This is a genomic window from Brevundimonas sp. (assembly GCF_041648055.1).
Taxonomy (GTDB): domain Bacteria; phylum Pseudomonadota; class Alphaproteobacteria; order Caulobacterales; family Caulobacteraceae; genus Brevundimonas.
Map to the genome: position 1 here is coordinate 55,973 of NZ_JBAZPS010000002.1, position 324,358 is coordinate 380,330.

At 65.6% G+C, this 324,358-nt stretch carries 309 protein-coding genes, 4 tRNA genes and 2 pseudogenes (1 of these 315 only partly in view); 163 read left to right on the top strand and 152 right to left on the bottom strand.

Annotated features, from left to right (window positions below; genetic code table 11):
* From WC585_RS06520 to WC585_RS06555, 8 genes are all read left to right on the top strand, one after another.
* Positions 1 to 288 carry the 3' portion of a type II toxin-antitoxin system VapC family toxin gene (locus WC585_RS06520; protein WP_373256864.1) on the top strand. Its footprint begins 126 nt before the window's first position, so the window shows 288 of its 414 coding nt (coding positions 127-414); its start codon lies beyond the left edge, outside the window; its stop codon occupies positions 286 to 288.
* Positions 285 to 923 carry a phosphoribosylanthranilate isomerase gene (locus WC585_RS06525; RefSeq protein ID WP_373256865.1) on the top strand — a complete coding sequence of 213 codons (639 nt, stop codon included), beginning with the start codon at positions 285 to 287 and terminating at the stop codon, positions 921 to 923. The genes WC585_RS06520 and WC585_RS06525 overlap by 4 nt, the downstream gene beginning before the upstream one ends.
* 62 nt (positions 924 to 985) lie before the next feature.
* A complete protein-coding gene (trpB, locus tag WC585_RS06530) occupies positions 986 to 2,170 on the top strand; it encodes a tryptophan synthase subunit beta (RefSeq protein ID WP_373257184.1) in 1,185 nt (394 codons plus the stop codon).
* Positions 2,171 to 2,174: 4 nt separating this feature from the next.
* Complete coding sequence (locus WC585_RS06535) at positions 2,175 to 2,627, top strand: hypothetical protein (protein WP_373256866.1); 453 nt, start codon at positions 2,175 to 2,177, stop codon at positions 2,625 to 2,627.
* Positions 2,624 to 3,046 (top strand): hypothetical protein, encoded by a 423-nt coding sequence (locus WC585_RS06540; protein WP_373256867.1) that lies wholly within the window; start codon positions 2,624 to 2,626, stop codon positions 3,044 to 3,046. Before WC585_RS06535 ends, WC585_RS06540 begins: the two co-directional genes overlap by 4 nt.
* Positions 3,043 to 3,873 carry a tryptophan synthase subunit alpha gene (gene trpA / locus WC585_RS06545; RefSeq protein ID WP_373256868.1) on the top strand — a complete coding sequence of 277 codons (831 nt, stop codon included), beginning with the start codon at positions 3,043 to 3,045 and terminating at the stop codon, positions 3,871 to 3,873. Before WC585_RS06540 ends, trpA begins: the two co-directional genes overlap by 4 nt.
* A gap of 12 nt (positions 3,874 to 3,885) precedes the next feature.
* Complete coding sequence (locus WC585_RS06550) at positions 3,886 to 4,809, top strand: acetyl-CoA carboxylase carboxyltransferase subunit beta (RefSeq protein ID WP_373257185.1); 924 nt, start codon at positions 3,886 to 3,888, stop codon at positions 4,807 to 4,809.
* Positions 4,810 to 4,819: 10 nt separating this feature from the next.
* Positions 4,820 to 6,094: a folylpolyglutamate synthase/dihydrofolate synthase family protein gene (locus WC585_RS06555; RefSeq protein ID WP_373256869.1), complete on the top strand. Its 1,275-nt coding sequence runs from the start codon at positions 4,820 to 4,822 to the stop codon at positions 6,092 to 6,094.
* Between the two features lie 7 nt (positions 6,095 to 6,101).
* On the opposite strand, the gene WC585_RS06560 is transcribed toward WC585_RS06555, so the two are convergent.
* The gene (locus WC585_RS06560) at positions 6,102 to 6,623 is read right to left on the bottom strand and encodes a hypothetical protein (protein WP_373256870.1); all 522 of its coding nucleotides are present in this window, start codon (positions 6,621 to 6,623) and stop codon (positions 6,102 to 6,104) included.
* A 66-nt stretch (positions 6,624 to 6,689) separates the two neighbouring features.
* On the bottom strand, positions 6,690 to 7,793 hold the full coding sequence (gene zapE / locus WC585_RS06565) for a cell division protein ZapE (protein WP_373256871.1): 1,104 nt from the start codon (positions 7,791 to 7,793) through the stop codon (positions 6,690 to 6,692).
* 372 nt (positions 7,794 to 8,165) lie between these two features.
* Here zapE and WC585_RS06570 point away from each other — a divergent pair, with 372 nt between their 5' ends.
* Both WC585_RS06570 and rarD read left to right on the top strand, forming a co-directional pair.
* A complete protein-coding gene (locus WC585_RS06570; protein ID WP_373256872.1) occupies positions 8,166 to 9,212 on the top strand; it encodes an aspartate-semialdehyde dehydrogenase in 1,047 nt (348 codons plus the stop codon).
* A 4-nt stretch (positions 9,213 to 9,216) separates the two neighbouring features.
* Positions 9,217 to 10,179, top strand: coding sequence for an EamA family transporter RarD (rarD, locus tag WC585_RS06575; protein ID WP_373256873.1), 963 nt, complete (start codon positions 9,217 to 9,219; stop codon positions 10,177 to 10,179).
* Here the strand turns inward: rarD and WC585_RS06580 are convergent.
* From WC585_RS06580 to WC585_RS06590, 3 genes are read right to left on the bottom strand one after another with little or no spacing between them, the layout of a single operon-like run.
* Positions 10,164 to 11,297, bottom strand: coding sequence for a serine hydrolase domain-containing protein (locus WC585_RS06580; RefSeq protein WP_373256874.1), 1,134 nt, complete (start codon positions 11,295 to 11,297; stop codon positions 10,164 to 10,166). The genes rarD and WC585_RS06580 overlap by 16 nt on opposite strands.
* A 31-nt stretch (positions 11,298 to 11,328) precedes the next feature.
* The gene (locus WC585_RS06585) at positions 11,329 to 12,015 is read right to left on the bottom strand and encodes a hypothetical protein (protein WP_373256875.1); all 687 of its coding nucleotides are present in this window, start codon (positions 12,013 to 12,015) and stop codon (positions 11,329 to 11,331) included.
* A 10-nt stretch (positions 12,016 to 12,025) separates the two neighbouring features.
* Positions 12,026 to 13,258 carry an NAD(P)/FAD-dependent oxidoreductase gene (locus tag WC585_RS06590; protein ID WP_373256876.1) on the bottom strand — a complete coding sequence of 411 codons (1,233 nt, stop codon included), beginning with the start codon at positions 13,256 to 13,258 and terminating at the stop codon, positions 12,026 to 12,028.
* 46 nt (positions 13,259 to 13,304) lie between these two features.
* On the opposite strand from WC585_RS06590, the gene greA reads away from it, so the two are divergent.
* Both greA and WC585_RS06600 read left to right on the top strand, forming a co-directional pair.
* Positions 13,305 to 13,781, top strand: a complete 477-nt coding sequence (greA, locus tag WC585_RS06595) for a transcription elongation factor GreA (RefSeq protein ID WP_373256877.1) — start codon at positions 13,305 to 13,307, stop codon at positions 13,779 to 13,781.
* A 75-nt stretch (positions 13,782 to 13,856) separates the two neighbouring features.
* Positions 13,857 to 14,009: a hypothetical protein gene (locus WC585_RS06600; protein WP_292170095.1), complete on the top strand. Its 153-nt coding sequence runs from the start codon at positions 13,857 to 13,859 to the stop codon at positions 14,007 to 14,009.
* 3 nt (positions 14,010 to 14,012) lie between these two features.
* On the opposite strand, the gene WC585_RS06605 is transcribed toward WC585_RS06600, so the two are convergent.
* From WC585_RS06605 to WC585_RS06620, 4 genes are all read right to left on the bottom strand, one after another.
* Positions 14,013 to 15,203, bottom strand: a complete 1,191-nt coding sequence (locus WC585_RS06605; protein ID WP_373256878.1) for a DUF1501 domain-containing protein — start codon at positions 15,201 to 15,203, stop codon at positions 14,013 to 14,015.
* Positions 15,200 to 16,774, bottom strand: a complete 1,575-nt coding sequence (locus WC585_RS06610; protein WP_373256879.1) for a DUF1800 family protein — start codon at positions 16,772 to 16,774, stop codon at positions 15,200 to 15,202. Before WC585_RS06610 ends, WC585_RS06605 begins: the two co-directional genes overlap by 4 nt.
* Before the next feature lie 125 nt (positions 16,775 to 16,899).
* On the bottom strand, positions 16,900 to 18,549 hold the full coding sequence (gene groL, locus WC585_RS06615; RefSeq protein ID WP_373256880.1) for a chaperonin GroEL: 1,650 nt from the start codon (positions 18,547 to 18,549) through the stop codon (positions 16,900 to 16,902).
* A gap of 52 nt (positions 18,550 to 18,601) precedes the next feature.
* Entirely contained in the window at positions 18,602 to 18,889 is a 288-nt protein-coding gene (locus WC585_RS06620) for a co-chaperone GroES (RefSeq protein WP_373256881.1), read from the bottom strand.
* Positions 18,890 to 19,183: 294 nt separating this feature from the next.
* Here WC585_RS06620 and WC585_RS06625 point away from each other — a divergent pair, with 294 nt between their 5' ends.
* Positions 19,184 to 19,618, top strand: a complete 435-nt coding sequence (locus tag WC585_RS06625) for a hypothetical protein (RefSeq protein ID WP_373256882.1) — start codon at positions 19,184 to 19,186, stop codon at positions 19,616 to 19,618.
* A gap of 169 nt (positions 19,619 to 19,787) precedes the next feature.
* Here the strand turns inward: WC585_RS06625 and pgi are convergent, their stop codons facing one another.
* Positions 19,788 to 21,413, bottom strand: coding sequence for a glucose-6-phosphate isomerase (gene pgi / locus WC585_RS06630; protein WP_373256883.1), 1,626 nt, complete (start codon positions 21,411 to 21,413; stop codon positions 19,788 to 19,790).
* A 106-nt stretch (positions 21,414 to 21,519) separates the two neighbouring features.
* On the opposite strand from pgi, the gene WC585_RS06635 reads away from it, so the two are divergent.
* Entirely contained in the window at positions 21,520 to 21,996 is a 477-nt protein-coding gene (locus WC585_RS06635; protein ID WP_373256884.1) for a hypothetical protein, read from the top strand.
* Between the two features lie 21 nt (positions 21,997 to 22,017).
* On the opposite strand, the gene WC585_RS06640 is transcribed toward WC585_RS06635, so the two are convergent.
* The 4 genes from WC585_RS06640 to WC585_RS06655 all read right to left on the bottom strand — a co-directional run bounded on the left by WC585_RS06640 (position 22,018) and on the right by WC585_RS06655 (position 25,940).
* A complete protein-coding gene (locus WC585_RS06640) occupies positions 22,018 to 22,707 on the bottom strand; it encodes a thioredoxin family protein (protein ID WP_373256885.1) in 690 nt (229 codons plus the stop codon).
* A gap of 12 nt (positions 22,708 to 22,719) precedes the next feature.
* Positions 22,720 to 24,927: a protein-disulfide reductase DsbD family protein gene (locus WC585_RS06645; RefSeq protein WP_373256886.1), complete on the bottom strand. Its 2,208-nt coding sequence runs from the start codon at positions 24,925 to 24,927 to the stop codon at positions 22,720 to 22,722.
* 85 nt (positions 24,928 to 25,012) lie between these two features.
* Complete coding sequence (locus tag WC585_RS06650; RefSeq protein WP_373256887.1) at positions 25,013 to 25,465, bottom strand: OmpA family protein; 453 nt, start codon at positions 25,463 to 25,465, stop codon at positions 25,013 to 25,015.
* Between the two features lie 127 nt (positions 25,466 to 25,592).
* A complete protein-coding gene (locus tag WC585_RS06655; protein WP_373256888.1) occupies positions 25,593 to 25,940 on the bottom strand; it encodes a YMGG-like glycine zipper-containing protein in 348 nt (115 codons plus the stop codon).
* A gap of 171 nt (positions 25,941 to 26,111) precedes the next feature.
* Between WC585_RS06655 and WC585_RS06660 the strand changes: the two genes are divergently transcribed.
* Both WC585_RS06660 and WC585_RS06665 read left to right on the top strand, forming a co-directional pair.
* Positions 26,112 to 27,068 carry a diacylglycerol kinase family protein gene (locus WC585_RS06660; protein WP_373256889.1) on the top strand — a complete coding sequence of 319 codons (957 nt, stop codon included), beginning with the start codon at positions 26,112 to 26,114 and terminating at the stop codon, positions 27,066 to 27,068.
* The gene (locus tag WC585_RS06665; RefSeq protein ID WP_373256890.1) at positions 27,068 to 27,919 is read left to right on the top strand and encodes a metallophosphoesterase; all 852 of its coding nucleotides are present in this window, start codon (positions 27,068 to 27,070) and stop codon (positions 27,917 to 27,919) included. The genes WC585_RS06660 and WC585_RS06665 overlap by 1 nt, the downstream gene beginning before the upstream one ends.
* Positions 27,920 to 27,993: 74 nt before the next feature.
* On the opposite strand, the gene WC585_RS06670 is transcribed toward WC585_RS06665, so the two are convergent.
* Together WC585_RS06670 and WC585_RS06675 are read right to left on the bottom strand one after the other, a co-directional pair.
* Positions 27,994 to 28,395 (bottom strand): hypothetical protein, encoded by a 402-nt coding sequence (locus WC585_RS06670; protein WP_373256891.1) that lies wholly within the window; start codon positions 28,393 to 28,395, stop codon positions 27,994 to 27,996.
* Positions 28,395 to 28,775: a YqjD family protein gene (locus WC585_RS06675; RefSeq protein ID WP_373256892.1), complete on the bottom strand. Its 381-nt coding sequence runs from the start codon at positions 28,773 to 28,775 to the stop codon at positions 28,395 to 28,397. Before WC585_RS06675 ends, WC585_RS06670 begins: the two co-directional genes overlap by 1 nt.
* A 145-nt stretch (positions 28,776 to 28,920) precedes the next feature.
* Between WC585_RS06675 and WC585_RS06680 the strand changes: the two genes are divergently transcribed.
* The gene (locus WC585_RS06680) at positions 28,921 to 29,574 is read left to right on the top strand and encodes a fumarylacetoacetate hydrolase family protein (RefSeq protein WP_373256893.1); all 654 of its coding nucleotides are present in this window, start codon (positions 28,921 to 28,923) and stop codon (positions 29,572 to 29,574) included.
* Positions 29,571 to 30,203 carry a maleylacetoacetate isomerase gene (gene maiA / locus WC585_RS06685; RefSeq protein WP_373256894.1) on the top strand — a complete coding sequence of 211 codons (633 nt, stop codon included), beginning with the start codon at positions 29,571 to 29,573 and terminating at the stop codon, positions 30,201 to 30,203. Before WC585_RS06680 ends, maiA begins: the two co-directional genes overlap by 4 nt.
* A gap of 21 nt (positions 30,204 to 30,224) precedes the next feature.
* On the opposite strand, the gene WC585_RS06690 is transcribed toward maiA, so the two are convergent.
* Positions 30,225 to 31,115 carry an alpha/beta fold hydrolase gene (locus tag WC585_RS06690; protein WP_373256895.1) on the bottom strand — a complete coding sequence of 297 codons (891 nt, stop codon included), beginning with the start codon at positions 31,113 to 31,115 and terminating at the stop codon, positions 30,225 to 30,227.
* 62 nt (positions 31,116 to 31,177) lie between these two features.
* Here WC585_RS06690 and WC585_RS06695 point away from each other — a divergent pair, with 62 nt between their 5' ends.
* On the top strand, positions 31,178 to 31,813 hold the full coding sequence (locus tag WC585_RS06695; RefSeq protein ID WP_373256896.1) for a glutathione S-transferase family protein: 636 nt from the start codon (positions 31,178 to 31,180) through the stop codon (positions 31,811 to 31,813).
* A 166-nt stretch (positions 31,814 to 31,979) separates the two neighbouring features.
* Here the strand turns inward: WC585_RS06695 and WC585_RS06700 are convergent, their stop codons facing one another.
* Positions 31,980 to 33,332 carry a peptidoglycan DD-metalloendopeptidase family protein gene (locus WC585_RS06700; protein WP_373256897.1) on the bottom strand — a complete coding sequence of 451 codons (1,353 nt, stop codon included), beginning with the start codon at positions 33,330 to 33,332 and terminating at the stop codon, positions 31,980 to 31,982.
* 390 nt (positions 33,333 to 33,722) lie between these two features.
* Between WC585_RS06700 and WC585_RS06705 the strand changes: the two genes are divergently transcribed.
* The 7 genes from WC585_RS06705 (at position 33,723) to WC585_RS06735 (ending at position 39,820) form a co-directional block, all read left to right on the top strand.
* On the top strand, positions 33,723 to 36,956 hold the full coding sequence (locus tag WC585_RS06705) for a YdbH domain-containing protein (RefSeq protein ID WP_373256898.1): 3,234 nt from the start codon (positions 33,723 to 33,725) through the stop codon (positions 36,954 to 36,956).
* Positions 36,957 to 37,039: 83 nt separating this feature from the next.
* Complete coding sequence (locus tag WC585_RS06710; protein WP_373256899.1) at positions 37,040 to 37,225, top strand: YnbE family lipoprotein; 186 nt, start codon at positions 37,040 to 37,042, stop codon at positions 37,223 to 37,225.
* Between the two features lie 17 nt (positions 37,226 to 37,242).
* Positions 37,243 to 37,605 carry a DUF1318 domain-containing protein gene (locus WC585_RS06715; protein ID WP_373256900.1) on the top strand — a complete coding sequence of 121 codons (363 nt, stop codon included), beginning with the start codon at positions 37,243 to 37,245 and terminating at the stop codon, positions 37,603 to 37,605.
* Positions 37,606 to 37,620: 15 nt separating this feature from the next.
* Positions 37,621 to 37,881, top strand: a complete 261-nt coding sequence (locus WC585_RS06720) for a hypothetical protein (protein ID WP_373256901.1) — start codon at positions 37,621 to 37,623, stop codon at positions 37,879 to 37,881.
* A 31-nt stretch (positions 37,882 to 37,912) separates the two neighbouring features.
* Positions 37,913 to 38,725, top strand: a complete 813-nt coding sequence (locus WC585_RS06725) for a tryptophan 2,3-dioxygenase (RefSeq protein ID WP_373256902.1) — start codon at positions 37,913 to 37,915, stop codon at positions 38,723 to 38,725.
* Between the two features lie 88 nt (positions 38,726 to 38,813).
* Positions 38,814 to 39,299, top strand: coding sequence for a PA2169 family four-helix-bundle protein (locus WC585_RS06730; RefSeq protein WP_373256903.1), 486 nt, complete (start codon positions 38,814 to 38,816; stop codon positions 39,297 to 39,299).
* Entirely contained in the window at positions 39,299 to 39,820 is a 522-nt protein-coding gene (locus tag WC585_RS06735; protein ID WP_373256904.1) for a GNAT family acetyltransferase, read from the top strand. The genes WC585_RS06730 and WC585_RS06735 overlap by 1 nt, the downstream gene beginning before the upstream one ends.
* 56 nt (positions 39,821 to 39,876) lie before the next feature.
* On the opposite strand, the gene rplS is transcribed toward WC585_RS06735, so the two are convergent.
* The 3 genes from rplS to WC585_RS06750 form a co-directional block, all read right to left on the bottom strand.
* Positions 39,877 to 40,305: a 50S ribosomal protein L19 gene (rplS, locus tag WC585_RS06740; protein WP_373256905.1), complete on the bottom strand. Its 429-nt coding sequence runs from the start codon at positions 40,303 to 40,305 to the stop codon at positions 39,877 to 39,879.
* Position 40,306: 1 nt separating this feature from the next.
* Positions 40,307 to 41,071 carry a tRNA (guanosine(37)-N1)-methyltransferase TrmD gene (trmD, locus tag WC585_RS06745; protein WP_373256906.1) on the bottom strand — a complete coding sequence of 255 codons (765 nt, stop codon included), beginning with the start codon at positions 41,069 to 41,071 and terminating at the stop codon, positions 40,307 to 40,309.
* A gap of 83 nt (positions 41,072 to 41,154) precedes the next feature.
* A complete protein-coding gene (locus WC585_RS06750) occupies positions 41,155 to 42,396 on the bottom strand; it encodes an NAD(P)/FAD-dependent oxidoreductase (RefSeq protein WP_373256907.1) in 1,242 nt (413 codons plus the stop codon).
* A 121-nt stretch (positions 42,397 to 42,517) separates the two neighbouring features.
* Here WC585_RS06750 and WC585_RS06755 point away from each other — a divergent pair, with 121 nt between their 5' ends.
* Positions 42,518 to 43,411 (top strand): hypothetical protein, encoded by an 894-nt coding sequence (locus WC585_RS06755; protein WP_373256908.1) that lies wholly within the window; start codon positions 42,518 to 42,520, stop codon positions 43,409 to 43,411.
* A 486-nt stretch (positions 43,412 to 43,897) separates the two neighbouring features.
* Entirely contained in the window at positions 43,898 to 44,098 is a 201-nt protein-coding gene (locus WC585_RS06760; RefSeq protein WP_373256909.1) for a hypothetical protein, read from the top strand.
* 81 nt (positions 44,099 to 44,179) lie between these two features.
* On the opposite strand, the gene polA is transcribed toward WC585_RS06760, so the two are convergent.
* Positions 44,180 to 47,095 carry a DNA polymerase I gene (polA, locus tag WC585_RS06765; protein ID WP_373256910.1) on the bottom strand — a complete coding sequence of 972 codons (2,916 nt, stop codon included), beginning with the start codon at positions 47,093 to 47,095 and terminating at the stop codon, positions 44,180 to 44,182.
* Between the two features lie 48 nt (positions 47,096 to 47,143).
* The gene (locus WC585_RS06770; RefSeq protein WP_373256911.1) at positions 47,144 to 48,805 is read right to left on the bottom strand and encodes a thiamine pyrophosphate-binding protein; all 1,662 of its coding nucleotides are present in this window, start codon (positions 48,803 to 48,805) and stop codon (positions 47,144 to 47,146) included.
* A 100-nt stretch (positions 48,806 to 48,905) separates the two neighbouring features.
* Here WC585_RS06770 and WC585_RS06775 point away from each other — a divergent pair, with 100 nt between their 5' ends.
* Both WC585_RS06775 and WC585_RS06780 read left to right on the top strand, forming a co-directional pair.
* Entirely contained in the window at positions 48,906 to 49,043 is a 138-nt protein-coding gene (locus WC585_RS06775) for an entericidin A/B family lipoprotein (protein ID WP_373256912.1), read from the top strand.
* A gap of 126 nt (positions 49,044 to 49,169) precedes the next feature.
* Positions 49,170 to 49,562 carry a YidB family protein gene (locus WC585_RS06780; RefSeq protein ID WP_373256913.1) on the top strand — a complete coding sequence of 131 codons (393 nt, stop codon included), beginning with the start codon at positions 49,170 to 49,172 and terminating at the stop codon, positions 49,560 to 49,562.
* Here WC585_RS06780 and truA read toward each other — a convergent pair.
* The 6 genes from truA to WC585_RS06810 form a co-directional block, all read right to left on the bottom strand.
* Positions 49,559 to 50,308: a tRNA pseudouridine(38-40) synthase TruA gene (truA, locus tag WC585_RS06785; protein WP_373256914.1), complete on the bottom strand. Its 750-nt coding sequence runs from the start codon at positions 50,306 to 50,308 to the stop codon at positions 49,559 to 49,561. The genes WC585_RS06780 and truA overlap by 4 nt on opposite strands.
* Positions 50,309 to 50,320: 12 nt before the next feature.
* Positions 50,321 to 51,259 carry a methionyl-tRNA formyltransferase gene (gene fmt / locus WC585_RS06790; RefSeq protein ID WP_373256915.1) on the bottom strand — a complete coding sequence of 313 codons (939 nt, stop codon included), beginning with the start codon at positions 51,257 to 51,259 and terminating at the stop codon, positions 50,321 to 50,323.
* A gap of 40 nt (positions 51,260 to 51,299) precedes the next feature.
* On the bottom strand, positions 51,300 to 51,527 hold the full coding sequence (locus WC585_RS06795) for a hypothetical protein (protein ID WP_373256916.1): 228 nt from the start codon (positions 51,525 to 51,527) through the stop codon (positions 51,300 to 51,302).
* Positions 51,527 to 52,117 (bottom strand): peptide deformylase, encoded by a 591-nt coding sequence (locus WC585_RS06800; protein ID WP_373257186.1) that lies wholly within the window; start codon positions 52,115 to 52,117, stop codon positions 51,527 to 51,529. The genes WC585_RS06795 and WC585_RS06800 overlap by 1 nt, the downstream gene beginning before the upstream one ends.
* 57 nt (positions 52,118 to 52,174) lie before the next feature.
* A complete protein-coding gene (locus WC585_RS06805) occupies positions 52,175 to 52,522 on the bottom strand; it encodes an acyl-CoA thioesterase (protein WP_373257187.1) in 348 nt (115 codons plus the stop codon).
* A 94-nt stretch (positions 52,523 to 52,616) separates the two neighbouring features.
* Positions 52,617 to 52,693 (bottom strand) — tRNA-Arg (locus WC585_RS06810).
* A 155-nt stretch (positions 52,694 to 52,848) separates the two neighbouring features.
* Between WC585_RS06810 and WC585_RS06815 the strand changes: the two genes are divergently transcribed.
* The 3 genes from WC585_RS06815 to arfB are packed head-to-tail and all read left to right on the top strand — an operon-like array spanning position 52,849 to position 55,054.
* Positions 52,849 to 54,195, top strand: a complete 1,347-nt coding sequence (locus WC585_RS06815) for a hypothetical protein (RefSeq protein WP_373256917.1) — start codon at positions 52,849 to 52,851, stop codon at positions 54,193 to 54,195.
* Complete coding sequence (locus WC585_RS06820; protein ID WP_373256918.1) at positions 54,192 to 54,653, top strand: YaiI/YqxD family protein; 462 nt, start codon at positions 54,192 to 54,194, stop codon at positions 54,651 to 54,653. The genes WC585_RS06815 and WC585_RS06820 overlap by 4 nt, the downstream gene beginning before the upstream one ends.
* Positions 54,650 to 55,054 (top strand): alternative ribosome rescue aminoacyl-tRNA hydrolase ArfB, encoded by a 405-nt coding sequence (gene arfB, locus WC585_RS06825; RefSeq protein ID WP_373256919.1) that lies wholly within the window; start codon positions 54,650 to 54,652, stop codon positions 55,052 to 55,054. Before WC585_RS06820 ends, arfB begins: the two co-directional genes overlap by 4 nt.
* Before the next feature lie 30 nt (positions 55,055 to 55,084).
* On the opposite strand, the gene WC585_RS06830 is transcribed toward arfB, so the two are convergent.
* The 3 genes from WC585_RS06830 to WC585_RS06840 form a co-directional block, all read right to left on the bottom strand.
* On the bottom strand, positions 55,085 to 55,618 hold the full coding sequence (locus WC585_RS06830; protein ID WP_373256920.1) for a hypothetical protein: 534 nt from the start codon (positions 55,616 to 55,618) through the stop codon (positions 55,085 to 55,087).
* Positions 55,619 to 55,700: 82 nt separating this feature from the next.
* Entirely contained in the window at positions 55,701 to 57,302 is a 1,602-nt protein-coding gene (ubiB, locus tag WC585_RS06835; RefSeq protein ID WP_373256921.1) for a 2-polyprenylphenol 6-hydroxylase, read from the bottom strand.
* Positions 57,290 to 58,066: a class I SAM-dependent methyltransferase gene (locus WC585_RS06840; RefSeq protein ID WP_373256922.1), complete on the bottom strand. Its 777-nt coding sequence runs from the start codon at positions 58,064 to 58,066 to the stop codon at positions 57,290 to 57,292. Before WC585_RS06840 ends, ubiB begins: the two co-directional genes overlap by 13 nt.
* Before the next feature lie 113 nt (positions 58,067 to 58,179).
* Here WC585_RS06840 and WC585_RS06845 point away from each other — a divergent pair, with 113 nt between their 5' ends.
* Both WC585_RS06845 and WC585_RS06850 read left to right on the top strand, forming a co-directional pair.
* Positions 58,180 to 58,479 (top strand): 4a-hydroxytetrahydrobiopterin dehydratase, encoded by a 300-nt coding sequence (locus WC585_RS06845; protein WP_373256923.1) that lies wholly within the window; start codon positions 58,180 to 58,182, stop codon positions 58,477 to 58,479.
* Complete coding sequence (locus WC585_RS06850) at positions 58,480 to 59,274, top strand: SDR family oxidoreductase (protein WP_373256924.1); 795 nt, start codon at positions 58,480 to 58,482, stop codon at positions 59,272 to 59,274.
* Between the two features lie 30 nt (positions 59,275 to 59,304).
* Here WC585_RS06850 and WC585_RS06855 read toward each other — a convergent pair whose 3' ends face one another.
* The 4 genes from WC585_RS06855 to WC585_RS06870 all read right to left on the bottom strand — a co-directional run bounded on the left by WC585_RS06855 (position 59,305) and on the right by WC585_RS06870 (position 63,974).
* Positions 59,305 to 60,657, bottom strand: a complete 1,353-nt coding sequence (locus tag WC585_RS06855) for an amidohydrolase family protein (protein ID WP_373256925.1) — start codon at positions 60,655 to 60,657, stop codon at positions 59,305 to 59,307.
* Positions 60,657 to 62,141 (bottom strand): amidohydrolase, encoded by a 1,485-nt coding sequence (locus WC585_RS06860; RefSeq protein WP_373256926.1) that lies wholly within the window; start codon positions 62,139 to 62,141, stop codon positions 60,657 to 60,659. The genes WC585_RS06855 and WC585_RS06860 overlap by 1 nt, the downstream gene beginning before the upstream one ends.
* Before the next feature lie 138 nt (positions 62,142 to 62,279).
* Positions 62,280 to 63,209: an electron transfer flavoprotein subunit alpha/FixB family protein gene (locus WC585_RS06865; RefSeq protein WP_373256927.1), complete on the bottom strand. Its 930-nt coding sequence runs from the start codon at positions 63,207 to 63,209 to the stop codon at positions 62,280 to 62,282.
* Entirely contained in the window at positions 63,210 to 63,974 is a 765-nt protein-coding gene (locus tag WC585_RS06870) for an electron transfer flavoprotein subunit beta/FixA family protein (protein WP_373256928.1), read from the bottom strand.
* A 121-nt stretch (positions 63,975 to 64,095) separates the two neighbouring features.
* On the opposite strand from WC585_RS06870, the gene WC585_RS06875 reads away from it, so the two are divergent.
* Positions 64,096 to 64,425: a hypothetical protein gene (locus WC585_RS06875; RefSeq protein ID WP_373256929.1), complete on the top strand. Its 330-nt coding sequence runs from the start codon at positions 64,096 to 64,098 to the stop codon at positions 64,423 to 64,425.
* A gap of 6 nt (positions 64,426 to 64,431) precedes the next feature.
* Here the strand turns inward: WC585_RS06875 and WC585_RS06880 are convergent, their stop codons facing one another.
* Positions 64,432 to 65,004 (bottom strand): cob(I)yrinic acid a,c-diamide adenosyltransferase, encoded by a 573-nt coding sequence (locus WC585_RS06880; protein ID WP_373256930.1) that lies wholly within the window; start codon positions 65,002 to 65,004, stop codon positions 64,432 to 64,434.
* A gap of 4 nt (positions 65,005 to 65,008) precedes the next feature.
* Positions 65,009 to 65,215 (bottom strand): twin transmembrane helix small protein, encoded by a 207-nt coding sequence (locus WC585_RS06885; RefSeq protein ID WP_373256931.1) that lies wholly within the window; start codon positions 65,213 to 65,215, stop codon positions 65,009 to 65,011.
* 149 nt (positions 65,216 to 65,364) lie between these two features.
* Here WC585_RS06885 and WC585_RS06890 point away from each other — a divergent pair, with 149 nt between their 5' ends.
* On the top strand, positions 65,365 to 67,521 hold the full coding sequence (locus tag WC585_RS06890) for a TonB-dependent receptor domain-containing protein (protein ID WP_373256932.1): 2,157 nt from the start codon (positions 65,365 to 65,367) through the stop codon (positions 67,519 to 67,521).
* 83 nt (positions 67,522 to 67,604) lie between these two features.
* Entirely contained in the window at positions 67,605 to 68,726 is a 1,122-nt protein-coding gene (locus WC585_RS06895; protein WP_373256933.1) for a hypothetical protein, read from the top strand.
* A gap of 91 nt (positions 68,727 to 68,817) precedes the next feature.
* Here WC585_RS06895 and ahcY read toward each other — a convergent pair whose 3' ends face one another.
* Entirely contained in the window at positions 68,818 to 70,209 is a 1,392-nt protein-coding gene (gene ahcY, locus WC585_RS06900) for an adenosylhomocysteinase (RefSeq protein ID WP_373256934.1), read from the bottom strand.
* 174 nt (positions 70,210 to 70,383) lie between these two features.
* Between ahcY and bioB the strand changes: the two genes are divergently transcribed.
* Together bioB and WC585_RS06910 are read left to right on the top strand one after the other, a co-directional pair.
* Positions 70,384 to 71,376 (top strand): biotin synthase BioB, encoded by a 993-nt coding sequence (bioB, locus tag WC585_RS06905; protein WP_373257188.1) that lies wholly within the window; start codon positions 70,384 to 70,386, stop codon positions 71,374 to 71,376.
* 73 nt (positions 71,377 to 71,449) lie between these two features.
* Positions 71,450 to 71,812: a Tat pathway signal protein gene (locus tag WC585_RS06910; RefSeq protein ID WP_373256935.1), complete on the top strand. Its 363-nt coding sequence runs from the start codon at positions 71,450 to 71,452 to the stop codon at positions 71,810 to 71,812.
* Positions 71,813 to 71,893: 81 nt separating this feature from the next.
* Here the strand turns inward: WC585_RS06910 and WC585_RS06915 are convergent, their stop codons facing one another.
* Entirely contained in the window at positions 71,894 to 72,868 is a 975-nt protein-coding gene (locus WC585_RS06915; protein WP_373256936.1) for an ATP-binding cassette domain-containing protein, read from the bottom strand.
* A 180-nt stretch (positions 72,869 to 73,048) separates the two neighbouring features.
* On the opposite strand from WC585_RS06915, the gene WC585_RS06920 reads away from it, so the two are divergent.
* The 4 genes from WC585_RS06920 to WC585_RS06935 all read left to right on the top strand — a co-directional run bounded on the left by WC585_RS06920 (position 73,049) and on the right by WC585_RS06935 (position 74,628).
* On the top strand, positions 73,049 to 73,348 hold the full coding sequence (locus WC585_RS06920) for a hypothetical protein (RefSeq protein WP_373256937.1): 300 nt from the start codon (positions 73,049 to 73,051) through the stop codon (positions 73,346 to 73,348).
* Between the two features lie 70 nt (positions 73,349 to 73,418).
* Positions 73,419 to 73,658 carry a zinc-finger domain-containing protein gene (locus tag WC585_RS06925; protein WP_373256938.1) on the top strand — a complete coding sequence of 80 codons (240 nt, stop codon included), beginning with the start codon at positions 73,419 to 73,421 and terminating at the stop codon, positions 73,656 to 73,658.
* Between the two features lie 53 nt (positions 73,659 to 73,711).
* Positions 73,712 to 74,182, top strand: coding sequence for a PaaI family thioesterase (locus WC585_RS06930; protein ID WP_373256939.1), 471 nt, complete (start codon positions 73,712 to 73,714; stop codon positions 74,180 to 74,182).
* Between the two features lie 56 nt (positions 74,183 to 74,238).
* A complete protein-coding gene (locus WC585_RS06935) occupies positions 74,239 to 74,628 on the top strand; it encodes a hypothetical protein (protein ID WP_373256940.1) in 390 nt (129 codons plus the stop codon).
* A 16-nt stretch (positions 74,629 to 74,644) separates the two neighbouring features.
* Here WC585_RS06935 and WC585_RS06940 read toward each other — a convergent pair whose 3' ends face one another.
* The 3 genes from WC585_RS06940 to WC585_RS06950 form a co-directional block, all read right to left on the bottom strand.
* On the bottom strand, positions 74,645 to 75,703 hold the full coding sequence (locus WC585_RS06940) for a hypothetical protein (RefSeq protein WP_373256941.1): 1,059 nt from the start codon (positions 75,701 to 75,703) through the stop codon (positions 74,645 to 74,647).
* A gap of 140 nt (positions 75,704 to 75,843) precedes the next feature.
* Complete coding sequence (locus WC585_RS06945) at positions 75,844 to 76,611, bottom strand: ABC transporter permease (RefSeq protein WP_373257189.1); 768 nt, start codon at positions 76,609 to 76,611, stop codon at positions 75,844 to 75,846.
* Between the two features lie 5 nt (positions 76,612 to 76,616).
* On the bottom strand, positions 76,617 to 77,561 hold the full coding sequence (locus tag WC585_RS06950) for an ABC transporter ATP-binding protein (RefSeq protein WP_373256942.1): 945 nt from the start codon (positions 77,559 to 77,561) through the stop codon (positions 76,617 to 76,619).
* A gap of 116 nt (positions 77,562 to 77,677) precedes the next feature.
* Between WC585_RS06950 and WC585_RS06955 the strand changes: the two genes are divergently transcribed.
* From WC585_RS06955 to WC585_RS06965, 3 genes are all read left to right on the top strand, one after another.
* Complete coding sequence (locus tag WC585_RS06955; protein ID WP_373256943.1) at positions 77,678 to 78,544, top strand: DUF1206 domain-containing protein; 867 nt, start codon at positions 77,678 to 77,680, stop codon at positions 78,542 to 78,544.
* An 80-nt stretch (positions 78,545 to 78,624) separates the two neighbouring features.
* Positions 78,625 to 79,164 carry a lipocalin family protein gene (locus WC585_RS06960; RefSeq protein ID WP_373256944.1) on the top strand — a complete coding sequence of 180 codons (540 nt, stop codon included), beginning with the start codon at positions 78,625 to 78,627 and terminating at the stop codon, positions 79,162 to 79,164.
* 10 nt (positions 79,165 to 79,174) lie between these two features.
* Positions 79,175 to 80,497: a PQQ-dependent sugar dehydrogenase gene (locus WC585_RS06965; protein WP_373256945.1), complete on the top strand. Its 1,323-nt coding sequence runs from the start codon at positions 79,175 to 79,177 to the stop codon at positions 80,495 to 80,497.
* A 69-nt stretch (positions 80,498 to 80,566) separates the two neighbouring features.
* Here the strand turns inward: WC585_RS06965 and WC585_RS06970 are convergent, their stop codons facing one another.
* On the bottom strand, positions 80,567 to 81,175 hold the full coding sequence (locus tag WC585_RS06970; RefSeq protein WP_373256946.1) for a hypothetical protein: 609 nt from the start codon (positions 81,173 to 81,175) through the stop codon (positions 80,567 to 80,569).
* 406 nt (positions 81,176 to 81,581) lie between these two features.
* On the opposite strand from WC585_RS06970, the gene WC585_RS06975 reads away from it, so the two are divergent.
* From WC585_RS06975 to WC585_RS07000, 6 genes are all read left to right on the top strand, one after another.
* Complete coding sequence (locus tag WC585_RS06975) at positions 81,582 to 83,381, top strand: long-chain-acyl-CoA synthetase (RefSeq protein ID WP_373257190.1); 1,800 nt, start codon at positions 81,582 to 81,584, stop codon at positions 83,379 to 83,381.
* Between the two features lie 77 nt (positions 83,382 to 83,458).
* On the top strand, positions 83,459 to 84,328 hold the full coding sequence (motA, locus tag WC585_RS06980; RefSeq protein ID WP_373256947.1) for a flagellar motor stator protein MotA: 870 nt from the start codon (positions 83,459 to 83,461) through the stop codon (positions 84,326 to 84,328).
* Between the two features lie 110 nt (positions 84,329 to 84,438).
* Positions 84,439 to 84,720: a hypothetical protein gene (locus tag WC585_RS06985; protein ID WP_373256948.1), complete on the top strand. Its 282-nt coding sequence runs from the start codon at positions 84,439 to 84,441 to the stop codon at positions 84,718 to 84,720.
* A gap of 150 nt (positions 84,721 to 84,870) precedes the next feature.
* Positions 84,871 to 85,209, top strand: coding sequence for a hypothetical protein (locus WC585_RS06990; RefSeq protein WP_373256949.1), 339 nt, complete (start codon positions 84,871 to 84,873; stop codon positions 85,207 to 85,209).
* Positions 85,206 to 87,020, top strand: coding sequence for an FAD-dependent 5-carboxymethylaminomethyl-2-thiouridine(34) oxidoreductase MnmC (gene mnmC / locus WC585_RS06995; protein WP_373256950.1), 1,815 nt, complete (start codon positions 85,206 to 85,208; stop codon positions 87,018 to 87,020). The genes WC585_RS06990 and mnmC overlap by 4 nt, the downstream gene beginning before the upstream one ends.
* A 30-nt stretch (positions 87,021 to 87,050) precedes the next feature.
* Positions 87,051 to 87,470: a DUF6491 family protein gene (locus WC585_RS07000; RefSeq protein WP_373256951.1), complete on the top strand. Its 420-nt coding sequence runs from the start codon at positions 87,051 to 87,053 to the stop codon at positions 87,468 to 87,470.
* Here the strand turns inward: WC585_RS07000 and scpA are convergent.
* The 5 genes from scpA to cpdR all read right to left on the bottom strand — a co-directional run bounded on the left by scpA (position 87,467) and on the right by cpdR (position 92,093).
* On the bottom strand, positions 87,467 to 89,611 hold the full coding sequence (gene scpA / locus WC585_RS07005; RefSeq protein ID WP_373256952.1) for a methylmalonyl-CoA mutase: 2,145 nt from the start codon (positions 89,609 to 89,611) through the stop codon (positions 87,467 to 87,469). The two genes, WC585_RS07000 and scpA, sit on opposite strands and share 4 nt — an antisense overlap.
* The gene (locus tag WC585_RS07010; RefSeq protein ID WP_373256953.1) at positions 89,608 to 91,008 is read right to left on the bottom strand and encodes a methylmalonyl-CoA mutase family protein; all 1,401 of its coding nucleotides are present in this window, start codon (positions 91,006 to 91,008) and stop codon (positions 89,608 to 89,610) included. Before WC585_RS07010 ends, scpA begins: the two co-directional genes overlap by 4 nt.
* A 55-nt stretch (positions 91,009 to 91,063) precedes the next feature.
* The gene (locus tag WC585_RS07015; protein WP_373256954.1) at positions 91,064 to 91,492 is read right to left on the bottom strand and encodes a hypothetical protein; all 429 of its coding nucleotides are present in this window, start codon (positions 91,490 to 91,492) and stop codon (positions 91,064 to 91,066) included.
* Positions 91,493 to 91,536: 44 nt separating this feature from the next.
* Positions 91,537 to 91,611: transfer RNA gene (locus WC585_RS07020), tRNA-Val, on the bottom strand.
* 122 nt (positions 91,612 to 91,733) lie between these two features.
* On the bottom strand, positions 91,734 to 92,093 hold the full coding sequence (gene cpdR, locus WC585_RS07025) for a cell cycle two-component system response regulator CpdR (protein WP_296170203.1): 360 nt from the start codon (positions 92,091 to 92,093) through the stop codon (positions 91,734 to 91,736).
* A 59-nt stretch (positions 92,094 to 92,152) separates the two neighbouring features.
* On the opposite strand from cpdR, the gene WC585_RS07030 reads away from it, so the two are divergent.
* Positions 92,153 to 93,094, top strand: coding sequence for an N-formylglutamate amidohydrolase (locus tag WC585_RS07030; RefSeq protein WP_373256955.1), 942 nt, complete (start codon positions 92,153 to 92,155; stop codon positions 93,092 to 93,094).
* A 258-nt stretch (positions 93,095 to 93,352) separates the two neighbouring features.
* On the opposite strand, the gene WC585_RS07035 is transcribed toward WC585_RS07030, so the two are convergent.
* On the bottom strand, positions 93,353 to 94,039 hold the full coding sequence (locus tag WC585_RS07035; RefSeq protein ID WP_373256956.1) for a DUF599 domain-containing protein: 687 nt from the start codon (positions 94,037 to 94,039) through the stop codon (positions 93,353 to 93,355).
* Positions 94,040 to 94,182: 143 nt separating this feature from the next.
* Here WC585_RS07035 and ppa point away from each other — a divergent pair, with 143 nt between their 5' ends.
* The gene (ppa, locus tag WC585_RS07040; RefSeq protein WP_373256957.1) at positions 94,183 to 94,746 is read left to right on the top strand and encodes an inorganic diphosphatase; all 564 of its coding nucleotides are present in this window, start codon (positions 94,183 to 94,185) and stop codon (positions 94,744 to 94,746) included.
* 104 nt (positions 94,747 to 94,850) lie between these two features.
* Here the strand turns inward: ppa and WC585_RS07045 are convergent, their stop codons facing one another.
* The 9 genes from WC585_RS07045 to WC585_RS07085 all read right to left on the bottom strand — a co-directional run bounded on the left by WC585_RS07045 (position 94,851) and on the right by WC585_RS07085 (position 102,484).
* Complete coding sequence (locus WC585_RS07045; RefSeq protein ID WP_292173338.1) at positions 94,851 to 95,471, bottom strand: EipA family protein; 621 nt, start codon at positions 95,469 to 95,471, stop codon at positions 94,851 to 94,853.
* 120 nt (positions 95,472 to 95,591) lie between these two features.
* Positions 95,592 to 98,000, bottom strand: a complete 2,409-nt coding sequence (gene pheT / locus WC585_RS07050; RefSeq protein WP_373256958.1) for a phenylalanine--tRNA ligase subunit beta — start codon at positions 97,998 to 98,000, stop codon at positions 95,592 to 95,594.
* On the bottom strand, positions 97,997 to 98,395 hold the full coding sequence (locus tag WC585_RS07055; RefSeq protein ID WP_373256959.1) for a hypothetical protein: 399 nt from the start codon (positions 98,393 to 98,395) through the stop codon (positions 97,997 to 97,999). Before WC585_RS07055 ends, pheT begins: the two co-directional genes overlap by 4 nt.
* Positions 98,392 to 98,805, bottom strand: a complete 414-nt coding sequence (locus WC585_RS07060; RefSeq protein ID WP_373256960.1) for a hypothetical protein — start codon at positions 98,803 to 98,805, stop codon at positions 98,392 to 98,394. Before WC585_RS07060 ends, WC585_RS07055 begins: the two co-directional genes overlap by 4 nt.
* A gap of 7 nt (positions 98,806 to 98,812) precedes the next feature.
* Positions 98,813 to 99,889: a phenylalanine--tRNA ligase subunit alpha gene (gene pheS / locus WC585_RS07065; RefSeq protein ID WP_373256961.1), complete on the bottom strand. Its 1,077-nt coding sequence runs from the start codon at positions 99,887 to 99,889 to the stop codon at positions 98,813 to 98,815.
* A gap of 86 nt (positions 99,890 to 99,975) precedes the next feature.
* Positions 99,976 to 100,335, bottom strand: a complete 360-nt coding sequence (rplT, locus tag WC585_RS07070; RefSeq protein ID WP_292173351.1) for a 50S ribosomal protein L20 — start codon at positions 100,333 to 100,335, stop codon at positions 99,976 to 99,978.
* 109 nt (positions 100,336 to 100,444) lie between these two features.
* A complete protein-coding gene (gene rpmI / locus WC585_RS07075) occupies positions 100,445 to 100,642 on the bottom strand; it encodes a 50S ribosomal protein L35 (protein ID WP_003166435.1) in 198 nt (65 codons plus the stop codon).
* A gap of 227 nt (positions 100,643 to 100,869) precedes the next feature.
* On the bottom strand, positions 100,870 to 101,391 hold the full coding sequence (infC, locus tag WC585_RS07080; protein WP_373256962.1) for a translation initiation factor IF-3: 522 nt from the start codon (positions 101,389 to 101,391) through the stop codon (positions 100,870 to 100,872).
* A gap of 145 nt (positions 101,392 to 101,536) precedes the next feature.
* Positions 101,537 to 102,484: a glycosyltransferase family 9 protein gene (locus tag WC585_RS07085; protein WP_373256963.1), complete on the bottom strand. Its 948-nt coding sequence runs from the start codon at positions 102,482 to 102,484 to the stop codon at positions 101,537 to 101,539.
* A gap of 90 nt (positions 102,485 to 102,574) precedes the next feature.
* Here WC585_RS07085 and WC585_RS07090 point away from each other — a divergent pair, with 90 nt between their 5' ends.
* On the top strand, positions 102,575 to 103,312 hold the full coding sequence (locus WC585_RS07090; protein WP_373256964.1) for an alpha/beta fold hydrolase: 738 nt from the start codon (positions 102,575 to 102,577) through the stop codon (positions 103,310 to 103,312).
* A gap of 43 nt (positions 103,313 to 103,355) precedes the next feature.
* The gene (locus tag WC585_RS07095) at positions 103,356 to 103,574 is read left to right on the top strand and encodes a hypothetical protein (protein ID WP_373256965.1); all 219 of its coding nucleotides are present in this window, start codon (positions 103,356 to 103,358) and stop codon (positions 103,572 to 103,574) included.
* 6 nt (positions 103,575 to 103,580) lie between these two features.
* Here WC585_RS07095 and WC585_RS07100 read toward each other — a convergent pair whose 3' ends face one another.
* Both WC585_RS07100 and glmS read right to left on the bottom strand, forming a co-directional pair.
* On the bottom strand, positions 103,581 to 104,471 hold the full coding sequence (locus WC585_RS07100; RefSeq protein WP_373256966.1) for a UTP--glucose-1-phosphate uridylyltransferase: 891 nt from the start codon (positions 104,469 to 104,471) through the stop codon (positions 103,581 to 103,583).
* 55 nt (positions 104,472 to 104,526) lie between these two features.
* Positions 104,527 to 106,341, bottom strand: coding sequence for a glutamine--fructose-6-phosphate transaminase (isomerizing) (gene glmS / locus WC585_RS07105; RefSeq protein WP_373256967.1), 1,815 nt, complete (start codon positions 106,339 to 106,341; stop codon positions 104,527 to 104,529).
* Positions 106,342 to 106,507: 166 nt separating this feature from the next.
* Here glmS and glmM point away from each other — a divergent pair, with 166 nt between their 5' ends.
* Positions 106,508 to 107,857: a phosphoglucosamine mutase gene (gene glmM, locus WC585_RS07110; protein ID WP_373256968.1), complete on the top strand. Its 1,350-nt coding sequence runs from the start codon at positions 106,508 to 106,510 to the stop codon at positions 107,855 to 107,857.
* Here the strand turns inward: glmM and WC585_RS07115 are convergent.
* From WC585_RS07115 to WC585_RS07130, 4 genes are read right to left on the bottom strand one after another with little or no spacing between them, the layout of a single operon-like run.
* Positions 107,854 to 108,444, bottom strand: a complete 591-nt coding sequence (locus WC585_RS07115) for a DUF805 domain-containing protein (RefSeq protein ID WP_373256969.1) — start codon at positions 108,442 to 108,444, stop codon at positions 107,854 to 107,856. The two genes, glmM and WC585_RS07115, sit on opposite strands and share 4 nt — an antisense overlap.
* Positions 108,444 to 109,211: a ribonuclease T gene (locus tag WC585_RS07120; RefSeq protein ID WP_373256970.1), complete on the bottom strand. Its 768-nt coding sequence runs from the start codon at positions 109,209 to 109,211 to the stop codon at positions 108,444 to 108,446. The genes WC585_RS07115 and WC585_RS07120 overlap by 1 nt, the downstream gene beginning before the upstream one ends.
* The gene (locus WC585_RS07125; protein WP_373256971.1) at positions 109,211 to 110,533 is read right to left on the bottom strand and encodes an FAD/NAD(P)-binding protein; all 1,323 of its coding nucleotides are present in this window, start codon (positions 110,531 to 110,533) and stop codon (positions 109,211 to 109,213) included. Before WC585_RS07125 ends, WC585_RS07120 begins: the two co-directional genes overlap by 1 nt.
* A gap of 28 nt (positions 110,534 to 110,561) precedes the next feature.
* Positions 110,562 to 112,061: a phosphomannomutase/phosphoglucomutase gene (locus WC585_RS07130; protein WP_373256972.1), complete on the bottom strand. Its 1,500-nt coding sequence runs from the start codon at positions 112,059 to 112,061 to the stop codon at positions 110,562 to 110,564.
* A 138-nt stretch (positions 112,062 to 112,199) separates the two neighbouring features.
* On the opposite strand from WC585_RS07130, the gene gpmA reads away from it, so the two are divergent.
* Genes gpmA through WC585_RS07145 form a run of 3 tightly spaced genes read left to right on the top strand, consistent with a single transcriptional unit; the run spans position 112,200 to position 114,884 of the window.
* Complete coding sequence (gpmA, locus tag WC585_RS07135) at positions 112,200 to 112,925, top strand: 2,3-diphosphoglycerate-dependent phosphoglycerate mutase (protein ID WP_373256973.1); 726 nt, start codon at positions 112,200 to 112,202, stop codon at positions 112,923 to 112,925.
* Positions 112,922 to 113,560, top strand: a complete 639-nt coding sequence (ribD, locus tag WC585_RS07140) for a bifunctional diaminohydroxyphosphoribosylaminopyrimidine deaminase/5-amino-6-(5-phosphoribosylamino)uracil reductase RibD (protein ID WP_373256974.1) — start codon at positions 112,922 to 112,924, stop codon at positions 113,558 to 113,560. The genes gpmA and ribD overlap by 4 nt, the downstream gene beginning before the upstream one ends.
* Positions 113,561 to 113,612: 52 nt before the next feature.
* Entirely contained in the window at positions 113,613 to 114,884 is a 1,272-nt protein-coding gene (locus tag WC585_RS07145; RefSeq protein WP_373256975.1) for a pentapeptide repeat-containing protein, read from the top strand.
* A gap of 83 nt (positions 114,885 to 114,967) precedes the next feature.
* On the opposite strand, the gene WC585_RS07150 is transcribed toward WC585_RS07145, so the two are convergent.
* A complete protein-coding gene (locus WC585_RS07150) occupies positions 114,968 to 115,432 on the bottom strand; it encodes an Hsp20 family protein (protein ID WP_373256976.1) in 465 nt (154 codons plus the stop codon).
* Between the two features lie 278 nt (positions 115,433 to 115,710).
* Here WC585_RS07150 and WC585_RS07155 point away from each other — a divergent pair, with 278 nt between their 5' ends.
* From WC585_RS07155 to WC585_RS07165, 3 genes are all read left to right on the top strand, one after another.
* A complete protein-coding gene (locus WC585_RS07155) occupies positions 115,711 to 116,523 on the top strand; it encodes a class I SAM-dependent methyltransferase (protein ID WP_373256977.1) in 813 nt (270 codons plus the stop codon).
* 68 nt (positions 116,524 to 116,591) lie between these two features.
* The gene (locus tag WC585_RS07160; RefSeq protein ID WP_373256978.1) at positions 116,592 to 117,518 is read left to right on the top strand and encodes a class I SAM-dependent methyltransferase; all 927 of its coding nucleotides are present in this window, start codon (positions 116,592 to 116,594) and stop codon (positions 117,516 to 117,518) included.
* Positions 117,515 to 118,537, top strand: a complete 1,023-nt coding sequence (locus WC585_RS07165) for an alpha/beta fold hydrolase (protein WP_373256979.1) — start codon at positions 117,515 to 117,517, stop codon at positions 118,535 to 118,537. Before WC585_RS07160 ends, WC585_RS07165 begins: the two co-directional genes overlap by 4 nt.
* On the opposite strand, the gene hisN is transcribed toward WC585_RS07165, so the two are convergent.
* Entirely contained in the window at positions 118,534 to 119,319 is a 786-nt protein-coding gene (gene hisN, locus WC585_RS07170; RefSeq protein ID WP_373256980.1) for a histidinol-phosphatase, read from the bottom strand. The genes WC585_RS07165 and hisN overlap by 4 nt on opposite strands.
* Before the next feature lie 48 nt (positions 119,320 to 119,367).
* Positions 119,368 to 119,739 (bottom strand): helix-turn-helix domain-containing protein, encoded by a 372-nt coding sequence (locus tag WC585_RS07175; protein WP_373256981.1) that lies wholly within the window; start codon positions 119,737 to 119,739, stop codon positions 119,368 to 119,370.
* Between the two features lie 194 nt (positions 119,740 to 119,933).
* Between WC585_RS07175 and WC585_RS07180 the strand changes: the two genes are divergently transcribed.
* Positions 119,934 to 120,182, top strand: coding sequence for a GlsB/YeaQ/YmgE family stress response membrane protein (locus WC585_RS07180; protein WP_373257191.1), 249 nt, complete (start codon positions 119,934 to 119,936; stop codon positions 120,180 to 120,182).
* A 338-nt stretch (positions 120,183 to 120,520) separates the two neighbouring features.
* On the opposite strand, the gene WC585_RS07185 is transcribed toward WC585_RS07180, so the two are convergent.
* The 3 genes from WC585_RS07185 to WC585_RS07195 all read right to left on the bottom strand — a co-directional run bounded on the left by WC585_RS07185 (position 120,521) and on the right by WC585_RS07195 (position 125,342).
* Positions 120,521 to 121,072, bottom strand: a complete 552-nt coding sequence (locus WC585_RS07185; RefSeq protein WP_373256982.1) for a superoxide dismutase — start codon at positions 121,070 to 121,072, stop codon at positions 120,521 to 120,523.
* 235 nt (positions 121,073 to 121,307) lie between these two features.
* On the bottom strand, positions 121,308 to 123,140 hold the full coding sequence (typA, locus tag WC585_RS07190; RefSeq protein ID WP_373256983.1) for a translational GTPase TypA: 1,833 nt from the start codon (positions 123,138 to 123,140) through the stop codon (positions 121,308 to 121,310).
* A 144-nt stretch (positions 123,141 to 123,284) separates the two neighbouring features.
* Positions 123,285 to 125,342, bottom strand: a complete 2,058-nt coding sequence (locus tag WC585_RS07195; RefSeq protein WP_373256984.1) for an OPT family oligopeptide transporter — start codon at positions 125,340 to 125,342, stop codon at positions 123,285 to 123,287.
* A gap of 93 nt (positions 125,343 to 125,435) precedes the next feature.
* Between WC585_RS07195 and mutM the strand changes: the two genes are divergently transcribed.
* Together mutM and WC585_RS07205 are read left to right on the top strand one after the other, a co-directional pair.
* Positions 125,436 to 126,299, top strand: coding sequence for a bifunctional DNA-formamidopyrimidine glycosylase/DNA-(apurinic or apyrimidinic site) lyase (gene mutM, locus WC585_RS07200; RefSeq protein ID WP_373256985.1), 864 nt, complete (start codon positions 125,436 to 125,438; stop codon positions 126,297 to 126,299).
* Between the two features lies 1 nt (position 126,300).
* On the top strand, positions 126,301 to 126,750 hold the full coding sequence (locus WC585_RS07205) for a hypothetical protein (RefSeq protein ID WP_373256986.1): 450 nt from the start codon (positions 126,301 to 126,303) through the stop codon (positions 126,748 to 126,750).
* A gap of 4 nt (positions 126,751 to 126,754) precedes the next feature.
* On the opposite strand, the gene WC585_RS07210 is transcribed toward WC585_RS07205, so the two are convergent.
* Positions 126,755 to 127,672 (bottom strand): NAD(P)/FAD-dependent oxidoreductase, encoded by a 918-nt coding sequence (locus WC585_RS07210; protein ID WP_373256987.1) that lies wholly within the window; start codon positions 127,670 to 127,672, stop codon positions 126,755 to 126,757.
* Positions 127,673 to 127,788: 116 nt separating this feature from the next.
* Here WC585_RS07210 and WC585_RS07215 point away from each other — a divergent pair, with 116 nt between their 5' ends.
* The 8 genes from WC585_RS07215 (at position 127,789) to recF (ending at position 137,416) form a co-directional block, all read left to right on the top strand.
* Positions 127,789 to 128,592, top strand: a complete 804-nt coding sequence (locus tag WC585_RS07215; protein ID WP_373256988.1) for an enoyl-CoA hydratase-related protein — start codon at positions 127,789 to 127,791, stop codon at positions 128,590 to 128,592.
* Between the two features lie 102 nt (positions 128,593 to 128,694).
* Entirely contained in the window at positions 128,695 to 129,804 is a 1,110-nt protein-coding gene (locus tag WC585_RS07220) for a type IIL restriction-modification enzyme MmeI (protein WP_373256989.1), read from the top strand.
* Positions 129,804 to 132,089: a class I SAM-dependent DNA methyltransferase gene (locus WC585_RS07225; RefSeq protein WP_373256990.1), complete on the top strand. Its 2,286-nt coding sequence runs from the start codon at positions 129,804 to 129,806 to the stop codon at positions 132,087 to 132,089. The genes WC585_RS07220 and WC585_RS07225 overlap by 1 nt, the downstream gene beginning before the upstream one ends.
* 166 nt (positions 132,090 to 132,255) lie before the next feature.
* Complete coding sequence (gene rpsT / locus WC585_RS07230) at positions 132,256 to 132,525, top strand: 30S ribosomal protein S20 (protein ID WP_373256991.1); 270 nt, start codon at positions 132,256 to 132,258, stop codon at positions 132,523 to 132,525.
* Positions 132,526 to 132,998: 473 nt separating this feature from the next.
* Positions 132,999 to 134,420: a chromosomal replication initiator protein DnaA gene (gene dnaA, locus WC585_RS07235; protein ID WP_373256992.1), complete on the top strand. Its 1,422-nt coding sequence runs from the start codon at positions 132,999 to 133,001 to the stop codon at positions 134,418 to 134,420.
* Between the two features lie 175 nt (positions 134,421 to 134,595).
* Complete coding sequence (gene dnaN, locus WC585_RS07240; protein ID WP_373256993.1) at positions 134,596 to 135,714, top strand: DNA polymerase III subunit beta; 1,119 nt, start codon at positions 134,596 to 134,598, stop codon at positions 135,712 to 135,714.
* Positions 135,711 to 136,226 (top strand): hypothetical protein, encoded by a 516-nt coding sequence (locus WC585_RS07245; RefSeq protein ID WP_373256994.1) that lies wholly within the window; start codon positions 135,711 to 135,713, stop codon positions 136,224 to 136,226. The genes dnaN and WC585_RS07245 overlap by 4 nt, the downstream gene beginning before the upstream one ends.
* A 41-nt stretch (positions 136,227 to 136,267) precedes the next feature.
* Positions 136,268 to 137,416, top strand: coding sequence for a DNA replication/repair protein RecF (recF, locus tag WC585_RS07250; protein ID WP_373256995.1), 1,149 nt, complete (start codon positions 136,268 to 136,270; stop codon positions 137,414 to 137,416).
* Positions 137,417 to 137,452: 36 nt separating this feature from the next.
* Here recF and lpdA read toward each other — a convergent pair whose 3' ends face one another.
* From lpdA to WC585_RS07270, 4 genes are all read right to left on the bottom strand, one after another.
* A complete protein-coding gene (gene lpdA, locus WC585_RS07255; protein ID WP_373256996.1) occupies positions 137,453 to 138,850 on the bottom strand; it encodes a dihydrolipoyl dehydrogenase in 1,398 nt (465 codons plus the stop codon).
* 534 nt (positions 138,851 to 139,384) lie between these two features.
* Complete coding sequence (locus WC585_RS07260) at positions 139,385 to 141,103, bottom strand: 2-oxo acid dehydrogenase subunit E2 (RefSeq protein ID WP_373256997.1); 1,719 nt, start codon at positions 141,101 to 141,103, stop codon at positions 139,385 to 139,387.
* Position 141,104: 1 nt separating this feature from the next.
* Positions 141,105 to 142,175, bottom strand: a complete 1,071-nt coding sequence (locus WC585_RS07265) for an alpha-ketoacid dehydrogenase subunit beta (protein ID WP_373257192.1) — start codon at positions 142,173 to 142,175, stop codon at positions 141,105 to 141,107.
* A 56-nt stretch (positions 142,176 to 142,231) separates the two neighbouring features.
* Complete coding sequence (locus WC585_RS07270) at positions 142,232 to 143,467, bottom strand: 3-methyl-2-oxobutanoate dehydrogenase (2-methylpropanoyl-transferring) subunit alpha (RefSeq protein ID WP_373256998.1); 1,236 nt, start codon at positions 143,465 to 143,467, stop codon at positions 142,232 to 142,234.
* A 148-nt stretch (positions 143,468 to 143,615) separates the two neighbouring features.
* On the opposite strand from WC585_RS07270, the gene WC585_RS07275 reads away from it, so the two are divergent.
* From WC585_RS07275 to WC585_RS07290, 4 genes are all read left to right on the top strand, one after another.
* Positions 143,616 to 144,104 (top strand): Lrp/AsnC family transcriptional regulator, encoded by a 489-nt coding sequence (locus tag WC585_RS07275; RefSeq protein ID WP_373256999.1) that lies wholly within the window; start codon positions 143,616 to 143,618, stop codon positions 144,102 to 144,104.
* A 104-nt stretch (positions 144,105 to 144,208) separates the two neighbouring features.
* Positions 144,209 to 145,564 (top strand): SMP-30/gluconolactonase/LRE family protein, encoded by a 1,356-nt coding sequence (locus WC585_RS07280; protein ID WP_373257000.1) that lies wholly within the window; start codon positions 144,209 to 144,211, stop codon positions 145,562 to 145,564.
* 11 nt (positions 145,565 to 145,575) lie between these two features.
* On the top strand, positions 145,576 to 146,514 hold the full coding sequence (locus tag WC585_RS07285) for a pirin family protein (protein WP_373257001.1): 939 nt from the start codon (positions 145,576 to 145,578) through the stop codon (positions 146,512 to 146,514).
* 46 nt (positions 146,515 to 146,560) lie between these two features.
* Positions 146,561 to 147,181 carry a hypothetical protein gene (locus WC585_RS07290; RefSeq protein ID WP_373257002.1) on the top strand — a complete coding sequence of 207 codons (621 nt, stop codon included), beginning with the start codon at positions 146,561 to 146,563 and terminating at the stop codon, positions 147,179 to 147,181.
* 48 nt (positions 147,182 to 147,229) lie between these two features.
* Here the strand turns inward: WC585_RS07290 and WC585_RS07295 are convergent, their stop codons facing one another.
* A complete protein-coding gene (locus tag WC585_RS07295; RefSeq protein WP_373257003.1) occupies positions 147,230 to 148,669 on the bottom strand; it encodes an alpha/beta hydrolase family protein in 1,440 nt (479 codons plus the stop codon).
* Between the two features lie 24 nt (positions 148,670 to 148,693).
* Between WC585_RS07295 and WC585_RS07300 the strand changes: the two genes are divergently transcribed.
* Positions 148,694 to 149,680 carry an LLM class flavin-dependent oxidoreductase gene (locus WC585_RS07300; RefSeq protein WP_373257004.1) on the top strand — a complete coding sequence of 329 codons (987 nt, stop codon included), beginning with the start codon at positions 148,694 to 148,696 and terminating at the stop codon, positions 149,678 to 149,680.
* On the opposite strand, the gene WC585_RS07305 is transcribed toward WC585_RS07300, so the two are convergent.
* The 5 genes from WC585_RS07305 to rpmH are packed head-to-tail and all read right to left on the bottom strand — an operon-like array spanning position 149,675 to position 153,713.
* Positions 149,675 to 150,634, bottom strand: a complete 960-nt coding sequence (locus WC585_RS07305; RefSeq protein WP_373257005.1) for an alpha/beta fold hydrolase — start codon at positions 150,632 to 150,634, stop codon at positions 149,675 to 149,677. The two genes, WC585_RS07300 and WC585_RS07305, sit on opposite strands and share 6 nt — an antisense overlap.
* A gap of 41 nt (positions 150,635 to 150,675) precedes the next feature.
* Entirely contained in the window at positions 150,676 to 151,317 is a 642-nt protein-coding gene (gene yihA, locus WC585_RS07310; RefSeq protein WP_292170349.1) for a ribosome biogenesis GTP-binding protein YihA/YsxC, read from the bottom strand.
* A 1-nt stretch (position 151,318) separates the two neighbouring features.
* Positions 151,319 to 153,121 (bottom strand): membrane protein insertase YidC, encoded by a 1,803-nt coding sequence (gene yidC, locus WC585_RS07315; protein WP_373257006.1) that lies wholly within the window; start codon positions 153,119 to 153,121, stop codon positions 151,319 to 151,321.
* A gap of 5 nt (positions 153,122 to 153,126) precedes the next feature.
* On the bottom strand, positions 153,127 to 153,552 hold the full coding sequence (gene rnpA / locus WC585_RS07320) for a ribonuclease P protein component (protein WP_373257007.1): 426 nt from the start codon (positions 153,550 to 153,552) through the stop codon (positions 153,127 to 153,129).
* Positions 153,553 to 153,578: 26 nt separating this feature from the next.
* Positions 153,579 to 153,713, bottom strand: a complete 135-nt coding sequence (gene rpmH / locus WC585_RS07325; protein WP_029414875.1) for a 50S ribosomal protein L34 — start codon at positions 153,711 to 153,713, stop codon at positions 153,579 to 153,581.
* Positions 153,714 to 153,832: 119 nt separating this feature from the next.
* Here rpmH and WC585_RS07330 point away from each other — a divergent pair, with 119 nt between their 5' ends.
* From WC585_RS07330 to WC585_RS07350, 5 genes are all read left to right on the top strand, one after another.
* On the top strand, positions 153,833 to 154,555 hold the full coding sequence (locus WC585_RS07330; protein ID WP_373257008.1) for a TVP38/TMEM64 family protein: 723 nt from the start codon (positions 153,833 to 153,835) through the stop codon (positions 154,553 to 154,555).
* The gene (locus WC585_RS07335; protein WP_373257009.1) at positions 154,552 to 156,012 is read left to right on the top strand and encodes a sensor histidine kinase; all 1,461 of its coding nucleotides are present in this window, start codon (positions 154,552 to 154,554) and stop codon (positions 156,010 to 156,012) included. The genes WC585_RS07330 and WC585_RS07335 overlap by 4 nt, the downstream gene beginning before the upstream one ends.
* A 108-nt stretch (positions 156,013 to 156,120) precedes the next feature.
* Complete coding sequence (locus WC585_RS07340; protein ID WP_373257010.1) at positions 156,121 to 156,594, top strand: hypothetical protein; 474 nt, start codon at positions 156,121 to 156,123, stop codon at positions 156,592 to 156,594.
* A 68-nt stretch (positions 156,595 to 156,662) separates the two neighbouring features.
* Positions 156,663 to 157,475: a cytochrome b/b6 domain-containing protein gene (locus WC585_RS07345; protein ID WP_373257011.1), complete on the top strand. Its 813-nt coding sequence runs from the start codon at positions 156,663 to 156,665 to the stop codon at positions 157,473 to 157,475.
* The gene (locus WC585_RS07350; RefSeq protein WP_373257012.1) at positions 157,472 to 158,230 is read left to right on the top strand and encodes a molybdopterin-binding protein; all 759 of its coding nucleotides are present in this window, start codon (positions 157,472 to 157,474) and stop codon (positions 158,228 to 158,230) included. Before WC585_RS07345 ends, WC585_RS07350 begins: the two co-directional genes overlap by 4 nt.
* An 18-nt stretch (positions 158,231 to 158,248) precedes the next feature.
* Here WC585_RS07350 and WC585_RS07355 read toward each other — a convergent pair whose 3' ends face one another.
* The 3 genes from WC585_RS07355 to WC585_RS07365 all read right to left on the bottom strand — a co-directional run bounded on the left by WC585_RS07355 (position 158,249) and on the right by WC585_RS07365 (position 161,673).
* Entirely contained in the window at positions 158,249 to 159,298 is a 1,050-nt protein-coding gene (locus WC585_RS07355) for a ribonucleotide-diphosphate reductase subunit beta (protein WP_373257013.1), read from the bottom strand.
* Between the two features lie 189 nt (positions 159,299 to 159,487).
* Positions 159,488 to 160,816: an acetyl-CoA hydrolase/transferase family protein gene (locus WC585_RS07360; RefSeq protein ID WP_373257014.1), complete on the bottom strand. Its 1,329-nt coding sequence runs from the start codon at positions 160,814 to 160,816 to the stop codon at positions 159,488 to 159,490.
* Positions 160,817 to 160,932: 116 nt separating this feature from the next.
* Positions 160,933 to 161,673, bottom strand: a complete 741-nt coding sequence (locus tag WC585_RS07365) for a phosphatase PAP2 family protein (protein ID WP_373257015.1) — start codon at positions 161,671 to 161,673, stop codon at positions 160,933 to 160,935.
* A 213-nt stretch (positions 161,674 to 161,886) separates the two neighbouring features.
* Here WC585_RS07365 and WC585_RS07370 point away from each other — a divergent pair, with 213 nt between their 5' ends.
* Positions 161,887 to 163,848, top strand: a complete 1,962-nt coding sequence (locus tag WC585_RS07370) for a ribonucleoside-diphosphate reductase subunit alpha (RefSeq protein WP_373257193.1) — start codon at positions 161,887 to 161,889, stop codon at positions 163,846 to 163,848.
* A gap of 157 nt (positions 163,849 to 164,005) precedes the next feature.
* The gene (locus tag WC585_RS07375) at positions 164,006 to 164,890 is read left to right on the top strand and encodes a lipid A-modifier LpxR family protein (protein WP_373257016.1); all 885 of its coding nucleotides are present in this window, start codon (positions 164,006 to 164,008) and stop codon (positions 164,888 to 164,890) included.
* A gap of 87 nt (positions 164,891 to 164,977) precedes the next feature.
* Here WC585_RS07375 and WC585_RS07380 read toward each other — a convergent pair whose 3' ends face one another.
* Entirely contained in the window at positions 164,978 to 166,747 is a 1,770-nt protein-coding gene (locus tag WC585_RS07380) for a gamma-glutamyltransferase family protein (protein ID WP_373257017.1), read from the bottom strand.
* 159 nt (positions 166,748 to 166,906) lie between these two features.
* Between WC585_RS07380 and WC585_RS07385 the strand changes: the two genes are divergently transcribed.
* The 4 genes from WC585_RS07385 (at position 166,907) to WC585_RS07400 (ending at position 172,822) form a co-directional block, all read left to right on the top strand.
* Positions 166,907 to 166,983: transfer RNA gene (locus WC585_RS07385), tRNA-Arg, on the top strand.
* A gap of 211 nt (positions 166,984 to 167,194) precedes the next feature.
* Positions 167,195 to 167,989, top strand: coding sequence for an ImuA family protein (locus tag WC585_RS07390; protein WP_373257018.1), 795 nt, complete (start codon positions 167,195 to 167,197; stop codon positions 167,987 to 167,989).
* On the top strand, positions 167,874 to 169,460 hold the full coding sequence (locus tag WC585_RS07395) for a DNA polymerase Y family protein (protein WP_373257019.1): 1,587 nt from the start codon (positions 167,874 to 167,876) through the stop codon (positions 169,458 to 169,460). Before WC585_RS07390 ends, WC585_RS07395 begins: the two co-directional genes overlap by 116 nt.
* The gene (locus WC585_RS07400; protein WP_373257020.1) at positions 169,457 to 172,822 is read left to right on the top strand and encodes an error-prone DNA polymerase; all 3,366 of its coding nucleotides are present in this window, start codon (positions 169,457 to 169,459) and stop codon (positions 172,820 to 172,822) included. The genes WC585_RS07395 and WC585_RS07400 overlap by 4 nt, the downstream gene beginning before the upstream one ends.
* 237 nt (positions 172,823 to 173,059) lie before the next feature.
* Here WC585_RS07400 and WC585_RS07405 read toward each other — a convergent pair.
* From WC585_RS07405 to WC585_RS07415, 3 genes and pseudogenes are all read right to left on the bottom strand, one after another.
* Positions 173,060 to 175,050: pseudogene (locus WC585_RS07405) on the bottom strand (BCCT family transporter).
* 234 nt (positions 175,051 to 175,284) lie between these two features.
* Positions 175,285 to 177,729 (bottom strand): EAL domain-containing protein, encoded by a 2,445-nt coding sequence (locus WC585_RS07410; protein WP_373257021.1) that lies wholly within the window; start codon positions 177,727 to 177,729, stop codon positions 175,285 to 175,287.
* A gap of 2 nt (positions 177,730 to 177,731) precedes the next feature.
* The gene (locus WC585_RS07415) at positions 177,732 to 179,582 is read right to left on the bottom strand and encodes a FecR domain-containing protein (protein WP_373257022.1); all 1,851 of its coding nucleotides are present in this window, start codon (positions 179,580 to 179,582) and stop codon (positions 177,732 to 177,734) included.
* A 143-nt stretch (positions 179,583 to 179,725) separates the two neighbouring features.
* Here WC585_RS07415 and WC585_RS07420 point away from each other — a divergent pair, with 143 nt between their 5' ends.
* The 3 genes from WC585_RS07420 (at position 179,726) to WC585_RS07430 (ending at position 184,284) form a co-directional block, all read left to right on the top strand.
* Positions 179,726 to 181,309 (top strand): ShlB/FhaC/HecB family hemolysin secretion/activation protein, encoded by a 1,584-nt coding sequence (locus WC585_RS07420; protein ID WP_373257023.1) that lies wholly within the window; start codon positions 179,726 to 179,728, stop codon positions 181,307 to 181,309.
* Between the two features lie 470 nt (positions 181,310 to 181,779).
* Positions 181,780 to 183,765, top strand: coding sequence for a TadG family pilus assembly protein (locus WC585_RS07425; protein ID WP_373257024.1), 1,986 nt, complete (start codon positions 181,780 to 181,782; stop codon positions 183,763 to 183,765).
* Between the two features lie 72 nt (positions 183,766 to 183,837).
* Positions 183,838 to 184,284: a surface-adhesin E family protein gene (locus WC585_RS07430; RefSeq protein ID WP_373257025.1), complete on the top strand. Its 447-nt coding sequence runs from the start codon at positions 183,838 to 183,840 to the stop codon at positions 184,282 to 184,284.
* 9 nt (positions 184,285 to 184,293) lie between these two features.
* Here the strand turns inward: WC585_RS07430 and gyrB are convergent, their stop codons facing one another.
* Positions 184,294 to 186,744, bottom strand: a complete 2,451-nt coding sequence (gene gyrB, locus WC585_RS07435) for a DNA topoisomerase (ATP-hydrolyzing) subunit B (RefSeq protein WP_373257026.1) — start codon at positions 186,742 to 186,744, stop codon at positions 184,294 to 184,296.
* Between the two features lie 635 nt (positions 186,745 to 187,379).
* Between gyrB and WC585_RS07440 the strand changes: the two genes are divergently transcribed.
* Both WC585_RS07440 and WC585_RS07445 read left to right on the top strand, forming a co-directional pair.
* Positions 187,380 to 188,444, top strand: coding sequence for a substrate-binding domain-containing protein (locus WC585_RS07440; RefSeq protein ID WP_373257027.1), 1,065 nt, complete (start codon positions 187,380 to 187,382; stop codon positions 188,442 to 188,444).
* A complete protein-coding gene (locus WC585_RS07445; protein ID WP_373257028.1) occupies positions 188,444 to 188,776 on the top strand; it encodes a hypothetical protein in 333 nt (110 codons plus the stop codon). Before WC585_RS07440 ends, WC585_RS07445 begins: the two co-directional genes overlap by 1 nt.
* A gap of 2 nt (positions 188,777 to 188,778) precedes the next feature.
* On the opposite strand, the gene WC585_RS07450 is transcribed toward WC585_RS07445, so the two are convergent.
* Positions 188,779 to 189,036, bottom strand: coding sequence for an Lrp/AsnC ligand binding domain-containing protein (locus tag WC585_RS07450; protein ID WP_373257029.1), 258 nt, complete (start codon positions 189,034 to 189,036; stop codon positions 188,779 to 188,781).
* A 68-nt stretch (positions 189,037 to 189,104) separates the two neighbouring features.
* On the opposite strand from WC585_RS07450, the gene WC585_RS07455 reads away from it, so the two are divergent.
* Positions 189,105 to 189,908, top strand: coding sequence for an alpha/beta hydrolase (locus WC585_RS07455; protein ID WP_373257030.1), 804 nt, complete (start codon positions 189,105 to 189,107; stop codon positions 189,906 to 189,908).
* A 304-nt stretch (positions 189,909 to 190,212) separates the two neighbouring features.
* Entirely contained in the window at positions 190,213 to 190,887 is a 675-nt protein-coding gene (locus WC585_RS07460) for a bifunctional 4-hydroxy-2-oxoglutarate aldolase/2-dehydro-3-deoxy-phosphogluconate aldolase (RefSeq protein WP_373257031.1), read from the top strand.
* Between the two features lie 42 nt (positions 190,888 to 190,929).
* On the opposite strand, the gene WC585_RS07465 is transcribed toward WC585_RS07460, so the two are convergent.
* The 3 genes from WC585_RS07465 to WC585_RS07475 all read right to left on the bottom strand — a co-directional run bounded on the left by WC585_RS07465 (position 190,930) and on the right by WC585_RS07475 (position 195,612).
* On the bottom strand, positions 190,930 to 193,770 hold the full coding sequence (locus WC585_RS07465; RefSeq protein WP_373257032.1) for a M16 family metallopeptidase: 2,841 nt from the start codon (positions 193,768 to 193,770) through the stop codon (positions 190,930 to 190,932).
* A 67-nt stretch (positions 193,771 to 193,837) separates the two neighbouring features.
* On the bottom strand, positions 193,838 to 194,686 hold the full coding sequence (locus WC585_RS07470) for a ribokinase (protein ID WP_373257033.1): 849 nt from the start codon (positions 194,684 to 194,686) through the stop codon (positions 193,838 to 193,840).
* On the bottom strand, positions 194,683 to 195,612 hold the full coding sequence (locus WC585_RS07475) for a nucleoside hydrolase (RefSeq protein ID WP_373257034.1): 930 nt from the start codon (positions 195,610 to 195,612) through the stop codon (positions 194,683 to 194,685). The genes WC585_RS07470 and WC585_RS07475 overlap by 4 nt, the downstream gene beginning before the upstream one ends.
* A 200-nt stretch (positions 195,613 to 195,812) precedes the next feature.
* Here WC585_RS07475 and metK point away from each other — a divergent pair, with 200 nt between their 5' ends.
* Together metK and trmB are read left to right on the top strand one after the other, a co-directional pair.
* Positions 195,813 to 197,003, top strand: coding sequence for a methionine adenosyltransferase (metK, locus tag WC585_RS07480; protein ID WP_373257035.1), 1,191 nt, complete (start codon positions 195,813 to 195,815; stop codon positions 197,001 to 197,003).
* An 84-nt stretch (positions 197,004 to 197,087) separates the two neighbouring features.
* On the top strand, positions 197,088 to 197,798 hold the full coding sequence (gene trmB, locus WC585_RS07485) for a tRNA (guanosine(46)-N7)-methyltransferase TrmB (RefSeq protein WP_373257036.1): 711 nt from the start codon (positions 197,088 to 197,090) through the stop codon (positions 197,796 to 197,798).
* Here the strand turns inward: trmB and WC585_RS07490 are convergent.
* Positions 197,785 to 198,333, bottom strand: a complete 549-nt coding sequence (locus WC585_RS07490) for a biotin transporter BioY (RefSeq protein ID WP_373257037.1) — start codon at positions 198,331 to 198,333, stop codon at positions 197,785 to 197,787. The two genes, trmB and WC585_RS07490, sit on opposite strands and share 14 nt — an antisense overlap.
* Positions 198,334 to 198,339: 6 nt before the next feature.
* Entirely contained in the window at positions 198,340 to 198,828 is a 489-nt protein-coding gene (locus WC585_RS07495) for a hypothetical protein (protein ID WP_373257038.1), read from the bottom strand.
* A gap of 202 nt (positions 198,829 to 199,030) precedes the next feature.
* Here WC585_RS07495 and rimP point away from each other — a divergent pair, with 202 nt between their 5' ends.
* From rimP to argF, 7 genes are all read left to right on the top strand, one after another.
* A complete protein-coding gene (rimP, locus tag WC585_RS07500; protein ID WP_373257039.1) occupies positions 199,031 to 199,576 on the top strand; it encodes a ribosome maturation factor RimP in 546 nt (181 codons plus the stop codon).
* A 4-nt stretch (positions 199,577 to 199,580) separates the two neighbouring features.
* Positions 199,581 to 201,341: a transcription termination factor NusA gene (gene nusA, locus WC585_RS07505; RefSeq protein WP_373257040.1), complete on the top strand. Its 1,761-nt coding sequence runs from the start codon at positions 199,581 to 199,583 to the stop codon at positions 201,339 to 201,341.
* A gap of 18 nt (positions 201,342 to 201,359) precedes the next feature.
* Positions 201,360 to 202,031 (top strand): RNA-binding protein, encoded by a 672-nt coding sequence (locus WC585_RS07510; RefSeq protein WP_373257041.1) that lies wholly within the window; start codon positions 201,360 to 201,362, stop codon positions 202,029 to 202,031.
* 78 nt (positions 202,032 to 202,109) lie between these two features.
* Entirely contained in the window at positions 202,110 to 205,100 is a 2,991-nt protein-coding gene (gene infB, locus WC585_RS07515; RefSeq protein ID WP_373257042.1) for a translation initiation factor IF-2, read from the top strand.
* A gap of 65 nt (positions 205,101 to 205,165) precedes the next feature.
* Positions 205,166 to 205,678: a hypothetical protein gene (locus tag WC585_RS07520; protein ID WP_373257043.1), complete on the top strand. Its 513-nt coding sequence runs from the start codon at positions 205,166 to 205,168 to the stop codon at positions 205,676 to 205,678.
* A gap of 117 nt (positions 205,679 to 205,795) precedes the next feature.
* Positions 205,796 to 206,992, top strand: coding sequence for an aspartate aminotransferase family protein (locus tag WC585_RS07525; RefSeq protein ID WP_373257044.1), 1,197 nt, complete (start codon positions 205,796 to 205,798; stop codon positions 206,990 to 206,992).
* Positions 206,993 to 207,382: 390 nt separating this feature from the next.
* On the top strand, positions 207,383 to 208,297 hold the full coding sequence (argF, locus tag WC585_RS07530; protein WP_373257045.1) for an ornithine carbamoyltransferase: 915 nt from the start codon (positions 207,383 to 207,385) through the stop codon (positions 208,295 to 208,297).
* 24 nt (positions 208,298 to 208,321) lie between these two features.
* Here the strand turns inward: argF and WC585_RS07535 are convergent, their stop codons facing one another.
* Together WC585_RS07535 and WC585_RS07540 are read right to left on the bottom strand one after the other, a co-directional pair.
* Positions 208,322 to 208,825: a pyridoxamine 5'-phosphate oxidase family protein gene (locus WC585_RS07535; protein WP_373257046.1), complete on the bottom strand. Its 504-nt coding sequence runs from the start codon at positions 208,823 to 208,825 to the stop codon at positions 208,322 to 208,324.
* A 62-nt stretch (positions 208,826 to 208,887) separates the two neighbouring features.
* Entirely contained in the window at positions 208,888 to 209,094 is a 207-nt protein-coding gene (locus WC585_RS07540) for a hypothetical protein (protein ID WP_373257047.1), read from the bottom strand.
* Positions 209,095 to 209,313: 219 nt separating this feature from the next.
* On the opposite strand from WC585_RS07540, the gene WC585_RS07545 reads away from it, so the two are divergent.
* The 3 genes from WC585_RS07545 (at position 209,314) to WC585_RS07555 (ending at position 214,060) form a co-directional block, all read left to right on the top strand.
* Positions 209,314 to 212,199 (top strand): hypothetical protein, encoded by a 2,886-nt coding sequence (locus WC585_RS07545; protein WP_373257048.1) that lies wholly within the window; start codon positions 209,314 to 209,316, stop codon positions 212,197 to 212,199.
* Positions 212,200 to 212,322: 123 nt separating this feature from the next.
* Complete coding sequence (locus tag WC585_RS07550) at positions 212,323 to 213,243, top strand: sulfite exporter TauE/SafE family protein (RefSeq protein ID WP_373257049.1); 921 nt, start codon at positions 212,323 to 212,325, stop codon at positions 213,241 to 213,243.
* A 10-nt stretch (positions 213,244 to 213,253) separates the two neighbouring features.
* Positions 213,254 to 214,060, top strand: a complete 807-nt coding sequence (locus WC585_RS07555) for a TIGR02186 family protein (RefSeq protein ID WP_373257050.1) — start codon at positions 213,254 to 213,256, stop codon at positions 214,058 to 214,060.
* Positions 214,061 to 214,256: 196 nt separating this feature from the next.
* On the opposite strand, the gene hisC is transcribed toward WC585_RS07555, so the two are convergent.
* From hisC to WC585_RS07585, 6 genes are all read right to left on the bottom strand, one after another.
* The gene (hisC, locus tag WC585_RS07560; protein WP_373257051.1) at positions 214,257 to 215,345 is read right to left on the bottom strand and encodes a histidinol-phosphate transaminase; all 1,089 of its coding nucleotides are present in this window, start codon (positions 215,343 to 215,345) and stop codon (positions 214,257 to 214,259) included.
* A 15-nt stretch (positions 215,346 to 215,360) separates the two neighbouring features.
* On the bottom strand, positions 215,361 to 216,044 hold the full coding sequence (locus WC585_RS07565) for a hypothetical protein (protein ID WP_373257052.1): 684 nt from the start codon (positions 216,042 to 216,044) through the stop codon (positions 215,361 to 215,363).
* Positions 216,045 to 216,057: 13 nt separating this feature from the next.
* Positions 216,058 to 217,107, bottom strand: a complete 1,050-nt coding sequence (locus WC585_RS07570; RefSeq protein ID WP_373257053.1) for a DUF2125 domain-containing protein — start codon at positions 217,105 to 217,107, stop codon at positions 216,058 to 216,060.
* 13 nt (positions 217,108 to 217,120) lie between these two features.
* The gene (gene phnE, locus WC585_RS07575) at positions 217,121 to 218,968 is read right to left on the bottom strand and encodes a phosphonate ABC transporter, permease protein PhnE (RefSeq protein WP_373257054.1); all 1,848 of its coding nucleotides are present in this window, start codon (positions 218,966 to 218,968) and stop codon (positions 217,121 to 217,123) included.
* The gene (gene phnC / locus WC585_RS07580; protein ID WP_373257055.1) at positions 218,965 to 219,759 is read right to left on the bottom strand and encodes a phosphonate ABC transporter ATP-binding protein; all 795 of its coding nucleotides are present in this window, start codon (positions 219,757 to 219,759) and stop codon (positions 218,965 to 218,967) included. The genes phnE and phnC overlap by 4 nt, the downstream gene beginning before the upstream one ends.
* 142 nt (positions 219,760 to 219,901) lie before the next feature.
* Positions 219,902 to 221,161 (bottom strand): DUF2254 domain-containing protein, encoded by a 1,260-nt coding sequence (locus tag WC585_RS07585; protein ID WP_373257056.1) that lies wholly within the window; start codon positions 221,159 to 221,161, stop codon positions 219,902 to 219,904.
* Positions 221,162 to 221,410: 249 nt separating this feature from the next.
* Here WC585_RS07585 and WC585_RS07590 point away from each other — a divergent pair, with 249 nt between their 5' ends.
* Entirely contained in the window at positions 221,411 to 222,676 is a 1,266-nt protein-coding gene (locus WC585_RS07590) for a type III PLP-dependent enzyme (RefSeq protein ID WP_373257057.1), read from the top strand.
* 97 nt (positions 222,677 to 222,773) lie between these two features.
* Positions 222,774 to 223,826 (top strand): deoxyhypusine synthase, encoded by a 1,053-nt coding sequence (locus WC585_RS07595; RefSeq protein ID WP_373257058.1) that lies wholly within the window; start codon positions 222,774 to 222,776, stop codon positions 223,824 to 223,826.
* Between the two features lie 81 nt (positions 223,827 to 223,907).
* Here WC585_RS07595 and WC585_RS07600 read toward each other — a convergent pair whose 3' ends face one another.
* Complete coding sequence (locus WC585_RS07600) at positions 223,908 to 225,083, bottom strand: acetyl-CoA C-acetyltransferase (RefSeq protein ID WP_373257059.1); 1,176 nt, start codon at positions 225,081 to 225,083, stop codon at positions 223,908 to 223,910.
* Positions 225,084 to 225,231: 148 nt separating this feature from the next.
* Here WC585_RS07600 and WC585_RS07605 point away from each other — a divergent pair, with 148 nt between their 5' ends.
* The 3 genes from WC585_RS07605 (at position 225,232) to WC585_RS07615 (ending at position 227,006) form a co-directional block, all read left to right on the top strand.
* Positions 225,232 to 225,948, top strand: coding sequence for a hemolysin III family protein (locus tag WC585_RS07605; RefSeq protein ID WP_373257060.1), 717 nt, complete (start codon positions 225,232 to 225,234; stop codon positions 225,946 to 225,948).
* A 94-nt stretch (positions 225,949 to 226,042) separates the two neighbouring features.
* Positions 226,043 to 226,651 carry a polyhydroxyalkanoate synthesis repressor PhaR gene (phaR, locus tag WC585_RS07610; protein WP_373257061.1) on the top strand — a complete coding sequence of 203 codons (609 nt, stop codon included), beginning with the start codon at positions 226,043 to 226,045 and terminating at the stop codon, positions 226,649 to 226,651.
* 1 nt (position 226,652) lies between these two features.
* Positions 226,653 to 227,006, top strand: a complete 354-nt coding sequence (locus tag WC585_RS07615) for a hypothetical protein (RefSeq protein WP_373257062.1) — start codon at positions 226,653 to 226,655, stop codon at positions 227,004 to 227,006.
* Positions 227,007 to 227,177: 171 nt separating this feature from the next.
* On the opposite strand, the gene WC585_RS07620 is transcribed toward WC585_RS07615, so the two are convergent.
* Together WC585_RS07620 and WC585_RS07625 are read right to left on the bottom strand one after the other, a co-directional pair.
* On the bottom strand, positions 227,178 to 227,609 hold the full coding sequence (locus WC585_RS07620; protein ID WP_373257063.1) for a hypothetical protein: 432 nt from the start codon (positions 227,607 to 227,609) through the stop codon (positions 227,178 to 227,180).
* Between the two features lie 80 nt (positions 227,610 to 227,689).
* Positions 227,690 to 228,418: a glycosyltransferase family 2 protein gene (locus WC585_RS07625; protein WP_373257064.1), complete on the bottom strand. Its 729-nt coding sequence runs from the start codon at positions 228,416 to 228,418 to the stop codon at positions 227,690 to 227,692.
* A 91-nt stretch (positions 228,419 to 228,509) separates the two neighbouring features.
* On the opposite strand from WC585_RS07625, the gene WC585_RS07630 reads away from it, so the two are divergent.
* Genes WC585_RS07630 through WC585_RS07640 form a run of 3 tightly spaced genes read left to right on the top strand, consistent with a single transcriptional unit; the run spans position 228,510 to position 232,053 of the window.
* Complete coding sequence (locus WC585_RS07630) at positions 228,510 to 230,408, top strand: ArnT family glycosyltransferase (RefSeq protein WP_373257065.1); 1,899 nt, start codon at positions 228,510 to 228,512, stop codon at positions 230,406 to 230,408.
* Positions 230,405 to 231,328, top strand: coding sequence for a hydroxymethylglutaryl-CoA lyase (locus WC585_RS07635; protein WP_373257066.1), 924 nt, complete (start codon positions 230,405 to 230,407; stop codon positions 231,326 to 231,328). The genes WC585_RS07630 and WC585_RS07635 overlap by 4 nt, the downstream gene beginning before the upstream one ends.
* Positions 231,328 to 232,053, top strand: coding sequence for a sterol desaturase family protein (locus WC585_RS07640; protein WP_373257067.1), 726 nt, complete (start codon positions 231,328 to 231,330; stop codon positions 232,051 to 232,053). Before WC585_RS07635 ends, WC585_RS07640 begins: the two co-directional genes overlap by 1 nt.
* Before the next feature lie 4 nt (positions 232,054 to 232,057).
* Here WC585_RS07640 and putA read toward each other — a convergent pair whose 3' ends face one another.
* Entirely contained in the window at positions 232,058 to 235,201 is a 3,144-nt protein-coding gene (gene putA, locus WC585_RS07645; protein WP_373257068.1) for a bifunctional proline dehydrogenase/L-glutamate gamma-semialdehyde dehydrogenase PutA, read from the bottom strand.
* Positions 235,202 to 235,311: 110 nt separating this feature from the next.
* Here putA and WC585_RS07650 point away from each other — a divergent pair, with 110 nt between their 5' ends.
* The 5 genes from WC585_RS07650 to WC585_RS07670 all read left to right on the top strand — a co-directional run bounded on the left by WC585_RS07650 (position 235,312) and on the right by WC585_RS07670 (position 238,732).
* Positions 235,312 to 235,773 (top strand): Lrp/AsnC ligand binding domain-containing protein, encoded by a 462-nt coding sequence (locus WC585_RS07650; RefSeq protein WP_373257069.1) that lies wholly within the window; start codon positions 235,312 to 235,314, stop codon positions 235,771 to 235,773.
* A 71-nt stretch (positions 235,774 to 235,844) separates the two neighbouring features.
* A complete protein-coding gene (locus WC585_RS07655) occupies positions 235,845 to 236,930 on the top strand; it encodes a glycosyltransferase family 4 protein (protein WP_373257071.1) in 1,086 nt (361 codons plus the stop codon).
* A gap of 53 nt (positions 236,931 to 236,983) precedes the next feature.
* Positions 236,984 to 237,334: a ribonuclease gene (locus WC585_RS07660; protein ID WP_373257073.1), complete on the top strand. Its 351-nt coding sequence runs from the start codon at positions 236,984 to 236,986 to the stop codon at positions 237,332 to 237,334.
* Between the two features lie 115 nt (positions 237,335 to 237,449).
* Entirely contained in the window at positions 237,450 to 237,926 is a 477-nt protein-coding gene (locus WC585_RS07665; RefSeq protein WP_373257074.1) for a hypothetical protein, read from the top strand.
* Complete coding sequence (locus WC585_RS07670; RefSeq protein ID WP_373257076.1) at positions 237,923 to 238,732, top strand: PA-phosphatase; 810 nt, start codon at positions 237,923 to 237,925, stop codon at positions 238,730 to 238,732. The genes WC585_RS07665 and WC585_RS07670 overlap by 4 nt, the downstream gene beginning before the upstream one ends.
* Positions 238,733 to 238,735: 3 nt before the next feature.
* Here WC585_RS07670 and aguB read toward each other — a convergent pair whose 3' ends face one another.
* From aguB to WC585_RS07695, 5 genes are all read right to left on the bottom strand, one after another.
* Positions 238,736 to 239,602 (bottom strand): N-carbamoylputrescine amidase, encoded by an 867-nt coding sequence (gene aguB, locus WC585_RS07675; protein WP_373257077.1) that lies wholly within the window; start codon positions 239,600 to 239,602, stop codon positions 238,736 to 238,738.
* Positions 239,602 to 240,603: an agmatine deiminase family protein gene (locus tag WC585_RS07680; protein WP_373257078.1), complete on the bottom strand. Its 1,002-nt coding sequence runs from the start codon at positions 240,601 to 240,603 to the stop codon at positions 239,602 to 239,604. The genes aguB and WC585_RS07680 overlap by 1 nt, the downstream gene beginning before the upstream one ends.
* Before the next feature lie 184 nt (positions 240,604 to 240,787).
* Positions 240,788 to 243,322 carry a TonB-dependent receptor gene (locus WC585_RS07685; protein WP_373257079.1) on the bottom strand — a complete coding sequence of 845 codons (2,535 nt, stop codon included), beginning with the start codon at positions 243,320 to 243,322 and terminating at the stop codon, positions 240,788 to 240,790.
* Positions 243,323 to 243,488: 166 nt separating this feature from the next.
* Positions 243,489 to 244,004 (bottom strand): peptide-methionine (S)-S-oxide reductase MsrA, encoded by a 516-nt coding sequence (msrA, locus tag WC585_RS07690; RefSeq protein WP_373257080.1) that lies wholly within the window; start codon positions 244,002 to 244,004, stop codon positions 243,489 to 243,491.
* Between the two features lie 323 nt (positions 244,005 to 244,327).
* Entirely contained in the window at positions 244,328 to 245,494 is a 1,167-nt protein-coding gene (locus WC585_RS07695) for an OmpA family protein (RefSeq protein ID WP_373257081.1), read from the bottom strand.
* 324 nt (positions 245,495 to 245,818) lie between these two features.
* On the opposite strand from WC585_RS07695, the gene WC585_RS07700 reads away from it, so the two are divergent.
* Positions 245,819 to 246,718 (top strand): SDR family NAD(P)-dependent oxidoreductase, encoded by a 900-nt coding sequence (locus tag WC585_RS07700; RefSeq protein ID WP_373257194.1) that lies wholly within the window; start codon positions 245,819 to 245,821, stop codon positions 246,716 to 246,718.
* A 136-nt stretch (positions 246,719 to 246,854) separates the two neighbouring features.
* On the top strand, positions 246,855 to 248,057 hold the full coding sequence (locus tag WC585_RS07705) for an acetyl-CoA C-acyltransferase (protein ID WP_373257082.1): 1,203 nt from the start codon (positions 246,855 to 246,857) through the stop codon (positions 248,055 to 248,057).
* A 6-nt stretch (positions 248,058 to 248,063) separates the two neighbouring features.
* On the opposite strand, the gene WC585_RS07710 is transcribed toward WC585_RS07705, so the two are convergent.
* Positions 248,064 to 248,789 carry a helix-turn-helix transcriptional regulator gene (locus WC585_RS07710; protein WP_373257083.1) on the bottom strand — a complete coding sequence of 242 codons (726 nt, stop codon included), beginning with the start codon at positions 248,787 to 248,789 and terminating at the stop codon, positions 248,064 to 248,066.
* Positions 248,790 to 248,959: 170 nt separating this feature from the next.
* Between WC585_RS07710 and WC585_RS07715 the strand changes: the two genes are divergently transcribed.
* Positions 248,960 to 249,589 (top strand): glutathione S-transferase family protein, encoded by a 630-nt coding sequence (locus WC585_RS07715; protein ID WP_373257084.1) that lies wholly within the window; start codon positions 248,960 to 248,962, stop codon positions 249,587 to 249,589.
* Positions 249,590 to 249,643: 54 nt separating this feature from the next.
* Here WC585_RS07715 and WC585_RS07720 read toward each other — a convergent pair whose 3' ends face one another.
* The 3 genes from WC585_RS07720 to otsB are packed head-to-tail and all read right to left on the bottom strand — an operon-like array spanning position 249,644 to position 253,651.
* The gene (locus WC585_RS07720; protein ID WP_373257085.1) at positions 249,644 to 251,071 is read right to left on the bottom strand and encodes a trehalose-6-phosphate synthase; all 1,428 of its coding nucleotides are present in this window, start codon (positions 251,069 to 251,071) and stop codon (positions 249,644 to 249,646) included.
* A 10-nt stretch (positions 251,072 to 251,081) separates the two neighbouring features.
* Positions 251,082 to 252,866: a glycoside hydrolase family 15 protein gene (locus WC585_RS07725; protein WP_373257086.1), complete on the bottom strand. Its 1,785-nt coding sequence runs from the start codon at positions 252,864 to 252,866 to the stop codon at positions 251,082 to 251,084.
* A complete protein-coding gene (gene otsB, locus WC585_RS07730) occupies positions 252,863 to 253,651 on the bottom strand; it encodes a trehalose-phosphatase (protein ID WP_373257087.1) in 789 nt (262 codons plus the stop codon). Before otsB ends, WC585_RS07725 begins: the two co-directional genes overlap by 4 nt.
* Before the next feature lie 124 nt (positions 253,652 to 253,775).
* On the opposite strand from otsB, the gene WC585_RS07735 reads away from it, so the two are divergent.
* From WC585_RS07735 to WC585_RS07750, 4 genes are all read left to right on the top strand, one after another.
* Positions 253,776 to 254,768 (top strand): SIS domain-containing protein, encoded by a 993-nt coding sequence (locus WC585_RS07735; protein ID WP_373257088.1) that lies wholly within the window; start codon positions 253,776 to 253,778, stop codon positions 254,766 to 254,768.
* A gap of 47 nt (positions 254,769 to 254,815) precedes the next feature.
* On the top strand, positions 254,816 to 255,190 hold the full coding sequence (locus WC585_RS07740) for a VOC family protein (protein ID WP_373257090.1): 375 nt from the start codon (positions 254,816 to 254,818) through the stop codon (positions 255,188 to 255,190).
* A gap of 171 nt (positions 255,191 to 255,361) precedes the next feature.
* The gene (locus tag WC585_RS07745) at positions 255,362 to 256,567 is read left to right on the top strand and encodes an acetyl-CoA C-acetyltransferase (protein ID WP_373257091.1); all 1,206 of its coding nucleotides are present in this window, start codon (positions 255,362 to 255,364) and stop codon (positions 256,565 to 256,567) included.
* Positions 256,568 to 256,706: 139 nt separating this feature from the next.
* Complete coding sequence (locus WC585_RS07750; RefSeq protein WP_373257093.1) at positions 256,707 to 258,881, top strand: 3-hydroxyacyl-CoA dehydrogenase NAD-binding domain-containing protein; 2,175 nt, start codon at positions 256,707 to 256,709, stop codon at positions 258,879 to 258,881.
* A gap of 35 nt (positions 258,882 to 258,916) precedes the next feature.
* Here WC585_RS07750 and WC585_RS07755 read toward each other — a convergent pair whose 3' ends face one another.
* The gene (locus WC585_RS07755; RefSeq protein ID WP_373257094.1) at positions 258,917 to 259,348 is read right to left on the bottom strand and encodes a DUF488 family protein; all 432 of its coding nucleotides are present in this window, start codon (positions 259,346 to 259,348) and stop codon (positions 258,917 to 258,919) included.
* A gap of 193 nt (positions 259,349 to 259,541) precedes the next feature.
* On the opposite strand from WC585_RS07755, the gene WC585_RS07760 reads away from it, so the two are divergent.
* Positions 259,542 to 261,197, top strand: a complete 1,656-nt coding sequence (locus WC585_RS07760) for an amidohydrolase (RefSeq protein WP_373257096.1) — start codon at positions 259,542 to 259,544, stop codon at positions 261,195 to 261,197.
* A 77-nt stretch (positions 261,198 to 261,274) separates the two neighbouring features.
* Positions 261,275 to 261,348: transfer RNA gene (locus WC585_RS07765), tRNA-Gly, on the top strand.
* Positions 261,349 to 261,552: 204 nt separating this feature from the next.
* Here the strand turns inward: WC585_RS07765 and WC585_RS07770 are convergent.
* From WC585_RS07770 to WC585_RS07780, 3 genes are read right to left on the bottom strand one after another with little or no spacing between them, the layout of a single operon-like run.
* Entirely contained in the window at positions 261,553 to 262,020 is a 468-nt protein-coding gene (locus tag WC585_RS07770) for a group III truncated hemoglobin (protein WP_373257097.1), read from the bottom strand.
* Positions 262,011 to 262,493 (bottom strand): DUF983 domain-containing protein, encoded by a 483-nt coding sequence (locus tag WC585_RS07775; RefSeq protein ID WP_373257098.1) that lies wholly within the window; start codon positions 262,491 to 262,493, stop codon positions 262,011 to 262,013. Before WC585_RS07775 ends, WC585_RS07770 begins: the two co-directional genes overlap by 10 nt.
* Positions 262,490 to 263,179: an alternative oxidase gene (locus tag WC585_RS07780; protein ID WP_373257100.1), complete on the bottom strand. Its 690-nt coding sequence runs from the start codon at positions 263,177 to 263,179 to the stop codon at positions 262,490 to 262,492. The genes WC585_RS07775 and WC585_RS07780 overlap by 4 nt, the downstream gene beginning before the upstream one ends.
* A gap of 491 nt (positions 263,180 to 263,670) precedes the next feature.
* Here WC585_RS07780 and WC585_RS07785 point away from each other — a divergent pair, with 491 nt between their 5' ends.
* Positions 263,671 to 264,234, top strand: a complete 564-nt coding sequence (locus WC585_RS07785) for a DUF488 family protein (RefSeq protein ID WP_373257102.1) — start codon at positions 263,671 to 263,673, stop codon at positions 264,232 to 264,234.
* Positions 264,235 to 264,321: 87 nt separating this feature from the next.
* On the opposite strand, the gene WC585_RS07790 is transcribed toward WC585_RS07785, so the two are convergent.
* Positions 264,322 to 264,537 carry a hypothetical protein gene (locus WC585_RS07790; protein WP_373257103.1) on the bottom strand — a complete coding sequence of 72 codons (216 nt, stop codon included), beginning with the start codon at positions 264,535 to 264,537 and terminating at the stop codon, positions 264,322 to 264,324.
* Between the two features lie 357 nt (positions 264,538 to 264,894).
* Here WC585_RS07790 and WC585_RS07795 point away from each other — a divergent pair, with 357 nt between their 5' ends.
* Entirely contained in the window at positions 264,895 to 265,305 is a 411-nt protein-coding gene (locus tag WC585_RS07795; protein WP_373257105.1) for a MarR family winged helix-turn-helix transcriptional regulator, read from the top strand.
* 375 nt (positions 265,306 to 265,680) lie between these two features.
* On the opposite strand, the gene fixJ is transcribed toward WC585_RS07795, so the two are convergent.
* The 9 genes from fixJ to WC585_RS07840 all read right to left on the bottom strand — a co-directional run bounded on the left by fixJ (position 265,681) and on the right by WC585_RS07840 (position 276,285).
* A complete protein-coding gene (fixJ, locus tag WC585_RS07800) occupies positions 265,681 to 266,295 on the bottom strand; it encodes a response regulator FixJ (RefSeq protein WP_373257106.1) in 615 nt (204 codons plus the stop codon).
* Entirely contained in the window at positions 266,285 to 267,724 is a 1,440-nt protein-coding gene (locus WC585_RS07805; protein WP_373257107.1) for a sensor histidine kinase, read from the bottom strand. Before WC585_RS07805 ends, fixJ begins: the two co-directional genes overlap by 11 nt.
* 271 nt (positions 267,725 to 267,995) lie before the next feature.
* Positions 267,996 to 268,268, bottom strand: a complete 273-nt coding sequence (locus WC585_RS07810) for a GreA/GreB family elongation factor (RefSeq protein ID WP_373257109.1) — start codon at positions 268,266 to 268,268, stop codon at positions 267,996 to 267,998.
* A gap of 227 nt (positions 268,269 to 268,495) precedes the next feature.
* The gene (locus WC585_RS07815) at positions 268,496 to 270,004 is read right to left on the bottom strand and encodes an FMN-binding glutamate synthase family protein (RefSeq protein WP_373257195.1); all 1,509 of its coding nucleotides are present in this window, start codon (positions 270,002 to 270,004) and stop codon (positions 268,496 to 268,498) included.
* Between the two features lie 425 nt (positions 270,005 to 270,429).
* Positions 270,430 to 271,017, bottom strand: coding sequence for a hypothetical protein (locus WC585_RS07820; protein ID WP_373257110.1), 588 nt, complete (start codon positions 271,015 to 271,017; stop codon positions 270,430 to 270,432).
* Entirely contained in the window at positions 271,001 to 271,423 is a 423-nt protein-coding gene (locus WC585_RS07825) for a GreA/GreB family elongation factor (RefSeq protein ID WP_373257112.1), read from the bottom strand. The genes WC585_RS07820 and WC585_RS07825 overlap by 17 nt, the downstream gene beginning before the upstream one ends.
* Before the next feature lie 1,661 nt (positions 271,424 to 273,084).
* Positions 273,085 to 273,375, bottom strand: coding sequence for a LuxR C-terminal-related transcriptional regulator (locus WC585_RS07830; RefSeq protein WP_373257113.1), 291 nt, complete (start codon positions 273,373 to 273,375; stop codon positions 273,085 to 273,087).
* Between the two features lie 931 nt (positions 273,376 to 274,306).
* The gene (locus tag WC585_RS07835; RefSeq protein ID WP_373257115.1) at positions 274,307 to 274,915 is read right to left on the bottom strand and encodes a response regulator transcription factor; all 609 of its coding nucleotides are present in this window, start codon (positions 274,913 to 274,915) and stop codon (positions 274,307 to 274,309) included.
* The gene (locus tag WC585_RS07840; RefSeq protein WP_373257117.1) at positions 274,912 to 276,285 is read right to left on the bottom strand and encodes a sensor histidine kinase; all 1,374 of its coding nucleotides are present in this window, start codon (positions 276,283 to 276,285) and stop codon (positions 274,912 to 274,914) included. The genes WC585_RS07835 and WC585_RS07840 overlap by 4 nt, the downstream gene beginning before the upstream one ends.
* A gap of 289 nt (positions 276,286 to 276,574) precedes the next feature.
* Here WC585_RS07840 and WC585_RS07845 point away from each other — a divergent pair, with 289 nt between their 5' ends.
* The 16 genes from WC585_RS07845 to WC585_RS07920 all read left to right on the top strand — a co-directional run bounded on the left by WC585_RS07845 (position 276,575) and on the right by WC585_RS07920 (position 289,361).
* On the top strand, positions 276,575 to 276,997 hold the full coding sequence (locus WC585_RS07845) for a PleD family two-component system response regulator (protein WP_373257118.1): 423 nt from the start codon (positions 276,575 to 276,577) through the stop codon (positions 276,995 to 276,997).
* Positions 276,998 to 277,150: 153 nt separating this feature from the next.
* Positions 277,151 to 277,831, top strand: coding sequence for a TorF family putative porin (locus tag WC585_RS07850; protein ID WP_373257119.1), 681 nt, complete (start codon positions 277,151 to 277,153; stop codon positions 277,829 to 277,831).
* Positions 277,832 to 277,875: 44 nt separating this feature from the next.
* Positions 277,876 to 279,789, top strand: coding sequence for a methyl-accepting chemotaxis protein (locus tag WC585_RS07855; protein WP_373257120.1), 1,914 nt, complete (start codon positions 277,876 to 277,878; stop codon positions 279,787 to 279,789).
* A complete protein-coding gene (locus tag WC585_RS07860) occupies positions 279,789 to 280,055 on the top strand; it encodes an STAS domain-containing protein (protein ID WP_373257122.1) in 267 nt (88 codons plus the stop codon). Before WC585_RS07855 ends, WC585_RS07860 begins: the two co-directional genes overlap by 1 nt.
* Entirely contained in the window at positions 280,052 to 280,417 is a 366-nt protein-coding gene (locus tag WC585_RS07865; RefSeq protein WP_373257123.1) for a response regulator, read from the top strand. The genes WC585_RS07860 and WC585_RS07865 overlap by 4 nt, the downstream gene beginning before the upstream one ends.
* Before the next feature lie 2 nt (positions 280,418 to 280,419).
* Positions 280,420 to 282,657, top strand: coding sequence for a chemotaxis protein CheA (locus WC585_RS07870; protein WP_373257125.1), 2,238 nt, complete (start codon positions 280,420 to 280,422; stop codon positions 282,655 to 282,657).
* A gap of 2 nt (positions 282,658 to 282,659) precedes the next feature.
* A complete protein-coding gene (locus WC585_RS07875; RefSeq protein ID WP_373257196.1) occupies positions 282,660 to 283,127 on the top strand; it encodes a chemotaxis protein CheW in 468 nt (155 codons plus the stop codon).
* Positions 283,124 to 283,990 carry a protein-glutamate O-methyltransferase CheR gene (locus WC585_RS07880; RefSeq protein ID WP_373257127.1) on the top strand — a complete coding sequence of 289 codons (867 nt, stop codon included), beginning with the start codon at positions 283,124 to 283,126 and terminating at the stop codon, positions 283,988 to 283,990. Before WC585_RS07875 ends, WC585_RS07880 begins: the two co-directional genes overlap by 4 nt.
* Positions 283,987 to 285,009: a chemotaxis response regulator protein-glutamate methylesterase gene (locus WC585_RS07885; RefSeq protein ID WP_373257128.1), complete on the top strand. Its 1,023-nt coding sequence runs from the start codon at positions 283,987 to 283,989 to the stop codon at positions 285,007 to 285,009. The genes WC585_RS07880 and WC585_RS07885 overlap by 4 nt, the downstream gene beginning before the upstream one ends.
* 12 nt (positions 285,010 to 285,021) lie before the next feature.
* A complete protein-coding gene (locus WC585_RS07890; protein WP_373257129.1) occupies positions 285,022 to 285,411 on the top strand; it encodes a response regulator in 390 nt (129 codons plus the stop codon).
* Positions 285,408 to 285,950, top strand: coding sequence for a chemotaxis protein CheD (locus tag WC585_RS07895; protein WP_373257130.1), 543 nt, complete (start codon positions 285,408 to 285,410; stop codon positions 285,948 to 285,950). Before WC585_RS07890 ends, WC585_RS07895 begins: the two co-directional genes overlap by 4 nt.
* Positions 285,950 to 286,312 carry a hypothetical protein gene (locus tag WC585_RS07900; protein ID WP_373257131.1) on the top strand — a complete coding sequence of 121 codons (363 nt, stop codon included), beginning with the start codon at positions 285,950 to 285,952 and terminating at the stop codon, positions 286,310 to 286,312. Before WC585_RS07895 ends, WC585_RS07900 begins: the two co-directional genes overlap by 1 nt.
* Positions 286,309 to 286,911, top strand: coding sequence for a response regulator (locus WC585_RS07905; protein WP_373257133.1), 603 nt, complete (start codon positions 286,309 to 286,311; stop codon positions 286,909 to 286,911). The genes WC585_RS07900 and WC585_RS07905 overlap by 4 nt, the downstream gene beginning before the upstream one ends.
* Positions 286,908 to 287,396, top strand: a complete 489-nt coding sequence (locus WC585_RS07910; protein ID WP_373257134.1) for a chemotaxis protein CheE — start codon at positions 286,908 to 286,910, stop codon at positions 287,394 to 287,396. The genes WC585_RS07905 and WC585_RS07910 overlap by 4 nt, the downstream gene beginning before the upstream one ends.
* A 219-nt stretch (positions 287,397 to 287,615) precedes the next feature.
* Positions 287,616 to 288,263 carry a hypothetical protein gene (locus WC585_RS07915; protein WP_373257135.1) on the top strand — a complete coding sequence of 216 codons (648 nt, stop codon included), beginning with the start codon at positions 287,616 to 287,618 and terminating at the stop codon, positions 288,261 to 288,263.
* A 12-nt stretch (positions 288,264 to 288,275) separates the two neighbouring features.
* On the top strand, positions 288,276 to 289,361 hold the full coding sequence (locus WC585_RS07920) for a hybrid sensor histidine kinase/response regulator (RefSeq protein WP_373257136.1): 1,086 nt from the start codon (positions 288,276 to 288,278) through the stop codon (positions 289,359 to 289,361).
* Positions 289,362 to 289,658: 297 nt separating this feature from the next.
* On the opposite strand, the gene WC585_RS07925 is transcribed toward WC585_RS07920, so the two are convergent.
* The 5 genes from WC585_RS07925 to WC585_RS07945 all read right to left on the bottom strand — a co-directional run bounded on the left by WC585_RS07925 (position 289,659) and on the right by WC585_RS07945 (position 294,837).
* Complete coding sequence (locus WC585_RS07925) at positions 289,659 to 289,892, bottom strand: hypothetical protein (RefSeq protein ID WP_373257137.1); 234 nt, start codon at positions 289,890 to 289,892, stop codon at positions 289,659 to 289,661.
* Complete coding sequence (locus WC585_RS07930; RefSeq protein ID WP_373257138.1) at positions 289,892 to 291,457, bottom strand: tyrosine-type recombinase/integrase; 1,566 nt, start codon at positions 291,455 to 291,457, stop codon at positions 289,892 to 289,894. The genes WC585_RS07925 and WC585_RS07930 overlap by 1 nt, the downstream gene beginning before the upstream one ends.
* Before the next feature lie 625 nt (positions 291,458 to 292,082).
* Positions 292,083 to 292,454, bottom strand: coding sequence for a hypothetical protein (locus WC585_RS07935; RefSeq protein ID WP_373257139.1), 372 nt, complete (start codon positions 292,452 to 292,454; stop codon positions 292,083 to 292,085).
* 263 nt (positions 292,455 to 292,717) lie between these two features.
* Positions 292,718 to 294,655, bottom strand: coding sequence for a recombinase family protein (locus WC585_RS07940; RefSeq protein ID WP_373257140.1), 1,938 nt, complete (start codon positions 294,653 to 294,655; stop codon positions 292,718 to 292,720).
* Positions 294,655 to 294,837: a hypothetical protein gene (locus WC585_RS07945; protein WP_373257141.1), complete on the bottom strand. Its 183-nt coding sequence runs from the start codon at positions 294,835 to 294,837 to the stop codon at positions 294,655 to 294,657. Before WC585_RS07945 ends, WC585_RS07940 begins: the two co-directional genes overlap by 1 nt.
* A gap of 808 nt (positions 294,838 to 295,645) precedes the next feature.
* Between WC585_RS07945 and WC585_RS07950 the strand changes: the two genes are divergently transcribed.
* Both WC585_RS07950 and WC585_RS07955 read left to right on the top strand, forming a co-directional pair.
* On the top strand, positions 295,646 to 296,461 hold the full coding sequence (locus WC585_RS07950) for an HWE histidine kinase domain-containing protein (RefSeq protein ID WP_373257143.1): 816 nt from the start codon (positions 295,646 to 295,648) through the stop codon (positions 296,459 to 296,461).
* A 752-nt stretch (positions 296,462 to 297,213) separates the two neighbouring features.
* Positions 297,214 to 299,826 (top strand): PAS domain-containing protein, encoded by a 2,613-nt coding sequence (locus WC585_RS07955; RefSeq protein ID WP_373257145.1) that lies wholly within the window; start codon positions 297,214 to 297,216, stop codon positions 299,824 to 299,826.
* Positions 299,827 to 300,413: 587 nt separating this feature from the next.
* Here WC585_RS07955 and WC585_RS07960 read toward each other — a convergent pair.
* Positions 300,414 to 301,481, bottom strand: coding sequence for a transcriptional regulator (locus tag WC585_RS07960; RefSeq protein ID WP_373257146.1), 1,068 nt, complete (start codon positions 301,479 to 301,481; stop codon positions 300,414 to 300,416).
* A gap of 116 nt (positions 301,482 to 301,597) precedes the next feature.
* On the opposite strand from WC585_RS07960, the gene WC585_RS07965 reads away from it, so the two are divergent.
* From WC585_RS07965 to WC585_RS07975, 3 genes are all read left to right on the top strand, one after another.
* Positions 301,598 to 302,158 (top strand): hypothetical protein, encoded by a 561-nt coding sequence (locus WC585_RS07965; RefSeq protein ID WP_373257148.1) that lies wholly within the window; start codon positions 301,598 to 301,600, stop codon positions 302,156 to 302,158.
* Positions 302,159 to 303,342: 1,184 nt separating this feature from the next.
* Positions 303,343 to 303,897 (top strand): exodeoxyribonuclease III, encoded by a 555-nt coding sequence (locus WC585_RS07970; protein ID WP_373257149.1) that lies wholly within the window; start codon positions 303,343 to 303,345, stop codon positions 303,895 to 303,897.
* A gap of 9 nt (positions 303,898 to 303,906) precedes the next feature.
* Positions 303,907 to 304,122, top strand: a complete 216-nt coding sequence (locus tag WC585_RS07975; protein ID WP_373257150.1) for a hypothetical protein — start codon at positions 303,907 to 303,909, stop codon at positions 304,120 to 304,122.
* Between the two features lie 56 nt (positions 304,123 to 304,178).
* Here WC585_RS07975 and WC585_RS07980 read toward each other — a convergent pair whose 3' ends face one another.
* The 9 genes from WC585_RS07980 to WC585_RS08020 form a co-directional block, all read right to left on the bottom strand.
* Positions 304,179 to 304,412, bottom strand: a complete 234-nt coding sequence (locus WC585_RS07980) for a hypothetical protein (RefSeq protein ID WP_373257151.1) — start codon at positions 304,410 to 304,412, stop codon at positions 304,179 to 304,181.
* A 96-nt stretch (positions 304,413 to 304,508) separates the two neighbouring features.
* On the bottom strand, positions 304,509 to 304,808 hold the full coding sequence (locus WC585_RS07985) for a hypothetical protein (protein WP_373257152.1): 300 nt from the start codon (positions 304,806 to 304,808) through the stop codon (positions 304,509 to 304,511).
* A gap of 345 nt (positions 304,809 to 305,153) precedes the next feature.
* Positions 305,154 to 305,840 carry an MgtC/SapB family protein gene (locus tag WC585_RS07990; protein WP_373257153.1) on the bottom strand — a complete coding sequence of 229 codons (687 nt, stop codon included), beginning with the start codon at positions 305,838 to 305,840 and terminating at the stop codon, positions 305,154 to 305,156.
* A gap of 82 nt (positions 305,841 to 305,922) precedes the next feature.
* Positions 305,923 to 306,693 carry a metallophosphoesterase gene (locus WC585_RS07995; protein WP_373257155.1) on the bottom strand — a complete coding sequence of 257 codons (771 nt, stop codon included), beginning with the start codon at positions 306,691 to 306,693 and terminating at the stop codon, positions 305,923 to 305,925.
* A complete protein-coding gene (locus WC585_RS08000; RefSeq protein ID WP_373257156.1) occupies positions 306,677 to 307,459 on the bottom strand; it encodes a hypothetical protein in 783 nt (260 codons plus the stop codon). Before WC585_RS08000 ends, WC585_RS07995 begins: the two co-directional genes overlap by 17 nt.
* Positions 307,460 to 308,047: 588 nt before the next feature.
* Positions 308,048 to 308,728: a TorF family putative porin gene (locus tag WC585_RS08005; protein ID WP_373257158.1), complete on the bottom strand. Its 681-nt coding sequence runs from the start codon at positions 308,726 to 308,728 to the stop codon at positions 308,048 to 308,050.
* A 6-nt stretch (positions 308,729 to 308,734) separates the two neighbouring features.
* Entirely contained in the window at positions 308,735 to 309,127 is a 393-nt protein-coding gene (locus WC585_RS08010; RefSeq protein WP_373257159.1) for a response regulator, read from the bottom strand.
* A gap of 18 nt (positions 309,128 to 309,145) precedes the next feature.
* Entirely contained in the window at positions 309,146 to 310,813 is a 1,668-nt protein-coding gene (locus WC585_RS08015) for an ATP-binding protein (RefSeq protein ID WP_373257160.1), read from the bottom strand.
* 483 nt (positions 310,814 to 311,296) lie between these two features.
* A complete protein-coding gene (locus tag WC585_RS08020; RefSeq protein ID WP_373257198.1) occupies positions 311,297 to 311,713 on the bottom strand; it encodes a response regulator in 417 nt (138 codons plus the stop codon).
* Between WC585_RS08020 and WC585_RS08025 the strand changes: the two genes are divergently transcribed.
* The 8 genes from WC585_RS08025 to WC585_RS08060 all read left to right on the top strand — a co-directional run bounded on the left by WC585_RS08025 (position 311,609) and on the right by WC585_RS08060 (position 319,255).
* Positions 311,609 to 314,191, top strand: coding sequence for a CHASE3 domain-containing protein (locus WC585_RS08025; RefSeq protein ID WP_373257162.1), 2,583 nt, complete (start codon positions 311,609 to 311,611; stop codon positions 314,189 to 314,191). The two genes, WC585_RS08020 and WC585_RS08025, sit on opposite strands and share 105 nt — an antisense overlap.
* Positions 314,188 to 314,565 (top strand): response regulator, encoded by a 378-nt coding sequence (locus tag WC585_RS08030; RefSeq protein ID WP_373257164.1) that lies wholly within the window; start codon positions 314,188 to 314,190, stop codon positions 314,563 to 314,565. The genes WC585_RS08025 and WC585_RS08030 overlap by 4 nt, the downstream gene beginning before the upstream one ends.
* Positions 314,562 to 314,876, top strand: coding sequence for an Hpt domain-containing protein (locus tag WC585_RS08035; RefSeq protein WP_373257165.1), 315 nt, complete (start codon positions 314,562 to 314,564; stop codon positions 314,874 to 314,876). Before WC585_RS08030 ends, WC585_RS08035 begins: the two co-directional genes overlap by 4 nt.
* A gap of 1 nt (position 314,877) precedes the next feature.
* The gene (locus WC585_RS08040; protein WP_373257166.1) at positions 314,878 to 315,252 is read left to right on the top strand and encodes a response regulator transcription factor; all 375 of its coding nucleotides are present in this window, start codon (positions 314,878 to 314,880) and stop codon (positions 315,250 to 315,252) included.
* 153 nt (positions 315,253 to 315,405) lie between these two features.
* Positions 315,406 to 315,834: a PleD family two-component system response regulator gene (locus WC585_RS08045; RefSeq protein ID WP_373257168.1), complete on the top strand. Its 429-nt coding sequence runs from the start codon at positions 315,406 to 315,408 to the stop codon at positions 315,832 to 315,834.
* Positions 315,785 to 316,795, top strand: coding sequence for a YaiO family outer membrane beta-barrel protein (locus WC585_RS08050; protein ID WP_373257170.1), 1,011 nt, complete (start codon positions 315,785 to 315,787; stop codon positions 316,793 to 316,795). Before WC585_RS08045 ends, WC585_RS08050 begins: the two co-directional genes overlap by 50 nt.
* Positions 316,796 to 316,868: 73 nt before the next feature.
* Positions 316,869 to 317,846, top strand: coding sequence for a HEAT repeat domain-containing protein (locus WC585_RS08055; protein ID WP_373257171.1), 978 nt, complete (start codon positions 316,869 to 316,871; stop codon positions 317,844 to 317,846).
* Positions 317,846 to 319,255, top strand: a complete 1,410-nt coding sequence (locus WC585_RS08060) for a glycosyltransferase (protein WP_373257173.1) — start codon at positions 317,846 to 317,848, stop codon at positions 319,253 to 319,255. Before WC585_RS08055 ends, WC585_RS08060 begins: the two co-directional genes overlap by 1 nt.
* Positions 319,256 to 319,511: 256 nt before the next feature.
* Here the strand turns inward: WC585_RS08060 and WC585_RS08065 are convergent, their stop codons facing one another.
* From WC585_RS08065 to WC585_RS08090, 6 genes and pseudogenes are all read right to left on the bottom strand, one after another.
* On the bottom strand, positions 319,512 to 319,706 hold the full coding sequence (locus WC585_RS08065; protein WP_373257174.1) for an integrase: 195 nt from the start codon (positions 319,704 to 319,706) through the stop codon (positions 319,512 to 319,514).
* Positions 319,707 to 319,720: 14 nt separating this feature from the next.
* Complete coding sequence (locus WC585_RS08070; RefSeq protein WP_373257176.1) at positions 319,721 to 320,137, bottom strand: tyrosine-type recombinase/integrase; 417 nt, start codon at positions 320,135 to 320,137, stop codon at positions 319,721 to 319,723.
* Between the two features lie 338 nt (positions 320,138 to 320,475).
* A complete protein-coding gene (locus WC585_RS08075) occupies positions 320,476 to 320,823 on the bottom strand; it encodes a putative quinol monooxygenase (protein ID WP_134581286.1) in 348 nt (115 codons plus the stop codon).
* 99 nt (positions 320,824 to 320,922) lie between these two features.
* Entirely contained in the window at positions 320,923 to 321,444 is a 522-nt protein-coding gene (locus WC585_RS08080) for a TMEM175 family protein (RefSeq protein ID WP_373257177.1), read from the bottom strand.
* Positions 321,445 to 321,484: 40 nt separating this feature from the next.
* Positions 321,485 to 321,607, bottom strand: a pseudogene (locus WC585_RS08085) (TMEM175 family protein); the annotation flags it as partial.
* Positions 321,607 to 324,177, bottom strand: coding sequence for an excinuclease ABC subunit A (locus WC585_RS08090; RefSeq protein WP_373257178.1), 2,571 nt, complete (start codon positions 324,175 to 324,177; stop codon positions 321,607 to 321,609). The pseudogene WC585_RS08085 and the gene WC585_RS08090, both read right to left, overlap by 1 nt.
* Positions 324,178 to 324,358 lie beyond the last annotated feature (181 nt).

Genomic DNA, 324,358 nt, shown 5'->3' on the forward strand with positions numbered 1-324,358 from the left:
TTCACATCGGCCCTTTCACACCTCGTGCGCGCTCGGACACTGAGCGAACGAGAACGCAACATCGCCGAGCTTGCATTCGACCGATGGGCTGCGGGAGGGATCGTCCTTGAGGTTCCGCGCGAGCGATTTCAGGAGGCCCGCACGCTGATGCGGATGCACCAACGTCTTCGTGCACCCGACGCCCTGCATCTGGCCATTGCGCGTCACGCTGGACTGGCGTTGGCGACAGTCGATCGGGACATGAAGGACGCGGCGGTCGCCGAAGGTATGGACGTTGTGGACCTATGACCCACGTCAAGATCTGTGGCCTGACTACACCCGACACCCTGAACGCTGCGCTTGACCATGGCGCAGCCTTCGTCGGAGCCGTCGTCTTCCCGAAAAGTCCCCGCCATATCGACCCCCTGCATGCCGCCACCCTTTTCGAGCGGGCGAGGGGGCGGGTGAAAATCGTGGCGGTGACGGTGGATGCCGACGACGCCCTGCTGACCGAGATCGCCCTGATCCTGAAGCCGGATTTGATCCAGCTGCACGGGTCGGAGACGCCTGAGCGGGCGGTCGAGGCGCGTCGCCTGACCGGGGCGGGGATCATCAAGGCGCTGCCGGTCTCGACCCCAGCTGACCTGCAATCTGCTGACACCTGGGGAGACGTCGCCGATCACCTGATGTTCGATGCCCGGCCGCCCGAGGGGTCCGATCTGCCCGGCGGGGTCGGTGCCCGGTTTGACTGGACGATGATGCAGGGGCGAACCTATCGCCATCCGTGGTTTCTGGCGGGCGGATTGAACCCGCAGAATGCGGCCCAGGCTGCGGCGATCAGCGGCGCACCGATGCTGGACGTGTCCTCTGGCGTCGAAAGCGCGCCGGGTGTTAAGGACAGCGCCCGGATCGCGGCGTTTCTGGACGCCGTGCGCCGGTCGTAATTCCGACGCCCCCTTGCGTGAAAGCTGCGCCCGTGAACGCCATCATCCCCAATGAGTACGCCATGCCCGACGCCGAGGGCCGGTTCGGCCCCTATGGCGGGCGGTTCGTGGCCGAGACCCTGATGCCGCTCGTGCACGAGCTGACGGCGGCCTATGAGGCGGCCAAGGCAGACCCGTCGTTCCAGGCCGAGCTGGACGGCTTCCTGACCGACTATGTCGGCCGGCCCAGCCCGCTGTATCTGGCAGAGCGGCTGACGGAGCACTACGGCGCGGCCAACATCTGGTTCAAGCGCGACGAGCTGAACCACACGGGCGCACACAAGATCAACAACTGCATGGGCCAGATCCTGCTGGCCATGCGGATGGGCAAGACGCGGATCATCGCAGAAACAGGCGCGGGCCAGCATGGTGTAGCGACCGCGACGGTCTGCGCCCGCTTCGGCCTGAAATGCGTGGTCTACATGGGTGCGACCGACGTCGAGCGTCAGATGCCCAACGTCTTCCGCATGAAGCTGCTGGGGGCCGAGGTGGTGCCGGTCACGGTCGGTCGTGCGACCTTGAAGGACGCCATGAACGAGGCGATGCGCGACTGGGTCACCAATGTCGAGGACACCTATTACCTGATCGGCACGGCGGCGGGTCCGCACCCCTATCCGGCCATGGTCCGTGATTTCCAGAGCGTGATCGGCAAGGAAACCCGCGCCGCCATGCTGGCCCGCAAGGGCAAGCTGCCTGACGCCTGCGTCGCGGCCATCGGCGGCGGTTCGAATGCCATCGGCCTGTTTCATCCCTTCATCGACGATGCCGAGGTTCGGTTGATTGGCATCGAGGCGGCCGGGCGCGGTCTCGACGGCCCGGACCATGCGGCGTCGCTGCAGGGCGGTCGCCCCGGTGTGCTGCACGGCAACCGCACATACCTGCTTCAGGATGACGATGGCCAGATTCTGGAAGGGCATTCGATTTCGGCGGGTCTCGACTATCCTGGCATCGGGCCGGAGCACGCCTGGCTGAAAGACATCGGCCGCGCCGAATACCGCGCCACGACGGATGCCGAAGCGCTCGAAGCCTTCCAGCTGTGCGCCCGGCTGGAGGGGATCATCCCTGCTCTGGAGCCCAGCCATGCCCTGGCGCGCATCGGCGAGATCGCCAGCGAAGTTGGCAAGGGCGGCGATGTCGTGCTGAACATGTGCGGGCGTGGCGACAAGGATATCTTTGCCGTCGCGGCCCATCTGGGTGTGGAGATCTGAGTGCATGAGTATTCTGGCAATCGCCGCGGTCACGGCCGCCCTATCGTCACCTGTTCCCTCGCAGGCCGCTCCGGACACTGACAGCGCCACTCGCCCGGCCCTGAACGTGGAGCTTCCCAATGTGGCGGGCACGACCGCCGACCCCACATGCGGTGGATTGGCCGAACTGGCGCGCATCGCCTTCTGTGTCGCCTCGACGCAAGCCGGGATGCAGGCGGTCGCCGACGCCTATACGAGCGATTTCGCACAACAGGGTTGGCTGGTCGGCGCAGGTGATGAGAATCTGATCGTCTATGTGCGTCGTCGCGAAGGCGGCGGATGCGACGCGTTCCAGATGAGGGCTTTTACGGACGAAAGCCGGGTTCCCGCTCCCGGAGCGCCTGCCTATCTGGCCTTCGCCACCATCCCTGGCGACATCTGTTCGACCGCACCTGTTGAAAGCGCGCCACCACAATGAGCTTCATCGTCGCTGCTTTCGCCCTCGCTCTGGCCTCCCAAACGCCGCCCGCGACCAGTCCCTTGCCCTTCGTTCCGGGAACGACGCCCGCCCCCGACTGCGGTGGCATGCGGGATGTCGTGAGCCGGGGAAACGAGGCGATGCAATGCATCACCTTTCCGATCGAACAGGCGGCTGACCAGTTCAATGCCCAACTACAGCAGGTCCGGCTTGCCGGCTGGTCTCCCGCAGGCGGACAGGCCAACATCATACTGTTTCAGAAGCCTGACGCCGCAGGAGGCTGTGAACGCCTGACTGTCGCCGGGTTTTGGGACTTCCGACAGCATCCCCAGCCAGCGGGGGGTATTCCAGCCTACATCGGTTTGATGATCGAGCCCGGCCAAGCCTGCCAGACGCCAAATGGTTCGGCCGCCCAATGACGACTGCCCGTATCGATGCCCGCTTCGCCGCGTTGAAGGCCGAGGGCCGGGCCGGCTTCGTCGCTTATGTCATGGCCGGCGATCCTACGCGCGACCAGGCGCTGGATATCCTGCGTGGCCTGCCTGCCGCCGGGGCCGACATCATCGAGCTGGGCTTTCCGTTCAGCGATCCGATGGCCGAAGGGCCGCCGATCCAGCGCGCGGCCCTGCGTGGATTGAAGGCAGGCCTTACGCTGAAGGGTACGCTTGATCTGGCTGCCGCCTTTCGCCAGGGCGATGCGGACACGCCCGTGATCCTGATGGGTTATCTGAACCCGATAGAATCCTACGGCTATGAGGCGTTCGCAAGCGACGCGGCGTCCAGTGGCGTGGACGGGATCATCGTCGTGGACTGCCCTCCGGAAGAGGCTGCACCGCTCAGCGATGCGCTGGATGCGGCCCATATCTCGCTGATCCGTCTTGCCACGCCGACATCAGACGACGCGCGGCTGAAGATCATCGCCGAGCGGACCTCCGGCTTCGTCTACTATGTCTCGGTCGCAGGTGTGACCGGGGTCAAGGAAGCCCAGGCTCTGTCGGTGGCTCCGGCCGTCGAGCGTGTCCGCAAGGCCTCTGGCCTGCCCGTCGCCGTCGGCTTCGGCGTCAAGACGCCCGAGCGCGCCGCCGAGATCGCCCGCGTCGCCGATGCCGTCGTGGCCGGGTCCGTCCTCGTCGACGAGGTCGCGGCCGCGCTCGAGGCGAACGAACCCGCCGCCCGGCGCGTTCTGGCCAAGGTCCGCCAGCTGGCCGATGCGGTCAGGGGTGCGCGGACGCCGGAAACCGTCTAAAGCCGCGCCATGATCGACAAGACCAAACCCGCTGCCCCCACCGTGAAGCCTGACGCCAAACCCGCCGAGAAGCGCGGCGGCTGGCTGTCGCGGTTTGCCCCAGGCGTGCGCAAGATCGTCAACCGGCGCGACGCGACGCCCGACAATCTGTGGGTCAAGGACCCGGACAGCGGCGAGATGCTGTACCGCCCGGACCTGGAGGCCAGCCTGTGGGTTACGCCGTCCGGCCGTCATATGCGCATCGACGCCCCGACCCGCCTGGCCGCCACCTTTGACGACGGCAAATACGTCTCCATCGACACCCCCGACGTGCCCGAGGACCCGCTGAAGTTCTCGGACGGCAAGCCCTACAAGGATCGTCTGGCGGCCGCGCGCAAGGCGGCGGGCCGCAAGGACACGATGGCTATCGGCTTCGGCACCCTGGACGGCACGCCCGCCGTGGTGATCGTTCAGGACTTCACCTTCATGGGCGGCTCTCTGGGCATGGCCGCAGGCGAGGCCTTCATCGCCGCCGCACGCGAGGCCGTGAAGCGCGGCGTGCCGCTGGTCTGCTACACCGCCGCCGGCGGAGCGCGCATGCAGGAGGGCGCGCTCAGCCTGATGCAGATGGCCCGCACCACCCTGGCCATCCAGGAACTGAAGGCGGTCAAACTGCCCTTCGTCGTCGTGCTGACCGACCCGACCACCGGGGGCGTGACCGCCAGCTATGCCATGCTGGGTGACGTCCATCTGGCCGAGCCGGGTGCCCTGATCGGCTTTGCCGGTCCGCGCGTGATCGAGGCCACCATCCGCGAGAAACTGCCGCCGGGTTTCCAGCGCGCCGAATATCTTCAGGAAAAGGGCATGGTCGACAAGGTCGTGGCCCGCGCCGATCTGCCGGCCACCCTGGGGCGCATCCTGTCGATGCTGATGGACGGCCAGCGCCGCGCGGCCTGATCGCGCGCCGATGGACCCCATCTCCGCACGCCTGCGCGCCCGCCACCCCCAGCGGATCGACCTGTCGCTGGACCGGATGCGTCTTCTCTGCGCGGCGCTGGGTGATCCGCAGGAGCGGTTGCCGCCTGTGATCCATGTGGCCGGGACCAACGGCAAGGGCTCGACCGTCGCCTTCATCCGCGCCATCGCCGAGGCGGCCGGGCTAACGGTCCACACCTATACCTCACCGCATCTGGTGCGGTTCAACGAGCGCATCCGGCTGGCGGGACAGCTGATCGAGGACGCCCCGCTGAACGCTATTCTGGACCGCATCGAGCGGGTGGCAGGCGAAGCCACGGTGTTCGAGAGCACCACCGCCGCCGCCTTCGTCGCCATGAGCGAGACACCTGCAGACCTGGCCATCGTCGAGGTGGGCCTGGGCGGCGTGCTGGACGCGACCAATGTCATCGCGCGCCCGCTTCTGAGCGTCATCACCCCCGTCGATCTGGACCATGCGGAGTTTCTGGGCACTTCCCTGCGCGGCATCGCGGTCGAGAAGGCTGGTATCCTCAAGACTGGCGCGCGCGGTCTGATCGGTCGTCAGTCCGAAGAGGCGATGGACGCCATCGCCGTCGCCGCCGACGCGGTTCACAGCCCCCTGACGGTCATGGGCACGGACTTCGACGCCTTCGCCGAGCGCGGCGGCATGGCGTTTCAGGATCAGGAGCGGTTTCTGGACCTGCCGCTGCCCGCACTCGCCGGCGCGCATCAGATCGACAATGCCGGGCTGGCCGTGGCCGTGGCGCTTGAGCTGGATCTGCCGGAGGCCGCCATCGTCGAAGGCCTGTCATCCGTTCGCTGGCCCGCGCGGATGCAGCGGCTGACGGCTGGCCTCTATGGCGAGATGGCCCGCGCCGCAGAGGCCGAGCTGTGGCTGGACGGCGGGCATAATCCCCACGCCGCCCGCGCCCTGGCCGAGGCCCTGGCCCAGCGCCAGGCCAGGGCACCGCGTCCCCTGGCCCTGATCGTCGGCATGCTGGGCAACAAGGATGCCGGCGGCTTCTTCGAGGCCCTGAAGGACAGCGGTGCCCACGTCTTCACCGTGCCCTTCGACGGCGCGGCAGCAGAGCCGGAGGCGCTGGCAGCGGTCGCGCGCGGTCATGGCCTGGGGGCCACGCCCATGACCTCGGCTCAGGAAGCCCTGTCGCGCGCCCTGGCCCTGGGGGCCGGGCGTGTCGTCATCTGCGGCTCGCTGTATCTCGCAGGCGAGGTCTTGGGGGCCAGCCGCGAGACGTGGCCGGACTGATCGCGGATCAGGGCTGCGTCGGCGCTGCAGCCTGGCCCGTCAGCATCTGGGCAAAGCCGCGCAACTGCTGAAGCCAGATCACGGTCGGCTCCTGAAGCTGGTCAGGGCCGGTCTGGGTCAGCAGGACGTCGTACTGCAGCACGATGCTGGGGTTGCCGCCGGTCGCCGGGGCCGGAGAGAAGGCGGCCTTCAGATAGCGGCTCTGCAGATTCCACTGATTGGCTTGCTCGATGGTCAGGGGACCCGTGAAGACGGCGCTGAACTGCAGGTCGTCGCACAGGGCCGTGCAGGCGTAGAAGGTGAGGTTCCAGGGCAGGGGTTCGTCTGCCACGCGCAGGATCTGGGCCCCGGTCACGGCTTCCGGCTCGCCCACGGATCCGCCCAGGCCCGTCAGCCAGGTTCGGGCATCGGCAACCGTGACGCCGACGGCGGGGGCTGGCGCGGCGGTGGGCGCAGGCGTCTGGGCCAGCGTCACGGTCGGCAAGGCGGCGCTCAGGGCGAGGGCGGCGAACAGGGCGGGCAGGCGCATGAGCAGGTCTCTCTTGAGGGAAGGCGAGGCAGTTGCGCCGCGCGGTCCAGCAGAATTAAGGCCAGCCTAGACCGAACGCTCGCGCGTCATCCAGTCGGCCGCCTGCATTTCGTTCAGACGCGAGGCGGTGCGCTCGAACTCAAAGGCACCGACGCCCTCGGGATAGAGCGCTTCCGGCGCGGCGGCGGCCAAGGTGACCAGTCGCGTCCCCGCTTCGTACAGAGCGTCGATCAGGGTCACGAGACGCCGGGCCTCCTGCTGATTGGCGGGGCTGAGCAGGGGCACATCCTCGAGAAACAGGGTGTGGAAGCGCTCGGCGATGGCCAGATAGTCCTGCGGGCCCAGCGGCTTGCCACACAGCTCGGCGAAGGTGGCGCGGGCCATGCTGCCGGCGGTACGCGTAACGACCACGTCGCGGCCCAAGACGGTCAGGTGCGCGGGCTCCTCCGGCTCGCCGCCGCGCAGGTCGGACCACAGGTCTTCGAACCCCTGTCGCGCCGCCTCGTCCATCGGCGAGAACCAGACCTTGCCGCCTGTCAGCCGGTGCAGGCGCCAGTCGCGCTCGCCAGTCAGCGACACCACCTCGCATCGCGCCTCGATCTGTTCGATGAAGGGCACAAACAGCTGGCGGTTGATGCCGTTCAGATACAGCTGGTCCGGGGCGCGGTTGGAGGTGACGGCCAGCACCACCTTTTTCTCGAACAGAGCCTCGAACAGCCGCCCCAAGATCATGGCGTCCGCGATGTCGGTGACCTGCAGCTCGTCAAAGCACAGCAGCCGGGCCTCCGACGCGATCAGGGCGGCGATCGGCGGGATGGGGTCGTCGCCCTTGTGCGTGCCGAAGACGGCCTTGCGGGTCTTGGCATCCCCCTCGCGCCACTGGCGGACAAGGTCGTGGATACGGGCCATGAAGGCGTGGAAGTGAGCCCGCAGCTTCTTCGGCTCGGGCGTCGAGGTGACGAACAGGTCCATCAGCATGGACTTGCCCCGCCCCGGCGGCCCCCAGATGTAGAGCCCCCGCACCTCGGGCAGTCCGCCGAACAGGCCGCGCCTGGCCAGATCCTCCTCCAGCCGCTCCATCGCCGCGATCAGTGGGGCCTGGGCCGGATCGGGCGCGATGACCCCTTCCTCGATGCGAATGTCATAGGCGGAACGAATGCGGGACGTCATGGCTCCGATTACCGAGGCAACGACATCGAAGGAAGAAAAATACAGTCCACTCAGTCCACTCAGTCCACTTCGTTCGCCGGGTCTGGCCCATCCAACCGACGGGAGGTCCGTCGCGCTACGGACCGTGGGGACATCCTAAGGCAGCCGCACGTCAAAATCGGACGCAAGTGATGAGAGCGGATTGTCCGTAGCAGCAACGCCATAAGGACGATGAATGGCATGGCGTTGCGAACTTGACGGAGTTAAAGCCAAAAACCGTTGCTTCGCGCCTGCGAAGGCCTACATGCAGTGACCTCCTACCACCGCACATTCCGCGCTCAAGCAGCGAGCCACCGCGTGGCGAGCGTTAGCGCGTCCGAAGGACCAACAAAGATGAGCTACAAGGTCGCCATCGTGGGCGCTACCGGCAACGTCGGGCGCGAGATGCTGAACATCCTCGAAGAACTGGAATTTCCGGTCTCCGAAATGCACGCCGTCGCCTCGCGCAAGTCCAAGGGCGTCGAGGTGTCCTGGGGCGACAAGACGATCAAATGCGAAGACATCGACAGCTTCGATTTCTCGCAGGTCGATCTGGTCCTGATGAGCGCCGGCGGCGACGCCTCGCGCGCCTGGTCCGAAAAGATCGGCAAGATGGGCCCCATCGTCATCGACAACTCGTCCGCCTTCCGCATGGACCCGGACGTGCCGCTGATTGTGCCGGAGGTGAACCCGGACGACATCAAGCTGGCGTCCAAGAAGAACATCATCGCCAACCCCAATTGCTCGACGGCCCAGCTGGTCGTGGCGCTCAAGCCCCTGCATGACGCGGCCAGGATCAAGCGCGCGGTGGTCTCGACCTATCAATCGGTGTCGGGCGCGGGCAAGGCCGGCATGGATGAGCTGTGGAACCAGACCAAGGCCATCTACGGTCTGGGCGACGCGCGGCCCAAGCTGTTCCCCAAACAGATCGCCTTCAACGTCATTCCCTTCATCGGCTCCTTTCGCGACGACGGCTTCACCGACGAAGAGGCCAAGATGTGGGACGAGACCCACAAGATGCTGGATCCCGACATCAAGCTGACCGTCACCTGCGTGCGCGTGCCGGTCTTCGTCGGCCACTCCGAGGCGGTGGCGCTGGAGTTCGACAAGCCGATCACCCCGGACGAGGCCCGCGCTATCCTGCGTGACGCGCCCGGCATCCAGGTGGTCGATAAGCAGGAGCACGACGGCTACATCACCCCCGTCGATGCCGCCGGCGAGCACTCGGTCTATGTCAGCCGCATCCGCAAGGACCCCTCGGTGGAGAACGGCCTGATGCTGTGGATCGTGGGCGACAACCTGCGCAAGGGCGCGGCGCTGAATGCCGTCCAGATCGCCCAGCTGCTGGACGAGACCGGCATGATCAAGCCGTCCTCGGGCTATCGCACCATCACGGTCTGAGGCCGTGACCACCGCCCCGGCCGGGGAGGATCGCAAGGCCCTGATCGCGGGCGTCGCCTGCTATGCCATCTGGGGCTTCATCCCCCTGGTGTTCCAGGCGATGGACCGGGCCGGGGCCGATGCCTTCGAGATCATGGCGCACCGCACCGCCTGGGCGGTGCTGTGGGCCGGGGCGCTGGTGCTGGTGGTGCGTCAGGGCGGGCAGGTCATGCAGGCCCTGCGCTCGCCGCGCGTCATGGGCTGGATCGCCCTGTCGACGACGCTGATCGCGGTGAACTGGACCACCTATGTCATCGCCGTGAACAACGGCCGGACGCTGGATGCCAGCCTGGGCTACTACCTCAACCCCTTGCTCAATATGGCGGCGGGGGCCTGGCTGTTCCGCGAGAAGATTTCGCGCACCGGCCTGGTCGCCATCGCCCTGGCCGGGTGCGGGGTGGTGCTTCAGGCCGTGGCCCTGGGGCATCTGCCCTGGGTATCGCTGCTGCTGGCCACGACCTTCTGTGCCTATGGGGTGATCCGCAAGCGGGTGTCCGTCGACGCTCAGAGCGGCCTGTTCCTGGAATGCCTGCTGCTGGCCGGGCCCGGCCTGGCCTGGGTGCTGTGGATCGCCTCCCAGGGTCAGGGCCATTTCGGCCAGTCGACGGCGGCGACCCTGTGGCTGCTGGCCGCCGGGCCGATCACCGTGGTGCCCATGGTGCTGTTCGCCTGGGCCGCGCGGCGCATGCCCCTGTCGACCATGGGCTTCCTGCAGTTCCTGGCCCCGACCATCGTCTTCGTCATCGGGGTCAGCCAGGGTGAGCCCTTCGGCCTGCTGCGGGCCATATCGTTCGGCTTCATCTGGGCCGGGGCGGTTGTCTTCGCCATCGCGGCCGTCCGGTCGCGGCGCAGGTCCGTCGTCGTCGCCCCCGAGCCCGGCCTGCTGGACGACCCCGCCGAGGACCGGAGCCGTCAGCGCGAAGCGTAGAACGCTTCGATCAACCGCGTCGCCCGGGGGTCGCCCAGCAGGTGCGGCGACTGGCGGGTCATGACATAGGCCGCCGAGATCCTCCCGCCCGGATCGGCGAAGGCGCAGCTGCCACCCCAGCCACAGTGTCCCAGGGTTTCGGGATTGGGGCCGAAGATGTTCAGCCGCTCGTTGCGCATGATCCCCGCCGCCCAGCTGACGTCGAAGGGCACGACCCGATCCAGCCCGGCAATCCGCTCGCGGCGCAACTGGTTCAGGGTGTCGGGTGACAGAACCGTCCGCCCGTCCAGCACGCCCGTCGTCAGCACGCTCATGAATCGCGCCAGATCGGCGGCGGTGGCGTGCATATTGGCCGACGGAATCTCCATGGTCCGCCATTCGGTCGAGCCCCGCCCGCCGGGGGCCGAGCCCTTGTCCAGAAAGGCCGCACGTTTGACCGCGTCGATGACACCCAGGTCGGGTGCCGAGGCTGGCTTGCGCATCTGGGCCACCCGCCCGTGCTCGGCCTCGGGCAGGCCGATCCACAGGTCCAGGCCGGAAAAGTCCTGACGCAGGGCCGTGCCCATGGTTCGCCCGTCCACGATGCGGAACAGCTCGCCCGCCAGATAGCCGATGGTGATGGGATGATAGCCGCTGGCCGTGCCCGGCGGCCACATGGGGGCCTGGCCGCAGAGCTGATCCAGCACCGCCTGCCGGTCGAACCAGATGGTCGGATCGACCGTCTCCGAAAAGCCGGGCAGGCCCGACTGATGGCTCATCATCTGGGCGACGGTGATGGCGTCCTTGCCGTTCTGGCCGAAGGCGGGCCAGTAGCGCGAGACCGGCGCGTCATAGTCCAGCAGGCCGCGCTCGACGCAGGTGGCGATCAGGGTCGCCATCACGGCCTTGCCGGTCGAGAAGACGGGCGTCAGCGTCCGCTCGCCGAACGGCACCGTCCGCGCCGCGTCGGCCCAGCCACCCATCAGATCGACGACCATCTCCCCGTCGATGCAGACGCTGAACCGCGCGCCCTGTTCATTCAGCCCCTCGGGCGCATCGGTGAAGTTGGCGGCGAAGGCGTCCTTCACGGCATCGAAACGCGGCGGGCACAGGCCCTGGATTTCAGGCAGGTCGGTCATGGGGGGGTTCTAGCCAAGGCGAGGCGGGCCGTCACCCGGCACTGGCGCGGTCTTCGGTTCCGAGCGTGGCACCGCCGCCCATGCCGCCACCCATTCCTCCGCCCATGCCTCCACCGCCGCCGCCTCCACCGCCCTGACCGCCGCCGCCCTGACCGCCGCCACCTCGGCCACCGCTGGAGCCGGACGGGCGCGAAGGCCCTTGCGCCGGGATCGCCAGTCCAGCGGGAATGGGATCGAGGTCCAGAGCATGGCGGATGAAGTCTCTCAGCGACACGACCAACTCATGCATCTGCGCCGGTCGCCCTTCCACGAGATCGAGCGCCGCCCTCTGGGCCAGTCGCACGTGTTCCTCAGTCCCCAGCAGGATGATGTCGGACAGGGCGGCCTCGACCGCATCGCGGATGCGCCGCGCGCGGTCGGAGCCATTGGCTGAAGCGTCGGCGGCTGCGCCCTCGGTCGTTTCGGCCTGTGCCCGCCTGAGGTCGCGCATGTGGCGCGGGTCCACGGCCAGGTCGCCCGTGAACGATCCGCCCAGCACCTTGTAGGCCGCGATCAGCGTCTTCAGCCGCTCGTTGATCTGGCGGTTCATGCGCTGCTGGCGCTGCTGGAAGGTCATCATCATGACTAACCGGATGCCCACCCCGATCAGGGCGAACAGGGCCAGCCCGACCAGACTGGCCACCACGTTTTCCCACGAACTCAGATCGATGCCGCGCATGCCGTCCTCCTCAATCCGCCTGCGCCCGGTCCAGCCAGGCCAGCACCCCGTCCGCCGCCACGACACCCGAGGCCATCGTCGCCTGCAACAGATAGCCGCCGGTCGGGGCCTCCCAGTCCAGCATTTCTCCGGCCACGAAGACACCGGGCAGGGCCTTCAGCATCAGGCCGTCGTCGATCTGATCCAGACGGACGCCGCCCGCCGACGATATGGCCCGCTCCAGCCCCTGCACCCCGGTCAGGGTCAGGCGCACCGCCTTGATCCGCTTGGCCAGTTTTTCGGTGCCCAGCGGCAGGTCTCCGGGAATCTCGCGCAGCAGGCCGACCGCCACCGGTGAAAGACCCCCCGCCTTCCTCAGCCAGTTGGTCACGCTGTCCTTGCCGCGCGGTTTCGCCAGCCGCTGGGCCAGAGCCTCCTCGCTCAGGTCGGGACGCAGGTCGATCACGACGCTGGCGGTGCCGTCCCGTTCGATGGCGTCGCGCAGGCCTGCCGACAGGGCATAGACCACGCCGCCTTCCAGCCCATAGCGGGTGATCATCGCCTCGCCACGCACCGTCTCGCCATCATGAGTGAGGGCGATGGGCTTCAGCGGCTGGCCCGCGAAACGCTCGGCGAAAATCTCGCTCCAGCCCACATCGAAGCCGACGTTGGAGGGGCGGAACAGCGCGACCTCGACGCCGTCTGCGATCAGTCCCTCGCGCCAGGCTCCGTCAGACCCCAGTCTCGGCCAGCTGGCTCCGCCCAGCGCCAGCACCACCGCATCAGGCCGCTCGATCCGCTCTCCGTCGGGCGTGGCAAAAACGAAGCCACCGCCCCTGCGTCCGACCCAGCGCGAGCGCGTTCGCACCTCGACCCCCAACTCCGCCAGTCGTCCCAGCCAGGCCCTCAGCAGCGGCGAGGCCTTCATCGCGCGCGGAAAGACCCGACCCGACGACCCCGTGAACACCGGCTGGCCCAGCCCCTCGGCCCAGCCAATCAAATGTGTCGGCGAGAACCGCTCCAGCCACGAGGCCGCCGTCGCTGACGCTTCGCGGTACCGCGCCGTAAAGGCCTCGATCCCTTCCGAATGGGTCAGGTTCAGCCCGCCACGTCCGGCCATCAGCAGCTTGCGCCCCACCGACGGCATGGCGTCATGCACCACGACCGACACCCCCGCCCGCGCCAGCCGTTCGGCCGCCATCAATCCGGCGGGTCCGGCCCCGATGACGTGGACGGTGGACTTGGAAGGGGCGGGATCGGTCATGTCGTCTTCCTAGCGGCAACCGCCCGGAACGCCTATCTTCCGTACCATGAGCGTTGCCTTCACCCGCGAGGAGGATCTGGAGGCCACGGCCGCCGATCTTCCCGACCGCCCGATCTCGCCCCATCCGAATCTGGTCACGCCTGCGGGCCTGGCCGCGATCGACGACGCCCTGGCCTCCTCGCGTGCCGCGTATTCTGCGGCCCAGGCGCACGGGGATATCGAGGTCGACCGCACCGCCATGGCCCGCGCCACGCGCGATCTGCGCTACTGGTCCGCCCGCCGCGCCACGGCTCAACTCGTCGAAACCAAGCCGGAGGGCCGCGTGCGTTTCGGGGGCTCGGTCACCATCGAGCGCGAGGATGGCCGTACCCAGACCTGGCACATCGCCGGCGAGGACGAGGCCGACCCGGCCGCCGGCTCCGTCAGCCATGTCTCGCCCCTGTCGGTCGCCCTGATGGGCAAACAGGTCGGCGACGAGGCGGTGATCGCGGGTCAGACGGTCGAGATCGTCGCCGTCGATTGATCTTCCGATCACGGCAGAGGTTGTCCCCGACGCCCGCTTGCTCCACCTTGTCTGAAAATAGAGAGACCAATATCTATGGCCCGTAAGCCCAACTACAGTTTCGAACGTCAGGAACGCGAGCGCGCCGACGCCAAGAAGGCCGCCGAGAAGGCTGCCGCCAAGGCCGAAAAGAAAGCCGCCGCCGCCGCCCGCAAGGAAGCCGGCCTGCCGCCGCTCGAAGAGGACTGAGCCCTAGACCAGCCCTGTAAGGGCCGGAGCCTCAGCCGCACTGTCGGGGAAGACCCGGGCATCCAGTGCGGCCTGGTCCACGCCCAGGTGATCGCGCAGCACGCCTTTGAACACCGATCGTACGTCCAGCGTCGGGGCCAGATCGCGGTCTTCGAACAGACGATTGTCGGCCAGGGTCGGCCAGTCGCCGATGGGCCCGCCTGGCTTCAGCGCCCCGCCGGCCAGCAGCAGAGACGAGGCCGTGCCGTGGTCCGTGCCTTGGGTACCGTTGGTGCGGGCCGTGCGGCCGAACTCGGTGGCGACCACCAGCACGGTCTGGCTCCATTGCGGCCCCAGGCCGGTGCGGATGCCGCCGATCAGGGCGTCCAGTCCGTCCAGCCGGGTCTGCATCTGCGCATTCTGGCGGGCGTGGGTGTCCCAGCCATCGACCGACAGGGCCACGACATCGGCGCCCTGTTCGCCCGTCATCAGACGCGCCACCGCCTGGCCCAGACCGGCCACATCGGCGCGGCGCAGGGGCGTGCCGTCGCTCATGGCCGAGGCCAGCGCCTCGGTCTCCAGCCCGCGCGCCAGGCTCGTGCCCAGCATGGGATCCTCGACGTAGAGGTCCTGAAGCAACGAGGCGATGCGATCCTCGCCCTTGACCTGACCGCCAGGGGCCCAACTGGAGGTCTCGGCCCGGCCGCGCAGGATCAGCGGCGTCTGGGCCCCTATCGACAGGCCCTTCAACGTTCCCTGACCACCTGCAGAGACCAGGGCGCGGTTCAACCAGCCATCGGACTGAGCCCTCAGACCCTCGCCGCCGTTTTCCAGCACATCTTGGGCGTCGAAATGCGAGCGGACCCGCACGGGAATGGCGACGGCGGGGGCGAACCGCATCTGCCCCTCGCCATACATCTGATGCAGGGTCGTCAGGGCCGGGTGCAGGCCGAAGCCCTCTGACAGGGCCATCGCCCCGTTCGCCTCGCCGGGCGCGGCAATGGCCAGTGTCCCGCGCAAGGCGCGATAGTTGGCATCGCCATAGGGGACCGTCACCGACAGCCCGTCCATGGCCCCGCGCGCGATGACGACGACCAGCTTGGGCCGGGTCGAGGCGGATTGCGCCGCCACCCGCCCGGCATAGGCCAGGCCGACACCAGCGGCCCCGAGACCGCCCAGCAGCAGGCGACGATTGAGATGGATCATCTGGGTCATCGACGTTGGAACTCCGGCGACATCAGGAACAGGGTCAGGGCCTCGGGACGGCTTTCGGCGCGGGCGATGGCCAGGCGACTGCGCTCGCCCAGACGCGGCCCTAGCGCGGCGGCGGCCACGGCATCGGCGTCGGTTTCGGCGGCGCGATCGCCCACCGTCTTTGCCCAGTTCAGGCGTTTGACCAGGGCATCGGGTCCCGCCCAGTCCGCCGCCGTATCGGGCCAGCCCTCGGGTGAGGGGGCGGAAAAGGCCGGTTGCCCCATCTGGATCAGGGCCTGCTGCAAGGGCTGCGGGCGCTGCGGCCGGGTGCCGAGCGCCCGGTGGGTGGAGACGATGAACTCATAGGGCGTCTTGATCTTGGTGGCCTGCGGTTCCCACGCGTCCGGAGCCTCGATCAGGGCACGGGCCACCTGGGCCAGGTCGCCGCGCGACGAAGTCCAGGCCGCTTCCAGTTTTTGAACCAGGGCGGGGGACGGCTCGTCCGCCACGAAATGCCGGGCCAGATTGTGGCTCAGACGCCGGCCCGTCTGGGGCGCATTCGCCAGATCGCGCAGGATGGCCCGGCCCTGTTCGGCCCCACCCTCTGCATAGGTCTTGCCGAGCACCGTCCGTGTGCCCGGCTCGTGAATGATGGTGCGGAAGACGAAGCCGTTCTCGCTTGCGGGTTCGGCCAGGGCGGCGCCCCGGCGTCCTCGACGCCTCTGGCCCCGTCCTTGACCGCCAGCGCCCCGATTGGTGGGGATCGACCAGCCGGTGAGGGCCCGCGCCAGTTCCGTCACATCGGCCTGGGTATAGCCGCCGTCGGTGCCGAGGGTATGAAGCTCCAGGATTTCCCGCGCCAGGTTCTCGTTCAGGCCCGCATTGCGCCTCTGGCCCGCGACGCTGTTCGGACCCACCGACTGGGCCTGATCCAGATAGGTCAGCATGGCGGGATGGCTTTCGGTCGCCAGAACCAGATCCTCGAACCGGCCGAACACGTGGGGCCGGATCGCCTCGCGCTCATAGGGGCCGATGAAGATGCCGGACTGGAATTTTATTGCCGAGACCGTGAAGGCATTGGCCCAGAACAGGGCCCAGCGTTCTGCGAACCCGTCGGGCGTCGTCGCCCCCAGATCGGCCCGGGCCACGAACTCCCTCGCCGTCTCCTGCGCCAGATCGCGCCGGCTCTCGCGTCGCGCATCGAAGGCGGCCTGGGCCTCGTCCGACAGGGGTGCCGTCTGCGCCGGGGTCTGCCCCTGCTGCGCCATGCCCGACATCGCCGCGCCCTCGGCCATGGGCTGAGCCCTTGCCGCGGGCGGTAAAGCGTTCTGCGGGCCTGCACCTTCCTGTCGGCGAATCTGCCGCCGTTGCTGACCCGTCTGCTGATAGGCCAGCCAGTCCTGCACCCGCTCGTCAGTGGTCGGCAGGTCGCCCTGAGGCGAGGGTGCCCCATCGGGCCGGATCTGCGCCGCCAGCCAGTCGCGCGCATCGTTACCGACAGCCTCGATCTCGCCGGGGCCCGCACCCAGCCCGAACCGGGTCAGGGCGATGGCCGCATTCAGACTGGCATTCTGGCTAGGACTCTGGCGCATCCACCGTCTCCTTGTCGCCCCGACAGTGACACGGGGCAGGCGCAAGAGTCCGTCGCAGATGCAAAAAGGGCGGGCCCAATTGCTGGACCCGCCCTCCTGTTCGTTCAGCGTGAGCTGGGCGTGGATCAGAAGTCCATGCCGCCCATGCCGCCGCCCATGCCGCCCATGTCGGGGGCACCGCCGCCGGACGCCTTCTTGGGCGCATCGGCGACTGCGGCTTCGGTCGTGATCAGGATGCCGGCCACGGAGGCGGCGTCCTGCAGGGCGGTGCGGACCACCTTGGCGGGGTCGATCACGCCCATGGCGACCAGGTCGCCGTACTCTTCCGTCTGGGCGTTGAAGCCGAAGGTGACGGAGTTGTTTTCCAGCACCTTGCCGACCACGATGGAGCCTTCGACGCCGGCGTTTTCGACGATCTGACGGATCGGGGCCTGGATGGCGCGGCGGATGATGGCGATGCCTGCGGTCTGGTCGGCGTTGTCGCCCGTCAGGCCTTCCAGCGACTTGGTCGCCTTCAGCAGGGCGATACCACCGCCGGGGACGATGCCTTCTTCAACGGCTGCACGCGTGGCGTTCAGCGCGTCGTCGACGCGGTCCTTCTTCTCTTTCACTTCCACTTCGGTAGAGCCGCCGACGCGGATGACGGCAACACCGCCGGCCAGCTTGGCCAGACGTTCCTGCAGCTTTTCCTTGTCGTAGTCCGAGGTGGTGTCCTCGATCTGCTTCTTGATCTGGCCGATGCGGGCTTCGATCTCGGGCTTGCCGCCGACGCCGTCCACGATGGTGGTGTCGTCCTTGGTGATCGTGACCTTCTTGGCCTTGCCCAGCATGTCGAGGGTGACGTTCTCAAGCTTGATGCCCAGGTCTTCGCTGATGACCTGGCCGCCGGTCAGGACGGCGATGTCTTCCAGCATGGCCTTGCGGCGATCGCCAAACCCAGGCGCCTTGACGGCGGCGACGCGCAGTCCGCCACGCAGCTTGTTGACCACCAGGGTGGCCAGGGCCTCACCTTCGATGTCTTCGGCGATGATGACCAGCGGGCGACCCGACTGAACCACGGCTTCCAGGATCGGCAGCATGGCCTGCAGGCTCGACAGCTTCTTCTCGTGCAGCAGGATCATCGGCTCTTCGAGCTCGACCTGCATCTTGTCGGCGTTGGTGATGAAGTAGGGCGACAGGTAGCCGCGGTCGAACTGCATGCCTTCGACGACATCCAGCTCGGTCTCGGCGGTCTTGGCTTCTTCAACCGTGATGACGCCTTCGTTGCCGACCTTTTCCATGGCCTTGGCGATCATCTCGCCGACTTCCTTGTCGCCGTTGGCCGAGATGGTGCCGACTTGGGCGATTTCGGAGTTGTTGGAGACCTTCTTGGCCGAGGCCTTGATGTCGGCCAGGACGGCGGTGACCGCCTTGTCGATGCCGCGCTTCAGGTCCATCGGGTTCATGCCTGCGGCGACGGACTTGAGGCCTTCCTGCACGATCGATTGCGCCAGGACGGTCGCGGTGGTGGTGCCGTCGCCCGCCTTGTCGTTCGTCTTCGAAGCGACTTCGCGGATCATCTGGGCGCCCATGTTCTCGAAGGCGTCTTCCAGCTCGATTTCCTTGGCGACCGAGACGCCGTCCTTGGTCGAGCGCGGGGCGCCGAAGGACTTCTGGATCACGACGTTGCGGCCCTTGGGACCCAGCGTCACCTTGACCGCATTGGCCAGGACGTTGACGCCGCGCAGCATCTTTTCGCGCGCATCGGTGGAGAACATTACTTGTTTGGCGGCCATGAGGCAGCTCCTAGTCTTGAATTGTCAGGGAAAAGGTCGGCGACGCGGGTGCTTAGGACAGCACGCCCAGAACGTCGGATTCCTTCATGATGATCAGGTCTTCGCCTTCCAGCTTGACCTCGGTGCCCGACCACTTGCCGAACAGGATGCGGTCGCCGGCCTTCAGTTCCAGAGCATTGATCACGCCTTTTTCGTCGCGCAGGCCGGGGCCAACCGAGACGACTTCGCCTTCCTGAGGCTTTTCCTTGGCGGTGTCGGGGATGATGATCCCGCCCTTGGTCTTGGATTCTTCTTCCACGCGCTTGACCAGCACGCGATCGCCGAGAGGACGAAACGCCATCTGTGTGTTCTCCGATGAAGTCTTCTAAGGTTTCTTCGCCAGTTCCCTCGGATCGGCCGTTTTGGCAGCCGCCACCCGAGAGTGCTAACGCGTCGGGGACGTAGGAGGGGGTCGCTCTCACGTCAAGCGCCGGCGGACATTCTTGCCTGCATTGGCAGATCAAACCGGCTCCGAGCCGTGACTTTGCGATGAACGCGCAATGAACGACCACCTCGCGGGGCGTTCAGGCTCGACCCTCTAGGGTGATTTCATGTTCGGCATGGTGCCGCACGAAATAGTCCGGAAGGAATGATCATGAACATGTTTTCCAAGATCGCTCTCGCTTCGCCGGCCGTGATCGGTGCGGCGGCAGTCACCCTGATGTCGGCCAGCCCTGCCGATGCCCAGAGCTACCGCGACCGCGACAACAACACGGGCCGCGACGCCGTGGTCGGTGCCGTGGTCGGTGGCCTCGCCGGGGCCCTGATCGGTCAGGGCGACGGGACCTACATCGCCGGGGGTGCCCTGGCCGGTGCTGCCCTGGGTGCCACCGCCTCAAACCGTGGTTCGGGCTGCGAATATTACCGCGGCGGCCGCTGCTACCGGAACCAGGGTCACTGGGAACGCGAGCACGGTATCAACAGCCGCGATCCGCGCTGGGAACAGCGCCGCGACTACCGCGAGCATCGCTACGACCGTCGCGACAATCGCCGTTATAACCGGGACTATCGTTACGATCGTCGCTGGTAACAGCCTCCTGCCGGTCGCGTGAGTAGGACCGGCCGTTGAAGGCGAGGAAGGGGCGGGGATCTTCGGGTCTCCGCCCTTTCTGCGTGGGCAGAGCTAACAGGGAGCGCGGACCTCCAGGTCCGCTCTTGCATCGCCTCTGACAAGATGCGGACCTGGAGGTCCGCGCTCCTCAGACCAGCAACCGCTTCATCAGCTCCGCCGTCGAGGCGTCCAGATCCGGCGAAGGTTCGCCCCTGCGCACGTCTTCAAGCACCGCCCTGGCCAGTTGCTTGCCCAGTTCCACGCCCCACTGGTCAAAGCTGTTGATGTCCCAGATCACGCCCTCGACGAAGGTCTTGTGCTCGTACAGCGCCAGCAGCGCCCCGACCGCCTCGGGTGTCAGCGCGTCCATCACGATCGTCGTGGATGGCCGGTCGCCGGGAAAGGTCTTGTGCGAGGCCAGACGGTCCGCCTCGGCCTCGTCCGCGCCGGCCGCGATCAGTTCGGCCCGCGCCTGGGCTGCCGTCTTGCCGATCATCAGGGCCTGGGCCTGGGCCAGGGCATTGGACCACAGGGGCGCATCGCCCTCTCGATCATCGACGGCGGCCTTGGATGTATGACCGACCACCACGAACTCGGCCGGGACCACCTGTGGTCCCTGATGGATCTGCTGGAAGAAGGCGTGCTGGCCATTGGTCCCCGGTTCGCCGAAGACGATGGGGCCGGTCGCCGTATCGACGGGGGCGCCGTCGCGCTTCACCCGCTTGCCGTTCGACTCCATCTCCAGCTGTTGCAGGAAGGCCGGCAGGCGGCGCAGGCCGTGGGCATAGGGGGCGACGGTGCGGGCGTGTCTCCCGCGACCCTCGACATTGTAGATCTGGGCCATGGCCAGCACGATCGGCGCATTGACCTCGGGCGAGGCCTCCAGGAAATGCTGGTCCATGGCCCGCGCCCCGTCCAGCACGCGCTGGAAGACGTCCCAGCCAAGGGCCACGGCGACCGACAGGGACACCGACGACCAGAGGGAATAGCGCCCGCCGACCCAGTCGCGGAACCCGAATGTGCGCCCGCATCCCCAGGCCTCGGCCTTCTCCGGCGCGGCCGTGACGCCGACCAGATGCTTGACCATGCGGCGCGGCGACAGGCTTTCGGCCAGCCAGGCCTTGGCCAGTTCGGCATTGGCCAGTGTTTCCTGGGTGGTGAAGGTCTTGGACACAACCACGACCAGCGTCGTCTCCGGGTCCAGACCCGACAAGGCCTCGGCCATGTCTCGCGGATCGATATTGGCCACGAACCGCAACTGGATCGTCGGCTCCAGCGGCTTCAGCGCCTCCCATAGCAGACGCGGCCCAAGATCCGATCCGCCGATGCCGATGTGGACGATGGCATTGAACGGCTGGCGCGTGCCCCCGACCTCGGCCCCCGAGCCGATGGCCTGGGCATAGGTGGCGATCTGGTTGCGGGTCTCGGCCACTTCCTGCGAGACCGGCTCGCCCAGGGCATGAAAGTCGGCATCGTCGGCGGCACGAAGTGCGGGGTGCAGCACCGCCCGCCCTTCCGTGACATTGACCGCTTCGCCCGCGAACAGGGCGTCGCGTCGCCCTTCGATGTCGCAGGTCCGCGCCAGGTCCAGTGCCGCCTCGAAGCCCTCCAGGCTCCACGACTGTTTCGACACATCGAGATACAGTCCCGCCGCCTCGATGCCCATGCGCTGCACCCGGCCAGGATCGGTGGCGAACTGGTGCACGATACGGGTGCCCTCGTCCTTGCGAGCGACGGCGCGAAGCATGTCCAGGGCCTGGGTGCGGGGGGTCATCGGCGGCACTCTGAAAAGGGGTCGGGTAAACCCTCGTTTACGGGTGAGGCGTAGAGGGGTTCAACCGCCGAATCGTGAATCGGCCTGAATAGAGATGAGGTTCGCCATGTCCTGTGGTGTCGCCCTGGCCGTTTCCCTCCTGCTCAGCGATCCGAATGTAGCCCTGGCCGCAGCCCAGCCGCCCGCCTTGGCGTCGGCTCCGGTCTCGGTTGCGGGCGAGCCCCTGTTCGTCGACATCGTGACCCGCTCGACCACGCTGAAGACGATGGTCGAGGGCTGGGGCACCTCGGGCCTGATTGATCAGGACGGCTTTCTGAACGGCGCTGCCTTCGCCGATTTCAAGGTCCAGGCCAATGCCCTGGCCGAGATGGACATGCAGGGTCACCTGATCCTGAAAGAGCGCGGCATCGACGGCGACCTGAAATGCATCCTGCGCGGCATCTCCGAGGACATGCCCAAGAAGGTTGCGGCCGTCGAGACCGCCGCCACCTCCGCCGAGCGCCGCGTCGCCCTCGACGAACTGGCCTATCTGCTCAACGACAACGTCGAAGTGATCACCGCCCCGCCTCAGCCGGAGGTTTGATCGGGCCGGGTGCGGAGGGCCTCAGCCCTCCACCGTCTCCGGATATTTGACCGAGCAGCCATAGGGCGTGGCGAACGCCGTCTGCACCGGGCGGCCCGCCTCCATATCGGCCAGGGCGGCGCGGACGTAGTTGTTGGCGCCGTCAAGGTCCTCGACCTTGTTGGTGGGCCGGTCGTCGATCCCGCCGACGAAGCGCACGATGCCGTCGGCATCGATCACCCGCATGTCTGGCGTGGTCTTGGCGTCGAACAGCTTGCCGACCTCTCCGGTCGGATCCAGCAGCAGATGGGTCGAGGCGCCATTGGTGCGCGTCCGCCATTCCCGCGCGGCCTGACCCTCGACGAACCCCTGGGTGCCCGGTGCCGATGAAATGATGGTCAGCCAGATCACGCCGTCGGCCACCGCCTCGCGCTGCAGCGCCTGCATGGCCCCTGAATAGTGTTTGATCACATAGGGACAGCCCTCGTTGGTCCATTCCAGCACGACGGTCTTGCCGCGGAAGTCGGCCAGGGAGCGCGGCGTCCCCTCGGCATCGACCAGGGTGAAGGCCGGCGCGGCCTGACCGGCCGACGGCGGCGTGGTGGCGGTTGTCGCGACGGGCGCGGGCGTTTCCGCATTGTCTGGAGCGGTGGTCGGCGGCTGACAGGCCCTGAGGAAAAAGGCCGCAGCGGCAACGGGTATTGCAATGGAGATAGCGGTAAGATGTTTCATGACGAACTCCTTCTAGGGGCGGACATCGTCCAGGGCGTCGATGACGACCCCCTCGGTTAGAAGTTGGGGCAAGATGCGCGGCTCCGACGAGCCTGGTGAATACAACAGATACAGCGGAACGCCGGAGCGGCCGTGCCGCTGCAATTCTGCGGCGATGACGTCGTCGCGCCGGGTCCAGTCACCGACCAGATAGACGGCATTGGCCTGTTCCATCGCTCCCTGAACCTTGGCGGACGACAGCGAGGTTCGCTCATTGATCTTGCAGGTCACGCACCAGTCGGCGGTGAAGTTGACCAGTACCGGACGGCCCTCGGCCATTGCAGACTGAACCGCCGCTTCGGACCACGCCGCGCTGGCCAGTGTCGTGCCGCTGTCAGTGGCGGATGCCTCGTCGGGCGCGACTGGTGTGCGCGCGGCCAGAAACAATGCCCCGCCCGCCAGCATCAGGCTGACGATACCCGCGGTCAGATGCAGAAGGCCGCGCCGACCTGCGGTTCGTTCCGCCTGCCCCCCCCCGATCAGCCAGACCCCCGCCGCCAGCAGCAAACCCGCCACGAACAACAGGCCCAAGGCGTCGGTGCCTGTCTGTCTTCCGAACACCCAGGCCAGCCAAAGGGCCGTGCCATACATGGGAAAGGCCAGCAGGCCCTTCAGACGCTCCATCCACGGACCGGGGCGCGGCAGGCGGCTCAACAGGCCGGGCGTCACGCTGACGATCACGAAGGGCAGGGCCAGGCCCAGGCCCAGACCCAGGAACACGCCGAGCGCCAGCGGCCATGGCATCACAAGCGCCGCTCCCAGCGCAAAGGCCATGAAGGGGGCGGTGCAAGGCGCGGCCACGATCACGGCCAGCACGCCGGTGAAAAAAGCCCCCACGCCGCCGGGCAAGCGCGAAAGAGGCCCGGACCCCGCGCCCTGCAGGCCTGCGCCGATATGGAAGACCCCGGACAGGTTCAGCGCGACCGCCAGCATCAGCAGGGCCAGAGCCGCCGTGACCGGGGGCGATTGCAGCTGGAAGCCCCAGCCTACCGCCTCACCCGCCGCCCTCAGCGTCAGCAGCAACCCGGCCAGCAGAAGGAAGGTGGTCAGGACGCCGGCCAGAAAGGCCAGGCCGTCGCGGCGCGCATGAGCGGGATGGTGCGCCGCCGACGCCAGGGATGCGGCCTTCATCGCCAGAATGGGGAAGACGCAGGGCATCAGGTTCAGGATCAACCCGCCCAGCACGGCGAACAGCAGGGCTTGGAAGAAGACGGCCAGACCAGTGTCCGGGGGGCTGGTGGCTGCTCTCTCGGAAGCGGCGTCGGGTGCCGCCGTCAGCGATCCCGAACCGGTCGCGCCGGGCAGGGTGCCGCCAGGCTGGGCCGTGATTTCGAATGCGCCTTGGGCGGTGACGAGGATGCCCTGAACGGGTTCGGTGATCCCAGCGGCGCGCGTCGCACCTCCAGGCGTCAGGCGAAGCGTCAGGCCTTGAGGGCCCCAGGCCCCGGTCTGGGGGGCCGGATGACTGATCACCCCGCTGCCGAAGGGAAAGAAGTAGCTGGGCCCGGGGTTCTGGCCGACCAGCGGCCCTCCCGATGCCGTCAGGGTGAGTTGACCGTTTTCAAGGACGATCCGCGCCTCGATTCCGGCCGGGCGTGGCGCATTCTCAAGGACCGTCTGGATGGCCTTGCCGTGTTCCGGATCCAGCGGCGCGGCTCCGTCTCGAATGGGCAGGTCGAGCACCAGGGTTAGCTCGTCCGGCACGCACATCTCTGCGCTGCAAACCAGGAACAGGGCCTGGGTGGTCAAACGCAGGGTCGTGCCTGGGCGCGCACTGGCCGGTATCTCGATCGGCACCGGCAGATAGACCGCGCCGGAATAGCCATAGTTCATCAGCCCCGACAGCCGCTGGCGCTCAGGCACGGGCCAGACGATCTCGCCCGCCGTGACACCTGCAGGCAGGTTCCAGCTCAGGGTTGTCGCCCCGCCGGAATCGCCGGGATTGCGCCAGTAGGTATGCCAGTCCGGCTTGATGGTCTGCTTCACAGCCACCACGGCTGTGGAACCAGGGGTCGCCCAGGCAGACATCGGCACCAGTTCCGCCTCGATCCGGTCGGTTCTCTGGGGGCCCGGCCCGGCGATACGGCTTGCTGTCGCCTGGGGCGCAGTCGCCTGCGCCACAACGGGCAAGGGCGACAGGCACAAGGCCAGCAGGATCAACAGACGGGCAAAAGGTCTCACGCGGCCTCCGGAACGCATCCGGGCGACCTTAGTCGTCCGCGTAGCCTGGCGTCCACCGACCCCGCCGCTTGCGCGGCGTCACGCCTCAGGTTCGTGGTGACGCCTCGACCAGCACCTCGGTGCGACGCCGCATGGGTTCGTTAACGCCTCCGGGCATGGCGGCCCCCTGATCGCCAACGCCATCCACATCGAACACCGGGGCGGGCCAACCCGCCGCTTCGAAGGCTTCGACGACGGCGATGGCACGGCGTTCGGATAGCGTCTGGTTGGCGCTGTGCCCGCCGCTGGCATCCGCCAGGCCGATCACCTGCACCTTGTCGATGCGGCAACCCTGAAGCTGCGTCGCCGTCAGGCCGATGGCCTGGCGCGCCACATCCGTCAGCCTGGCTTCACCCTCGGCAAAATAGACTTCGAACCGCTTCGTCGTGCACGCCGACGGCTCCGCCACGATGTCGCTTCGGCTCATCGTCGGGGCCAGATTGCATCCTGCCGCCGTCAGCCCGACCGCGACCAGTCCGCCCACCAGAAATACTCTCACAAGCCCACCCTCCATACTCACTTCACCACCGTCGCAGCCCGCAGCGAACTGCGCCAGTGCCCAATCGCAAAAAGGGCGGCGCGTCTTTCGACCCGCCGCCCTCTTCAAACCAGTCTACAGGATGGGTCTAGCGGCGACGCTGACCATTTTCCCAGTAGCATTCGTTCTGACGGCCATCGTAGCAGTAGTAGTAGCCGCCGTTGTTGTCGCGGTAACGCTGCTGGTTGGCGCGGTCCTGGCTGGAGCCGCGCACGGCCCCGGCCACACCACCCACGGCACCGCCGATAAGCGCGCCGGTTGCGGCATTGCCGCCACCCACGTTGTTGCCGATGATGGCACCGGCGACAGCGCCGATACCGGCACCGATTGCGCCCTGACGGGTCGCTTCATTGACGCCGCTGCCGCCGTAGCCGTCGCTGGCACAGGCGCTGGCCATCATGCCGGCTGCAGCAATGGCGAGAATTGCCTTTTTCATGGTGAAATCCTTTGTTCCCGGGTTCGCCCCTGTCGTCACAACGCCAAGCTAGCACCCCGGTTCCCCCAATGGTCAAGGTTGTTGTGGCGGTAGCGGTCTGCTCGCCTGGATGACATAGTCAGCGTAAAGCAGGGGCCGGAACATCGGCGAGACGAGGGCGTTCGGGCGGACATGACAGACGTTGAAATCCCCGTCGGCCCTGCCGAAATCCCTGAAGCGCCGCTGCCGGCTCTGACCCCCCATGTCTCGCTCAAGACCGTGATCATGCTGGTCAACTCGCTGTCGGGAAGTGTGAGCAACCAGGCGGCCGAGGAAGCGGGGGCTATATTTTCGGAGTATGACTGCCAGGCAAGCGTGGTGTCTCTGGAGCCCGGGCAGTTCGATGAGCAGATCAGAACCGCCATTGAGGCTTGCCCCGACGCCCTTTTCGTCCTGGCGGGGGACGGCACGGCCGGAACGATCGCGTCTCGTGCGGGCCCTAATGGACCGTTGGTCGCCCCGCTGCCGGGCGGAACCATGAACATGCTCCCCAAGGCCCTGTACGGCACCGCCGACTGGAAGGCCGCCCTCAGACTGGCGCTGGAACAGGGCGAAGCCCAGGACGTAGCGGGCGGCGAGGTTTCGGACGGGGTCGTCACCCAGGCTTTCTATTGCGCGGCCATCCTGGGGGCCCCCGCCCTGTGGGCCCCGGCTCGGGAAGCCATGCGAACCGGTAAGGTCAGCCTGGCCTGGACCCACGCCCGCAAGGCGTTGAAGCGTGCGTTCTCGGGACGCCTTCGCTACTCCCTGGACGGCTCTGCCATGAAGCGGACCGAGGCCCTGGTCTTGATCAGCCCGATGATCTCCAAAGCCATGGACGAGAATACGGGACTGGAGGCAGCGGCCATGAATCCGACCGATGCGGCGCAGGCGTTTCGCTTGGCCGCCCACGCGGTTCTTAATGACTGGCGCAACGATCCTGCCGTGACCACCAAGGCGACCCGCAAGGTGGAGGTCACCGCCCGCTCGCGCATCCCGGCCGTAATCGATGGCGAGCCGATCCTGCTTAAGTCCACGGCCAGGGTGAAGTTTGTCAAGAAAGCCTTCAAGGCCCTGGCTCCCACACTCCCTGTGGAGGATGCCGCCTGATGGGGCGCATCCTCCAGTTTTCGGACATCCATTTCGGGTGCGAACACAAACAGGCCTGTGAAGCTGCCCTGGACTACGCCCACGCCAATCCGTCCGATCTGGTTCTGATCACGGGCGACATTACCCAGCAGGGTTTGCCGGACGAATTCGAGGCTGCGGCCCGCTGGATCGACCGCATGCCGGACCCACGCTTCGTTATCGTCGGCAATCACGACGTGCCGTATTGGGGACTGTTCGCGCGGCTGTTCCATCCCTGGAAGGCCTTTGAAAAGGCGACGGGTCACCCCGCTCATGATCATCAGTTCCTGAGCCCTGGTGTGATGGTGCGCGGCGTCGTGACCGCCAGGGGATGGCAAGCACGCGCCAACTGGTCCAAGGGCGTCATCGATCTGGCGCAGACCCGAAAGGCTGCCGAAGCGTTGCGCCAGGCTCCAGTCGGCGCTCTTCGCGTGCTGGCCTGCCATCATCCCCTGATCGAGATGATCGGCACGCCCATGACAGGCGACGTCAAACGCGGCGATGCGGCGGCGCTGATCTTTGCCGAGGCGGGCGTCGACCTGATCACGACCGGCCATGTCCACGTGCCTTTTGCTCTCCCGATCGCGTTGGGTGATCGCTGCTCCTATGCCGTCGGCTGCGGGACGCTGTCGCATCGCGAGCGGGGCTCTCCGCCCAGCTTCAACCAGATCGAATGGGACGCTCACCACATTACTGTGACCGTCGTGGCCTGGGTGGGTGACCGGTTCGAGCCCAGCGACGTGTGGAAGCTGGCCCGCCGTCAGGACACGCGGAAACTGGCGACAGCACCGAATCCCAATGCTCCTGGCGAGAGGGAAATGGCCGCCACCTAGATCGAGACCCCACGCCAAAGACAAGGGCCGCAGGATTGCTCCTGCGGCCCTCATTCTTCGACACTAGTCAGTGGCTAGTACCGGCGGCGTCCGTGCGACTTTTCGGTGAACGCGGCAGCGACCATCGTGGCCAAAGCCGGGTTCCTGAGGAAGATCCAGCCGCCCGCCAAGGCCGCGACGGCTCCCAGAATCGGGCGCTCGCGGAACAGCGAAAATGCGCGCTGACCCATGCCGACGGGCTCGTCATCCTCTTCATCGCCGCTATCACCCTTCAGGTAGACCAGGGCGACGATCAGAGCGATCAGACCAAATATGGCGAAGGTGATCGCGGCTGCACCCATCGCCGGCACGACCAGGCACAAGGCATAGAAGATCGTCCCGCCCAAGGCGACCAGCGCCACGAAGCCCGCCCCGGCCGCGACTGCGGCAGCGACAGCCTTCTTAACCAGCCCGCGGGCAAGCCCCCCGCCCAACATCAGCGACGACGGCCCGACAGGAGCATGCCCAGAACGACGCCGACGCCGAGCGCGATGGCGGTCGACTGGATGGGACGCTCTTGGACCCGCTCGACGACATAACGCTGGGCCTCGTCGATGCGCTCGGACGCTTCATCGTAATATTCGCGGCCACGCACGCGGGCCGTGTCGTAATAGCCGCGAGCCCGCTTGCGCAGCACTTCGCTCTGTTCCCGCAACTTGGTTTCTGTCTCTGAGGCCTTGGCACGAACCTTGGCTTCGGCGGCGGTCGCCTTCTCGCGCAGTGCGGCCTTTTCTTCGGCTCCCAGAACCTTGAGGTCATCCTTCAGGGTATTGAGGTCGTCTTTGACGGTTGCCCGTGCTGTCTTGTTATTGGCCATGATGCGCGCTCCTGTCGTCAAGCTTGACGGTTAGATAGATAATCTTGCGAGGGAACGCCACTCCACCGTCGCGGTTCCCGCATTGCAGCACGACGCCGCGCCCGGATTGGTGGCGATTCCCGGAATGGCGAGTTAGGAAAACAACATGACACAGTGGTTGTTCCCGCCTGCCCAGACACCCGGCCTGCCGATCGCGGGGCGCACCGAGCGTTTTCCTGTACGCCGCATTCTTTGCGTGGGTCAGAACTATGCCGCCCATGCCCGGGAGATGGGGCATGAGCGCGCCGAGCCCTTCTTCTTCTCCAAACCGGCCGATGCCCTGCTCACCGACGGGGCCCACCCCACCTATCCGACCGCGACAGGCAATCTGCACCACGAGGTCGAACTGGTGTGCGCCATCGGAGAGGACGGCGATATCATCGGCTGGGCGGTGGGTTGCGATCTGACCCGGCGCGATCTTCAGGCGGCAGCCAAGGACAAGGGGCGGCCCTGGGATGCGGCCAAGGGGTTCGACCAGTCGGCGCCCTGCGGGGCCCTGACGCTGGGTGCCCTGCCTGATCCGGCGGCGGCGATCGCCCTGACCGTCAATGGCCAGACGCGCCAGTCCGGGCGGCTGGACGACATGGTCTGGAGCCCGGTCGAGGTGCTGGAGAAGGCGCGGACGCTGTGGGACGTGCAAGCCGGCGACCTGATCTTCACCGGCACGCCGGAGGGCGTCGGCCCGCTGGTGCCCGGCGACCGGGTCGAAGCTATGATCGCGGGCCTGTCACCCCTGTCCTTCACTGTGAGGCCCCGATGATCCTGCATGGCTACTGGCGCTCCGGTGCCGCCTATCGCGTCCGTATCGCCCTGGCGCTGAAGGGCCTCGCCTATGAGACGCAGGGTCGCGACCTGCGTACGGGCGCCCAGAAGGCGGCAGACTTTGTCGCCCTGAACCCCCAGGGGATGGTGCCGGCGCTACAGATCGACGGCGCGGTCCTGACCCAGAGCCCGGCCATTCTGGAGTGGCTGGAGGAGACCCATCCCCAGCCGCCGCTGTTGCCGTCCGAACCGCTAACTCGTGCGCGGGTGCGGGCCATGGCGGCGCTGATCGCCTGCGACATCCATCCGCTGAACAATCTGCGTGTCGGCAAGAGCCTGCGCGAGGATTTCGGGGCCGATCAGGCGGCCGTCGATGCCTGGGCCGCGCGCTGGATCGCGCCGGGCTTCACGGCGCTGGAGGCGCTGGTAGAGCGCGACGGACAGGGCTGGTGCTTTGGCGACACCCCTACACTGGCCGACGCCTGCCTGATCCCGCAAATCTACTCGGCGCACCGGTTCAATGTCCCGCTGGACGCTTATCCCCGGCTGCTGGCGATCGACGCGGCCGCCCAGGCTCATCCCGCCTTCATCGCCGCCCATCCGGACTGCCAACCGGACGCGGACTGACCGCGCTCCAGTCCCGGAACATCAAGCCAGAAAGCGGTTCACGGCAGCCAGGAAACGGTCCGGCTGGTCGATCATCACCATATGCTCGGCCCCCTCGATCCGTTCGAAGGTGGCGGGCGAGCGCAGGCGCGCATAGGCAGACCGGAACAGGCTGTCGGCCCGGCTGCGCGGTGAGGCGTCGTCCGGGCTCCAGCCATAGACCACGGTAACGGGCACGCGAACATCGGCCAGCCGTGGGCGCAGGTCCACGGTCATGACCTCATACAGCGCCTGGGCCAGCACGCGACGGTCGCCGCCCTGCCAGCCTATGGAGCCGAACAGGGCGTCGCTGGCCCCGCCCAGCTCGACACCCATGGCGCGGCTGCGGGCCAGCAGGACGTCGTCGCCGAGGAACTGCAGGGCCTGATAGGCCACTTGGGCCAGAGGCTCGACATCGCGGGTCGTCGCCTGGGGGCTGATCAGGGCCGGGAAGAACGGCGAGGAGTCCACCGTCATGACCCGGTCCACACGATCCCCGGCATCGGCGGCGACACGCAGACCCAGTTGTCCGCCCATGGAGTGGCCGATGATGGCAGGTCGCTCCAGCCGTTGCTCGGCAATATAGCGGCGCACCTCATCGGCAACGGTCGCCAGGATCGGCCCGCTGGCATTGGCCTGGGCCGGCAGGTCGCCGAACCCGCGGATCGAGACCAGATGCAGCCGCCGCTGACCCTCCAGCCGCTGGGCGGTCCCGCGCCAGACCTCGGCCGTCGAGGCCAGTCCGGGGATCAGGATCAGATCGGGGCCCTGCCCGCGCGAGCTGATCGCTATCCGCTGTGAGGCAAAGGCCGACTGGGCCCAGCCCGCAGGGGCGGCCAGGCCCGCCAGGGTCAGGCCGCCGATCGCTCTCAGGATGTCGCGTCTATGTGTCATGTCACCGTCGTGCCAAGGTCGCGTCCAGGATCGCATTCAAGGACAACGCAGGAGAGACCGAAATGAACCCGTCACCACAAGAGATCGTCCTCTACACCAATCCGATGTCGCGCGGCCGCATCGCCCGCTGGATGCTGGAAGAAGTGGGCCAGCCCTATCGCACCGTGGTTCTGGATTACGGCACGACGATGAAGGGCGACGACTATCTGGCCATCAATCCGATGGGCAAGGTGCCGGCGATCACCCATCGCGGGGTGACGGTCACCGAATGCGCCGCCATCTGCGCCTATCTCGCCGACGCCTTTCCGCAGGCGGGCCTGGCCCCGGCCTTCGACGATCCCGGGCGCGGGACCTATCTGCGCTGGATGTTCTTTGCAGCGGGTCCGCTGGAAGCGGCAGTCACGGCCAAGTCGTTGGGCCTGCTGGCCCCGACGGAAAAGTCCGGCATGGTCGGCTACGGCTCGTTCGATCAGGTGGTCGACGCACTGGAGACGGCGGTGACCAAGGGCCCATGGATATTGGGCGACAATTTCTCGGCGGCCGATGTCTATGTCGGCAGCCAGATTGTCTGGGGTCTGCAGTTCAAGACCCTGCCCGAGCGTGATGCGTTCAAGGCCTATGCCGACCGGCTGCAATCGCGTGAGGCGGCGGGACAGGCGCGGGCTCTCGACGACGCGCTGATGGCCCTGGCGAGTTGAACGAACAGAATATTTTCCGCTCATCCCGGCGAAAGCCGGGATCCAGTACTGTCCAGCCTGACACCTGCGTCTCAGGACCACCGCCCATGCTGGATTGTATCGACTGATCATCCAAAGCACTGGGTCCCGGCTTTCGCCGGGATGAGCGGATCAAGGAGGGACGGAATTAACCTTGGGTGGACGCCGGCCGAAGCGCCGCGCTCTGAACCTGCGGACGGCGTTCGCCGCCGGCGGCGCGGATGCGGTCGATGCGGGCCTTTTCGGCGCGGAAGGCGTTCAGATCGGCCCCGGCCAGGACGGTGCCTTCCTCGGTACGGACCCCGGCGGGATTGATCCGCTGGCCACCACGCCAGATTTCATAGTGCAGGTGTGGACCGGTCGAGGCTCCGGTCGAGCCGACATAGGCGACGACCTGACCCTGACGCACGCGCTGACCGGCACGGATACCGGAGGCATAACGTGACAGGTGGCCGTAGCCGCTTTCCAGACCGTTCGAATGGCGGATACGCAGCCAGTTGCCATAGCCGCCCCAGCGACGCGCCTCGACGACCACGCCATCAGCAGGAGCCACCACCGGTGTGCCGGAGCCTGCGGCGAAGTCGATGCCCTGGTGCATCTTGCGATAGCCGGCGATCGGGTGGCGGCGGAAACCAAAGGACGAGGAAACACGAAAGCCTCGCTCCAGCGGCGTGCGCATGAAGGCCGAGCGGGTGTTCTTGCCCGTGGCGTCGAAATACTGCGCTTCCTTCGCGCCCGCAGGCTGGAAGCGATAGAAGGCCACGCCCTTCAGCTCGGCATACAGCAGGCCGTCGGTGCCGATGGTGCGGCCCGCCTCGGTGACGGTGCGGCCAAAGACATAGGTGAACTGGTCGTTGGACTGGATGTCGCGATCCATGTCGAACTTGTGCGAGAACAGGCGACCGGCGACCCTGGTAATATCGGCGGGCACGCCTTCGCGCCGGGCGGTGCGGGACAGCGACCCCTCGACCTTGCCGCTCAGGACAACGGTCTCGTGGGCAACGCGCTCTTCCAGCGCCCGGAGACGCAAAGCGCCGTCAAAGCTGCGAGACACGGTGACCTGGGTCGCCGGCCCGGTGCGCATCGTCAGGCCGATCAGGCGGGCATCGCCCCGGCCACCGCGCGGACGTGAAATGGCGGTTTCGAACTTCTGGCCCGCGCGCATGGCGGTCACATCCACGGCGTTGGACAGGGTGGCGGCGACGGCGGAGGCCTCTTCCGGCGCGATGCCGGTGCGGCGCACGGCCTGCTCGAAGGTTTCGCCGCGGCGGATCTGGACGGGAATGGCCTCGGGCGCGGTAAGACCGTCAGGGGCACTGGCCGTGGCCAGGGCATTGGCCTCCATCGCGGCCATCTGGGATGCGCTGGGGGGCGGAACCACTTCCGCCTGTGCGGGTTGGTACGAACGTCCTGCGAACAGCGCCACCGAGAGCGCGGCCACGGCCGTGAGGGCGTGTGGCGCGATGCGCATCGGTTGGCGACGTGGGTCGAACTGAGCCATCGGTCCCCGAAACATAACGACGCCGGTCGGCGCCAAGCCACTGGTAATCGGTACTGCGCGACGTGACTTTGTCCCGTTGCGAGACGGGGCCTATAACCCGTCCGTCCCATGATGGGAAGACAGCACGTTACAAACTGTTAACCGCCGCGATAACATCGGTGAGTTTCGCCGTTCGCCGGGTGTGGCAGGCGCGCATCTTTCGAGTAATCGCGGGGTTTTCTTCAAGATCAGTGAGTGCCAAAGATTCTCTTGCCTGGACGCGGTGCGCAGTGTTGGAGAGGTGGCTGATCTGACACTCTACTGTGGTTCGTTCGCAACGGGCCTGATGCTGTTTCCGGAGCCGCTCTTGCCCCACGTATGTTCAGAGAATGACTCTCAAGGATGTCGCGTTTGAACACGGACTCCGATAGCCCGACGCCACCCAAGGCCACCGTGCGCAAAAGCGGCTGGCGACGCCTGGGGTTGGCCCTCGGCGTGTTCGTCGCCATCGTCCTGGTCTTGCTGGCGACGCTGTATCTTAATCGCCGGGCGGCGACGCGCGAGGTCCTGATCGGCTGGCTGGAGCGTCAGGGGATCGACGCCGACATGCAGGTCGAGCGGGTGGAACTTGACGGCATCGTCGCCAGCATCCGCATCGGCGATCCGGCAAACCCCGACGTGATCATCGAGCGGGTCGAGGTCGATTACGCCGTTGCCGCCCCCTGGTCACGCACCGGCCTGGGTGTGACGCCCAGCCGCATCCGGCTGATCCGCCCGGTGGTCCGGGCCGGATTTCGTGACGGCAATCTGACCTTTGACTCCCTCGATCCCCTGATCGATCGCTTCACCGGCCAGCCACCCCGCCCCGACAGTCGTAGCCCGCTGGTCATCGTCGAACAGGGGCGTCTGCGGCTGGACACCGACTATGGCCCCGTCACTGTCCTGGCCGATGCGCGGGTGGACAATGGCAAGCTGATGCAGCTGAACGCCCGCCTGCCCGAAACGGCCCTGCGCAGCGGCGATATACAGGCCCAGGGCCTGAAGGCCACTGTTCAATTGACGACGACGGGCGACCGGGTCGATGTGCGGGCCAGCGCCTCGGCGGATGCCGCGACTGTATCGGGCGTGTCGACCGAGGCCGGGTCCCTGAGCTTGACCGGTACTGTGCCCTATCCCGACCTGAAAACGCGCCGTGGTGACGGGGCGGCGGACGTGCAGGCCGTGGTGGCGGCGCGTCGGCTTCGCTCCGGCGTGACGGATGCGCGTGACCTCAGCGCCCGCCTGAGTTTCGACGGCCAGATGCGGGGCTGGATCGAAACCTTCACGATCGAGGGCCAGACCAGGGCCGACATCCGCGCGGCCCGTCTCGACGCCTCTGACGCAAGCGCGACCGGTGCCCGTCTGATGCTGGAGCGCAATCCGGTATCGCTGTCGCGCAATGCCGACGGATTGGCCTGGCGTGTCGATGGCCCGCTGCAGATGACGGCGGCCCGCGCGTCGGGAGCGGGGCTGGACGGCGAGGGGGTGCGGTTGTCCTCGCGCGTTTTCACCCTCGGAGGCCGAGGCGAGGCCGTAGAATTCCAGGCCCCTCTTAGGCTTCAGGCCCGCCGCCTGACATGGGATGAGCTTTCTCTCAGCGGCGTGGATGGGGCGGTCAGCCTCGACGCCGTCGTCGATCAAGGCTTCCGGGTCACGGGCACCGGGCGGCTGCGCAGCGCGGGCGGGGCCTGGCCCCTGTTCGGCCCTCCGGCGTCGGACGACATTGCCGAGCTGGGGGCTATGAAGCGGGCGCTGGGCGACTTCGCGGTCGACATCCCGGCGTTCACGGTCGCCGTGTCTTCCGCCACCACCCGCGTGACGCTGGACCGGCCTGCGACGCTGACACCGCGCAACGGTGGCGTGCTGACGCTCCGCCCCGCTGCCACCCCCATATTCAGCGCCCGCGATGGTCAGGCGGGCGGCGGAGCTTTGTCCCTGACCGCAACGCGCGGTGAGGGCCTGCCGGAGGCCACCTTCGACATTCCGGCCTGGCGACTGACACCCGGTGGCTTTACTGCCACCCTGGACGGTCGCGCGGCGCTCGACTTCGACCTGGCAAGAGGCATTGCGCTGCAGACGCGCGGCGAGCTGGCCTCCTCCAATGGCCGTCTGACCTATGTGGCCGAGAGTTGCATTCCCCTGACGGTCGAGCGGCTGGAACTAGACGAGAGTGACGTCACCACGATCGCCGGTCAGATCTGTCCCGCCGACCGCCCGCTCGTCACTGTGGCCGACGGCGGCTGGCGCGCGGAGGGTCTCATTGCGGGCCTCGACGCTGCGGCCCCTTTCCTTGCGCTGAACTTCACCGACGCCAAGGGCAGCTTCGTGGCGACCGGGGGACCGTTCGGCGTGGGGCTGGAGGCACAGGTCGCCTCGGCTCTTGTTGTCGACGCCACCACCCCCGCCCGGTTCAATCCGGTCACGGCCCAGGGTTCGGCCCGCCTGGCCAACGAAAACTGGACCGGCACCTTCGACCTGGCCCGCAGCGGCACGGCCCTGGGTCGCATGACCCTGGCGCATGACGGGCGGGCAGGGGCGGGTGGTCTGACCATCGATGCGCCGTCCATCGTCTTTGCCGAGCCGGGTCTTCAGCCCGACGACCTCAGCCCCCTGGTCGCCGATTTCATCCAGTCGCCCGCCACCGGCTCGGTCGGCTTTCAGGGCCGGATCGACTGGTCGTCGGACACCGATGGCTCGAGCTCCGGTCGCCTGACCATCCCCGGCCTGGACTTCGTCAGTCCCGGTGGTCCGGTGAAGGGGCTGCGCGGCACGGTCGACTTCACCAGCCTGGCCCCCTTGGTCACCGCGCCGGACCAGCGGCTGACCATCGACACCTTGGAATCGGTCGCGCCGATCACGGACGTCGCCGTCACCTTCGACCTGGCCGCCGACGCCTTCATGATCGACGGCGGAGAGATCAACATCGCGGGCGGCAAGGTGACGGTCGAGCCGTTCGCCGTGCCGCTGGACATCTCCAAGGGCTTCTCCGGCGTGATCACCCTGGACCGGGTGCAGCTGGGCGAGGTGGTGGCCAACTCCGGCTTTGCCGACAAGGTGACGATGGATGCCGTCGTTTCGGGCCGGCTGCCCTATACCTATGATCCGACCAACGGCATCCGCATCCAGTCCGGCACGATGGAGGCGGTCCAGCCGGGTCGCCTGTCCATTTCGCGCGACGCCCTGACCGGCGTCCAGGCCGGCGGTGCAGGCGGCGAGGTGCCACCGAATACCGTTCAGGACCTGGCCTTCCAGGCGATGGAGAACTTGGCCTTCGACGTCCTGACGGCCCAGCTCAACAGCTTGGACGAGGGCCGGATCGGCGTGCTGTTCCACATCCAGGGCCGTCACGAACCGCCGCAATACCAAGACCTGCGCGTCACCATTCCCGACCTGATCAGCCGCGAGTTCCTGAACCGGCCCATTCCCCTGCCGTCGGGCACGGCCATCGACCTGACGCTGGATACGACACTGAACGCCAATGAGCTGGCAGGCGATCTGATGGAGCTGAACCGTTCGCGCAACGGCGAGGTGAGTGCACCCAGAACGGAGCCAGACCCGGAGCCCGAAGCCGCCGCCCCGACTGAGCCCGCAGCCGAAACGCCTTGATGAAGGCACCTTGGCCGTTCAGAACCCATTCACCCTGAAAGGTGTTAGTCAGGGGCGACAGTTTGAGACCGGAGACCACAGCCATGAACCGGACGCGTTTGACCGTCGCCCTTCTGGGCCTCGCCGCCGTGACCACTGCGGCCTGCACGCCGACGATCCGGCTGCAGGTGGACCCTATCCAGATCTATGCGAAACTTGACGCGGACGTGCGCGTCCGCCTCGACAAGGAGCTTCAGGACCTCCTGGTCGAAAACCCCAACCTGTTCTGATGCGAAAGTTGACCGCCATGTCTTTCCGCAAACTCTTCGTCGTGACGGCTGCCGTTGCGGCCATCGGCGTGGCCGCGGGCGCGGCCTTTGCCCAGACCCCCGCCCAGAAGTCCATGATCGACGCCGCCAAGGCGCAAGGCACCGTGGGTGAGCAGGCCGACGGCTATCTCGGTTTCCGCACCCCGTCCTCGGACGGCTCGCTGACCCAGGCCGTCCAGGCGACCAATGAAGCCCGCCGCGCCGCCTATGCCCGCAGCGCCCAGGCCGCCGGCACCGCGCCCGACGTCGCCGCCGCCCGCGCCTTCGAGACCATCGTCTTGCCGCGCATCAGCTCGGGCCAGTGGTACCGCAACGCCTCGGGCCAGTGGGTCCAGCGCTAGGCCGGGTCTGACGCCGTGGGCACCGTTCGTCAGCTCCTGATCGTCCTGGCCGTCGCCGTCGTCTCGACCGTGGCGGTCGGTGCGGCCTGGATGGCCATCGGCGGCGGCACACTGCCGATCCACGGCTGGATCGCGCTCAGCCTCGGCATCGCCGGCACCGTCGCCCTGACCTGGGTGCTGATGCGACTGGCCTTTCGCTCCGACCGCGAGGGATGGGACGCCCGCGCCGATGACACCTCCGACCTGACGCCGGGGCGCAACTCGCCCGAGGCTTGAGCCCATCGCCGCGACGGGCGATAGGTCGCCCATGACCGCACCTGCCGACACGTCCCGCGCCGACATCACCTATGCTGGCTATCTGTCGCTCGACGACCTGCTGGCGGCCCAGCACCCCCTTTCGGACGAGCACGACGAAATGCTGTTCGTCGTCATCCACCAGACCAAGGAACTGTGGCTCAAGCAGATCCTGCATGAGGTCGCCCAGGCGCAAGCCCTGGTCCGCGCCGGCGATCTGGTTCCCGCCTACAAGAGCCTGGCGCGCGTCAGCCGTATCCAGGCCGTCATGACCATGAGCTGGGACATCCTGGCCACCATGACCCCCGCCGACTATCTGCGCTTCCGCGGCGTGCTCGGCTCGTCCTCCGGCTTTCAGAGCGATCAGTTCCGCCGTTTCGAGGCCATGCTGGGCCTGAAGGACGCGCGCTTCCTCAAGTTCCACACCGAACGCCCCGCCGCCCTGGCCGCGCTACAGGCCGCCATTGACGCCCCCAGCCTGTATGACGACGCTTTGGCCCAACTGGCGGCGGCGGGCCTGCCTGTGCCTTCCGAGGTCCTGAACCGCGACGTCAGCCAGCCCTATGAGCCGTCGCAGGGCGTCGAGGATGCGTGGCTGGAGGTCTACCGTGACACCACCCGCTGGTGGCCCCTGTATCAACTGGCGGAAAAGCTGGTCGATCTGGACGACGCCCTGCTGACCTGGCGGCACAAGCATGTGGTGACGGTCGAGCGGATCATCGGCCGCCGTCGCGGGACGGGCGGCACCGAGGGCGTGGCCTATCTGACCGAGACCCTGCAACGCCGCTGCTTCCCCGAGCTGTGGTCTCTGCGCACGAAACTGTAACCGCCATTTGTCGAATTTGGCGTCATGTTGCGCCGCAACCTCCGCCGTTTCGGGCCGTTCTAGGCACCTGACATTGCGGAGACCTCCCATGACCGACGCCAACCGCCACGATATCCAGGTCCTGAACGGCCTGATCCAGTCGATGATCGACAGCGCCGAAAGTTATGGCGAGGCCGCCGCCGAAACCACCAATCCCGAATACGGCGAACTGTACGCCCGGCGCGAGGCCGAGCGCCGCGCCCTGGCCGAGGACCTGTCCCAGCATGTCCGCCTGCTGGGCGGCGAGCCCCAGACCTCCGGCTCCATCATCGCCAAGGCCCAGCGCGCCCTGACCGACGTCAAACACGCCCTGATGCGCAATGAGGCGACCGTGGCGGGCGGCCCCGAACAGGCCGAGGACGCCATCAGCGCCCGGTTCGACAAGGCCGTCGCCGACACCTCCATCTCGGCCACCACCCGCGAAACCATCCGCCGCGTGCACGCTGCCATCCGCTCCGGCCATGCTGAGATGAGCGAGCTGAAACACACCCTCGAGAGCCGCCAGACCGCCGAGAGCGGGCTGTTTCCGAGCTGATGGCTATACGCGGGGGATTTGACTGGATCACGAAAGCGGTCTTCGCCCTGGGCGGCCTTCTGCTCATGGGCATTGCGCTGGGCCTTATGATCTATGCGCCAATCACTTTGGTGCGTGCCTTCACCCAGACCGAGGGCCTGGACGTGGAGCTGTTCCGCTCGATCGGCTATCTGATCGTCGCCATCGCCGTCTTCGACGTCGCCAAATACATCTTTGAGGAAGAGGTGCTCAGCGATGACGAGCGGCGCAATGCCGCCGAGACGCGGCGGTCACTAACCAAATTCGGCTCCACCATTGTGATCGCGGTCCTGCTGGAAAGCCTGGTCATGACGTTCGAGATTGCGCGTGAGGAGCCTGCCGAGTTGATCTACCCCGTCTTTCTGATGCTGGCGGGAACTGTTCTTTTCCTTGCCCTCGCGGTCTTCCAGCGCCTCAGCGCCTCGACTGAGCGCATGGTGCAGGAACGCGACCCGGAGGCGGCCGCAACACCGCCCAAGCCTTCGACACGGAAGCGCGCATAAAAAAGGCCCCGGCGTTTCCACCGGGGCCTTCTTCAATCTCGAACCGATGAAGCGGCTTAGGCTTCGGTGTCGGCGGCCTTGTCGGCGGTGCCGGTTTCCGGAACGGCCACGCCCTTGGCGGGACGCACGGTCTGCTTTTCGGCGATCCGGGCCGACTTGCCGCGGCGGTCACGCAGGTAATACAGCTTGGCGCGACGCACGACGCCGCGACGCTTGACCTCGATCGCGTCGATGTTCGGCGACATCAGCGGGAAGACGCGCTCGACGCCCTCGCCGAAGCTGATCTTGCGCACGGTGAAATTCTCGTTGATCCCGCCACCGGCGCGGGCAATGCAGACGCCCTCGAAGGCCTGGATGCGTTCGCGCTCGCCTTCCTTGATCTTGACCATGACGCGCAGCGTGTCGCCGGGCTGGAAGTCGGGAATGGCGCGTTTTTCGGTCAGGCGGGCTTTTTCTTCCGCCGCGATGGTCTGCAAGATGTTCATTCTATTCTCCTCGAGCTTTGTCGCTCTTTACCTGTGATTTGGCGAGGTCATGCCCCGCTTGGGTCTTGTCCAGATGCGCCGCCCAGAGGTCCGGCCGACGCGCCTTCGTGGTCTCTTCCCGTTGTTGCTGACGCCATCGGGCAACCTTCTTGTGGTCGCCCGACAGCAGAACATCGGGGATCGTTTGTCCCTCGAACGTCCGCGGTCGCGTGTACTGCGGATGTTCCAGAAGACCGTCCTCGAAACTCTCTGACGACAGGCTGTCTGCCGCGCCGAGCACTCCGGGGATCAATCGTACGCACGCCTCGATCACCACCATCGCCGCCGCCTCGCCACCGGCCAGGACCGCGTCGCCGACGGCGACCTCCTCGAACCCGCGCGCGTCCAGCACGCGCTGATCCACCCCCTCGAACCGGCCGCACAGGACGGTGATCCCGTCCGCCTTGGCCCATTCCTTCACACGTGCCTGGGTCAGGGGCCGACCCCGGGCACTCATGTACAAAAGCGGCCGCGAAGACCCCGGAATGCTGTCGAGCGCCCGGGCCACCACGTCCGCTTTCAAGACGGCTCCGGGGCCGCCACCCGCAGGGGTGTCGTCCAGGAAGCCGCGCTTATCCTCGGAAAAGTCCCGAATGTCCAGCGTCTGCAAGGCCCACAGCCCCTTCTCGCGCCAGGCGGTGCCGATCAGGCTCACACCCAACGGCCCCGGAAAGGCCTCGGGGAACATGGTCAGGACGGTGGCGGTGAAGGGCGGACGGGTCGTCATGGCGGGGGCACATACACCAAACCTCACCATTCAGCGACCTGTGCGCTCAAGCAGCGAGCGACCGCGTCGCGAGCGTTAGCGCCCTAACAAGACTGCCCCGCCGCCCATCCTGACGACCAGGCCCACTGAAAGTTATAGCCGCCCAGCCAGCCGGTGATGTCCACCGCCTCGCCTATGACGAACAGGCCGGGGACCGGGGTCGCGGCCATCGTCTGCTGGTCCAGCTGGTCCGTCGCGACGCCGCCCAGGGTGACCTCGGCTGTGCGGTAGCCTTCGGAGCCGACGGGCTTGACGGTCCAGGCGTTCACCGCCTCATCCAGCCGGCGCAGGGTCTTGTCGCCGATCTCGGCCAGCTTGCCCTTTACGCCTTCGCGCTCGGCGATGCTTTCGGCCAGGCGGCGCGGCACGATGTGGCCCAGCGCCGTGTGCAGCATCTGCTTGCCGTTCTCTTCCTTGGCCGCCTTCAGCCGGGCATAGACGTCCGCGCCGGGGGCTAGGGCGGCGGTGATCGCTTCGCCCTCGCGCCAGTAGGAGCTGATCTGCAGGATCGACGGGCCGGACAGCCCGCGATGGGTGAACAGGAGGCCTTCTTTGAAGACCGTTTGCCCATTGGGCCTACCGCGCTCCGCGCTGCTTGAGGCCCGGTGTGTTATCTCCGCCTCGACCGACAGGCCGGACAGCGAGGCCAGCTTCTCCAGCAGGCCCGGCTCGAAGGTCAGAGGCACCAAGGCGGGGCGGGTTTCGGTGACCCTCAGGCCGAATTGACGGGCGGTATCATAGGCCCAGCCTGTCGCCCCCATCTTGGGGATCGACTTGCCGCCGGTGGCCAGCACCAGGGAAGCGCAGCGCACGACCGCGCCGTCCGACAGGGCCGCCTCAAAGCCATCGCCGTAACGTGCCACCCGATCCACGCCCGTGCCCATCTTCAACACGGCCCCCGCATTGCGCATGTCGTCCGTCAGCATGCGGACAATCTGTTTGGCGCTGTCGTCGCAGAACAGCTGGCCCAAGGTCTTCTCGTGCCAGGCGATGCCGGCGCGATCGACCCGCTTGATGAAGTCGTGCTGGGTGAACCGCTTCAGGGCGCTGGTGGCGAAACGGGGGTTCTCGCCCAGGAAGTTGGCTGCTGTGGTGCCCAAATTGGTGAAGTTGCAGCGACCGCCGCCCGAGATGCGGATCTTCTCGCCGGGATTGCGGGCGTGATCGACGATCAGGACGGAGCGGCCGCGCCGGGCCGCCTCGACCGCGCACATCATCCCGGCGGCGCCGGCCCCGACGATCAGGACGTCGATGGATCGGGAAGATGAGGCGGCGGGCGTGACCATGACGCCCCATACATCGCCGGAGCCGTCTGGCGAAATGGGCCGGCTTCATCGTTTCGCATACCGCCGATTGACTTGGCCGTGGCGTTTTGAATAGCTGCGCTTGTCGGAAGGGAGAGAGACGATGAAGCGGCTATTGGGGGCGACCGTCGCGGTGGCGGCGATCATGGGCGCGTCGGCGGTGGCGGCGCAGGACTATTCGCTGAGCCCAAACTATGGCGAGGTGCGGCTGAGTTCCGGCTTTTCGCCCGACCCTCACACCGTCTCGGTGACGGCGGGCGGGACGATCGACGCGGCCAAGCTGGGCTCTCCCTGCTCGGGCCGCATTAGCGATGCGCCGGACGTGCAGGTGACCTATTCACCCGGCAGCCTGCCGCTGATCTTCCGCACGGCGTCGGACAGCGACACGACACTGGTCGTTAATGCGCCGGACGGCCAGTGGTACTGCGACGACGACGGCTTTACCGACCTGGGGGCCGAGGTGCGGTTCAACAGTCCGCGCAGCGGCAACTACGACGTCTGGATCGGCACCTTCGGCGGCGGGACGGCGGCGGCGACGCTGTATGTGACCGAGCTGAACGACGCCAGCGACTACGGCGGCGGCAACAGCGGCGGGGGCGGCACGATCAACTCGGGCCTGACCGCCACCTATGGCGAGGTGCGGCTGAACTCCGGCTTCACGCCCGACCCGCACCGGGTCAGCCTGACGGCCGGCGGCAGTATCGAGGCCTCGACCGCGGCCCGGGATTGCAGCGGCATGGTAGCGGCGGCCCCGGACTATCAGATCACCTATTCAGCCGGCAGCCTGCCGCTGGTGATCCGCACAGAGTCCGGATCGGACACCACCCTGCTGGTCAACGGGCCGGGCGGAGAGTGGTATTGCGACGACGACAGCGGCGGCGGCACCAATGCCCAGGTGCGGCTGAACAAGCCGTCGTCGGGCGTCTATGACATCTGGGTCGGCACCTTCGGCAGTGACACGGCCTCGGCCAGCCTGCTGATCACCGAGGTGCCCTGAGGGCCCGGCGACCCGCCGACAGGGTCGCCTTTCCACTACAAGCGGTAAAAAAACCGGACCGGCCCCCGACGCAAAGCGGGGGCCGGTGTCGGCGTGCGGACAATCGGGCCGGACCTAGGGCGGTCGGGCGGCATCGGGGCTAGCGCTGTCAAAGACCGGTCAGGCAGGGCGGGCTCGTGGAGGGCCCGGTGCGCATTATAACCCGGCGAGCCCATGGGGCGGGAAAAAGGGCGCGGCGTGGGGGTGTCGGGCGGCTGTCCGGGCGGTGACGGGGCCAGAAGGGCCAGCTGAGGGGTCGCAAAGGGCGACAGGATCAGGGTCGGGAATCCACCCTTCAGGGATTGGCGGGGGTGCCGATGCCGGTTGTGGAGAAACGGAACAAAGCAGGAACAATTGTCTTGCCAGAGACGCGCGGCGGGTCTTGTGTGAGGGCCTCGCCGCCCCCCCGCCCAGAGCCCTGCCCAGAGCCCCGCCTAGAGAGCTTTCATGACCGTCACCCCCAACCCCGCCCCCGACCTGCTGGCTTCGCTACAGGGCCTGGACCTGACCAGCGCCGACGGCCGCGCCGGCATCCGCACCCTGTTGTCAGAGATCGAGCGCCTGTCGCCCGGCCTGATTCTGCAACAGGCCGCCGGTATCGAACTGCAGCGCGTGGGCATCCGCCGCTCGGCCCGCGAGGCTACGTGACGGGAGTCCTGCGCTTCGCCTTTAGCTTAGATTATTCCACCTTTGCCCCAAGCCGTGCTGTTTGGCTGCTTCTAGCTCCCCCTAATGCGCCTCGTCCCAGTTCGCCGCCGCTCGCGCCTCGACCACCAGCGGCACCGATAGCGCCACGGCCGGTTCCGCCGCCTTTTCCATCGTTCGCTTGATCACGGCGATGGCGCGGTCGGCCTCGGCTTCGGGGGCTTCGAAGACCAGTTCGTCGTGGACCTGGAGCAGCATGCGGGTGCCGAGGCCTGCGTCGGCCAGGGCCCCAGGCATGCGCATCATGGCGCGGCGGATGATGTCGGCGGCGGCACCCTGGATGGGGGCGTTGATGGCGGCGCGTTCGCCGAACTGGCGCTCGGCGGCGGATTTGGACTGGATGGCCGGGATATGGATGCGGCGGCCGAAGATCGTGGAGACCGTACCGGTTTCGCGCACCAGGGCCTTGGTCGCATCCATATAGGTGCGGATGCCGGGGAAGCGTTCGAAATAGGTCTTGATGTAGGCCCCAGCCTCGCCCTGGTCGATGTTCAGCTGATTGGCCAGGCCGAAGGCGGAGATGCCATAGACGATGCCGAAGTTGATGGCCTTGGCGCGCCTGCGGGTCTCGGGGTCCATCTGGTCGACGGGGACGCCGAACATCTCCGAGGCCGTGGCGGTATGGATGTCGATGCCGGCGGCGAAGGCGCGCTTCAGCTCCGGGATGTCGCCGATGTGGGCGAGGAGGCGCAGCTCGATCTGGCTGTAGTCGGCGGAAATCAGGACGTGGCCGGGGGAGGCGATGAAAGCCTGGCGGATCTGGCGGCCGGTCTCGGTACGGATGGGGATGTTCTGAAGGTTGGGGTCGCTGGAGGCCAGGCGGCCGGTGGTGGCGGCGGCCAGTTGGTAGCTGGTGTGGACGCGGTCGGTGGTCTTGTCCGCCGCCTCGATCAGGGCGTCGGTATAGGTGCCTTTCAGCTTGGACAGCTGACGCCAGTCCAGCAGGACGCGGGGCAGGTCGTGGGTGAGGGCCAGGGTTTCGAGGGTGGCGGCGCCGGTCTCCCACTGGCCGGATGCGGTCTTCTTGCCGCCGGACAGGTTCAGCTCTCCGAACAGGATGTCGCCGATCTGTTTGGGGCTGCCGATGTTGAAGGGGCGGCCGGCGATCTGATGGGCCTGGGTCTCCAGCTCGGCCATGCGCAGGCCGAACTCGCTGGACAGCCGTTTCAGGCGGTCGGGGTCGACGCGGATGCCGGCCCGCTCCATGTCGGCCAGGACGGCAGGCATGCCGCGCTCCAGCGTCTCATAGACGGTGACCAGACCTTCCTCGGCCAGGCGGGGCTTGAGGATGTGCCACAGCCGCAGGGTGACGTCCGCATCCTCGGCCGCATAGCGGGTGGCGGGGACCAGATCGACATGGCGGAAGGACTTCTGGCTCTTGCCCGTGCCCGCCACCTGTTTGAACGGAATGGGGTCGTGGCCCAGGTGCAGCCGCGCCAGCTCGTCCATGCCGTGGCCGTGCAGACCGCCCTCCAGCACATAGGAGATCAGCATGGTGTCATCGATGGGGGCCACGCGGATGCCGCGCTGGGCCATGACGGCCAGGTCGTATTTGCCGTTCTGGACGACCTTCAGCACGCCGGGGTCCTCCAGCAGGACCTTGAGCCGGGCCAGGGCCGTGGGCTTGTCGATCTGGGTCGGGACGGGGGAGCAGGCGGCGTCGTTGTCGGTGCCGCCGAAATCGAGGCCGCCGGTGCCGGCCACAGGCTCGGCCTCGTGCGTCAGGGGGATATAGCAGGCGTCATTGGGCCCGATGGCCAGGGAGATGCCGCACAGCCCTGCATGGGTCGCGGACAGGGCCGAGGTCTCGGTGTCGAAGCCGACGAGGCCCGCCTCTGTGGCCCGGGCGATGAAGGTGTCCAGAGCCTCAAGCGTCTGGATGCAGACATAGGCGTCCAGGTCGAAGGTCTGGTCGGCGACGGGGGCCGTGGCTTCCTTCGGCGCATAGCGGGGCGTCATGACCGGGGCGGTCAGGGGCCTGGGCCGGACCACGAAGGCGGTGCCGTCCTTGGCCGGGGCCACGCCGTCGCCGACACGGTTGCGAAGGCTGCGGAACTCCATCTGGTCCAGGAAATCGCCCAGCACCTGGGGGTCGGGGTGGCGCACGACGAAGTCGTCGATGGGCTCGGGCGCGGGCGCATCGCAGGTCAGGCGTACCAGCTCGCGGCTGAGCAGGATCTGGTCCTTGAAGTTGATCAGGGTCTCGCGCCGCTTGGGCTGTTTGATCTCGCCGGCGCGTGCCAGAAGCGTGTCCAGGTCGCCGTATTCGTCCAGCAGCTGGGCCGCCGTCTTGGGGCCGATGCCGGGGGCACCGGGGACGTTGTCGACGCTGTCGCCGATCAGGGCCTGGAGGTCGACCATCTTCTCGGGCAGGACGCCGAACTTCTCCATGACCGCCTCCTCGGCCAGGCGGCGATCCTTCATCGGATCCCACATGACCACCCCGCCGCCGATCAGCTGCATCAGATCCTTGTCGGAAGACACGATCACCGCCTCGCCGCCCGCGTCGCGCGCCTTGCAGGCATAGGTGGCGATCAGGTCGTCGGCCTCATAGCCGGGCAGCTCCAGACAGGCGACGCCGAACGCCGCAGTCGCCTCGCGCACCAGCGGGAACTGGGGGATCAGGTCTTCGGGCGGGGCGCTGCGATTGGCCTTGTACTGATCATACAGGTCGTTGCGGAAGGTCTTTTCCGAATGGTCGAAGATGGCCACCAGATGGGTCGGGCCGTCCGATCCCTTCATGTCCTGCAACAGCTTCCACAGCATGTTGCAATAGCCCTGGACCGCCCCGACGGGCAGGCCGTCCGACTTGCGCGTCAGGGGCGGCAGGGCGTGATAGGCGCGAAAGATATAGGCCGAGGCGTCGATCATCCACAGCCGCAGCGGCGGGCCGTCCTGGGTGAGGGGGCGGTCTGTAGTTTCGGGCGCAGCGTCGATCATGCGGCGAACATAGGCGGGCAGATCGCCGCCGTCATCGCCCGTTTGCCGCTACTTCGCCCGCAGGCCCGTGATCGTGCGGTTGGGGGCGATGTCCTCGGCCGAGGTGATGAGGTGAAGCAATGCGGGGCGGCCGGCCTTGCGAGCGGCGTCCAGGGCGGCGGGGAAGTCCTCGGTGCGCTCGCAGCGGATGCCGAAGGCCCCGAAGGCCTCGGCATATTTGACGAAGTCGGGGTTCTTCAGGTCGGTGGCGATGACGCGGTCGGCTCCGGGATAGTGCCCCTCCTGATGCATGCGGATGGTGCCATAGGTGCCGTTGTCGACGACGATCACGACGGCGTTGATGCCGTACTGGACGGCGGTGGCCAGCTCCTGACCGGTCATCAGATAGTCGCCGTCGCCCGCCACGCAGATGACCTCGCGGTCGGGATGCAGGCTCTTGGCCGCCAGGGCCGCCGGATAGCCATAGCCCATGGCTCCCGACGTCGGCGCCAGCTGGGTCCGGCAGGCGCGGTGGCGATAGAAGCGATGCAGCCAGGCGGCGAAGTTCCCGGCCCCGTTGGTGACGATGGCGGTCGGCGGCAGGGCCTGACCCAGATGCGCCATGCATTCGCTCATGTTCACCGCGCCTGTGACCGACACGGGGCTCGAGAAGGCCTGATAGTGATCGTGGGCCGCCCTGGCCTGGTCATGCCAGGTGCGGCCCGGGTCGATGGTGGACAGGGCGTGGGCGGCCAGGGAATTGTCGGCCGTCGCGCTGAGCAACGGTGTCCAGACGCGGCCCAGTTCCTCGGCCCCGGGATGGATGTGAACCAGCGTCTCTGCCGTGCGGGCCCGGTCGAACAGGGTGTAGCCCTGGGTGGGATTTTCGCCCAGCCGCGCGCCGATGGCGATCAGAAGGTCCGCGTCCTTGGCGCGCTTCATCAGTTCGGGATTGCAGCCCAGGCCCAGATCGCCCGCATAGTTGGGGCGGGCGTTCGACAGGATGTCCTTGCGCCGGAACGACAGGCTGACCGGCAGGCCCAGCCGTTCCGACCAGTCGCCGATGGCGGCGGCGGCCTCTTCCGTCCAGCCGGAGCCGCCCAGGACCAGCAGGGGCCGCTCGGCCCTCGACAGGCGTTCGCGCACGGCCTCGACAAAGGCCGGGTCCAGTGCCGCACGCGCCGGAGCTACGGGCCGGATCGGGGCGGGACCGCCGTCCTCATGCAGGATGTCTTCGGGCAGGGCGATGACCACGGGCCCCATCCGGCCCTGCTGGGCGGTGGCGAAGGCGCGCTCGACCACCTCGACGGTGCGGTCGGGGCTTTCGATCTCGGTCGCCCATTTGGCCAGGCCGCCGAACACCTCGCGGTAATCGACCTCCTGAAAGGCCCCGCGCCCCCGATCGGTCAGGGCGATCTGGCCGACGAACAGGATCATCGGCGTGGAGTCCTGATGGGCCGTGTGCACGCCGATGGAGGCATGGGTCGCGCCCGGTCCGCGCGTGACCATGCAGATGCCGGGCTTGCCGGTCAGCTTGCCATAGGCCTCGGCCATGTTGGCGGCCCCGGCCTCATGACGGCAGGCGATGACTTCGATCTTGTCGCGCACGTCCGCCAGGGCATCCAGCACGGCCAGATAGCTCTCGCCCGGCACGCAGAAGACGCGGGTGACACCATTCATCACCAGGGTTTCGACAAGGCGGCGGGCGGCGGTGTTGGCGGCTTGGGTCATGAGGCGTCGCTTAGCAGATCACCTGCGTCCCTGGCCATGCAACCGAATGGCCACGCTTGGCGTTACGGCGCAGGTTCAACACCAGTGAAGGGGATTTCCCATGAAAAAGATCATCGCTCTGTCCATCGTCGCCGCCGCCCTGGCCGTTTCGGCCTGCAACACCGTGTCGGGCGTGGGCCGTGACGTTTCGGCCGCCGGCCAGGCCGTGTCCTCGGGTGCCGAGCAGGCCAAGAACTAAGGGTCATTCCAGACCTGAATGACGAAGCCCGCCGGGACCCGGCGGGCTTTTTCATGTGCGCGGTCCGTCATCCCGGCGTAGCGTAGCCGTGCCACGCTGGCGTCACACCGCAGATGGAGACGGACAATGGGTATTCTGGACAGTGTTCTGGGCAATCTGGGCAAGGATGCCGGAGGCGGCATCGCCGATCTGCTGAAGGGTCAGGGCGGGGTCGGCGGCCTGGTCGAGAAATTCACCCAGGCCGGGCTGGGCGACACCGTCGGCTCGTGGATCGGTACCGGACCCAACGCCAACGTCTCCGCCGAACAGATCCGGCAGGTTCTGGGCAGCGGCCCGATCGCCGATCTGGCAGCAAAGCTGGGCATCTCTACCGATCAGGCCAGCGAGACGCTGGCAGGGCTGCTGCCGGAGGCGGTGGATCGTCTGACGCCCGGCGGCGACGCGTCCGGGGCCGACGGCCTTCTGGACAGCCTGCCCGGCGGTCTGGGCGACATGATCGGCGGCTTCCTGAAGCGCTAGGAGTCCCCGGCGTATTCGACGCCGGTCAGATACAGCCCCGTCGACGGTGCCACCGGCCCGCAGGCGGCGCGGTCGCGGGCCTCCAGAGCGGCCTTCAGGTCGTCGGGGGTCCAGCGGCCCAGGCCGACCTGGACCAATGATCCCGTCATCGACCGCACCTGTCGATGCAGGAAGCTGCGGGCCTCGAAGATCAGGTGAACCTCGTCACCGACGCGAGTGACGCGGGCGACGTCCAGCGTCTTCTCCGGCGACTTCGACTGGCAGTTCACATCGCGGAAGGTGGTGAAGTCGTGCAGCCCGACCAGGGCCCGGGCCGCCGCTTGCATGGCCTCGACTCCCAAGGGCTGTTTCACATGCCAGACGCGGCCCCGGTCCAGCGCCGGGCGGCCGGGCCGGTTGAGGATGCGATACAGATAGCGCCGCCCCGTCGCGGAAAAGCGGGCATGCCAGTCGTCGTCCACCGTCACGCAGTCCAGAACCGACACGGCCTCCTCGACCATATGGGCGTTCAGGGCATTCATGACGGTGGACGCGGGCCAGGCCTTGTCGAGGTCGAAGCTGATAACCTGACCCGTGGCATGGACACCCGTATCGGTCCGGCCCGCCGCTGCCATTCGCACGGCCTCGCCGCAAAAGGCGGTGATGGCGGTCTCGACGGCGCCCTGCACCGTCGGCTGATCGGCCTGGGCCTGAAAGCCGTTATAGCCCGAGCCGTCGTATTCGAGGGTCAGCCGATAGCGGGGCATGGGGGGTGTGTCCTAGCGCTCGCCGCTTGAGGACAGGACGGTGCCGGATGGGAGCGCCAGCCCTCTGAGCATCTCCTGCGCCGACTGAGCCGCCTTGCCCGCGCGCTGGACGCGGGTCAGGCTTACCGCGCCCTCGCCGCAGGCGACGGTCAGGGCGTCGTCCAGAACCGTGCCGGGCGCGGCGTTTCCGTCGGCGACCTGGGACATCAGGGCCTTGATACGGATCGGCCCGTCGGCACCGGACACCTCGAACCAGGCCCCCGGAAAGGGCGACAGGCCGCGGATGTGGGCATCGACGTCGGCGGCCGGGCGTGTCCAGTCGATACGGGCCTCGGCGGAGGTGATCTTGCGGGCATAGGTCGGCTCGCCGGTCTGCTCCGTGCCGGTGACCCCACCGCGCTCGATGGCCGCCAGCGCCCGGGGCCATAGCCCGGCCCCGATGTGCGACATGCGCTCGGACAGGCTGGCGGCGGTGTCGTCGGCACGGATATCCATGACCTCCGACAGCAGGATGGCCCCCTCGTCCAGACCCTCAGACATGCGCATGATCTGGACGCCGGTCTGGCGGTCGCCGGCCATGATGGCCCGCTGGATCGGGGCGGCCCCGCGCCAGCGCGGCAGCAGGGAGCCATGCAGGTTGAAACAGCCCAGACGCGGAGCCTCCAGCACCTCGGGCTTCAGGATCTGGCCATAGGCCACGACGCAGGCGGCATCCAGGTCCAGGCTCTGGAAGGTGGCGATGGCGTCAGGTGATTTCATGGAGGCGGGCGTGAAGACCGGCAGGCCCATGGCCTCGGCAAAGGCCTGAACCGGCGAGGGCGTCAGCTGTTGCCCGCGTCCCTTGGGCCGGGGCGGCTGGGAATAGACGGCCACGATCTCGTGCCCGGCGGCGATCAGCTCGGCGAGGGAGGGGACAGCGAATTCGGGCGTACCCATGAAGGCGAGGCGCATCAGCTCACGCTCTTGAACAGGTTGTCGACGGGCAACCTGACTATTCCCAGCGGGTGGAAACGCCGCCGCCTTCGTCCCATTCGCCACCCGCATCCAGGGCGTCGTCGAAATCCAGCAGACGATCCAGCACCACGCCGGCGATGACGCCCAGGGCGGCGACGCCGACCAGGGTGGCCAGGCTGCCGATGCCGATCTTCTCGTTGCGCGTCAGGCGACGGCGGCCCATGGGGTCGATGATGCGGTCACGGTGGCGTTTCAGACGGGCCATCAGGCAGCCAACCTTGCGTTCTTCTTGACCTTGGCGACCGCGCGGTCGCGCTTCAGTCGGGACAGGTGGTCGATGAACAGCACGCCGTTCAGATGGTCCATCTCATGCTGGATGCAGACGGCATACAGGCCCTCGCACTCTTCTTCGACCGTCTCGCCCTGATAGTTCAGGTAGCGGATGCGGGCGCGGGCAGGACGTTCGACGGCGTCGAAATAGTCCGGGATCGACAGACAGCCCTCTTCGTAGGGCAGGGTTTCTTCGGACGTCCACAGGATCTCGGGATTCACGAAATAGCGCGGGTTGCGGCGTTCCGCCTCCCATTCGGCGCGGTCCTCGTCGCTCATCTCGGCGGGATCGTCATCGCAGGCGACGCCGTCCTTGTCGCCCAGGTCCATGACGATGACGCGACGGGTGTCACCGATCTGGACGGCGGCCAGACCGATGCCGGGGGCGTCGTACATCGTCTCCAGCATGTCATCCATCAGGGTCCGCACCTCATCGGTGATCGGTCCCTCGACGGGGGTCGAGACTTGCTTCAGCACCGCCAGGTCGGCGGCGTTGTCGATGGTGAGGATGCGACGGATGGCCATGCCCGGCAGGTAGGCCGTGGGGGGCAAAAGGTCAAGATTTCCGACCGTTTCGCTGGGTTATGCGACGACGCCGGGCAAGGGACGAGGGTTGCGGTCCTGATCGATGGCCACATAGGTGAAGACGCCCTCGGTCACCCGGTCCGAGGTCGCATGGGCCTGATTGCGCGGGCGTTTCCAGGCCTCGACATGGACGCGGATCGAGGTGCGGCCTGTCTTGATCACACGGGCATAGATGGAGACCTCGTCGCCCACCGACACCGGCTTGTGAAACACCATGGCGTCCAGGGCCACTGTAGCGCAGCGCCCTTGGGCCAGTTCGAATGCCGGGGTCGCCCCGGCCAGATCCATGTGTGCCAGCAGCCAGCCACCGAAGATGTCGCCCTCGGGATTTGTGTCCGCCGGCATGGCGATGACGCGGCCCACAGGCTGGCCCAGCGGCTGGTCGGAAGGCACGGGTACGGGGGCGTCGGTCACGCGGGTCGTTTCCTGATCGAGAGAATGGCGCACCCGACACGATTCGAACGTGTGACCTTTGCCTTCGGAGGGCAACGCTCTATCCAGCTGAGCTACGGGTGCGCACTTGCGGCGATGCGCGGACGAAGGGCCTTACAGCAGGATGCGGCGGCCCTCAATCCCGAATGCATGACGGTGGGGCTCGCCGTGGGTTGAGCGTCATGGCGGCCACGCCTAGCGTGCAATCCGTACGTCGCCGTTTCTGTCCGGAGAGCGCCATGCGCCGCCTGATCCCTGCCCTTGCCCTCCTGCTGGGAGCCTGCGCCTCGACCCTGCCACCCGCGACACAGCCGGAGCGCCCCGGCGTGCGCATCGGCGGCGAGGGCGGGCCCATGAGCGCCGGCCTGGTCGAACAGGTGACGATGAGCGCCTTGGCGCGGGACTATGTGGGGCTCATCCTCGAGATCGGCGAGCATGAGCCGGGCTATGTCGATGCCTACTATGGACCGGCGGAATGGCAGGCGGAGGCCAAGGCGGACAAGCGCGCCCTGCCCGACCTGCTGGCGTTGGCGAACAGGATGGTCGCGGATCTGGAGGCGGCGCGACCGACCGAGCCGGAGGTGATCCAGCGCAAGGCCTATCTGATCGCCCATACCCGGGCGGCCGCCGCCCGCATCCGCATGCTGTCGGGCGAAAAGCTGGGTTTCGCCGATGAGGCCGAGGCCCTGTTCGGCATCCGGCCGGAACTGCGGCCGCTGGCCAGCTTCGACTCCATACTGGCGCAGATCGACGCCCTGGTGCCGGGACAGGGTGAGCTGACGGATCGCGTCACGGCCTTCAAGGCGCAGTATCAGATCCCCAAAGACAGGCTGCAGGTCGTGATGGACACGGCCATCGCCGAATGCCGCCGCCGGACGGTCCAGCATATCGCCTTGCCGGCCAATGAGCGGTTCACCCTAAGCTTCGTCGGCGACAAGCCGTGGTCGGGCTATAACTACTATCTCGGCGACGCGGCCAGCCGGATCGAGATCAATGCCGATTTCCCGATCTACACGGAGCGGGCGATCGATCTAGGGTGCCATGAGGGTTACCCCGGACACCACGTCTACAACGCCCTGCTGGAGCGGACCTTTGTGCGCGAGAAGGGCTGGGTGGAGATGAGCGTCTATCCCCTGTTCAGCCCCATGTCCTTCGTGGCCGAGGGCAGCGCCAACTATGGGATCGACCTGGCGTTTCCGGGTGACGAGGCGACCGCGTTCGAGCGCGACGTGCTGTTCCCGCTGGCCGGGCTGGATCCCTCGACGGTGGAGGCCAAGGCCGAGCTGATGGCCCTGACGCGGCAGCTGGCACGGGCGGAGTATACGATCGCAGACGACTATCTGGCCGGGCGGGTCGGCCGCGAGGAGACCATCGCGCGGCTGGTGAAATATACGCTGGCGGAGCCCGACAAGGCAGCCCAGCGCCTGCGCTTTATCGACACCTATCGTAGCTACATCATCAACTATGGCCTGGGCCGGGACGTGGTTCAGGCGTGGGTGGAGCAGCAGGGTCCGGATCGCTGGCAGGGCATAGAGACGCTGCTGTCCAGCCAGATCCTGCCCGTGGACCTGATCCCCGAAGCATGAGCGAGCCGCGCATCTTCATCGACGCCGACGCCTGTCCGGTGAAGGACGAGGTGTATCGGGTGGCGGCCCGCTATGGCCTGCATGTCTTCGTCGTCTCCAATGCCTTTGTGAACACGCCGCGTGAAAGCTGGATCGAGCGGGTGTTGGTCGATGCGGGGCCGGACGTGGCGGACGACTGGATCGCGGAGCGGGCGGGGCCCGGCGATATCGTTGTGACCTCAGACATTCCGCTGGCCGATCGCTGCCTGAAGGCGGGGGCACAGGCGTTGAAGTCGAACGGCCAACCGTTCACGTCCGACTCCATCGGCTCGGCGCTGGCCGGGCGCGAGATCGGCGAGCATCTGCGGTCCATGGGCGTGGCGACCAGCGGGCCGCCGCCGTTCGGGCCGAAGGATCGCTCGGCCTTTCTTCAGGCCCTGGATCGCGCGGTGGTCATGGCCAGACGCGTGGCGCGATGACGACCATTCCGGAGAGCGAGCTGGAGTTCCGCTTCTTCCGCTCGGGCGGCCCCGGCGGGCAAAACGTCAACAAGGTCTCGACTGCCGTGCAGATGCGGTTCGACGCCCGGAATTCCCCGTCTCTGACCGAGCCGGTGCGCGCGCGGCTGATGAAGCTGGCAGGCAGTCGTCTGACGCTGGACGGGGTCATCCTGATCAGCGCCGTGCGGTTCCGGACTCAGGAGCGCAACCGGGCCGACGCCATCGCCCGCTTGCAGGCGATGGTGGATCAGGCGTCGGTCGCCCCGACCTATCGCGTGCCGACGCGCCCGACGCGCGCTTCAAAGGAGCGAAGGCTGGACGGCAAGGCCAAGCGATCGACGATCAAAAGCGGGCGTGGTCGTCCGGGCGCGGACGACTGAGCGCCAGTCCGAAGCCGGTGAAGTCTCGCCTTACTGGGCAGACGGAGGCGTCGTCGAAGGCGTGGCCGAGCCCTCGGCTGGCCGGAACAGCAGGGCGGCAACCTTGCCGCTCTCGTTAATACCGACGATCCATTCGGTTTCGGCCTGGGCGAAGTTGACCACGAAAAGGTCCGCGCCACTGCGGCTGCCGACGAAATCCAGCGCCTGGATAGCTCCAAAACCCTGCATGATCGGCACGATCGTCTCTGCCTGAGTGCGCATCTGGCTGGCCAGATCGTCAGTCAGCAGGCTGTAGTCCGGTGTCCCGGCCTGGAGGCTGGCGATAATGGTGCGCAGCGTCTCTTCGGACGCCGCATTGGCCGGTGTCGGCGACATCACCGGGGCAGCGGCCGGAGCAGCGGCCTGCGCCGGTTGAGGGGCGGGGCGCGACGGGGGCGCAGCGGTTGCGGGGCGGTCGAAGGTGTTGGGCATGGTACCGGCGGCGACCTGGGCCGCAGCGACAGACGGCAGGGTCAGGGCTACGGCGAGGGCGGCCGGGGCGGCGATGGTCAGAAAACGCTTCATGGGCATTGGAACTCCAGAACTATGCCGGAACCATATCCTGCTCAGGATGAACGGCGTCCGACCCGATCAGGTTCAATCTGGCTCAAAGGATGTCGGGCCAAAGCGACAGAACAAGGGCGGCAGCCGAAATCGCCAGAGCCAGGGTTACGCCGACGATCAGCCAAGCGGGGGTGTAGGCCTCCCGCACGACGATCGTTTGGGGCGCGGGCGGACTCTGCACCAGGCGTGACGCCGCCTTCAGGGTGTCGCGGATTTCGTTTACGGCGTCCCGCACCTGGGCCTGCGGGCCCAGCTCGCGGCGGATCCAGCGTTCGACCACCGGCTGTGCCGCGGCCCACAGGTCGTGGTCGGGGTTCAAGCGCCGGGCCACGCCCTCGACCGACACCATCGTCTTTTGCAGCAGGATCAGTTCGGGGCGCAGGCGCATGTCGAACAGGTCGGTGATCTCGAACAACTGGCCCAGCAGGCGGCCCATGGACACCTGCGACGCGGCCTTGCCGATGACGGGCTCGCCGACGGCACGCAGGGCCTGGGCAAAGGCCTCGACGGAGTGTTCAGGGGGAACATAGCCGGCCTCGAAATGGACGCGGCTGATGCGGTCGTAGTCTCTGGAGATGAAGCCCCACAGGATTTCGGCCAGGTAGCGGCGCTCGGCCGGGCCCAGTCGTCCCACGATGCCGAAGTCGATGGCGGTCAGCTCGGCCGGCGCGTGGCAGAACAGATTGCCCTCGTGCAGGTCGGCGTGGAACGCCCCGTGGTCCAGCGCCTGGATCAGGAAGGAGCGCACGACATTGTCCGCCAGGGCATTGATGTCCAGACCTGGTTGCTCGACGGCAGTCGGGTCGGTCATGGCCTTGCCGGGTGCCCATTCCATGGTCAGGACGCGCTTGCCGACGCCGTCCCAGACCACGGCGGGCGCATCCATGTGGCCACCCAGTTCGGTGCCGCGATCCTTGGCCAGGACCTCCTTGATCTCGGACGCGGCGGCCGCCTCCAGCCGCATGTCCAGCTCCAGCTGGAGCGCACGGGCGATGATCTCGACGAAGGCTTCGGGCTGCAGGCGGCGCGACAGCGGCACGAACCGGTGGGCCAGACGGGCCGCCAGGCGCATGGCGTCCAGACCCTGGGCGACCTTGCGCTCCACGCCGGGACGCAGGATCTTGACCGCGACCTTGCGCCCGTCGGCCAGCCAGGCGGGGTGGGCCTGGGCCAGGGAGGCGGCGGCGACGGCGGGGCCGAAGTCGGTGAACAGGCTCTCGACCGGCCGACCCAGCGAGCGCTCGACCTCGCGGCGGGCCTGATCCAGCGGAAAGGGCGGCAGATTGTCCTTCAGCCGACCCAGGTCGCGCGCGAACTCCACGCCGAAGATGTCGGCCCGCGTGGCCAGCACCTGTCCCAGTTTGATGGCGACGGGCCCCAGGTGTTCGAAGGTCCGGCCCAGGCGCTGGCCGGGGCGTCCATCGCGGCCCTCGCGCCCGGCGAAGATGTGCAGGAGATGGGCGATCCACCGCACCCAGGGCGGAAGCAGCGGCGTGATCTCGCGCGGCACCAGGGCGTCATGGCGGATCAGAACCGCCAGCCAGCCCAGCAGCCGAAAGGACGACTCGACCGGATGACGCACCGGCTGAGTGGTCGGGGCGGGCGGCGGGGTGGCGGCGTCGATGCGGCGGGTCAGATCGCCCACCCGTGATGAATGGCGGCGACCCCGCCCGACAGGTTGGTGACGGTGACCCGGCTGAAGCCCGCCGTCTCGATCATGGTCTTGAAGGTCGGCTGATCAGGGAAGCGGCGGATGCTTTCGACCAGATACTGATAGCTGTCGCGATCCTTGGCGATCCAGCCACCGATGCGCGGAATGGCATTGAAGGACCAGGCGTCATAGGCCTTGCGGACCGCCGAGGCGGTGGGGCGCGAAAACTCCAGGCACAGGAACCGCCCGCCGGGCTTCAGCACCCGCCGCGCCTCGCGCAGGGCCTGATCGATGTCTGCGACGTTACGGATGCCGAAACTGATCGAATAGGCGTCGACCGAGGCATCGGGCAGGGGCAGGGCCATGGCATCGCCGACCGACCAGGACATCTCGGGCTCGCCGCCCTTCTGCACACCCGCCATGATCATTTCGGCATTGTAGTCCAGCACGATGACGCGGGCGTCCTCGCCACCGCGCCGCTGCTGGGCCGCGCGGGCCATCTTGGAATAGCGGCGGGCCATGTCGCCGGTGCCGCCCGCGACGTCCAGGATGACCTCGCCGGGGCGGGGGTTCAGCTTCGCCGCCGCCGCATCCTTCCACAGACGGTGGACGCCGCCGCTCATCAGGTCGTTCATCAGGTCGTAGTTGGAGGCGACGCTGTCGAAGACGCCGCGCACCATCTGCACCTTCTCGGTCGCGTCCACGTCGCGAAAGCCGAAGGAGGAGGTCTTGCGGGCAGTGGCGGTATCGTCGGTCATTCAGGCGGTGTAGCCGCTGGCGAGGGCGGCGTCACCGGTCCGTGTGGTCGCGTATCAAGTCCGCTTGTGGCGACGGGTCCGGCGCGATACGGCTGATCCAAACAGGAGCGCCCATGACCAACCGGATTGACCCTGCGGAAGCCTTGAAAGGCCTGCCCCTTTGGCGCGTGGACGAGGGTGAGCGCGAGGCCATCGCGCGGTCGCTGACCTTCGCCGATTTCAACGCGGCCTTCGGCTTCATGACCCGCGTCGCGCTTCTGGCTGACAAGGTCGATCATCATCCCGAATGGTCCAATGTCTACAACCGGGTGCAGGTGCTTCTGACCACGCATGACGCAGGCGGCGTGACCCATCGCGACATCGACATGGCCGGCTTCATCGACGAAGCCGCCGCCGCCCTGGGAGGCAAATAGATGGATGTTCAACGTAAAGGCCGGGTCGAGGGCAAGGCCGCCCTGATCACCGGGGCCGCCGGGGGTCTGGGCGCGGCCATGGCCTGGATGCTGGCGCGCGAGGGGGCCAAGGTCGCCCTGACCGACGTCAATCTGGACGGGGTCCAGCTGCTGGCTGACGCGATCAATGGCGAGGTGCCAGGTTCGGCCTTCGCCTATGCCCAGGATGTGACCGATGAGGCGGACTGGGTCTCGGTCATCGAGCGCGCGGTCGCCGACATGGGCGGGCTGTCGATCCTGATCAACAATGCCGGGATCGGCGGGGCCTTCGTCTGGTCCGAGCAGGACACGCTGGAGAACTGGCGCAAGGTCCAGTCGGTGAACATCGAGTCCATCATGCTGGGCTGCAAACACGCCATGCCGCATTTGAGGGCGTCGGGCGCGGCCTCGATCGTCAACATCTCGTCCGTGGCCGGGCTGGCGGCGGCACCGGGCATGGGGGCCTATAACGCCACCAAGGCGGCGGTGTGGATGTATTCCAAGACCATCGCCTTGGAAGCCGCCAAGGCCGACTGGAATGTTCGCTGCAACTCGGTGCACCCGGTCTTCATCAAGACCCCAATCCTGGATCCCTTCATCGCCATGGCCGGTGGCGACGAGGGCAAGGCGCACGAGCGGCTGGCGCGGGGCATTCCGCTGAAGCGGATCGGCGAGCCGGACGATGTCGCCTATTGCGTGCTGTATCTGGCGTCGGACGAGAGCAAGTTCGTGACCGGCTCGGAGTTCAAGATCGACGGGGGCATGCTGGCCCAGTGAGGCGGCGGAACGCCGCCTCACTGGTTTAGATCAGCGCGTATAGGCCGGGGGCATGGCCCCTTCGCCGCCGTCGCGGTAGCGGTCGCGCAGCAGGAATTGGCGGCTGGTCGGGGCCTGTTCCTGGCCGTTGACGAAGATGGTCTCGGCCAGGCTGAGCGGTTCCAGCGGGTCGCCGGACCAGACGACGACATCGGCGGCGGCCCCGGCGCGGAGCTCTCCGAACTGGCCGGTCATGCCGAAGATGCGAGCCGGATTGACGGTCAGGGCCGCGATCGCCGCCTCATAGGGCAGGCCGTGGGAGACGGCGTTGCCGGCGTTGTAGCGGGCCTCGCGCGCCCGGTGGATCGAGCCTTCATTGCCCTTGATGGCGATGACCACCCCGGCCGCATTCAGGGCGGCGGCATTCTGCATCCGCGCGGCGCGCGTCTCCAGATTGCCGGGCAGGTTGGAGATGGGGTTCAGCAGAACGGGCACGCCAGCGGACGCGATCTGGTCGGCGACCAGCCACGCTTCTTCGGCCCCGTCCAGGATGACCTTGACGCCTTCTTCGCGGGCGAGGCGCAGGACCTGCTGGATGTCGGCGGCGCGGCGCACCGTGACGATCAGCGGCATCTGGCCGTTGGCGACCGGGATCAGGGCCTCCAGATCGGCGCGGGACAAGGAGAGCTCGCGCAGGCCCGCCCGGTCATAGGCGGCCTTGTTGCGGGCATAGAGGCGGACCTCGGCCAGAGTTTCCTTGAATTGGGTGAACTGGGCCCCGCGTGCGCCGCCGACGATGCCTGCTCCGGCCTCGCCGAACGGGGCGACCATGGCCACGCGCGGCTTGACCAGGATGTCGGTGCCTTCAGCCAGATGGATGATCGCGGCCTGACCGGCGAACAGGCCGGGCGATTGCAGGCCGGCGTGGCCGACGCCCGCGAAGTCGCTGTCGTCGTGGCTGTGGCCGCCGCCACCGCCACCGGCGTGGCTGGGCATTACGATGGCGCGGGTGATGCCGCCCAGACGGGCGACGGGCAGGGTGAAGGACCAGGGGTCCAGACCATAGGAGACGTCGAACGAGGCGCTGATCGAATTGGCGCTGTTCCGCAGATCGTCCGAGCCGCCGACCGACGACACTTCAGAGCCGCCCAGGCCGCTGTCGACCGCGACGAAGCCGGGGGAGACGACCTTGCCGCGCGCATCGATGACGCGGGCGCCGGAGGGTGCGGCTCCGCTGCCGACCGAGACGACCCGGCCGTTCTGGATGACGACGGTGCCGTTCTCGATGATGGACGAACCGGTCAGGACGCGGCCGCCGGTGATGGCGGTGAGTTCCTGGGCCAGGGCGGGAGAGGCGATGGCGACGACAGAAGCCGCAGCGAGGATGAGGGTCCTGAGGCGCATCAGCGGGCTCCCTGCGTGACGTTGGCGGCGGAGAGGCCGAAGCCGGGCTGGCCCAGTTCATAGTCGGAGACCGGCTGATAGGCCGGGTTCATGCGGTCGAAGGCCAGACCGCCGTCGACGAAGACCTGATCGGCGCGGGCGTAGACGCTGAACGGATTGGCGCTCCAGATCACGACGTCGGCGCGTTTGCCCGCCTCCAGCGAACCCGTCTGGTCCGCGATGCCCAGCGAGCGGGCGGCGTTCAGGGTGATCCAGCGGATGGCGCGTTCCTCGGAGATGTCCATGCCGATGCGGCGACCGGCGGCCAGGGAGGCGGCGGCTTCCTGGTTCAGACGCTGGGTCAGTTCGGCGTCGTCGGAGTGGATAACGGCACAGCCGTTCTCGGGCGCGTCGACCAGGGCGGCATTGGCCTCGATCCCGTCCAGGCTTTCCATCTTGAAGCCCCACCAGCCGGTCCACATGTCGGCGCAGATGCCTTCGCGGGCCAGCATGGGTGCGACCTTGTAGGCCTCGATGGCGTGGTGGAAGGCGGTGATGCGGAAGCCGAACTCGCGCGACAGATCGACCATCTGGGCCATTTCATCGGCGCGATAGCAGTGGTTCTGAACCAGGATGGAGCCGTCCAGAACGCCGACCAGGGTCTCGTTCTGAAGGTTGCGGGTCGGGGGCGAGCCCTCGCCGTCCTCGCGCCACTTGTCCCATTTGGCCTTGTAGTCGCGGGCCGCGATGAAGGCGGCGCGATAGCCGGCCATATTGCCCATGCCGGTGGCGGGCGACTGGTTGCGGCTGCCATAGACGCGTGAGGGATTCTCCCCGCAGGCCATCTTCAGCCCATAGGGCGCGCCCGGCATCTTCATGCCCTGCATGGTGACCGAGGGGATGTTGCGCACCGTCACGCCGCGCCCGCCGAACAGATTGGCTGAGCCGGGCAGGATCTGGAGCGTGGTGATACCGCCCGCCCGTGCATGGTTGAAGCCGGGATCCTGGGGCCACAGCGAGTGTTCGGCCCAGACCTGGGCGGTGTTTGGGCTTGTCGCCTCGTTGCCGTCGCTCATGCCCTGCACGCCGGGCGAGGGGTAGACGCCCAGGTGGCTGTGGGTGTCGATGATGCCGGGGGTCACGAACCGGCCGCGCGCATCCACGCTGCGGTGTCCGGCCGGGATGGCAGTGGAGGCGTCACCGACGGCGACCACGCGGCCATCCGTGACGACCACGACGCCGTTCTCGAACCGGCGTCCGGCCCCGTCGAAGACCGTGCCGCCGACGATGGCCATGTTCTCGCGCGGCAGGCCGCGATAGGTCGAGGGGAAGGGATCGCGATTGGACGAGGCGTCCAGCCCGGTGGCCAGCGGGGTCCGCTCGGCGCGGTCCGAAGAGCCGCTGCTTTCAGAGCTGTCGTCACCGGTGGTGGCGCAGGCCGAAAGGCCCAGGCCGACGGCAGCCATTACCGCAAGGCTGACGCCCCGCATGCGATCGATCTTCATTCGGAACGCTCCCCGCGCGCCACCCCCTGGAGGCGCTGAACGGGGCGCATAGAAGACACTGCGGGGGCCGCCGTAAAGCCCCCGCGTCATCATTCCTCGCGCAATCTCGAAATCGTCCGAACGCGCGAGGAAATCCGGTCAGCCCAGAGCCGTCATCAGCTCCGGCACGGCGGTCTTGTAGTCGGCGACCAGGCCATAGTCGGCGACCTGGAAGATCGGGGCGTCGGCGTCCTTGTTGATGGCGACGATCACCTTGGAGTCCTTCATCCCGGCTAGGTGCTGGATGGCGCCCGAGATGCCGATGGCGATGTAGAGGGCGGGCGCGACGACCTTGCCGGTCTGGCCGACCTGATAGTCGTTGGGGGCGTAGCCGGCGTCGACGGCGGCGCGCGAGGCTCCGACAGCGGCACCCAGCTTGTCGGCCAGGGGGTCCATGACGGCGTGGAACTCTTCGGCGGAGCCCAGGGCGCGGCCGCCGGAGACGACGATCTTGGCGGCACCCAGGTCCGGACGGTCGGACTTGACCATTTCCTCGGAGACGAAGCTGGCCTTGGTCACGTCGGAGCCGGAGGCGGTTTCAACGGAGGCGGACCCGCCTTCGGCTGCGGCGGTGAAGGCCGTCGGGCGCACGGTGATGACCTTCTTGGCGTCGGACGACTGGATCGTCTCCAGCGCATTGCCCGCATAGATGGGGCGCACGAAGGTGTCGGCGGAGACGACCTCGACGATGTCGGAGATCGGGGCGACGTCCAGCTTGGCGGCGATGCGCGGCATGAAGTTCTTGCCGTCCGTGGTGGCGGGCGACAGGACGGCGTCATAGCCGCCGGCCAGACCGACGACCGTGGCCTCGACCGCCTCGGCCAGTTGATGACCCAGGCCGGCGCTTTCGGCCAGCAGGACCTTGCGGACGCCCGCGATGGCGGCGGCGCTGTCGGCGGCGGCCTTGGCGCCCTGGCCGACGACCAGGATGTCGACGTCGCCGCCCAGGGCGAGGGCGGCGGTCACGGTCTTGTGGGTGGTGTCACGCACGGCGGTGCCGTCGTGATCGGCGATGACGAGAACGGCCATTTACAGGACCCCCGCAGTCTTGAGCTTGGAAACCAGTTCGGCGGCGTCGGCCACCTTGATGCCGGCGCTGCGCTGGGCCGGGGCGGTGACTTTGACCACCTTCAGGCGCGGCGCGGTATCGACGCCGTAGTCGGCGACCGCCTTCATGGCGATCTCCTTCTTCTTGGCCTTCATGATGTTGGGCAGGCTGGCATAGCGCGGCGTGTTCAGGCGCAGGTCGACCGAGACGACGGCGGGCAGAGGGGCCGCCAGGGTCTGCAGGCCGCCGTCGACTTCACGCGTCACGGTGGCGGTGTTGTCGGCGATGACGATCTTACCGGCGAAAGTGGCCTGGGGCCAGTCCAGCAGGGCGGCCAACATCTGGCCCACCGCATTGTTGTCGCCGTCGATCGACTGTTTGCCCAGCAGGACCAGATCCGGCTTTTCTTCCTCGACCACGGCCTTGAGCAGCTTGGCCACGGCCAGGGGTTCCAGGTCGGCATCGGACTGGATCAGGATGCCGCGATCCGCGCCCATGGCCAGGGCGGTGCGGATGGTTTCCTGGGCCTGCTGCACGCCGATGGAGACGACGACGATCTCGTCGACCGTTCCGGCGGCGTGATGCTCCTTGCCTTCCTTCATGCGCACGGCTTCTTCGACGGCGATTTCGTCGAACGGATTCATGCTCATCTTGACGTTGGCCAGATCGACGCCGGTCTGGTCCGCTTTCACACGGGCCTTGACGTTATAGTCGATCACCCGTTTGACGGGGACGAGTACCTTCATTGCGCTGTCCATATGTTCGCCGGAATATGGGGGCAGGGAATGGAACGGCTGTCACGGCCTGTCAACGTAACGCAGCGTCAAGGGCTCTCAACAGTCCGTGCGCAAGATGAGGAAAGTGCGCATGAACCGCCTTCTGACCATGAAGCGCCTCAGCATCCTGTTCGCGGTCCTGTTTGTCGTGGGGGTGGGCGGGCTGATGGGCTACAAGGCGCTGGTCACCGAGCCCAACGAGCGCTGTCAGGCCCAGGGTCAGTGGTGGGATCCGGAGGGCGGCGAGTGCGTCACCCCCATCTTCCTGCCCGACATCACCGGCCGACCGATCGATCAGAGCCGCGCGGACGCCTCCGCCGAGAAGAACCGGGAACTGGTCGAGATCGAGGACGCGCTTGCGGCCCAACGTCGCGCCGCCGCCGCCGACACGGCCCGGCAGCGCCAGGCGCTGGAGAACTGATCCGCCTCAGCGCGTTGCGCCCGGCTTCCATTTGACGTCTTCGGCCCCGTTGGCATTGGCGCGGCGGGCGGCACAGAAGAGGTGGTCGGACAGGCGGTTCAGATAGCGGATGGCGGCGGGGGTGACGGCTTCTCCGGCCTCGACCAGTCTCACCGCCTCGCGCTCGGCCCGGCGGGCGACGGTGCGGGCCAGATGCAGGTGCGCCGACAGGGGCGCGCCGCCCGGCAGAATGAAGCTGTCCAGGGCTTTGAGGCTTTCGTTCATCCAGTCGATCTCGGCCTCCAGCCGTTCGACCTGGCTGTCGATGATCCGCAGGGCCTCCCATTTCGGAGGTGGATCCAGGGGTGTGGCCAGATCGGCCCCGAGATCGAACAGCTCGTTCTGGATGCGCGCCAGCATGGCGTCGATGCGATCGTTCTGGCCCGAGTGCAGTCGGGCGACGCCGATGACGGCATTCAGTTCGTCGACACAGCCATAGGCCTCGACCCGGGCGTCGCTCTTGGACACCCGCGCGCCCGAGGCCAGACCCGTCTGCCCGTCATCGCCGGTCTTTGTATAGATGCGGTTCAGGACCACCATGGGCTCAGGCCCCGTAGGTGGATTTCCACCACATGCCGGTGACCAGAAGCACGACGGCCAAGGCCTGCAAGGCCACGCGCAGCCGCATCAGCTTGTTGGAGTTGGATCGCGCATAGTCGCCGCCCCGGTACAGCGAATAGATCCCGAACCCGAGGGTGATCGCCACGGCACCGATGGCCGCCAGAATGAGGATGTCGAATACGTTGCCCATGTGCGCAACCTAGGCCGGACCCGGCCGCGACGCCATAGGACAGAGGCGCGCGCCACATGACGAATTGCGACAGGTTCGCAATTACTTCTTGCATTCCCGCCTGACTCGATATTGAGAAGCGCTCTCAAGTATCAACGGGGCTGTTTCGAATGTTTGCTTCTTCTCATCGCGCCACGCGTTCCGTCTGGCTTTGCTCCTCCGCCCTGCTGGTGATGGCAGGCCCGGTTCTGGCGCAGGACCGGATGATTGTGGCGGCCACAGAGCCGACCCAGCTGGAAGAAGTCGTCGTCACGGCCTCTGGCTTTGAACAACGCATCACCCAGGCCCCGGCTTCGATCAGCGTCATTCCCCGGGCCGAGATCGAGGAGACTCGCGCGACCTCGATCGCCGAAATCCTGACCAGCATCGAAGGCGTCGATGTTGGGGCCCCGGTCGGAAAGACGGGCGGCCAGACCATCAACATCCGGGGCATGGGGTCGGACTATACCCTGATCCTGATCGACGGCCGCCGCCAGAATACGGCGGGCAGCGTGACACCCAACGGCTTTGGCGAGACCTCGACCAGCTTCCTGCCGCCCGTCTCGGCCATCGACCGGATCGAGGTGGTGCGCGGGCCGGTGTCGACCTTGTACGGGTCGGACGCTATGGGCGGGGTGGTCAACATCATCACGCGCAAGGTCGGCGATGTCTGGGGTGGAGCGGTTACGGCCAACTACACGCTGCAAGGCGACGATGCCTTCGGCGACCTGTTCGGGGGCGACGTCTATCTGAGCGGACCACTGGTGCCCGATCTGCTGGGCCTGTCGCTGCGCGGCAACTATTCGGCGCGCGAGCAGTCGGCCCTGACATTCGAAAATGTGGGCGGGGTCGAGACGCCCGTCAGCGGCTTTGGACGCAGTTCGACCGAGAACGAGATCTGGTCCCTGGGCGGGCGGCTGAGCCTGACGCCGCATCCTGACCATGACCTTTGGCTGGACGTCGATGTGGCGCGGCAGTGGTACGACAACGCCAATGGCCAGTTGGGTACCAACACCACGGCCGGAGGATACGCCAATGCCCTGGAGTTCAACCGCGATCAGGTTTCGCTGGCCCACGACTGGCGTCTGCCGTTCGGCCAGCTGTCGTCCAACCTGTCCTATGGACGAACCGAGACGATCGGGCGGATCATCCCCAATGGCGTGGCCGGGGCCGGGGGTCCGCGCACGCTGGAGTCGGAGAACACCATCTTCGATACCAAGCTGTACTCTCAGTGGCGCAACCACACCTTCACCGTCGGAGGCCAGTTCTGGGACGCCCAGATGGTCGACGGCGTCGCGCCCGACATCTTCGAGCACCAGCAGTGGGCCCTGTTCGCAGAGGACGAATGGCGGTTCAGCGACACCCTTGCCCTGACCCTGGGGGCACGGCACGACGACCATTCGGTGTTCGGCGCGCACTTCAGCCCGCGCGCCTATCTGGTCTGGAACGCCACACCGGAATGGACGATCAAGGGTGGGGTCAGTCAGGGGTTCAAGACCCCGCGTCTGGAGCAACTGGCCAGCGGCATCAACGGCTTTGGCCAGCAGGGTCGGCTGCCGCTGCTGGGATCGCCTGGCCTGATGCCCGAGACTTCCACTTCGACCGAAGTCGCGGTCTTCTATGACAACGGCGGGGCGTTGAGGGCCAGTGCGACGCTGTTCCACAACCAGTTCGACGACAAGATCGCGACCGGCTCGCCGGTGGCCAACTGCACCTTCGGCCTGACGGCGGCCCAGTATGAAGCGGGCGGATATCCGACCACGGGCTGTGTTGATGTCGGCTTCTGGCCGAACTTCGCCACCTTCGGCCAGAGCGTGAATATCGACGAGGCGGAGACGCAAGGCCTGGAGGTCTCTGCCCGCTGGCGGTTCGCCACCGACTGGAGCCTGCAAGGCAACTATACCTATACCGACAGCGAGCAGAAGTCGGGCTCCGGTGCCGGCCTGCCGCTGACGAATACCCCGCAGCATATGCTGAACGGCAATCTGCGGTGGGCGGCGACGGACCGGCTGGGCCTGTGGCTGCGCGGCGAATACCGGTCAGAGCGGTTCCGGGGCGTCGGTGCGGCGCGGGACGCATGGGGCGACTATGAGGCCTACAGCCTGTTCCATCTGGGCGGATCGTATGACGTGACCGATCGCGTCACGGTCAATGCGGCGATCTACAACCTGTTCGACACCGACTTCGTCAGCCTGCTGCCCTACGGCACACCGGTTACCTACACGCCGGAGTATGCCAATAATCAGGAGCCGCGCCGCCTGTGGATGTCGGTGGCCATGACGTTTTGACGCACGGGTCAATGCGAATGGTGACGCTTCGCTAAGGGCATGGTCATCTTTTTCTGAGAAACGGGGTTCTTCCAAGGAATCCTATGACCGACCGCTCTGTCCGCAATCTGGTTCACCTGCGCTCCTCGGCGTCGACGGCGCGCGTGCTGAATCTGCTGAACGTCTACAAGGAGCACGGCGACACCGAGGAATGGGCTGAAAAGCCCATGTTCCGGACGCCTGCCCTGAACCGGTCGATGATCATCAAGCACCGTTTGCGGCGTGATGAACTGGACGCCTTTCCGATCAAGCGGCAGGTGGCGACCAAGATCGTCATACCGATCGACACCAACGATCTGCGGACCGGCGGACGCTTCCTGTTCGTGGGCCAGCGCCATTTCGAGCGCCTGCTGAAGGAAGCCTTCGGCATGGAGCACGATCATCCGGACATTGCTGTGCTGCGTCTGTTGGACCGTTTGCCCTCGCTGGACCCGTTTTTGTTGCGCGAACAGCTCAAGCGCAACGGGGTCGAACCGGCCCCCTGCTATCTGGCCATCAGCGAATCCGACATGGCGCGGATGATTCATTTCGTGGAGGAGGAAATCCGCCCGCTGGTGACGCTCAGCCTGGGCGGAGAGAACGCCAACTCCGCCTCCTCGCGACGTCTGGCCGGCAAGATCCTGTCCAATGAGCCGGGCGACCGCATGGAGGCCCTGCGTCACACCCTGCGTCTGGAGCCCGAGGACTATCAGGAGGGCATCTTCTGCTGGAAGGGCTTCCTCTATTACAAATGGGTGCTGAACAGCCTGCGCGGCGAGATCGACGGCGTGGCCAAGGCCGTGCGCACGGTCAAGCCGATCGGCAAGGTCGATCGTGCGGCCAAGGAGTATCTGGACCGGGGCCGTGAAGTTCTCAGCGAACGGATTTCCAAGACCTGCGAGGACGTATCCCGCACGCTGAAAATCTACGACGATGCCTATGTTGGCCTTTCGGTCGAGGGCGGGGCCAATGCGTTCCGTGACTTCCTTCTGTCGGCTCCGAACCTGTTCGCGAGGCTGGGCGATCAGCTGGGCGCGGTCCAGCATGTCGTCAGCTTCTGGCGCTTCCGCTTCGGGCCCAATGCCAACCCGGTCAGCGTCGAGGAGTTGATCGACATCTTCATGGACTTCGAGAACGGTCTGGCAGATCGCAATCAGGACCTGGGCCAGTCGATCATGGCCGCCTGATACGGCAAGGGCCGGAAGCATAGCTCCCGGCCCAAATCAATACACCGTCGCGCTCAAGCAGCGAGCGACCGCGTCGCGCGCGGTAGCGCCCCTAGTATCTGTAATGATCCGGCTTGAACGGACCCTCGGTCGGGACCGAGATATAGTCGGCCTGTTCCTTTGACAGGGTCGTCAGCTTGGCCCCCAGCTTGCCCAGGTGCAGCATGGCGACCTTCTCGTCCAGGTGTTTGGGCAGGACATAGACCTGGTTGTCGTACTTGGCCTTGTTGGTCCACAGCTCGATCTGGGCTAGGGTCTGGTTGGTGAAGCTGGCGCTCATCACGAAGGACGGGTGGCCCGTGGCATTGCCCAGGTTCACCAGACGGCCCTTGGACAGCAGGATGATCTTCTTGCCGTCCGGGAATTCGACGTGGTCGACCTGGGGCTTGATCTCGTCCCACTTCATGTTCTTCAGGCCGGCGACCTGAATCTCGCTGTCGAAGTGGCCGATGTTGCAGACGATGGCGTTGTGACGCATCGCCCGCATGTGATCGACGGTGATGACATCCTTGTTGCCCGTGGCGGTCACGAAGATGTCGGCCTTGTCGGCGACGTCGTCGAGGGTCTGGACATCATAGCCTTCCATCGCGGCCTGCAGGGCGCAGATGGGGTCGATCTCTGTCACGATCACGCGGGCACCGCCCTGGCGCAGCGAGGCCGCCGAGCCCTTGCCCACGTCGCCGTAGCCGCAGACCACGGCGACCTTGCCCGACAGCATGACGTCGGTGCCGCGACGGATAGCGTCGACCAGGCTTTCGCGGCAGCCGTACAGATTGTCGAACTTGGACTTGGTGACGCTGTCGTTGACGTTGATGGCGGGGAAGGGCAGGTCGCCCTTCTTGGCCATTTCATACAGGCGATGAACGCCGGTGGTGGTCTCTTCCGACACGCCGCCGATGGCGTCGCGAATGGCCGAGTAGAAGCCGGGCTTCTCTTTCAGATACCGCTTCATGACCGCGAAGAGGGCCTCTTCTTCTTCGTTCTGCGGGTTGTCCAGAACGCTGATGTCCTGCTCGGCCTTGGGACCCAGCACGCACAGCAGGGTGGCGTCGCCGCCGTCATCGAGGATCAGGTTCGGATAGCCACCGTCCGACCATTCGAAGATCTTGTGGGCATAGTCCCAGTATTCTTCCAGCGTTTCGCCCTTGGTGGCGAAGACCGGCGTGCCGTTGGCGGCGATGGCGGCCGCGGCGTGGTCCTGGGTCGAGTAGATATTGCACGACGCCCAGCGCACCTCGGCCCCCAGGGCTTCCAGCGTCTGGATCAGGACGGCGGTCTGGATCGTCATGTGCAGGCTGCCGGCGATGCGGGCACCCTTCAGGATCTGCGACGGACCGAACTCCTCGCGCAGGGCCATCAGCCCGGGCATTTCGGTTTCCGCGATCGCGATCTCCTTGTTGCCGAAGGGGGCCAGGGAGATGTCGCGTACGATGTAGTCGGTCATGGGCGGGGTCCGGTCGATAAGGGTTGCGGCGCATATAGACTGCCCACCCTCTCGCGGCAAGAAACACATAAGGATGTCTTTATGTGTTTGGCGATGGTGTGGCCTGTGTAACAGCTTGGCGGCACGGACAGGCGGCGCTAATCAGCGGCCATGACCCAAGCGACTGCGACCACTATGGCCACGCCCCGCAACGACTGGACGCTGGAGGAGGTCGAGGCGCTGTTCGCCCGGCCCTTCATGGAACTGGTGTTTGAGGCCGCGACGGTTCACCGCGCCTGGTTCGATCCATCTGAGGTGCAGAAGTCGCAGCTGCTGTCGATCAAGACCGGCGGCTGTGCCGAGAACTGCGGCTACTGCTCCCAGTCCGCCAGTTTCCAGACGGGGCTGAAGGCCGAAAAGCTGATGGACACGACCAGCGTCCTGGCCGAGGCGATGGCGGCCAAGGCGGGCGGAGCCTCGCGCTTCTGCATGGGGGCGGCGTGGCGCGAACTGAAGGACCGCGACACGCCCAAGCTGGCGGCGATGATCTCGGGGGTGAAGGCCCTGGGGCTGGAAACCTGCGCCACCCTGGGCATGCTGACGGCGGATCAGGCGCGTCAGCTGAAGGACGCGGGCCTCGACTATTACAATCACAACCTGGACACTGGCCCGGAGTATTACGCCGAGGTCGTCACGACCCGGACCTATGACGACCGGCTGGATACGCTGAAGCATGTGCGCGATGCGGGGATGTCGACCTGTTGCGGCGGCATCGTGGGCATGGGCGAGGCCCGCCGGGATCGGGCGGGCCTGCTGCATGCGCTGGCGACCCTGCCGGTGCATCCCGACAGCCTGCCGGTCAATGCCTTGGTGCCGGTCACGGGCACGCCGCTGGGCGATCGGGTCAGGCGTGAGGGAGAGATCGATCCGATCGAGTTCGTGCGCACCGTCGCAGTGGCGAGGCTGGTCTGTCCCCGCGCCATGGTCCGTCTGTCGGCCGGGCGCGAGACGATGAGCCCGGAGATGCAGGCGCTGTGCTTCCTGGCCGGAGCCAACTCCATCTTCGTCGGCGGCAAGCTGCTGACCACGCCCAATCCGGAGCAGGACGAGGATGCTCAGCTGTTCGCCCTGCTGGACCTGAAGCCGATGGCCCCGCAGATCGCCCCATCACAGACGCAGGCCGCGTAACCGGACCTTAAGCGCGCTGTGCGAGGGTTCGGGCATGGATCGTCGCGCCCTTCTCGGCCTAGCAGCCGTTGCCGTGTCTGCCTCTGTCCCATCCGCCTCGGCGGCTGGAGGCAAGGATACGGCCGCCCCCCAGGCCACCTTCACTCGCCTGCCGACTGTGACGGGCAATGTCACCGGCTCGAACGGGCGTCGCGCCATCATGTCGGTGGAGCTAGGGCTGGACGTACCTGACGCGGCCCTGCGCACCCGTGCTACCCAGTCCGCGCCGCGCCTGCGCGCCGCCTATGCCACGGTGGTCCAGCGTGTCGCCTCCACGACCCTGCCGGGCATGGCCCCGGACGTCGAACGTCTGGTCGCCCAGCTTCAGGCCGCGACCAATGCGACCTTGGGCCGGTCGGGCGCGCGGCTGCTCATCGGCACGGTGATGGTGGTTTAGGGACTAGGGTCTAGGTTTTAGGGGCCAGGTTCCCGGGAGGGTCCGGCCCGTCTTTCTTCCCTAGAACCTAGAACCTAAAACCTAGTCCCTCGTCGGATCGGCCTGGTTGTCGTCGCCATAGGTCAGGGCCAGGAAGACGTCTTCCAGATCGGGATCCTCGGTGGTGATGTCGGCGATGGTCACGCCGGCGGCGCGGACGGCGGCCAGCACGTGTTCGACCGAGGACTGGCCCTTCTTGTAGCTGACCGAGAATGACCCGTTGGGCCGAGCGACGGCCTCGAATCCGTTCAGTTGCGGCAATGCTTCTAACGGACTGTCAGGCGTCACCACCACATTGCGGGTGTCGAGACGTCGCAGAAGCTGCGGCGTCGGTTCGCAGGCCACGACCGAGCCGCGGTTCATGATGGCGATGGTGTCGCACAGCTCCTGGGCCTCCTCCAGATAGTGAGTGGTCAGAAGGATGGTCACGCCCTCGGCATTGATGCGGCGGACGTAGTCCCAGAGCTGGCGGCGCAGCTCAACGTCTACCCCGGCGGTCGGCTCGTCCAGGATCAGGATGGGCGGATTGTGGACCAGGGCCTTGGCCACCATCAGGCGACGCTTCATCCCGCCCGACAGCGCCCGCACATAGGCGTGGGCCTTGTCCGACAGGCCGAGCGCAGCCAGCAGTTCGTCGCTGCGGCGTTCATTGGCGGGCACGCCATAGAAGCCGGCCTGAACCTCCAGCGCCTCGCGCGGGGTGAAGAAGACGTCGGCCACGATCTCCTGCGGCACGACCCCCAAGGCGGCGCGGGCGTCGCGCGGCTGGCTGTCGATGTCGCGGCCCCAGATGGCGGCGGTGCCCCCGGTCTTGTTGACGATCCCGGCCAGGATGTTGATCAGGGTGGACTTGCCCGCGCCGTTGGGGCCCAGCAGGCCGAACATCGACCCGCGCGGAATGACCAGATCGACGCCGTTCAGCGCGGTCTTGGGCGGCGACTTCTTGTTGCCGGCATAGGTCTTCTCCAGCCCGCGCACCTCGATGGCATTGACGGGCAGGGTGTCGGTCTCGGTCATCAAGTCGGCTTTGTTGGAACGGTCGCGGAAGCGCGAGTGTGCATAGGTATGGGCTGTCCTGTCCCGCGCCAAGTCTGGAGCGAAAAGAGTGAGTCTCAGGATGTGTCAATGACGCTTGACAAAGGATGCGCACGTGTCTAGCTTCCTTGTCATTGTGTAGCGCATCCTTGACGGAGACGAATGATGAAGCCTCTTAACCGCACCCGCATCATCGGCTTTGCCGCCATGGGCGTCTGTGTCCTCGGTTATGGCGGCATGGCCGTCGCCCTGATCCTGGGCAAGACCGAGGCCCTCACCACCCCCCAGTCCCTGATCATCGCGGGTATCGCGGCCGTGATCGGCGAGATCGGCCTGTGGGTCGGCGCAGCCTGTCTGGGACTGACGCTGTTCAAGAAGCGCAAGGCCATGCTGGACCGTCTGATGGGCCGAAAGCCTGCCCCCGTGGTCACAACGGGCCCGGATGTTCGCGAGCAGGTTTGACCTTGGCGGCGGGTCCGCATAGGACTCGCCGCGTTCACTCCGAGCCCGTATCCAGCCCTGTCAGGTCGACATGCCGCCGCGCCATCCCGACGTTCTCGTTCCCCCGCCCGAGCAACTGGTCGTGTCGACCAAGCGCGTGGCTTGCGATGGTGGCGGCGGGGCGCTGGGCCACCCACTGGTCTATATGGACATGGGCGAGGACGACTTCGTCGAATGCGGCTACTGCGACCGCCGCTTCGTTCTGAGCGACAAGCCGCACGCCGAGAGCGAATATCTGGATCCTGCGGCACGGCCGCCCGAAGCTCACTGATACGGCGATCCCAAGAGGGTTGCTTTTGAAAACGGTAGTGCGATAGTCGGCACATGACCGCCGCGCCCTCCTCCACCGCTGCCGCCTTTGCCACCATGACAGGACGCGACCTGCTTCAGGCCGTGATCGATGGGCAACTGAAGGGCGCGAGCATCGCCGACAGCCTGACGTTCGAACTGGTCGAGGTCGGAGAGGGCTTCGTGGCCTTCGAGGGCGACACGGGTCCGCATCTGCTCAATCCCGCCGGCATGGTGCATGGTGGCTGGGCCCTGACGCTGATCGACAGCGCGGCGGGCTGCGCGGCCCACTCCACCCTGCCCGCAGGGGTCGGCTATTCGACCCTGGAGACCAAGGTCAACTTCGTGCGCCCCATCGCCATCGATACGGGCCGTGTCCGTTGCGAGGGCCGGGTGATCAATCCGGGCCGCCAGATCATCACCGCAGAGGGAACGGTCAAGGATGCGGCGGGGCGTCTGCTGGCGCACGGAACATCGACATTGATGATCCTTCAGCCGAGAGGCTGAAACGGCTCGTTAATCGACGCGGCGCACCCTGCGGTTTCCAGCCGGGAGAAGACGCGGTGTCGACCATCCAGACCAACAGCTATCGTCGCCCGAGAGATCATTTCGAGCCCGAGGACAATGATCCCCAGGAGCAGCGACGGATTCGCGGCCTGCTGGAGCAGATCGACTATTCCGCCTTCGTCGCCAATCGGGAAGTGGTCAGCCAGATGCTGCCGCCGCTGGATCCTGCCGTATTCCAGCGCCTGGCCGTGCTGACGGCGACGTCGCGGGCGAAATGGGTGGCAGAGGCGTTGCGCCTGTCGGAATCCGGGGCGCCGGCCACGCCGGATCAGGTCGCCCGGCTCACGTCAGCCCGCACCGCCTATGAAGAACTGGGCGAGGCCTATGAGGGCCTGCGCCGCATGGTCGAGCGTGGCTATGTCGCGATCAAGTCGCCACCGGCCTGACGATCGGTCCTGAACCCTAGTCCAGCGGCTGAGGGCGAGTAACCACGGGCGCGTCCGGATCGCTGGTCGGCGGCGCGGCGATCGTCGGGGGCGGCCCCACCGGTTGCGTCGGAGCGATCTCGATCACGACGGGCGGCGGTGACTGAACCGTGGGGGCCGGCGTCGGCGCAGGCGTGCTGGCCGGAGCCGGACGGGGCGCGGCGGGTGTCGTCGTTCGAGGCGACGGTGTGGTTTCGGCACGGTTCGGAGGAGAAGCGACGGGCGCGGTCGTAGGTGTCGAAGCCGTGGTCGTCGCGTCCGACGTCGCCGTGGCGGGAGTGGCATCGGCCACGGGCGCGGCCGCAGGCACGGCCTCGGTCGAAGCGGGCAGGGAGGTCGCCGGTGCGACAGAAGCCGCCGCAGGGGCGACCGGGGCGCGGTTGACCCACCACACGCCAGCAGCGGCGACAGCCAGAACCGCAACGGCTCCCCCGGCGATCAGGGGCATGCGGCTTGTCTTCCGAGCGGTGCGCGCGCGCGTCTGGGTGATCGGAGTGGAGATCGTAGACGTCCCGGCGACTGCCTCGACCGGCCGTGCTGCGTCTGGTCGTGGCTGTTCAGACGGAGGCACCGGGGTCTTCTGCGCAGCCACGGGCGTCGGCGCGGTCGCTGCTGCCGCCGGAGCCTTAGCGGGCGTCGGCAAGGGCCGAACCGTCAGATCGGGCGCGGGCGTGACTGGCGCTGCGTCCGGGGATGTCTCGACGACGGGTGTCCCGGTCTTGACCTGCTGCTGTGTCGGCAGGGCCGGCGACGGCTTGTAGGCTGGCCGGGGGATCATGGAGCCGGAGAAGATGTCCGGGCGCGTTCCCATCAGCTGAGGCGGCTGCTGCTGAGGTACGGCGGCGTGCGGCGTGGCGATCACGGGTGGCTGGCTGCGCGGCGGCTCACTTCGGGGCAGCTCGGGCAGGGGCGGCAGGCGTTCGCCGCGCGGCAAGGGACCGGCGCGGAAGGTCGTCTGTGGCGGACGGCCCCAGATCGCCGGCTTGCGGAACGGCTCTGCGGGGGGCGTGGACTTGGGATTGTTGTCGGAGGGCATTGGAACTCCCGCGCCGGATCGGGCGCGTCTGGCAGACTTTAACGGTCAAGGGTGCGGGCCGATCTGGCCCGTTTCGTGACAAACATGCTGGAGCGAAATCTGAGCCGAGCCGGACGGCGTCCAGCTCGAACGATTTGGCTCTAGTTCTTCAGACGATAGCCGGTCCGGAACATCCAAACCACAATGCCCAGGCAGACAGCAAAGAAGGCCAGGGTGGCCAGGACGCTGATCCCTATGCCGACATCCCCCTGGCCATAGAAGGTCCAGCGGAAGCCGGAGATCAGATAGACCACCGGATTGAACAGGGTGATCGTGCGCCACATCGGTGGCAACATGTCGATCGAATAGAAGGACCCGCCCAGGAAGGTCAGAGGCGTGACCACCAGCATGGGGATCATCTGAAGCTGCTCGAACCCGTCGGCCCATATGCCGATGATGAAGCCGAACAGGCTGAAGGTTGTCGAGATCAGGATCAGGAACAGCAGCATCCAGACCGGGTGCAGGATCTCCAGCGGCACGAACAGGGCCGCCGTGGCCAGGATGATCAGGCCCAGCACCGCCGACTTGGTCGCCGCCGCCCCGACGTAGGCCAGCACGATCTCCAGAGAGGAGACGGGGGCCGACAGGATCTCGTAGATGGTGCCGGTGAATTTCGGGAAGTAGATGCCGAACGACGCGTTGAAGATCGACTGGGTGAACAGGCTCAGCATGATCAGGCCGGGCACGATGAAGGCCCCGTAGGGCACGCCGTCGACCTCGGTCATGCGCGAGCCGATGGCCGAGCCGAAGACCACGAAATACAGGGCGGTGGTGATCACCGGGGTCACGATCGACTGCCAGATGGTGCGCAGCGCCCGCGCCATCTCGAAGCGATAGATGGCCCAGACGCCATGACCGTTGAAACTGATCGCGCTCATGCGGCGGCTCCTGCGGGACGGTCCTGGTGCACCAGGCTGACGAAGATGTCCTCCAGCGAACTCTGGCGGGTGTTCAGGTCCTTGAAGGCGATGCCGTTCTCGGAGAGCGCCCGCATCAGCGACGGCACGCCGGTGCGTTCGGCGTTGGAATCGAAGACATATTCCAGCTCATTGCCCTCGGCCTTCAGCGTCAGGTTCCATTCGGCGAGGGGGGCAGGGACGGCGGTCAGGGGTTCCTGCAGATTGAGCGTCAGCGTCTTCTTGCCCAGCTTTTTCATCAGGGCCGCCTTCTCCTCGACCAGGATCAGCTCCCCCTTCAGGATGACGCCCACGCGGTCGGCCATCTCCTCGGCCTCCTCGATATAGTGGGTGGTCAGGATGATGGTGACGCCGCTCTCGCGCAGCTGGCGGACCAGGTTCCACATGTCGCGGCGCAGTTCGACGTCCACGCCCGCCGTCGGTTCGTCGAGGAACAGGATGTCCGGCTCGTGGCTGAGCGCCTTGGCGATCATGACGCGGCGCTTCATGCCGCCGGACAGCGTCATGATCTTGGCGTCCTTCTTGTCCCACAGGCTGAGGTCGCGCAGGACCTTTTCGACATGGGCGGGGTTGGGGGCCTTGCCGAACAGACGCCGGCTGAAGTTCACCGTGGCCCAGACCGTCTCGAAGGCGTCGGTGGTCAGCTCCTGCGGCACCAGGCCGATCCGCGAGCGGGCGGCGCGGTAGTCCTTCTGGATGTCGTGACCGTCGGCGATGACCGTGCCGGTCGAGGGTGTGACGATGCCGCAGACGATGGAGATCAGGGTCGTCTTGCCCGCCCCGTTGGGGCCCAGCAGGGCAAAGATTTCGCCCTTGCTGATGGTCAGGTCCACGCGTTTCAACGCCTGAAGGCCCGACTTGTAGGTCTTGGTCAGACCGTCGATCTGGATGACCGGATGCATGTGCGCCCTCCCGTGAGCGATGCGCAGATAAGCCTGAGGCCGCGCGACCACAAGCCGACGATCCGGTTGATTTCGACCAAGCGGAGCCTTATCGCCTGCCGCGCATTTGCAGCCTCGTGTCCATTCTGTCCCCATCCAGACCCCGTCGCCTGATCCGGAACCTGCCGTCCACGGACAGTCTGCTGGAAGGGGCGGCGCGCGTCGGCTATGGCGCACGCGGCTTCGTCTATCTGTCCGTGGGCCTGATCGCCCTGATGGCGGCGATGGACTGGATGGCCGATGCAGTGGGCACCAGCGGGGCCGTGGGCTGGCTGGCGCAGCAGCCGTTCGGGCGGGTCTGGCTGGTGCTGCTGGGCGTTGGCCTCTGGGCCTTTGTGCTGTGGCGGGTGCTGCAGTCCGTCTTCGATGCCGACCGGGAGGGTACTTCGCTGAAGGCCTGGGGCATGCGCGGGGGGCAGGCGATCAGTGGTCTGGTCTACGGCTTGCTGGCCGCCGGTGTTTTCGAGCTGCTGGATGAGGTCAAGGCCAATCCCGCTGCCGAGGATATCGCCGAGAACCAGCAGAAGGCAGCGGCCCTGCTGGAAATGCCGTTCGGCCACTGGCTGCTGATCGGCGTGGGACTGACCGTCGGCGGGGTGGCGATCGGAAACATGATCCGGGGCTTCCGGTCGGACTTTTCCAGCGATCTGGCCTGTTCTGCCGACATCTGTCGCCGGGTCGTGCCGGTGGCGCGGGCGGGCTATGTAGCGCGGGGGTTTGCCCTGCTGCCCCTCGCCCTGTTCGTCATCATCGCGGGGTTCCGGGCCAGCGCGGCAGAGGTCTCCAGTTTCGGGGCCGGGCTCGATGCACTGGAACGCCAGCCGGGCGGATCAATCATCCTGTCGCTGACCGCCATCGGCCTGATGGCATTCGGAGCCTTCGCCTTCGTGGAGGCACGGTATCGCCGGATACGGGCACCGAAGGACCTGAACCCGTTGAAATAGAGGGCATGGCGTCGCGGCCTGCGTCCGGACGCAAGGCGCGTCGTATATCGATGGTTATCATCACCTGCCGGAGCCGCATCATGTCTGTCCGAAGCCTCGCTGCCGCCATTGTCGTTGCGCTTAGCCTGGGGGCCTGCGTGACCGCCCCCTCGCCGGATCAGGTGCGCGCGCCCCAGCCGTTGAAGCCGGTCGATCTGGAGCGGTTCTATTCCGGGCGCTGGCTGGAGATCGCCCGCCTGCCCATGCGGATCACCGACGGCTGCGTCGCCGGGGCCACCAACTATGTGATCGTCAATCCGACCCGTGTGGATGTTCGCGACACCTGTCAGTCCGGCACGCCCCAGGGGCAAGAGAAGGCCATTGGCGCACGCGGTGAAATCCTGGATCCCGGCACCAATGCCAAGCTGAGGGCGCGTTATCTGGCCGGGTTCGTGACCTGGGACTACTGGGTTCTGGATCGGTCCGACGACTACAGCTGGTTCATTTCCGCGGACCCGACCTTCGACAAGCTGTGGATCTACACTCGCGAGGTGCCCGACTCCGCAGAGCGTGAGCGGCTTGTCGCCCGCGCCGCGGCTCTCGGATATGATGTCAGCCGTCTCGAGTTCCCTGAGTTCTGACGGAGCCACCATGACACCATCCATTGGCCGACCCCGCCTCCTGGCGGCGGTCGCCTGTCTGACACTTGCCGCCTGCGCCGGACCTGCGGCTCTTGATCCTTTGGTCGGGTTCGGACCCAATCCGACATTGCCGGAGCCGACTTCGTCGCTGGTGCCGCGGGTGAACATCGCCGATGCTGTCGGCTGGCCCGAAGGGCGCATGCCGGTCGCCGCGCCGGGGTTTCGGGTTCAGGCCTTTGCGTCGGGGCTAGACCATCCGCGCTGGCTGTATCGCCTGCCCAATGGCGACATCTTGGTGGCCGAGAGCAATGCGCCGCCCAAGCCGGACGACAAGAAGGGCGGTCTGCGCGGCTGGGTCCAGGGGCTGATCATGGGCCGGGCCGGGGCGACGGTGCCCAGCGCCAATCGCATCAGCATGTTGCGTGACGCCGACGGCGACGGCGTGGCCGAGACAAAGACGGCCTTCCTCGAAAACCTGATGTCGCCCTTCGGCATGGTCCTGGTCGGCGATACTCTCTACGTCGCCAATGCCGATGCGGTGGTGGCCTTTCCCTATCAGCCGGGCCAGACGCGGATCGACGCCGCGCCGCGCACGGTCGTGGCCCTGCCTGCCGGGCGCAACCATCACTGGACCAAGAGCCTGGTCGCCTCGCCTGACGGATCGCGGCTGTATGTCGGGGTCGGCTCCAACTCCAACATCGGCGAGAATGGCCTGGACGAGGAAGAGGGCCGCGCCGCCATCTGGGAGATCGATCCGGCGACCGGGGCAAATCGCATCTTTGCTTCCGGCCTGCGTAATCCCGTCGGCATGGACTGGCAGCCGGATAGCGGCAAGCTGTGGGTCGCGGTCAATGAGCGGGACGAACTGGGCAACGACCTGGTGCCCGACTACATGACATCGGTCACGCCGGGGGGCTTCTATGGCTGGCCGTGGAGCTATTACGGGCAGACGGTCGATACGCGCGTCGAGCCCGCGCGGCCCGACAAGGTAGCGGCGGCGCTGCGCCCCGACTATGCGTTGGGGGCTCACACCGCATCCCTGGGCCTGACGTTCGGCGAGGGCGACAGTTTCCCGGCACAGTATCGCGGCGGTGCCTTCATCGGTCAGCATGGATCGTGGAACCGCAAGCCCCGCAGCGGCTACAAGGTGATCTTCGTGCCCTTCGCCAACGGCAAGCCCAACGGCGGGCCGCAGGATATCCTGACCGGCTTTCTCAACGAGAACGAACAGGCCATGGGGCGGCCTGTCGGTGTTCAGTTCGATGGAACCGGAGCCCTCCTGGTCGCCGACGATGTGGGCAATGTCATCTGGCGGGTGTCGCCGACCTCTTGAGATCGGCAGCAATTGGAAAGGCCCCGACGGAGCGATCCGCCGGGGCCTTCTGCTGTCTGGTGCCTGCGCTTAACCGGCGGGCGGAACCACGATCACCGGGGCCGGCGTGGGAGCCGGGCTGACCGGCGCGGGAGTCACGACGACTGGCGCACGATTCAGCGTCGAGGTCGGCGACGGGGCGGCGCTGGAAGCCGGTGCCGACGGTGTGGCATTGTACGGCTGCGGACCGGTCAGGACGGGCTCTGGCGTCGCTTCAACGCGCGGTGTGGCCGGGGCTGCGGTACGCGGGGCAGAGCGGCGAACCGGGGCGGACTCACGGGCGGGCTCGACCGGACGCGCCACAGGAACCGGGGCCGGAGCGACGTCCACAGGGGCGGGGTTCGCCGCTGCCGTCAGGGGCGAGGTAGCCACGTCAGGCTGCAGCGGCTGGCTGGTCAGAGGCGCAGGGGTCGCCACCTCAGCCTCGGCCATCTGGCTCGCCTCACCGCCGCCCATCATCATGACTGCGCCGATGCCCCCAATGGTCAGGACGCCGATCGGAGCCAGGATCATCCAGGTCCTGAGACCGCCCTTGTTCTTGCGGGCCTGACGGCTGCGGGCGTAGGCGGGGACGTAGGGAGCCTCGCTGTCCAGCGGGCGGTCCAGAATGGTGTCATTGTCGGTGTAGGTTACGGACATGTCGTTCACCTCCATTAGTGAGGTCAGAAAAACCGGTTCGAAAGAACGAAGTTCCTGAAAATCAGCGTTGCCGTGAAGAAACACCGAAGCTGCCGCATTTGAGGTCGATTAAAGATCGAACTGTGTTCTACAGAGTATCATACTATGGGTTTCGTCCCCGCGTGACCGGGCGAACGACTTGCCAGGGTCTGAATACAGCTTGTCTCGATAACGATCGACAGTGCCGCGGGCCGACGGACTCTCAAGCTTTACCCAACGTCACCGCTGCATCGATGCCACGCCCGGTGATCAAGGCGAGCGTGGATACCGATAAACGCGCCGAAGGTTCGCTCGCCGGTTGACCGGGGCGGATGGCTTGTCCATCACCTTGGAACGGCTGAATTTTGATGGAGGCACGGGTAGGCAGATGGGTCTGGTGGCGAACATCAAGCGCGATATCCGGTTCGCCAAGGGGCTGAACCGCCTGTTCAAGCGCATCAAGCCCATCGAACTGGATAGCCCGGTCCTGGTCTGCGACGACTGGGAAGAGGCGGTCGACAAGTTCGGTGACAATGTCGCCATCCAGGACGATCAGCGCAGTCTGACCTATCGCGAGCTGGACGCCATGGCCAACCGCTTTGGCCACTGGGCCCAGAGCCGTCGGCTGAAGCGGGGCGATACCGTCGCCCTGGTCATGCTGAACCGCGCCGAATACATCGCCGCCTGGATGGGCTTCGCCAAGGTCGGGGTCGGTACGGCCCTGATCAACACCAATCTGACCGGCCACGCCCTGGCTCACTGCCTGTCGATCTCCAATGCCTCCCAGGTCGTCACTGATCTGGAATGCTGGCGCAGTGTGGACGATGCGCGCCTGCTGTCGGGGCGAAACCTGATGCTCTGGGTTCTGGGGCTGGGCGATACCGATGAGGCCGACAGCCGCCGGGGTCTGGACAAGCCGGTACGCAGCGGATCGTCCGTGCGGCCCAACCGCTCGCTGCGGTCGGGCCTGACCAATCGCGACACGGCCCTGTATATCTACACCTCCGGCACGACGGGCATGCCCAAGGCGGCCAAGATCACCCACGCCCGGGCCCGCACCTACATGCGCGCCTTTGCCGGAGCGACGGCGGCGACCGACAAGGATGTAACGTTCAACGTCCTGCCGCTTTATCACTCGACAGGTGGCCTGGTCGGCATCGGCCCGGCCCTGCTGAACGGCGGCAAGCTGGTCCTGCGCCGGCGGTTTTCCGCCTCCAGCTTCTGGCCCGATGCCAAGGCGACCGGGGCGACCCTGTTCGTCTATATCGGGGAGCTGTGCCGCTATCTGGTCAACTGCCCAGAGCAGCCGGATGAGCGGTCGCACAAGTTGCGGCTGGCCTTCGGCAACGGCCTGCGCCCCGATGTCTGGGACGATTTCCAGAAGCGGTTCCGCATCCCCGACATTCTGGAGTTCTACGGCTCGACCGAGGGCAACGTTTCGCTGTTCAACTTCGACGGCAAGCCGGGGGCCATCGGCCGCGTGCCCGGCTTCGTGAAGAACAAGATCAACTTCAAGCTGGTGAAGTTCGACATCGATACCGAAGAGCCCCTGCGCGGCAGCGACGGCCTGTGTCAGTTGACCGGGCCAGGCGAGGTGGGCGAGGCCCTGGGCAAGATCAGCGACGACCTGCGTCACAGCTTTTCCGGCTATGCCGACAAGGCCGCGTCGGAAAAGAAAATCCTGCGCGACGTCTTCGTGCGCGGCGATCGCTGGTTCCGTACGGGTGACCTGATGCGTCAGGATTCCGAAGGCTATGTCTATTTCATCGACCGGATCGGCGACACCTATCGCTGGAAAGGCGAGAACGTCTCGACCGCCGAGGTCGAGCAGCGTCTGGCCGATGCGCCGGGCGTCAAGGAGGTCATCGCCTACGGCGTACCGATCCCCGGTCAGGAGGGCAAGGCGGGCATGGTCGCATTGGTGCTGGACGGAAAGTTCGAGGCCGCCGGCTTCGCCCAATGGGTTGAGGCCGAGTTGCCGTCCTATGCGCAGCCCTGTTTCGTGCGGGTGATCAAGGCGGCGGACACCACCGGTACGTTCAAATACCGCAAGATCGACCTGGTTACCGATGGCTTCGATCCGGGCAAGGTCGACGGGGCCCTGTACGTCCGGGGCGGCAAGAGCGGCTATACCAAGCTGACGGCGGCGGCACGTGCAGCGATCCTGAGTGGCGAGACGCGTCTTTGATCGACCACGGTTCGCAACCGCCCCTTAATCATTAACGGCGATCATGCGCGTCTCTCCTGCCAGGACGCGCCCGCCTCATGTTTCAGATCATCGGTATCGTCGTGCTCTTCGGCATGGTGTTCGGCGGCTATACGATCGCCGGCGGCAAGATGGGGGTCATCCTCCATTCCCTGCCCTATGAGATGATGATGATCGGCGGGGCGGCGATCGCGGCCCTTCTGATGTCCAACTCGCCCAGCACCCTGAAGGGCGTGCTCGGCAGCTTCGGCCGCATCTTCGGCGGACCGAAATGGAAGAAGCAGGACTACAAGGACCTGCTTTCCCTGCTGTTCCAGCTGACCAAGACGATGAAGTCCAAGGGCGTGATCGCCCTGGAAAGCCACATCGAGAAGCCGGGCGAAAGCACCATCTTCCAGCAGTACCCCAAGGTGCTGAAGGACCATTTCGCCACCGACTTCATCTGCGACACCCTGCGGATGATGACGATGAACCTGGAGGATCCTCACCAGATCGAGGACGCCATGGAAAAGCAGCTGGAGAAGCATCACCACGAGGCATTGGGACCGGCACATGCCCTGCAACAGATGGCCGATGCCCTGCCGGCTCTGGGGATCGTTGCCGCCGTTCTGGGGGTGATCAAGACGATGGCCGCCATCACCGAACCGCCCGAGGTTCTGGGTGGCATGATCGGCGGCGCCCTGGTCGGCACATTCCTGGGCGTCTTCCTGGCCTACGGTCTGGTCGGGCCACTGGCTGCGCGCCTGCAACAGATCGTCGACGACGACGGCTCCTACTACAAGATCATCCGTTCGGTTCTGGTCGCCCATCTGCACGGCAATGCGGCCCAGATCTCGATCGAGATCGGTCGCGGCGACATTCCGTCGTCGGCCCAGCCGTCGTTCGCCGAGATGGAAGAAGCCCTGTCGGCAGCGCCCGCGGCGGCGTGATCAGCGTTCACGAACGCGTGATAATTTCGCTTGCCTGACGCCTCGCCTTGGCGTTCACTCCGTCTCGCGGGGGCGTCTGATCCCGCATAACCTTCTGAAGGACTACACACATGCGCATCACCGCTCTGGTTGCTGCCTCGGTTGCCGCTCTGGCCCTGGCCGCCTGCACCCCTGCCGCTGAAGACAACGTCGCTGACGCCAACGAAGCCGCCGCCGACGCGACCCAGGCCGCTGCCGACGCCACGGCTCAAGCTGCCGAAGCGACGACCGAAGCCGCTGCCGCCACGTCGGACGCCGCTGCCGCCACCGCCGAAGGCGCGATGGCTCCTGCTCCCGCTGCCGATGGTGCAATGGCTCCTGCCGCCGACGGCGCAATGGCCCCGGCACAATAAGACGAACGTCTCAGCCTTTCGGCTGTGCGAGAGAAGGGTCGCCCGCAAGGGCGGCCCTTTTTTCATGGCTGAAGGGTGAGGGCATCGGGTGCGACCGGCGCCAATGTCTGTTAGGCAAAGCCGTCATCGCCCCCGACCCAAGGCCCCCTCATGCGCTTTCCCCGCGCCGCCCTGACCCTCTCGCTCTTGTCCGTGCTGACGATTGCGGCGTGCAGCAAGCCCGCCGAAGAGGCGGCACCTGAGGCGCACGCCGCCGAGGCGGCGGATGGCGACCATGCCGAGGCTGCGACCGAAGAGGTCGTCACCATGGAGCAGGCGGTCGAGGATGCCCGCGCCGCAGCCGAAGCGCCGGCCGCCGCGACACCCACCGCGACTGCGCCCGCCAATGGAACTCCGGCTGCCGAAGGTCACGATGCGGCGTCGGGCGATCATGCGGCATCGGCTGAAGCCGCGCCTGCCGCCACTGCCGAACACGCGTCGGGCCATTGAGCGACGACCGCTCGCCGCGTCTGCTGTGGGCCGATGACGGCGCGCCGCGCTCGGGCCGATTCGACGATGTCTATTTTTCAAAGGAAGACGGTCTGGCCGAGAGCCGGGCAGTCTTCCTGACCGGCTGCGACCTGCCCAACGCCTGGGCGGGACGGCGGCATTTCACCGTGGCCGAACTGGGATTCGGTACGGGGCTGAACATCGTCGCCCTGCTGGATCTGTGGCGGCAAGAACGACCGGCCGATGGCCATCTGCATGTCTTCTCCATGGAAGGCTTCCCCCTCGGCAGGGATGAGGCCGCGCGCGCTCTATCGGCGTGGCCGGAGATGGAGGCGGTCGCTCAGGCGCTGCTCGACCGCTGGCCTGCCGGCACGCCGGGCTTTCACCGCGTGAGCCTGCCGAAGTTCGGGGCGACGCTGAATCTGGCGGTCGGCGATGTGCAATGGGCCCTGACGGAATGGTCGGGACAGGCCGATGCCTGGTTCCTGGACGGGTTCGCCCCCTCGACAAATCCCGGCATGTGGTCGGACGCGGTGATGGACGCCATCGCCGCCCGGTCGGCACGGGGGGCACGGGTCGCCACCTTCACCGTCGCCGGGGCCGTGCGGCGCGGTTTGAGTGAGCGCGGCTTTCAGGTGGACAAACGCCCGGGCCATGGTCGCAAGCGCGAGCGGCTGGAAGCGCGGCTGCCAGGTACCATGCTGGAGGCCTTACCTCCGACGGTCGTCGTCATCGGAGCAGGCATAGCGGGGGCCTCCCTGGCGCGGGCATTCGCCGCCCTTGGCTATCGCGCGACGGTCGTGGAGGCGGAGCATGCCGGTGCGGGCGGATCCGGCTTTCCGGCCGCCCTGGTCACACCGCGACTGGATGCGGGAGACAGCGAGATCGCGGCCCTGCACGCCCAGGCGCTGGCGCGTGCGGGGGCGCTGTATGCCGCTGTGCCAGAGGCGGTGGTCGCGCATGGTGTGCTGCAACTGGAACAGGCAGCGCGCGATGCCGGTCGGTACCGCAAGATCGCCGATCAGGACCTCTGGCCAGCGGGGACCATGACCGTCGTCGATGCCGCGACCGCCTCGGCTCATCTGGGGGAGGGCGTCGAGACCGGAGGGCTGATGATGGCTTCCGCCCTTGCTGTTCGGCCCGCGCCCGCACTGGAGGCCTGGCTGGCCGAGGCAAATCGGGTGACGGCCAGCGTCGAACGTATCGAGCAGACCGCCAAAGGGTGGCGGCTGTTGTCGGCGGAGGGCGACCTCATTCTGGCGGCGGACGTCGTGGTCGTGGCGGCGGGCTGGGGCACGGCGGCGCTGGCGGATTATCTGCCTCTGTCGCCGGTCCGGGGCCAGGCGGATTGGGTCGATGTCGAAGCGGAGACATTTGTCCCACCGGTCGCCTGGGGCGGCTATCGCGTGCCGACGGGCGAGGGCTTTCTGTTTGGCGCGACCCATGATCGGGGTCGTGTCGATACGGCGGCCTCGGCAGAGGATACGGCCCGCAACCTTGCCACGCTCTCGGCCCGCCTGCCCGAGACAGCCGTTCTGATGCCCGGGACGATGCACAGCCGCGCCGCCATACGTGCCACGACGCCGGACCGCCTGCCGCTCGCGGGCGCGGTCCCCGATAGACCGGGTCTCTACGTTCTGGGCGGTCTTGGGTCGCGCGGCTTCTGCGTCGCGCCGCTGCTGGCCGAGCATGTCGCCGCCCTGGCGACCGGAACGCCGTCACCGCTGCCAAACGACCTGGCCGCTCGCCTCTATCCGGGGCGTGGCAGGGCGTCGGCCCTTGCGGAAACGGCGAAAACGGCGGACCCTTGATCGACAGCGGGGGCTGTCGTGGAGCCAGCCATGCGTAGCGTCACCACCCTCATCGCCCTGATGATCCCATCCGTCCTTGCGGCCTGTGCGCCCATGTCGGGCGATCCGACACAGACGGCGTCCGCAGTCCGACCCGAGCGCCAGTGTTTCAACGTCGGCCAGGTCAACAACTTCCGTCAGGGGCGCGCCACAGAGGTCTATCTGAAGGTGGGCCGCAGCGACGTCTATCGGCTGGATGCGGCGGGTGGCTGCAACGATCTGGATTTCGCCCATCGCCTGGCCATCCTGCCGGATGGCGCAGGGCTGAGCGGCAGCCGTCTGTGCACGGACGACTGGGCACGTCTGGTCGTGCCGGGTTCGACCACGCCGGCCAGCGTCTGTCGCGTGCGGATCAGTGAGCGGCTGACGACCGAAGAGGTCGCGGCCCTGCCGTCATCCTATAAGCCCTAAGCCTTCTGGGCGTAGCCGAGCCGCTGGTTCAGCTTTTCGATCAGGTCGATGGCCGTGTCGGCGATGACGGAGCCGGGCGGATAGACGGCGGCGGCTCCCATGTCGATCAGGGTCTGGACGTCGCCCGGCGGAATAACGCCGCCGACCGTGATCATGATGTCGGGCCGCCCCAGCTTGGCCAGTTCAGCCTTCAGTTCGGGCACCAGCGTCAGGTGGCCGGCGGCTAGGGACGAGGCCCCCACGACATGGACGTTGTTGGCCACGGCGTCGCGCGCGGCCTCGGCCGGAGTCTGGAACAAGGGCCCGGCGACGGCCTCCAGCCCCAGGTCGCCATAGGCGGTGGCGACCACCTTCTGACCCCGGTCGTGCCCGTCCTGGCCCAGTTTGGCGATCAGGATGCGGGGCGGCCCGCCGTCGTTCTCGACGAAGGCGGCGACCATGTCGCGGGCCCTGGATATCCTTGGATTTTCCCCGGCCTCTTTCGCATAGACACCCTGGACAGTCTGGACCCTGGCGACATGGCGTCCGAAGGCGGCTTCCAGCGCGTCGGAGATTTCGCCGACCGTGGCGTGCGCGCGCGCGGCCTGCACAGACAGCTCCATCAGATTGGCCTTGCCTCGAGCTCCTTCGGTCAGGGCATTCAGCGCGGCCTGCGTCTTCGCCTCGTCGCGTTCGGCCCGCAGCTTCTGCAGCTTCTCGATCTGGCGGGCGCGGACCTCGGCATTGTCGACCTTCAACATGGGGATGTCGTCGAGGGTGTCGTTCAGATAGCGGTTCACGCCCACGACCGTCTGCTGCCCCGTGTCGATCCGGGCCTGAGTCTTTGCCGCCGACTCCTCGATCCGCAGCTTGGGGATGCCCGCCTCGATGGCCTTGGCCATGCCGCCCAGTTCACGCACTTCGGCCATGTGGGCCCGTGCCCGCTCGGCCAGTTCGTGGGTAAGCCGCTCGACATAGTAGCTGCCGCCCCAGGGATCGATGACGCGGGTCAGGCCGGTCTCCATCTGCAGCAGGATCTGGGTATTGCGCGCGATCCGGGCCGAGAAGTCCGTCGGCAGGGCCAGGGCCTCGTCTAGGGCATTGGTATGCAGGCTCTGCGTCTGACCGCCTGCCGCCGCCATGGCCTCGACCATGGTGCGCGGCACATTGTTGAACACGTCCTGGGCCGCCAATGACCAGCCTGAGGTCTGGCAGTGGGCGCGCAGGGACAGCGACCGCGGGTCGGTCGCCCCGAACTCGGCCTTGACCGCCTCGGCCCACAGCAGGCGGCCCGCGCGCATCTTGGCCACCTCCATGAAGTAGTTCATGCCGATGGCCCAGAAGAAGCTGAGACGCGGCGCGAACCGGTCCACCGCCATGCCCGCATCGACGCCCGCCCGGATGTATTCCAGCCCGTCGGCCAGGGTGTAGGCCAGCTCGATATCCGCCGAGGCCCCCGCCTCCTGCATGTGATAGCCGGAGATGGAGATGGAGTTGAACTTGGGCGTCTCCTGCGCCGTCCAGGCGAAGATGTCGGCGATGATCCGCATCGAGGGTGCGGGCGGATAGATGTAGGTGTTCCGGACCATGAACTCCTTGAGCACATCGTTCTGGATCGTGCCGGTCAGGTCGGCGTGGGGCACGCCCTGTTCCTCGGCGGCCACGACATAGAGCGCCAGGATCGGCAGAACCGCGCCGTTCATGGTCATGGAGACCGACATCTGATCCAGCGGAATGCCGTCAAACAGAGTGCGCATGTCCAGAATGGAATCGATCGCGACCCCGGCCATGCCGACGTCGCCCGCCACGCGCGGATGGTCCGAATCATAGCCCCGGTGCGTGGCCAGGTCGAAGGCGATGGACAGCCCCTTCTGACCCGCCGCCAGATTGCGGCGATAGAAGGCATTGGACGCCTCGGCGGTGGAGAAGCCCGCATACTGGCGGATCGTCCACGGATTGCCCGCATACATGGTCGGATAAGGGCCCCGCACATAGGGGGCGATGCCGGGCAGACCGTGGATGAAGTCCAACCCTTGCACGGCCCCGGCGTTATAGGCGGTCGCGACGGTCAGCCCCTCGGGCGTACGCCAGGCGTCGCGCTCGGGACCGGTGCCCGTGGCCGATGTGTCGAGAACGACGCGGGAGAAGTCAGGAAAGCTCATTGCGTCTCTCCCGGGTCATTCGTCTCGAAGGCAGCGGCAAAGCGTGTGGGGGTCAGGGGTTCGCAGGTGTCGCCGCCCCCATGGGCCACCATCATCGGCTCATCTTCGACGGGGGCCGGACGCGGCTCTGCATCGACGTATTTGGTTACCCCCACGATCTGCGCCGCGCCATTGGCCAGCGCCTGTTCGCGCAGGGCCCGGGCCCGCGCGACGCGCGGCTGGATCAGTCCGCCCTTCAGCGCGTCGATCAGCCCGCCTTCGGCCTGGATGATCTGGAACTCGGCCCAGGCCGCTTCGGCCAGGTCGCGGGTGCGGGCGTCGAGGTACCAGGAGCCGGAGGCCGGATCATCCACCCGACCCAGATTGGCCTCCTCCATCAGCACCAGTTGTGTGTTGCGCGCCTGACGCCGGGCAAAGGCGTCGGGCCGTCCCGCGGCGCGCGAAAAGGCATCGACCACCACCGCATCGGCCCCGCCGACCGCGCCCGCGAAGCCCGCCGCCGTCAGCCGCAGCAGATTGGGCCAGGGATCGACCCGGCTCAGCATCCGCCGCGACGACCGCGCCTCGATCATGGCCGGGGCGTCGAAGCCGAAGGCCCCCGTCAGCGTCTTCCACAACATGCGCAGGGCCCGCACCTTGGCCAGGCCGTCAAAATATTCGGCATCGACCGACACCCCCAGAACGGTCGCCCTCAGGGCCGCCTCGGCCGTCATGCCCGCGTCGGTCGCCGCCCTGGCCAGGGCCACCGCATTGGCCAGGACGAAGGCCAGTTCCTGGGCGATCGAACCGCCCGCCTCGTGCACGACCCGTCCGCCAGCCATGAACAGGCTGGCGTCCGGATAGGCCCCGGCATGCCGGGCCGCCGTATTGGCCGCCAGCTCCAGATGCGCCGCGATCGGACGCGGCGAGGCCCCCGCCTCGGCAAAGGCGGACAGGGGGTCCAGGTGGAACATCAGTTTCGCGCGCGGCGAGCCCTTGCCCACGACCGCCAGGGCATTGGCCGCATCCGGCCCGTCCAGACCCGCGTCCAGCCCGACCGCCGCCAGCTCCAGCGCCACGCCGTCCAGCGCCCGCGCCAACGGCTCGCTGTCGTTCAGGATCGCGCCTTTCAGAATCACCGAGGCCGCGCCGCCAGTCAGGTCGGCCAGCACCGCCGAATTGACGGCGTCGGGCGCGTCGCCCTCGACCAGGGTCCGCAGATCCCACGCCCGGCCCTCGGCATCCGACGGGCGCGGCGCAACGATCGGCTCGACCGTCGTCGCCTCTGCGTATAGCGGCCGAACCGCCAGATGGTCCGCGTCCAGATGGACCAGACTTTCCAGAGGCCGGTCCTTCAGCGCCTTCTGGGCCAGCTCGCGCCATTGGGCGGGGGAGGGGGTATCGAACAGGTTCGCCATGGCGCTTCATTGCCCCCGGATGCGCGCCCGGTCCAGCCCGGCGGAAGCGAGGGGCTCAGCGTTTCCTGAACCGCGCCGCCTCTGCGGCCATGCCCGCGCCCCAGGGTTCGGGCGTATCGTCATCAGGCTGGAACGGCAGTTCGCCCGCCACGCCGCGCATGGCCAAGGCCAGCGGCAGGGCGAACTGGTCCAGCATGCGCAGGGGCTTGCGCCGGTCGCTGGTCACGTCCCAGCCCTCGGCCTCGAACGCCTCGATACGGTCTTGCCCTTCCAGCCGGTCGATGCCGTCCCAGTCGGCGGGCAGGGCGATGGCCTCGGCCTCCTCTACGCTCAGGCCGAAGGCGGCACGGGCGCAGTCGTCAATGTCGGGAAACTCTGACCGATACGCCTCGTCGGCATAGCGTGGCTTCATCAGCGCCTTGAGCTCGAGGTCGTTGACGCCCGGCAGGTCGATCAATCGGCGCAAGGGAGCGGACATGGTCATTCTGATCCCATGAACCGGTCAGGTCGATATGGAAAGAGAAGGAATGGTGGACGCGACAGGGATTGAACCTGTGACCCCCTCGATGTCAACGAGGTGCTCTCCCGCTGAGCTACGCATCCGCCAAGACGGTTCCGAGGAAACCCCGGAACGGGAAGGAGGCGTCTATACCCCACCCTTCGCGCGGACCGCAAGGGCGAAACGCAGGCTGTTTGGCGCCGAATATCGGTCGCCCTGATGCGGCTTATGCGGCGGCGACCATCTTCTCGACCTCGCCGACCAGATCGCGCAGGTGGACGGGTTTGGACAGGACCTTGGCCTGGGGACTGGCTTGGGCGGCGGTCAGGGCGACGGCCGCGAATCCCGTGATGAACATGATGCGAATGCCGGGCTGTCGGGCGGCGGCGACGCGGGCCACCTCTATGCCGTCGGCCCCGGGCATGACGATGTCGGTCAGCAGCAGGTCCCACGGCCCCTGGTCCAGGGCGTCGATGGCGTCGTCGCCGTTTTCGCAGTCGACCACGGAATGGCCGGCCCGTTCCAGGGCGCGTGTCAGGAAGCCGCGCAGCGAACTGTCGTCCTCGGCCAGAAGAATACGCGCCATATGTGGATTTCGTCCTGTCGTTACAGCGGTGACGCTACGCCCGGAACGGTAAACCGGCCATGAAAATCACCGTTTGCGCGAGTGGTGAAGCTGTGGACGGAGCCTGTTTTCCTCACACCGAAACAGGATATGGCTCGACCATGGATCAGGGTGGCGACGAGCAGGCTGACGGCAAGGGAAGGGGCGCGCCTTATGTTGTTACGTCTGCCTCACGCCCTGGCCGGTTCGTCTTCGCTTCCCCGCATTCCGGCACACTCTACCCCGATGACATGGCGGCGTCGCCGCATCTGGACGAGGGGGGGCTACGCAGTGCCGAAGATGCGCTGATCGATCGGTTGATCGCCTCGGGGCCTTCGCAGGGGGTCGCGGTGATCGCGGCCACGGTGGGGCGGGCCTATCTGGACCTGAACCGTGATCCCGAAGAGCTGGATCCGGTGCTCATCGAGGGGGTGGCGGCCGGAGCGGCGACATTGCGCACTTCAGCCGGATACGGCGTAGTGGCCCGGCTGTCGGGGGACGGGTACCCGCTATATGATCGGACGCTATCGATGTCCGAGGTGGCGGGGCGGATCGATCGAGTCCATCGCCCCTATCATACGGCCCTGTCGGACCTGATGCAGGAGACATGGGCGCGTGAAGGTTTGGCTGTGCTGATCGACTGGCATTCGATGCCGTCGCGGGTGACACGGACAGGGGCTGGTGTGCGGGGCGTCGACGTCGTGCTGGGCGACCGGCATGGGACGGCGTGCGACCCGGCCCTGACGCGGCGGCTGAAGGCTCTGTTTGAGGGTCTGGGCTGGCGGGTGGCTCTGAACCATCCCTATGCAGGCGGCTGGACGACGCAGGTCTGGGGGCGACCGGCTGAGGGTTATCAGGCCATCCAGATTGAGCTGAACCGCGCGCTGTATCTGGACGAGGCGACGCGGCAGCCGGGGCCGGGGTGGTCACGGTGTGAAAAAGGGGTGTCGCGGGTCATCGCCGCCTTGCTGTCCGACGGCTGATCAACCCGAGTAGCAGACAGAAAAAAGGCCGCGCCCGAAGGCGCGGCTTGAAAAGTCTATAGGGAGGAAACGCCCAGGAAGGGCATGACGCCGAAGCGTCGAAAATCAAGCTAGTGTGCGGTGCACAATCCGTCAAGCGGGTATTTCGCACCTGCGGTAACGCTGTGTAACGGGGTGTTTGGCCTTCAGGAGATCGTCGTAACCGGTTTCAGCGGCAAGTTTCGCCTCCAGGGTGCCGCTGGTGCGAACGACCGACCGCTATTTGGGATCCAGCAGCCGTCGGGCGCTCCGCAAGGCCCTCGCCGCAGGTGATCCAGCCTGTCGCCAGACCAGAAGCCCGGTCGTCAGGGCCACACCCAGCGCCAGCCAGATCGGTCCGAACAGCCAGGCGGCCGCCGCCAGCGAGAAATAATAGCCGCGCACTCCCTGGCTGAAGGCCCCCAAGGCCGGATTCATCACGCCCGTCGCTGCCTCGCCCAAAGCCACGCGGTCCGCCTCGGTATGGGCTTCCGGTGCCGCTCCGATCAGGGCCAGGGCGTAGTTCAGCTGCCGGATCGACCAGATGAAATCCAGGAAACCGCGCGCCAGACAGACCAGCACCAGCGCCATCTTGGCTTCCATGAGTTTCAGCGGCACCTGTTCTGCTCCAACCACGGCAAAGCCTTGCAAGGCCGCCTCGCCGCCGAACAGAACGCTGGCGACCGCCGCGATCAGCAGCAGGTTGGTCGAGGCGAAGAAGCTGGCGGTGTTGATGGAGTTGCCCATCAGATGGCTGTCGATCAGCCGGACCTCGCGGTGGGTCATGGCCGTCATCCAGACACGGCGGATCACGGTCATGTCGTCGTTCAGCGAGCCGCTGCTGCGCGCCAGCAGGGTCAGGAACGGTCCGTAGCCCAGCCAGCACACGACAAAGAGCGACAGGGCCAGTCCATCCAGCAGGGTCATCGTCGTGCTCCTTCGGTCTGTCTCTTCCTGCAGTCAGCGGACGGTGGGGGCAAGGGTGCGGGGCCGCAATGCTTGCCTAGAAGCCATCCGGAGCCTATCACGCGCGCCTCCCCGTCTTGCAGTGCACAACAGTTGAGCCCGTCATGAACATCGACGCCATCCCCGTCGGCCCCAATCCCCCCTGGGACCTGAATGTCATTATCGAGATCCCGCAGGGTGGCCTGCCGGTGAAGTACGAGATGGACAAGGATAGCGGTGCCCTGTTCGTGGACCGCTTCCTGCACACGGCCATGTATTATCCGGGCAACTACGGCTTCGTGCCGCATACCCTGGCCGACGACGGCGACCCTTGCGACGTCATGGTGCTGAACCCTGCGCCGGTGGTGCCGGGCTGTGTCATCCGCTGCCGCCCGATCGGCGTGCTGATGATGGAAGACGAGGCCGGTGGCGACGACAAGATCCTGGCCGTGCCGGTCGACAAGCTGAACCCCTATTACACCGACATCGCCAGCTATCGTCAGCTGCCCGCCATCCTGGTCGAGCAGATCGAGCACTTCTTCACCCGCTACAAGGACCTGGAGAAGAACAAGTCGGTGACGGTCAAGGGCTGGGGCGACGCCGGCAAGGCCGCCGAACTGATCGCCGACGGCATGCGGGCCCACGATGCCAAGCAAAAGGCCGAGGGCAAGGCCGCCAACGCCGCCTGATAAGAAAAAGGGGTGAGGCCGCTGCGGCCTCGCCCCTTTTCAATTCTGACTTCCGCGCTCAAGCAGCGAGCCGCCGCGCGGCGAGCGCTAGCGCTCTTCCCTCACTAGAAAGGAAGAATGTTCCGCTGGCGGCTGTAGGCCATGCTGCCGACGTTGGCACCGGCGCGCAGGCCGACGCCCGTGCGGATCGGGGCCAGGACGATGCCGTCCGCGCGCTGATAGTTCACGCCAAGGCCCCCGATCAGATAGGCCGTACCTTCCACGCCGGGGTAACGGCGATAGATCATGTCGGGGTGGTACAGGCCGTAGACCAGGGTGAAGACCCGGCTGGCATTGCCGCCGATGTCCCAGCCGATCGAGATCCCCTGCCAGAAGACTTCCTGCGAAGCGGACAGGTCCTTCATGTGCAGGGCCCCACGTCCGTAGCGCAGGCCTATGGCGGCGGCCCCGGCGGCTTCCTCGCCCGCGATATAGGCTGTCGGACGGTCGCCGTTGTCGGCAAAGATGCGCTCGATCGCGCCGCCGATGGCCTCGGCGGCGATGCCCAGTTCGCGTGAACCGGCGGCGACCAGTTCGTCAGCCGTATAGGCCTGGGCGTTCTGGTCGGAGCGGATCGGATAGTTGGGGTCGGACGGCTGGCCGTTGTTGGTGGTGGCGCAGGCGGACAGGCCGACGGTTCCGGCGGTGGCGGCGAGGCCCGAGAGGATCAACTGGCGGCGATGCATGACTTTTGGCTCCGAAGGCGAGACGGTCCGCCCGACTGGCGCGGGCGCTGACGACACCGTCGCCGCTCTTTGAGTCAGCCTTGCGGCGGCAAGGTTAACGGAACCTTGCCGCGCGCCGGATTAGGCCCGCAGAACTGCGCCTGTCTTGGCCGCCGCCGCGACGATCTTCGCCGACAAGGCCTCGATTTCGGGCTCGGTCAGGGTGGCCTCGCGCGGCTGAATCATGACTTCCAGCCCGACCGAGGCATGGCCTTCGGCCACGCCCTGGCCGCGATACAGGTCGAAGACCCGCACATCAGTGATCAGGGCCTTGTCCGCCCCGGCCACGGCGCGGACCAGTTCTCCGGCTGCCTTGCCGTCCTCGACCACAAAGGCGAAGTCGCGGCTGAGCGGCATCAGGTTGGCCAGTTGGGCCGGACCGCGGGTCTTGGCTTTGGCCCCGCGTGGTTCGGGCACGGAATCCAGCACGATCTCGAACGCCAGCATGGGACCGTCTGCGTCCAGCGCCTTGAGCACGCGGGGGTGCAGGGCTCCGAACTCTGCGATCACGGTCTTGGGGCCCAGTTGCAGGCGTGCGGACCGGCCTGGATGCCACCAGTCGCGGTTCTGGCCCTGAACCAGCTGCAGCGAGGCGACGGGTGCGCCGAGCTGGCTCAGCAGGGCCATCAGATCACCCTTCAGGCCGAACAGAGCCTCTTCGCCGTTTCCGCTCCAGTGACGGGCGGCATGAGGCGCGATCAGGCCGGCGATGACGGTGCGCTGACCGGTCGGCTGATCGTCCAGATAGATGGGGCCAATCTCGAACAGGGCCGCATCGGCATGGCCGCGCGCAGCATTGCGGGCGGCCGCCTGGATCAGGTTGGGCAGGGCCGAGGGCCGCATGCAGTCGAGGTCCGCCGCGATGGGGTTCTCGACCAGCAGGCGGTCGTCACCGCCGCCGAACAGGGTCGCGGTCGACTGTTTGGTGAAGGACCAGGTGACGGCCTCGGCATAGCCCATGGCGGCCAAGGCGCGTCGTGCCAGCCGCACGCGGGCCTGACGCGGGTTCAGCACACCGCGCGACGGTGCGCCCTGATCGGGCAAGGGGGTTGAGGGCAGGGCACCGTAGCCCTCGATCCGCGCGACTTCCTCGATCAGGTCAGCCGCGCCTTCGACATCGCGCCGCCACGAGGGTGGGGTGACGGTCCAGGTCGAGCCACGTGCGATCTCGAAGCCCAAGGCACTCAGGATTTCAGCGATGCGGTCGTCGCTCAGGCTCAGACCCGTCAACCGCTCCACCCGCGCGGGATCGAAGGTGACGGGCGCGGGCAGGGCCGGGGCCTGTCCGGCGACGATGACGTCGGATGGCTCGCCCCCGCACAGGTCCAGGATCAGCCGCGTGGCCAGCTCCAGTCCCGGCACGACGGAGGCCGTGTCCACGCCGCGCGCGAACCGGTATTGGGCGTCGGAGCTGATGCTCAGGGTGCGGCCGGTCTGGGCCGTGGTGATCGGATCGAACCAGGCGCTCTCGAGGAAGACGTCGGTGGTGTCCTCGGAACAGCCGGTGCTCTCGCCGCCCATGACGCCGCCCAGGCCGATGGGGCGCTCGCCCGCTGCATCGGCGATGACGCACATGTCGATGCCAAGCGCATAGGTCTTACCGTCCAGGGCGATCAGATGTTCGGGCTCTCCCGTATCCGACGCGACCTGACCACCACGCACGACGATCTCGGACCCCACCAGCTTGGCCGCGTCATAGACATGCAGGGGCCGGGCGCGGTCGTAGGCGATCAGATTGGTCACATCGACCAGACGGTTGATCGAACGCAGGCCGATGGCGCTGAGGCGATGCTGCAGCCAGGCCGGCGACGGCCCGTTCTTCACGCCCCGGATCAGTCGCCCGGCGAAGACGGGGCACAGGTCAGGCGTCTCGATCCGGACGGTGATGGGGCAGGCAAAGCCGCCGCGCACTGTGGCGATCTCATAGTCGATCAGGGTGCCCATGCCGGTTGCGGCCAGGTCGCGCGCGATGCCGGCGACGCCCAGCCAGTCGGGGCGGTTGGGGGTGACCTCGAAATCAATGACCGGCTCGGCCCCGAAAACAGCGGCGGCGGGCGTGCCGACCTGAAGCTGGCCGGGCAGGTCCAGAATACCGTCGCTATCGCCGGGTTGTTCCAGTTCCGACGCGGAGCACAGCATGCCGTTGGAGACCACGCCCCGCACCGGCTTCTCGACCAGGGTGACGCCCAGCCCCGGGACATAGGCCCCGATGGGCGCATAGATGGTGGTCAGGCCCGCCCGCGCGTTGGGCGCACCGCAGACGATCTCCTTCATTCCGTCGACGGTCTCGACCTGACAGACGCGCAGCCGATCGGCATTGGGATGCTGTTCCGCCGAGACGATCTTCGCCACTGTGAACGGAGCAAGGGTCGCTATGGGATCGTGGACGTCCTCGACCTCCAGACCGGCCATGGTCATGGCTTCGGCCACCGTGGCGGCATCAGCCTCTGTGTTCAGGTGGGACTTCAGCCAGGAGAGGGTGAATTTCATATCTTTGGGGCGGTTCCGGAAACGAGAAGAAGCTGGTCCAGAATTTCGGACGGCCCGGTGAAGCCGACGTTGAGGAACTCGCAGCCGTCGAACAGGGTATCGCGGAAGGGGATGGTGCCCAAGGCTCGCTTGCCTTCTGCCCTGAGCACCAGGTTTCGCATGTCGCCGTCGGGATCGCCGAAGTTGCAGTCGTTGAAACGGACACCCATGGAGACCAGCATGATGGCCGGCCCCTGAAGGCGGCATCCGCGAAATGTGCGACCGACGATAACGCCCAGCCCCGGGCCGTTGTTGTCGACATGCAGGTCGAAGAGGTTCAGATCGACGTCTTCGAAAACCGTCGCGCGAAGGTCTGACGCGATGCGAATCTCACGGGTGATCGGCAGCCGGCTCATGACGACGCGCTCGCCTGACTGCGAATCCCGGATGCCATCTCATCCAGCAGCTGGTCCGAGCCGGTGAAGCCTACCTGCACGAAGCGGCAACGCACGAACCGGCAGTTCGAAACGCCGACCACGCCAGCCATCTTCACATCGCTGACAGGGCGATAAAGCAGTGCTTTCACGTCGGTCGTCGTGCCCATCGCGCAGCTATCGAAAAAGGTGCCGTTCATCACGGCCATGACTGCAGGGCCTTCGATCACACAATCCGTAAACGTCTTGTCCTTGATCGACATTTCACCCGCATTCCAGTGCTGGACTGCCAGCATAGGCAGCCATACCGCTTCCTTTTCAAAAGTAGTGCGGGCCACCAGAGCACGGCCGGCGGCCTCTTCGGCTGACATCGGGGTGGTTTGGTCGGTCATGATGTTCCTAGCTCAGGCCGGAGGCGGGATTGGGTGCGGAGAAGGCTGAGAAACCGTAGTGGGCCAGCCAGCGGGTGTCGGCGTCGAACATGGGGCGCAGGTCGGGAATGCCGTATTTCAGCATCGCCAGGCGATCCACGCCCATGCCGAAGGCAAAGCCTTGATACTCGTCAGGGTCGATGCCGCAGTTTTTCAGCACATTGGGGTGAACCATGCCGCAGCCCAGGATCTCCATCCAGCTGTCGCCGGTGTTCAGCTTCAGCTCCCCGCCCGAACGGTCGCAGCGGATGTCCATCTCGGCCGAGGGCTCGGTGAAGGGGAAGTGGTGCGGCCTGAACCGCGCGTCGACGTGATCAAGCTCGAAGAAGCGCGCGACGAAGGTTTCCAGCGTCCACTTCAGGTGGCCCATATGGATGTTCTTGTCGATCACCAGACCTTCGACCTGATGGAACATCGGCGTGTGGGTGGCGTCCGAGTCCTTACGGAACGTCCGGCCGGGGGCGATGATGCGGATCGGCGGCTGTTGCGACATCATTGTGCGCACCTGAACCGGGCTGGTGTGCGTCCTCAGCACCTTGCGTTCGCCGGTCTCCGGATCGGGCTTCAGGAAGAAGGTGTCATGCATTTCCCGCGCCGGGTGTTTGGGCGGGAAATTCAGGGCCGTGAAGTTGTGGAAATCGTCCTCGATGTCCGGACCTTCGGCGACGGCGAAGCCCATGTCGGCGAACAGGGCGATCATCTCGTCCATCACCTGCATGGTCGGATGGACGCTGCCGGCCCGGCGCGGCCGTGACGGCAGCGTCAGGTCGATGCGCTCCCTCAGAAGCCGGGCGTCCAACTCAGCGGCTTCCAGCTCGGCCTTACGGGCCGCCAGTCCGGCGGCGACACGGTCGCGCAGGCCATTGATCACAGGCCCCTGCTCGCGCCGCTCATCAGGACTCATGGCCCCCATGCCCTTGAGCAGGCCAGAGATGACGCCGGTCTTGCCCAGGGCCGAGATGCGGATGTCTTCGACGGCGGCGACGCTGTCGGCCGCACCAATGGCATTGATCAGGTCGAGTTCAAGTTGGGCGAGATCGGTCATTGTGAGTTTCGTCTAGCCGCTGGGGCTCAAAGCAAAAAGCCCCCCGGCGCGAACCGGGGGGCTTTTCAGCATCCGTTACCGGAAAATCAGGCGGCCTTCAGGGCGTCGCGGACCTTGTCGGCGATGGCCTTGAACGCGCCTTCGTCGGCAGCCATCGCGGCCAGGACCTTGCGGTCCAGCTCGATGCCGGCCTGGCCCAGGCCGTGGATGAACTGGCTGTAGGTGAAGCCTTCGATCCGGGCGGCGGCGTTGATGCGCTGGATCCAGAGGGCGCGGAAGTTGCGCTTCTTGGTGCGGCGGTCGCGATAGGCATATTGCCCGGCGCGGTCCACGGCGGCCTTGGCCGTGCGGATGGTGTTCTTGCGACGGCCCCGGAAGCCCTTGGCCTGTTCCAGAACCTTCTTGTGTTTGGCGTGGGACGTTACGCCCCTTTTGACGCGAGCCATTTTGTTTTTCCTTCGGAGACCCCTATCGCGCGCCGCGCGGCGGCTTGCTGCTTGAGGGGATCAGTTCAAATTCAATGCGGTGAAGTCAGATCGGTATGTGCTCTGCGCCTCAGGCGTAGGGCATGTAGGATTTGATCTTCTTGGCGTCGGCATCGGCCATGACCGAGGTGCCGCGGTTCTGGCGGATGTATTTGCTGTTGTGGCTGATCAAGCGGTGACGCTTGCCTGCTACGCCGGCCTTGACCTTGCCAGTCGCCGTGAATTTGAAGCGCTTCTTGGCGCCCGACTTCGTCTTCAGTTTGGGCATTTCAGTTCTCTTTAATGAGTGGGCTATCGCCTGTCGGCTACTTGAGCCCACAGGAATATCCCTGATTAAGAACCGCCCAGGCATGCCTGTTAGCCCGGCGGTTCGGTACGCGAAGGCGCGGTGTGTATGTGAACCGGGGCCACAAGGCAAGATGGTTCTTGTCGGCACACCCCCTGAACGCAAAACGCCCCGGACCAGCCGGGGCGTCTGAGCGATGCAATCGAGGCCTATTTAGGGGCCAGGATCATGATCATCTGGCGGCCTTCCATGCGCGGGGCATATTCGACCTTGGCGACTTCGTCGAAGTCTTCCTGGACCTTGTTCAGCAGCTTCATGCCCAGTTCGGGGTGAGCCATTTCGCGGCCACGGAAGCGCAGCGTCACCTTGACCTTGTCGCCCTCGTCGAAGAAGCGGTGCATGGCCTTGGCCTTCACCTCATAGTCGTGGGTGTCGATATTGGGCCGCAGCTTGATTTCCTTGAGCTCGACGACCTTCTGGCGCTTGCGGGCCTCGGCCTTCTTCTTCTGCTCCTGGAAACGGAATTTGCCGTAGTCGAGGATCTTCACCACCGGCGGTTCCGAGGTGGAAACGATCTGAACCAGGTCCATGCCCGCCTCTTCGGCGGCTTCCAGCGCGGCGGATGTGGGCATGACGCCCTGTTTCTCGCCGTTCTGATCGATCAGCAGAACGCGCGGCGCGCGGATATCCTGGTTCATGGGGGGGCCGTCCTTGACGGGCGGCTGGTTCATCGGACGGCGAATGGGCGTCGTTTCCTTGCGTGAATGGGGGTCGTGTGACGGCGAAGCGAAGGGCGCGACGGATCGCTCTCTTCACCCTACGGGCTTCTATATGACCGCGAACGCGCCATTTCACAAGGTTCGGCACGTGTATGGCCTAGCGAATGAAGTCGTCGTGCAGGGCCAGAACCGCCTGAAACACACGATCGACGCTGAGGTCCTCGATGGGAGCGAACTGACCGCGCGTCTCGTTGGAGGCGACCGTGCGGGTCTTGGGTCCCCACGGACCGTACAGCCACCATTCAGTCGGCCCGAACAGCCCTAGCGTCGGGCCGCCCAGCGCCGCCGATACATGCATCAGGCCGGAATCGTTGCCGACGAACAGGTCCGCCCGATCAATGGCGGCGGCCGAGGCCAGGATGTCTCCCTTGCCCACGAAGTCGATGCCGCGCGCTCCGGCAGCCTCCAGTGCGGGTGTCGCGGGTGGCCGGTCGCCCGGCCCGCCGACAGGCATGAAGCGCCAGCCATCGAAGCGTGGCTCAGCCTTCAGCCTTTCGACCAGTGCGCCCCAGCGGTCGGCGGGCCAGCTCTTGCCCGGCTGATGCGCGATCGGAGCGAGGGCGATGATGCGACCCGGTCCGGGGCCGGCAGACAGTTGAGGGTCGATGACGGCGGCAGCCTCAACCCGCGCCTGTTCGTCCAGCCAGATCTCGGGGTCCAGCGGCGCCGCCGACCCCATCAGGCGCGACACCATCTCGACCTTGCGCAGGCCCGTCTCCCAGGAGCGGTTGTAGACGATGCGACGCTTGGCCGGGACCAGATAGCTGAGTGCTGATCCACGGATGTCGATCACCAGGTCCCAGCGGGTGCCGACGACCTGTTTCCATAGATCGACCCAGTGTCCGGCCAGCTTCTTCTTGTCCAGGATGATCGTCCGCGTCACGCCCGGGGCCGAGCGAAAGAAGGGGGCGGGCGGGCGACCACAGGCGACGGTGATCTCGGCTCCTGGCATCTGGCGCAGAATCTCGCGGATGACGCCCGACGAAATTACGCAGTCGCCGATGCGGTTGGAGGTGACGAACAGAACCTGTGGCGCGGTAGACATGCGCCTGTGTTCCGTCATCGCGTAACGGGGTCAAGTCCGGCTTTGATCGACACCGAGTGACGAACCGCACAGGAGGCGGCAAAAGACACCATGAGCGACATCCAGACCTTGCATCGCCCCGACGGCGAAACCCTGGCCTTCAAGCGCGTCGATGGCTCGGGCCCGACCGTCCTCTGGATCGGCGGCTTCCGCTCTGACATGGAGGGGACCAAGGCCCTGGCCCTCGATGCGGCGGCGCGCGAGCGGGGCTGGAACTTCGTCCGCTACGACCACTTCGCCCACGGCCAGTCATCCGGCGATTGGCGTCAGGCCACCATAGGCCGCTGGCGCGAGGATGCGATCGCTCTGATTGACAGTCTTGAAGGGCCGGTCATCCCGGTGGGCTCGTCCATGGGCGGCTGGATCGCCTTGCTGGCCGCACTGGCTCGGCCGGCGCGGATCAAGGCTCTGATCCTGATCAATCCGGCTCAGGACTTTACCGAGCGCCTGATGTGGCCCGGCCTTGCCGATCATGAACGTCAAACCATTCTGCGCGATGGCGAGACAACCATAGTCGAGGACGGGCTGGGTGAATACGTCCTGACCCGCACCATGTTCGAGGAGGCGCGTGACTGGCTGTTGCTGGACGGCATCATCCCTGTAGCGGCCCCGATTCATATCCTTCAGGGGCGCGACGATACGACTGTTCCTTGGAGGCATCAGGTAGAGCTGATCGCGCGTCTGTCCGGTGGCGACGTGTCTCTGGACCTCATCACCGGCGGCGATCACCGTCTGTCGTCACAGGTAGATCTGAGGAGGATGGTCGAAACGGTTGCGCGGAACCGCTGATCGGCGTTCACATTCCTTATTCAGACCAAAGGAAACATGACCCATGCGTATCGCCCTGGCTTCCACCGCGCTGGCCCTGTCATTGGCCGCTTGCGCCTCGTCTCCCGGACAGGACCGCTACACCAGTGAGTTCAACCGGCTTTCCGCCGACTGTGAGGCGCGAGGCGGCATTCTCGCACCCATTGGACGGCAGACCGGTCGTCCGGAGACTGACAATGTCTGTGAACTCCGCAACGGCGGCGGGCGGATCCCGAACCGTTAGACGGCTCTAGAGGAGGGCGCTGATCGCAGCCCTTGCCGCATCGCCCAGATCGGGGCGTTTCAGCGCGAGGGCGACATTGGCTCGCAACAGTCCGATCTTGTCGCCGCAGTCGTGGGTGATCCCCTCGTATTCGACCGCCGTGAAAGTCTGGTCCTTCATGAGCCGGGCCATGCCGTCGGTCAGCTGGATTTCGCCGCCTGCACCACGTGGCTGGTTTTCCAGTATGCCGAATATCTCCGGCTGCAGGATGTAGCGCCCGGATATGGAAAGGTTGGACGGTGCTTCGCCTCGTGGCGGCTTTTCGACCATGCCCTTCATGCGGATGTGAGCGCCGTTGCGCCCCTCGGGCCCGTCCAGGGGATCGACGATTCCGTATTTGTGGGTCTCGCTCTCGGGCACGGCCTCGACGCCGATGACATTGCCGCCCACCTGGGCATAGACCTCGGCAAGCTGCTTCAGCGCTCCTGGCTGCGAATCCACGATGACATCGGGCAGCAACACGGCAAAAGGCTCGTCACCGATGATATCGCGGGCGCACCAGACGGCGTGGCCCAAGCCCAGGGGCTGCATCTGGCGGGTGAAGCTCATCTCGCCGGCGGTCGCCAGCTCGGCGATCATGGCCTCCAGAATCTCGGTCTTGCCCTTGGCCAGCAGCTGGGCCTCCAGTTCGATCTGGTGATCGAAATAGTCCTCGATCGCCCCCTTCGATCGCCCCGTAACGAAGACGATGTGCTCGATCCCGGCCTCGCGTGCCTCCTCCACGATGTAACTCAGGATCGGCCTGTCGACGACGTTCAGCAGCTCCTTGGGCGTTGTCTTGGTCCCGGGCAGGACGCGTGTGCCCAGGCCCGCGACGGGCAGGACGGCCTTGCGGAGACGGCGGGAATGGTCGGTCATGGATGTTCCTGAGAAACGGCTCGAAGCAGCCTAACGCATTCGCAGCCAGTTGCGATCACTCAACTGTCACGGACTTGGCCAGGTTGCGCGGCTGGTCCACGTCCGTGCCTTTCTGGACGGCCGTATAATAGGCCAGCAACTGCACCGGCACGGCATAGACCAGCGGGGCGATCAGGGGGTGACAGTCGGGAGCGTCGACGCGGCGAATTCCGGTGCCGTGCAGGTCGGGCGCAGACTTGGGCGCGATCATGATGACCGGACCACCACGTGCCGCAATTTCCTGCAGATTGGAGGCTGTCTTTTCGAACACATCGTCCAGCGGTGCCAAGGCGACGGTGGGGGTCTCCTCGTCGATCAGGGCGATGGGGCCGTGCTTCAACTCGCCCGCGGCATAGCCCTCGGCATGGATATAGCTGATCTCCTTCAGCTTCAGCGCCCCTTCCATGGCCAGGGGGAACATCGCCCCGCGACCCAGAAACAGCACGTCGGTCGCCCGGGCCAGATCATGGGCCACGGCCTTCAGCGCATCCTCCATCAGCATGGCTTCGGCAATCAGGCGTGGGGCCTCGAACAGAGCCTTGACCAGCTCGGTCTCGCGGGTCGCGTCGATGGTGCCGCGCTGGACCCCCGCCGCCACGGCAAGGGCCAGCAGGGCCGCGACCTGGGCGGTGAAGGCCTTGGTGGAGGCGACGCCAATCTCGGGGCCCGCATGCGTGGGCCACAGATGATCGGCTTCGCGGGCCATCGATGACGAGTGCACATTGACCAGGGCGGCGGTCTTCAGTCCCTTGGCTTTGCACCAGGACAGGCTGGCCAGGGTGTCGGCGGTTTCGCCCGACTGGCTGACGGCGACGGCCAGGGTGCCCTTGGACAGGGCCGGGCTGCGATACCGGAACTCCGACGCGATCTCGACGTCGCAGGGCAGGCCGGCCAGCTTCTCGAACGCATAACGACCGATCTGACCCGCATAGAAGGCGGTGCCGCAGGCCACGATCTGGATGCGGTCTACAGCGGCGAAATCGGTGTCGCCGGACTTGGCCTTGGCGTTCACGAAGTCGAGGTAGTGGCTCAGCGTGTGCTGGACGCTGTCGGGCTGTTCATGGATTTCCTTCTCCATGAAGTGCCGATACTCGCCCTTCTCGACCAGGGCCGAGGAGGCGGAAACCGTGACGATCGGGCGCTCGGCAGGCTGGCCCGACACGTCGAACATGCGCGCGCCGTCGCGGTTCAGGGCGACGAAATCGCCTTCGTCCAGATAGCTGATCTTCTGGGTAAACGGCCCCACCGCCAGGGCGTCGGAACCCAGATACATCTCGCCTTCGCCCCAGCCGACGACCAGCGGGCTGCCGCGTCGCGCGCCAAGTATAAGCCCGTCCTCGCCCTCGATCAGCACGGCCAGGGCATAGGCTCCGGTCAGGCGGTCCAGCACGGACTTGAAGGCCACCAGCGGATCATTGCCCTTGGTCAGTTCTCGATCCAGAAGATGGGCGACCACCTCGGTGTCGGTCTGGCTTTCGAAGACGTGACCTTCTGAGGCCAGATCGGCCTTCAGTTCGGCGAAGTTCTCGATGATGCCGTTGTGAACCAGTACGACCCGCCCCGCCTTGTGCGGATGGGCGTTGGCGGTGGTCGGCGCGCCGTGGGTGGCCCAGCGGGTATGACCGATCCCGACGGTGGCCTCCAGCGGCTCGGCGGCCAGCACCGCTTCCAGCTCGCGAATCTTGCCCTTGGCGCGGCGGCGCTCGATGCGACCCTCCACGAGGGCCGCAACCCCGGCGGAGTCATAGCCCCGGTATTCCAGCCGCTTCAGGCTGTCGATCAGACGGGGAACCGCCGGGCCGGTCCCGGTCACGCCGATGATGCCGCACATGAGAAATCGTCCTTGAGGAAACGGATGGGGCCCGCTTTGCGTGCGGGCGCGTGAGGGTCTAATCCGACCCTGAACTGTCACAACTCGCTTAGGCGACAGGGACGGGGTTCGCATCTAAAAAGCGGTTTCGCAAGATTTCTGCGACGCCGATCAGGGAAGACCAAGCTTGGCCGACAGACGATATTTCGGGACCGACGGCATTCGTGGCCGCGCCAACACCCACCCCATGACGCCCGAGGTGGCGCTGCGCGTCGGCCTGGCGGCGGGGCGGATGTTCATGTCGTCCGACGACCGTCGCCACCTGGTGGTGATCGGCAAGGACACGCGCCTGTCGGGATATATGATCGAGCCGGCGCTGGTGGCGGGCTTTTCCTCGGCCGGCATGGACGTGCTGACGTTCGGGCCGCTGCCGACGCCTGGCGTGGCCATGATGACCCGGTCCATGCGCGCCGATATCGGGGTGATGATCTCGGCCTCGCACAACGCCTATCTGGACAATGGCATCAAGCTGTTCGGACCGGACGGCTACAAGCTGTCGGATGAGGTCGAGCTGAAGATCGAATCCATGATGGACGAGGCGCTGGATTCGGGTCTCGCCCCGCCGGACAAGCTGGGGCGCGTCAAGCGCATCGACGACGCCCAGGCCCGCTACGTCGAGATCGCCAAGGCCAGCTTCCCCAAGGGTCTGAGCCTGCAAGGCCTGCGCATCGCCGTCGATTGCGCCAACGGGGCCGGCTACAAGGTCGCGCCGACCACGCTTTACGAACTGGGGGCCGAGGTCTTCTGCGTCGGGGTCGAGCCCAATGGCCTGAACATCAACGAAAACTGCGGCTCGACCCACCCACAGACGCTGGCCAAGGCCGTGCTGGAGCACAAGGCCCACATCGGCATCGCCCTGGACGGCGACGCCGACCGACTGATCATCTGCGACGAGAAGGGCCAGGTCGTGGACGGCGACCAGATCATGGCCATGGTCGCCATCGACTGGGCCCGGCGCGGCCTGCTGACCGGCGGCGGGCTGGTCGCCACCGTCATGTCCAACCTGGGGCTGGAGCGGGCCCTGGCCGCCGAGGGCCTGACCCTGGAGCGCACGGGCGTCGGCGACCGCTACGTCATGGAGCGGATGCGTCAGGGCGGTTTCAACATCGGCGGCGAACAGTCCGGCCACATCATCCTGCACGACCACGCCACGACCGGTGACGGCCTGATGAGCGCGCTTCAGGTCCTGGCCGTCCTGATCGAATCCGGCCGTCCCATGAGCGAACTGGCCCGCCAGTTCGACCCTGTGCCGCAACTGCTGGAAAACGTCCGCTTCACCGGCGGAAAGCCTCTTGAAGACGCCGCCGTCAAGGCCGCCATCGCCGACGCCGAGGCCCGTCTGAAGGGCCAGGGTCGCCTGCTGGTCCGCCCCTCCGGCACCGAAAAACTCATCCGCGTCATGGCCGAGGGCGACAACGAGGCGCTGGTGAAGGCGGTGGTGGCGGATGTCGTGGCGGCGGTTAAGGCTGTGGGTTAGTTTTGGAGCGGGTCTGGTCCAAACCGGTTGGGCCCGACCGTTCCTCGTAGGCACAGCATCACAATCAGGCTGATCAGCCCGACCATGTAAGCCAAGTTGTTGAAGAAGAGCAGGAAGAACAGGGCCGGGTTGGGCTCTGCAGCCTCCATCATGCCGGTCATCATGATCGGAAAGAAAACGACACCGAAAATCAGGAACGGGACCGGCATCAGGCCCCACAGCGCTGACTTTCCGAGATCATGAAGGCGGCGGCTGACGGCGGCCGCCAGCAGCGCGACATACATCACAATGCTGACCCCCATGACGGCAAAAAAGGCCGTGAGGTCCGGCATCAGGCCATAGCCCGAGACATCCACCTCTCTCGAATAGTAACCCGGTCCGCTTTCCACCGTCACGACTTCGGGGTGGGTCTCGGCAACCCGCATCGCCTCGGCCCAGAAGCTCGACATAGCCCAGAGCATGGCGGCACCCATGACCACGAAGGTGAGAGCCACCGCAACGCCCGCATAGGGCCAGAACTGGCTGCGCCGGTCACGGCCGGAAAAGCGTGTCAGGTTGCAAAAGCCGCGAATGATCGGATTGGTCATCAACTTTTCTCTGCCACCGGTTCCACCGTCAGCACCACATTGTCCGGCGTCCCTAGCCCGCCGACCGGGCACCGCGCCGCCTTGAACTCCAGATCGTGGCAGATGCGGACCTCGCGCAGGCGGTTGCCTGAGGCGACAGCGACATAGATCGCATCACGGGGCAGGCCGGGGTTGGCGGCCACGAAGGCGTCGCGCAGTTGGCCTGCGGTGGGGCCGCGCGCGCCAGGGGCCAGAGTCGTGGGGTCAGGCCGGTTCAGGCCGTCGTACAACCGCGCGGCATCGGCGAAATAGGCCTCCGGTGTGTCCCAGCCACAGGTACCGTGCGCGGCCCATTCGTGCTGGACCAGATCGACCGACGGCGTGCGGCACAGGTTGGCGCGGATGGTGGCCTCCGGCACTTGGGTCGCCGGGCGGCAGTAGCGCGGATAGGGTCGCCCGTCCGCATTGGGCCATAGTCCGTGCAAGGTCCAGCCGAAGCGGTTGCTGCTCCCGCAGGCCAGGTCGCCTTTTCCGTCGCCGCCGCCCTTGCAGGTCTCGGGCATCCAGGTGACGGCCAGCATATGGTACAGGATGGTCCGTCCGGCCACGACCTCGTCCGGCCTTACCCGCTCCATCTCGGGTGGGGGAAGACTTGTCGGCAGGATGCAGGTCCCGGGACCTGCCGCTGACGTCACGAGCGTGTCCGAAGCCGGACTCAGTCGCGCCTCGCACGACGCCAGCAAGGTGCCGCCGAGTATCAGCAGGCCGATCAACCCCAGGCGTTCCATCACGCCGTCTCCGTCGTCGTTGCCTTCAATGTCGCCGCCACATCTTCGATCCGCTTGCGGATATCGGGTACGGCGATGGTTTCCCAGAAGGCGGCTCTTGCCGGCGGACCTAGGACCAGCAGCCGGTCGTCCGGCACGCCGTCCGCATCCAGCACGCAGCCTTGCGCATCCAGATCCAGCCCCAGCCGCAATGCATCCATCCGCGCCCTCCCTGCGGCGATCAGCGGCCCGGTCAGGACATCCTTGGCTGGATCATGTCCCGGCCCGGTGCAGTCGATCAGCCATTGGCCCGTGATCGACGGCTGGTCCGGCCCACGCCGGGGTCGCCAGTCCAGGGTCACGCCCGTCTCGTCCTGATCGATCCGCTTGACCCGTCCCGCAATGATCGTCAGGCGACCCTCGGCCTCCAACGCCTCCAGCGAGGTGGCGATACTGTCTGCGATCCGGTGCCGGTGCACGTCCCACCAGGGTCGCAGATGGCGCACGAAGCGTGCCCTCAGATCGCTGTCCGCCGCCGCCCACAGATCGGCGGTGACCGGCCTCAGACCCTCCATGACCGAGCGCCAGCCGCTCTCGCCTGCCATGCGCCGGGCCTCGGCCAGACGACGCGAGGCGGGGGCCAGTTTCAGCATGCCGGTGGGTGTCGCCGGGGTGTCGGGCGTCGCCTCATGCGCTCGGGGCTTCAGCCCGCGCCGCGACAGGGCCAAGGCCTTGCCCCGCCATCCCCGTGCGACCAGCCACTGCACCATGTCGACCATGGTCAGGCCGGTACCGACGATGATCACGTCGTCTTCGTCACCAATCCGGTCCAGCGCCCCGGCGGCCCAGGGATCGCCGATGATCCGCCCCTGGGTCTCGTCCGGCGCGGCCGTCTTCGGGGCCGGGTTGCCGGTGGCCAGTACGAGGGCGTCAGCCTCGATCAAACGACCGTCGGCCAGTCGCACGGCGGCGTCCTCGACCGTTACGGCTTTTCCAACGACGCGCGTGATCAGGCCAGGATGCGTCGCCTCGACGCCCGCCAGCCGGTCCTGCACATAGAGGCCGTAGAGCCTCCGGGGCGCGAAGCCCTCGGGCGCGGCCTGGTCGGGATGATGAGCCTGAAGCCACTGCACGAAGTCGTCGGGCCGCCCCTCAACCGCGCTCATCCGGTTGGAGCGAACGTTCAGCAGATGCCCGTCGAACGGCGTCGAATAGGCCACGCCGAGGCCGATGTCGGCGTCGCGGTCGATGATCGTCGATGCGATCCCGCTTTCGGCCAGCCGCGCTGCCAGCATGGCCCCGGAAAAGCCGCCGCCGACGATGGCGATGTGTCTGCCTGTCATGGCTCCCCCGAACCCGAGCCTGTCTGGCTCAGATTTCCTGGTTGTACTCGCCGATCTCGGAGTACTTGGCCAGTCGCGGCTTCACCTCGTCATGGAACAGCGCCCGCATGTCGTCGGCCGAGCGCATGCTCTCGACCACCACCACCAGTTCCGGCTTGTTGGACGAGGCACGGACCAGCACCCAGGATCCGTCTTCCAGATGCACGCGCACACCGTTGACGGTGATGGCCTCCACGATCTTGCGGCCCAGGATCGATCCGCCCGCATCGGCCAAGGCCTGATATTCGGCCACGACCCGCTCCAGAACCTCGTATTTCAGCTCGTCGTCGCAATGCGGCGACATGGTCAGGCTGGTCCAGGCGTCGGGCAGGGCGGCCTTCAGCTCGGACAGCTTCTTACCGGGATTGCGGTCCAGCATGGCCAGAACGGCACCGGCCGCCACGATGCCGTCGTCATAGCCGTGGCCCAGGGGCGCATTGAAGAAGAAATGCCCCGACTTCTCGAACCCGGCCAGGGCCCCCAGTTCGGCGGTCTTGCGCTTGATATAGCTGTGGCCGGTCTTCCAGTAGACGGTCTCGGCACCATTGGCCTTCAGCACCTCATCGGTCTTGTACAGACCCGTCGATTTCACATCGACGACGAAGGTGGCGTTGGGGTGCAGGGCCGACAGGTCGCGGCCCAGCATCAGGCCGATCTTGTCGGCATAGATTTCCTCGCCCGTATCATCGACCACGCCGCAGCGGTCGCCGTCGCCGTCGAAGCCCAGAGCCAGGTCGGCGCCCGTCTCGCGCACCTTCGCTGCCATCTGCATCAGCATGGCGTGATCTTCGGGGTTCGGATTGTATTTGGGGAAGGTGTAGTCCAGCTCGGTGTCCATCTCGATCACCTCGGCCCCCATCCGGCGCAGGGCCTCGGGCGCAAACGCCCCGGCCGTGCCGTTGCCGCAGGCCGCAACGACCTTGATCGGCCGGGTCAGTTTCACCTTGGACACGATGTCGGCCAGATAGGCCTCGCGGAAGCCCTCGACGCGGGTCAGCGAGCCGCCTTTCCGGGCCACGCCTTCGCCGTTCAGCACGATGTCCTTCAGCCGCCCGATCTCGTCAGGGCCGAAGGTCAGCGGCGGCTGCGCCCCCATCTTGACCCCGGTCCAGCCATTCTCGTTGTGGCTGGCGGTGACCATGGCCACGCAGGGTGCCTCCAGCTCGAACTGGGCGAAATAGGCCGTCGGCGACAGGGCCAGGCCGATATCCAGCACCTCCATCCCGCCTTCCAGCAGACCCAGGATCAGCGCCTGTTTCACCGACAGCGAATAGGAGCGGTAGTCGTGGCCCACCACGATCCGGGGCGTCTGGCCAATCTCGTGCACATAGGTGGCCAGGCCCAGGCCCAGCGCCTGGATGCCCAGAAGATTGATCTCCTTTTCCAGGATCCAGCGGGCATCGTACTCGCGGAACCCCGTCGGCTTGACCAGGGGCGTTGTCTCGTAGTCGGCGGTATTGGGTTTCAGATCCTGGCGGGGCTTGATCATGGTTCGATCCTGATGCGTTTCGCCCATCGTATAGACCGGGCGTCGGGACCGTCACAACGCGAGAGCGGCACAAGTGCTGCAAACCTTGACCGGTCAGTGGCCCCGGCCTACCGAAAAAGGACCTGTTTGGAGAGTTGAATGCCCCGCCTGATCCTGCTGCGTCACGGCCAGAGCCAGTGGAACCTGGAAAACCGCTTCACCGGATGGGTCGACGTCGACCTGACCGCCGAGGGCGAGGCCCAGGCCCGCAAGGGCGGCGAATTGATCGCCCAGGCCGGGTTTCGTCCTGCGGTGATGTTCACCTCGGTGCTCAAGCGCGCGACGCGAACCGGAGCCTTGGCAATGGACTCCGCTGGACTGAAGGATATTCCTGTCGTCGAGGACTGGCGTCTGAACGAGCGTCACTATGGCGGCCTGACCGGGCTGGACAAGGCCGAGACAGCGGCCAAGCACGGCGAGGATCAGGTGAAAATCTGGCGGCGCAGCTACGATATTCCGCCGCCGCCACTGGCTCCGGGCGGCGAGTGGGATTTCGCGGGCGACCCCCGCTATGTCGGCAAGGCCATCCCCGATACCGAGAGCCTGAAGACGACCCTGGATCGCGTCCTGCCCTACTGGAACGAGGCGATCGCGCCGCGGCTGAAGGCGGGCGAGGATGTGCTGATCGCGGCGCACGGCAACTCGCTGCGGGCGATCGTCAAACATCTGTTTGCCGTGCCGGACGACCGGATTGTCGGGGTCGAGATTCCGACCGGCAATCCGCTGGAGATCGATCTGGACGCCGGTCTGAGCCCGACCGCCGCGCGCTATCTGGACGCGGCCCGAGCCACCGACCTGCCGCCCCTGCCGGAAAGCGCATCATGACCGACGCCCAGGCTGCGTCCGACGATATCCGCTTCATGGGCCGGGCCATTGCCCTGGCGCGGGGCAATATGGGCCAGACCTGGCCCAATCCGTCGGTCGGCTGCGTCATCGTCAAGGATGGCGAAGTGGTGTCGGAAGCTGCAACCGCGTCGGGCGGACGGCCCCATGCCGAGGAACAGGCTGTCCCCGCAGCAGGCGACAAGGCGCGCGGTGCCACGGCCTATGTCACCATGGAGCCCTGCGGTGCCCGATCGTCGGGCCGGACGTCATGCTCGCACTTCCTGATCGACGCGGGCGTCGCACGGGTCGTCATCGCGGCCGTCGATCCATCGCCCTTTGCTTCGGGTCGCGGCGTCGAGCGGCTGAAGAAGGCGGGGCTGGAGGTCGAGACCGGCCTGCTGGCCGATCAGGCAGCGGTTCTTTACGAAGGCTATCTGCACCGGGTCGAGACAGGGCGGCCCATGGTCCGCATCAGCGCTGATGGCGAGGGTTTCGACGCCCGCTTCGCCGCCTCGGCAAAGGCGGACCTGAACACCGAGCTGAAACGTCTGGGCGAGGCTGGATACACCCGCGTGTGGGTCGGCCCCGGCGAGCTGGCCGAGGCCCTGGCCGAGCAAGGACTGCTGACCGCCTGATCTTCGTCTCCCGCAAGGCTTCCTTAAAGCCTCGCCGTTAAGGATGAACGCCATGACGGGGGAAACCGCGAACACGGTCGCCAGAAGGCGCATCGAACAGGCCGAACTGGACGCCATCTGCGCCCGGCACGACCGCTTGTGGCAGGCCAAGCCGGGCGGGGCCCGCGCCGTCTTCGCCTGGATGGACCTGTCGGGTCTGGACCTCAGTGGCCGACACCTCGCCGATGCAGATTTTTCCGCCGCCTGCATGATCGGGGCGAACCTGTCCGGCTCGCGGCTGGACAATGCGGTCTTCTTCGGCACGGACATGCAGGACTGCAATCTGTCCGAGGCCAGCCTGCGGCGTGCCGATCTGCGCGGAGCCTGCCTGCGCGGCGCCGATCTGACGGGGGCCGATCTGTTCGAGGCTGACCTGCGCGAGGGTACTATCGCCTCCGCCGACGCCAAGATGGGTTACCGCGTGATCGAGGCCCGCTCGCGCAACGAAACCCAGGCGCAGGGGGCCTGCCTGGCCGGGGCCAATCTGGAGCGGTCCAAGCTGACGGGCGTGGTCGCCGTCGCCGCCGACTTCTCCGACGCCATCATGAAGGACTGCAAGCTGGTCCGGGCCAATCTGAAACAGGCCAGTTTCCGCGGTGCTGATCTGGCCGGTGCCGACCTGTCAGGGGCGGACCTGTCCGGTGCCGATCTGCGCGACGCCATTCTGGTGGGTGTGAAATCGGCCATGTGGCGCACCGACGGTGCCGACATGTCCGGGGCTCTGACCGATACCAAGTCTGCGGGCGAGCCGGTGTCGCGCATGCCCGCCGCTCACATGCTGGCGGAGCATGCCCAGTGGTGCGAGACCGGCGGCGCGTCGGGCCAGCCCTCGGTGTTCGACGGTGTCGATCTGCGGGCTCTGCGGTCCATCACCGGCTACAATCTGACCGCCCTATCTGCCAAGGGGGCCGTCTTCTATGGCCTGGACATGGAAGGCGTGCAGCTTCAGGGCGCCCATCTGGAGGGGGCCGATCTGCGCTCGGTCAACCTGAAGGGGGCCGACCTGCGGGGTGCGCGTCTGAAGAATGCCCGGCTGAACGGTTCGGACATGCGGGGTGCCCAGTTGGGGCCACTGATGATCGCGGCTGACCGTCTGCTGCCCGCTGACCTGACCGGGGCGACCCTGCGCGGGGTCGATCTTTCAGGGGCCGACATGAAGCGGGCGGTGCTGACCGGTGCCGACCTCAGCCGAGCCCGCCTGCACGGGGCCTGCCTGCGTCAGGCTGAGCTGACCGACGCGGACACGCATGGCTCCCACGGGCTGGAAGCGGCTCTGAGCGCCTGACACAATAAAGGGGGCGGCGCGGACGCCACCCCCTCATCACATTTGCCCGGTCGCGCGGCTGCGCGGCTTGAGGGCGTTCAGCTTCAGGCCGCCTTGGGCTTCTTGCCTTCGATCAGCGCCTTGCCCGAACCGATCTCGATGCGGCGGGGCTTCAGCGCCTCGGGCAGTTCGCGGGCCAGTTCGATGGACAGCAGGCCGTTGACCAGGTCCGCGCCCTTGACGATCACATAGTCGGCCAGCTGGAACCGGCGCTCGAAGTCGCGCTCGGCCAGACCGCGGTGCAGATAGGTGCGCTGCTCGACATCGTCATTGGCGGTCTTGCGGCCCGTTACGGTCAGAAGGTTTTCCTTGACCTCGAGGTTCAGCTCGTCGGGCTTGAAGCCGGCCACGGCGATCTCGATCCGGTAGGCGTTCTCGCCCGTTGTCTCGATGTTATAGGGCGGCCAGCCGTTCTCCTGGCTGGAGCGCGCGGCGCTTTCCAGCAGGCCGGCCAGACGGTCGAAGCCCACGGCGGAGCGGTAAAGGGGAGTAAAGTCGACAGTACGCATGTCATCCTCCTGAGGATCAGCAAGGTTGAACCGTTCCCGCGTTTTTATTGCCCGGAACGGCGGTTGGGGATCAGTCCGCACGGCCCGATGTTCGGCCCCGTCCGGTCTGGAGGACCCGGAAGCGGCATCCTCAGACCACGATGTGGGAAGCGGTTTTCCGGCGTCAAGAGCTCCGGAACGTTGCGGCCAACTGTCTTGAGTGTCGGATACGGACTTGCCCCGCAGGAAGGGGTTGGTCAGGGTGTCCTTCGCCCGTTCACCGCATCCGGAACCTCCTCATGCGCCTGCTCACCCTAGCCGCCCTGTCGGCCTTCGTCCTGCCCACGATGGCGCTGGCCCAAACCCTGCCCGCCATGCCGACCCTGGACGAAACCCCGGCCCAGCGTGCCGAGCGCCGCGCCGCCATGACCCCACCGGTGTTTCAGGAAGATGCCGCGCTGCAGGCGGCGATCGGCTCCGACACCCGGCCCGCCGCCGACATCGCCCGCGACGCCTATCGCCATCCGTTCGAGACACTGACCTTCTGGGGCCTGCAGCCCGGCCTGACCGTGGTCGAGATCGAGCCCGGTCGCGCAGGCTGGTGGAGCCAGATTCTGCAACCCTATGCCGAGGCCACGGGCGGGCGCTATGTCGCCGTCAATCGCCCGCTGGAATCCATGGTGGTCGAGGACGGCCAGGCCGACATGATCATCGTTGCCCGCGCCTTTCACAACTGGCACCGCTCGAACCCTCAGCGCACCGGCCCCTATCTGGCCGCCTTCTTCAAGGCGCTGAAGCCCGGCGGGGTCCTGGCCGTCGAGCAGCACCGCAGCGTGGACGGCCTCAATGCCGACGACACGGCACCGACCGGCTACATGCCCGAAAGCTGGGTCATCCGCGCGGCCCAGACCGCCGGTTTCGTGCTGGACGCCCGCAGCGAGCTGAACGCCAACGCCGCCGACGACCGGGATCATCCGTTCGGCGTCTGGACACTGCCGCCAGTGCGCCGGTCCGAACAGGACGGCCGCACCCTGACGGCCGAGGAGCGCGCCGCCTTTGACGCCATCGGCGAAAGCGACCGTATGACCCTGCGTTTCCGTAAACCCGAGTAGGCTTCGGTTTTGACCCTGACGGTGAACATGTTTACTCCCGGCGGCACGACGACCGACGGGGAGGTTTGATGGCGCAGCGGACGACGGACGGCAGTCTTTTCGCCTCGCGCCGGTCATGGCTGGCCGGAACGGCGGCGCTGGGCCTTGTGATGGTTTCCGGCTGCGGTCGCGGCGACGACAAGGCGGCGGCTCCAGAGGCCGAAATCCCTGCGCCGCAGGGCCCGCCCGAGGGGTCGCTGGAATGGGCCGTGGCCGGGCCCTGGCGGTCGGTCTCTGACCGGGCCCGCGACGCCGATCGCCATCCGATGGAGACGCTGCGGTTCTTCGGCCTGCAACCCGCCATGACGGTCGTGGACTTCTGGCCCGGCAGCGGCTGGTACACCGAGATTCTGGCTCCCTATCTGGCGGAAGGGCGGGGCACCTATGTCGCCGCCGGCTTCCAGACCGGGCCTCTGACGGACCCGGCCCAGAGCGCCCTGATGGCGGCATTCGAACAGCGGTTCACCGCCGATAAGGATCTGTACGGTGAGATCGTCCTCAGCGCCTTCGGTCCCACGTCGGGGCCTGTGGCAGAGGCAGGTACCGCCGACATGGTCCTGTTCATGCGGTTCATCCACGCCTGGATGGCAGCGGGCATAGCGGAGAAGGCCTTTGCCGACGCCTTCGCGGCGCTGCGCCCCGGCGGTATTCTGGGCATTGAGCAGCACCGCCTGGCTCCGGACAAGGATCAGGACCCGGCCGCTGCCAGCGGCTACGTCCAGGAGGCCTTCGTCAAACAACTGGCCGCCGAGGCAGGGTTTGTTTTCGTCGCCGCATCGGAGATCAATGCCAATCCGGACGACGACACCGACCATCCGTTCGGTGTCGAAACCCTGGCTCCGCTCCGGCTGACTGCGCCGCGCGGAGAACCGGCCGATCCGGAGTTCGACCGCACCGAGTATGATGCGATCGGCGAGAGCGACCGCATGACGCTGAAGTTCAGGAAACCAGAGTGACCGACACGTCCGCTTTTACCGCCGACGCCCCGTTGATGGGGGTTCCGGGGGCTGCGCCACCGCCCGGCGGCAAGGGCGAGTGGTTTCGCGGAGCGGGCGGTCTTCGCCTTCGTGCCGCCTTCTGGACGCCTTCCACACTGGTTGCGGCCCGGCCGCATGGCACGGTGGTGATCAGTCCCGGTCGCACTGAACCCATCGAAAAATACTATGAGGTCATCGGCAACTTCCTGGCGCGGGGCTGGTGCGTTCTGGCCCATGACTGGCGCGGCCAGGGACTGTCTGCCCGCCTGCTGCCCGACCGGCTGAAGGGTCACGCCCGCGCGGTCGAGGAATTTCTGGACGACTACGATCGTCTGCTGGACGCCTTCGATGATCGTGCGCCCAAGCCCTGGATCATGGTCGGCCATTCCATGGGCGGCGTGCTGAACCTGATGAGCCTGGAACAGGGCGAGACCCGCTTCGCCGGAGCCATCCTGTCCGGCCCCATGCTGCGCATCAAGACCGGCAAGCGGGCCATGTGGTCGGTCAAGCTGGCCGTGCGCTGGAACCTGCGGCACGGCCGGGCCGGGGACTATGTGCTGGGCGACGCCGACGACCCGTTCGACCACACATTCGAGAAGGACGCCCTGACCACGGACGAGGCCCGTTACGATCAATGGCGGCAACAACTGTATGCCTGTCCGCATCTGGCCGTCGGTGGGCCGACCTGGGGGTGGCTGGCCTTTGGCCTGGATGTCGGCCAGCGGGCGCTGAAGACTGGCGCACTGAAATCGGTCCGCATCCCGGTCTGCGTTGTTCAGGCCGCTGACGATGACAGGGTCTGGAAGCAGAGCAGCCAATGGGCCGCCAGACGCATCCCGCGCGGTCGCTATGTCGAGGTGCCGGGGGCCAGACACGAGGTCATCATGGAAACCGACGACAAGCGCGCGGTCTTTCTGGACGAGTTTGATGTCATGGCGGCCGAGGTCGTTCCGGTGTTTGGCTTGCCGGAATCCGCGGCGGCGTTCGAAACCGCCTAGAGGGCGGCCCGTCTGAGCGTTACCAGTGCCTGCTCCCGGATCGACACGTCGCCCACGGCCAGGATCTGGCCGTTGCCGTCAGGCACTTCGCCCCGCCAGTTGGTGACGGCTCCGCCTGCGGCTTCAACCACAGGCACCAGGGCCGACCAGTCCCAGACCTTCAGACTGGTCTCGGCCACCAGATCGATCCGTCCGGCCGCGATCATGGCATAGGCATAGGCGTCGCAGCCCAACCGGGCGAGCCGCGCTGCCGCCCGCACCTGTGTCCAGGCTCCCAGTTCGGCACCGGTGAAGATGTCAGTGTCGGTCGTGGCGATCACAGCCTCCGTGAGGCGGGCGCAGGGACGTACCGCCAGCGGCCTTGTGTCGCCACCCTTCAACAGTTTCGCGCCCGACGGCCCGCCGATGAAGATTTCGTCCAGATAGGGTTGTCCGACAATCCCCACGGTCGGCCGTTCGCCGACACGAAGACCGATCAGATTGGTCCACAGCGGCAGGCCGGCAATGAAGGCGCGCGTGCCATCGATGGGGTCCAGCACCCAGACGTGCTCGGCGTCCGGCCGGTCCTCGCCGTACTCCTCACCAATGACGCCGTGCTCGGGATAGCGTTCGGCAATCATGCGGCGCAGGGCTTGCTCGGCTTCGCGGTCGGCCTGGGTGACCGGATCGAACGCACCGGGCCCACCCTTGTCGATCTGCTCATACTCGCCCCTGAAGAAGGGCAGGCTGACACGCGCAGCCTCGCGGGCCAGATCGATGGCGAACAGTTCAAACTCGGTCATGGGGCTCCGGATAGACAACCGTCCCGACGGAGTCACCACTCCTTGTCGTCAGGCTGCTTCGCCGTCGTGCAGCGACTTGGCCAGGTCAAGCAGGCGGCGGCGGGGACGTTCGTCCAGTTGATAGTAGGCCTGGATCAGGTCCAGGGTTTCCTTGCGGGAAAACATCTCGCCGCCCTGACCGCTACCGCCGCGCTCGATGGCGTCTTCCAGACCGTCGTAGAAATAGCTGACGGGCGATTCCAGCGCCTCTGCGAGTTGCCACAGACGTGCGGCCGAGATGCGGTTGGCCCCGCATTCGTATTTCTGGATCTGCTGAAAGCGGATGCCCACCTGGGTGGCCAGCTGTTGCTGGGTCAGTCCCAGCAGGCGACGTCGACGACGAAGACGGCGGCCGAGGTGAAGATCGATGTCCGTAGCCATTTGCCCATTCCCTGCAACTGTCCCGAAGCGGGACAACTCGCCTGTGACGGCGCAAGGGGCATGCCGGGCTCGCGCCCTGAGGGAATGAGCGGCCGGGAACGGAGCTGTCACCACAGAGTTTGGTGCAGGACGCAACCGCATTGTCGCATGCGCATTTACTGCCCGAGCTTTGCTTTGGAAGAGAGGACTACACTATGGGTATCATTGGATGGATCATCATCGGCATCGTCGCCGGTTGGTTGGCTGAAAAAGTCATGGGCCGCAGCCACGGCCTGATCACAAACCTTATCGTCGGTATTGTCGGCGCTATTCTGGGTGGCTGGATCTCGGGCACCTTCCTCGGCGTCGCCGTCGGCGGTTTCAACATCGTGACGCTGATCGTCGCGTTCCTGGGTGCCTGCCTGCTGCTGTTCCTGCTGGGACTGGTCAAGCGTCGCGCCTGATCTTCGGATCGGTAACGTGAAGAAGGCGGCTCCTTTCGGAGCCGCCTTTTTTCTTGCCTGGGCCTGGCGTTGCGTCCGGCAAAAGCCATTACCTATGGCGAGGTCGGATGCGCTGCTGCGGTAACCTCCGGGCGGAGAGGAATGCTCCTATCGGTCCTCGTCCTGGCCGCTCCTTGTTCAACACGTCCAGTGACCGCTTCTCACAGGTCATCACAGCGCATCTGGCCCCATATATCGACCACCGGCAGCGTCTCCGGCCGGCGATCGACCGGTCGATGACGGACACAGAAAAGGGCGGCCCTGTCAGGAGCCGCCCTCGTCAGTTTTCGAGACGTCGCTTACTCGGGCGAGGTCATGTCGTCGTCGCCGTCCGTGGTCGGCGGGGACGCCGGATCCGTCGGCTCGGTCGGCAGCGTCGGTGCGCTGGCGTCCGGCGGCGTCATGGGCTCCGAGCTCGGAGCGGGCGGAGTCGCCTCGGCCGGGGCCGGCGCTGCGCCTTCGATCGCCGGGGCCGCCTGGAACTGTTCACTGTTCCAGCCGACAGTCACGCCGGGTCCATTCTGCTCGACACCGCCCGAAACGGGAACGCCGCGCAGCTGGCCATCGGTTCCGCGGACGGTCAGTTCCTGACCGGCAGGGGTTGAGCGAGCGCCTTCGAGCGTGCCCAGCGGGGTCCCGTCAACACCAGCAACGGGTGCGCCGGGGGTCAAGGTCAGGGTCTGCGGCTGAGCCGGAGTGGCGGGTTCAGCCGGAGCCATCGGCTCCTGCGGCATGGTTGCCGGGGCAGGAGGGGCGGGGGGCGTTTGCGGAGCCGTGCTGTCCTGGGCGAACGCAGGAGCGGTCATGAGGAGCAGGCCGGCAACGCCACTTAGCAGCGCGGTCTTACGCATGATATTTTCCTTGTTACGCGAGCAGGGAGGCTCGCCACGAGATAAAAACACACTCCATTGCGGATTGTTTCACCTGCCCCGAAATGACCTTCTCCTCGCCCGGTTTGACCGATTCCGGGTCTAAGTGGGCCATGAGTGTGACTCCCCCGCTCGATGCGGGACCGTCAGCGCAGAAACGAAAAAGGGCGGCAAGGCTGTGCCCGCCGCCCTTGATGTCTGCCTTGATCCCGAAGGATCAGTCTTCGCGAACGCGCTTCTTGCGGAAGCTGGGGTTCAGCACGGCCTTGCGCAGGCGGATCGACTTGGGCGTGACCTCGACCAGTTCGTCTTCCTCGATATAGGCGATGGCCTGTTCCAGCGACGGGCGGCGCGGCGGGGTCAGGCGAACGGCCTCGTCCTTGCCGGCGGCACGGATGTTGTTCAGTTGCTTGGCCTTCATCGGATTGACGTCCAGGTCATCCCAGCGCGCGTTCTCGCCGATGATCATGCCCTGATAGGTCTTCTCGCCACCGCCGACGAACATCACGCCGCGATCTTCCAGGTTCCACAGGGCGAAGGCCGCCGTCTCGCCGTCCGAGTTGGAGATCAACACGCCCTTCAGGCGACCCTCGATCCGACCCTTGTGCGGCTCATAGTGGCTGAACACGCGGTTCAGCACGCCCGAACCGCGCGTATCGGTCAGGAACTCGCCCTGATAGCCGATCAGCGAGCGCGACGGGCAGGACAGCTGGATGCGCGTCTTGCCGGCACCCGACGGACCCATATCCTTCAGCTCGGCCTTGCGGGCCGAAAGCTTCTCGATGACGACGCCGGAGTATTCATCGTCGACGTCGATCATGACGTCCTCGATCGGCTCCATCTTCTCGCCGTTCTCGCCGGTCTGATAGACCACGCGTGGACGGCTGATCGACAGCTCGAAGCCTTCGCGGCGCATGTTCTCGATCAGAACGCCCAGCTGCAGTTCGCCCCGACCGGCGACCTCGAAGGCATCCTTGCCGCCCGTCTCGGTGACGCGGATGGCGACATTGGCCTCCGCCTCCTTGAGCAGGCGGTCGCGGATCACGCGCGACTGGACCTTGTCGCCTTCACGGCCGGCCAAGGGGCTGTCGTTGACCGACACGGTCATGGAGATGGTGGGCGGATCGATCGGCTGGGCGGGCAGGGCCTCGGTCACTTCCAAGGCACACAGAGTATCGGCCACGGTGGCCTTGGACATGCCGGCGATGGCGACGATGTCACCGGCCTCTGCACCCTCTTCGACCGGCTGACGCTTCAGGCCGCGGAAGGCCAGCACCTTGGTGATCCGGCCCTGTTCGATGGTCTTGCCGTCGCGGTCCAGCGCCTTGATGGCCAGACCGGGATAGGCCTTGCCGCTTTCGATACGGCCGGTCAGCAGGCGGCCCAGGAAGGGATCGCTCTCGATCAGGACGTTCAGGATCTGGAACGGCTTGTCCTTGTTCTCGACCTGTTTGGGCGGCGGCACGTGGCGCACGATCAGGTCGAACAGCGGGCCCAGATTGTCGGACGGCTGGTTCAGGTCCAGAGTAGCCCAGCCGGCGCGGCCCGAGGCATAGATGTGGGGGAAGTCCAACTGCTCGTCCGTCGCGCCGATGGCGGCGAACAGGTCGAAGGCCGCATTGTGGACGCGGTCCGGATCGGCGTGGGCGCGATCGACCTTGTTGATGCACAGGATCGGCTTCAGGCCCATCTTCAGCGCCTTGGTCAGCACGAACTTGGTCTGGGGCATGACGCCCTCTTCGGCGTCGACCAGCAGGACGCAGCCGTCCACCATCCCCAGGATCCGCTCCACCTCGCCGCCGAAGTCGGCGTGGCCGGGGGTGTCGATGATGTTGATGCGGGTCTCGCCCGCCTCGCCGTTCCACAGCACCGATGTGGCCTTGGCCAGGATGGTGATGCCGCGCTCGCGCTCCTGATCGTTGGAGTCCATGGCGCGCTCGGTCGTCGCCTCATTGGCTCGGAAGACGCCGGACTGGGCCAGAAGCTGGTCCACCAGCGTGGTCTTGCCGTGGTCGACGTGGGCGATGATGGCGACGTTGCGCAGGTTCATTTGAGTATCACGAATAGGCGGCCGGAAAGCAGGGGCCGCTGGCAGAGGCATAATTGCGGGAAGGCGCGCGCCTCTTACCGAAGCGCGCGCCGAAAAGCCACCCTATTGCCCGGTTAGGGCGGATTGAAGGCCCCGTATATCGCTCTAGACCTTGGCCGACTGTCTGCGGACCCAGGCATAGAGGGCGAAGGCCAGACCGGCGAAGACCACCAGACCCGCAATCATGGGGGGCCAGGCTGAGCCCTCGGGCAGCATGGCGAACGGTGCGTCATTGCCGGTGCCGACGATGACGCCCGCCGTCATGACCAGGAACAGGCTCTCGCCCACGATCAGGCCACTGGCCAGAAGCACGCCCATGCGACGACCGACGTCGGCGAAGCGGGTCGTCTTGATCGCCCGATCGTAGATCCAGCCGCACACCGCCCCGATAACCAGCATCGTCGTGACCGCAGCAGGCAGGTAAAAGCCGATCCCGACAGCCAGCGGCGGCAGCTTCATCCGGCCCTTGGTGGCGCTGTTCAGAATGATGTCCAGCACGATGATCACTGTGCCGATCACAGCGCCCAGTCCGATCAGGTCCCAGCGCAGGTCTCCGCCGATGACGCCGCGCGCCAGGGCCGAGATCAGTGTTGCCTGGGGAGCAGCCAGCGGCTCGTCCGCGATACCCCGGGGCCCGCCTTCGAAGCCGAAGGCCGCGTTCAGCAGGTTCAGGATCAGTGGAATGACGATGGCCCCTGCGATCACGCCGACGATCAGGGCCGCCTGCTGACGCCAGGGTGTGGCCCCGACCAGCTGGCCGGTCTTCAGATCCTGAAGATTGTCATTGGCGATGACCGCCACGGCAAAGACGATGGCCGTCACGATCAGGGCGAAGGCCACCACCGACGGATCGGCGGGCAGGCCGGCGATGGCCAGCACGCCCAGCATCAGCAGCGATGCAATGACGATGGCCAGGATGCCCACGCCCGACACGGGGCTGTTGGACGAGCCGATCAGCCCGGCCATGTAGCCGCAGATGGCGGCGACCGCGAAGCCGATCAGGATGACATAGATCAGACCGCCCCCGACCAGCAGCCAGGTCGATCCGGCCAGTGTCGGATTGCTCTGGGCGAAGAAGGCCAGGATGAAGCCGATACCGATCAGGCAGGCGACCGACAGACCGGCCACAATATTGATCGGAATGTCCTGCTCGGTCCGGTCCAGAACCTCGCCGCCCTGGCGACGGCGATTGGCGGCCAGGGCCGAGGTCAGCCCACCGATCAGCGGTCCGGCCAGCTTGATCAGGGTCCAGATCGCGGCCACGCCGATGACACCCGCGCCCATGAAGCGCACTTCGCGGCTCCAGACCGTCATGGCCAGTTCCTCAGCACCTGCACCGGGCGGCAAGGTCGTGGCGATGGACGGAATGCCGTTGGCGGTCAGCCAGGCGATGGTGTCCGGGCTGGTCAGGATCGGCACGGCGACGCACCAGGCCAGGATCAGTCCGAACAGCTGCGCCAGGCCCACGCTGAGCCCGATCAGGTGACCGGCCCCTAGAAGCGCGAACTGCATACCGAAGCCGATGCCCGTCGCTCCACCACCCAGAGCCGCCGGCAGTTTGAGGAACCGCGCCGTCTCGCCGGCAAAAACCCGCCCCGCGACCAGCAGGGCATAGCCCGCCGACACGAGGGCTCCGGTGACCACAACCCACAGACCGGCCGCATTCTCGCGCACCGCGCTCTCGGTCTGTTCGGCCCCGCGTGAGCCGACGGTCAGCACCTCGGCCGCCGCGACGCCTTCGGGATAGGGAAGCCCCGCCTCGACAACCAGCGCCCGGCGCAGGGGAATGGAGAAGGTGACGCCCAGCACACCGCCGAAAACGCAAATCAGCACCGATTCCCAGAACGGAAACTCCAGCCACCAGCCGACCATGACCAGACCCGGCAGCACGAAGATGATCGAGCTCATGGCCCCGCCGACCGAGGCCACGGTCTGGACCGTCATGTTTTCCCAGATGGTCGAGGTCTTGAACATCCGCAGGATGGCCATCGAAATGACCGCCGCCGGAATGGCCGAGGCAAACGTCAGCCCGACCTTCAGGCCCAGATAGGTATTCGCCGCCGTGAACACGACCGCCAGCAGACAGCCCAGGACCAGGGCCCGCAGGGTCAGTTCGATACGTTTGATGCCCGTCGCGGGCGCGCTCGAAGGCGTGTCGGTCATGTGGTCGTCCCTCTCCGAACGGCGACGTAAACCGAGAATGGCCAAGGGAGCAATCTCCCTTCTCCCGTCAGGAGAGACGCGTTACGAACCCCCATGCCTGAACTCCCCGAGGTCGAGACTGTCCGCCGTGGCCTGGAACCCGTGCTGGCCGGCGCGCGCCTGACCCATGTGCGCCAGAACCGGCCTGATCTGCGCTTTCCGTTTCCCGAGCGGTTCGTGGAACGGCTGGAAGGCGCAACGGTCCAGCGCATCGACCGCCGCGCCAAATATCTGCTGATGCCGCTGTCGACGGGCGAAACCTGGGTCACACACCTGGGCATGACCGGTCGCTTCACTCTGGACGGCACCCAGCTGGGCGAGTTCGAGGAACCGGCCCCCATCAGCGGCAAACATGAACACGTCAGCCTGTGCGCCGTCTCCGGCACCACCCGCACCCGCATCGGCTTCGCCGACGCCCGCCGTTTCGGCTTCATGGGCCTGATTTCCAGCGACGCGGTCGAGGCGCATCCCTGGTTCGACCGCATGGGCCCCGAACCTCTCGGTAATCATTTCTCCGGCGCGCACCTGGCCGAGGCGTTCCGAAACAAGTCCCAGAACATCAAGGTCAGCCTGCTGGACCAGCGGATCGTCGCGGGTCTGGGCAATATCTATGTGTGCGAGGCCCTGTATCGCGCCCGCATCTCGCCCCTGATCGCGGCGGGCAAGGTCTCGCGGCCCCGGCTGGAAGTTCTGGCCGCCGTCATCCGCGACGTGCTGAACGACGCCATCGCCGCGGGCGGCTCCACCTTGCGCGACTTCGCCAATGCGGATGGTGGCCAGGGCTATTTCCAGCACCGCTTCGACGTCTATGGCCGCGAGGGCCAGCCATGTCTGGGCGAAGGCTGCACCGGCACAGTGAAACGCATCGTCCAGGCTGGACGCTCCACCTTCTACTGCCCGTCCTGCCAGAGGCGCTGAGATGACCCATCGCAAGACCCATCTCTGGATCAGCCTGATCGTCGGCCTGGCCGTATGGGGCGTCTATTTCGGCCATGTGATCCAGTCGTTCCGGCGCGGCGATCCCGGCAATCTGGCGCTGTGGTTCCTCGGGGCCCTGGCCGTCATCATTCTGGCCGAGACGGTCGCGACCGGCCTGATCGCCTGGCTGTTCCGCCGACGGTCGCGCGCGCTGGACGAAGGGCCGACGCTTCAGGCCGCGCTCAAGGCCAGCCATGTCGCCCTGATGATCCTGGTCGCCCTGGTCCTTGTAACCGCGGCTGTCCTCGCCGCAGCCAGTCTGTTCGGCTGGACCATCGACCTGTCCGCTGCGCGCACCCAGGTTCTGGCCGCCAATGCCCTGCTGGGCATGGTGGTGGTGACCGAGCTGTCCCGCGCTGGCCTGACCCTGGCGCTGATCCCGCGCCGCTGACGACCTACTTGCGCAGGGCGTGGCCCTCTTGCTCGCGCAACCAGTTGTGGGCCTTCGTCGCCGCGACGGCCCCGTGGCCCATGGCGACCGTGATCTGATCCAGACCCTGCACCACGTCGCCCGCGGCCCACAGCCCCTCGACGCCCGCGCCGAACGGACTGTCCTCCGCCAGGCAGTCGCCCTCTCCGCGCCGCGCGCCCAGACGCAGCGCCAGTTCGCTGCGGGGGCGCAGGCCCAGCGCCGGATAAAGAATGTCCACCGTCACCGTCCGGCCCGTCGTCAGATGCACGGTCATGGTGTCCGGCGTTGGCTCCAGCCGGTCCAGCGCCCCGTGCAGCACCGTCACCCCCGCCTGGTCCAGCTGAGCCGTCTCGTCCGCCGTCAGCTCGGAGTGGGCCAGCGGCATCAGCGTCACATCGTTCGTATATTGCCGCAGGAACAGCGCCTCGGCCGCGCCATTGGTGTCGGCCCCGATCACGCCCATCTTGCGGTCCGTCCCCTCATAGCCGTCGCAGATCGGACAGTAGCGCAGCACCCCGTCCGCGATGGCCTTCTCGTGCACCGCATCGGGCAGATCGACCTCGTTCATCGACACCCCCGTCGCCATGATCAGGGCCCGCGTCCGCCAGGTCCGGCCCCCGCCGCTCAGCACGAAGCCGTCGCCTGATCGCTGGATATCCTCCACCCGCGCCTCGGCGATCGTCGCGCCATACGCCATCGCCTGGCGTTCCATGATCTGCACCAGCGCCTTGCCCGCAATCCCGTCGGGAAACCCCGGCACATTGTGCGCCATCGGCCCGCGCAGCGCCCGGCTGGTCCCGTCGTGCAGCACCAGCACCCGTCGGTGATACCGCGCCAGATACAGCGCCGCCGTCAGGCCCGCCGGTCCCGCCCCGACCACGATCACATCCGGCTGGTCCATCGCGCTTGCCCCCATGCGCACCCTAATGGTCAAGCTGAGGCAAGAGTTCCGCCGCCAGGGGTTTCGGCCCGGACCGAGGTCGCGCTAAACCGGGCCAAACGCGGAGCCTGCCCCCCATGACCGATACCCCCACGACCGATACCTATGCCAACCTTCTGATCGAACGCCACGCCGACGGCTATGCGGTGGTCACCCTGAACCGGCCCGAGGCGCTGAATGCCCTGAACTCCGCCCTGTTCAAGGATCTGGCCGACTTTCTGGACGCCGTCGAACAGGACGACAGCGTCCGCTGCCTGATCCTGACCGGCAGCGGGGAAAAGGCCTTCGCCGCCGGCGCCGACATCAAGGAGATGGCGGACCAGTCCTATGCCCAGATGTACACCGGCAACTATTTCGCCCTCGGCCACGACCGCATCACCCGCTTCAGGAAGCCGATCATCGCGGCGGTCAACGGCTTTGCCCTGGGCGGCGGCTGCGAACTGGCCATGCTGTGCGACTTCATCGTCGCCAGTGACAAGGCGAAGTTCGGCCAGCCCGAGATCAACCTGGGCGTCGCCCCCGGCATCGGCGGCTCCCAGCGCCTGACCCGCCTGGTCGGCAAGTCCAAGGCCATGGACATGGTCCTGACCGCCCGCATGATGGACGCGGCGGAAGCTTTAGCGTCCGGTCTGGCCAGCCGCGTCTTCCCCCATGACACCTTGCTGGACGAGGTCCGCAAGATCGCCGCGAAGATCGCCTCGCAAAGCCCGCTCGCCGTCATGGCCAACAAGGAGATGGTCAACGCCGCGCTGGAGACCACCCTGACCCAGGGCGTCCAGTTCGAACGCCGCCTGTTCCACAGCCTGTTCGCCTTCGAGGACCAGAAGGAAGGCATGGCCGCCTTCGTCGAGAAGCGGAAGCCGGTCTTCACGGGGCGGTAGGCTCAAATCCTCCCCTATCGGGGGAGGGGGCCCGCCTCACGCGCCGGACCCCGCTTGCCACGCACGGGCGAACCGGGCCAAGTGCGGGCTGGGGAGAGCCGCTTGGATATCGACGCCTTCATCGATCGCTGGAGCGCCGCGCGTGGCGGGGCCGAGCGCGCAAACTACCAGATGTTCCTGACGGAGCTCTGCGAGGCGCTGGACCTTCCGCGCCCTGATCCTGCCAGCGACCAGACGGCGCTGAACGACTATGTCTTCGAGCGGGGCGTCAAGCGTCGGGAGTCCGAAGGGTCCGCCTCGACCCTGCGCATCGACCTGTACAAGCGCGGCTGTTTCATTTTGGAAGCCAAACAGTCCCGCGCCAGCCAGCGCGACGACCAGCCCGCCCTGTTCAAGGCCGACGAGACCGCCTCCACCGCCGCCAGTGAAGGCCGCTGGGACGTGCTGATGCGCAACGCCCGCAAACAGGCCGAGGACTACGCCTTCCGGCTGCCCGCCGATCATCCTGCCCCGCCCTTCATCATCGTCTGCGACGTCGGCTATGTGTTCGAGGTCTATGCCGACTTCTCCGGCTCGGGCCGGGCCTACGGTCATTTCCCCGACCGCAAGGGCTTTCGCATCCGGCTGGAGGACCTGCGCCGCCCCGAGATCGTCGAGCGGCTGAAGGCCATCTGGACCGACCCCCAGTCGCTGGACCCCTCGCGCCACGCCGCCCGCGTCACGCGCCAGATTGCCGAACGCCTCGCCGCCGTCTCACGTCGGCTGGAGCGCAACCACCCGCCGGAAGAGGTGGCGCATTTCCTGATGCGCTGCATCTTCACCATGTTCGCCGAGGACGCCGACCTGCTGCCGCGTGGCCAGTTCACCGCCTTGCTGGAAGAGTGCCTCGACAGTCCCGCCGCCTTCGCCCCCCTGCTGCGCGATCTGTGGAAGCGGATGGACGAGCCGCTGTACGAGAACCGCTTCTTCTCCGGCTTCAAGACCCATCTGCGCTACTTCAACGGGGGCCTGTTCCACGACGCCAAGGCCTTCCCGATGACGAAGGAAGAGATCGGCGAACTGCTGGCCGCCAGCCGACACGACTGGCGCTATGTCGAGCCCGCCATCTTCGGTACCCTGGTCGAACAGGCGCTGGACCCCAAGGAGCGGCGTCAGCTGGGCGCCCACTACACCCCCCGGTCCTATGTCGAGCGGCTGGTCGAGGTGCGGTGATGGAGCCGTTGCGCGCCGACTGGAATGCGGCCCAGCTCAAGGCCGGCGATGCGAAGGAGCGCGGCGATGTGAAGGAGGCGGTGGCCGCCGTGCGCGCCTTCCACCACGCCCTGTGCTCCACGCGCGTTCTCGACCCCGCCTGCGGCACCGGCAACTTCCTCTACGTCTCGCTGGAGTTGATGAAGCGGCTGGAGGGCGAGGTGCTGGAGGCCCTGGCCGAACTCGGCGAAACCGAGACCATCGGGCTGGAGGAGGTCGATCCGCACCAGTTCCTGGGCATCGAGCTGAACGTCCGCGCCGCCGCCATCGCCGAACTGGTTCTGTGGATCGGCTATCTGCAGCAGCACTACCGCAACCGCTCCGAACACCCTGCCGAGCCCATCCTGAAGGCCTTTGGCAACATTCAGCAGAAGGACGCGGTCCTGACCTGGGACGGCTATCCCGAGCTGCAGTTCGAGATGCGGGATGGCGAAGCGGTTCAGGTGTTTCCGAACGCGCGGCGACCGGACTGGCCAGAGGCGGAGTTCATCGTGGGGAACCCGCCGTTTATCGGTGGTGCCAACCTCCGGTCTCGCATGGATGCCGGTTATGCCGAGGCCCTTTGGCGCGCCCATCCGCACATGAACGAGAGCGCGGATTTTGTCATGTACTGGTGGGATCGGGCCGCCGAGCTCCTGACCCGCAAGAAGGCGACCCTGCGTCGCTTCGGCCTCGTCACTACCAACTCAATCAGCCAAGTGTTCCAGCGGAGGGTGATGGAGCGTCACCTGAACGCCAAGGCTCCGGTGTCGATTATTTTCGCAGTGCCGGATCATCCGTGGACCAAGGCGTCGAAGGACAGTGCGGCCGTACGGATCGCGATGACCACAGCACAAGCGGGCGCGCACCTTGGCGAGTCGCGCGTCGTCGTTTCGGAAGCGGGGCTCGATACCGATACCCCTGTTATTGCGTTCGCTACGCGTGGTGGCCGCATCAACTCTGACCTGTCGATAGGCACAGACCTGACGCGGATTACCCCACTGGCTTCAAACGAAGGCGTTAGTTCGCCTGGCGTGAAGCTTCATGGCTCAGGTTTCATAGTCACGCCCGCTGAGGCGGAGCACATCGGCTTGGGTCGGCGTCCGGGTCTCGAGCGGCACATCCGCCCTTATCGGAACGGCCGCGACCTCACGGGGCACTCGCGCAAAGTCATGATTATCGACCTGTTTGGGCTGTCAGCGGGGCAGGTGCGGCAGGACTATCCGGAGGTCTATCAGCATCTCTACGACACGGTCCGGGTCGGGCGATTAGCGCAAGCCGCAAAATCTCCGACCAAAGACGCAAAAGCTTATGCGGACCAGTGGTGGCAATTCGGAAAGCCCCGTTCCGAGCTTCGCCCGGCCCTTGACGGTCGGCATCGGTACATCGCAACAGTTGAGACAACAAAGCATCGTGTTTTCCAGTTTCTCGACGCCAGCATTCTCCCTGACAACATGATCCTGGCGTTCGCCAGTGCCGATGGTTGGCATCTCGCTGTTCTGTCGAGCCAGCTTCACGTCACTTGGACCCTCAGTGTCGGCGGTGTTCTTGAGGATAGGCCGCGCTACACCAAGAGTGGCTGCTTCGACCCCTTCCCCTTCCCCGACCCCGACGAGGCTACCCGCGCCACCCTCCGCGCCCTCGGCGAGGAACTCGACGCCACCCGCAAGACGGTGCAGGCCGAGCATCCGGACCTGACCCTGACCGGCCTCTACAATGTGCTGGAAAAGGTCCGTGCCGGGACCGCGCTCTCCGACGCCGAAGCCGATGTGAAGGCGCGCGGCCGGGTGCTGATCCTCAAGGACCTGCACGACCAGATCGACCGGGCGACCGCCGACGCCTACGGCTGGCCCCACGACCTGACTGACGAGCAGATTCTGGAAAAGCTGGTCGCCCTCAACGCCGAACGCGCCAGGGAAGAGGCCGCCGGCCACGTCCGCTGGCTGCGCCCCGACTACCAGATCCCGCGCTTCGCCAAGGGGGCGGCCGCGCCGAAGACCGGCGAGCTGGATCTCGGAGCGAACGTCGTGGCCATCGACAAGGGCCTGCCCGCCTTCCCGAAGGACAAGGGCGAACAGGTCATGGCCATCCGCGCCGTGCTGCAGGCCTCCGGTCGCCCCATGGACGCCGCCGCCGTGTCCCGCGCCTTCAAGGGCGGGGGCCGGAAGATCGAGCAGCGCGTCGTCCAGGCCCTCAACACCCTAGTCCGCTATGCCGAGATCACGGCCCTGGCCGACGGCACGTTCGCGGCCCGCCGCGCGGCATGATACGGTGTCCGAAGGATCGTGGGGTGGCCGTCACGGTGCGGCGTGCTGAACCTCCAGACTCCGCCTTGCCTCCCCACGGCCTTTCCGCTATAGCCGCCCGCTCTTGAGGTTCCTGCGCCGGGGACGGACGTTTCCGCAGCGCTTTCGCACGATAGGTTTTTGACTGATGGCCAATAACGCCGGCGCCAAGAAGGCGATCCGCAAGATCGCCGCCCGCACCGAAGTGAACAAGGCGCGCCGCACGCGCGTCCGCACCTTCCTGCGCAAGTTCCAGGAAGCCGTTTCGGGTGGCGACGCCGGTGCCGCCAAGACCGCCTTCATCGAGGCCCAGTCCGAGCTGATGCGCGCCGTCTCCAAGGGCGTCGTTCACAAGAATACGGGCTCGCGCAAGGTCGGTCGTCTGGCCGCCCAGCTGAAGAAGATGTCGGCCGCCTGATCCATCGGGCACCGGACGGCCTTTCATAGGCCTGTCATTGTAAAGATCAGTGATTTCAACGGCGAGAGGGCTCAGGCTCTCTCGCCGTTGGCACGTGCGCGGCTAAGCGATTGAGCGCGGAATCGGGTCGCCGATTATGGTGAACACGGTTTTTTTCCAAGCCGCTCCGGGCTTTAGCGGAGTCAACGATTTTAACTTCAATTCTGACCGCGAATCAGCGTTGACGCCCCCCGCTCGGGGCGTAAGTTTGGGGCTCTGACGCACTTCCATCCCCTCACGGATGAAGACGGCGCGAGACCTGATTTCGCGGCGGCGTGAGACGCCTTTTCAAGAGTTCGACCCCACCGTTGAAGCACCGCTTCGAGGGACCGGAGAAGTCGTGCCTTGGCTCAGGCGGCTCTGCGAAGCGTGTTCGGTGATGGGTTTCTAATGCGGGTGGCTGAACGATGACTGGGGGCGCAATGATGGCGGGGATGACGGATCCGGATCACATCTGGACCGAGGCGGCGAGCCGTCTTCGGGCCGAGATCGGCGACGGGCCTTTCAGCTCCTATATTGCGCCGTCGGCCGTGCGCGCCGATGGGGCCGGCCAGCTGATCCTGGTGACGCCGACCGCCTATGCCCGCGACTGGGTGCGCAAGAACGCCCTGCGCCGCATGAATGAGCTGTGGCTGGGCCTCGATGGCCTGAACCGCCGTCTGGACGTCCGCTGCCGTGCCGAGATGGGCTCTGTCGCTCCTGCCTCCCAGGTCGCCGCCGGCCGGGCCGAGGGTGCTGCCGTGCCCACACCACATTCATCCCCCATCCCGATGCCGACCGTGGCCCCCGTGGCCGATGGCGAGCGCGCCGTCCGCGCCGCCGGCCTGCAGGACCGGCTGACCTTCGACAGTTTCGTGGAAGGCCAGGGCAATGCCTTTGCCTTGGCCATCGCCCGCCAGGCCGCCGCCTGGGCCGACGGCCACTTCAATCCGATCTTCTTCTGCGGCCCCTATGGCTACGGCAAGACCCACCTGCTGAACGCCATCGCCTGGGAGGCCCAGCGCCTGCGTCCGGACGCCAAGGTGGTCTATCTGACCGCCGAACGCTTCCTGTCGACCTTCGTGCGAGCGATGCAGGACCGCTCGACTGCCGCCTTCAAGGAAAGCCTGCGCAGCGCCGACATGCTGCTGATCGACGACGTCCAGTTCGTCGGCGGCAAGGCCTCCACCCAGGAAGAGCTGCTGGCCACGCTCACCTGCCTGATCGAGGACGGCAAGAAGATCGTGCTGTCCGCCGACCGCCCGCCCATGGCCCTGACCGAGGTCGAGCCGCGCCTGCGCAGCCATCTGGCCTCGGGCCTGACCTGCCCGGTCGAGCCCGCCGACCGCCAGCTGAAATTGGCCGTCGCCCGCAACCGTTTGCAGGCCCTGGCCCGTCTCGGCGTCGTCTCGGGCGAGGTCCAGGCCGATGTGCTGGAACATCTGGTTGACCGCACCCCCGGCTCGATGCGCGAGCTGGAGGGGGCCGTGAACACCCTGGCCGCCGTCGCCGGCGCCCGCCTGTCCACCCTGGGCGTCGACGAGACGCAAGGCCTGCTCGGCTCTGCCCTGCGCGGGGGCCCCGAGCGCCGCATCACCGTCGACGAGATCCAGAAGACGGTTGCCGACCACTTCAGCCTGAAACAGGCCGACCTGCTGAGCGAACGCCGCACCCGCGCCGTGGCCCGCCCCCGCCAGATCGCCATGTGGCTGTGCAAACAGCACACCACCCGGTCCTACCCCGACATCGGACGCCGCTTCGGTGGCCGCGACCACACCACGGTTCTTCACGGCGTGCGCAAGGTCGAGGAACTGATCGCCGCCGACGACCAGATCGCGCGGGACGTCGAGACGCTGACGCGCAAGCTGAGAGGTTAGGGAACAGGGTCCAGGTTCTAGGTTTTAGGGATTGTCCACAGGTGCCCGCGACATCCTCCCTGGAACCTAACCCCTAGCCCCTAGACCCTTCCTTGCTCCCCGCCACCAATCCGCTAGTGTCCAAGGCCCTTATCTTCGCGGCGACGCCTGAGTCGCCGCCGGCGGGCGAGACCACATGCAGCTGACCATCGAACGATCCGCGCTCCTCAAGGCCCTTGGCCACGTCCAGAGCGTCGTCGAACGCCGCAACACCATCCCCATCCTGTCCAACGTCCTGCTGTCCGCCGGGCGCGACAAGCTGGCCTTTGCCGCCACCGATCTGGACATGGAGATGGTTGACGAGGCCGAGGCCCAGGTCCAGGTCGAGGGTCAGATCACCGCGCCTGCCCACACCCTGTACGAGATCATCCGCAAGCTGCCGGACGGTGCCGAGGTCTCTCTGACCTACAACGGCGACGATCCTCGCCTGACGGTCTCGGCCGGACGGTCCAAGTTCAACCTGCCGGTCCTGCCCGCAGGCGACTTCCCGGTCATGTCGACCGACACCTCCGGCTCCCGCTTCGCCCTGCCCAAGGAAGACCTGGCCCGGCTGATCGACAAGACCCGTTTCGCCGTCTCGACCGAGGAGACGCGCTACTATTTGAACGGACTTTACCTGCACACGGTGGCCGAGGCCGGCATTCCCCTGCTGCGCGCCGTCGCCACCGACGGCCACCGCCTGGCCCTGGCCGAGACGCCCGCGCCCGAGGGCGCGGCCGGCAGCCCCGGCGTCATCGTGCCGCGCAAGACCATCGATCAGGTCCGCCGCCTGCTGGACGACGGCTCGGGCCCGGTCGAGGTGATGGTGTCGCCCCAGAAGATCCGCTTCGAGTTCGGCCAGGCGTCCCTGACCTCCAAGGTCATCGACGGCGCCTTCCCCGACTATATGCGCGTCATCCCCAAGGGGAACGACAAACAGGCCGACATCGACAACGCGGTCTTCGCTTCCGCCGTCGACCGCGTGGCCACCATCTCGGCCGAGAAGAGCCGCAGCGTGAAACTGGCCTTCGACCTGGACCGGGTCACCCTGACCGTGCGCAACATGGAGGCCGGGCAGGGGGTCGAGGAGGTCGAGATCGGCTATTCCGAGGAGCCTTTCGAAATCGGCTTCAACGCCCGCTACCTGCTGGACGTCGCCGGCCAGATCACCGGCGAGACCGCCCACTTCAAATTCGCCGACCCCGCCAGCCCGACCCTGGTGCTCGATCCGGGCGATCCGGGCGTGCAGTATGTGTTGATGCCGCTTCGGGTGTGACCGCAGTCGAGGCCGAGGGCGTCGTCGTAAGGGTAGATCGCGGCAAGACTCTGATCTCGCTCTCGATCATGATCGCCTTGGTGCTCTTTCTCGGCGCAAGCCTCTACCCTGTCTTGGCGGGTTCAAATGCTCTGGTGTTTGCCGACCTGGGCGGCCCGGTACAGACGATTGTTGCGCTTATTCTCGGCCTCAGCGCCATCTTGATTTCTGCGATTATCGGAGGGCTTGTCGTCAGTCTGTTTCGACCGCCCTATCTGGTGCTGACAGCCGATGGGATAGAGATTTTCGGGTTATTGTCTCGCGCAACCGTCGCGTGGCGGGACATCGAGGCGATCGAGGTCGGCTATGACCGTCGGCGGCATCGGCAGTTTGTCGGCTTTCGCTACAGGCGTGGCGCGAACCCGCTCGGCTCGACAGATGGAGCCTTGCAACAGGCAATCGGTTTCGGTTGGCCGGGTCGCCCTGAAGACTTCGCAAGCCAGCTCGAAGAATGGCGGCTGCGTTACGCATGATGATCGACGTCTTCGCAATGATAACTTTGTAGGGTCGGCCCTTGATCACCACCCTCACCCTCACCGACTTCCGCTCCTACGCCTCGGCTACCTTGCCGATCCAGGCGGGCACGGTCGTGCTTCACGGGCCGAACGGCGCGGGCAAGACCAATCTTCTGGAGGCGCTCAGCCTGTTCACGCCGGGCAAGGGTCTGCGCGGAGCGACGGCACCGGAGATGGGCCGGCGCGAACCCGGCGAGGCGACCGGCCGGGCCTGGGCCGTCGCGGCGGTGCTGACTGACGCGGAGGGCGAGACCAAACTCGGTACCGGCGTCCAGTCCGCAGGGGCCGCCCGCCGGATCGTCCGCATCGACGGAGAAACCGCGCCGCCCGGCCGCCTGCTGGATCACCTGCGCCCGGTCTGGGCCACGCCGGAACAGGACCGGTTGTTCTCCGACGCCCGCGCCGAGCGCCTGCGCTTCTTCGACCGGCTGGTCTTCGCCGCCGACCCGTCCCATGCCGCCGCCGTCTCGGCCTATGAGAAGGCCCTGCGCGAGCGGCTGCGCCTCCTGACCGACGGGGCCGAGGGCCAAAACTCTTCAGGAAGGTTGGCCGCCGACCCCCTGTGGCTCGATGCCCTGGAGATCCGCCTGGGCGAGGCCGGGGCCCGCGCCGCCCTGGCCCGCGCCGGTGCCCTGGCCACGCTCCAGACCGCCATCGACGCCCGCGCCGACCGCCCCTTCCCCCAGGCCGATCTGGGCCTGACCGGAGAGGCGGAGGGCCTTGCCGCCACCGGCTCCGACGCCGATGCCATCGCCGCCCACATCCGCGATGGCATGGCCCGCGCCCGCCCGCGTGACGCCGCCGCCGGCCGCTCCCTGTTTGGCCCGCACCGCTCCGATCTGACCGCGCTTCACCGCGAGAAGAACCGCCCCGCCGCCGAGGGCTCCTCCGGCGAGCAGAAGGCCTTGGTCCTCAATCTGATCCTCGCCCAGATCACCCGCCTCGCAGACCAGAGCGCACCCCCTGTCCTCCTGCTCGACGAAGCCCCCGCCCACCTCGACACCGCGCGCCGCGCCGCCCTGTTCGACGAGATCGAGGCCCTGGGTCTGCAGGCCTTCATGACAGGCACGGAGGCAGAGCTGTTTGCCCCGCTCAGGGGGCGTGCACAGTTTGTCCGCGTGGCAGACGGCAGGTTCGATGTGGCGTGAAGACGTCCCGGCGACGACAGGAAAAGCTCTGCTGATCTAGATGTGGATCGCATGCCCCAGGGCCCGCAGGCTTGCCTCGTGGAAGGCCTCGCCTAGCGTCGGGTGGACGTGGATGACGCCCGCGACATCTTCCAAGACCGCGCCCATCTCCAGCATCTGGGCGAAGCTGTTCGAAAGTTCGGCGACATGCTGACCGACGGCCTGTATGCCCAGAAGGCGGTGATCGGACTTCGATGCCAGCACGCGCACGAAGCCGCCGTCCTCGCCCGCCTCGATGGCGAGCGCCCGGCCGATAGCGGCCAGCGGGAAGACGGCCTGGATCACGTCGTCGCGGCCCTCGACGTCCAGCGGACCGAGACCTGCGGACACGATCTCCGGTTCGGTGAAGCAGACGGCGGCGATGGTCACCGGGTCGAACCGCCTGTCATGTCCGGCGACGATCTCCGCCACCACCTCGCCCTGGGCCGAGCCCTTGTGGGCCAGCATGGGTTCGCCGGTCAGGTCGCCGACGGCCCAGACGTTCTTCATGTTGGTGGCGCAGCGGTCGTCGATCTTCACGAACGGCCCGTCCATGGTCACGCCCATGTTTTCCAGACCCCAGCCCTTGGTGCGCGGACGGCGACCCACGGTGACCAGCACCTTGTCGGCGGGCAGCTGCATCGGCGTGCCGTCGCGCGTGGTGATGGACAATTGCCCGTCACCGAACCCGCCGGCCTTGGCCCCCAGATGCAGTTCGACGCCATGCTTCTCCAGCCATTTGGCGACCGGATCGGTCAGGGCCTTGTCATAGAGCGGCAGAATACGGTCGGCCATTTCGACGATGGCGACCTGGGCCCCCAGCTTGCGATAGGCGATGCCCAGCTCCAGCCCGATATAGCCGCCGCCGACGACGACCAGCCGCTCCGGCACCGCATCCAACGACAGGGCCTCGGTCGAGGAGATGACGTCGCCGCCGAACTTCAGGAACGGCAGCTCGACCGGCTCGGACCCCGTGGCCAGGATGACGTGTTCGGCGCTGATGACGATGTCGCCGTCATCCGTCTTCACCGTGCAGGTCTTGGCGTCGGAGAAGTGGGCCCAGCCCTTGATGACCTTGACCCTGGCCTTCTTCAGCAAGGCCGCGACCCCGCCGTTCAGCTTTCTGACGATCCCGTCCTTCCAGGTGACCGTCTGGGCCAAGTCGATGACCGGGTCCGCCACGGTGATGCCCAGCGTCCCGCCATTGGCGGCCTTGCTGACCGTCTCGAACTTGGACGCCGCATGGATGATGGCCTTGGACGGAATGCAGCCGACGTTCAGGCAGGTCCCGCCCAGCCCGTCGCCGCCGTCCACAAGAATGGTGTCGAGCCCCAGCTGGCCGCAGCGGATACCGGCGACATAGCCGCCGGTGCCAGCACCGATGATGAGGACTTTGGTTTTGAGGGTCTGGGTCATTGAAGTTCTGTCTTGCGAAGCCGAGCGGCAGCAGCCCGAAGTTGAGTGGGGATTTGACGGTCAGTGACCATCCAGAGCGGCACGGCTGAGACGATTTCCGGCCGCCCCCGGTTCAAAAGACGGCGCCACCAAGGGAGTTTTCGAGCATAGAATATCGCAGACTCGCCTATCGCCGGGTAAGGGGTCGAGCCACAGTTATTGCCAAAATTCGGCGCGTAGACATCGCCGATTTGCTGCCTGCTCACCACTCCCTTTAGCGAGACCACCGGCGAGAGGCTCGTCGCTATTCGATTCTCGTCGATCACTCGAAGCAGGCGTACCTCAGCAAGAAACACGTAGTCAGCATCTCTCCAAAGCGCTCGCTGTCTGGCCAATTCGTCACGTTGAATCCGACGCTCTACAAAAGCGCGCAGTTCAGTGTCGCTCAACCCTGGCGGCGGCTCATCTTCAGCCGATGTGATGATTGTGCAGGCAAATGCTGACGAGCTCACGCAGGTAGCCATAACAAGCGCCGCGATCAGCCGAAGCACCGCCCTAGCCCATCCACAACGTCGCGGGATGCTCCAGCAGGCCCTTGATCCGCTGGACGAAGACCGCCGCGTTGTGGCCGTCGACGATGCGGTGGTCGAAGCTGGAGGACAGGTTCATAATCTTGCGCACGACCATCTGGCCCTCCCGCACCACGACCCGCTCAGCGATCTTGTTGGGGCCGATGATGGCGACCTCCGGGTGGTTGATGATCGGGGTGTGGACCACCCCGCCCAGCGTGCCCAGCGAGGTGATGGTGATGGTCGAGCCGGACAGTTCCTCGCGCTTGGCCGACCCGTCCTTGGCCGCGCCCGACACGCGCGCGATCTCGGCGGCGGTGTCGTAAGGGTCGCGTGCCTCGGCATGACGCACCACCGGCACCATCAGGCCGTTCGGGGTCTGGGCGGCGATGCCCAGATGCACGGCGGCGTGGGTGGTCAGGACCCCGGCCTCGTCATCATAGTGGCTGTTGATCGTCGGCTGATCGCGCAGGGCCACCACGATGGCGCGGGCGATGAAGGGCAGGACGTTCAGCTTTCCTTTGCCCGTCGTCTTGGCCTGGGCATTCAGATGGGCACGCAGTTCCTCCAGCGCCGTGACGTCGATCTCTTCCACATAGGTGATGTGCGGAATGCGCCGCACGCTCTCGGCCATCTTCTCCGCGATCTTGCGGCGCAGGCCGATGATGCGGACCTCCGTCGTGCCCTCGGCCTTCGCATAGGTCGAGGCCGATGCTCCGGACACGGACGATGACTGGCTCGCGCCGGACACGAAGGCGTCCAGATCGGCATGGTCGATCCGGCCCGCGGGGCCGGAGCCGGGCACGAACTGGAGGTTGATCCCCATGTCGCGGGCGCGGTTGCGGACGGCGGGGGAGGCCAGCGGGCGCTGGTTGCGGTCGGAGAGGGTGCGGGCCTTGGCCCCCTCCCCCGCTTCGCGGGTACTCCCCCCAACGGGGGGAGAATGGGGAGTCGGGGACGATTTAGTTCCTCCCCCATCGGGGGTGGAGGAGAGGTCGGCGGAGCCGGCCTGACGACCGGACCGCGTCTTCGCGGTGGAGGGGGCCGGGGCAGGCGCGGAAACCGAAGCAGGTTGCGGCGCAGCCGCCACATTCCCCTTGCCCTCGACATCGAACCCGACCAGCGGCCCGCCCACGGCGATCTGCTGTCCCGGCTGGCCATGCAGGGCCGCGACCGTGCCCGCGACCGGGCTGGTCAGCTCGACGGTCGCCTTGTCCGTCATGACCTCGGCCAGAAGCTGGTCTTCCTCGACCGCATCGCCGACCGCGACGTGCCAGGCGACCAGTTCCGCCTCGGCGGTGCCTTCACCGACGTCGGGCAGTTTGAAGACGTAGTTGCCGGACGTCGCCGCAGGCGCGGGCTCTGCAACCGGAGCAGCGGACGCGACAGGTTCTGCAGCAACTGGTTCCGCCGCGCTGGCAGGCGCAGAAGAAGGCTCGGCGGCCTCCGCCGCATTCCCCGCCCCCTCGACCTCGAACTCGACAATCGCCGAGCCGACCGCCGACATCACGCCGGGTTCGCCGTGCAGGGCCGTCACCTTGCCGGCCACGGGCGAGGTCAGTTCGACCGTCGCCTTGTCGGTCATGACGTCGACCAGCAGCTGGTCTTCCTCGACCGTGTCGCCGACCTTCACATGCCAGGCGACCAGTTCGGCCTCGGCGGTGCCTTCGCCCACGTCGGGCAGTTTGAAGACGAAACGACCCATCTCAGCGACCTCCCGTCATGACGGACTTCAGGGCATCGGCAACGCGCTGCGGGCCGGGGAAATATTCCCACTCATAGGCATGAGGATACGGCGTATCCCAGCCGGCGACGCGGGCGATGGGGGCTTCCAGATGATAGAAGCACCGCTCCTGCACCAGGGCCGACAGCTCCGCGCCATAGCCTGACGTCTTGGGGGCCTCGTGCACGATGACGCAGCGGCCGGTCTTCTTCACGCTGGCCTCGATGGCCTCGATATCCAGCGGCACGAGCGAGCGCAGGTCGATGACTTCGGCGTCCACGCCCGCATGCTCGGCCCCGGCCAGCGAGACCCAGACCATGGTGCCATAGGCCAGGATGGTGACGTCGCTGCCCTCGCGCATGATCCGCGCCTTGCCGATCGGCTCGACATATTTGCCGGTCGGGACCTGGGCCAGATCCTGCGCCTTCCAGGGGCTGACGGGGTTCTGGTGCCAGCCGTCGAAGGGGCCGTTGTAAAGGCGTTTCGGCTCGAAGAAGACGACCGGATCGTCGTCCTCGATCGCGGCGGTCAGCAGACCCTTGGCGTCATAGGGGTTGGACGGGATGACGACCTTCAGCCCCGCGATATGAGTGAACAGGCTCTCAGGGCTCTGGCTGTGGGTCTGGCCGCCGAAGATGCCGCCGCCATAGGGGCTGCGGATGGTGATCGGGCTGGTGAACTGACCGCCCGAGCGATAGCGCATCTTGGCCGCCTCGCTGACGATCTGGTCGTAGGCGGGATAGATATAGTCGGCGAACTGGATCTCCACGACCGGACGCAGACCGTAGGCCCCCATGCCGATGGCGGCGGCCACGATACCGCATTCGCTGATGGGCGCATCGAAGCTGCGGGTCAGCCCATGCTTCTGCTGCAGCTGGTCCGTGACGCGGAAGACGCCGCCGAAATAGCCCGCATCCTCGCCGAAGCTGAGGACGTCAGGGTCCTCGGCCATCTTGACGTGCAGGGCCGAGTTCAGCGCCTGGATCATGTTCATCGGCTGAACGCCCGGCTTGTCCGAGGTCTCGGACTTCGGGGCCGCATTCTGGTCGACCATATCGGGCTCGATGCCGTCGGTGCGGTCGGACTCGGTGAAGGTTTGCTCGCTCATGATCAGACCCCGACCTCGCCGCGCTGTTCGGCGATACGCCAGTCTTCGGTGGCGAAGACCTCGTTGAACATCTCCTTCACGCTGGGACGCGACTGACCCAGGGTGCCGATGGCCTCGGATTCCTTGCCGGCGGCCCGGACCTGGGCGACCGCATCGGCCTCCGCCTCGGCCTGAGCTTCGTCCGACCATTCGCCGATCGCGATCAGATGCTGCTTCAGGCGCACGACCGGATCGCCCAGAGGCCACTTCTCGTGCTCGTCGCCGGGACGATAGCGGCTGGGATCGTCGGAGGTGGAGTGTGGGGCCCCGCGATAGGTGAACAGCTCGATCACCGTCGCGCCCTGATTGGTCCGTGCCCGTTCCTCGGCCCACTGGGTCGCGGCCCAGACGGCCAGGAAGTCGTTGCCGTCGACCCGCAGTGCGGGCAGGCCATAGCCGATGGCCTTGGACGCAAAGGTCGTCTCCAGACCGCCGGCGATGCCCTGGAAGGAGCTGATGGCCCACTGGTTGTTGACGATGTTCAGGATCACCGGCGCGCGATAGACGGCCGCGAAGGTCAGGGCGTTGTGGAAGTCGCCCTCCGCCGTCGCGCCGTCGCCGATCCAGGTGATGGCGATCTTGTCATCACCCTTGTAGGCGCTGGCCATGGCCCAGCCCACGGCCTGGGGAACCTGCGTCCCCAGATTGCCGCTGATGGTGAAGAAGCCATAGTCCTTGGCCGAATACATGATCGGCAGCTGGCGGCCTTTGATCGGGTCTTCGGCGTTGGAATAGATCTGGTTCATCATGGTCGCCAGCGGATAGCCGCGCGCGATCAGAAGCCCCTGCTGGCGATAGGTCGGGAAGCCCATGTCCTCGCGCGACAGGATCATGCCCTGAGCCACCGCGATGGCCTCTTCGCCCGTGCACTTCATGTAGAAGCTGGTCTTGCCCTGGCGGTGGGCGCGATGCATCCGGTCGTCGAAGGCGCGGGTCAGGATCATCGCCTTCAGGCCCTTCTTCAGGGTCTCGGCGTCCAGGCGCGGATTCCACGGCCCGACGGCCTGTCCCTGATCGTCCAGGACGCGCACCAGGCGAAAGGCGTGATCGCGCATGTCATAGGGCGCGGTCGACACCTCGGGCCGGTCGACGGCTCCGGCCTCGTCCAGTTTCAGATGACTGAAATCGGTGGGGTCGCCCGGACGGCCCGAAGGCTCCGGCACACGCAACGACAGGGGTTGGCTATTGGGCTTGTTCATTCCGTCCTGCTGTCCGGTTGATCCGACCGCGTTTTCCTCGTGATCGCCGTGTTAGCATGAGGCGCTGGCCAAGGCTCGCCCAATTTCACCTTGCACTCTGCGGTTCACGGGTATTTTATTGCCCTATAATAACAATGGGAGAAACGCATTGGCTGACGATCTGGATCCCGTCGACGCCCGCATCCTGGATATCCTGCAACAGGACGCCGGACTGTCGGTTGCCGAGGTCGCCGAACGTGTGGGCCTGTCCGCCTCGCCCTGCTGGCGCCGGATCAAGCGGCTGGAGGACACGGGCTTCATCAGGAAGCGTGTGACCCTGCTGGACGCGGGCCTGCTGGGCCTGGATTTCGAGGTCTATGCCATCGTCAAGCTCAGCCTGCCGTCCACCGAAAACCTGAACATCTTCGACGCCGCCGTGGCCCAATGGCCCGAGGTGGTGCAATGCGCGACGATCACCGGGCGCGAGGACTATGTGCTGCGGATCATCACCTCCGACATGCATGCCTTCGACCAGTTTCTGAGGAACAAGCTGCTCAGCCTGGGCATCGTCTCGGACTGCGAGAGCCACATCGTCACCCGCGGCGTGAAGAACGTCACCACCCTGCCGCTGGGTATCGTCACCCCTCACGTCGGCTAGCCGTATCCTCCTCTCGCCAGGCCTGGTGGATTCCGGTGCCCGGAACTGCAAAGCTGCGGCTTCGTCACCTGGGAGGGGATATGCCGCACGGATTGTTTTTGCGCGTGAAGAGCCTGTCGCTCACGCTTGCGATGCTGGGCACCGCCTGCCTGGTGCCTGGCCCCGCTGTCGCCGGGAGCCAATCTGGAGAGGTGCACACCCGAAACCAGAGCGCCGCGCCTGCGACCGAGAGCGACGTCATGGCCTTTCGTCGTCTCCGCACCGAAGCCATCGCAGCCGCCACCGCCGATGATCTGGACCTCGCGGCGGCCTTGCTGGCCCAGGCCGACGGGCGGATCCCCAATCACCCGGGTCTGATGGCGCTGCAGGCACGGGTCGACGCGGCGCGAGGAAACGGGGCAGGCGCGATCAGCCATCTGCAGCGCTATGCGCGTGCAGGCTTCATCATGAATCTTGAACGGGACGCGGCCCTGTCGGCCCTGTCGGACATGCCGGGTTTTGCGCAGGCTGCGGATCGGATCACGGCCAACGCGCTGCCCATCGGTGCCGATCGGCTGTCGATCCTGGCTTCCGTGCCGGGGGCGGGCCTGATCGAAGGCGTCGTGCGTGACGAAGCCGGGGAGGGCTGGCTTGTTTCCCGGGTCGCCGGACGTGACATCCTCAGGCTTCGAGGCACAGAGTTCACGACCTTTGTCGGTGCGACCCCCTCGATCGAAGGCCTCCTGGGACTGGCACTGGATACCGATACAGGGGTCCTGTGGGCCGCCAGCAGTCCGGCTCCACCCGCCGTTCATGCCCGCCAGGGCCCGACCGGCCCGGCGGCCCTTCTGCAGATCGGCCTGGACGACGGCCGCGTCCGGGGCGTCTATCCCGTGCCTGATGAACCCGGGCTCGAGGCTCGTGAACATGGCCTGGGTGATGTCGCGGTCCACCCTGATGGCACCGTCTATGTGTCCGACGGTCTGGCCGGTGAGGTCTATCGCCTGGCCCCGTCCGGAGCGGCGCTCGAAACCCTCGTCGCCTCGGGGACCCTGGGTTCGCCACAGGGGCTGGTGGTGACGCCGGATGGCACGGCGCTGGTGATCGCCGACTATTCCTCCGGCCTGTGGCGGGTCGCCCTCGGCGGCGGCGTACCTTCACGCATGGTGGTGCCTGCGGATGCCGGCCTGATCGGCATCGATGGGCTGATGACAGATGGCCAGTCACTCTACGCGCTCCAGAATGGAACCGCCCCCCAACGGGTCCTCAGGCTTGTGCCCGATGCCGACTGGACGCGGATCGATACGGTAGAGGTGCTGGCCGCCAATCTCCCTCAGATCGCCGAACCCACGACAGGTCTGGTGGCAGGGGGTGAACTCGTGTTTGTATCACGCTCGCAATGGAGTGATTTCGCCGCTGACGGATCGCTGCGTACGCCTGAACCTGCCCCGGGTATCATTGCGCGCCTGCGGCTCGACTGAAGGAAACACCGATGATCGAGATGGTGATCGACGCGCGGCGCAAGGATCTTGGCGGCTTCGAGGTGGGACGCGTGCTGCCGTTTCACAGCCGCCGGATGGTCGGCCCCTTCATCTTCCTGGACCAGATGGGCCCGGCGGAGTTCGCAGCGGGGTCGGAGGCCATCAACGTCCGCCCGCATCCCCACATCGGCCTGTCGACCCTGACCTATCTGTTCGAGGGCGAGATCATGCACCGGGACAATACCGGCGCGACCCAGGCCATCCGTCCGGGCGAGGTCAACTGGATGACGGCCGGCAAGGGCATCGTCCATTCCGAGCGCACCGATCCGCTGAAGAAGGCGCAAGGCGGTCCCATGCACGGCATGCAGGCCTGGATCGCCCTGCCGGACGAGGCCGAGGAGGTCGATCCCAGCTTCCATCACCACGGCGAAGCGGATCAGCCCGCCTATGACAACAACGGCCTGTTCGCACGGCTGGTCGCGGGCGAGGCCTACGGGGCCAGGGCGGCGGTGAAGACCTCGTCGCCCCTGTTCTACATCCACTGGGAACTGGCCGAGGGGGTGCGCACCGCGCCGCCGCCGGGCAAGAGTTTCGTCGGCTCCGGCGGCTATTCCGAACGCGCCCTCTATATCGCCAAGGGCGAGATCGAGGTCGGCGACCGCACCTTCCACGAGGGTCAGATGGTCGTGCTGGAGCCAAACGCCGAGCCGACCATCAAGGCCATCCGCCCGTCCAGCGTCATGGTCCTGGGCGGGGAGCCGGTCGGCGAGCGGCTGATCTGGTGGAATTTCGTCTCCTCCAGCCAGGCCCGACTGGATCAGGCCAAGGCCGACTGGAAGGCCGGGCGCATGAGCCTGCCAGACGATGACTCTCTGGAGTTCATCCCCCTGCCTGACGTGCCCTCGACGCAGGAGCCTGCGCCGAAGCCGGAGCCGACCCACCCGGTGTAAGCGACGCACGACCGATTCTGACGCAGCGTCGTGTCAGCCTGTGCGCATGACCGATGCCTCGCCAGAACCCGCATCCGCCTCTGCGCCCCGACGTATCCGCCCGGACATCGTCTGGGACAGGGCCAGAGATGACTATCTGGCCGGGGCCACGGCCGAAGAGGTCTGCCGCCGCCACGACCTAGGCCTGTCCGCCTTCAAGGTTCGTGCGCGTCAGGGCTGTTGGCGTCGCTCGGATCAGCCCGCGCCCGATCCGGTCGAGGACGACATCGATCTGGACTCGCCCGCCGAACCTCGCAGTCGCATGCTGGACAAGGCCTGGCGGCGCGTATCCCATGCGCTGGATACGGGTCGCTCGACCGAGGCGATGCGATGGATGCGGGTCCACGCCATGCTGCTGGCTGCCGAACGCAGCGAGGCCCGCGAGCGCGACTGGAATTCGGCCGAAGAGATGCGGGCCATCACCCGCACGGCTCGCGGCATAGAGGCCCAGGCCACCTCGATGATCCGCCAGATCCAGGCCGAAAATCCGCTTCGAAAGCCGCAAGTGCACACAGTGCACTCGAAAAAACCCGCTCCCGCTGCATCCACCCCACCCGACCCCGACGAGCCCGGCCTCAGCCGCGCCGAGCGACGACGACGGCTCAAATATCGCGCCAAAGGTCCTTGAGAAGGTGTTGGGGCCCACTGGGCGCGCGGACCTGCCGGTCCTCAGTCTTCACCGTGCCACGACCCAGTCCACCACCGTCGAAAGCGCCTGCGGAGCGATGGTGGTCTCGATGGCCTCGTACTCATTGGGCAGACCCGTCACGGCGGGCTGCATCAGATGGTTCAGATCGGGCAGGACGACCACCTCGGCATCGGGCTTGAGGCGGGATAGCACGGGCGCATTCTGATCGGCCGGCACCTGCACGTCCTTGCCGCCGTAAAGCGCCAGAAGCGGCACATCCAGACCGGCCAGGGCCGGGCCGGGGTCGTGGGCGATGAACCAGCGCGTCCAGGCACTGCCGGTCTGGCGGGCCTGCTCCTGGCGCTGTGCCACCGACAGTCCGGCGTCTGCGAGAACGGCATCCACCGCCGCGATGGTTGCGTCGGCGCTGGACGCATTCTCTTCCACGGCGCTCATGATGCGGGCCTGTATGGCGACATTGGAATCGACCACTGCCGGCGCGATCCCCATGGCGACCTGGGTGACACGGGACTGTTCGGTCAGCAGCGCCCCGCCCGACACGGCGGGTCCGGCCAGCATGACCACCCAGGCGACCGGCACGCCTTCCTGTGCCACCAGCGGCGCGATCGTACCGCCCTCGCTGTGACCGATCAGGCCGATGCGTCGCCCGTCGATCTCGGGCCGTGCGGCCAGGTATGCAAACGCCGCATCGGCATCGGTGGCGAAATCGGCGCTGGTCGCCGCCGCGAACTCACCCGTAGAGCCGGCGGTACCCCGGTCGTCATAACGCAGCACGGCAATGCCACGCCGGGTCAGGGCATCGGCCCAGACCGCGAAGGGCTTGTGGCCAAAGACCGTCTCGTCCCGGTCCTGAGGACCTGAACCACTGATCAGGATCGCCGCCGGAAACGGCCCGTTCCCTTGCGGCAAGGTCAGCGTCCCGGCCAGTCGCACGCCGGGAGCGTTCGCATTGTCAAAGGCGACCTCCTCGGCGCGATAGGGATACGGCGGCAAAGGGTTCTGGGGTCGGACCAGTTCGGCGACCGTGGCGCTCATGCGGGTCAGGACCAGCGGCAGGGTCACCCCGCCTTGCGACAGGACTCCCGTCAGGACTGCACCGTCGTCCGAGCGGCGTCCTTCGAACCGACCTCCCAGCGCAGGCACGGTCAGCCGCACGACACCGCCCTCTACCGTCGGGGTCTCCACCGGAATGTCGCGCGCACCCTGATCGGGGCTGTCCATGACGGCCGTCCCGTCTGGCCGGATGCGGAAGACGATGCGGATGGACTGGCCGCCGACGGCCAGTGGGCCTTCCCATGTTCCGGCCAGATCGCCGGCGGGTGTGGTGGCCTGTGCAGGCGAAACGGCGACGGCGACGGTTCCCAGGATGGATGCGGCGATGATCATGGTGGCCCCCTGAACGACATGGCTGTGCCAGCTTAGGGCGCTGCGGACGCCCTCGACAACCTCGTGGGTCTTGATTGACAACGCCCTCGACCCGATCTGGCGTCCATGACCGATTTCTCAGTGCTTGACCTGTCGCCCATCGTGGAGGGCGGCGACGCCTCGCGTGCGCTCGCGGAAACCACCGCCTATGCCCAGGCGGCCGATCGGCTGGGCTTCAAGCGGTTCTGGCTGGCCGAACACCACAATATGCCGGGCATCGCCAGCTCGGCCACCGCCGTGGTGATCGGCCATGTGGCAGGGGCGACGACGACGATCCGCGTCGGTTCCGGCGGTGTCATGCTGCCCAATCATCCGCCTTTGGTCATCGCCGAACAGTTCGGCACCCTGGCGTCCCTCTATCCCGACCGGATCGATCTGGGTCTGGGCCGCGCGCCGGGCACGGACGGCGAGACGGCGCGGGCCCTGCGCCGCTATTTCGAGGCGGCGGACCAGTTTCCGCGCGACGTGCTGGAGCTTCAGGCCTTTCTGGACGATCCCGTCGACGGCCAGCGCGTCACGGCCTGGCCGGGCGCAGGCACGAAGGTGCCGATCTGGCTTCTGGGGTCCAGCCTGTTCAGCGCCGAACTGGCCGCCCACCTGGGCCTGCCCTTTGCCTTCGCCAGCCATTTCGCGCCCGAGCTGCTGATGCAGGCGCTGCAAACCTATCGCGCCGGTTTCCGCCCGTCGAAGGTTCTCAGCGAACCGCACAGTCTGGCGGTCATCAACGTCTTCGCCGCCGAGACGGATGCCGCGGCCCTGCGCCTGTCCACCAGCATGCAGCAGGCCTTTGCCGCCGTGGTCACTGGCAAGCCGGGTCGGGTCAAGCCACCCGTGGACGACATCACCACCGTGCTGGACCCGCGCCAGATCGCCGCCGTCCAGAGCCGCCTGACCTATGCCGCCATCGGCGGGCGCGACACGGTGCGCGACAAGCTGGCCGCCTTCGCCAATCAGACCGGCGTGGACGAGGTCATGGTCACCGGCATGGTGTACGATCTGAACGACCGTGTCCGCAGCCTTGAGATCACGGCCGAGGCTGTGGCGGGTCTATAGGCCAGCAAGGAAGTCCAGCAGCAGCCGGTTGACCTCCACCGGCCGCTCCTGCTGCAGCCAGTGACCGGACCCGGCCAGCACATGCGAACCGCGCAGGCCTGAAAGCCAGTCCTTCAGCCCTGCCTCATGCTGACCCGAATAGTGGCGAACCGGGTCGCGCTCGCCGACGAGGAAGAGCGCCGGCTGAAGAATGCGCTGATCCTGCACAAACGCCGTCAGGGCCCAGTTGCGGTCCAGGTTTCGATACCAGTCGATCGGCCCCTTGAAGCCGCCCTGCGCAAAGGCATCGACATACTCCTGAAAATGGGCGTCGCTCATCCACGGCGGCAAGGTGGCGTCTTCCGGGACCGTCGATAGAAAGTCCTGACCGGCCGGAATGAAGCCGGTCGACTGCCGCGCATCCGGCGTCGCCCCGTCATAGGCATAGAAGCCCTTGCGCAGGCCTGCCGCGACATCGGCCTCGAAGATGGCGTGCGCATCCGGAGCCTGGAACTGGTTGATATAGAGCTCGCCCAGACCCGCCCGCTTGGCGATGGCGGCCATGGCCGGGGTCGGGGGACCACCCGGTCGGCGCGGCTGGAACGGTACGGACAGACCCGCCACCGCCCGGAACATGTCCGGACGCAGCAAGGCACAGTGCCAGGCCACCGGCGCCCCCCAGTCGTGTCCCACGACCACGCACTGCGTCCGGCCCAGCGCCCGCACCAGGGCGACCATGTCCCCGACCAGATGCAGGATGGAATAGTCGGCTGCGGCCTCCGGCTTGTCCGTCGCCCCATAGCCGCGCATGTCGGGCGCGACGGCGTGATATCCCGCCTCGGCCAGCGCCTCGACCTGCGCGCGCCAGCTGATGCCCAGCTCGGGAAAGCCGTGGATGAACAGGACCAGAGGGCCGGTCCCAGCCTCAAGGACCGACTGGCTGATAGTATCGGTCTGGATCAGGCGCGTTTGCATGGCCGCCACCCGATCATTCCCGGGCGAAGTCCGCAAGAGCGCTAAAGCACCGCCCCGGTCGTCCGCATGATCTCGGCGCGGAGCTCCGGCATGCCGTCGCCCTTCTCCGCCGAGGTGACGATCACCGCCGGATAGGCGGCGGGGCGTTTGGCGATGGCCTTCAGCGTTTCCGCCTGGACCTTGTCGGCCTCGCCCTTCTTCAGCTTGTCGGCCTTGGTCAGGATGATCTGATAGCTGACGGCGGCCAGGTCCAGCGCATCCAGCGCCTCATCGTCGACCTTCTTGAGCCCGTGGCGGCTGTCGATCAGTAGATAGACCCGCTTCAGCGTGACCCGCCCGCGCAGATAGTCGCGGCCCAGGTCCTGGAATTTCCTGACCGTCGTCTTGGACGCCTTGGCCCAGCCGTAGCCGGGCAGGTCGACCAGCCGCATCTTGCCGTCCAGATCGAAGAAGTTGACCTCGCGCGTGCGGCCCGGCTCGTTCGACGCCCGGGCCAGCTTGTGCATGCCGACCAGGCCGTTGATCAGGCTGGACTTGCCCACGTTGGACCGACCCGCAAAGGCCACCTCCGGCAGGTCAGGTTCCGGCAACTGCTCGATCTTGGCGCAGCCCATGACGAAGGTCGCGGGCCGCGCAAACAGGATACGGCCCTGTTCCAGTTCTTCGGGGGTGAAGTCTTCCAAATCAGGCCTTCTTGAACCGGGCGAAGAAGGTGTCGATCGGGTTCTCCGACTTCAGCCGGTGCATGATGATGTACTGCTGGAAGATGGTCAGCACGTTCGACCAGGCCCAGTAGATCAGCAGGCCCGCCGGGAAGGTGGCCATGATGAAGGTGAAGACCACCGGCATGAACTGGAAGATGCGGCGCTGCATCGGGTCCGTCGCCGGCGGGCTCATGGCCATCTGCAGCCACATGGTCAGGCCATAGACGATAGCCAGCACGCTGAGCGAGGCATTGGTGGTCAGGAAGGTGCCGATCAGCGGCACCGTCGCCGGGTCCCACGGGATCAGGCCGTACAGGTTCCAGATGGTCGAGGGGTCCGCCGCCGACAGGTCGCGGATCCAGCCGAAGAACGGCTGATGCCGCATCTCGATGGTCACCGTCAGCATCTTGTAGACGGCATAGAAGAACGGGATCTGGATCAGCAGCGGCAGACAGCCCGCCAGCGGATTGATCTTCTCCTTCTGATACAGCGCCATCATTTCCTTCTGCTGGCTGGCTGGATCGTCAGGATATTTCTTCTTCAGCTCTTCCAGCTTGGGCGCGAGGGTGCGCATGCGCGACATGCTCTCGTAGCTCTTGTTGGCCAGCGGGAACATGATCAGGCGCACGACCAGGGTCAGCGCCAGGATGGCCAGACCGAAATTGCCCAGGATGCCGAAGAAGAATTCGACGATCAGGAACATCGGCCGGGTCAGGAAGAACAGGAAGCCCCAGTCGATCGCATAGATGAAGCGCGGCAGGTCCAGCGACTTCTCGTAGCCCGCCAGGATCTCATTGCGCTTGGCCCCGGCGAACAGGCGGGTCGTCTCGCTGATCTCGGCATTGGGCGCAATAGTCTGGGACTGTCCTTGCAGATTCACCGAATGGGTTTCGGCCGCCGGAAGGTTCGAGATTCTGAACTCGGCCTTCACCTGCTCTGACTGAGTGGGAATGAGTGCGGCGAGCCAGTATTTGTCAGTGATACCGATCCAGCCGCCGGTCGATTCTTCTTCCTGTACGGGCTTCTTGGCCCACGCTCCGTATTTGAGCGAGGTGGTGGCGTATTTGCCTTCCGTTCCGAAGGTGCCGATGGCCCCTTCATGCAGGATCTGGTTGCGACCCAGATCATCGGGAACGCCCTGACGTTCAACCTTGCCGAAAGGGGTGATCTGGATGGACCGGGGTGTGAAGTTGGCGACCGTGTCGGTGATCGTGAAGAGATACTGGTTATCGATGGCGATGCGGCGTGTGAAGCGAAGGCCCGCTCCATTGTCCCAGGTCAGCGTGACGGGCGTTGTCGGCGTCAAGGTTGTGCCTTGGGTCAGCCGCCACGGCGTGTTGCGATCAGGAACGCCCCCTTCGATATTGCTGCCGCGCCACTCGAAGATGGCCTGATAGCTGTGCTCCATGCCCTCGGGACGGAACAGTTCGACCGAGGGGGAGCCGGGAGCCAGGGTGTCCTTGTAGTTGGTCAGATACAGGTCATCGAGACGCGCGCCACGCAGCGAGAGCGAACCGGACACCGTCTCTGTCTTAATCGCCACGCGATCGCCCAGGGCACGCCGTGCCTGCTCGCGATCCGTGATGAACGCCGGGGCGCTGTCGGTGGTCGCACCCGTTCCGCCTGCTGCGCCGGAAGCTGCCGCCTGCTGCTCGGCAGCGGCACGGGCCGCCTTCTGGCGCTCGGCCTGCGGCTGCATCACGAAGAAGCTGTAGGCCAGGAGCATGAGGCCAGCGATCACCATGAAGATGATGGTGTTCTTGCTGTTATTCTGGGGAGGCATGGAGATCAGGAATCCTGGCCGGCGGTTGCGGGCGGAATGGGCGCGGGCGGGGTCGGCGCGGTCGAAGGCTTCGGAGCCGCCGACCGTGGGGTCGCCAGCCTTGTAAGCGCCGATTTCACATCGTCAAGCAAACGGTCCCAGGGACGGTCCGCCGTGCCCATGCGGGCGATGAAGACATAGTCGCTGCCGGGCCGTCCGAACTGCGGCGCAAGGGCGCGGGCGGCCTCTCTCAGCCGGCGTTTGGCGCGGTTGCGAACGACGGAGCCACCGACCTTGCGCGTAGCGGTAAAGCCCAGACGTATGGTGGAGTCGTCGTCCCGGCGATCCAGCCGCTGGACCACGACCGCACCACGGGCCTCTGAAACGCCTTTCGCGGCCGCCAGAAACTGGGGCCGCGAAGTCAGACGTTTGATATCTGGAAAGTCGGTCATGCGTCCGTAGACGGACGCCTGACGGGTCAGGCCGTCAGGCGCTTGCGGCCCTTGGCGCGACGACGCGCAACGATCTTTGCGCCGTTCTTGGTGGCCATCCGCGAACGGAAGCCGTGACGGCGCTTGCGCACTAAACGCGACGGCTGATAGGTCCGCTTCACGGTCGGCTCCCAACTTTAAATAATGAGGCGGCGGACAAAGGCATCCGTCGCGGGAAGGGCGGGCGTATAAGCGGAGGGGCAGGCGGTGTCAACGCCGATGCGTCTGCGTTGGAGTGAAGATGGACCGTCTGAAACGCTTTCTGCCCCTGATCCTGCTGGCCGGCGTCATCGCGCTGATCTTCGGCATGGGCTGGAATCGCTATCTGTCGCTGGACACGATCCGCGACCACGGTCAGGCGTTCCGGGCCTTCACCGCCGACAACTATATCGTCAGCCTGCTGATCCTGATGGCGGTCTTTGCCATCCTGACCGCCAGCGTGGTGCCCGGCGTTTTCTTTCTCACCATCACGGCGGGCTATCTGTTCGGACCCTGGGTCGGCGGGGTGGCCACCTCCATCGCCGCCACGATCGGGGCCCTGATCGTCTATGCGGTTGCCCGCACCGCCCTGGGCCAGTCCCTGCGCGAAAAGGCCGAGCGGGACGCGGGCCTGATGCAGAAGGTCTGCAACGCCATCGACAAGGATACCTTCTGGTATGTGCTGGCCAGCCGACTGGCCGTCGTGGTGCCCTTCCACATGATCAATATCGCCGCCGGGGTGATGGCGGCGCGGCTGAAGCCCTATACGGTGGCCACCGTGATCGGCCTGTTGCCGGCCCACACCATCTATTGCTGGATAGGCGCGCGACTGAACACCTTGCTGGTCACTGATCCCGATCCGGACTTCCAGGCCCTGTTCGGCCAGTTCTGGGCCCCGATGACGGGCGTCTTCGTGCTGGCCGTCGTCCTGCCCGTGGCGCTGAAGGCCTTGCAAGGCGCGCTGGGTCGCAAGGCGGCGACATGAGCGAGGTCGCACCCCATACCGGCCCTCGCCTGTGGACCTGGGTGCCCGAGGGCCTGAGGCGGCGGTTGGGGCTGAACCCGCCGGATGCCCTGGCGCGACGGCTGATGCTGCTGACCATGGTCTTTGCGGTGGCGGTGGAAATCCTGATCATCACTCCCAGTGTGGCCAGCTTTCACGAGCGCTGGCTGACTGACCGGCTGCAATCCGCCGAGCTGGCCTCGGTCGCGGTCCAGGCCCTGCCTTATTCGGCGGTCGAGGATGATACGGCAGAACAGCTTCTGGCCATCGGCGGCGTGCAGGCGGTGGTCGTGGCGGACCAGGGGGTGCGGCGACTTCTGTTGCAGGCCCCTAATCTGTCGAGAACGCCCGACCTGATCGATCTGCGGGAGAGCCGCCCGGTCTCACGCCTGATCGATCCCTGGCGGACCCTGTTTGGCCATCCGGATCGCTCTATCCGGGTCCAGGCCCGGCCGCGTTATCGTACCGGCGACTTCATCGAGATCGTGACTCTGGCCCAGCCCCTGAAGGCGGAACTGCGCACCTTTCTGCTGAACAGTCTGCTGGTGTCGCTGCTGGTGTCGATCGTGGCGGGCGCTCTGCTCTATTCTGGCCTGGCCTTTCTGGTGCTCCAGCCGTTGCGGCGGGTAACCCGCTCGATCGAGCGGTTCGCCCGCGATCCCGAGGCCGAGGGCGAACCGCCCAGCGGTCGCCATGACGAGATCGGCCGGGTCGAGCGCGAACTGGCCCGGATGCAGGAAGAGGTGCGGCTGTCGCTGCGCTCCCGCGCCCGGCTGGTGGCGCTGGGCGAGGCGGTGGCCAAGATCAACCACGACCTGCGCAACATGCTGACCTCGGCCCAGCTGGCGTCCGAACGACTGGCGGAATCGCCCGACCCCGAGGTGGCCCGCGTCCTGCCCCGGCTGGAACGGGCCCTGGGCCGCGCCGCCGCCCTGTCCCGCAATGTCCTTGAGTATGGTCGCAGCGAAGAACCCGAGCCTCAGCGTGTCGCTGTCGTCCTGGCCAGCGCCGTCAGCGTGGCTGCCGAAGATGCAGGTCTGACACCCGACACCGTGCAGCTGGTCCAGAGCCTGCCCGCAAAGGCCACAGTTCAGGCCGATCCGGACCAGTTGCACCGCATCCTGGTCAACCTGATGCGCAATGCCCGTCAGGCCATTCAGGGCGACACCAGACGCAAGGCTCCGCGCCGGGGTAGGGTGACGGTCACAGCGTCCCAGGACAGCGTCGGCTGGTTGCTTCGCATCGCCGACGACGGGCCGGGCATTCCGTCCAGGGTGTCGGAACAGCTGTTCGATCCGTTCGTCAGCGGCCGGGCTTCGGAAGGCACCGGCCTTGGGCTGACCATTTCGCGCGAACTGGCCATGGCGCACGGTGGCACACTGGACCTGATCGAGACGGGGCAGGACGGGACGGTCTTCGCCCTGCGTCTGCCTGACTGACACCCTCGGCACCGATCAGGGCCTCCAGGCGTTGAGGCTGGTCGAGGGCCGCGAAATGGCCCAGCTTGCGGGTCAGCGTCCGCACCGACCCTGATGGAGACCCCTTCGATGTCCCGATCGTTCACGACCGTCGCCGCCGCCCTGGTTCTGGGGAGTTTTTTGAGCCTGCCCGCCGCGGCGCAACAGGTCAGGCCCGCGTCCGCACCGGTCCAGACCCCCGAACTTGCAGACACTCCCGTTCCTGGCTCGGAGCAATGGGACCGCCAGCGTGGCGAAACCTATCGCGCCGTGCCTGACAGTCGCCAGGATCCGGCAGAGCTGGCCGCGACCAGCAAGCTGAACGCCGGCATCCTGGCCCAGAACGAAGAGGCCGCTCGTCGCGAGGCGGATATCATCGCCTCCAACGATGCGGCACGGGAAGCCTGGCAGGCGGAGGCCGCGCGTATCGAAGCCGATAACGCCCGTATCGCCGCAGAAAATGCTGCCGCCCAGGAACGCTATCAGCGCGACATGGCGCTGTATGAGCAAAGTGTTCGGGCCTGTGAGCAGGCCGGTGGCCGAAATTGCAGGGTCAGGCCGTAACCTTTCGCCGCCGGATTGCGTAGTCAGGATTACCGTGACACCGTCGCTGGACGGCGGGAAGGCGCAGCATGACCGATATCGCAGACGAAGCGCCCATCGACGTCGCGTCCGCCAGGTCTGACCGGCCGCTGGGCCAGGGCCGTACCCTGATATGGCGGCATCCCGTCTGGGTCCGGATCACCCATTGGCTGAACGTCGTGGCGGTGGTCGTGCTGATCATGAGCGGGCTGAACATCCTGGCCGCGCATCCGCATCTGTACTGGGGCCTGACCTCCACCTTCGCCGATCCCTGGGTCAGCACGCCGAGGGTGCCGAACTGGCTGCTGATCCCGCAGGGGCGCAATCTGGCGGAGGCGCGGAACTATCACTTCCTGTTCGCCTGGATCTTCGTGATCAACGGGCTGATCTATCTGGCCTTCGGTGTGATTACGCGGCGGTTCGGTCGGCGGCTTGCCCCCACGGCGGCGGACCTGAAGGGTATCGGGGCCTCCGTGGCCGAGCATGCGCGGTTTCGTTTCCCCACCGACGACCACGCCCGCACCTATAATGTGATCCAGAAGCTGACCTATCTGGCCATGATCGTGATCGTCCTGCCGATGATGCTGATCACCGGCCTGTCGATGTCGCCGGGGTTCAACGCTATTGGCGGCATATTGCTGGAGATCATGGGCGGGCGGCAGTCGGCACGGACTCTGCATTTCATCTCGGCGGCCCTGATCGTCGGCTTCATCGTCATCCATGTCGGGCTGGTGATCTGGACGGGGCTATTCAACAATATGCGGGCCATGGTCACGGGCTGGTTCGTCATCGAACCGCCGGGATCGGTGGCCGGGCCCGGCGGACGACGCAAGGCCTCGGACGACGCGGGAGAGCCGTCATGAACCGTAGACACTGGCTGACCGGAGCGGCTGCAACCCTGCTGGCCTCGGCCCTGTCGGCCTGCGATCAGGCGCGGATCAGCCTGGCCGAGCAGGCACGCCGCATGGGCGAGGGCCTGACCCGCCGCACCCAGCGCCTGCTGATCCCCCGCGAGGCCCTGGCCCCGACCTACGACCGGTCGGAAATCTCGCCAGACTTTCGGGCCAATGGCTCGACCGATCCGGCAGCGGCGGACTATGTGGCGCTGAAGACGGGCGGCTTTGCAGACTACCGGCTGGTCATCGACGGCCTTGTCGAACGGCCCCTGTCGCTGTCCCTGGCCGATCTGCGCGGCCGTCCGGCCCAGAGCCAGATCACCAAGCATGACTGCGTCGAGGGCTGGACCTCCATCGGCGAATGGACCGGCGTGCGGCTGGAGACCCTGCTGGACGAGGCGGGCCTGAAGCCCGAGGCCCGGTACATCGTCTTCCACTGTTTCGATGCCCTGGATCAGACCGAGACGGGCGACCGCTATTATGAAAGCATCGACCTGATCGACGCTCGCCACCCCCAGACGATCCTGGCCTATGCCATGAACGGCCAGACCCTGCCTGTGCCCCATGGGGCCCCGCTACGCCTGCGGGTCGAGCGCCAGCTGGGCTACAAACACGCCAAATACATCCGACGCATCGAGGCGGTCGAAAGTTTCGCTCATATCGGGGGCGGCAAGGGCGGCTATTGGGAAGACCGCGGCTATGAGTGGTACGCGGGGATCTGACGACCCCCGCAGATCCCGTCAGCCGATGACGCCACTCATGTCGCGCCGCGCCATCATGCGGTCGAACTCGGTCCAGACGCCTTCGGCACCGTGCCACGACCCTTGCGTCGCCGCCTTGGAATATTCCGTGGCGCGGGCCTCGAAGAAGTTGGCGTGTTCGACGCCTGACAACAGCGACTGAAGCCAGGGCAGCGGGTTTTCGCGGCCACCGCCGTACAGCTCCGGCAGGTCCAGCTGACGCAGGCGCCAGTCGGCGATGAAGCGGATGTATTTCTTGATGTCCTCGGGCGTCATGCCCTGGACCTCGCCCGCCTCGAAGGCCAGGTCGATGAACTTGTCCTCCAGCTTCACCACCGTCTCGCAGCACTGGACGATGTCATCGGCCACGGCCTTGGTGACCACGCCCGTCTCCTTGTTGAAGGCGTGGTACAGCTTGATGATGCCTTCGCAGTGCAGGCTCTCGTCGCGCACCGACCAGGACACGATCTGGCCCATGCCCTTCATCTTGTTGAAGCGCGGGAAGTTCATCAGCATGGCGAAGCTGGCGAACAGTTGCAGCCCCTCGGTGAAGCCGCCGAACATGGCCAGGGTGCGGGCGATATCCGCCTCGGTTTCCACCCCGAACTCCTGCATGAAGTCATGCTTGTCGCGCATGGCCTCGTACTCCATGAAGGCCCCGAATTCGCTCTCGGGCATGCCGATGGTTTCCAGCAGCAGGGCATAGGCCGCGATGTGGATCGTCTCCATATTGGCGAAGCTGGACAGCATCATCTTCACCTCGGTGGGTTTGAAGACGCGGCCGTATTTTTCCATGTAGTTGTCCGACACCTCGATGTCCGACTGGGTGAAAAAGCGGAAAATCTGCGTCAGCAGATTGCGCTCCTTGTCGTTCAGCTTGACGGCCCAGTCCTTGAGGTCCTCGCCCAGCGGCACTTCCTCGGGCATCCAGTGGACCTGCTGCTGCTTCTTCCACATGTCGAAGGCCCACGGATAGCGGAACGGCTTGTAGGCGGCTGACGGGGTCAGCAGGCCGGGGCGGGCAGGCTTGATGATGGTGTGGGCGTTCATCGGGCGACTCGCGAAACCGGAGAAAGGACAGGCCCTAACCATGCGGCCAGACGCGCCCGGTGCCAAGTCGAATTGCGGCTATTTAGCGATCACTTTGTCGCACAACGCTACATGTGGTGTTCCCGCCGCAGTTTGGTGGGGAGAAGCTTGGGGATGGTCTGAGCAGTGCGCCGGTGCCTCTCATGCCTTTCAGAAAAGCCCCGCCTCGCGCGCGTCGCGCTCGAGGCTGTCCCTGAACTGCGGATCGGCGAGGCCGACAAGGGCGCGGGCACGCTCGGCCGTGGTCAAGCCTTTGAGATTGGCGTGCCCGTGCTCCGTCACGACCATATGGACATCGTTGCGCGGTGTGGTGACCGGCCCGTCGAGCCGGGCGACGATGCGCGATACCGTGCCCCTGGCGGCGGTCGAGTGGCAGGCGATGATCGACCGGCCACCCTGTGAGGCATAGGCCCCTCGCACGAAATCGAGCTGGCCACCCGAGGCCGTGAACTGTCGTCCGTTCAGATACTCCGAGCAGCAGGCTCCGCTGAGATCGATCTGGAGCGTCGCATTGACCGAAATCATCCTGGCATTACGGGCGATGACGGCCGGATCGTTCACATAGGAGACCGGGTGGGCTTCCAGATCGCGATTACCGTCCAGGAAGTCATAGGTCGATCGGTCGCCCATGGAGAAGGCGAACACCCCCTTGCCCGGATGTGATGTCTTGCGCGCATTGGTGATCACACCCGCGCGCATCAGCTCGACCAGGCCGGGCGTCAGCATCTCGGTGTGGATTCCCAGATCGCGATGATCCTTCAGGGCGTCGCAGACGGCATCGGGCAGGGCCCCGATTCCCATCTGCAGCGTCGCGCCCTCCTCGACCATTCCGGCGATGATCGCGCCGATGGCCCGATCCTGGGGCTGGGATGCAGCCTTGGGAATTTCCAGAAGCGAGGCGGCGTGCTCGACCACCGCCGTGACCTGCGACACGTGAACGGTGCAATCGCCGAACACGCGCGGCATGTGCGGATTGACCTCCAGGATCACCCGTTTGGCCGTGCGAGAGACCGGCAGGCTGTAGTCGGTATTGGTGCCGAAGCTGAAGAAGCCGTCTTCGTCCATCGGCGAGACGGTGCAGACCAGTGTGTCCACGCCGACCTCCTCGCACAGCACGCGCGGCGTCTGCTGAAAGCCCGTCGGGATGAAGTGAACGGGGTTGGGCCGTCGCTCCTCGGCAGCCCGCGCCTCCAGCCGCCGCTCGATCGCGCCGTGGAACAGACTGTGAGGGCGGATACGATCCACCACCTCCCAGCGCAGCACGGTGTCGCCTGCGATGGCCGTGGACAGCAGATAATAGAGATTGATCCCCTCCACCTCTCCCGCCTCTGCCCGGTCAGCCAATGCCTTGAGCAAGGCCGGTGGCTGGCTGACGCCCAGGCCCATGACCACGCGCGCGCCGGACGGGATCAGCGCCGCCGCCTGGCCTGCGGTCATCAGACGTTCGGCATAGAGGGAGGCGTGGGCAGGGTCGGGCATGCAGGGCTCCGGCAGCGTCGCAGTCAATGATTGGCCCAGACGCAGGAGCCAAGGTCTGCATAGTGCCACGCATCGCCGGAATGCACGCGCGACAAAGGTCGAAGGCGCGTCAGCGATCAGCCCGGATCGGCTTCATCCTGAAGCGCGGCATGGTGGGCGATCTGGCGGCGTTCCACCGCATAGGCAACCAGCCACAGGGCCATGGCCCAGGCGGCACCGACGCTCCAGCCGGCCAGAACGTCCGAGGCCCAGTGCGCCCCCAGATAGACGCGGGTCGTTCCGATCAGCAGCGCAATCACGATGGCCGCCCCCAGCACGAAAGCCTTCACATGGCGGCGCGAAAAGGCGCGGGTCAGCATGACCCCCAGGCTGAGATAGAAGACTGTGGCCAGAAGCGCATGGCCCGACGGGAAGCTGGCATTGATCGTTTCCACCGCCTGAAAGGCCGCAGGGGGACGTTCGCGCTCGAAGATCGCCTTCAGGCCTTCGCTTAGCGCCACTCCGCCTGCCAGGCCGACCACCAGAAGCAGGGCCGACAGCCGTTTGCGGTGGATCAGCAGGAAGCCGATGGCGATGGTGGCGAACAGCGCCAGCACCGATATGCCGCCCAGCGAGGTCAGGTCGGCCGCCGCCTCCTTCATCCACCATGGCCCGCGCGGTTCGCCCGCCACGGGCTGAACCCAGGCCAGGACCGACTGGTCAAAGGCCTGACCGTCCGCCTCGGTCATATCATCCGCCAGCTCGACGAAGGTCATGACGCCGAGGGCGATGATGAACAGGGCGCTGACCGCCGCGATTTCGGTGCGGGCGATGCGCAGGGCGCGGCGGAAAAAGGTCACGGTCTGGTCTGCGGTCATCGCGCCCAAACGGTCACGCTTGTGAGACGTTCCCGATCACGGTTTCGTGATCTTGATGCTCCCTCCCTGTCACGCCGTCGTCGCGGCCTGTCCACAGGCTCATCCCCTGTCATGAATGCGATTCGCCCAGAAAGTGATCGTCAACCCCGTTGACGGCTCGTTAGCCATCTGTGCCCTATATGTGGGTTGGGGAAGCGAAGGGGCCACTAGATGATGTGGTCTCAGGCGCGGTTGACGATCAATCAGAAGTTCAGGGCGAATACGATCATGGCCGGCGGCGAAGCGTTGAAGACAGTGGAATTGCAGTCGGTTATCGATGCGCGGGCACTCGCCGAACAGGCCAGTCGTCCCCATCTGTCGGTCGTGCCCTCCATCCAGATCGATCGGTCGCGTGACGACCTGCTGACCGAGTTCGGCAAGAAGACGCTGGAAGACCGATATCTGCTGGCCGGCGAGTCCTACCAGGACATGTTCGCCCGCGTTTCGCTGGCCTTTGCCGACGATGAAGCGACCAATCCGGGCCATGCCCAGCGCGTCTATGACTATATGTCCCAGCTGTGGTTCATGCCCTCGACGCCGGTGCTGTCGAATGGCGGCGCGGCGCGCGGCCTGCCCATCTCCTGCTTCCTGAACTCCGTGGCCGACAGCCTGGACGGAATCCAGAACGTCTGGAACGAAAACGTGGCCCTGGCCTCGAACGGCGGCGGCATCGGCACCTATTGGGGCGGCGTCCGTTCGATCGGCGAGAAGGTCAAGGGTGCGGGACAAACGTCCGGCATCATTCCCTTCATCCGCGTGATGGACAGCCTGACGCTGGCGATCAGCCAGGGCTCGCTGCGTCGCGGTTCGGCCGCCGTCTATCTGGACGTGCACCACCCGGAGATCGAGGAGTTCCTGGAGATCCGGAAGCCCTCGGGCGACTTCAACCGCAAATCCCTGAACCTGCATCACGGCATCAGCATCAGCGACGAATTCATGGAGGCGGTCCGCGACGGCAAGGCCTTCGACCTGGTGTCGCCGAAGAACCAGGAGGTCATGAAGACCGTCGATGCCCGCAGCCTGTGGCAGAAGATCCTGGAAATCCGTCTGCAGACCGGCGAGCCCTATCTGATCTTCTCCGACACTGTGAACCGCCAGATGCCGCAGCATCAGCGCGACCTGGGCCTGTCGGTCAAACAGTCCAACCTGTGCAGCGAGATCATGCTTCACACCGGGCGCGATCACCTGGGCGTCGACCGGACGGCCGTGTGCTGCCTGTCGTCGGTCAACGCCGAGATGTTCCTGGAGTGGCGCGAAGAGCCCCGCTTCATTGAGGACATCATGCGCTTCCTGGACAATGTCCTGGAGGACTTCATCACCCGCGCCCCGCCCGAAATGGCCGCCGCCGTCTATTCGGCCAAGCGCGAGCGCTCGGTCGGCCTGGGCCTGATGGGCTTCCACTCCTTCCTCCAAGGCCAGGGCGTCGCTTTCGAAAGCGCCATGGCCAAGTCGTGGAACATGCGCCTGTTCAAACATCTGCGCCGCGAGGCCGACAAGGCCAGCCGCCTGCTGGCCGAAGAAAAGGGCCCCTGCCTGGATGCCGAAGAGCGCGGCGTGATGGAGCGGTTCAGCCACAAGCTGGCCATCGCCCCGACCGCCTCGATCAGCATCATCTGCGGCGGCACCAGCGCGGGCATCGAGCCGATCCCGGCCAACATCTATACCCACAAGACCCTGTCCGGCTCGTTCGCGGTCAAGAACCCCTATCTGGAGCGTCTGCTGGACGGCAAGGGCATCAATACCGAGGCCGTCTGGAACTCGATCCTGGAGAACGAAGGCTCCGTCCAGCATCTTGATAGCCTGGACGAGGACGAGAAGGGCATCTTCAAGACCGCCTTCGAACTGGACCAGCGCTGGATCGTGGAACTGTCGGCCGACCGCTCGCCGGAAATCTGCCAGGCCCAGTCGATCAACCTGTTCATCCCGGGCGACGTCAACAAATGGGACCTGCACATGCTGCACTGGCAGGCCTGGGAGAAGGGCGTGAAGTCGCTCTACTACCTGCGCTCCAAGTCGGTTCAGCGCGCGTCCTTCGCCGGCGCCGCCGACAAGGTCGAGGCCGAGGTCGATCCCAACCAGCCGGACCTCTTCAGCGCCGCCCGCACCGACTACGACGAGTGCCTGGCCTGCCAGTAGGCTGACCAACCTCTACGACCGTCGAACGGCGGTCGCAGAGGAACCCTGCCACATCCCCGACGTTCGACCGCCTGATATGTGGCGAGAGAAGTCTGTTGGCGCGCGGGGCCCTTTGGTGCAGGGTCGAGGCGTTGACGGACTGGGGAGGGTCCCGTTGATGCTGAAAACGACGGCCATTTCAGTAAAAACCGCTGCGCTTTTGGCTATGGCCTGCGCGGGCGTGGCGACCGTTGCTACGGCTCAGGAGGCCGTCCGGCTGGCCGATCCCTTTGCGGACGGCGCGGACCGGCCCGTCACGGTCTCCGATCTTCTGACCCGACTGGAGCGCGACGGATCCGTCGCCGCCTTCGACGCCCCCATCACCGATATCGAGCCACGCTGGGTCGCCAGCGTCTCGCGTGCCGATCGTGCCGAACCGCGGGCGGTGGCGGAACGCGACGTATGGTTCTCGGGTGGCGGCTTCGACGACCGGCTGCGCCTGCGCACCGAAGGCTCCATCCGCCGGGCCGATGGCGCGCCCGTGCCGCCTGGGCCGCTGGACCGCGCGGGCTGGGACACCGAACATTACGACGTCTCCTATGTTCGCGGCTGGACCGAGACGCTGGGCCAGACGGGCTCGGGACTGGACGTCACCTTGACGCCCCATGTCGGCGTCGGCGTCGGCAGCCGGGGCAATTCGACCGAGGCGGGGGCGACCCTGCGTGTCGGACGCAATCTGGATCGCCTGGTGCCCGATGGCACCGAGGCCTTTGGCGAACGGCCGCGCTGGTATGTCTATGCCGCCGGCTCGGGGCGGGCCGTCGGCTACAATTTCGCCCGCACGCGCGATGGCGACTATGCCCGCTCGGGCGTCAGCCACGACAGCGGCAACTTCCTGGGCGACGCCTCCATCGGCGTGGCCATGCGAAAAGGGGCGATCCAGAGTTCCGTCGGCCTGATTTACCGCGAGATCGAGACCGAAGGATTTCGCGCTGGCCATGGCGTCGATACCGATGTGTCCGAAGGCGTGATCGCATTTCAGTTGTCCATCAAGCCGGAGTAGGGGTCAGGGACTAGGGATTAGGGACCAGGGCAGATAGCCGAAGGCTCGGAACCCTGCTTGTCTTCCCTGATCCCTGATCCCTCATCCCTAAAACCTCGCCACCCCTTCCCGCCGGTCGTCCGCCCCGCCGTCCCAGCTCCAGCCGTCCGCACTCTGCCGCCATAGCCCGCCGTGCAGGCCGGAGTTCTCGCTGGCGTTGGGGCGGATGACGACGCCCTCAGCGGCCATCCCTTCGCGCACAGCCGCCGGGAATCGCTCTGTGTCCGCCCCGAACCCGTCGCCCTTGGCCACCAGATTGGGCAGGTCGAACGCCGCCTGAACCGGCAGGCCCCAGTCCAGCACGGCGATCAGCGCCTTGGCATTATAGGCGAGGATCGAGGAGCCGCCGGGCGACCCCAGCGCCCCGATCAGACGGCCGTGCCGGTCCAGGATGATCACCGGCGACATGGACGAACGCGGTCGCTTGCCCGCCGCCACCGCATTGGCCGCGGGCTGGCCGCCTTCGCGCAGCGGCTCGAACGAGAAGTCCGTCAGCTGATTGTTCAGAAAGAACCCCGCCGCCATCCGGCCCGAGCCGAAGATGCTCTCCACCGTCGTGGTCATGCTGACCGCATTACCCGCTGCGTCCACGACGACGAAATGCGAGGTGCCGGCCGGTTCGCGCGTGGCATCGGGCCCAGCGAAGACACCGCCCGGCGGCGTGCCCGCCTCGGCCGCGCCCGTCAGACCCACCGCCAGCGACGCGCGCTCGGCCACATAGCCGTCGTCCAGCAACCCCTGCACCGGCACACCCACGAAGGCCGGGTCGCCGACGTAGCGATCGCGGTCGGCATACATCACCCGCTGAAGCTGGGCGAAGGCGACCCAGGCGTCGGCATCCTCCGCCCCGCCATCGATCGCCGGTGTACGCTCCGCCATGGCCAGCAGTTGCAGGATCGCCACCCCACTGGACGGCGGCGGCGGCACACAGACCACATAGACCCGGTAAGGGCGGCACAGGGCCCCGCGTTCGATCGGCTGATACGCTGCGATGTCCGCCGTCGTCAGCGCCCCCGGGCGCGGCCCCTCGGCGAGGGTGGCGGCAATCTCCTCCGCAATGCGACCACGATAGAAGACCTCAGGCCCACCCGCCGCCAGTTCGGCCACCGTCTGGGCATATGCCGGGTTCTGCAGCACATCGCCCGCGACCAGCCGCTGGCCATCCGGTTTCGTAAAATAGGCATTGGCCCAGCGCGACCGCGCCTGACCGCGCGGCTGGGCGATCATGCCGGCCAGACGCGGACTGACCACAAAGCCCTCGCGCGCCAGGCGCTCGGCATCCCCGAACAGGGCGCTCCACGGCAGGGCACCATGCTCGGCCTGCGCCATGCCCAGCATCGCCACCACGCCCGGCGTGCCCGTCGATCGACCGCTCAGCACGGCGTCCCCGAAGCCCAACGGCTGGCCGTTCTCGTAGAACAGCCCCGGCGTCGCCGCCGCCGGGGCCGTTTCGCGCCCGTCATAGCTGGTGACCTCGCCCGTCTCCGCCTCGAACACCATCATGAAGGCCCCGCCGCCCAGACCCGACGACTGCGGCTCGACCAGCCCCAGCACTGCCTGCACCGCCACCGCCGCGTCGACGGCCGAGCCACCCTCGCGCAGGATCTTCATCCCCGCCTCGACCGCCAGCGGATTGGCCGCCGAAACGAACGGCCCGCGCGCCTGAGGCATGGCCGGGACAGAGGCAGCGTCCATAGCCGACGCCCGTCCTCCTCCGTCCTGAGCGGTTTGCCCGGCGTCGCTCGCACAGGCCACAAGCGCCAGTGTCAGGGCTGCGACAGCCAGTGGTCTGACCAGGCGGGAAAGGGAGGATGGCATCAGGCACTCGCGAAGACGACCGGGGAGGTTCGTCTCAACTTGACGCCTGCGCCTCGGCTTAGAAACCCCCGATCGAAACTTGCCGCGAAAACCGCGCTAAACCCCTTGCCCCCTGCCCACACCTCCGCTAGGAAGCCGCCTCGCCGTTCGCGGCCATGCGCGCCCGTAGCTCAGCTGGATAGAGCATCAGACTACGAATCTGAGGGTCGGACGTTCGAATCGTTCCGGGCGCGCCATTTTCTGATAAATAGCAGCAGCTTACCCGTGCTGATCAGTAGGCTGCTTATGTGGTCGGCTTGTAGCGAACCGACCGCCGCTCGCTTAATTTCCTGAAATTACAAAACGACCAGGCCTCGATTTGGGTCTGGTGCTTGCGCGCCAAGTTCTTGGCTCTTGACTCTCCATATCGAGAGAGAGGCATATGGAGGAACATAACAGGAACATGCGTTGTCTTCGGCCCTTCAGATCGACCAGTTGAAATCCCGCCTGGCCAAGCTGTCTCATCATGAGACCGGGCCCGAGCCGGGACGATTCACGCTCGGGATGGATCGTGTCGATGCGTATCTGGACCCCGGACCTTGCCTCTTCTGCCTCCACGACATTCATGCCGAAACCGCCGCCGATGCTGTGGCCGCCAATGCCTTTGCGCTGGGTCTGGCGTCTCGTGCGACAACGGAGAGGCCCCTGGCCTGGGTGGTTCAGGCATTGGCTTGCCAAGAAGCGGGGGCCCTGCATGGGCCGGGGCTGCACGAGTGGGGCTTGCGACCCGAGAACGTGCTGATCGTGCGAGTACGAGACGCTACGGCCATGCTGGCTGCGGGCGAGGAGGCCTTGAAGAGTGGGGCTGTCGGAGCCGTGCTGATGAGCGGTTGGGGCGAAGCCAAGGCCATGACCCTGACTGCCAGTCGGCGTCTGGCTCTGGCGTCACGGGCGGGGCGAAGCACAGCGTTCCTGGTCCGAGCGGCGGCGGCGGCTTTGCCCAGCGCGGCCGAGACCCGCTGGTCGGTGCGCGCGGCCCTGTCGACGGCGCTGGAGGCCGGGGCTCCCGGCCGCCCCGCCTTTGTCGCCGCCCTGACCCGCAGCCGACAGGGGGCCGCCCCCGCCAAATGGACGCTGGAGTGGGATCGTGAGACTCGCGCATTTGCAGAGCCCGCGCCGCTATCTGGCCGTCTGGTTTCCGTTCCTGTCGTCGGATCGGTTGGGTCGGGAGGAAGCGCGACAGGGTTTCGCCGAACCGGGTGAACGCGCCCCGCCAGACGCCGTCGTTCTGGTCGAAAAGGTCCGGGGCGCCCTGCGGCTCGCCGCCCTGAACCTGGAAGCCTGCGCCCTGGGACTGACGCGCGGCATGACCCTGGCCGACGCCCAGGCGCGGACGCCCGCCCTGCGCACGGTCGTGCATCGGCCCGACGCCGATGCGGCCCTGTTGACTCAGGTACTTGAGGATTTCGGGCGGTTCACGCCGATGGCGGCGATCGATGGCGACGACGCCCTGATCCTGGACGTCACCGGCTGCACCCATCTGTTCGGCAATGAGGCCGGGCTGGTCCGGGCGGTGGAAATGCGCGCCGCTCTCATCGGCCTGAGCGTCCGCACGGCCTTGGCCGGCACGCCCCAGGCCGCGCGAGCCCTGGCCCGGTTCGGACGGGGAGGAATCCTTGAAGGCGGTCAGGACGCGGCAGCCGTCCGAGCCTTGCCGATCGCAGCCTTGGAGCTGGACGAGAGGGAGCATCAGGCCCTGAATCGGGCGGGCCTGCGAACCCTGGGCGATCTGGACGACCGCCCGACCGCCTCCCTGGCCGCGCGGTTCGGGACCGACCTGCCGGTACGGCTGGCGCGTATCCTGGGCCGGGAGGACGTGCGGATCACGCCGCTGCGGCCGCCCCCGGCCTGCGTCGTTGATCGCATCCTGTTCGAGCCGATCACCCAGACTTCTGATGTCGAGGCGGTGATCGGTGACTTGCTGATCGAGGCCATGGCCTGGCTGGACCAGCGGCGGCAGGGCGGGCGGGCGTTCGCGGTGGCCTTTTTCCGCATCGATGGGGCGACCCGGCGGATCACAGTGCGAACCGGGCAGGCGACGCGCGACGCCACCGGGGTGATGCGGCTGTTCAAGGAAAGGCTGGCGGCTCTGGCCAGTCCGCTCGACCCCGGCTTCGGGTTCGACCAGTTGCGCCTCTCGGTTCCTGTCACCCAAGCTATGGCGTCAACGCAGACGAGGCTCGAAGCCAAGCCGCCAGATCGCAATGGGACGGGTGCCGAAAACTTGGACCGGCTGATCGACCGACTAACAGCGCGTCTGGGGCCAGAAGCGGTTAGCCGGTTCGAACCGGTGGAGTCGCATCTGCCTGAACGCGCCACGCGTCTGGTCTGGGCTGGGCGTCGCCGGGGCGAGACCACCTGGCCCGCGCGCGATCCAGAATCCCCGCCTCAACGCCCGTTGCAAATGTTCGATTCACCCCAGCCGATCGAAACCATCGCTCTGGCTCCTGATGGACCTCCGGCACGGTTTCGCTGGCGGCGAGTCACGCATCAGGTTGCACACGCAGAAGGTCCCGAACGCATCGGCGGCGAATGGTGGCGTCGGCCCGGACATCGCACGCGGGATTACTACCGCGTCGAGGACCATGAGGGGCGGCGATTCTGGCTGTTTCGTGCAGGCTTCTATGGCGAGGTTCCCGAACCGCGCTGGTATATCCACGGTCTGTTCGCATGACGGACGTCACTTCTTCCACCGCCTATGCAGAGCTGGCGGCAGCGAGCAACTTTTCGTTTCTACGTGGTGCCTCGCATCCCAAGTCGCTGGTTTTGAGCGCGATCCTGCGGGGCCACACCGGTTTGGGTCTGGCGGACAGGAATACGGTGGCGGGTGTCGTTCGAGCCTGGAGCGCGCTGAACACTCTGCGAGAGGAGGGATTGTCGCCACCCGAGAAAGTCCGCGACGGTGGCGGGCCGGGCGAGACCATCTTCGTCGAGGACACCATGAATGATCCGGCCCTATCAGACCTGGTAAAGGCGCGGGCACAGGATTTTCGCCTGCTGACGGGTACACGACTGGCCTTCAACGACGGGGCACCCGACATCGTCGCTTATCCCGAAGATCGGGCGGGGTGGGGGCGGCTGATGCGGTTGCTGACCCTGGGCAACCGCCGTGCTGTGAAGGGCCAGTGCGATATCGGCTTGGCTGACCTTCTGGCCGATTCGGAGGGGTTGCTGCTAATCGTCATGCCAGAGCGTCGTCTGGAGGGCTTGCCAACCATCCTGAAACGGCTGGAGGCGGCGTCGCCCGGTTCGATCTGGCTGGCTGCGGCGATGCTGCGACAGGGCGACGATCGGCGTCGTCTGGCGCGGTTAAAGGCGATGGCTCAGGCGGCCGATGTACCCCTGCTGGCGGTTAACGACGTGCTTTATCACGATCCGTCGGAGCGCGATCTTCAGGACTTGCTGACCTGTATCCGAGAGGGGGTAACGGTCGAGGCGGCGGGGCGACGGCTGCTGGCCAATGCGGAACGACACCTTAAAACCCCTGCCGAGATGAACCGGTTATTTGGGGATGCGCCCGAGGCCCTGGAACAGACGCAAGTTCTGCTGGCCCGCGCCCGGTTCGACCTGAAAGACCTGACCTACAATTATCCGCAGGAACCGACGCCGCCAGGTCGTTCATCGCAGGAGTATCTGGAGGAACTGACTTGGAGGCATGCCCAAACCCGGTATGCCGACGGCATTCCAGACAAGGTCGTCGACCTGTTGCACAAGGAACTGGCCTTCATCCAGGCTCAGAATTTTGCGCCTTATTTCCTGACCATCCACGACATCGTGCGGTTCTCTAATTCCAAGGGAATCCTGTGCCAGGGGCGAGGGTCTGCTGCGAACTCGGCGGTCTGTTATGTGCTGGGCATCACCTGCGTGGACCCGGCCGAGAACGACCTGTTGTTCGAACGCTTTCTGTCAGACCATCGAGGAGAGCCGCCCGACATAGATGTGGATTTCGAGCACGAGCGGCGCGAGGAAATTATCCAGCACATCTACGAGCGCTATGGCCGCCACCGCGCGGGCATCGCCGCCACCGTCATCCGCTATCGCCCCAAGAGCGCCATCCGAGAGGTGGGCAAGGTGCTGGGCCTGACCGAGGACGTGACCGCCCGCCTGGCCGCCAGTCAGTGGGGCAGCTGGGGAGCCGAGATCGGAGGCAAGCATGTTGAACAGGCCGGGCTGGACCCTGCCAATCCGATGATCGGGCGGGCGGTCGCCATGGCGACGCGGCTGCGGGGCTTTCCCCGCCACCTGTCCCAGCACGTCGGCGGCTTCATCCTGACCCAGGACCGGCTGGACGAACTGGTCCCCATCGGAAATGCAGCCATGCCGGATCGGACGTTCATCGAATGGGACAAGGACGATATCGACGACCTGCGGCTGATGAAGGTCGATGTGCTGGCGCTGGGGATGCTGACCTGCATCCGAAAGGCGCTGGACCTGATGCGCGATCACGAAGACGCGCCCTATGAACTGCACACCATCCCGACAGAGCAGATCGATGTCTACGATATGCTTTGTCGGGGCGACTCGATCGGCGTGTTCCAGGTCGAGAGCCGGGCCCAGATCAATATGCTGCCGCGCCTGAAGCCACGCACATTCTACGATCTGGTGATCCAGGTGGCGATCGTGCGGCCAGGGCCTATTCAGGGCGACATGGTGCATCCCTATCTGCGCCGGCGCGCCGGCGTGGAGGAGGCCGACTACTCAAAACCCGGTCCCGGCTACAATCCGGATGAACTGAAGGAGGTTCTTCACAAGACGCTGGGGGTGCCCCTGTTCCAGGAGCAGGCGATGAAGGTCGCCATGGTCGCCGCCGAGTTCACATCCCGGGAAGCCAACGGCCTGCGAAAGGCCATGGGCACCTTCCGGGGCGACGGAACCCTGTGGAAATACGAGGGCCGGATGGTCACTCGCATGGTCGAGCGCGGCTATGATCGCGCCTTCGCCCAGCGCTGTTTCGAGCAGATCAAGGGCTTCGGCTCATACGGTTTTCCGGAGAGCCATGCGGCCAGCTTCGGCAAGCTGGTCTACATCTCCTCCTTCATCAAATGCCGCTACCCGGCAGCCTTCGCCTGCGCACTGCTGAACTCCCAGCCAATGGGGTTCTATGCACCGGCCCAGATTGTGCGCGATGCCCAGGAGCACGGCGTCGAAATCCGGCCTATCGACGTCAATCTGAGCGACTGGGACAATAAGCTGGAGGGGCCACCGGGATCGCTGGCGCTGCGGCTGGGCTTTTGCCAGATCGACGGATTCCGCAAAGACTGGGCCAAGGCCCTGATGGCTGCCCGCAGCATTTTGTTCGAGGGCGTCGAAACCTTGGCTCGGCGCGCGACCCTGCCCGGCGCGGCGATGCGCAGACTGGCGGAGGCCGACGCCTTTCGCTCGATCGGCCTGGACCGACGCGAGGCCCTATGGGCCGTGCGCCGCCTGCCCGACGACGCACCTCTGCCGCTGTTCGCCGCGGCCGACGCACGCGAACTGGGCGAGGAGGCCGATGCCCGACTGCCCCTTATGGCTCTGGGCGAGCATGTCGCCGCCGACTATCAGACAACCCGCCTATCGTTGAAGGCGCACCCTATGGCGATCCTGCGGCCGATCTTTGCAGCGGAGACAATGCTGACCTGCGCCGAACTGGAAACCAAATGCAGCGGCACCAAGGTTCGCACCGCCGGCGTCGTCCTTGTCCGGCAGCGCCCGGGAAAGGGCAATGCCATCTTCATCACCCTGGAGGACGAAACCGGCGTCACCAACCTGGTTCTGTGGGCGCGAATGTTCGAAGAGTATCGAGGCGTCGTCATGGCTGCCCGGCTGATGGGCGTCGAAGGCGTGGTCGAGAAAAGCCCGGAGGGCGTCGTTCATCTGATGGCGCACCGGGTCTTCGATCGCTCTGCCGAACTGAACCGGCTATCGGACGGGCATTGCACGCAGATCACCCTTTGCCGCGCTGACGAAATCGTGCGTCCGCAGTATCCGCGCCACCCCGGCCACACGCATCCCCGTAACGCTCGGATAATGCCGGGATCGCGCGACTTCCATTGATGTCGCCGCGCGAGCGTGCCTCCAGCCGCTATCAGAAAGCCGACGAGATTTGTAACGCGCCTCGCCCTCCCTAAACCAGCGTCGGCTGTCACTGCCTAGGATGGCTGCGCCGAGAAGTTCCAGAAGCACTGCGGACGGCTGGATGAAGACATGTGCGCCGGTCAATGGAAGCCATCAGCGCCCATATGAACTCGCAGGCAGGCGCACACAGGGTTGAGGGGATCGGGTCCGTTTACATCAGACCGTCCGCCAGCGATGCAGATGGTCGAGGACATCGTTGACAATCTGCGTCTGGGTGAACCCCGTCACATCCCGGACGCGCGCGACATCGTCGGAACGCGCCGTCATGCGCCATTCCTTGGCACGGTGACGTTCGGGAGCCTCCAGTGCCGTCAGAGCAGGACGAGGTCGCTCACGCGCTTCGAGATGGTAGTGGAAGGCGGCACCGGCCCCTGAAGTGGCCAGAAGGGACAGGCCCGTTGCCTCGCGGCTAACCTCGGCCTCCAGACCCTCCGCCGCCAACCCTTGGCGCACGGTCTCAAGCGCTGGTGCGCCCACCTGATCAATCTGCCGTTCGATGTCACGTCGGGTGGCCGGAGACAGTATCCGCTTGAGCTTTTCTGCGAGGGGAGGGCCCTCGGTCTCGACGGTTCGGCCGGCGACGTCAGCGTTCATCTGTCGGACCAGCCCGGCTGCCAGGAGGATCATGATGACCGCAAACGGCAGGGCAGCCACCAGCGTCGCCGCCTGCAACGCACCCAGTCCTCCAGCGAGAAGCAACAGGGCCGCCGCCAGCCCTTCCAGGGAACACCAGTAGACCCGCTGCCAGCGCGGAGTGTCATCAGCCCCGCCGGACGCAATGGTGTCGATCACAAGGGAGCCCGAATCCGCCGATGTGACAAAGAAAACCGCCACAAGCGTCACCGCCAGCGTCGATGTAATCGCAGTCCCGGGAAGTTCTTCGAAGAAGCGGAACAGGGCGGTCGACAGGTCTGCGGTGACCGCATTCGAAATGGCACCGGCCGCGACGCCCATGTCGAGGCTGATGGCTGTGTTGCCGAAGACCGTCATCCACAGGAAGGTGAAGCCGGTCGGCACCAACAGGACGCCGATCACGAACTCCCTCACGGTCCGGCCGCGCGATATCCGGGCGATGAACATCCCCACGAAGGGAGACCATGCGATCCACCAGGCCCAGTAGAACAGCGTCCAGTTCGCCATCCACCCCCTGGGTTCATAGGCGTAGAGATTGAAGGTCCGGACGAAGAAATGGTCCAGATACAAGCCGAAATTCTGCACGAGTGCCTTGAGCAGGAAAGCCGTCGGCCCGAAGGCCAGCACGAACAGCATGAGCAGCACCGCCAAGACGAGGTTCAGCTCCGATAGTCGCCGAACGCCCTTGTCCAGTCCCGTGAGGACGGACGCGGTCGCCCCCGCCATCACCAGGACAATCAGTCCGACCTGCATCCACGGTGTGTTCGGCAGGCCCGTCAGATAGTTCAGCCCTGCATTGATCTGCGACACGCCAGACCCAGGGAGGTGGCAATGCCAAACAGAGTCCCGCAGATGGCGAACACATCCACCGCATCGCCGATCGGACCGTCGATCCTTTTGCCCAACAGCGGTGCCAGACCAGACCGTAGCGTAAGGGGCAGGCCTTTGCGGTGGGCAAAATAGGCGAGGCTCAGACCGACGAGCGCATAGATGGCCCAGGCGTGAACGCCCCAGTGGGTGAAGGTGATCACCATCGCCTCGCGCGCCGCGTCGAAGGTCTGGGTCTGGGCTTCCGGAGGGCTGGCGTAGTGCTGGATCGGTTCGGCAACCGCAAAATACATCAGGCCGATGCCCATGCCTGCTGCGAAAAGCATCGCCAGCCATGAGAGGTAGGGGAAGTCGGGTTCCGAGTCGTCCGGACCGAGCTTGAGCGCTCCGGTCGGGCCGAAAGCCAGAAACAGGACGACCATCAGAAAGCCGGCCACCGAGGCGACATAGAACCAGCCGAACGTCTCGATCACCCATCCCTGGGCCGCCTGAAACAGGCGGTCGGACTCTCCGGGAGCAGCAATGGCTACAGCGAGCAGGAGCCCGATAATCAGGCTCGCGCCCCAGAAGACGCGTGGGTTCATCTTGGTTCTAGGCATGGTCCTATAGTGTGACATCTGGCCCAAGGTTTCCACCGCAGCCGAAAGGCCCTGGCCGATACGGCGTGGACCCTGCTTCAGGTGCATGAAGTGGCCAGCCCATCGTTCGGAAAGCCTTATGGTGTCGCCCGGTTCTTATGAGAGGCCCCTCCCATGCCGGCTTGCTTCAGGACACGGCGAACGAGTTGACGGCCTCCCGATATTGGTAAGGGCTCCCCGAATATCTTCTGCCTGACTGTGTCGAACTGCTGGTCTTCCTCACTGGTCAAGTCCGAGAAGGACTGACGCTACCGGTCTTCTCCGGGAGCGCGGCCGTGCAATTCATAAAGCCAGCGACTGTTTCGAGCGTTCGGGATTGAGAGAAACAACGTCAGCCTTGTGGTCCGGCCAGCTCTCTGAAAGGGCAGATCGGCTGTGCTCTACGAAGCTTTGAAGCTTCGCGAGCGGCAGCGGCCTCGATACCCAGTAGCCCTGGATGACGTCGCATCCGAGAAGCGTCAGGCACGAGGTCAGTTCTTCGGTCTCCACGCCTTCGGCTACAACAGACATGCCGAGACCATGTGCCAGATCGACCGTGGATTTCAGGATGAGGCGGTCCCGCTGGCTGTCCAGCGCATCGACGACGAGTGAACGGTCGATCTTCAGCTCGTCCGCATTGAGCATCTTCAGATAGCTGAGCGACGAGAGGCCCGAGCCGTAGTCGTCGATCGAAATCTTGATGCCCGCTGCCCGGAAGGCAGCAAGGGCCTGTTTGGCCAGACCGGGCTGCTGAATCACGGCCGTTTCGGTGATCTCGAAACACAAAGCGGCTCCGGATGTCCCGACCATGTCGAGGACCCTGGCCTGGAAGGCCTGATCCGCAAGCAGACGCCCGGAGATGTTCAGTGCGATGACAAGGTCCTGCCCGCCCAGGCGGAGCACTGCGTGATCCGTGAGTGCCTGCGCGATGCTCCATTCGGTCAGGACACGGATCTGGCCGGTATCCTCGGCGATAGGGATGAACAGATCGGGAGAGACAAAGCCGCGTTCTGCATGCCGCCAGCGACAGAGGGCCTCGACCGATCGGATCACACCATCGGCAGTGCTCATCTTGGGCTGGTAATGGAGCGAGATGTCCCCGGCGGCGATCGCCTCGCGCATCTCTGACATCAGGGCCAGATTGTTTTCGGGCGTGCCCTGCCCGTCATCGTCATAGACCACGCCGCGATCGTCCGAGGCACGGGCGGAGTTGAGTGCGGCCGTCGCGCGCTCCACCAATGCCTCTGATTCCAGCTGACCGCCTCGTTCGAGAGCCGCACCCAGGCGAAGGAAGATGTCGATGGAATGATCCCCGACGACGAAGTTGGTCTCAAGTCCCTTGAGCCGTGTAAGCAGTTCGGCGAGGCCGGTTGCGCTCAGATCCGTTCTCGCGAACGCAAGGACAGAGCTGGAAAGCTGGGTCACCCCGCCGGTGGCACCGAAGGCTTCCAGCCGGGCCGCGAGCTGGACCAGCACGGCGTTGGCGACGTTATAGCCCACCACGCCCCGCATCTCGGCGTGTCGCTCCACCCCTACGGTAATGACGGCAAGCTCTGCATCAGACGAGGCCGCCCAGGTGTCGCCGATGATCTTCAGCAGGGCCCGGCGGTTGGGCAACTCGGTTTCCGGCTCGTGCATGGCCAGGTGCAGCAGGCCCGCCTCGCGCTCGGCGACGATGGCCCGCTCGCGCCGTTCCAGCTCGACGCGTGTGCCCCAGATGGCAAACAGAAGCTGCGTCAGCATCAGTGGGGCAGGGTTCAGGCTGATCGGAGAGACTGCCTGAAGCACCACGGGCCCGATCAGGATGGCTGCTGCAGCCAGGGCATGGACCTGGACCAGTCGATGGAGCGATGCCCCGCCGTCGCGTCGCGGCAAGAGGAGGGCACCCACAACAAGGCAGAGCGCGAGCAGAAGGCCCGGGTGAAGCCCCACCAGAGCCCGGCCGCCAATCAGGCTCTCGTAAGCGAGGCCATGGATGTAGACGCCTGGAATGAGACCCGCCGGCGTGGCGAACTCGTCCCCAAGTTCGACGGCAGTCGCGCCGATGAGTACGACCCGGCCCGAAACCAGCGTCCTGTCAAAGTCGCCGGCCAGAACGTCCTCGAAGCTCAGATGCGAAATCGTCCGGTGGTCGACCCCGAAATCGATATCGAAGCTGGTTCCGCCACTGCGTCCTGCGACGACCGCCGCCAGCGACGGCTGGGATGCTCCCGATGGTGTGACGTCATAGCTTCTGACCTTGCCGTCCACATCGACAGGTACATTCACAGACGCCAGCAGCGCATCCTGGCGAAGGCTGGGGATGGGCGTGTTCTCGCCGACCGCGCTGTCCCTCGATCCGTAGGATTCCTTCTGGAGGAAGTTGGCCAGAACCACCTGTCCCGGATGACGCGAGACTGCGGCCGCCAACTCGGCGTCGGCCGCCGTTTGCGAGGGTGCGCTGAAATCCACGTCGAACGCCACCAGGGTGGCTCCTGCCTCGACCAGATTGTCGATCGCGGTCGCATACCGCTGCCGGTCCCAGGGCCAGGCTCCCGCCGCCTGAAGGCTGCGCGAGTCGATCTCCACCACAGTGAGGGTCTGGCTGGCCTCGCGGTCAGTCAGCCTGAAGCGAACGCCCGCCAAGGCGTCGCTGACGGGGCGCAGAAACCCCGACAGCAAAGCCATCGACACCACCACGATGATCAAGGTGGCCCAGAACAGGTTGACCGAGCGAACTCCGAACTCTCTTCCCGCGACGGTAATCAAGATCAGTCGTCCCCATCATCGTCGTCGTCGTCGGAGCCACCGCCCCCACGGCCGCCGCCGTTGCCGCCGTCGTCGTCATCATCATCGTCGTCATCGGAGCCTCCGCCCCCACGGCCGCCACCGTTGCCGCCGTCGTCGTCGTCATCGTCGTCGTCGTCATCGGAGCCACCGCCACCGCGACCGCCACCGTTGCCGCCGTCGTCGTCGTCATCGTCGTCGTCGTCATCGGCGCCACCGCCTCCACGGCCGCCGCCGTTACCGCCGTCGTCGTCATCATCATCGTCGTCGTCGGAGCCACCGCCTCCATTGCCGCCACCGGAGTTGCCGCCACCGTTTCCGGGACCACCGTTGCCGCCGCCGTTTCCGGGACCACCATTGCCGCCATCGTCGTCGTCATCGCCGTCGTCGTCGGAGCCACCGCCTCCATTGCCGCCGCCGTTGCCGCCGCCGTTTCCGGGACCGCCAGGTGTGCCGGGGCCTCCATTGCCGCCGCCGGAGTTGCCACCGCCGTTGCCGGGACCGCCAGGTGTGCCGGGACCACCGTTGCCGCCGCCGTTTCCGCCCCCGTTACCGGGGCCACCGGGCGTGCCGGGACCACCATTGCCGCCATCGTCGTCGTCATCGCCGTCGTCGTCGGAGCCACCGCCTCCATTGCCGCCGCCGGAGTTGCCACCGCCGTTGCCGGGACCGCCGGGCGTGCCGGGACCGCCGTTGCCGCCGCCGGAGTTGCCACCGCCGTTGCCGGGACCGCCGTTGCCGCCGCCGTTGCCGCCCCCGTTACCGGGACCGCCAGGCGTGCCGGGACCACCATTGCCGCCATCGTCGTCGTCGGAGCCACCGCCTCCATTGCCGCCACCGGAGTTGCCGCCACCGTTTCCTGGACCCCCAGGTGTGCCGGGGCCTCCATTGCCGCCGCCGTTGCCGGGTGCACCGGAGCCGGAGTCATCATTATCACCCGGATTGTCGGATCCGGCTCCGCCACCCGGCAGGCCGGGAGGAGGACCCTCACCTGCATTTCCGTTCCCGCTCCCCGAAGGGCTATTGCCCCCGTTGCCGCCCCCCCCGGAGTTTGCGCCCGCACCGCTATTTCCCGTACCCGCTGCGTTCGATCCTCCACCGGCACTGGCGACGGAACTGCCGCCAGGGGTGCCGGTATTACCGGTAGTGCCGCCGGTGGGGCTTGATGTTGGGGGCAGCGACGCCAGAGTCGCCGGAGGGTTCTGTACCAGGCCGCCAGTCACTTCCTTGAAGTCGATGGGAGCCAGCGCCACAACGGGGCCTGTGACGACCACGTTTGCCGAAGGGGCTGTGATCTCAACCGAATCCGGCTGGGTGCGCGATACGACACCGGTCGCGCCCGGGCCCACATCACCTCCAGCGTTGCCGCTGATCGCCCGCACTTCGACCAGGCCTTCGGACACGTGCACCCGGTCGCCCTGCGAGTCGACGCTGACAGTGAAGGTCGTGCCTTTAACGACGGCGGCGAGAAGGGGGGTTTCGACGCGGAAATGCTGTTGTCTTTGTCGATCCACTTGGAAAAGCGCCGACCCGAGATCCTGAAGGATACGGGTCATGCCACGCTGCTCTGCCGCCAGGGTCGTGCGGCTGTTCGGCCCGACGACAATGCGCTGATCGCCGTTGGTAATCACGGCCCGACCGTTACCGCCCGTCGTCACACTGGTTCCGATCGGAAGCATCTGGCCGACAACGCCTGGGGCGATGGCCCGCGCGGGTACTGCCACCCGGACGCCGCCGCTGACTTCACGCAGCCGCCAGTCGGCAGCCCAGGCTGATGTTGGGCCGAAGATCAGAAGTATGGCCAGTGTGACCACGATTAACTTGAGTTTTACCACGTCCAGAACCCTCGGCGCACTATTTTACGCAGTCACTTTTACCCTCGCTTAGCTACGAGGCCCTTAAGCGGCAGACTTAATCTGAACTTAATCATGCATCGGTATGATCAGGACTGTCCAGTTTGTGTCCGGAAGCCGACATAGTGCCCAGTTATTTGCGTTTTACTTGTCGTCTATTGCAAAAAGCCGCGATTTTCGCAGCTCTTGTGGCAGGAGGCGCTCTATCGGGCGCGGCTGTGGCATCAGACGTTCCTGAATGTGAGCAGGCCTGCTTTGTCCTGACGGGCGTTCAGCTACAGGGTGTCTCAGCCTTCCCTGCGTCAGAGCTGGCCTACACCTATGAAGACTATCTGACGCGCCCGGTCGCGGTTGAAGACCTGGTGAAGGTCGCCGCTTCCATTACCGATCACTATCGCGCCGAGGGCTATTTCCTGACGCGCGCCGCCGTGGCTCCACACGATGGCGTAAGCGGCCTGGCGACGATCGTCGTTTACGAAGGCTACATCGACGAGGTCATTGTTGAAGGGTCCGATCCTTCGACTATCCGAGCCCTTGTTGGCCCGTTGGGGCGACGCGACCCCACGACGATTGCCGAGCTTGATCGTCGGCTGACGCTGGCCGCCGATCTGCCCGGTTATTCCCTGGAGAGTCGGATCGAACCTGTGCTGGGTGATCCAGCTGGCCATCGGCTTGTCGTGACGCCGGAGTTTGAAAGATACTCGGCTTACGCCCGCGTCACCAACCGCGGATCCGATACGCAAGGTCCATGGCAGGTCTATGTTTCCGCTGCGGCGAACTCGATAATCGCAGATGGCGACCAGATGACCCTGGCCGCGTCGACGACCCCTCAAAACCCCGACGAACTGACATCGGCCAAGTGGGGCTACTCTCTGCCACTGAGTGATGGACGTCGTCTTGAAGCCGGGGTCTCAGGCTACACCACAAATGCCAAGCCCTCCTCGACAAACGGCCGCCTCAGTGGGCAGAGCGTCGAAGTCTGGATGAACCTGGCCCAACCGCTGATCCGCAAACGCAAGCAGAGCCTGTGGCTCAATACGAGCCTTGATGTTCGAGAGAAGCAGCAGACCTATGCCCAATCGGGTCGCGCTGATGAGACATTGGCGGTCGCGCGGGCATCCTTGTTTGCCTGGCAGCGGTTTGCCGACGGATATCTGTCCAGCAGCCTGGAAGTCTCGCAGGGCCTGGAAGCATTTGGAGCAACGGTGGGGAACGCTCCCAACCTCTCCCGCAGCAACGCAGATGGCATCTTCACCAAGCTCAATGCACGAGTTTCGGGCTACACCGACGTCTGGCGCTTTCTCGGCATCTACGCCGAGGTTTCGGGACAGTGGTCCAACGATCCGCTTCTGAGCTCGGAAGAGTTTTCCGTGGGTGGACCGACCTACGGCCGCGCCTACAACTATGGCGAGGTCAGCGGGGACATGGGGGCGGCGGCCGCGATCGAACTTCGTGCAGGATGGGACCCTGACTTTGCCCCGGTCAGTTTCTTCCAGACCTACGCCTTCTACGATGCGGCCTCGGTTTCCAACTATACGCGTACCGGCACCCGCTCCAACGAGTTGTCCTCTGCCGGCGTCGGCGTGAGGGTCACGTTCAAGGACAGAACGACCTTCAGGGCCGAGCTCGCCAAGCCTCTCGACTGGGTCCCCTATACAGAGACTGACAATGACTGGCGGGTCTTTGTCACGCTGTCGAGACAGTTCTGACTTTTCGAGTCCAGGCAGGACAGGACCCGGCGTCCAATCCTTTTCAGCCTTGATCGCCCAGCTTGGTGTCGATGAACGGATAGCCCGGCGCAAGCCGTGTCCGGTCAGAGTTCTGTTCCAGGCCGGAACAGGCGCGTTCGATTCAGGAGGCGGCCCCCCCCCCGGCATGCCAACTCGGCCGCAGGCCGGTACGGATCAGGGACCGGCCCGTGTTCATTCTGCGCCGGACCTTATGAACCGGCATAGGTATATTGCCGACTGTTTTCAGGTTGATAGCCTGCCTTGCGTGAGCAGGACGAATGACCTCCAGCGGGTCGGCCTGGATTATTTTCGCCCGCCTTCACGCACACTTAACGCCAAGGTTGCATAGTGACCTCTCGTTTAGGGAGAAGGCCATGCGTGGACGACTCAAGCGACCTCATAGGTCTGAGCGAGGCTCGGCTGCAGTCGAGTTCGCAATGGTTGGACCCTTGTTCATCCTGCTCTTGATTGGTTCAGTCGTTTACGGCGGCTGGATGTGGATGGCGCAGGGGGTCCAGCATCTGGCGGCCGAAGGTGCAAGGGCGGCGATTGCAGGTATCGACGTAGACGAGCGCGATACATTGGCACGTTCTGCCGTGTCCGGCTCGCTGGACGGCGCTACAATCCTCGACCCCGAAGCGGTTCAGGTTGAAGTGACCAGCGATACGGGAGCAATCCGGGTCACCATAACCTATGACGCATCCGGCCATCCGCTGATGGCGCTGGCAAGGCTTGTCCCGTCGCCCCCCCCGCACTATCCGCCGAGAAGCGGTGATCCGTACAGGAGGCTATTGATGCGTCCGCGATGCCAGTCCCTCCGGCGGTGCCGCAAGGGGGGAATCGCCACCATGGCGGCTGTGGGGGCGGGCCTTGCCTGTTTGCTGGCAGCAGTCGTCATCGACGGTGGCTCTATAGCGCTGGCTGCACGACGGGCCCAATCGGCGGCAGACCTCAGCGCGCTGGCGGCCGCGCGCGACCTTGCTAACGCCGAGCAGGCTGCGGAAGCCACAGCAAAGGCCAACGTCGGACTAGACTTGCAGATCATGACTGCAACAGGGGTCTATGCCCCGAACGCTTCGCTTGCGCCGAATGAAAGATTCATTCCAGGCGACACAGACGCCAACGCCGCGCAGGTAACAGTCACTATGCCTGCTCAAGTCTGGTTCTCACGATGGCTTTTGGGCAAGGATCGGGTCGAGGTGAAGCGGACAGGCACTGCAGCTGTTCGTTCTGCCGAGCCCATGGCCACGCTGTCCATAGGTTCGCGCTTGGCCGCGCTGGATGGGGGCTTGGCAAACCAGGTGCTGAGCGGGCTTACCGGCAGCCAGGTCTCGCTGAGCCTGATGGACTATCGGTCTCTGGCGGATGTGAATGTCGACCTGCTGGGCTTTACGGACGCCCTGGCGACACATGCCGGCGTGACGGTGGGAGACTACGAGACCTTGCTGGCCCAGGACGTCGATGCAGGAGACGCCTTGCGCATTCTCGAGACCCTGACGGATGGAGCGGACAGTGGGTTGAACCGACTGGCGCGTGCGGCAGATGGCCAAAGATTTCAGGTCGGCCAGTTGATCGGGGCGGAAGCAGGCGCTGAACAAGGGCTGCGAGGCGGACTGGAGGTTGCCGTGTCGGCTCTGGACCTGGCCAATGCCGTATTGGAGCTCTCCAGTGGCGATCGACAGGTCGCGCTTGATCTGGGAGCCAGGGCCGGGCTGGCTGATCTGGACGTCTGGCTGGCCATCGGGGAACGGCCGAACCGATCGCCCTGGCTGGCGGTGGCCAAGTCGGGCCAGCCCATCATCCGTACAGCCCAGGCGCGGCTTTATATCGAAGCAAGGACGAGCCAGAGTTTGTCAGGACTGGCCCAGGTCAAGGTGCCCCTGTTGGTCGAGCTGGCATCGTCGGAGGCGCGACTGGAGGCGATAGACTGTGAGGGCGCTCGATCGGTGCGTTTGGGCGTCCGGCCAGGCGTAGCAAGGGCGCGGATCGGCACGACCAGCATTGCCGCCCTCGATGACTTCAAGGCCGCGCCTGCCGTGCAGGCGGCGTCTCTGGTGAACGTTGCCGGTCTGATCGTCATCAAGGCGGCAGCGGATATTGAAGCGGCGGATCAGAGCTTCAAGCCAATGACCTTCAGCGATGCCCAGATCACGAGCCAGACGCCGCAAACCGTAAAATCGACCGGCTTCACGTCCGGCCTTGTGTCCTCGTTGCTGGGCAGAATGCAACTGGATGTAAAGGTCGTCGGACTGGGTTTGGGGCTGGGTAATCTGACCCAGTCTCTGAGCGGGTTGCTGTCACCTCTGGGGCCGGTGCTGGACGGCGTAGTCAACGGTGTTCTCGACACTCTTGGCCTGTCATTTGGCGAGGCCGATGTGACCGTCCACGGGGCAACCTGCCCGATCGATGGCGGCGCGGCCTATCTGGTCGGCTGACGCCTTGGGGCTACATCCTCTTGCCAAGGCACGAATGTAGCGCATGATATCTCCGGGAACGGGGAGATTGTCATGAGAGTGTCGCTACTTTGCGGAGCGTTTCTTCTGGTCTGTGCGGGGCCGGTTATGGCCGAGAACTGGAATTCCGTATCACGCAGTCCGAACAACGCATTCATGATCGAGGTGGACAGCATCGTGGTGACCGGTGACGTCACGATCGTGTCGGTGGCGACTGTACCGCGTAGTGGCGACGCGACTGACTACAGTCATTCTATCGAGACCTACGAGTTCAACTGCAATGCCGGTCAGTGGCGGACTGCGGGCATCGTCGAATATGGCGAAGACGGATCCGAAGCAGACCGCGTTCCCGAAGAAGGCGGCAGCTGGGTGCCGATCCGCGCCAACACCCTGCCCGAATACCTGAAACAGATCGCCTGTGACGGAATGCGCGCCGCCCCACCAACATGGACCTCGATCAAAGCCTTCGTCGACGCGGGGCGCGTACTGCCACCGATCTAGCCAACAGCATCAGGCGTCGACGGCGGCGTCCAGGGCGTTGGCCTGGATGAACTCGCGACGCGGCTCGACCACGTCGCCCATGAGCTTGGCGAACAGGTCGGAGGCATCCTCCTGATGCTCGACCGACACCTGCAACAAGGTGCGGGCGTTGGCGTCCAGGGTGGTCTCCCACAGCTGTTCGGGGTTCATCTCGCCCAGGCCCTTGTAGCGCTGGATGGCCAGACCCTTCTTGCCAGCGTCCAGGACGGCCTCGAGCAGGTCGAGCGGACCGCGAATGGTCACGGATTTATCCTTGCGGCGATAGACCGACGGGGTCGAGAACAGGCCGTCGAAAGCGACCGAGCGCTCGGCCAGCCGGCGTGCATCCTGGGACCGGATGAGGGCTTCCTCCAGCACGATCCGTTCGGTGACGGCGCGGCGCACACGTTCAAAGACCACGGCTCCCTGGGCACCCGGTGCGCCGGACCAGTCGCCGTCACCCTCTTCGGCATAAAGGTTCAGGCGAGCCGCCGCCTTGGCCGGATCGGCAGCGTCTTCATCGAACAGACCAGCCAGTGCGGCCTGTTCGACCGCGAAGGCGGGGGCGCGCTGCGACAGGCGATCAACACCGGCCTTGAAGGCCTTGGCTTCGCGTACCAGGGATTGCAGGTCCATGCCGGTTCGGCGCTCGCCCGTCGGCAGATCCAGTTCCGCCTCGGATGAGCCCTCCTCGATCAGATAGGAGTCCATTTCGGACTGGTCCTTGAGGTAGCGCGACTGCTTGCCCTTGGAGACTTTATAGAGCGGCGGCTGGGCGATGTAGACGTGACCGCGCTCAATCAGCTCGGGCATCTGGCGATAGAAGAAGGTCAGCAACAGGGTCCGGATGTGGGCGCCGTCGACGTCGGCGTCGGCCATCAGGATGATCTTGTGATAGCGCAGCTTGTCGGCGTTGAAGTCGTCACGGCCGATGCCCGTGCCCAGCGCCAGAATGAGCGTCCCGATCAGTTCGGACGACAGCATGCGGTCAAACCGCGCCCGCTCGACGTTCAGAATCTTGCCGCGCAGAGGCAGGACGGCCTGGTTCTCGCGGTTGCGAGCCTGTTTGGCAGAGCCGCCGGCGCTGTCGCCCTCGACGATGAACAGTTCGGACTTGGCCGGATCGCGTTCCTGACAGTCGGCCAGCTTACCGGGCAGGCTGGAGATTTCCATGGCCGTCTTGCGGCGCGTAAGGTCGCGCGCCTTGCGGGCGGCCTCGCGGGCGGCGGCGGCCTCGATGATCTTGGCGACCACCTGTTTGGCTTCGGCAGGGTGTTCTTCGAACCATTGCGACAGGCCCTCGGAGCACAGACCCTCGACGGCCGGGCGGACTTCGGACGAGACCAGCTTGTCCTTGGTCTGGGAGCTGAATTTGGGGTCCGGCACCTTGACCGACAGAACGCAGGTCAGGCCCTCGCGGGCGTCCTCGCCACTGACGGAGACCTTCTCCTTCTTGGCGGCACCGGCGGCGTCGATATAGCCACCCATGACGCGGGTCAGGCTGGCCCGGAAGGCCGACAGGTGGGTGCCTCCATCCCGCTGGGGGATGTTGTTGGTGAAGCACAGCATGGTCTCGTGGTAGCTGTCGTTCCACCACAGGGCCAGATCGATCTCGATCCCTTCCTTCTTGCCGCGAATGACGATGACGTCCTTCAGGATCGGCGACTTGGACTTGTCCAGGTGGCGCACGAAGGCCTCGACGCCGCCTTCGTAGTGCAGGATTTCCTCGAAGGGTTCGGCCCCGCGATCGTCGCGCAGCTTGATCACAACGCCCGAGTTCAGGAAGGCCAGTTCGCGCAGGCGGTGTTCCAGCGTCTTCAGGTCGAAGTCGATGTGGCTGAACGTCGTCACCGACGGATAGAAGGTGACCTCGGTGCCCGACAGGGGCTGGCCCGCCTTGTCGCCCGTCTCGCGGATGGGGGCGTCGCCGGTGATGACCAGGCTTTCGACCGTGTCGCCGCGCTCGAACTTCATCTCGTGGCGCTTGCCGTTGCGATAGATTTTCAGCTTCAGCCAGTCGCTGAGCGCGTTGACGACCGAGACGCCCACGCCGTGCAGGCCGCCGGAGACCTTGTAGGAGTTCTGGTCGAACTTACCGCCCGCGTGCAACTGGGTCATGATGACCTCAGCGGCAGAGACGCCCTCTTCGCCGTGGATGTCGGTCGGGATGCCGCGACCGTTGTCGGTGACGGTCACCGAGCCGTCGGCATTCAGAATGACCTGAACCAGATCGGCGTGTCCGGCCAGGGCCTCGTCGATGGCATTGTCGACCACCTCATACACCATGTGGTGCAGGCCCGAGCCGTCGTCGGTGTCGCCGATGTACATACCGGGCCGCTTGCGAACGGCGTCCAGCCCTTTGAGGACCTTGATGGAATCGGCGCCGTAGGCGGCCTCCTCGGCGGTATCGACGTTGCGCGCGGTCTCGGTGTTTTCGGTCATCTATTCGGTCGGTGAAACGCCCCTGATCGGGGCCTCTGAAGGCGGCGGCCAAACCGCCTTGGACGGACTGTTTTCGGGTCACGAATCCGATCCGCGCCACATACCCATATATATAGGAATCTGCGCGTGAATTGCGAGCAAAAGCGGGACTGCACAGGTATGGCTATTCGCTGTCCGCAAGAGCTTAGCCCTTGACGGGTGGGATGGGCCGGCAGGTTGCCGCCCCCGTCACCTGCAGATCGTTCGAAGACGGTTTCCGATACCGTACCGTCTCGACTTCACGATGTGTTTGACCGGGTGACTGTCGGCTCGGAGGCTCGTCGAATCCGGTCTCCGGACGCATGGGCTCCCGGCGGCATTTCCTGTCGCTTCGGACCACGCAGGCCATGCGCGTGCTCGCGACCTGAAGGCGGACGTTGGTGTGATGATCGTACAGACGGATCGTTGCCGATTAGTCGACACTTTTAAAACGTCTCCTCACGACCATCGTCTGACAACCGTGCGAATTACGTACCCGGTCTTCGTCCTAGCGGGCAGAGTCCTCCCTCCATGCACAAGGAACATCTTGGCTTCCCTTTCGTCCAACCGTCACAATCCTCTGTTCTAAGCGCCACGAACCTTACGGAGCTGTTCTCATGACCCGCACCCTTCTCGCCGCTGCCTCGGCCCTCGCCCTTCTGACCCTTGGCGCATGTGGAGACGGCGGGGCGGGGTCGCAGACGGCGCGGTCGGGCATCTGGGCGGCAGGCTCCTCGACGGTCTTCCCGTTCACGACCCGCGTGGCCGAAAACTATGCCCGCATGTCGGGTGGCGCGGCGCCGCGCGTCGAATCGCTGGGCACCGGTGGCGGCATTCAGGCCTTCTGTCAGGGCATCGGCCCGGCCACGCCCGACATCGCCAATGCCTCGCGCCAGATGAAGAAGTCCGAGTTCGACATGTGTCAGGCCAATGGCGTGACCGAAATCATCGAGCTGAAGATCGGCTATGACGGCCTGGTCATCGCCACGGCGCTGAACGCGCCCGACTATGGTTTTGAAGGTGACGACCTGTATCTGGCGCTGGCCAAGGAAGTTCCGGGACCGAACGGCACCTATGTCGCCAACCCCAACGTCAACTGGAGCGACGTGAACCCCGGCCTGCCGTCGACCCGCATCATGGTCTATGGCCCGCCGCCCACCTCGGGCACGCGCGATTCCTGGGTTGAGCTGGCCATGGCTCCGTCGGCCGAGGCGATCCCGGCGCTGGCGGCCCTGGCCGAAAGCGATTCCGACCGGTTCGAGACCCTGGCCCATACGCTGCGTGAAGACGGCGGCTGGATCGATTCCGGCGAGAACGACAATGCCATCGTCCAGACGCTGAGCCGGACGCCCGGCTCGACCGGGGCCTTTGGCTATTCCTTCCTGGAGCAGAACTCCGACTCAGTGAAGGCGCACAGCGTCAATGGCGTGATGCCCACGCTGGATACGATCGCCTCTGGTGAATATCCGATCTCCCGCTCCATGTTCATCTATGTGAAGAAGGCCCACGTCGGCGTGACGCCGGGCCTGGAGCAGTTCGTGCAGGAATATCTGTCGGACGCCTCGGCCGGTAGCGGCGGCTATCTGCAGGACCGTGGCCTGGTGCCGCTGCCCGCCGACCAACTGGCCGCACAGCGCGCGATCGCTTCGGCTCTGACGCCGATGACGGCCCCGGCGAAGTGATGTTGGTCGTCGCGGCATTGCTTAGCCTTGTCGGCAGTCAGGAGGCTGCGCCCACGCCTCTGACTCCCTTCAGGGACGTGCCATGGACCCGCAGCCCGCAGGTCGAATACCCGGCGGCTGCGCTGTCGCGAGGGGTGGATCGTGGTGTGGTGACGATCGACTGTGCTGTCGAGACGACGGGCGCGTTGTCGGACTGCCGGACCACCGAGGATCAGCCGGCCGAGCTGGGCTTTGGGCGAATGGCTCTGTCGGCCATGCGTCAGGCCCGGGTGGACACCGCGCGCTGGACCCTGCCGCGGGTCGCGGTGCGGCTGTCGTTCGTCTCGAACTAGGTTCAACCCTTGGACGGCAGGAACGGCGAGAAGGTGATGACCGTGAATGTGTCGCGGATGTGCGGCCGGGTCTGAACCGACTTCGTCACGAAGGTGCCGATGTCCATGTCCTTCGGCAGCTGAAACTTGGCCAGCAGGTCGTACTGACCCGAGGTCGAATAGACCTCCGACACGTGCTCGACATTGTCCACCATGTCGGCGGCCACGTCATTGGCGTGCCCCAACTCGCATTTGATGAAGACGAAGATGGCGGTCATCATGGCGGTGGTCCCTTGCGCAGCGTGCCGGACCTTTAGCGGATGGTGACGTGACAGGTAAGGGATCAGACGTGATCGATCTGGAAGCCCAGTACAACAACCGCGCCCTTGTGCCGGACCATCCGGCGGTGATGGAGGGCTGGCGTGAGCGGGCGCAAGGCGCGCGGATGGCGCATCCGCCGCGTCCGGCTGCCTATGGGCCGGGCGAGCGGGAGGTCATGGACCTGTTCGAGGCGGCACCGGGTGCGCCCATCGCCGTCTTCCTGCACGGCGGCTACTGGCAGGCTCTGGGGCGGGAGTGGTTCAGCGGTATCGCGCCGTCGCTGCTGGCGCACGGTGTCAGCCTGGCCATCCCCTCCTATGATCTGGCCCCGACGGTGCGCCTGGGCCGCATTCTGTCGCAGGTGCGTCAGGCGGTGGAGGCGGTGCGGGACCTGTCGCCCAACCGCGCCCGCCCGGTCGTCTTTGGCCACTCGGCCGGGGGCCATATGGCGGCCTGTATGCTGTCCGAGGGGCGGGCCAGCGCAGCTGTCGCCATCAGCGGTGTGTTCGACCTGGCCCCGCTGATCCCGACCAGTGTGAACGCAGCCCTGGGTCTGGACGTGCGTGAGGCGGCGGCGTTGTCGCCGATCCACTGGCCGGTGCCAAACGGCTCCACCCCCGGCGGAACGGTGCTGGACTGTGTGGTCGGCGGCGACGAGAGCGCAGAGTTCATCCGCCAGTCGCGCATAATGGCCGACCTCTGGGGCGGGCAGGGGGTGCAGACGCGATTCGAGGCCGTCGAAGGTGCCAACCACTTCACAGTGCTGGAGCCCCTGTTCGATTCTGGAAGTGCGATGACGCGCCGCATCGTCAATCTGACCGCAAAAGCTTGACCTTGAAGGCAAACCGCCGTTTTGAAGTGCGTCGTATACCTGACATACCCTTGATTGTTGACCAGAGACGCCATGTTTCGCGCCTTGCGCCGCCTTGTTCGTAGACTGAAGTGCAAACGCCATCGCTGGCGTCCCGACAGACGCCGTCCGGGGATCGAGTTCTGCGACCTGTGCCAGGCGACCCGGCACGAAAAGCCCGGTGCCGCCTGACGGGCGAAACACAAAGTTTGGCGGGCCGGCTTTGACACGACCCGTGCGGTGGTTAAGCAGGTCTGTCCCGAACTCCGGTGGAGCCTGAACGCCGATGCGCCACGACCGTCTGTCCGTCCTGACCGCCCTGGAAGCGCAGGGCGTCGCGCCTGTCTTCTATCATCCCGATCGGGACGTGTGCCTGAACGTCATCCGCGCCTGCGCCCGGGGCGGCGCGCCGGTCGTGGAGTTCACCAATCGCGGCGACTTCGCCTGCGACCTGTTCGGCGAGATCGCACGGGAGCTTCAGGCAACCGATCCACACATCGTCCTGGGCATCGGGTCGGTCGTCGATGCAGGGACCGCAGCCCTGTTCCTGAACCGGGGCGCGCGGTTCTTGGTCAGTCCGGGTCTGGTGGAGGAGGTGGCGCGCACCTGCAACCGGCGCATGATCGCCTATTTCCCGGGCTGCGGCTCGGTGAGCGAAATCCTGAAGGCCCAGGAACTGGGCTGCGAGATCGTCAAACTGTTCCCCGGTGCCAGCGTCGGCGGGGCGGACTTCGTCAAGGCCGTCATGGGGCCCATGCCCTGGACCAAGATCATGCCCACCGGCGGCGTCGACCCTGACGCGGCCTCCATCGCCAAATGGTTCGGCTCGGGCATCGTGGCGGCTGGGATGGGGTCGAAACTGGTGACGGACGCCGCGGTCAAGGCGGGCGACTGGGCCGGCATCGAGGCCAGCGTCCGCCAGACGGTCGAGGCGATCAGGACGTTCCGCTCAGCGACATAGGCCCTCCCCATCGCCGCAGGCGACGGGGAGGGCAAGCGGTGCCTACAGCCCCAGCGTCGGGCTGTTCAGATCCAGATCGGCCGCCGGGATGACCACCACATCGGGATGGGCGGCGCGCAGGGCGTCGATGAACATCGCCGACTGGCCGACCACGACGACATAGGCCCCGTCCGCGCTGACGGCCTGGGCCGCCTCAGTCACGGTCTCGGGTGTCGTGGCGCGGATACGGTCGGGATAGGCCTCGACCTCGCTGAGCGGCAGGCCGTTGGTGACCGCCTCGGCCAGGACGCCGCCCAATCCGCCGGTGGTTTCGGTCGCGCGCGAGAAGCTGCCGGTCAGCCAGGTCTCGCGGTTGGTGACGTCGGTTTCGCTGACCGGCTCGGTCCGCAGACGGTCGAACTCGGCCAGGACCAGGGCGACGACCTCGGCGGCGCTTTCGTTCTTGGTCTGGGTCGTGGCTGACAGAAGCCCACCGTCCACGCGCGTCGCCAGCGAGGAATAGGCCCCGTAGCTGAGGCCGCGCTTGGCGCGCACTTCCTGGAACAGACGGCCGTTGGAACCGCCGCCGATGATGCTGTTGACCACGCTCAGCGGATAGAAGGCCGGATCGGCGCGGCGCGGACCACGCACGGCCGCGGCGACGGCCGCCTGACCGGCGCCGGGCAGGTCGATCACGACGACGCGGGGTGGGGTCGGGGTGCCGGCGCGGTTGGCCACGACGGGCATGGCCTCGGCGGGCTTTGTCCAGTTGCCCAGGGTGCGCTCGGCGAAGGCCGCGGCCTGATCGGGCGTCATCCCGCCGGTCACGATCATGGCGGCATTGTCGGGCCGCCACCAGCGAGCGTGGAAGGCGGCGATCTCGTCGCGGGTCAGCCCCTGCAGCGAATCCGGCGTGCCCGAGCTGGGTGAGCCATAGGGGGCCGCACCATAGGCCAGTCGGCCCAGCACCAGTGACGCCAGCGGCCCCGGCTGGCGCAGATTGACGCGCAGGCCGTTGACCGCCTGGGTCCGGCTGCGGGCCACCTCGTCCTCGGCGAAGGTCGGGCGCATCACGACATCGGCCAGCACCGCGCCCGCGGCGTCCGCCGAGGCGATGGGCGCGGACAGGAACAGGCTGGTGGCATCCGCCCCCGCTCCACCACCGATATTGGCTCCCAGCGCCTCCAGGGTGCGGGCGATCTCCGGGGCCGTGCGATCTCCGGCCCCTTGCGAGGCCAGGGCGGCGGTCATGGTGGCCAGACCGGGACGCTCCGTCGGATCCGCCGCCGCGCCGCCGCCGATGACCAGCTGGGCATTGACGATGGGCAGGTCGGTGGACTTGGCGACGATCAGGCGCATACCGTTGGACAGGGTCCGCTCCACGATCTGCGGCGCGGCGATGGCGCGAACCTCGCCCGGTGCGGGCGGGGCCATGCGCTGCCCCTCGGGCAGCAGTTCGTTGGCCGGCAGGATGGCGGCGGGGACAGTCACGAACGTCGGCATGGGGGCCGGGTTCTTCCAGCTGTCCTCGGATGCACCCGCAGGCCGCGCGCTCTCGTCCTGATAGCGGATCGAGACCCGGGCCTGTTCATCCAGATAGCGGCGAGCGACCCGCTGCACATCGGCGGCGGTGACGGCCTGGATGGCGACCAGATTGGCGTCGGGGGCGCGGGGATCGCCCTCGTCCACCAAGGCTCTGCCCAGGATGAAGGCCCGGCCCGAGGCGGTTTCGCGCTGACGCAGTTCGCTGGAGACGATCTCGGTCTTGGCCTCGGCCAGTTCGGCCTCGGTGACAGGCGCGTTGCGGATACGATCCAGCTGGGCGTTCAGCGCCGCCTCGACATCGGCGATGGCCTTGCCCTGGGCGACGATGGCGCTGACGACGATCGAGCCGTCTTCTTCCAGGGTGCTCGACCCAAGGCTGGCGCTCGAGGCCAGCTGGCTCTCATAGACGAGGGCCTGATACAGGCGCGAGCTGTCGCCGCGCGACATGATGGCCGACAGCACCTCCAGGGCGGCCGCGTCCGGATCGGAGGCCTTCACGCCCGGATAGATGGCGGCGACGGCGGGCAGGGGCACATTGGGGGCAAAGGCCTCGACCAGCCGCGGCTGGGTGCGGGGCGTTTCCACCGGGCGGGTCATCACCGGCACGGCGCGCGCGGGGTTTTCGATGTCGCCGAAATACTGATCGACCCAGGCGTCCAGCTGGGCCTGGTCGAAGTTGCCCGCCACGATCAGGGTCGCGGTGGCCGGCCGGTAATAGGCCTCGTGGAAGGCGCGGGCGTCGTCGATGACGGCGGAATCCAGCTCCTCGATCGAGCCGATCACGCTGCGCCGGTAGACGCTTTCATCGAAGGTGTTGTCGCCGATCACGAAGGTGCCGAACCGGCCATAGGGCGGGGCATAGACGCGCTGGCGCAGCTCTTCTTTCACGATGGAGCGTTCGGCGTCGAACACGGCCTGATCGACCACGGGCCGGGCCATACGCTCTGCGTGGGTCCACAGCATGGTCTCCAGATACTGGGGCGGGACCGTCTCGTAGTAGTTGGTCATGTCCTGGCTGGTCGAGGCATTGCGCGTGCCGCCCGCATTCTCGACCAGGGTCGCGATCTGGCCATAGGGCAGGTTGACCGTCTTGCGGCTGAGGATGTGTTCGAACAGATGGGCGAAGCCGCTGCGGCCCTGCGGATCATCCTTGCCGCCGACGTCGTACCAGACCTGGACCGTCACCGTTCCGGCGGTCGGATCGGGCATGGCATAGACGTCCAGTCCATTGGCCAGTTCGCGATGGCTATACTCCAGCGGCGGCACCGTGATCGGCGCGGGCGCGCTCTGCGCCCAGCTCATGGCGGGCATGGAAAGGGCGAGCAGCGAGGCTCCCAGCAGCGCGGCGGTGCGTGTCATGTGGCGGTTCCCGATAGGCGTCTCTGAACAGGTGCCAGACCCTATCCCGCGCATCGGCCAGCCCTAGTTACGAACTTGTAATGATCGCCTCGACGTCTTCCCGCGTGGGCAGGGAGGGCTGGGCCCCTGGCCGTGTCGCGGCGATCGCTCCGGCGGCGCAGGCGAATGTCAGGGCGGCTTCGGGCGACTGGCCCTCCAGCAGGGCGACGCAGATCGCGCCGACGAAACAGTCGCCGGCCCCGGTGGCGTCGACCGCCTTGACTTTGGGCGGCGTGGCCGAGGCGATCAGGGCTCCACGCTGGTACATTTCGGCCCCGCGTGCACCGAGCGTGACAACCACCCGTCCGCCCCCGTGGTGCAGAAGGTCGCCGTAGAAGGCGGCCTCGTTTTCATTGACCACGATCAGGTCGGCACGGCGTAGCATCTGGTCCGACACCGGCGCGGCGGGGGCCAGGTTGATGCAGACGAAGTCGGTGGCCCGACCGACCGCCGCCTCCACCGTCTCGACGGGCAGTTCCATCTGAAGGATCAAAGGACCCTCGATGCGCGCCGGAAGCTGTTCGGGCATGACGCTGTGGTTGGCACCGGCGGCGACGACGATCTGGTTCTCTCCGTCCGGGTCGACGGCGATCAGGGCCACGCCCGTCGGGGCCTCGGCATCGGTCAGCACGCCGCCGGTATCGACATCGTCGGCCAGAAGAAGCGCCAAGGCTTCCTCGGCCATGCCGTCGCGCCCGACCCGTCCGATCATGCAGACCTCGGCGCCCAGGCGCTGGGCGGCCAGCGCCTGATTGGCCCCCTTCCCACCCGGGTGGCGGGCCAGGGTCGCGCCGGTGACCGTCTCGCCTGCACGGGGCAGGCGGGGAGCAGTCGCGACGAAATCCAGATTGATGGAGCCGACGACGGTGATCCTCACGAACAGCTCTCCGCGATCAGGTCGAAGACGCCGTCGGCCTTGACCCCGGTGGCCCAGCGATGGGGCGCCGTTTCCGGATCGACCCGGAACTCCACCGCCGTGTGCCCACGCGTCAGTTCACTCTGGACCTCCACGGCGATCCGGCACGGCTTGAGCGTGAACAGGTCCGGGTTCATCAGCCAGGCGACGGGGCAGGGGTCGTGGATAGGTGGTGCGTCCCAGCCGACGATCCGTTTTTCCACGTCCTGCGAGAACCGCATCATCGCCGCTGCCGTATCTCCGCGTGCGGTCCCCAGCGCCGCCAGGCGCGCGATCCGCGCATCGGTCGCCCGCACCAGATGCGTCACGTCCAGGCCGAACATCACCACCGGACAGGCGCTGCGCAGCACCTCGTCCGCCGCCTCCGGGTCGGCCCAGATGTTGAACTCGGCAGAGGGGGTGATGTTGCCGCCTTCGCTGCGGGCGCCGCCCATCACCGCCACGGGCCCTAACCGCTTCTGGATCATCGGCTCCTTGCGCAGGGCATGGGCCAGATTGGTCATGGGCCCTAGGATGGCCAGGGCCACCGACCCCTCGGGACGGCTCATGACATTGTCGATGATGGCATCCACGCCGTGGCCGTCGGCGATGCCGCGATCGGGCGTGAACGGCGGCAGATAGCCCAGCCCCTCCTCGCCGTGGAACTCGCTGGCACTGGAGGGCTTGCGGCGCAGAGGCCGGTCCGCTCCGCCGCGCACCGGAACGTCTCCGCGACCCGCGATCTGGCGCAGCATCAGGGCGTTCCGGGTGGTCTTCTTCAGCGGCACATTGCCGCCCACCGTGGTCACCGCCAGCAACTCCAGCCGTGCCGCGCCGAACGCCAGCATCAGCGCCACCGCGTCGTCCACGCCGGGGTCACAGTCGATGATCAGGGATTGCGTCGTCATGCGGCAGGTTTGAAGCGGGTCGCGCGGATGGGCAAGCGTTTGGATGAGCCCGCTGCAGGTCTTGCCCCGCGTGCATCCCCCCGCCACATGCACACGTAACCATGGGCGTCCCGACCCGGCCTGAAAGTCGCAGGTCGGGTTGAACATATAAGGATGTCCTTATATGTCTGCTGGCCCTTTCGGCCCGACTGGAGTCCGCCTTGTCCCGTTCCACCTTCCTGTTCACGTCCGAAAGCGTTTCGGAAGGCCATCCCGACAAGGTCGCGGACCGGATTTCCGACACCGTCGTGGACCTGTTCCTGGCGCGCGATCCTGAAGCGCGGGTGGCGTGCGAGACGCTGTGCACCACCAATCTGGTGGTGCTGGCCGGCGAAATCCGCGGCAAGGGCATCTGGGAGAACGATGCCTGGGTGCCTGGTCTGGAGGCCGAGATCGAGGCGGCCGTGCGCGCGGCTGTGCGCGACATCGGCTATGAGCAGGACAAGTTCCACTGGAACACCTTCGAGTTCCAGAACCACCTGCACGGCCAGTCGGTGGACATCGCTGTGGGCGTGGACGCCGGCGACAACAAGGACGAGGGCGCGGGCGATCAGGGCATCATGTTCGGTTATGCCTCGAACGAGACGCCCGAATTGATGCCGGCGACCCTGGCCTTTAGCCACGCCATCCTGAAGAAACTGGCCGAGGTGCGCCATGCAGGCGGCACCCTGCTGGAGCCGGACGCCAAGAGCCAGGTCACCATCCAGTATGTGGACGGCAAGCCGGTGCGGGCCACCTCCATCGTCCTGTCGACCCAGCATGCTGTGGGCCGGGCCGATGAGGTCGCGGCCTTCGTCAAGCCGCTGATCCTGGAGGTGCTGCCCGAGGGCTTTACCGACGACAACACCGTCTGGCACATCAATCCGACCGGCATCTTCGAGATCGGCGGACCGGATGGGGATACCGGCCTGACCGGACGCAAGATCATCGTGGACACCTACGGCGGAGCTTCGCCCCACGGCGGCGGGGCGTTCAGCGGCAAGGACCCGACCAAGGTGGACCGGTCGGCGGCCTATGCCTGTCGCTATCTGGCCAAGAATGTGGTGGCGGCGGGTCTTGCCGATCGCTGCACCATCCAGATCAGCTATGCCATCGGCGTGGCCGAGCCCCAGTCGATCCACGTCGATCTGCACCGCACGGGCCGGATCGACGAGAGCGTGCTGGAGCGCGAACTGCTGGGCCTGATCGGCGGGGCCACGCCGCGCGCCATTCGCCAGCACCTGGGCCTGAACAAGCCCATCTATGCCCGCACCGCCGCCTATGGCCATTTCGGCCGCGAGCCGGATGCGGAAGGCGGCTTCGGCTGGGAGAAGACCGATCTGGTGGATCAGTTGAAGGCGCTGGCGGGCTAGAAGGCAGATTTGCCCTAGTCCTCCCCACCCGGTCGCAGCGCGACCACCCTCCCCATGAAGGGGAGGGAGAGGTATAGCGCCCCGATGTCCGACCTTCCCGACCCCACACACCGCCCCCTACGCTCCTTCGGTCGTATCAAGGCGCGGCCGATCAAGCCGAAGCAGGCGGCGCTGTTCGACAGTCTGTTGCCGCGCATTGCCGTGCCCGATCCGGCGGCGGGGCCGATCGATCCGCAGGCGCTGATGCCGGGGGCCGAGGGTGTCTGGCTGGAGATCGGATTCGGCGGGGGCGAACATCTGGCGACCCAGGCGGGACGGCATCCGGACGTGCTGATGATTGGGTGCGAGCCGTTCCTGAACGGGGTGGCCTCGGTCCTGAGGCACATCGATGAGGGCGGGCTGGAGAATGTGCGCGTCCATGCCGACGATGCGCGGGCAGTGATGACGGCCCTGCCCGATGCGTCGCTGGATCGGGTGATGATCCTGTTCCCCGACCCCTGGCACAAGGTGCGGCACAACAAGCGGCGCCTGTTGCAGGATGAGACGGCCGCCGAGATCGCGCGGTTGCTGAAGCCCGGCGGGGTGGTGCGGTTCGTGACCGACTGGGAAGACTATGCGGGCTGGGCGCTGGAACGGCTGATGCGAACGCCGGGGCTGGCGCGGGTGCCGTCGCCTACAAAAGAAGGCATGGGTGACGACTGGACCGTGCCGTGGGGGGACCATGTCACCACCCGCTATGAAGAAAAGCGGCTGGGTGACACCACGCCGCTGTTCATGGAGTTCAGGCGGGTCTGACCGGTACGAACCGGGCCAGCGCCGGGGTCAATGCGCGGGCTGCCAGCACGACCAGCAGCGACTTGATCACGGCACCGGGAATGAAGGGCAGGGCCCCGTTGCGCAGGGCCGGCTCCATGCCGACGTCCAGTGCCAGCCAGGCGCTGCCCCAGGCCAGAATCAGCAGATGCAGCGCCACCATCCAGGCCGTGGCCGGGATCAGCCGCGTCAGCCGGCCATTGCGGGCCAGCCAGCCTGCGAGGAAGGCCGCAGGGATGAAGGCGACCAGATAGCCCGCCGTCGGGCCGGTGAAGCGCGCAATGCCGGAGGCGGCGTCCGACAGTACGGGCAGGCCGACCATGGCCGCCGCCAGATACAGCAGCACGCTGGCCACGCCCCACCGCGGACCCATGACCGCCCCGGCCAGAAGCACGGCGAAGCTCTGGAGCGTCATGGGAACCGGCACCATCGGCACGGCGATCTGGGCGCTCAGGGCCATCAGGGCGGCGAAGGCCACGACGGCGGCGAGGCGCAATGCGATCGGGGAGGAGGTCATTCAGCTTCAGTCGCGCAGGGCGGCGAAGGTACGGATGAAGGCGAACTGTTCGTCGGTTTCTGGCACGGGGCGACCGCGCGCCTTGCCGACGCGAAGGACGGCTTCGTCCGGGTCCATGCCGCCAACAATCAGGGCACAGATGGCAAGAGACGGGGCGCGCCCCAGGCCGGCGCGGCAGTGGATCACGATGGCCTGTCCCGCGCGCAGCCGCCGGTCGATGGCCTGGGCCAGCTTGCGATAGGCGGCGACATCGGCGGGCAGGCCGTGGTCGGGAATGGGGAAGTTGTGAAAGCCGACGCCGTGCCGCGTGGCCGCCCCGCCCTCGTCTGCGAGGCCTAGCTTCTGGGCCTCCGCGGGCTCCAGCATGCTGATGACATGATCGACCATGCCGTGCGACAGGCCGGCCATCTGTTCGTCGAGGGCCTCGCCCCCGTCGGGCTTGCGCGACACGCCCAGGCGGCCGGTGGTGTTCAGTCCGATCCAGTGGATTTTCATCGGCGCTTTCTGGCGGCGCGGGGCAGCGAAGGCAATGACCGTCGTCGGCCTGTAGCGAGAAGGGGCTGACAAAGCCGTTCGGGAGGGCTATACGGCGCCCTACATCGTTAGACCGGCGTCAAACGGCGTCGTTCCAAGCGGCGGCCCCGGATGGCCCGCCGCTTTTTTATTGCCCTGCTTACGACCCCGAGAGACCAGTGCCTTGAAGGCCAAGACCGTCGAAGACCGCGCTCTGCTGGAGCTGATCGAACCCGTGGCCGAAAGCCTGGGTCTCGACATCGTGCGGGTGCGGCTGATGGGCGGCACTCTGCGTCGCCGCCTGCAGATCATGGCCGAGCGGCCCAGCGACCACGACATCGCGGTCGAGGAGTGCGCCCGCCTGAGCCGCGCGGTGTCGGAAATTTTCGACGCCGCCGATCCGATCGCGGGCGAGTACTTGCTGGAAGTGTCGTCGCCGGGCGTGGATCGGCCTCTGACGCGCCAGTCTGATTTCGACCTGTTTGAAGGCTATGAGGCGCGACTGGAAACCGACCGGATGGTCGAGGGCCGCAAGCGCTTCAAGGGCATTCTGGCCGGGACGGAGGGCGAGAACATCGCCATCGATCTGGACGGGGAAGAGGACACCGCCCTGATCCCCTTCGACTGGCTGGTGGATGCCAAGCTGGTGCTGACCGACGAACTGATGAAGGCGGGTGCCGAGAAGCGCGCCGCCCGCAATGACAACGATACAACCGAGACCGAGGACTAAAGACATGGCTGTTGCCGGCGTTTCCGCGAACCGTCTTGAACTGCTGCAGATCGCCGATGCGGTCGCGCGCGAGAAGAACATCGACAAGGAGGTCGTCGTCGAGGCGATCGAGGAGGCGATCCAGAAGGGCGCCAAGTCGCGTTACGGCGCTCATCACGACATCCGCGCCAAGATCGACATCAAGACCGGCGAACTGAGCCTGACGCGCCACGTCACCATCGTGGCCGACGACTGGCAGCCGGAAGACGAGCTGGAAGAGTTCAACGACAGCGCCATGGTGCGCCTGACCGACGCGTCCAAGCGCGATCCGGAAGCCGAGGTCGGCAAGGAATATGTCGAGGACCTGCCGCCGTTCGACTTCGGCCGGGTGCAGACCCAGATGGCTCGCCAGGTCGTCATGGGCAAGGTTCGCGACGCCGAGCGCGCCAACCAGTACGAAGAGTTCAAGGACCGCGTCGGCGAGATCGTCAACGGCACCGTCAAGCGCGTCGAATACGGCAACACCGTCGTCGATCTGGGCCGGGGCGAGGGTATCATGCGCCGCAACGACTCCATCCCGCGCGAGGTGTTCAACATCGGCGACCGGATCCGCACCTACATCTATGACGTCCGCGCCGAGGCCAAGGGCCCGCAGGTCATGCTGTCGCGCTCGCACCCCGGCTTCATGGCCAAGCTGTTCGCGCAGGAAGTGCCCGAGGTCTATGACGGCGTGATCGAGATCCGCGCCGCCGCACGCGACGCCGGGTCGCGCGCCAAGATGGCCGTGCTGTCGAACGACAGCTCCATCGATCCCGTTGGGGCCTGCGTCGGTATGCGCGGCTCGCGCGTTCAGGCGGTCGTCGCCGAACTGCAGGGCGAAAAGATCGACATCATCCAGTGGAACGCCGACGAGCCGACCTTCATCGTCAACGCCCTGGCCCCCGCCGAAGTCTCCAAGGTCGTGCTGGACGAAGAGGCCGACCGCGTCGAGGTCGTCGTGCCCGACGAACAGCTGTCGCTGGCCATCGGCCGTCGCGGCCAGAACGTACGCCTGGCCAGCCAGCTAACCGGCTGGCAGATCGACATCATCACGGAATCCCAGGACAGCGAGCGTCGCCAGAAGGAATTCGGCGAGCGTACCGTCCTGTTCCAGGAAGCCCTGGACGTGGACGAGGTCATCGCCCAGCTGCTGGTCACCGAAGGCTTTGCCACGGTCGAGGATCTGGCCTTCGTCGAGCCCTATGAAATCTCGGAGATAGAAGGCTTCGACGAGGACACCGCCGAAGAACTTCAGGCCCGTGCCCGCGACTTCCTGGACAAGCAGGCGGCTGTTCTGGACGCCAAGCGCGTCGAACTGGGCGTCGAGGATGCTGTCCTGGCCGTGCCGGGTGTCACCGGTGCCATCGCCGTCGCCCTGGGCGAGGGTGGGGTCAAGACGGTCGAGGACCTGGCCGATCTGGCCACCGACGAAATCCGTGGCGGCTATGAAGTGAAGAACGGCGAACGGGTGAAGGTGCCCGGCGTGCTGGAAAGCTTCAACCTGGCCCAGGAAGATGCCGAGATGTTGATCCTGCAGGCCCGCGTGGCCGCCGGCTGGATCGATGCGTCGGAACTGCCGCAGCCGCCCGAGCCGGAATACGAGGAAGAGGTCGAATACGCCGAGGGTGAATACGACGCCGACGCCGTGTTCGGTGATGCGCCCGAAGCCGAAGCCGAAGTTGAAACCACCGACGCCGATGCCGACGAGGTCCTCGCCGAGGACTCCGACGACACGCGCGACGCATGATGGGAGACCGGATCGTTCATGGGGTTGCGCGACGCGACGATCGATAGAGACCGCCGGGACCTGGTCACGCACCAGGTCATGGATGAATCTCGTCTGATCCGTTTCGTCGCCGCCCCGGACGGTTCGGTCGCCCCCGATCTGGCGCGCAAGTTGCCGGGGCGCGGCCTTTGGGTCGCCGCCGATCGCGCCTCCATCCAGGCAGCGGTCAAGAAGAACCTGTTCAGCCGCGCGGCCAAGGCCCCGCTGAAACCGGCGGCCGATCTGGCCGACACGGTCGAAAGCCTGCTGGCCAAGCGCTGTCTGGACCAGCTGGGTCTTGCCCGGCGCGAGGGCGTGCTTATCTCTGGCTTCGAAAAATCGCTGGCCAATATCCGGGCCGGAAAAGCGGCCTGGATCGTGGAGGCGTCTGACGGCTCTGCCGATGGCCGAAGCAAGCTTCTGGCCCTGGCCGGGCACATGTCGCCGCCCCCGAAAGTGTGCGGCACATTCAGCGCCGACGATTTGAGTTTGGCCCTTGGGCTGGAAAATGCGATACACGCCGTCCTGCTGACAGGCGGGCGGGCCGATCGATGGACCATAGAGGTCGAGCGGCTGGCGGGATTTCGATCGCTGATACCCACGCAATGGGGTGTCGGAGCGGCTGAAGGCCCGAGCAAGGATTCAGACGGGCGGAGTTCCGTTCCCTCATAGGGGGCGGGGCGACGCGCGGCTTTTTGTGTTTGAACGAGAGGGTGGCGGATGTCCTGCTGCCCCGAGTAAAGCGACCGAATGACTGACGAGAACGACAAGACCAACGAAGGCGCACCGCAGGCTCCGACCGGGACCCCCTCCCAGACGGGACCGCGCGCGCCTCTGAGCCTGAAGCCACGCCAGGCGGGAGCGGTTTCGGCCGGCACCGTCAAGCAGAGCTTCAGCCACGGCCGCACCAAGACCGTGGTGGTCGAGACCAAGCGCCGCATGGGTGCCACGCCTGGGCATCAGCGTCCGCAGGGCTTTGATGTCGCGCGTCCGCGGACCGAGGCTGCCCCGCCGCCGCGTCCTACACCTGCGCCCTCGACTGGTCCTGCCGGAGGCCGCCTGTCCAACGAGGAACAGGAAGCCCGTCGCCGCGCCATCGAACTGGCCACCCAGGCCCAGGCCGAAAAAGCGCGTGCCCAGGCCGCCGAACAGGCGCGCCGCGATGCCGCCGCCCGCGAACAGGCCGCCGCCGCCGAACAGGCGTCCAACGCCGCCCAGGCCGAGGCTGCAGCAGCGCGCGCCGCTGCCGAAGCCGCCCGCGCCGAGGCAGCCAAGCTGGCCGCTGCCGCGCCCGCGCCGTCAAAACCTGCCGCCAAGCCGGCTGCGCCTGTGGCGGCCGCTCCGACGCCAGCGCCTGCCCCGGCGGCTGCTGCACCGACCCCTGCGCCTGCCGCTCCGGCCCGTTCGGCTCCGCCCGCGCGTCCGGTGGTCAATTTCGGCCAGCGTGTGCCCAAGGCCCCGAATCCGTCGCGTGCCCCAGCCGAGCGTCCTGCCTTCGGTGGCCGCTCCGCCCGTGAAGAGGCGATGGGGGGTGGCGAGAAATCCTATTCCGATCGTCCCGCCAATGCGCGTCCCGCCGGTGCCAAGCCTGCCGAGCCGGTTCGCTATTCGGCTCTGAATCCGCGCCCGGCACCGGGCGCGGCCCGTCCGGGTACGGCTCGCACCGGTCCCGGCGGACGCTCGACCCCCAACGCCCCGCCCGCCCAAGCCGAGGTGGCGCGTCCCAGCCGTGCACCTGGTGGCGGTTTTGCCCGTCCGGTCAGCCGCGAGGACGACCGCGACAAACGCTTCTCCGACGCCGGAAAGGCCGTCTCGCGCACACGTGGCGAGCCCAAACGCCGTGAAGGCCGCCTGACCATCTCGGCCCTGGCCGGTGACGGCGATACCGCCGAGCGGATGCGCTCGCTGGCCTCGGTCCGCCGCGCCCGCGAGCGGGAGAAGGAAAAGCGCAAGGGTGGCTCGACCGACGCGCCGAACCGTCCGCGCGAAGTCGTCATCCCTGATGTCATCACCGTGCAGGAGCTGTCCAACCGGATGGCCGTACGCGGTGTCGACATCATCAAGTTCCTGATGAAGCAGGGCCTGATGATGAAGATCAACGACGTCATCGACACCGATACGGCCGAGCTGGTGGCCGACGAATTCGGCATGACCGTGCGACGTGTTTCGGAATCCGATATCGAGACCGGTTTCCTGTCCGACGCGATCGACGACGAGGCGGTCACGCCGCGCGCGCCGGTCGTGGCCATCATGGGCCACGTCGACCACGGCAAGACCTCGCTGCTGGATGCGCTGCGCACCACGGATGTGGCGGCGGGCGAGGCCGGCGGCATCACCCAGCACATTGGTGCCTATCAGGTGAAGACGCCGTCGGGCGACGCCGTGACCTTCCTCGACACGCCAGGCCACGCGGCCTTCAGTGCCATGCGGACACGCGGTGCCAATGTCACCGACATCGTCATCCTGGTGGTGGCGGCCGACGACGGCGTCATGCCGCAGACGATCGAAAGCATCCAGCATGCCAAGGCGGCCGGAGCCCCGATCATTGTGGCGGTCAACAAGATCGACAAGCCGGATGCCGATCCGCAGAAGGTCGTCAACGAACTGCTGCAGTACGAAATCATCGGCGAGGCCCTGGGTGGCGACACCCAGATCGTCGAGGTCTCGGCCAAGGCCCGCACCAATCTGGACGGCCTGATCGAGGCTATCCTGCTGCAGGCCGAGGTCATGGACCTGAAGGCCGATCCGGAACGCACCGCCGAAGGCGTGGTCATTGAGGCCAAGCTGGACAAGGGTCGCGGCCCGGTGGCCACCATTCTTGTCAAGCGCGGCACGCTCAAGAAGGGCGATCTGGTCGTGGCCGGCTCCAGCTTCGGTCGCGTTCGCGCCCTGCTGAATGAGCGTGGCGAACAACTGAGCGAGGCCGGTCCGTCCGTACCCGTGGAAATCCTGGGTCTGAACGAGGCCCCTTCGCCCGGCGAACCTTTGGCCGTGGTCGAGAACGAGGCCCGCGCTCGCGAGCTGACGGAATACCGTGCCCGCATCAAGCGCGAGAAGGCGACCGGCGGCATCAACCAGGTCAGCCTGGTCGATATGATGGCCAAGCTGGGCTCCAAGAAGATTTCGGAGCTGCCGGTCCTAATCAAGTCCGACGTCCAGGGTTCGGGCGAGGCCATTCAGGGCTCGTTGGAGAAGATGGGCAACGACGAGGTGCGCGCGCGCGTCGTCTATTCGGGTGCTGGCGGTATCACAGAGTCGGACGTGCAGCTGGCCAAGTCGGCCGGTGCGCCGATCCTGGGCTTCAACGTCCGGGCTTCGAAACAGGCCAAGGATCTGGCCGACCGCGAGGGCGTGGAGATCCGCTACTACTCTATCATCTACGACCTGCTGGACGACATGAAGGGTGTCCTGTCGGGCATGCTGGCTCCGCTGCAACGGGAAACCTTCCTGGGCAACGCCGCCGTGCTGCAGGTCTTCGACATCTCCAAGACCGGCAAGATCGCCGGTTGCCGGGTGTCCGAGGGCGTGGTCCGCAAGGGCGCCAAGGTCCGGATCATCCGCGACGATATCGTCGTGCTGGAGCTGGGCACGCTCGCCACGCTCAAGCGGTTCAAGGACGAGGTCAACGAGGTGCCGTCGGGCCAGGAGTGCGGCATGCATTTCCAGGGCTTCCACGACATCAAGGTCGGCGACTACATCGAGTGCTTCACCGTCGAAGAGATCAAGCGCACGCTGGACTAGTGATATCGGTACGGAGGCACGGCGACGTGCCTCCGTTTCGCCTCATGCATTGAGGATCAAGCCTGGTGAAACGCATCCTGATCCCGCTTCTGGCCTTCGTCTCTGTTGCCGGGCCGGCCATGGCGGAGACGCGCTATCTGGCTTTCGACGCCTCCAACCGGGTGACCCAGGCCCTGACGCGCGGCGTGACGCTGGAGGCGGATCGAGGCCTGTTCGGCGCGATCAGCGTGCGGCGGATCATCTCCACCTCTAACCGGGGTTCAGCCGACATTCGTCGCGGCGGACCGGATGCGGTGCGCCGTGCCCTTCCGGACGGCTCGCGCGAGACCAGCGTCTATACGATCACCCCGGAAGGCGGCGGGCGTGGTCTGAGCCGTGCGCTGTGCCCCAGTGCCGAAGAGGCCTGGCTGGTTCTGGGGCGGGTGCGTCTGGGGCGTCCCCTGACGTTGCATGCTGTCGGGCGCTGGCCGGACGGTGGCTATCGCCACTGCGTCGAGCTGTCCTACGACTGGCGCGGGGAATGGGCCATACCGCCAGCGGGTTCGCCAGACGCGGACGCGGCGGCATCGCGCCCCTGAAGTCCCCGCACGCGGTGTTGACTATGTGGCCCCTGCGTTCGACAAGGTCTGACCCTTTTTTCTAACGGTCCCGCCGCCTCCCGCGCCGGGGCCGTCGCGCTTCTGGAGGTCTGTTCCGTGTCCACCGAACATTTGATGGGTGTCTACAACCGCGCGCCGCTGGAGGTCGATCGCGGTCAGGGCGCACGTCTGTGGGCCAAGGACGGGACCGAATATCTGGATTGCGTCATGGGCATTTCGACCAATGCCCTGGGCCATGCTCATCCCGTGCTGGTTCAGGCCGTCAAGGATCAGGCTGAGAAGCTGTGGCACGTGTCCAACATCTTCCGCATCCCGGGCCAGGAGGCACTGGCCGACGCCCTGTGCGAAAAGTCGTTCGCCGATGTGGTCTTTTTCACCAACTCCGGCACGGAAGCCGTGGAGTGCGCGATCAAGACGGCGCGCAAATATCACTCGGCCAAGGGCAGTGCCGAGCGGATCGACATTTATGGTTTCGACGGCAGTTTCCACGGTCGGACCTATGGCGCGATCAATGCTGCGGCCAACCCCAGCTATACCAACGGCTTCGGTCCGCCGATGGAGGGCTTTCACCAGCTGAAGTTCGGCGATCACGACGCGATCAAGGCCGCCATCGCCAACCCGACCACGGCCGCCATCATCGTCGAGCCGGTGCAGGGCGAGGGCGGATGCCGGGCCATCCCCGAGGTCTGCCTGCGGGGCCTGCGCGAGCTGTGCGACGAGCACGGCGTGCTGATCATCTTCGACGAGGTCCAGTGCGGTATGGGCCGGACCGGCAAGCTGTGGGCGCATGAGTGGGGCGGCATGGCCCCCGACATCATGGCCATCGCCAAGGCGCTGGGCGGCGGCTTTCCCATCGGGGCCTGTCTGGCGACGACCGAGGCGGCCAGCGGCATGGTCGCGGGCGTGCATGGCTCGACCTTTGGCGGCAATCCGCTGGCCATGGCGGTCGGACTGGCGGCGTTCGGCGAAGTCTCGAAGCCAGAGACCCTGGCCAACGTCAACGAGATCGCGGGCTATCTGAAGCAGCAGTTGAACGGGCTGAAGGACCGCTATCCCGACGTCATCGTCGAGGTGCGCGGCAAGGGCCTGCTGATGGGAGTAAAGCTCATCCCTAACAACCGCGAATTCATGGGTTGGGCGCGGGACGAGGCGCATCTGCTGGTGGCGGGTGGCGGCGACAATCTGGTGCGCATACTGCCGCCGCTGAACCTGACGCTGGACGAGGCGCGCGAGGTGGTCGAGCGGTTCGAAAAGGCGTGCGTGGTCGCGCGCGGCAAGATGGCAGCGGCCTGACGTGTGGATTGGCGTTCGGGCAGGGGCGATCATGCTCTGTGCGCTTTGGCTTGCCGCTTGTGCGCCGATGTCGAGTTTGCCGAGCCAGCCCGCAGAAGCCGTGGCTTTAGAGGGCTATTTGTCGACCGGTCTTGGCTTGCGCCTCTACAGCACGCTTGAGAGCCGCAGCCGCGGGTCCAATCAGGATTGCATACAGGTAATCCGGCCCGAAACTCGCCAGTCCGAGCCGTTACCAGCGAGCCGAGTTCGGGTAAGCGGACGCTTGGGTGTATTTGACGACATTGCCGCCCTGGCCAAGATTCAGATCGGCAGTGATCACGCGACCCACGAGCTTTGCGAAGCCCGATATTTGATTGTCACAGACATCGCTCCTGAATCCGGGACTGGACCATGACAAGACACTTCCTCGACATCCACCGCCTGTCCGCCGAGGACCTGCGGGCCATCCTCGATGACGCCCATGCCCGCAAGGCCGCGCGCCAGGGCTGGCCCAAGGGGCGCGTCGATGCCGATGCGCCGGCGGAGGATCGCGTGCTGGCGATGATCTTTGAGAAGAATTCTACCCGCACGCGCTTCAGCTTCGATGCCGCCATCCGCCAACTGGGCGGGTCGTCGATCATCGCCAATGCCGGAGACATGCAGCTAGGCCGTGGCGAGCCGGTTGAGGATACAGCGCGGGTTCTGTCGCGCATGGTCGATGCGGTGATGATCCGGGCCAATGACCACGAGGATGTCGAGCGGTTCGCCCGGGTCTCGGCCGTGCCGGTGATCAACGGCCTGACGGATCGTTCGCACCCCTGCCAGATCCTGGCGGACATCCTGACGATCGAAGAGCATCGCGGGCCCATCGCAGGCAAGACTGTGGCTTGGGTCGGGGACGGCAACAACGTCTGCCACAGCTTCATGCATGCGGCGGCTAAACTGGATTTCCATCTCCAGGTGGCCTGTCCGGCGGACTATCATCCCGACCTGCACGACCTGGCCCGCGGCGGGGCACATGTGACCCTGACCAGCGATCCACGTGATGCGGTCAAGGGGGCCGATGTCGTGGTCACCGACACTTGGGTGTCGATGGGCGACGGGGACTATGAGGATCGGCTGGAGGCGTTCGATGGTTATACGGTCGACGACGCCCTGATGGAGGCGGCCGCATCCGATGCGGTCTTCCTGCACTGCCTGCCCGCGCACAGGGGCGAAGAAGTGTCGGACGCCGTGATCGACGGGCCGCGCTCGCTGGTCTGGGACGAGGCGGAGAACCGCATCCATGCCCAGAAGGCCGTGCTGGCCTGGTGTTTCGGGGGCTAGTCTAAACCAGCCCCCGACGACCGATCAGCGCAAGTTGACGTCCGCCACCCCGCCCGCATCCGGCGTGGTCTTGGTCAGATTGGCTTTGGCGATCTCATAGAAGAAACCGACGGCACCCTTCTTCGACACCCAGACGCGGCCGTCGTCGCCCTCGAAGCGCAGCAGGGTCAGATGCGGGTCGTCCTTGCCCTCGGGATACCAGGCGGCGATGATCGGGTTCCAGTTGCGGTCGATGACACCCTGATCATGGTCGATCGACAGCTTGCCATGAAAGCAGGCCCAGACTTCCTGATCCTTGGAGCAATAGGTGAACATGGCGTCCTGGGCTCCGCCCGAAACGTCTCTGGCCAGATCGGTGTCGTTGCGGGTGAAGAACCAGATGGTGCTGGTCTCCTCGTCGCGGAAGGCGGTCATTGGCTGGCTGTGATAGCCGGGACGGTCCAGCCCCAGCATGCCGGTGTTGGACGATTTCAGGTGTTTCCAGAACTCGGTTTCGGCTTCGGCGGCGGTGAGGGTCTTGTCGCTCATGGCGGTCTCCTGATCGTTCGGGGATGGACAGGAGAAGGGTTCAGGCCCGGCGATGGTTCCGCTCAATACGTTCTCTGAGGCATGCCCATCAGGGCGGCCAGGTGGATGACCAGGATGAAGACGGCGGTCGCGGACAGCAACATGACGATCCGCCAGGGGATCATGCGAACGCCCTTGCGCGGGTCCCAGGGCCTCGCTCCGCGCCAACCGGCGAAGACAGTCAGCGCCACGGCAGCAGCAATCAGGGCGAGGGTGACGCTCAGGGGCATGGCGGCGAAGTGGCGTGTGACCCGCTTTCACGCAAGGGCGCAAATCCTTGCCGGGGGGTTAATCTTTACGACGCATTAACCGCATCAGCGCGAGAAATCTTCCCTGCGGGTCGGTGTCCACAGGAAGTTGGTGACGACGCAACATCTAGCGGTTAACCACGCATTTACACCCACGATCTGGACGATTAGCGTTCGGCGTGAAGGTGGGGAGACGAATCAGTGAGCGCAGCGGCGCCTTGGAGCGTGAAGGGGATCGAACCCAAGGCCCGTGAGATCGCCAAGGACTTGGCGCGTCGCTCGGGCATGACCCTGGGCGAATGGCTGAACACCATGATCCTGGAAGACGGCGACGACGATGACGGCGTCGTGCCGCTGGCGCGCCGCCCGCACGTCTCCGACACCTATGAGCGCCGCGGGCGCAGCCGCCGCCTGGATGACGCCTATGGGTCGGGCGACGAGGGCTGGCAGCGTTTGGGTGCCTCCATCGATGCCATCGCCGCCCGTCTGGAAGCCGCAGAGCGTCGATCGACTGTGGCTATCCAGGGCGTGGATCAGGCCGTCAGCGGACTGGTGCGTCGTCTCGACGGGCAGGACGCGACCGGCAAGACTTACGCTCGCCGTATCGACGACATCGCCGAGGAACTGCGCGAGGGGCACAAGCGGCTGCGCAGGTTCGAGCAGGAAGTCGGGCCTCAGACGGCTGATGCCTTCGGCAAGGTCGAGGCGTCGGTCGGGGCGATCACGGGTCGCCTTTACGATATCGAAGAGCGTCAGCGCGCGGGCACCGAGGACCTGCGCCGCCGCATGGAAGCCATCGAGAAGGCCGCTGGTCCTGGCGTCGGTACCGATTTGCTCGCTCAGGTCGGCGCGCGGCTGGACGAGGCCCAGGCCCGCACGACCGAGGCTCTGCGTGGGCTGGAGCGTTCCTTCGCCGGGCTGGATCAGCGCATGCGTGCCGCCGAGGGTCGGGTCGAGCCGGAAGGGGTTCGCGAAGCCGCCCGTTTCGAGAAGCTTGCCGAGACCCTGAGCCGTCAAGTCGAGGCCAGCCGCTCGGAAATGATGCGGCGTCTGGACACTGCCGAGACCGAGGGGCGGATCGACCGCATCGAACGCGCCGTCCAGGCCATCGGCGATCAGGTCAAGGCCTCTGAAGAACGCGCCGCCCGCGCTGTCGAAGCCATGGGCCGCGAAGTCCTGAAGATTGCCCAGAACCTGAATGGTAGGGTTGAGGCTGTCGAGCTTGAGGCACCGGGTCGTCTGGACCGGATCGTCGAGGCGGCCAGCCTGGCGGCGACGCGCAAGGTCGAGGCCGATCTTGGAGAGCTTTCGCACGCCCTGACCCAGTCGCTGGATCAGCGGATGGAGCGTCGTCTGACGTCATCGGACGACCGTCATGCGCTGGCGCTTGAAACCCTGGGCGGTGAGATTACCCGCATCTCAGACCGCTTGAGCGAACGCATCGCCCAGTCCGAACGCCGCTCGGCCCAGGCTCTGGACGACATCGGTCAGCGGTTGAGCGAAAGCTCTGGCCGCATCGAGCAGCGTTACGATCGTGCTTCGGGCGAACTGGCCGAGCGCATGCGGCTGTCGGAAGAGCGGACGGCTGCATTGCTCAGCGAGGCCCGCGACACCCTGCTGCGCCGGGTCGAGCCCAAGCCGACGGTTGCTGCTACCGTGCGTGAGGCCGAGCCTGACTGGCGCGGCGCAGCCTATTCCGGAGCAAGTTTCCCTGACGCGGCCTTCCCTGACTCCGATTTTGGCAAGGCGGACTTCGGTGGCGTGGAATCGCCGTTCGCGGATCCCATGTTCGAGGACGAGGCACCGGCCGCGCAGTCCGCGTGGGCCGACGAGACGTTCGAGGCCGACGCACCGTCATCGGCGACCGTCGAGCCCGAGATCGATGACCAGATCGCTCCGGCAACCGGATCGTCTGCAGCCCTGGTGTCCGACGATCTTCTGGATGCCGTGCTGCACGGCCCGCTGGCCCATGACCGGGACGAGGCATTCGAGGCCGAGAACGATCAAGCCGTCGAAGTCGATTCGCCTGTCCTGCCGACGTTCGAGAGCGCACCCCCGTCTCGGCCAGCCGCCACGCCCTTCGGGCAGGGCTTCGGCGGTGCCGATGTAACGGACGCTCTGGCCGCGACCGCGCCGGACATTCTGGATGACGACGTTGACGACTTCGGCGCGGATTTCGATGCCGGGACGGACTTCGTCAGCGATCGGGCGGTGCGTCCGTCCGATACCCGCCAGACCATTGATGCAGCCCGCGCGGCCATGGCCCCGGCAGAGGTCGAGGCTCCGCGTTCCGCCTTTGGCCTGAAGCGCGGCGGCAAGTCCCGGCTCCAGGAGCGGATGGACAAGCAGTCGGGCGGCACGGTGCGCAAGGCGCTGGGGGCGTCGGCCCTGGCTGCGACCCTGACTGTGGCGGGCGTGGTCGCCTATGGCCAGATGACCGGCAATGGCATCGCCATCCCCGGTCTGGACCGGTTCACCGGCGGTGGCGAAACCGTAACGCCGACGGCGGCCCTGGCCATGACGCCTGCGGCCCCTTCAGCCGCCGATCTGGCGCGAGGTGAGACGCTCTATGGCGAGGCTATCGCCCAGCTGGATGCCGACGACGCGACGGGGGCAGAGACCCTGAAACAGGCGGCGGAACTGGGATACGGCCAGGCGCAACTGCATCTGGCGGGTCTGTATCAGGACGGTGCCAAGGGCGTGGAGACCAACCCGGTCGAGGCTCGTCGTTGGGCCAAGAGCGCCGCCGAAGGCGGTGACGCCCGTGGCATGCACGCCTATGGCATGTATCTGTTCGAAGGCTTCGGCGGCACCCAGGACGGACCGTCCGCCCTGACCTGGCTGCGTCGCGCGGCGGATCAGGGTCTGGTCGACAGCCAGTACAATGTCGCCAAACTGTACGAGACCGGCGAGAACGGAATCGGCCAGGACCTGTTGGAAGCTTACAAATGGTATCTGATCGCGGCGCGTTCCGGTGACGGCGATGCCCAGGCTTCGGTCGAGCGTCTGAAGGCGACAGTGCCGACCGAAATTCGCGGCCAGGCGCGCGCCGAAGCCGAGCGATTTCAGGTCGAACCTCTGGGCTGAGGTTTCCGGGCTGATATTCCGGGCGCGACGGGTGGCGGTAAACATCTGACGCGTCTATGCGTTTGAGACCTTCACCGTCGCTTTCGGGCGTTTGATTTTTCGTTCCAGCCGAAGGCGCGTCCTTTGGATATCTATCTGCCGATCGCCGAGGTTTCGGTGAACTGGCCGTTCCTGGTTCTTCTGGGTGCGACGGTCGGTTTCGTGTCCGGGCTGTTTGGCATCGGCGGGGGCTTCCTGATGGCCCCCATCCTGATCTTCATGGGCATCCCCCCCGCCGTGGCCGTCGCCAGCCAGGCCAGCCACGTCGTGGCCTCCTCCACCTCGGGCGTGATCAACTACGCCGGCAAGAAGGCCATCGATTTCAAGATCGGCGGCGTCATGGCGGTCGGCGGGGTCCTGGGTGCTTTGCTGGGGGTCGAAATCTTCCGCTACCTGCGCCTGCTGGGTCAGGCGGATCTGGCGGTCGCCCTGTCCTACCTGCTGTTCCTGGGCGCCATCGGGCTGATGATGCTGTACGAAAGCCTGGGGGCCATCCTGCGCCGGGTGCGCGGCGACGTGGTGCCCCACAAGGAGCGGCGGCGTCCACTGTGGCTGTACGGCCTGCCTCTGAAGATGCGGTTTCCCCGCTCGGGCCTGTACATCAGTGCCATTCCGCCGCTGGGTCTGGGTCTGTTGGTGGGCATCCTCTCGGCCATCATGGGCGTGGGCGGTGGCTTCATTCTGGTGCCGGCCATGCTGTACGTCCTGCGCATGCGGGCCAGCGTGGTGGTGGGGACCAGCCTGTTCCAGATCATCGTGACGACCGCCATCACTACCGTCCTTCAGGCCGGACGCAATCAGACGGTGGATGTGGTCCTGTCGACCATACTGTTGCTGGGTGGGGTCGTCGGGGCTCAGTATGGGGCGCGCTGGTCCGGCAAGTTCCGGGCCGAGGAGCTGCGGGCCGTTCTGGGGCTGATCGTCCTGCTGGTCGGCATCCAAATGGGGCTGGAGTTGTTCGTGCGGCCCAGTGACCTGTTCGCTTTTGCCCCCGGCGTGAACTGAGGAGGGTGTGATGATGCAACTGCCGCCTCCGCCGCCCGCCGTCGAAGCGCCTGCGCCCTCGCCGTCTATCGCCACAACCGATCAGGTCCGAGTCGCCGCCGCCCTGACCAATGCCGAGGTGCGGGTCGATTCCAGTTTTCGCGGGGCGTCGATCGTCCTGTACGGCGCGGTGTTCAATCCGACGGATACGCCCGCCGATGTCGTGGTGGTGGTGCGCGGCCCGGATGGTCCGGTCCGTCTGGTCAAGAAGACCCGCAACACCGGGGTCTGGCTAAACAGTCGGCCTGTGCTGTTCGAGGGCGCGCCGGGCTTCTACATGACGGCGACCAGCCGCCCCCTGTCCGACATCGCCGACTTCGGCCAACTTCGGCGCGAGGGCATCGGCCTGGACCACCTGCGCATCAATGCGCCGGAGGAGAGCCGCACGGTCACCCGCTATGGCGTGCGTGACGTGGTCGTCAGCCGTCTGGGCGAAGACTATCTGGACTGGCGCCGCGCGGTGATCCGCCTGCGGGAAGATGCGGCGCTGTACAATACAGATCCGACCGGGGTCACATTCGTGGACCGCGGCCTGTTCCGGGCCCAGATCGAACTGCCCGCCGTCGCCCCCACCGGCAAGTACGAGGCCGAGGTCTGGCTGTTCCAGGACGGCCAGCCCGTCAGCGCGACCCAGATGGACCTGACCGTCGAAAAGGTCGGCATCGAACGGGACATCTACGAGTTCTCGCAGAACCGGCCGTGGACCTACGGGATTCTGTGCGTCCTGCTGGCCGCCTTCACCGGCTGGGCGGCAAGCCGGGTATTCAGGAGGAACTAATGCGATGTCCCTTCTCACAGTGGGAGAAGGTGGCGCGTAGCGCCGGATGAGGGTTGGCTGTTTCGGTCGGCGTAAGGCGTAGCTCAGTCAGTGAAGCGGCTTACACCGAATGCAGGCCGTAGCCCCTCACCCTTTCGCCTGACCGATCGCTTCGTTCTCGGAGGCTCAAGCCCTCTCCCGCCGGGAGAGGGAAGGATCACCCCGCCGCGAACTCGCTCAGGGCGTCGATGACCGCGCGGTTCTGGTCTTCGGTACCGATGGTGATGCGCAGGGCTTCAGGCAGGCCGTAGCCGCCGACGGCGCGGACGATGATGCCCTTGGTGTTGAGATAGTCGTTGGCCCCGGCGGCCTGCTCGGCATCCTTGAAGCGGACCAGCACGAAGTTGCCGGCGGAGGGGAAGACCTCGAAGCCGAAGCCCTTGATGGCCTGGGTCAGGCGGGGCCGCCAGGTCTCGACCAGGTCGCGCGAGGCCTGCTGGTGCGCCTCGTCGCCGATGGCGGCGGTGGCGGCGTCCAGGCCGGGCACCGAGACGTTGAAGGGCAGGCGGATGCGGTCGATCGCCTCGCAGATGGCCAGCGGCGCATAGCCGAAGCCGATGCGCAGGCCGCCCAGGCCGTGGATCTTGGAAAAGGTGCGGGTGACGACGATGTTCGAGGCGTCGCGGGCCAGGCCGAAGCTGGTTTCCCAGTCGGGCGCGGTGACGAACTCGGCATAGGCCTCATCCACGACCAGGATCACGTCGGCGGGCAGGCCTTCGTGCAGGCGGCGGATTTCCTCGGCGGTATTGTAGCTGCCGGTCGGATTGGCCGGGCTGGAGACATAGACGATGCGGGTGCGGTCATCGACCTGGGCCAGCAGGGCTTCGGGCGTCGCCTTGAACTCGGGCTCGGGGGCCAGCTTGACCTGAGCCTGGTTGGCGAGGGCGCTGATCCGGTAAGCCAAGAAGCCGTACTGGCCGCTGACGATATTGTCCCCGGCAGTCAGATAGGTCTGGTTCAGAAGGGCGAAGACCTCGTCCGAACCATTGCCGAAGATCAGACGCTCGGGCTCCAGACCATGATGCTCGGCGACCGCGTCGCGCAGCTTTCCGGCCCGGCCATCGGGATACAGGTGGATGTTCTTCAGCGCAGCCTCATAGGCGGCGCGGGCCTTCTCGCCGGCCCCCAGGGCATTCTCGTTGGACGACAGCTTCATCGGCTCAGCGACGCCGGCGATGGCGGACTTGCCGCCCACATACGGCGCGATGTCGAGGATGCCGGGCTTTGGAGCAGGGCTGTTTGTCATGCGATCCTCGAGAAATCAGAACAGGGGGGCGGCACCGATGATACCGTTCAGTGTGCCCGGTGCGTCGATCAACCGGACGTCTTCGGCCTGCACATAGCCCGCCAGAATGAATAGCTTCAACCCACCCGCCGCGATCAGCGGTGTCGCGGCAAGGCCCGAGGCCGACAGGGTCTCGACGATGCGAGCGTCCGGAGCCGCGCTGTCAGTAACCCAGAAGGTGCGGTCGTCGCCGGTGGGGCCAGGCGGGGTCTGTTGCACCATCAACGCACGCGGCATGCCGTGCCGGTCGTCGGGCAGGGCACCGACGATACGCAAGGCCGGCTCGGCCAGCAGCCGCCCCCACCAGGCCTTGGCGGGGGTGAGGTCCAGCATGGCGCGGGAGCCGGAGCGGACGGCGGCCAGGGCCTGATCCGGCTCGGCGGCGACGCGGGCGCTCAGGCCGAACCGGTCAGCGGCCAGAACCTGAGCCGAGGGTCCCCAGACGACCAGCGGCAGGCCCTGCGCGGCGTCGATGCGGCCCAGGACGGCACGGACGGTGGCGCTCTGGGCGGCCGTCAGACCGGCCAGGGTCTGACGCAGGGTGATGGCCTGGGCGTCGGGATGGGCGTGTGCCGGAGCGGCCAGGCGATCGCGCACGGCCTCGGCCACCGCCCGGTCCAGTGCCAGGAGAGCGGCGTCGGTCTGCGGCTCCGTCAGCATGGTGCGCGGTGCATCAGAACAGCTTGGGCGCAGGGGCCAGGGCGAAGGGGCCCAGCCAGGTGCGGCCATCGCGGAAGTCGATGGTCAGTTCGACCGGTTCCTCGCCTTGAGTGGCCTGCTCGGCTCCGGCAGCGACGGCGGCGCCCGCTGCGGCGGGACGGTTGACGGCCCCGGTCTGAGAGCCTGCCAGACCGGCGATGGCCTGCATGGGCTGTTCGGCGACCACGGCCAGGGTGCCGTTCAGGCGACCGTTGGCATCGGCGGACAGGGTCTCGCTGGACAGGCGCGCGCGGCTGTCACCGGCGCGGATTTCACCGCGCACGGGCGCGAAACGGCCTCCCGCATCGGTGAAGGCGGCGAAGACGCCGCGGCTGTCGATAGCCCGCAGGTGGCTGGCTCCGATGATGGTGGTTTCCAGATCCAGGCTCAGCTCGCCCTGCCGCGTCGCACCCTCGACCGGGCCGCCGGGACGGCCCTTGGCCTCCACGAGGCGGAACAGCATGTCGACAGAGTCGTCACCCGCCGTTGGGGTCTGGGCCGGACGCGTCTCCAGCTGGATGTGCCGGGCCGAGGCGATGGGGAAGGGTTCGGCGCCGGGCAGGGGGGTGAAGGTCGGGCGGATCATCTCGACGCGCAGATCAGGGAAGCGGGCGCGCAGGTCGCTGATGCTGAGGCGCAGGCCGCCGCCGCCGATCTTCACCCGGCCCTTGGCCGCGCGGGTCAGGGTCAGGCCGTCGGGCGCGATCATGACCCAGTGGTCGGGGTTCCAGGCATTGGCCTCGGCCACCAGCTCCGGCGCGGCGATACCGTGGCCGGACGGGGCCAGGATGTCGGCCTGCGGCAGGGCGACCCGCACACGGAACGGGTAGCCGCTGATGTCCGTGCCGTCATGGGTGATGATCCAGCCGTCGCTGCGCAGGGCCGCGACCTGAGTGTCCAGCCGCGTCCGCACCTGATCGGACAGATACAGCCACCACCCGCTCCAGACCGCCAGCGCCAGGCCGACGATCAGGAAGGGGATGATCAACCCCCGGCGGGAGTGGCGGACGGCGCGGTCGGTCATGGGACGCCCTTGCCTACAGCAGGCGCTTGCGCATCGCCTGGGACAGCATGTCGATCAGGGTGACCGCCACGATGATGATGATGGCGATGGTCGAAACGGTGCTGTACTCGAAAGCCTGAAGGTTCTCGAACAGGGCCTGGCCGATACCGCCCGCGCCGATCAGGCCCAGAATGGTGGCCGCCCGGCTGTTGGATTCAAAGCGATACAGGGCAAAGCTGGTCCACAGCGGCGCGACCTGCGGGATGACGCCCCAAGTGATCTCGTGCAGGCGCCCGGCCCCCGTCGCCTTGACCCCGTCGATGGGGCCCTGATCGATCGACTCGACCGCTTCGGAGAACAGCTTGGCCAGAACACCGGCAGTGTTGAGCGCGATGGCCAGCACACCGGCCAGAGGGCCCAGGCCCACAGCGACGATGAACAGGGTGGCGATGACCAGATCGGGGATGGACCGCATGATGTCCATGACCCGGCGCACCGGCCAGACCAGCCAGGCGGGCGACAGGTTGCGCGACGCCATCAGGCTGAGCGGCACGGCCAGGAAGACGGCCAGGAACGTACCCCACAGCGCGATCTGGACGGTCAGCCACATCAGGCCGACCAGCTGACGCCACTCGCTGAAGTCCGGGTTTAGGAAGTCGCGGCCATAGGTCTGCATGCGCTCCGGGTTGGAGAACAGGTTGCCGATATTGGGCAGACCCACCGTGCCAAAGGCTGCGATCAGAATGATCGCGAACCCGCCCCAGAGCAGGATATCCAGCGACCAGGCGGCAGCGGACTTCTCTGGCGGTGCCGGAATCTGACCGTCGGCCAGAGCTGCCGGAGCCCTTTTCCTGCGCAGATTCATCAGCATCGCGCCAAGCACGAGCAGGCCGATCAGGGCGAACGGGCCAACCTGTTTGATCCTCTGCGAGGGGCTGACGACGGGCGGAGCGACATCCGAGGGCCGGTTTTCGCGTCGCGCCTGATCGGCTTTCATCTCGCGGATGGGGTTGAGGTAGCTGTTGTCGGCGGCGCGGAACTGGGAATAGTTCAGCTGGTCCATGACCGCCTTCTGGCGGTCGGCCTCGGGGCCGAAGCCCTGGCCGTAGTTGACGAAGAACTCGCGGATTCGGGCCTTCAGTTCGGGAGGCAGAGTACCCCGCACCAGGATGCCGGACTCCGGAATGGGCGGTGATTCCCAGATCACCTCGATCTGGCGGGCGACCTCGGGATTCTGACGCGTCAGGAAGACGGTGTTGACCGAGTTCGAGGTCGCGATATCAACCTGTCCGTTGGCGACAGCGAATGAATTACCCTGATGACTCGCGGATCGTACCGTCGAGAAGCAGGTGGTCGGGTTGATGTTCCGGGGCCCGAAGAAATAGGTCAGCGGTGCCAGAGTGCCGGACGTCGACTGGGCGTCGCCGATGCCGAATGTGTATTTTTTGCCGCACGCCGCCACGTCGTCAATCGTGATGCCAGAACCGCGCTGAACAATCAGCGACGAAACATAGGAATCCTTGCCCTCGACATCGACAGTGCGGGCGATGACCTCGGCCTCGGCGCGGTCGATGGCCTGGACGGCGGGCAGGGCCGAGAACCAGCCGATCTGGGCCTGGTCGGCGCGCATGGCCTCGACCAGGACCGAATAGTTGGAGCCGAACACCGGCTCGACCGGCACGCCGATGGCGCGCTCCAGATCGTCCAGCAGGGGCTGCCACAGTGGGCCGGAGTTGGCCTGACCCTCGGCGGACAGGATGGAGAAGACCAGCTTGTCGGGCTGACGCGGTTGTTCGGTCTGGGCGACGGCGGGCGCGAGGCCTGACAGAAGCAGGGTGGCACCGGCCAGGATGCCGGCGGCCAGGCTACGAAGACGGCTCATGCCTTGGCCTCCCAGAACGCATCCTCGAACTCGGGACCGTAGATGTCGATGAGGGTCTTGGTGTCCAGGCCGCTGGATGGGCCGTCATAGACGATCTTCCCGGCCTTCAGCGCCACGACGCGGTTGCAGTAGCGGATGGCATAGTCGACCTGGTGCAGGGTGACGATGACACCCAGGCCGTCGCGCTGATTCAGTTCGACCAGCAGTTCCATGACCTTGCGGGCCGAGACGGGATCGAGGGAGGCGACGGGCTCGTCGGCCAGAATCGCCTTGGCTCCCTGGACGATTGCGCGGGCGATGGCTCCACGCTGCTGCTGGCCACCCGACAGGGTGTTGGCGCGCTGGGCGGCATAGTCGGCCACGCCGACGCGGTGCAGAGCCGCCATGGCGCGGGTCTTGTCTTCCGAAGGCCAGGCCCCGGCCAGACCGCGCCAGCCGGGAACGCGGCCCAGCGCGCCGAGCATGACGTTGGAAAACAGTGACAGCCGTCCGACCAGATTGAACTGCTGGAAGATCATGCCCAGGGTCTGGCGTGCAGCGCGGACGGCACTTGTGGTGCGGCCGTTCTTCTGGACCACGGTGCCGAACACCTCGATCACGCCGGGACCGTTGTCGATCGACTGCAGGCCTGTGATGGAGCGCAGCAGGGTCGATTTGCCGGAACCGGACGGCCCGATCAGGGCTACCATTTCGCCGGCGGCCACCTCGACGGACACGCCGTTGAGGGCCTTGCGGGCACCGAATGTCTTGGACACATCCCTGACGGATGCGACGGCGGTGGATGCGGTCATGGATCTCGCTGGAGGCCATTGAACAAAGGGCGCGCCGCATCGCCCGAAAACCGGGTGCGAGGCAAGTCTTAATGACACGCCGGGCGCGATGACGTCCAGCGCCCGTGGTTCCGGGGCTACGATCCGTTCCCGACCCCGGGTCTCAGCTCAGGTCGGCGTGCTCGTCGGCGACCGCCCGGGCGATGCGGTCGATGTCGTCACTGACGACCAGACTGGCCCGGCTGCGCTCCAGCGAGACGCGCGCCATGTGTGTCGCCGCCTGCGCCAGATCGGTGTCCGGGCTGTGTTTCAGCACGACCAGAGCCTTCTGCAGGCGGACTGAGGCGGCCACGTCTGACGTTCCGAAGCGCGATATCGGGCCCAGGACATCGTCCAGCAGATCCGATGACTTCAGTACCGGGGCTCGCAGACGCGAGTGGCGCACTTCGCAGGGCTCCGTTCGGGCCTCACCCCACCGCTTGAGCAATCGAACGGCGATGCCCGTCACCTGTATGGCCGTGCCCGGATCATTGACGGCGGGCGACAGCGCCTTGCCCGCGATCTCGCCCAGAACGATCAGGCCAAAGCGCACATCCTGATCGAAGGTGCGGGCATGGCCGATGGAGAAGGCCGCCTGAATTTCCTCCGCAACATCGTCTGAAACGGTGCCGCAAGCCCGCGCTACCGCATGCTGGTCCGTCACGAAGGTGCCGGGCAGGCAGGTCAGTTTCAGGATCAGGTCGTGGCGTTCGGCGAGGTCCTGCAATCGGGGGGTATCGATATTCTGGACATAGCCCGTGGCGGTGGCGCTGATGGTTTGATCAAAGACGGCGGCTTCGGCGGGATCGATCGGACAGGCTCCCAGCCGCGGTGCCGCGATGCGGTCGTCCATCGAAGAGGCGGCTTCGCGCTCGACACGATCCAGGATGTAACTCATCCGCCCGACCCGGCCCAGATGATCGGTCCAGCGCAGCAGTGTCCAGGCCAGAACCATGATCAGGGCCAAGGTTCCGAAATAGATGATGGCACGCCCCTGGGCGCCGTAATAGGCGGCCTCGACCGCCACCAGGGCGACGATCGAGAACAGGAAGCCGCCGATGAAGGTCGACAGCGCCTTCTTGGTTCGAGGGTCGGCCACGACCAGGGCGGTGGCCCGTGGTGTGGCGGCGGTGCTGACGGCCGTATAGACGCTGACCATCGCCCCCAGCGAGAACGTCGCCACCGCCAGCAGGCTGGACGCCAGGATCGTCAGCAGAGCCTCGACCGCCTCGAACTTGCCAAACCGGTCAGCCGCTTCCTCGGAAACAAACGGTGCGAACAGCACGGCAGCCAGCGCCAGCAGGACGCCCGCCAGTCCGTAGAGGCTGACCGTCGCCCAGAGCTGTCCTGTCAGCCGTTTCCAGTAGTAGAGCCAGCGGTTCATCGTCATCCCCCACGCGCGAAGTCATGCCGCGCAACGGGCTAACCCACCCGAACGGCCAAGGTTTCAAACGCGGTCCGAATCCGGAGGTTTTTGCCGCGCTGACAGGCGCCGCGCTCAGGCCTGCCTTCAAAAAACCGCTTTACATGACAGTGCGATATCCCCATATCGCGTCTTCCGGCGGACCCCGTAGGTCCTGTCTGCGCCGCTAACGCCGGTCTGGGTTTAACAATTAGCAGGGGGTTACGTGAATTGCGCACGTACCAATTTCCCCTGGACCTGGTCCGTGAGCGGTCCCCTGAACGTCCCGTCGCCCTCGTGCGGCCGCGTTCGGTTTCCGTAGCGGCGCGCTGGTTCCAGGATAATCTAAAGGCCGACGTCTTCTATGCTGTGAAGGCCAATCCCTCGCGCTGGGTCATCGAGACCCTGGTCGAGTCTGGCGTCACGGCCTTCGACGTCGCTTCCATCGCCGAGATCGAACTGGTGCGTTCGGTCAGCGCCGACGCGCGCCTGGCCTTCATGCATCCGGTCAAGAGCCGCAGTGCGATCACCAAGGCCTATTTCGAATACGGCGTCCGCACCTTCTCGCTGGACAGCCACGACGAGCTGGCCAAGATCATCGATGCGACGGGCGGTGCGACCGACCTGAACCTGCTGGTCCGCATGGCGGTCTCGGCGGACGGCGCGGCCTATTCGCTGTCGGGCAAGTTCGGCATCACGCCGGATCACGCCCCATCGCTGCTGCTGGCCACGCGCCAGGCGGTGACCGATGGCTTGATGGGTGTCTGCTTCCACGTCGGCTCGCAATGCATGCGTCCGTCCGCCTATGAGGCTGCCATGGCCCAGGTCGGCCGCGCGATCAGCCGTGCAGGCGTGTTCGTGGACATCGTCGATGTCGGCGGCGGCTTCCCCTCGGTCTATCCGGGCATGGTCCCGCCTGACATGCAGGAATATGCCGACGCCATCCATCGCGGCTTCAACGAGATGCCCGTGTCGGAAACGACCGAGCTGTGGTGTGAGCCCGGCCGGGCGCTGGTGGCCGAATCGTCCTCGGTCCTGTGTCGCGTCGATCTGCGCAAGGGCGACGCCCTGTATCTGAACGACGGCTCCTACGGCTCGCTGTTCGATGCCACACATTCGCGCTGGCCCTTCCCGACCAAGCTGGTCCGGGACGGCGACAGTGCCAATGAGCTGAAGCCCTTCCGCTTCTACGGCCCGACCTGCGACAGCATCGACCACATGCCCGGCCCATTCTGGCTACCAGCCGATGTGCAGGAAGGCGACTTCATCGAGATCGGCATGCTGGGCGCTTACGGCGTGGCCATGTCGACAGGCTTCAACGGCTATGGCGAGCATGAGCTGGCTGCGGTCGAGGATGCCCCGATGGCGTCGCTCTACGGCCTGGCTCCCCGCTCCATTCCGACCGTGCGCACCACGGCGGAAGAGCAGGCGCGCAAGGTGGTTCGTCTGAGCCGTCCCAAGGGCAAGGCCGGTCAGCGCAAGCAGCGTCGGCGCTAAACCGTCATCCGTGCACACTAGACAACAGCGGCCCGTCGCTCCGTCCGGGCCGCTGTTTTTGTTGACGACGGGCGCTCACCAGAGGGAAACCCGAGAGATGAACGCACCCGTCCCGTCCAACGCTAAGGCGCAGCTCCTCCAGAATGTGGTCGAGCACATCGACATTACGTCCTTTGACGCGCGGCCGATCATCGACAGCATGCGCAAGATGTCGTTCTCGAGCCGCGATACCGCCCGCGCTGCCGACATTTTCTCCATGGCCATCGAGGATGCGGATTGCTCGCCCTGGCTGATCCTCGCCGGTTCGACCTCGGCCGGCGGCTGCATGCATGTGTACCGCGACATGGTAAAGTTCGGCATGATCGACGCCGTGGTCGCCACCGGTGCTTCCATCGTCGACATGGATTTCTTCGAGGCCCTGGGCTTCAAACACTACCAGGCCGCCGGCGAGGTGGACGACAACGTTCTGCGCGAAAACTACATCGACCGGATCTACGACACCTATATCGACGAGGAAGAACTCCAGGCCTGCGACCACACCATCCTGGAGATCTGCAACCGGCTGGAGCCGCGCGGCTATTCCTCGCGCGAGTTCATCTGGGAGATGGGCAAGTGGCTGTCCGAAGGGAACGCCAAGAAGGAAGGCAGCCTGATCCAGACTGCCTATGAAGAAGGCGTGCCGATCTTCTGCCCGGCCTTCGTCGACTCATCGGCCGGCTTCGGCCTGGTCAAGCACCAGAAGGAGCGGATCGCGGCGGGCCAGCCCTATCTGATGATCGACGCAGTCGCCGACTTCCGCGAACTGACCGACATCAAGATCGCGGCGGGCGTCACCGGCCTGTTCATGGTCGGCGGCGGCGTTCCGAAGAACTTCGCCCAGGACACGGTCGTCTGTGCCGAAATCCTGGGCATCGAGGCCGAGATGCACCGCTATGCGGTCCAGATCACGGTCGCCGACGTGCGCGACGGAGCCTGCTCGTCCTCGACGCTCAAGGAGGCCGCCTCCTGGGGCAAGGTTCAGACCACCCACGAACAGATGGTCTTCGCCGAGGCGACCACGGTGGTGCCGCTGATCGGCTCGGACGCGTATCATCGGGGTGCCTGGAAGACCCGCGACAAGCGCCGCTGGGCGAAGCTGTTCGGAAAGTAACCCCTCTCCTTGACATCAGGAAAAGGCCCCGCTTCCGGACTGGAGGCGGGGCCTTTTCAATAACGGGGGGGGCAGGCCGTGTCAGTCGCGCTCCACGCACATGGCCACGCCCATGCCGCCGCCGATGCACAGGGTGGCCAGGCCTTTCTTCGCGCCCGATCGCTTCATCTCGTGCAACAGGGTGGTCAGAATGCGCGCGCCGGAGGCTCCGATCGGATGGCCGATGGCGATGGCTCCACCGTTGACGTTCACCTTGGCCGGGTCGAGGCCCAGTTCCTTGACGACGCACAGGCTCTGGGCGGCGAAGGCCTCGTTGGATTCGACCAGGTCCAGATCGGCGACCGTCCAGCCCGCCTTCTCCAGCGCCTTCTTGGACGCCGGGATGGGGCCGGTGCCCATGATCGAGGGATCGACCCCAGCGGTGGCGTGGCTGACGATGCGGGCCAGCGGCTCCAGTCCGCGCGCCTTCGCCTCGTCCGCGCTCATCAGCACCAGGGCGGCCGCGCCGTCGTTCAGGCCGGAGGCATTGGCGGCGGTGACGCTGCCCTCCTTGGCAAAGGCGGGTCTGAGCTTCTGCATGGCGTCGATGGTCGCGCCGTGGCGGATATACTCATCTTTGTCGACGGTGACGTCACCCTTGCGGCCGGGGATGACGACCGGGACGATCTCGGCGTCGAACCTGCCCGCAGTCTGGGCCGCCTCGGCCTTGTGCTGGCTGGCCAGGGCGAAATCATCCTGGGCCTCGCGGCTGATCGACCATTTGTCGGCGATGTTCTCGGCCGTCTGGCCCATGTGATAGCCGTTGAAGGCATCCCACAGCCCGTCGCTGATCATGGTGTCGATCAGGCTGACGTCGCCCATCTTGTGGCCGCTGCGCAGCGCCTGGGCATGCGGGGCTTGGCTCATGCTTTCCTGACCCCCGGCGACGACAATCTTCGCGTCACCCAGGGCGATCTGCTGGGCCGCGATGGCGATGGCGCGCAGGCCCGAGCCGCAGATCTGGTTCAGGCTCCAGGCCGCAGCCTCCTTGCGCACGCCCGCGCCGACGGCGGCCTGACGCGCGGGGCCCTGACCGGCGGCGGCTTGAAGCACATGGCCCAGGATCACTTCGTCGACCTCGTCACCTGACACACCGGCGCGCTCCAGCGCGGCCTTGATGGCGATCTCGCCCAGTTTGGAGGCCGGCAGGCTGGACAGCCCGCCCAGGAAGGATCCCACGGGCGTGCGGGCGGCGGAGACGATGACGACGTCGGTCATGAGTTTTCCTTTCGGGGAGAAAAGACGTGTGGCGCTTGTGCCGCATCGCAGCGCCTTCGTCACCTGCGACATGGGCCGTTCAGCAGCCAGTCACCACGTCGTGAGACTTTGAGGGAACGAACCCAGCGCTCGGCGGCTTGAAGGAGCCATGCTGATGAGACTGAAACGACTGTTCACCCGGGTGTGCCAACCCGACGAGCTCGACATGGTCGAGCATTACAGGACGCCTGCCGAGAAACGGGCCGATCTGTGGGTTCATATCGTGGGGCTGGTCCTTGCTGCCATCGGCGGGATCGTTCTGGCCGTGCTGGCAGCGGTCTATTCCGGTATCGGGGCGACGGTGGCGACGGCCATCTATGCGCTGTGCCTGATTGCCATGCTGTCGATCTCGACGGTCTATAACCAGATCAGGCCCTGCGCGGCGCGGCCGATCCTGCGGCGGCTGGACGAGGCAGCGATCTTCCTGATGATCGCCGGCAGCTATACCCCCTTCACGACCCAGCGTTTCGAGGGAGCCTGGTCGATCGGATTTTCGGTTCTGGTCTGGGCCATCGCGTTCGGGGGCGTGTTCGCCAAACTGGCTCTGCCGCGACTGTCCGACGCGATCTGGAGCGCGGTCTATGTCGGCTTTGGCTGGGTCGCAGTGCTGGCGCTGAAACCCATGATGGAGACGGTCCATCCGATCGCTCTGGGCCTGCTGGTGGCGGGCGGCCTGATCTATACGGCGGGCGTCTTCGTCTTCATCAGCCCGAAGGTGAAGTTTCGCCGCGCCATCTGGCATGGCTTCGTCGTGACGGGGGCGATGACGCACTGGGCGGCCGTCCTTGTCGGCGTGGTTCTGGCCCCAGCGGCGCTGGGCACCTGATCGCACCGGCACACGATTTGGTCAGGTGATTTGCGCTGGCCTTCTCGCTGCGGGATAGTGCGCGCCAGAACAATAAAATGTCAGGGAACGCAGCGTGGCCGACAAGAAATCCGGGACCGACAAGAACGGCACCGTCATCATCAAGAAATACGCCAACCGTCGGCTCTACAACACCGCAACTTCGGCCTATGTGACGCTGGAAGATCTGGCCAAGATGGTCCGCGAGGGCGTCGAGTTCGTGGTCTATGACGCCAAGACCGAGGACGACCTGACCCGTCAGATCCTGACCCAGATCATCTTCGAGGAAGAAAGCCGGGGCGAGGCCCTGCTGCCCGTACAGTTCCTGCGTCAGTTGATCGGCTTCTATGGTGGCCAGATGCAGGGCGTGCTGCCCAGCTATCTGGAAATGTCGCTGGACAGCTTCACCCGCCAGCAGGAGCAGATTAGGGGTCAGTTCTCCAAGGCCTTCGGGGCGACGCCGGGCGCAGGCCTGATGGACGAGGCCGTCAAGCGCAATATGGCTATGTTCAGCGAGGCCATGAAGATGTGGCCCGGTTTCGGTGCCGTCATGCCCAAGGCTCCGGCCGCCTCCGAAGCCCCGCCGCCCATGACTGACCCCCTGGCCATGATGCAGCGCCAGATGGAAGAGATGCGCGATCAGCTGGATCGACTGGCTGGGGTAAAGCCGGGCAAGGCGGAGTGACATGAGCGACGACGTTCGCCCCATCTCTGCGGTTCAGCCGCGCGAGCGTCGATCCAGCCAGCGACGGGGCGAGGAGCGCCGGGCCGAGGCGATGCAGGCGCGCCGTGAGGTGGTTCCGGTCGAACCCGTCGTCGATCACGAGCCCAGCCCGGCAAGACCTGCCCCGACACCGCCCGTCAATGCCTCGCCGGCCGCCTTTGCCGCCCAGTTGCTGGGCCAGTCGGGTCAGAAGCGTGGGCTGAAGGGCGGCCCGCCCGTGCTGGGCGCGGCACGCAATACCTATCTGGGCGCGGAATATTCGGGACCGTCGGAGCGGCGGCCGTTGCCGGGCAAGGCAACCGACACCGACATCTGATCGCGGCACGGTCCTTGCTGGTGAAGGGGCTGATCGCCCATCTGCCGGACACCCGCCATGCTCACCTTCCTCGCCCGCGCCTTTGATGTGACCGTGGTTGCGGTGCTGTTCGTCGGCTTTTCTTGATTTAGCCCTATCGCCTAGCGGCTACTTGAGGGCGGCTGCGCAGCGTCACCGACCCGCGCCGAAGTCCAGGTCCTTGCGCGACGAGATGATCGTCACGATGAACCCGGCCAGCACGTCCAGCAGCACCATCGTGCCGATCAGGAAGAAGGTCGAGGTCGCGAACCCGCGCAGCAGCAGGAACTCGACTAGGCAGACGACCAGCAGGATCATCGACAGGGCATGATTGACGATGGCGATCCGCTGGCTGGACGTCGATTTCAACAGCTCGAAGAACAGCAGCACCAGCGACAGCAGAAGGATTAGATCGCCGGCCCCTACGCTCCAGTCCGCACCAGAGGCCATGGGAATGGAGAAGATCGGATCGCGCAGTATGGCGTCAGCCCCTACGCCCATGCCGGTGTCGCCCATCAGTCCGCTCAGGACCACGATGTTGTAGAGCACCACCGGAATGACCAGCAGCGGCAGGGCGATCAGCATGACAGGCTCCCCGAGCATGGACGCGAGCGCCGCGTCCAAGAGCCTTGCTTAACGCAAGGCGATGCGCTTCGCCATTGGCCTCAAAACTCCGAGATCGACCCCGGTTGGCGCGAGCGCGATTTCAGCCAGACCACGCCCATCAGGTCCGAGACCGAGGCCATCAGCCGTCCCCAGTTGGTGTATTTCGACTGGCCGACCTCGCGGTGACGGTGGTCCACGTCCAGATACAGGTTCTGATAGCCCTCGCGGATCATCAGGGCCGGCAGGTAGCGGTGGATGTGATCGAAATAGGGAAGCCGCAGGAAGAGGTCGCGCCGAAAGGCCTTAAGCCCGCAACCCGTATCGTCGGCATCGTCGGCCAGCAGCTTCTTGCGGATGCGGTTGGCCCAGCGCGAGGCCCAGCGTTTGGCCTCCGAATCCTGACGCTTTGATCGCACACCGCCCACCAGGCCCACGGTGGCGGGTGATGCGGCCAGAAGGTCGGCCAGTCGGGGGGCATCGGCCGGGGGGTTCTGGCCGTCGCCGTCCAGGGTCACCACGATGGGCGCGCGAGCCGCCAGGACGCCCGTACGCACGGCCCGGCTCTGGCCCGCATTGGTCGCGTGGCTGAGCACCCGCAGCGTCGGCAGTTCGGCCATCAAGCTGCGCAGTTCGGCCAGGGTGTCGTCGCGCGAGGCATCGTCGACGAAGACCATCTCGTAAGATCGGCCCTCGAAGGCCTCGGCGATCTCGCGGGCCAGCGGCGCGGCCGCCCCCTGTTCGTTATGGACAGGGACGACGACGGAAATGTCGGGCAGGGCTTCGTTCATCAACCGTGTCTAGCCGAGTTCGGTCGCGTGGGGGAGGGGCCGGAATGTGCAGGCATGACGAAGGCCGGAGGGGCGTGTAAGGACGTTCATCATGATGCGTCTCGACTTTGATCGTTACATCGCCGGCTGGCGTGGCCCGCTGCTCGCAGCCTTTGTGGCCCTGTTCGCCGGCCTGCCGGTGGTCATGCTGTTGCCGCCGCTGGATCGCGATGAGAGCCGCTATGCCCAGGCGACGTCGCAGATGCTGCAAAGCGGTGACTATGTCGACATCCGTTTCCAGGATGATCCGCGCTGGAAAAAGCCGGTCGGCATCTACTGGATGCAGGCGGTGGCCGTGTCTGTCACCTCGGGCGTCGAGGCGCGAGACATCTCGGCCTATCGCATCCCCTCGCTGCTGGCGGCCATGCTGGCGGCGGCCGCGTGCGCCTGGGCCGGTGCGGCGATGTTCGGCCAGCGCGCGGGGTTCCTGGCCGGAGCGATGCTGGGGGCCAGTTTCCTGCTGTCGACCGAAGCGGGGATCGCCAAGACCGACGCCATGCTGTGCGCCGCCGTGACCCTGTCGATGGCGGGTCTGGCGCGTGTGTATCTGGCGCGGCGGGCGGGCGAGATACCCCTGAGGCCGCACAAGCTGATGTTCTGGTTCGGGCTGGGGTTGTCGATACTGATCAAGGGGCCGATCGGCCTGATCGTCGTAGCGCCGGCCATAATCGCGTTGTCGATCTGGGACCGCGACTTCAAATGGCTGCGCAGCCTGGGCTGGGGCTGGGGTCTGCCGCTGGTCGCCCTGATCGTCGGGCCGTGGGCCATCGCCATCACCATCGCCACCGATGGCGGCTTCTGGCGCGAGGCTATCGTCGGCGACCTGGCCCCCAAGATCGCGGGCGGACATGAAAGCCACGGGGCCTGGCCGGGCTATTTCCTGCTGCTGGCCCCGGTCCTGCTGTTCCCGGCCACCTTGGTACTGCCCGCGGCCCTGTCGACCTGCTGGCATCGACGCGCCGAGCCCGCTGTGCGGTTCCTGGTCTGCTGGCTGGTGCCGGCCTGGCTGATCTTCGAGCTGACGCCGACCAAGCTGGCGCATTACACCCTGCCGACCTTCGGCGCGATCGCCCTGCTGGCGGCGGCCGCCCTGACCCAGCCGATCGGCAAGGTGTCGCGCATCACGGGGGCAGCGCTGGCGCTGTTAGCCGGCCTGGTCGTCGTCCTCATCACCGTCTATGGCCTGACCGAGTTCGGACGGTCGACGGCCCAGACCTGGGCAACCCTGACCATCGTCTTTGCGGCTCTTGCGGCCCTGGTCGGGGCCTTCCTGCTGATGCACCGGGCGGCGGTGACGGCGGTGCTGATCTCGATCACCCTGGGCCTGGTGGCCCATGCAGGGCTGGCTGGGACCATCCGCCAGCTCAAACCGCTGGCCATCGCGCCGCAACTGGTCGAAGTGTTGGGCAATGCCGACCTGCTGCCCAGTCAGGGTCGTAATGGGCCGGTCGCCATCACCGGCTTTCACGAGCCCAGCTTCGTCTTCCTGACCGGGAAAGATACCGAGTTGACGGACGCGGCGGGGGCCGCTGCCGCCCTGGCCGAGGGGCGACCTGTCATCGTTGAGGCCCACGACGCCGATGCCTTCCGGGCCGCCAGCACTGCCCTGAACGTCACCGGGCGGGAGGTCGGGGTCGTGCGCGGCCACAACTATTCGCAGGGCGATGACGTGACTCTGACCGTCTATGCGCCGCCGGAACGGGTCCGGCCGACCCTGCGGCGATCCGCTCCGACACCGCTGGAGGTCGAGACGACCACCGAGGACGGCGTCGATCCGGCCTCCATCACCGAAGACCCGCCCGAGACTGCCCTGGTGCCTGCGCCCGGGCCGGACGAGCCTCCTGTGGTCATCGTGCCTGCGCCGGGTCAGGCCGTTGCACCGGCCCCGGCTCCTGTTGCGGGACCAACACCGGCTCCGCCGCCCGCTGCCACGCCAGAGTCCGCTCGGTGAGCCGGCCTGTCACTATCGTCGAGGTCGGTCCCCGCGACGGACTTCAGAACGAAAAGGCGGTGCTGGAACCCGCTGTCCGCGCCGATCTGGTCCGACGGCTCGAGGGGGCGGGCGCGCGGCGGATCGAAGCTGTCAGCTTCGTCCATCCGAAGTATGTGCCGCAGATGGCCGGGGCCGAAGAGGTCATGGCCGCCCTGCCTCATCAGCCGGGACGCAGCCGCATCGGCTTGGTACTGAACGGCAAGGGCTATGACCGCGCGCTCGGTACGGCGGTGGACGAGGTCAATGTGGCCATGAGTGCCACCGACGGCTTTGGCCTCAAGAATCAGGGGCTGTCGGTGGATCAGCAGGTCCAGATGCTGGCCGACATCGTCGCCGGCCGCGCCAATGGCGAAAGCTCGTCCGGCGGGACGCCGTCCCTGTCGGCGACCCTGTCGTGCGTCTGGGGCTGCCCGTTCGACGGCGAGGTCTCGGTGGATCAGGTCGCCGAGCTCGTCGGCCGGATCGCGGCCATGGGCGTCGCCGAAATCGCCTTGGCCGACACGATCGGCGTGGGCAATCCGTGGGCCGTGAGCCGCATGGTCGAGGCGGCCCGCAAGGCCGCGCCGGATACGACCCTGCGACTGCATTTCCACGACACCCGCAACACCGGCCTGGCCAATGCCTATGCAGGTGTCGAGGCCGGAGTGGACGTGCTGGACGCCTCGGCTGGCGGCATAGGCGGCTGTCCCTTCGCGCCGGGGGCCACCGGCAATATCGCCACCGAGGACCTGGTCTACATGCTGGAGCGTGAGGGGTTCTCGACCGGCTACGATCTGGATGCCCTGATCAGAACCGCGCGCTGGATCGGCGAGAAGATCGGAAGGCCGGCTCCGAGCGCGTTGAGCCGGGCGGGCGGGTGGCCCAAGGTCCGGAACTGATGTTGATCCTCGTCTACTTCGCTACGTTCGTGCTGTTCTCGATCATCTTCACGAGGGAGGTGATAGCTCCAGCCTCAAAAGCCAATTGCGACAAGCGCTGGCGAATATACGCCGGTGCATTGAATGGTCTGAATCTTATTGTCGTCGTTGTCGCCGGTATCTTGTTTGGTAACTGGATTGAGTCTTACTCGCTGCTCCAGTTGCAAGGTCGGTTTGACACCATTACCAACAGCTTATTGGCGTTTCTCGCGTCCAGCCTGCTCGCCTATTGGTACCATCGTCTGGTTCACAAAAGTGATCGGCTCTGGCGTTGGGTGCATCAGTTACACCACAGCCCAACCCGCATTGAGGCGCTGACAGCGTTTTACGTACATCCGGTCGACGCTCTGCTTGCCACACTAGTCAACGCTTTCGTTGCCTACTTTGTGCTGGGCGTGGGGCCAGCCTCAGCTGCTCTGGCTCTGTTTTATGTCACCGTCTTCAATCTCGTCGCCCATGCGGACGTACAATCGCCGAGGTGGTTGGGGTTCCTTCTCCAGCGTCCAGAGATGCATCGTGTTCATCATGAGAGAGACGTGCATGCGAGCAACTATGGTTTGCCCTTATGGGACCTCCTGTTTGGAACTTGGCGTAACCCTGAGAAAGGCCCAGAAGAATGCGGTTTCGCAGACGACAAGGAGCGATTGGTTGCTCAGATGCTGCTGCTGAAGGACGTGGACGGCTGACAGTTTAAAGATTCAGCAGCGCCGGGTCGCCGCCCTGGGCGGAGATGTTGTTGCTGATCGCCTTTTCCGCCGCATAGCGGATCAGGCTGTTGGGGCCGCCGGCCTTCGGACCGGTGCCGGACAGGCCTTCGCCGCCGAAGGGCTGGACGCCAACCACCGCGCCGGTGATCGAGCGATTGATGTAGACATTGCCGGCGGGAACCAGGCGGATCACTTCCTCGGCAAAGGCTTCGATACGGCTGTGCACACCGAGCGTCAGGCCATAGCCGCGCGCGGCCAGCTTGCCGGCGACGGTCTTCAGGTCCTTGGGCTCATAGCGATAGATGTGCAGGATCGGGCCAAAGACCTCGCGCTCCAGGAAGTCTGGCGTGGGTATCTCGGCAATGGTCGGGGCGAAGAGGTCGCCGCGTTCCGAACCTGAGGGCAGGGTGGCGCGGGCGATGACCTTGGCCTCCTTGCGCAGGCGGGCGACGTGGGCCTCCAGCAGGGCGCGGCTCTCGGCGTCGATGACCGGGCCGATGTCGGTGGCGGGATCGGTCGGGTCGCCCACGACCTGAACGGCCAGAGCGCCCTTCAGCCCCTCGATCAGGGCATCGGCACCCTCCTTGGGCACATAGACGATGCGCAGGGCCGAGCAGCGCTGGCCCGCAGAGCCGAAGGCGGAGTTGATGACGTCGTCGATGACCTGCTCGCGCAGGGCGGTGGAGTCCACAAACATGCCGTTCAGCCCGCCGGTCTCGGCGATGAAGGGAATGATGGCACCGGGCCGCGCGGCGATGGCGCGGTTGATCGCATAGGCGGTGTCGGTGCCGCCGGTGAAGGCCACGCCGTCAATGGCCGGATGGGACACCAGGGTCGCGCCCACCGTCTCGCCACGACCGGGGACCAGGGCCAGCAGGTCGGGGTGCAGGCCCGCCTTGTGGAACAGGCGTACGGCCTCGGCTGCGATCAAGGGGGTCTGTTCGGCGGGCTTGGCCAGGACGGCATTCCCGGCGGCCAGGGCGGCTGCGATCTGGCCGGTGAAGATGGCCAGGGGGAAATTCCAGGGGCTGATGCAGGCAAAGATGCCGCGACCGTGCAGGACCAGCTGGTTGATCTCTCCGACCGGACCTTTCAGCTCCTCGCGCCCGCCGAAGTCGCGTTCGGCCAGCATGGCATAGTAGCGGCAGAAGTCGGCGGCCTCGCGCACCTCGGCCACGCCGTCGTTCAGGGTCTTGCCCGCCTCACGGGCCAGCAGGGCGATCAGCCGGTCCATGTCGGCCTCCAGCGCATCGGCCATGGCGCGCAGGATCGGGGCGCGGCCTGCGCCGCCCTTGCGATCCCAGGCGACCTGGGCCTTGGCAGCGGCGTTCAGGGCCGTGTCGATCTCGGCTGGTGTGGCCTCGGACACATGGCCCAGCACCTGGTGGCGATCCAGCGGATTGGTTACGTCCTGGGGGTCGGTCCCGGCCTGAAGCCGACCGCCGATGAGCGGGCCCGAGTTGAACTTCTCGCTGTCGACCTCGGCCAGGGCCAGGGCGTGGCGCTCGCGGTCGGCGCTTTGTGAATAGTCGCGGCCCAGCGAGTTCTGGCGGTCCATGTACATGTCCTTGGGGGTGGGTATCTTGGCGTGGCGGTCGGGATGGGCCTCGACCTCGACGATGGGGTCGGCGGCGACGGTAGAGGCGGGGATGCGCTCGTCCAGCAGGGCATGCACGAACGAGGAGTTTGCCCCATTCTCGAGCAGGCGGCGCACCAGATAGGGCAGCAGTTCCTCATGCCCGCCGACGGGGGCATAGCCGCGCACGACGATCTTCTCCGCCCCCCACATCTCGGCTGCGGCATCGTAAAGCGCCTCGCCCATGCCGTGCAGGCGCTGGAACTCCATCTTCACCCCGGCGCGATTGGCCATGTAGTGGACGGCGGCCAGGGATGTGGCGTTGTGGGTGGCGAACTGCCCATACAGATGCGGCGAGGCGTCCAGTATGGCCTGGGCACAGACCAGATAGTTCAGGTCGGTCGCGGCCTTGGTCGTGAAGACGGGATAGTCGGGGCGGCCCATGACCTGGGCCCGCTTGATCTCGGTGTCCCAGTAGGCCCCCTTGACCAGCCGCACCATGATCCGGCGACCCGAGGTTTCGGCCAGGGCGGCGACGCGCGCGATCACTTCGGGCGCGCGCTTCTGATAGGCCTGGACCGCCAGGCCCAGTCCCTTCCACTCACCCAGGTCCGGGTCGTTGGCCAGCCTGTCCAGCAGCTTCAGCGACAGGGCCAGACGGTCGGCCTCCTCGGCATCCATGCAGAAGTTGATGTCATAGGAGGCCGCGATCAGGGCCAGGCGTTTGACGCGGGGATACAGTTCTTCCCAGACGCGCGCCTCGTGCGTGGCCTCATAGCGGGGCGACAGGGCCGACAGCTTGACCGAGACGCCGTGGCCCGTCTGGGGCCCGCGCATGTCCGGCCGCGACGGCATCGCCTTGCCGACGCCGTGGATGGCCTCGGCATAAACCTTTTCATAGCGTTCGGCGTCGGCAACGGTGCGGGCACCCTCGCCCAGCATGTCGAAGCTGCACAGCCACTTCTCACGATTGGCCCGCTTCAGCGCCCCGTTGATCGTGCGGCCGACGACGAACTGCTCGCCCATCATGCGCACGGCAGCGGCGACGGCCTGACGGATCACCGGCTCGCCGATGCGGCCCGCCACGCGCCGCAGGAAGCCGGGCAGGTCGCGACGGGCATCCTCATCCACATCGACCAGACGACCGGTCAGCATCAGGCCCCAGGTCGAGGCGTTGACAAACAGGCTGTCGGACTGCCCCAGGTGTTTGGCCCAGTCGGCCGAGCCGATCTTTTCGGCGATCAGCCGGTCGCGGGTCTCCTCGTCCGGCACGCGCAGCAGGGCCTCTGCCAGACACATCAGGGCCAGACCTTCGCGGGTGCCCAGCGAAAACTCCTGCAAGAAGCTTTCGACCACGCCCTGTTGATCGGCCGATTCACGTGCGCCCTCGACCAGTCGGGTCGCGACCTCCAGCACCTTGGCCCGCTCGGCGGAGTCCAGCGGAATACGGGCCAGATTGGTGGCCACGGCCTCACGCTCATCGGCGAACTTGCCGTGGTCCAGCGTGTCCCATCCGGCGACGCTTGAGGGGGAGAAGTCGGCGGTGGTCATGCTTGAAATTGTCCTGATGTCACGGCGCATATATGGCGGAGATGACCGACTGTGCATCGTATGATAAGCGGCTGAAACGAAGGATGTTCCGGCAAAAGGGTCTCTCGCCGATGGAAGCTCTGGATGCCGTGGACCGCCGCCTGTTGCGGGTCCTTCAGGACGATGGCCGTATCTCCAATGCGGAGCTGGCCCGGCGTTGCAACCTGTCACCCGCCGCCTGTTTCGAGCGGATGCGGCGGCTGCGCGAGAAGAAGGTCATCACCGGCTATGCGGCCCTGATCAACCCGGCCAAGGTCGGGCGCGGCCTGATGATCTTCGTCGAGGTGCTGCTGGACCGCACGACGGGCGACATGTTCGAGGCCTTCGCCGAGGCCGTACGCCGTCAGCCCGAAGTGCTGGAGTGCCATATGGTGGCGGGCGGTTTCGACTATCTGATCAAGGCACGCGTCGGCGACATGGAGGCTTATCGCGCCTTTCTGGGAGACGTTCTGGTCAAGATGCCGGGCGTGCGCGAGACGCGAACCTATGCCGTTCTCGAAGAGGTGAAGTCGACGACGGCCTTGCCGCTTTGACCCAGTCTCGCCAACGTCACCGCAAACCGCTAGACCGTCCCTCCGATCAACGGCGGAGCCAACTGGCCCACATGCGCATCGTTCTGGCCACCGACGCCTGGGAGCCCCAGGTCAACGGCGTCGTCCGTACCCTGACCCGGACCATCGCGGAATGCCGCGGCATGGGTCATGAGGTCGAGGTCATCGAGCCCAGTCAATTCAAGACCATTCCCTGCCCGACCTATCCGGAAATCCGCCTGGCTTTGGGTGCTGAAGAAGAGATCCGCGAACGCCTGCGCGCCTTTGAGCCCGAGGCGGTCCACATCGCCACCGAAGGGCCTATCGGGATCGCCACGCGGCGCATCTGCGTGGAGTGGAAACTGCCGTTCACGACCAGCTATCACACCAAATTCCCGGAGTACGTCTCGGCCCGATTCCCGATCCCGGTGCAGGTCGGCTATGCCTATATGAAATGGTTCCACAAGCCGTCCGGGCGGCTGATGGTGGCGACGCCAACCTTGCGCGATGAGTTGATGGCGCACGGGTTCCGCAACGTCTCGCCCTGGACGCGGGGCGTGGATACCGAACAGTTCAATCCGGACCTCGAACGCATCTATGACGAACTGGGAGGCAAGGACTGGCCGCGCCCGTTCTTCCTCAACGTCGGCCGCGTCGCTGTCGAGAAGAACATCGAAGCCTTCCTGGAGCTGGATCTGCCCGGCACCAAGATCATCGTCGGTGACGGCCCGGCGCGCGCCGAGCTGAAAGAAAAATACCCGCAGGCCAAGTTCCTGGGGGCGAAGTTCGGCGAAGAGCTGGCGCGGTGCTTCCGTGACGCCGACGTCTTTGTCTTCCCCAGCTGGACCGACACCTTCGGCCTGGTGATCCTGGAGGCGATGGGCACGGGCACGCCGGTTGCCGCCTATCCGGCCCACGGCCCCATTGACATTATCCCGGGCTCCAACGCCGGTGCCATCGACGATGATCTGAAGACTGCCTGCCTCAAGGCGCTGGAGTGCGATCGTGCGACGGTCCGCGCCTATGCCGAAAAGTTCAGTTGGCGGGCCTCGGCGGAGCAGTTCGTCGAGAACCTGCAGCCCTATCCTGAGCCTGACCGTGGCCGGTTCTGGCGCCGCCTGCGCCGGATCGCGCGACTGAGGCGCAAGGTCGCCGCCTGAGGGGAACCCCTGCGCTGCCATCGCGCTTTGTCGGAGACACCAAGGAGCGCGCCATGACCGATCAACAGCCCGATCCCAAGCCCCAGACCGACGACGCCGCGGAGGCCGACTCCATGGGCGAGAAGCCTGATCTGGGACGCACGCCCGACGGCATGCGCGAGGCCCTGGACAGGGCCTTGTCAGGAACGGATTCGGGCTCAGATACGCGTGCGGGTTCTTTGCAAGGCGGCGCGGCGTCTGGTTCGGATGACGATCCGGACTCCGACATCATCAACAAGGCGCTGGCCAGTGAAGGCCGGGCCTCGGCAGAGCGCAATGCTGAGCGCCCGGCAGACCCGGACCCTGTGAACAACACCGGCGACGACAAATCCGCCAAGGGCGAAGCCGACGCTGCGACCGGCTGAACACACTCGCCACACCGTCAGCATCCAGACACCGCGCGAACGCCAAGCCGCCTTGCCGCCGCCCCACCCTTGGGCCACGGTGAGCGGAACAATAGAATAACCAGGGACGTAAGGAATGAAGCGCATTTTCGCGGGCAGCGCAGTACTGGCGGCTCTGGCCGTGACAGCCTGTGGCGGAGATGCCGAACCCAAGGCCCCTGCTGCCGATGCGCCCTCGCCTGCAACCACGCCTGTGACCGCCACACCTGAGGCGGTTGTTGAGCCCACGCCGGCTGCGTCCAATGCTCCTGATTTCGCTGTTCTTTACCCTGATGCCACGCCGGTTGGCCCGGCAACGGTGGCGCGTGGTCCGGCTGGACCTGGCGGTATCATGACCTTCACGACACCGGCCGAGCCCGATGCCGTCGTGGCCTTTTATCGTGAGCGCGCAGAGGCTGCGGGGCTGGCGACGATCGCGTCGATGAACCAGGGGGGGACGCGGGCGTATTCCGCTGGCGACGGCACCAGTAGCGGAAAGCTGCTTCGCGTTATTGCTACACCGACGGAAGGTGGCCCGACCAATGTGCAATTGGATTGGACCGCCGGGCGGTGAGGCCAGCAGCCGGCCTTGCGGCACGGCTGATCGGCGCGGCGCTGCTGGCTGGTTGCACATCCACCACCATCGGCCGGTCTCAACCCGTGCCGGGTTATCTCGGTATCGCAGACCTTGCGACATTGGCCGGGTCTGTGCCTGATGCACCATCCGCCAACAGCCCGGAACAGGCCCGCGATATCGCTCTATCCCAGCGCTTTCGCGCGCTGGAAGACACAGACCGCTGGTGGATGGCTACGGCCCATGCCGAGGTCCGGCCGCCGGAAGCGGCACAGCATTTCGACTGCGCCCTGGGCACGCGTCTGGCCGAACAGCCGCGCCCTGCGCTCGACCGCGTAATGGGGCGGTTGCTGGTCGATTCCGAGCGTCTTGCCGTTGATCTGGTTGCGCGCCATCCACGGCTGCGACCGCTCGCTGTGCCGGAGCGACGATCCTGCCAGCGGCTGAACGAGGCAAGCCGTTTAGGGGCCACCAGTTATCCGTCCGTAGCCGCCGTCGCAGGCGCGGCCTACGGCGAGATGTTCGCCGACCTGGCCCCGGACCGTGCTCTTACCGCCCGTCAGATGGGACAGGAGATCGGCTTCAGCCGTGCCGTCTGCGCGACCAACTGGCCCTCTGATGTCGCTGTAGGCCATGCCCTCGGCGTCGCTCTTTACGAGGCTTCATCGACCGAGGACGATTTCGCGCTCGATCTGGAGGCGGCGCGTGCCGAGCTCATCGCTGCGCGTGCCGAGGGCCTGACCAACCCCGGGTGTGCCTCTGAAGGTCTGGCCTTGGCGCAGGGTCAGGCTATTCTGGGGGACTAGGTCTCAGGCCGGTCGTGGGCTGGACAATGCCCCATACAACTCTGGACGGCGGTCGCGGAAGAAGCCCCAGGCCGCGCGGTAACGATCCAGGAAATCCAGATCGAAGGTGTGGACCAGCACGCCCTCCTCATCCTTCAACTGCTCGACCAGATCGCCGCGGTGATCGGCGATGAAGGAGTGGCCGTAGAAGGTCTGACCCACCTCGGTCACCGTCTCGTGGCCGATGCGGTTGGCGGCGACCACGGGCGTCACATTCGACACGGCATGACCCTGCATCGCCCTTTGCCAGGGCAGGGCGGTGTCCAGGGTCTCGTCATGCGGTTCCGAGCCAATGGCGGTCGGATACATCAGGATGTCGGCACCCAGCAGGGCCATCGCCCGCGCCGATTCCGGATACCACTGGTCCCAGCAGATACCGACGCCGATCCGGCCGAAGCGGGTGTCCCAGACCTTGAAGCCCGTATCGCCTGGCCGGAAATAGTACTTCTCCTGATAGCCGGGGCCGTCGGGAATGTGGCTCTTGCGATAGACACCCAGGGCTTCGCCATCGGCGTCCAGCATGACCAAAGAGTTGAAATAGTGGTGGCCCTCCTTCTCGAAGATCGAGACGGGGATGGCCACGCCCAGTTCCCGCGCCACCGGCTGCAACTGGACGACCGCCGGATGCTCGCGCCACGGATAGGCGGTGGCGAACCAGTGCTCCTCCTGGCTGACGCAGAAATAAGGCCCCTGGAACAGTTCACTGGGCAGGATGACCTGTGCGCCCTTGGCTGCGGCCTGACGGATCAGAGCGATCGTCTTGTCGATGTTCGCCTGCATGTCCGTGCCATAGGAGGTCTGGATGGCGGCGACGGAAATCGTGCGGGACATCAGGCGGGCTCCTGCTGGGAGATGCAGTGGAACGACCCGCCGCCGGTCAGGATGTTGATCGAAGGCAGGGGAATGATCTCGCGGTCGGCGAAGACCGTCGCCAGTCCCTGACACGCCAGGTCAGCGGCGCGGGCGTCGCCATAGGTCGGCACGATTATCGCACCATTGGCGATCAGGAAGTTCATGTGGCTGGCCGGCACGGGCCTGCCGTCGGCATCGGCGACGAAGCCGGGCGAGGGCAGGGGCAGCAGGCGGATCGGCTGACCTTCGGCATCCGTCATGGTCGACAGCGTCCGCGCCAGATCGGCATAGGCGTCGTCATTGGGATCGCCCCGGCCCCAGGCCACAGGATGCGCGACCACGCCCGGCGCGACGAACCGGGCCAGATTGTCGACATGGCCGTCGGTGTGGTCGTTCAGCAAGCCGTTGCCCAGCCACAGTACCTTGCGTGCGCCAATCGCCTCGGCCAGCGCCGCCTCGGCCTTCTCCTCGGTCCAGTCGGTATTGCGATTGCGGTTCAGCAAGCATTGGCGTGTGGTCAGGACGGTGCCCTGTCCGTCATGATCCAGTGCCCCGCCTTCCAGAATAAAGTCGTTGCGATCCAGCGGCACGCCCGAGGCCGCCCCGATCTGGGTGGCGACCGTGTCGTCGTGCTCCATCTCGAACTCGCCGCCCCAGCCATTGAACTGGAACGCGGCTGCACGGGTCGATCCCGCCTTAAAGATCGGGCCGGTGTCCCTCAGCCAGATGTCCCCGAACAGACCGTCCACGACCTCGACATTGGCGACATCGGCGAACCGCGCCTTCGTTTCGGGAAACACATCCGGATGTCCGGTCATCAGCTTGACCTGCTCGCGTCCAGGTCCCGCCAGAGCCCGTACAAGAGCCTCCACCTCGGCGCGTGCCTCCTCCAGATTGTCCACCCACAGCTCGGCATGGCTAGGCCAGCCGACCCACATGGCCCGGTGCGGTGCCCATTCGGCGGGTATGGGGGTGGTCATGGCGAAAGCTGATCCTTGGAACGTCGGCGGGCAGACCGTGTGCGGACTGCGCCAGATAGACACCCCAGCCCGGGACTTCAACTCGCGCGGTCTGCGGGCGATCCCGTGGCAGGCATCAGCGCAAAGAAAAGAGGCGGCCCGTTTCCGGACCGCCTCAGTTCATTCAGTCGACGTTTGCGTTGGTTTAGAAGGCCACCCGCAGGGTCGCCGAGATCGTGCGCGGAGCGCCGACCGAAGCGAAGGGCTGGCTGAAGCCGGGCGTGCCCGGGGTCGCCGAGGCGCGCGTGCCCAGGTTGGCGTAGTACTGCTCGTCGAAGATGTTGTCGGCGTTCACCTGGATGAACGTTCCTTCGTAGCCGAACTGCGCCAGGTCGAAGCGGACGTTGGCGTCGACGGTGGTGAAGGCGTCAACCTTGAAGTCGTTGACGTCGGTCACCCAGCGTTCGCCGGTATATTTGGCCTGAATGCCGGCTTCCAGATACGGGGTGAACTGGTAGCTGGCGCGTGCTGCCAGCATCCATTCCGGTGTCTCGACCAGTTCCTTGCCCTTGGTGGCAACGATCTGCGGAACGCCGCCAACGGTGTTGTTGACGTAATCGTCCTGCACTTCGGTGCTGATCCAGGTGGCCGAACCATACAGGCTCAGGGCTTCGATCGGCGACCAGCCGATGGAGCCTTCGGCACCGATACGCTCGACCGCACCGACGTTACGGTCGACGAACTGACCCAGATCCTCATCGAAGGAGCTGACGATACGGTTCTCTTCGTTGTTGGCGAACACCGAGACGGTGCCGACCAGGGTCGGGTTCGAGTAGCGGTAGCCCAGGTCGAAGTTCTGGGCATTCTCCGGCTGAACGGTCGGGTTACCGATCGAGCCGTCGGCGAAGCGGCGAACGCCGTAGAGGCTGTCCGTACGCGGAGCCGACAGGGTCTCGGCGTAGCTCACATAGACCGAGTGACCTTCGCCCCAACGGTACGAGGCACCGAAGTTGGGCAGGATGTCGTCGTACTTCACTTCGCGCGAATAGGGCGCAATGTAGACTGTATTGCTTGTGCCGAAGCGGACGTCACCGAACGGGATCGGAGCGGCTACGCCGCCAACCGGCAGGAAGGTCGTGATTGGCGTTTCGGTGGTGCAACGCACATTCGACGAAGAGTTCTGCGTGTAGCAGAAGTTGTTCAGCTCACGGGTGAAGAATGGAGCGCGGACACCGATGTTCAGGGTCAGAGCATCATCCATGAACTGACCGCGGTACTCAACCGAGAACTGGTTCAACTCGGCGATCGAGAGACGGTCACGCGACCGAAGCTCGTAGCCGTCGAGGTTCACCACGCGGTTGTTCTCGTCGTTGCGACCGCCGAACCAGTCGACGAAGCGAGGGTTGGTCGGGTTCGAGAAGTTCACGCGGCCGTACTGACCGGTCTGGCGGTGACGACCGAAGTCGAGCGCATAGGCGGCGCGCAGACGGTGGTTGTCGTTCAGGTCCCAGATCAGCGAGGTGTTCAGACCATAGCGGTGGGTGTTCGTGTTGGACGGCGTCATGACGCGAACGCGATCCAGAATGTCCCCGTCACCATTCAGGTCTACGCCGCCGGTGGCGAAGGACCCGCGCAGCAGGGCGTCATTTTCTGCCAGGACGGCCTGCTGGGTGCCGCCGTTTGCCAGGGTGTACTGGAATGACGGGTCAACCGTCAGGACCAGATTTTCAGCAAGGGTAAAGCGCGACTGGCCACGGATGCTGCCGGTGTTCGAGGGGTTGACGCGCAGACCGTAGAAGTTCGAGCCGTTGGCGTCGTTGTCTGCCAAGCCGTTGCGGAAGGTCGGCGCGATGTAGGTCGTGTCGAAATCGACGTCCCAACCGCGCGGGTCGGTTTCAACCTGCGGCAGGATCGAGCCGGTCGCCGTACCGAGGTTCGGACCGAGGTAGTTGTTATTGCGGTTCTCGTTGTAGTTACCCGACAGCGACAGGAAGTCGCCGTTGTCGCCCAGCGGCTGATAGATGCGGGCATTGAACTGCGTCTTTTGCAGATCGCCCAGACCCTTGAACTTGTCGTAGTCGGTCTTGGAGACGGCAAACCAGGCCGAGGTACCCCAAGGGCCGAACTCGCCAGAGTTGATCAGGAACATGTACCGGCGGTAGTCGAAATCGCCGAACGAAGCCTGTCCCCAGCCGCTGAAATCGGCGGTCGGACGAAGGGTCACATAGTTGATGGTGCCGCCGGTGGCCGCAGCCGTCGGGCTGTCGACGTCGGTCGAACCGGTGTTGACCGTAGCGCGCTCGATCAGTTCCGGGTCCAGCTGCTGGTTGGTGTAGGTGGCATAGTTGCCGGTGTCGTTCAGCGGGATACCGTCAAACGTCAGCGAGACGCGGTTGCCGTCGAAGCCGCGCAGGCGGATGTTGCCGCCCGACGAACCGTAAGAGTCGGTGTTGGTGAAGCTGAGGCCCGGCGTCAGGTTCAGCGTCTGCAGGATCGTCTGGCCCGGCGTCTGGGTCGAGATGAATTCCTGGCTGATCGTGTTACGGGTCTTCGAAACGGTCTCGGCTGTGGCCAGGCCGTCGATGTTGCGCGGTCCGCGCGTACCCGTCGCAACGACTTCACTCAGCTCGGTGGCTTCTGTCGTTTCCGAACCCGTCGATTGGGCCGAAGCGGCACCGGCCATAAGCAGGCCGCTGAACAGGGCGGTCGTCGCCCAGAACGCGCGTTTGCGGTTCATCATTATCATCTATCCCCAGATGGCTCGGGCGAAAGCGCCCACGCGCCGCTGACCGGCCCGTCTAAATCACGCTCCGTCTAGGGCCGGGATGGGAAGCTGCGACGACAGTCATGTGACAGCGGTGTGACAGTGACCGGGGGTTGCCGAAGGGCCACACCCCCTTGAGTGCCTAACGGTTGGCCGAGCCCCATACGGCCCGAAGCCGTGCGGCACGGCCGCAGAACCGGGTATAACCGCCATAGCGTGTGGGATTCAGGCGTGCGAAATCCTGATGATAGGCTTCTGCGGGCCAGAAGCGTGCGGCATCACGCACGGGTGTGACAAAACGCGCATTGCCGATAAGCTGCGCGGCGGCGCGGCGTGAGGCTTGGGCTGCCGGTTTCTGGGCGGCGGTCGCGAACACAGCCGTGGCATAGGGCGCGCCCTGGTCGCAGAACTGGCCGTCCGGGTCGGTAGGGTCTATCGTTCGCCAGAACCGATCAACCAGTTGGCGATAGGTAATCCGGGCCGGGTCGAACGTCACCTGGACCGCTTCGAGGTGGCCCGTATTCCCGCGGACCACCTGGTCATAGGTCGGGTTTGCAACGCGTCCCCCAGAGAAGCCGGAAACGGCAGATACGACGCCCGGTATGGCCTCGAAATTGGCCTCTACCGACCAGAAGCATCCCCCGGCGAAGACAGCCACTTCCCGGCGCCCACTGTCGTTAGCCTGAGTGCCGGTTGCAGATGTGGGCGCACTCTGGGCCGGTTCTCCCGGAGAACATGCCGCTACGGCGATGGCGAATAGAGCGGCGGAAAGACGAATGCCCATAGGAAGACTCCTGCGACGGGGCGTCACCTCATCCTATACGGCGATCGGGAGCCGATGGTTTCATGTCCTTGACCACCCGCGTCAAACGACACCGCCCGCCCTCGTTTCCGAAGGCGGGCGGCGGGTAGTTTCGTATCGACCGTCCGGTCTAGCCGGGAGCCGGGGTCTGTCTTGCGACAGGCCCCGGTCCGTTTGGCTTAACGGAAGTTGATGCCGACCGTGGCGCGACGGTTCAGCGGCTCACGCACGCCGTCAGCCGTTGCACGGGCCAGGGCGGTTTCGCCCTTGCCGTCCAGCGAGATCACGCCGCCGTTGATGCCCTGGGCGACCAGAGCGTCACCCACGGTGCGGGCGCGGCGGTTGGACAGGCCGACGTTGTAGGCGGCCGAACCCGAGGTGTCGGCGTGACCGACGATCAGGACGCGCGTCGGACGACCAGACTTGGCGTAGTTGGCGGCTTGGGTCACGACCGATTGAGCTTCAGCCGTCAGGTCCGAGCGATCCCAGTCGAAGTAGACCACGAACTCGCGGTCAGCCGGGACGACCGGAGCCGGCGGCGGCGTGACCGGGCGCGGCGGCTGCGGTGCGGGCGGCAGAGGAGCCGGGGCGGGCGGCGGCACATAGGCCGGCTCGTCGGCACCGAAGGCGTAGCGCAGGCCCAGGGTCAGGGTGTGGCTGTTGTCGAAGTCACCGGCGAAGTTACCGATGTCCGAAGCGGCCGCAGACGTGAAGGTGTCGAACTCGACGTCCGTCATCAGGTAGCGGTAGGTCACGTCCAGGTTGGCGCGGTCGCTCATGCGGACGGCGAAGCCGGCCAGGGCCTGAGCAGCCAGTTCGGTGGAGCTGTCGTCAGCGCCGACGGCGACGGTGCGGTTGCCGCCCAGGGTGCCGACGAACTCGGTCGTGACGTTGGCGACACCGGCACCCAGGCCGACGAAGGGACGGAAGGCCCAGTCTTCGTTGCCGAAGTCATAGATCACATTGACCAGGGCCGTGGCGGTCTTGAAGCTGCCCTCGGGGTTTTCGCAAGCACCGGCGACGGGCGAGATGTTGCAGATGCCGGTCGGCAGACCTGCGCTGGGGTTGATCACGGTGCCGAACTCGTTCTCGGCGCGGTAGCCGCCTTCCAGTTCAACGCGCCAGTTGGGCGTGAAACGGTAGCCCAGGCGGGCGAAACCGGCCCAGTTGTCGTCGGTTTCAAAGTTCAGGACCGGACCGTTGGTCTGCGAAACCAGCTCCAGATCGTCCGAAATCGTGTGATAACCGGCGTCGATCGCACCGTACCAGCCGTTCGGCTCTGCCGAGGCCGTTCCGGCGGTGAACAGGCTCGCCAGGGCGACGCCAGCAAGAAGTTTCAGCTTCATGATAGTCCTCATACTCGTGATTGTCGGATGTCCACGTCTTTACACGTGACACTCGCAGGCCGAACGACAATGTGTCGCTCCGGTTCCGCGTTCCCGCCAGCAATGCGGCAACTGTGGCGCCATTTCAACATAATTACCTTGATTAACCAGTTTATTGGCCGAGCAAAGGTGCAGGAACGCAGAATTGCGGCATTCGGGCACATTGCTCACATCGATCAGCTCTGAACGGGCCGCATGGATAAGTCCTTTAATGCAAGCCTGTTTTCTTCCCACTGATCCGGCGCTAGGGACAATGGATCTCATAGCAGGAGCATGCGCATGGCGATGACATTCGAGGGTCGGGTAGCGATCGTGACCGGAGCAGGCGGCGGACTGGGCCGCGAACACGCCCTGGCCCTGGCCAAACGCGGAGCGAAGGTCGTGGTCAACGACCTGGGCGGCGCACGCGATGGTTCCGGCGGTTCAGCCACAGCGGCCGAAGCCGTGGTCGCCGAGATCGTGGCGGCGGGTGGTGAGGCCATGGCCAATGCTGCCTCTGTCACCGACGCGGCGGCGGTCCAGTCCATGGTCGATGAGGTCATGGCCAAATGGGGTCGGGTCGACATTCTGGTCAACAATGCCGGCGTCCTGCGCGACAAGACCTTCGCCAAGATGGAGCTGGAAGACTTCCGCTTCGTCGTCGACGTCCATCTGATGGGGGCGGTCAACTGTACCAAGGCTGTGTGGGAGATCATGCGGACGCAAAACTATGGCCGCATCGTCATGACCACCTCGTCCTCGGGCCTGTACGGAAATTTCGGCCAGTCCAACTATGGTGCCGCCAAGATGGCACTGGTCGGTTTCATGCAGACCCTGTCGATCGAGGGGGCCAAGAACGACATCCGGGTCAACTGCCTGGCCCCGACGGCCCACACGCGCATGACCGAGGACCTGGGTGCGGCCCTGCCGCTGGAGAAGCTGGGGCCCGACATGGTCACGCCGGGCCTGCTGTATCTGGTCAGCGACGACGCCCCCAGCCGCTGCATCCTGGCCGCCGGTGCCGGCGGGTTCGAACGCGCCTATGTCACCCTGACGCAAGGGGCCTTCATCGCCGGCGACGACGCGCCCGAACAGGTCGCCGCCCGCTTCTCCGAGATTTCGGACCGCACCGGAGAGATCGTGCCGGACATGGGTGCGGCCCAGGGGATGATCGAACTGTCCAAGGCCCAGAAGGCGCATGGGTGACATTCAGGCTTGTAGGCTGGGGCACTTGCCTTGACCCGACGGCAAGCGCTTACAGTCCCTAGCGAGGAAACCCGCGCTCAAGCAGCGAGCGACCGCGTCGCAAGTGTTAGCGCCCCAAAAAGAAGGAGCATCCCAGATGCGTGAAGCCGTCATCGTCTCGACCGCCCGGACCCCGATCGGGCGCGCCTATCGCGGGGCCTTCAACGACACCCAGGCGCAGCAACTGGGGGCCCACGCCGTCAGGCATGCCGTCCAGCGCGCAGGCGTCGATCCGGCCGAGATCGAGGACGTCGTCATGGGCGCGGCCCTGCAACAGGGTTCGACCAGCCAGAATGTGGCGCGTCAGGTCGCCCTGGCAGCCGGCCTGCCGGTCACGGTTCCGGGCATGAGCCTGGATCGCCAGTGTGCCTCGGGCCTGATGGGCATCGCCACGGCGGCCAAGCAGGTGATCTTTGACCATCAGAAGATGGCGGTCGGCGGCGGTCTGGAGAGCATCTCCCTGGTCCAGAACGAGCATATGAACCTGTACCGGATGAAGGACGAGGCGCTGCTGAAGCAGGCCCCGCACATCTATATGTCGATGCTGGAGACGGCCGAAGTGGTGTCGCGCCGCTACGGCATCTCGCGCGACCGGCAGGATGAATATGCGCTCCAGTCCCAGCAGCGCACGGCCCAGGCCCAGGCCGAAGGTCGTCTCGACGCCGAGATCGTGCCGATGACCACCACCATGCAGGTGGTGGACAAGGCGACCGGTCAGGCCTCGGCCAAGGAAGTCACCCTGTCCAAGGATGAGGGCAATCGCGCGGACACGACGCTGGAAGGCCTGAAGTCGCTCAAGCCCGTCTTCGGCGGCGGTGAAGAGATCCAGCAGGGCGAGTTCATCACCGCCGGCAATGCGTCGCAGCTGTCCGACGGGGCTTCGGCCAGCGTCATCATGGAGGCGGGCGAGGCGGTGAAACGCAGCCTGCAGCCGCTCGGTGCCTATCGCGGCATGGCCGTGGCCGGCTGTGAGCCTGACGAAATGGGCATCGGCCCGGTCTATGCGGTGCCGAAACTGCTGAAGCGCCACGGGCTGACCGTGGACGACATCGGCATCTGGGAACTGAACGAGGCCTTTGCCGTGCAGGTTCTGTATTGTGCCGACACCCTGGGCATTCCGATGGACCGGCTGAACGTCTCGGGCGGCGCGATCTCCATCGGCCACCCCTACGGCATGAGCGGGGCCCGGATGACGGGCCACGTCCTGATCGAGGGCAAGCGGCGCGGGGCCAAATACGGCGTCGTCACCATGTGCGTCGGCGGTGGCATGGGCGCGGCGGGCCTGTTCGAGATTTATTGACCGGGTTCAGGCGCAGGGCTCGCTGTTGCCCTGCGCCTCCCACTTCGCCCGCTCGGCCTCCATCAGCTTGAACCAGCGTGCACGCAAGTTGGCCGGTCGGCCCGGATAGCGGTCGTCCAGATAGTCGGCCTCGACCACCCGATCGGTGCGGAAGGTGCGGAAATCGTCGCGCGTCTCGCACCAGCCGACCAGCAGCCTGGTCGTCTCTCGATAGCCGACCAGGCAGGGCCAGATGATCCGCTGCGTCTCGCGCCCCTGTTCGTCTGCATAGTGAAGCCGCAGTTTGCGGCCCGCGTGGATGGCGGCGCGCACGCGGGCCATGTCCAGGGTCTCGACCGCATGCTGCCAGGCGGGCGGCGTCGATACGGCCGGCTCCATCACCACGGGGCGCAGGCTCTCGGGTACGGTGGCCGCGATCTTGGCAATCAGGTCGCGCGCCGCCCGCGCCAGACCCGGGTCGCCGCGCCCGGCCACCCACTGCGCCCCCAGAACCGCCGCCTCGACCTCGTCCGAGGTCAGCATCAGTGGCGGCATGTCGAAGCCGCCGTCCAGCACATAGCCGATGCCCGCCTCGCCCCGGATCGGCACGCGCTGCGCCATCAGGGTAGCGATGTCGCGATAGATGGAGCGTTTGGAGGTCTCGAGCTCTGCCGCCATGGCGTCGGCCGTCACCGGCCTGGAAGACCGGCGCAGCACCTGGATGATCTGGAACAGTCGGTCGGCGCGTCTCATCTATTGTGGCGCTATCGCAAACGACGCGGTCGTTTGCTGCTTGAGCGCGGACTCCTTCTTCGATGACCAAGTCATGATGCCGCATCACTGCTGACAGCATGCTGGCAGCAGCGTGGCAGTAGTCAAGGGTGTCGGCGACGAGGGGTCGCCCGCCCCTTGGGAGATTTAGAATGATCACTTTGTTCCACGCCCCGCAGTCGCGCTCGTCGCGCATGGTCTGGCTGATCGAGGAGCTCGGCATCGACTGCGAGGTTCGGTACTGCCAGATCGCAGTGCGCAACGGCCAGGCTGTCGGCGAGGCCGATCCGGCCAATCCGCACCCCGACGGCAAGGTGCCGGCCCTTCTGCATGAGGGTGCCCTGATTACGGAATCGGCGGCGATCGCCCTGTATCTGGCCGACCTGTTTCCCGAGGCCGATCTGGGTGCCTCAGTGGGCACAGCCGAACGCGGACCGCTGCTGACCTGGATCTGCTGGGCGGTGGGCGAACTGGAGCCGGCGATCTGGTCCAAGATGACGGGCGAGGCGGATCGCGATCCCCTGGCCAAGGCGCGTTATCAGGCGGCCGTGGATCGGCTGTTGGAGGCCCTGTGGGTCGGGCCTTACCTGATGGGTGAGCGCTTTACAGCCGCCGACGTCATGGTCGGTTCCAGCCTGGCCTGGGCGCGGTTGTTTCTGCCGGAAAGCCCGCTGCTTGATGCCTATGCCGATCGGCTGGCCCGGCGTCCCGCCCGCATCCGGGCGGATGCCAAGGACTCGGACAAGGGTATGTCCCAAACAGACGAGGTTCAGGCCGCGTAAATATCCCTCCTCCGCTCATCCCGGCTTTCGCTCGGGATGAGCCGAAGGCGATGTTCAGGCGGCGTGAGCGGGGACGGTATCGTCGTCTCCGTCCGCGGGCTTCTCGATGGCGCGCAGGGTGGAGACGAAGTCATCGCGCCAGATCCCGACGTCGGTGTCCCGCACCACCTGCATCAGCGTCTGCCACTTCCGCTTGCGCTCTTCCAGCGGCATGGTCAGGGCGCGCTTGATGGCGTCGGCGACCTCCTCACGGCTGAAGGGATTGACCAGCAGGGCCTCGCCCATCTGCTCGGCCGCGCCGGCGAAACGCGACAGCACCAGTACGCCCGGATCATCCGGATCCTGGGCTGCGATATATTCCTTGGCCACCAGATTCATCCCGTCGCGCAGCGGTGTCACAAGCCCGACCCTGGCCGCGCGATAGATTCCCGCCAGCTGGTCGCGGCGATAGGTGCGATTGATGTACCTGATGGGCTGCCAGTCCATGTCGGCAAAGGCCCCGTTCACGCGCCCGGCCAGGGAGTCCAGGCGCCCGCGAATGTCCTGGTAGGTGTCCACATCGTCACGGCTGATCGGCGTGACCTGCAGGAGGAAAACCTTGCCGCGCATGTCGGCATTGTCCTGCAGGAACTGCTCATAACCCAGCAGCCGCTCTTCCAGCCCCTTCGAATAGTCCAGCCGATCAACACCCACGATCATGGAGCGAAAGGCCGAGGACGCCGCCATCCGGTCATAGGTGCGGCGTCCGAATACGGAGTTTCGCGCGTCGAGAAAGCCATCCACATCGATACCGATGGGGAAGACGCCGGTTTGTACGGTCTTGCCGAAGGCCTCCAGCGCGTCGTTGGGCAGAAGTTTGCCGTCCACGCTGGGTTCGGACGCCACATAGTCGCGGAACAGATCCAGCCATTCGCGGGTGTGAAAGCCGATCAGGTCGTAGTCGAACATCGACTCCACCAGCCGGCGATGATGCGGCAGGGTGACCAGCAACTGGCGCACGGGCCAGGGCGTGTGGAGGAAGAAGCCGATCCGGTTCTTGATCCCCAGGCGGCGCAGATCCCGCGCCATCGGGATCATGTGATAGTCGTGAATCCAGATGATATCGTCCGGCTGGATCAGTGGGGCCAGAACCTCGGCGAAGCGCGCATTGGTGCGCTCATAGCCCTCGCCATAGGTGCGCTCATAGGCGGTCAGATCGACCCGGTGATGGAACAGCGGCCACAGGGTCTTGTTGGCATAGCCGTTGTAATATTCATCGACGTCCTGGGCCTCCAGGTCGACCAAGGCGACGGTGACACCCGCGCGATCCTCGATCTTGGCCTCGCCGGTGAACGTCTCGACGGTGTCTCCGGACCAGCCGAACCACAGTCCGTCATAGGTCTTCAGAGCGGCGGACAGCGCCATGGCCAGACCGCCCGCGGATCCGGCGGAAGGGTCCTTGGGGGCAGAAACGCGGTTGGAAACGACGATCAGGCGGCTCATGGACACAGGCTCATCGCGCGTCCGTCCACGATCGGCTGAGCAGGACCGCGCAGTTGATGATGCCAACCAGCGAATAGGTCTGCGGATAGTTCCCCCACAGCTCGTTGTCTCCCAGCGAGATGTCTTCGCTGAGCAGGCCCGCATGGGTCCGGCGGCTCAGCATCTGTTCGAAAATCTCGCGCGCCTCCTCGATCCGCCCGTTCTGATGCAGGGCCTCGATGAACCAGAAGGTGCAGAAGTTGAAGGCCGTCTCCGGCTCGCCGAAGTCGTCCGGTTCGACGTAACGGAACAGATAGGGGCCCTTCTTCAGATCGCGCTCGATGGCCTCGAACGTCTTGACCTGGCGAGGGTCCATCGGATCGATGAAGCCCAGGTCGGTCATCTGAAGCAAGGAGGCATCCAGTTCGCGGTTGCCGAAGCTGGCGGCGAACCGGCCTTCGTCCGGCAGGAAAGTTTCCGCCTCGATGCGGGCATGGATGATGTCGGCCCGATCCCGCCAGAAGGTTGCGCGATCCTTCAAGCCAAGATGATCCGCCGCCTTTGACAGGCGGTCGCAGGCGGCCCAGCACATGACCGAGGAATAGGTGTGCACCCGCGCGATGGTGCGGAACTCCCACAGGCCGGCATCGACCTGATCGTGCATGGCGAAGGCGCGGTCCCCGACCTTCTCCAGGGCGTGGAAATCGGCAACGGTGCCGGGGCGCAGCAGCCGCTGGTCGTAGAAGCTCTGGACCAGCGGCAGGACGATCTGGCCATAGACGTCGTGCTGAAGATGCTCGCGCGCCTGATTGCCTACGCGGACCGGCTTCATGCCGCGATAGCCCGCGACCGTTTCGGTGATCCGCTCGTCGATGTCTTCTTCCAGACCGACGCCATAGACGGGCTGAACGTGTCCGCCCGCCGACTGATCGACCAGATTCCTCAGATAGGCGAGGTAGTTCTCCAGGATGTCGACGGCACCCAGGCGGTTCAGGGCCCGCACGGTGTAGTAGGCGTCTCGGATCCAGCAGTAACGATAGTCCCAGTTGCGTCCGCTCTCGGGAAACTCGGGCACAGAGGTCGTCATGGCGGCGACGATGGCCCCCGTCTCCTCATAGGCGCAGAGTTTCAGGGTGATGGCGGCACGGATCACCGCCTCCTGCCAGTCCAGCGGCAGGTACAGGGTCCGAACCCAATCCTGCCAATAGGCCACGGTGCGATCCAGCGCCGCCGCGACGCCCGGCCCGACTTCCTGGTCGTAGCCCTCGTCCGGCCCCAGGAAGAAGGCATGCGGCCTCTCCAGCCGGAAGGTCCGCTCGTTCAGGATGTGCGAGACCGGACAGTCGGTGGTCAGGCGGAAGGTCACGTCGGTGCAGATGTAGCGGATGTGGTTCGACCCATGAGTCGTCTCCGCCGCCCTCGCGCCCCAGTCGGCCGAGGGCCGCAACCGCACGGTGATGCGGGGCGAGCCTTCCAACGGGCGCACGATCCGGCCGAAGGCCAGCGGGCGGTAGGTTCGGCTGTGCTTCATGTGCCGCGGGGCGAAGTCGATGATCTCCAGCGATGCCCCGTCCCCCGCCGTCAGCACCGTGCGCAGGACCGGCGTGTTGCGGATATAGGCCTGTTCCACCGAAACCTGATCTTCCAGACGGATGTCCCAGAAGCCGTGGTCCGGATCCGTGCCGTTCATGAGAGCCGAGAACACCGGATCGCCGTCCACGCGGGGCGCACAGGCCCAGATGAAACGCCCCTCACGATCGATCAGGGCGCTGATCGAACAGTTGCCGATGGGGGCAAGGTCCAGGTTGGGGGTCATGCGATCTCCTCGATCCGGTCCAGCCAGTCCAGCACGGCGTCTACATCGGGCAGGCTGAAGCGGGCCGCCGTCTCACGCGGAGGGCCGACCAGAACGCCGAACCCCCCGAGGGCTTCTGCGGCGCGAAAGCCATATTCGTCGGTCAGGTCGTCGCCAAGCATGACCGGTACGGCCCCCTTGAAGGGAGCCTCGTTCATGAAGGCCGTCAGGGCGGTGCCCTTGTCCGCGCCGGGCGTCTTCAGTTCGACCACCAGATTACCAGGTTGCAGGCTCAGCCCCGTCTTCTCGGCCAGTCGCCCGGCCAGGGCCTCGGCAGCGGCGGCGTGGGTGGGTGCGCCCCGGAAATGCAGGCCAGCCGCCACCGTCTTGTCCTCGACGATCATCCCGGGCCGCGTGCGGGCAAAGTCGTCGAAGGCTTCCACGGCCTCGCGCACAGCCGCGTCCGGTCTAGAGCGGAGCATCTCCCCATCGGCCCTGCGGCGTTCCAGACCGTGCACGCCTGAGGCCGAAGTCACGGCCTCGTCGGCGATGCGGTCGATCTCCTTGATCGTCCGCCCGCTCAAGATAGCGACCCGACCGACCAGCCGCTTCCCCAATGACATCAGGCTCGCGGTACGGCGAGGGTCGGCGACCACATCGTCGGGGGTAGGGGCCAGGGGGGCCAGAACGCCATCCATGTCCAGAAACAGGGCGGGACGTTGAAGTCGTAGGGGTGGAGGCGGCAATTGCGCGGGGGTGTCGGCGCGCGCTGTCGCGGCACCCTGGGTCGTCTCTAGCGTCACCATGGGCTTCCTAACGCATCAACCGCTCTGGGTTTCCCGCAAGCGTCACCTTTTCTTCGCAGGCGCAGCATGCATGGGCCAGGGCTCAACATTGTGAAACCGGCGGGGATGGGTCAAATCCCTGTCCATGAGCACGCTCGAGCCCCTCTCCGCCGATCCCGCCGCCATGGTCGCCCGTGCGCGGGAGGTCATCGCCCTGAACATCTCCGCCCTCCGGCAACTGGAGGGGGCGATCGACGACAGCCTAGCCCGGGCGGTCGAGATCATCCTGTCGCGCCCCGGCTATCTGGTGGTCACCGGCATGGGCAAGTCCGGCCATATCGGGGGCAAGATCGCCGCAACTCTGGCATCGACCGGCACCAACGCCTTCTTCGTGCACCCAGCAGAGATGAGCCACGGCGATCTGGGCATGCTGCGCAAGGACGTGACCCTGCTGGCCATCTCCAACTCTGGCGAAAGCCGTGAACTGCGCGATCCGCTGATCTACTGCCAACGCGAAGGCATTCCGGTCATCGGCATCACCCAGAGGCCGAACAGCTTTCTGGCCCGCATGTCCGCCGTCTGCCTGACCCTGCCCAATGCGCCCGAGGCCCATCCCGACGGCCTGGCCCCCACCACCTCGACCCTCATGACCCTGGCCATGGGCGACGCCCTGGCCATGGTCCTGACCGAGCGGCGCGGCTTCACCGCCGAGGATTTCGGCCTGCACCACCCCGGCGGCAAGCTGGGCATGAGCCTGCAGAGCGTGCGCGACTGGATGGGCGACCGGCCGCCTGCACCAGCCACAGTCTCGATGAATGCCAGTTTCGCCGATGTCGTCTCGGCCATTACCGAAGGTCGCAAGGGCGCGGCCGCCGTGGTCAATGACGACGGCACCCTGGCGGGGATCGTGACAGACGGCGACGTGCGCCGGGCCTTTGCGCGGGGCGATCTGAGCGGCCTGACCGCCGCAGACGTCATGAGCCCCCGCCCCAAGGTCATCGACCCCAGCGCCCGCATGAGCGATGCCATCGACCTGATGACCCAGAACAAGATCGCCACGCTTCTGATCGTCGAGGACGAACGCCCGGTCGCCATCGTGCACATCGCCGAGCTGATGCAGGCGGGCTACGTCGGCTGACACCTTCGGGCCGATCCTGCGTTTGGATCGGCAAGGAGGCTTCATCCATGATCGACCATGTCGCATTCGACGTCGCCGACATCGCGCGTTCCCGCGCGTTCTATGCCGCCGCTCTCGCGCCGCTCGGCTATCGCATCCTGGCCGAGGAGAGGGACGGCGACGCTTCCGTCGTGCTGTTCGGTATCGAAGAGCCGGACTTTGTGATCGCCGACAAGGACCGGCCCGCCCAATCCAACCACATCGCCTTTCGCGCAGAAAGCCGCCTGCAGGTCGAGGCTTTCCATCAGGCCGCATTGATGGCGGGTGGTATCGACCACGGTGCCCCCGGCCTTCGCACACAGTACGGCCCCAACTACTATGCCGCCTTCGTCCTCGACCCTGATGGCATCAACGTCGAGGCCGTGTGCCATAGGCCCGCATAGGCCTGTGAAGGCCAATATCTTCACCGGAAAATAGGCTTGCATCCGGCTTCTAACTTGACGTTGACGTAAACGTAGGGCTTTTGTCCCAGCGCGTTCTAATTGCAGACGTCCCTCAAGCAGCGTGGCGCCGCGCGCCAAGCGATAGGGACCCAAAAAGAGAGACACCTCTCCATGACCGAAGCCTATATCTACGACGCCGTCCGCACCCCGCGCGGCAAGGGCAAGAAGGACGGGTCTCTGCACGAGATCACGGCCCTGTCGCTGGCCACCCAGGTGCTGGAGGCCCTGCGCGACCGCAACGGGCTGGACACCACCAAGGTTGACGACGTCATCCTCGGCTGCGTCTCGCCGGTGGGCGAGCAGGGGGCGGATATCGCCCGCACCGCCGTGCTGAACGCCGGCTGGGCCCAGACGGTGGCGGGCGTGCAGATCAACCGCTTCTGCGCCTCGGGCCTGGAAGCCGTAAACATGGCGGCGGCCAAGGTGAAGGCCGGCGAGGCCGACTTCGCCGTCGGCGGCGGTGTCGAGGCCATGAGCCGCGTGCCCATGGGCAGTGATGGCGGGGCCTGGCCGGTCGATCCGTCCAGCGCCTTCTCGACCTATTTTGTGCCCCAGGGCGTCTCGGCCGACATGATCGCCTCGAAGTACGGCCTCTCACGCGACGACGTGGATGCCTATTCGGTCGAGAGCCACAAACGTTCGGCCCGCAGCTGGGCCGAGGGCCGGTTCTCGAAATCGGTGGTTCCGGTGCGCGACCAGCTGGGTCTGGTCCGCCTGGACCGCGACGAGACCATCCGTCCCAACACCGACATGCAGACCCTGGGTGCACTGAACCCGTCGTTCGCCGCCATGGGCGAAATGGCGTTCGACGCCGTGATCAACCAGCGCTACCCCGAGGTCGAGCGCGTCAACCACGTCCACACCCCCGGCAATTCGTCGGGCATCGTCGACGGCTCGGCCGGCGTCCTGATCGGCAGCCTGGAAGCGGGCAAGGCCCTGGGCCTCAACCCCCGCGCCCGCATCGTCGGGGCCGCCTCGATCGGCTCCGAGCCTTCCATCATGCTGACCGGTCCGGAGTTCGTGACGAAGAAGCTGCTGGGCAAGCTGGGCATGACCACCGCCGACATCGACGTATGGGAGCTGAACGAGGCCTTCGCCGCCGTGGTCCTGCGCTACATGCAGGCGCTGGATATCCCGCATGACAAGATCAATGTGAACGGCGGCGGCATCTCCATGGGCCACCCGCTGGGGGCCACGGGGGCCATGATCACCGGCATTGCCCTGGACGAGCTGGAGCGGTCCGACAAGTCGACCGCCCTGATCACCCTGTGCATCGGCGGCGGCATGGGCACCGCCACGGTGATCGAGCGGGTGTGATCCATTGCTCCCCCGTCGGGGGAGCTGTCAGCGAAGCTGACTGAGGGGGCTGGCCCCTAACGCCAGTGGCTGCGGTGGGCCCCCTCCACCGCTTCGCGGTCCCCCTCCCCCGGTGGGGGAGGAATAAGGAAGAGAGACCATGGAAAACTTCAAGATCGACGTCGACGCCGACGGCATCGCCCTGATCACCTTCGACGTTCCCGGACGGTCGATGAACACCCTGACCAGTGGCGTGATGAAGGAAATCCCGGAGTGGGTCGAGCGGGTCAAGACCGACGACGCCATCAAGGGCGTGGTCCTGACCTCGGGCAAGGCCTCCGGCTTCTGCGCCGGTGCGGACCTGGGCGACATGGCCGGCGGCATGCTGGCGGGCGGCTCGCTTCAAGAGGCCTATGACGCCGGCTGGAAGCTGAACGGGGCCCTGCGCGCGCTGGAAACCTGCGGCAAGCCCGTGGCGGCCGCGATCAATGGCCTGGCGCTGGGCGGCGGTCTGGAACTGACCCTGGCCTGTCATTACCGCGTCGTCGGCGACAGCCCGAAGATTCAGCTCGGCCTGCCCGAGATCAAGGTCGGCCTGTTCCCCGGTGGTGGCGGCACCCAGCGCCTGCCACGCCTGATCGGCGTCCAGGCGGCGATGATGGCCATGACCGAAGGCAAGTCCTTCCGCCCCAACGACGCCAAGGGCGCGGGCTTCATCCATGAAGTCGTCCCCGTCGGCACCGAAGTGGAGGCCGCCAAGGCCTGGATCAACGGCGGCGGCAAGGCCGTCCAGCCGTGGGACGACAAGTCCTTCAAACTGCCCGGTGGTGGTCCCTACCACCCCGTCGGCGTCCAGAATTTCATCGTCGGCAATGCGATGATCCGCAAGCAGACCTACGGCAACTATCCCGCCGCCACCAACCTGATGAGCGCCGTCTATGAGGGTATGCAGGTGCCGATGGACGCAGCCCTGCGCATCGAGACCCGCTACTTCATCAAGACCCTGATGACGCCCCAGGCCCAAGGCATGATCCGCTCGCTGTTCCTGTCGAAACAGGAACTGGACAAGGGGGCCGTCCGCCCCGCCGGCGTGCCCAAGTCGGACCCCAAGAAGGTCACGGTCCTGGGTGCCGGCATGATGGGCGCGGGTATCGCCTATGTGCAGGCCCTGGCCGGCATCGAAACCATCCTGATTGATCAGACCCAGGAGGCCGCCGACAAGGGCAAGGCCCATGTCGAGGAACTGCTGAAGAAGCGCTTGTCGCGCGGCCAGATCACCCAGGACAAGTTTGACGCCCTGCTGGCCTCTGTCACCGCCACCACCGACTATGATCACATCAAGGGCTCGGACCTGGTTATCGAGGCCGTGTTCGAGAACCGCGAGATCAAGGCCGAAGTGACGAAGCGTGCCGAGGCCCAGCTGGCGCCCGGTGCCATCTTCGGCTCCAACACCTCGACCCTGCCGATCACCGGCCTCGCCGAGGCCTCGGTCCGCCCCGAGGACTTCATCGGCATTCACTTCTTCTCGCCCGTCGACAAGATGATGCTGGTCGAGATCATTCTGGGCGAGAAGACCGGCGAGGCAGCCATCGCCAAGTCGCTGGACTACATCCTGAAGATCAAGAAGACCCCGATCGTCGTCAACGACGGCCGCGGCTTCTACACCTCGCGCTGCTTCGCCACCTACGTCGCAGAGGGCCTGGCCATGCTGCAGGAGGGTTATGCCCCCGCCCTGATCGACAATATCGGCCGCATGACCGGCATGCCGCGCGGTCCGTTGGAAATGCACGACGACGTGGCCCTGGACCTGTCGGTCAAGGTCGCCAAACAGACGGCCATCGATCTGGGCGACAAATACGTCCCGCTTCAGGGCGCGGAGATCGTTCGCACCATGGTCGAGGATATGGGCCGTTACGGTCGCAAGAACGGCAAGGGCTTCTACGACTACGACACCAAGCCCAAGACGCTGTGGAAGGGCCTGTCCGACCTGGCTCCGGTGACGATCAACGATTCGACACCCGAAATGGTCGAGGATCAGAAGCGCCGCCTGCTGTATCGTCAGGCCGTCGAGGTCGCCAAATGCTGGGAAGAGGGCGTCATCGACGATCCGCGCGAAGCCGATGTCGGTGCCATCCTGGCCTGGGGCTTCGCGCCCTGGACCGGCGGCCCGATCACCTACATCGACCAGATCGGCCTGAAGGCCTTCGTCGAACAGGCGGACAAATACGCCGCTCAGTACGGCGACCGCTTTACCCCGCCCCAACTGCTGCGCGACATGGCCGCCAGGGGCGAGACCTTCTACGGCAATTTCGAAGGCAGGAAGGCCGCGGCGTAAATCTTCTCCCTCCCCTTCATGGGGAGGGAGAACTATTAGAGGTTCACCACCTCGAACCCGTCCTCGCTCGCCAGCCGTTCGGCCAGGACGGCCCGGTGGCAGCCCGCATGGTCAGCCTCGAAACACAGCAGAGCCGCCCGCTTTTCGCCCGCCAGAGCCCGCAACTGCTGGAAGGCGGCTTCCGATGCAGGCTCGCTCATGTGGCCCGCGAAGATGTCGCGCATCTCTCCGATCCGGCCCTTCTTCGCCGCCTCGCGACCCGCCTTGGGCGTACCCAGCGGGCGCAGGTGTAGATAGTCGATCCCGGCCTCTCGCAGGCTGTTGCCCAGGATGGTCTTCGAAAAGCCCGCCCGGCGCGAGGCCGCTACGGCGCGGACATCCACCAGAACCTCGACACCCGCAGCCTTCAGCCGGTCGATCACGGCGGCCTGCGGCTCGCCCTCATATCCGATGGTGAACAGTTTCATCGCCGTCAGATGGGAAGCATGAGCCCGATCGCCAGCGCGACCGTTTCTGACGCATCCTCGTGGCACAATCCTCTCCTCGGAGGCGTAGGCCGGGCGAAGTGGACTGAGTGGACTCAGTGGACTGTGTTTTTGTCGCCTTGACCTCTTTGCCGTCGTGTCGCACGGCCTTGGCTGCTGTTCAGGAGTCTGCCGCATGATCCGCCGCCTCGTCCTCGCCCTGCTGCTCTCCGGGGCCGCCACCACGGCCCATGCCCAGGACCTGCTGATCCGGGGCGGACCCATCTATACGGGCGTAGAGGCCGCCCCGACCGCCGAGGTGGTTCAGGTCCGCGACGGCCGCATCTACTATGTCGGCTCCTTCGCCGAGGCCCCGACGGGCGACGGCCTGACCCTGATCGACCTCAAGGGCGCGGCCCTGTTTCCCGGCTTCACCGACGGCCACGCCCATCTGGACGGCATCGGCTGGCGCGAGCTGACCCTGAACCTCGAGGGGTCGACCTCGGTCGCCGATGCCATGGCCAAGCTGACCGCCTGGGCTCAGGCCCATCCCGATGGCCCCATCGTGGGGCGTGGCTGGATCGAGACCCGCTGGCCGGAGGCGCGCTTCCTGACCGCCGCCGATCTGGATGCCGCTGCACCCGGGCGTGTCGTCCTGCTGGGCCGCGCCGATGGCCATGCCGTGGTCGCCTCGACCGCGGCCCTGACTGCTGCGGGTATCACCGCCTCGACCCAGGCACCTGCCGGGGGTGAAATCCTGAAAAGTCCCGACGGTCAGCCGACCGGCCTGCTGGTCGATGCAGCCGAACAGCTGGTGGCCCAGCTGATGCCTCAGGCCGACCCCGCTGCCCTGCGCGAGGCCTACCGCGCCGGGTTCCGCGTCGAGGCTCAATATGGCTGGACCGGCATCCATTTCATGAGCGCCCCATGGCGCGACATCCCCCTGCTGGAAGAGATGGCCGAGGCGGGCGAGGCCCCCTTGCGCGTCTACAACAGCGTCACCCCCGACGGTGCCGCCGCCCTGATCGCGGGCGGCCCGCGTAGCGTGGCGGACGAGCGAGTCGTGACCCGCGCCATCAAATACTATGCCGACGGCGCCCTCGGCTCGCGCGGCGCGGCCCTGTTCGAACCCTATGCCGACCGGCCCGACACCACCGGCCTGATGCAGATCACCGAAGCCGAGATCGTGCCCCTGTATGAGGCGGCGCTGAAGGGCGGCATCCAGGTCGCGACCCACGCCATCGGCGATCGCGGCAATGCTTCCGTGGCCGACTGGTATGCGCAGGCCCTGGCGGCGGTGCCTGCGTCCGAACGCCCCGACGGAGCCGATGTGCGCTGGCGCATCGAACATGCCCAGATCCTGCGCCCGGCCGACTATCAGGACTTCGTGGATCTGCCGATCATCGCTTCCATGCAGCCCAGCCACGCCATCGGCGACCTGCATTTCGCCCCGGCCCGCCTGGGCGACGCTCGTCTCGACGGGGCCTATGCGTGGCACAGCCTGGTCGATCGTGGCGTCATCGTCGTCGGTGGCTCGGACGCCCCGGTCGAGCGCGGTTCACCCCTGATCGAATTCTACGCCGCCGTCACCCGCCGCGATCTGGAGGGCTTCCAGGGCCCCGACTGGCGTCCGGGCGAGGCGGTCGACCGCATGACGGCGCTCAAGATGTTCACCCTCTGGCCCGCCCATGCCAGCTTCCAGGAAGACGATCTGGGCACCATCGAGATCGGCAAGCGCGCCGACCTGACCGCCTTCGACGTCGACCTGATGACCGCCCCCGCCGCCGACATCCCCAAGGGCAAGGCGACCCTGACGGTCGTGGATGGCGTGGTCGTCCATCAGGCCGACTAGAAACGACGACGGGGTGGCACGCGCCGCGCCCACCCCGTCTTGAGCTTGGTGCCCTAACCGCCTAAGGCTTCGGCAGCGCGGGCGTGATGTAGTGGTAGCCTGAAAGCTTCCCAAGCTTTTCGTGCGGGTTCGATTCCCGCCGCCCGCTCCAGCCGCAGGGCATTTGCGGCTCACTGATCATCAGAGCACGGACCAGTTTTTGCCTTTTTGCTTTTATTTTGCCAACGAGGCGCATCACGGCTGTTCAACTGCCTAGTTGGCATTAGATAGCGGTTCTGAAGGTCCGAACCTGAATCAAGGCGGCGGTTTGGAACGTCCGCTTTCTCCGCTAACAACCGGGCCATTTTCATGAAGACTATTCCGAGGAGAAGGGTCTTCCCTCTCTGCGGCTCTGAACTGGCCGAGAGGAGTTGAGACAGGCTGGAAACAGAAGGCCGTCACTAAGGCTGGCGGCGATCCGCTCTGCCTTTTCGGTCAGTTGTTGTGCGGGCCCGGTCTCAAACAGTTCATCCGCTGTGGTTCTCCAAAGGGCGAGCCAACGATCGAACATCTCTCCGCGGATCGGCAGGCTCCGATGCGCCGCAAACGGATTGCCCTTGTAGCGTCCTGTTGTGAGCATCACCGAAGACCAGAAGTCGACGAGGCGGGCCAGGTGCGCATCCCAATCGGGGACGACCGCCGCGAACACTGGGCCAATCATGTCGTCGGCTCGCGCGCGGGAGTAAAAGGCCGCGACGAGAGCAGTGATCCCGCTCTCGTCGAGACACTCCCGTTTGCGTGCGGTCGCGCCGGTTTGATGAGCCGCCACCGGGGTCACCGCCACCTCGAACCTTCACCGTGTTTGCCGACGCTTTCCCACTCCGGCGGAGCGGCCTTATGCACGAACTGCTCGCTGACCATCCAGCCCTTGAGCGGGCGAAGAACTGCGAGGCAGGCGACGAAGAGCAGTGGCATGGTCACGACCATGTGCACCCAGATCGGAGGATGCACGCCGAACTCGAACCACATGAATAAGCCCATGCCAACGACCCCCACCGCGCTCATACCGAAGAACGCCGGCCCGTCCGCCGGGTCCGCGAACCCGTAATCCAGACCACAGGCCGGGCATGCGGCGCGGATGGTCAGGAACCCTTGAAGCAGATCGCCCTTGCCGCAACGGGGGCATTTGCAGGCCAAGCCGGTCGAGAACGTGCTCAGGGGCGGGTAGGCCGGCGGAGCACGGTTCGGCGCGATTATCAGAGACGGGCGTTCGCCCGACGCTCCCGCGTCGGGCGGAGGCGAGGCTGGCGACATCATGCCGCGTGCTTCCAGGTGGGCTCAAGCGCCACGTGGGGCGGACAGGGCGCGACGGCCTGGATCGGCAGCCCCGCCAGTTCGTTGGCATAGCCGTGGTTGACGTCGCGATGATGCGCCTCGTCGGCCCGCACGACCAGCACCACATCCCGCAGCGTGGCGTCGTCGGCGAGGCCCCAGTAGCGTTTCGCGATCTCCGGCGCCGGCACGTTAGGACTGCGGCCTTCGTCGATTTCGGCGAGATAGTGAGTGTAGCTGGTCACCGCCTCCTCCTCGAAATACCCGACGACGCGGTGGGCCGTCTTGGAGGACACGAGATAGAGCCCGAAGAAGAACAGATAGAAGACCCACTGCACCGAGACGATGACGAAACGCTCGAACAGGGTCGGCTGCGAGATCTCGATGAAGGTCATCAGATGCATGCGCTCGTTCTCGGCCTCGTCCATCAGGGTCTTGATCCACCCCTTGTCGTCGCACATCCGGCGCAGGCAACTCAGGTGGTTGATCGTGGCGCCGACCATCCCCGGCACCGCAGCGACGGTCTCCAGAACGACGGCTCGGTGGCCGTAGCGCTTGGCGAAGAAGGTGTCGGCGCAGAAGCGGAGCAGCTTGGTGAAGCCAAAAGCCACCGTGTCGGACAGGCCTTTGGGCCGGTGGTGGATCGAGAGATCGACGAGGGGGGCGGTCATGGCCTTAGTTCCTGCTGAACCGGAGAGGCTCCGGGCCGCTGCGGCGGCGTCTTGAAGATGTCGTCGGTATAAGTGGCTCGCGGGGCGCGCGGCATTCGGGTCTTCGCCCTAAGGGGAATCCCGGAGGTCTGAGACCCCCGCACACACCTCGAACCCGCGGCGTGGGGTACGACTGGCGCCCGCTCTTGTATTGATGCGTCCGTCGCAGCTGCATCCCGATCTTCGGCGTAGCCTTCCTTTTCGCCTTGCCGATCTCTGGCAACCCGGAGTGTTTCTCGTCGTTGTTCGATTGGGATCGTCACAATGGGCAATGCTGGCTTCACCGAGCTTCGGCATTCCCCGATTAGCCTTCTCGTGTGCCGTCGCCATTCACCAGGCGGCGGCCAAACACCTGTCCCCGACGAGGTGCTCTGCGGGAGTCTCTGCAGCCATTGCGGCGGGCGAGGCGTGGTTCGATGCGAGCCCTGGAAGGCTCTGATGGAGAGCGACTGATGGCGACTGGCTTCACCACCATTGGTCACTCCAAGCGCGGTCTCGAGGAGTTTCTGGAGATGCTCCGTCAGGCACGCGTCGATCTGCTTGTGGATGTTCGCTCGTTTCCGCGTTCTCGCAACAATCCGATCTTCAACATTGACCGGCTGCCTGACGATCTGGCGTTGATCCAGATCGCCTACCGACATTTTCCAGAGCTTGGCGGACGTCGTCCCAAGCAGCTTGAGGTCGATCCGGCCCTGAATGGTCTGTGGCGGGTACAGAGTTTCCACAACTACGCCGATTACGCTCTCGGCCCGGCGTTCGGCGACGCCTTCAACACGTTGATCGAACTCGGTCGTGAGCAGCGTGTCGCCTTGATGTGTTCCGAAGCCGTGTGGTGGCGCTGTCATCGGCGCATCATCACTGATTACTTGCTGTTCAGGGGAGAGACCGTCGCGCATCTGATGGCGATCGGAAAGACCGTCAGTGCGACGCCAACACCCGGCGCCCGACCGCTGAAGCCCCATCATGTGATCTATCCCGGTCGACCTCTGGAGAACGACCAAGGCCAGCCGGGTTGAACGGATTGGCTACTTCACAAGCATCGAAATTCGTGTTTTATATCGCAATACGATATAAATTTTGTGCAGGAGGTCGTAATGCTTGCCTCAGGGCACCCACCCGATGTTCGTGCGAATTTCGATGAGGATCTGCTGCTCGCCGTTCGTTTTGAAGGCGACTGCTGGCTCCTCGACTGCGGTCAGCGTTTTGAAACCTTGGTATATCGATCCGGAGGCGCAGCCGAGACTGCCGCCCGGACCTTGGCGGCGCGGCTCGCCGAGTGCGGACAAGGCGTCCACCTTTCCGTTGAGGATCGGGGGCATGCCGTCGTCGGGACCCGCCTCTACTTTCCATTTGACGGTTCTGCCCGGTTTGACCGGTCGGCGGCGGGACACAGGGTGTGAAAGGCGTGTTGATCGGCGCGGCGGGCGGCATGCTTGTCCTGTTCGCGGGGATATTTCTGCTCGTCTTCGGCAGCCTTACGCACACATCGCTCGCGATGGCGGCGGCAGCGGTCGCCATCCCGGCCGGGCTCGGGCTCCTGGGGTGGTCTGTGGTGGCCCGGAATCGGAAACTCTAGGTATCGTGCCTGACTTTCATGCCGATCAACCGCAGCAATGCGCCAAACCTCCTGGCGAAGAGGTGGGGTTTGACGGGCGCGGTGTCCAGTGACGGTCGCTTTGACGCAGGCAGACTTCGAAGCCCTGGCGCGTTTTCGGCAGTCGGTCCGCCAGTATCTGGCTTTCGCGGAAAAGGGAGCCAAAGCTGCGGGACTGACCTCGCAACAGCATCAGGCTCTTCTTGCGATCAAGGCCCAAAGCTACTCTGGAGCCATCACGATTGGCGACCTGGCCAACCGTCTGTTACTGCAGTCGCACAGTGCGGCTGGATTGGTTGATCGCTTGGTTGCCGCTGAGCTGGTAGCTCGCGAAACGGGCTCGACCGACCGGCGTGTTGTGCACGTCCGGCTGACTTCCAGGGGAGAGCATGTGCTCGCGCTGCTCTCGGAACGGAATCTCCAAGAATTGAAGATTATTTCGCCCTCGTTGGAAATGTCCCTCAACCGGTTCGAATACCTGCGAGAGGACTAGCCCTATTGGTGTGAGGCGCCGCGTTTGCACTTTGATTCGCAACGATTCGACCCGATGAAATCCTGTCGTAGATGCACGAGGCAGGCATTTTGTCCGTCGAGCAGGTTCAATGGGGTTTCATCGAACCCGACGGCAATCTGTCCTTCGTCCGGGCGGACGACGGAGATACAGGCTCCGTCGACGACAAGTCGGTAGGTTGAGCGCGATCCGCACATACCGAACAGCGCGCATGGGCTTTGACGCAGGCCTTCTCGAGCGTCGAAACGCCAGACCACCAAGGAGTTGCTCCTCTCGGCTCTCCCGGAAACACACCGTCGATGCCGCTCCTGACGGCGTACGAGAATCCAGGGTCATGTCGAGCGCGGCGTAGCCAAGCTAGTCTGGGAAAGACCCCGTTGTCATGACCATCCTTACCAGCTCCGACAGACTGCCAGCGTGCATCTTGGTCATGGCGTTGGCGCGATAGACCTCGACGGTGCGCGGGCTAATTCCGAGATCGAACGCTATGACCTTGTTGGCATGTCCTTTGACGAGCCCATCGACGATATCGCGCTCGCGAGGGGATAAGGTGTCTAGCCGGACGGCGATAGCCCGGCGCTCCGCGTCTGCGGACGTCGCCTTTCTGGACTGGTCGAGCACGCGATGTATCGATGCGAGGAGTACTTCGTCATCGAACGGTTTTTCGATAAAATCGACAACACCCGCGCGCATGGCCTCAATGGCCATGGGCACGTCTGCATGGCCGGTGATCACGATGACAGGCTCGACCGATCCGCTGTCGCGCAGCCGACGGGCCAGTTCGATGCCGGTCATGTCCGGCATGCGGACATCGGTCACGATACAACCCGCCGGGCGCTCAGGTTCCGCGAGGAAGTCGATCGCGGACTCATAGGTCCGCGCCGTCAGGTCGGCCGTCTCCAGGAGGAAGGCCAGGGAATCGCGCACGGCTGCGTCGTCATCGATGACGTGGATAATGGCGTCAGTCGTCACCGTTTGCCTCCTCTTCCAGACGTCCGCGCTGGAGCGTGAAAATGAAAACTGCACCGCCGGCAGGGTTCTCCTCGAACCAGATTCGCCCACCGTGAGACTCGACGATGGTGCGCGAAATTGACAGGCCCACGCCCATTCCCGTCCGTTTGCTGGTCACAAAAGGCTGGAATAGCTGCTCCACGAAATCTGCTGCCACGCCGGCCCCGGTGTCCGACACCGAGACCTGGATCAGATCGGCGTTTACAGGCACCGCGCCGATCACCAGGTCCCGCACCGGCGCGTCTTCCATGGCGTCCATCCCGTTGCGGATCAGGTTAAGCAGAACCTGTTGAATCTGGACCTTGTCAGCCAGCACCCGATCGGCCGCAGGGTCGATCTCGAACCGAACCCGAACGCCGTGTTCGCGCGCGCCGACGAGCGCAAGGGCGCTGGCCTCCTCGATGAGCTTCGGAAGGTCCTCAATCCGACGTTCGGTCTCGCCGCGCGAAACGAACTCGCGCAGCCGCCGGATGATGACCCCCGCGCGCATCGTCTGTTCGGCCGCGTGTTCGAGAGCACTGGCGATCCGCTCATCGCCCAGTCCTTTCGAGGCCATCAGCCGTGTCGAGCCTTTCAGATAGTTGGAAATGGCCGTCAGCGGCTGGTTCAGCTCGTGAGCCAAGGCCGACGCCATTTCGCCGAGCGCGGTCAGCCGGGACACCCGCACGAGATCGCTCTGCAGTTCTTGCATCCGGGTTTCGGCCTGCTGGCGTTCGGTCAGGTCGCGAACGAAGCCCGTGAAGAAGCGGCCGTCGGCCGTCCGCATCTCGCCCACGGCCAACTCCATCGGAAATGTGGAGCCGTCCTTGCGTTGACCAACGACGATCCGACCGAGGCCGATGATGCGGCGCTCGCCTGTTCTGTAGTATCGATGCAGGTAGCCGTCATGCGCTTCTCTGTGCGGCGAGGGCATGAGGGCGCTCACGTTCTGGCCAATAACTTCGTCCAGGGACCAGCCGAAAAGTCGCTCGGCCGTCGGGCTGAAGGCACGGATCCGGCCGCCGTCGTCGATCAGGATCATGGCGTCCGGGATGGTGTTCAGGATGAGCCGGAGATGGGTCTCGCGGGATGAGAGCTCGCGATGCGCCCGCTGGAACCATTCGCCGCCCAACGTCACCGAAGCCGCCACGCCGACGAACAGGAAAGCCTCAATCCACAGTGCCGGGCTCAGAGGTGAAAGCAGCAGGCCCCCGCCGAGGCCGATCAGGGTCGCCGCAAATCCCAGCAGCCAGCCGCCCATGGCGGCGCCGACCACGACGGCCGGCACGAAGACCAGGAAGGCTCCGTGATCGCCGATACGCTCGCCCAGTCCGGCGCGCAAACCCGCGCCGGCCATAGCAACGATCACCGCCGCCGCGAACGCCATCCAGGGAGAGGCGGGGCGGATCAAGGCTGAGGGCGCTGTTTCAGGGGGCTGAAAAGCTCGCATCGATATCCCTTATCGCGGCAGAGCGGCCTGCGCGCCTCCGGGGTTCCCCTAAGACGAAGTTCCGAGGACCACCGTGAGCATTCTTTCTAAACCGACAGCATGATCCTCGGGAGGTCTCGAAACCATTTTGTTCGAGCGTTTCGTCGTCATTCGGTGCGCACCGCGACGAGGTTACGATCTCGCGTCACATGATCACCGGTGCCGAGGGGGAGGGGCCAGCAAAAGTGCTCGGCTAGAATCGGAGACCGACAGGAGGCGTGACGCGAGCGACGGACATCGGGTTGATGGTGCCGTCCCGACCGGGCCACCAAATCGTCGTCCCGAGCCGGAGACCGATCAAGGCGGCTCCCTCCCTGGACAATACTGATATGAACCCGGCCGCAGGGTCAGCTTCATCGGGGTACACCAGCAGAACATCTGGCGACCGGACTCCGGCGTCCTCGAACCGTATGATGCCCGTCAGCGTCACCCGCGCCCATTCTGTGAGGGCCAGCCCCCTGTTCACCGGAGAGACTTCACTTTGCCTGTCCGTCTATGCATGGGAGAGCGGAGGAGCGATTGGGGAGCTCGTTGAGGCCATGACGTCTGTCCTGTCTGAACGCGACGCGACGACGCCATTTTGAGCGCTTTGGACGCCTGTCTGTCAGGACTGATCCTATTGCCAGGGCCGGCAGAGTACTATTCAGATCGGGATAGTCGCCAAAGCCCTCAGGACGAGGAACACGATCAGCGCTAAGGCGCAGTGTCAAAGCTGTCCGCTCTGGCGAGGCTCCAAGCCTGGCCATAGAAGTCTCGGTCAGAGTTGCCCGTTAATAGTTCGCCCTTTTCGAGAAACATATGCAGCTGCGAGAACAATCTAATCTCGGTCAGACTGACGCGCCGAACGAGATGATGCGGGCCAAGCCTGCTCGGATGATCCAGCCCAGCTGCGGCGATCATCTCGGATAACGCCAGCAACGTGTTTCGGTGAAAGCTGTAAACACGATCGGCCTTGTCGCCTACCACGAGCGCTCTTTGTCGTATCGGATCTTGCGTGGCTACGCCGCTAGGACACTGGTTCGTGTGGCACGACAGGGATTGTATGCAACCGATGGCGAACATGAAACCGCGCCCTGCATTAGTCCAGTCCGCGCCGAGGGCCATGATCGTAGCGATATCGAATGCGCTGACGATTTTGCCGGCGGCACCCACCCTAATGCGGTCGCGAATGCCTGCTCCCACAAGGGTGTTATGCACAAAAAGCAGGCTCTCGCGGAGCGGCATCCCGAGATGGTCCGAAAATTCGAGTGGGGCCGCCCCCGTTCCTCCTTCGGCACCGTCAACGACGATGTAGTCCGGATAAATCCCCGTCTCGAGCATCGCTTTCACGATACCCATAAACTCCCAAGGTTGACCCACGCACAGCTTAAATCCCACAGGCTTGCCGCCCGACAAATCGCGCAACCGCGCGATAAAATGTGCGAGCTCAAGTGGCGTGCTGAACGCTGAATGTGAGGACGGAGAAATACAATCCTTGCCGACCGGAATACCCCGAGTGAGAGCGATTTCGGGCGTGACCTTCTCTCCCGGCAGTATCCCGCCTTTCCCCGGCTTCGCCCCTTGGCTGATCTTCAACTCGATCATCCGAATCTGGGGATCAGCAGCTTGTTCAGCGAAGCGGTGCGGATCGAACTTACCGTCATTGTCGCGGCATCCGAAGTAGCCGCTCCCTATCTCCCAGATGAGGTCTCCCCCGTGTTCACGGTGGTAGGGGCTAATGGAGCCTTCGCCCGTGTCGTGAGCGAAATCACCGAGCTTTGCGCCTTTGTTTAGCGCGCGGATGGCATTAGCGCTCAAAGCGCCGAAGCTCATCGCCGAAATATTGAAAATTGAGGCTGAGTAAGGGTGTCGGCATTCTTCGCCGCCGATCAGAATTCTGAAGGTGCCGGGATCTGCTGCGGGAACGGGTCTTGTCGAGTGCGCTATGAATTCGTAGCCGTTCTCGTACACATTCAAAAGGGTGCCGAACGGACGATCGCTGACCTCATTCTTAGCGCGCGCGTACACAAGAGAGCGCTGGCTTCGGGAGAACGGAGTTTCTTCGTGCTCGTCCTCGAACAGGTACTGTCTGATGAGAGGGCGGATTTCCTCAAAGAGCCAGCGAAGCCGACCCACTATCGGGTAGTTGCGTCGGACAGAATGCGCAGGCTGAGTCAGGTCGTAAACTCCCAGCGCAGACAGGGTCGCGGCCAAGCCGCACACTGCCCATGCCCAAGGTTCAGGAAGCGCCGGCATGACCAAAAGCATTGCGGCGAGACTCGCTGCGAGCGGGGCAAAGCGAATGACTGACAAAAGGGACTCCGAACTCTGTGCAGAGACGTAATGGCGACCCGGCCAAGATGACGTCGATGCAAGTGGGAAGGCTGGTGGTCACTCCGGGACCACTGCGTTGAGGCCGTATCTTTCGACACCGGCAAAGATTGCTAACCGACAAGCTAAGTGTTGGAGGCGACGTCAGCCGACCCCCACGACGAACAGACCGAGACAGCTTGCGAGAACCAACGCCAAGATGATCCAGCGCTTCTTGGCGTGAGGCCTGACGACTTGGAGTCTCGAATGGCCCCCGGGGTAGAATGGCGGCTTTGGACGGCCGACCTCGGACCCTACGATGTTGTGTCGGCCTCTCATTACGCACCGCTCCCGGCAAGGCGATTGATCCAGCGGTTCACGAAACGCCAAGGCCCTTCGCCAGACAGCGTTTCAGCGCGCTCGAGAAGCTTTGGGATCGAGCACAGCATTGTCAGCCTCACAGCGTCCGAGGCCGGGATACCCGGATGGCTCCAGAGCTCTTCCTGGAGGATGGCATCCTGCCTCAGACATTCAGCGAGAAGGTCATAGCGAGCGTCCTGGCACAGGCGTCGCGCGTGACGCGCCTCGATCGCAGAGACGACGCTTTCCGTCTCTGATCGCTGGTGCGGCCCGAGAGCAAAGACGCGATCGATGATCACACTGCGCGCTCCAGAACAGCAGTCCAGGTCGATCAGCGGGCGATCCGGATGAAACGACTCGACGCCGTGTTCAAGAGCCGCCGACAACAGTTGGTCCCGGGCAATAGGCGACATTGCGAGCTCTGCCGCCTTGGCGAGGAGGAGGTCCTTGGGGTCCTGGCCGGGACGCCGGGTTTGCAGGTCGATACGGTCCCACTGAGCGGCCGCAATCGCGTCTGCGACCGCAGCATCAAGGATCCGAACGCTGAGGTCACTCAAGTTCGGCATGAGGCTCGTCTCCTATGTGGAGAACCTTCAAGCGATGCGGACGGCCATTGTCGTCTGCCCAGGCAAACTCGGTGTCAGCCACCAAACCGAGGAGCGAAGCCCCTACAAGGCTGAGTACAGAAACCTGGCGCTTGTCGATATCGGCGTCGACAGGCGCGACAAGTTTGATGTTTCGTACCTGTCCTGAACCGAGGTCCTCATACGTGACCCAGCTGCCAATGCGACAGAAGGGTCTCCCGGAAAAGGACTCGTTAACGATCACGGCTCGTGACAGCTCCTCCTCCAGCAGCCTTCCAGCCGCACCGGAGCACGACGCGTGCCCCATGAGTGACTCGATGGTCTCCATATCCTGAGACGTCATCAGTAGCCGTGGCTTGCGAACGGCTCTCGCCTTGACGCTGGTCATTTTCAACCTTCCGGGTTCGGTCATGAAATCGCGCAGCCGAAACGATCGACTGAAGTCGACGCGTCTGACTGGATGATTGAGATTTAAGTGTTCGGCTGAACGCCTGAGCAACAACCCATTCGAGGGTCGCTACACCGTAGTGTTTTCAAACGAAAACAGACCCCAAACTCTGAGCTTTCGCTCAACGTGAGTTTGGGGCTAGACGCCTCCGACGAAGCGTCCGGCGTGAAGCGTATTCCGCGAATGGATAGCGCATTTCCACATGATGATGCCATCTATGGATTTACTAGTGGTGTCTTGTCAACTTCGCGGCCTTGGCGAGTGCTATTCTGCCTTCAGAAAGGTCGATGCATCGCGTTGGGGGAGGGACGCACTTCGCTGCCCGCAAAGCCGGCCAGAAAGCGTTGCGTGCTTCGTCAGGCGATGGGCGAAGTAAACCTACGTCGAGGATGGGCGGGTGGGTCCCTCGGACCTACGCCCGTCAAGGTGAACCCAGCCAATAGGCTGCTTTTGCTGATGCCATACGACAGGCGACCACTCCTCGCCGCAAGCCGTCACATCAAAGACGACCTCCATGCCGCTAAGACGCGATTGCGCGTGGCCCCGGGCTATCTCATTTTCGCTGAACATGACGCCGTGCTCTAGGCAGTCCAGAAGGACCAGAGACGCACCGGGTGACAGCTTAATGATGATCGGTCTCAACACGTCAGCCTCGCTCCGCACGCCGGCGGACCATCTCAACCTTACCACAACCCCCACCCCTCGCTTGCCTATTACCCATGGCGCACGATCGGCGCGGGGTAGTCACGATAGCCGCCGCCCGGTGCGGGGTTTGCCTACGTCGCATTGCCCGTCATTGGCCATGACCACGATCGCCTTCGGGCTCGACCACATCCGGTGGAAGTTGCACAAGCTTCAGTGCTCTGTCGGGCGCATCATTTTCTGGACGACAGGGTCCAGGAGTGACGAGATGACTTCAAGGTCGAATGCATCTTCGGCTTCGGCTAGGTCCGCCAAGACGCGCGGTTGGTTCTGGCGCATGGTGGATATGCGATAGTGACAGCCGTTCGCCCGACCGTATGACTTCGGCTCCCCAACTTCGTATAGCTTTACCCCCGCCTCTTCGCGCAGCAGCTTCCTAGTCGATGCCATGACGTTCACTCTCCACCATGAAGTTCATCACAGGCAACCAACGGAGTCGAATTAATCTCCTCAGCCTCTCGTGGGCCTCCTGGCCAAATGTGCGTGATGGGTGGAGATACGGCACGTCAAATGCTGTGCATCATCTTAGGCAGCAGGGCCTTGGCGTCGGCAGCGCTTTGCGCAACGAGATGGCGTCGGTACAGAAACTTTTGGGCGAGGAGTTCACAACGGTCGTGAGCTGAAGGATCGTTGCTCACAAAGATCGTGTAGCTTTGTTCACTCGTTACGGCGTTGAATGCAGCCGCGATAGTGTCCAGCTCTTCGGAGGTCGCCTGCTCGTGGGGCTTGCGGATATCGATGATCCAATCTCAACTACCGAGGGCCGGTCGAAGCTTCGTCAGTTGCAGGATGGTTGCTGCGACGGTCGTGGCTTGAGGCTCTGGGAGAACGGTGAGCCAAGCCCGCTTCAATTCTTCTTCGAGTTTGACGTGCACGGACATCGTCTAGTTCCTTCGACCTCAAGACGTCGTCAACCGGGATGCCAACCGGATGGCTTGTGCTAGCCCGCGAACGTTCATCTTGCTGTAGATCGAGCGCAAATGGGTGCGGACAGTGTTGGTGGAGATCGACAGACCGGCAGCGACCTGTTTCGGAGCCTCGTCTTCCAAGATGAGCCTCAGCACATTGGCCTCCGCGAGAGTGAAGCCAAACGCGTCGCTTAGCTGGTCGATGACTTTGGATGCGCTGTCACTTTGGGCGAGGGCGACGAAGGCCATCGCGCGGTCTGCCACAGGTACGACCCAGATCATTCTCCATTCCGCATCATCTGCGCGAAGTAGCCGTTGAACTCTGTCCCTGCCGCCTTTGCAGACCGCCGATAGCGCGGCGCAAAGAATCCGCTGGCTCGCCTCACAGTGAAAACGCAGCCGCCCTCCGCATTCAGACAGATAGGATCCGGCAGCGAGAACGCGGCGCGCCTCCCAGTTGGCGGCTTGTACACGGCCTAAAGCGTCCACCAGGAAGCAGGCTCGAGGGCTGATCTCAAACCATTCTGCAGTCTGCGCGGTTGGTCGGCCGACAGCAGGGGGAAGTGGCAGCTCGGATTGTGTTGGTTCGCTGAACTGATCTAGGTCGCTTACAACAAGGGGATGAACGTGCGTTGTATCTGTCGAACGTATAATCTGCATGGTCGTCTCGCTCTGTGAGGAACGCAACTGCTGGATTTGTGTGGTGCTCCCCGTAGGATCGAAATAACTGAACTCGAGCTGACGGTTAGCTGCCTAGCTAAAACACTGATCAAAATGATTGTTAGCCTAACGCTGTTATACTAAGCTAACAATCTAGTCCTTCCCTCATGGGAGTCAAAAGGGAAAATAGCCCAGCGAGCTCGGAATGCCTCAGCGTGACCTTGGTCGTTCTGTCGGCGTCAGCCGAGCGTGTCCATGACCCGGTCAGGGCCGCCGCGCCAAAACCGACTGCGGTCCAATTTTCACCCCGCGTTGTGCGCTGGCTTCGGGCGGTACGCGGGGCGGGGCCCTTGTTCTTCGCTTTGGTCCGTCATGCGTATCGTTGCGCATAATGGACATTCCGTGAAACGGCACCGTCAGTTCTAATGGGCCACGCTCCCTTCCGGTCTCTTCGTCAGACTGCCAGATGGGAGCGCTCGATGCCGCTGTTTTCGCAAAGCACGCTTGCGCAATGCAGGTGCCGAAATCCGGCAAACTGACCGCACAGTTAGGTTCAGGTCATGCGCACAAGGCTCATCCGGACCAGCGACGACAGATTCTCGGCCCCCATCTTGGCCATTACATTTGCGCGGAAGATTTCGACGGTCCGCGGGCTAATCTCCAGATTAATGGCGATCTCCTTATTAGACTTGCCTTCTACTAAGGCTTCAAAAACCTCGCTTTCCCGCTTCGTCAGGGTGGCCCGCCGCAGTTCTGTCGTCGCCGAGCGTTCGCGTTTGAGCCGCTGGTCCGTCAGAAAGCCGATGCATCCGCGTACCGTCTCGACCAGCCGCTGAGGATCGAAGGGCTTTTCAATGAAATCGACCACACCGGCCTTCATCAACTGAACGGCCATGGGCACTTCGGCGTGGCCCGTGATGACGATGACGGGCCACGCATGGCCCTTGATCTCGCCCAGTCTTCGGACGACCTCTGCCCCATCCATGTCCGGCATGCGAACATCGGTCACGACGCAGGCCGAGGCTGCGTCCGGCAAGCGACTGAAGAAGTCCGCTCCACTGATGAAACCGCGCGCCGTGACGCCCTCGCTCCTAAGCAGGGCCAGCAGGGAGTCTCGCACAGCATCGTCGTCGTCGATGATGAATACAGGATGATCTGTCACGCCTCCTCCAGCTCTCGTTCCCGCATCAGACTGAATGAAAAGGCGGCTCCTCCCATGGGGCTGCGATCCACGCTCAGGGTTCCGCCATGACTTTCAACGATGGTCCGGGTCACCGACAGGCCAAGCCCCATCCCGGAATTCTTGGTCGTCATGAGAGGTCTGAAGATCATGTCGAGTTGTGCCGCATCGACCCCCAGTCCGTTGTCTTCGACGCGTAGCTCGAACAGATCGGGGCTGAGCGCCCGACCGGTAATCAGGACCCGACCGTCCGGGCGCCCTTGCAGCGCCTCCACCGCATTGCGGATCAGGTTTAGCATCGCCTGCTGGAACTGGATTCGCTCGACGCGCACCTGATCCGACAGGTCGTCGATATCGACGTCGATCGTAACGCCGCCGTTGCGCTGGATCATGCCCAGAACACCCTGCATGTCGGCCATCATGGCGGCGACACGTTCGACGCCGAGGCTGCGGCTTTCATGGGCCAGAAGCTCGCGCATACGCCGGATGATGGCCCCCGCCCGCAGCAACTGGGCTTTGGCCAGATCGATGGTGGAAACAGCCGCCGTCCCCATCGGACCCGCCTTCTCCACGGCATTGCGGCTGGCATGCAGATAGGTGGTAGCTGCGCTGAGCGGCTGGTTCAGTTCATGCGCCAGAGACGCGGCCATCTCTCCCAGGGAGTTCAACCGCCAGACACGATTGAGCTGGGTGTGCAGTTCCCTGGCCCGCGCATCTGCGGCATGGACCTGGGTCAGATCCGTCAGGCACAGAGTGGCATAGTCGCCGTCAGGATTGGCAGGCATGACCCCCAACTGGATGCTGAGGGGATAGGTGCGTCCATCGGGACGACGGCCGGTCCAGACCACGTCATCGCCCGCCTCCCCCTTTGCCGCGCCCATGTCGTAGGCGTCAACGAAATCGGACATGGGACGGGCCATCGCCTCATCGGCCGACACGCCCAGAACGGTGCAGGCATGGTCGGTCAGGAAGCGTATGCGCGCCTGTCTATCGACCGTTACGACAGGAACGGAGGTCAGGATCGCATCCAGCATCTGGTTGCGATAGGCGAGCCGCTCCGAAAGATCCTGGGCCCGTTCCTGATACGCCCGCAAGCGCCAGCACATCTCGGCCACGAACCAGGACACCACGATGAACAGCAAGCCATTGGTGGTCAGATCGACCAGACCCTCGCGCTGGACCAGCATGCCGTTCGCCGCGATGGACAGGCCGATGGCCAGCCCCGTCGCCAGCCGGTGCGTCAGCATGGCCGTGATCATGACGGCAGGTACAAAGGGAAGATAATAAAACTGGCCGAAATGCTCCAGCAGTTCCCGCACCAGTAGCGAAAGACTGACGGCGACAATCGGCACCAGAAAAGCTTTCGGCCCTTCCATTGCGCGAAAGATTCGCAAGTTTGGCATAGCAGGCAAGGATCGGCTCATTTATGCACAACAGCGCCGCGCGGCCGTTAACTGTGCTTTTCTATCAAATCGTCTGGCTTGGGAACAAAAAAGACTCAAGTATCACCGTTTGTCGAGCATCTGTGCTTATTACTATTGCTGATTGCCGCATTCCCGCCACCTAGGGATTTCTACGTATCGGCAGGCTTACGGTCTCTTGTTGAACTGCCGCGATGGTCTGGATCGTGGGAGTAAAGTCATGAAGCCTGCTCTGACGATCCTGGTGGTCGATGATTCCGAGCCGATGCGCGCCATACTGGCGACCATCCTGACGTCCAGGGGCCATGCCGTGGTGCTGGCCGATTCGGTGTCAGCGGCCAAGGATGCGCTGATGGCACAGCGGCCAGACCTTATCCTGACCGACTACAACATGCCCGGCGGCAAGGGGTCGGAGCTGGTGCGATGGATCAGGGCACATGCGGTCTTCGACCACGCCCCGATCTTCGTGGTGTCCAGTGAACAGGACCCCAGACTGCACCTGCGCATGGCACAGGCGGGCGCGAGTCTCTGGATCAGCAAGCCAGTCTGTATCGGATCGCTGTTGAGCGCCGTCGACGCGGTGGCAGGTCAGCATTACCTGCTCTCGCCCGACAATTTCGAGACGCGCGCACGGGCCGTCTGAGCCGCCGCGGCCATGCGCCCTGTCCCCGCAATCCAGCGCCTGCCTGACCAGAGACCGCCCTAGGTATTCCTACGTATGTGACGGTTCATATTTAATTCCAGCGTTCGGCAGACTTTCGGGATCATCTTCAAACAGAGTTCAATGATCCGCAGAATGCGTATTTCCAATCTCCTCGCAGCCATCATCACAGCCGGTACAGCCGCGCTTCCCGCCGTCGCCACGGCCCAGGACTTCAGCGGCCAGATCGGCGTCGCCAGCCAATATGTCGGCAAGGGCCTGGGCAAGAGCGCCGAGGATCCTTCCGTCTTCGGCTCCGCCGAAATCGAGGCCGGCCAGTTCTATGGCAGTGTTTTCGTCTCGACCGCCAAGCTGTCGCAAGGATCCGATTCAGAGATCGTTTCGGCTATCGGCTACAGACCAGAGGTCGCCGGCTTCGACCTGGACCTGTCGGTCATCAACCGCGAACTGCCGGGCACCCGCGCCGGGGTCGACGCCAACTACATGGAATACCAGGCCGACATCTCCCGCAAACTGGGACCGGTCGCGACAAGACTGCGCGTCAACTATACGCCCGACGGGTTCGCCGCCACCCAGGAAGCCTGGTGGGTCGAGGCGCAAGGCACGATCGCGCTGGATGGCAAGACCAAGGCTTCTGCGGCCCTGGCCGAACGCTCGGCTGACGGCGGGGCGGAATATGTCGCCTGGAACGTGGGCGTGAAGCGCAAGCTGACAGACCGGATCGCCCTGGACGTCCGCTGGTTCGACACAGACGGCCACAGCTATGGCGAGGCCTATGATGGCCGCCTGGTCGGTGCCCTGTCCTTCTCCTTCTGATCTGAATTCCCGCGCTCGCGCCCTGGAACCCAAAGGAATCTGCCGTGAAACTGTCCAACCTGCCCCTCAGCCGAAAGCTGATCTTCGCTTTCGCCGCCGTCCTGCTGGCCATCGCGGCCATGGGGGCGACGGTGTTCTTCAACCTGCGTGCCCTGTCTGCGGCGGGTGAACTGCGCAGCAGTGCCAACCAGATCGTGCGCGACACGGCCATGGCCGAGTTCAAGCTGGCCCGGCAGGAGAACGCCCTGCGCGGCTACATGCTTTCGGTCGACGACTATTACGTCGAGCGCGTGAACGGACATCGTGCGGATTTCAAGGAAGCCCTGGGGTCGATCCGCGAGAACGGCACCCCGGCCACGGACGCTCAGGTCGATGCCATCGAGGCCGCTTCGGACGAATGGTTCGATCAGATCGCCGAGACAGGCATTGCCCTGGCTCGCGACCCTGCGACCCGGCAGCAGGCCATCGCCATGATCGGCCCTGATGGCCCGGCCGACGGCCTGATGGGCAAGGTCGAGGAGGCACTGGAGGTGCTGAAAACCGCCAATATGGCGGCTCTGGACGTGGCTCGCGAGGGACAGCAAAGCGCAAGCAACACCGCGCTGATGGCCCTCTTCGCCGGCCTGTTCGCCGCACTGGTGATCGCCCTGGGTGCCGGCTGGGTGCTGAGCCGCGGTATCGGAGGTCCGATCGCGAACATGATCGGCTATATGCGCCGTCTGATCGGTGGTGACACCAACTTTGAAGTGCCCTGCGTCAGCCGCAAGGACGAGTTCGGCGAGATGGGCCGCGCGGTCATCGCCTTCCGCGACGCCGCTATAGAAAAGACCCGTCTGGAGGCCGAGACAGAGACGCAACGCGCAGCCGTCGAAGCCGAACGGGCCAGGAACCAGGCCGCCGCCGATGCCGCCGCTCGCGAGCAGGCTGTGGTGGTCAGTGCTCTGGGCGAGGGGCTGGATCACCTGACGCGCGGTGACCTGACCTATACGCTGAGCCAGACCTTCCCGGGCGTTTATCAGAAGCTGAAGGACGACTTCAACGCCGCCATCGGCCAGTTGAAGGACGCCATGAGCGTGGTCGTCACCAATGTCTCGGCCATCCGATCGGGTTCCGGCGAAATCAGCCAGGCGGCCGACGACCTGTCGCGCCGTACCGAGCAACAGGCCGCCAGCCTGGAAGAGACCGCCGCCGCCCTGGACGAGATCACCGCCACGGTGAACCGCACCGCATCAGGCGCGAAACAGGCGTCGGAAACGGTCCGGGCCGCCAAGGGCGATGCCGAAACCTCCGGCGTCGTCGTCCGCGACGCAATCACCGCGATGGGGGCCATCGAGAGCTCGGCGCACCAGATCAACCAGACCATCGGCGTGATCGACGAGATTGCCTTCCAGACTAATCTGCTGGCCCTGAATGCCGGCGTCGAGGCAGCACGGGCCGGCGATGCGGGACGCGGCTTTGCGGTCGTCGCCTCCGAAGTGCGGGCCCTGGCCCAGCGCTCGGCCGAGGCAGCCAAGGAGATCAAGGTTCTGATCTCGGCCTCGACCACCCAGGTCAACTCGGGCGTCAGCCTGGTCGGCCAGACGGGCGATGCGCTGCAACGGATTGTGTCGCGAGTGGCCGAAATCGACGGCCTGGTCTCCGAAATCGCCGCCTCCGCCCAGGAGCAGGCGACCGGCCTCCAGCAGGTCAACACCGCCGTCAACCAGATGGACCAGGTCACCCAGCAGAACGCCGCCATGGTCGAGCAATCGACCGCGGCCAGCCACTCCCTGTCGCAGGAGGCTGAAAGCCTGGCCGCCTCGGTGTCGCGCTTCCAGATCGGGGCGACTTCGCAACCGGCCCGCGCTCCGGCTCGTCAGAGCCATCGCCCCGTGGCCGCGCTGAAGACGGTCGGGCGCGGCGGCGCGGCCCTGAAGCCGCAACCGATCGCCAATGAAGATGGCTGGGAGGAGTTCTGATGACGGCATCCGTCACCCTGCCTGCCGTGCTGGATCTCCAGCAGGCCGGCCCCTTGCGGGACCAGTTGCTGGCGTTGCGCGGACAGTCCGTGATCGTCGACGGGTCCGCTGTCGAACGCCTGGGGGGGCTTTGCCTTCAGGTTCTGATCTCGGCCCAGCAGACCTGGGCCCGCGATGGACTGAGCCTGGTCATCGACGAGGTCTCGGAATCCTTCGCCAACCAATGGAACGCCTTCGGCGCGTCCGATCTGGGAGAAGTCGCGTGATCAAGACCGTGCTGACCGTCGACGATTCGCGGACCATGCGTGACATGCTGATGCTGGCTCTCGTCGAGGCGGGCTATCGCGTCATCCAGGCCGTCGACGGCATTGACGGGCTGGAAACCCTCAGCGCCGAAGGCGCGGATGTCGTCATCACCGACATCAACATGCCGCGCATGGACGGCTTCGGCTTCATCGAAGGCGCGCGCGCCGATCCCAGATACCGCGCCACACCGATCCTGGTCCTGACCACCGAGAGCGATGCCGTCAAAAAGCAGCGCGCCCGCGATGCCGGTGCCACGGGCTGGATCGTCAAGCCCTTCGACCCAGTCAAGCTGGTTGATGCCGTGCGCCGAGTGGCCGCCTGATCATGACCGACGCCGTCGACCCCTTCGAAGCCATCAAGGTCGTCTTCTTTCAGGAATGCGATGAACTGCTGGGCGACCTAGAAACCGGCCTGCTGGCCATCCAGTCCGGCAGCGCCGACGACGAGACTATCCATGCCGTCTTTCGCGCCGTGCATTCGGTCAAGGGCGGGGCGGGAGCGTTCGGTCTGGATGATCTGGTCCGATTTGCGCATGTGTTCGAAACCCTCCTGGACGAACTCAGGGCGGGACGCAGGCCCTGTGATGAGCCGACACTGAACGCCTTGCTGCGGGCCGCCGACGTGCTGGCCGACCATGTCGCCGCCGCGCGTGGCCAGGGGGCCCCGGTCGAGCCTGCACGCTCCGCGGGTCTGGTCGCCGAACTGGAAGCGCTGACGCATGGTGATGTCGCGCCCGTTGCCGAAACTGTCGTCGAGACCGTGGCCCCCTTGCCGGTCGAGGCGGACGAATTCGGCTTCAAGCCCATCGCCTTCGACCTGTCGTCGCTGGACGCTCCGGCGGTTGCAGAGCCTTCCGGGGGCTGGCGGATCGTTCTGCATCCCCACGCCCAGATGTATGCCAAGGCCAATGAAACCGGCCTGCTGCTGCGCGAACTGGCCCGCCTGGGTCCGGTCGCCGTGTCGCTGGATACCTCCGCCCTGCCGGACCTGGCCGAAATGTCGCCGGAAGACGCCTATCTGAGCTGGACCATCGAACTGACCGGACCGGTGGATGAAGCCGCCGTGCGCGAAGTCTTCGATTTCGTCGAGGCCGACTGCGACCTGAGCGTCCGCCCGCTGGACAGCGTGGCGACGCCGCTTCCCGTCGCCCAGACGACCCCGGATTTGGACATCGCCGCCCTGCTGGCCCGCGCGACAGCCGACGTGCCCGCGCAACCCGAACCCGCGCCCGTCGTCGCCATTCCTTTCCCGACGCCCGCTCCAGAGCCCGTGCCCGTGGCTGCTCGGGTTCAGGCCACTCCGACCCCCGCTGCCACGCCCGCGCCGGCACAGGCCCCTGCCGCTGCCCCGACGCCCCCTGCCGCCGTCACCATCCGCGTCGATCTGGAGCGGGTCGACCGCCTGATCAACGTCGTCGGCGAACTGGTCATCCAGCAGGCCATGCTGGCCCAGCGCGTGACCGAAAGCGGCCTGGCCCGTTCGTCGGGCATTTCCGTCGGTCTGGAAGACCTGGAGCTGCTGACGCGCGAAATCCAGGACAGCGTCATGGCCATTCGTGCCCAGCCGGTGAAGTCTGTATTCCAGCGCATGCCGCGTCTGGTCCGCGAAGTCGGCGAAATGACCGGCAAACGCGTCCGCCTGGTCACCGCCGGCGAGGACACAGAGGTCGACAAGACGGTGGTCGAACGCCTGGCCGAACCCATCACACACATGCTGCGCAACGCCATCGACCACGGACTGGAAAGCCCCGACGACCGCGTCGCCGCCGGCAAACCGGCCGAAGGCACGGTGAAGCTCGTCGCGCTGCACCGCTCGGGCCGGATCGTCATCGAGATCAGCGACGATGGGCGCGGTATCAACCGCGAGCGGGTCAAGGGGATCGCCGCCGCCAAGGGGCTGATTGCAGACGACGCTGACCTGAGCGACGAGGAGATCGACAACCTGATCTTCCTGCCCGGCTTTTCCACCGCTGAGACGATTTCGGACGTGTCTGGCCGGGGCGTGGGTATGGACGTCGTCAAGCGCTCGATCCAGGCGCTGGGCGGGCGGATATCCATCGCATCCAATCCCGGCAAGGGCTCGACCTTCACACTCAGCCTGCCGCTCACGCTGGCAGTGCTGGACGGGATGGTGGTGGCCGCCGCTGAACAGACGCTGGTAGCGCCGCTGACGGCCATCGTAGAAAGCCTGACGCCGCGTGTTCAGGACGTCCATCACGTCGGCGGCCATGACGCCGTCATTCGCTTCCGCGACGAGTTTGTGCCGCTGATCGACGTGGCCCTGAACATGGGATTCCGTGACACGCCCGTGCCTCCGTCCACCGGTGTGGCCGTGGTCATCGAGACGGAGGCCGGCTTCCGTGCCGCCCTGCTGTTCGATGCCATCCAGGGCCAGCGCCAGGTCGTCATCAAGAGCCTTGAGACCAACTACCAGCAGGTCGAGGGCGTTGCCGCCGCGACCATACTTGGCGACGGCCGTGTCGCCCTGATCCTCGACGTCGATGCGATCGTGGCCACGGCCAGACGCAAGACGACCCGTCCCGAACTGAAACTCGCGAGCTGATGATGACCGAGCAATTTTCCACTCCCGCCGCCGCCTCACGCGAGCTGATCGCCTTTCGCATCGGCGAACAGGAGTTCTGCGTGGACATCATGGCCGTGCGCGAAATCCGCGGCTGGACCCCGGCGACGCCCCTGCCGCGCTCGCCCGGCTTCATGAAGGGGGTCATCAACCTGCGCGGGGCTGTTCTGCCGATCATCGATCTGGGCGTGCGGTTCGGCCTGACCACATCAGAGCCTACGGCGCGGCACGTCATCATGGTGGCCCACATCGGAGGGCGGCTGGTCGGCCTGCTGGTTGATGCGGTGTCAGACATCATCCAGCTGCGCGACGAGGAAGTTCAGCCGACGCCCGACGTCGCCAGCGATCATGTGAAGGCCTTCGTCAAGGGCATCTTCGCGCTGGATGGCCGGATGATCAGCCTGATCGAACTGGACCGGATCTTGCCGGAGACCGAGGCCGAGGCTGCATGACCACTGCCACGGGACGCGACACCCTGGTGGAAGGCGAGTTCGTCTTCACCGCCGAGGATTTTCGCCATATCGCCCACATCCTGCATACCCACGCCGGCATTGCACTGAACCAAAGCAAGGCGGCGCTGGTCTATTCGCGCCTGGCCAAGCGGTTGCGCGTGCTGGGCCTGCGCAGCTTTCGCGACTATTGCGCCCTGGTTCAGGGCGTCGATGGTGTTGACGAACGCCAGGCCATGACGGCGGCCCTGACCACCAATGTCACCCGCTTCTTCCGCGAACCGCACCACTTCGACCACCTGCGCGACGTGGTCATGCCCGGCCTGGCCGAGCGTGCTCGTGCCGGGGGGCGGGTCCGCCTGTGGTCCGCCGCCTGTTCGAACGGCCAGGAGCCCTATTCCATGGCCATGACCGTACTGTCGGTCCTGCCCGAGGCGGCGGATCTGGACGTGCGCATCCTGGCCACCGACATCGACCCGAACATGGTCGCCCAAGGCATCACGGGCGTCTATTCCGAGGAGACGCTGGAGGCCGCGCCGGCCCTGCTGCGTCACCGCTGGTTCGACAAGGCCCCGGCCCACGGACCGGATCGTCTGAGCGCCAATGACACCCTGCGTCGGCTGGTCAGCTTCAAGGAGCTGAACCTGATCGGCGACTGGCCCATGCGCGGCAAGTTCGACGTCATCTTCTGCCGCAACGTCGTGATCTATTTCGATGACGCGACCCAGGAAAAGGTCTGGAACCGCTTCCTGCCGACCATGGCCGCCGACGCCACACTGTATATCGGCCATTCCGAGCGCGTCAGTGGATCCGCTACGGCGCGGCTGACCCCCAGTGGGCTGACCACCTACAGGCTGGCCGCATGACCGTCTCCGTCCTTGTCGTCGACGACAGCCCGACCATGCGCGGTCTGATCACCGCCGCCCTGCGCCGCGACCCGGAGATCGAGGTCGTCGGCTCGGCCTGCGATCCCCTGGAGGCGCGCGAGGCGATCAAGCGGCTGAACCCCGACGTCATCACCCTGGACGTCGAGATGCCCAATATGAACGGGCTGGAGTTCCTGGAAAAGATCATGCGCCTGCGGCCCATGCCGGTGGTCATGGTCTCGACCCTGACCCAGGCGGGCGCAGAAGTGACGCTGGCAGCGCTGGAGCTGGGCGCCGTCGATGCGGTCGGCAAGCCCGGTGCCGGAATGACCGCTCAGGATGCCTTTGCCGATCTGGCCGCCAAGGTGAAGATCGCTGCGCGGTCGAACGTCAGGGCCGGAGCCGGCACTGCCCCTGCACGCGTATCGGACACCTATCGCGCCGCCGCCGACCATGTGCTGGCCATCGGGGCGTCCACCGGCGGGGTCGAGGCCCTGCTGAGCATCATTTCCGCCTTTCCGGCCAACTGCCCCGCCACCGTAGTGACCCAGCACATGCCGGCCACCTTCACCCCCAGTTTTGCTGCGCGGCTGGACCGGGCCTCTGCCGCCACCGTGCGTGAGGCTACCGATGGTGCCCTGCTGGAACGAGGCTGCGTCTATATCGCCCCCGGTGGAGAAGCGCATCTGGAGGTGTCCGGCGTGACGCCACGTTGCCGACTGGTGCGGTCCGAAACGGTCAGCGGCCATCGCCCATCGGTGGACGTCCTGTTCGGCTCCGTCGCTCGCCTGCGCCGCCCGATGACGGGTGTGATCCTGACCGGGATGGGTCGCGACGGAGCTCAGGGGCTTCTGGAGATGCGACAGGCGGGGGGCCGCACCCTGGGTCAGGATGAGGCCAGCTGCGTCGTCTACGGCATGCCCAAGGCCGCTTTCCTGCTGGGGGGCGTCGAGCGCCAACTGCCCCTGTCCCGCCTGCCGTCCGCCATTCTCGATTTGTGCGCCGATCCTGTTGCTTGAGGTTTTTCAGTCATGCCCGCTGCTTCCGCCATCCACACTCTCATCGTCGACGACCAGGCCTCGATGCGTTCGTTGATCCGCGCCAGTATGCAGCAGCTCGGCTTTCGCGAATTCCGCGACGCAGCTGACGGCGAGATTGGCCTTCGCGAGATGATCACCAAGCCTGCGCACCTGATCATCTCGGACTTCAACATGCCGAATCTGGACGGGCTCGGCCTGCTGCGGGCCGTGCGCGCCCACCCGCCGACCGCAGGCGTGGCCTTCATCATGCTGACCGGGCGGGCGGATCGCGACCTGGTCCAGCGCGCGGTGCAGTTCGGCGTCAACAACTATCTGGTCAAGCCGTTCACCGTCGCCCAGTTGAAAGAGAAGGTCGAAGGCGTCTTCGGGCCTCTCACATGACGGGCGCGGTTCCCGATATCGGCCACAAGGTTCACGTCGGCCAGGGCGAGCATTTCGTCACCGATGATCCGGCTGTGATGCTGACCACGATATTGGGCAGTTGCGTGGCCATGTGCCTGCGCGATCCGGTCGCGGGCGTTGGCGGCATGAACCACTTCCTGCTGCCCGAAGGCGATGGCGGCGGTACCGCCGCGGGCCGCCGCTACGGGGCCTATGCGATGGAAGTGCTGATCAACGACTGCCTGAAAGCCGGAGCCCGGCGCGAGCGGATGGAGGCCAAGCTGTTCGGTGGCGGTCGCATGTTCGACGCCCTGCGCGACGTCGGTCTGGCCAATGCAGAGTTCGCAGAGCGCTTCCTGCGTGACGAGGGCATCTCCATGATCGGTGGAAGCCTGCGCGGCGTGGGTGGGCGACGGGTGCAGTACTGGCCTGTGTCCGGTCGCGCGCTACAGCGGTCCGTCAATGACGCCCACACGCCAAGGGCCCCGACACGACGCGCCGCACCGGTCGTGGATGCCGGTGCGCTGGAGCTGTTCTGATGACGCCATCGCAGACCCCTTCGCTGCTTTCCGCCCTGGCCGACGAACTCGCCTTGACCCTGCCTGTCGTGGAAGGCCTGTCTGCCCTGGTCGTCGAGCATGCGATCCAGGCCGATGCGCTGCACAGGCCGCGCATCCTGATCCAGGCCCAGGCCGTCGACGACCTCAGCCAGCGGCTGGCCGCGCTTCGAGACCTGACCGAAGCCCTCTCGCACGGTGCGAAGGTCGAGGCCGCGCTGGACACGGTATCGCTGGCAGAAATGGCCGCACGGCTGCGTCTGGCCGTGAACGGCACCGCTTCGAACACCATGCCTGTGGCTTCCGCCACGCATGGCGACCTGATGCTGTTCGATCACCCATGATCCGCGATCCCCGCCCCTCCAGTCGTGTCAACCTGGAACAGGCCACGGTCCTGTTGATCGACGACAATCCGCAGGCGCTGGATATCCTCAGCTCCATCGTCCAGGGCTTCGGCGTGCGCGAGCAGATCCGTTGTGGGTCGGCCGTCGAGGCCAGCGAGATCGTCAAGAACCGGGCGGTGGATCTGATCCTCGTGGACTGCGCCATGCCTCAGATGGACGGCCATGATTTCGTGCAATGGCTGCGCCGCGAGACGCCGGATCCCGTCTGTCTGACACCGGTCATCATGCTGACCGGTCACGCGGCACCGTCAAAGGTTCACAAGAGCCGGGACTGCGGGGCCAGCTTCGTAGTCACCAAGCCCCTGACGCCTGCGGTATTGCTGCAACGGATCCTGTGGCTGGCCAACGACAAGCGAGACTTCGTGAAGGCGGAAGGCTATGTCGGACCCGACCGGCGTGTTCGCAGCTTTGGACCTCCGCTTGGGACCGTCGGGCGCCGCTCGGGTGACCTGTCGACCCATGTGGGCGAAGCCTCGGAAGCCAATATGGACCAGTCCGATATCGACACCCTCATCAAGCCGCGCCGGGTAGCCTTGTGACCGAAGCCAAGATTTTCAAACACCGGTCCAGTCTGGCCAAGAAGATGGCCGTGCCCGGCGGCAAGGCCGTTGACGACGCCCTGCAAGCCGCCGAGGCGGCCCTGGAAACACACCGGGATGCGGCCATGCATACCCTGGACGTCACCCTGATCCGCCTCGACGCCTGCTGCGCCGCGCGCGAGCGCGATCAGGTCTATGTCCAGGCCGCCGCCATGCTGGACATGGCCGGCTTCTTCGAAACAGGGCCCCTGCACCCCGCCGTTTTCAGCCTGTGCGAAATCAGTGATCCGGCCGGCGACCATGTCTGGGACTGGCCCTCCGTCGAGGTCCATCTGCGCGCCCTGCGGATGATACTGCTGGATGAATGCCGTACGACCCAGAGCAGCCAGGTCCTGCTCGATGGCCTGGCTTCGGTGCGACAACGGTGCCGGTTGATCGTGCAGTCAGGAGGGGGCTCTGTCAGCCCAAACTTAGCCGGCCGGTAATCGGGGGCACGTAGCGTCGTCGCGATGGCCAAGTCGAAAAACCCGTCCCGCTACTTCGACAGCGCGCCGAAGGTGATCCTACTCGGGCGCTGACATGTTAGCTGGACTAGCTGGTGTGTCTGCCGATCCTCAAGATAGCAACTGGCTTAAGAAGTACGTATTACAGCTTACCTTAATATTCATTAGTAATTCAGACTGATGTGCGACCGTTTGGACGCAATGTTCACTCGCAAAAAGCTTGGTTTTGACAGCGATTTCGACCTGACGGGTGCGGACACTCGCGCTCAGGCCGGCACGCGCTTGTTCGTCGCCGTTTTGGTGTTTGCCTCAGGGCTGACGGCCATCGACTGGCGCATTATGGTCGTTTGGGCGTGCGTCTTCGCCGTAGGCGACTCGCTGCTCTGGGTTGCGACAAGTCCCAAAAATCAAGAACGCCACCCGCTTGCCTTCCGCATCCTGCGTTTGGCGTCGACCTTCATATCGACGTGCGCTTGGGTCGGGGCCGGCATTCTGTGGTGGATGTCTGGGGGCGATATCGGGAAGGCGGCCGGGACGGCGCTCATCGGCGGCGTGCTGGTTTACATCGTTCGCGGCTGTCACAAGTCTTTGACCCAGTTGATAATCACCGCAGGACCTCCTGCACTGGTACTCCTCGTGCTGCCTTGGTTCGAAGACACGTGGCGCGAGAAGATCGGTCTTCTGACCTGCACAGGGTTTCTGGTCTGCTACGCGCTAAGCTCAGCGATCAACGCTGTGCGATCATACTGGCAGCTTCGCGAGACAACTGCGGCGCTCATTGTAAAGCAGTCAGAGGCTGAAGCAGCGAGTGTCGCCAAGAGCGAGTTCCTGGCCAATATGAGCCACTAAATCAGAACGCCTTTGAACGGGGTTCTCGCCATGGCCCACGTCCTAGCTGACGCCCCGCTTCCGCCGAGAGAAAAAGAGGCCGCCAAACTTATTTGCTCTTCTGGCGAGACGCTTGAGCGGTTGCTCTCCGACATTCTGGATCTGGCAAAGGTCAAGGCGGGACAGCTCGAGATTGAGCTCACCAGCTTCCATGTCGGCGAACTCGCCCGAAGCGTTGCAGGTCTGGGCCAGACCCTAGCCGATGCAAAGGGTGTCACGCTCTCGCTTTCGGTCGTGGATGGCGCGGATCGCTATGTTGCTGGTGACGAAGTCCGCATCAGACAAGTCGTTACAAATCTTTTGTCCAACGCGATCAAGTTCACACCCTATGGCTCAGTGACGCTGACGGTCTCGCGTACGTCAACGGGCGCTTTCCGCTTCTCAGTCCAGGACACAGGCGTCGGTTTTGGTCCGCAGGAGAGGGGCCGCATATTCGAACGCTTTCAGCAGGCCGATGGCACCATCACCCGAAGGTTTGGCGGAACAGGTCTCGGGCTCTCAATCTCAAAACACCTCATCGAAATGATGGACGGAACTCTCGACTGTGCAAGCGAGGTGGGGGTGGGGTCTACCTTCTGGTTCGAACTGGAGCTGGAGGAAGTCGAACCCCCTCAGGCTGACAACCACAACCACCCCGACGGCTCATCGGCATCATCAACACGCCTCCTCGTAGTTGACGACCATCAGACCAACCTGAAGGTTGTCGAAATAATTCTGACGGGTGCTGGCATGTCAGTGACCACAGCGACCAATGGCAAAGAAGCCCTGGCCTGTTGGGCTGAGGGATCTTTCGACCTGATTTTGATGGATATGCAAATGCCCGTCATGGATGGTTTAAGCGCCGTGCGCGCAATACGCGCCGGCGGAAAACACACAGGTCGGGCGAGAACGCCGATTATAATGCTGACCGCTAACGCGTCCACCGAACACATCTCAGCAGGAGCGTTGGCGGGTGCCGATGGTCACCTGACCAAGCCCATCCCTCCAGCTTCGCTCTTTTCGACGATTGACGTTGTGCTGCCTGAGAGCGAGCAAGCGGGCGCAGAAGAGGCCGGCTAGCTGATTTCGACACCGGTCGGGTGGGTCACTTTGGCCGCATCGGATCGCGCATAGATGCAGGTATAGCGCAGGTCGGAATTTCGGCGCTTCCCACGTCAAAGTGCGTAAAGTTGAGAACGCTTCGACCACCGGTTCAGCTCAGACTGGGAAGGGGTTGGGTCTGCGGTTTCCGCTGTCGCGAATTGTCCCAGAAACTGATGCCGCGCTTGGCTTATGACCTCGCGCTTTCCTAGATTTCGTAATGATGGGGTCAGGTGTTCTATTGACCTGGGCGGCACTACTTCTTCCGAAACCCTGCTAAACAGGGAGGCCTATGTCGCCATCGCCGACGGTCGGACCGTTGGCCAGAAATATGATGTCGGCGTCAGCGCGGGCGATACCCTCTTCGCCTGGAGGTACGCCCTGCACTCGGGACAGGCGTTCAGGCTCATCGGGCAATGACTGGTGTTCGTGGGGCGTGGTGACGACTATGCTGTGCGTCGCGGGCTTGATGTTGTGGATGCGGTGCCAACGCAAGTAGACAGGTTTCATCACCGATGGGTCTGTTTCAGGCAGTCGGACATGCGTATGGCGACGCTTTCGGGAATTGGACATCGGACAGATTGTGACGGGTGCAGTTCGTGATAGCCCGGCTCAACATCGACGACCCTAAACAGCCAAGGGTCCCGAGCGATTTCTGCCGCTAGCCACACATCGCTGACCAACGTGCTGCGACGCTCGACCCCCTCGGCTCCCAGGTAAGCGCATAGGTCGATCAACGCTCGTTTCATGGTCGGTCCTTCCGCCTTTGGTACTAGTCTGATGCTGCCTTGAAAGCGCGCCTTGTCGGGTTTCTGCTTCGTAGGCAATGCACTTGCACCACGGCGGAAGTCGACGTGATGCACAACGCCTCCGCCCTTCTTCATCGGCTGCAAATGCCAATCCGCCAGCACCGCGACATCGTCTAAGTGACGGCTTCCCTGGTCATGCCCCGCTGCTTCAGCTTCGAGACGCTGGATCCGCTCGGCAATGCTTGTGACGACAGTGGTGCGGTCTACGTAGACCGCGAGCAGACGTTCGACGCGGCTTTCTTCCCAGCCAAGTACGTCCGCTATCTCAGGAGCCGTCAGACCGGCCTTTCGCAAGCGCGTGGCGAGAGTTCCACGCGCGTCGTGGAGGTGCTTTTCGATAGGTGGCTGTGCGGCAGCACGCGTGTCGTTGAACCGGGTCACTAGGCCGGAGTACTTCCAAGGCCTTCCAAGGGTGTTGGAAAGGACCGTCAGTGGCAGGGTAGGGGGCTCCTCGCCCCGGGCCATAGCTTGGCGCGTCAGCTCGCCGTGACGCAGCTTTTGCTGCGACTTGATTTGCGCCAAGAGCGAGCGTGTTTCGGCCAGAAGAGGGATCACAGCCGTGCGTTTGCCGCGACCTTTGCGAGTGACCTTGATCACGGCGACATCGGTTACCTCAGTCCAAAGCAGAGTGGTGAGGTCGTGAAGGCGCAAACCCAGGAGACATGCCAGTTGTGCGACACAGGCGATCTCAGGCGAACTCGCTGCCTTGGCGAAGCGGGCCAAGTCGTCGGCTGTCCAAACCTGGTCTGAACGGTTGTTCTTGTAGAGCTGCCCGACGCCTGTTGCAGCATTGGCCGCCAGCAACCCTCTCTGCTGACCCCAAGATAGGATCCGCGAGAGGACCTGCATCAGATAGTCAGCGGCACGCGGCGTCTCCTGCCACTGATCCCGCCAGGCCAAAAGATCAGATTTGACACGCGGGTCGTTCAGGGCAGCCAGCGGAATGCCACCGATATCGAGTGGGTGGCTATCGACGGCGATCTTCGAGATGCGCCGACGCCACTCCTTCTGCGTGCTCTCCGCCAATCCCGCGAACTCGGGCGACGCCTGATACTGCAGCGCCAGGGCTCCGAGGGTGTCATCGGGCTGACCGCGCTGGTTTTTAACGGCCTGAGAATACGCCAGCATAAACTCGCGCGAGCCAGGTTGGCCGGGGAGGCGGGGCCCGCCTTTCCAAGCATACCAGTAGGTGCCGAGCACCTCACTGGTCGGGCTGCGTCGTACGACCCGCTTAATGCCTTTGGGAAGGTGCGACTTGACGACCACGCCACTCCTCCAGCGGATCGGCTTGGGGGGCGATCATGTCGGCCATGTCGATCGACACTTCGCCCGATGTTGCCACGCGGATAGCTCTTGGAATGAGGCCTTCAGCATGCACAGCGCGCACAATGCGGCGCACATCTGACTGTCGGACTGACCGATGCTTGATCGAGTTCATGGCTCGACCGTGAAGACGACGTCGCCACCCGGGCCTGACGAGAAGGTGCCGAAGTGGCCGACTTCTACACTTCTGCCCATTCCCGTTTGCTCAAAGACGACCTGTGCCAGCAAGTCCAAGCACCGTCGGATCAGCTCGGGGTGAAGGTACATAGGTTCAAGACTCGTGATTTCGGCACGGAGCTCATCATCTGACATGTGGGGTGGTGCTGCGGCCATAGGCTTCTCCTGCCGAAAAAGTGGCAGATGTGCAGCCGTACCACAACCCCTCAAAGCGTAATTAAACTACTGAATCCATTACGAAAAATAGCGCTTGACGGTGGGTCTTCGAAGCTGCGGATTTCGCTGCAGAAACTGCCTTGGCGTTGCCGAAGAGCCTAACACTTTTTGCGAAGGGCCTCATCGGCAGCACGAGGGGCGGGAGCAATATGGTGTTTCGCGTACCCTGACCGGATCAATGACGAGAAACGATAGTCAGCTTCTCAGCACGGGCTTCGATGTAATGGCGACCCACACCGCTCAGGCCCATCTCTCCCTTGGCGTACGGCTCGCCCATTTCGTCCGTCAGCTGCAGGTAGAGACGAGGCCAGGGTCCCTCAAGCAGGTGGATGCAGACCGGGTCGGGGTTGCGCAGTTCGTCGCGGATCAGGTGGAAGGTCACCGGGGTTGGTGCGGCAGAGGCTACATCCTTCGGCAGAAACCCATTGCCATCTGGGTTAGGCGGAGCGGTGGTGGCGATAGCGAAGAGATTGATCGTTTCGGGCAGTGGCTCGCCTTGAAGGCGATCGACCACGCCCGCGGCTGAGCGGAAGACAGTGGGTGTCATGGGATGTCCAATAATGTGAGGGAAAGAGTGGCCATCCCCCGGACGGCCATTTGGTCGCTTGAGCGATTGAAACGGATCTTACCTGACCCCTTAGGGCAGATCAAGAAACGCGCACACGGGTAGACCCGAAACTGCGGGACCTTCAATCAGGCGGCCCGAATATTGGTGTCAGCGTCATATGAATACCGGTTTACGGCGGGTATCGTTTGAGTTGAGAACAGGACCACAGTTCATACCTATCAGCGGCTTGGGCTATATCGACATCAAACTGAGAGATAGGTCTTCGATTGCGGTGCGAGCTGGTTGAAGCTGCCCGCCTCCACCTTGCCCTGGGCGATGAGCCTTTTAAGGGAGGAGCGCACCCGACTTTGTGCCGCGACGCGTGTCATCGGTTCGTTGGACCGAACGGCGTCAATCAACTCTCTAACATGAAGTGGCCGACCCTCTTTTTTCAGAGTTTCGTGAACGATTCCATAGCTCTTAGAGGGCCGACGCGCCTCATTGCTATGGCCAATCTCGAACTGAAAAGAGAACGTTCCAAGTTCATGATACTGGCTGTTCCGCAGACCCTGACCAAGCACCATCACGAAATCATGCACCCCATTGGCCATCTTAAGCAGGCTGCTGATCTGGCCCTCAACATGGAGCGTCGCCCCCCTGAAGCCGCGCTCCTTACCAAGCGGAGCGGGAAGCGGCTCGACCGTGATCTTGTCGACCAAGGCTCGGATCGCATTGCGTGCATCGAGCCCGGCGACGCTATCAGTACCCATTACGGCCGTGAGAGTCTGGAGCTGCGACCTCATTGAACTCGCAATATCGTCTCGGGTTCCGACGACGCGCGGAGGGACCTCGACCTCACAGATCCGGTTAGAAATCAGAGCCTTCTCAGACTCGAACTCCGCCATCTGCTCGACGATGCGCGCCCTGACAGCGCTCGACATGTTTGCAACAGCGAGGCTTTCCAAAAGGCCTAGTATTTTCTTCTCTAACTCGTCCCTTCTTCGGGTCAGAAGCAGGATTTCATTGGGTGCAGCCGAGACTTTCTCCGCGAGAGCCTCGATGTATGCATTAACATAGACCTCAGCAGCATCGGGCTTGTTGAGTAGGGAGGTGAGATTTTGGATGAAGCCATCCTCGGCTTCCTGATAAGAAATTCGTCGGTTGTTTGAGCAGCCTCCAACTCGCGCGTGCCCGCTACAAGCCATATAGCGGCGCTCGATCATGACGTATGAGTGCCCGCACTCTGCGCACTTCATTTTGCCACTAAGAAGAAACGCTGGCGGTTTCGCTCTGGGCCCCCCTTTCTTGCCCGCCCCGTTCAGCCTGACTTGGACGCGCTCGAAAAGATCCTGCGGGACGATCTGCAGGTGCGGAGCATCGCCGTAGCTTGGCTGGGGGTTTGCGAACTGTGCAGTGACGCGCGCACCAGAGATCGGGTGCCGCTTATACATTTTATTCCCGTAACGCGGTTGGCCGAGATAGGTGGGGTTGCGGAAGATGCCCGAATTCAGTTTAGGGCTGCCAGTAAGGACGCCAGGGTCCCAAACACCCCGTCCGTCTCTGCGTCTCGCACCCGGTCCAGCAACACCTTCTTCGTTCAGCCGCTTGCAAATGGCTGTCGTGCCCATGCCTGCATCGTACTCCTGAAAAGCACGCAATACATATGGGGCTTGCGCCTCATTTATCTTCCGGATCGCCACAGGAGGCTTGCCGACCCAGTCGACTTCATATCCGTATGCCAGACCACCGATGTATTGGCCTCGTTCAGTAACTGCCGCGAGTTGTCCCCTCCGGACCTTGGCCGCTAGAACCCGGTTCGCGTGCTGGGCTTGGGCGAACTTCTGCGTGATCGATGAGGAGGACTCGATCCCGTCGGATAGCGTGATGACCTCACAGTCATAGAACTTACAGATGTCAAAGAACCCCAAACCTTTTGAGGTGCTTCGAGCAAGGCGATCAGCCTCCTCGACGATGACAGCGTCGAATTCACCGAGCTGAACGCGCTCCACCATCTCCAGAAATCCGGGGCGATTTTCGATGGCTTCGCCGTGTTTGGCGTCGTCGCGAAAATCCGCGACGACTTGGATGCCATGACTCAAAGCATAGGCACGAGCCATCCGAAGCTGGTCGTCATTTGACAGCGGATTCGATGCAATCGAGGAAAAACGGGCATACAATGCACCGCGGATCAGCTTGGACATCAGGTGCGTCCCGCCTTAGCGTCCTGGTTAGCGGCAAACTCGGCTAGCGCTACAAGAACCAAAAGCAGCGAGGCATCGAGATGCGGATGACGCGCCTCGATCTCCCTCAAACGCCGTTTGAGGGCGATTTGCACCTGAATCCGATCGAACGAAGTCAGTTCAGCTTGGTGAAAGACAGTCATGAACAGGTACCGTTGTTCACGACATCAGTGCCAAACGTCGATGTCTGACGGGCCCTTACAATGAGCTCACGAAGAACATCCGCCGCATTGCGGTTAGCCACGATTAGCACTCCGTCGATCAAGCCGAATGCACGGCCCGCTCGAAGTGCGACAACCAAAGACTTACCTTTAAAGGTGAAGCGCAGGTCTCGCTCGTAATGGTGGCGTTCAAATTGCAGGCGGTTGCGTGTCGATCGTTTAGGGGAGTCAGATTTCATTTTTGCTACTTTCGGTAACGATTAAGTTCGATACCGGGTGTAGCTCCCCGATGAGCCCCTTATTGCAGACTAGGAAATCTTTGTCAAGTCATACCTTTCATTTTCCTAACAATCTGCAGTTCGGGTGAGTATACTGTACACGCATGTTAATATTAACGGCGATTCTAGACTGACATAAGGACGCCGACTCTGCCGCGTCGACTGCACGGCCGCACTCAAGGTGCGAAACAGATACCCAAACTGGGGCTGAGATAATTGTCTACAAGGGACGTCAGAAAATGGGTGGTTTTCACCATCTGACCGGGTCACCCGACGACTCTTATCAAAACGCTTCGGCATCTGCGCGGGAGCGATTTCCTTGCGTGAGTCCGAAGCGACCGCACGCTTAGAGCGGCCTATCGGCCCCATCACCCCACTCGCTATGCGGCTCAACGCCCCGTCGCTCGGCCGTCACGAAGATTGACTTCTCTACACAACAATATCGCCTGACGGTATCCGAGACGGGCCGGTCACTCCTCGGCTTCGGTCCCGAAGCGGCGTTCGAACAGACCATGATCGCGTCCCTTCTCACGCCCGAGAGCGCGGCCGAGCGCAAGAGCCGGCTAAGCGAAGCCATAAATCATGTCGGCGATTATGAATCCGATTATGAGATGCTCGACGGACGCTGGCTGGAAGTGCGTGGCAAGATGCTGGCGGATGGCTCGGGCAGGCCGGAGCGCCTCGTCGGGACGATCCAGGACGTGACGGCCCACCGGGTCGCGTTCAAGGCGCTGAAGAAGAGTGAGGCGCGGCAGCGTATCCTCATCAACGAGCTGAACCACAGGGTGAAGAACACCCTGGCCAAGGTGCTTTCGATCGCGACCCTGAGCGCCCGCAAGTCCGACAGTCTCGAAGGGTTTTCCGAGGGTTTCCGGGCCCGGCTGATGTCCCTGTCGGCCACACATGATCTTCTGACAAGGGAAGTCTGGGAGGGGACCGACATCCGCAATGTTCTTGAGGCGGAACTGGCCCCCTTCGACCGTGACCAGTATCGACTGACTGGACCTTCGCTGTGGCTTCAGGCCGAAACCGTGCTGAACCTGGGTCTCATCGTCCACGAGCTTGCAACCAATGCCACAAAATACGGGGGCCTGAGCCAGCCGGGGGGATGTATCGATATACGCTGGACGGCCGGCGAGGGCCTCATGTCGCTGAGCTGGCGGGAGACGGGTGGTCCCGTCGTCGGCGAACCGGCCCGACGCGGCTTCGGATCCCGGCTTGTCGAGGCCAGTACCCGGGAGGCGAGATTTCGTTATCCCCCTGCCGGCTGCGAAGCCGACCTGGTGCTTGTGCTTGCGGAGCGTGCGACCGAGCCTCTGGACATCTAATAGCTGCAACCGGATGTCCGGGTCGCCGAAAGGGGCAGGGGAGGGCACCGGGCGTTCGGATTTGCGGTCAAGTATGCATGAATTCACGGGGGCGAGTTCTCAAACGGTACCGGTTTGGGCCGATCGCCGCGACTCCGGTTAAACGGGATGAATGACCCAGGATGAGCTTGACCAGACCCTCGACCGGATGTTCGCCGAGGCGCAAACTGAGGACTCCCAGCCGGGGGTCATTACGGTGAGCACCGATGACTGGACCGGTCGTCTGGCCGTGTCCCGGGCACCTGTGCCTCGCTGCAGGACGGCCTGCGCTACCGCGAAATCCAGGTCCTGGTCGCATCGATGTTCGAGACCCGCGTCCTGTCCCGGCGTGAGGCGGACGGACGCGGCGCGCCGTACAGGGAACTGACACCGCGGTCGAACGCGGGGATTCGCCCGCTGCCGTGAGGACCGGCGGCTGCCGACCGCGTGGATGTCCCCCGGTTCCGGGTCGCTCCCTCTAGGTCCGGAACCGGTCACAGGGATGACGGGCTCGGCGGGTGTGCGCATAGCAAGCTGAGCCGCAAGTTTACGCCTTCTCTGACGCATGCGCGCGAGCCGAACCGCCACCCAGGCTCGGTCTCGCTAGAACGGCCGGGTGAAACGATGTGGCCTCCGGAAATGCTGAGGCTGCAAAAGGTCCTGCCATTTGAACCGCAGAGCTTCACAGGAGTTGAGGACGTTCAGGTCCAACCGCCAGGCAGTCCCGACAGACGATGCGTTTCAGTGCTCCAGACCCGTCGCCCAAGGCCGAACGCGATGCGGAACGCATCGCCGGGGAGGTGCTGGGACTGGAAAGCTCCACCGATCCCTTCGTGTCTGCGGTCCGGGCGACCCGGATGCCGATGATCATCACAGATCCCCGGCAGACCGATAATCCGGTCGTCTTCGCCAATGACTCTTTCTGTCGCCTGACCGGCTATGCGCGGTCGGAAATCCTCGGGCGCAACTGCCGCTTCCTGCAAGGGCCCGAAACGGACCCGGAGACCGTCAGGCAGATCCATGATGCCGTCGCGGCGGTCGAGCCGATCGAGGTCGACATCCGCAATCACCGCAAGGATGGCGAGCCCTTCTGGAACCGTCTGCTTCTGGCCCCGGTGTTCGACGCCGATGGTCGACTGGCCTATTTCTTCGCCAGTCAGGTCGACGTCACCCTGGAGCGCGAGCGGCTTGCGAACCTGCAGTCCAACAATGCGGCGCTCGCTGCCGAGCTGACAGCGCGATCGCATGTCGACCGGGAACGGGAGCGAGAACTCGATCTCGCCATGCGGGCCGGCGGACTGGGGGCCTGGAGCGTCGATGTGCGAACCCGCACCCTGGTGGCGTCGGAGGCCTACAAGACCCTGATGGGATGGCCCGTCGATGAGGTCTTCACCTACGAGGACCGCCTGAGCCTCATCCATCCCGACGACCGCGACGCCGTCCGCGCCCAGAGCGAGGCGACGATCAGCCGGGGCGCGGACTATCATATCAATCATCGCGTCGTCACGCCGGACGGATCGACCCGCTGGATGGAGGCGCGCGGGATCCTGATCCATGACGCCGAGGGCCGCCCCCTTCGGCTGGCGGGCGTCACGACCGATGTCACGGAACGGGTGCGCGCCGAGCGTCTGCGGACGGCCTTGATGGAGCTTGCGGACGCCCTGCGGGATGTTGCCGACCCCGACGATCTGACCCACGCCGCCTGCGAGATCGCGGGGCGAACCCTGGACGTCGATCGCGTGGGGTTCGGCATGGTCGACCGGCCGACCGAGACCATCTCCATCGCCAGGGACTGGAACGCACCGGGAATCCAGAGCCTCGCCGGCGTGCTCCATTTCCGGGATTACGGCAGCTATGTCGAAGACCTGAAGCGCGGTGAAACCGTGGTGTTCAGTGACGCCCGCCTCGACCCCAGGACCCGGGACACGGCGGCGGCCCTTGAGGCGATTTCCGCCCGGGCGGTGGTCAACATGCCCCTGCAAGACCAGGGGGAGACGGTAGCGCTCTTCTACGCCAATACCGCGGGAGCGCGGGTCTGGCTGGCCGATGAGCTGCAGTTCATGCGCGATGTCGGGGAGCGCACCCTCGCCGCCCGCGAGCGCCGCCGGGCCGAGCGGCATCTGGCCAGACTGGCGGCTTCCCTCGAGCGCACCGTCGAAGAGAGGACGGCCGAGCTGATGGCCAGCGAGGCCGCGCTGCGGCAGTCCCAGAAGATGGAGGCGGTCGGACAGCTGACCGGGGGCATCGCGCATGATTTCAACAATCTGCTGATGGCCATCTCCGGAAGCCTGGAACTCGTCAGCAAGCGGATGGCCGAGGGGCGTTTCGAAGACACCGCAAGGTTTGTCACGATGGCCCAGACGGCGACCGAGCGGGCCACGGCCCTGACACACCGCCTGCTCGCCTTTTCCCGGCGTCAGACCTTGGAACCGAAGGCCACCGATGTGTTCGCCCTGGCGCGCGACATGGAAGAGCTGATCCGGGGTTCGGTCGGCCCCGGCATCACCTTGAGCACGGTTTCGTCCGAACCGCCCTGGCCCGTACTGGTCGATCCGAGCCAGCTCGAGAATGCGCTGCTGAACCTCTGCATCAACGCCAGGGACGCCATGCCGGAAGGCGGGGATCTGATCCTTTCGATCAGCAATGTCACTTTGGAGGATGACACCGTCCTCGGGCCGGAATGCACGCCTGGCGACTACGTCCGGCTCAGCGTCACCGACCAAGGGGTCGGGATGTCCGAGGAAACGATCGCCCGAGCCTTCGACCCCTTCTTCACGACCAAGCCCATGGGGCAGGGAACAGGCCTGGGCCTGTCGATGATCTACGGCTTCGTCCGGCAGTCCAGCGGACAGGTCAGCATTGCCTCGAAGCCGGGTGAAGGCACCACAGTCAGCATCCACCTTCCGCGACACCGTGGGACTGTTGCGCCCGAACCGCGCACGGAGGCGCACGAACCGGATCCAGACCGGTCGCGCCGCGCCATGGTCGTGATCGTCGACGACGAGGCCCTGATCCGGATGCTGGCGGCCGAAGCCCTGGCCGAGGCCGGTTTCGACTTCGTCGCGGCGGAAGACGGGCGGTCGGGACTCGCCCTGCTCGGTGCCACGGGCTCGGCGGAGTTGCTGATTACGGACGTCGGCCTTCCCGGGGGCATGAACGGCAGACAGCTGGCCGACGCGGCCCGGGCCATGAGACCGGATCTGAAGGTCCTGTTCATTACGGGCTATGCCGAGAGCGCCGTCCTGAGCGGAGGCGACCTGGAGGAGGGCATGTACATCATGACCAAGCCGTTCGAGCTGAAGGCCCTGGCGCGGCGGGTGGCCGCTATACTTGACGGCCGGGCCTAGCGTCCCGGGATATCTGCGCGAAGCTAACGCGCCAGCCGGCTCGGGGTTGGGCGGACCTATAATTGGCTGGGTGGTCGTGTTGCCCGATAACGCCCTTCCGGGTCTGAGTTGCGGCGATGGAGAAGCGTCATGAACCGAACACGGTCGGACGAGCCTTGAATGAGGAGCGCCGACGCCCCGCGGCAAACAAGTCGTTGAGACGACGGGGCATGGGCAGGCCGAGAGAGAAGCGCCCACCGCGCCAGTGTCTGATCGACGGTGTTCGGAACGCAGCCGCGACACTGGGGTTGTTTCGGCATGACAGATCAGGACAGTCTTCGATCGCAGGCCAACAGTGCGACGCTTGTCGTTCGAACAGGAAAGGCGAAGGCTGCGGTCAGGGTGAAGGTCACCAATGGAGGGCTGCTCGCCATCGGCGGGCTGGTATCGAGCATATTGCTGTCTACCGCTGCCCTGGTGTGGGTTTCCACACGCGTTGCCTATCGGCACCCCGTCGCCACAGGCTGGTTCCACCACAGATAGCGCGGGTCGCTGGCTGATGTCGTCACAGCGGCCTCAGGACGAGGTGGCGCTGCCCGCACAAATCCTCAATCGGCTCTAACCGTCGTGAGCGCCCACACCATCGCCGCCCCAAACAGGGCACCCTCGAGGCCTGCTGTCATTGCCTGGCTCACCGGCCCAAACGTGGCCTCACCGAACAGTGCACCGATGTGGTCCAGCCTCAGCCTGGCCTCCGGGAACTGTGCCGCCAGGGCGGTGAGGCTGCCGCCCATGAGCTGGCCGCCGACCAGGGTAGCTCCCGCCCCGGCCAGTCCGGTCAGGCCGGCACCGGCCAGAACGCCGTAGCGGCGTCGTGCATTGAGCTGGCTGATCCAGAAACCTGCCCCGATCGACGCGCCCAGCAGCATGCCTTCACCGGCACCGGTGATGGATTTGGGTGCCGATCCGAAGAGCAGCACGAATGCATCCAGCCCCACAAGTCGCACGAGAGCCCCCACGGCCAGTCCGCCGCCGGCCCCACCGACGACCCGCAACCACCCGCGCTGAGGCACCACGAACCCTGCCGCGCCCACCCCGAACCCCACACTGGATCCCCCGAGCATCCCGACCACGGCGGTGAGCGTGGCCAGGACAAGCAGGCCCGATGCGGCACCGCCCGCGCCACCATCTGCGACCCCTGCAAACCCATAGGCGAGCCCCCCGACCAGTCCGGCCAGGCCCCCGCCGATCAGTCCGGCCCGGCCCATAGCCAGGATGTGTGCCATGGCCTGGGTCTGTCCAGGCTTCTGGAGATGCCCGGACGCTACGGCTCGTGCCGTGGGGCCGACGTCCTGGCGCGTCACGGATGCGATGAAGCGATACCCATGACCGGGGACCGTCTCGATGAATCTCGGACGCCCTGCTTGATCGCCCAGCGCCTTGCGCAGCGACCTTACGCACTGCGTCAGCGCTTCCTCGGTGACGGGCACGCCCTTCCACACCTCGTCGAGAAACCGGGCCTTGGTGACGAGCCGACCCTCTTCGACGACCAGCAGAACCAGCGCATCCAGATAGCGTCCGGACAGCTCCACCCGTCGCCCGTCCTGCGACAGGCGGCGTTCCGCCGGGTCCAGCACGAAACGGTCGAAACTATAGATGCTGGCCACGGTTTTCACGGCTTCCTCACGCGGCGCTCAGGACGCTCACCGCCCGCCCGGCCATGGTTCAAGCCTCATCCAACCCGGCCACGAAGGCAATGACGTACAAACGCCCTATCCAACACAATGACCGATTGACCTCGACCCTGCGCCTTGTCGGCTGGACCCTCGTCGCGGGCCTGCTGATCACCCCCGCCGTCGCCATGCGGTTCAGCGAGGAGGTCCAGTGGACGCCGTCCGACTTTGTCTTTGCGGGGATCATCCTGATCGGCGCGGGCGTGATCGCGGAACTGGCGGTGCGCGCCTCGGGCACATGGTCGTACCGGATCGGGGCCGGTCTTGCGGTCCTCGCTTCGGTCCTCCTGCTCTGGATCAACGGTGCCGTGGGCATCATCGGATCGGAGGATCATCCGGCAAACCTTCTTTATCTCGGCGTGATCCTCGCCGCATTCGTCGGCGGGGTCGTCAGCCGGTTCCGCGCAGACGGCCTGTCCCGCTCCATGGTTGTCGCCGCCGTCGTCCAGGTCGTCATCGGCGTCGTAGCGGTCCTGCGGGGATGGGGGCAGGGCTCGGAGAACTGGCCGCAGCCGGTCATCGTGCTCAGCGTCGTCTTCGGTCTGATCTGGCTGGCGTCCGCGGCCCTGTTCCGCCGCGCGGCCCGCATCCATCGTGCGGCCCCGCCCAGCGCTGCATGATCCTGCGAAGGGTCGCTCGCGCTGGGATCCGCTCCGCCATCTCGGCGAGGACAGGCCATGCGCGCACACAGGTGACGAGCGGTTTTTGTCCGCTCGCGAGGAACCCGCCTGCGTGTCCCCGGTGACCGCTTCAGGGTCGGCAATGGACGGGACAGCCCCGCACCAGGTGCCGGTCTGATCAGTAAGCGGACCTCTCTCGTGAGAGTTTGGGCCCCCGCCGTTTCCACCGGCGGGGGCCTTGTCGTTCCCTGGGTCGGCCAGGCCGAGAACATTTCTCTGTCGCAGCCTCAGCTCCGATCCGGCCTGAACGTGGTGGGCCGGAACAGCGGTTCAGACAGGGTGACTGAAGGCGTGGTGCTGAACAGGAAACCCCTACGGCAAAGCCCAGGCAGACGACCTAGCGCTTTCGCCTCAGGTTCCAGACCAGGCCTGACAGGGCTGTGACGACCAGCGCAAACGCGGTGATGTGCTCGGGTGTGATCATTGAACGTCCTCTCTGTGGAAGCATGATCCCACGGGCGACAGCCCGACTATGGATTCAAATATTGCAGGCGCCCGGTTTGCAGCAGCGGCGGCCATTCCGGGCTGATTTCCGAGCTATTCTGCGCGGACCTGTCGTTGCTTGCTGCCGTCTGGCCGGAGCGAACGGATCTACGATCCCGCAACCTGCGCTTCACACCGCTTTAGTGGCCTGGCTTGTGATGGTGACCGGCCATACACCGCCTCGGTCATGCGGTCGGTGGACCTGAACTCCGGCTTTGCGGCCATCACCGGGCCGCAGGCTTCGGGCGCGAGAACGGCATTTGGGCACCCATCGGACCATAGCCTTGGGACAGCAGCTTCATGGGCGAGCGGGGAGAATTTCACGCGGCGGCGTCCGCAATGTTGCAACTGCTGAAGCTGTTTAGGGGGTGCCATCGGCATGAACGGTTGGACCGTTTCAGGCATTGTGTCGTGAGAGATTTATCGGAACCGCCCCGACGACGCGATGACACGACGACACGACGACGCAGAGCGTCAGACTGTCGATCAATGGGCTGCGCCGGGCGCGTTATCAGGGGCTGCGGGACAGACGCACGGATGACAGGCACGACAACAGGGCTAGGGTTGGATGAGGGTCATCGGCCTGACGTACGCGCAGGCTGGGGTTTCAGCGGACCTCATCCCGAAAACGGCGTGAGCGGATGAGGATCGCGACGTTCAACATCAATGGCGTGAATACCCGGCTGGCCGGTCTGCTCAGCTGGCTTGAAAAGGCTGCGCCCGATGTCGTGTGTCTCCAGGAGTTGAAAGCGACAGGCGCTCAGTTCCCTGAAGCTGCCATCCGGGACGCCGGGTACCATGCCGTCTGGGAGGGAGAACATCGATGGAATGGTGTCGCCATCCTGTCGAAGGTCGGTGAACCGGTGGTCACGCGCCGGTCCTTGCCCGGCGACCCGACAGACACGCAAAGCCGCTACATCGAAGCGGCTGTGCAGGGCGTGCTGATCGCATCCCTGTATCTGCCCAATGGCAATCCGCGGCCTGGGCCCAAGTTCGATTACAAGCTTGCCTGGTTCGGCCGCCTGATCACCCACGCGCACAGCCTCATCGGGACCGATGCGCCTGTGGTGCTTGCCGGCGACTACAATGTCGTGCCGACGGGCGCTGACATCTATAACAGCCGCTCCTGGACACGAGACGCGCTGCTCCAGCCCGAAAGCCGGGCCGCCTTTGGTCAGATGCTGAACCAGGGCTAGACCGACGCCTTGCGTGAGCGCTATCCCCATGACCCTCCACCCTGGACGTTCTGGCAGTATTTCCGACAAGCCTGGGAGCGGGATGCGGGGCTCAGGATCGACCACGTGCTGCTCAATCCGGTGGCCGCCGCGAGACTGCGAGATGCGGGCGTCGATCGGGACGTGCGCGGCGAAGGCCGCGCCAGCGACCATGCGCCGACCTGGGTCGAACTGGACTGGCCTTGAGCCGGGCGACGCCGGTGTCGCTCTGTCGCTGCACACCAGGACGGACCGTTTCGGTCCTAGGCTATCTCGAGCGTACTGATGACGTCGCGGAACATATCCGCAGCGTCCTGGTCATCGAGGTCTTCAAGATCGACTGAGCTGGTGAGGGCGTGAAGCTGGCGGATGACATCGCCGCAATCAGCACGCGCCCCAGGGGCCTCTTCTCGCACCCACTGCGCGATGGCCGCGATGGTGAGAAGCGCCTCCTGGTCCGTCATCTGACTGTCCGGCAGGACGGCGACGGCCGCCACTTCGCTGAGCTCGCGAAGGGCACGTCGGCAGGTCTGGGGATCAGGAGCGTTCATCGTGCCGGCCCGGCTGGCACCCGACAGGGTCTGTTCCTTGGCTCACGCGGCCTGGCCGCCAAACTCATGAAATGCGCTCTGGACGGCCGACGCGCGCTCATCGTCCTGCAGATCAACCGAGACCTCGATCCGCCCTTCATGTGCGCCATCATCGCGCGCCCCTTCGCTCGGTGCGCCCGCTTCTCGATCCGACCCCGAGATCGTCTCTCCTGCCGAGTTGGCAGGCCCTTCCGGGGCCATGAAGATGTCGCTGCGTTCAACGTCATGTTCCTGCACAAGGCGCTCGACCACCAACTCAGCCTCCCGCCGGGTCGTGAATGTGGCCTTCAGCGTCTGGTTCATGATCATGCTCCGTTCTGTCGATCCGACGTCAACGCATCGGACCGTCCCCCGCTCCCGGGCGGCGGATAATCGCCTCGGTGGGTGGCCGTCGCTCGAAGGATGGGCAGTCCAGGCGCGAGCCGCACGCTTGCCCCGACCAGATGGACCTTCGGACGTGTGACTGAGACGACGGCGCGATTGCGTGATGGCGGAGCCTCGGCGATGAACCGCTCCTCGCCATCAGCCGGGAGCTGTCGGCTGGGGAAGCGCCCTGACGTTCGATGTGAGCTCGCCAGGGCTCGCCTTCTGCAGGGAGAGGGTTTGCTCTTCAGACCTGAGCTCCGGACGGTAGCGGAGCGCGGCCTGCTAGGCATCATGGGGTCGGCATCGAAAGCTGAGAACCGAGGGATTGGATCGGCAGGAGACGGCGAGCGCGTCCGCGCGGGCTTCGGTATAGCCCCCGGCTGTCGTGCTGAACTCCAGCCTCTCGCTATCGCCGTCCCGCTCTATCCCCTGCGGCTGCAGACCCTGTGCGGTCAGCAAGGCCCGGACCGACCTTACATCCATAACGGCCTCTGCTCTGAAGCGGATGCGGATGTCGGCATAGCGCCGCTGGGGCAACACCGCCTCAGACAGGCGCACCGCTGCGAGCACCGCCAGCGTGGATAGGGATCCCAGAGCCGCAAGACCATAGAAGCCCACACCGAACAGCACCCCGAGAGCCGAAGTGGCCCAGAGAGACGCCGCCGTGGTGAGGCCCCGGACTGTAAAGCCTTCGCGAAAGATGACGCCGCCACACAGGAAGCCGATCCCGGTCAATATGCCGTGGGCCATGCGCACGGGATCGATCCGGATCAGGTCCGCAGGCGTGTCCGTGAGCCACTGGATCTGGTGCACCGCCGCCAGCATGAGCAGCGCCGAGGACAGGCAGACAAGAATATGGGTGCGAAAACCCGCGGGGCTGGCGCGATATTCGCGCTCGATACCGATCAAACCTCCGGCGACGATCGCGCCGAGAATCGGCCACAGGAAATCCGGATCCGGGAGCTGCATGGCCAAGCCAATGACCCGCCGGTCGGGAGGTTCCTGCATATCGTCTAGAGAACCCCCGACCGGACGCGGGGTGGTCCGGGTGTCAGACTTCGAACACCCTGTAGGGCCGATCACCCAGGGACCGGAGGACCGGCAGGGCGACATTGTAGACTGGCACGCCCTTGTGGGTGCGGCCTTCCGGGGCCCCGCGGTGGGCGTGGCCATGAACCACGAGGCTGACATTGTCGTAGCGGTCTATCGTTTCCGCCAGGCGGGAAGACCCCAGGAAGCAGTGGATTTCCGGCGGCTCGCCCACCACCGTGTCGACCACAGGGGCATAGTGCAGCAGGACCACGGAACGCTCTGTCCGCAGACTTCTGATCGAGGTCTCGAGCTGACTGGCGTCAGCGACCGCCTCCTGCACGAAAGACTTGATCGAGGCCTCGCCGAAAGAGCTCAGCATGTAGCGGCCGAACCCGCCTACAAACCCCTTGGCTCCCGCGAATCCCACACCCCCGATCTCGTGGTTTCGACCGCCAGACAGCATGGTGACGCCCGCATCGCAGAACATCTCCATGACGGCCTCGGGCTGGCCGCACTCGTGTTCATGATTGCCCATGACGCCGACGATCGGGATCCTGCACAGGCTGAGGTCCTTCAGCAGGGCATCGACTTCGGTGGTCTTGCCGAAGTTGACCATGTCCCCGCAGAGGCAGAGCACATCCGCCTCATCGCCGACACGCTCGAACAGGTCGCGGTAGGGCGAAGGCCCTTCGCCGACATGAAGGTCGCCCACGGCTGCCACACGTAGCTTCTGAGGCGGTCCCGGCTCCATGCCCGGCTGAGGCGTCTGGGTGTCAGTCGACAGGGTCATGGCGTTCCTCCAGTCCCTTGCCGACCACATCGCCGAAGCCCCACTCGGTGATGTCCGCAATATAGTCCCGGGGGCTGAAAAGACGGCCCCGGCAGACCCTGACGCGAGGGGCGGGAAGGGTGACCTGGGCCTCGAGACGCTGGGCCAGCTCGGTCATCAACCAGGCCGGGATATTGTCGCGTTCGGTCGGATAGGCGAAGCGGAAGTTCAGGAGGTGCGCCATCAGGACTTCCCAGTAAAGGTCCATCTGGTCGAGCAGCGACTTCCAGTCGATGTGGTCGGCCTGTTTCAGGATGACGTGGTTCACATCTGCGCCGTCATAGCGATAGCGGTCCTGGATAAAGACCTTGGACAGGATCAGTGCGGTCGGCGGGGTGATCTTCACCTCGTGGCCGTACACGGTGATGGCGTCCTCGCCGAACCAGGCGTCCGACACCGCGATGGTGCCGTTCGACATGGCGAAGATCACGTCGAAGAAATGCTTGTCGTCCTTCCAGACCTTGGCGATCCAGCGCTCGTCCTCGACGTCGGTGCGATAACCGCGCGCCTGGAAGAAGGCGAGGATGCGGGGGTAGTCGCCGGGCTTGCAGAAGACGTCTAGATCCTTGGTGGGTCGCCGGATCCCGGTATAGGCCGTAACCGCATAGGTCCCAGATAGCAGAAACGGAATGCCGCTTTCCTTGAGAAGCCCAAGGCTGTCCTCGTAGAAGGCGACGGCTTCCCGCGGGGGGTGATAGCCGGGGTCGTGGAGCGGGGCGTGGGACATGGACGGGCTATGGACTTGCTCGAATGAACGAAGCCTAGCCAACGACGACGGAGACAGGCCGGTTCCTCACACCGGTCAAGCCAGCGTCCGTGTAGGCCCTAGCTCTACTGCTTATTGCCGACACGTCTGCTCGCGGAAGTTCTCACTGCGATAACGGACAGGACAATTAAACGGCTGCCAGGTAGCAGCTTTGCCGCGAGATCGAACTCGGCTAAGCGCCAGTGATCCTTGGGGGGACGTCATTGCTCCAAGGGCATCCGGATCTCAACCGGTCCACGACGGCGGCGTCTTTGAGGGGCTCCCAGCCGCCGATCGTCTAGGATGGTTCACCTCGCCGCGCGGATGGGACATCTTCGGAACGTTGCGCTCGACTTCAGCCGGACATCGCCGAGGACTTCAAGGGGGGCACGCACGCACCTAACGACCGCTTTCCCCCTTTAGCAAACGTCGACCGCGACCGCTTGTGGGTCGCAGGCCAATGCCTGTTTTCGGCGGCGAAGCTCAGGGCGGAAATTCGACCCGTTTCGGACGTCCCACCTTGATTGGCACGCGCGGCTTTCGCCAGTGCCGACGGGGCTCAGACCTACCCTAGAAGTTGACAAATATAGACGCTACGGCCTGGCCCTTGTCTGCGTCGCTATCAACCCAGGTTAGATCTACGCGGAACCGTCCCAGCTCTCGTGCTACCCCAACCGACCAGTCAGCTTTCCCCTCCGAAGCAAACGCACCGTCCTCATAACCGACTGTACTGGTGACTGAGACGGGCCAGGACGAGGGCGCGAAGCTCAGCGACGTCCACCCATAACGGTTCTCCTCGTCACCCAGCGCTGACTGAGCCGGGGCGAATGCCGCACCAATGACCCAGGTTAGCGCCCCATGGGTGCGGCCGAGTTGAAGTGGGAACTCGACATAGTTCACGTCGTCCCCGTCGGGATAGCGATATGCAGCGGCGGCGACATCGACATCGAAGCCTCCTACCTGGCCCGCCCAGCCCAGCGTCCCTGTAATTTCCACGTCGGCTCCGTCACCGTCCGACCCGATGCCGTACTCATCGATCGTGGAGACGAAAACATCGCCGTAGACGCCGGACGCGTGATCCGCCGTCAGTCCGCCCTGAAGAGCCGGTCGCTCGCCGGAGAGTGAATAGCCACGATATCTATAGTCGCTGACGACGCCCGCCGTGCCGCTCAGAGACCAATCGGAGGATTGCGCCCAGGCCGGAGAAGCTATGCCAACGAGGCTCAGGGCGACAAGGATGGACGTTTTCATGATCTCTCAGGCCGCAGCTTCAGCATGGTGTTGGGATGCAAAAACGACGCGGTTGATCGCTTCAAGCAGTTCGGCCGGTCGGATCGGCTTGGGAAGATGGAGATCGGCACCGGCCGCCAGACTTCGATCGACATCGTCCGGCATGGCATTGGCGGTCAAGGCAATAACGGGCATTCGTATAAGCCCACGCGCCGCCTCGTACTCGCGCAGGAGGCGCGTGGCCGTCAGCCCATCCATTTCTGGCATCTGGACGTCCATGAGAACGACGTCGAAGGCCGAAGTGGTCAGCGTATCGAGAGCTTCGCGTCCGTTGTGAGCCAGGGTCAGATCCACACCGAGCGGTTCCAGGATCATCGCCACAACCTGACGGTTGATGGCGTGATCGTCCGCGTAGAGCACACGCAGCGAGCGGGCGTCTTAGTTTTGGGCCTGAGCCACCGGCTCTGGCGTCACGACCTCCACATTGCCGACCCGTGGCAGGCGCAGGTGGGCAAAGAAGGTCGATCCCTTGCCCGGAACCGATCTCACCGAGACCTGCCCTCCCATCATCTCCGCCAGGGATGCGCAGATCGAAAGACCTAGCCCGGTACCGCCGTATCGCCGGCTGACAGACACATCCGCCTGCTCGAACCTCTGGAAGAGCCGTGCGGCTGTCGCCCGGTCAAACCCGACCCCCGTGTCGCTGACCGATAGACAGAGCCTGCGGTCTCCGTGCTTGCGCGCAGTGACCTGGACGCAGCCGGTTTCCGTGAATTTGACGGCATTGCTGATCAGGTTGGACAGAACCTGGGAGACCCGCGTCCGGTCTCCCAGATACACCCCTGAGGCGTCATCCTGGATTGTCAGTCCGAGCGTAATCCCCTTGGCGGCTGCTGCCGCACCGTGAAGCTGGGCGACCGATTTCAGCAACTCGTCCAGTTCAAACGGCACCGACTCGAACTTGAGCAGGCCCGCCTCGATCTTGGCTACATCCAGAATGTCGTTAACCACATGTTCGAGCGTTCGGCCTGAGGAGACGATGGTGGCCGCCATCTCCCGTCCCCTCGCGTCCGTCTGGTGGTCCCGAAGGAGTTCCGTCATGGCGATAATGCCGTTCAACGGCGTCCTCAGCTCATGGCTCATATTGGCGAGAAACTGAGACTTTGCGGCATTGGCGGATTCCGCTTCCGCCAGGGTCCGATCCAGAGCCTCCTCATTGTAGGCAAGCTCCTTGATGAGCCGATAGACACGGACACCGCCGATGACGAGGGCGGTCAGCAGAAGCGCCACCATGATCGACAGGGCAGGAATGGCTCCAACGAGCAGCGACGCGCCAGGACGATCCGGCGTCCACTGAACAGAGCCTAGGCGTTCGCCGTCGCTATTCTTGATCGGTACCGACGCCTCGGTCACGTCTTGAGCCGCGCCCACCAGCCTCGGCTCGATCAGCATCAGATCATTTTCGAGGGATGCCACGAAGGCTTGAACCGTTGCACCGGACAAAACGAAGGGCGCTGGCGTCCCCGGCCGATCATTCTGGGCATCTTCAGCCACGACGCTGGAAACGGAGATAAAATAGGGCTCGGCGCCCACCATCACGGTTGCCTCCTGGGTCACGACGGCATCCAGCCCATATTCTGCGGGACCTGTCCGCTTCGCAGCCGCGCGGCGGCGGAGCTCGGCGACGATGGGGCCCGCCACTTCAAGCAGTTCCGCTTCAGCCTCGGGGGCTGTTTCCTCGCTGTCGCGAGAGGCATAGATGGCGCGCCCGGCCCCGTCGAAGACGACCGTGACTTCATGCTGCATGTAGTCTGCGTAGTAGTCGCCGTAATTGATCTGCATCCATTCGCGGTTCCCGGCCACGGTCTGCGTATAGGCTTCGTTCCAGACGCTCGCCGACAGGACGTCCTCACTCAGGCCTTCGAGGCGCCGCTCGACCTTCCGGGCCACAAGGCTGGTCTGGGTACGGACGCTCTGCTGATCAACAACGGAAGCGGAATAGGCCACCATTCCGCCGACACTGACGATGATCGCCCCCACTGCGAGCAAGGCAAACACCAGAATGCGTAGAAGCTGTGCGCGCGTTACGGCCGACTGTTCTGACATGGTCCGCTCCCGAATAACCGCGTCACATGGGAGCCGTTAAAGACAGATTTAAGACTGCGACATTCTGCCATAGCTCAGCGTTATCGAAGCTGGCTACGGCGGGCACTGACCCCCGGCATACGACGTCGGTCTCACCATGGGCGGGCCGGAGGGAGGCTTAGTCGTCAACAACGGGGCGCAGAAGTGCCGCATTGGCTTCGCATTCCTCGGCATACCGCGTCAGCGAATCGTGCGGCCGGGTCGGTCGGGGCTCTGAGCATGATGAGCGCCCGGTATGCGATGTCGGTTAGACGTTCTAGCTCGGTCATCCTCGACAACGAGCCGCAAAAGTTTGAGCCCAAGACAATCATTACTGCCGAAGCGCTTGAACTTGTCTGTGTTCAGGCGGCCGGTGCCGCTGCCCATGGGCAACGGCGAGAGCCAGACGCCACGGGGCCTCTGCAGTCAGCGTCTTATTTCCAACGACGCCATTTCACGCTGGCGCTAAGTCAGGGCCAGGGCAAACTCCAGTTCGCTGGAGGAGAAGGGTTTCACAAGGGTAGCGTCAGCACCCAGACCCTTGGCCATGCTTAGCAGCGATCCAGCACTGAGACGTCCGCCGCCGCTGATCGCTACGATCCGAAGATCCGGTCGCGTCCGGCGGACCTCGAGGATGAAGTTCAGACCGTCGCGGTCAGGCATGAGGATGTCGACGACCGCGGCGTCGCAATGATGCAGCGCCATCTGCTTCAGGGCGGTGTTCACATCCGGCGCGCTCACGACTTGGCAACCAAGTCCTGTGAGCATCTCCTCCAGATGTTTCAACATGAGCGGATCGTCATCGATGACGCAGACTTGCACGTACACCTCCCTCCAAAGGCTTCCCGGAGCCTCGAAGGTTACGCGACTGTGAGGGGGCACCGTCAAGGCCTCGGGTCCGGCTTCCGCTGGCTGGTCGGACTGGCTGTCGTCTTTGTCCCTCTATTGCTGGCCCTTGTCGGGTTTGAGCTTGTGCAGGAGTTTCGCAGCAATCGCGTAGTTCGGGCCGAAATCGACCGCTCATACCAGACGAGGTCGCAGATCCAGGCTGTGTTTTCCCTCTTGCAGGACGCCGAAACAGGCCAGCGAGGATACGTTATCACCGGCGACGACCGGTTCCTGGAACCCTACGACAATGCGACGCGACAGCTCGACGCTCAGTTGCAGCGGCTGGGTCGCCTCTTTGAGACACAGCCGGACCAGATCGAGAATTTTGAACGGCTGAGCGCCTTGTCGGCACGGAAACTCCAACTCATGCAGCAGGGTATTGACGCCCGGAGCACGCAAGGGGCGGAAGCCGGGATGGCGGTGGTTGCCAGCGGTCAGGGCAAGCTGGTGATGGATGATGTGAGGGCGATCGTCGGCAGGATGACCGCTGCGGAAGCCCAAACACTGGAATCCTATTCCCGGACAGCTCAGGTCCGCACGACGCGGACGGAGGTCATGGTCGGGGTTCTGTTCCTCATCCTGCTGGCGGTGGTCGTGGGGACCTCTGTCCTTGTCTGGCGATACATCCGGACCCGGCAGACACTGTTGCAGAATGTCGAGGCGACGGCTGCTCGCCAGGCTGCGATTTTTGACGGAGCTATCGACGGTATCGTCACCCTGAACCCCAGTGGGTCGATTGAATCCGTGAATGCCGCGGCAGCTCGAATGTTTGGCTATGCAGCGGCCGAGCTTGACCGTCGCGACGTCTCGCTGCTTATCGACATCGCTCCGGACGGGCAGGGGGAGTTTCTCAAACGGCTGGGAGCCTCACAAGGCGCTTTGGAGGGCGGCCTTCTCCGCCAGATGGAGGCGCGGCGCAAGACCGGCGAAACCTTCCCTGTCGATGTGGCCCTGGGGGCCATGACGCTGCCATCGGGCGTGCATGTGGTGGCGATCATACGCGATATCTCCGAGCGACGGCGCATGGAGCAGTTGAAGGACGAGTTCGTGTCCACGGTCAGCCATGAGCTGCGCACGCCCCTGACCTCCATAGCCGGATCACTGGGCCTGCTGGCCGGCGGAGTGGCTGGAGTTCTACCGGAAAAGGCCGCGCGGCTGATCCAGATCGCCCAGGCCAACAGCCAGCGGCTGGTGAGGCTGATCAACGACATCCTCGATATCGAGAAGATCGAGTCCGGCAAGCTGCGGCTCGACATGGTGCCGCTGGATCTGCGGGACATCGCCTGCCGCTCGGTCGAAGGCGTGTCAGGCTATGCCGGCGACCTTGGGGTCAGGCTGCTGCTGCCCGACGGCGATCCAGTGCCCGTTCGTGGGGACGCGGATCGATTGATCCAGGTCGTTACCAATCTGCTTTCCAATGCCCTGAAATTCTCCCCCGCAGGGGGAGAGGTTCGGGTGACGGTCGATCCCACGACCCGCCTGGCGAGGCTCAGCGTTGTGGACGAGGGTCCGGGCATCCCCGACGCCTTTCGTTCACGCATCTTCTCGAAGTTCGCCCAGGCCGACGGGTCCGATACCCGCGCCAAGGGCGGGACGGGGCTGGGGCTCGCCATCGCACGGGAAATCGCGGAGCGGCATGGGGGACGACTGTGGTTTGAATCGGCAGAGGGACATGGCGCGACTTTCCATCTCGACCTGCCCCTGGTCGAAGAAGCGCGCACATCGGCCGAGACAGACGGACCCCGGCTTCTCATCGTCGAGGACGATGCCGACGCCGCAGAAATCTTGCGCGAAATGCTCGAGCAAGACGGATTTGCGGCGGACGTGGCCCCCACGGGGCGCGAAGCCCTGTCGGCCGCGCGCACCGGCGTCTATTCTGCCTTGCTGGTGGACCTCCAGCTTCCAGACGCTGACGGGATCGGTCTCATCAGAGCTTTGCGCGCCAAACCGGAAACGCGGCACCTCCCGGTTGTCGTGGTCTCGGCCGACACAGCGCGCGGGATGGCTCGGGGTCGATCGCTCGAGGTGTTGGACTGGCTTGAGAAGCCTTTTGATCAGGACCGCCTAAGGACCGCAGTGGCCGCGATCTATAAAAAGAACTCGGATCGGAGACCTCGGGTCCTGCAGGTTGACGACGATAGGGATATTCTGGAGGTCACGGCTTCAGCCTTGGGAACGAGCGTGGACATCGTCCAGGCCGAGAGCCTGGCCTCCGCCCGCGCCGAACTGGCGAGGTTCAAACCCGATCTGGTCATCCTGGATCTGGGGCTGCCCGACGGCTCGGGGCTGGAGTTGCTCCACGACCTGGGCGATGAAACGGGGCGCACTGTTCCGGTTATCGTCTATTCCGCCCAAGAGATGGACGGTGCCTTGGCCGACCGGGTCGACGCCGTATTGACCAAATCACGAACGTCCCTGGCCGGTCTGGCACGAACCGTGCGCCGATTGACCGAGGAGCGTGGAGAGACATGATGCTGAACGTACTTCATGTAGACGACGAGCCGGACATTCGCGAGGTGGCCGCCTTCGCGCTTGAGATGGACCCGGGCATGACGGTGCGTTCGGCCTCATCGGGCCAGGAAGCGCTTGACTGGCTTGGGAGCGGCTACGCACCGGACGTCATCCTGCTCGATGTCATGATGCCTACGCTGGATGGCCCCGGGACCCTGGAACGGCTCAGGCAGATGCCTCGGCATGCCGGTACACCGGTCATCTTCATGACGGCACGGGCGCAATCGCATGAGCTGGATCGCTTCCTCGGCCTCGGAGCCATCGCCGTCATCATCAAACCTTTCGATCCCATGACCTTGAGCCGGCAGCTTCGAGACCACCTGGCGTCGGCGTGACAGACCCTCTGGCCGCCTTGCGGGAGCGGTTCCGGGCTCGCGTCGCGGACGATCGTGCCCAGCTGGAGACGCTCGCGGCGAAAGGCATGCAGGGCGATCAGCTGCGCAATCTCGTCCACAATCTTGCCGGAACGGCTGGCATGTTCGGTTTTCCGGACGTGAGTGCCGCCGCTGGCGAAATCGATGACCAGCTGGCCGCAGGCTTGGCGACCAGTGCGGCCAGCCTCGACCGATTGAGGGCCAGTATGGATGCAGTCGGCGCGTCGCGCCACGATGACGCGTCGGGCGAGGCTGCCCTGGACCAGACCTGAAATGGCGCAGCGCATATTCGTCGTCGAGGACGATCCGTTTCTGAAGGAAGCGGTCAGTCTCATCCTGACCCATGCGCACTATGACGTGACGACGACGGCCGTGGGGCGCGGAGCGGTCGATCTGATCCGCAGGGCACGTCCCCATCTCGTGCTGCTGGATATCCATCTACCGGATATCAATGGACTGACGGTCCTGCGGAACCTGCGCAGCGCAGGCCTCTCGATGGCGGTCGTCATGATGACCGCAGACAACCGGCCCGAAACCGTCAGGGACGTTCTGGCCAGTGGCGGCAATGGCTATCTGTTGAAGCCCTTCGAGCCTCAGGATCTTGTCGCCCGTGTCCGCAGGGCCCTCGAAGGACTGGCTACGCCCTGATCGCCGGCGGTAAGGTTTTGCTGCCGCGCGTCACCGGTCAGGGACCACGGCGTCGCATTGCCCCGGAACGCGGATGCCGAAACCCTCTGTTCAGCATATGGGTTCAGACTGCGGTTCAATCCATTCGGCCAAGGTCGGCCCAAGAGCCTCAGTATGTCCCCCGCCCGCGTTCTCATAGCTGACGACGACCCGCTGCTCCGCGGTCTGTTGACCCACAAGTTGAGCGCTGCCGGCTACGCCGTTATAGCGGCGGAAGACGGTCGCCAGGCGCTCGACCAATGCCGTCAACAAAGACCGGACCTCGTCGTGCTTGATGGCATGATGCCCATTGCGGACGGCTTCGAAGTGCTTCGGCGGCTGAAGGCGGACCCCGAAACCGCCAGTCTTCCCGTGATCATGCTGACCGCTCTCCGGCGCGAGGAAGATATTGTAGGGGCCCTGAAGCTGGGGGCTGCCGACTATCTCGTCAAACCCTTCATTCCCGATGAGCTGGTAGCGCGCATCGGGCGTCTTCTGCCGACAGGAACCGACAATGCGAACAGTCTTGGCAATGGCGGCCCTGGCATGTCTCGGAACGGCTGAAGCGGCTCAGGCACAAGACCCGGGCCCCGACCTCGATAGCGTCTATCAGACTTCGGTGCGGGATCGACTGGCAGGTCGCACGGACGAAGCCATCTCCGGCTCACGGCGCGTATTGGCGGGACGACCGGACGACGTCGATGCGCGCCTGAATCTGGGGCTTGCGCTGATCGCGGCCGGGCGGCCGGCTGAGGCCAGGGTGGAGCTCGAAGGTGTTTTGGCACGGGCACCCAACTATGCCGACGCGAGAGACGCACTATCGCAGATCAACCGCCTAAGCGCGGACGTGGCGGAATGGCGGGCTGACGTTTCGGTGGCCTACAGCCATCTGTCCGAAGACCTCGATCCGTGGCGGGAAATCAGCGTGTCGCTGTCCCGCCAGTTCACTCGAGACGCTGTGTCGGCGACGATCGAGCATGCCGAACGGTTCGGCCGGTCGGACACCTATGCCGAAGCCAGGCTGGACCGACGATGGGGTGTGGGCGCTATCTACGGGGCTTTCGGTGGTACGCCAGGTGCCGAGTTCCGCCCCGAAGTCGCCGTTCGTGCAGGGGGGCAGATACCCCTCGGAGATCAGGGGTGGTCCGTGACCGCGGATGCCGCCATTGCCCGCTACGCGGTCGGGACAGTGTCGACGGTCCAGCCAGGGCTCGAATTTGTTACCGCGGATGGGAGGCTGACGCTCGGGGGGCGATGGATCAATGTCTGGGACGAGCAGGACACCTATCGGTCGGGTTACAGCCTGCGCGCCGCGTTGGAGATCGTGCCGAAGCTCCGCCTGAGGGTCGGCTATGCCGATGCTCCGGAATCCTCGGACGGCGCGACCGTAGACGTTCAGTCCACCAGCCTTGGCCTGGAGATCGACGTCACCGAACGCGTTGTCCTGCGGCTCAATGGGGCGAACGAAGACCGGGTGGCCTATGACCGCCAGGAGACCATCCTAAGCGTCGGCCTGCGGTTTTGACATGAGCGTCTTGGGTCTTCTTTGGTGGTCGTCACTCATGTTGGCGGCCATTGCCCTGGCATGGATGGTGGGCTTGATCGCAGCGAAGATCCTTCGGGACGCTCGCGACAACCAGCGTCGCGCCGATCGGCAGAGGCTATCGGCGGCCTATCTGGCGATCATGGGGGGCGTCGCTGATCCAGCCACGCAGCTTAAGCCCTATCAGCACCGAAGCCGCCTTCTGGCGGAAACCCTGCTTGACGTCCTTGGATTGGTACGCGGAGGTGAACGAGACCGGTTGATCTCGACACTTATCGAAGCGGGTGTCGACGATCGTTTCCGGGCTCGCCTGACCCGTGGCAGCCGAACGGGTCGCCTGGTAGTCGTTGAGGCTCTGTCCGCATTCCCCTCGAAGGAAACAAGGATAGCGCTGCGTAGTCTCTACGGAACAAGCCGGGACGCCGAACTCAGAATCGCGACGGTTCGTACCCTCATCGCCATCGGCGATCCTCCTCGGGCCCAGGACCTGCTTGAGGGCCTGGTGGGACGTGCTGAGGAAGACTCGCTGCTCTACACCCCGGTTCTGAGGCAACTCGCGATCGATGCACCAGATGACGCCCTGTCAGCGATGGCTGTCCCGACCCTGAGCGTTACGGCACGAGCTGTCCTTCTGGATGCCCTGGGGGCATGTGGCGACTATCGCGCACTGCCGGTCCTGTCCTCCATGGCCCATGCACCGGAGACGCTCCTGCGCGCGGCTGCGGTTCGAGCGCTGGGGACGATGGGCCACCCCACCACGACCGAGACCATAGCGGCGGCCTTTGGCGACGGTGCCTGGGATGTTCGAGCCGAGGCGGCCGTCGCTGCCGGCAAAATAGGGGGCTCAGAACTATTCCCTTTTCTGATCGCCGGGCTTGAAGACCCGGTCTGGTGGGTCAGATTTCGGGCGGCGGACACCTTGAGCAGGATGGGCCATGGAGGACTGCAGGCCCTGAGGCTTGCGGCCAACTCGCCCGTGGAGGTGGCCAGACGTTCGGCGTCGCTGGCTCTTGCAGAGAAGGGATTGACCTGATGGCTCCCGCCTTCGTCGCAATCGCCGAGATCATTGCAGTGCTGGTGATCAGTACGGGCCTGCTGCAAAACTTGATCTATCTCATCCAGCTGGCCTTGGCAGCTGCAGCCCTGATCGAAACGCCCTCGACCCCGTCGGCGAGCGTCCTCTGGCGGCGATATGCCGAAGCCTCCCCTCCGATTGCCCTATTGGCCCCGGCTTACAACGAAGCCCTGACCATCGTCGAAAGCGTTCGCTCACTGCTCTCGCTCCAGTATCCGAACTTCGAAATCGTGGTCATCAATGACGGGTCAAACGACGAGACCCTGCAGGTTCTGATCGACGCTTTCGGCCTGCAGCCCATCGCCAGAAATTATGACCTTGCCGTCCCCCATGCCCCGATCGTGGCTCTGTATGGCGCAGCGACCCAGCCCAGGCTGGTGGTCATCGACAAGCAAAACGGGGGGAAGGCCGACGCCTTGAACGCTGGGATCAATGTGTCGAGAGCCCCCATTGTCTGTTCCATGGACGCCGACTCGCTTCTGGAGCCGGATGCCCTGCTGCGCGCGGTTCGCCCTTTCGTGGACGATCCGATCCGCACTGTCGCAGTCGGAGGCACCATACGCATCGTCAATGGCTGCCGCATCGACCACGGTCGCGTTGTGGAGGTGCGGGCCCCTTCGAATGCCTGGGCCCTGTTGCAGACCGTCGAATACCTGCGGGCTTTCCTGATGGCGCGCCTTGCATGGAGCCGGGTGAATGCCCTGACCATCATTTCCGGCGCGTTCGGCCTGTTTCGGCGAGCCAACATCATCGAGGTCGGGGGCTACACCTTGGGAACGGTGGGCGAGGACATGGAGTTGGTCGTCAAGCTCCATCGTCTCATGCGGGACCAGAAGCGGCCCTATAGGGTCGTCTTCATTCCGGAGCCCGTCTGCTGGACCGAAGCTCCGGAGAGTCTTGATGTGCTGGGACGGCAGCGATCGCGTTGGCACCGAGGCGCGCTGGAGACCTTCGAACGACACAGGGACATGACGTTCAACCCTCGCTATGGGCGGGTCGGAACGGTTGGGTTCGGCTATATCCTGCTCGTGGACATCATCGGCCCCATCGTTGAAGCACTAGGCTACGTTCTGGTCCCGATCTTCTGGCTCCTCGGACTTCTGTCACTCGACTACGTCCTGGCCTTCGTCGCTGTCAGCTTCACGTTCGGTGTTGTCATCTCGGTCGGGGCTCTCGCTCTCGAGGAATCCGAGCTCAGGCGCTTTCCGAAGGCGACCGATCTGCTTGTGCTCACCTGCGTCGCTGTGATTGAAAACTTCGGCTATCGCCAGCTCAACAACCTGTGGCGACTGAGAGGGGTCTGGCAGTATCTCCGCAAGAGCCAGTCCTGGGGGAACATGACGCGAAAGGGCTTTCGATCAGCCTAATCGGAGCACCACGATCGGACATTTGCGCGAATGCAAATGATCACGGCCTTCATCAGCAGCGCGGTTATTCGCTCAGGTCATTGACCTAGCGGACGTCTGCTCAGATCGGACCCGCTGAACGTTGCATTTCAGCACGCCCCGCAACGTCCGCTTCTGGCGCACAGCGGATCGTCAGAGGCCTAGGCACCAACGTCGGCTTTCCACCCCTCCGAGACATTTGGGCAGTCCGCTTTCGGGCGGGCTGTCCCAAGCCGGCTTAAAGGTCGATCTGCTCAGCAATCTGCAGCGCGTCGTCCACTTCGATGCCGAGATATCGGACGGTGCTCTCTAGTTTTCCGTGGCCGAGCAGGAGTTGGCAGGCGCGTAGGTTTCCGGTCTTCTTGTAGATCAAGGCCACCTTCGTACGTCGAAGGCTGTGGGTGCCATAGGCGCTTGGGTTGAGGTCGATCATCCTCACCCAGGCATCTACCAGCCGAGCGTACGCCTCGTGCCTATGTGCTGTCCATCTCGGCTGCGACTAGGAAACAGCCAGTCGTCGCGCCGTCGCCCTCGGCGCTCCAGCCAGTGAGCCAAAGCTTCCCTCGCGGCTTCAGTGATCTCGAACGGCACCGGCCTACCGGTCTTTTGCTGCACGATCGTCGATCGTTGCCGAATGACGCCGCCCTGAGCGATGTCGCCGAGCCGGAGCTTGACCAGGTCACAGCCCCGCAGTTTGGCGTCCAATGCGATGTTGAACATCGCCAGATCTCGGATCGATCCGACGGACTTGAGATGCTGTCGGATTGCCCAGATGTGCTTTGGCTTAAGCGGGGCCTTGGCTCCGGTCATTCGGCCAGCGTTCCAGGGCTTGCGGGGTAAACGAAAGAGATCGGGCTGGCTCATGGCCACCTCCCACGATCGACGCCCCCTTGTCAGCATACGCTACAAACGGCTCAGATGCGCCATGAGCGGACATTGGCATGCCGCCGGACTCCGGACATTCAGCTGAGCCTGTCGATGTCAGATACTGAGATCGCCTCGTAGCCCAACAACCGAGACCGCACAGCCCTCAGCACAACTTCAGCTCGGATTGGCCGCTCTGCAGATTTTATGAACTACCTTGACCGGACAGCGCCGCACTGCAGGGGTATTAAGCAGCCCCGGCGCTTGCGCTTCCACATACTTGGCGAATCAGCACCTGCATCGAGAAGAGAGCAGCCAGGCAACTGGCCAGCCGCGTCTCAGTCCCGGACCTCACCGCTTTGGTCGGTAAGCTTGTACGCCAGAACCTGTGCGTCTTCGATCTTCGGGAGGCCGTCGAGCAGTTCCGGTGTCTTGGCGACGAGTGCACGGCCAACCTTTCCTGCCAGATGAGCCAGCCTCCCCGCGTCTCCCGGAAAGGTGTCGAAGATGGCGAAGTCGTCGTGACCGAAGCGGAGCGCATACCATGTCGTCGTGTCCGGCTCCTCCATCACGGCAGCCAGTCCGTCGCGCAGGAAGGCCTCGACATCAGCCTCCTTGCCGGGCTTTGCGCGCAGTCGCACGAACAGGGCCTTATTCACGGGTGAGCGGGATTCAGCATTGGCCATCACGGTCTCCTTTCAAGTCCAGGGCGACATGCAAACGCTCCACCGCAGTATTGGCTGCGCCTGAACTGCACAGCGTCTGCGTCGCACAGTGGGGGACGACTACCCGTCCGACACGTCTCTCAAGCTCGGCTCCTCGCCCGGATGGTAACGAGGCCTCGGCTGGGGCAGGAAGAAGAAGGCGACCGCGAGGAGGGTGACGGCCACGCCGATCCGCGGCGAGAAGGCTGAAATCGGAACCGCGACGATCTGGGTGCTTGCGGCAAGCCCGTAGCGACGCGTCATCTGCTGGATGAAATCCGCCGCGAGCCGCTCGTCCATCGTCCGTCGGCCCACCACGCCGTAGAACCGTTTGGCCATCCAGGCGCAGGCGATAAGGGCGACGCCAGTTGTGAATACCACTGACGCGACGGGCTCGAACGCTGTTCCGAGATGGAAGACCCAGATGCGGATCGGGTACGGGACGACGACGATCGCCAGCAGGAACAGAAGGTTGATCGCGCCGAACCAGTGATCGCTCCGGGCGTAGATCCGCCCCGAGTAATGGTGCTGCAGCCAGTAGGCGCCGATGACGATATAGCAGAGCACGAGCGCCAGATGCTCGCGCCTGCTCCGCCATGGCATGGACCAGATCGGTGTAGCCCTGCGGCCCCTGGGGCGACCCCGGCACCTTGATCTCGACGATCAGCAGGGTCAGGGTGATCGCGAAGACCGCATCGCTGAACCCTTCGAAGCGCGTAAGGCCGCGCTCCGCGCCATGGGTCTTCGCATGAGGGCGTGGCGTCATCAGTGAGGATCCCGTTCCATGTGTGAAAGCCCCTTTGCGGCTGGCCCTCCCCGTAGAGCACGATCGAGATACAATGCCGTTCGGCTCTCCGCGGACGCAGCCACGACAGCCGGCGGGCCGCTCGCGACGATCCGCCCGCCCTCGTCGCCGGCGCCGGGGCCGATATCGATCACCCAGTCGCTCGCCGCCGCCACCTTCATGTCGTGATCGACCAGGATGACGCTGTTGCCAGCGTCGACCAGGGCGTTGAGCTGGCCCAGCAGGCGCTCGACATCGGTGGGGTGAAGGCCGGTGGTCGGTTCGTCGAGCACATAGAGCGCGCCGCCGCGCTGTGCTCGCTGCAACTCGGTGGCCAGCTTCACCCTCTGCGCCTCGCCGCCCGAAAACTCGGTGGCGGGCTGGCCGAGGCGGAGATAGTTGAGCCCGACCTCGCGAAGCACCTTGAGCGACCGGCAGACATGGGGCGCGTCGCCGAAGAAATCCCAGGCGTCCTCGACGGTGAGCGCGAGCACCTCGGCGATGGTCTTGCCGCGATAGAGGATCTCGAGCGTCTTCGGATTGTAGCGCGTGCCGTGACACGTGGGGCAGGGGGCGTAGACGCTTGGGAGGAAGAGCAGTTCGACCATGACGAAGCCTTCCCCCTCGCAGCGCGGACAGCGGCCCTTGGCGACATTGAACGAGAAGCGGCCGGCGTCGTAGCGGCGCTTCCTTGCTTCCGGGGTGGCCGCGAACAGGGCGCGGACATGGTCGAACAGACCGGTGTAGGTGGCGAGGTTGGAGCGCGGGGTGCGGCCGATCGGCTTCTGATCGACCTCGATCAGCCGCCTGATCCCTTCGAGACCGCCGAGGATCCGGCCCTCGGTCGCGTCGGCGGGGCCTTCCTCGAGCGCGGCTTCGGCGTCCGCCCCGGATTCGGCTGCGAGGGGAGCGCCGAGGGTGCCGGCGACCAGCTCGACCAGCGCCTGGCTGACCAGGCTGGACTTCCCCGAGCCGGAGATGCCGGTGACCGTGGTCATCACGCCGAGCGGGATCTCGCAGTCGACCTGCTTCAGATTATTGCGCGAGACCCCCTCGAGCCGCAGCCAGCCGGCGGGCTCGCGCTGTCGGCTCGGCATCCCGGCGTCTTCGTCGAACAGATGGCGCCGGGTCTCCGACGCGGCGACCTTGCGCAGGCCCTCGATCGGGCCGCTGTAGAGGATCTCGCCGCCATGCTCGCCTGCGGCGGGGCCGACATCGACGATCCAGTCGGCGCGGCGAACGACATCCATCTCGTGCTCGACGACGAAGAGCGAATTGCCCACCGCCTTCAGGCCGTCGAGCGCTCGTAGCAACGCCTCGGTGTCGGCGGGATGAAGGCCCGCGGACGGCTCGTCCATCACATAGACGACCCCGAACAGATTGGAGACGACCTGGGTGGCGAGCCGCAGCCGCTGCAGCTCGCCTGGCGACAGGGTCGGGGTGCTGCGTTCCAGCGTCAGGTAGCCGAGGCCGAGGTCGAGCAGCACCGAGAGCCGGCGGCAGAGATCGCCGGCGATGCGCTCGACCACCAGGGCCTTCTCCGGATGCGTCTCGCGCAACGTCCCGAGCTTGCCGGCTTTCGCCTCGGCGTAGGGCGCGAAAATCTTCGAGAAGCGGGCCATGGGCAGGCCGCTCATCTCGGCGATATCGAGACCCTCGAAGCGGACCGACAGGGACTCCCGGCGCAGCCTCTTGCCGTCGCACACGGGGCAAGGCCGGGCGATCATGAAGCGCGCGGCGCGCTTCTTCATCATGGCGCTGTGGGTGGTCGCATAGCTGTGGGTGACGTGTCGCTTGGCGCTCGAAAAGGTGCCCATATAGGCGGGCTCGATCTTGCGCCGGATCGCGCGCTGGATCTCGTCATGGCTCCATCCAGGATAGACCGGAACCTGCGGCTGCTCCTCGGTGAACAGAATCCAGTTGCGCACCTTCTTGGGGAGGTCGCGCCACGGCGTGTCGACATCGATGCCGAGTGTGATCAGGATGTCGCGCAGATTCTGGCCGCCCCATGCCATCGGCCAGGCGGCGACGGCGCGCTCGCGGATGGTCTTGGAGGGATCGGGCACCATCGAGGCTTCGGTCACCTCATGGATTCGGCCCAGGCCGTGACAGCGTGGACAGGCGCCTTCGGGCGTATTGGGCGAGAAGGATTCGGCCTCAAGATGCGGCCGTCCCGGCGGGTAGGCGCCGGCGCGCGAATAGAGCATGCGCAGCAGGTTGGAGAGGGTCGTCACGCTGCCGACCGACGATCGGGTGGTCGGCGAGCCCCGCTGCTGCTGCAGCGCAACCGCCGGCGGGAGCCCCTCTATGAGGTCGACCTCCGGGACTTCCATCTGGTGGAACAGGCGGCGCGCGTATGGCGAGACGGATTCCAGGTAGCGGCGCTGGGCTTCCGCATAGAGGGTGGAGAAGGCGAGCGACGACTTGCCGGACCCCGACACGCCGGTGAACACGACCAGCGCGTCGCGCGGGATGTCGACATCGATGTTCTTGAGATTGTGCTCTCGCGCGCCACGAATGCGGACGAAGCCGGTCGCCTTGAGCTCTCGCATGCGAAAATCCTGACCTTCTGTTAGTCCCGCCCAGCCCGTTCGGTTGCATGGGACGGGGATATTCCCGGTCTTCGTCATGGATGGCTGGGCGTCGGACGCGATTAGACAGAGGCGAAACACGGTCTGGGGCGTTCGCTCCAACGAGCCGGAAGGCAGGAGACCGACATGCGCACCGTGACGC

What these genes read in the sequence shown, in the direction of transcription:
- WC585_RS06670 (WP_373256891.1), bottom strand. Translation starts at nt 28,395, where the DNA reads ATGTTGGGCGGGGGGCTTGCCCGCGGGCTGGTTAAGAAGGCTGTCGCT.
- WC585_RS07440 (WP_373257027.1), top strand. Translation starts at nt 187,380, where the DNA reads ATGACCCGCACCCTTCTCGCCGCTGCCTCGGCCCTCGCCCTTCTGACC.
- WC585_RS07330 (WP_373257008.1), top strand. Translation starts at nt 153,833, where the DNA reads ATGGACCGTCTGAAACGCTTTCTGCCCCTGATCCTGCTGGCCGGCGTC.
- putA (WP_373257068.1), bottom strand. Translation starts at nt 235,201, where the DNA reads ATGACCACCGCCGACTTCTCCCCCTCAAGCGTCGCCGGATGGGACACG.
- WC585_RS08090 (WP_373257178.1), bottom strand. Translation starts at nt 324,177, where the DNA reads ATGCGAGAGCTCAAGGCGACCGGCTTCGTCCGCATTCGTGGCGCGCGA.
- WC585_RS08045 (WP_373257168.1), top strand. Translation starts at nt 315,406, where the DNA reads ATGTCCCCCGCCCGCGTTCTCATAGCTGACGACGACCCGCTGCTCCGC.
- WC585_RS06555 (WP_373256869.1), top strand. Translation starts at nt 4,820, where the DNA reads ATGGACCCCATCTCCGCACGCCTGCGCGCCCGCCACCCCCAGCGGATC.
- WC585_RS07935 (WP_373257139.1), bottom strand. Translation starts at nt 292,454, where the DNA reads ATGACACCCACTGTCTTCCGCTCAGCCGCGGGCGTGGTCGATCGCCTT.
- pheT (WP_373256958.1), bottom strand. Translation starts at nt 98,000, where the DNA reads ATGAAATTCACCCTCTCCTGGCTGAAGTCCCACCTGAACACAGAGGCT.
- WC585_RS06770 (WP_373256911.1), bottom strand. Translation starts at nt 48,805, where the DNA reads ATGACCCAAGCCGCCAACACCGCCGCCCGCCGCCTTGTCGAAACCCTG.
- WC585_RS07945 (WP_373257141.1), bottom strand. Translation starts at nt 294,837, where the DNA reads ATGACTGTCTTTCACCAAGCTGAACTGACTTCGTTCGATCGGATTCAG.
- WC585_RS06600 (WP_292170095.1), top strand. Translation starts at nt 13,857, where the DNA reads ATGGCCCGTAAGCCCAACTACAGTTTCGAACGTCAGGAACGCGAGCGC.
- WC585_RS07705 (WP_373257082.1), top strand. Translation starts at nt 246,855, where the DNA reads ATGCGTGAAGCCGTCATCGTCTCGACCGCCCGGACCCCGATCGGGCGC.
- WC585_RS07375 (WP_373257016.1), top strand. Translation starts at nt 164,006, where the DNA reads ATGCTGAAAACGACGGCCATTTCAGTAAAAACCGCTGCGCTTTTGGCT.
- WC585_RS06795 (WP_373256916.1), bottom strand. Translation starts at nt 51,527, where the DNA reads ATGGCCCGTCTGAAACGCCACCGTGACCGCATCATCGACCCCATGGGC.
- WC585_RS07950 (WP_373257143.1), top strand. Translation starts at nt 295,646, where the DNA reads ATGATCGCGTCCCTTCTCACGCCCGAGAGCGCGGCCGAGCGCAAGAGC.
- WC585_RS08075 (WP_134581286.1), bottom strand. Translation starts at nt 320,823, where the DNA reads ATGGCCAATGCTGAATCCCGCTCACCCGTGAATAAGGCCCTGTTCGTG.
- WC585_RS07740 (WP_373257090.1), top strand. Translation starts at nt 254,816, where the DNA reads ATGATCGACCATGTCGCATTCGACGTCGCCGACATCGCGCGTTCCCGC.
- WC585_RS06735 (WP_373256904.1), top strand. Translation starts at nt 39,299, where the DNA reads ATGGCTATACGCGGGGGATTTGACTGGATCACGAAAGCGGTCTTCGCC.
- typA (WP_373256983.1), bottom strand. Translation starts at nt 123,140, where the DNA reads ATGAACCTGCGCAACGTCGCCATCATCGCCCACGTCGACCACGGCAAG.
- WC585_RS08065 (WP_373257174.1), bottom strand. Translation starts at nt 319,706, where the DNA reads ATGATCGACCTCAACCCAAGCGCCTATGGCACCCACAGCCTTCGACGT.
- WC585_RS07535 (WP_373257046.1), bottom strand. Translation starts at nt 208,825, where the DNA reads ATGAGCGACAAGACCCTCACCGCCGCCGAAGCCGAAACCGAGTTCTGG.
- WC585_RS06610 (WP_373256879.1), bottom strand. Translation starts at nt 16,774, where the DNA reads ATGCGCCAGAGTCCTAGCCAGAATGCCAGTCTGAATGCGGCCATCGCC.
- WC585_RS06570 (WP_373256872.1), top strand. Translation starts at nt 8,166, where the DNA reads ATGAGCTACAAGGTCGCCATCGTGGGCGCTACCGGCAACGTCGGGCGC.
- WC585_RS07790 (WP_373257103.1), bottom strand. Translation starts at nt 264,537, where the DNA reads ATGCCCCCGATCCTCAACGGAAAGGTGGACGCCTTGTCCGCACTCGGC.
- infB (WP_373257042.1), top strand. Translation starts at nt 202,110, where the DNA reads ATGACTGACGAGAACGACAAGACCAACGAAGGCGCACCGCAGGCTCCG.
- WC585_RS07270 (WP_373256998.1), bottom strand. Translation starts at nt 143,467, where the DNA reads ATGAACAAGCCCAATAGCCAACCCCTGTCGTTGCGTGTGCCGGAGCCT.
- trpB (WP_373257184.1), top strand. Translation starts at nt 986, where the DNA reads ATGCCCGACGCCGAGGGCCGGTTCGGCCCCTATGGCGGGCGGTTCGTG.
- WC585_RS06755 (WP_373256908.1), top strand. Translation starts at nt 42,518, where the DNA reads ATGAAGCGGCTATTGGGGGCGACCGTCGCGGTGGCGGCGATCATGGGC.
- WC585_RS06930 (WP_373256939.1), top strand. Translation starts at nt 73,712, where the DNA reads ATGACCGCCGCGCCCTCCTCCACCGCTGCCGCCTTTGCCACCATGACA.
- WC585_RS07760 (WP_373257096.1), top strand. Translation starts at nt 259,542, where the DNA reads ATGATCCGCCGCCTCGTCCTCGCCCTGCTGCTCTCCGGGGCCGCCACC.
- WC585_RS07010 (WP_373256953.1), bottom strand. Translation starts at nt 91,008, where the DNA reads ATGGCGAACCTGTTCGATACCCCCTCCCCCGCCCAATGGCGCGAGCTG.
- WC585_RS06885 (WP_373256931.1), bottom strand. Translation starts at nt 65,215, where the DNA reads ATGGGCAACGTATTCGACATCCTCATTCTGGCGGCCATCGGTGCCGTG.
- dnaA (WP_373256992.1), top strand. Translation starts at nt 132,999, where the DNA reads ATGACGGATCCGGATCACATCTGGACCGAGGCGGCGAGCCGTCTTCGG.
- WC585_RS06540 (WP_373256867.1), top strand. Translation starts at nt 2,624, where the DNA reads ATGAGCTTCATCGTCGCTGCTTTCGCCCTCGCTCTGGCCTCCCAAACG.
- WC585_RS07640 (WP_373257067.1), top strand. Translation starts at nt 231,328, where the DNA reads ATGTTGATCCTCGTCTACTTCGCTACGTTCGTGCTGTTCTCGATCATC.
- WC585_RS06820 (WP_373256918.1), top strand. Translation starts at nt 54,192, where the DNA reads ATGAGCGAGCCGCGCATCTTCATCGACGCCGACGCCTGTCCGGTGAAG.
- WC585_RS06760 (WP_373256909.1), top strand. Translation starts at nt 43,898, where the DNA reads ATGACCGTCACCCCCAACCCCGCCCCCGACCTGCTGGCTTCGCTACAG.
- WC585_RS06870 (WP_373256928.1), bottom strand. Translation starts at nt 63,974, where the DNA reads ATGAAGGTACTCGTCCCCGTCAAACGGGTGATCGACTATAACGTCAAG.
- WC585_RS07265 (WP_373257192.1), bottom strand. Translation starts at nt 142,175, where the DNA reads ATGGTCGACCAGAATGCGGCCCCGAAGTCCGAGACCTCGGACAAGCCG.
- WC585_RS07400 (WP_373257020.1), top strand. Translation starts at nt 169,457, where the DNA reads ATGACGGACGTCACTTCTTCCACCGCCTATGCAGAGCTGGCGGCAGCG.
- WC585_RS07585 (WP_373257056.1), bottom strand. Translation starts at nt 221,161, where the DNA reads ATGAACCGCTGGCTCTACTACTGGAAACGGCTGACAGGACAGCTCTGG.
- WC585_RS06875 (WP_373256929.1), top strand. Translation starts at nt 64,096, where the DNA reads ATGAACCGCCTTCTGACCATGAAGCGCCTCAGCATCCTGTTCGCGGTC.
- WC585_RS07000 (WP_373256951.1), top strand. Translation starts at nt 87,051, where the DNA reads ATGCGTAGCGTCACCACCCTCATCGCCCTGATGATCCCATCCGTCCTT.
- WC585_RS06620 (WP_373256881.1), bottom strand. Translation starts at nt 18,889, where the DNA reads ATGGCGTTTCGTCCTCTCGGCGATCGCGTGCTGGTCAAGCGCGTGGAA.
- WC585_RS07205 (WP_373256986.1), top strand. Translation starts at nt 126,301, where the DNA reads ATGACCCATCGCAAGACCCATCTCTGGATCAGCCTGATCGTCGGCCTG.
- WC585_RS06590 (WP_373256876.1), bottom strand. Translation starts at nt 13,258, where the DNA reads ATGACCGATCCCGCCCCTTCCAAGTCCACCGTCCACGTCATCGGGGCC.
- WC585_RS06940 (WP_373256941.1), bottom strand. Translation starts at nt 75,703, where the DNA reads ATGCCCTCCGACAACAATCCCAAGTCCACGCCCCCCGCAGAGCCGTTC.
- WC585_RS07850 (WP_373257119.1), top strand. Translation starts at nt 277,151, where the DNA reads ATGCGTATTTCCAATCTCCTCGCAGCCATCATCACAGCCGGTACAGCC.
- WC585_RS07700 (WP_373257194.1), top strand. Translation starts at nt 245,819, where the DNA reads ATGACATTCGAGGGTCGGGTAGCGATCGTGACCGGAGCAGGCGGCGGA.
- WC585_RS07775 (WP_373257098.1), bottom strand. Translation starts at nt 262,493, where the DNA reads ATGATGTCGCCAGCCTCGCCTCCGCCCGACGCGGGAGCGTCGGGCGAA.
- WC585_RS07565 (WP_373257052.1), bottom strand. Translation starts at nt 216,044, where the DNA reads ATGCTGACGGAGCCGCAGACCGACGCCGCTCTCCTGGCACTGGACCGG.
- dnaN (WP_373256993.1), top strand. Translation starts at nt 134,596, where the DNA reads ATGCAGCTGACCATCGAACGATCCGCGCTCCTCAAGGCCCTTGGCCAC.
- WC585_RS07710 (WP_373257083.1), bottom strand. Translation starts at nt 248,789, where the DNA reads ATGAGACGCGCCGACCGACTGTTCCAGATCATCCAGGTGCTGCGCCGG.
- trmB (WP_373257036.1), top strand. Translation starts at nt 197,088, where the DNA reads ATGTCCGACCTTCCCGACCCCACACACCGCCCCCTACGCTCCTTCGGT.
- WC585_RS07095 (WP_373256965.1), top strand. Translation starts at nt 103,356, where the DNA reads ATGCGTATCGCCCTGGCTTCCACCGCGCTGGCCCTGTCATTGGCCGCT.
- WC585_RS07335 (WP_373257009.1), top strand. Translation starts at nt 154,552, where the DNA reads ATGAGCGAGGTCGCACCCCATACCGGCCCTCGCCTGTGGACCTGGGTG.
- WC585_RS07365 (WP_373257015.1), bottom strand. Translation starts at nt 161,673, where the DNA reads ATGACCGCAGACCAGACCGTGACCTTTTTCCGCCGCGCCCTGCGCATC.
- WC585_RS06625 (WP_373256882.1), top strand. Translation starts at nt 19,184, where the DNA reads ATGAACATGTTTTCCAAGATCGCTCTCGCTTCGCCGGCCGTGATCGGT.
- WC585_RS07655 (WP_373257071.1), top strand. Translation starts at nt 235,845, where the DNA reads ATGCGCATCGTTCTGGCCACCGACGCCTGGGAGCCCCAGGTCAACGGC.
- WC585_RS07940 (WP_373257140.1), bottom strand. Translation starts at nt 294,655, where the DNA reads ATGTCCAAGCTGATCCGCGGTGCATTGTATGCCCGTTTTTCCTCGATT.
- WC585_RS06560 (WP_373256870.1), bottom strand. Translation starts at nt 6,623, where the DNA reads ATGCGCCTGCCCGCCCTGTTCGCCGCCCTCGCCCTGAGCGCCGCCTTG.
- WC585_RS07905 (WP_373257133.1), top strand. Translation starts at nt 286,309, where the DNA reads ATGATCCGCGATCCCCGCCCCTCCAGTCGTGTCAACCTGGAACAGGCC.
- WC585_RS06635 (WP_373256884.1), top strand. Translation starts at nt 21,520, where the DNA reads ATGTCCTGTGGTGTCGCCCTGGCCGTTTCCCTCCTGCTCAGCGATCCG.
- aguB (WP_373257077.1), bottom strand. Translation starts at nt 239,602, where the DNA reads ATGTCCCGCACGATTTCCGTCGCCGCCATCCAGACCTCCTATGGCACG.
- WC585_RS07880 (WP_373257127.1), top strand. Translation starts at nt 283,124, where the DNA reads ATGACCACTGCCACGGGACGCGACACCCTGGTGGAAGGCGAGTTCGTC.
- WC585_RS07625 (WP_373257064.1), bottom strand. Translation starts at nt 228,418, where the DNA reads ATGAACGAAGCCCTGCCCGACATTTCCGTCGTCGTCCCTGTCCATAAC.
- WC585_RS07955 (WP_373257145.1), top strand. Translation starts at nt 297,214, where the DNA reads ATGCGTTTCAGTGCTCCAGACCCGTCGCCCAAGGCCGAACGCGATGCG.
- ribD (WP_373256974.1), top strand. Translation starts at nt 112,922, where the DNA reads ATGACCGACGCCCAGGCTGCGTCCGACGATATCCGCTTCATGGGCCGG.
- WC585_RS06850 (WP_373256924.1), top strand. Translation starts at nt 58,480, where the DNA reads ATGGATGTTCAACGTAAAGGCCGGGTCGAGGGCAAGGCCGCCCTGATC.
- WC585_RS07720 (WP_373257085.1), bottom strand. Translation starts at nt 251,071, where the DNA reads ATGAGCCGCCTGATCGTCGTTTCCAACCGCGTTTCTGCCCCCAAGGAC.
- WC585_RS07160 (WP_373256978.1), top strand. Translation starts at nt 116,592, where the DNA reads ATGGCGCAGCGGACGACGGACGGCAGTCTTTTCGCCTCGCGCCGGTCA.
- WC585_RS07870 (WP_373257125.1), top strand. Translation starts at nt 280,420, where the DNA reads ATGACCGACGCCGTCGACCCCTTCGAAGCCATCAAGGTCGTCTTCTTT.
- ppa (WP_373256957.1), top strand. Translation starts at nt 94,183, where the DNA reads ATGAACATCGACGCCATCCCCGTCGGCCCCAATCCCCCCTGGGACCTG.
- WC585_RS07990 (WP_373257153.1), bottom strand. Translation starts at nt 305,840, where the DNA reads ATGCAGCTCCCGGATCCGGATTTCCTGTGGCCGATTCTCGGCGCGATC.
- phnE (WP_373257054.1), bottom strand. Translation starts at nt 218,968, where the DNA reads ATGAGCCGTCTTCGTAGCCTGGCCGCCGGCATCCTGGCCGGTGCCACC.
- WC585_RS07145 (WP_373256975.1), top strand. Translation starts at nt 113,613, where the DNA reads ATGACGGGGGAAACCGCGAACACGGTCGCCAGAAGGCGCATCGAACAG.
- WC585_RS06950 (WP_373256942.1), bottom strand. Translation starts at nt 77,561, where the DNA reads ATGCATCCGGTCATCCAGATCGACGGTCTGACCAAGACCTACAAGTCG.
- WC585_RS07130 (WP_373256972.1), bottom strand. Translation starts at nt 112,061, where the DNA reads ATGATCAAGCCCCGCCAGGATCTGAAACCCAATACCGCCGACTACGAG.
- WC585_RS08015 (WP_373257160.1), bottom strand. Translation starts at nt 310,813, where the DNA reads ATGTCAGAACAGTCGGCCGTAACGCGCGCACAGCTTCTACGCATTCTG.
- fmt (WP_373256915.1), bottom strand. Translation starts at nt 51,259, where the DNA reads ATGCGCCTCGCCTTCATGGGTACGCCCGAATTCGCTGTCCCCTCCCTC.
- WC585_RS07300 (WP_373257004.1), top strand. Translation starts at nt 148,694, where the DNA reads ATGACCGATTTCTCAGTGCTTGACCTGTCGCCCATCGTGGAGGGCGGC.
- argF (WP_373257045.1), top strand. Translation starts at nt 207,383, where the DNA reads ATGACAAGACACTTCCTCGACATCCACCGCCTGTCCGCCGAGGACCTG.
- WC585_RS07665 (WP_373257074.1), top strand. Translation starts at nt 237,450, where the DNA reads ATGAAGCGCATTTTCGCGGGCAGCGCAGTACTGGCGGCTCTGGCCGTG.
- WC585_RS06675 (WP_373256892.1), bottom strand. Translation starts at nt 28,775, where the DNA reads ATGGCCAATAACAAGACAGCACGGGCAACCGTCAAAGACGACCTCAAT.
- WC585_RS07370 (WP_373257193.1), top strand. Translation starts at nt 161,887, where the DNA reads ATGTGGTCTCAGGCGCGGTTGACGATCAATCAGAAGTTCAGGGCGAAT.
- WC585_RS06845 (WP_373256923.1), top strand. Translation starts at nt 58,180, where the DNA reads ATGACCAACCGGATTGACCCTGCGGAAGCCTTGAAAGGCCTGCCCCTT.
- lpdA (WP_373256996.1), bottom strand. Translation starts at nt 138,850, where the DNA reads ATGACCCAGACCCTCAAAACCAAAGTCCTCATCATCGGTGCTGGCACC.
- WC585_RS08080 (WP_373257177.1), bottom strand. Translation starts at nt 321,444, where the DNA reads ATGCCATGGCGGAGCAGGCGCGAGCATCTGGCGCTCGTGCTCTGCTAT.
- yidC (WP_373257006.1), bottom strand. Translation starts at nt 153,121, where the DNA reads ATGCCTCCCCAGAATAACAGCAAGAACACCATCATCTTCATGGTGATC.
- WC585_RS06800 (WP_373257186.1), bottom strand. Translation starts at nt 52,117, where the DNA reads ATGGCCATCCGTCGCATCCTCACCATCGACAACGCCGCCGACCTGGCG.
- WC585_RS07785 (WP_373257102.1), top strand. Translation starts at nt 263,671, where the DNA reads ATGGCGACTGGCTTCACCACCATTGGTCACTCCAAGCGCGGTCTCGAG.
- WC585_RS06525 (WP_373256865.1), top strand. Translation starts at nt 285, where the DNA reads ATGACCCACGTCAAGATCTGTGGCCTGACTACACCCGACACCCTGAAC.
- WC585_RS06860 (WP_373256926.1), bottom strand. Translation starts at nt 62,141, where the DNA reads ATGAAGATCGATCGCATGCGGGGCGTCAGCCTTGCGGTAATGGCTGCC.
- WC585_RS08060 (WP_373257173.1), top strand. Translation starts at nt 317,846, where the DNA reads ATGGCTCCCGCCTTCGTCGCAATCGCCGAGATCATTGCAGTGCTGGTG.
- WC585_RS06805 (WP_373257187.1), bottom strand. Translation starts at nt 52,522, where the DNA reads ATGCCGGCGGACACAAATCCCGAGGGCGACATCTTCGGTGGCTGGCTG.
- WC585_RS06965 (WP_373256945.1), top strand. Translation starts at nt 79,175, where the DNA reads ATGACACCATCCATTGGCCGACCCCGCCTCCTGGCGGCGGTCGCCTGT.
- WC585_RS07630 (WP_373257065.1), top strand. Translation starts at nt 228,510, where the DNA reads ATGATGCGTCTCGACTTTGATCGTTACATCGCCGGCTGGCGTGGCCCG.
- WC585_RS06690 (WP_373256895.1), bottom strand. Translation starts at nt 31,115, where the DNA reads ATGACACATAGACGCGACATCCTGAGAGCGATCGGCGGCCTGACCCTG.
- WC585_RS07885 (WP_373257128.1), top strand. Translation starts at nt 283,987, where the DNA reads ATGACCGTCTCCGTCCTTGTCGTCGACGACAGCCCGACCATGCGCGGT.
- rplT (WP_292173351.1), bottom strand. Translation starts at nt 100,335, where the DNA reads ATGGCTCGCGTCAAAAGGGGCGTAACGTCCCACGCCAAACACAAGAAG.
- WC585_RS07510 (WP_373257041.1), top strand. Translation starts at nt 201,360, where the DNA reads ATGGGGTTGCGCGACGCGACGATCGATAGAGACCGCCGGGACCTGGTC.
- WC585_RS07285 (WP_373257001.1), top strand. Translation starts at nt 145,576, where the DNA reads ATGATCGAGATGGTGATCGACGCGCGGCGCAAGGATCTTGGCGGCTTC.
- WC585_RS07660 (WP_373257073.1), top strand. Translation starts at nt 236,984, where the DNA reads ATGACCGATCAACAGCCCGATCCCAAGCCCCAGACCGACGACGCCGCG.
- WC585_RS06895 (WP_373256933.1), top strand. Translation starts at nt 67,605, where the DNA reads ATGACCGACCGCTCTGTCCGCAATCTGGTTCACCTGCGCTCCTCGGCG.
- WC585_RS07895 (WP_373257130.1), top strand. Translation starts at nt 285,408, where the DNA reads ATGACGGGCGCGGTTCCCGATATCGGCCACAAGGTTCACGTCGGCCAG.
- WC585_RS07825 (WP_373257112.1), bottom strand. Translation starts at nt 271,423, where the DNA reads ATGACCAGCGTCAAGGCGAGAGCCGTTCGCAAGCCACGGCTACTGATG.
- WC585_RS07620 (WP_373257063.1), bottom strand. Translation starts at nt 227,609, where the DNA reads ATGCTGATCGCCCTGCCGCTGCTGGTCATTCCGGTGGTGCTCTACAAC.
- WC585_RS07875 (WP_373257196.1), top strand. Translation starts at nt 282,660, where the DNA reads ATGACCGAGCAATTTTCCACTCCCGCCGCCGCCTCACGCGAGCTGATC.
- WC585_RS07175 (WP_373256981.1), bottom strand. Translation starts at nt 119,739, where the DNA reads ATGGCTACGGACATCGATCTTCACCTCGGCCGCCGTCTTCGTCGTCGA.
- WC585_RS06605 (WP_373256878.1), bottom strand. Translation starts at nt 15,203, where the DNA reads ATGACCCAGATGATCCATCTCAATCGTCGCCTGCTGCTGGGCGGTCTC.
- greA (WP_373256877.1), top strand. Translation starts at nt 13,305, where the DNA reads ATGAGCGTTGCCTTCACCCGCGAGGAGGATCTGGAGGCCACGGCCGCC.
- WC585_RS07570 (WP_373257053.1), bottom strand. Translation starts at nt 217,107, where the DNA reads ATGACCGACCGCGCCGTCCGCCACTCCCGCCGGGGGTTGATCATCCCC.
- WC585_RS06780 (WP_373256913.1), top strand. Translation starts at nt 49,170, where the DNA reads ATGGGTATTCTGGACAGTGTTCTGGGCAATCTGGGCAAGGATGCCGGA.
- WC585_RS06665 (WP_373256890.1), top strand. Translation starts at nt 27,068, where the DNA reads ATGGGGCGCATCCTCCAGTTTTCGGACATCCATTTCGGGTGCGAACAC.
- WC585_RS06855 (WP_373256925.1), bottom strand. Translation starts at nt 60,657, where the DNA reads ATGCGCCTCAGGACCCTCATCCTCGCTGCGGCTTCTGTCGTCGCCATC.
- WC585_RS07150 (WP_373256976.1), bottom strand. Translation starts at nt 115,432, where the DNA reads ATGCGTACTGTCGACTTTACTCCCCTTTACCGCTCCGCCGTGGGCTTC.
- WC585_RS06700 (WP_373256897.1), bottom strand. Translation starts at nt 33,332, where the DNA reads ATGGCTCAGTTCGACCCACGTCGCCAACCGATGCGCATCGCGCCACAC.
- WC585_RS06535 (WP_373256866.1), top strand. Translation starts at nt 2,175, where the DNA reads ATGAGTATTCTGGCAATCGCCGCGGTCACGGCCGCCCTATCGTCACCT.
- WC585_RS07615 (WP_373257062.1), top strand. Translation starts at nt 226,653, where the DNA reads ATGAGCGACGACGTTCGCCCCATCTCTGCGGTTCAGCCGCGCGAGCGT.
- WC585_RS07195 (WP_373256984.1), bottom strand. Translation starts at nt 125,342, where the DNA reads ATGACCGACACGCCTTCGAGCGCGCCCGCGACGGGCATCAAACGTATC.
- WC585_RS07060 (WP_373256960.1), bottom strand. Translation starts at nt 98,805, where the DNA reads ATGACCGACCAAACCACCCCGATGTCAGCCGAAGAGGCCGCCGGCCGT.
- trmD (WP_373256906.1), bottom strand. Translation starts at nt 41,071, where the DNA reads ATGACGACCCGTCCGCCCTTCACCGCCACCGTCCTGACCATGTTCCCC.
- WC585_RS07185 (WP_373256982.1), bottom strand. Translation starts at nt 121,072, where the DNA reads ATGCGTAAGACCGCGCTGCTAAGTGGCGTTGCCGGCCTGCTCCTCATG.
- WC585_RS07680 (WP_373257078.1), bottom strand. Translation starts at nt 240,603, where the DNA reads ATGACCACCCCCATACCCGCCGAATGGGCACCGCACCGGGCCATGTGG.
- WC585_RS07100 (WP_373256966.1), bottom strand. Translation starts at nt 104,471, where the DNA reads ATGACCGACCATTCCCGCCGTCTCCGCAAGGCCGTCCTGCCCGTCGCG.
- WC585_RS07155 (WP_373256977.1), top strand. Translation starts at nt 115,711, where the DNA reads ATGCGCCTGCTCACCCTAGCCGCCCTGTCGGCCTTCGTCCTGCCCACG.
- WC585_RS07555 (WP_373257050.1), top strand. Translation starts at nt 213,254, where the DNA reads ATGATGCAACTGCCGCCTCCGCCGCCCGCCGTCGAAGCGCCTGCGCCC.
- WC585_RS07180 (WP_373257191.1), top strand. Translation starts at nt 119,934, where the DNA reads ATGGGTATCATTGGATGGATCATCATCGGCATCGTCGCCGGTTGGTTG.
- WC585_RS06960 (WP_373256944.1), top strand. Translation starts at nt 78,625, where the DNA reads ATGTCTGTCCGAAGCCTCGCTGCCGCCATTGTCGTTGCGCTTAGCCTG.
- WC585_RS06985 (WP_373256948.1), top strand. Translation starts at nt 84,439, where the DNA reads ATGCGCATCACCGCTCTGGTTGCTGCCTCGGTTGCCGCTCTGGCCCTG.
- WC585_RS07915 (WP_373257135.1), top strand. Translation starts at nt 287,616, where the DNA reads ATGTTCACTCGCAAAAAGCTTGGTTTTGACAGCGATTTCGACCTGACG.
- WC585_RS07860 (WP_373257122.1), top strand. Translation starts at nt 279,789, where the DNA reads ATGACGGCATCCGTCACCCTGCCTGCCGTGCTGGATCTCCAGCAGGCC.
- WC585_RS08000 (WP_373257156.1), bottom strand. Translation starts at nt 307,459, where the DNA reads ATGTCCCACGCCCCGCTCCACGACCCCGGCTATCACCCCCCGCGGGAA.
- WC585_RS07900 (WP_373257131.1), top strand. Translation starts at nt 285,950, where the DNA reads ATGACGCCATCGCAGACCCCTTCGCTGCTTTCCGCCCTGGCCGACGAA.
- WC585_RS07595 (WP_373257058.1), top strand. Translation starts at nt 222,774, where the DNA reads ATGAACGCACCCGTCCCGTCCAACGCTAAGGCGCAGCTCCTCCAGAAT.
- rnpA (WP_373257007.1), bottom strand. Translation starts at nt 153,552, where the DNA reads ATGACCGACTTTCCAGATATCAAACGTCTGACTTCGCGGCCCCAGTTT.
- infC (WP_373256962.1), bottom strand. Translation starts at nt 101,391, where the DNA reads ATGAACCAGCCGCCCGTCAAGGACGGCCCCCCCATGAACCAGGATATC.
- WC585_RS07755 (WP_373257094.1), bottom strand. Translation starts at nt 259,348, where the DNA reads ATGAAACTGTTCACCATCGGATATGAGGGCGAGCCGCAGGCCGCCGTG.
- WC585_RS06750 (WP_373256907.1), bottom strand. Translation starts at nt 42,396, where the DNA reads ATGGTCACGCCCGCCGCCTCATCTTCCCGATCCATCGACGTCCTGATC.
- WC585_RS08040 (WP_373257166.1), top strand. Translation starts at nt 314,878, where the DNA reads ATGGCGCAGCGCATATTCGTCGTCGAGGACGATCCGTTTCTGAAGGAA.
- WC585_RS07355 (WP_373257013.1), bottom strand. Translation starts at nt 159,298, where the DNA reads ATGAACGCCCACACCATCATCAAGCCTGCCCGCCCCGGCCTGCTGACC.
- WC585_RS07970 (WP_373257149.1), top strand. Translation starts at nt 303,343, where the DNA reads ATGAGGATCGCGACGTTCAACATCAATGGCGTGAATACCCGGCTGGCC.
- hisC (WP_373257051.1), bottom strand. Translation starts at nt 215,345, where the DNA reads ATGACAAACAGCCCTGCTCCAAAGCCCGGCATCCTCGACATCGCGCCG.
- WC585_RS07210 (WP_373256987.1), bottom strand. Translation starts at nt 127,672, where the DNA reads ATGGACCAGCCGGATGTGATCGTGGTCGGGGCGGGACCGGCGGGCCTG.
- WC585_RS07995 (WP_373257155.1), bottom strand. Translation starts at nt 306,693, where the DNA reads ATGACCCTGTCGACTGACACCCAGACGCCTCAGCCGGGCATGGAGCCG.
- WC585_RS08030 (WP_373257164.1), top strand. Translation starts at nt 314,188, where the DNA reads ATGATGCTGAACGTACTTCATGTAGACGACGAGCCGGACATTCGCGAG.
- WC585_RS06970 (WP_373256946.1), bottom strand. Translation starts at nt 81,175, where the DNA reads ATGTCCGTAACCTACACCGACAATGACACCATTCTGGACCGCCCGCTG.
- WC585_RS07735 (WP_373257088.1), top strand. Translation starts at nt 253,776, where the DNA reads ATGAGCACGCTCGAGCCCCTCTCCGCCGATCCCGCCGCCATGGTCGCC.
- WC585_RS07715 (WP_373257084.1), top strand. Translation starts at nt 248,960, where the DNA reads ATGATCACTTTGTTCCACGCCCCGCAGTCGCGCTCGTCGCGCATGGTC.
- WC585_RS07305 (WP_373257005.1), bottom strand. Translation starts at nt 150,634, where the DNA reads ATGCAAACGCGCCTGATCCAGACCGATACTATCAGCCAGTCGGTCCTT.
- WC585_RS07780 (WP_373257100.1), bottom strand. Translation starts at nt 263,179, where the DNA reads ATGACCGCCCCCCTCGTCGATCTCTCGATCCACCACCGGCCCAAAGGC.
- WC585_RS08050 (WP_373257170.1), top strand. Translation starts at nt 315,785, where the DNA reads ATGCGAACAGTCTTGGCAATGGCGGCCCTGGCATGTCTCGGAACGGCT.
- groL (WP_373256880.1), bottom strand. Translation starts at nt 18,549, where the DNA reads ATGGCCGCCAAACAAGTAATGTTCTCCACCGATGCGCGCGAAAAGATG.
- WC585_RS07465 (WP_373257032.1), bottom strand. Translation starts at nt 193,770, where the DNA reads ATGACACGCACCGCCGCGCTGCTGGGAGCCTCGCTGCTCGCCCTTTCC.
- rpsT (WP_373256991.1), top strand. Translation starts at nt 132,256, where the DNA reads ATGGCCAATAACGCCGGCGCCAAGAAGGCGATCCGCAAGATCGCCGCC.
- WC585_RS07495 (WP_373257038.1), bottom strand. Translation starts at nt 198,828, where the DNA reads ATGAAAATCCACTGGATCGGACTGAACACCACCGGCCGCCTGGGCGTG.
- WC585_RS06920 (WP_373256937.1), top strand. Translation starts at nt 73,049, where the DNA reads ATGATGAAGCCTCTTAACCGCACCCGCATCATCGGCTTTGCCGCCATG.
- WC585_RS07015 (WP_373256954.1), bottom strand. Translation starts at nt 91,492, where the DNA reads ATGACCATGTCCGCTCCCTTGCGCCGATTGATCGACCTGCCGGGCGTC.
- WC585_RS07600 (WP_373257059.1), bottom strand. Translation starts at nt 225,083, where the DNA reads ATGACCGACGTCGTCATCGTCTCCGCCGCCCGCACGCCCGTGGGATCC.
- WC585_RS07830 (WP_373257113.1), bottom strand. Translation starts at nt 273,375, where the DNA reads ATGATCTGGGTCGTACCTGTGGCAGACCGCGCGATGGCCTTCGTCGCC.
- WC585_RS07340 (WP_373257010.1), top strand. Translation starts at nt 156,121, where the DNA reads ATGTCCCGATCGTTCACGACCGTCGCCGCCGCCCTGGTTCTGGGGAGT.
- polA (WP_373256910.1), bottom strand. Translation starts at nt 47,095, where the DNA reads ATGATCGACGCTGCGCCCGAAACTACAGACCGCCCCCTCACCCAGGAC.
- WC585_RS07725 (WP_373257086.1), bottom strand. Translation starts at nt 252,866, where the DNA reads ATGACCCCCAACCTGGACCTTGCCCCCATCGGCAACTGTTCGATCAGC.
- WC585_RS07490 (WP_373257037.1), bottom strand. Translation starts at nt 198,333, where the DNA reads ATGACCTCCTCCCCGATCGCATTGCGCCTCGCCGCCGTCGTGGCCTTC.
- WC585_RS07115 (WP_373256969.1), bottom strand. Translation starts at nt 108,444, where the DNA reads ATGACCAATCCGATCATTCGCGGCTTTTGCAACCTGACACGCTTTTCC.
- WC585_RS07820 (WP_373257110.1), bottom strand. Translation starts at nt 271,017, where the DNA reads ATGCCGAACTTGAGTGACCTCAGCGTTCGGATCCTTGATGCTGCGGTC.
- WC585_RS07225 (WP_373256990.1), top strand. Translation starts at nt 129,804, where the DNA reads ATGGAGCCGTTGCGCGCCGACTGGAATGCGGCCCAGCTCAAGGCCGGC.
- WC585_RS06840 (WP_373256922.1), bottom strand. Translation starts at nt 58,066, where the DNA reads ATGACCGACGATACCGCCACTGCCCGCAAGACCTCCTCCTTCGGCTTT.
- WC585_RS06580 (WP_373256874.1), bottom strand. Translation starts at nt 11,297, where the DNA reads ATGACCGACCTGCCTGAAATCCAGGGCCTGTGCCCGCCGCGTTTCGAT.
- WC585_RS07035 (WP_373256956.1), bottom strand. Translation starts at nt 94,039, where the DNA reads ATGACCCTGCTGGATGGACTGGCCCTGTCGCTCTTTGTCGTGTGCTGG.
- WC585_RS06865 (WP_373256927.1), bottom strand. Translation starts at nt 63,209, where the DNA reads ATGGCCGTTCTCGTCATCGCCGATCACGACGGCACCGCCGTGCGTGAC.
- WC585_RS07215 (WP_373256988.1), top strand. Translation starts at nt 127,789, where the DNA reads ATGACCGATACCCCCACGACCGATACCTATGCCAACCTTCTGATCGAA.
- WC585_RS06830 (WP_373256920.1), bottom strand. Translation starts at nt 55,618, where the DNA reads ATGAAGCGTTTTCTGACCATCGCCGCCCCGGCCGCCCTCGCCGTAGCC.
- WC585_RS07605 (WP_373257060.1), top strand. Translation starts at nt 225,232, where the DNA reads ATGCTGATGAGACTGAAACGACTGTTCACCCGGGTGTGCCAACCCGAC.
- WC585_RS07460 (WP_373257031.1), top strand. Translation starts at nt 190,213, where the DNA reads ATGCGCCACGACCGTCTGTCCGTCCTGACCGCCCTGGAAGCGCAGGGC.
- gyrB (WP_373257026.1), bottom strand. Translation starts at nt 186,744, where the DNA reads ATGACCGAAAACACCGAGACCGCGCGCAACGTCGATACCGCCGAGGAG.
- cpdR (WP_296170203.1), bottom strand. Translation starts at nt 92,093, where the DNA reads ATGGCGCGTATTCTTCTGGCCGAGGACGACAGTTCGCTGCGCGGCTTC.
- WC585_RS06680 (WP_373256893.1), top strand. Translation starts at nt 28,921, where the DNA reads ATGACACAGTGGTTGTTCCCGCCTGCCCAGACACCCGGCCTGCCGATC.
- otsB (WP_373257087.1), bottom strand. Translation starts at nt 253,651, where the DNA reads ATGGTGACGCTAGAGACGACCCAGGGTGCCGCGACAGCGCGCGCCGAC.
- zapE (WP_373256871.1), bottom strand. Translation starts at nt 7,793, where the DNA reads ATGACGTCCCGCATTCGTTCCGCCTATGACATTCGCATCGAGGAAGGG.
- WC585_RS07380 (WP_373257017.1), bottom strand. Translation starts at nt 166,747, where the DNA reads ATGCCATCCTCCCTTTCCCGCCTGGTCAGACCACTGGCTGTCGCAGCC.
- WC585_RS06990 (WP_373256949.1), top strand. Translation starts at nt 84,871, where the DNA reads ATGCGCTTTCCCCGCGCCGCCCTGACCCTCTCGCTCTTGTCCGTGCTG.
- WC585_RS06710 (WP_373256899.1), top strand. Translation starts at nt 37,040, where the DNA reads ATGAACCGGACGCGTTTGACCGTCGCCCTTCTGGGCCTCGCCGCCGTG.
- WC585_RS06890 (WP_373256932.1), top strand. Translation starts at nt 65,365, where the DNA reads ATGTTTGCTTCTTCTCATCGCGCCACGCGTTCCGTCTGGCTTTGCTCC.
- ahcY (WP_373256934.1), bottom strand. Translation starts at nt 70,209, where the DNA reads ATGACCGACTACATCGTACGCGACATCTCCCTGGCCCCCTTCGGCAAC.
- WC585_RS06880 (WP_373256930.1), bottom strand. Translation starts at nt 65,004, where the DNA reads ATGGTGGTCCTGAACCGCATCTATACAAAGACCGGCGATGACGGGCAG.
- phnC (WP_373257055.1), bottom strand. Translation starts at nt 219,759, where the DNA reads ATGACCGCATCCACCGCCGTCGCATCCGTCAGGGATGTGTCCAAGACA.
- WC585_RS07750 (WP_373257093.1), top strand. Translation starts at nt 256,707, where the DNA reads ATGGAAAACTTCAAGATCGACGTCGACGCCGACGGCATCGCCCTGATC.
- WC585_RS07890 (WP_373257129.1), top strand. Translation starts at nt 285,022, where the DNA reads ATGCCCGCTGCTTCCGCCATCCACACTCTCATCGTCGACGACCAGGCC.
- motA (WP_373256947.1), top strand. Translation starts at nt 83,459, where the DNA reads ATGTTTCAGATCATCGGTATCGTCGTGCTCTTCGGCATGGTGTTCGGC.
- WC585_RS07745 (WP_373257091.1), top strand. Translation starts at nt 255,362, where the DNA reads ATGACCGAAGCCTATATCTACGACGCCGTCCGCACCCCGCGCGGCAAG.
- WC585_RS08005 (WP_373257158.1), bottom strand. Translation starts at nt 308,728, where the DNA reads ATGAAAACGTCCATCCTTGTCGCCCTGAGCCTCGTTGGCATAGCTTCT.
- maiA (WP_373256894.1), top strand. Translation starts at nt 29,571, where the DNA reads ATGATCCTGCATGGCTACTGGCGCTCCGGTGCCGCCTATCGCGTCCGT.
- WC585_RS07450 (WP_373257029.1), bottom strand. Translation starts at nt 189,036, where the DNA reads ATGATGACCGCCATCTTCGTCTTCATCAAATGCGAGTTGGGGCACGCC.
- WC585_RS06775 (WP_373256912.1), top strand. Translation starts at nt 48,906, where the DNA reads ATGAAAAAGATCATCGCTCTGTCCATCGTCGCCGCCGCCCTGGCCGTT.
- WC585_RS07120 (WP_373256970.1), bottom strand. Translation starts at nt 109,211, where the DNA reads ATGGAACGCCTGGGGTTGATCGGCCTGCTGATACTCGGCGGCACCTTG.
- WC585_RS06585 (WP_373256875.1), bottom strand. Translation starts at nt 12,015, where the DNA reads ATGCGCGGCATCGATCTGAGTTCGTGGGAAAACGTGGTGGCCAGTCTG.
- WC585_RS06660 (WP_373256889.1), top strand. Translation starts at nt 26,112, where the DNA reads ATGACAGACGTTGAAATCCCCGTCGGCCCTGCCGAAATCCCTGAAGCG.
- WC585_RS08025 (WP_373257162.1), top strand. Translation starts at nt 311,609, where the DNA reads ATGTTTCAACATGAGCGGATCGTCATCGATGACGCAGACTTGCACGTA.
- nusA (WP_373257040.1), top strand. Translation starts at nt 199,581, where the DNA reads ATGGCTGTTGCCGGCGTTTCCGCGAACCGTCTTGAACTGCTGCAGATC.
- WC585_RS06715 (WP_373256900.1), top strand. Translation starts at nt 37,243, where the DNA reads ATGTCTTTCCGCAAACTCTTCGTCGTGACGGCTGCCGTTGCGGCCATC.
- WC585_RS07985 (WP_373257152.1), bottom strand. Translation starts at nt 304,808, where the DNA reads ATGAACCAGACGCTGAAGGCCACATTCACGACCCGGCGGGAGGCTGAG.
- rpmI (WP_003166435.1), bottom strand. Translation starts at nt 100,642, where the DNA reads ATGCCCAAACTGAAGACGAAGTCGGGCGCCAAGAAGCGCTTCAAATTC.
- arfB (WP_373256919.1), top strand. Translation starts at nt 54,650, where the DNA reads ATGACGACCATTCCGGAGAGCGAGCTGGAGTTCCGCTTCTTCCGCTCG.
- mutM (WP_373256985.1), top strand. Translation starts at nt 125,436, where the DNA reads ATGCCTGAACTCCCCGAGGTCGAGACTGTCCGCCGTGGCCTGGAACCC.
- glmS (WP_373256967.1), bottom strand. Translation starts at nt 106,341, where the DNA reads ATGTGCGGCATCATCGGCGTGACCGGGACCGGCCCGGCGGTTCCCCGT.
- WC585_RS06640 (WP_373256885.1), bottom strand. Translation starts at nt 22,707, where the DNA reads ATGAAACATCTTACCGCTATCTCCATTGCAATACCCGTTGCCGCTGCG.
- gpmA (WP_373256973.1), top strand. Translation starts at nt 112,200, where the DNA reads ATGCCCCGCCTGATCCTGCTGCGTCACGGCCAGAGCCAGTGGAACCTG.
- WC585_RS06915 (WP_373256936.1), bottom strand. Translation starts at nt 72,868, where the DNA reads ATGACCGAGACCGACACCCTGCCCGTCAATGCCATCGAGGTGCGCGGG.
- WC585_RS07650 (WP_373257069.1), top strand. Translation starts at nt 235,312, where the DNA reads ATGGAAGCTCTGGATGCCGTGGACCGCCGCCTGTTGCGGGTCCTTCAG.
- WC585_RS07345 (WP_373257011.1), top strand. Translation starts at nt 156,663, where the DNA reads ATGACCGATATCGCAGACGAAGCGCCCATCGACGTCGCGTCCGCCAGG.
- bioB (WP_373257188.1), top strand. Translation starts at nt 70,384, where the DNA reads ATGGCCACGCCCCGCAACGACTGGACGCTGGAGGAGGTCGAGGCGCTG.
- WC585_RS06725 (WP_373256902.1), top strand. Translation starts at nt 37,913, where the DNA reads ATGACCGCACCTGCCGACACGTCCCGCGCCGACATCACCTATGCTGGC.
- WC585_RS06975 (WP_373257190.1), top strand. Translation starts at nt 81,582, where the DNA reads ATGGGTCTGGTGGCGAACATCAAGCGCGATATCCGGTTCGCCAAGGGG.
- WC585_RS07475 (WP_373257034.1), bottom strand. Translation starts at nt 195,612, where the DNA reads ATGACGACGCAATCCCTGATCATCGACTGTGACCCCGGCGTGGACGAC.
- WC585_RS07845 (WP_373257118.1), top strand. Translation starts at nt 276,575, where the DNA reads ATGAAGCCTGCTCTGACGATCCTGGTGGTCGATGATTCCGAGCCGATG.
- hisN (WP_373256980.1), bottom strand. Translation starts at nt 119,319, where the DNA reads ATGACCGAGTTTGAACTGTTCGCCATCGATCTGGCCCGCGAGGCTGCG.
- trpA (WP_373256868.1), top strand. Translation starts at nt 3,043, where the DNA reads ATGACGACTGCCCGTATCGATGCCCGCTTCGCCGCGTTGAAGGCCGAG.
- WC585_RS07055 (WP_373256959.1), bottom strand. Translation starts at nt 98,395, where the DNA reads ATGAGCCGGCTGCCGATCACCCGTGAGATTCGCATCGCGTCAGACCTT.
- truA (WP_373256914.1), bottom strand. Translation starts at nt 50,308, where the DNA reads ATGCCCCGCTATCGGCTGACCCTCGAATACGACGGCTCGGGCTATAAC.
- WC585_RS07350 (WP_373257012.1), top strand. Translation starts at nt 157,472, where the DNA reads ATGAACCGTAGACACTGGCTGACCGGAGCGGCTGCAACCCTGCTGGCC.
- WC585_RS06730 (WP_373256903.1), top strand. Translation starts at nt 38,814, where the DNA reads ATGACCGACGCCAACCGCCACGATATCCAGGTCCTGAACGGCCTGATC.
- pgi (WP_373256883.1), bottom strand. Translation starts at nt 21,413, where the DNA reads ATGACCCCCCGCACCCAGGCCCTGGACATGCTTCGCGCCGTCGCTCGC.
- pheS (WP_373256961.1), bottom strand. Translation starts at nt 99,889, where the DNA reads ATGACCGATCTCGCCCAACTTGAACTCGACCTGATCAATGCCATTGGT.
- WC585_RS06815 (WP_373256917.1), top strand. Translation starts at nt 52,849, where the DNA reads ATGCGCCGCCTGATCCCTGCCCTTGCCCTCCTGCTGGGAGCCTGCGCC.
- WC585_RS07045 (WP_292173338.1), bottom strand. Translation starts at nt 95,471, where the DNA reads ATGCATCGCCGCCAGTTGATCCTCTCGGGCCTCGCCGCCACCGCCGGA.
- WC585_RS06695 (WP_373256896.1), top strand. Translation starts at nt 31,178, where the DNA reads ATGAACCCGTCACCACAAGAGATCGTCCTCTACACCAATCCGATGTCG.
- WC585_RS07090 (WP_373256964.1), top strand. Translation starts at nt 102,575, where the DNA reads ATGAGCGACATCCAGACCTTGCATCGCCCCGACGGCGAAACCCTGGCC.
- WC585_RS07030 (WP_373256955.1), top strand. Translation starts at nt 92,153, where the DNA reads ATGAAAATCACCGTTTGCGCGAGTGGTGAAGCTGTGGACGGAGCCTGT.
- WC585_RS06925 (WP_373256938.1), top strand. Translation starts at nt 73,419, where the DNA reads ATGCCGCCGCGCCATCCCGACGTTCTCGTTCCCCCGCCCGAGCAACTG.
- WC585_RS07695 (WP_373257081.1), bottom strand. Translation starts at nt 245,494, where the DNA reads ATGAAGCTGAAACTTCTTGCTGGCGTCGCCCTGGCGAGCCTGTTCACC.
- WC585_RS08070 (WP_373257176.1), bottom strand. Translation starts at nt 320,137, where the DNA reads ATGAGCCAGCCCGATCTCTTTCGTTTACCCCGCAAGCCCTGGAACGCT.
- scpA (WP_373256952.1), bottom strand. Translation starts at nt 89,611, where the DNA reads ATGAGCTTTCCTGACTTCTCCCGCGTCGTTCTCGACACATCGGCCACG.
- WC585_RS06655 (WP_373256888.1), bottom strand. Translation starts at nt 25,940, where the DNA reads ATGAAAAAGGCAATTCTCGCCATTGCTGCAGCCGGCATGATGGCCAGC.
- WC585_RS07540 (WP_373257047.1), bottom strand. Translation starts at nt 209,094, where the DNA reads ATGCCCCTGAGCGTCACCCTCGCCCTGATTGCTGCTGCCGTGGCGCTG.
- WC585_RS07430 (WP_373257025.1), top strand. Translation starts at nt 183,838, where the DNA reads ATGAGAGTGTCGCTACTTTGCGGAGCGTTTCTTCTGGTCTGTGCGGGG.
- WC585_RS07125 (WP_373256971.1), bottom strand. Translation starts at nt 110,533, where the DNA reads ATGACAGGCAGACACATCGCCATCGTCGGCGGCGGCTTTTCCGGGGCC.
- WC585_RS07360 (WP_373257014.1), bottom strand. Translation starts at nt 160,816, where the DNA reads ATGCCCGACCCTGCCCACGCCTCCCTCTATGCCGAACGTCTGATGACC.
- WC585_RS07445 (WP_373257028.1), top strand. Translation starts at nt 188,444, where the DNA reads ATGTTGGTCGTCGCGGCATTGCTTAGCCTTGTCGGCAGTCAGGAGGCT.
- rplS (WP_373256905.1), bottom strand. Translation starts at nt 40,305, where the DNA reads ATGAACATCTTGCAGACCATCGCGGCGGAAGAAAAAGCCCGCCTGACC.
- WC585_RS07685 (WP_373257079.1), bottom strand. Translation starts at nt 243,322, where the DNA reads ATGATGAACCGCAAACGCGCGTTCTGGGCGACGACCGCCCTGTTCAGC.
- WC585_RS07925 (WP_373257137.1), bottom strand. Translation starts at nt 289,892, where the DNA reads ATGAAACCTGTCTACTTGCGTTGGCACCGCATCCACAACATCAAGCCC.
- WC585_RS07290 (WP_373257002.1), top strand. Translation starts at nt 146,561, where the DNA reads ATGACCGATGCCTCGCCAGAACCCGCATCCGCCTCTGCGCCCCGACGT.
- WC585_RS07260 (WP_373256997.1), bottom strand. Translation starts at nt 141,103, where the DNA reads ATGGGTCGTTTCGTCTTCAAACTGCCCGACGTGGGCGAAGGCACCGCC.
- WC585_RS07085 (WP_373256963.1), bottom strand. Translation starts at nt 102,484, where the DNA reads ATGTCTACCGCGCCACAGGTTCTGTTCGTCACCTCCAACCGCATCGGC.